Annotated in this window: 357 protein-coding genes and 2 tRNA genes (2 of these 359 running past the window's edge); 255 read left to right on the top strand and 104 right to left on the bottom strand. The window is 42.0% G+C overall.

All coding sequences use genetic code 11. The features are described from left to right. The 6 genes from ACLOAU_RS06615 to ACLOAU_RS06590 all read left to right on the top strand — a co-directional run. Positions 1-686, top strand: partial view of a type II toxin-antitoxin system HipA family toxin gene (locus ACLOAU_RS06615; RefSeq protein ID WP_427861070.1) — the 3' portion only. Its footprint begins 562 nt before the window's first position; the window shows 686 of its 1,248 coding nt (coding positions 563-1,248); the start codon falls outside the window, past its left edge; its stop codon occupies positions 684-686. Positions 687-813: 127 nt separating this feature from the next. Then, positions 814-1,458 (top strand): hypothetical protein, encoded by a 645-nt coding sequence (locus ACLOAU_RS06610; protein WP_427861069.1) that lies wholly within the window; start codon positions 814-816, stop codon positions 1,456-1,458. 118 nt (positions 1,459-1,576) lie between these two features. Then, a complete protein-coding gene (locus tag ACLOAU_RS06605; protein WP_427861068.1) occupies positions 1,577-2,023 on the top strand; it encodes a DUF6934 family protein in 447 nt (148 codons plus the stop codon). Positions 2,024-2,038: 15 nt separating this feature from the next. Continuing rightward, positions 2,039-2,209 (top strand): hypothetical protein, encoded by a 171-nt coding sequence (locus ACLOAU_RS06600; protein WP_427861067.1) that lies wholly within the window; start codon positions 2,039-2,041, stop codon positions 2,207-2,209. 124 nt (positions 2,210-2,333) lie between these two features. Then, positions 2,334-3,113 (top strand): Fic family protein, encoded by a 780-nt coding sequence (locus ACLOAU_RS06595; RefSeq protein WP_427861066.1) that lies wholly within the window; start codon positions 2,334-2,336, stop codon positions 3,111-3,113. A gap of 354 nt (positions 3,114-3,467) precedes the next feature. Continuing rightward, the gene (locus ACLOAU_RS06590; protein WP_427861065.1) at positions 3,468-3,731 is read left to right on the top strand and encodes a hypothetical protein; all 264 of its coding nucleotides are present in this window, start codon (positions 3,468-3,470) and stop codon (positions 3,729-3,731) included. A 117-nt stretch (positions 3,732-3,848) separates the two neighbouring features. Here the strand turns inward: ACLOAU_RS06590 and ACLOAU_RS06585 are convergent, their stop codons facing one another. The 5 genes from ACLOAU_RS06585 to ACLOAU_RS06565 all read right to left on the bottom strand — a co-directional run bounded on the left by ACLOAU_RS06585 (position 3,849) and on the right by ACLOAU_RS06565 (position 9,599). Further along, positions 3,849-5,120, bottom strand: coding sequence for an alginate export family protein (locus tag ACLOAU_RS06585; RefSeq protein WP_427861064.1), 1,272 nt, complete (start codon positions 5,118-5,120; stop codon positions 3,849-3,851). 605 nt (positions 5,121-5,725) lie between these two features. Then, a complete protein-coding gene (locus ACLOAU_RS06580) occupies positions 5,726-6,268 on the bottom strand; it encodes a hypothetical protein (RefSeq protein ID WP_427861063.1) in 543 nt (180 codons plus the stop codon). A gap of 445 nt (positions 6,269-6,713) precedes the next feature. After that, on the bottom strand, positions 6,714-7,364 hold the full coding sequence (locus ACLOAU_RS06575; protein WP_427861062.1) for an NADPH-dependent F420 reductase: 651 nt from the start codon (positions 7,362-7,364) through the stop codon (positions 6,714-6,716). Between the two features lie 101 nt (positions 7,365-7,465). Beyond that, on the bottom strand, positions 7,466-8,068 hold the full coding sequence (locus tag ACLOAU_RS06570; protein WP_427861061.1) for a Crp/Fnr family transcriptional regulator: 603 nt from the start codon (positions 8,066-8,068) through the stop codon (positions 7,466-7,468). Between the two features lie 298 nt (positions 8,069-8,366). Continuing rightward, the gene (locus ACLOAU_RS06565) at positions 8,367-9,599 is read right to left on the bottom strand and encodes an aldose epimerase family protein (protein WP_427861060.1); all 1,233 of its coding nucleotides are present in this window, start codon (positions 9,597-9,599) and stop codon (positions 8,367-8,369) included. Between the two features lie 151 nt (positions 9,600-9,750). On the opposite strand from ACLOAU_RS06565, the gene ACLOAU_RS06560 reads away from it, so the two are divergent. Then, positions 9,751-12,180, top strand: a complete 2,430-nt coding sequence (locus ACLOAU_RS06560) for an outer membrane beta-barrel protein (RefSeq protein WP_427861059.1) — start codon at positions 9,751-9,753, stop codon at positions 12,178-12,180. Positions 12,181-12,220: 40 nt separating this feature from the next. Beyond that, positions 12,221-13,303 carry a serine hydrolase domain-containing protein gene (locus ACLOAU_RS06555; RefSeq protein WP_427861058.1) on the top strand — a complete coding sequence of 361 codons (1,083 nt, stop codon included), beginning with the start codon at positions 12,221-12,223 and terminating at the stop codon, positions 13,301-13,303. 102 nt (positions 13,304-13,405) lie between these two features. On the opposite strand, the gene ACLOAU_RS06550 is transcribed toward ACLOAU_RS06555, so the two are convergent. From ACLOAU_RS06550 to ACLOAU_RS06535, 4 genes are all read right to left on the bottom strand, one after another. Next, positions 13,406-19,192: an alpha-2-macroglobulin family protein gene (locus ACLOAU_RS06550; RefSeq protein ID WP_427861057.1), complete on the bottom strand. Its 5,787-nt coding sequence runs from the start codon at positions 19,190-19,192 to the stop codon at positions 13,406-13,408. Between the two features lie 91 nt (positions 19,193-19,283). Beyond that, positions 19,284-20,993, bottom strand: coding sequence for a TlpA family protein disulfide reductase (locus ACLOAU_RS06545; protein ID WP_427861056.1), 1,710 nt, complete (start codon positions 20,991-20,993; stop codon positions 19,284-19,286). A 7-nt stretch (positions 20,994-21,000) separates the two neighbouring features. Further along, positions 21,001-21,756: a LytR/AlgR family response regulator transcription factor gene (locus ACLOAU_RS06540; protein ID WP_427861055.1), complete on the bottom strand. Its 756-nt coding sequence runs from the start codon at positions 21,754-21,756 to the stop codon at positions 21,001-21,003. After that, on the bottom strand, positions 21,753-23,435 hold the full coding sequence (locus ACLOAU_RS06535) for a sensor histidine kinase (RefSeq protein WP_427861054.1): 1,683 nt from the start codon (positions 23,433-23,435) through the stop codon (positions 21,753-21,755). Before ACLOAU_RS06535 ends, ACLOAU_RS06540 begins: the two co-directional genes overlap by 4 nt. A gap of 263 nt (positions 23,436-23,698) precedes the next feature. Here ACLOAU_RS06535 and lysS point away from each other — a divergent pair, with 263 nt between their 5' ends. The 4 genes from lysS to ACLOAU_RS06515 all read left to right on the top strand — a co-directional run bounded on the left by lysS (position 23,699) and on the right by ACLOAU_RS06515 (position 29,964). After that, the gene (lysS, locus tag ACLOAU_RS06530; RefSeq protein ID WP_427861053.1) at positions 23,699-25,222 is read left to right on the top strand and encodes a lysine--tRNA ligase; all 1,524 of its coding nucleotides are present in this window, start codon (positions 23,699-23,701) and stop codon (positions 25,220-25,222) included. Between the two features lie 55 nt (positions 25,223-25,277). Continuing rightward, a complete protein-coding gene (locus tag ACLOAU_RS06525; protein WP_427861052.1) occupies positions 25,278-25,448 on the top strand; it encodes a hypothetical protein in 171 nt (56 codons plus the stop codon). A gap of 575 nt (positions 25,449-26,023) precedes the next feature. Next, positions 26,024-27,694, top strand: coding sequence for an FMN-binding glutamate synthase family protein (locus tag ACLOAU_RS06520; protein WP_427861051.1), 1,671 nt, complete (start codon positions 26,024-26,026; stop codon positions 27,692-27,694). Positions 27,695-27,726: 32 nt separating this feature from the next. Further along, positions 27,727-29,964, top strand: coding sequence for an alpha-L-fucosidase (locus tag ACLOAU_RS06515; RefSeq protein WP_427861050.1), 2,238 nt, complete (start codon positions 27,727-27,729; stop codon positions 29,962-29,964). A gap of 75 nt (positions 29,965-30,039) precedes the next feature. Here the strand turns inward: ACLOAU_RS06515 and ACLOAU_RS06510 are convergent, their stop codons facing one another. The 10 genes from ACLOAU_RS06510 to ACLOAU_RS06465 form a co-directional block, all read right to left on the bottom strand. Continuing rightward, positions 30,040-30,852 (bottom strand): DUF4382 domain-containing protein, encoded by an 813-nt coding sequence (locus ACLOAU_RS06510; RefSeq protein WP_427861049.1) that lies wholly within the window; start codon positions 30,850-30,852, stop codon positions 30,040-30,042. Between the two features lie 63 nt (positions 30,853-30,915). Continuing rightward, positions 30,916-32,232 carry a sensor histidine kinase gene (locus ACLOAU_RS06505; RefSeq protein WP_427861048.1) on the bottom strand — a complete coding sequence of 439 codons (1,317 nt, stop codon included), beginning with the start codon at positions 32,230-32,232 and terminating at the stop codon, positions 30,916-30,918. Further along, on the bottom strand, positions 32,232-32,909 hold the full coding sequence (locus ACLOAU_RS06500) for a response regulator transcription factor (protein ID WP_427861047.1): 678 nt from the start codon (positions 32,907-32,909) through the stop codon (positions 32,232-32,234). The genes ACLOAU_RS06505 and ACLOAU_RS06500 overlap by 1 nt, the downstream gene beginning before the upstream one ends. A 9-nt stretch (positions 32,910-32,918) precedes the next feature. Then, positions 32,919-33,776, bottom strand: a complete 858-nt coding sequence (locus tag ACLOAU_RS06495) for a hypothetical protein (RefSeq protein ID WP_427861046.1) — start codon at positions 33,774-33,776, stop codon at positions 32,919-32,921. Between the two features lie 8 nt (positions 33,777-33,784). Then, positions 33,785-34,069 carry a hypothetical protein gene (locus tag ACLOAU_RS06490; RefSeq protein WP_427861045.1) on the bottom strand — a complete coding sequence of 95 codons (285 nt, stop codon included), beginning with the start codon at positions 34,067-34,069 and terminating at the stop codon, positions 33,785-33,787. A gap of 582 nt (positions 34,070-34,651) precedes the next feature. Further along, entirely contained in the window at positions 34,652-36,088 is a 1,437-nt protein-coding gene (locus tag ACLOAU_RS06485) for a Gfo/Idh/MocA family oxidoreductase (RefSeq protein ID WP_427861044.1), read from the bottom strand. 236 nt (positions 36,089-36,324) lie between these two features. Next, positions 36,325-37,593 (bottom strand): DUF2264 domain-containing protein, encoded by a 1,269-nt coding sequence (locus tag ACLOAU_RS06480; protein WP_427861043.1) that lies wholly within the window; start codon positions 37,591-37,593, stop codon positions 36,325-36,327. A 33-nt stretch (positions 37,594-37,626) separates the two neighbouring features. Beyond that, complete coding sequence (locus ACLOAU_RS06475; RefSeq protein WP_427861042.1) at positions 37,627-38,922, bottom strand: glycoside hydrolase family 88 protein; 1,296 nt, start codon at positions 38,920-38,922, stop codon at positions 37,627-37,629. Between the two features lie 87 nt (positions 38,923-39,009). Continuing rightward, positions 39,010-40,749, bottom strand: a complete 1,740-nt coding sequence (locus ACLOAU_RS06470; RefSeq protein ID WP_427861041.1) for a RagB/SusD family nutrient uptake outer membrane protein — start codon at positions 40,747-40,749, stop codon at positions 39,010-39,012. Between the two features lie 39 nt (positions 40,750-40,788). Further along, positions 40,789-43,932: a SusC/RagA family TonB-linked outer membrane protein gene (locus ACLOAU_RS06465; RefSeq protein WP_427861040.1), complete on the bottom strand. Its 3,144-nt coding sequence runs from the start codon at positions 43,930-43,932 to the stop codon at positions 40,789-40,791. 311 nt (positions 43,933-44,243) lie between these two features. On the opposite strand from ACLOAU_RS06465, the gene ACLOAU_RS06460 reads away from it, so the two are divergent. After that, the gene (locus ACLOAU_RS06460; protein WP_427861039.1) at positions 44,244-48,185 is read left to right on the top strand and encodes a hybrid sensor histidine kinase/response regulator transcription factor; all 3,942 of its coding nucleotides are present in this window, start codon (positions 44,244-44,246) and stop codon (positions 48,183-48,185) included. A 12-nt stretch (positions 48,186-48,197) separates the two neighbouring features. On the opposite strand, the gene ACLOAU_RS06455 is transcribed toward ACLOAU_RS06460, so the two are convergent. Continuing rightward, on the bottom strand, positions 48,198-50,144 hold the full coding sequence (locus ACLOAU_RS06455; protein WP_427861038.1) for a heparinase II/III domain-containing protein: 1,947 nt from the start codon (positions 50,142-50,144) through the stop codon (positions 48,198-48,200). 182 nt (positions 50,145-50,326) lie between these two features. On the opposite strand from ACLOAU_RS06455, the gene ACLOAU_RS06450 reads away from it, so the two are divergent. After that, positions 50,327-51,211 carry a dienelactone hydrolase family protein gene (locus tag ACLOAU_RS06450; RefSeq protein WP_427861037.1) on the top strand — a complete coding sequence of 295 codons (885 nt, stop codon included), beginning with the start codon at positions 50,327-50,329 and terminating at the stop codon, positions 51,209-51,211. 50 nt (positions 51,212-51,261) lie between these two features. Here ACLOAU_RS06450 and ACLOAU_RS06445 read toward each other — a convergent pair whose 3' ends face one another. After that, the gene (locus tag ACLOAU_RS06445) at positions 51,262-53,397 is read right to left on the bottom strand and encodes a prolyl oligopeptidase family serine peptidase (RefSeq protein ID WP_427861036.1); all 2,136 of its coding nucleotides are present in this window, start codon (positions 53,395-53,397) and stop codon (positions 51,262-51,264) included. Between the two features lie 172 nt (positions 53,398-53,569). Continuing rightward, a complete protein-coding gene (gene asnS, locus ACLOAU_RS06440) occupies positions 53,570-55,018 on the bottom strand; it encodes an asparagine--tRNA ligase (RefSeq protein WP_427861035.1) in 1,449 nt (482 codons plus the stop codon). A 211-nt stretch (positions 55,019-55,229) separates the two neighbouring features. Between asnS and ACLOAU_RS06435 the strand changes: the two genes are divergently transcribed. From ACLOAU_RS06435 to ACLOAU_RS06425, 3 genes are all read left to right on the top strand, one after another. Continuing rightward, positions 55,230-56,240: a CapA family protein gene (locus ACLOAU_RS06435; RefSeq protein ID WP_427861034.1), complete on the top strand. Its 1,011-nt coding sequence runs from the start codon at positions 55,230-55,232 to the stop codon at positions 56,238-56,240. A gap of 171 nt (positions 56,241-56,411) precedes the next feature. After that, the gene (rho, locus tag ACLOAU_RS06430; RefSeq protein ID WP_427861033.1) at positions 56,412-58,112 is read left to right on the top strand and encodes a transcription termination factor Rho; all 1,701 of its coding nucleotides are present in this window, start codon (positions 56,412-56,414) and stop codon (positions 58,110-58,112) included. Between the two features lie 201 nt (positions 58,113-58,313). Next, positions 58,314-59,588 carry an MFS transporter gene (locus ACLOAU_RS06425; protein ID WP_427861032.1) on the top strand — a complete coding sequence of 425 codons (1,275 nt, stop codon included), beginning with the start codon at positions 58,314-58,316 and terminating at the stop codon, positions 59,586-59,588. A 50-nt stretch (positions 59,589-59,638) separates the two neighbouring features. Here the strand turns inward: ACLOAU_RS06425 and ACLOAU_RS06420 are convergent, their stop codons facing one another. Beyond that, complete coding sequence (locus ACLOAU_RS06420) at positions 59,639-61,606, bottom strand: alpha-L-arabinofuranosidase C-terminal domain-containing protein (protein WP_427861031.1); 1,968 nt, start codon at positions 61,604-61,606, stop codon at positions 59,639-59,641. A gap of 164 nt (positions 61,607-61,770) precedes the next feature. Here ACLOAU_RS06420 and ACLOAU_RS06415 point away from each other — a divergent pair, with 164 nt between their 5' ends. Next, positions 61,771-62,484 carry an NUDIX hydrolase gene (locus ACLOAU_RS06415; protein ID WP_427861030.1) on the top strand — a complete coding sequence of 238 codons (714 nt, stop codon included), beginning with the start codon at positions 61,771-61,773 and terminating at the stop codon, positions 62,482-62,484. A gap of 10 nt (positions 62,485-62,494) precedes the next feature. On the opposite strand, the gene ACLOAU_RS06410 is transcribed toward ACLOAU_RS06415, so the two are convergent. Next, positions 62,495-62,809, bottom strand: a complete 315-nt coding sequence (locus ACLOAU_RS06410) for a hypothetical protein (protein ID WP_427861029.1) — start codon at positions 62,807-62,809, stop codon at positions 62,495-62,497. Positions 62,810-62,964: 155 nt separating this feature from the next. Further along, the gene (locus tag ACLOAU_RS06405) at positions 62,965-65,115 is read right to left on the bottom strand and encodes a S46 family peptidase (RefSeq protein ID WP_427861028.1); all 2,151 of its coding nucleotides are present in this window, start codon (positions 65,113-65,115) and stop codon (positions 62,965-62,967) included. A gap of 633 nt (positions 65,116-65,748) precedes the next feature. Here ACLOAU_RS06405 and nadA point away from each other — a divergent pair. Then, entirely contained in the window at positions 65,749-66,759 is a 1,011-nt protein-coding gene (gene nadA / locus ACLOAU_RS06400; RefSeq protein ID WP_427861027.1) for a quinolinate synthase NadA, read from the top strand. A 70-nt stretch (positions 66,760-66,829) separates the two neighbouring features. Here nadA and ACLOAU_RS06395 read toward each other — a convergent pair whose 3' ends face one another. Both ACLOAU_RS06395 and ACLOAU_RS06390 read right to left on the bottom strand, forming a co-directional pair. Continuing rightward, positions 66,830-67,879 (bottom strand): Gfo/Idh/MocA family oxidoreductase, encoded by a 1,050-nt coding sequence (locus ACLOAU_RS06395; protein ID WP_427861026.1) that lies wholly within the window; start codon positions 67,877-67,879, stop codon positions 66,830-66,832. A 36-nt stretch (positions 67,880-67,915) separates the two neighbouring features. Further along, positions 67,916-69,037, bottom strand: a complete 1,122-nt coding sequence (locus ACLOAU_RS06390) for a formimidoylglutamase (RefSeq protein ID WP_427861025.1) — start codon at positions 69,035-69,037, stop codon at positions 67,916-67,918. 103 nt (positions 69,038-69,140) lie between these two features. On the opposite strand from ACLOAU_RS06390, the gene fabG reads away from it, so the two are divergent. The 3 genes from fabG to ACLOAU_RS06375 all read left to right on the top strand — a co-directional run bounded on the left by fabG (position 69,141) and on the right by ACLOAU_RS06375 (position 71,829). Beyond that, positions 69,141-69,899 (top strand): 3-oxoacyl-[acyl-carrier-protein] reductase, encoded by a 759-nt coding sequence (fabG, locus tag ACLOAU_RS06385; protein WP_427861024.1) that lies wholly within the window; start codon positions 69,141-69,143, stop codon positions 69,897-69,899. Positions 69,900-69,996: 97 nt separating this feature from the next. Further along, on the top strand, positions 69,997-70,506 hold the full coding sequence (locus ACLOAU_RS06380; RefSeq protein WP_427861023.1) for a DUF5715 family protein: 510 nt from the start codon (positions 69,997-69,999) through the stop codon (positions 70,504-70,506). An 84-nt stretch (positions 70,507-70,590) separates the two neighbouring features. Then, on the top strand, positions 70,591-71,829 hold the full coding sequence (locus ACLOAU_RS06375; RefSeq protein WP_427861022.1) for a chromate transporter: 1,239 nt from the start codon (positions 70,591-70,593) through the stop codon (positions 71,827-71,829). On the opposite strand, the gene nadD is transcribed toward ACLOAU_RS06375, so the two are convergent. Together nadD and ACLOAU_RS06365 are read right to left on the bottom strand one after the other, a co-directional pair. Further along, positions 71,817-72,389, bottom strand: a complete 573-nt coding sequence (gene nadD / locus ACLOAU_RS06370; protein ID WP_427861021.1) for a nicotinate (nicotinamide) nucleotide adenylyltransferase — start codon at positions 72,387-72,389, stop codon at positions 71,817-71,819. The genes ACLOAU_RS06375 and nadD overlap by 13 nt on opposite strands. 8 nt (positions 72,390-72,397) lie before the next feature. Further along, positions 72,398-72,628, bottom strand: a complete 231-nt coding sequence (locus tag ACLOAU_RS06365) for a FeoA family protein (RefSeq protein WP_114790289.1) — start codon at positions 72,626-72,628, stop codon at positions 72,398-72,400. Positions 72,629-72,678: 50 nt separating this feature from the next. Here ACLOAU_RS06365 and ybeY point away from each other — a divergent pair, with 50 nt between their 5' ends. Next, positions 72,679-73,128: an rRNA maturation RNase YbeY gene (ybeY, locus tag ACLOAU_RS06360; RefSeq protein ID WP_427861020.1), complete on the top strand. Its 450-nt coding sequence runs from the start codon at positions 72,679-72,681 to the stop codon at positions 73,126-73,128. 149 nt (positions 73,129-73,277) lie between these two features. Then, positions 73,278-75,146: a tRNA uridine-5-carboxymethylaminomethyl(34) synthesis enzyme MnmG gene (gene mnmG, locus ACLOAU_RS06355; RefSeq protein WP_427861019.1), complete on the top strand. Its 1,869-nt coding sequence runs from the start codon at positions 73,278-73,280 to the stop codon at positions 75,144-75,146. 29 nt (positions 75,147-75,175) lie between these two features. Here mnmG and ACLOAU_RS06350 read toward each other — a convergent pair whose 3' ends face one another. Beyond that, positions 75,176-76,135: a M28 family peptidase gene (locus ACLOAU_RS06350; protein ID WP_427861018.1), complete on the bottom strand. Its 960-nt coding sequence runs from the start codon at positions 76,133-76,135 to the stop codon at positions 75,176-75,178. A gap of 278 nt (positions 76,136-76,413) precedes the next feature. Here ACLOAU_RS06350 and ACLOAU_RS06345 point away from each other — a divergent pair, with 278 nt between their 5' ends. From ACLOAU_RS06345 to ACLOAU_RS06270, 16 genes are all read left to right on the top strand, one after another. After that, positions 76,414-77,046, top strand: a complete 633-nt coding sequence (locus ACLOAU_RS06345; protein ID WP_427861017.1) for a Pvc16 family protein — start codon at positions 76,414-76,416, stop codon at positions 77,044-77,046. A 36-nt stretch (positions 77,047-77,082) separates the two neighbouring features. Continuing rightward, the gene (locus tag ACLOAU_RS06340) at positions 77,083-78,525 is read left to right on the top strand and encodes a phage tail sheath family protein (protein WP_427861016.1); all 1,443 of its coding nucleotides are present in this window, start codon (positions 77,083-77,085) and stop codon (positions 78,523-78,525) included. A 51-nt stretch (positions 78,526-78,576) separates the two neighbouring features. Next, entirely contained in the window at positions 78,577-79,008 is a 432-nt protein-coding gene (locus ACLOAU_RS06335; RefSeq protein ID WP_427861015.1) for a phage tail protein, read from the top strand. A gap of 10 nt (positions 79,009-79,018) precedes the next feature. Then, entirely contained in the window at positions 79,019-79,459 is a 441-nt protein-coding gene (locus ACLOAU_RS06330; RefSeq protein ID WP_427861014.1) for a phage tail protein, read from the top strand. Between the two features lie 11 nt (positions 79,460-79,470). Next, positions 79,471-79,638, top strand: a complete 168-nt coding sequence (locus ACLOAU_RS06325) for a DUF5908 family protein (RefSeq protein ID WP_427861013.1) — start codon at positions 79,471-79,473, stop codon at positions 79,636-79,638. A 12-nt stretch (positions 79,639-79,650) separates the two neighbouring features. Then, positions 79,651-80,346, top strand: a complete 696-nt coding sequence (locus ACLOAU_RS06320; protein ID WP_427861012.1) for a CIS tube protein — start codon at positions 79,651-79,653, stop codon at positions 80,344-80,346. Beyond that, entirely contained in the window at positions 80,347-82,098 is a 1,752-nt protein-coding gene (gene vgrG, locus ACLOAU_RS06315; protein ID WP_427861011.1) for a type VI secretion system tip protein VgrG, read from the top strand. A 9-nt stretch (positions 82,099-82,107) separates the two neighbouring features. Further along, positions 82,108-82,398 carry a PAAR domain-containing protein gene (locus ACLOAU_RS06310; protein WP_427861010.1) on the top strand — a complete coding sequence of 97 codons (291 nt, stop codon included), beginning with the start codon at positions 82,108-82,110 and terminating at the stop codon, positions 82,396-82,398. A gap of 21 nt (positions 82,399-82,419) precedes the next feature. Continuing rightward, a complete protein-coding gene (locus ACLOAU_RS06305; protein WP_427861009.1) occupies positions 82,420-82,839 on the top strand; it encodes a GPW/gp25 family protein in 420 nt (139 codons plus the stop codon). Between the two features lie 9 nt (positions 82,840-82,848). Continuing rightward, entirely contained in the window at positions 82,849-85,965 is a 3,117-nt protein-coding gene (locus ACLOAU_RS06300) for a baseplate J/gp47 family protein (RefSeq protein ID WP_427861008.1), read from the top strand. Positions 85,966-85,976: 11 nt separating this feature from the next. Beyond that, the gene (locus ACLOAU_RS06295; RefSeq protein WP_427861007.1) at positions 85,977-88,355 is read left to right on the top strand and encodes a baseplate wedge protein; all 2,379 of its coding nucleotides are present in this window, start codon (positions 85,977-85,979) and stop codon (positions 88,353-88,355) included. A gap of 4 nt (positions 88,356-88,359) precedes the next feature. Beyond that, the gene (locus ACLOAU_RS06290; protein WP_427861006.1) at positions 88,360-91,356 is read left to right on the top strand and encodes a hypothetical protein; all 2,997 of its coding nucleotides are present in this window, start codon (positions 88,360-88,362) and stop codon (positions 91,354-91,356) included. A gap of 1 nt (position 91,357) precedes the next feature. Next, positions 91,358-92,659 (top strand): contractile injection system tape measure protein, encoded by a 1,302-nt coding sequence (locus ACLOAU_RS06285; protein WP_427861005.1) that lies wholly within the window; start codon positions 91,358-91,360, stop codon positions 92,657-92,659. Positions 92,660-92,679: 20 nt separating this feature from the next. Further along, positions 92,680-93,765, top strand: coding sequence for an eCIS core domain-containing protein (locus ACLOAU_RS06280; RefSeq protein ID WP_427861004.1), 1,086 nt, complete (start codon positions 92,680-92,682; stop codon positions 93,763-93,765). A gap of 101 nt (positions 93,766-93,866) precedes the next feature. After that, on the top strand, positions 93,867-95,189 hold the full coding sequence (locus ACLOAU_RS06275) for a hypothetical protein (RefSeq protein ID WP_427861003.1): 1,323 nt from the start codon (positions 93,867-93,869) through the stop codon (positions 95,187-95,189). Between the two features lie 59 nt (positions 95,190-95,248). After that, entirely contained in the window at positions 95,249-96,565 is a 1,317-nt protein-coding gene (locus ACLOAU_RS06270; RefSeq protein ID WP_427861002.1) for an ATP-binding protein, read from the top strand. A gap of 50 nt (positions 96,566-96,615) precedes the next feature. On the opposite strand, the gene ACLOAU_RS06265 is transcribed toward ACLOAU_RS06270, so the two are convergent. Beyond that, positions 96,616-96,688, bottom strand: a tRNA-Phe gene (locus ACLOAU_RS06265). 69 nt (positions 96,689-96,757) lie between these two features. Beyond that, complete coding sequence (gene recQ / locus ACLOAU_RS06260; protein WP_427861001.1) at positions 96,758-99,019, bottom strand: DNA helicase RecQ; 2,262 nt, start codon at positions 99,017-99,019, stop codon at positions 96,758-96,760. 312 nt (positions 99,020-99,331) lie between these two features. Here recQ and ACLOAU_RS06255 point away from each other — a divergent pair, with 312 nt between their 5' ends. The 7 genes from ACLOAU_RS06255 (at position 99,332) to ACLOAU_RS06225 (ending at position 104,861) form a co-directional block, all read left to right on the top strand. Further along, positions 99,332-100,294 carry a KpsF/GutQ family sugar-phosphate isomerase gene (locus ACLOAU_RS06255; RefSeq protein ID WP_427861000.1) on the top strand — a complete coding sequence of 321 codons (963 nt, stop codon included), beginning with the start codon at positions 99,332-99,334 and terminating at the stop codon, positions 100,292-100,294. Positions 100,295-100,297: 3 nt separating this feature from the next. After that, on the top strand, positions 100,298-101,380 hold the full coding sequence (locus tag ACLOAU_RS06250; RefSeq protein ID WP_427860999.1) for a mannose-1-phosphate guanylyltransferase: 1,083 nt from the start codon (positions 100,298-100,300) through the stop codon (positions 101,378-101,380). A 34-nt stretch (positions 101,381-101,414) separates the two neighbouring features. Next, entirely contained in the window at positions 101,415-102,167 is a 753-nt protein-coding gene (locus ACLOAU_RS06245) for a 3'-5' exonuclease (RefSeq protein WP_427860998.1), read from the top strand. 160 nt (positions 102,168-102,327) lie between these two features. Further along, positions 102,328-103,080 (top strand): outer membrane beta-barrel protein, encoded by a 753-nt coding sequence (locus tag ACLOAU_RS06240; RefSeq protein WP_427860997.1) that lies wholly within the window; start codon positions 102,328-102,330, stop codon positions 103,078-103,080. Between the two features lie 280 nt (positions 103,081-103,360). Then, complete coding sequence (locus tag ACLOAU_RS06235; protein WP_427860996.1) at positions 103,361-103,915, top strand: DUF4269 domain-containing protein; 555 nt, start codon at positions 103,361-103,363, stop codon at positions 103,913-103,915. Further along, complete coding sequence (locus tag ACLOAU_RS06230) at positions 103,905-104,468, top strand: Crp/Fnr family transcriptional regulator (RefSeq protein WP_427860995.1); 564 nt, start codon at positions 103,905-103,907, stop codon at positions 104,466-104,468. Before ACLOAU_RS06235 ends, ACLOAU_RS06230 begins: the two co-directional genes overlap by 11 nt. A gap of 66 nt (positions 104,469-104,534) precedes the next feature. Next, positions 104,535-104,861 carry a DMT family transporter gene (locus tag ACLOAU_RS06225; RefSeq protein ID WP_427860994.1) on the top strand — a complete coding sequence of 109 codons (327 nt, stop codon included), beginning with the start codon at positions 104,535-104,537 and terminating at the stop codon, positions 104,859-104,861. A gap of 1 nt (position 104,862) precedes the next feature. On the opposite strand, the gene ACLOAU_RS06220 is transcribed toward ACLOAU_RS06225, so the two are convergent. Continuing rightward, positions 104,863-105,891, bottom strand: a complete 1,029-nt coding sequence (locus ACLOAU_RS06220) for an SDR family NAD(P)-dependent oxidoreductase (protein WP_427860993.1) — start codon at positions 105,889-105,891, stop codon at positions 104,863-104,865. 87 nt (positions 105,892-105,978) lie between these two features. Continuing rightward, entirely contained in the window at positions 105,979-107,226 is a 1,248-nt protein-coding gene (locus ACLOAU_RS06215) for a PQQ-dependent sugar dehydrogenase (RefSeq protein ID WP_427860992.1), read from the bottom strand. Between the two features lie 180 nt (positions 107,227-107,406). Here ACLOAU_RS06215 and ACLOAU_RS06210 point away from each other — a divergent pair, with 180 nt between their 5' ends. From ACLOAU_RS06210 to ACLOAU_RS06160, 11 genes are all read left to right on the top strand, one after another. Continuing rightward, the gene (locus tag ACLOAU_RS06210) at positions 107,407-108,210 is read left to right on the top strand and encodes an SCO family protein (protein WP_427860991.1); all 804 of its coding nucleotides are present in this window, start codon (positions 107,407-107,409) and stop codon (positions 108,208-108,210) included. Further along, positions 108,197-108,736, top strand: a complete 540-nt coding sequence (locus ACLOAU_RS06205; protein WP_427860990.1) for a DUF420 domain-containing protein — start codon at positions 108,197-108,199, stop codon at positions 108,734-108,736. The genes ACLOAU_RS06210 and ACLOAU_RS06205 overlap by 14 nt, the downstream gene beginning before the upstream one ends. Before the next feature lie 122 nt (positions 108,737-108,858). Further along, positions 108,859-110,169, top strand: a complete 1,311-nt coding sequence (gene murA, locus ACLOAU_RS06200) for a UDP-N-acetylglucosamine 1-carboxyvinyltransferase (RefSeq protein WP_427860989.1) — start codon at positions 108,859-108,861, stop codon at positions 110,167-110,169. Positions 110,170-110,238: 69 nt separating this feature from the next. Then, positions 110,239-111,126 (top strand): bestrophin family protein, encoded by an 888-nt coding sequence (locus ACLOAU_RS06195; RefSeq protein ID WP_427860988.1) that lies wholly within the window; start codon positions 110,239-110,241, stop codon positions 111,124-111,126. A 176-nt stretch (positions 111,127-111,302) separates the two neighbouring features. Then, the gene (gene gmk, locus ACLOAU_RS06190; RefSeq protein ID WP_427860987.1) at positions 111,303-111,878 is read left to right on the top strand and encodes a guanylate kinase; all 576 of its coding nucleotides are present in this window, start codon (positions 111,303-111,305) and stop codon (positions 111,876-111,878) included. A 112-nt stretch (positions 111,879-111,990) separates the two neighbouring features. Next, on the top strand, positions 111,991-113,238 hold the full coding sequence (locus tag ACLOAU_RS06185; RefSeq protein ID WP_427860986.1) for a hemolysin family protein: 1,248 nt from the start codon (positions 111,991-111,993) through the stop codon (positions 113,236-113,238). A gap of 140 nt (positions 113,239-113,378) precedes the next feature. Next, complete coding sequence (tatC, locus tag ACLOAU_RS06180; RefSeq protein ID WP_427860985.1) at positions 113,379-114,236, top strand: twin-arginine translocase subunit TatC; 858 nt, start codon at positions 113,379-113,381, stop codon at positions 114,234-114,236. 15 nt (positions 114,237-114,251) lie between these two features. After that, positions 114,252-114,707 carry a ribose 5-phosphate isomerase B gene (rpiB, locus tag ACLOAU_RS06175; protein ID WP_427860984.1) on the top strand — a complete coding sequence of 152 codons (456 nt, stop codon included), beginning with the start codon at positions 114,252-114,254 and terminating at the stop codon, positions 114,705-114,707. A 169-nt stretch (positions 114,708-114,876) separates the two neighbouring features. After that, positions 114,877-116,412 (top strand): M28 family peptidase, encoded by a 1,536-nt coding sequence (locus ACLOAU_RS06170; RefSeq protein ID WP_427860983.1) that lies wholly within the window; start codon positions 114,877-114,879, stop codon positions 116,410-116,412. Positions 116,413-116,545: 133 nt separating this feature from the next. Continuing rightward, a complete protein-coding gene (locus ACLOAU_RS06165; protein ID WP_427860982.1) occupies positions 116,546-117,367 on the top strand; it encodes a helix-turn-helix domain-containing protein in 822 nt (273 codons plus the stop codon). 64 nt (positions 117,368-117,431) lie between these two features. Continuing rightward, the gene (locus tag ACLOAU_RS06160) at positions 117,432-119,033 is read left to right on the top strand and encodes a S41 family peptidase (protein ID WP_427860981.1); all 1,602 of its coding nucleotides are present in this window, start codon (positions 117,432-117,434) and stop codon (positions 119,031-119,033) included. A 17-nt stretch (positions 119,034-119,050) separates the two neighbouring features. On the opposite strand, the gene ACLOAU_RS06155 is transcribed toward ACLOAU_RS06160, so the two are convergent. Both ACLOAU_RS06155 and ACLOAU_RS06150 read right to left on the bottom strand, forming a co-directional pair. Beyond that, positions 119,051-119,971 carry a hypothetical protein gene (locus tag ACLOAU_RS06155; protein ID WP_427860980.1) on the bottom strand — a complete coding sequence of 307 codons (921 nt, stop codon included), beginning with the start codon at positions 119,969-119,971 and terminating at the stop codon, positions 119,051-119,053. 156 nt (positions 119,972-120,127) lie between these two features. Beyond that, on the bottom strand, positions 120,128-121,102 hold the full coding sequence (locus ACLOAU_RS06150) for a deoxyhypusine synthase family protein (RefSeq protein ID WP_427860979.1): 975 nt from the start codon (positions 121,100-121,102) through the stop codon (positions 120,128-120,130). Positions 121,103-121,228: 126 nt separating this feature from the next. Here ACLOAU_RS06150 and ACLOAU_RS06145 point away from each other — a divergent pair, with 126 nt between their 5' ends. From ACLOAU_RS06145 to ACLOAU_RS06130, 4 genes are read left to right on the top strand one after another with little or no spacing between them, the layout of a single operon-like run. After that, complete coding sequence (locus tag ACLOAU_RS06145) at positions 121,229-122,164, top strand: alpha/beta hydrolase (RefSeq protein WP_427860978.1); 936 nt, start codon at positions 121,229-121,231, stop codon at positions 122,162-122,164. 1 nt (position 122,165) lies between these two features. Further along, positions 122,166-122,780, top strand: coding sequence for an acyl carrier protein phosphodiesterase (locus ACLOAU_RS06140; protein WP_427860977.1), 615 nt, complete (start codon positions 122,166-122,168; stop codon positions 122,778-122,780). 59 nt (positions 122,781-122,839) lie between these two features. Next, positions 122,840-123,400, top strand: coding sequence for a DUF2911 domain-containing protein (locus tag ACLOAU_RS06135; protein ID WP_427860976.1), 561 nt, complete (start codon positions 122,840-122,842; stop codon positions 123,398-123,400). Positions 123,401-123,417: 17 nt separating this feature from the next. Further along, on the top strand, positions 123,418-124,077 hold the full coding sequence (locus ACLOAU_RS06130) for a DUF2911 domain-containing protein (protein ID WP_427860975.1): 660 nt from the start codon (positions 123,418-123,420) through the stop codon (positions 124,075-124,077). A gap of 139 nt (positions 124,078-124,216) precedes the next feature. Here ACLOAU_RS06130 and ACLOAU_RS06125 read toward each other — a convergent pair whose 3' ends face one another. After that, positions 124,217-124,669: a hypothetical protein gene (locus ACLOAU_RS06125; protein ID WP_427860974.1), complete on the bottom strand. Its 453-nt coding sequence runs from the start codon at positions 124,667-124,669 to the stop codon at positions 124,217-124,219. A 640-nt stretch (positions 124,670-125,309) separates the two neighbouring features. Between ACLOAU_RS06125 and ACLOAU_RS06120 the strand changes: the two genes are divergently transcribed. The 4 genes from ACLOAU_RS06120 (at position 125,310) to ACLOAU_RS06105 (ending at position 129,417) form a co-directional block, all read left to right on the top strand. Next, positions 125,310-126,449, top strand: a complete 1,140-nt coding sequence (locus ACLOAU_RS06120) for a cystathionine gamma-synthase (protein ID WP_427860973.1) — start codon at positions 125,310-125,312, stop codon at positions 126,447-126,449. A 119-nt stretch (positions 126,450-126,568) separates the two neighbouring features. After that, positions 126,569-127,219 (top strand): Yip1 family protein, encoded by a 651-nt coding sequence (locus ACLOAU_RS06115; protein ID WP_427860972.1) that lies wholly within the window; start codon positions 126,569-126,571, stop codon positions 127,217-127,219. A gap of 95 nt (positions 127,220-127,314) precedes the next feature. Next, positions 127,315-128,598, top strand: a complete 1,284-nt coding sequence (locus ACLOAU_RS06110; protein WP_427860971.1) for a Fic family protein — start codon at positions 127,315-127,317, stop codon at positions 128,596-128,598. 30 nt (positions 128,599-128,628) lie between these two features. Then, on the top strand, positions 128,629-129,417 hold the full coding sequence (locus ACLOAU_RS06105) for a TIGR02757 family protein (protein WP_427862679.1): 789 nt from the start codon (positions 128,629-128,631) through the stop codon (positions 129,415-129,417). Between the two features lie 165 nt (positions 129,418-129,582). Here the strand turns inward: ACLOAU_RS06105 and ACLOAU_RS06100 are convergent, their stop codons facing one another. Continuing rightward, positions 129,583-130,248 carry a sterol desaturase family protein gene (locus ACLOAU_RS06100; RefSeq protein ID WP_427860970.1) on the bottom strand — a complete coding sequence of 222 codons (666 nt, stop codon included), beginning with the start codon at positions 130,246-130,248 and terminating at the stop codon, positions 129,583-129,585. A 153-nt stretch (positions 130,249-130,401) separates the two neighbouring features. Continuing rightward, positions 130,402-131,646 carry a serine hydrolase gene (locus tag ACLOAU_RS06095; RefSeq protein WP_427860969.1) on the bottom strand — a complete coding sequence of 415 codons (1,245 nt, stop codon included), beginning with the start codon at positions 131,644-131,646 and terminating at the stop codon, positions 130,402-130,404. Positions 131,647-131,875: 229 nt separating this feature from the next. On the opposite strand from ACLOAU_RS06095, the gene gcvT reads away from it, so the two are divergent. The 5 genes from gcvT to ACLOAU_RS06070 all read left to right on the top strand — a co-directional run bounded on the left by gcvT (position 131,876) and on the right by ACLOAU_RS06070 (position 138,525). Beyond that, on the top strand, positions 131,876-132,961 hold the full coding sequence (gene gcvT / locus ACLOAU_RS06090; RefSeq protein WP_427860968.1) for a glycine cleavage system aminomethyltransferase GcvT: 1,086 nt from the start codon (positions 131,876-131,878) through the stop codon (positions 132,959-132,961). Between the two features lie 85 nt (positions 132,962-133,046). Continuing rightward, positions 133,047-133,772 (top strand): 2-phosphosulfolactate phosphatase, encoded by a 726-nt coding sequence (locus ACLOAU_RS06085; protein ID WP_427860967.1) that lies wholly within the window; start codon positions 133,047-133,049, stop codon positions 133,770-133,772. A 297-nt stretch (positions 133,773-134,069) separates the two neighbouring features. Then, positions 134,070-137,831, top strand: a complete 3,762-nt coding sequence (locus ACLOAU_RS06080; protein ID WP_427860966.1) for a DEAD/DEAH box helicase — start codon at positions 134,070-134,072, stop codon at positions 137,829-137,831. A 20-nt stretch (positions 137,832-137,851) separates the two neighbouring features. Next, on the top strand, positions 137,852-138,241 hold the full coding sequence (locus ACLOAU_RS06075; RefSeq protein WP_427860965.1) for a hypothetical protein: 390 nt from the start codon (positions 137,852-137,854) through the stop codon (positions 138,239-138,241). Between the two features lie 8 nt (positions 138,242-138,249). Further along, positions 138,250-138,525 carry a hypothetical protein gene (locus ACLOAU_RS06070; protein ID WP_427860964.1) on the top strand — a complete coding sequence of 92 codons (276 nt, stop codon included), beginning with the start codon at positions 138,250-138,252 and terminating at the stop codon, positions 138,523-138,525. On the opposite strand, the gene ACLOAU_RS06065 is transcribed toward ACLOAU_RS06070, so the two are convergent. Beyond that, on the bottom strand, positions 138,522-139,238 hold the full coding sequence (locus ACLOAU_RS06065) for a tetratricopeptide repeat protein (RefSeq protein ID WP_427860963.1): 717 nt from the start codon (positions 139,236-139,238) through the stop codon (positions 138,522-138,524). The genes ACLOAU_RS06070 and ACLOAU_RS06065 overlap by 4 nt on opposite strands. Next, positions 139,235-139,798, bottom strand: coding sequence for an RNA polymerase sigma factor (locus tag ACLOAU_RS06060; RefSeq protein ID WP_427860962.1), 564 nt, complete (start codon positions 139,796-139,798; stop codon positions 139,235-139,237). The genes ACLOAU_RS06065 and ACLOAU_RS06060 overlap by 4 nt, the downstream gene beginning before the upstream one ends. A 129-nt stretch (positions 139,799-139,927) precedes the next feature. On the opposite strand from ACLOAU_RS06060, the gene ACLOAU_RS06055 reads away from it, so the two are divergent. The 4 genes from ACLOAU_RS06055 to ACLOAU_RS06040 all read left to right on the top strand — a co-directional run bounded on the left by ACLOAU_RS06055 (position 139,928) and on the right by ACLOAU_RS06040 (position 148,173). Beyond that, entirely contained in the window at positions 139,928-141,886 is a 1,959-nt protein-coding gene (locus tag ACLOAU_RS06055) for a PKD domain-containing protein (protein ID WP_427860961.1), read from the top strand. A 15-nt stretch (positions 141,887-141,901) separates the two neighbouring features. Continuing rightward, complete coding sequence (locus tag ACLOAU_RS06050; RefSeq protein WP_427860960.1) at positions 141,902-144,487, top strand: CHAT domain-containing protein; 2,586 nt, start codon at positions 141,902-141,904, stop codon at positions 144,485-144,487. An 84-nt stretch (positions 144,488-144,571) separates the two neighbouring features. Next, entirely contained in the window at positions 144,572-145,648 is a 1,077-nt protein-coding gene (locus tag ACLOAU_RS06045) for a hypothetical protein (RefSeq protein ID WP_427860959.1), read from the top strand. 1,763 nt (positions 145,649-147,411) lie between these two features. Beyond that, complete coding sequence (locus ACLOAU_RS06040; RefSeq protein ID WP_427860958.1) at positions 147,412-148,173, top strand: MerR family transcriptional regulator; 762 nt, start codon at positions 147,412-147,414, stop codon at positions 148,171-148,173. A 3-nt stretch (positions 148,174-148,176) separates the two neighbouring features. Here ACLOAU_RS06040 and ACLOAU_RS06035 read toward each other — a convergent pair whose 3' ends face one another. Beyond that, a complete protein-coding gene (locus ACLOAU_RS06035; RefSeq protein ID WP_427860957.1) occupies positions 148,177-149,187 on the bottom strand; it encodes a hypothetical protein in 1,011 nt (336 codons plus the stop codon). Between the two features lie 172 nt (positions 149,188-149,359). Between ACLOAU_RS06035 and ACLOAU_RS06030 the strand changes: the two genes are divergently transcribed. Then, positions 149,360-149,875, top strand: a complete 516-nt coding sequence (locus tag ACLOAU_RS06030) for a thioredoxin family protein (protein ID WP_427860956.1) — start codon at positions 149,360-149,362, stop codon at positions 149,873-149,875. Here the strand turns inward: ACLOAU_RS06030 and ACLOAU_RS06025 are convergent. Beyond that, positions 149,853-150,968: a mechanosensitive ion channel family protein gene (locus ACLOAU_RS06025; protein WP_427860955.1), complete on the bottom strand. Its 1,116-nt coding sequence runs from the start codon at positions 150,966-150,968 to the stop codon at positions 149,853-149,855. The two genes, ACLOAU_RS06030 and ACLOAU_RS06025, sit on opposite strands and share 23 nt — an antisense overlap. Positions 150,969-151,071: 103 nt before the next feature. On the opposite strand from ACLOAU_RS06025, the gene ACLOAU_RS06020 reads away from it, so the two are divergent. The 20 genes from ACLOAU_RS06020 (at position 151,072) to ACLOAU_RS05925 (ending at position 174,803) form a co-directional block, all read left to right on the top strand. Continuing rightward, a complete protein-coding gene (locus ACLOAU_RS06020) occupies positions 151,072-151,947 on the top strand; it encodes a lysophospholipid acyltransferase family protein (protein WP_427860954.1) in 876 nt (291 codons plus the stop codon). Positions 151,948-152,004: 57 nt separating this feature from the next. Continuing rightward, a complete protein-coding gene (locus tag ACLOAU_RS06015; protein WP_427860953.1) occupies positions 152,005-152,418 on the top strand; it encodes a hotdog family protein in 414 nt (137 codons plus the stop codon). 21 nt (positions 152,419-152,439) lie between these two features. After that, entirely contained in the window at positions 152,440-153,069 is a 630-nt protein-coding gene (locus tag ACLOAU_RS06010) for a hypothetical protein (protein WP_427860952.1), read from the top strand. Next, positions 153,069-153,488: an acyl-CoA thioesterase gene (locus tag ACLOAU_RS06005; protein ID WP_427860951.1), complete on the top strand. Its 420-nt coding sequence runs from the start codon at positions 153,069-153,071 to the stop codon at positions 153,486-153,488. Before ACLOAU_RS06010 ends, ACLOAU_RS06005 begins: the two co-directional genes overlap by 1 nt. A 19-nt stretch (positions 153,489-153,507) precedes the next feature. Further along, complete coding sequence (locus ACLOAU_RS06000; RefSeq protein WP_427860950.1) at positions 153,508-154,638, top strand: beta-ketoacyl synthase N-terminal-like domain-containing protein; 1,131 nt, start codon at positions 153,508-153,510, stop codon at positions 154,636-154,638. 61 nt (positions 154,639-154,699) lie between these two features. Next, positions 154,700-155,779, top strand: a complete 1,080-nt coding sequence (locus tag ACLOAU_RS05995) for a methyltransferase (protein ID WP_427860949.1) — start codon at positions 154,700-154,702, stop codon at positions 155,777-155,779. Positions 155,780-155,891: 112 nt separating this feature from the next. Beyond that, positions 155,892-157,157 carry an NAD(P)/FAD-dependent oxidoreductase gene (locus tag ACLOAU_RS05990; RefSeq protein WP_427860948.1) on the top strand — a complete coding sequence of 422 codons (1,266 nt, stop codon included), beginning with the start codon at positions 155,892-155,894 and terminating at the stop codon, positions 157,155-157,157. Between the two features lie 12 nt (positions 157,158-157,169). Next, positions 157,170-157,742 carry an ATPase gene (locus ACLOAU_RS05985; RefSeq protein ID WP_427860947.1) on the top strand — a complete coding sequence of 191 codons (573 nt, stop codon included), beginning with the start codon at positions 157,170-157,172 and terminating at the stop codon, positions 157,740-157,742. Next, a complete protein-coding gene (locus tag ACLOAU_RS05980) occupies positions 157,739-157,906 on the top strand; it encodes a hypothetical protein (RefSeq protein WP_427860946.1) in 168 nt (55 codons plus the stop codon). The genes ACLOAU_RS05985 and ACLOAU_RS05980 overlap by 4 nt, the downstream gene beginning before the upstream one ends. Further along, the gene (locus ACLOAU_RS05975; RefSeq protein ID WP_427860945.1) at positions 157,896-158,501 is read left to right on the top strand and encodes a beta-ketoacyl-[acyl-carrier-protein] synthase family protein; all 606 of its coding nucleotides are present in this window, start codon (positions 157,896-157,898) and stop codon (positions 158,499-158,501) included. The genes ACLOAU_RS05980 and ACLOAU_RS05975 overlap by 11 nt, the downstream gene beginning before the upstream one ends. A 99-nt stretch (positions 158,502-158,600) precedes the next feature. Continuing rightward, entirely contained in the window at positions 158,601-158,873 is a 273-nt protein-coding gene (locus ACLOAU_RS05970) for a phosphopantetheine-binding protein (RefSeq protein WP_427860944.1), read from the top strand. Beyond that, complete coding sequence (locus ACLOAU_RS05965) at positions 158,873-160,066, top strand: beta-ketoacyl-[acyl-carrier-protein] synthase family protein (protein ID WP_427860943.1); 1,194 nt, start codon at positions 158,873-158,875, stop codon at positions 160,064-160,066. Before ACLOAU_RS05970 ends, ACLOAU_RS05965 begins: the two co-directional genes overlap by 1 nt. Positions 160,067-160,576: 510 nt before the next feature. Next, positions 160,577-162,496 (top strand): glycoside hydrolase family 172 protein, encoded by a 1,920-nt coding sequence (locus tag ACLOAU_RS05960; protein WP_427860942.1) that lies wholly within the window; start codon positions 160,577-160,579, stop codon positions 162,494-162,496. Between the two features lie 167 nt (positions 162,497-162,663). Further along, on the top strand, positions 162,664-163,680 hold the full coding sequence (locus tag ACLOAU_RS05955; protein WP_427860941.1) for a LacI family DNA-binding transcriptional regulator: 1,017 nt from the start codon (positions 162,664-162,666) through the stop codon (positions 163,678-163,680). 93 nt (positions 163,681-163,773) lie between these two features. Then, positions 163,774-164,940: a glycoside hydrolase family 172 protein gene (locus ACLOAU_RS05950; protein ID WP_427860940.1), complete on the top strand. Its 1,167-nt coding sequence runs from the start codon at positions 163,774-163,776 to the stop codon at positions 164,938-164,940. A gap of 57 nt (positions 164,941-164,997) precedes the next feature. After that, positions 164,998-166,257: a DUF6786 family protein gene (locus ACLOAU_RS05945; protein ID WP_427860939.1), complete on the top strand. Its 1,260-nt coding sequence runs from the start codon at positions 164,998-165,000 to the stop codon at positions 166,255-166,257. 2 nt (positions 166,258-166,259) lie between these two features. After that, positions 166,260-168,047 carry an L-fucose isomerase gene (locus tag ACLOAU_RS05940; RefSeq protein ID WP_427860938.1) on the top strand — a complete coding sequence of 596 codons (1,788 nt, stop codon included), beginning with the start codon at positions 166,260-166,262 and terminating at the stop codon, positions 168,045-168,047. 385 nt (positions 168,048-168,432) lie between these two features. Further along, the gene (locus tag ACLOAU_RS05935; protein ID WP_427860937.1) at positions 168,433-169,734 is read left to right on the top strand and encodes a sugar MFS transporter; all 1,302 of its coding nucleotides are present in this window, start codon (positions 168,433-168,435) and stop codon (positions 169,732-169,734) included. Positions 169,735-170,127: 393 nt separating this feature from the next. Continuing rightward, positions 170,128-172,200 carry a hypothetical protein gene (locus tag ACLOAU_RS05930; RefSeq protein WP_427860936.1) on the top strand — a complete coding sequence of 691 codons (2,073 nt, stop codon included), beginning with the start codon at positions 170,128-170,130 and terminating at the stop codon, positions 172,198-172,200. A 53-nt stretch (positions 172,201-172,253) separates the two neighbouring features. Then, positions 172,254-174,803 carry a GH116 family glycosyl hydrolase gene (locus ACLOAU_RS05925; RefSeq protein ID WP_427860935.1) on the top strand — a complete coding sequence of 850 codons (2,550 nt, stop codon included), beginning with the start codon at positions 172,254-172,256 and terminating at the stop codon, positions 174,801-174,803. Between the two features lie 236 nt (positions 174,804-175,039). Here ACLOAU_RS05925 and ACLOAU_RS05920 read toward each other — a convergent pair whose 3' ends face one another. Next, positions 175,040-176,404, bottom strand: a complete 1,365-nt coding sequence (locus ACLOAU_RS05920; RefSeq protein ID WP_427860934.1) for a TrpB-like pyridoxal phosphate-dependent enzyme — start codon at positions 176,402-176,404, stop codon at positions 175,040-175,042. A 233-nt stretch (positions 176,405-176,637) separates the two neighbouring features. Between ACLOAU_RS05920 and ACLOAU_RS05915 the strand changes: the two genes are divergently transcribed. Genes ACLOAU_RS05915 through ACLOAU_RS05905 form a run of 3 tightly spaced genes read left to right on the top strand, consistent with a single transcriptional unit; the run spans position 176,638 to position 178,815 of the window. Beyond that, on the top strand, positions 176,638-177,687 hold the full coding sequence (locus ACLOAU_RS05915) for a beta-ketoacyl synthase N-terminal-like domain-containing protein (protein ID WP_427860933.1): 1,050 nt from the start codon (positions 176,638-176,640) through the stop codon (positions 177,685-177,687). Beyond that, a complete protein-coding gene (locus ACLOAU_RS05910; RefSeq protein ID WP_427860932.1) occupies positions 177,681-178,457 on the top strand; it encodes a polysaccharide deacetylase family protein in 777 nt (258 codons plus the stop codon). The genes ACLOAU_RS05915 and ACLOAU_RS05910 overlap by 7 nt, the downstream gene beginning before the upstream one ends. Further along, positions 178,447-178,815 (top strand): ApeI family dehydratase, encoded by a 369-nt coding sequence (locus ACLOAU_RS05905; protein ID WP_427860931.1) that lies wholly within the window; start codon positions 178,447-178,449, stop codon positions 178,813-178,815. The genes ACLOAU_RS05910 and ACLOAU_RS05905 overlap by 11 nt, the downstream gene beginning before the upstream one ends. 9 nt (positions 178,816-178,824) lie before the next feature. On the opposite strand, the gene ACLOAU_RS05900 is transcribed toward ACLOAU_RS05905, so the two are convergent. The 3 genes from ACLOAU_RS05900 to ACLOAU_RS05890 all read right to left on the bottom strand — a co-directional run bounded on the left by ACLOAU_RS05900 (position 178,825) and on the right by ACLOAU_RS05890 (position 181,542). Continuing rightward, complete coding sequence (locus ACLOAU_RS05900) at positions 178,825-179,406, bottom strand: TetR/AcrR family transcriptional regulator (RefSeq protein ID WP_427860930.1); 582 nt, start codon at positions 179,404-179,406, stop codon at positions 178,825-178,827. A gap of 105 nt (positions 179,407-179,511) precedes the next feature. Then, positions 179,512-180,525 (bottom strand): zinc-binding alcohol dehydrogenase family protein, encoded by a 1,014-nt coding sequence (locus ACLOAU_RS05895; RefSeq protein ID WP_427860929.1) that lies wholly within the window; start codon positions 180,523-180,525, stop codon positions 179,512-179,514. 3 nt (positions 180,526-180,528) lie between these two features. Then, positions 180,529-181,542, bottom strand: coding sequence for an aldo/keto reductase (locus ACLOAU_RS05890; protein WP_427860928.1), 1,014 nt, complete (start codon positions 181,540-181,542; stop codon positions 180,529-180,531). 194 nt (positions 181,543-181,736) lie between these two features. Here ACLOAU_RS05890 and ACLOAU_RS05885 point away from each other — a divergent pair, with 194 nt between their 5' ends. The 3 genes from ACLOAU_RS05885 to ACLOAU_RS05875 all read left to right on the top strand — a co-directional run bounded on the left by ACLOAU_RS05885 (position 181,737) and on the right by ACLOAU_RS05875 (position 184,182). Then, positions 181,737-182,531 (top strand): carboxylesterase family protein, encoded by a 795-nt coding sequence (locus ACLOAU_RS05885; RefSeq protein WP_427860927.1) that lies wholly within the window; start codon positions 181,737-181,739, stop codon positions 182,529-182,531. Positions 182,532-182,744: 213 nt separating this feature from the next. Further along, positions 182,745-182,957 carry a hypothetical protein gene (locus ACLOAU_RS05880; RefSeq protein WP_427860926.1) on the top strand — a complete coding sequence of 71 codons (213 nt, stop codon included), beginning with the start codon at positions 182,745-182,747 and terminating at the stop codon, positions 182,955-182,957. A 100-nt stretch (positions 182,958-183,057) separates the two neighbouring features. Beyond that, the gene (locus tag ACLOAU_RS05875; protein WP_427860925.1) at positions 183,058-184,182 is read left to right on the top strand and encodes a metallophosphoesterase; all 1,125 of its coding nucleotides are present in this window, start codon (positions 183,058-183,060) and stop codon (positions 184,180-184,182) included. Here the strand turns inward: ACLOAU_RS05875 and ACLOAU_RS05870 are convergent. The 4 genes from ACLOAU_RS05870 to ACLOAU_RS05855 all read right to left on the bottom strand — a co-directional run bounded on the left by ACLOAU_RS05870 (position 184,172) and on the right by ACLOAU_RS05855 (position 187,396). Further along, positions 184,172-184,750, bottom strand: a complete 579-nt coding sequence (locus tag ACLOAU_RS05870) for a hypothetical protein (protein WP_427860924.1) — start codon at positions 184,748-184,750, stop codon at positions 184,172-184,174. The two genes, ACLOAU_RS05875 and ACLOAU_RS05870, sit on opposite strands and share 11 nt — an antisense overlap. Positions 184,751-184,838: 88 nt before the next feature. Continuing rightward, the gene (locus ACLOAU_RS05865) at positions 184,839-185,867 is read right to left on the bottom strand and encodes a beta-ketoacyl synthase chain length factor (protein WP_427860923.1); all 1,029 of its coding nucleotides are present in this window, start codon (positions 185,865-185,867) and stop codon (positions 184,839-184,841) included. Positions 185,868-185,929: 62 nt separating this feature from the next. After that, entirely contained in the window at positions 185,930-187,120 is a 1,191-nt protein-coding gene (locus ACLOAU_RS05860; protein ID WP_427860922.1) for a beta-ketoacyl-[acyl-carrier-protein] synthase family protein, read from the bottom strand. Positions 187,121-187,132: 12 nt separating this feature from the next. Beyond that, entirely contained in the window at positions 187,133-187,396 is a 264-nt protein-coding gene (locus tag ACLOAU_RS05855; RefSeq protein ID WP_427860921.1) for a phosphopantetheine-binding protein, read from the bottom strand. Between the two features lie 216 nt (positions 187,397-187,612). Here ACLOAU_RS05855 and ACLOAU_RS05850 point away from each other — a divergent pair, with 216 nt between their 5' ends. Both ACLOAU_RS05850 and ACLOAU_RS05845 read left to right on the top strand, forming a co-directional pair. Next, positions 187,613-188,224 (top strand): SCO family protein, encoded by a 612-nt coding sequence (locus ACLOAU_RS05850; protein ID WP_427860920.1) that lies wholly within the window; start codon positions 187,613-187,615, stop codon positions 188,222-188,224. Between the two features lie 5 nt (positions 188,225-188,229). Next, positions 188,230-188,664, top strand: coding sequence for a Fur family transcriptional regulator (locus ACLOAU_RS05845; RefSeq protein ID WP_427860919.1), 435 nt, complete (start codon positions 188,230-188,232; stop codon positions 188,662-188,664). Between the two features lie 107 nt (positions 188,665-188,771). Here ACLOAU_RS05845 and ACLOAU_RS05840 read toward each other — a convergent pair whose 3' ends face one another. After that, positions 188,772-189,119 (bottom strand): phage holin family protein, encoded by a 348-nt coding sequence (locus ACLOAU_RS05840; protein ID WP_427860918.1) that lies wholly within the window; start codon positions 189,117-189,119, stop codon positions 188,772-188,774. A gap of 129 nt (positions 189,120-189,248) precedes the next feature. Between ACLOAU_RS05840 and ACLOAU_RS05835 the strand changes: the two genes are divergently transcribed. The 4 genes from ACLOAU_RS05835 (at position 189,249) to ACLOAU_RS05820 (ending at position 191,864) form a co-directional block, all read left to right on the top strand. Further along, on the top strand, positions 189,249-190,160 hold the full coding sequence (locus tag ACLOAU_RS05835) for a diacylglycerol/lipid kinase family protein (RefSeq protein ID WP_427860917.1): 912 nt from the start codon (positions 189,249-189,251) through the stop codon (positions 190,158-190,160). Next, complete coding sequence (gene rnhB / locus ACLOAU_RS05830; RefSeq protein ID WP_427860916.1) at positions 190,157-190,789, top strand: ribonuclease HII; 633 nt, start codon at positions 190,157-190,159, stop codon at positions 190,787-190,789. Before ACLOAU_RS05835 ends, rnhB begins: the two co-directional genes overlap by 4 nt. Before the next feature lie 86 nt (positions 190,790-190,875). Then, on the top strand, positions 190,876-191,376 hold the full coding sequence (locus ACLOAU_RS05825; RefSeq protein ID WP_427860915.1) for a hypothetical protein: 501 nt from the start codon (positions 190,876-190,878) through the stop codon (positions 191,374-191,376). A gap of 191 nt (positions 191,377-191,567) precedes the next feature. Next, positions 191,568-191,864 (top strand): hypothetical protein, encoded by a 297-nt coding sequence (locus ACLOAU_RS05820; protein ID WP_427860914.1) that lies wholly within the window; start codon positions 191,568-191,570, stop codon positions 191,862-191,864. 70 nt (positions 191,865-191,934) lie between these two features. On the opposite strand, the gene ACLOAU_RS05815 is transcribed toward ACLOAU_RS05820, so the two are convergent. Further along, positions 191,935-192,825, bottom strand: a complete 891-nt coding sequence (locus tag ACLOAU_RS05815; protein ID WP_427860913.1) for a winged helix-turn-helix domain-containing protein — start codon at positions 192,823-192,825, stop codon at positions 191,935-191,937. Between the two features lie 155 nt (positions 192,826-192,980). Between ACLOAU_RS05815 and ACLOAU_RS05810 the strand changes: the two genes are divergently transcribed. Both ACLOAU_RS05810 and ACLOAU_RS05805 read left to right on the top strand, forming a co-directional pair. Further along, positions 192,981-193,544 (top strand): hypothetical protein, encoded by a 564-nt coding sequence (locus ACLOAU_RS05810; RefSeq protein ID WP_427860912.1) that lies wholly within the window; start codon positions 192,981-192,983, stop codon positions 193,542-193,544. 225 nt (positions 193,545-193,769) lie between these two features. Next, positions 193,770-194,423: a YceI family protein gene (locus ACLOAU_RS05805; RefSeq protein WP_427860911.1), complete on the top strand. Its 654-nt coding sequence runs from the start codon at positions 193,770-193,772 to the stop codon at positions 194,421-194,423. 135 nt (positions 194,424-194,558) lie between these two features. On the opposite strand, the gene ACLOAU_RS05800 is transcribed toward ACLOAU_RS05805, so the two are convergent. The 6 genes from ACLOAU_RS05800 to ACLOAU_RS05775 form a co-directional block, all read right to left on the bottom strand. Continuing rightward, the gene (locus tag ACLOAU_RS05800) at positions 194,559-195,440 is read right to left on the bottom strand and encodes an NAD kinase (protein ID WP_427860910.1); all 882 of its coding nucleotides are present in this window, start codon (positions 195,438-195,440) and stop codon (positions 194,559-194,561) included. 5 nt (positions 195,441-195,445) lie between these two features. Beyond that, a complete protein-coding gene (locus tag ACLOAU_RS05795) occupies positions 195,446-196,915 on the bottom strand; it encodes a BamA/TamA family outer membrane protein (RefSeq protein ID WP_427860909.1) in 1,470 nt (489 codons plus the stop codon). A 65-nt stretch (positions 196,916-196,980) separates the two neighbouring features. Continuing rightward, positions 196,981-197,640, bottom strand: a complete 660-nt coding sequence (locus ACLOAU_RS05790; protein ID WP_427860908.1) for a CBS domain-containing protein — start codon at positions 197,638-197,640, stop codon at positions 196,981-196,983. Between the two features lie 30 nt (positions 197,641-197,670). Beyond that, complete coding sequence (locus ACLOAU_RS05785; protein WP_427860907.1) at positions 197,671-198,450, bottom strand: alpha/beta fold hydrolase; 780 nt, start codon at positions 198,448-198,450, stop codon at positions 197,671-197,673. Between the two features lie 196 nt (positions 198,451-198,646). After that, a complete protein-coding gene (mutL, locus tag ACLOAU_RS05780; RefSeq protein WP_427860906.1) occupies positions 198,647-200,491 on the bottom strand; it encodes a DNA mismatch repair endonuclease MutL in 1,845 nt (614 codons plus the stop codon). Between the two features lie 121 nt (positions 200,492-200,612). Next, complete coding sequence (locus ACLOAU_RS05775; RefSeq protein ID WP_427860905.1) at positions 200,613-201,665, bottom strand: sensor histidine kinase; 1,053 nt, start codon at positions 201,663-201,665, stop codon at positions 200,613-200,615. Positions 201,666-201,933: 268 nt separating this feature from the next. Here ACLOAU_RS05775 and ACLOAU_RS05770 point away from each other — a divergent pair, with 268 nt between their 5' ends. From ACLOAU_RS05770 to ACLOAU_RS05755, 4 genes are all read left to right on the top strand, one after another. Then, positions 201,934-204,840, top strand: coding sequence for a serine hydrolase domain-containing protein (locus tag ACLOAU_RS05770; RefSeq protein ID WP_427860904.1), 2,907 nt, complete (start codon positions 201,934-201,936; stop codon positions 204,838-204,840). Positions 204,841-204,861: 21 nt separating this feature from the next. Beyond that, positions 204,862-205,884, top strand: coding sequence for a hypothetical protein (locus ACLOAU_RS05765; RefSeq protein ID WP_427860903.1), 1,023 nt, complete (start codon positions 204,862-204,864; stop codon positions 205,882-205,884). Beyond that, on the top strand, positions 205,844-208,252 hold the full coding sequence (locus ACLOAU_RS05760) for a hypothetical protein (protein ID WP_427860902.1): 2,409 nt from the start codon (positions 205,844-205,846) through the stop codon (positions 208,250-208,252). The genes ACLOAU_RS05765 and ACLOAU_RS05760 overlap by 41 nt, the downstream gene beginning before the upstream one ends. A 113-nt stretch (positions 208,253-208,365) precedes the next feature. Continuing rightward, positions 208,366-208,439 (top strand) — tRNA-Ile (locus ACLOAU_RS05755). 171 nt (positions 208,440-208,610) lie between these two features. Here ACLOAU_RS05755 and ACLOAU_RS05750 read toward each other — a convergent pair. Next, on the bottom strand, positions 208,611-209,489 hold the full coding sequence (locus ACLOAU_RS05750) for a helix-turn-helix domain-containing protein (RefSeq protein WP_427860901.1): 879 nt from the start codon (positions 209,487-209,489) through the stop codon (positions 208,611-208,613). A 615-nt stretch (positions 209,490-210,104) separates the two neighbouring features. Between ACLOAU_RS05750 and ACLOAU_RS05745 the strand changes: the two genes are divergently transcribed. The 19 genes from ACLOAU_RS05745 (at position 210,105) to ACLOAU_RS05655 (ending at position 235,108) form a co-directional block, all read left to right on the top strand. Further along, the gene (locus ACLOAU_RS05745; protein WP_427860900.1) at positions 210,105-213,203 is read left to right on the top strand and encodes a SusC/RagA family TonB-linked outer membrane protein; all 3,099 of its coding nucleotides are present in this window, start codon (positions 210,105-210,107) and stop codon (positions 213,201-213,203) included. A 17-nt stretch (positions 213,204-213,220) separates the two neighbouring features. Further along, complete coding sequence (locus tag ACLOAU_RS05740) at positions 213,221-214,783, top strand: RagB/SusD family nutrient uptake outer membrane protein (RefSeq protein ID WP_427860899.1); 1,563 nt, start codon at positions 213,221-213,223, stop codon at positions 214,781-214,783. Positions 214,784-215,033: 250 nt separating this feature from the next. Next, a complete protein-coding gene (locus tag ACLOAU_RS05735) occupies positions 215,034-215,849 on the top strand; it encodes a phytanoyl-CoA dioxygenase family protein (protein ID WP_427860898.1) in 816 nt (271 codons plus the stop codon). 8 nt (positions 215,850-215,857) lie between these two features. Next, positions 215,858-216,694 carry a sugar phosphate isomerase/epimerase gene (locus ACLOAU_RS05730; protein WP_427860897.1) on the top strand — a complete coding sequence of 279 codons (837 nt, stop codon included), beginning with the start codon at positions 215,858-215,860 and terminating at the stop codon, positions 216,692-216,694. A 3-nt stretch (positions 216,695-216,697) separates the two neighbouring features. Next, on the top strand, positions 216,698-219,544 hold the full coding sequence (locus tag ACLOAU_RS05725) for a glycosyl hydrolase (RefSeq protein WP_427860896.1): 2,847 nt from the start codon (positions 216,698-216,700) through the stop codon (positions 219,542-219,544). A gap of 19 nt (positions 219,545-219,563) precedes the next feature. After that, positions 219,564-221,039: a glycoside hydrolase family 28 protein gene (locus ACLOAU_RS05720; protein ID WP_427860895.1), complete on the top strand. Its 1,476-nt coding sequence runs from the start codon at positions 219,564-219,566 to the stop codon at positions 221,037-221,039. 30 nt (positions 221,040-221,069) lie between these two features. Further along, positions 221,070-221,810 (top strand): glycosyl hydrolase family 28 protein, encoded by a 741-nt coding sequence (locus tag ACLOAU_RS05715; RefSeq protein WP_427860894.1) that lies wholly within the window; start codon positions 221,070-221,072, stop codon positions 221,808-221,810. Between the two features lie 308 nt (positions 221,811-222,118). After that, positions 222,119-223,978, top strand: a complete 1,860-nt coding sequence (locus ACLOAU_RS05710; protein WP_427860893.1) for a beta-L-arabinofuranosidase domain-containing protein — start codon at positions 222,119-222,121, stop codon at positions 223,976-223,978. A gap of 289 nt (positions 223,979-224,267) precedes the next feature. After that, on the top strand, positions 224,268-225,281 hold the full coding sequence (locus ACLOAU_RS05705; RefSeq protein WP_427860892.1) for a terpene synthase family protein: 1,014 nt from the start codon (positions 224,268-224,270) through the stop codon (positions 225,279-225,281). 217 nt (positions 225,282-225,498) lie between these two features. Beyond that, on the top strand, positions 225,499-226,062 hold the full coding sequence (locus tag ACLOAU_RS05700) for a helix-turn-helix domain-containing protein (protein ID WP_427860891.1): 564 nt from the start codon (positions 225,499-225,501) through the stop codon (positions 226,060-226,062). A gap of 83 nt (positions 226,063-226,145) precedes the next feature. Then, positions 226,146-228,563 (top strand): heavy metal translocating P-type ATPase, encoded by a 2,418-nt coding sequence (locus ACLOAU_RS05695; RefSeq protein WP_427860890.1) that lies wholly within the window; start codon positions 226,146-226,148, stop codon positions 228,561-228,563. 105 nt (positions 228,564-228,668) lie between these two features. Further along, complete coding sequence (locus ACLOAU_RS05690; protein ID WP_427860889.1) at positions 228,669-228,881, top strand: heavy-metal-associated domain-containing protein; 213 nt, start codon at positions 228,669-228,671, stop codon at positions 228,879-228,881. A gap of 20 nt (positions 228,882-228,901) precedes the next feature. Next, positions 228,902-229,123 (top strand): heavy-metal-associated domain-containing protein, encoded by a 222-nt coding sequence (locus ACLOAU_RS05685; RefSeq protein ID WP_427860888.1) that lies wholly within the window; start codon positions 228,902-228,904, stop codon positions 229,121-229,123. Between the two features lie 193 nt (positions 229,124-229,316). After that, complete coding sequence (locus ACLOAU_RS05680; RefSeq protein WP_427860887.1) at positions 229,317-229,502, top strand: hypothetical protein; 186 nt, start codon at positions 229,317-229,319, stop codon at positions 229,500-229,502. Positions 229,503-229,884: 382 nt separating this feature from the next. After that, the gene (locus ACLOAU_RS05675) at positions 229,885-230,769 is read left to right on the top strand and encodes a DUF3347 domain-containing protein (RefSeq protein WP_427860886.1); all 885 of its coding nucleotides are present in this window, start codon (positions 229,885-229,887) and stop codon (positions 230,767-230,769) included. A gap of 91 nt (positions 230,770-230,860) precedes the next feature. Then, the gene (locus ACLOAU_RS05670) at positions 230,861-231,517 is read left to right on the top strand and encodes a DUF3347 domain-containing protein (protein WP_427860885.1); all 657 of its coding nucleotides are present in this window, start codon (positions 230,861-230,863) and stop codon (positions 231,515-231,517) included. Between the two features lies 1 nt (position 231,518). Then, on the top strand, positions 231,519-231,968 hold the full coding sequence (locus tag ACLOAU_RS05665) for a heme-binding domain-containing protein (protein WP_427860884.1): 450 nt from the start codon (positions 231,519-231,521) through the stop codon (positions 231,966-231,968). 24 nt (positions 231,969-231,992) lie between these two features. After that, the gene (locus ACLOAU_RS05660) at positions 231,993-234,263 is read left to right on the top strand and encodes a multicopper oxidase family protein (RefSeq protein ID WP_427860883.1); all 2,271 of its coding nucleotides are present in this window, start codon (positions 231,993-231,995) and stop codon (positions 234,261-234,263) included. Between the two features lie 161 nt (positions 234,264-234,424). Beyond that, positions 234,425-235,108: a hypothetical protein gene (locus tag ACLOAU_RS05655; protein WP_427860882.1), complete on the top strand. Its 684-nt coding sequence runs from the start codon at positions 234,425-234,427 to the stop codon at positions 235,106-235,108. Between the two features lies 1 nt (position 235,109). Here the strand turns inward: ACLOAU_RS05655 and ACLOAU_RS05650 are convergent, their stop codons facing one another. Then, entirely contained in the window at positions 235,110-236,000 is an 891-nt protein-coding gene (locus tag ACLOAU_RS05650) for a DMT family transporter (protein ID WP_427860881.1), read from the bottom strand. A gap of 91 nt (positions 236,001-236,091) precedes the next feature. Between ACLOAU_RS05650 and ACLOAU_RS05645 the strand changes: the two genes are divergently transcribed. From ACLOAU_RS05645 to ybiA, 7 genes are all read left to right on the top strand, one after another. After that, complete coding sequence (locus ACLOAU_RS05645; RefSeq protein ID WP_427860880.1) at positions 236,092-237,504, top strand: aminotransferase-like domain-containing protein; 1,413 nt, start codon at positions 236,092-236,094, stop codon at positions 237,502-237,504. Between the two features lie 310 nt (positions 237,505-237,814). Continuing rightward, positions 237,815-238,168 carry a DUF2200 domain-containing protein gene (locus ACLOAU_RS05640; protein WP_427860879.1) on the top strand — a complete coding sequence of 118 codons (354 nt, stop codon included), beginning with the start codon at positions 237,815-237,817 and terminating at the stop codon, positions 238,166-238,168. Between the two features lie 131 nt (positions 238,169-238,299). Beyond that, positions 238,300-238,893, top strand: a complete 594-nt coding sequence (locus ACLOAU_RS05635) for a DJ-1/PfpI family protein (RefSeq protein ID WP_427860878.1) — start codon at positions 238,300-238,302, stop codon at positions 238,891-238,893. A 181-nt stretch (positions 238,894-239,074) separates the two neighbouring features. Then, positions 239,075-239,482 carry a type 2 periplasmic-binding domain-containing protein gene (locus ACLOAU_RS05630; protein ID WP_427860877.1) on the top strand — a complete coding sequence of 136 codons (408 nt, stop codon included), beginning with the start codon at positions 239,075-239,077 and terminating at the stop codon, positions 239,480-239,482. A gap of 138 nt (positions 239,483-239,620) precedes the next feature. Continuing rightward, complete coding sequence (locus tag ACLOAU_RS05625) at positions 239,621-240,379, top strand: hypothetical protein (RefSeq protein WP_427860876.1); 759 nt, start codon at positions 239,621-239,623, stop codon at positions 240,377-240,379. Between the two features lie 121 nt (positions 240,380-240,500). Then, the gene (locus ACLOAU_RS05620) at positions 240,501-240,935 is read left to right on the top strand and encodes a hypothetical protein (RefSeq protein ID WP_427860875.1); all 435 of its coding nucleotides are present in this window, start codon (positions 240,501-240,503) and stop codon (positions 240,933-240,935) included. A gap of 16 nt (positions 240,936-240,951) precedes the next feature. Next, positions 240,952-241,716 (top strand): riboflavin biosynthesis intermediates N-glycosidase, encoded by a 765-nt coding sequence (gene ybiA / locus ACLOAU_RS05615; protein WP_427860874.1) that lies wholly within the window; start codon positions 240,952-240,954, stop codon positions 241,714-241,716. A 108-nt stretch (positions 241,717-241,824) separates the two neighbouring features. On the opposite strand, the gene ACLOAU_RS05610 is transcribed toward ybiA, so the two are convergent. Further along, on the bottom strand, positions 241,825-243,453 hold the full coding sequence (locus ACLOAU_RS05610; RefSeq protein ID WP_427860873.1) for a hypothetical protein: 1,629 nt from the start codon (positions 243,451-243,453) through the stop codon (positions 241,825-241,827). A gap of 297 nt (positions 243,454-243,750) precedes the next feature. On the opposite strand from ACLOAU_RS05610, the gene ACLOAU_RS05605 reads away from it, so the two are divergent. The 3 genes from ACLOAU_RS05605 to ACLOAU_RS05595 all read left to right on the top strand — a co-directional run bounded on the left by ACLOAU_RS05605 (position 243,751) and on the right by ACLOAU_RS05595 (position 246,813). Then, positions 243,751-244,470 carry a DUF3667 domain-containing protein gene (locus ACLOAU_RS05605; RefSeq protein WP_427860872.1) on the top strand — a complete coding sequence of 240 codons (720 nt, stop codon included), beginning with the start codon at positions 243,751-243,753 and terminating at the stop codon, positions 244,468-244,470. 677 nt (positions 244,471-245,147) lie between these two features. After that, positions 245,148-246,023: a helix-turn-helix domain-containing protein gene (locus ACLOAU_RS05600; RefSeq protein WP_427860871.1), complete on the top strand. Its 876-nt coding sequence runs from the start codon at positions 245,148-245,150 to the stop codon at positions 246,021-246,023. 139 nt (positions 246,024-246,162) lie between these two features. Continuing rightward, positions 246,163-246,813, top strand: a complete 651-nt coding sequence (locus tag ACLOAU_RS05595; RefSeq protein WP_427860870.1) for an FAD-binding oxidoreductase — start codon at positions 246,163-246,165, stop codon at positions 246,811-246,813. A gap of 227 nt (positions 246,814-247,040) precedes the next feature. Here ACLOAU_RS05595 and ACLOAU_RS05590 read toward each other — a convergent pair whose 3' ends face one another. After that, entirely contained in the window at positions 247,041-247,412 is a 372-nt protein-coding gene (locus ACLOAU_RS05590) for a winged helix-turn-helix transcriptional regulator (protein ID WP_427860869.1), read from the bottom strand. A 124-nt stretch (positions 247,413-247,536) separates the two neighbouring features. On the opposite strand from ACLOAU_RS05590, the gene ACLOAU_RS05585 reads away from it, so the two are divergent. From ACLOAU_RS05585 to ACLOAU_RS05520, 14 genes are all read left to right on the top strand, one after another. Then, positions 247,537-248,331 (top strand): SDR family oxidoreductase, encoded by a 795-nt coding sequence (locus tag ACLOAU_RS05585; protein ID WP_427860868.1) that lies wholly within the window; start codon positions 247,537-247,539, stop codon positions 248,329-248,331. A gap of 23 nt (positions 248,332-248,354) precedes the next feature. Beyond that, entirely contained in the window at positions 248,355-248,678 is a 324-nt protein-coding gene (locus tag ACLOAU_RS05580; protein WP_427860867.1) for a nuclear transport factor 2 family protein, read from the top strand. A gap of 167 nt (positions 248,679-248,845) precedes the next feature. Further along, entirely contained in the window at positions 248,846-249,316 is a 471-nt protein-coding gene (locus ACLOAU_RS05575) for a DUF6896 domain-containing protein (RefSeq protein WP_427860866.1), read from the top strand. A 232-nt stretch (positions 249,317-249,548) separates the two neighbouring features. Then, a complete protein-coding gene (locus tag ACLOAU_RS05570; RefSeq protein WP_427860865.1) occupies positions 249,549-250,277 on the top strand; it encodes a hypothetical protein in 729 nt (242 codons plus the stop codon). A gap of 179 nt (positions 250,278-250,456) precedes the next feature. Then, positions 250,457-251,146 carry a helix-turn-helix transcriptional regulator gene (locus ACLOAU_RS05565; RefSeq protein WP_427860864.1) on the top strand — a complete coding sequence of 230 codons (690 nt, stop codon included), beginning with the start codon at positions 250,457-250,459 and terminating at the stop codon, positions 251,144-251,146. 80 nt (positions 251,147-251,226) lie between these two features. Further along, positions 251,227-252,189, top strand: coding sequence for an alpha/beta fold hydrolase (locus ACLOAU_RS05560; RefSeq protein ID WP_427860863.1), 963 nt, complete (start codon positions 251,227-251,229; stop codon positions 252,187-252,189). Positions 252,190-252,354: 165 nt separating this feature from the next. Then, complete coding sequence (locus ACLOAU_RS05555; protein WP_427860862.1) at positions 252,355-252,906, top strand: hypothetical protein; 552 nt, start codon at positions 252,355-252,357, stop codon at positions 252,904-252,906. A 146-nt stretch (positions 252,907-253,052) separates the two neighbouring features. Beyond that, positions 253,053-253,550: a GNAT family N-acetyltransferase gene (locus tag ACLOAU_RS05550; RefSeq protein WP_427860861.1), complete on the top strand. Its 498-nt coding sequence runs from the start codon at positions 253,053-253,055 to the stop codon at positions 253,548-253,550. 89 nt (positions 253,551-253,639) lie between these two features. Continuing rightward, entirely contained in the window at positions 253,640-253,861 is a 222-nt protein-coding gene (locus ACLOAU_RS05545) for a hypothetical protein (RefSeq protein WP_427860860.1), read from the top strand. A gap of 76 nt (positions 253,862-253,937) precedes the next feature. Further along, on the top strand, positions 253,938-254,255 hold the full coding sequence (locus tag ACLOAU_RS05540; protein WP_427860859.1) for a hypothetical protein: 318 nt from the start codon (positions 253,938-253,940) through the stop codon (positions 254,253-254,255). Continuing rightward, positions 254,255-255,445: a PfkB family carbohydrate kinase gene (locus tag ACLOAU_RS05535; protein ID WP_427860858.1), complete on the top strand. Its 1,191-nt coding sequence runs from the start codon at positions 254,255-254,257 to the stop codon at positions 255,443-255,445. The genes ACLOAU_RS05540 and ACLOAU_RS05535 overlap by 1 nt, the downstream gene beginning before the upstream one ends. Then, on the top strand, positions 255,442-256,032 hold the full coding sequence (locus tag ACLOAU_RS05530; RefSeq protein ID WP_427860857.1) for a 7-cyano-7-deazaguanine synthase: 591 nt from the start codon (positions 255,442-255,444) through the stop codon (positions 256,030-256,032). The genes ACLOAU_RS05535 and ACLOAU_RS05530 overlap by 4 nt, the downstream gene beginning before the upstream one ends. 49 nt (positions 256,033-256,081) lie before the next feature. Continuing rightward, a complete protein-coding gene (gene dgt / locus ACLOAU_RS05525) occupies positions 256,082-257,722 on the top strand; it encodes a dGTP triphosphohydrolase (RefSeq protein WP_427860856.1) in 1,641 nt (546 codons plus the stop codon). Continuing rightward, positions 257,703-258,476 (top strand): hypothetical protein, encoded by a 774-nt coding sequence (locus tag ACLOAU_RS05520; RefSeq protein ID WP_427860855.1) that lies wholly within the window; start codon positions 257,703-257,705, stop codon positions 258,474-258,476. Before dgt ends, ACLOAU_RS05520 begins: the two co-directional genes overlap by 20 nt. A gap of 5 nt (positions 258,477-258,481) precedes the next feature. On the opposite strand, the gene ACLOAU_RS05515 is transcribed toward ACLOAU_RS05520, so the two are convergent. Continuing rightward, a complete protein-coding gene (locus tag ACLOAU_RS05515; RefSeq protein ID WP_427860854.1) occupies positions 258,482-259,081 on the bottom strand; it encodes a helix-turn-helix transcriptional regulator in 600 nt (199 codons plus the stop codon). A gap of 736 nt (positions 259,082-259,817) precedes the next feature. Further along, positions 259,818-260,099, bottom strand: coding sequence for a helix-turn-helix domain-containing protein (locus ACLOAU_RS05510; RefSeq protein WP_427860853.1), 282 nt, complete (start codon positions 260,097-260,099; stop codon positions 259,818-259,820). 150 nt (positions 260,100-260,249) lie between these two features. On the opposite strand from ACLOAU_RS05510, the gene ACLOAU_RS05505 reads away from it, so the two are divergent. Both ACLOAU_RS05505 and ACLOAU_RS05500 read left to right on the top strand, forming a co-directional pair. Then, a complete protein-coding gene (locus ACLOAU_RS05505; protein WP_427860852.1) occupies positions 260,250-260,738 on the top strand; it encodes a hypothetical protein in 489 nt (162 codons plus the stop codon). 11 nt (positions 260,739-260,749) lie between these two features. After that, positions 260,750-261,313: a hypothetical protein gene (locus ACLOAU_RS05500; protein ID WP_427860851.1), complete on the top strand. Its 564-nt coding sequence runs from the start codon at positions 260,750-260,752 to the stop codon at positions 261,311-261,313. Between the two features lie 55 nt (positions 261,314-261,368). Here the strand turns inward: ACLOAU_RS05500 and ACLOAU_RS05495 are convergent, their stop codons facing one another. Next, the gene (locus tag ACLOAU_RS05495; RefSeq protein ID WP_427860850.1) at positions 261,369-262,820 is read right to left on the bottom strand and encodes an AAA family ATPase; all 1,452 of its coding nucleotides are present in this window, start codon (positions 262,818-262,820) and stop codon (positions 261,369-261,371) included. Positions 262,821-263,029: 209 nt separating this feature from the next. Here ACLOAU_RS05495 and ACLOAU_RS05490 point away from each other — a divergent pair, with 209 nt between their 5' ends. Both ACLOAU_RS05490 and ACLOAU_RS05485 read left to right on the top strand, forming a co-directional pair. Further along, on the top strand, positions 263,030-264,040 hold the full coding sequence (locus tag ACLOAU_RS05490; RefSeq protein WP_427860849.1) for a glycoside hydrolase family 43 protein: 1,011 nt from the start codon (positions 263,030-263,032) through the stop codon (positions 264,038-264,040). 317 nt (positions 264,041-264,357) lie between these two features. Further along, positions 264,358-267,072, top strand: coding sequence for a DUF5695 domain-containing protein (locus tag ACLOAU_RS05485; protein ID WP_427860848.1), 2,715 nt, complete (start codon positions 264,358-264,360; stop codon positions 267,070-267,072). A 299-nt stretch (positions 267,073-267,371) separates the two neighbouring features. On the opposite strand, the gene ACLOAU_RS05480 is transcribed toward ACLOAU_RS05485, so the two are convergent. Further along, positions 267,372-269,735: a beta-L-arabinofuranosidase domain-containing protein gene (locus ACLOAU_RS05480; protein WP_427860847.1), complete on the bottom strand. Its 2,364-nt coding sequence runs from the start codon at positions 269,733-269,735 to the stop codon at positions 267,372-267,374. A gap of 224 nt (positions 269,736-269,959) precedes the next feature. On the opposite strand from ACLOAU_RS05480, the gene ACLOAU_RS05475 reads away from it, so the two are divergent. From ACLOAU_RS05475 to ACLOAU_RS05405, 15 genes are all read left to right on the top strand, one after another. Beyond that, the gene (locus ACLOAU_RS05475; protein ID WP_427860846.1) at positions 269,960-274,108 is read left to right on the top strand and encodes a hybrid sensor histidine kinase/response regulator transcription factor; all 4,149 of its coding nucleotides are present in this window, start codon (positions 269,960-269,962) and stop codon (positions 274,106-274,108) included. 179 nt (positions 274,109-274,287) lie between these two features. Next, complete coding sequence (locus tag ACLOAU_RS05470) at positions 274,288-276,432, top strand: glycoside hydrolase family 43 protein (RefSeq protein ID WP_427860845.1); 2,145 nt, start codon at positions 274,288-274,290, stop codon at positions 276,430-276,432. A gap of 42 nt (positions 276,433-276,474) precedes the next feature. Next, positions 276,475-278,910, top strand: coding sequence for a glycoside hydrolase family 2 TIM barrel-domain containing protein (locus tag ACLOAU_RS05465; RefSeq protein ID WP_427860844.1), 2,436 nt, complete (start codon positions 276,475-276,477; stop codon positions 278,908-278,910). A 34-nt stretch (positions 278,911-278,944) separates the two neighbouring features. Next, positions 278,945-279,772 (top strand): glycoside hydrolase family 16 protein, encoded by an 828-nt coding sequence (locus ACLOAU_RS05460; protein WP_427860843.1) that lies wholly within the window; start codon positions 278,945-278,947, stop codon positions 279,770-279,772. 463 nt (positions 279,773-280,235) lie between these two features. Next, positions 280,236-283,436, top strand: a complete 3,201-nt coding sequence (locus ACLOAU_RS05455; protein ID WP_427860842.1) for a SusC/RagA family TonB-linked outer membrane protein — start codon at positions 280,236-280,238, stop codon at positions 283,434-283,436. An 11-nt stretch (positions 283,437-283,447) separates the two neighbouring features. After that, positions 283,448-285,451: a RagB/SusD family nutrient uptake outer membrane protein gene (locus ACLOAU_RS05450; RefSeq protein WP_427860841.1), complete on the top strand. Its 2,004-nt coding sequence runs from the start codon at positions 283,448-283,450 to the stop codon at positions 285,449-285,451. A gap of 263 nt (positions 285,452-285,714) precedes the next feature. Next, entirely contained in the window at positions 285,715-286,860 is a 1,146-nt protein-coding gene (locus ACLOAU_RS05445; RefSeq protein ID WP_427860840.1) for a glycoside hydrolase family 88/105 protein, read from the top strand. 4 nt (positions 286,861-286,864) lie between these two features. Further along, positions 286,865-288,922 (top strand): DUF2264 domain-containing protein, encoded by a 2,058-nt coding sequence (locus ACLOAU_RS05440; protein ID WP_427860839.1) that lies wholly within the window; start codon positions 286,865-286,867, stop codon positions 288,920-288,922. A 151-nt stretch (positions 288,923-289,073) separates the two neighbouring features. Then, positions 289,074-290,015: a hypothetical protein gene (locus ACLOAU_RS05435; protein WP_427860838.1), complete on the top strand. Its 942-nt coding sequence runs from the start codon at positions 289,074-289,076 to the stop codon at positions 290,013-290,015. Between the two features lie 560 nt (positions 290,016-290,575). Next, the gene (locus tag ACLOAU_RS05430) at positions 290,576-293,803 is read left to right on the top strand and encodes a SusC/RagA family TonB-linked outer membrane protein (RefSeq protein WP_427860837.1); all 3,228 of its coding nucleotides are present in this window, start codon (positions 290,576-290,578) and stop codon (positions 293,801-293,803) included. Between the two features lie 28 nt (positions 293,804-293,831). Then, positions 293,832-295,826, top strand: a complete 1,995-nt coding sequence (locus tag ACLOAU_RS05425; RefSeq protein ID WP_427860836.1) for a RagB/SusD family nutrient uptake outer membrane protein — start codon at positions 293,832-293,834, stop codon at positions 295,824-295,826. A gap of 33 nt (positions 295,827-295,859) precedes the next feature. Then, positions 295,860-297,050, top strand: a complete 1,191-nt coding sequence (locus tag ACLOAU_RS05420) for a DUF5000 domain-containing lipoprotein (protein ID WP_427860835.1) — start codon at positions 295,860-295,862, stop codon at positions 297,048-297,050. Positions 297,051-297,083: 33 nt separating this feature from the next. Beyond that, the gene (locus tag ACLOAU_RS05415; protein ID WP_427860834.1) at positions 297,084-298,313 is read left to right on the top strand and encodes a DUF4998 domain-containing protein; all 1,230 of its coding nucleotides are present in this window, start codon (positions 297,084-297,086) and stop codon (positions 298,311-298,313) included. 203 nt (positions 298,314-298,516) lie between these two features. Beyond that, positions 298,517-299,752: a hypothetical protein gene (locus tag ACLOAU_RS05410; RefSeq protein WP_427860833.1), complete on the top strand. Its 1,236-nt coding sequence runs from the start codon at positions 298,517-298,519 to the stop codon at positions 299,750-299,752. Between the two features lie 76 nt (positions 299,753-299,828). Beyond that, positions 299,829-302,990 carry a glycoside hydrolase family 2 TIM barrel-domain containing protein gene (locus ACLOAU_RS05405; protein WP_427860832.1) on the top strand — a complete coding sequence of 1,054 codons (3,162 nt, stop codon included), beginning with the start codon at positions 299,829-299,831 and terminating at the stop codon, positions 302,988-302,990. A gap of 152 nt (positions 302,991-303,142) precedes the next feature. On the opposite strand, the gene ACLOAU_RS05400 is transcribed toward ACLOAU_RS05405, so the two are convergent. Beyond that, positions 303,143-303,655 carry an O-acetyl-ADP-ribose deacetylase gene (locus ACLOAU_RS05400; protein WP_427860831.1) on the bottom strand — a complete coding sequence of 171 codons (513 nt, stop codon included), beginning with the start codon at positions 303,653-303,655 and terminating at the stop codon, positions 303,143-303,145. A gap of 94 nt (positions 303,656-303,749) precedes the next feature. Between ACLOAU_RS05400 and ACLOAU_RS05395 the strand changes: the two genes are divergently transcribed. The 7 genes from ACLOAU_RS05395 to ACLOAU_RS05365 all read left to right on the top strand — a co-directional run bounded on the left by ACLOAU_RS05395 (position 303,750) and on the right by ACLOAU_RS05365 (position 316,754). Further along, entirely contained in the window at positions 303,750-305,795 is a 2,046-nt protein-coding gene (locus ACLOAU_RS05395) for a family 10 glycosylhydrolase (protein WP_427860830.1), read from the top strand. A gap of 107 nt (positions 305,796-305,902) precedes the next feature. Next, positions 305,903-307,282, top strand: coding sequence for a deoxyguanosinetriphosphate triphosphohydrolase (locus ACLOAU_RS05390; protein ID WP_427860829.1), 1,380 nt, complete (start codon positions 305,903-305,905; stop codon positions 307,280-307,282). Between the two features lie 110 nt (positions 307,283-307,392). Then, positions 307,393-307,941, top strand: a complete 549-nt coding sequence (locus ACLOAU_RS05385) for an RNA polymerase sigma factor (protein WP_427860828.1) — start codon at positions 307,393-307,395, stop codon at positions 307,939-307,941. Between the two features lie 57 nt (positions 307,942-307,998). Continuing rightward, complete coding sequence (locus ACLOAU_RS05380) at positions 307,999-309,099, top strand: FecR family protein (protein WP_427860827.1); 1,101 nt, start codon at positions 307,999-308,001, stop codon at positions 309,097-309,099. A gap of 181 nt (positions 309,100-309,280) precedes the next feature. After that, complete coding sequence (locus ACLOAU_RS05375) at positions 309,281-312,610, top strand: SusC/RagA family TonB-linked outer membrane protein (protein ID WP_427860826.1); 3,330 nt, start codon at positions 309,281-309,283, stop codon at positions 312,608-312,610. 27 nt (positions 312,611-312,637) lie between these two features. Continuing rightward, positions 312,638-314,188: a SusD/RagB family nutrient-binding outer membrane lipoprotein gene (locus ACLOAU_RS05370; RefSeq protein WP_427860825.1), complete on the top strand. Its 1,551-nt coding sequence runs from the start codon at positions 312,638-312,640 to the stop codon at positions 314,186-314,188. 28 nt (positions 314,189-314,216) lie between these two features. Further along, on the top strand, positions 314,217-316,754 hold the full coding sequence (locus ACLOAU_RS05365) for a phosphocholine-specific phospholipase C (RefSeq protein WP_427860824.1): 2,538 nt from the start codon (positions 314,217-314,219) through the stop codon (positions 316,752-316,754). Here the strand turns inward: ACLOAU_RS05365 and ACLOAU_RS05360 are convergent, their stop codons facing one another. Both ACLOAU_RS05360 and ACLOAU_RS05355 read right to left on the bottom strand, forming a co-directional pair. Beyond that, positions 316,755-318,362, bottom strand: a complete 1,608-nt coding sequence (locus ACLOAU_RS05360) for a sulfatase family protein (protein ID WP_427860823.1) — start codon at positions 318,360-318,362, stop codon at positions 316,755-316,757. A gap of 343 nt (positions 318,363-318,705) precedes the next feature. Further along, positions 318,706-319,155, bottom strand: a complete 450-nt coding sequence (locus tag ACLOAU_RS05355; RefSeq protein ID WP_427860822.1) for a hypothetical protein — start codon at positions 319,153-319,155, stop codon at positions 318,706-318,708. Positions 319,156-319,433: 278 nt separating this feature from the next. Between ACLOAU_RS05355 and ACLOAU_RS05350 the strand changes: the two genes are divergently transcribed. Beyond that, on the top strand, positions 319,434-320,066 hold the full coding sequence (locus ACLOAU_RS05350; RefSeq protein ID WP_427860821.1) for an HD domain-containing protein: 633 nt from the start codon (positions 319,434-319,436) through the stop codon (positions 320,064-320,066). A gap of 51 nt (positions 320,067-320,117) precedes the next feature. Beyond that, a complete protein-coding gene (locus ACLOAU_RS05345) occupies positions 320,118-320,744 on the top strand; it encodes a class I SAM-dependent methyltransferase (protein WP_427860820.1) in 627 nt (208 codons plus the stop codon). Between the two features lie 20 nt (positions 320,745-320,764). On the opposite strand, the gene ACLOAU_RS05340 is transcribed toward ACLOAU_RS05345, so the two are convergent. Further along, a complete protein-coding gene (locus ACLOAU_RS05340; RefSeq protein WP_427860819.1) occupies positions 320,765-322,336 on the bottom strand; it encodes a hypothetical protein in 1,572 nt (523 codons plus the stop codon). Between the two features lie 359 nt (positions 322,337-322,695). Then, entirely contained in the window at positions 322,696-325,233 is a 2,538-nt protein-coding gene (locus ACLOAU_RS05335) for a zinc-dependent metalloprotease (protein WP_427860818.1), read from the bottom strand. A gap of 211 nt (positions 325,234-325,444) precedes the next feature. On the opposite strand from ACLOAU_RS05335, the gene alaS reads away from it, so the two are divergent. The 12 genes from alaS (at position 325,445) to ACLOAU_RS05275 (ending at position 338,410) form a co-directional block, all read left to right on the top strand. Beyond that, positions 325,445-328,078 carry an alanine--tRNA ligase gene (alaS, locus tag ACLOAU_RS05330; protein WP_427860817.1) on the top strand — a complete coding sequence of 878 codons (2,634 nt, stop codon included), beginning with the start codon at positions 325,445-325,447 and terminating at the stop codon, positions 328,076-328,078. A gap of 100 nt (positions 328,079-328,178) precedes the next feature. Beyond that, positions 328,179-328,904, top strand: coding sequence for a DNA-formamidopyrimidine glycosylase family protein (locus ACLOAU_RS05325; RefSeq protein ID WP_427860816.1), 726 nt, complete (start codon positions 328,179-328,181; stop codon positions 328,902-328,904). A gap of 31 nt (positions 328,905-328,935) precedes the next feature. Further along, positions 328,936-329,817: an ion transporter gene (locus ACLOAU_RS05320; RefSeq protein ID WP_427860815.1), complete on the top strand. Its 882-nt coding sequence runs from the start codon at positions 328,936-328,938 to the stop codon at positions 329,815-329,817. Positions 329,818-329,879: 62 nt separating this feature from the next. After that, complete coding sequence (locus ACLOAU_RS05315; protein WP_427860814.1) at positions 329,880-330,176, top strand: hypothetical protein; 297 nt, start codon at positions 329,880-329,882, stop codon at positions 330,174-330,176. Positions 330,177-330,320: 144 nt separating this feature from the next. Then, positions 330,321-331,346 (top strand): PDZ domain-containing protein, encoded by a 1,026-nt coding sequence (locus ACLOAU_RS05310; RefSeq protein ID WP_427860813.1) that lies wholly within the window; start codon positions 330,321-330,323, stop codon positions 331,344-331,346. Between the two features lie 215 nt (positions 331,347-331,561). Continuing rightward, the gene (gene gatB / locus ACLOAU_RS05305) at positions 331,562-333,010 is read left to right on the top strand and encodes an Asp-tRNA(Asn)/Glu-tRNA(Gln) amidotransferase subunit GatB (RefSeq protein WP_427860812.1); all 1,449 of its coding nucleotides are present in this window, start codon (positions 331,562-331,564) and stop codon (positions 333,008-333,010) included. A gap of 65 nt (positions 333,011-333,075) precedes the next feature. After that, positions 333,076-334,248 carry a redoxin domain-containing protein gene (locus tag ACLOAU_RS05300; protein ID WP_427860811.1) on the top strand — a complete coding sequence of 391 codons (1,173 nt, stop codon included), beginning with the start codon at positions 333,076-333,078 and terminating at the stop codon, positions 334,246-334,248. 196 nt (positions 334,249-334,444) lie between these two features. Next, positions 334,445-336,292 (top strand): amidophosphoribosyltransferase, encoded by a 1,848-nt coding sequence (locus ACLOAU_RS05295; RefSeq protein WP_427860810.1) that lies wholly within the window; start codon positions 334,445-334,447, stop codon positions 336,290-336,292. A gap of 153 nt (positions 336,293-336,445) precedes the next feature. After that, a complete protein-coding gene (locus ACLOAU_RS05290; RefSeq protein WP_427860809.1) occupies positions 336,446-336,931 on the top strand; it encodes a SixA phosphatase family protein in 486 nt (161 codons plus the stop codon). 91 nt (positions 336,932-337,022) lie between these two features. Then, positions 337,023-337,733 carry a tRNA (guanosine(46)-N7)-methyltransferase TrmB gene (gene trmB, locus ACLOAU_RS05285; RefSeq protein WP_427860808.1) on the top strand — a complete coding sequence of 237 codons (711 nt, stop codon included), beginning with the start codon at positions 337,023-337,025 and terminating at the stop codon, positions 337,731-337,733. Next, the gene (locus tag ACLOAU_RS05280) at positions 337,714-337,917 is read left to right on the top strand and encodes a DUF5522 domain-containing protein (protein ID WP_427860807.1); all 204 of its coding nucleotides are present in this window, start codon (positions 337,714-337,716) and stop codon (positions 337,915-337,917) included. The genes trmB and ACLOAU_RS05280 overlap by 20 nt, the downstream gene beginning before the upstream one ends. Before the next feature lie 94 nt (positions 337,918-338,011). Continuing rightward, positions 338,012-338,410 (top strand): MGMT family protein, encoded by a 399-nt coding sequence (locus ACLOAU_RS05275; protein WP_427860806.1) that lies wholly within the window; start codon positions 338,012-338,014, stop codon positions 338,408-338,410. On the opposite strand, the gene ACLOAU_RS05270 is transcribed toward ACLOAU_RS05275, so the two are convergent. Continuing rightward, the gene (locus ACLOAU_RS05270; protein ID WP_427860805.1) at positions 338,367-339,875 is read right to left on the bottom strand and encodes an aminotransferase-like domain-containing protein; all 1,509 of its coding nucleotides are present in this window, start codon (positions 339,873-339,875) and stop codon (positions 338,367-338,369) included. The two genes, ACLOAU_RS05275 and ACLOAU_RS05270, sit on opposite strands and share 44 nt — an antisense overlap. Before the next feature lie 83 nt (positions 339,876-339,958). On the opposite strand from ACLOAU_RS05270, the gene ACLOAU_RS05265 reads away from it, so the two are divergent. Further along, complete coding sequence (locus tag ACLOAU_RS05265) at positions 339,959-341,884, top strand: TonB-dependent receptor plug domain-containing protein (protein ID WP_427860804.1); 1,926 nt, start codon at positions 339,959-339,961, stop codon at positions 341,882-341,884. A gap of 206 nt (positions 341,885-342,090) precedes the next feature. Here ACLOAU_RS05265 and ACLOAU_RS05260 read toward each other — a convergent pair whose 3' ends face one another. Continuing rightward, positions 342,091-342,786, bottom strand: a complete 696-nt coding sequence (locus ACLOAU_RS05260; RefSeq protein ID WP_427860803.1) for a DUF4290 domain-containing protein — start codon at positions 342,784-342,786, stop codon at positions 342,091-342,093. A 103-nt stretch (positions 342,787-342,889) separates the two neighbouring features. Between ACLOAU_RS05260 and ACLOAU_RS05255 the strand changes: the two genes are divergently transcribed. The 5 genes from ACLOAU_RS05255 to ACLOAU_RS05235 all read left to right on the top strand — a co-directional run bounded on the left by ACLOAU_RS05255 (position 342,890) and on the right by ACLOAU_RS05235 (position 348,156). Next, entirely contained in the window at positions 342,890-343,912 is a 1,023-nt protein-coding gene (locus tag ACLOAU_RS05255) for a glycosyltransferase family protein (RefSeq protein ID WP_427860802.1), read from the top strand. A 105-nt stretch (positions 343,913-344,017) separates the two neighbouring features. Then, positions 344,018-344,368: a gliding motility protein GldC gene (gldC, locus tag ACLOAU_RS05250; protein WP_427860801.1), complete on the top strand. Its 351-nt coding sequence runs from the start codon at positions 344,018-344,020 to the stop codon at positions 344,366-344,368. Positions 344,369-344,399: 31 nt separating this feature from the next. Continuing rightward, the gene (locus ACLOAU_RS05245; RefSeq protein WP_427860800.1) at positions 344,400-345,128 is read left to right on the top strand and encodes an RluA family pseudouridine synthase; all 729 of its coding nucleotides are present in this window, start codon (positions 344,400-344,402) and stop codon (positions 345,126-345,128) included. Between the two features lie 263 nt (positions 345,129-345,391). Further along, complete coding sequence (locus ACLOAU_RS05240; protein ID WP_427860799.1) at positions 345,392-346,249, top strand: glycosyltransferase; 858 nt, start codon at positions 345,392-345,394, stop codon at positions 346,247-346,249. Positions 346,250-346,443: 194 nt separating this feature from the next. Continuing rightward, positions 346,444-348,156: a glycosyltransferase family protein gene (locus tag ACLOAU_RS05235; RefSeq protein ID WP_427860798.1), complete on the top strand. Its 1,713-nt coding sequence runs from the start codon at positions 346,444-346,446 to the stop codon at positions 348,154-348,156. A gap of 16 nt (positions 348,157-348,172) precedes the next feature. On the opposite strand, the gene ACLOAU_RS05230 is transcribed toward ACLOAU_RS05235, so the two are convergent. The 5 genes from ACLOAU_RS05230 to ACLOAU_RS05210 all read right to left on the bottom strand — a co-directional run bounded on the left by ACLOAU_RS05230 (position 348,173) and on the right by ACLOAU_RS05210 (position 353,269). After that, positions 348,173-349,138 (bottom strand): glycosyltransferase family 2 protein, encoded by a 966-nt coding sequence (locus tag ACLOAU_RS05230; RefSeq protein ID WP_427860797.1) that lies wholly within the window; start codon positions 349,136-349,138, stop codon positions 348,173-348,175. 13 nt (positions 349,139-349,151) lie between these two features. After that, the gene (locus tag ACLOAU_RS05225; protein ID WP_427860796.1) at positions 349,152-350,153 is read right to left on the bottom strand and encodes a glycosyltransferase; all 1,002 of its coding nucleotides are present in this window, start codon (positions 350,151-350,153) and stop codon (positions 349,152-349,154) included. A 146-nt stretch (positions 350,154-350,299) separates the two neighbouring features. After that, a complete protein-coding gene (locus ACLOAU_RS05220) occupies positions 350,300-351,268 on the bottom strand; it encodes a glycosyltransferase (protein WP_427860795.1) in 969 nt (322 codons plus the stop codon). A 5-nt stretch (positions 351,269-351,273) separates the two neighbouring features. Next, complete coding sequence (locus ACLOAU_RS05215; protein ID WP_427860794.1) at positions 351,274-352,074, bottom strand: glycosyltransferase family 2 protein; 801 nt, start codon at positions 352,072-352,074, stop codon at positions 351,274-351,276. 304 nt (positions 352,075-352,378) lie between these two features. Next, positions 352,379-353,269, bottom strand: a complete 891-nt coding sequence (locus ACLOAU_RS05210; RefSeq protein WP_427860793.1) for a hypothetical protein — start codon at positions 353,267-353,269, stop codon at positions 352,379-352,381. 53 nt (positions 353,270-353,322) lie between these two features. On the opposite strand from ACLOAU_RS05210, the gene ACLOAU_RS05205 reads away from it, so the two are divergent. The 8 genes from ACLOAU_RS05205 (at position 353,323) to ACLOAU_RS05170 (ending at position 359,248) form a co-directional block, all read left to right on the top strand. Beyond that, positions 353,323-353,658 carry a glycosyltransferase gene (locus tag ACLOAU_RS05205; protein ID WP_427860792.1) on the top strand — a complete coding sequence of 112 codons (336 nt, stop codon included), beginning with the start codon at positions 353,323-353,325 and terminating at the stop codon, positions 353,656-353,658. After that, positions 353,655-354,416, top strand: coding sequence for a glycosyltransferase family 2 protein (locus tag ACLOAU_RS05200; RefSeq protein WP_427860791.1), 762 nt, complete (start codon positions 353,655-353,657; stop codon positions 354,414-354,416). Before ACLOAU_RS05205 ends, ACLOAU_RS05200 begins: the two co-directional genes overlap by 4 nt. A 36-nt stretch (positions 354,417-354,452) precedes the next feature. Beyond that, on the top strand, positions 354,453-355,091 hold the full coding sequence (locus tag ACLOAU_RS05195; RefSeq protein ID WP_427860790.1) for an LON peptidase substrate-binding domain-containing protein: 639 nt from the start codon (positions 354,453-354,455) through the stop codon (positions 355,089-355,091). 67 nt (positions 355,092-355,158) lie between these two features. Next, positions 355,159-355,887, top strand: coding sequence for a type III pantothenate kinase (locus tag ACLOAU_RS05190; RefSeq protein ID WP_427860789.1), 729 nt, complete (start codon positions 355,159-355,161; stop codon positions 355,885-355,887). Continuing rightward, positions 355,880-357,277, top strand: coding sequence for a hypothetical protein (locus ACLOAU_RS05185; protein ID WP_427860788.1), 1,398 nt, complete (start codon positions 355,880-355,882; stop codon positions 357,275-357,277). Before ACLOAU_RS05190 ends, ACLOAU_RS05185 begins: the two co-directional genes overlap by 8 nt. A gap of 43 nt (positions 357,278-357,320) precedes the next feature. After that, on the top strand, positions 357,321-357,887 hold the full coding sequence (gene lptC, locus ACLOAU_RS05180; RefSeq protein WP_427860787.1) for an LPS export ABC transporter periplasmic protein LptC: 567 nt from the start codon (positions 357,321-357,323) through the stop codon (positions 357,885-357,887). Between the two features lie 116 nt (positions 357,888-358,003). Then, entirely contained in the window at positions 358,004-358,825 is an 822-nt protein-coding gene (locus ACLOAU_RS05175; protein WP_427860786.1) for an SDR family oxidoreductase, read from the top strand. A gap of 141 nt (positions 358,826-358,966) precedes the next feature. Further along, the gene (locus tag ACLOAU_RS05170; RefSeq protein WP_427860785.1) at positions 358,967-359,248 is read left to right on the top strand and encodes a hypothetical protein; all 282 of its coding nucleotides are present in this window, start codon (positions 358,967-358,969) and stop codon (positions 359,246-359,248) included. A 58-nt stretch (positions 359,249-359,306) separates the two neighbouring features. Here the strand turns inward: ACLOAU_RS05170 and lptB are convergent, their stop codons facing one another. After that, positions 359,307-360,104, bottom strand: coding sequence for an LPS export ABC transporter ATP-binding protein (gene lptB / locus ACLOAU_RS05165; RefSeq protein ID WP_427860784.1), 798 nt, complete (start codon positions 360,102-360,104; stop codon positions 359,307-359,309). A 135-nt stretch (positions 360,105-360,239) separates the two neighbouring features. Here lptB and ACLOAU_RS05160 point away from each other — a divergent pair, with 135 nt between their 5' ends. Continuing rightward, the gene (locus ACLOAU_RS05160; RefSeq protein WP_427860783.1) at positions 360,240-360,629 is read left to right on the top strand and encodes an energy transducer TonB; all 390 of its coding nucleotides are present in this window, start codon (positions 360,240-360,242) and stop codon (positions 360,627-360,629) included. Here ACLOAU_RS05160 and ACLOAU_RS05155 read toward each other — a convergent pair. Then, entirely contained in the window at positions 360,616-362,133 is a 1,518-nt protein-coding gene (locus ACLOAU_RS05155; RefSeq protein ID WP_427860782.1) for a GH3 auxin-responsive promoter family protein, read from the bottom strand. The genes ACLOAU_RS05160 and ACLOAU_RS05155 overlap by 14 nt on opposite strands. Positions 362,134-362,392: 259 nt before the next feature. On the opposite strand from ACLOAU_RS05155, the gene ACLOAU_RS05150 reads away from it, so the two are divergent. From ACLOAU_RS05150 to ACLOAU_RS05115, 8 genes are all read left to right on the top strand, one after another. Continuing rightward, positions 362,393-363,961, top strand: a complete 1,569-nt coding sequence (locus tag ACLOAU_RS05150; RefSeq protein ID WP_427860781.1) for a glycerol-3-phosphate dehydrogenase/oxidase — start codon at positions 362,393-362,395, stop codon at positions 363,959-363,961. Positions 363,962-364,109: 148 nt separating this feature from the next. Then, positions 364,110-367,343, top strand: coding sequence for a SusC/RagA family TonB-linked outer membrane protein (locus ACLOAU_RS05145; protein WP_427860780.1), 3,234 nt, complete (start codon positions 364,110-364,112; stop codon positions 367,341-367,343). A gap of 17 nt (positions 367,344-367,360) precedes the next feature. After that, complete coding sequence (locus ACLOAU_RS05140; protein ID WP_427860779.1) at positions 367,361-368,944, top strand: SusD/RagB family nutrient-binding outer membrane lipoprotein; 1,584 nt, start codon at positions 367,361-367,363, stop codon at positions 368,942-368,944. A gap of 46 nt (positions 368,945-368,990) precedes the next feature. Continuing rightward, positions 368,991-370,613 carry a DUF5689 domain-containing protein gene (locus tag ACLOAU_RS05135; RefSeq protein ID WP_427860778.1) on the top strand — a complete coding sequence of 541 codons (1,623 nt, stop codon included), beginning with the start codon at positions 368,991-368,993 and terminating at the stop codon, positions 370,611-370,613. A gap of 119 nt (positions 370,614-370,732) precedes the next feature. Beyond that, positions 370,733-371,257, top strand: coding sequence for a hypothetical protein (locus ACLOAU_RS05130; protein ID WP_427860777.1), 525 nt, complete (start codon positions 370,733-370,735; stop codon positions 371,255-371,257). Positions 371,258-371,281: 24 nt separating this feature from the next. Continuing rightward, a complete protein-coding gene (locus ACLOAU_RS05125) occupies positions 371,282-372,208 on the top strand; it encodes a glycerophosphodiester phosphodiesterase family protein (protein WP_427860776.1) in 927 nt (308 codons plus the stop codon). 304 nt (positions 372,209-372,512) lie between these two features. Continuing rightward, entirely contained in the window at positions 372,513-374,006 is a 1,494-nt protein-coding gene (gene glpK, locus ACLOAU_RS05120; protein WP_427860775.1) for a glycerol kinase GlpK, read from the top strand. A 78-nt stretch (positions 374,007-374,084) separates the two neighbouring features. Beyond that, positions 374,085-374,795 carry an MIP/aquaporin family protein gene (locus tag ACLOAU_RS05115; RefSeq protein WP_427860774.1) on the top strand — a complete coding sequence of 237 codons (711 nt, stop codon included), beginning with the start codon at positions 374,085-374,087 and terminating at the stop codon, positions 374,793-374,795. A 170-nt stretch (positions 374,796-374,965) separates the two neighbouring features. Here the strand turns inward: ACLOAU_RS05115 and idi are convergent, their stop codons facing one another. The 3 genes from idi to ACLOAU_RS05100 all read right to left on the bottom strand — a co-directional run bounded on the left by idi (position 374,966) and on the right by ACLOAU_RS05100 (position 380,180). Then, a complete protein-coding gene (gene idi, locus ACLOAU_RS05110; protein ID WP_427860773.1) occupies positions 374,966-375,472 on the bottom strand; it encodes an isopentenyl-diphosphate Delta-isomerase in 507 nt (168 codons plus the stop codon). A gap of 95 nt (positions 375,473-375,567) precedes the next feature. After that, entirely contained in the window at positions 375,568-378,417 is a 2,850-nt protein-coding gene (gene carB, locus ACLOAU_RS05105; RefSeq protein WP_427860772.1) for a carbamoyl-phosphate synthase large subunit, read from the bottom strand. A 167-nt stretch (positions 378,418-378,584) separates the two neighbouring features. After that, positions 378,585-380,180, bottom strand: a complete 1,596-nt coding sequence (locus tag ACLOAU_RS05100) for a S8 family serine peptidase (protein WP_427860771.1) — start codon at positions 380,178-380,180, stop codon at positions 378,585-378,587. Positions 380,181-380,288: 108 nt separating this feature from the next. On the opposite strand from ACLOAU_RS05100, the gene ACLOAU_RS05095 reads away from it, so the two are divergent. Further along, the gene (locus ACLOAU_RS05095) at positions 380,289-382,418 is read left to right on the top strand and encodes a peptidoglycan DD-metalloendopeptidase family protein (protein ID WP_427860770.1); all 2,130 of its coding nucleotides are present in this window, start codon (positions 380,289-380,291) and stop codon (positions 382,416-382,418) included. A gap of 38 nt (positions 382,419-382,456) precedes the next feature. After that, positions 382,457-382,918 (top strand): thioredoxin-dependent thiol peroxidase, encoded by a 462-nt coding sequence (bcp, locus tag ACLOAU_RS05090; protein ID WP_427860769.1) that lies wholly within the window; start codon positions 382,457-382,459, stop codon positions 382,916-382,918. Here the strand turns inward: bcp and ACLOAU_RS05085 are convergent. The 5 genes from ACLOAU_RS05085 to rpoN all read right to left on the bottom strand — a co-directional run bounded on the left by ACLOAU_RS05085 (position 382,915) and on the right by rpoN (position 388,015). Next, entirely contained in the window at positions 382,915-383,514 is a 600-nt protein-coding gene (locus ACLOAU_RS05085; RefSeq protein ID WP_427860768.1) for a Uma2 family endonuclease, read from the bottom strand. The two genes, bcp and ACLOAU_RS05085, sit on opposite strands and share 4 nt — an antisense overlap. A 138-nt stretch (positions 383,515-383,652) precedes the next feature. Then, complete coding sequence (locus ACLOAU_RS05080; protein WP_427860767.1) at positions 383,653-384,645, bottom strand: aspartate-semialdehyde dehydrogenase; 993 nt, start codon at positions 384,643-384,645, stop codon at positions 383,653-383,655. Positions 384,646-384,992: 347 nt separating this feature from the next. Next, positions 384,993-385,295: a hypothetical protein gene (locus ACLOAU_RS05075; protein WP_427860766.1), complete on the bottom strand. Its 303-nt coding sequence runs from the start codon at positions 385,293-385,295 to the stop codon at positions 384,993-384,995. 142 nt (positions 385,296-385,437) lie between these two features. After that, positions 385,438-386,361, bottom strand: coding sequence for a PfkB family carbohydrate kinase (locus tag ACLOAU_RS05070; RefSeq protein ID WP_427860765.1), 924 nt, complete (start codon positions 386,359-386,361; stop codon positions 385,438-385,440). A 157-nt stretch (positions 386,362-386,518) separates the two neighbouring features. After that, complete coding sequence (gene rpoN / locus ACLOAU_RS05065) at positions 386,519-388,015, bottom strand: RNA polymerase factor sigma-54 (RefSeq protein WP_427860764.1); 1,497 nt, start codon at positions 388,013-388,015, stop codon at positions 386,519-386,521. Positions 388,016-388,502: 487 nt separating this feature from the next. Between rpoN and ACLOAU_RS05060 the strand changes: the two genes are divergently transcribed. The 10 genes from ACLOAU_RS05060 to bglX all read left to right on the top strand — a co-directional run bounded on the left by ACLOAU_RS05060 (position 388,503) and on the right by bglX (position 405,874). Beyond that, a complete protein-coding gene (locus tag ACLOAU_RS05060) occupies positions 388,503-391,649 on the top strand; it encodes a SusC/RagA family TonB-linked outer membrane protein (RefSeq protein ID WP_427860763.1) in 3,147 nt (1,048 codons plus the stop codon). A 20-nt stretch (positions 391,650-391,669) separates the two neighbouring features. Next, complete coding sequence (locus ACLOAU_RS05055; protein ID WP_427860762.1) at positions 391,670-393,190, top strand: RagB/SusD family nutrient uptake outer membrane protein; 1,521 nt, start codon at positions 391,670-391,672, stop codon at positions 393,188-393,190. Positions 393,191-393,201: 11 nt separating this feature from the next. Further along, positions 393,202-394,065: a LamG domain-containing protein gene (locus ACLOAU_RS05050; RefSeq protein WP_427860761.1), complete on the top strand. Its 864-nt coding sequence runs from the start codon at positions 393,202-393,204 to the stop codon at positions 394,063-394,065. An 86-nt stretch (positions 394,066-394,151) separates the two neighbouring features. Then, a complete protein-coding gene (locus ACLOAU_RS05045) occupies positions 394,152-395,600 on the top strand; it encodes a glycoside hydrolase family 30 protein (RefSeq protein ID WP_427860760.1) in 1,449 nt (482 codons plus the stop codon). A gap of 65 nt (positions 395,601-395,665) precedes the next feature. Further along, entirely contained in the window at positions 395,666-397,342 is a 1,677-nt protein-coding gene (locus ACLOAU_RS05040) for a glucoamylase family protein (RefSeq protein ID WP_427860759.1), read from the top strand. A 181-nt stretch (positions 397,343-397,523) separates the two neighbouring features. Next, entirely contained in the window at positions 397,524-398,855 is a 1,332-nt protein-coding gene (locus ACLOAU_RS05035; protein WP_427860758.1) for a M57 family metalloprotease, read from the top strand. A 234-nt stretch (positions 398,856-399,089) separates the two neighbouring features. Then, positions 399,090-400,448 (top strand): glucoamylase family protein, encoded by a 1,359-nt coding sequence (locus ACLOAU_RS05030; RefSeq protein ID WP_427860757.1) that lies wholly within the window; start codon positions 399,090-399,092, stop codon positions 400,446-400,448. Continuing rightward, positions 400,432-401,703, top strand: a complete 1,272-nt coding sequence (locus ACLOAU_RS05025) for a glucoamylase family protein (protein ID WP_427860756.1) — start codon at positions 400,432-400,434, stop codon at positions 401,701-401,703. The genes ACLOAU_RS05030 and ACLOAU_RS05025 overlap by 17 nt, the downstream gene beginning before the upstream one ends. Before the next feature lie 5 nt (positions 401,704-401,708). Beyond that, positions 401,709-403,550, top strand: coding sequence for a family 43 glycosylhydrolase (locus ACLOAU_RS05020; RefSeq protein WP_427860755.1), 1,842 nt, complete (start codon positions 401,709-401,711; stop codon positions 403,548-403,550). A gap of 41 nt (positions 403,551-403,591) precedes the next feature. Beyond that, on the top strand, positions 403,592-405,874 hold the full coding sequence (gene bglX, locus ACLOAU_RS05015) for a beta-glucosidase BglX (protein ID WP_427860754.1): 2,283 nt from the start codon (positions 403,592-403,594) through the stop codon (positions 405,872-405,874). Between the two features lie 76 nt (positions 405,875-405,950). On the opposite strand, the gene ACLOAU_RS05010 is transcribed toward bglX, so the two are convergent. Beyond that, positions 405,951-406,508, bottom strand: a complete 558-nt coding sequence (locus ACLOAU_RS05010; RefSeq protein WP_427860753.1) for a PhnA domain-containing protein — start codon at positions 406,506-406,508, stop codon at positions 405,951-405,953. A gap of 117 nt (positions 406,509-406,625) precedes the next feature. Between ACLOAU_RS05010 and ACLOAU_RS05005 the strand changes: the two genes are divergently transcribed. The 5 genes from ACLOAU_RS05005 (at position 406,626) to ACLOAU_RS04985 (ending at position 414,293) form a co-directional block, all read left to right on the top strand. Then, positions 406,626-407,075, top strand: coding sequence for an SRPBCC family protein (locus ACLOAU_RS05005; RefSeq protein WP_427860752.1), 450 nt, complete (start codon positions 406,626-406,628; stop codon positions 407,073-407,075). 64 nt (positions 407,076-407,139) lie between these two features. Then, entirely contained in the window at positions 407,140-407,775 is a 636-nt protein-coding gene (locus ACLOAU_RS05000) for an RNA polymerase sigma-70 factor (protein WP_427860751.1), read from the top strand. A gap of 55 nt (positions 407,776-407,830) precedes the next feature. Further along, complete coding sequence (locus ACLOAU_RS04995; protein ID WP_427860750.1) at positions 407,831-408,910, top strand: FecR family protein; 1,080 nt, start codon at positions 407,831-407,833, stop codon at positions 408,908-408,910. 97 nt (positions 408,911-409,007) lie between these two features. Continuing rightward, on the top strand, positions 409,008-412,559 hold the full coding sequence (locus tag ACLOAU_RS04990) for a SusC/RagA family TonB-linked outer membrane protein (protein ID WP_427860749.1): 3,552 nt from the start codon (positions 409,008-409,010) through the stop codon (positions 412,557-412,559). A gap of 24 nt (positions 412,560-412,583) precedes the next feature. Then, positions 412,584-414,293 (top strand): RagB/SusD family nutrient uptake outer membrane protein, encoded by a 1,710-nt coding sequence (locus ACLOAU_RS04985; protein WP_427860748.1) that lies wholly within the window; start codon positions 412,584-412,586, stop codon positions 414,291-414,293. Positions 414,294-414,394: 101 nt separating this feature from the next. Here the strand turns inward: ACLOAU_RS04985 and pheS are convergent, their stop codons facing one another. Then, positions 414,395-415,435 carry a phenylalanine--tRNA ligase subunit alpha gene (gene pheS, locus ACLOAU_RS04980; protein ID WP_427860747.1) on the bottom strand — a complete coding sequence of 347 codons (1,041 nt, stop codon included), beginning with the start codon at positions 415,433-415,435 and terminating at the stop codon, positions 414,395-414,397. Positions 415,436-415,607: 172 nt separating this feature from the next. Here pheS and metF point away from each other — a divergent pair, with 172 nt between their 5' ends. Together metF and rlmD are read left to right on the top strand one after the other, a co-directional pair. Then, entirely contained in the window at positions 415,608-416,567 is a 960-nt protein-coding gene (gene metF / locus ACLOAU_RS04975) for a methylenetetrahydrofolate reductase [NAD(P)H] (protein ID WP_427860746.1), read from the top strand. 86 nt (positions 416,568-416,653) lie between these two features. Continuing rightward, on the top strand, positions 416,654-418,093 hold the full coding sequence (gene rlmD, locus ACLOAU_RS04970; protein WP_427860745.1) for a 23S rRNA (uracil(1939)-C(5))-methyltransferase RlmD: 1,440 nt from the start codon (positions 416,654-416,656) through the stop codon (positions 418,091-418,093). A gap of 100 nt (positions 418,094-418,193) precedes the next feature. Here rlmD and ACLOAU_RS04965 read toward each other — a convergent pair whose 3' ends face one another. The 4 genes from ACLOAU_RS04965 to ACLOAU_RS04950 form a co-directional block, all read right to left on the bottom strand. Continuing rightward, positions 418,194-419,627: a glycoside hydrolase family 183 protein gene (locus ACLOAU_RS04965; protein ID WP_427860744.1), complete on the bottom strand. Its 1,434-nt coding sequence runs from the start codon at positions 419,625-419,627 to the stop codon at positions 418,194-418,196. Next, positions 419,627-421,384 carry a RagB/SusD family nutrient uptake outer membrane protein gene (locus ACLOAU_RS04960; RefSeq protein WP_427860743.1) on the bottom strand — a complete coding sequence of 586 codons (1,758 nt, stop codon included), beginning with the start codon at positions 421,382-421,384 and terminating at the stop codon, positions 419,627-419,629. Before ACLOAU_RS04960 ends, ACLOAU_RS04965 begins: the two co-directional genes overlap by 1 nt. Before the next feature lie 10 nt (positions 421,385-421,394). After that, entirely contained in the window at positions 421,395-424,535 is a 3,141-nt protein-coding gene (locus ACLOAU_RS04955; RefSeq protein WP_427860742.1) for a SusC/RagA family TonB-linked outer membrane protein, read from the bottom strand. 142 nt (positions 424,536-424,677) lie between these two features. Continuing rightward, positions 424,678-425,739: a hypothetical protein gene (locus ACLOAU_RS04950; RefSeq protein WP_427860741.1), complete on the bottom strand. Its 1,062-nt coding sequence runs from the start codon at positions 425,737-425,739 to the stop codon at positions 424,678-424,680. 683 nt (positions 425,740-426,422) lie between these two features. Here ACLOAU_RS04950 and ACLOAU_RS04945 point away from each other — a divergent pair. The 5 genes from ACLOAU_RS04945 to cysS all read left to right on the top strand — a co-directional run bounded on the left by ACLOAU_RS04945 (position 426,423) and on the right by cysS (position 432,179). Beyond that, positions 426,423-427,073 carry a rhomboid family intramembrane serine protease gene (locus tag ACLOAU_RS04945; protein ID WP_427860740.1) on the top strand — a complete coding sequence of 217 codons (651 nt, stop codon included), beginning with the start codon at positions 426,423-426,425 and terminating at the stop codon, positions 427,071-427,073. A 48-nt stretch (positions 427,074-427,121) separates the two neighbouring features. After that, positions 427,122-428,069 carry a rhomboid family intramembrane serine protease gene (locus tag ACLOAU_RS04940; protein WP_427860739.1) on the top strand — a complete coding sequence of 316 codons (948 nt, stop codon included), beginning with the start codon at positions 427,122-427,124 and terminating at the stop codon, positions 428,067-428,069. Between the two features lie 54 nt (positions 428,070-428,123). Continuing rightward, positions 428,124-429,236 carry an endonuclease/exonuclease/phosphatase family protein gene (locus ACLOAU_RS04935; RefSeq protein ID WP_427860738.1) on the top strand — a complete coding sequence of 371 codons (1,113 nt, stop codon included), beginning with the start codon at positions 428,124-428,126 and terminating at the stop codon, positions 429,234-429,236. A gap of 105 nt (positions 429,237-429,341) precedes the next feature. Beyond that, positions 429,342-430,574, top strand: coding sequence for a hypothetical protein (locus tag ACLOAU_RS04930; protein WP_427860737.1), 1,233 nt, complete (start codon positions 429,342-429,344; stop codon positions 430,572-430,574). Positions 430,575-430,676: 102 nt separating this feature from the next. After that, the gene (gene cysS / locus ACLOAU_RS04925) at positions 430,677-432,179 is read left to right on the top strand and encodes a cysteine--tRNA ligase (RefSeq protein WP_427860736.1); all 1,503 of its coding nucleotides are present in this window, start codon (positions 430,677-430,679) and stop codon (positions 432,177-432,179) included. Between the two features lies 1 nt (position 432,180). Here the strand turns inward: cysS and ACLOAU_RS04920 are convergent, their stop codons facing one another. Then, positions 432,181-432,600, bottom strand: a complete 420-nt coding sequence (locus tag ACLOAU_RS04920) for a clan AA aspartic protease (RefSeq protein WP_427860735.1) — start codon at positions 432,598-432,600, stop codon at positions 432,181-432,183. Between the two features lie 49 nt (positions 432,601-432,649). Here ACLOAU_RS04920 and ACLOAU_RS04915 point away from each other — a divergent pair, with 49 nt between their 5' ends. Further along, positions 432,650-433,963, top strand: coding sequence for an ABC transporter permease (locus tag ACLOAU_RS04915; RefSeq protein ID WP_427860734.1), 1,314 nt, complete (start codon positions 432,650-432,652; stop codon positions 433,961-433,963). Between the two features lie 141 nt (positions 433,964-434,104). On the opposite strand, the gene ACLOAU_RS04910 is transcribed toward ACLOAU_RS04915, so the two are convergent. Together ACLOAU_RS04910 and ACLOAU_RS04905 are read right to left on the bottom strand one after the other, a co-directional pair. Continuing rightward, a complete protein-coding gene (locus tag ACLOAU_RS04910; RefSeq protein ID WP_427860733.1) occupies positions 434,105-434,788 on the bottom strand; it encodes a hypothetical protein in 684 nt (227 codons plus the stop codon). A 70-nt stretch (positions 434,789-434,858) separates the two neighbouring features. Then, entirely contained in the window at positions 434,859-435,212 is a 354-nt protein-coding gene (locus ACLOAU_RS04905; protein ID WP_427860732.1) for a DUF3127 domain-containing protein, read from the bottom strand. A gap of 104 nt (positions 435,213-435,316) precedes the next feature. On the opposite strand from ACLOAU_RS04905, the gene ACLOAU_RS04900 reads away from it, so the two are divergent. Next, positions 435,317-437,740 carry an alpha/beta hydrolase family protein gene (locus ACLOAU_RS04900; protein WP_427860731.1) on the top strand — a complete coding sequence of 808 codons (2,424 nt, stop codon included), beginning with the start codon at positions 435,317-435,319 and terminating at the stop codon, positions 437,738-437,740. A gap of 59 nt (positions 437,741-437,799) precedes the next feature. Here the strand turns inward: ACLOAU_RS04900 and ACLOAU_RS04895 are convergent, their stop codons facing one another. The 3 genes from ACLOAU_RS04895 to ACLOAU_RS04885 form a co-directional block, all read right to left on the bottom strand. Continuing rightward, positions 437,800-439,269, bottom strand: a complete 1,470-nt coding sequence (locus tag ACLOAU_RS04895) for a choice-of-anchor Q domain-containing protein (RefSeq protein WP_427860730.1) — start codon at positions 439,267-439,269, stop codon at positions 437,800-437,802. Between the two features lie 10 nt (positions 439,270-439,279). Continuing rightward, complete coding sequence (locus tag ACLOAU_RS04890; RefSeq protein ID WP_427860729.1) at positions 439,280-441,181, bottom strand: choice-of-anchor Q domain-containing protein; 1,902 nt, start codon at positions 441,179-441,181, stop codon at positions 439,280-439,282. A 507-nt stretch (positions 441,182-441,688) separates the two neighbouring features. After that, positions 441,689-443,398 carry a helix-turn-helix transcriptional regulator gene (locus tag ACLOAU_RS04885; protein ID WP_427860728.1) on the bottom strand — a complete coding sequence of 570 codons (1,710 nt, stop codon included), beginning with the start codon at positions 443,396-443,398 and terminating at the stop codon, positions 441,689-441,691. 261 nt (positions 443,399-443,659) lie between these two features. Between ACLOAU_RS04885 and ACLOAU_RS04880 the strand changes: the two genes are divergently transcribed. The 5 genes from ACLOAU_RS04880 (at position 443,660) to ACLOAU_RS04860 (ending at position 450,783) form a co-directional block, all read left to right on the top strand. Further along, complete coding sequence (locus ACLOAU_RS04880; RefSeq protein WP_427860727.1) at positions 443,660-444,352, top strand: hypothetical protein; 693 nt, start codon at positions 443,660-443,662, stop codon at positions 444,350-444,352. Positions 444,353-444,540: 188 nt separating this feature from the next. Then, the gene (locus ACLOAU_RS04875; protein WP_427860726.1) at positions 444,541-445,866 is read left to right on the top strand and encodes a M16 family metallopeptidase; all 1,326 of its coding nucleotides are present in this window, start codon (positions 444,541-444,543) and stop codon (positions 445,864-445,866) included. A 59-nt stretch (positions 445,867-445,925) separates the two neighbouring features. Then, positions 445,926-448,004 carry an insulinase family protein gene (locus ACLOAU_RS04870; RefSeq protein WP_427860725.1) on the top strand — a complete coding sequence of 693 codons (2,079 nt, stop codon included), beginning with the start codon at positions 445,926-445,928 and terminating at the stop codon, positions 448,002-448,004. 561 nt (positions 448,005-448,565) lie between these two features. Further along, entirely contained in the window at positions 448,566-449,597 is a 1,032-nt protein-coding gene (recA, locus tag ACLOAU_RS04865) for a recombinase RecA (RefSeq protein WP_427860724.1), read from the top strand. Positions 449,598-449,772: 175 nt separating this feature from the next. After that, entirely contained in the window at positions 449,773-450,783 is a 1,011-nt protein-coding gene (locus tag ACLOAU_RS04860; protein ID WP_427860723.1) for a LacI family DNA-binding transcriptional regulator, read from the top strand. Here the strand turns inward: ACLOAU_RS04860 and nagA are convergent, their stop codons facing one another. Continuing rightward, on the bottom strand, positions 450,784-451,971 hold the full coding sequence (nagA, locus tag ACLOAU_RS04855) for an N-acetylglucosamine-6-phosphate deacetylase (RefSeq protein ID WP_427860722.1): 1,188 nt from the start codon (positions 451,969-451,971) through the stop codon (positions 450,784-450,786). Positions 451,972-451,973: 2 nt separating this feature from the next. Continuing rightward, the gene (locus ACLOAU_RS04850) at positions 451,974-453,302 is read right to left on the bottom strand and encodes a sugar MFS transporter (RefSeq protein WP_427860721.1); all 1,329 of its coding nucleotides are present in this window, start codon (positions 453,300-453,302) and stop codon (positions 451,974-451,976) included. A gap of 231 nt (positions 453,303-453,533) precedes the next feature. On the opposite strand from ACLOAU_RS04850, the gene ACLOAU_RS04845 reads away from it, so the two are divergent. The 3 genes from ACLOAU_RS04845 (at position 453,534) to ACLOAU_RS04835 (ending at position 457,655) form a co-directional block, all read left to right on the top strand. Continuing rightward, positions 453,534-454,280: a glucosamine-6-phosphate deaminase gene (locus ACLOAU_RS04845; RefSeq protein ID WP_427860720.1), complete on the top strand. Its 747-nt coding sequence runs from the start codon at positions 453,534-453,536 to the stop codon at positions 454,278-454,280. A 62-nt stretch (positions 454,281-454,342) separates the two neighbouring features. Then, positions 454,343-455,539 (top strand): putative glycoside hydrolase, encoded by a 1,197-nt coding sequence (locus ACLOAU_RS04840; protein ID WP_427860719.1) that lies wholly within the window; start codon positions 454,343-454,345, stop codon positions 455,537-455,539. A gap of 31 nt (positions 455,540-455,570) precedes the next feature. Next, complete coding sequence (locus ACLOAU_RS04835) at positions 455,571-457,655, top strand: type 1 glutamine amidotransferase family protein (protein ID WP_427860718.1); 2,085 nt, start codon at positions 455,571-455,573, stop codon at positions 457,653-457,655. A gap of 335 nt (positions 457,656-457,990) precedes the next feature. Here the strand turns inward: ACLOAU_RS04835 and ACLOAU_RS04830 are convergent, their stop codons facing one another. Beyond that, positions 457,991-458,932, bottom strand: coding sequence for a rhamnogalacturonan acetylesterase (locus ACLOAU_RS04830; protein ID WP_427860717.1), 942 nt, complete (start codon positions 458,930-458,932; stop codon positions 457,991-457,993). Between the two features lie 260 nt (positions 458,933-459,192). On the opposite strand from ACLOAU_RS04830, the gene ACLOAU_RS04825 reads away from it, so the two are divergent. Then, positions 459,193-461,373: the 5' portion of a SusC/RagA family TonB-linked outer membrane protein gene (locus ACLOAU_RS04825; RefSeq protein ID WP_427860716.1), read on the top strand. Its footprint extends 1,059 nt past the window's final position; only the first 2,181 of its 3,240 coding nucleotides appear in the window; its start codon is at positions 459,193-459,195; its stop codon lies beyond the right edge, outside the window.

Raw genomic sequence — 461,373 nt, 5'->3', positions numbered from 1 at the left:
AAGCCAATATCGTTGATGAAAAGGGAGACCTTTGGATTGCCAAATTCCCTTCGGAAAATGATACTATTGATAAGGGTTGCTGGGAGTACCTGGCATATCGTTTGGCTATTAAAGCTGGTATAGAAATGGCTGATTGCCGTTTAGAGAGAGTTGCCGGCAAGCACCATACATTCTTCACTAAACGTTTTGATAGAGATAAGCATGAACGTATCCATTTTGCATCTGCAATGACGATGACGGGCAAAAATGAAGCGCTTATAAAAGATGCCCATCCATCTTACCTGGACATTGCTGAGTTTATCCAATTCTCTGGCGCGGCCGTTGACCAGGATTTGCATCAGTTATGGCGTAGAATCATTTTTAATATACTCATTTCTAATACAGATGATCACCTGCGCAATCATGGGTTTATTTTAACTGACAAAGGCTGGCGGTTATCTCCCGCTTTTGACATCAACCCATCTGTTGATAAAGACGGACTGGCATTGAATATCGATATGGACAATAACACGCTTGATTGGGATCTCGCACGAGGTGTTGGTAAATATTTTCGATTATCAGATAAGGAAATGAATGTGATATTTGATGAAGTAACTTCGTCCGTTAGTGGCTGGCAAAAAATAGCGAAGGAGATAGGCATTTCGCGTAGTGAACAGCTTTTAATGAGCGGAGCTTTTAGGATTTGATCATTTACCGATTGTGTTGAAGCAGGAGAAAAGAAGAAATTGCTTAAAGAATTGGCAGTGATTGCTGAAAAGGGAAAGCGGACGGGGAAAAGCAAATAAATATTTACAACATCAACATATAACCAATATGAAAAAAATAGAACTCAAGCTATCCCTATTGATCGTTTTGGCTTTTTTTGCAACCGTCGGCAATGCGCAGGTTCGTTATCCGCAAGGCGGATTGTTAAGCTACCTGGCTTATAAAACGGCAGAAAAAGAAATGCCCGAACATGGCTTTTTGCCGGGTAAGAAATTTCCTACTTATGATTTGATAGGCAAGTATAATTTTTCGGGAAAAAAGGTTAAAGTGATTCTTTACGACGATAGGGATGCGCTGCATTTGAAGAAAATTAACTGCTCGAATGAAGAGCTAACGAATCAAACGGAATTTAAGAAGGATGAAGGTATAGCCAAAGTCTGGCTCTATGTAAATAAACTGTTCGGTAACGCCAATATAGTTATCGACTCATCAGCAAGTGACAGCATGGAAATTAGATTGCAAGCGCTCGACTGCCGGGAAATTGGGTTTGGAAAAGTTTCGGTACATGGTTTGTGCCAGGTCGCGGTAACGCGTAACGGTTCAACTTCGACTTATTGTACAGATCTTGCAGACGGCGATAAAACTTCTCCTTTGGGTAAATCGAGTTTCGTCACAAGAAAAACAGCCATGCGGTTTATGGTGTCTGCTGCCATAAGGGATACTATTGAGGAAATATTGATTGGAATGAAATGAGTGAGATGTTTACGCTTAACAAATGAATAATATAACAACACCAAAGGGATGGCTTATCCAGGGATAAAAGTTTGCGGGAGCCGTTTACATAGCAATCAAAATTGATTTACTATAACTTATGAACTTAGACCGATATTCATTTGAGACCAATGAAAGTTTTCTTGATTTTGAATTTGAAAGCGATGGTCCAAAAGGCAAGATCAAGAAGGTGGTGCGCTTTAGCCCGCAAAATGCTAATGGTATTACTTTCTTCAACCTCGGCTTCGGAGATGTAAATCCGGAAACCGGTAATGTTGATGATTTGTCCAAATCTAATAATGGGGACAGAGATAAAATACTGGCAACTATAGCGCATATCGTGCTCAACTTTACCGAGCACTTTTCAGACGTAATGGTTTACGCTCAAGGTAGTACTACTTCCCGCACAAGACTTTACCAAATTGGAATAGCTAATAATTTTGAAGAAATAGAGCCGATTTTAAAAATCTATGGTTTTTTTGATAATACCTGGCATGCTTTTAAAAAAGGAGTAAATTATGAGGCTTTTTTGGTTGTTCGTAAATAGTGATATCTTTGTATTATGAAAAATAACGAAAATAAGAAGGTGGGAAAACAACCTAGTCCTGTTCGAGATTATGGTAATGATCCTTATTTCGTAAAAAAGGCCAACAAGTCTAAAGCGTTTTTGGAGAAGCATGGTTTCCCCAGCGATTTAATGAAAGCAAGGAGTAATTCTCATTTACCGCAATGATAAGTTGCATTAAAATATTACACAGTTAAAGAGCCATCTTCTCATAGAGATGGCTTTTTTGTTCGAAGAAGTTAATCAGCAAGAATACAGTTGAGAACAATACCCCGATAAGTTAAAACCTCGAATGGAATTACAACTACTTCAACCCAAACTAATAAAGCCGTTTGAAAAGCAGGTGAAAGCGTCTGTTAGCAAATGTTGGGAGGAAATAGGATTTGTTATAGGAGATTTAAACCACTACATGCTGTGCAGTGCAGTAGCTTCTTCGCAAATAGAAGGCGGCACGCTGGATCTGAATAGCTTCTTTGTAAGCAAAGCCAATAATAAAAACAGCAAAGAGGTAAAAGAAATTGAAGATTTATTAAAGGCCTACCAGTATGCCAAAAGATATAGCTTAACGCAAAAAGGATTATTGAAATGCCATGAGCTACTAGCCGCAACATTTAGCAACCTGAGCAAAGGTCAAAAGGGGAAGTATCGTAAAACCCAGGTGGGTTTAAGAGGCTGGCAGGGGCTGGTGTATTTAGCTATAGAACCCGAGAACGTGCCTGCTGAAATGAATAAATTATTTTCAGATATTGAAATACTCCTGGGGGAAAATTTAACCCTGAAGCAAACCCTCTCCTATGCGGCTTATATACATTTTGCATTTGCAAAAATACATCCGTTTGTAGATGGCAATGGCCGGGCGGCCCGCCTGCTGGAGAAATGGTTTTTAGCCGAGTGCCTGGGCACATCCGTTTGGGGCCTACCTACCGAAAAATATTATTACGATAACCGAAAGGCCTATTATAACGGCTTAAACATTGGCCGTGATTATTACGAAACGCTGGAGCAATCAGATAAAATTTTGCCTTTCTTAACCTTGCTGCCTAAGGCGGTATGTTATAAACCGGCGGATTAGGAATTATTTTGCCAACCGCAATCCTTATATGTTTGCAGTAGTTTGTGTATTAAAAAATCGAAATGGGAGAAAAGAAGAAATTGCTTAAAGAATTGGAGAGAAGGGGAAGAGGACCGGGAAATATAAATAACATCATTACCATTTTTGAGTGATGATTTTTAATCGGAACACTGCAGATATCCTCTCAATTTAAATTTGAATTGCAACTATTTCAGCCCTCTTAATAAAGCTATTTGAAGGTAGATTAAGACAATTGGTGAAATAAAACAAAAGACCTCCAAATTAGAGGTCTCTTGAGGGTGTCTATTTAAAATAATTACTATTGAAGCAACTATAGAAAGCGAACTAAAGTGATTGCTCTGTACATTATTTGCTGAAAAGCATAATGCCATTCTTTTAAGCAGTGATAAAGTGGTGCGCAATACGGCCAAAAAGCGTTTGATCGATTATCATGGTATGCTTTGGATTTTTGACCGGTTGGTGGCCGCCGGGCTATTGAGCAAGGGAGAGGCGTCTATTAAGCTACAGCATCTTATAAAATCTAACATCGTTTTTCAGAACAACCGGGAATTGGTGGCTGAAATGGAAAAGCGGTTGAAGGAGTGGGGCGGTGGATAATGTGTTATTTGTTTATGTTGTCGGTGGTAGATTCAGAAGAAATATTCTCCGCATCGTTTTATTAATGCTTTGAGGTTAGTCTATGCATAACATAGAACACTTATCAAAGTGCCTCTGCTAGTACTTAAAAGTATAAGAGATCATCAAATAAGCCCATATCGGTACCCTTTTATGATGAGTTAATTTTTTCAAATATTCCATTTGCTTTTGCGCTATAAAATAAGAAAAGCCCTGGTTGATTTCAAGGTTTTTGATAGGCGTAAGCCTCACCGACAGATCATTTTCAAATCCTAAATATTTGTTTTCGTTCAAGCCCTGGTCGTTTACCAGCGGATGCTGTGTATAAAACAGGTGATAGTCTGACCTGACGGCTACCTTTTTACCCAGCGGGAAGAGGGCGAACAGGTAAGGGTTAACCAGCCCCTTATTGTTTACGTCTGCCGGAAACTTGGTAAAAAAGTTCATATTGCCCATAAACTTCCAGGCCACGCCATAAAGCACATCGAAATTATTAGATTGATAACCGGAGAGCGTTCTGTCGCCGCTGAGTACTTCTGCACCCAGCCGCAGGGTAACGGGTTGGTAACTTAACCTCAACTCCGGCTGCAGGTAGTAGGCATTCAGTTTTTTGTTAGCGCTTGCTTTGCCATATTGGTAATAACCACTTACAGTAATATAAAGCATGTCCTGCTCCCATTCAATACGGCCACCGCTTGTAAACCGCTGGTAGCTTTTCTGGGTTTTGAAAAAGTCTACCGCATTGATAGTTGTAACCGTTAAGGCTTCGGTGGGACGATAGTTGAGGTGGTGAATCAGCAACCATTTATACCTGTGTTCCGCAACCGGCGAAATATTTTTGTCAAGCCAGGGTTTATATTTGCGGGTTGCTAATGTAAAAAGATCAGTAGAAAGCTGAGCGTTGTTATAGGTCAGCCTGAGGCCTTCATGCGACCGGCTTTGTTGTGCCCAGGGGGCATCCGAAAAGATTCTACCATTGTCCAAAAGAACTCCTTGTCTGCCTATTTTAACCATAAGGTTGCTAAGGATTTTTTTCTGAACGTATAGCTCAAAAGCATTAATACCACCGATAGACGAGGGCTTACCTCCCTTTCCCCATAAATGAATTTCCTGCAGGGAGGTGTGAAACAAAAAGTCCTTTTGAGCATAGCTTACACTGAGCCTGTTGCGCTGGCTGGCATATAACTCCGATTGAACGCTATCATTGATAACGGTGCTATAGTTGCTCCTGTATTCAGCGCGAGGTCTTATCTCCAGGCTGATGGATAGTTTTTTTTGTTGAATGGTGTCCTGCGCAAAACTACCTACCCCTTGGAAAATGTATATCCCCAGGCAGAGGAGGCTCTTCAGTAAGATTTTTACGTTTTCCATTCTAATAAGTCTGGAAAAGTAAAATCAAATTATTAATCTACCAAATTAGTAGATTATTTGGGCCGCCGGGATAAGCATTAAAAAAAAGCGCCTATTTATTGGATATTTGGTTGCCTGCTACGGTAATTTCTGGAATTGTGTAATGGCCAGAATATGCTGCCGCCCACCTCCCACAAACGGAGCCCGCCTGGCTGGACGGACAAGCAAGATCGATGCCCTATATTCTTAAGATGGGAGCATAAAACAATAGGGCTGCCTACCATTACAGGCTGCTGCTTTATGTAAGCGGTTGTCTTTGGGTTTTATGGATGTAGATGCGTCTTCATTTTTGCACACCATTCTTCGGAATGCTAATGGTAGATTCTCCCAATAGGTCCAAAACGTGCTGTCTCCATGCTTTTATGGGTATTTCTGGATAAAAATATGGGTATAATGTGTAGGAGAAGGAACATACCGCCTGGCTGGTCAATAAAAAAGACCCGAAGACCACCAATGTCTTCAGGCCCGATGATATGATTTATGTAAAATGGATTAAAAGCTTAAACGGCTAACATGGCGACCGCTTGCTGACCCTTATAGATGTACTGCCCGAGGCACGACTTCACTCAGCAACCCCCTTTGGGAGGAATGCGTTTATAAATCATTTTACCATCCCTTTCTACGTATGCGCCGGTTACTATTGCATAGGAGTACTTGGGAGCGTGCGATACAGCATGGCCCCTGATGATTATTTTGTCGTTCACCTTCAGGCTACGCAATGGCTCCAACTGAGACTTTTCCGGAGTAAAATTTAGGATATAATCATCACCCTCAATTCTCACCATCACTCCGAAGCCTAACCGCGAGCCTGGCGGGAGCGAAAGACTCGTTACAACCGCCTCCATACTGGTAGCATCAACAATATGCCTGCTTATTTTAGCAGCAGTAGTCAGCACTTTTTTACCTTCGGGAGACGCCGTCCATTTTTTGTAAGCGATGCCGCCGGGGGTGGACTCCCATTGTTTTATTGCTTCTGTTTTTGCTTCAGCCGCAGAAAGTGGCTTTGGAGCTGGTTTTTCAACGTTTTCATTTTTGATTTCGCGATTGGCAAATACCAGTCCGCTTGCCACTACCAGCGGTACAATCAGCGCATAAATAACTTTTTTCATTTTTTTACGGTTTTAATTAATGAGAATCAAGCGCCCGGTTAAATCAGGATCTGCGTAAAGCATCTCCCTTATTTCCATATGCTGGTTGCCCGGGATACAGCTAAGCTACTTTGATCCTTTCAGCTGGACGCGTTTGTATTGTAAATTAAAATGTAAACATTGTAAATTATTGTAAACGCTGTCTTAAGATATTACAAATCAGACACTTAACAGGCAGCCTGAAGCAACCGCCCCCAAGTGCAACAATAATGTACCAGCCTTTACAGATGCTAAGATTAAAGCCTTATTTGCATAAGATGGACGCATAAAAGTAATACCGCACAGCCTAAGATTACAGGCTGCTGCTTAACCGAAGCAGAAAAGAAGGCAAAATCGTGATGAGGTTATTTTCGCCCCGTTTTCCCCAATTGACTGAAAAATTTCTATCGTCTATCTTTTTTATGATTTACAATTTTGCTTTTGCTTCAGCTGCTGTTACGACTTTGCCAATAGCGCCAAATTCATGCAGATCTCCGAATACTTCAATCCTGATGGACTGGTCTATACCACCGACTTTTACGGCATCAAAACCGCTTTCTGCAATTAATTGCTCTATGGTTACGTCAATAGTATTGTCGTCTGTTGCATAAAACAGTACTGCTTTTTCTGGTGTCTGGGCGGATGCCTTTTCCAAAGAAACGGCTCCCAATGTACCGAAGGCTTTTGCCAGTTTTGCCCCTTGCGGAAGAATGGCTGCATTCAACTGTCCTGCCGATTGATTTTCGTCTATAATTTTTTTAAACCCTCCTTTTTCGTCCGGTGCGATGGGATTAGATGGGTCGATAATGATTTTGCCCTGAAGCGCTGTAGCATAGGTTTTGAAAAACTCCTGAATGGTACTGAACCAAACAGATAAGATGATCACATCTGCTTGTTGGATCGCCGCTGCAGTATCTGTAGCGGTTGCCAGGCTACCTAATTCAGTGGCCAAAGCCTGCGCGTCGGCTAACTTTCTGCTGGCAATAATCATGGGCTGGTTGCCCTTTACCAAATTTTTGGCTACTACTTTGCCAATGTTTCCTAAGCCAATGATGGCTACTTTTTGATTCGTTGTCATTACTATTTCGTTTAAGTTGTGATTGAATTGTATAGTGCAAAGATGCACCCATACAATAGCCCACTCCAATGAACTGTGTCAAGAAATAGTGTTGATATAGTTTAAGACTTTAGACGTTTATTACGAATGCGACTCAGAAATTCGGGCGTAATGCCGAGGAAAGAAGCTATTTGAGTTTGCGATAGTCGATTGAGCAAATGTGCATAGGTATTTAAAAATAAGTCGTAGCGCTCATCTGCCGTAGAGCTGATACTTTGCAGCATTCGCTTTTGTAAGCCCACATAACTATTCTCAATCAATACTCTAAAAATACGGTCAAATTTTGGGGCTTTGGTGTAAAGCGCTATTAAATGCTCGTGACTAATTTGGAGCAACATTGTGTCTTCAAGCGCGTCTATATTGAGTTCGGAAGGCGTCCTTCCATGAAAGCTGCCAATATCAGTTGTCCACCAATTTTCTGATGCGAATTGAATAATGTGCGTATTTCCTTTTTCATCAATTTTATACATTCTTAAGCAACCGCGCACTACAAAATTTATGTGGTTGCATACGTCTCCTTCCTGTAATATGTACTGTCTCCTTCTATACAGTCGGGGTTTGAAAAGCTCCATTACCAGTTCCTTTTCCTCTCCATTCAAGGGAATTAGTCCCTCGAAGTATTGAATGAGTGGATCTATAGAATTTTGCTGGAACTCGGCTTTCATCGAACAAAAATATCAAAATTCCCGGAGGCTCTGAACTTGTACCCATATTGTTAATAGTTGAGGGCAGATAATAATAGGTAGCCATCAATAAAAAGGGCAACCTTTAATTGCCCTTTTTATTACTCCTTAGCCAGGGAAAGTATCGTATTAAAAGAGGCTGTGTTTCTTATAATCCCTTAATTGGCGTTATCTAAAAAAGCTTTACATGATTCTATTTCGTCACTAACTGGTAAACCGTTACCGACTGACATTTTTCCACGGGCGATAAAATATACGCTTACCTTCTTCTTTTCTATCATCATTTAGGAAGCTTGGGGTGTATCTCTGTTGAAGTTGTTGTAGAATAACTGTTATTGCCAAGCTGGTAAACCGTTACCGACTGAAATTTTTCCCCCGACTTTAAAACCGTTGAAGGAAAATTGGGATGATTGGGCGAATCGGGGAAATGCTGTGTTTCAAAGCAGAAGGCCTCACGGGCATTGATCGGATTGCCATTGCGGTCTTTGTCCACGCCTTTCAGTGTATTGGCTGTAAAGAATTGTATGCCTGGCTCTGTGGTAAACACTTTCATGGTGATACCCGACTTAGGACTGAATGCGGTAGCGGCTAATTGAGACGTCTTTGTTCCTTTTCTTTTATTCAGCACAAAATTGTGATCGAAGCCGCCGCCGTATTGTAATTGCTGGTTAGGCAGATCTACCACAGAACTAACAGTGGTAGGCTTTCTTAAATCGAACGGTGTATTAGCAACGGATGCTATTTCGCCGGTAGGCAGCATGGCTTCATTTACAGGTGTGTATGTGTCGGCATTTACAGAAACTATGTACCCCGTTACAGTACCACCGCCTTCCAGGTTGAAATAACTATGGTTGGTTAGATTAAGCACCGTTTTTTTATCGGTTGTTGCAGCATAAGCAATCTTCAATTCGTTTTGATTGTTTAAAGAAAAGGTGAGGGTTACTTTTAAATTGCCGGGAAAACCGTTTTCTCCATCCTTAGACAAATAGGCGAGTGTTATCAATTTATCAGAAACTTTTACCCAGTCCCAAACCTGCTCGTTAAAGCCCATGGGGCCGCCGTGCAGGTTATTACCATTATTATTCAATGGTAATTGGTAAGTTGTTCCATCCAAAGTAAATTGTCCCTTTGCCATGCGGTTGGCATACCGGCCTACTGTAGCCCCATAATTACGACCGGTTGCCTTGATATATTCATCAATAGAATTAAAGCCTACTACAATATCCACGGGCTTACCGTTTTTATCCGGCACAACAGCGCTCACCAATCGTGCTCCGTAATTGGTAACGGCTACCTGCATGCCCTTTTTATTACTTAAGAAAGCAATACCTGTTTTTTTACCATTTAATTCCTTCTCAAATTTTGCCGGATCCAGGTAGGCGGGTCGCGGTTTTTGAGCGGTTACCACTAATGTCAACAACATACCAACAAGGATACCAGATAACCGTACGATAGCTTTTGTATAGCTTACAGGGGGCAAAGCAATTTTCATTTTGGCAATATACATCATCATGAGCATACTTGGTTTTTACAACGTTTGAATAGGATGGGTTGGCGCTCTTTCTACAAACCGCCACCGGACTGATCTGCCAGTTAACACAATAAAACCTGCCGTTTACCGACTTGGTGTTTCCCTGGCCCTGTTTGCGGTCTAGGTTTGCAGCATGTCAAAAAACCCTACTATATACAGCGCCCTGTTGCTGATACTGCTTACTTGTTTTTCTACTGCTTTTGCACAGGATACAAACCTGGTTATTATAAAAGGAAAAGTGGTTGATTCATTACAGCAGCCCGTGGCATGGGCTACTATTAAGCTTATGAAAAAAGATTCTGTTATTGCCACAGGGGCTGCCAACGAGCAAGGTGTTTTTCAATTAACTGCTAAAAAAGCCATCACCGATATTCAAATTACCAGTACATCCTATGCGCCTTTTACCAAAGTCATCAGCATTGACAAAGAACAGCATGCAGCCCTTGACCTCGGCGTGCTTAGACTTTCAAAAAACAGCGGTGAGCTAAAGGGTGTAACCGTTACTGCTTCAAGGCCATTAATTACGCGCGAGATTGATAAGCTGGTGTACAGCACAGAGGCCGACCCCGAAAGTAAGTTCAGCAGCGTGCTGGAGATTATGCGCAAAGTGCCATTCCTCGCAGTTGACGGACAGGAAAACTTAACCATGAAGGGCAGCAGCAGCTATCGCATCCTGATCAACGGAAAGCCATCGGGTATGGTGGATAACGATCCGAAAAGTTTTTTAAGATCGCTGCCGGCATCCAGTATTCAAAGTATTGAAGTGTATACCACGCCTCCGGCCAAATATGATGCGGAAGGATTGGGTGGTGTGATTAATATTGTTACCACCAAAAGAGTAGGAGAGGGTTATAAAGGCAACATTAACCTCAACGGCGCTTATCCCAATGGCGGACCGGGAGCCGGTTTATCTTTTACGGCCACCCATAAAAAATTTGGTGTTGAATTATTTGGAGGCAGTAATCTTTCTTATAACCCATCGGTTGAAGGCACAACTTACAGATCTACCACCGGTACAGTGCCATCAACACTAAACGTTACAGAAAACACCCAAAGAAATAGTCATGGCCGGTATATCGGCACCCAGTTTAGCTACGACATCGATTCTCTTCAATTACTTACGGCTCAACTCAATTTCAACGGATCGTTGAATAAAAGTAAGTATGGACGGTTCTCTCAATTACTGGCAGAAGATGAAACACAACAGTTCAGGCAGCGTACGGATAGCAAGGGTAATGGCAATGGCTTTGATGGTGGATTGAACTACCAGCTGGGATTTAAAAAAGACAAAGCAAAATTGCTTACCGTATCGTATCGGTATATGCAGTATAAAACCCGCAGTAACGTTGAAAACGCTTTTTATGATACGATCAATTATGCGTTGCCCGATTTTAATCAGATTAACAACACCGCTTTTATTGAACAAACCGGCCAGGTAGATTATGTGCAAAACATTAAAAAAGTAAAAATGGAGGCAGGTATTAAAACCATCTTCAGGGAGAATAACAGTCATTTTAATACACTTGAATTCGATCCCGTTCTGGAACAGTTTATAGCTGATGGAGACCGGCAAAACGAATTTGAAAATAAACAGTCTATACTATCGGCATATAACACCTACTCCTTTGCTTTAAAAACCTGGGGCTTTAAATTGGGTGCTCGCTTGGAGCAAACCTATAATGATATCGATTTCAGCTCCACACAAACCAGGCTAAAAAATAATTACTTTAACCTGGTTCCTTCCATCGTTATTAATAAAAACAACAAGAACGGCAGCTATTTCAATATTGGCTATAATCAACGTTTAAAACGCCCGGGCATCAACCGTTTAAACCCCTTTGTCGACCGGTCAGATCCCAACTTTATTGAATCGGGCAACCCCAACCTGCAACCATCGCTGATGCATAGCTTTGACCTGGGCTATGGTATCAATAAAAAACAATCGGTAAACCTGGGACTGATGTACGCCTTTGCCGATAACCTCGATCTCAAAACATCCCGGTATGATTCTGTATCGAGGATCACTTATACCTCTTTTGAAAACTCCGGTAAAATTGATGCGTTAATGCTGAATGCCAATTTCAACCTGGCAATTACCAAATCGTTGAGAACCGTTATCAATGGTAGTGTTTCGCATTTCTGGATTGAAAGTGCCGTAGATGTTCGCGATATCAAAACGCAAAGAACATTGTACAACGCTTCTGTATCGAATACTTATACCTTTAAAAAAGATTGGCTAGCTACCGCTTCCCTTAATCTTTACAGTGATAACCTGGCGCCCGCTCAAATACAGGGAACCGTTAATGGTTATGTGGCTACTAATTTTAGTGTGAGCAAATCCCTGTTGAATAAAAAACTTTCGCTATCCGCCTACGTAAACAATCCTTTCAACACCTACCGTAATAACCGCACTGAAATTATCTCTTATAATTTTATAGAGATCAATACCAACCGCGACTATTTCAGAAGGTTTGGAATGAGTGTTAATTACAAGTTCGGAAAACTAAAAGATGATATCAAGAAGAACAGGCGTGGCATCAATAATAATGATGTGTCGAATTAGTGGCTTGCAGCCGGCATTTTTTTATAAAAGTTACGCATCAATGAAAATCTTTATTCTCTCCATCAGTACTCTTTTGATGGTTAACAACTCTTTTTCGCAGGTTGAAAATAATACCAATAAGAATGTAAGTTCTTTAACAGCGGCGCCGTCCATTTTCGATAACAATAATGAAATTGAAAAATGGTTAAAAGATCTTCATGTTCCAACACTGGGGTTGGGAATTATTGAAAATGGGCAACTAAAGCAAGTAAAAGTTTTTGGCGACATCAAACCGGGCTTTTCTGCTCCTTATAATACCATTTTTAACGTTGCTTCACTCACCAAGCCAGTGACCGCAATGGTCACATTAAAACTGGTGAGCCTGGGCAAATGGAGTTTAGATGGACCGGTTTATAAGTACTGGCTCGACCCGGATCTTAGTGACGCACCACAGATTAAAAAACTAACTACCCGCCATATTTTAACGCACCAATCAGGGCTCCCTAATTGGCGATGGATGAACGCAGATAAAAAGCTGAATTTTCTGTTTGAACCAGGGACAAAATATCAATACTCGGGCGAAGGAATGGAGTACCTGCGTAAGGCTCTAGAAAAAAAGTTTCATAAGTCCCTGGAGCAACTGGCCGATGAATTGGTCTTCCATCCATTAAAGATGCGGGATACCCGGTATACCTGGAGCACTAAAGTGGACTCTGTAAGACTGGCGATTGGCTATGATCCCAAAGGCAATGCTTATGAGCCGGTGAAAAATAAAATCCCTAATGCGGCTGACGACTTGTTGACAACCATTGAAGATTACGGAAGGTTCCTTGTTAGCATCCTCAATAAGAATGGGCTCTCCGAAAAAGTGTATGCGGACATGATCAACTCACAGGCCTTGATTAAAAAAGGTTCTGCTTTTGGCCTGGGCTTTGTCGTTTACGATCTGGGGAATAACGAGATCGCTTTATCGCATGGCGGAGCCGACCAGGGCGTGCAAACCATTTTCTTTATACTTCCTAAAACAAAGCAGGGCTTAATCATTTTTACAAATGTCGATGACGGCTACAAAGTTTATGAAAAATTAATTACCCACTACCTGGGTGATGCGGGTAAAAAGATAGTGGATATTGAAATGAAATAAGATGATAACCTCTCGCCTGTAACTGTATCTATTCACATTTTAAAAAAGCAGGTTTGTGCCTAAGAGCTCCCGATTGTATTTTTTGTATTTGCTCTCTAACTATTATTGAATATTCACTTTCTTCATGCCTTCTCTTCCATAAAAAACGGGGAAGTACATCATTTCAGCCTTGGCCGGGTTGAGATTATATACCCCTGAATAGCGGGGCATTAATTCGATATCAAATACATATTTGCCCTGGCTGAGCTTTGTACAAAAAATAGAGGTCTTGTTTTTAAAATATTCCCGGTGGGTTTCTACACCCCAGAAGCTTTGCCTTTTGTTTTCATAGTTACAGCCTGCGGGTATCGGCACTTCTACCATCACATACTCTGCATCGGCTCGGGCGGTTACTTCTACACGCAGCAGGGTCGTCTTACCCCCCTTTAACTCTTTCGCTTCAAAACCGTTCTGCATAAAATAAGATTTTACCTCGAAGTCTTTAGATACTTTTTCAGGTTGCCTGTTTTGAAATTGCTGGTACGCCGTAAAGTATACCGGCATATTGCCTTGTTTACTAACGGTAATTTTTTCTCCTGCGGGGTACTGTTGTTCAAAGGGGAACTGGTTGATTAATTGTCCATTAACCTGAGCCGTTGCGGGTTTTGGTTTTTCGCCTTCTTTTAATAAATCAGGTATTATAGTTTCCAGAATCAAGGATGATTCATAAGTATTACGCCACTGGCCGTTTCTGCGTTGCTCTAAAAAGTATTGTCTTATCCTGGCTAACTCCTTGTCGTGACCTCCATCGGCTCTTAAAATTTTGTAGGCCATTAGCGTGTTTTGTATACTGTTATTCCAGAAATGGTATCGCTCTATACCCCAATACAAACCGCCGAACATAGTTGTCTTTTTATACTTTATTAAAGAATCCATTGTTACGGGTACTCCTGCCATTTGTTTGAGCTGTGCCATCTGCATCCACTCATATAAGCTCTTCTGCCGCTTCTTATATACCGAATCTGTTTCTTTCAGCTTTATCCAATCTTTAATACTATGGTTGCGATCCACCACCTGCAGTAATCGGATCATATTGACATCTGCCATTGCCCCGGCGTCTGCTACTTTGCCCAGCAGGTATCTATATAAAATGTCTTTGTTGAGTTGTATATTATAGCCCTGCTCTTCTGCCATTAACAGCGCCTCCACTACATGCAGGCTGATCCAGGGCTCTTCGGATGTTCCCTGCCACCATCCCCACAGGTTTTGCATGCTCTTATTTTCATTGAGTCTTTTTATAACATCGAGAATGTGTTTTTCATATTTGAACTGTTCTTTTAAATAAAGGCGTAGCTTCTTTTCTAATAATAAGGATTTTAGTTTAGAAGCCAGCTGTTCATTACACAGATATTCATAATCGCGTAAATGGCGCATTTCATCTAAAAGTACCGGGAACACCGATGCCTCCGCTCTTACCGTACCCATACCCTTATTTTTGTCAAAGACATATTGTAGGGTCGTGTCACTTTCCAGGTAAAAAAAGCGGCCCTCTGTTTCTTTTACCCCGATAGCGTAAACCGGTACTTTTCTTTGCTCGCCATCAAAATAACCATTGGGTTGTTGTAAAGTATATTCAAAATTGAGACTATCCGTTCCATTCACCTTCACCATAAGGGTATCAATATGAGCATTGATGACATTGATACTATCGCTACGTAATTCCTGGCCATCAAATTTAAATATCCTTTTTACGCGCTCTGGCATCGGCGTATAGTTCATCAGCTTACCTATCACGTTAATGCTATCGCCTTCTACCGCAAACAAGGGCGATGTAAAATTGGCGCTTAGCGTTTTAAAAGATTTGATGGTTGTTTCCAGGTAACCGCTTTGTTGTTGACCGTTAATAGCAATGACTCTTGTCTTCCAGCTGGTAATATCATCAGGGAACGTAACCGCAAAAGAAGCTTCTCCTTTTTCGTCAGTTATCAACCTGGGCTGCCAGAACCCTTCATCAGAAAAACGGGTACGCATTCTTTGTGCTCCGGGTTCCAGCGTCCCTGCCTCATTTACAATGGTGCTTCCTTTTTTGGTTTTAATGATGACCACTCCGTTAGCTGCACGCGATCCATAAATAGCAGTTGCATCTGCTGATTTGATAATGTTTAGCATTTCGATATCATTATGGTTTAAACTATTGATATCGCCATCAAAAGGAATTCCATCTACGATCATTAAGGGCTTTTGGTTATTATCGATTGTGCCGGAACCTCGTATCATTACACCAGCGGCTTTCCCCTGTAAGGCAATCGTTACTGACTCCAAAGACACTTCTTCCAGTTCACTGCTTTTTATTGTTGTTGCGGCCCCGGTAAAAGATATTTTTCGCTGAACACCAAAACCTACCACCACTACTTCATCCAGGTTACCGGCAGCGGTAGCTAGTTCCACATCTCCTATGTTTCCATTAGTAGCCTTAAGGGTAGTAGCGAAATAGCCAATCATTGAAACAACGATTTTCCCTTTCGCTGGAACATTTAATCTAAATACTCCTTTATCATCAGTAAGAACCCCTTCCGTAAGACCATCAATTGCCACGCTTGCGGCAGCTATTGGTTTTTTAGTTGCTGCATCTATAACACGGCCGGTCATTGTTTTCGTAAGCTTTGATACATCAAAAACCCGGCGGTTAAATAACTGTATGGTTTGCCGGGGTACTACCACAGCATAGTTTCTAAGGTGCTTCTCTGATTTGATACTGGCATCCAATTGTATGCTGAAAGGATCGGCATTATTCACCTTCAGCATTTTCCAGCCGTAATAGTTGATGCCTCCCGGACGGATTTCTACATCTTCTACTTTCATATACCGGTTGTCCTGTAAAAGGAAGAGTATATCGTATTTTCCGGCAGGCAGGTTTTGAACTGTGTGATCATTCCCGGACAGGATCAAAAGCTGGTGAGGTTTGGCAAGATTGCTGATCAATATGTTTTTGATATAGGGTAGTCGGTTCCTAAATGCCGTATCTATATCATATTGCAACCGTCCGGAGGTAGTATCCATGTCCAGGTTTCTTTGATACAATTGTGTGGTGCGGCTTCTTAAATTCAGGAACTCATTCCATATACTGTCATAGTCTTTATTTCGCAACACCTGCTGTTGATAGTTTTCTGCTAAAGCATGTTGTTTGCTTAATACTGTGTCAAACGCATACAAACCTTTATAAGACTTTTGTTTGATTAATCCCGGCGTAAATGTATAAGTATAGCCGGGTTCTTTGAAGAAGGAATGATTGACTCCTGGTGATTGAAAATAAAGTAGGCTGCTTCTTAATGGCCCAACAAGATGATCCTGTGCCCTTGAATTTATAGCAGTTGGTGGATTTAGCCATAGCCTGGTGCTGTCATCATGTACAAAGGTTCTGGCGCCTTCAAAATTATCTGCCACCCTGATCATATGCCGGTTTAGACGGGTTGCTTCCGATTCATCTAAAACAGGTTTTCTTTTTACTACATGCACCTGGCGATTAGTTGAATCGGCCCATATGCTAAACGTGGTCTTTACACCCTTCCTAAAGAACATTTCTTTTATCCATATTTCGTAGCCGGATGTACGTAAACGGATACTATGCACACCCGGTGTGATAGCAAATGCATACTGCTGCAGTTGTTGCGCGTTATAGTAAAAAACCGGCACCTCGTCTACATAAATAATATTTACTGCTTCAAAATCTCCATCCCGCATTACGAAGGGAGCAAATTGTGTAACGCTATCCCTTGCGGCTTCTGTTGTGATAAATAATGGGTTGGGGTGAGTGAAGCGGTAATAGGTCATAGTATCCAAAGCCAGCTCCCTGGCCCATTTTTGCCAGTTTAACCCGATGCTGCTATTGGCATACAATTCATCGCTTTCAAACTCAAAAGATTTTATTTTTCTCTGGTAGAATACTTTTCCAAATCGCGGGATCTGTGGTGCAGCGCTGTTGAATTTAGATGTATGTGCATAAGCGGTTACATCTACATCTGGCACAGGTTTTTCTTTTGGATCGAGCACTCTTACTTTCATGTTTACCTTTTGCCCGGGGTAAACCATGTCTGGTGCCAATAGCTTTATATCAAGCTTATTGGCATTATAAAAAGCACTCACCTCTTCGCTTTGTTCTTCACCATCCCAGAAATAGTTGATGCGGAAATGAGCCGCCTGTTCAGCTGAATGTTTCACAACTGTGTCCAGGCGGTTCGTATATCCCTTTAACAACACTTTATTGCCCGAAAACACCGTATACCAGAAAGGAACTTTATGCGGGTTAACAACGGCCAAATGCAGTTGGTGTTCCTTTTGAACAGCCATGGGTTGTATATCGGGTGTAAAGTGGCTCAATGCAATGACAGTATCGATCCCGTTATCCAGCGTCAGATCATAATCTTCCGACCGGTAATCGACTGGTATTGTTACCGGGAGTTGCACGCGTTGCGAGTCGATGATGGCACCACTGGCTGCATTTTTGTAGAGCCATCCGGTTTGCTTTTGTTCTTCGCCTGAGTCAGTAAAGCTAAAACTCAGGCTGTCTTTGATAAACTTCGCAGCAATCTCCTTTGTAGGCTTAGCTTTCCGGGCATCAAAGTCCAGGTATTGGTTATTGTATCTTACTTCATTGTTGCTGTTTAACATTTTTATGCTTAATGAAAACGATAATGCCGCATCAGGGAAAATACTATCGGGTACGATCAACTTTGTTTCGCCAACCGGATCAAGTACCATATTGTGTGCCCATAAGGTATCGCTTACAAAAACAGCGTCTCCATAAAATGCGGTAACCTGTTGAAGCCTGGCAACTATTTCTACACGGGCATCAGGTGCGGCGAGTTCATTCTCGTCTGTTGCCTTCATAAAAAGCGTTATCGGCTCGCCAAGATGATGCGTGGCTTTATCGGTTCGAACATTAAAGCTTAAAGACTTCAACTCGTAATCTTCATACCTGAACGATCCGGACACAAGCTGTTCTGACCGGTCATTGACTGAGTCGGTAAGGTGGATGAAATAATCCGCATCCAGCCTTAATCCCAGGCTATCCGCCAAAACAAACTGGTATTCGTAGCCGCCGGGCCGGTAGGGGTCCAGTAAAGCAATACGCTTAGGTCCCTGCGGACCATCCAACATAATATTTACTTTTTTAGTGGGTATATTCTCGCCGTTAGCATTTAAAACATAGGCTTTAAATTTTACCGTGTCATAAGGCTTATAGCGTGGCTTGCTAAACACCATGAAGCTGCGATAAGTATTAGATGACTGTTTTGATCGATACCGCTTCTTAGAGAATCGTTTTTTTATTTGTTTAACGGAAAATATATGGGCTATTCTTTGGGTGATGGTTGGTTTGGTACGGTTGGTATAGTTATCACCTGCATCATAGGTAAAATAATTGCTGATACCGTTGTGAACGATCTTTATGTATCCGGCTGTTTCAGGATACCTACTTTTAAAAAGCCCGCTGTTGGGGTCGTATTTTATCCTTTTTCCCTTAGCGTTGGTTGCCTTCGCCCCGGTTATACGATTTCCCCAATAATCGGTTAAGGTAAACTGGAAGTCTTTACGATTATTGATGAATTGTAACGTCACATTATTCTGCGCAATCAGCTGATACTCGAGCTTATTTTTGACGGGGCGGGCCCGCAGGTAATTACCGAAGGGAAGCTTCTTGCTTTGTTTAACATTGGTGTAACTATCTGCCAGGTCATGAAAAAAGGCATCGGTTACTGCCTTAGGATCCTTTATAAGGATCTCCGTTTCCTTATCCGTAAGCCGGTACATTTGTGTAACTGGTCCCCATGTAGGACTATTACTTAAAGTAGTTTGCGAACGCGCACTAAAAACTATCAAAAGCAGAAAAACAAGGCAGCAGGTTATTCTCATAACAACAATTGTATCATCATGATGCAATTGCTGAATACATTACATAAAGATTTTTTCCTTTTTCTTTATAAGCCCACATCTTTCTTTACTGTCAATCTATTCCTGTTTTCTTTTTTAAACTCTCCTTATTGAGCTCTGACATAAACGAAATCTTATCGGCACCTATATTTCCTTTCTGATCTATTACAATATAGGTTGGATATCCTCCTTCGGCGTTCAGTTTTTTCCGGAATTCACTTTCCAGTTTCTCGTCAATAAAAATATGTGTTCCAGGGGGCCTCAGTGTTCCAATTCTTGTTTTCCATGTTTCTATATCAGACCCGCTTGTTGTGCATAAATAAATATATTCAACAGGTAAATCTTTAGATTCATCGTGCAGCTTTTTGCTATTTGTAATATCTGCAATACAGGGACCACACCAGGTAGCCCAGATATCAATGACCAGTGCTTTGTTTTTAAATTTAGATTTCAGGTTCACTATAAACTGATCTATGTTATCAATACTGTCTAGTGTATATAACCTGGCTCCAAAGGGTAGGTTTGCCACTGCATTGCCAATGTAATGCTGATCTCCGGACAACTTGCCTGCCGACATAAACAACTTATTGATTTCATTTTTCCTGGAGGTAAACTCATTCAATTGCCGCTGAACTAAATTTTTTGTCCAGCCCGTTTTCATAGTACTGCTTATAAGCGGATAAATTACAGAAAAATTGTCTTTCCATCGCTCCATCAGCGATAGCTTTAAAATATCTGCCCGTGTAACATTGGCATTGTTCTCAATAGACCTTAACGCGTCCAGGCAATAAATTTTATCTATTTCTTTTTTGAACAGTGTATAGCGTTTGGAATACAATTTATCAAGCGATTTCTTTTCATTTTCGCCGGTTAGCCCCCGGTAGTAATTAATGGAATCCAATACCTCTTTTTGAACAGATGACATTTCCCCCGCATAAAGTAATTTTTGAATATCCGGTTCATCGCCGTCTTTCTTATTGGCCAGGTAAGAAGAAAGATTCCTGTAAAAACCAGCGCCGCTGTTGCTCATAAAATAAGGTTTATGCCTGATCATGTCTTGATAGGCTGCGCCACCGGTTTCTTTATCTCCTTTTAATCCAACAACCAGCCATTCGTAAAACGCAGATTTTGTTTCGTTTTTCACCGCCCATTGGTACCCCTGGTTTTCTATAAAAAACTCTGTGTCTATTTGCTGCATTGCGATATAAATAGAATCAGCTGTCTTTAAAAAAGGCTCCTGCGCTAATTTTCTGTTGGCCGCGTCAATACTGATATCCACCAACTTTCCCATAAGTTTTTCCCGCTCCCTTTTTTTATACAAGATGTGCTTGCAAAGGATATTATTTAGCCCGGCATCGGCTCCTTTAAAAGAAATATTGTCGCCATATATATAGGTTTCCTTTCCGGATTTACCCGCATCGATTATTATTTCCAATCCGTCGTTTACCAATACACCGGTATAATAAAGCCCCTCCACATTTAGCCAAACCTGCTGGTAGGGCAGGTTCTCGGTTAGCAAAATCTGTACGGTTCCGGTAGCATCAAGCCGGCTAAAATTTTTTGTTTGCATTTCCGCTCCTATGTGCACTGCGGAATATTTTACTTCTACTCCCTCCAGCGGGGTCTTACTATTGATTACCCTTACGGAGAGTTGTGGAATTTTCCGGAAATTAAGATATTGCGTTAAGTCTGAATCTTCTATTGTCCGGGGCCTGTTCTCTTTTTCCTGAGCAAAAGAGGGCAGGGTCATTGCTATTGCAACGACAAGTGTAAAAAGCTTCATGGTTTCTTTATTTTAAGTGAATTAATGCTTGCGTTAGAATTTCTTTCTTGCTTCTTGAAATAGGAATTTCATCTCCATTGTCCAGTATGAGGTAGCCACCGTCTTCTTTTACCCAACTTTTAATATGCTCCTTATTGACGAGATGTGACTGATGACAACGTATAAAATCAAACCCTGCCAGTAACTCCTCGTATTCGTAAATAGGCCTGGACACAATAATTTTTTCTCCGGACGAAAGGAAAAAGCTGGTATAGGCGTTTGAAGATTCGCAGCGGATAATATCCCGGGGATTTACAAACCGTGTTTCTTTTAATGTTGGCAGCGCCAGTTTATGTGTCGATTTTTGCTCCCTGTTTTTTATTAGTTGCAGCAGGTTTTCTAATTCATAGTTTTGCATTTTACTTTTTACACGGCTTTCGGCTTTTTGAACGGCAACTTTTAGTTCTTCTATATTTACAGGCTTTAGCAGGTAGTCAACTGCGGAAAATTTTATGGCCTGTATTCCATACTGGTCATAGGCTGTTATCAGTATGATTTCAAAACTATAATCGGGTAATTCTTTCAGCATTTCGAAGCCTGTTTTTCCCGGCATTTGTATATCCAAAAAAACGAGCTGGGGTTTTAGGTTCTGTATCAGCACTATCCCTTCATCTGCATTGATAGCTGTGCCCAATATATGCACCTGAGGACAGTACAGATGTAACAATCCTTCAAGATTTTCTACATTATTTTGTTCGTCGTCTATTATTATAGTTTGAATCACAGGAGCCAGTTTTTAAATATAAATATTACCCGCGTATAATGATCTTGCTGCTTGATTTCCCAGCGGATCTGGCGGGTTTTGAGGACGTCATTCAATAAATCGATTCTTTCAGCTGTTAGCTTCAGGCCCATTCCCTTTTTGGCGTTGGCATTAAATGCGCCGCCATTATCTTCAACAACAACTAATATGTTATCATCTGTTGCCGTATACCTTATCAGTAATTGACCCTCTTTATACAATTTAGAAATACCATGTTTTACTGCATTTTCTATAACCGGTTGTAATAAGAGCACCGGCATTTCTGTTGCATGTTTATCAATTCTTTCATCAACTTCTATATCATAATTAAATCCAAACCTAAGCTGCTCAAGCTTCAGGTAGTTATTAATTAATTCAATTTCTTCCGACATACTTATAAACTCGTTCTCACTTTGATTTAGGGAGTTCCTGAGCAGCATGCTGAAATCGTTCAGGTATTTATGTGCCCCTTCCATATCATTTTTAGTAACCAATCCCTGGATAGAAGTAAGCGCATTAAATACAAAATGAGGATTAAACTGCGACTTAATAGATTTGATCTCCGCCTGAGTTACTTGTTGCTGTATTTGCTGCCTTCTGATCCTGGCGTGTTGCCTGCGGTTCTTTATCAAAAGGAATACTGATAATAATGCCAGAAGCGATACAAGCGCCATTATTAACTTAAACCATACGGTTTGATACCAGGCTGGCTTTACAGTGAAGACGTATTCATTAACTGTTTGCCTTTGAAATGCATAACGTAGTAAGAGTTTATAGTTTCCCGGAGCCAGGTTTTGTAACCAGATCGCATTAGGGTTAAAGGTATTGGATTGCCAGCCCAGGCTGTCCCTGCCTTTAATAAGATTGTATTCTACCAATCCAACCGACTTTACTTTGTCCCTTAGGTATAGAAACAAATTATTTTCATCTTTTTTAAACACATGTTTTATGTAAAGCAAACTATCAACAGGTTGCAATTCTATATCCCCATAATAGGTGCTAGTATTCGGTTTGCTAAAGTCGTGCTTCCACTGGTATTTATATACCTCCATAAAATCTTTTAATGTGGATGTGCTAAAGGTTGCAATTACAGAAGGTGCCCGTTTTATCCACACTGCAGCGATTTTATAGGTCGTATCCGGATCCAACAGGTTTTTTACCTCTATTGTAATACTGCTGCCTACGGGTGCCTTAAACTCACCCAGGTAAGCCATTTCTGTCTGTTCCGATCCATCTACATTATAACGGTAATGCATAAAAGCCGGACTGAAGAATACAACCTTTCTCCAGCCCACTATTTCTTTTTCTTTGTTTTGTAACACTCTAAACCGGTACATCTCAACGTTGCCCTTGCCTATGCCGTAGGCCGTTACGATTACAGGAACCGAATCAAATAAGGGCACAGCCAACGATGAACGATAGTCTCCCCTGATAGCATACCCCTTCATTTCGGGAAAATTGAATTTAAATGCCTCAAGCTCCTTTAGTTCTTCTTTTAAATTTAACGCTGTTCTTGTATAAAGGCTTTTTGAGTGAAACAGGGAAAGACCCACTGGATTGTACCGGTCAGTTGGCTTTTTCGTTGGTGTAGCAGCCTCAAAATTGTCATAGGCATCACGTATTTTATTGCCGTCCAAGGTTCCGTTAAAAAGAGGATGCACAGAGTCTGTGATTACTGTTTGGGAAAAACAGTTCGTAAAAGTTAATAGTAAAATCAATATATGTAATACCTCTTTCATTCTACAGCAAATCAATACAAAAAACAGAAGAAAAATAAGCCGTTCTTTGAATTTTACCTATTAAGATTTGAATCGAACAGACCTGATCTAAAATCTCCAATCTTAAATCTCCAAATCGGGTATCTTTGCACGGCTCCAAAAGGTAGTTTGATTTACCATTTGGATATGTTTTCAATTTTTAAATTATGAGTGTACAACAATTATCGGAGCAGGAACAGATAAGAAGAGAGAAACTGCAAAAACTTAAAGAAGCCGGTGTAAACCCTTACCCGCCCGAGCTTTTTCCCGTATCGCACTATTCGGCGGATATTAAGAAGAGCTTTACAGAAGAAACTAAGGAACAGTTTGCACAGGTGCATGTAGCTGGGCGCATCATGAGCATTAATGATAAGGGAAAAGTTTTCTTTATTAAAATACAGGACAACCAGGGCATTTTTCAATTATATGTGAAGCGTGATGAATTATACCCAGGTGAAGATAAAAGCCTTTGGGATGTATTGGTAAAACATGGGTTAGACCTGGGCGACTTTATTGGCGCTACCGGTTATGTATTTATAACCAAAACCGGAGAGACCTCCCTGCATACGCAATCTTTGACCTTATTGGCTAAATCATTAAAGCCTTTACCGGTTGTAAAGCGCGATGAAGAAGGCAATGTGTTTGATGAAGTAACGGACCCTGAATTTAAATACCGCCAGCGCTATGCCGACCTGGTGATCAATCCTTCGGTAAGAGATACTTTTGTAAAGCGTACCAAACTGATGAACTCTATCCGTGAGTTTTTAAACCAGCAGGGCGCATTAGAAGTGGATACGCCGGTTTTACAGGCCATTCCAGGTGGTGCAGCCGCAAGGCCCTTTGTTACGCATCATAACGCCTTAGATGTTCCTTTTTACCTGCGTATTGCCAATGAGCTGTACCTGAAAAGACTGATCGTGGGTGGTTTCGACTGGGTATATGAGTTTAGCCGCAACTTCCGCAATGAGGGTATGGACCGTACACACAATCCTGAATTTACGGTACTCGAATTCTATGTGGCTTATAAAGATTATTTCTGGATGATGGAAACCACCGAGCAGTTGCTTGAAAAGGCTGCGCTGGATGTAAACGGAACCACAGATGCAATCGTTGGAGATAAAAGCATTTCCTTTAAAGCGCCATTTGCAAGAGTATCTATCTACGATGCTATTAAAGAACATACCGGTTTTGATGTAAGCGAGATGAATGAAGAGGGCTTGAAAGAAGTTTGTGGTAAACTGGGCATTCATGTAGATAAAACCATGGGCAAGGGCAAGCTGATCGATGAGATTTTTGGAGAGAAATGTGAGCATCATTATATACAACCTACGTTCATTATCGATTATCCTATCGAGATGAGCCCGCTTACCAAAAAGCATCGCAGCAAAGAAGGCCTGGTAGAGCGTTTTGAGCTGATGGTAAATGGTAAAGAAGTGGCTAATGCTTATAGTGAGTTGAACGATCCTATTGAACAGCGCGAACGTTTTGAAGAACAGGCGAAATTGATGGAGCGCGGCGATGAAGAAGCCATGTATATCGACTACGACTTTTTACGTGCGCTGGAATATGGTATGCCGCCTACATCAGGTATCGGTTTTGGTATCGACCGACTGGTAATGATGTTAACCAATTCTCCTTCCATCCAGGATGTTTTATTCTTCCCGCAAATGAGACCGGAGGCCTGGCATTGATTCGCAGACGGAGCATTTCCGCCCAATTTAGTACCTTTATAAGAAATGAGATGTTATGACGTCTTTAATTATTGATAAAAAGAAATATGTATTATTACCCGAAAGGGATTTTCAACTTTTGCAGAAAAAGGCAGCGATAAAAAGAAAAGCTGAAAAGACTTTTACAGTGGAAGAGGCTCGTACCTTCAGTAAAACGCTTATCAAAAAGTGGGCATCAGGAAAATAATCGTTCGAAAGTCTGCTGCAGAAAGCATTGCAGAAATTTCCTGGTTTGTTGAATCGAAAGGGTTACTTATAACTGCAGAAAAATTTACTGATGATGCGTATGACTTTATCGCTAAACTTGGTGATAAAAGAAGAAGTTATAGAATATGCAGAGAACCCGAAAGAGCTCTTATAGGCTATAAGTGCATCTCTTACAAAAAGAAATATACTATTGTTTTTTTGGAATTAGATACTGAGATCATTGTTTGTGAATTTATTCTTTCCAGGCAAATACACTGGTAAACTTTTTCAACCGTTTTAAAAGCACTTCTGTAGGGAGTGCTTTTTACTTTTTGCATTGGATTATACCATTTCACAATAGACAAAATAGGAATATAGCAATAATGTCAAAAGAAACAGGTTATCCTATATTGTTTTTTTGTTTGACCGTGATCAACCCTGCAAAGTCGATATAACATAAAGCTCGTTTTTCTCTGTGTTTAAATATTCTAAACAACTTCTTTAAGAAGATTCATTCCCTATTGATTTTTTAGGTTGTTTTAAATTGATACATTCGTCATATAAAATGTTTTGTATATGAGGCGCATTTTTATTATTGTAGCCCTGCTATCGCTTGTCGTTACTTTTTTATTGGGCTACTACTTCAGCATTAACTGGTATGTACTTTTTGTGGGTGTACTGGTAGTGTCGATCATGGGTTTTTACGATATGGTGCAAACCAAACACAGTATTCGCCGCATTTACCCGGTGTTTGGACGCTTACGTTATGTAATGGAAGAGCTGCGTCCCAAGATCTATCAATATTTTGTGGAGTCGGATATAGATGGGCGGCCCTTAAACCGTATCGATCGCTCTACCGTATACCAACGCGCCAAACAGGATAATGATACCATGCCCTTCGGAACACAGTTAGATGTATACGCTCCGGGCTATGAATGGATTTGCCATTCCATTGCTCCCAAAGGATTTAATACACTGGAGCATAATCCGCGTGTATTGTTCGGCAATAAAGATTGCAAGCAGCCCTATAATGGCAGCATCCTCAACATATCTGCGATGAGCTATGGCTCCTTAAGCTCTAATGCTGTTGAGGCCATGAATGGCGGTGCTAAAATTGGTGGATTCGCCCATAATACCGGAGAAGGCGGATTAAGCGACTTCCATTTGAATCAGGGCGGCGACCTGATATGGCAAATAGGTACCGGTTACTTCGGCTGCCGCGATGAGCAGGGTAATTTCTCTCCGGAACTCTTTGCAAAAAAAGCGCAAATACCTAATGTCAAAATGATCGAAATAAAAATTTCGCAGGGAGCCAAGCCCGGTCATGGCGGTATTTTACCTGCCGCAAAGAATACACCGGAAGTAGCAAGGATAAGGCATATTACACCAGGTATAACAGTAGAATCTCCGCCCTATCATACGGCTTTCAGTTCACCAACAGAATTGGTTCAATTCATCAAACAATTAAGAGGCCTCTCCGGAGGCAAGCCCGTCGGATTTAAACTATGCATCGGGCATAAAAGTGAGTTTATTGCTATTTGTAAAGCGATGATCAGCCAGGATACTTACCCCGATTTTATCACCGTGGATGGTGGCGAGGGTGGCACGGGTGCAGCACCACAGGAGTTTTCCAATTATGTGGGAGCTCCATTATTAGACGGTCTGGCTTTTGTGGAAGATGTATTGTGCGGATTAAATATCAGGCATCATATCAAGATTATTGCCTCCGGCAAAATTATGACCGGCTTTCATATTGCGCGCGCCGCCGCATTGGGCGCAGATGCCTGTAACTGCGCCAGGGCCATGATGCTGGCCGTTGGTTGTATACAGGCTTTAATTTGCAATACCAATCGTTGCCCTACAGGTGTAGCTACACAAGACCCTAAGCTAACGAAGGGATTAGTGATAGAAGACAAAAGGGAAAGAGTAGCTAATTTTCATAAGAACACGGTAAAGACCTTTGTAGAACTAATGGGTGCCGCAGGGCTCAGCGGCATGCAGGACATTACCCGCTCGCATGTGTATAGAAGAGTGTCTTTAACAGCAATGTATACTTTTGAAGAAATATTTCCTTCTGTAAAACGGGGCGCTTTCATCGATGGCAAAGTGCCGCAAAAATACAGCGCTGATTTCGCATTTGCCAGTGAAGACCGCTGGGGCATACATACCGTAGGCAGCTGGAGCGAAGACAACACCAAAGAGAAAGTGGAAGTGGCTGAAACTGCCTCCGATAATCCTGTTCATTAAATTTTGTTTTTTATATCCAATAAACCTTCTACATGTTTAAAGCGCTTTCGTTCATAGCAACAGTATGTCTGCTGTCTGCAACAGTTATGGCTCAATCGAACGGTGTTTTGATGCCGTTGAAAAATACTTACGAAATACTCAATAGCGATACTAAAGAATCTATCATTAACAAAGCGGTGCATGTGGTACCCACAGCGAATCAATATGCCGCTTTACGAAATGAATATATTGCGTTTATTCATTTTGGGCCGAATTCTTTTACCAGAATGGAGTGGGGCAGCGGTAAAGAAGATCCAGCCATCTTTGATCTGAAAACGCTTGATACAGACCAATGGTGCCGGGTAATGAAAGATGCCGGTATGAAGATGGTGATCATCACAGCCAAACATCATGACGGTTTTGTTTTATGGCAAAGCCGGTATACCAAGCATGGTATCATGTCCACCGCTTTTCAAAACGGCAAAGGCGATATTGTAAAAGAGTTGTCTGCCTCCTGTAAAAAATACGGGTTGAAGCTGGGTATTTATTTATCGCCGGCAGACCTGTTCCAGATAGAAAACGCTGAAGGCTTATACGGTAATCTCAGCCAGTACACCGAAAGGACTATTCCCCGCAGTATACCGGGGCGGCCCTATGCCAATAAAACCACTTTTAAATTTAAGGTAGATGATTATAATGAGTACTTCCTTAACCAGCTTTTTGAATTGCTGACAGAATACGGACCGATCAGTGAAGTGTGGTTTGATGGCGCCCATCCTAAAACAAAAGGTGGACAGACCTATAACTACCTGGCCTGGAAAAAGTTGATACAAACATTGGCTCCTAACGCTGTTGTTTTTGGCAAGCAGGACATTCGCTGGTGTGGTAATGAGGCCGGTGGTACCCGGAATACAGAGTGGAACACCATTGCCTACCCGTTTAACCCGGATACGGCCAACTATTTTCCGGATATGACAAAGGCCTCGCTGGGCCAAAGAGAAGATTTGTATAATGCCAGGTATATTCATTACCAGCAGGCTGAAACCAATACCTCTATAAGAGAGGGCTGGTTTTACCGCGACGATACGGAACAAAAGGTAAGAAGCGCCGATGATGTATTTGATATATACGAACGCTCTGTGGGGGGCAATTCAACTTTCCTTTTAAATATCCCGCCGAACAGGGAGGGGCGCTTTTCGGAGAGAGATGTAAATGCTTTGCTGGATGCAGGCAAGCGCATTAAAGAAACTTATGGTAATAACCTTTTTAAGAACGCCAAGGGAGATACAAAGATTTTAGATAATAACACCAATAGCTATTCTGTATTAAAGAGCAATACGGCAGAACTGCTGATCACTACGCCTAAGGCCGTTACGATTAATCGTATTTTATTGCAGGAGTCGGTTACTACACATAGTGAAAGAGTAGAAGCCCATGCAGTAGATGCCTGGATCGGCAACGAATGGAAGGAGATCGCTATGGCTACCAATATAGGGTATAAACGTATCCTCCGTTTTCCCGAAGTAACGGCTTCTAAATTCAGGATACGTTTTACACAGCTTAGAGCAGCTCCCGCCATTAGTACGGTTGCAGCTTTTTATTATAAAACAAGGCCACCTCAATTACAGATCTCTTCAGATCTTAACGGTTTGGTAAGCATTGCTCCCCGGCAGCACAATTTCAACTGGAATCATAATGGAGAGAATGCGGCAGCCAATATTAATTCCGGCATAGAGATCCGCTATACAACAGACGGCAGCGCTCCCACTAAGACTTCGCGACTTTATACACAGCCATTTCAAATGAGCAAAGGCGAAGTGAAAGCCGCTGCGTTCAGTAAAACTGAAACAGGCAGTGTAGCAGCCGAAGTAATAGGCATCGCTAAAAAAGACTGGAAAGTTGTTGACCTAAGCAGCGAAACGGCCCGCCATAAAGCAGCCCTTGCATTGGATGGCAACAGTAAAACCTACTGGCTTTCTGAAGCGACAGGTGCAGCGCAACACATTACTATTGACCTGGGAAAAATCTATCATCTCAAAGGATTTGCTTATACTCCACAAAATGCCAATGAGAAAGGAATGATGGAGAAAGGAGTGGTACGGTCAAGCACTGACGGAAAAACCTGGACAATTGTAGGCAACTTTGAATTCGGCAACCTGATCAACGATCCTACCAAACGCAGGCATCCATTTGCTACACCGATATCAGCACGGTACATAACAATCGAATCTAAAGAAATTGCCGCTAAAGGCAATGTATTGGCGATAGCAGAGTTGGATTTTTTTGAGTAACGATCTTCAAAAAAAGAAAGGGTCCGCCTTTTCAGAGCGGACCCTTATATTTACTCTAAACCCTCATGAAAAAAACTATTTAATCAATACGATGGGAGTAGCTAAAGTTCCTACATCTGTTACCTGTCCATAAACAACGTTCACATTGTTGACTACAGCATCTTTATAACCTGAAACATCACTTGCATCAAAAGAAACCGAATAACTACCGGATGGGAGTCCTACAAACTGGTAAAAGCCGTCTGGTGCAGGTATGGCGCTGCCCAACGTATCTACACCCTGTAAGGCATATACCCAGGCTCCCGCTTCAGCTGGTTTTACATATCCTCTAATCTGACCGTTGGCCTGATCTGCGAAAGCTTTGATAACAGGTCGCATAATGTATTTACCATTTCCGGTTTCATGTACTTTTATTGAACGGGCCGCGTCAAAATCTACCCATATCTTATACACTCCATTAGGTGAAAGCTCATGGTGCAGGTTTATTTTAACCACACCTGAAGGAACAGTTAATTTTTCAGTTTGGCCATTAACAACAATGGTATTGTTATTACCTAACACGAGCCTGATCTGTTCAATCTTACCCGCGGGCAAAGAAACAGGATCCCCTATTGCGATGGTTTTACCGTTACGATAATTGAGTATGTTGATGGGTTGTGCAAATATGGGTGCAACAGGGTAGGAGATCCAGCCATCATCAGCAGTACTGTTGTTAATACTCACCTCCTTTATATCAAGATAAAGGGCTTCATAATTAAGGCCAGGCGCGTCGGTTAGAACCAGTTGTACTTTCGCCTGGCCTTCAGTATTGCTGTTGCTATCATTTTTTGAGCAGGCCGCCGTCAGCAATACAGTAAAAAAGGATACGGAATAAAAAATTCGTTTCATGGATATTTTGTTTAATGGTGATACAAACATATCCCTGCAACATGAAAAATTCATGAAGACTTTTTACAAATGCTTTTCCCCAAACGTGACCGTGAAGCGGGTTCCCTTATGCTTTTGTGATTGTACATCGAGCAGTAAGCCCTCATGCCTGGCAATAGCGTCAACAATAGCCAAACCCAGCCCGTAACCTTCGGCCCGGGTAGTTCCCTTTTTGAAGCGGTAAAAAATTTCCTTAAGCTGCTGTTCATCAATACCTATTCCGGAGTCTTCTATAAAAACCATATAGCCCGAACCGCTTGGCTGCCGGTCTGTTATACTTATACGACCCCCGGTTTTGTTGAATTTAATGGCGTTATTGATAATATTATAAAATAGCTGGAACAACAGATCCCTGTTTATGTTTTTTAAGGAAACAGGAGCGAGCTGTATATCTAAAACAATTTCTTTTTGCGCTATACGATGCTGCAACTCTTCTACCACCTGGTCAACAATTTCCCTAATGGTCAAAATATCTTTGTCGGCAAACTGGTTATTATCCACCCTTGATATTAATAAGAGCGCGTTTACAATTTTTTTTAGCCGCCTGATGATCAGCATAGTAGCTTCGAGTTTTTTATACTGCTCGTCAGTTAAACCTTCATCCTCCATGAGGTTCTCAATCTTGCTTTGCAAAATGCTGATCGGTGTCATCAACTCATGAGAGGCATTGGAACTAAACTCTCTTTCTTTTTCAAAAGCATCTTTGATCTGTTGCATCAACTGTGAGATGCTCTTATCGAGATATAAAAAATCTGCGGTGGTACTTTTAAGCCTTTCTGCTTGTTGATTAAACGGGAAGTTGGCTTTAAGTAAACGGGTGCGTATAATGTAGCCTAAAGGTTTTAACAGGTAGCGGTTATAAACGATTTGTATCAATAAAATAACCAGCGCCAGCGGCAATAAAATATATAGGGCGGTTTGCTGTAAAGCCCCCGCTTCTGCACTGATTGATGCTGTTTTTTTACCGATTTCTAAAAGATAGTTTTGACCATCTAGTCTGAAGCTATGCATCAGTATACGATAATTGATGGTATCCCTGTCTACCAGTCGTTGTTCTGTTATCAACGTATCGGTTAGTGTAGTTGTATCAGCCTGCTCCAGCGATATATATTCATCTTTAAGCATGGAGTAACTACCATAGGAAGCATCACCTTCGAGATAATAGTCAATACCTGTTGCGCTGATTTGCTGCAATACCTTTTGCTTTTGCTGCAGGAGTGTGTGGTTGGTATTGGCAAATGCCACCCGCTGCATTATCTGTGGCAGCAATACCACAAATATTATTAACACGGTCAGTGTACTGATCGTTGTAAATAAAGCAAGCTTGGTATGCAATCGCATTATTCCATTTTTATTTTATATCCGATGCCTCTTATGGTTTCCAGCCAGTCTACCGGAGCGTAAGCGCCTAATTTCTTCCTGATGTTTTTGATATGTACATCGATATAGTTAGAGTCATTCCCTTCATCAGAAAAATCGCCCCATAAATGCTCGCTTAACTGCAGCCTGCTTAAGGGCCTGTTTTTATGCAATACCAGGTAACTCAGCAGGTCGAACTCTTTTTTTGAAAGATCCACACCCTGGTCTTCATACCTGATCAGCCGGTTACGGATATCTAGTTCAAATGCGCCTACAACAGTAAGTGTATCGTTGAGGTTATATTTTCTCCTGGTTATCGCCATCATGCGCGACTGAAGCTCAAGCAGCGAAAAGGGTTTGGATAAATAATCGTCTGCACCCATATCCAGCCCTTTGATCCGGTCTTCTACCTGGCCTCGTGCCGTAAGAATGATAATAGCTGATTCAGGATGATCTTTCCTGATCTCCTTTAATAGATAAAACCCGTCTTTATCCGGCAAACCAATATCTAATAATATAAACTCATAATGACCGGTATCTGTTTTGCTAAGCGCTTCTGCAGCTGATGAAGCCATATCACATTGAAATTGTCTTCCTGCCAGCGAAACAGCTATCTCTTCTGCCAGCAGCGCCTCATCTTCTACAATTAACACTTTCATACGGCACTATTAAAATTGATAATAAAATCCAAGTGTAAAAAAAGAATTCGTCTGACCTGCTCTCTCCGATGCATTGTTTCCTAATAATGATAACTGGTAGGCCGCTTCCACCAGGTAAGAAGCCCTGTTATAAGACAACGGCAGTTTAAAGTTGTAGGATAATAAGCCAAACTGGTTGTAACTGCGGCTTTCCTCGCGGGGAGGTGGTGCGCCCTTTCCCTTACCATTGTTTTTTCGTTCTACCAGATAGGTTTCGTAAAACTGCTGTGTTCCTGCAACAATAGTTAATTGCGGAGTGGTAGCAATAATATGTCGGTCCCGGTCTGTATTCAGCACCAATTCTTTCGAATTGCTAAGGCTTACAAAGAAATCCTGTTGCCGGCCAAATGAATAGTCTGCGCTAATGCCCGTATTCAACAGGTGCTCGTAATTAAACGCCGCGCTAACCATGTGAGGACTTGATGCCTGTAAAAAAGGAGATTGTTTGGGAAAAATCGTATAAGCATAACTAATATCCCCGGTAAATTTTGGAGCAATAGTGAACTGGTAACCAGCGGTCAGGCCTGTAGCGGATACTACTGCGCTATCTGAAAAAAGATGAAATCCGGTAAGTGAGGCATAAATACCATACTTAAGACGCAAGGTTCCATTCAGTGCTATATAGGGAAGTGTTTGCGCGGTAGTCTGGCCAAAATAATCAATGCCGCTGCTAAAAAGCGAGGCCAGGGTAAATGTTGTGTAAGAAGATGCTGTCGCCGATGAATCAACAGGCGAAATCTCCGTATTCTTCTGTGCAGCTGCATGCATTGCGGCCAAAGAAAACAGGAAAAAGAAAAAAGCATGGAATGCTCGTTTTGTCGGCTTCATGGTATACACTACTTTCCAAATCCCTTCCCGTTTATCTTAGGCTTTATTACTTTTATCGGCTTCATTTTAACCGGTTTTACTCCAATAGCCTTTGGCCTGACCTGATTTTTTGCCTTGGGTACCGCTTTAACAGTTTTAGCCTGAGCATTTCCTTTTTCTTTTAACGGCTTTTGATCTGCCAGTTTTTTAGCAGGAAGGGTATCTGTTACCATTACAGGTATGGTGATACCGGAAGCATTGCAAATTCCGGACCATCCGGCCAACAATAATAAAAGCATCAAGAATTTTATCATACCCGAAAAAATTGGGAAATTTGTACCGTTAAAGATATCTGCAGTTATGCACTGTCTTACAAAAATAAAATGCCAATATGAAATTCCGATGAAAACAATTTGTCACGCTGTTCCAAAACAATCCTTTTGTTTTTCTTGTTCAACCCTGAAGCTGTCGAATATTAACGCCGATAATCATTGACTATAACAAGATGCGCCGCTCTATTTGTGGCGTAGCCGAATAATGCCACCCCTCGCGGGGTTTGTTTGCTATTGCCTGTGTTTCTATAATTATTACATTCCTTCGGAATTAAATATACAACGTTGAGCTTGCTGTATGACGCATCAACTTTTATAATAAACAGGTTTCAAAATTATTATTATACAGAGTTTACCCGCCCCGTCCAGCCAGTGGAGACACTGGCCAGAGCTATGCTGAGGTTTGTGTCTCAAAAACCAGTCGGATGCATTTCAATAAAATTGATGCCGGTTTGTTATAGTTAACAATATCAAATATCTCCTAAAGCGATTTGAAAAACGAATGGGCGCTCTATATAGAAGCGCCCATTGATAAATGCTGTATGAATTATGCTAATGCAGCTGTTAGATCTTATAATATTGTTCCCAGCCTTTTCTTGGTGGAGGACCTACCAAAAGCTCATTCGCTTTTCTATTATTGGTGATGATCTTTTTCTCACGGTCGAATTTAATCTTATCCCCTGTCCATTGTGCGATAACACCCAGGCAAAATACCTGGCTTAACGGGCCTGCTACCGCAAACGGCGAACGCGTTTTTTCCTGGCCCTTACATGCCAGCAAAAAGTTTTTAAAATGGTTGGACGGGCTTTTAGGCACCTGTGGCAATTGTGCTGCCATCGCTTTTGCTTTCTCTTCAGGAATAATGGAAAGCGTGCTGCCGTGAGATCCTCCTTTGAAAATAAGATCCTTAGAATAAATGATCTTGCCCGGGTTCAACTTAGGCCCTTTAATGTCTCCGGTACTGGGTGGCGGGATATTGGGATCCAATCCCTGAACACCATAACCTTTCGGAATAGGAGGCAGATTGTCTACCCCATCATACCACAACACTTCAACCTTGGGTTTATTGCCTCTTTTCGGAAACTTATAAGAAAGTGTAGTGGACATGGGATAAAAGAAATCATTATGCCCTGTTAACTTCAATGGCTTTACTTCTGTGGGAAGCCCCAGGTCTAAAAATTCGTGAGCCGTATCTAATAAATGCGCACCCCAATCGCCCAGTGCTCCCATACCGAAATCGTACCAGCAACGCCACTGGCCGTTTACAAAATCTTTGTTATAGTCGTGTCCAAAAGTCTGCATCTGCCAGATATCCCAATCAAGGGTTGATGGTACTGATTCTGCCGCAGGGAATGCTTTGATGTTGGTGTCCCATCCATGCCAGCGACGGGCAGAGTTCATGTGTGCAACAATCTTATTGACGTCTTTTATAATGCCGGCTTCGGTCCAGGTTTTAAACTGGAAGTAGTTTCCTTCTGAGTGACCCTGGTTGCCCATTTGCGTAACCACTTTATTATATTTCTCCGCAGCTTTCATCATCAACTCTACTTCGTTGAAAGTGCGGGCCATTGGCTTTTCTACATATACATGTTTGCCCAGGGCCATTGCCATCATGGTAATAGGGAAATGCGAAAAATCGGGCGTACCTATACAAACCGCTTCTATTTCGTTACCCATTTTGTCAAACATCTGCCTGAAATCCTGGAAGCGCCTGGCCTGTGGAAAGTGCCCCATTATTTTTTGTGTCTGGGGTGCGCCCATGTCCACATCGCATAAGGCTACAATATTGGCCAACCCGGTTTTAGCGAACTCTTCAATTATTTGCTGGCCCCGGTTACCAATACCAATGCAGGCAAGGTTAACTTTTTCGGAAGGAGCCGTAACTGCGGATCTTAAAAAACTGTTTTTGGCAAAAAGCAAATCTGGCAGTAATGCTGTAGCAGCAGTAGCTATCGTTGTATTTTTCAAGAACTTTCTTCTTGATGTGTTTTTTGAACTCATGATGCTTCGAAGATATTAGTTAATTGTTCATTCTATTATACCTGACTGTTCATTCTTTTTACCCGGCGTACCTTTTTGGTACCCGTTTGCGCCAATTAACCATTATAAGTTATACTTAAACTGCGGGTTTATTGAGCAAAAGGGCCTGATAAGACTACAGCACACGCAAGCAATGAAACAAAAGTATCACCAAATATATCCAAAAATACACAGCAGGCAGCCGGTTTCAATACATCTTAATATTCTACTTTATAATCTTTTTTAACCGGGAGGCCGCCCCATGCTTTTTTGCTGGTCCAGTCTGCCGGTGCATCTGTCCAGAATTTGTTTGTTGCCGGCAGACCTAAAGGCAAAAAACCAAGTGACGCCATATATAAACTACCGGTAGATGTATATTGATCTGCCATCATGGGCTGATGACCGTTAAAACCAAGTACCAGCCAGCCTTTGTTATCAAAATTCTGGTTGCCTTCGTACATATTGTAAAACACCTTTGTTAAGGCACAGCGAACCTGTGCCGGGCTTACCCACTCCGGCAGCTGCTGCATTAATGCGGTTTGAGCCAATGCCTGAAAGGCTGCAGTACGATAGGTTACAGACCGCCCATAGGCCGGGTAAGTGCCATCCGGCGCTATGATACGCTCCAGGTATTCAGCGTACCTCACCATTCTTTTTACCGATTGATCGTAAGCCTCATTAACGCTGTAGCCTTTTTGATTATATTTTGTAACGGGTTTTATTTTTAAAGAACCCAGCAAGTCAACCAGCATCGGATGTATTACATACGAGTTATAATAGTCCATGCTGAATAAATCTCCGTCTTTATACCAGCTATCGCCTACATACCATTCCCTCATTTTATTTAAGGCATAATCAATCCGAACAGGATCGAACTGCTCACCTACGGAACGAAGAAAAGCCTCGGACATAGCAGCAAACAGCAACCAGTTATTATAAGCACCTGTCCGGTCACGCAACGATTTGAATTCTGCAACAAACCGTTGCTTGGTCAAAGTATCCAATGGTTCCCACAAGGCTTTGGGCGCGCGCATAAAAGCATGGGCAAGGTATGCGGCATCTACAATGGGCTGACCACCTTCCCTGAAATTTAAATAGTCCGGGCTCTGTGGATTTGCGGCGCTCGTTAAACCCTTTACCATTGCTGCCTTATACTTTTTTCTAAGCAGTCCTTCTTCCGTATTATCATCCGGCAACTCAAGCCAGGGAGCAATACCTGCGAAGCAACGTCCCACCGCTTCCAGATAAGAAACCTTATTGGCGGTAAGATAGTATTGCGGCCCTTTCTCCAATGGCATGTTCTTTTCAAGCGTGCCATTGGCCAGGTTTTCTATTACCGGCCAGGCTATTTTGTGCAATGTTTTTATCCAAAACGCCCGATCCTGCGCACCGGTAGAACTTACTGTTTTATTTTGAGCACCAAGACCTGCACATAATAGCAATAGAAAAACAGTATGGAGGACTCGTTGCTTTAGAAAATCTGTCATTTTTAAAATTCCTTTAGTAAAGTAAAACAGGCTTTAGTTGCCGGCAAACAGCACACCGCCTTTCTGTAATTGCTGATAACGCAATAAGGCTTCCATATAATAATAGTCGGCATATACCAATGGCGCATCTATTTCTGACTGATGGGGTATGCTACCCACGCAATGCTCGATGATAAAACTACCATTTGTTCCGGGCCTTGCCATATAAGCATCGCTGCTTAATGACCGTAATATCTTTACAGCAGCCGCTTTATACTGTTTAGATAGATTGTCGCTTACATAAGTACTCAGCTCCAGCAGGGCAGACGCAGTTATGGATGCAGCGGAGGCATCGCGGTACAAAGTGCTCATTTTATTCGCGTGAGACTTTACGCCGGGCGTATAGCCCGCCTCGTTTGCATTAAAATCCCAATAGGGCACATAATCCTCCGGCAATCTTTTATTGTTGATAAAATAATTGCTGAGGCCAATTGCCATTTCTAAGAAACGGGGATCTTTCGTCTCGCGGTATACCATTGTGTAGCCATAAATAGCCCAGGCCTGTCCCCGGCTCCATGTGGAGTTATCGGCATAGCCCTGCGCCGTTTCTTTTGCTACAACTTTGCCGTTAGTAGAATCATAACACACTACGTGATAGGAGCTGTGATCGGGCCTGAAGTGGTGCTTCATAGTGGTTAATGCATGAGTTACCGCAATATGCCTGAAACTGGTGTCTCCGGATACTTTCGATGCAAAGAATAACAGTTCCAGGTTCATCATATTATCTATGATCACGGGAAAATAATACGTGGCATTGCCATGCCATGACTTAAAACTATTCCATGACTTGATTACACCTGCTGTTGGGTTAAAACGTGTACTTAAGGCCTTTGCCGAATTAACCAGGATCTTTTTATACGCCTCATTGCCTGTAAGCCTGTAAGCATTGCCATAGCTGCAATACATCATAAAGCCCAGGTCGTGGTGTTGTGTAAACGTTTGTAGCGGCGCCAGCTTTTCTGTCCATTTAATCGCTTCGGCCTTCATACTATCGTTCTTTGAATACTCATAGGCATACCAAAGGCTACCCGGAAAAAAGCCGGGCGTCCAGTCGTACATAGAAGTAGTTACCAGCTCTCCACTCTTGTTGGTGGTTCGCGGATAAGCTCCTGTCCGGGCCGAAAACTTTTTATTGGCTGCCGGTAACATGTGCCGAAGCATTTCTTCTGATTTCGATAAGCCTGTTTTAACAAAGCCGTCTTCCTGCAAACCTGCTGTATTTTTAGCAGGCCCGCAAGAAAACAAAACCGAAACCATCATCCATCCGAAAAACATTTTTGTACACTGCATTTTTTCAATAGTGTTATTGTGTTTATAGCAAAAAACTGCCTTTTTTAGCTGATCCGCAATCGATATTCTTTGCAATATCATTAAAAATTACCAATTAGGATTTTGAGTGAGCGTATTATTACTTAATCCTATCTGTGCTGAAGGAATCGGCCATAAATAATCTTTTTGGGCATTAAACTTTCTTTTATCTGCAGGCTGAAAAAGTACATATCCGCCCAGCAATGCCGGTTTGGTGGCACCTCCATAGTTTACATTTTCAAAATATTTACGCTCAATCAACGGTTTAATAAGCTCAGTCTCTGCTGTTTTCCACCTGATAATATCCCAATACCTGAACCCTTCATAAGCCAGTTCTACCGAGCGCTCTCTTCTTATCTCTTCCCGCATGTTTAAACCGTTTGCTGTAACAAAAGCATTGGTTAACAGGGCCAGCTTACTATTGTCATTGTTGCTGGCACGCTTACGAAGCAGGTTTACCGACATATCCAAATCTGCGTCGGAAATGCTGCCATTGAGCTCAAAAGTGGCTTCGGCATAGTTCAGCAATACCTCTGCATAACGAATGGCAATAAAATCCAAAAACAGGTTAGGACTTGCTAAAAAATCTGCCTGGCCGGTCCAGTATTTTTGTTGATGATAATAATAAGTATTTCCATATACCGGATTGCCTCCTGAGATAGATGCGTACGGATCTCCTGTTTTAAATAAAGTGAGCACCAATCTGGGATCACGGTTTTGGTAATCCGTCAGCAGGCCGGTTTCTTTTCCGGTTGAGTCAAGAGGAGATTTTCCCGAGGGCAGCCCGTCTGAGTACAATGCGAGCGTTACAAAAGCCCTGGTAGCCGCGTTTCCGCCATCTGTTAAAAAAGACCGCATATAACCACCGTTACTGCTTACGTTATTAGTAATGTCCTTTCCATATAATCTTACCAGTATATTTTCTTTGTTATTGGCGTAGGTTTCACCGGGATACCTGAAGAGGTTCTGAAAACTCAAAGCTCCGTCTTTCGTATATAAACTATGTTTGGCCTCTGTCATTACGGTTTGCGCGGCCTGTTTCGCAATTGTAAAATGCTTGTTGGGGTCCTTTGCTCCTTTCAATTCGGGCTCTCCGTGGAACTTATGCCAGCTTCCTTCGTATAGTGCAACTCTCGATTTAAAAGCCAGTGCAGCGCTGCGGGTTATGCGTCCGTATTCACGGCCAACACTTCCTGTTGTTGCAGGGGTTCCTGGCAACTGATCGGCCTGCGGGCAGTTGGCCGCGGCGAAATCAAGATCTGCATATATAGAATCTACTACAGCTCTGCGGTCGGTGCGGGGGGTATACAGGGCCTCGTCCTCTCTTCCGGTTATAGTTCTTCCAATATAAGGCACATCGCCATAGGCTTTAACTAAGTTGAAATAAGATAATGCCCTGAAGAATCTTGCCTGCGCCACACAAAATGTTTTTGTAGGGCCATCTGCTATGGCACCGGATTTCTCAAGGATATTATTTGCCGCACGTATGTATATATAAGCATTGTTCCAGCGTCCGTCACTGGATGGTATTACACGCGAACCATCACTAATAGTGTTAACAGTTGTTGTGCGGATATCCAACGCAAAATCACTGTACAATTCCTCCGTTGCAGCGCCAAAGTCGGGCAGGCTTACATACAAATAATTGGTGGCGCTTACCAGGTCGGTAGAGTCTTTCCAAAAAATAGGATCAGTAATTAATGTCTGTGTATTTTGATCTAATCGTTTCACGCAACTACCCAATAATATTCCTATCGACAACGCTGCGCAAAAAGCATTGATATATCTTTTATATAATAGACTTTTCATCTGTTTATTTTTTAAATGTTGTTGAAAAACGGGGTCTGTTTAGAAATTAATATTAAGTCCTAAAGCGTAACTGCGCCACATAGGGTAGCTGAAACCAACCCTGTCGGTATTTTCGGGGTCGAAATAGTTATACCACATACCCGTTTTTTCCCATAAGTCCTGGCCGGAGAAATAGATTCTGATATCCCCCAAAGCTTTCATTTTATGAACATTCTTTTGTAAGGTATATCCCACCTGTAAGTTCTTCAGGCGTATATAGCTGGCATCCTGAACCCAATGAGAAGATACCTGATCGTTAACCCTGTCGCTAAACCTGATTGCCGGGAATTTTGCATTAGGATTTTCCGGCGTCCAGTAATCCTGGTGAATGGCCCATGGCATGCGCCATCCGTCATAAAAAGCTATTGTTGCATACGATTCCAGTAGCAGGCTTCTTTTACCTACTCCATTAAATAATACAGAAATATCAAACCCTTTCCAGTTTACACCAGCGTTGAATCCAAAAACGTATCTCGAATTCGTATTACCCAGATACACCAGGTCCCCGTGATTGGCTTCGGTATTATTTCCCTGTGTAATTACCCCATCGTTATTTACATCTATTAATTTAATATCACCTACGCCCGTACTCGGAGTTCTGCGTGGCACGCTTTCCACTTCCTGCTGGTTATCAAAATAACCATCGGCTTTGTAACCAAAAATTGAGTTGGTAGACATCCCTGGCAGTGCGGCATTAATTCCGGCACCATAAGACACAGACCCGTCGTATTTAACCACCTTATTTTTATCATCGCTAAGGTTAGCTGAAACAAAATAGCTTCCGTTTTTAAACTGATCGTTCCAGTTAACGGTAACACCCCAACCCTTAACCTGTATAGCAGCAAGGTTGGCCGAGTTGGGAGTAACTCCTAAAAGAGCCGGCAACTGTTGTGCTACGAAAACATTGTCGTTTCTTTTAATGAAGTAGTCGTAATGAAGGCGAAGTCTCCTGTTCAACAATTCAAGGTCGATACCAAAATTGGCTGTGCTGATGATTTCCCATGCCTTGCTATCGGACGGTAAGCCTGGCTGGTAGAAATAAGCCGTACGGGCGTCATTGAAGGGATAATAACCCCTGGCCAGCGGACTTTGGAAATCGTAGTTATTTAAATTAGGATCGGCTGTTTGTGCTCCTCCTGCGGTTCCGTAAGACGCACCTATTTTAAACTCGTTGATCCAGGGTAAAGCGTTCTTAAACCATTCTTCCTGTGTTGCTCTCCAAAACACGTTTCCTGCATAAAAGGTCTGGAACTTATGACCCGGAGCCAGCCTGGAGCTTCCATCCTGGCGTAAGGTTCCCTCGAAGTAATATTTGCTTCCATAATTATAAGAAAGCCTGCCAAAATAAGACAACCACGTATTTACCTGAATATTATCACTCACATTACCCACATCTGCATTAGCAAGAGTTGTATAGTTTAACGTTGGAAAATTGTTTAATAACAAAGCCCTTTGTATAGCCTGTATATAATCATATTTATACTCTTTAAACTCATAACCGCCCAATAAATGAAAACTATGCCGGTTTACCTTATAGTCGTAGTCCGCCGTTGCAAAAAAGTTTTGATTGATGGTATACGGCCTGTTTTTTTGAAGCGAGTTCACCTGGTTGATCGGCGTTCCGGCAACCGGATTTTTATTCTGGTCGATTGTCCAGCGGGGAATGGTACGGCTGAAAATTTCCCTGTCAGAAAGTATCAGGCTGGGACTGTACACAGCTTTAAGATCCAACCCCCTTACTATTTGTTTTGCGGCCAGGCTAAAAACACCATTTGCGTTATACTTGTTTTCTTTATCATAGCCGCCATCTTTTAATACCGGATATGCGGTAGAAATAGTGCCGATAAACGCATACCTGGATTCATCAGTTCCGGGTGTAAAAATAGGGTTCCGGGCTGCCCGTATTGAATATACACCATACATTAATCCCTCGCCTGTAACGCCAATGGGCGGGGCCAGTATGTCTTCTTTAGAAAGAGAAATACGGCTATCCAGGCTGAATATTTTTGAAAAACGGGTGTTGTAGTTAATGCGCGCGTTAAACTTATCGTAGTTGTCGGGCCCGAATTTAAAAACACCCTGCTGATCTAAATACCCCAGAGAGAAAAGGAAGGAGGATTTGTCGCCACCACCGCTCGCTGAAAGGTTGATATTTCTTTGGGGGCTTTGCTTCCGCATTAGTAGCTCTTCCAGGTTGTAATTATAATAGTAGTCCCAGGAATTTGTGTTGGTGTTCCATACATCATTAATGTTGGGATCGTCAAACCAACCCAGCTGTTCATCCGTAAAATCTTTATTAGCATTGGCAAAAACTCTCGCCGCATTTTGCAACTCTGCCTGCCTGCGGGAACTTATCAGTTCCGGCCGGGCATAAGGAGTTCGCCAGGTATACATAGAAGTGAGGTCAACGGTCGTTTTCTGGTTGGGCCGCCCTCCTTTGGTTGTTACCAATATAACACCACCTCCTGCTTTCGCTCCATAAATAGATGCCGATGCCGCATCTTCCAGTATGGATACATTTTGTATATCATTGGGGTTGAGCGCATTGATGTCTCCCTCCACTCCGTCGATAATTACCAGCGGTGCGTTACCGGCTCCAAGAGATGTTATACCCCTGATGCGTGCCGTCCAGCCTTCACGACCCGGCTGCCCGTTGGTACGGGTAATAACCAGCCCCGGAGCAGCTCCCTGAAGCGCTGAAAGCGTATTGGTAACAGGACGGTCTTTTAACAGCTTCTCATCAACAGATAAAACGGCGCCGCCCACATCTTTCTTGCTCCTTGTTCCATAACCTACTACCACCACATCCTCCAGCGAGCCTGCCAACGCTTTTAATGTGATGGTTATATTTTCATTACCGGTTACATTGTGATCCTTTTTTTCAAATCCAACAGAACTGATGGTTAACACATCTCCGGCCTTTGCGTTAATAGTAAATTTTCCCTCTGCATTGGTTGACGTACCTGTTGCCTTTTCTTTTATAAGAACCGAGGCACCCGCAACCGGTTTACCAAATTCGTCCACAACAGTACCCGACACCGAGGTTTGAGAAAAAGCTGTGAAAGGTAACAGTAACAACAGCATAAAAGCTAACTGTCCCCTCTTGATAACAGGCATTGCCTGCATCATTCGTTTAAATAGCATAGTAGTGATTTTTTTAGAAGTACAATATGTTTAAGCGCTGCAATTGTATCGCAAAGCAATCTGGTGCAATATGTGCGCTTCGCCGGCTTGGGTAGGGGTATTTTTGCGAGTTTTTGGGGTGAATTTCTTAAACCTGGTTTTAATTAATTGATTATCAAATAAGATACTTTTTAAATTGGGCACATAATTACTCATCGCTGAAATGTTTTGCTTATTTTGTATATGTAATTAGCCTTTATATGCCGCTGCTCAGATTGTTTGTTTTTTTGTGTTTTTACAGTTTTTGTTTCATTACCCTCACAGCTCAGCCGGTGTCTTTTCAACATTTTTCCGTTGAACAGGGCCTTCCTAATTATAGCGCCATTTCTCTTACCCAGGATAAGTTGGGTTTTATGTGGATTGGCACTGTTGACGGACTTTGCCGGTATGATGGTATACGATTTAAAACCTACAGGTCTAATGCCAATGATACAAGTTCACTATTGGGCAATCACATCATTTCTTTATTTACCGATTCAAAAGGTATCATTTGGATAGGCACATCTACCGGTCTGAATAAATATGATGTAAAACTGGACCGCTTCGAGAGAATCCCGTTTGGTATTAACCAGGTGGGGAGCGTTTTTTGTATTTATGAAGATTCTAGGGGACAGATATGGGTGGGTTCAGCCAACGGCTTATACATGATTCCCCCCAACGGTTCACCTTCTGTTTCTTTTCAAAACAAAACGGCAGGAAATTCGGTGAGGGCCATTCTTGAAGATAAAAATAAAGGGGTGTGGGTTGGCACAGATAAAGGCCTCACTTATATAGAAACTGTAGATAATCGATACCGGCTTTCACACTTTAGTCCCTTGAACAGTATATCGGGATCACCAAACGCGAATGCTGTTACGGCTTTGGCACAAGACGAAAACCGGCAGCTTTGGGTGGGTACGCTCAATAACGGCATCTACCAGTTCGACCTTATATCTAAAAAAGCGGTCCACTACCAAAGTGGCGACAAAAACAGTTTCGGTTTGGTTAACAATAATATCCGGTGCCTTACCTGGAACAATGGTTTGTTGTGGATCGGCACCCAGGAGGGCATTAGTGTTCTAAACCCGGTATCCCGTTCTTTTCAAACTATTGTTAATAAATCGCAGGACAAGGCCAGCCTGAGCCAAAACTCTGTTTACGCTATTTACAAAGATGCCAACCAATCTGTATGGGTGGGAACCTACTTTGGCGGCGTAAATGTTAACTATGCTTACTCCACACCGTTTTCTGTTATACAAAATACAGGCGAACCCAATAGTATCAGTAACAATGTTATCAGTAGTATAGTAGAAGACCGTAACCATAATTTATGGATCGGCACAGAAGGTGGAGGCATCAACTTTCTGAACAGGACAACAAAAAGCTTTACTAATTATAAAAATCGTGCGGGCATTGCCGGCACTTTGGGGTCAAACCTGGTGAAAGTACTCTACCTGGATGCCGACGGCAATATCTGGGCGGGTACGCATGGTGGGGGATTAAATGTTTTACAACCGGGAAGTAAAACCATCAGGCAGTACCTAATTGATTCAGTTAACAGGTCGGAGCATGAAATAACCTCTATTGTGGAAGACCCTTTCAATAATTTTTGGGTAACCTCTAACAAAGGCATCCGCCTGTTTAAACGGGAAGGCATTGCATTGACAATGCAGAAGACCCCACTATTAAACGTAAGGGGAGTGAGCCGATATCTTTATAGAGATCGTGACAACAATATCTGGATCGCCGGATCGCCGGGAATATACCGGCTGTCCGGCAACATATTTAAAGAGGTGGACAGCGTTTTGTACGTAAACTGCTTTACAGAAGATGTCAACGGAAATATATGGATGGGTACCGGCAGCGCAGGCCTGGTGAGGTTTGATAAAAAAACAAAGAAGCTGGTTAAATACACAAACAGTTTTCTGCTTCCACTCAATATACTAGGTATACTTTCAACCGACGATCAAACGTTATGGTTAAGTACCAATAAAGGTTTGATTCATTTCCACCCACAGAATAATACCTACCAGGTATATACCAAAAATGATGGAATCGCAGGCAATGAGTTCAACTACAACTCGTTCTTAAAAAGTAGTGACTCATTTTTTTATTTTGGCGGGTATAATGGTATTACTTATTTCAGGCCCCGGGACATTATCAGGAACTCCTATATTGCCCCGGTTGTTTTTACCAGTCTTAAGCTCAATAACGAGGAAGTTGCCATAAACGACCCCCAAAAAGTGCTGCGTCAAAATATTTCCCTTACAACCAGCTTAATTTTCAAACACGATCAAAACGATTTTACGATTGACTTTGCACTTCTGAATTATGTAAAAACAAAGAAGAACCGATACCGGTACATGCTGGAAGGTTTTGATAAGAACTGGAAAACAACATCTGAAGGATCAGCAACTTATACCAATCTTCCGCCGGGTAGTTACAGGTTAGTGGTTAACGGGGCCAACAATGATGGAGTTGGGGGTAAAACGGCCTATTTACAAATAAAGGTCAACCCGCCCTTCTGGCTTACCTGGTGGGCCTACTGCCTGTACATATTGGCCGCGGCGGCGATAGTGTTTATTATTGCACGCTTTTTCTTTCTTAGAGAAGTATTGAAAAAAGAAGACGAGCTGCACCAGGCCAAGCTTAACTTTTTCACCAATGCTTCACATGAAATTCGCACCCACCTTACTTTGATCATGGCCCCTGTAGAACGTCTTCTTTCCAAGAACAAAAAAGAATCGTTCATAGAACAACAATTGACACAGGTAAAATCCAATACCAACCGGCTTTTAAATCTTGTCGGTGAACTGATGGATTTCAGGAAGGCCGAAACCAATCATCTTCAGTTAAACCCTAAAAAACAAAATCTGATTTCGTTTTTACAGGATATATATGAGAGTTTCAGAGAGATGTCTCAATCCAAAAATATACACATGTCGTTTGTGCATGACGAAGATTTTGTTGCGTTAAATTTTGATGAACAGCAATTAGAGAAAGTATTTTTTAACCTGTTGGCAAATGCATTCAAATTTACTCCCGAAGGGGGTCTTATTCAATTACAGGTAATTACCCGCACTAATGATGTGATTATAAAAGTTACTGATAACGGACGAGGGATTGCCCCCCAATATCTTGACAAATTATTTACTAATTTTTTCCAGGTGGCCGATCATGGTTTACAAAATACGGGCTATGGAATTGGGTTGGCGCTTTCAAAAAATATTGTAACACTGCACCAGGGAACCATATCGGTGGAGAGCATCCCTGCTAAAAACGAAATCGCGGGCCACACCGTGTTTACCGTAGTGCTTCCTCTCAACGCGCAATTTCCGGGGATCATTAAAGAACGGGCTATGTCCTCTACACCAACAGGTATGACCCCGGTTTCAACTATTGAAGTATCATCTGAAACAAACAATACGGATGCCCCGGATGCAGGCCGTAAAACAGTTCTTGTGGTTGAAGATAATGCTGAGTTAAAACAATTAGTAAAAGATACACTTTCTCATTGCTATCATATTATTACCGCATATAATGGGGTAGGAGGTTGGGAACTAGCCTGCGCAGAAATTCCTGATATTATTATCAGCGACGTTATGATGCCGGAAATGGATGGTTATACGCTTTGTAAAAAAATAAAAACAGATGAGCGAACCAGTCATATACCTGTAATTTTATTAACCGCAAAGAGCTCGCAAAATGAGCAGGTAACAGGGCTGGAACAAGGCGCAGACCTTTATCTTACCAAACCATTTAGTACAAAAGTGCTAACACTTAGCGTGCTCAATTTATTAGCCGCACAGGAAAAGCTAAAACAAAAAATTACGAGAGAGTTGACAACACTGGACACGGCTCCAGCTCCGGCTGACAACGTAATAGCGGCAGATACGATGACAGCAGTGGATAAAGCTTTTATCGAAAAAGTGATCGGCCTTATTGACGAACATATTGATGATCCTGCATTTGGAGTGGAGCTACTGTCTAAAAAAGTAGCAATGAGTGCGCCGGTTCTTTATAAAAAATTACGGGCGCTGACCGATATGTCGGTAAACGAGTTTATAAAACTGCAACGGTTCAAAAAAGCGGCTACCTTACTGCAAAAAGCTGATATGACGGTAAATGAGGTTTCATTTGCAGTGGGCTACGACGACCGCAAGTACTTCAGCCGCGAGTTTAAAAAGTATTTTCATATGACACCCAGCGAATTCAGCTCCAAATCAAAAAGCTAAACATGCGTTTTATTACATCGCAACTTTTGTTATCCTATAAGTATACTTGCCTTTTAACTGGGGTTTTTTAACCACAAGCCTTACCCGGTATACTTCACTTCCCCAAACACCAGACAGTCTTTTATCATCGAGTGCTATGATATCTGTAAAAACATTAAAAATATTTTTGGAATAGTAAAGCGCTACTTTTTGGTTATTTTTTTCAAGCATCACCATTCCTTCTTTATCAATAACGGGTTTTGCAGCTACCAGGAAATTAACGGATGTGGGTTCTTTTATAGCAGTAAGGTCAAAAGCATCTTCTATTGTCAATCCTTTATCAGACAATGTATAACTGCGTTGCCAGCTTTTCACTGAAGCTTCGGTGTTATAAGCCCCGCTTATGCCTAGGCTGAATTTTTTTGCAGCAGCATTAAAATCTGCATTGCGCGACTTATATGCTGCACCAAACTGTTGTGCCGCACCATTGATCATGGGTAGATTATGGTAGTTGCTTTGCATGGTCCATATAGTATAACGTTCACGGCCAAATGTTTGGCGGGTATAAGTGCCCGCTCCGGCATCTATAAAAAACGGGATGGTGTCTGCATACAACGAAAATGTTCCCACATCGTTGTGGTTATGGCTTTCATTATTGAAACCTCCTTTTGCCGCAAAAAAGTAGGTTTTGTTTTTTATATAACAGAACTCCGTTTGCGGATACCAGGTATATGGCGCCGACGGCATCGCAGGCGTTATATTAGGTATCTCTTTATTATAGGTTATATTCTGCAAGGTTCTAAACATATCGCGGCCACCGGTTACCTGAAGGTCATCTTTTTTTTGCTGTACCAGGTATGCAGCAAAGGATTGCATTTCTTTACTGTGTACGGCCTTACCAAAGCGATAGATAAGGGGTGCATCACCGCCGCCTTTTGCCGAGGCGTCTGCAAAGTTTACCACCCAGCCGTTGCCCACATAGCTACGCGAAATATACTCGCCCATATTTTTGACGATCGGCTCATTAAAAATAGAGATCTTCCCACCTGTGATATCCGACAATATCTGCAAATAATCATAAAGTTTACCTGCGGCATGGCCCCAGTAAGAGGGTCCTTCTTCACAAGCCCCGTCATCTTTGTTGTAATTAATAAAAATATCAACGGACTGCATCGTTTTATAAACAGCTTTGGCAAGCTTGTCCTTGTCTTCTTCTATTAAAGCAAATGCCTGCAGCACATTGCTGTTGCACCAAACATTCCAGTTATTCACCACTTGTGGCGGGCGAATCTCAAAACCCATCCACCAAAAATGATTTAGATTCATGTAAGGGTCCAGTATTCTTCTCTGTATTTCATACTTCAGTCGTTGGGCAATTAAAGGATCGGCTTTGTCAAACTCTTTATTGAGGAAAAAATAGATCCAAGAAAATGTAGCACCTACGTCACCTGCTACCAGGTCAATGATCTGCTGATTATGATCGGGAAAGCGGTTGTTCTTTAATTGCAGGGCAAGGTGTGCAGATAAAGACCAGGAGGTCATTTCACAGGCCGCAAAAACCCCGTTGATCAGCTGGTCCATAAAACGTCCCTTTCCTTCGGCCATTTCTGCCAGGAACAAAGAAGATATGGCAGTAAGATTTTGATTATAGGGCTCCTCCATGATCACACGCGAACCACTACGCGAATACTCCAGGTAATCGGTTGCTGTTACTACCTGCCATTCATATTTCAGGTAGTTTTCGCCAATTTTTATAATTCCTTCTTTGTTTGTTCCTAAAAATTGATCCCATCCTGCCCGGTCAGTATAGAGTGGATAGCTAATCCATTTTTCTTTGGGCACCAATGATTCTTTTATGGCCTGTTCATTCCCTTGCTTTTGTAACAGGTTACGAGGCGTAGACCCACAGACATTGCTACAAAAAAATACAGCACAGGTTATGATAAAAAGCGGTTTGAGGCTAAAAGCAATTGTTTTCACTGCATAAATTTAACGGGTAAGTTATTAAAAATAACAAGACAGATGCAGAACAAACGTTTGCTCTACTATATTCTCAAACTCACTTCGCCCTTCTGCGAAAAGAAATCGAAGTGTATTGGTCTTAATAAATCTCCTTCATTTTATGCAAATACAATAAATTTATAGTCTCTAAAACTTGTCCTATGTCTATAAAAAAAGAAGATGTTCAACAAGCCGTTTTTGACCTTTATGATGATTATGCCCATAACCGTATTAATCGCCGTGACTTTGTACAGAAGCTTTCTATTTACGCGGTAGGTGGGTTAACAGTTACTTCTCTCATGAGTTTTTTAATGCCCGATTATAAAGGCCAGGTACAGATCGCTCCGGAAGATCCGCGTATCAAGTCTGAGTATATTGAGTACCAATCGCCCAAAGGTGGTGGTATCATAAAAGGTTTGCTTTGCATGCCTGCTGACAACAAAGGAAAATTAGGAGGGGTAGTGGTGGTACATGAAAACAGGGGACTTAACCCGCATATTGAAGATGTGGCAAGACGGGCTGCCCTTGCAGGTTTTATAGCCTTAGCACCAGACGCACTTACGCCACTGGGCGGATATCCGGGTACAGATGACGCAGGGCGTGAGTTACAGGCCAAGCGGGACAGGAACGAAATGCTGGAAGATTTTATAGCAGCTTATGACTACCTGAAAAACGATAAGCATTGTAATGGAAAAGTTGGCGTTGTGGGCTTTTGCTTTGGAGGATGGATCGCCAATATGATGGCAGTAAAGATCAATACACTAAATGCGGCAGTTCCTTTTTATGGAGGACAACCTTCGGCCGATGATGTTCCAAAAATTAAGGCGCCTTTATTAATTCATTATGCTGAGCTGGATACCCGGGTGAATGAAGGTTGGCCTGCTTATGAAGCCGCATTGAAAGAAAACAATAAAACGTATACCATGTATATGTATCCGAAGGTTAATCATGGCTTTCATAATGACACTACTCCGCGCTATGATAAAGCAGCCGCAGAACTGGCCTGGAAAAGGACTATTGATTTTTTTAAGGAAAAATTAAAATAAACGGCTTTTATTGGGAGTGCCGGTACTGCCGGCACCCATTTCTATTGCAGCTACTCTTTAAACTTACATTGCCATAATATAAACGCGTACTCTTTAGCCGCCTGCTGTATCTGCTCATCAACAGTGCTTCCGCCAAAATGCCCGGCTTTGTAATCAACATCTAATAACACGGGGTACGAAGACCCATTTTCTGCCTGCATCTTTGCGGCAAATTTTGCCGGTATATAACTCTCAACCCGCGGATCGTTAAACCCGGTAGTGATTAATTGTGCAGGATATTTTTCTCCCTTCTTTATATGCTGGTAAGCGTCCATTTCCAATAGGGCTTTAAACTCTGCAGGATCTTTTACGGTTCCAAACTCGGGTATATTAGCGGGACCGTTGGGCGAAAATTCCATGCGAAGCGCATTCAGGCAGCCTACTTTGGGTATCGCACATTGATAAAGATCGGGCCGCTCGGTTATGGCTCTTCCAATTAAGATACCACCGGCGCTCGCTCCGCTAACAGCAAACTTCGCCGCTGATGTGTAGTTCTGTTTGATGAGATACTCTGCACAGGCGTTAAAATCCTTCCAGGTATTGGGCTTGGTCATTTTTTTACCGGCCAGATACCAATCCCGGCCTTTCTCTCCACCGCCTCTTACATGGGAAAAGGCCAATACAGCGCCACGATTAATCAGCGGTAAAGAGCGGGGACTAAAATAAGGCGTATAAGCCGACATGCCGTACGATCCATAACCCTGCATAAAACAAATATTGCTGCCATCCTTTTTGAGTTTTGTTTTATCGTAAACAATACTCAAAGGCACCAGCGTTCCATCATAAGAAGGTACTTCAAGCTCTTCAAAAACGATATTCTTTAAATTAGGAAAAGGTGTTTGCATGTGAAAGGGGCCCTTGTCGAATGTTTGGGTGGCTATATTATAGCGATATACATTTAAGGGTATATTCCATCCCAGATTGATCACGGCTATCTCATTTAAATCAGGACTTAACGGGTAAGCTGTTACGTTGCCGGTAAGTGGTGCACTAAGACCCGATTGCTTTCCTGTTTTCTGGTCATAAAAAACGACTTCATCAATCAACCCGTTTTTACTTTTTTGAACAATTAAAAAGTCTTTTGCCTGTTCTACTGAAGCTAACTTCCAGTCTCCGGCGCCAGCCAACAGCACTTTAGCAACATCCAGATCGGGCGCCACCAATGATGTTTTTTTAAGACTGAATAAAGGGTTGCCTTTTGTGGTTAAAAAGAAAAGGTCTTTTCCGTTTACATAAAAGTTCCATACTTCATCAGCTTTAGTGCAAAGGGGGGTCCAGTTTATTTTTTCTTTATAAAAATCAGCTTTAGGCGCATAAAATATTTCCTGGTAATTTTCGACCGATACTTTGCTTACAAAAACATAGGGGCAGTTTTTAAACTCGATAAAATTGGGAAATTCGGAGGGTAAAAAACCTAGTTCGGGATTTTTAGCACGGCTTACCATCACTCTGTCCTTTGCCGGTGTTGTGCCTATTACATGTATTTTACACGGTGTATTTAACCATACTTCAGGATCATGCGTGTCGTAGCTTTTTGCCTGGCCATATATGATTTCGCTGTTACTGCCGTCTTTAAATCCGCCTGAACTATGTTGTATAATATCAGGCAAAAACTTCCCTGTTTTTAATTCCATCACGCGTATATCTCCCAATTCCGAACCTTGCTCGCTCAGATTAAAGAGAACCCTGCTTCCATCGTCACTCACTTCTGCCAGAAACTCGAACAGCTTTCCAGGAATATAAGTCTCAGGATCAAACAGTAAGATTTCTTTACCGGCATCACCTTCGCGCGAATAATATTTCGCCACTTTCTCGCCAGGTAATCTTTTTATATAGAAGTAAGTATTATTTCGTTTGCTTAGGTTTCCATATTTCGTAGTAACAATCTTATCTATCTCCCTCAGCTCATCTTCGATCTTTGCTCTTCCCGGTGCGTTGGTGAGTACCTCGTTCGTGTAATCGGATTGCTTTTTAAACCAGTCCTGCACTTCCTTATTTTTAACTTCTTCCAGCCAGCGATAGGGGTCACTGACGGTGGTTCCGAAATAGGTGTTGCTGCTATCCACCACCCTGGTTGCTGGATATTGAGCATTTACTGTAGGAGCTAAAAAAATAAGCAGTAGCAAACAAAAGGAATATTGTTTCATAATAATTGCTTGAGTTTACAAATCTATTTAACTGTAAATGAAATTAAAATCGCCTATTCGGGCTACTGCGGACGATGTTACCCGTCGGCACGCTTACACTTGCAGATTTTAAAACAGCACATAAAAAAAGCAGCTCCGGGTTGAAGCTGCTTTTGATATAAAAAAATTCATTCTAAAATTCTGCGCTCTTCGGCGTTCTGGGGAAGGCAATTACGTCACGGATATTGCTCATACCTGTAACAAACTGTATCATCCTTTCAAAGCCCAATCCAAACCCGGCATGAGGCACCGTACCAAAACGGCGGGTATCTACATACCACCACATTTCTTCCATAGGAATATGCATGGCTTTCATTTTTTCGAGCAACACATCCAGTCTTTCCTCCCTTTGTGATCCGCCCACAATTTCTCCGATACCTGGCGCCAGTATATCCATCGCGGCTACCGTTTTACCATCCTCGTTTAATCGCATATAGAAGGACTTGATTCCAGCCGGGTAGTCCGTCAATATCACCGGTTTTTTAAAATGCTTTTCCACCAGGTAACGCTCATGCTCACTTTGCAGATCCATTCCCCAACCGGTAATCGGGTATTGGAATTTCTTCTTTTTATTGTGGTTGCTATTAGCCAATATATCTATTGCCTCGGTATAAGTCAGTCGTTGAAACTCATTGTTAATTACAAATTCCAGTTTCTCGATCAGGCCCATTTCACTGCGCTTATCCTGGGGTAATTGCTTTTCCTCTTCTGCCAGCCTTGACGCTAAAAAGTCGAGGTCTTCCCGGTTGTTCTCCAATACATAACGAATAATGTACTTAATAAACTCCTCTGCAAGGTTGGCATTGTCCTCCAGGTCGTAAAAAGCCATTTCCGGTTCAATCATCCAAAACTCAGCCAGGTGGCGTGCGGTATTACTGTTTTCTGCCCTGAAAGTAGGACCGAAAGTATAAATCTCGCCAAAAGCCGTAGCCCCTAATTCACCTTCTAACTGGCCGCTTACCGTCAAATTGGTCGATCTGCCAAAAAAATCTTCTTTGAAATTAATAGATCCGTCATCATTTTTAGGTGTGTTTTCGAAGGGAAGGGTAGTCACCCTGAACATTTCGCCGGCACCCTCGGCGTCGCTTGCCGTGATGATGGGCGTATGTAAATACACGAATCCTTTGTCATTAAAAAATTTATGAACCGCAAATGCCAGCGCGTGCCTGATACGGAAAACAGAAGCAAATGTATTGGTTCTGAAACGCAGGTGCGCTTTCTCTCTTAAGAACTCAAGGGAGTGTTTTTTAGGCTGCAGCGGGTAAACCTCTGCATCACTATCCCCCAGTATTTCGATCGAAGCCGCTTTGAGTTCCATCGTCTGCCCCTTTCCTAAAGATGGAACAATTGCTCCTGTAACTTTTAAAGAAGCTGAGGTAGTGATCCTTTTCAAAAGAGACTCATCAAACTTTCCGAGTTCGGCCACAACCTGCAAATTGGTATTCGTGCTTCCGTCATTTAAAGCTATAAACTGGTTGTTACGAAAAGTGCGTACCCAACCCATTACCGTTACCTCCTGCTCCCGATAGCTATCGGGATCTTGCGCCAAAAGCGTTTTAATTTTGATCCTTTTGTTAAACATCTCACTTTATTTAGGGCTGCAAAGATAAGATGAGCAGGCCGTATACCTGTTTCCGCTATAAAATGCCAAAAAATTTTTAATTTCTTCAAACAGAAAATATATGACAGATATACTTCTATCGTAATTTTGTTGTGCTGTTATGAGAAACGCTGCTTTTTTACTTCTGATATTTTTTTGGTGCTCCTGTTCCCAGTATCCCAAGGCGCCCCTGTTGGCCGCTACAAAACCCAGCCAGGAGAAAGACTCGCTCATCAGCATTATTGCTGTAGGGGATATGATGTTAGGCAGCAACTATCCTAATTCCGACAGGTTGCCCGGACGAAATATCCTGGAGCAGCTAAAAGATACACTTCGTAATGCTGATATTACCATTGGTAACCTGGAGGGGGTTATTGCCGACTCTACTACAGTTACCAAAAAATGTAAAACCGGGAATAACTGCCACGCTTTCAGGATGCCTCTGCATTTCGCCGCCTATTTTAAAGACGCGGGGTTCGATTTTTTGAGTATTGCTAACAATCACAGCGGCGATTTTGGAGACGAAGGCATTTTACAAACCAAAAAAGCGTTGGAAGAACAGGGAATTGCATTTTCCGGCCTTAAAAATGATTGTGAAATAGCCCTGTTGCGAAAAGACAATTTAACCCTGGCTTTTATTGGCGTAGGACATGGTGGGCGGCACGTTTATATAAATGATTACAGAAAAATAAGTTCTGTTATTAAAGAAGCCAAAGAATTAGCCGAAATCGTAGTTATATTTTTTCATGGCGGGGCAGAGGGCGTTCATGCAGAAGCTGTTTTAAGAAAGCAGGAAACCAGCTTTAACGAAAGTCGTGGTAATGTATATGAAATGGCACACCATTGTATTGATGAGGGTGCAGACCTCGTAGTTGGCAGCGGGCCGCATGTAACCCGGGGAATGGAAATTTATAAGGATAAACTGATTGCGTATAGCCTGGGAAATTTTGCTACCTATGGTAATATGTCTTTACACGGACCGATGGGGTATGCTCCTTTGCTAAAGGTTTACCTTAATAAAAAGGGACATTTTGTAAAAGGTTCTGTTGTTCCGGTTATCCAAAAGCCAGGCAATACATCTCACCCGGCAACCGATTCGGGCAGGCAGGCAATAAGCAAACTGCAGTTTTTAAGTGCCCGGGACTTTCCTTCCAGTGTGTTAAACATCAATAATGACGGATTTTTAACAATTAAAAATTTTTGAAGGTTGTTGATTTCTCCCTAATTTCGCAGAAGAAATGACCCGAAGGCTTGTGATCATCTCTGCTAATTATTGATTTTCATTTCAATAAGAGTTCACCAAAAAACAATTTCAATTATTTTTTTTGTTAATCAGCATGCTAAAGCCGGTATTTGATTAATTAAGATTACCCTTATGTATGATATTTTACAATTGAACGACATGCTCGTTCCGGAACTGTTGGATATTGCCGAGCAGTTAAATATTCCTGATGCGAAGAAATTAGATAAGCAAACCCTTATTTACCAGATTTTAGATAACCAGGCTATAGCAGGATCTAAAACCACCTCTACGGAAGCTAAACCTAAAAGAAAACGTATTGTGAAAGCTACTACTTCAATAGGAACCGAGGAGGCTTTTGTTGAAGATGATGGAGTTGAAGAAAAAGAGGAGAAGTCCAAAGTAACCTCAGCTGAGAAAGCTAAAGCTCCCGCTAAAAAAGCTAAAGCTCCTGCTAAAAAGAAAAAAGCTGCGGCTAAAAAAGAGGAATCTGCTGAAAGCGGCGATCTTTTTGATGTGGATAAAGGTGTTGAAGAGTACACTGAAGAGTCTGCTGCTGATAAAGACGAATTTAGCCTCGATCCTGCTACCGCTTCTTTTATCGAGCAGGCTTTTAAAGCCACGGAAAAATTTGCCAACCCGGCACCTGTGGTAATAGAAGAACCTATTGTTAAAAGCTTTAGCCCGAGAAAAGAAAAAGAAACCGCCTTTAACGTAGAGTTTGATGGTGTTATTTTAAGCGAAGGTGTATTGGAAATGATGCCGGACGGTTATGGCTTTTTAAGGTCGTCAGACTACAATTATCTTTCCAGCCCCGATGATGTTTATGTGTCTCCATCGCAGATTAAATTATTCGGTTTAAAAACCGGTGATACAGTACATGGAGCTGTACGTCCGCCCCGGGAAGGTGAAAAATATTTTGCGCTGTTAAAAGTAGATACGATCAATGGTAAAAGCCCGGAAGAAGTGCGTGATCGGGTACCATTTGACTACTTAACCCCATTATTCCCATACGAGAAACTGAACCTGTTTACACGTCCGTCTGACCTGTCAACACGTATCATCGATTTATTCACACCGATCGGTAAAGGTCAGCGTGGGTTGATCGTAGCACAACCTAAAACCGGTAAAACGATGTTGTTGAAAGCCGTAGCCAATGCTATTGCAGAAAACCATCCAGAATGTTACCTGATGGTAGTGCTGGTAGACGAAAGGCCGGAAGAGGTAACGGATATGGAAAGAAGCGTAAAAGCAGAGGTAATTGCTTCTACTTTTGACGAGCCGGCTGAAAAACACGTTAAGGTATCTACAGTAGCCCTGCAAAAAGCAAAAAGGCTGGTAGAGTGCGGACATGATGTAATTATTCTTTTAGATTCTATTACACGTTTGGCACGTGCACATAATACCGTATCACCAGCTTCAGGTAAAGTATTAAGTGGTGGTGTGGAAGCCAATGCGATGCAGAAACCTAAACAGTTTTTTGGTGCCGCCCGTAAAATTGAAAATGGCGGATCCTTAACCATTCTGGCCACCGCACTGATCGATACCGGAAGTAAAATGGATGAGGTGATCTTTGAAGAATTTAAAGGTACCGGTAACATGGAACTTCAGTTAGACCGAAGATTAGCTAATAAGCGTATCTATCCTGCAATTGATCTGACCGCTTCGTCCACACGCCGTGATGACCTGTTATTAGACAGAGATGTGCTGCAAAGAATGAATTTACTGCGCGTTTACCTGGCTGAGATGAAAACAGAAGAGGCGATGTCGGAATTATTGAAGCGTATGAAAGGAACCAAGAGCAACGAAGAATTTTTGGCGAGTATGAACTCTTAATTATAAAAACATTTATAGTTAAAGCCCGGTACCGTCAACGTACCGGGCTTTTTTAATGCTATAGAAAGAACCGCAATAAAACCGACATGATTAAAATTTTCATTTTTATCACACGGGGTAATGAAAATTTAATCAACAAAGGTACCCCGTCCGAACGGGTCATCCGGGCGGGTATTCGACTAAAATCAATAACCATTACGAATGAGAACAAGGAAATTTTTTAAATTATATGTAGACTCCTACCGGGGTTTATCAACGCCGGCCTGGATGCTGGCACTGGTAATGCTGATCAACAGAACGGGTGCCATGGTGCTTCCATTTATGGCTATCTATATGCGCGATCACCTGCATTTTTCTTTAGAAGAAACTGGTATCGTCTTGAGCTTTTTTGGATTGGGCTCCCTGTTAGGAAATATAGCTGGTGGATGGCTCACCGATAAATTCGGTAGTTTTAAGGTACAATGCCTGAGCCTGTTCATGGCAGCCCCGCTGTATATCTTAATCGGAAAATTACATACGGTAGAGGCACTCTCCGCTGGTATTTTTACCCTGTCGTTTATAGCCGATCTTTTCAGGCCGGCCAACTCTGCTGCAATTACCAGTTATGCCAAACCCGAGAATTTAACACGTGCTTTTTCATTAAACAGGATGGCCATTAATCTTGGCTTTTCATTTGGCCCTTTTTTGGGTGGTCTACTGGCTGCTATCTCTTACGATTTATTATTCTGGGGTAACGCCATTGGTTGCTTTATAGCAGCTATACTTTTCTATGGCTATTTCAATAACCGAAAAGGACAGAAGGTTAAATCTACTGTTGGTGTATTGCCTGCTGAAAATAATAAAAAAGCTGTTTCGGCGTACCGGGATAAGCCCTACCTGTTTTTTGCTTTTATATGCATGCTGTACTTTATTCCTTTTTGTCAGTTGCTCAACGCCATGCCTTTGTTTTTCGATGAAAAAGCAGGTATGAGTAAAGAGGCTATTGGTACATTGATGGGATACAGCGGGTTTATTATTGTACTTACCGAAATGGTTATAGTAAGTATTGTTCAAAAACGCTTTTCCATTTATAACAGTATTATACTGGGAACCCTTTTTATTATTCCCGGTTTCGTTATTTATCTTATTACCACAGAGTTGTGGGCTTTGTATCTGGCTATTTCATTAATCAGTTTATCTGAAATATTGGTGCTCCCTTTTACCTCAACAGTAGGAGCTTTACGGGCAGGCGCTCATAACAAAGGATCTTATATGGCGCTGAATTCGCTTGGATTTTCGATGGCATTTATTATTACACCGTTCCTTTCAACTAAAATAATTGAATCATACGGATATTATTATTTGTGGTTGACTGATGTGCTGTTTATTGCAGCGGCACTGGCCGGTTTTTTCCTGATCAAAAAAATGATGCCTCTAAAAGAATACCATATCAATGTAGAAGAGAATAAAGAAGCGGTTCTTGAAGAAGCCTGTTAAAAAGTAAAACCCACGTCTGGCGTGGGTTTTACTTTTTTATGGAATACCTATTAAGAGTATTTTATTCTGATCACATTAAAAGAATATCCTTTAACAGCTATTGACTGCTTTTTACCTGATATTTTAATGTTGGTTGCTTTGGGAGCAATAGCATCAGGATCTGCAATAGTATTGATCTTATTTAAATCGTCATTTTGTAAAACGGTATGAACACCGCTAGCCGCCAGTTTTTTTATCCCTTCAAAAGTCAACGAAATCTTTTGTTCACCTGGTAGTGCATTCACAATTTTTACAATGATTTCTTTTGAGGCGGCATCAATAGCAGCTGTAGCATATAAGCTGTCTTTACCATCTATAATTTTATTATCTCTCTCAATTGGTATTACAGTTGTTCCTTTATTAACAGAATATAGTTTCTGTACATGGTAACTGGGCGAACCCACTATTTTGAGATTATTCACCCATATCAGATCAGGCGCCCATTGCCAGCCATCATAGTGTGCAAACAACGGTGCATAAGAAGCCATTTGTACCACTTCTGCATTACGTTCAAGGCCTGTTAAAAATGCCGCCTCGGAAAGTGCCGCCAGCCAATTACTTTTTACTGCGCCATTCGTATTGGGAACATGCGATGCATATTCACCGGCAAAAACCTTCGACCCGTTTCTTGGATAATTATCATATCTGTTGATATTGCTGAAAAAGAATTGAGGTGGACGGTAATAATGCTCATCTATAAAATCTGTATTCAGTGCACGCAGTTCTGTATTCAATAAGTTAAACCTTTCGCCCACAGGGTCGGTGCCCGAACTGGCGATTAATTTAATTTCGGGATGTTTTTCCTTCAAAGCCTTTTGAAATACCTTGAACCTGTCGAGATATTGTGGTCCCCAGTTTTCATTGCCTACTCCCAGCATTTTTAAATGAAAGGGTTCGGGATGTCCCATTTGGGCACGCAGTTTCCCCCATCGAGTGGTTATAGCGCCGTTTGCAAATTCTACTAAATCTAATGCGTCTTCTATGTAAGGTTGTATCTGGTCTAATGGTACTACTTCACCAGAGTTGAACTGGCAGGCCATACCACAATTTAAAATAGGTAAGGGCTCAGCACCTATATCAGAACACAACTGGAAATATTCAAAAAATCCCAACCCAAAAGTCTGGAAATAATCAGGCGCCGGGCGGTGTGCAAATTCATAGTTCCAGCGGTTAATTAATAATTGCCTTTCTTCCAGCGGACCTACTGTTTTCTTCCACTGGTATCTTTGTGCAAGATCATACCCTTCTACAATACAGCCTCCGGGAAAGCGTATAAAACCGGGCTTCATATCTGCGAGCATCTGTACCATATCAGCTCTCATACCTCCCGGGCGATTTTTCCAGGTGTCTCCGGGAAAAAGAGAGATCATATCGAGGTCGATAATGCCGTTCCCTTCAAAAGTCAGCCGCATTGATCCTTTTTCTTCGGTTTGACCGGTAGAAAAGCTGGCAGTCAGTTTCGACCAGTCCTTCACTTGACCCGGAACAACAGATGTACTGCCTATAATTTCTTTATTCGCATTCAGTAACTCTACATACAGTTTTACCTTACCCGATATCGACCTGTATAAAACAGAAAAATCATAACGCAAACCCTTCTTAATACCCATTCCTCTAAATCCTTCATTGGTTAAAGAAAGTGTTCCCTTATTACGATTATTTACGGTTATTCTTGCAAAACGCGGATTTGCTGTATTCGCCATTCCCCTGTTTTGAATTAATACCGCTCCCTCCTCAACCGGCTGCTGATCTACCTTCCAGCCCATCAATGGTTTAGTAAACTCAAAAGATCGGTTTTTAACCAACTCTGCATAAATACCTCCATCAGCCCCAAAATTGATATCTTCAAAAAAAACTCCCCACATGGTAGGCTGAATGGGAGCTATGGGTTTATTCACCGAAACTACAAATGTCTTATCCTGAGCCTGCGTATTAATCCCAATCGCTAATGCCAGTAACAGAAAAATATTTCTCCGCATAGTGTGGTTTTGTTTTAAGTAGTTGATGCATTCTTTATTTTAGCACCGGGCAATTCGTTAAACAAGTAAATCAAATTTAATTGTTTTTATGACAAATAAAATCTTTTATTTTTGTCTTTTATTTTTACTTTCATATTCTTTATAACCTTTAATCCATTCATGCTTTGACTAAGGAGAAAAGATATCAACACATCACCAAGTTTACCGTAGCTGTAGACTGTATTGTTTTTGGCTTTGACGGAACAAGGCTGAAAATATTATTGGTAAAGCGTGGACTGGAACCCGAAAAAGGTAAGTGGAGTTTAATGGGTGGTTTCGTAAACGATAATGAAAGTGCTGAAACTGCCGCCAATCGTATCCTGAAAAGCCTTACAGGTTTGGAAGGAATTTACCTGGAGCAATATCAAACATTTTCTTCTCCGGACAGAGACCCGGTACAAAGAACTATATCAGTTGCTTATTTTGCACTGATAGATATCAATAAGTATAAAGAGTCGATCAACACCGACTTTGAAGCACAATGGTTTAATATAAAGGAGTTTCCCAACCTGATATTCGACCATAACGATATGGTGCACCTGGCGCAGAAGAAATTACAGTACAAAGCTGCTTCTCATACTATTTTATTTGAGTTGTTGCCGGAGAAATTTACACTTCCCCTATTGCAAAGCCTTTTCGAGGATGTTTTTGATACCAGTTTTGACAAAGGTAATTTTAGTCGCAAAATGTTGTCTACAAAACTCCTGGTTAAACAAAAGGAAAAAGATAAAAGCAATTCTAAAAAAGGAGCTTTTTATTATAAGCTCGATAAAAAGCATTACCAGGAAAACCTGCATAAAATTTTAAAGCTGATCCCCAACCCAAACCAGCTTTTATAAATAGTTCTTGCTAACTCTTGGGTGGCTCTGGTTCGGTATCTGTTGCTGCTGTTGTTTCTTTATTACCAAAAATATCGTTCATCCACTTTTCGGCACCGGGAAAATGCTCTTTTATTGCATCGGTTCCTTTGGTAGTCAGTTCGGAAAAATAGTCCTTCGCCTGCCCGGCTGTTTTTACTGCATCTTCTTTTAAGTTATTGGCCTTTTCTTTAAGGTTAGCCATCAGTTTTTCCTTTTCTTCATCACTCATGCTGGCGTACTTACCAGCCGCCAGTCCTGCCAGCGCACCCAGTATAAAAGTGGCTATGTGCTTATTGTTTACCATAGTTTGTATTTTTTAGTTTCTTAAAGTTAACTAAAATTCGGTGGTTTATTTTTTTGAACTATTTAATAAGCTCAGAGGTCCTACGGACTTTAACTTAATAATCCTGTTTTGCCCGGGGTTATTAATATTAACGCCTTTCAGGGGTGTTTAAATTATCAATTCGTTTTTTTCGGATACACCAGCTTCATTTCATTCACCAAATGCCCGGCGCCTGCAAACTTGTCTACAATAAACAATACATATCTTATATCTACCATAATATTCCGGCAAATGGAAGGATCGTAATTCACATCACTCATAGTGCCTTCCCAAACCCGGTCAAAATTTAAGCCCACCAGGTTGCCATGCGCGTCCAGTGCCGGGCTGCCACTATTACCTCCGGTGGTATGATTGGATGCTATAAAACAAACGGGCATTTTTCCGTTGGCTCCATACTTCCCGTAATCTTTTTTTTGATAGAGCTCACGCAATTTTTCAGGCACATCAAATTCATAATCGCCGGGTTTGTACTTTTCCATTACTCCGTCGAGGTAAGTATAGTATTCATATTTTTTTCCTGTGGGAGAGGAGTAGCCGTTAACATTTCCAAAAGCTACTCTTAAAGTGCTGTTGGCATCGGGATAAAATGTTTTGTTGGTAAACACTTCCATCTGTGCTTTCATATACAGCCGTTGTAGCTGATTAATGGAGGTTTGGATTTTGTTTAATTCAGGGGCCACCTTATTATCATACAAATTAGAAATCGACAAAACCAATTGTGCGCCCTGATCCGTAGTCAGTGCTTCAAATAATTTTCCGGGCTCCTTACTTAGTAAATCCTTTATTTTTTCCTGAACAGCAAAGATGCTTTTACTATATAAATCATCTGCCCAGGCTTTATAGTCCTTAAACTTTGCAAATTCTTCTTTTGCCCGCGGTGCTATGTATTCCGATGGCTGTTCGAGATAGAGTTGCATCATGGCAGCAAATATGTCTTTATCCACTGTAATATTCATCTCCTTTAAATAATTGTCCATCCATTTAATTTCGGCAATCAATGCTTCTGCATATTCAGGTTTATTTATTTTAGAGTGCAAGGCCCGTATTCTTTGAACAACAGTGAACAATTCAATCTTGCTGGTAGTTTCGAGATAATAATCGCGCGTTAGCGCGAAATTTTTTATTTTTTTATACCCATCATTGAGCTGGTCGAGCACGGTACCGTAATTGGCTTTTAGTGCCGGGTTATTATTCAACAACCGGGTGTATTCGGCTTCATATTTTTGTTTTTTGCCTACTGCATTGGTATTCGTTAGTCCTAAAACTTCGCCCTGCCATTTTTTCCAGGCATTACTAATACTTGCATACTTGGATGCGTACTGAATTTTGATCGCTTCGTCCGAACGCATATATCGATCAATAACGGCGAGGGCCTTATCTCTTATCGAAATTTTAGCAGGATCATTTACTGTCATGATCTGGTTCACGGCTTCGCTAGGTAAATATTCTGTAGTGCGCCCGGGAAATCCAAAAACCATCGTAAAGTCTCCTTCCTTCATGCCATTCATAGCAATAGATAAAGACTTTTTGGGTTTATAAGGCACGTTATCGGGTGAATAGGGTGCTGGTTTGTTGTCTTTACCCGCATAGATCCTGAACATACTGAAATCACCGGTATGCCGGGGCCACATCCAGTTGTCCGTATCTTTTCCAAAATTTCCTATTGATGATGGTGGTGCACCTACCAGGCGCACATCATTATATGTTTCAGTTATAAACAGGTAATATTTATTACCCTCAAAAAAAGGACGTATAAATGCCCCCTGGTAAGTTTCCTTTTTTACTTCCTTTAATCTTTGGTTGGCATTTTTGTCTACCAACGACTGGCGCATGTTTTCCGCCAGGGAATTATTCACATTTTTCAACACCGCATCCGTCACATCTTCTATTCTTACAATAAAAGTTACAAACAAACCTACATTGGGTAGCTCTTCTGCATTTGACTTTGCCCAGAATCCATCTCTTATAAAATTATGATCGAGGGTTGAATGATTTTGGATAGCATCAAATCCGCAGTGATGATTGGTTAACACCAAACCCTGATCTGAGATCACCTCACCGGTGCAAAAACCTCCAAAACTTACAATAGCATCTTTAAGACTGCCTTTATTCACATCATAGATATCACTGGCATCCATTTTCATGCCCAGCGACTTCATTCTTTTCTCATTCAGTGCATCCAGCAGCTGGGGTAACCACATTCCTTCATCGGCCTTTGCAAAAAATGAAAACAACAGCACCGAAAAAATAACAAGTAACTTCTTCATACTCAATTTTTGAAACATTTACCCTGTTTATGAACAGGAGGGTTGTATAAAACAACCGGGTTTACGGATTAAAATAAAAACGCCTTTGCACAAGCACGTGTATAAACCGGCCATTTTAAAAACAATCATCATTAAAAAGAGGCGTTTATAACACTATTTCTCCCCAAAGATATGTTAATAGGCCTTCAAAAATGTGGATATCCCCCTGTGGAACGTTTATATGAAATGTGATTATTAGGTCGTAAAATGTCATCAGACCAGTGAGGTTCTTCAAAAAGTTAGTTTCACTAAAATTATACCTCAGATATTAACACAATGTAAAATTAAAATGAACTGAATTTTTGTTAAGAATGCATAATCCACATTTTTGTGCATAACCGGCCTGGAATGAGAGCAGGCACTAAATGCTTATGTGAATTACTATTGATTTACTGTGGAAAACAATAAACTTTTAATTTTGTAATAAATGTGAATTACGAGTTATCCACTAATTCACACTGCTAATAATAATAAGTTTTCTTTTTAAAAATATATATATAATTATTATTAGAACAAAAGAGAGGGCAGCAAAAATTCTTTCAAAAAATTTCAAGTTGCAACGTATCATTGCACCGGATTTAAAACTTTTACAGCATGGAAGCAGGAGTATTGGAAAACGCAAAACAGGAACTGGAAGCCAAAGGTTTTTTGGATGTTGATGTGGATCCGACTTTGGATCTTTTCGAAGAGATCAACAAGTTGAAGAAGGAGAAGAATGCAGTTATCCTGGCACACTATTACCAGGAGCCGGATATCCAGGATATAGCGGATTATATCGGCGACAGTTTGGGTTTGGCACAGGAGGCTGAGAAAACTGACGCGGACATGATTGTTTTTGCCGGTGTTCATTTTATGGCAGAGACCGCAAAAATTTTGAATCCAACAAAAAAAGTGGTGATCCCTGATTTTAAAGCAGGATGCTCATTGAGTGATAGCTGCCCGCCACCTTTGTTTCAAAAGTTTAAAGAGCAACATCCTGATCATGTAGTGGTGAGTTATATCAACTGCAGTGCCGGTATTAAAGCGCTCAGCGATGTAATTGTAACCAGCAGTAATGCACGCATTATTGTGGATAGCTTCCCGAAGGATCAGAAGATCATTTTTGCACCAGACAAGAACCTGGGCGCCTATATCAACAAAGTTACGGGCCGTGATATGTTATTGTGGAACGGCGCCTGCATGGTACATGAAATATTCAGCCTGGAGCATATTACCAAGCTAAAACAACAACACCCCAATGCTAAGTTTATCGCACACCCCGAATGTGAGGAGCATATATTGAAAATTGCTGATTTTGTAGGATCTACTACAGGCTTGCTGAAATATACCATAGAGAATGAAGCTACCGAATTTATTGTGGCTACTGAGACAGGTATTTTACACCAGATGGAGAAATCGAGCCTTGATAAGAAGTTTATACCGGCTCCTCCTGATAATGGCTGTGCCTGCAATGATTGTCCGCACATGAAACGGAACACACTCGAAAAGATCTACCTGTGTATGAAGTATGAGACACCGGATATCATTATGGACGAAGCATTAAGACTGGCAGCTAAAAAGCCCATCGATCGCATGCTGGAGATTAGCAAGCAGGCAGGATTATAAAAAGGTTATTTAATAAATGACAGAGGGAGTACCATCAGATACTCCCTCTTCTGTTTTTATAAGTTTAATATTACAGGGCAATTACTTTTCTTTCTTTACTGCTCAGTAATGCGGCATCAATAACACGCATAGTTAATACAGCATCAGCAGCTGGTACCGGGTTAGGTTTTCCATTAGCCAGGGCCTGGTATACATCTTCATAATACTGCATATAGTTGCCCATTTCAGAACGGGTTTCTTTACGTACTGTTTCACCGTTAATGGTTGTATGTAAAAGTCCGTCGAAGCCTTCAGGTGTAGGTATCCATGGTTCGAGGGATGGTATAGCATCTTCCAGCAATTTTACTTCCTGCAAATCTGAACGTTGCTGCATAAATGTTCCATTCGCTCCGTTGATGATATAGGCATAATAAGATTCTCTTGCAAATACGGTTCCTTTTATTCTTACGCGGAAGGGACGCGGGTAGTATAACAATACTTCAAAGTAGTCATTGGCAATCATATTGTCGCGCATAGCAAATACATCGGCAAATACAGCTTCAGGAAAACCAAATAATTGTATAGCCTGGTCGATGATATGAGCACCCAGGTCATGCAGGTTACCGGCGCCTGGTTTATCGCCTTCTTTATGATCCTTGCCGCTATGGCCTGTGCGATATCGGTCGAACCTAAGCTCCGCTTCCTTTAGTTCTCCTAATAAGTTTTGCTGTACTACATCTTTTATGGCTTTGTAGTCGCCATCATACCTACGGTTTTGGTATACGATCAGTAATAAATTCTTTGCCTTTGCTAATTCATCCAGTTCTTGGGCTTCTGCCGCGTTTACGGTAAAAGGCTTTTCAACAACGATATGTTTGCCTGCATTCAAAGCGGCTTTGGCATATTCGAAATGAGTTTGTACAGGTGTATTCACAACAATCAACTCTAATGTTTCATCGGCTATCAATTCTTCAAAAGACCGGTAAAGTTTCGAACCCGGATATTTGATTCTGGACTCTTCCTTATGCCTTTCAACGATAGCGCTGAGTTCGAGATAAGGATGTGCCTGTATAAACGGGGCATGGAACAATTTTCCGCTCATGCCATAAGATGCGATACCTGTTTTAATAATACGTGACATAATTAATGGAGTTGATTTAAGGGTTTAAGTTGTATGTTATCGCTGTTGCGCCCTGAACCATCTTTCAGGTATTTCGTTGCTGCCCGCTGCCAGGTAATCTTTGTAGCTGCAGGGTATATAGGTTTTATCGGGTAACTGCATCCACCAACGTCTTGTTTTTTTACTTTGTAAAAAGGTAGATTCTATTTCGGCAAAGGCCATTTGATATTCGTTAAAATGTTCCAGCTGATCAAACGACGCTTCTTTTAATCTGCGGTAGCGGCCATCAATAGTATACCATATCATATGACTGATTTGTTTGGCAGTCAGCTCATCGCGGTCTTGCTGTGGATTGTAGCCGTAAATTCCGATAGATTGCATATTAGTGCTCATACCCGCATATTGCATCAGTATACATGCTTCTTCTCCGTTAAAGCCATTAGGTGTAAGCTGGTTGGAAGGAGCGTAGGCATTGGCGATAGCATTAATGTCAAATGTAAACAGATGGCTGTTGCGTATCGCAGGTTCTACTTCTTCTATATCTTCTTTCACGTGGCCCACTCTGAAGAAATCAAATTTCAATTTATCTAAGGTCTGCAACATACCCGGGTGTACCAGGTAGCTTTGAAAACCCAGGTGGTTGTAGTGTTTTACATAGTTAGGTTCGCCTGTAAATATTTCCATCAGGAAATTATCATTTCTGAAAGGAGACTCCATATCCAGGTCTATAATAGAATCAACACCGGTTATTTCAACTAATTGTTTATTATTTCTGGATGCATTGTATTGGGCCAGCGTAAGATCCTGTGAGCCGCCGATAACAATAACTGTTTTATGAAGCAATTGAAGTTCTTCTATTACCGTTTGTAAAGCAGCCAATGTATCATTATACGTAGCGCCATGTTTAATATTACCGATGTCGGCAATTTTTATATTTTCATGCCAGTAAAAAAGATTGTATAGATTTTTTCTTATCAGCTCGGGTGCATTGCTGGCAGGCCCTAAGTATCCACGACCTCTTTGTTCACCACATCCCACCAGGATAATATCAGCACTATCTATATCAGGAAAGGATTCTGTATATATGTCAATCGTATTCCCCAATTGACCGGGTTTGTAAGAATCATCACCAATGATATCGGTGATATTTATTTCGTTTAAAAAATCAATTATAGACATGGGCGCAATATAGTTTATTTTAATAGTGGTTCATGAAGCAGGCAATTAAAAGGAAATCCAAAAGAATAATTACTTTACTTTGCAGGCATACTAAACATTGTACATGATGAAACTTCTTGAGAATAAAGTTGCGATTGTAACCGGGGCAGCCAGAGGAATTGGCGAAGCTATAGCTATTAAGTTTGCAGAACATGGAGCTCATGTGGCGTTTACTTATGTAAGTGATGGCAGCGCGGAAAAAGCTAAGGCGCTTGAAGAGAAGTTAACTGCATTAGGTGTAAAGGCCAAAGCCTATAAAAGCAATGCAGGCGATTTTGAACAATGCGAAGTGTTTGTAAATGATGTGTTGAAAGAGTTTGGTGCCATTGATATTTGCGTGAATAATGCAGGTATTTCTAAAGATAACCTGCTGCTTCGTATGACCCAGGATCAATGGAATGATGTTTTAAATATTAACCTGAACAGTGTATTTTATATGACCAAACAGGTTATTAAACCTATGATGAAAGCAAAGAGCGGAACCATTATCAACATGAGCTCTGTAATTGGAATAATGGGCAACGCAGGGCAGGCCAGCTACGCAGCCAGTAAGGCAGGTATTATTGGGTTTACTAAGAGTGTAGCTAAGGAATTAGGAAGCCGTAATATTCGTTGCAATGCTATAGCTCCTGGTTTTGTTGAAACTGATATGACCAGCTACCTGAATGATAATGCAGGGGCGGAAAAATATTTAGCTGATATTCCGTTAAATCGTTTTGCAAAAGCTGAAGACATAGCCAACGTTACTTTATTTTTAGCGTCTGATATGAGTAATTATATCACAGGCCAAACGATTAGTGCCTGTGGAGGTCTCAATATTTAAAACTTGAAGTCATTCTTTGATTTCAATAACGCTGCCCGATTTGAACAGGCTATTTAAATATTTATTTTTTTTATTATATATTATTCTGGGCTCATATGTGAGTTTTGCTCAAACTCAGTATGATTATCATCTCGAGGCAGCACGGGCAACTGGTATTCCGCCATTACAAAACCAGGCTCATGTAACCTCCCTGGTCAGTAAGAAAAAACTGGTTCTTATTTTTGCGGGAAGAGGGTATACGATTGCTAAACTTACACATAGCCGTCCTTACTTAAATCCGCGTTCTTATAGAGTATTAAAAGAAATTGGTGCAGCTTTTTATACCAGAAGTAGAAAGAAAACTTTTACCATTACCTCTGTTACAAGAACTTTATACGATCAAAAGCGCCTGGCTCGCGTAAATAGTAATGCGGTTACAAGCAAATTAAGCTCTCATAATTTCGGTTGCTCTTTTGACATTTCATATATCCGGTTTAACAGGAGAAAGGCGCCTAATGCAGGATTGGAAAGGGCACTGCAGGATATTCTTACGCAAATGCAACGGCAGGGTAAGATCTATTTTATAAAGGAATACAGGGAAAAATGTTTTCACGTTACTGTGAGATAAACAGAACCTGGCCCAATTATTTAATTCATTTTTATTGAGAATCTTTACCTTTAAGAAGATTTTTTATTTATCATTTTCAGCTTCATGCTGCTCCGACATCTTCATTTTTTAAAGCTGGTTTTTCTGCATAGCCTTACTGCTTTCGGTGGTCCGCAGGCGCATTTGGCTATGATGATGAAAACCTTTGTGAAGAAGACACCTTATGTTACTGAGCAGGAGTTGATGGAGTACAATGCATTTTGCCAGCTTCTTCCCGGCGCCTCTTCAACCCAGACCTTAACATTGATCGGGTATAAAAGAGGAGGGCCTGTTTTGGCAGCGCTTACCTTGTTGGTTTGGATTTTTCCGGCCTGTGCTATCATGTGTGGGTTGTCTTTTTTTGTGGAGTATGTAGAGGGTACAACCAAACACTTCGATATTTTCAAGTTCATTGTACCTATGGCAACAGGGTTTCTCATATTTGCCTGTATCAGTTCTCTGCCCTATTCGGTAAAGAACCTGGTTACTTCGCTAATTGCAATAGGCTGTGGGATAGCAACATTTTTCTTCTTCGGTAAGCCATTTTTCGTTCCTATTCTTATTTTATTAGGTGGGTTTATCACTAATCTTAGTAACAAAAGGATACCGCAGGTAGAGATAAAACCAGGTAAAATACGATGGTGGAATATCTGGCTGTTTGCTATTATTTTCATTGTCGCCGGGGTGGTTAGTGAAATGGCAAGGAAAAATGATTGGGCAAACAGGAAGCCTGTTAACTTATTTGAGAACTCTTATCGTATGGGAAGCCTGGTGTTTGGAGGCGGTAATGTATTAATGCCCATCATGTATGAACAGTATAGTGTTCGTCCCGACGCGGTTAAGAAGAGAAATCCTAATGCTATTCATATTGATAAGAAGGATATGCTAACCGGAATTGGGATTGTTAGAGCGGTGCCGGGACCCGTGTTTTCGATTGCTTCCTATAGTGGTGGATTGGCTTTAAAGGATATGGGACCCGCTATGCAGCTGCTGGGAGGTTTAATAGGTATGGTAGGTATCTTTTTACCCAGTGCTTTACTGGTGCTTTTCTTCTTTCCAATATGGAACAGATTGAAGAAATACTCCGTTATTTATCGTTCTTTAGAGGGGATAAACGCATCTGTATTGGGAATAATGGTGGGTTCTACCTTTTATATATTGAAGGATATCACCCTTTTTGATGGCACCAGTCAGGGGTTTATAAATATAGGCGTTGTGGCAGGAACAGCCTTAGTGCTCATCTTTACAAGAGTACCTGCACCCTTTATAGTTGCAATTTGCGTTGCTTTAGGTTATTTTCTATAATAACCGCCCTTCTCAATCTCTGTAATTACCTTTTCCGGTAAAAGATATTTCAGGCTCTTCTTCTCCTTAATAAGCTTTCTGATAGCGGTAGCAGACAATTCAAGTAAGGGAGCATTGAGTACAGTAATACGGTCAGATAGGCTATGGTCTATTTCAAATCCTGGACGGTTGTATACAAGAATGGAATAATGGTGCAGGATGAACTCGTAATTCTTCCATTTCCTGATGTTTTGAAAGCTATCGCCACCCATGATTACCTTAAACTGGTATTGAGGATATCGTTCAGTTAAATGCGTGAGTGTTACTGCTGTATAGGAAGGACGGGGAAGCGTGAACTCTATATCGCTGGCTTTCATCCTCGAATCATCTTCGATGGCTGTTCTTACCAGATGTAAACGGTGATTTTCTTCTAATAAAGAGCTGGTTTCTTTTAAAGGATTATGTGGAGATACCACAAACCACACTTTATCAACCAGGTTTTCGTTCAAAATATGGTTAGCTATAATTAAATGAGCGTGGTGTATGGGGTTAAAAGAACCAAAGTACAGTCCGATCGTCATCTTGTATATTATATATTAACCACTATTTGTTTGGCTTCATCTGTTCGCAGGCTCAATAAATACCCGGCAACCGATATAGACATCGGATCGTTGAACAGTGCTTTCTGTATTACTTCTATCTTCTCACCAGGAAGACAGCCCATTTCCATCAATTTGAGGAAGATTTCTTCGGTTGTAAACTTAACAATGGTAGCTATTTGCCCAGGCTGCAGATCGGATAATAATAATTCGTTTACCATTGGGCAAAGCTAAGCATTGTTGTTTGTGTTTTGTTTGCGAATTTTGGAATATGAATACAAATGAGTTCAATATACAGTTTCACTTTCAGAAAGCGATCTTATTGAAGAAACGGAGGAGGCTGAAGGATTTTATTAAGAAAAAGCTCTTAAATGAAGGCAATAAATGTGGTTCAGAGGTTAATTTTATCTTCTGTTCGGATGATGAATTATTGAAAATCAATCAAACACACCTCGATCATGACTATTATACCGATATTATCACCTTTGATCTGTCTGAGAAACATTCCTGTAAACTGGTTTCTGATATATATATAAGTGTGGATAGAGTAAGAGATAATGCCAAAACGGAGCAGGTTTTAACTGCAATTGAGTTACAGAGGGTTATTTTTCACGGGTTGCTGCACTTAATAGGCTATAAGGACAAAACAAAGAGGCAGGAAGAGGAAATGAGAGGAATGGAGGAGAAGTGGATAGCAGATTTTTCAGCGTTTCACGGTTAATGTTTGTTCCACGTGGAACAAGTTGCTTTCAATGAATTATCTGATCATGGCTTTTCCAAAGTGAATGTTCCACGTGAAACAAATGGATGTATTTGAAAGTAACAAGATAGAAAACACATCCTTCTAATAATTCGTACCTTTGCAAACTTATGTTTCCCGAATATGATGTAATAGTAGTTGGTGCAGGTCATGCCGGTTGCGAAGCCGCAGCTGCAGCCGCCAATATGGGTTCTAAAACCCTTTTAGTAACCATGAATATGCAGACAATAGCCCAAATGAGCTGTAATCCTGCTATGGGTGGAATTGCCAAGGGCCAGATTGTACGCGAGATTGATGCCATGGGTGGTTACTCTGGTATTGTTACCGATCTATCTATGATCCAGTTCAGGATGCTTAACCGCTCTAAAGGTCCGGCCATGTGGAGCCCCAGGGCACAAAGCGACCGGATGGTATTTGCTGCTAAGTGGAGAGAGATGTTGGAGCATACATCTAACCTTGATTTTTACCAGGATATGGTGAAGGGATTGTTGGTAAAAGACCAGCGTGTAGCAGGTGTAATAACAGGCCTGGGCCATGAAATACAGGCAAAGGCTGTCGTATTAACCAATGGCACTTTTCTTAATGGTATCATTCACATAGGAGAAAAACAGTTTGGCGGGGGAAGGGTAGCAGAGAAGGCTGCCAGTGGCATTACGGAACAACTGGTTTCTTTAGGTTTTGAAAGCGACCGGTTAAAAACCGGCACACCTCCCAGGGTAGATGGAAGAAGCCTGGATTATACAAAAATGGAAGTTCAGGAAGGGGATGAAGATATCGTGGGATTCTCTTTCACGGAAACAGAAAAGATCAGTGCAAAAAATCAACGCTGTTGCTGGATTACGTATACCAGTCCTGAAGTACATGAGATATTGAAGACCGGCTTTGATAGAAGCCCGATGTTTGCCGGCCGGATAGATGGAGTAGGGCCGAGGTATTGTCCGAGCATTGAAGATAAGATCAATCGATTCGCAGACAGAGACCGTCACCAGCTTTTTGTAGAACCGGAAGGATGGAACACGGTTGAGATTTATGTGAACGGGTTTTCAACTTCTTTGCCTGAAGATGTGCAGTATAAAGCACTACGCACAGTTCCGGGATTTGAGAACGCCCGCTTATTCAGGCCGGGTTATGCTATTGAATATGATTATTTTCCACCTACACAGTTAACTAATACGTTAGAAACAAAGCTGATCAGCAATTTATTTTTTGCCGGGCAGATCAATGGTACTACAGGGTATGAAGAAGCGGCCTGCCAGGGCCTGATGGCGGGAATCAATGCACACCTGAGTGTAAAAGGACAGGACGCATTAGTATTGAAAAGAAGTGAAGCTTATATCGGTGTTTTAATAGATGATCTTATTAATAAAGGTACCGAAGAACCTTATCGCATGTTTACCTCGCGCGCTGAGTACCGAACATTATTGAGACAGGATAATGCGGATGCGCGTTTAACGCCACTGAGTTATAAACTGGGTCTGGCTAAAGAAGACAGGATGGAGAAGATCCGGCAAAAAAATGAAAACGTTGCAGCGATCAAAGAAGTTCTAAAAAATACTGTTGTAACGCCCGACCAGATCAACAGTTTCCTGGATTCTATAGGTTCCTCTAAGATCACAGAAAAACAAAGAGCAGAGAAGATATTATTAAGACCTAATATAGAATTAGCTGACCTTTCCGGTGCTTTACCTTTTCTTGATGAATCGTTGAAAAACTACTCAAAGGAAGAAATAGAACAAGCAGCCATTCAGGTAAAATACGATACCTATATTGAAAAGGAGAGAGAGATTGTATCCCGAATGAGTGAAATGGAGAACCTGAACATTCCCGATAGCTTTGATTACAGCAGGCTTTCTTCGCTGGGAAATGAAGCAAAAGAAAAGTTGAATCGAATCAGGCCCAAAACATTGGGACAAGCAAGCCGGATTTCAGGTATTAACCCGAGCGATGTTCAAATATTGATGGTATACATGGGAAGATAACATATTATAACATTAAATAATTTATAATATTATTTAATATTTATTATAGTTCTGTAAACACCATCGATCGTTAATCCCATTTTAGCTAAATCGAGTGTAGGTAGCCGATCGGAGATCTGATGATAATTGGAGTTGCGGAAAAAAGCTGTATTGGTTACCATAAGGGCACTATACCCGAATTTCCAGTAGTTCCTGTGATCGGAGAGATCAATTCCACCTACAAAACCCGGCGCTCTGAATGATTTGGCGTCTATAGAATTATTGTCAAAGTATAATTTTTTAAACTGGTTAGCAAAGCTTCCACTAAATGAGTTTCTTGCCAGGGTAATATAATTGCCTTTATCTCCGTATATCCATTTCATCAATCCAACAGGATAGCTTTGAGAACCTGGCTCATCAGAATAATACCCAATCATTTCCAGGGAAATCATTCCTTTAACAGGCTGCTTTTTATCGAACAATGATTTAGCATGTACATAGCTACCCATTTGTTCTGTTCTGAAAAAAGGCGGCTCTTCCAATGTATAAGCCACCAGGTCAATTCTGTATTGAAGCGGCTGCTTTTGTAAAAGCCTGGCCAGTTCCATGATGCCTACTACACCGCTGGCATTGTCATCCGCACCATCCTGTTCGCCACACACGTCGTAATGAGCGCCGATAATAATTACTTCAGCATCCTGGGGACCAAAAGATGCAAAAACGTTTTTGTAAATATTATTTTCCACCTGGTATTCCTGCATTCCCGTGCGGTCAGTGTATTTGGAAAATTCTTTGCGAATTCTTTCTGCCACTGTATCTAAAACAGTCACATTTTTATAGTGGCGTGGCTTATCAGTATTTAATACCAGATCAAAATTATGTTTTAAGTTCAAGGTATCCGACAAACGCGGCAGGTCCCGGGCAGCAACCGAAACGGGATAATTTTGAATCGTAAAGAAAACGATCAAAATCAAAACGATTACGAGCAAATATTTAAGAAACCTTTTCATAGGCAGCGTTTGAATTGACCAATAATTTGAAAAACCTCCCGGCTAAAATATTAAAAGATCAAATTATTCAAACACAATAATTCATAATTATTTGTTGTGTTTGTTTAGCGAACGTTGCTGTACCATTTTTGCTCAAAGCTATCCGCGTTTAAGCCATCACCCGATCTAGGTATTTTTTTGGCGTTTCAATAGTCTACCTTAGTGTAACAATAAACCAAGGGTAGAATCTCAATATCACAGAACACCATTAAGAGACAATCTTCCCGGAGATATTACCGATGATAGAAAACGCCCTCATATTACTTCGGGAAGAATTGTCTTCATATATGACAGCCCTTGGCGACCCGGCTTCTGTAGTGATAGAGAATATCAGTTTACTGGGCTCAGATAAAGATGATTTACTTCGGGAGAACCTGGTTATTTCGCTAGTGAATATCGAACAGGAAAATTCGTTGAAGAATGCACCGGTTTACCAGAAAAATGAAATATCTGCGATTTACGAAAATCCGCCCATCCACCTGAATCTTTATGTATTAGTTTCAGCCAATTTCACCTCAGGAACACCACCTAATAATGGATACCTGTTGGCATTAAAGCGACTATCATTGGCTATCAAGTTTTTTCAGGGCAGATCGGTATTTACGCCAGCTTCATCAACCATAAGCTTACCGGCTCCTTTGAATGATTTATCGAACCCCGAGATAAATTCGCTCAGGCTTGTATTGGAATTATATTCTTTATCCTTCGAGCAGGTCAATCATTTATGGGGTTCATTAGGAGGGAGGCAAATTCCATCAGTACTATATAAAGTAAGAATGGTTACTATATCAGAGAGAAAGGCTTTAAGAGAAGCGCCACTTATAGAAGAAATACATATTCAAACACAAAAGTATCAGCAAACAATTTTGTAAACCAACCAATATTTTAGAACCTAAAAACACAATGTTATGCCAGATTATAAAAGTCCCGGTGTATATATAGAAGAGATCCCCAAGTTGCCGCCTTCTATTGCACAGGTAGAAACCGCCATACCAGCGTTTATTGGTTATACACAAAAAGCGCTTGACAGAAATAATGCAAGCCTTACCAATGATCCAACCCGCATTACTTCTCTGCTGGAATATGAAACCTTTTTTGGGAAGGCTGCCAACGAGGACAATCTGGAGGTAACATTGGTGCAGGAACAAACTGGCAGTGTGATAACAAAAGAAACTATATCGGTAGCTTTTAATGGCGCAGCCTCAAAACATAATATGTATTATGCCCTTCAATCTTACTTTGCTAACGGAGGTGGTCCTTGCTTTATCGTTTCAGTAGGAGCTTTCAAAGCAAACCTCGGTGATCAGCTATCGTTGGCCGAAATGAGTGCGGGCTTGTCTGCACTGGCTAAAGAAGACGAACCTACATTGATTGTTTTTCCCGAGGGACAGCATATGGACGAGTCTGAGTATTACACTTTGCAAAATGATGCATTGGCTCAATGCAATCTTTTACAGGATCGGTTTAGCATAATGGATCTGCATCATACCGGTTCGGGCCTGCTTACAAGTGGCGATGTTTCAACTGCTGCTGAAGCATTCAGAGATGGCATTACTAATCACTTAAAATATGGAGCCGCTTATTTCCCAAATATAAGGACTGTTTTTTCTTACCTGTATAACGAAGATGCCGTTAATGTAGTACATACCGTAAACGGATCGCCTGGTAGTTTGAATGGAGCTGCTTTATCAAATCTCAAAGACAGTTCCAACGCTGCTTACAATACTGCAGCTTATGGAAAACTAAAAGCAGCAGCCAATAATTTCGGAGTAGTGCTTCCGCCATCGTCTACCATCGCAGGTATTTATGCAGCAGTAGATACGAACAGGGGTGTTTGGAAGGCTCCGGCAAATGTTGGTATAAACGGGCTTCGCGGCCTTACTTACAAAGTAACCAATTCAGAACAGGACTTTTTAAATGTGGACACAACGAGTGGAAAATCGATCAATTGTATCAGGGCGTTTACTGGCAAGGGAACTTTAGTATGGGGTGCACGAACATTGGCGGGTAATGATAATGAATGGCGCTATGTACCGGTTCGCCGATTCTTTAATATGGTGGAAGAGAGTTGTAAAAAAGCATCCGCTCAATTTGTTTTTGAACCCAACGATGCCAATACCTGGGTAAAAGTAAAAGCGATGATTGAAAACTACCTTACTGTATTGTGGAGACAGGGCGCATTAGCGGGTGCAAAACCCGAACATGCTTTTTATGTAGCCTGTGGCTTAAATCAGACGATGACAGCTCAGGATATTTTAGAAGGAAAGCTGATCGTCGAGATTGGCATGGCGGCTGTTCGCCCGGCTGAATTCATTATACTCCGCTTTTCTCACAAAATGCAGGAGTCTTAAATAATCAACCTTACAGCTTTAAAAAATTAATTCAATTTAAAATAAAGAATCATGGCAACCTACCCGCTTACTAAATTTCATTTCCAGGTAGAATGGGGCGGAACCCGAATTGGCTTTACCGAGATCTCAGGACTTGATGTAAGTCTTGATGTTATAGAATACAGAGATGGCGCCAGTCCTGAATATTCTAAAATAAAAATGCCGGGCATGACCAAGTTTTCTAACATAACATTGAAACGGGGTACCTTTTTGAACGACAATGAGTTTTATGCCTGGTTTAATACAGTTCAAATGACAGCTATCGAAAGAAGAAATATAACGATATCGCTATTGAATGAGAATCATGAACCCGTAATGGTATGGAAAGTAAAAAATGCTTTTCCTGTTAAAGTACAGTCAACAGATTTAAAGGCTGACGGAAACGAAGTAGCCATTGAAACATTGGAGTTGGCACACGAAGGACTTATAATAGCATTGCCTTAAAAAAATTGTCATGAACCAATACCCGCTTACCGGATTTCATTTTAAAGCCAGCTTTTTAGGTTTGCCCGGAGAAGCGCCGGTTGATGTGAAATTCAAAAATATCAGCGGACTAACAATGAGCCTCGCTACAGAGCCGTTAAGTGAAGGGGGAGAAAACAGATTTCAGCATAAACTACCTACCCGTGCCGACTACACTGATATAACATTGAAGCGGGGATTTTTTATTAATACGGGTTTATATAAATGGTGTAAAAACGCAATAGAGCATTTTGAATTTGCACCACTCACTGTTTTAATCAGCTTGCTGAATGAGGAGCATCAACCTACGGTTAGCTGGCGTGTATTTAATGCAATACCCACCAAATGGGAGATAACTGAGTTTAATGCCGAAAGTAACGAGATCGTTATTGAATCCATTGTTTTAAGTTATAGCTATTTCACATCTGTATAATAATATAGCCCATGCCTGTTGAGATCAACGAAATTGTTATTACCGCAACTGTAGCAGAACCCGTATCGGGCAATGTTAACAATGCAGCTGCACCAAATCAGCACATGATTAATGCTGACATCGTGAAAGCCTGTGTGGAAGAGGTTTTGCGCGTATTAAAAGAAAAAGAAGAAAGATAGTATATGTTTGGAATGTTAGAAAAAATGAGGATGGATGGTTTTAGTAACCCGGATTTTTTTTCGGGTTACCTGGGAACATTTTTTGTTCAGATCAATCCCGAATCATTTGTAAGAAACTATTCCATCAATTACCGTGAAGAAACAGCCGCAGGCAGAGACGGAACACAGGCGCAGTATAATTATACGCAGCCACAGGAAATGGATATAGAATTTTTACTGGATGCAACCGGTGTTATTCCCTCCAACGGAATTCCGGAACCATCTGACCTGGTGAGCGCGGTAGCACCCGTTGAACTCATGGCAAAAATCGCTTTATTAAAACGGGTGACGTATAACTATATTGGAGATGCACATGAACCTCCGTTTGTAAAACTAACCTGGGCGCTGGAAACCTTTCGCTGCAGGCTGCAATCTTTAAATATTACCTATAAATTATTTAAGCCAGACGGCACACCTCTTCGGGCTTTAATAAAATGTTCTTTTAAAGAGTATATATCCAATAATGAAAATGCAGCAGTAACACTGGCCACTTCCCCCGATCTTACGCATGTACGTATTGTGAAGGAAGGAGACTCATTGCCGTTGATGTGCTATAATATTTACGGAGACGAAAACCTTTATCTCGAGATAGCCCGCGTAAATGATCTGACCAATTTCAGGGATCTCGAACCCGGTCAGAAAATATTTTTTCCACCCATTCAAAAATAAATGCCGCAAACACGAACCATACCAACCAATCCGCCTATAGCAAGCCTTGTCACGTTCTCTATAAAAATCGAAGGACAGGCCATACCAAGGGCAATAAGTGTAAAGAACCTGGTTGTGTACCGACAGGTAAATAAAATACCAAAATTATCATTAACCATTTTAGATGGCAGCACTTCACAAAGCAATTTTGATATAAGCAACCAGGATTACTTTGTACCCGGTAAAAAAATAGAGATTTATGCAGGCTATAATTCACAGGAGGAAATTTTGTTTGCTGGAATTATTATTAAACATGCCATAAAAATCAATGTCCATGACACAGTACTATTGGTAGAAGCTGCCGATGCTGCTTTTAAGATGACCTTGAACCCGAAAAGAAAGGTATTTAATAATATCAGCGATAGTGAGCTTATTGAAGAAATCGCAGCGTCTTATGGTATTGATGCAGATATAGAAAAATCACCTGTAAGCTATGCAGAGCTGATGCAATACTATGCTACCGACTGGGATTATATTCAAACCCGCGCTGAAGCTACCGGCAAATTATGCTTTTGTCAAAATGGAGTACTCGTTGTTAAGGCTCCGGCTTTGGATACAACACCTGTGCTGGACCTGGTTTACGGGGCAACCATAAAAGAATTGAATGCTGAGATCGATAGCCGCTTTCAATATAGCGGGGTACAGGGATTATCATGGAACTCGGCAGACCAGAGTTTAATAAATATCGAAGCAGTATCGCCGGTGGTAAATGAGCCGGGTAATATGAATGCTGAAAACCTGTCGGTTGTGGCACAGGAGGAGCCGGTAATATTAATGCATGGTGGAAATATAAAGGAGCAAGAACTGCAAAGCAGGATAGATACACAATTGTTAAAAAGCAGGCTGTCTAAAATACGGGGAACCGTTAAGATATCAGGTTATGCCGGTGTAATGCCAGGCCAAATGATAAAGCTGAACGGAGTGGGTGACAGGTTTGCCGGTAATTCTTTTGTAAGTGGTGTTCGTCATGAAATCGGCAACGGTCTTTGGGATACCATCATACAATTTGGGATCAACCATAAATGGTTTGCTGAAGAGAATGATATACAACCCATGCCTGCAGCCGGTTTTACGTCTTCGGTAAAAGGACTGCAAATTGGTATTGTAACGAACCTTGAAAATGACCCGGAAGGAGAGCACCGCATTAAAGTTAAAATACCGGTAGTAGATAAAGATGGGGAAGGGCTATGGTGTAAAATGGCTATGCCGGATGCCGGAAATAACCGGGGATTTTATTTCAGACCTGAAATAGGTGACGAGGTAGTGATAGGTTTTTTAAGCGAAGACCCCAATTATGGAATTGTGTTGGGATGCCTGCATAGCAGCGCCAAACCTGCACCACTAAGCGCTTCCAATGATAACCATGAGAAAGGTATGGTTACCCGGTCGCAAATGAAATGGATATGGAATGACGATAAGAAAACATTGACGATTGAAACACCGGCTGGCAACACGGTTTTAATAAGTGATGATGAAAAGGAGATCAGCCTGAAGGATGAGCACGGTAATTCAATTCAGATGAACGGAGATGGAATTACGATTCAGTCTTCAAAAGATATTATTCTGAAAGCCGCTGCGGATATGACTATTGAAGCCGGGACAAATGTTGACGTAAATGCCGGAGCGTCCTTAAAAGCATCAGGTAGCGCCCAGGCCGAATTAAGTAGTAGCGGCACCACTACTATTAAAGGATCGATGGTTATGATAAATTAATTAGCTGGTATGCCTGCAGCAGCAAGAATAGGAGATATGCATGTTTGCCCCATGATAACAGGAACAGTTCCGCATGTGGGTGGGCCAGTGATGAATGCAGCGGCAGCAACGGTAATCATCGGAGGGTTGCCTGCAGCAACTGTAGGAGATATGCTTACCTGCACTGGTCCACCGGACACTATCATAAAAGGTTCAACAACCGTAATGATAGGAGGCAAACCTGCAGCGCGCATGGGAGATAACACGGCTCACGGAGGCAGCATTGTAGCAGGTGCGCCCACAGTAATGATAGGAGGATAAAATTTATAAAAAAATAAAACTATGTCAACGCCATTTGGTATAACGGGCCGTGGATGGAGCTTTCCCCCGGCTTTTCGAAAAACAAGAGGAGCTGTTGATATGCTTTTGGAAGAGATAGAGATAAACAGCAGTCTTGAAATATTATTGAACACTGCTACAGGCGAAAGAATAATGTTGCCCCGCTATGGCTGCGACCTAAAGGAGTTTTTGTTTGAGCCTTTAACCACCACCTTAAAAACATTAATGTCAGATAAAATAAAAAAAGCGATTCTTTATTATGAGCCGAGAATTATTGCTCATGATGTTTTGATTAATGAATCAGCAGCGCTTGAAGGAAAAATATCTATTAAAATAGAGTATACCATACGAACCACTAATAGCCGGTTTAACTATGTATACGATTATTATATAGCAGAAGGCGCTGAAATAAGAAACAGGTAATGCGAACCAATGGCAGAAAAAAAACCATACGATTTTATTTTGCAAAGAGACGGCAGCAGCAGTACACAAAGAGCACAAACAGTATTACTGCAGCCCGACTACTTTAGGCCAGACGAAAGAAGCCTCAATGATATATACCAGTTCGCTAAAAATTTTGCAGCCAAAGTAAACTTCTATGAATTTGAAAGTTTTGAAGACAGTATAGCAACAGATCATATAAAACTGGCTGACTGCAAAGACGGGGATTGGTCGCAGTTTTTTCAATTGATAGACGCCGGTAGTTTAGCCGGGAAAAAAAACCTGGACCCGCACCTGGCATTGTACTTTGCTTTTCTGAAGTTATTTTCCCATACGCAGGATCATATTAACCAGTTCACAGAAAAGCATATCGATTTTTATTACAACAAAATATTGGGTTTAGAATTGAAACCGGGTATTGAAGATAATGCCTATGTAATATTCGAGCTGGCAAAAAATGCCAACAATGTCATACTCGAAAAGGGTGCGCTTTTGGATGCCGGAAAGATCCATAATATACCCGCAGCCTATAGTGTGAATGACAAGGTGATATTAAACAAGGCAGTAGTGGCCGGACTAAAGAGCAGTGTTCTGAAAAATGACACTATAGAACTTGCCCACCGCACCGATACGATTGACGGGGTATCCAAAAAGCTACCGGCAAGTGAACCCTATTTTGATGCCTTTGGCCTGCGGCATATACCAGAAGTTCAAAAGCAAAGAGCCAAAATAGGTTTCGCGATAGCATCACCGGTTTTGTTATTGAAGGAAGGCAACCGGAAAATAACTTTTTCTATTTTTTTATCAGGGCTTAGTACCGATCTTAAGAAAGTAAATGCAATAAACGCTGTTGAATTATTTCTTACCGGTGAAAAGGAATGGCTGGGCGCTTACGAATGCCTGCTAACATTTGGCGCATTTCAATCCGGCCGGCAAACAATTATAATTAACTATTCACTTTCGTCAAAGGATCCTGCTGTAACGGCCTACAATCAGGGCGTGCACAAAAACACATTTAATACACCGAATCCTTTAGTCCAGGTATTGATTGATACCGGCAGGGCCGGGAATATTTTTCGTCATCTAAAGTCAGCGAGGGTAGAGGATATTAAAATTGATGTGGAAGTACAGGATGTAGGTAATCTGGAGATGGAAAATGACCAGGGTCGCATCGATTCAAAAAAACCTTTTTTGCCTTTTGGTACTATGCCTAAAAAAGGCTCCGGGTTTAATATTGCTTACGAAGAGCTGATGCATAAAGATGTGTCAGAGTACCAGTTCGAGGTAGATTGGCTGGGAGCCCCCTCCAGTTTTTCAAGTCATTACAATCTTTATGGGGGAGCAAATGGGAATAATAGTTTTACTGCTACCTATTCTGCAGCCGATGGTAATAGCGGAACTACCTTGCTATTTAATTCAACGAACGCCGCGACCACTATTAAATGGCCGGCTGTTCCTTTTGTTTTTGCCTGGCCTCAATGGAGATTCAATGCATCGCCCGTTGTATATAAAAACTATCATAGTCTGTTTAGCAATCCCAATTATATTAATGTACTTAAAACCCGGGCAACAGTACAAGCGGCCAGCCAGGTTAAAATACAAAATAATACTGTATCCAAAGGGTTCGTTCGGTTTGAATTGAACCGTAGTTTCCTGCATGAAATATATAGTCGTGTTTTTGCAGAACAGGCTATAGAACAGGCCAGCAGTAAAACGGTATCATTACCCAACGAACCGTATACACCAACTATTAAACAGATCAGGCTAAGTTATAAGGCCGCTGCACAACAAAGCTTTTCAAACAATAATTCATTTGCTGCTTTCAATAAAAAAGAAGTACAACTTTTCCATATCGATCTTTTTGGTCAGAGTGAGCAACATGAGTATTTGAAGGGGCGGGCGCAGGAGGAAATAGGAAAAGATACTACAATCGATCCCGGCATTTATTTACTGCCGCAACAACGGCCTGCCACATTTTATATTGGCCTGGCCGATCTGATTCCTGGTCAAAGTGTAAGCTTGTTATTGCAATTAGCAGAAGGCACATCCAATGCTGATGCAGAACCGATGGTAATTAGCTGGCATGTACTCTGTAATAACGAATGGCGGGTTTTCACGGGTAGGGAAATGCTGAGAAATGAAACGAATAGCTTATTGCAAAGCGGTATTGTTACATTGGCGATTCCTGAATCTGCTACAGCAGATAATACTTTGATGGATGGAGGACTGGTTTGGATCAGGCTATCATTATCTGGTGATCCGGGTTCTGTGTGCCTTTTTGAAAAAGTAATTACACAGGCGGCAAAAGCAGGCTTTTATACTAACGGAACTTTCAGGGGGTCGGGCAGTATTGAAGCAGGTTCAATTAAAAAGCTGCTTAAAAAAACAGCGGAGATCAAACTGGTATCTCAGCCATTTTCTTCCTTTGGCGGCAAAGCTACGGAAGGGCAGGAGGCATTCAGGATGCGTGTAAGCGAACGCCTGAGGCATAAGGAGCGTGCGGTTACTAATTGGGATTGGGAGCATCTTGTATTACAGGAGTTTCCGGAATTGTACAAAGTGAAATGTTTGAATCATTTTAACGATGAAGACAACTGTTGTAAAGCCGGTCATCCTGGTGCTGTAACTTTGGTGGTGGTACCCAACGTACAGGGCAAAAACTTTTATAATCCGTTACAACCTAAAGTAAGTACCGTAATTCGCCAGAAGATAAAAGCTTTTATACAACCCCGCGTATCCTTTTTCACACAACTATTTATATCTAATCCTGACTATGAAACGGCATTGCTCGACTTTAAAGTTCGCTTTCTTTCGGCAGGAGACTTTGGTGTATACCAGGATCAACTCAACAATGCGATAAAGCGTTTTTTAACGCCATGGGCTTTCAGTGATACGGAAGGACTGCTGTTTGGCGGCACGATCAATAAATCGGTGCTGTTGAATTTTATAGAAGAGCAACCGTATGTAGATTTTGTGACGGATTTAAAAATGTATCATATAGATGAAGACGGGAATAAAAGCGCTGATACCGATACCATCCATATTATTAATCCTAAAGCAATATTGGTGAGCGCTACACAACACAATATCCGGCAGTTCACAACCTAAGTATTTTGTAGATGAACATCACACCAACCATATCAAAAATGCCGCCGGCAGAAAAAACCCTCAACTATTCCAGGTTGCGGGAAGAAGGGTTGAAATATATAGAAGAGCTGGGTAGCGATTTCTGGACGGATTATAACGAACATGACCCGGGGATTACTATACTGGAACTGCTTTGCTATGCTATTACAGACCTGGGCTACAGAACCAATATGCCGGTACAGGATCTCCTGGCGTCCAGGGAACAAAATGAGGCGAACCTTCGTAAACAATTTTTTACCGCCAAAGAAATGCTCACAACTGAGCCCGTGAGTGAACTGGATTTAAGAAAATTATTGATCGATATCGACGGAGTAAAGAATGCCTGGCTTTTTAAATCGAAGCAGACCCTGTTCTTTGATAAAAAGGAAAATCGTATTGTTGGCGCCAAACCCTTGCCTAATCATGCTTTCACCGCATTTGATCTGAATGGCCTGTATCATATAAAGATCGAGTTGGACGAAGAGCCTATAGCAAAGAATTGTGATGAGGACACAACAATTACAGAAGAAGAAACCAATGCACTGCAAGAGAAAATAAATGAAGTGATCAGCCGCGTGCGGCAGCGGTTTCATCAACACCGGCCATTAGGCGAGGACCTTATAGATGTGTCGATAGTAGAGGAGCAGGAGATACGTTTCTGTATGGACATTCAACTGGAAACAAATGCAGATGCCAACCAGGTATACCCGCAGGTTCTTTATTTATTAAGCCGTTATTTGTCGCCAGCTGTTCGGCAGTACTCTTTGAAGGAAATGATCGGCGCTCAAAAAGCAAATGGAACATCATACACCATGGATGAAATATTCAACGGTCCGGTATTAGACCATGGTTTTTTTAAAGATGAAGAATTATATAACGCCGGACTGAGAGAAACAATATATGGATCGGATATCATCAACCTCTTAATGGATATACCTGGTATACGATCGATTCACCATTTTAGGATGAACTATTGCGCGGATCCTAAATCGGGGAGTAATGAATGGATATTGCCAGTATCACCGGGAAAGAAACCGGGACTATGCTATTGCAAATCGTCGATAAATTTTTATAAGGATGTTATACCTGTAAAGGCATCCAGGCAACCGGCTGTGGAGCAATGGATCGCCCGGTTGCAGGCCGAGCGGGCGGCTTCATTGTCGGTTACCTACGATGACTATCAATATTCGGAAGGTACATGGCGAAACTTGGACGCATATACATCGATTACCAAAAACCTGCCACAATGCTACGGTGTGGGAGATGCAGGACTTTCTCCATCAGTACCATTTTCACAAACGATAAAAGCGCTGCAGCTAAAAGGGTTCTTATTATTTTTTGACCAGGTATTAGCGAATTATATAGCGCAGTTGAATCAATTGAAGCACCTGTTTCAAATAAAGGAAAGCCCTATTGATGCCATTGAAACAGGAACTTACTTTTTCAACAAGATCAGTGATGTTAAAGATATAGAATTGCTTATTGATGGTTATGCAACAATGGATGAAGCGGGAGGTTTGTTAGCCGGGTTGGTCAATCAATATGATAATGTAACAGACAGGAAGAACCGGTTGTTAGATCACCTGCTTTCAAGGTTTGCAGAAAACTTTACGGAATATGTTCTTCAAATGTATTCTCTGGAAGGAGAGAACGCTGCCGAAAAACTGGTTACATCGAAAGCCCTTTTATTAAAAGAATATCCTGGTATAAGTGCGAAGAGAGCTACTGCTTACGATTACTTCAATAGTACTGAAGATAATGGCAATACGGTTGCTGTATGGGACACGATCAATGTGGCCGGAATGGAGCATCGACTGAGCCGATTATTAGGTATTGAAGATTATAGCAGGAGGGGCCTTTCGGAAAACAGTGAGGAAGGAATGTTTCTAATAGAGCATATTTTATTAAGGCCTGATATCCATTTGCTGCAGGAGCAGGACGGCCTGTTTGAGCCCCAAAATTTTATTGCTGTTTGCAGCGGGTCGGATTGTGATGAATGTGAGGCAGATGCCTATTCCTTTCGGATTACGGTAATCTTACCCGCCGGTGCGGAGCGCTTCAAAAACGAAGACTTCAGAAACTACATAGAAAAAACAATAAGGCTGGAAACTCCGGCACATATTTATCCGCGCATCTGCTGGTGGAGTAAAGAATCCCTCGCTGCTTTTGAGCCGGTGTATAAAAACTGGCTGGAATTAAAACAGGCAGGTGAGGATGTAACACCGGAGGGATTAGCTGTATTGCAGCAGTTGATCCAATTATTAAACGAAAGAAAAAGCATTTATCCTCCGGGCATATTAAGCGATTGTGATAATCCTGTTGACAACCCGGTGATACTTGATCAAACCAATTTAGGCAATTTAAAAACCTGATAACATGGCTACGAATATTAAACTGACCCAATCCGTAAGCGGGTATTCTATATTTAAAACCAACCAGCTTTTAACGGCAGAACATTTAAATAGTATTGGCAGGTTTTTTGACTACCAGGATCGGCTTACCAGGGCCCGCCTGTTGGGTGTAGGTATTGTTTGCGGATTGAATGTGAGCTTTGGATCACGGTCGATTACCATTAGCAAAGGAGTAGGTGTTAGCAGCGACGGAGACCTGTTATCTTTTGATGCAGACCAGGCATTTTCAGGTATAGCGCCATTTGATGATAAGGACGCACAATATGATCTGTTCCGTACCCTGGTGGATAACAGGGAAACACCTGCTCTATGGTATTTGACACAGGATCAGCAGGAAGATGGCTTTACACCAGTACCTGATTTTTTTGAAAGGGAGCATAGTCCTTCAGATTATGTAGCGGTTTTGTACAATAGCCAGTTTATAAAAGACACAGATAATTGTTCGGGCGAAGACTGTGACGGGAAGGCGGATATGTATCATAACAGTATACGTGTATTGTTGATGCACAGAAATGACTACGACAGCATTATAAAAGAAAATAAATGCAGCGATGAATACTATCTGCCAGAAGTAGCCATTCCGAGAGTATTGCTAAATGAAAAGGATAATATTTTCAGCTATGGAGATCTGCTTACTGCCTATAGAACTGGGATCAACAATGGAGCCGGTTTATTGCAGGAACCATTAAAAGCCGCAACCGAAGCCGCAACGGTGTTACAGGAGTGTTATGCAGCAAGCGGCGGGCAAAAACAGTTTTTTACAAGTAAGGAGGTTTCGGCCCTGGCACAATTAAACGAGCTGGTGAAAACTGCAGTAGCCGAAAACAGGCAGGGAATACAATATGTATATGGCTTGCTGAAAGACGTTAGCCAGGCTTATGATGATTTTAAAGATAGTACTTATGATTTATGCTATGGATGTTGTGTGGCCCCCGATGCATTTCCCAAACATTTGGCTTTAGGCTTATTGCAGAATGCGACGAGCATTTATTCAAGATACCGGCAGGAGTTTATAGAGGCCCCCATACTAAATAATAAAAATGAAGATGTGGAACGGTCATTAAAATTGTTTGCACGCCTTGCAAAATTAGTAGCCTGTTTTTCAATTCCAGCAAGACCGGTTATAAGGATCACCCCTTCGGTAGCGATACACGAAAAACTGGAGAGGAAACCCATTCCCTATTACTACGATGTAGAAAACATCGTGGATGATTGGGCACCCACCCTGAGCAGGCGTAACCGGAACAATGCTATTCTTTCTTACCACGCGGCTTTATACTCTTCTTTGCCACATATAACGCAGCCGCTGGCTTATAATATTGATCAATATTCTTTCTTTAGAATTGAAGGGCATATAGGTAAAACCTACGACAATGCTTATACAACTATCGATAACCTGCGGAAACAATACGACCTGCCATTTGATATAGCGGGTGTTCAATTACAAAAAGAGAAAATAAGATTTATTCCGCCTAAGACGATTAAGCCCGGACTGCTGGACATATTATACGACAAAGAAAAATTATTGCTGGGTACCAAGCTTGATTTCATAAAGAAGTATAACGATACTATTGCCGTTAACCTGCCCGATGATAGCGAATTGAGCCAACCCGCTATTACGAAGGAGTACGGCGATCCCAGGGCATTAAAGAATATGGTACTCACCAAAAAGCTGGAGTTGGAAAACCAGATTACTAATGCAAAAGCATTACTGGCAAAACCTGTTTTGGAGACTGCCGGAAAAGTAGATTGGGATGACATGCATATAAACATGGCCAATGCCGGTGCGCAGATCAACAAGAACTCCAAACTCTTTACAGCGGCTGCTTACCGGTCGCCTATAGAAAACCTGGCGATATTAGAACAACCCAAAACATTGCTATGGTTAGGTGATCTGTTAATAAAGCAAAAGCAGCAGGTAGAAGACGGGTATATTTTCAGCAATTTCCTGAAGCAAAATCCCTCCATGTTACATAACGCGGGTGTATGTAAAGGCGGTACTTTTATCCTGGTGTACGAAAAAACGGGTGATGTAGAAACGGTTGTGGCAGATTTTTACCTGCCTTATATAGCCAAGGCAGATTTGGTAGAAGCAGCGGTAGATACATCGAACCTGCCCGTTAGGCCAATCAGGGAAATAGATTTTACGATCTCGAAGGATATTGTCAAACGTCCTATTTTAAATGCAGATATTTTCAGCATAAACGACCAGTTGGTGAAAGTGAAGGATTTAACGCAACAATCTGAGCGGTTCTTAGGTCAGAAAATAAATGAGTTTGATGGACGCATCAACAGGGTAGGAGAGCAGGTTTTAAAGAATGAGCAGAGCATCATACAAAAGGTAGATGTGGTGAAAGACCGCTACGAAAGCTCTTTTTCCAAACTGGTCTCTTCTTATGATACGGTGGTAACTAAATCTAACGTAAAAGTTAATGGAACACAACTGGGAGAAGTAACACGCGATGAGTTTGAAGCTTTGGTAACCGGTGTGCGCACAGAGTTTAACGGAAAACTGGGAGATTTTGAAACCAATATGAACAACCGCTTTAATGCAGTAGCCAAAGACATTACAGATAATAAAGTATTAATTCAAAAAGCAACTACCGACATCAGCTCGTTGGATGTTAAGATCGCATCAACAAGGAACGAAGTATTGGCAAAAGCAGACCAGGATATAAAGACGGTGAATGACAGAGTTACCGCTGTTAATAATACGCTTGATGCGAAAATTGGTCAGTCCATAGTCGCGAACGAAGCAAAATTAAATACGGCTATCGCAGGCATCAATCAAACGATTAATAATAATGCAAATGTTTTTGATCAGAAGCTGGCTACAACAAGAACCGAGATCTTAAATACGGCCGACAGAACAGCTACTTCTAAATTAAACGCTCAAAAAGAAAACTTCGACTCTTCTATTACAAAGATCAATAACGATATCATTAAAATTAGACCTCGTTAACGTGTCTGAAACAAAACACATAGTAAACAGGATTGCTGTAAACACTTCGGGCATTGCTACAGAAAACGCTTTTCAATGGAGAGCGAAGGTGGCGTCCTATATAAGTGACACATTTCCACGTCAGCTGCAATTAATCCTGGACGAGTTATATCAACCCGAAGAGCAGGTAAGCATCGACCGGGTAGAACTTAATATTGATCTGTCTAAAGCTGAAGGAATTGAGCAGTTTCAAAGAGAATTGATGCAGGCTTTAAGAATAGCGATAACCAAACAAAAGCAGGAAACAATACTAATCAATCAACAGGATGCTGCTGTGCCTGTTCCTTTAAACAGGTCGCTGGATGCATGGTTCTTTTATCTTCAAAAAGGATATTACCCCTGGTTTCACCAACAGGTGCTTGTGGGGAGGGACCTGGAATTATTAATAGAAAAGCATGTTCAATACATTGCTCAGCAATTGCCTCATTTATTGAATACATTCGAGGCACAACAAAGATTTTTACTCGAACTAACGGAAAGCACACTATATGTATTGCTTCCTTATTTTGTTAGAATCGAAACGCCATACAAGCTATTCGGCAAGGGCTCGATTGAGCAAAGAAGAGAAAAGGAACTCGCAAAAGCAAGGCAGGTGCTTTTAAAAATAATAATAGGCAAAGAAGCGGTTGATGAACGGCAGTTTATGGAAATGGTCAGTTCAATGAATGATCCTGTTCAGCAACAGCAAATAGAAAATGATCCGCGGGCGAAATTCCAGGCAACTTTCCCTCCAAAACAAAGGCCTGGCAATAGGCAAGAAGAGAATGACACCGCTATTTGGATACAAAACGCAGGACTTGTTTTGTTGCACCCTTTCCTTCCTGTTTTATTTGACAGGTTATTGGTTGTAAATGATCAGCGCCAAATTATAAACATAAAGAAGGCATTAGGCCTGGTTCATTATCTTCTGTATGGGGAAGAAGAGTATTCAGATGCAAAGATGGTATTGCCCAAGATCTTTTGCGGTATTTCTTACAGCGATCCAATACCAATAGATGTTGCTATTAACAGTGCTGAACAGGAAGAGTGCAATGAACTAGTGCTTTCGGTTATTGAGTATTGGGAAGCCTTGAAAAATACATCTGCAAAAGGCCTTTTGGAAACGTTCGTATGGAGAAGGGGCAAGCTAAGCCCAGGCGATAATGGCTGGCTATTGCGGGTGGAAAACAGGACAGAAGATATTTTGCTCGACCGGCTGCCCTGGAGCATTGGTTACATAAAATTACCCTGGATGATAACACCTCTTACAACTGAATGGAGGTAACCTAAAATTAAAACCATGTTATGCACACAACACAAACAAAAACGGAAAGAAAGGCAACTGCTACTGGGGGACATCTTTTTTTTGCTCCGGTTCAGGCAAAACTAACCGTTAATCAACCCAACGATGTTTATGAGCAGGAAGCGGATGCCGTTGCAGAGAAAGTAATGCGCATGACGGATCATTCAACGAAAAGCTCTCCGTTCTTTCAACCGGCCTACACCGGCCTACAACGCAAAGACTCCGACAATTCGGAGAGCGAAGCTCCGGATCAGCTGACTGATTATGTAGGAGGTTTGAATAGTAAAGGCGCTGCCATGTCTGGTCAAACAAAACAGTTTTTTGAATCCAGGATGGGCCATGACTTTTCAAACGTAAAGATCCATACAGACGATTTAGCAGCTAGGTCTGCACAGAGTATTAATGCATTGGCTTATACATCCGGCAATAACATTGTTTTTAATCAAAACCAATACCAGCCGGCAACAAACGCCGGCAAAAGACTAATAGCGCATGAATTGACACATGTGGTGCAGCAAAGCTCCCACATACAACCCTACAGAAGTAAGAAAGCGTTCAACTTTGGCAAAAATGACACAGCAACACTTATTGAAGAGTCCTTTTCTTACAAAAAGGATAAAGAAACCAAACCCTGGATAGAAACCATCTTATTAACTCTTGATAAAACAATTACTGATGTTAACGGCTTTACAACTTATACCGGAACAGGAAAAGCAAGTTATTATAACAATGCAGTAAAATTACCCGACATCAGTTTTACAGCAACTGCCGGATCTGAGGATTTGGGAATGACTTCTGCAGGCTCTTTTAAAGTAACCAGAATAGAAGGAATTGGCTATAACAGCGGAAAATATTCAGGTAAGGTGGATAAGAAAAACAGGGAGGGTCCCAATAAAAGATATTCAAAGGATTTGTCGGCTAATATGAGTTATGCTGTTTTTTTTCATGGCGGGGAAGCCTTGCACCAGGGACCTTTAGATTGGAGCTCGCATGGATGTGTACATGTGGACTGGGCTACAAATGAAATGCAGCAGATCAACTATCATAGTATAATCGGGATCACCAAAGTGGAAGTAAAATACAAATAGCCATACAATTGTTATCCTGCATGGCGAGATTAATAATGCTCGCTTATGGGGCGGGTTTAAGGCGGCCCGGAAGCGCTCGAATTAAATAATTCAATTGAGGAATGATGCACAAAAGTTTGATCACAACCGGACAGAACAGCAGTAAGCAAGCTGGAACAAACCAGCAATTATTTTTTCGACCCAGGATAACAATCAACCAGCCTAACGATAAGCATGAGCAAGAAGCAGAAGCAGTAGCCGGGAAAGTGATGCGAAAAGGAAATACGGATAACGCTACTTCGCTTTTTTTCAATGCAGTGCACCATACGCCGGGAAAACCAATGCCACAGCGCGTTCAGCAAAAAGGAACCGGCAAAAGTGTGCAGCGCAGTTTAGCAAATATTGGGACAGCTATTTCAGCTACTAATCAACAAGCCATCAGAAATAGAATCAGCTTTTGGGATGTGCCATTGGCGCCGGCAGTAGTTTCCACGGGCGCACTTGAAGATTATTTCAGGAAGTCTCCACCCAACGCATCGATAGGATTTTCGGGAACAACCTCGATAGATTCATCTGTAATACAAACAACCGCAACACCACAAAATGCAACTTTTGATGTAGCAAGAGGGTTGAGCAGCTTACCCGGCCATTTTGTAAGTACGCATAATATGCCTCAGAACTCAACGGCTACCATTAATATGGATCTTTCTTCCTTTGGTGGTCAAGCCGGTATTTTTAGAATTACTTATTTGAACGCTAACCCCGGCACCACCGGAGCGGCGCAGCTGCAATTTCATTTAGAGTTTGTGTCGGCTGCAAGAACTACTCCCACATTAACGACCCGCCCGGGAGCATTTGCTGTTGGTGGGCATAATTTTTCGGCAATCGGCTGGCCCGATGACCGGTATGATGAACTTATAGATGTAATGAACCGCGTTCCGGCTACCGCCTTGCAGCAAATTGACGGAATGAGGTTTAGGTATAGAAGCCAGCTTCTTCAAACTATAAGCCAATTGGGAGAAGACGGAGAAGCGTTATTGCAAACAGGTGTGCCCGCAAATCAAAGAGAAATAATAATATGGAGCACCGTAACGAGGCCCACCGTACTTAACTACAGCGGTTTTACGCGAACGGCCTATGTAGTAGCGCATGAAATAGGTCACTGGCTCGACTTTAACCCGATATTTATTGCTGCTAACGGTGCAGCAACAGATTCTGCGTCGGGTTTTTACCGGATAGGTGGAGATGGTGCCTTAACAGAAGGGGCAAACAGGCGTACCCGCTTCAGCCGGTTAAACAGCGCCAATCCTTCAGCTACCAGTTACGGAACAACGGATCTTAAAGAAAGCTTTGCCGAATATTTTGCAATGTATGTTACAGATCCGGCACAGTTAAGACTTTTAAGGCCTGATATTTTTTCATACATCCAATCTGCCTACCCGTAAATCTGAGGATAAAAGAATCTCCGGCAGTAAACCCAGGAAAGTACTTTTTTCAAATCAATATGACGAAGGAATTAAAACATTTACGCGAGGGCCTAGACCTTCTAAGCATAGCAATAAGTCAGCGCCTGTACTATTTTTTCAGTAAGCAGGAGCAGGCTCCCGCCAAGATTTTACCGGCAGATATTGTGGTCCCCAGGATGAAATCAATACCAGTACTCAATGCTGAAGAATTCGTGATTTTAACAATGGCTCTGGCTCCGCATATTGTTCCCGGTTTTTTTGATACTGCAATCCAGCAATATTTGCCACAGGGTGGAGAGTTTCCCGAATTGGGTGGAATAAAAACCGGCAATCAGCGAGGGATGCAGCCAACCGGTGAAACGGTGTTATTTATATTAGCGGGTATGGATGTAAGTGAGCGCTTAAGGGTGTCCCGCTATTTTTCTGCGGATCATATCTTTTATAAAAAAAATATTTTATGGCTGGATACGACACAGGCTGGGGAACCCGCTTTAAGCGCCAAACTGGTTTTATCACAAGAATACGTAGACCTTTTGTTAATCGGTAAAGCCTCAAAACCCCGATTTAGCAGCAGCTTCCCGGCCAGGCATATTGAAACGGGATTAGGGTGGGAAGATCTGGTGCTGAGCGCAGAAGCCATGCAACAGGTGCAGGAACTACAAACCTGGCTCATCCATAAAAAAACTTTAATGAATGGTTTGAAAATGGGCAAAAAGTTGAAACGGGGTTACAGGGTACTTTTCCATGGTCCGCCCGGAACCGGTAAAACATTAACGGCAACTTTACTGGGGAAGCATACCAGGCGCGAGGTATACCGCATTGACCTTTCCATGATGGTGTCAAAATACATTGGTGAAACAGAAAAAAACCTCGAAGCGCTTTTTAACAGGGCAGAAGCCAAAGACTGGATCTTGTTTTTTGATGAAGCTGATGCTTTGTTTGGTAAGAGAACCGGCGTGCGCGATGCACATGACAAGTATGCCAACCTGGAGGTATCTTATTTATTACAGAGAGTGGAAGATTTTGATGGCCTGGTGATATTGGCATCTAATATGAAAAGCAATATTGATGAGGCCTTTATAAGACGGTTTAATGCTATTATCAGGTTTACGCAACCAACACCCGACGAGCGGGAAAAGATCTGGAGAAACTCTTTCCCCGAAAAAATGGAGTTCGGTAATAATGAGGATGTTCCCTCATTAGTAAAGCAATACGATCTTTCCGGGGGAGGCATCATCAATATCGTTCAGTATGCCTGTTTAAAAACACTTGAAAAAGGAAATACAGAGATCTTTTTAGAGGATGTGGTAGATGGTATAAAAAGGGAGATGCATAAGGAAGGGAAACCTTTTTAGCACTGGATTATTTAAAAGCAAAAATCCACTCTTAAAGAGTGGATTTTTTGTGGTGTGGGCCGGGATCGAACCGGCGACACAAGGATTTTCAGTCCTTTGCTCTACCGACTGAGCTACCGCACCATCCGTAATGGGGTTGCAAAAATAGTGTTTTTTTGATAACAATGTGAATAATTGTCAAAAAAATGTTAGTTACATCCCATATTCAGCTAAAAACTTGATTCGCATGATCTTAAGCTGCTCCCAATTGAAATCAAACTCCGCCAGTTCCTGTTGCGCCACATCCAGGGATGAAGTCTCACAGGTTTTAAAATACTCCATAATCTCTTCCTGGTCAGCCTCGTCGAGCATTTCGTCAATAGCATACCCCAGGTTTAGCTTGGTACCACTGGCTGCAATGGTTTCCATTTCTTCCAAAAGTTCCGATATTTTCCATCCCTTATTCTTGGCAATGGTTTCCAGCGGGATTTTCTTATCCGTTTGCTGTATAATATATACTTTGTTGCCGCTTTTATTAACGACGCTCTTCATCACAAAATCATCCGGCTTCACAATATTGTTTTCCTCTACGTAGCGGGCAATCAACTCAATAAAAGGCTTACCATAACGTCTGGCCTTGGGGCCGCTTACTCCCTGGCATTTTTCCAGCTCCTGTAAGGTGGTAGGATAAAGCGTGGCCATATCCTGCAGCGATGTTTCCAGGAAAATAACCCAAGGCACCAGGGATACTTTTTTCGCCTGTTTCTGGCGAAGCTCCTTCAGCATTTCAAACAGTTTGTCATCTGCAGCGGCTCCTTCTCCGTTTCCTTCTCCACCCTCTTCATCATCACCTACAGCGTCTTCAAACTTATTATTCAATACAATAGTAAAACTCTTAGGCTTTTTTGTAAAGTCGCTGCCTTTATCGGTAACCTTTAAAACACCATATTCTTCAATATCCTTCCTGATCAGGCCTTCCAGGATCATCTGGCGAACCAGTGAGTTCCAGAAATGGGCATCGTGTTCCTTACCGGCACCAAAACAGTTTAGCCCCTCGTGCCTGAACATTTTTACCTGTGGCGTAAGTTTACCGCTAACAATGTTAACAAGGTAATCCGTAGCAAATTTCTCATCCAGCTCTTTCAGGGCTTTCAGGGCAACTACTACTTCAGCCTTAGCTTCTATTTTTTCTTTAGGGTGCTTACAATTGTCACAATTCCCACAGTTTTCTTCCAGGTAATGTTCGCCAAAATAGCTCAGGATCACCTTTCGCCGGCATACACCACTTTCTGCATAGGCAACCGTTTCATTGATGAGCTGTGCACCCACTTCGCGCTCACTCAGTGGTTTATCGCGCATTAAATGTTCCAGCTTGCTTACGTCTTTGTGGGAATAATACAGCACACACTTACCTTCCAGTCCATCCCGGCCGGCCCGGCCTGTTTCCTGGTAATAATTCTCAATCGACTTAGGAATATTATAATGAATAACAAACCGTATATCCGGCTTGTCAATACCCATTCCAAAAGCAATGGTGGCTACAATAACCTGTACATCTTCGCTCAGAAAATCATCCTGTCGTTTGGCACGCAGTTTTGCGTCAAGGCCGGCATGATAGGCAACTGCCTTAATGCCATTCGCTTCTAAAATCGAGGCGAGTTCCTCGGTGGTTTTACGGTTGAGCGTATAAATAATCCCGCTCTTGTTCTTCATTCCCTTAATAAACCGCACAATGCTTTCATCCGTTTGGTTCTTTTTTATCTTGGGAAGAATTTCATAATAAAGATTATCCCTGTTAAAAGAAGAAATAAAAATGTTCGGATTACGCAGATCCAGGTTTTTTACAATATCGCTCTGCACTTTAGGCGTAGCAGTGGCCGTCAATGCAATAACCGGAACCTGGGCATTGATCTGGTCCATCATCTCCCGTAATCTCCTGTATTCAGGTCGGAAGTCATGACCCCATTCACTGATACAGTGTGCTTCGTCCACCGCGAAGAAAGAAATATCCAGGTCGCTGAAGAAAGCCAGATTTTCCTGTTTGGTCAGCGTCTCCGGCGCTACATAAAGCAATTTTGTTTTGCCCGAAAGCAGGTCGTCGTGTACCTCTTTTATTTCCTTCTTGTTGAGCGTAGAATTAAGAAAGTGAGCTATTTCATCATTACTATTATAGCCTCTTACCAGGTCTACCTGGTTTTTCATCAAAGCGATAAGTGGAGAAACAATGATCGCTACTCCTTTTAACATTACTGCCGGCAACTGGTAACACAAACTCTTTCCGCCGCCCGTTGGCATTATTACAAATGTATCATTTCCGGCAAGTAAAGACTCTATGATAGCCTCCTGCTTGCCTTTAAACTGTTTGAATCCGAAATTTTTCTGCAGCTCTTTCTGCAGATCTATTTTAGCCTTAGGCTTTTGCTCAGGTTCTTTTTTGGCTTTTTTTGGAGCCGCTTTTGCTGATTTAACTCCCATTATAACAAATCCATAATATTTAAAAAAATCAAGTGTAAAAAGATACACCAGTTATCCCTAACAAAAAAATATTCTTTAGAAAGGGGTGCTAAGTTAGTCTAACTAATGAAACGATTAAAAGCAAAAAAGGTTAAAAGTTTCTTCCGGTCAATTTGCCGGTATCTGCAAATGGGCATCAGTTCACGGAAGAACAGTGCTTATCTGTTGATCATCAGGAGGTCATGCTTTCTTTTTTATCCTCTAAACTGATTACAGAAAGCTTTTTCTTTTTTAAATGTATAAACCGATATTTTTGCCTTTTTGCTGTAAATCATGCCACAGTCACCCAAAAATATCGCCCTTCGTGTTATAGCATTGGAAGCCGCCGCTATAAGCGACCTGGGGAGGTTGATCAACGATCATTTCGACCAGGCCATTGAATTATTACAAAACTGTAAGGGGCGTGTTGTTTTGAGTGGAATTGGTAAAAGTTCGCTGATTGCACAGAAAATAGTGGCAACATTCAACTCTACCGGAACGCCCTCTATTTTTATGCATGCTGCAGATGCTTTGCATGGAGATTTGGGAATTGTGCAGGAAGAAGACGTAGTTATTATTTTAAGCAAGAGCGGCAATAGCCCGGAAATAAAAGCGCTGATTCCGCTTATTAAGAATTTTGGCAATAAGCTGATTGCTATCTCGGGCAACGATCAGTCTTTACTAGCCTTACAGGCCGACGTTTTTCTGGATACCACAGTACAGCAGGAAGCTTGCCCCAATAACCTGGCGCCAACCACTAGTACCACAGCACAACTGGTAATGGGTGATGCCCTGGCTGTTTGCTTGATGGAATTAAAGGGTTTCAAAGATGGGGACTTCGCAAAATTTCACCCCGGGGGAACTTTGGGAAAGAAATTATACCTGCGCGTTGCAGATGTTTGCGCGCATAATGAGAAGCCGGCTGTGCTGGCGCATCAAACGCTAAAAGAAGTTATTGTAGAAATAACAAAAAAACGGCTGGGAGTTACTGCGGTGGTAGATGAACAGCACAACCTGATCGGGATCATTACAGATGGGGACCTGAGACGAATGCTGGAAAAAAGTGCAGATATCGACCATATTGCAGCAAAAGATATTATGACACGTGAGCCAAAGAGTATTATAGGGGAAGAGTTGGCTGTAACAGCTCTGGATATGATGCGCAAAAATTCCATTACGCAGTTAGCGGTTACTAATGGAACAAAATATGCAGGCATCATACATATTCACGATTTATTAAAAGAAGGGTTAATTTAATTTATGAATAAGAACCATTATGTGGCTATTATGGCTGGTGGCATCGGAAGCCGGTTTTGGCCTAAGAGCAGAACCAGTTTTCCAAAGCAGTTTTTGGATATATTAGGAACAGGTAAAACGCTGATACAGGCTACATTTGCACGGTATAGTAAAATTGTTCCTGTAGAGAATATTTTTGTAGTAACCTCCGAGGATTACGCCGGTATTGTACACAAACAGTTACCTGAACTGCCCCAGGATAATATTGTTGCTGAGCCATTCAGAAAAAATACAGCGCCCTGTATTGCTTATATCGCATTTAAAATTCATAAGTTAAATCCGGATGCGGTAATGATTGCTGCACCGGCCGACAATCATATTCTGGACGAAGAAAATTTCGGCGGTGTAATGCATAAAGCGCTGGACTTTGTATCACATGTAAGCGCTTTAACCACCGTTGGCATTATGCCCACCCACCCCAACACGGGCTATGGATATATACAGCATGAGGCATCGGAAGCTGCACCGGGTATTTATAAGGTAAAAACCTTTACGGAAAAGCCCAACCTGGAGCTGGCAAAAACTTTTATCGAAAGCGGAGACTTTCTGTGGAACAGCGGCATTTTTACCTGGAAATGTAAAACGATTATCAGCGCTTTTGAGCAGCACCTGCCAGAGATCTTTGAGTTATTTGACGGGGAAAAAGAACAATTCAATACGCCCGCCGAAAAAAAGACAATTGAATCTATTTATTCTCAATGCCCGAGTATTTCTATCGATTTCGGGATTATGGAAAAAGCGAATAATGTTTACATTATTCCGGCCTCTTTTTCGTGGAGCGACCTGGGTACCTGGAACAGTGCTCATGCCAACATGGAAAAAGATTACTTCGATAATGCCGTTGTCGGTGACAATGTGATGGTTTTTGATACACATCATTGCATGATCCACACTTCTAATAAAAAGATGATACTGGTGCAGGGCCTGGAAGACTATATTGTAGTGGACACCGATGATGTTTTGATGATCTGTAAAAAAGAAAAGGAACAGGAAATAAAAGACTACGTTTCCGAGATCAAAAGAACAAAGGGAGATAAGTATTTATAGAATTACCGCATAATCGGCGTAATTTTAAATAACTATGTTAAGCAGCTACCCAGTACAGAACATCCTGTTTTTAGATATTGAAACAGTGCCGCAGCAATCGGACTACAACCAGCTAGCCGATGACTGGAAAGGGCTCTGGAACAATAAGGCCAATGTATTATTACGTAATAAGGAAGAAGAAACTCCCGAGACCATTTACGAGCGGGCAGGAATTTACGCCGAGTTCGGCAAAATTATCTGCATTAGCTGTGGGGTTATACAGGGCCCCGAAAATAACCGGAAACTGGTCATTAAGTCTTTTGCGGGAACCGACGAAAAAGAGCTGCTCAGGAATTTCAGCGAAATGCTGAATAAATGGAGCCCGCCCGTGCCGGTGCGTACAGGAACAAGTAGTAATGAACCCAAATATTTATGTGCCCATAATGGTAAAGAGTTCGACTTCCCATATATCTGCCGTAGGCTTATAATCAACTATTTACCCATTCCTTTGATGCTGAGCATCGCCGGCAAAAAGCCCTGGGAAGTAAATCATCTTGACACCATGGAGCTGTGGAAATTTGGCGATTATAAAAGCTACACTACTCTCAACCTGCTGGCGCATAGTCTCGGTATACCAACTCCTAAAGATGATATCGATGGGAGTATGGTGGCCAAAGTGTATTACGAAGAAAAAAATCTTGATCGCATTGTTACCTATTGCCAGAAAGATGTAATAACGCTGGCGCATATCTTTCTCCGGTTTATGGGAGAAAGTCCTTTGCCTGCTGAGGCGGTGGAAATAAAGTAACGGCCGGCAAAGAAGCATTGCTTTTTGGCGAAAAGGTGTTTATAAAGCCCGGGGCGAACCGCCAAACTTTCCAAGCCCGTAAAAATGTTATGGGCCGTAAGCCTGCATTAACCTATTTTTAACCGAAATAAAAATATATTTGCGCCAATCTAAAATATTTATGAAGAAAATTCTATTTGCTGCTTTCGCTTTATTTTTTGCAGGAAGTGTTTTTGCTCAGGTTGATACTACAACAAAACCTGAATTGGTGGTAAGCGAACCAGCTAAAAAACCAAAGAAAAAATATAACTTAACCAACCGTGCTAATGATCATTTTTTAGTACAGTTGGGTTATACCAACTGGATGGATGCACCGGACAGCATTGCAACCAAGGGCTTATCAAGAAGCATTAATGCCTATTTTATGTTCGATTTTCCATTTAAGAGCTCTCCTAAGCTAAGTGCAGCAATAGGTGCCGGCGTGGGAACAGATCACGTATTCCTGGATGGAAGCTTTGCTGATGTTAAGGGAAGAACCAACACCATGCGTTTTTATGGCGGTGATACAGCCAATGTAGATGTGAAAAAAACAAAAGTAGTTACCAGCTACCTGGAAGCTCCGATTGAACTTCGTTATACTGCAAATCCTGAGCAAAGTGATAAGAGCTTCAAAGTGGCAATAGGTGTAAAAGTGGGAACGATGTTAAAAGGTGGTACACGCAGCCGTATTACAGAACCCAATTCTATACCGAATTACCTGTTGAAAGAGTCGAGCAAAACTTATTTTAATACTACCCGTATCGTAGGTACAGCCCGCATTGGTGTTGGACACTTTACGCTGTTTGGAACTTACCAGTTTACCAGCTTGCTGAAAGCCGGCGCAGGTCCGCAGTTGAAGCCCTATACAATTGGCCTGAGCTTTGGCGGACTTTAGAAAATAAAACTCACAAGATTTATAAAGCGGCGAAGAAGTCGCTTTTTTTATGCAAAAATTTTCAAAAGCAAAGGCTGCGCGTCTATTGGCGGGCAAATACCTGTGTATGGCGAATGCACCGACCGGTTGGTTTGTACCTGGAATGCTTCACCAAACTATCAGGTAGCGCAAACTAGAATGTTCTAAAAGACATATATGGAGTGATTTGTAGTTCCATATCTTTTCATTAAACATTTAATACTACATTCGGCATATTGTTATAACGCGCAGAAACAACCACATGCAGTTTCAGGATATCAGCTACTTGGAAAAAGGAACTAAACGGCAACAAAAGGCGTATGCCATTTTACAACAGAATAAGGTAATGGAAAAGCTGCACGCTTTTACCCCGGCCTTGGTGGGAACCATACCCGTTAATATAGATATTGAAACCAGCGACCTGGACATTATTTGTTGCTTCGAAAACAAAAACTTTTACAGGGATACAATTTTGAAGCTGTTTAAAGACAACGAATTTTTTTCAATCCGGGAACGGGAAGAGAAAGAGGAGACCGTTATAGCCGGCTTTTTCACAGAGGGCTTTATGATTGAGATATTTGGGCAGAATATTCCCTGCTGGCAACAATTGGGCTATCGGCATATGTTGATAGAGCATGCGTTACTGGATAAATATGGAGAAGCGTTTCGTCAACAAATTATTGCTTTGAAAAAGCAAGGCTACAAAACAGAACCGGCGTTTGCAAAACTCCTGGGATTGCAGGGAGATCCCTACCAGGCGCTGCTTCAACTGGAAGCAGATATAGCCGGATCGTTAAACAATACCAATGGATATTAATATAATACTGAATGCCATTTATTCGCTTCCTTCAGCTTCCAGGAACAGGCTTACTGCTGGCATAAAGGAAGTTTCTTATCCCAGGGGATATATGTTGCTTCGTGCTCAAAAAATAGAAACATCTGTGTATTTTATTAAAAAAGGAATGGTGCGGGCTTATCAAAATGCTGCCGAAAGCGAAATTACCTTCTGGTTTGGGCAGGAGGGAGACCCTGTTATCTCTATGAAAAGCTATATAAAGAATGAGAAAGGCTATGAAGATATTGAGCTGTTGGAAGATACCGATTTCTATCAAATTTCATCAACACAACTGCAAACGTTTTATAAGGAAGACCTGCATATTGCCAACTGGGGACGGAAATTGGCGGAGCTGGAATTAGTCAAAACCGAAGAGCGGCTTATTGCTATGCAATTTAAGACTGCGACGCAGCGATATAAAGACCTCCTGGAGCAGCAGCCCGGGTTACTCAACCGGGTATCATTAGGTCATATTGCATCTTACCTCGGCATTACACAGGTAAGTCTCAGCCGTATCAGGGCTGAAATACGATAAACCGTTTTTATCATTTGTAAAAAAAATCCTGCTGTTAATAACAGAACTTTGCGGTAAATTAAAAATATGAACTGGATTATTTTGATTATCGCCGGGTTATTTGAAGTCGTATTTGCTTCCTGCCTGGGAAAAGCCAAAGAAACATCGGGTACCGAAATGTATGCCTGGTATGGCGGGTTTTTGGTAGCACTTACTATTAGCATGTTATTATTGATGAAGGCAACGCAAACATTGCCTATTGGTACTGCTTATGCGGTTTGGACAGGTATAGGAGCGGTAGGCACAGCATTAATGGGAATGATTTTTTTTAAAGACCCTGCCAGTTTTTGGCGCGTATTTTTTATTATCACGCTGGTCGGCTCTATTATAGGACTAAAGGCCGTATCTCATTAAACTAGGGTTTTGCCACATTTGCAGCATATTTAGCGCAGGCTTTTCGAATGGTCTCTTCCAGGGGTGTATAGGTAAAACCAGGTAAAGCTTTCAGTAATTTGGCGTTATCAAACCGTGTAAAACTGTTAGCTACTTTAGCGCTTTCCCTTGTAAGAAGCGGCTTTTTCCCCGAGAATATTGATTTTAATTTTTCTAACCTCCAGGCCACGCCGGAAAGAAATGGTGTGGCTTCTTTATAGGGCCGTTTCTTGCCAAAGTTATCAGCCATAGTATCAAACAATTTGCGGAAAGGCCAGTTGTCGTTGCAAATAATATAACGTTCTTCGGTAACGGTACCCTTAAGCAGCATAACAGCAGCTCTTGCAACATCTTCTACATCGGTAAAACCATTAACACCGTTGGTATACCATTTAAACTGGTTATAGGCACTTTTAAAGATGCCGCTGCTGCTTTGGTTCCAGTTGCCATAACCTAAAACAGTAGCCGGGTTTAATATTACACCTTCCAATCCCTCTGCAAAACCCCTCCACACTTCCAGCTCGGCTTTAAACTTACTGATCGCATAGTGGGTGTTGGCATTTGAGTCTTCCCATTGGGCTTTCTCATTCACCGTTCCGTCGGTTAGCTTTCTGCCGATGGCAGCAACCGAACTTATATAAACGATACGAGGAACATTGTTTTCAAGGGCGGTATTAACCACGTTCTTAGTGCCTTCAATATTTACATGGTACATATTGCTTCTTTCTTTCTTGCTAAAAGAAACAATAGCTGCGCTATGAATAACAGCATCTATACCCTGCATCGCATCTTCCAAAGCAATAACATCTAAAATATCTCCTTCCACCCATTCTACCTTATCAAAAATAGCCGGTTCAATAAATTCGGGGAGCTGTGCCGCAGACCGCTTGATAGCTCTTACAGAAAATCCTTGTTGCACCAGTTCTTTAATAATATAGGCACCAACAAAGCCAGTACCACCGGTTACAAGAATATTTGAGATTTGAGGTCTGATATGATAGATTTTGCGCAAAAGTAACACAATTCCAACCGATAGAAGGGTTGTTCATGCCATAAAACGAAACAAAAAAATGGCGCCGGAGCGCCATTGAAAAGGTATCTATTTTTTACCGATCCGGTAGAGCTTTCCGTGAGCCCCATCACAAACGGCATAAAGCGCTCCATCTTTACCCTGCTGCACATCTCTGAAACGGTCCTGTCGATCCGTTAACAATCGTTCTTCGCCCACCACTTTGTTGTCCTTTATTTCAAGCCTCACAATATGCGAACCGCTCAAACAACCAATGAAAAGATTATTCTTCCATTCGGGAATAAGGTTGCCGGAATAAAAGGTCATACCGCTGGGAGATACAACCGGGTCCCAATAATAAACAGGCTGCTCCATTCCTTCCTTTTGCGTAAGGCCATTATTGATCGGTTGGCCGCCATATTCAATGCTATAAGTAATGATGGGCCAGCCATAGTTTTTGCCGGCTTCAATACGATTTACCTCATCACCACCACGGGCGCCGAACTCGTTTTCCCACAAATCCCCTGTTTCGGGGTGAATGGCCAGACCCTGCACATTCCTGTGGCCATAAGTATAGTTTTCTGGCATAGCGCCCGCCGTATTTACAAACGGATTGCCTGCAGCAGGTTTACCGTCTTTGGTGATCCGCACAATCTTGCCCAGCCCGGTAGCCAGGTCCTGCGATTTAGGCCTGGTTTGTAGGTCCGAACGCTCACCGGTGCTTACAAAAAGATTTCCGCTTTTGTCAAAAAGGATACGGCCTCCGTAGTGCAGCGTACCCGCAAAAGCCGGAGTAGCGCGGTAAATAACAACAGGGTTTTCAATCTTTTTTTCATCATCTGCCAGGCGGCCTTTGGCAACAGCCGTTAAGTTCCCGCCCCCGGTTTTTTCCGCAAATACCCAATAAACCATACGGTTACTGTCAAAATCCGGGTCCAGTGTTACACCTAATAAACCACCCTGACCTTCGGAGTTCACTGCCGGCAAACCTAAAATAGGAGCCGACAACTCCCCGCTGGTAGTAGCTATGCGCAATGTTCCTCCTTTTTCGGTTATCAATAACCGGCCGTCAGGTAATACAGCAATTCCCCAGGGATTTACCAGGCCTTCCGAAATCACTTTAATATCCAGCTGGGTCGCTGTTTTCATACCAGCTACCCGGGTTTGTCCTTCAAACGCTGGTTTGTAAGTGCTATTGGCTTCTTTGGTTTCAACCGGGGCTAAATTATGGATGGTGGAGTCTTTATCTGCCGGCGCGTCGGGCTTGGGTTCGTGGCTGTTACCACTGCAACTAATCAGCACAGCAGAACTAACTACCGCGAAAATTTTGGGGATCATTGGCGTCATTTTTATTTTAAAAATAAGTTTAAAGGTGTATTTGTAATGCAACCGGCGTAAATAAAAAGAAGAAATCGTGCCGGGCTATCGCTTTATTTCACGAATTTCGCGAAAATTTTTTTACCGGACCTTTTACCGGTTTCCCGAATAAAGATCCGTTCACTAAATACATCATTTACCTTGAATAAAAAAGGTTTATATGCTGTTTTGATGGCATTACTATTGCCACTGGCCTGTTATTTAATTATTCGCCACTACAGCAATGAAGCAACTTCGATGCCAAGGCGTTATATGCCCGACAGTGTTAGCACGCGCCTGGAAAATGGCAAGCAGATAACAGATACCCTATGGCATAAAGTGCCCGATTTTGCGTTGATCAATCAGTTAGGAGATTCAATTCGTTTAAGCGACTATGAAGGAAAGATCATTATTGCAGACTTTTTCTTTACCCATTGTCCTACTATCTGCCCCGCATTAACTACCAATATGCGTACTCTTGAAAAAGCAATTACCAATGCGCAAAGGGTAGGTGATAAAACCAATACCAATATACACTATCTGTCTTTTTCGGTTGACCCGGAGAGAGACTCTGTCGTTCAGCTGAAAAAATGGGCAGATCGTTTCCAGATTAACCCCGAACAGTGGGATCTACTTACCGGAGATAAAAAAACCATTTACGACCTGGCGATTAATGATTTAAAATTAGGCCTCGTTGATGGAAAAGGAATTGATACCTCTTTTATACACACCGATCATTTTGTGTTAATCGACGGCAAACGCAATATCCGCGGTTATTACCATGGGCTTGATTCTGCCGATCTGAAAAAACTTTCAAGAGATGCTGTTTTACTGACATTGGAAAAAGACCGTAGTAAGAAAAGTGGTTTACCGGTAAAGGTGCTGGCCATTGCTTTTTTAGTAGCCGCTGTGGCGGTGGGTTTATTTATGATATTATTTAAAAAGAAAAAAAATGCTGAAAGCTAGTTGGAAAAGAAATGATAAGAAGGCAAATTGGCTGATTGTATCGTTTTCATTGGTTGTGTTTTTAATTATAGCTGCGTTAGGACGTGTACACCTGCAGGTAGACCTGGGTTTTGATGTGCATTTGTTTGCATTGGCTAATGCAGTAATTAATTCAATAGTGGCTATTTTGCTGGTAGCGGCATTAATTGTGGTGAAAAAAGGAAATTATGAGCTTCATAAAAAGATCATGCTTTTTGCAATGGTGTTATCCATTCTTTTCCTGGTAAGCTATATCTGTCATCACTTGTTTGCCGGTGACACCAGTTTTGGAGAGTCAGGCGCACTTAAAACCTTTTATTATATCATTCTTTTTACACATATCCCTTTGGCAGGTATTATTCTCCCGTTTATTTTATTTACGGCCTATCGTGGTTTAGTAGGAGAGTATCCCCGTCACAAAAAAATTGCAAGAATAACCTGGCCGCTCTGGCTATATGTCGCTATTACGGGTCCGATTATATACATACTTATCAGCCCGTATTACTAAAGATAGTTTTTACAATAGTTTTAAAATGGTCATCCTCACCCGATGGCCATTTTTGTATAAACACATAAACTATGGAAATAACTTTCCACCTATCTTCGTTTTAATATAAATAAGAAAAAGCAATGAACGTATTTGAAGTACGCGGAGGCAAGAAGCTACAGGGAGAAATTACACCACAGGGTGCTAAAAATGAGGCATTACAGATAATAAGTGCAGTGTTGTTAACACCGGAAGAAGTTACGATTAACAATATACCCGATATACTGGATGTAAATCTTTTGATAGAATTACTTTCAGAAATGAATGTGAAGGTGAACAGGACGAGTCGCAGTACCTGCATTTTTAAAGCCGATGATGTAAACATTGATTATTTACATAGTCCGGAGTTTAAAAAGAAAAGTGGCCGGCTTCGTGGAAGCGTGATGCTGGCCGGAGCTATGCTGGCCCGCTATAAAAAAGCGTTCATTCCTAAGCCTGGGGGAGACAAGATTGGAAGAAGGCGCCTGGATACGCATGTAATAGGTTTTCAGAAATTAGGAACGCAATTAGACTACAACCAGGAAGATGGATTTTTTCATCTTACAGCTGAAGAACTCAAAGGCTCTTATATGTTGTTAGATGAACCTTCGGTAACAGGAACTGCCAATATTGTAATGGCGGCAACAATGGCAAAAGGAACTACTACTATTTATAATGCCGCCTGTGAGCCTTATTTACAGCAATTATGTAAAATGCTCAACCGCATGGGCGCAAAAATCAGCGGTGTGGGCAGTAATTTATTAGTGATAGAGGGAGTCGATTACCTGGGAGGCACCACACATGCTATGTTGCCCGATATGATAGAAGTGGGCTCTTTTATTGGTTTGGCCGCTATGACGAAAGGCGATATTACCATTAAAAATGCGGGCATTAATGATCTGGGAATTATACCTGAAAAATTCAGGCAACTGGGTATTGCTATGGACTTTAAAGGCGACGACATACATATCCCTTCGCAGGATAGCTACACGATACAAAAATACCTGGATGGTGGTGTGCTCACTATTTATGATCATCCCTGGCCCGGCTTCACGCCCGACCTGTTGAGCATTGTACTGGTAACAGCAATACAGGCTCATGGAAGTGTTTTAATACACCAGAAAATGTTTGAAAGCCGCCTGTTCTTTGTAGATAAACTGATCGAGATGGGTGCACAGATCATTCTTTGCGATCCCCACCGTGCAGTAGTAATAGGCCTGGAAAGGGAGCACCAGCTGAGAGGAATTACCATGAGTAGTCCCGATATACGTGCAGGTGTGGCTTTATTGATCGCAGCATTAAGTGCCGAAGGGAAAAGCACTATTCAGAACATAGAGCAAATAGATCGCGGTTATCAAAATATAGATGCCCGTTTACAGGCCCTGGGAGCAGATGTGAGACGGGTAGTTAGTTAACAAGTTGATAAGTTTAGAGGGTTTTTATCCTTGTCAACATATCAACAAGTCAACATATCAACATAACGAATGAAATACTACAATACAAAAGACTGGCTGGGTATTCTTTTTAAGGTAACCAAAGCCGATGTATTAAGAAAGCTTTGGTGGATACTATTGATTATTGCCGCTTATTCGGGTTTTATCGCCTACCTGGAGCTGGGCTACTGGAAGCTCTCGGATAAAAGTGTCATAAAAAATCTGCCGATACTTCATTCGCTTTTAGGTTTTGCTATTTCGCTGGTGTTGGTATTCAGAACAAATACCGCATATGACCGATGGTGGGAAGGACGTAAGCTGTGGGGTGCACTCATGAACAACTCGCGCAACCTGGCCTTAAAGCTATCGGTAGTATTAAGAGAAGATCAAAAGGAAGAGCGGGAGTTTTTTAGAAAGATCATTCCGGGTTATGCACAAGCCCTGCATCAGCATTTGTTGAAAGAGCGTACCCGGATCATGTTATTCGATGAAAACGACCAGACCAAAAAGATCATTTCAACAATAGACACTGATAAGCATGTACCCAACCAGGTGGCCGGCCTGATTTATGAACATGTAAAAAAACTATACCGGGATGGGACCATAAGCGGGGAAGTGCTGCTATTTTTAAATAACGAGCTGCAATCGTTCACCGATGTATGTGGGGCCTGCGAGCGTATTAAGAACACGCCAATCCCATCATCCTACGGTATTTTTATTAAAAGATTCGTGCTCATTTACCTGCTTACCTTACCCTGGGGATATGTATTTCAACTGGGTTATTGGGTGGTGCCCGTTGTTGTGTTTATTGCCTACGTACTTGCCAGTCTTGAGTTGATTGCAGAAGAGATAGAAGACCCTTTTGGCGGAGATGAAAATGATTTGCCTACGCATAAAATGGCGGATAATATCAGGAGAAGCGTAGAAGAGATATTATAATGAGCCGCTTCACAAAACAGCGATTCAAAAAGCAGCGCGTGGTTTAAACCACACGCTGCTTTTTGAATATCCAATACCAAACTTTAAACAGCGTGTCATAGCTTCATAATCAACTTCGTCTCATAAACTTAATCGTTCAAATTTTTTACTCCCGGCACAAATACCGTAATTTGTGTATGGCTTCTCACAACAAAAAAATAATCATCATTACAGCCCCTTCAGGGGCCGGTAAAACATCCATCACCCACTTTTTACTGGAGAAATATCCGCAGCTGGCATTCTCTATTTCCGCTGCAACCCGCTCGCCACGAGGCAATGAGGTTAATGGAAAGGATTATTATTTTATGAAAGTGGAAGAGTTTCAGCAAAAAATACAAAAAGGAGAATTTGTTGAATGGGAAATGGTTTACGAAGGAAAGTATTATGGAACGCTGAAAAAAGAGCTGGACCGGCTCTGGAAAGAAAACAAATGCCCATTACTGGATATAGATGTAAAAGGCGCTATACATGTTCAAACACAGTATCCTCAAAGCGCGCTGTCTATCTTTATTGAGCCGCCATCGGTAAGAGAGCTGGCAAGAAGGCTGGCCAGTCGCGGCACCGAAACAGAAGAGTCCCTGCAAACGCGGGTTAACAAGGCAGAATATGAAATGTCTTTTAGTCATCACTTTCACCATACCATTGTAAATGACGATTTGCAGGAAGCCTGTGAAGAAGCTGAAAAACTGATCACCGCATTCCTTGCTAAATAAGGGTTTTGACTGTGAGGGAGTTGCTTATCGGGGGCTCGTATCCCGAAAATTTTACCGTTAATATTTAGTTTTTTACAGTCATTATTCAAACGGGCCTTTGTATCTTTAGAATATGGACGTAAATCTTATTTCCTGGTGCGCCGCATTGTTGTTTATGATGTTTTTTGCGGGCATAGAGATGGCTTTTTATAGCGCCAGCCGCCTGAACATCGAACTAAAAAGAAAGCAGGATACGGCTACGGGCAACCGGTTGGGCCGTTTTATTGATGCTCCGGCTGTTTTTTTGGGAGTGGCTATTACCGGCTACATTATCGCATTAACCATTTTTGTGTTGCTAACGCACGAGGTAGTTGAACCCATTTGGAACAGATTTAATATTTCCTCCGATGGCGTACAAACTTTCTTAGAAATAATTTTTAATGTATTGGTAGCGCTGATTTTTGCTGAATTTATTCCGAGAGCATTGTTCAGGGCGAAAAGCAATGCCTTACTCAGCGGGTTTTCTCTTTTTTTCAGTTTCTTTTTCTGGCTGTTTGCACCATTTGTACGGGGCATGTTCCTGCTCACCAACTGGATACTTAAATATGTTTTTAATGTTCGGTTGGATAAAAGCAAGTCTCCGTTAAATAAAAATGAATTGCGGTTTGTTTTCTCAGACGGCATCAATGAAAGCTCCAAGGCCGAAACCAGTACACAGTTACTCGAAAATGCCCAGGAGTTGCCACATATAAAAATCAGGCAGTCGATGGTGCCCCGCAAGGAGGTGATTGGCGTTGATGTGAAAACCTCCGTTGAAGAATTGCATCAACGGTTTATAGAAACCAAAAGAACGCGGATCATTGTTTATGAAGACTCTATTGATAATATCCTGGGTTATGTACACCAGTTAGATTTGTTTAAGAAGCCTTCAGACATCAGGAGCATACTTATTAATATACTGGCTGTGCCGCAGAGCATGAACGCAGTAGATCTTATTTATAAATTTAGCCATGAGGCCAAAAGCATCGCCTGGGTGGTAGATGAATTTGGTGGTACTGCGGGTATTATTACGATGGAAGATGTACTGGAAGAGCTTTTTGGCGAGATCTGGGATGAGTACGACACCGAAAAGTTTGTAGAGAAGCAAATCGCAGAGGGAGAATATATATTTTCCGGCAGGCTGGAGCTTGATTATATCGAAAAAAAATATGAACTGAATTTTGAAGGCCACGATACCGAGACCCTCTCGGGTTATATCATCAACCATCATGAAACCATACCGGTACAAAAAGAGCGTATTATTATCGGCGACTACGAGTTTGATGTGTTGGGTGTAACCCATACCCGTATTGAAATGGTAAAGCTCAAAAAGCTGAAATAGTTCATTGTCGATAGTTTATTGAAGATAGAGGTTCCTGCTAAATATCAATTTTCACACGAAAACAGATATTAGGTACTTAGAACAATCAACCATAAACAATTAACTATAAAGTCGCATCTTTGCGTACTTATTTTACGTACATGGCTATAATGGATTTTTTTAAGAAGAGAAACCGGGGTAACGAAGATGAAATGTCGTTTATAGATCACCTGGAAGTATTGAGGTGGCATTTAATACGTTCGATTTTAGCCGTTGCCATTGGCGCGATCATCGTTTTTATTTTTACCGACTTTTTTGTAGATGATATTGTTTTCGGTCCTACAAGAGCCGATTTTATTTCTGCTGAGTGGATGTGTAAAATGGGCCAAGCCGTTGGAGTAGGCGAATCGCTTTGTTTTAAAGAAGTAAAAACGCAGTTTATTGAAACAACCATGACGGGGCAGTTTATTGCCAACTTTACCGTAGCGTTTATCGGAGGGTTTGTTTTAGCGTTTCCCTATATTTTCTGGGAGATATGGAAATTTGTAAAGCCGGCCCTATCTGACAAAGAGAGCCGCCAGGCATCAGGAATTATCTTTTGGGTATCCCTGCTATTTTTTATTGGCGTTGCGTTCGGGTATTTTATACTGATGCCGCTGATGGTACAATTTTATTTCAATTACACCCTTAGTGATAAGATCACGATCATGCCCACCTTTTCCGACTACCTGGAAAACATGACGTATACCACCGTTGGGGTAGGTTTACTCTTTCAGCTTCCGCTATTGATTTTATTGCTGGCAAAAGCAGGGATTGTAACTGCCAAAATCCTTCGTAAATTCAGGCGTCATGCTTTTGTTGTAATTTTGATAGCAGCGGCCATTATCACGCCTACAACGGATCCGTTTAGCCTGGCAGTAGTAGCAGCGCCGTTATACCTGCTATTTGAAATAAGCGTTGCGTTGGCGGCCAGGGGTGAGAAAAAGAATGCCGAAAATGCCACAGAAGAGTGGAGCTAAATAAAACCGATCATTATGGAAACAACATTTGATCTAAGCAAACCGATAGCCATAGCCTCCGATCATGCAGGTTTTGAAATGAAAGAATTTGTTATCTCATTTATCGAGGGAAAGGACCTGCCCTTTAAAGATTTTGGTCCCGCCACCGATGATGCCGTAGATTATCCCGATTTTGCACATCCGGTTGCAGAGGCCGTTGAGTTAGGCAATTGCGCTTTCGGTATCCTGCTTTGCGGTAGCGGAAACGGCGTTGCCATAACGGCAAATAAACATCAGGGTGTTCGTGCTGCGCTTTGCTGGGACGATGAAATAGCGGCCCTGGCGCGAAAGCATAACAACGCCAATATTCTTTGTATTCCTGCACGCTTTGTCTCAGAAAGTACAGCCGAAGAAATGGTAGAGGTATTTTTAAATACAGCCTTTGAAGGAGGCCGTCATGCCAACCGGGTTCAGAAGATTTCGGGAAACTGATTCGTGAAAAGATCAGTTATCAACACGTTCCTTAATGAACCTTAACCCCTTTATGTTTAAATACTAAGAGCTATGCCATAGCCGGGTAAGTGTATTTTATATTTTGATAAACGGTAGGTATTTATTTGCCGTTGTTGGTTACATTTACAACTTAACAAGCAAATTTTATATGGGAAAGAACTTACTATTAGCGGTATGTGCGCTAGCCAGTGTTAGCGTTCAGGCACAAAAAACGGCAGATCCCCAACCCTTTGCCAAAACAATCACTACAACCGATCTAAAGAAGCATCTAAGCATTATTGCAGGTGCTGAAATGGAAGGTAGAGATACACCTTCTCCCGGCCTCGAAAAAGCCGCCACTTATATTGAAACACAGTTTAAAGCCTTTGGTGTAAAGCCGGGTAATAAAGATAGCTATCGCCAGTTTTTTGATCTGGAAAAAGATAGCGCTTCAACACTTGCTTTAAATATGGGAGGTATAGACTTTAATGCATGGTCTGACTTTGCACCCTGGATGCAAATGCCACAGCAGGCAGATCTGGAATTTAATGAGTATGTTTTTGTGGGCTATGGCATTGTGGATGAAAAGAGAGATGATTATAAAACTGCAGATGTAAAAGGCAAGCTGGTTATCTTATTAGCGGGTCAGCCCGATGGTTTCAAAACAGACAAGCCCCGCAGGCAGTCGCCCGTTTTTACAGCCAACAAAATTGCGAATGCAAAAAAGAAAGGTGCCGCAGCGGTATTGATCATTTCAGATCAGCTTCCTTCAAAACAAATGTTGAACAACTCTTACCGGCCTAAGCCTGCAGTTGCTTCACAGGAAGAGCATAACTCGATCCCGGCATTTTTTATTAACGATAATGTTATTAAAAAAGATGGTCACAGCATTAGTGAGATTAAAACTTCTGTAGGAAAAGAAACGATCGATCCTATTACCCGTCAGTTACCCGTTGCTATACAATATGCTTCAGGTAAAAAAATAGCTACTGTTAGTAATGTCGTTGGCTTGGTAGAGGGCTCTGATAAGAAAAACGAATACCTGTTTGTAACAGCACATTATGATCACGTGGGAATAGATGAAAAGGGAAATATCTATTATGGTGCTGATGACGATGGATCGGGTACTGTTAGTGTGATGAAGATGGCAGAGGCTTTTGCCAAAGCAAAAAAAGAAGGAAAGGGTCCCCGCCGTACTGTAGTATTTATGCTGGTAGCCGGGGAGGAGAAAGGATTGTGGGGCTCTGAATATTATTCCGAAAATCCCATCTTCCCATTGGATAAAACCACCGCAGATCTGAACATTGATATGATTGGGCGTATCGATACAGAAAGGATGACTGCCGATACGCAAAACTATGTGTATGTGGTAGGACATAACAAGCTAAGTACAGACCTTCCTAAAATAAATGAAGGGATGAATAATAAGTATACCAAATTGGTGCTTGACTATAAGTTTGATGACCCCAATGACCCTAACAGGATTTATTACAGAAGCGACCATTACAACTTTGCAAGAAAAGGCGTACCGGTTTTGTTTTTTTATGATGGCATGTTAAAGGCCGACTACCACCAGCCAACAGACACTGTAGATAAGATCAACTTTTCATTGATGGCTAAAAGGGCCCAAATGATATTCTATACGGCCTGGGAAATGGCTAATAGAAACGATATGTTGAAGCGCGATTTAAAATTGACGCAATAAGAAATAAAACGTAACTTACGGTTGGTCTTCTAATAAAGATCAAAGAAACCGAAACCCATCATAACAACAAAGGGACGCGATAAGCGTCCCTTTTAGTTTTAACTTCACGAAACCTAAAATAGTCACTGCCGTTATGAAATTTAGTACCTATAAAATAAAGCATCCGGGTCTTGCAAGGTTTGTACAATACATTCTGTTCAATTACTCTGATAATGCAAATCAAGCAACGGTAATCACTTCTTATGCAAATAACAATATTTGCCTGGGTATTACTAAGGAAAAAGAGCTGATAGGTGGTGACAGGAATATTAAGAGGTTTCATTGTAAAGGAGGTGTTCAGTCCTATTTATCCGGACTCTATTCTCTACCTCATCATTTCCAGGTAGACGGTTTTTTTGATGAAATCTGTATTGACTTTACTCCATTGGGATATTACCATTTTTTTAAAGAACCACTTAAAACCTATGTACTCGGGGAGAACCTGCTTCATGAGCTTTGGGGAATAGAAGGAACTGCTTTTTTTGAAACCATATTGGATACAGTTGACTTAAAAAAGCGCGGGTCAATGATCGAAAAGTTTTTATTATCCAGGATCATTGAGTTTGAAAACCCCTTCGTGGAGCAATGCCTTTATTACATGCATAGCGATAAGCAGTTTAACCTGGCGTCAATAACAAAAACGATCCAATGCTCAGAGAAGAGAATAAGCCGAACCTTTCAGCGCTATTTTGATCTTCTCCCCAAAGATTATATGAAAATGATAAGATTCCGGAAAGCTTTGTGGATGCTGCAAAAAGAAAGAATATCTTTTACCGGGATTGCTCATGAATGCAACTACTATGACCAAAGCCATTTTATAAAAGAGATCAGGTTGTTTACCGGGATGACACCAAGGCAACTTCATAGTTCGCTGCATTGTATCGAAGACAATGTATTGGTTTCCCTTCAATCCTGATCCCTGTCTGTTTTTTACAATTTCGTGCAACGCCGATATTATATTTTGCACTTAAAAATAACACATGAAAAAATTGTTACTATTAGCGATATCTGTATGTACCCATATTGTAGCGTTTGCGCAACCAGAGGCGTCAATATCTGCAAAAGAGCTCGAAAAAAAATTGGAAGAAGGCGCCTTCGAAATATCTCTTTATAACACAGCCTGCTACTTTGCGTTAGCAGGCAATAAAAAACTCGCACTGAACTACTTAAATAAAGCAATAGATGACGGCTTCAATAATTCAAAGACCATGCTCGAAGACAGCGATCTAAAATCTTTGCATAATGAAAAAGATTGGACGCTATTACTGCAGAGGATACAGGAAAGAGAAACAACAAAAACAAAGGAGAACGAGCTGTTTTTTAATAGGCCTGAGTTCTGGGACTCTAAATTCTTTAAAACCGCATATCGGGATGATCTTTCCGAGGTGGAAAAGGTTGCAGGGCTGTCCCGGTTCTGGTCTGAGGCTAAATATAATTTTGTCAACTTCGATTTGGTTCCCAACGTTAATATTGACTCTTTATACTTTGAGTATTTGCCAAAAGTAAAAAATACAAAATCTACCCTTGAATACTATAAAATGCTAATGGAAATGTGCGGCCGGTTAAAGGATGGTCACACAAATATTATAGCACCCAAAGAGTTGGTTGAAGACGTTTACGCCCGACCACTTATTCGTACCAGGTTAATTGAAGACAAGGTACTGATTTTACAATCAGATCCGGAAATGCAAAACAAAGGCTTAAAAGTTGGAATGGAGGTTTTAACTATCAATAATATACCGGTTAAAGAATATGCAGCAAAGTTGATCACTCCTTACGAAAGTGCCTCTACACCCCAGGATCTGGCTGTTCGTAGTTTTGATTACGCCTTGCTGGCCGGGTCTGTTAAACAGCCAATTCATTTAACGCTTAGAGATTTTAAGGGAAGCATCACTGATCAAACGATTTCGCGTGTAAGCCCATCGGAGCGAAGTAAAAAATTGGGCAGTGCTCCGGTTGAGTATAAAATACTACCCGGAAATGTCAGCTACCTTGCTATCAATTCATTTGCTACAGATACGGGGTCAAAGGTATTTAAAGAAAAATACCCGGAGATCTCACAGTCAAAAGCGTTGATAATCGACCTGAGAAATAATGGAGGTGGTAGTTCCGATTGGCAGATATTAAGATACCTGATCCGTGAGCCCCAACTTATTCATAAAATGTATACAAGACAATACAACGCTTCGTTCAGGGCATGGGGTCAATTGCAAGGTACATGGGGCAATACCAATGGTATAGGGCCGGTAAAAGACCAGCTATTCTCTAAACCGGTTATATTGCTGATAAGCGCCAGAACATTTTCTGCAGCCGAAGATTTTGCTGCTGCATTTAAATCTTTAAACAGGGGATTAATTATAGGGGAGCCTTCGGGAGGCAGCACCGGCCAGCCATTAGGGTTTCAATTACCAGGTGGATTAAGCGCGCGTGTTTGCACCAAAAGAGATCAATATCCTGATGGGAGCGATTTTGTGGGTAAAGGAATTGCACCCGACATCGTTGTTTTACCTACCGTTTCTGACATAAGAAAAGGAATAGATACACAGCTGGAGGCAGCACTCAAAGAATTACGAAAGCCATAACTATAAAACACCGATCATTATTTTCCGTTGTACTTTTTCAATTCCCTTTTACTCATTTCCTTTGTTACAATTTCTTTGCTTGAATATGCTGTATAAGTTTTCCTGTTTTCCAGCACCATGCACTGGTTATTCTCTGTTATAAATTTAGGGGTAAGAATAGCATACAGGCTTTTTTGTTTTACCAGGGTTTGGTTCTTCAGACTTTCAAAGTCTAAAGAACTTAGATAATACATGAATATGCTAATGCCAAAACGATCTTTTGAGCGAAAGGTGTTCAAGCCCAACGGGGTATTCGGGAAAACCTGGTCGCCTGCTTCAACTTTGAGGGAGCCTTTTTTAAACCCAAGATATCTCACCAATGTACCGTCTTCATGTTCTACAATCACAGCATTCTGGCTGGTCGTAAATTCTACATTTTCGCGCGTTTCAAACTCGTCCACAATTTCAACAACAAGCCCTTTTCTTATTGCCGTTACCAATTCTTCTTTTCCTGTATAGAAAAAGTAACTCTTCCAATCGGCGGGCTTCTCCGCTCCGAAATATTTCTGGTTAGCATACCCGGCCTCCATTACCTCGCACTTGGTGCCCTGGGCATAGGGTAGCAAATAACAAAAATCTGCATTAAGTCTGGGTTTATACTTACCCCTTACATACTGGTAACGATATCTATAGTTAATGTGTTGGTTAGGGTCTGTAGGCTTTAACGTCAACAGGGTACCACTATTTGCACTAACACTGATGATTTCCTGTGGTCTTGATGTATTAGAGAGCTCGCTAAAATTCAGCACCACGGTATAATATCCCGGCTCTGTTTTGGTATAAGAAATTTCGATTGATTTATCCGTTTTTCGTTCATCCCTCGTTTCAAGCTTTCTTTCCTGTGCAAAGGTGACAAAAAAGGAGAGGCACAACCCCATACTAATAGTTAGCTTTTTCATAGCAGTTTTTTTTGAGTTAGTAATGGTAGCAAAGGTAATTGACAACGGGGATATATTGTAAAATTGTAATAAGTTCTTATAAAATTAATGAAGGCCTTGCGAACATCCAGGGATGCCGGCAAGGCCTTCATGTTATAATGTAGAAATAGTTACAATTTACCAGCCCAGTATCCAGGCAAACATTAATGGAGCAACAATGGTAGCATCGCTTTCCACAATAAACTTAGGGGTATGAATATCAAGTTTTCCCCAGGTAATTTTTTCATTAGGTACAGCGCCGCTATAAGAGCCATACGAAGTAGTACTATCGCTGATCTGGCAGAAATAGCTCCAGAAAGGTACATCATGCCATTCCAGGTCCTGGTACATCATCGGAACTACGCAAATAGGGAAATCTCCGGCAATACCACCACCGATCTGGAAGAAGCCTACACCTTTTCCCGATGAATTATTACGGTACCACTCGGTAAGCCAAACCATATATTCGATACCGCTTTTAACAGTAGAGGCCTGCAGTTCACCCTTTACCACGTAGCTGGCAAAAATATTACCGGTAGTACTGTCTTCCCAACCGGGGCAAACGATCGGCAGATTTTTTTCCGCAGCGGCAACGATCCAGCTATCTTTCGGATCAATTTCATAATACTGCTCCAGCTCTCCGCTTAAAACCGTCTTATATAAAAATTCGTGGGGGAAGTAACGCTCGCCTTTTGCTTCAGCATCATTCCATTGTTTTACCAGGTGCTTTTGTAAACGGCGGAATGCTTCTTCTTCGGGGATGCAGGTATCTGTAACCCTGTTATAATGATTTTCCAGTAAATCCCATTCTTCCTGTGGTGTCAGATCGCGGTAATTGGGAACTCTTTTATAGTGGCTATGTGCCACCAGGTTCATTACATCTTCTTCCAGGTTGGCTCCGGTACAGCTAATAATATGTACTTTATCCTGGCGGATCATCTCAGCAAGCGAAATACCCAACTCTGCGGTACTCATAGCTCCGGCCAATGTCACCATCATTTTACCACCTTCCAGCAAATGGGTTTCATAGCCCTTTGCCGCGTCCATTAATGCGGCGGCATTAAAATGACGGTAATGATGCTGAATAAAATTTGAAACGGGTCCTTTGTTCATGATTCAAAACTTTTGATTCGCCTTCAGATCACAAAAGCGTGAGACATTGCGGACCGCAAAAATATCTAATTTTGATATTGAAGAAAGGTTATTCTTTTCTTAACTTACTGGCTTAATAAGACCCCTATGTACAGACTGTTGATGCTTTTCACTTTTTTCCTTTTTAATCACGTATTATCCGCACAAAATGAAGAGCCGGTAACCCTGCACACAGCAACCGGGGATCTTTATGGAAGTTTGATCGTGCCCGCCAATCGGCCCCGGTTCGATCTGGTGATATTACAGGCAGGGTCTGGTCCAACCGACAGAAGAGGAAACAACCCGTTGGGAGTAAATGCAGATAGCTATTGGATGCTGGCTCATGAACTGGCAAAAAATAATATAGCAACCCTGCTTATTGATAAGCGGGGTATTGCCGCAAGCAAAAATGCAGGAAAGGATGAATCGAAATTAGTTTTTGATGATTTTATAAAGGACCTGGAAGACTGGGCAGCGCTATTAAAAAAGGATAAAAGAGTTCAGAAGCTGGTACTGGCGGGGCATAGCGAGGGATCACTTATAGCAATGGTCGCAGCACAAAAAGTAAAGGTCAGTAAATATATTTCCATTGCAGGTCCAGCAAAATCCATCGACCAGATCATCAACTGGCAACTGGAGCAGCAGGCTCCGGTTTTAGCCCCTGCGGCAGACTCGCTTTTTAAAAGACTCAAGAAGGGAGAAAAAATCGACTCCGTACCGCCGTTATTATCTTCTCTGTTTCGGCCCAGTATTCAACCCTACATGGTTTCCTGGATGAAATACAGTCCCTGTGCAGAAATAAAAAAAATAAAGGTGCCGGTGTTAATTGTACAAGGTTCGCAAGACTATCAGGTACAACAAAGTGAGGGAGAAGAGTTATACGCCTGCAATCCCGGGGCAGGGTTTTCGATCATTCCCGGCATGAATCACGTATTAAAAAAATCTCCCGGAAATTTTGCTGAAGACAGGGCCACTTACACACAACCGGCGTTACCAATTGTGCCGCAGCTGGTAGCCGATATGGTAACGTTTATAAAGAAGTAATATGAATTATCTGGCTCATGCATACCTGTCATTTGGTAACGACGAGATTCTGCTGGGGAATATGATCAGTGATTTTGTAAAAGGTAAAAAACAATTTCTCTATCCGCCGGTTGTTCATAAAGGTATTTTATTACACCGGGCCATAGACGATTTTACCGATACCCATCCTGTAACGCAAAAAGCCAAATCGGTTTTCAAAACAGCATACAGGTTGTACAGCGGTGCATTTATAGACGTTGTATATGATCATTTTCTGGCTATAGAGCAAACGGCTTTTGCAGATGAAGGCGCTTTATTCGATTTTTCTCAAACAACTTATAAGCAATTAGAAAAGCAAATGGCCGTAATGCCTTCCGCGTTTGAACGGATGTTTTTTTACATGCAGTCGCAAAACTGGTTATATGGATACAGAACCTTACCCGGTATTTATCAAAGTTTTGGGGGTTTAGTAAGAAGAGCGGCATATTTGCAGGATAGCACCCCGGCAATCAGAATATTTGATCAGCATTACAGTTTTCTGCAAAGCTGTTTTAATGAGTTTTGGGAGGATATCCGTTTTTTTGCTTTCAATAAAATGAACCTGTTATTGTCAGATAACCGAACTTTGCCCGAATAAACAGCAAAAGCCCGGAGCTTTGCATTATATTGAAGAAGATCGCCAAATAAAAAAAGAAGATGAAAAAATGGATGTTTCTGGCAGCCAGCATTATTGCCGGCTCACAGTTTGCAATGGCCCAGCAATGGGCACCTGTAGATAAGTCTCCTCTTGACCAGGTTTACTTTCCTATTGATTATCCGTCGCAGAAGGTAAAAGGAACAAAAGAACCGCTGAGGCTCAGGATTATTTACAGCCGTCCTAATAAAGGTAACCGCCAGATATTTGGTTCTGAAATAGTTCCTTACGGTAAAGTATGGCGACTGGGTGCTAACGAAGCTACCGAACTGGATCTTTTTACCGATGCCAAAATCGGGGGCAAAAAAGTGCCGGCCGGCCGGTATACCTTATATGCTCTGGTTGGCGAAAAGAACTGGACCTTCATTATCAATAAAGAAACCGATACCTGGGGCGCATTTAAATACGATCCAGCCAAAGATGTTTGTCGGGTAACAGCCCTTATTGAAAAACTGGAGAAACCCATTGAGTCGTTAACCATCGACCTGGAAAAATCGGGTACCGGCGTAAACCTGGTTGCCGGCTGGGATACAGTCTCTGCAACCTTACCTATTTCATTTTAATTTATTATCTCCATTACATGTCTCTATTTCGTAAGTGCTTATTTGCATCCTCCTTCATATTAAGTGTTTTTGTTAGTTGTAAAGAAAAACCATCAACCTCCGCTACTACAGCCCCAACTCAACGCGCTGGCGACACCAGCGCTACTTCTACTCCGATAACTCCGGTTATTGAGGATAATAATATTTATGCAGATGTAGATATATCCCCGATGGATATGAGCTACTTCCCAACTAAATATCCGCAACAGAAAATTGCTGATCCAACGGTGCCTCCACCTGTAATGAGGGTTATTTACAGCCGCCCTCATTTGCAGGGCCGTAAACTATTTGAAGAGATCCTGAAATATGGTCAAACCTGGAGACTGGGAGCCAATGAAGCAACCGAATTAGATGTTTTTCAGCCGGTTACTATTGGCGATAAAAAACTACCCGTTGGCAGGTATACTTTGTACGCCATTCCCAAGGCCGGCTACTGGACGATTGCTATTAATAACGATCTGGATTTATGGGGTTTGAAGCAGGATGTATCAAAAGACCTGGTAAGAGTTGAAGTGCCGGTTAGCTACTACAACCCGATAATGGAATATTTCACAATGGTATTTGAAAAATCTGATACAGGTGCCAATCTTATTATTGCCTGGGATGATGCTTTGGTGAAACTTCCGGTTAAAATATAGTACCCTTTAAAAAAAAGGGAGAAGATAAGAATACCCCCTCCGTTGTTTTACATGAGAAAAATTTAAATCAGCTTATTGTCAGGTTGTCCGAAGGACTCTCCAAAGGAGTTCTTCAAACCTGCGGGGAGCTTGCCGAAGCCTATTTGTCACCCCTTTTATATCTTGATACTACTTCTGTTTCGCCCATACTATTGGCATTAACATGTGTGTAGTTTTTGTCATCTTTTAAAACGATCCTGTAGTTGACACCATTTTTGTTCGACACTTCTGTAACGCCCCAAATGTCTTTATCCTTGAATTCTTTTTTTATAGCATAAAGTACATTTGATGGTAAATCATCTTCTTTATAGTAGCGGATAGTTTGTACCAAATTGCCTTTCACGTCCAGTAAAGCACGGGTTTTTATGTTGTTCTCACCTACAAAATAGGCTTCAAAATGATTTCCCGTATTCGTCCAGCTTACATTATTGGCTTCTTTAAAGATCTGGCCAAATGTTTTGAGCACGTATTCATTAGCTGGCTCAACTGAGCTGGCAGATGCACTGCCGGCCATTGCTAAGATAAAAGCGGCGAAGAGAACTAAGTTTTTCATTTTATTAAGTTTTAATTATTTAGAGTTATTGTTTCACAAACATACGCTGGGTTAATGCCTTCTATCTAGTGGTTATGGGTAAACGGTACTTAAAACTCCGGTGAATGACGGATTTTCTGCCGTGAACCTCACCTTCATGATGCAACCCCCATCTCTCATAATCTGCGCTTCAACAGGGTAAAGATATCCGCAGCGACAGCGCTTTGGCAAGTGAATATTGATCAACGGCGAGGGTTTTTGTGTTAAATAATTTTAACGAATCTGCAAATTGATTGAAAATTATCAATGAAAGGTCGAAAAATCGTTTAAGCGGTAAACTGATTGTCAATGGTTTTGCAATCACAACACGGCTTTTTAGGACGAACGGCAAACAACTACGAAGATTTTCATAGATTGATTGAGATCAAGCAAGTGTTGGGCCCGTCCTTAATGGTCATGGTCATTTTGGATGCCAGCAAAAAGGAGTTTAATAACTGCAGCCGGTTCATCATTTTATTTTTACCTTGCAATAATTGGTTCTTCCATTCCAGTCTACACAAAAAGAAAAATAAATGAAACGGAGCATGATAAATTTTTCTCACACAGGGAGATGTATGTGCGAAGTTCCATTCGACCCAATTAAAAAATAAAAGATATACGAATGAAACTAAATACCAAGATCATCCACGCAGGAGTGGAGCCGGATCCGTCGACAGGCGCTATAATGACACCGATTTTTCAAACCTCCACCTATGTACAAACGGGCCCCAATGAGCACAAGGGTTATGACTATTCGCGTGCGGGAAATCCGACACGTACTGCATTGGAAAATGCTTTTGCCGCGCTTGAAAATGCGAAGCATGGCTTGGCTTTTAGCAGTGGGGTGGCTGCAACCGACGCGGTGATCCGTTTACTAAAACCGGGGGATGAAGTAATTGCCGCAAACGATATGTATGGAGGTACTTACCGGCTATTTTCCAAATTATGGGCCGATTTCGGTATAAAATTTATCTATATCGACACAACAAAAACAGAGAATATCAGTGCTGCTATAACCGGTCAAACAAAAATGATATGGGTAGAAACTCCAACGAATCCATTGATGAATATTACCGATATTGAAGCTGCTGCCGTCATAGCAAAAAAGGCAAAGGCTTTATTGGTGGTCGATAACACATTTGCTTCGCCTTACCTCCAGAATCCTTTAGACCTGGGCGCCGATATTGTTATGCATTCGGCAACCAAATACCTGGGTGGCCATAGCGATGTCATTATGGGCGCCCTGATGATGAATGATGATGAACTGCGGGAGAAACTGTTTTTCATTCAAAAAAGCAGTGGAGCAGTACCTGGTCCCCTGGATTGTTTCCTGGTTTTAAGAGGTATCAAAACTTTGCATGTGCGTATGCAGCGCCATTGCGAAAACGGCAGAAAGATAGCTGAGTTCCTTGCGGGGCACCCTAAAGTAAAAAAAGTATACTGGTGTGGATTTGAGAATAGTGTTGGTTATCCCGTTGCCCAAAAACAGATGCGCGATTTCGGAGGTATGATGAGTTTTGAGCTGGCCGATGAGTCGATCGATGCTGCAGTAAAGGTTCTAAAAGGAACCCGGATCATAGCACTGGCAGAGAGCCTCGGGGGCGTGGAGTCGCTGATCAATCATCCCGCAACCATGACCCATGCATCTGTACCGCGCGAAGAACGAATAAAAAACGGGCTCAGCGATTCGCTGATCCGGTTAAGTATTGGGATCGAAGATGCTGACGACCTTATAGATGATTTAAAGCAGGCAATAGGGTAGAACATAATGGCGCATCACTCAAAATCCTGAAAGAAGGCGCAGGTAACCAGGCTTTATGATAAATACCAGGCATTTATCATAAAGCCATGTATTATTAAAAACAATAAACCGGTAACACTATGGAAAGCATTTTTGACGAGAGGGAACAATACCAGTATTTAACCGACAGAGAAATTTTTTTAAAGATCTGGTTTTCACCGCGTGAGGTTTTTAAATACATCCTCTATCGAAATTATGATAAATATGTAACGGCGCTATTAATACTGGCTGGTGTATCAAGGGCTTTTAACAAGGCGGCTGATAAGAGTATGGGGGATACAATGTCACTTTGGGCTATAATAGGCCTGTGCGTTTTTGTGGGAGGGGTGGTTGGATGGTGTGTTTCCAGTATTTATGCAAGTTTAATTAACTGGACAGGCAAATGGCTAAGGGGGCAGGGCGATCCAAAATCTATTTTAAGCGTTATGGCTTATGCATACATACCGTCGATACTTTCACTTATCCTTCTGGTTCCTGAATTAAGTATTTATGGAGTTGAAATATTTAAAACAGATGGGGATATTATTAGCGCCGGAGTCTCTTCAAATATACTGTTTTACGGTGCGCTTATTATAGAAGCGATTTTAGGGGTATGGACAGTGGTACTGCTTATTATCGGGGTTGCCGAAGCACAACAGTTTTCCATAGGAAAATCTATTTTGAATTTACTCCTTCCCATTTTTATCATTTTCCTGCCTCTTTTTCTTTTAGGCATTTTAGTATCTAAGTAACAACTACTAGGCAGGACAAAACCGGGCTCTCCTTGATAATCCGTGATGAGTTTGATGGGCTAAAATAACTATATTCGCCAAAATTTGCCGGTTTTATGCAAAATATAGAGCAGTTGAACCAGAACAACTTTAACAACACTTTACGAAAACTGATCTCTGATCTCAATAACAATTATGTTCATTGGGATAAGTTTAAAGACATGCAGCTACCCGAACCGGATAACAGGATGGAGATCTGGGCAAAAGTGCTGGCTGAAAGGGAACAGGGTTTTTACCGTCGCTTGTCTTTTTCTTCGTTTAACATCAAATGGTGGATCAGCAACAGTTTAGAAGCACAATTACACAAGTTGGATATCGGACTGGCAGGCGGACGCGATTTACAGGTGTTGCTGGAGCCCAAACATATTCACCGGCATAAAACAAATGCCCTCCTCGACGAGAGCATCACCTCGGCACAATTGGCCGGTGTGGCGGTCTCTAAAAAAGCAGCCAAAGAAATGCTGCTTAAAAAGCGTGCGCCTCAGGATATAAATGAGCAGGTTTGCGTAAATATATACAGGGCCTTGCAATTGGCTTACACCAGGAAGGAAGATAACCTGTCTGTGGATCTGCTGCTTCAATTACATCAAACATTAACCAGGGATACAATAAAACTTAAAGGAATAGGGCAGTACCGCACTAACAATAAGACAGATCTTTCTGCGGTAGATGTGTCTGCGGGATATAAACCGGTTGATGTAGTATATATCCCGTCCATAGTTGAACAACTAATAGAGCTTTATAATAATGATACAGAGCCGTACTTTATACATCCGTTGGTAAAAGCCTGTCTGATGCACTATGTTATTACATCAGCGCGGCCTTTTAAAGATGGCAATGGCCGTATCGCGAGGTTGCTGGCACAAATGTATCTGTTGAAAAAAGGATATTGGGTAGCAGAGTTTATGTCTGTATCGAATGTCATTTCGAAATTCAGACAACAGTACCACAAAGCTTTTTCACAGGCACAGACTGATGATAACAACGCAGGATATTTTATCCAGTTTTATATACAGTCTGTACAAATGGCCTTTAAATCGCTGCGGGACTTTGCTTTGCGGATCAACAAAGAAAAAGTAGAAAAGCCGATACAAAAAATTCCGGGCTATAACGAAAGACAAACTACTGTTTTACAATGGCTGAAAGAAGATGGCACAAAAGTGGTGACCATACGTGAACTGCGCTCGGTTTATGGGGTATCTAAAGAAACTGCACGTACCGATCTCACCGCCCTGGTTGAAAAGGGGTGGATCAAATACTACCACATCAATAAAAAAACCTATGCTTTTGTAAAAGATGAAGGTTTTGATGAACAACTAACAACCATACAGGCACTCTGAAGTGCGACAAAATAAAAGGTGATCTTGAAGATGATTGAAGGAGAATTAAAAGAGTTCCTGGATAAAAAGGTAGTACAATACGAAAAACCTGATTTTATAAAGGATGACCCCATTTGTGTACCGCACCGGTTTTCTAAAAAACAGGATATTGAAATAGCCGGCTTTTTTGCTGCCATACTGGCCTGGGGTAATCGTAAAAGTATCATCAGCTCCTGCAACCGGCTTTTAGCGGGGATGGACCATGCACCCTACGATTTTATACGGAACTTTGAAGAGCAGGACCTGAAGCCGTTTCTGGGCTTCGCCCACCGCACTTTTAATGCAACCGACCTGTTTCATTTTCTCGGTTTCCTGCAATACCATTATAAAACTTCAGGCACATTATCGCTTGAAACAGCTTTTTCAAAATATCTCAAAAAAAACGATTCAGATACAGAGCCGGCGCTGGTAAGTTTCTATAATTCTTTTTTTGACGAGGAAACTTTCCCCGATTACCCCAGGCGTACCAGGAAACATATTGCCACGCCGTTTAAAAAATCGGCCTGCAAACGGCTTAATATGTTTTTGCGCTGGATGGTGCGAAGCAATGCCAAAGGGGTCGACTTTGGTATCTGGAAAACCATAAAGCCCTCACAATTGGTTTGTCCGCTGGATGTACATGTAGCCCGCGTAGCCAAACATTTTAACTTGTTGCAGCGGCCAGGTAACGACTGGTTGGCGGCGAAAGAGCTTACCCAAAACCTTAAATTGCTGGATGCAAAAGACCCGGTAAAGTATGATTTTGCGTTGTTTGGTTTGGGAGTGGTAGAAAAGTTTTAGGAAAGACAAGCCTACTGATTACTATTGATTATAAAGAGCATGTTTTTAATTTTGCTTTTTGGACAAAGTATTTTTTAAAGCGAATTGATGCGGTGAACAGCATAACCAATCTTGTAAAAAAAATCCCAGCTTAAGCCGGGATTAAATAAGTTACTAAAAATAAATTTACTTCTTTCCAAACATCAGTTCCTGTACCTTCTCTTTGTCATCTTTTTCCTTTTTAAGATCGAACATGGTACCAAATACATGATCCCAGATAGTACTGCTAACACCAAATCCTTTATGCTCATCTTTATAATGATGTAAATGGTGATTGCGCCAAAGACCTTTCATCCATTTAAAGGGCGGATTCCAGGCATGTATAGCATAATGCATTGTACCATACATCAGGTAGCCCAGCATAAACCCTGGAAAAAACATAAATCCGTGACGCCCCAGGATAAGATAAAAAATGCTGAATAAAACAGAGGCAATAATGATACTGGGAACAGGTGGCATAAACAAGCGCTGCCTGTCTCGGGGATAATGATGGTGATTGCCATGCATTACATAAGCTATCTTTTTCGCCGTTGGATTGTCACTAACCCAGTGAAAAATAAAACGGTGCGCGATATATTCAAAAAACGACCAGAAAAAAATACCACAGAAGAAAATAAGAAATACATACCCTACCGAAAAATTAAGAGTGGTTGCGCTATAATACAATAGGTAAGAAATAATGGGAATATAAATGCCCCAAATAACCAGGGGATGTGTTTTCGTCAGCATCTCCAGGTAATCGTTCTTAAAAAGTCTTGCCTGTCCTTTATTATGGATCTTTTCAAACTTCATGCGGTAAAAATAAAATAAAATTGAAAAATGCTCAAAACGCCAGGCGTCTCAAATCATGATACACACCGGTATTGCTAACAAAAATGATGCAAATCAATGAGTTCAAAACAAATAAATGAATTAAAAAGTTTTGAAACCGGCATTAAAAACTTTTTAATCATATGTCAGTTTCCATTGGCTAAGATCGGGCGCTACTTTTCTTTTTCTTTTCAATTCGTAGTTATAAATTTTTTCTCCCACCTCCCTGAAAAAAGGATAACCCGTTTCTATATACTCATATTTGTTATCGTTAAGCACCTGGTCTTGGTTTACATAAATGCAGGCACTTAGCATAAATTCAACATTGTTTTTAAAATCAACGATGTAGCAAACATCTGTCAGGAAGCCATGACTCCAACCTGTTTTATTGAAACTGCGGATATAACCGGGTATCTTTTGTTTTCCATCTTTAAAGAAAAAAAACTTAGTGTAGCTTTCAAAAAACTCACTTGTATCATATCGGGGAAAACGGCTTTCAGCGGGCTTTTCCGACATGTACCTGTAAAGATTCTTATAGTCATCTTCAGTAAGATTAAATTGCCGGCTTTTAGGAACTGAACCTGGAAATAAAACAGACTGCATCATTTGCTGTAAATCGCTTAGTGTTGCTTTGTTGTGAGCTGTAAAATCATAGGGCGCATTTACGAGCTTATCGTCCTGGTCGAGGTGCGCTTTACCGATTAGTATTTTCCTGCTAAAGTCAAAAACTGCATTACTGGTAGCAGGTTCTTGTGTATAAATGGTTCTTCCATCTTTTTGAAAACGAATAGCGTTGGTATGACGATTTTCTTCTGCGGTCATTTTTACAAACCGTCGGGTAATGCGCATGTTTTTGTAGTCTTTTTTCCAAAGCGTCTCATTTAAATATTGCTGACCGCAAAACTCATACAAGCGATTATAAGCATCATTATCGCTCACCACGAATATTTTTTTTATATAGTGATCGATAGATGGCAGTCCGGTTGCTGCCGTGGTATCAGTGCTAACTGAGGTTTGACCCTCGTAACTGCTATCGGTGAGCATTGCAGTGTACTTATCAATCCCCTTATCTTTTAAAGAGTTTATTTTTTCGAGGGCGGCTAAAGCAGTAGGCAGCTTTACCATAGAGGCCGGATAGAAATACGAATTATCGTCAACGTTGAGGTAAAAACTGGTGAATTTCGGCGAATTTTTTCTGTCCCGGTCTATTTTAGTATAAATGATTTGGTATTTGAATGTATCAGGCTGATTCAAAACATCAGTTAATAATGGGGATGCATTAGATCTAAGTTGATCGTCGAGCCATTGACTATTTTTTATTTGTGCCTGTACCATTGTAAAAAAGATGAAGAATAGACCAGTAAGTTCAAGCTTTTTCATCAGCAAAAGTTAAATCAGAATTTTCAAACTAACATGAAATGTTTCGGTGAACTAAATAAAGTGAACAGAGTTGAGCGCAAATAAAAACTTACAGGAGAAATTTCAAATAACAAATAGCCATTACCTTTGGCGCGCAAAAGTTATATGAAGGACGCATTAATCTATATTAAATAGTTTTATGCGGGTTCCTTTGCCGTTCGTCCGGTGTCAGACGTATTAAAATAAACAAATGAAGCAGACTCCGTTTACACAGAAACACATTGAGCTGGGTGCAAAAATGGCCGAATTCGCAGGCTACAATATGCCGATCAGCTATAGCAGTATTAATGAAGAGCATCATACCGTAAGAAAAAATGCAGGTGTTTTTGACGTGAGTCATATGGGCGAGTTTATTTTAAAGGGAGAAAATGCCTTAGACCTGATACAAAAAGTGACGACGAACGATGCAGCTAAACTAAAGAATGGCCAGGCTCAGTATAGCACTTTTACCAATGAGCAGGGAGGTATTGTGGATGATCTGATCGTTTACTGTGTTGAAGAGAATAATGTTTATATGCTGGTAGTAAATGCTGCCAATATAGATAAAGACTGGAACTGGGTTTCTCAACATAACACAGATGATGTAGAGATGCACAATATTTCTGAAAAAACAGCTTTACTAGCCATACAGGGCCCGCAGGCAACTGCTATTTTGCAGCCGCTCACAGACATTGACATCTTAAACCTCAAATATTACACATTTGCAAAAGGAAATTTTGCCGGAGTGCCCAATGTATTGATAAGTGCTACGGGGTATACCGGGGCAGGTGGTGTAGAGATCTATTTCGAGGATAAAGATGGGGCTGCTGAAAAAATCTGGAACGCTATTTTTGAAGCAGGTACACCCAAAGGTTTAAAACCTATTGGCCTGGCTGCCCGTGATACTTTAAGATTGGAAATGGGCTACAGTTTATATGGTAATGACCTGGACGATACAACAAGCCCTTTAGAAGCCGGCCTGGGTTGGGTTACCAAATTCACCAAAGACTTTACAGCTAAAGAATTATTACAGCAGCAAAAAGCAGAAGGCGTTAAACGTCGCCTGGTGGGTTTTGAACTGGCTGATAAAGGAATTCCCCGCCACGGTTACGAAATTGTAGATGATGCCGGCAATATCATTGGTGTGGTTACATCGGGCACCCAGTCACCTACTTTAGGTAAAGCCATTGGCCTGGGCTACGTACAAACGGGAAATGCTGCAATAGGCTCTAATATTTTTATAAAAGTGCGTGATAAGCAATTGGCTGCAACGATAGTTAAAATGCCATTTGTTTAAAAACCTTTACCACGGCTGTACGAATTTTTTGATTTAAGATAAAAACTATTATTCGTGCATTCGTGGCATAATAACTCCCTGACTAATGTCTCAAAAACCCACTCTTTTTACATCTTTATCTCCCGCTCTTCTACATTTATATGATGTAAAGGACACTGTTGTAGTGGTGATCGATGTTTTTCGTGCTACTTCTACTATTGCAGCCGCATTATATAATGGGGCTCAAAATATCGTACCGGTGGATGCTGTTTCCAGGGCTGTAGAAATCAGCCAGGAAGTGGGTGGTATTGCTGCAGGAGAGCGCGATGGTAAACTGGCTGAAGGTTTAAGCCATGGTAACTCTCCATTAGAGTACACCAAAGATTTTATTGAGAATAAAATACTCGTGCTCACTACTACTAATGGCACCAGGCTACTGCATATGGCACTGGCCAACGGAGCTGATGATATTGTTACCGGTTCGTTCCCCAACCTAAGCTCGGTTTGCAATTACCTGGTAAAACAAAACAAGAACGTTATTCTGGCCTGTGCCGGATGGAAAGACCGTTTTAATATAGAAGACACCTTATTTGCCGGAGCTGTGATCGACAACGTAAAAGAACACTTCACCATTCATTGCGACAGCTCGTTAATGGCCCATAATCTTTATACACAAAATAAGTATGATCTTTTAAAGTTTGCTGAAAACCTTACACATTACCACCGGCTTGTCAACCGTTTCGGCTATATTGATGACATTGAGTTTTGCCTTACGGCTGACGTAGCGGATGTATTGCCATTGTATCAGGAAGAAAAGCTGGTAAGAGGCTAACCATCAAAAATTCTGAGCCTGGTTTTTCACATGTATCGTACAATGTGAAAGAACCAGTAGCGATTTTTTTTGAAAAAAACTTACAAAGATACGGCTTTATTTTCACCTCCTTTCCGGAAATAAAATATTCATCAAAACCTATGGAAAAGCGGAAATCTTTCTTTTATTTTTGCCGATTGTCCCATTTGCACGGCGTTGCCGGAAGGATCGTTTTTAGACGGTCCGGGCTATTCAAAGTACAGAGAAGAACTGGTACAATACAATTAAAGACGACCCTATAAATTAAAAGAACAAGTTTTGGCATTACCCCATATTTTAAAGCACGTTTATACCAACGGAACAGATGAAGTGATCAGGCGCGGAAAGAAAACCCATGCATTGGGTTTCGTGGAGCTGGTGGAGTTTGATAAGCTAACCGGGAATATCGTTTTCCGGGTAAAAGATGATACGTACAGTAGCTTCTATAAAGTGTACATTCAAAAGTACAGCGATCCCAAACAGATATCATTACGTTGTACCTGCCCTTACAACCTGGGAGACATTTGCAAACACGAAGTAGCTTCCTTATTTCAGCTGCAGGAACTTTTGGATAAAGGACAATTAGGCGATGAGGAAGTGTATTACGATCAACGTCACACGGTAGTTAAACTGCGCAATTTCGATCTACGCTCTTTAAGAGCTCTTTGCAGCAGCGAAAGCTTTAATGATGCCGAAAAATTTTTGCAGAAAAAGAAAGTAAAAATTATTTCGGCGAAGGATGAAACGGTAAAGGCCAATGTGGTGTTGCCGGATAAAGATTATACGGTAGTTATCCGTAAAAATGATGAAAGAAATTTTGATACCAGTTGCGAATATGAAGACACGGAGTTCCCGCTGTGTTTACCCAAAGTAATGGTCTTTATGCAATTGATCAAGCAGCACGGGGCTGATTATTTTGATACCATTCGTAACCGTGATGTTGAAAAAAATAAACTGCTGGAAGCCTACGGTTATTCACTGGCCGACGATCTGAAGGGTAAGTTTGAATTTGTATTTAAAGATGGGAAACCCTTTTTGCGTGTATTGGATGTAAAAATAAAAAGGGTTAATACTCCTGGAGCCCTGGTGCCGAAGCCCGCGGCTGCTCAGCAAGCCACAGAAACAGCGCCTGAAGCTGATGTTGCGGTAGAGGCTGCTCAGCACCCCGCAACCCGCCTGGGATTTGTTTTTAACTTTAATAAAAAAACATACCCTTACTTTTCAATAGACACCATAATTGGTGAGGCCAATGAAGATCAGAGCGGCTTTGCGGGAAAGGTAGAATTGCTGGATATTGCTAAATATATCGATACAGCCAACTACGACCCTGCCGACGTTGCGCTATTAAACAACGTACGAAAGCTTCAGGATGCGGAGCTTAAAAAATATATTATACGTAATACGCCATTTACCGATTCATTGGAAGAGCCCACTCTTACCGGCGAACTGGATGAAGAGCAGCAAAAATTAGCTACGGAATATTTATTGCCCCGCATAAAAAAACTACTGGCAGACGGTGGGGAGAATCCGTTGGCGTTTATATTGCCTGCGGGTAAAAAGTTCATTACACAAAATCTTCAAGGGGTGGACGCAATGGACACACCGGCGTCGATCGAGTTTTTTATAGATAAAAACGGCGATGAATTTACCTGTGAATGTTTGGTGCGTACCCGTGGAATGGTGCATGGGATTGAAGAGAATGAAGCGCCTACCTCTTTAGTGTATGTGTATAACCACCAGCTTTTTGCTATGCCGGATGCAGATACCGTAGCACTGGTACAGCCTTTTACCGCTACCGGAAAAATGACGATGTCGTTAGACGAGTGGCCATTGAAATTACATGAGTTTATCCTGCCGGTTTCTAAGGATTATAAAACCGATTTCGACCCTTCGCTTTTACAAACCCTGAAAGGTGCAGAGCCTGAAGTAAAACTGTTTTTAACAGAAAGAGGTGACTACCTGGTTTTCAGACCGGTTTTCTCTTACAAAGGACATGAAACCAGTGCTGCGGGTAAACAGGTGATGTTGATACCTGAAGGAGGAAAAGTGCTGGCCATTCATCGCAATAAGGAGAAAGAAGAAGCTTTTGTACAAAGGCTGCAAAACCTGCACTCTAACTTTGTAATTAACGAAGAAGACGGAACCCTGGCATTAAAAGGTGTTGAAATATTAAAAGAGAACTGGTTCTTCTTGTTTGTAGATGCGATGAAGGAAATGCAGGTACCGGTATTTGGCCATGAAGCGCTGCGTAACTTCCGTTTCAATACCGCTAAACCCCAAACCAAGATCTTCATCAGCAGCAATACCGATTGGTTTGATGCTAAGGTGGATATTATGTTTGGTGAACAGAAAGTATCTATTTCTGAAGTAAAAAGGGCATTGGCAGCGAAGCAGCAATATGTACAGCTAAATGATGGAACCCTGGGTATTTTACCTGACGAATGGCTAAAGAAATACGCGTTATTATTCAGGGTAGGAGAGGGAACCAACAACAAATTAAAACTTTCCCAGTATCATAAGAACGTCATAGACGAACTCTTCGAATTAAAGAATGAAGAAGAGCTGCAGTTTGAGCTGGAAGAAAAATATAACCGTCTTAAAGATTTTGAAAAGATCTACGAGGTGGATGCACCTGAGCATCTGCGACCCATTTTAAGACCTTACCAGTTAGCAGGCTTTCAGTGGCTGAACTACCTGCAACATATCAATTGGGGCGGTATTTTGGCCGATGATATGGGTTTGGGTAAAACTATACAGGCTTTATCCTTCCTGCAACATTACAAGAACAATCACCCCGATATGAAAGCGTTGGTGGTTTGTCCTACCACGCTGATCTATAACTGGGAGAATGAGATCAAGAAATTTGCACCATCCATTACTTATTGTATCCATCACGGTAGCACCAGAACAAGGAGCTCCGATGAGATCATGAAGCATGATATTACGATTACCACCTACGGTACCTTAAGAAGCGATATCAAGCTATTCCTGAATGTTAAGTTTGACTACCTGGTGCTGGATGAAAGCCAGGCGATAAAAAACCCGGCCAGTAAGGTTACGCGTGCGGCATCCTTGTTAAATTCCAAGCACCGCTTATGTATGAGCGGTACGCCTTTACAGAATAATACATTCGATATTTATGCCCAGATGAACTTCCTGAATCCAGGGATGTTGGGTAGCATGGAGTTCTTCAGGCAGGAGTTTGCTATCCCAATCGATAAATTAGGAGAGCAGGAAAGAAAAGAGCACCTGAGAAAGATTTTGTATCCGTTTATCTTACGCCGTACCAAAGAGCAGGTGGCTAAAGACTTGCCGGAAAAGCAAGAGATGATCCTTTGGTGCGAGATGGGTGATGAGCAGCGTCGTATTTATGATGCCTACCGGAACGATTACCGCGACAAGATCTTAGGTACTATTGATAACCAGGGCCTGGGTAAATCTCAGCTTACCATCCTGCAAGGTTTGATGAAACTGCGCCAGATATGCGACTCCCCGGCCATTTTGAATGAAGAAGATGTTTTTGAGAATCATTCTATCAAAATAGAAGAGCTGGGAAGAGAGATCACAGAAGATATGAGTGATCACAAAGCGTTGGTGTTCTCTCAATTCCTGGGCATGCTCGGACTGATTCGCCAGAAGCTGGATGAGTTAGGTGTAAAATATGAATACTTTGATGGTAGCACATCGGCGCCTGACCGGGAAAAGGCCATACAGAATTTCCAGAAGAATGATGAAGTGCGGGTCTTCCTGATTTCATTGAAAGCGGGAGGTGTAGGTTTGAACCTTACAGCAGCAGACTATGTGTATATCGTAGACCCGTGGTGGAACCCGGCAGTAGAGCAACAGGCGATAGACCGTACACACCGTATCGGGCAAACCAAGAATATTTTTGCTTACCGCATGATCTGTAAAGACACGATCGAAGACAAAATATTAAAACTCCAGGAAAAGAAAAAGGCGTTGGCAAAAGACCTGATCTCCGACGAGTCGGGATTTGTGAAGTCCCTGACTAAAGAAGATGTAGAGTATTTGTTTAGTTAGATCGTTAACGATAGTGGAAAATGCTACAAAGTGAGAATGAAGGAGCGAGCGACCTGTTTAATGACGGGCATAAACCTTCAAAAAAACTTTCGACAAAGCGAAATATTATTGTGTTGCTTTTAGTATGCACGGGTGCAGGGATAGTGCTTTATTGGATTGTGTCTAAATGGGGTGGTACCAGAGATATCTTCGGAAAAATATTAAACGAAGACGAATTTCGACAGAATCTTATAATTGGTATTGCTTTTTCTTATCCTGTCATCGCATTTATCATTGGACTCTTAATAAGTCTTTTGCCCTATAAGAAAGCAGCTTATAAAGACAAGTATATTCCGTTTTCTCTTGTAGCGCTTTTTGTTTTGTATTTATCAGTAATTATTTGGTTGTTAGCGTCTTTATTAATGTCATAAAATATAGTATGAAGTTTCGCCGTCTTATCTCTTTGCTTATCATAGCCGCTATTTTGATTGCGTTCTTTACCAATCCCAAGGAAGGTGATTTTAGTAAGTTTATCCAGCCAACTGCAGGAAGGGTAAGCTCCCCTCCGTTAATAGAGTATGAAAGCAAATTGATCTACTCCAATGCTACTGTAACTTATTTTAGCCCTGTATCAGAGCAAGGTAAGTTGGTGGCCGCCGCCACCAAAGAAAAGTATATGGGTTTGTTTGGCCGGTTCTGGCGTATGAATAACTAACGGCACTTTTTAATGATCTTTTGAGAAGGCTGGTAATAAGCGCTGCTCTCAGCTACTTTTTCTGCAAATGCCAATGCTTCGGCCCTCCGGTTCAGCTTATAGGCCGACAAAGCAGCAAAAAAAGCAGCATCTTCTTTATAAGCGGATTCTCCTTCCGAAAGTGGCTTTAATACAGCCAATGCTTCCGCATATCTTTCTGTCTTCACCAGGCTAACGGCATAAAAGAAATTTGCTGCGGCATCGTTAGGTTCTGATGAAGCCTGCTCTTTAAGCAAAGGCAAGGCTTCTTCATATTTACCTTCGTTGAATAACCGGGCACCTTTATTTGACAGATTTTCTGAACCTCTAACCACAGCCTGCGGCATATCAGGCGTTGTATAGTTGTCTATTCCGCCAGGCAAACTGAGATAAAGAATAAATATCGCTGCTGCTGCAATAGCTGCTATCACATATTTTTTAATAGAAACCACTTTTGCTTTTGGTGCATTCTCTATTTTGAAATGTTGTTGTGTAAGCGGGTTTAGAATTTGTTTAAGATCGGCAATACTCGATTGGTGTCCAATATGGCGTTCCAGTATATCATCCGCTTCCAACCAGTCTTCATAATCCTGTTTCAATTGAGCATCGGCTTGCAATTCCAATTCAAAGGCAGCACGCTCCGGCTCACTCATCCGGCCCTCCGTATAGGCTTCTATTTTTTCAAAATTGCTCATGCTGCATGGTTTTTATTGTTTCGTACCAATGATATCAATTCTGCCATGCAAAGAGACTTCTTTTTTCTCAGGTAGGCATAACTTATGCCTAGCTTATCAGCCAGTTGCTGCTGAGATTTATCGGCATAACTGTTCATGATAATTTCACGGCACCGGTCACTTATTTGCTGAAGCATTGCAATTACTATTTCTTCCTTTTCTAAGGTGTCGGCGTAAAATGCGGCGGCTTCATCATCTTTGCTGGCTATCTGGGTATATCCGTCATCAACTGGTTTTGTTACCCCCTGCCTTCTATTTTTTTCAACCTGGTTGATCCATTTTCTTTTGCAAATCAGCAACAAAAAAGCCTCCAGCGGGCAGGTGAGGGTGAAGCTTTTATTTTGTGCCAGCTTATACACATCAATAATCGCTTCCTGGAAAATATCGCCGGCTTCTTCGATGCCGGCTCCTTTCGACAATAAAAAACTTTTAATACCAGGCGCAAAATTCCGGTATATCTCCTCAATTCGCTGGGAGTTATGTTGTCTGAGGGCATCGATATATTGTTGATCGGCGTGCAAGAGGCTGGTTTATAACAAGCTAATGTAGTAAAATTCTTTTCTCTGGTAATAATTAAATAAATTTAGGCAGCCATTAAAAACCGGGGTAACAAAATCTACTCCTTATTGATATACTGGAAAACTGCCGGCGTGAAATATTTTTATACTTTTTTCTTACTGATACTTTGCTTTAACACGATCGCCCAACAGGCGGATAGTACCATTATTGCAACAACCGATAGCAGTAACCGGGTATCCTTTTCTATAAAGCTCCCTGCTCTTACGCAAATTCCCGGTGCGCCGGCACCTTTTTATACCTATCTCTGGGATTTTGGCGACGGCCATTTCAGTACTGCAGAAAACCCTCAGCATATATATACCAGGGCTGATAATTATGAGGTAATGCTGTACGCCGTTAATAACTATGACGACGGGAGGAAACCCCAACGGAAAACACAAAAAATACAGGTCAATAAATCTTCGCCCATAAAAGATAATGTGGCATCCGTTGCCGAAAAAGACTTTTTTAAGGCTAATGGCTTGTTCGAGCTAAAGTATAACTGTATGGCCAAGCCTAATGATACCCTGGTATTGATTGTGGGTTGGAAGAATACGGAAGCCCAACAGCAAAAAGGCCGTTTGTACCTGATGCTCAATGAAAAACAGTTTGATCAAACCTGTTTTGATACTTCCGGTTTTAGATCCTACAGTAGCACAGCGCCATTAATGGCTTTTACAAAAACTACAGAGATGCCGTTACTACAATCCGATCTCCTGGTTACCGAAAGTGGCAGCCCCGCTTCCAATTTTCCTGTAACAGTGAAGGCCGCAGCTGCGGGAGCCTTGTTCGCCGGTACCACCTCACTTTATAAAAATGTTTATAGCTCAGATATAGAAAATACACCCGCCGGGGAAGCCCGGTTTTCTTTTTTGCAGTTGCATGTTACTCCTGAAATGATCAAAGACACGAATGCCACGCTTACTATAACCGGCGTGTATGTTCCCGAAAAAGGAAAACCTGTTATGCATAAACTGAGTGTTCCGGTAGTTAACTCGCATGATCCTAATAAAATGAATATAAAAGGAGGTCGCATCAGTTACCGCTTTCTCAAAAAATATAAACCCTTAAATTATAAAGTACGTTTTCAAAACAACGGGAAGGGGCCCGCCAGGAAAATCGCACTGGATATGACAATGGCCGGTGTTTTAAATCCTGAGACGATTCAGGTTACCGATATGTCGCCCTTTTGTCCACCCTGTGATAGTCTGGCAAAAGAAAAGCGGGGATGCTGGGAGCTTGAGAAAAATGAAAAAGGAGCCATATTCACATTTCATGGAATCTACCTGGCGGGTACCAATCAGAAAGGGGTGGAAGATAAGGACAGCACCAAAGGCTTCCTGGAGTTCAGCATAGTTACACGCAAAAAGCTGGAGAATAAACCTTTTAAATCCCGCACTGCTATTTATTTTGATAAGAACGAGCCGGTAATAACCAATCATGCAACGGGTAGGTTTAAAAAAAGTCCTTCTCCCATATTTATGGCCGGGTACGAGCAGGCATTCGGCTCGGGCGCCACAACCAGTAATGGCATCGTTACCGGTGTAGGCGTGGCCCCGTTGGCACCCTATCGTCCTTACCTGCAATTGGAACTATATTATAAACAGGGATTAAAAACTACCGGAACCCATATTGATGGTATAGAGCGATCCGGAGTTATAAGAGTGGGCGAACGGCAGGAATACGCATATAAAACTTTCGACTCTTCTCAAACAAATACTATAAGCCAGGTTAGGCTGGTGCCTTTGCAGCTGCGCCATAATATAGGCGATTATTTTTCTGTTGGGGCTGGAGCTGCGGTAACCGCTGATGTAGGAGGAAGGATAGAATCGGAAAATGCCTACCATATTGTGGGAGCCAACGGGGTGGCTGCGGAACCCTACAAAATGGTGCAGACAGAAAATATTAAAGCGTTTAGCAACTGGCGATTTCAGCCTTTTGTTGACATGCAGGTAGGGAAGGTAAAGCTGGGGCCTCACCTGGGGATCCGGTATTATTACAACGGCAAAAACAATAGCTTCGGTTACATATATGCAGGTTGGCGTTTTTAATTCAATCCACCCAATATGGTAAAAACAGCGCTGTTGATTCTTCTAGTGGCGCTGGCAACACTGTTGTCGGGTAATGCCGGTTTACAGCATTCCCAAAGGGCTGCTATTTACACAAACCTGAAAGCAAAGGATTCTTTATTGGGTTATATCAATTACGCCTTTGATGCGCTCGATGAAAACCCGGTTTTAGTTAACAAAGCAGACTCGGTATTCAGCAATATTTGGCGGAAGCCAACTTCCTACGATGAAAAGTTAGGCTATTATCACCTGCTTATTAATATCGGTTATCATTTGCTGCAAAGCAGGCAGGTGAGGGCATCAGCCAGCTGGTATGAAAAGGCTTTGTTGTTTTACGAGGAAAATAAAGCAGATAATCGCCTGGCTGCTGAAATGCAACCCGAAGAATACATTGGTAAGCCGCTGGGGAATAATTATACACGAATAGGAGATTTTAGCAAAGCAATCGCTATACAACAACAAACCATAGCATCGGCGGTTAAAGAGCACAAACAGGAAATGCTTCCAGGACTATATGCCAACCTCGCGACCACCTATTTTTATATGAGAGATTACCCGCAGGTTCATAGCATCATTAACCTTGCCATTAGCAGCCTTAAAAATGCGTCACAAGCCATCGCAACGTTACTGTACAACCAGAAAACAGAAGCATACCTGGAAACCGGCCAGACAGACAGCGCAACCTATTGGAACCGGAAAGCCTTATCGGTACCGCCCTCTGATAATACGGCATGGCAACAGGCAGCATTAACCAATAGTGCCCGTATTTTAAATAAACATCATAAATATTCAGAAGCGTTAGTACAGTTACAGGCAGCCTGGGATATTGCAGGAGCGTCATCTGTAACAGATAAAGCCGGACTGTCCAATGAAATAGCCGTTAATCTTTTTAAACAGAACCAGCCCACTTTAAGTAAGGCATGGTTTGAGCAAACCCTGGCGTTTTTTAAAACCGATTCGCTGATTGTATATCCCGATTACCATGTAACCACAGCCATGTTTGGCCTGGCACTGTGCTACGAAGTTCAGCAGCAAACAGACAGCAGCTCTTACTGGGGTACACAAGCGGTTTTAAATGACTACTTTACCCAGCAATTAATTGATCCCTGGCTATATAGCAAGAGTAACATATATTCGAACGAAGCACAAACCAACGATGTGATTGCCTTGCATCACCAATGGTTTGAAACTACCCATAATGACGAATTTTTATGGAAGGCGCTGTGGATGACAGAGCTATCCAAGGGGCGTAAGTTGATGTATGAGCAACAGCGATCGGGAACCTGGAAGGCTGATGCAACCCTAAATAATGCAGATTTAAGCGAACTGCGCAATAACTACCTGTTGCTGGCACAGGCTGTTTCTCCCGAAGAAAAAGAGGTAATAAAAGAAAGAATTTCCCGGCAGGAGTATCAGTTCAGTCTGAGAGGAAGCCGTTTTTCGCAATCATTAACGGTCCCGTCATTTACTAATTTTAAAAACCAGGTAAACGAGAGCCGTAAAACTAATAATGTGATCAGTTATCATTATACGGATAAAGGTTTGTACCTGATAAAGGCAAACAGTAGTGGTCTTTCCAGCTTTGTTGACTCAACGATCAGGGATTTGCAGGACATCGGGGACTTTACGAAAAAGTACTTCTATTCCGGTCCGCAGGCTTTTGGGAATAGCCCGGGAACTTATTTTAAAACAGCTCACGCCCTCTTTAAAAAATACCTGCCGGGTGAAACAGGTAAAAATGGAGACTATATCATCTCTCCATCAGGCCGTTTGCACGAACTCCCTTTCGAAGCACTGCCTATGGACGATAAAGGAAGTACATATTTCGGCGTAGAACATGCGGTTAGTTACCAGTTCTCCCTGTTACAGCTTGCAACACCGGCTAAAACGAAGCCGGCCGCAATTCACGTGTTTAGTTTTGAGAATGAGCACCTGGGCTTTCCGGCCCTGCCATCAACCCAAAAGGAGGCAGATTATTTGCGGGAGCGGTTTTCCTGCACTTACAGCAGTGCTGAAACTACGACCGATAGCGCATTTTATAGTTCACTAGTTGAGCATAACGTTATCCACCTGGCTTCCCACGCTGTGGCAGGTGATAGCACACAGCAGCCGTTTATTGTGCTTCAAAAAAAGCTTTACCTGGGACAGCTTCAATTTAATATTGCTAACTGCCCTTTGATCGTGTTATCTGCCTGCGAAACAGGAAAGGGTGCCAGTCTGCACAATGAAGGTATTATAAGCCTGGGGAGAGCTTTTATTAGCAGTGGGGTGGATGGCGCTTTATCCACGCGGTGGGAAGTGGATGACGCAGCTGCGGCCGATTTAACCCGGCTTTTTTACGGGGAGCTTGCAGATGTTAGCTTGCCTGCGAAAGCATTGCAAAGAGCCCGGGCGGCATACCTGAAAAAAAACACGGCGATCGCAGCGCAAAATCCCTGGTTATGGGCAGCCTTATTATACCAGGGGAAAAATCATCCGGTTTTGCTTCAAAGTAAACCTGCAGAATTCATTCAATACCTGATTGCCGGAGCAATTATCGCATTGGGTGCAGTCATCTTCTTTCTCCTGAAGAGAAAAAAATAAAATATTTCCAATTATGGGGTAACAATTGTTTCGGGTGCCTGATATGCCTGTAAACAAGTTTAAAACAATAAAACCCCCATAGTTATGAAAAAGATATTTTTACCCTTGGCATTGGTTGCTGTAACCATTTTAGGTTTAAGCTCCTGTAAGAAAAACGACAGTCCGGCCATTCCCGGTAATAACGATCAGGCCTCGGCTCGCATGATGCAGGCTTTTTTTGAGAAGCATGCGCCTAAAACGGAAACGTTCAGCTTTGATGCTACCACCGGCGGAACCATTACTTTGAAAAGCGGTACCAAAATTACTTTCCCGGCCAACGCGTTTGTAAAGCCTGATGGTTCCCCGATAGCAGGGCCGGTAACGGTTAGCGCAAAAGATATTTTAAAGGCCAGCGATATGATACTGGCGAACAAACCAACTGTTACCGCTTCTGGCGAAATGCTGGAGTCTTTCGGAGAAATAATAGTGAATGCGAGCAGGAATGATACGGCACTTCGTTTAAATCAGGCAGTAATGCAACGCCCCCCAACAGTAATGGTACCGGTTGGTACAGCTACCGGCGCTAAACGTGAAGCACCCATGTGGGCAGGTGACACAACCGTTTCTTATACCAATAATGGCTATAATCACGAAAACCAGCCTACATCAGTTACAGTTCAGTATTCCTTATCCAAAGGAATAGATTGGAGCCAGATCCCAGGCTGGGGTGCCGTTAATGGTGGTACCACCACCTTCCCCCTGGATGCATTGGGGCAGTGGAGAAACTGCGACGCATTATACAATGATCCTAACCCCAAGACCACCGTACTGGGATATTTTGGAAACAGGTTCAATGGACAAACTGGCTCGGGAGGGCAAACACCCAGTATGTTGTTCTTTAAGAAAGCAGGAACCAACACCTTAATCAACTATTCGGTAATGATATTAAACCCTGCTCCTGGCAAAGAAGGCTTTCTGAGCTATCAAAATTCAATGCCCATCGGCACATCGGGCACTTTTTTAGCAATGAGCGCAAAAGACGGAAAGTTTTATGCGGAACTGAAAGATGTAACATTCGGAGCACCGGCGGCAGGAAAAGATTTTATCTCCTATAGTTTTTCACTTACGGAGGTTTCTGAAACACAACTTTTAAATCTGATTAACCAGGTTAATACCAAATAATACCTGATCTATAAAAATTCCGGCAAAAGAAGGGTTGCTTACACGGCAGCCCTTTTTGTTGTAAACCGGGCTAAAAAGAAAAAAGGTCCTTCCGTAGAAACGGACTGACCTCTAACGATTGCTTGCCATATGAAAAATCTTCGAAAAATCTATTTTGTGTCACTCTTCACTCTTTCTTTTCCTCTGTAATAACCCCTTTGTGTTATTGTTACACAAAATTAATTGCTAAAACGACAATTATTAAATCAACTTAAAGTCAATTCTATTACTTCTAACCAGTGTAAAATTAATGAAAGGCGCTACTGTATTGGTTTTTGTGGCAGTGTTTACATGCTACCCAAGGCAAAAAATGAGCTTACAATAAGATAAAATGGAGGCCGGGATGTCAACTTTCGACAGGGTCATCCCTTTTTAGATTGAAAACCGGCTAAAAAGAAAAAAGGTCCTTCCGTAGAAACGGACTGACCTCTAACGATTGCTTGCCATATGAAAAATCTTCGAAAAATCTATTTTATGTCACTCTTCACTCCTTTCTTTCCCTCAGTAATAACCCTTTGCGTTATTGTTACACAAAGTTAATTGCTAAAACGACAAATATATAGACAAATAAAGTGCCATTTAGTTCCCCTCAACGGGCGGGTTTTGATAGAATTCCGCTACAGTAAAGGGTTTCGTGTGTTTATTATCAACATATCCAAGGTCAAAATGAAATCTAAAAGTACCGATAAGGAGTTGTGGTTCTGGTAGCGCAAAGTATTAGCAAGCGGCCTGAAAAGAAAAAAGGTCCTTCCGTAGAAACGGACTGACCTCTAACGATTGCTTGCCATATGAAAAAAACTTAAAATCTAATTTTTTTGAAGCTTTCGCTTCTGAATACAAAGATATATTACAAACAGAATGCCGAATAATAAGTTAATGTTAATATTTTCACCTCAAAAGGATATAAAAGAGTATGAAACGCAGTCTGGAACTGAATTACAGCCTGTTTGTCTTATTACATCCAAACACCAGCCAATCATCAGCATAATTGATTTGAAACAAGTATTTTTCTACCTTTTATTAACAACTTTTAAAAAAAGTTTAAAAAAAAGTTAATCGGTATATAAATTAATTATACCTTAGCGAACCTTTATATCGAGAAAACGAACTGGATGTAAAGACAAACTCCTACTAAGCGTAGCAGGTGTTTAAAGAAGACCTCTAATTGATTGCCTCTAACGATTGCCGGCCATGTGCTGATTTAAAATGTTGATCCGGGTTTTTTACCCGGATTTTTTGTGCCTTTACTGGCAATGCCTTTAATTAAAAAAGGTCCTTCCGTAGAAACGGACTGACCTCTAACGATTGCTTGCCATATGAAAAATCTTCGAATAATCTTTTTGAAGTCCTTCTGCACCCAGTCTTTCCGCACTTTCCAATAAACCTGTTTGTGTTATTGTTACACAAAGCTAGGCAAAGCCAGAGCCGTTATAAAACCAAGTTGCAACATCTTTTTTCTTTTTCAAACACTCATATTTTTTTACAACCCGCTTCGGTATTGGGTTTCAGCGCGAACGGCCTATCATACCCAAGCCATAAAAAGGAAGCAAAAAGATTTAAATTCACTTGATTCCTGCTTTTTTTGAAAGCGAAAAGAAGAGACTTTGAAATATTCTATATAAATATGCGTTTTTAAAATGGCCGCCTGCAACATAAAATGCAGAGGAGGGACTTAACATTTTCTTGTAAATTGAAATTCTCCTAATATCAGTAGATTTGTATTTATGGCGAAGACTACTTCACAATCTCAGGGCTCATTTTCCTTTTTTGATGACCTGGACAAGACGGATCCGGTGCCTGAGCCTAAAAGGCATGTACTACGGCCTCCTGCACAAATTGAGGCAGTTGAAGAAGAAATAGTACAGCCCGGGGCTGTGGAAGAACCGCCAGCTCCGGATGAACCGGAGGTGGATTTTGTGGAAGATGTTGCGTCTGCCGTTGATAATGACACTATCCCCAAAGTGGAAGCTGAAAGCCATTCTGAAGAGGAAGCTGAATCTGCCATTGATTTCAATGAAACCGATGTGGAAGAAGAGGAAATGGTGGAAGAAAGTGCTGCGCATGAGCACACCGGTGAAATAGCACAGGAGAGAAGAAGCTCCCGGGGAAGAAAATCTGTAAAAGAACATAGCCTCGCGGCTGAAATGATTGAAATGCCGGGAGATGATGTGTTATACGCTAAACAATACTACAGCATGGGAGAAGTTACTTCTATGTTTAAAGAAAATCATTCCCTGATTCGCTACTGGGAAAGCGAATTTGATATTCTAAGGCCGAAAAAAAATGGTAAAGGAGACCGTTTTTTCAGACCAGTGGATGTAAAGAATCTTTACCTGATTTATGATTTATTACGGAGACGCAAATTTACCATTGAAGGTGCCCGGGACTATCTTAAAAACAATAAAAAAGCAGATGAAAAGTTTACTGCTGTACAATCGCTCGAAAAGATAAAGGCATTTTTCCTTGAGCTTAAAGCATCGCTTTAAGCTTTACTGATACGTTACCTGTACTGTTTTTGAATACGACTTTTTGCCGTCAACATCAACTTGTGCTATACGGATAAAATATTTCGCAGCAGTATCCGTCTTTTTTGTAGAATCCCATTTACTGCAGGAAGTCATCAATAAAGTGCTTGTCACAACAACGATCATCCTATATTGAGTGCTGCGTTTAAGAAAGCCGGCAAGAAACAAGGCCAATAAAGAGCCAGTTACCAGGCTAATTTCTTTGCCTTCCATTGTAAAGCTATAGGATAATTCTACCGGAGAATCTCCGTTGGCAGCCTTGGTTTTGACAACGCCTATTTCTTTAAAAATTTTGCCATCTGCAGAAATCTCCACACCAAAATGATCATTGGCTTTTTCCGAAAGAGTATTCCAGTTTACAACGAGCTGCTCACCAACAAATGAAGCAGTTAATTTATCGAAGATTGCCGGTAAAACCACAGCATTTCCTAAAAAACTGAAATCGTTGATACTGTAGGTTCCTGTACCATTGTCGGCCTCATACCCGTAAAAACGGAATGTAATGGGTGAAGTTATGTTTTGGAATGCGGAAGCAGAGAGGTCAATTGTACGCCCATTGGTATTGGCGGGGCCAACATTCGTGGCAAAATTATCAAGGCTTGAGCGAAAGGCAAATGATCTGGGACCTGTACCGGATCGCTGCCCGGTGTAGGTAAAACTACCGAGGCTGAGGCTGTAGCCTGGGTTGGGAGTTATGGTGAAGTAATAATAATCTGCAGGATTGTTGGGGTTGGTAATGCTGGTATTTTGGGTCCATCCACTGGCATTGTACCTATTATTAGCATTATCGCTTGATATACCAGACCCTCTTCCGATTACGGAAACGGTAACATCAGGATCAACAACTTGTCCTGCTACATAAGGATTACCTGTATTTGGATTGGTTCCTGTGATAGAATTGCTCCAAATAACCTGTGCATTAATGTTGGTGCAACAAATGCACAAAATAATTGATAAGAGGCTGAATCGAATCATACATAAACAGTTATAAATTGTAAAGGCAATCTATATAAAATAATATCTATAAAAAAATAAATTTATTAATTATAATTGTTATATGAAAAGCTATCTGCTTCGCGAACATTTCTTATTATGATATGTTGAAGCTTCGTAAGTTCTTTAAAAACTATAAGGTCAAAAGGCAATAATGAAAAAACTCGCTTTACTAAGTATTTTACATATTATGGTATTATTAACGGCACAGGCTCAGAATTACGGAACAGTAAAGGATCGTACGGGAAAAAAATTACTCAAGGGTTTTGTGACCGATAGTATTTTAAAAGCTGATCCGGCCGAGTTTAAATGGTTTGCTGAAAACGAAAGCGTATACAAGCCTGCAGAAGCCGTGGTCAATAGTTTTATAGCCCAAAAAGACAGTGTGACTTTTATGGTTTTCTTTGGAACCTGGTGTCCCGATTCTCATTATGTTGTTCCCCGTTTTTATAAAATTCTGGAACAGGCAGGTGTCGATAAAAAACGAGTAACGCTTTTTGCACTGGATAGAACCAAGAAAGATGAGGCACATTTTGCCACCAATTTTAATGTACTGCATGTGCCTACGATCATTATTTTGAAGGAAGGCAAAGAAACAGGTCGCGTGGTAGAATATGGCGCTACAGGCAAGTTTGATGAAGAACTTGCTAAGGTTTTGAATGAGAAGTAAAAGAATCAGCAGGATTTGTAATGGTAATACTGGTTGATTTGCCTGCAGCGTCTACACCAATGTTTTCCATTAATTGCAGTACCGTCAGGTTTACTTCTTGTTTTACCTGGTTATATTGTGCGATATTTTTAGGCTCTGTATAATAATCACCTGCAATCACCAGGGCGTTGGGTGTTATTTCAGTAAGAAACAGGTTAAAGTTCTGTATTTCCGGCCTGGTGAGAATTTTTCTGATGCCATTTAGCAATTCATCCACTTTAGCGGGAACGGTGTCTACACCAATTTCCAATCTTAAATCGGCACGGCGCTGGGTACGGTTACTCAGGTTATCCAATACACTATCTACCATTTGTTTATTAGGAACGGTGATATAGGTTTTGGCATCAGTGCGGATGCGTGTGCTTCGCAACCCTATTTTTTCTACAACGCCACTAAAGCTGTTGACCTTTACGGCATCTCCCATTTGAAAAGGCTTGTCAAAGAAAATAATAAACGAGGCAATCAAATTTTCCAGGCTTTCTTTGAGGGCTAAAGCTATAGCCGCGCCTACAATACTCAGTCCTGTTACCAGCCCTTTTACATCATAGTTAAAAGTATATTTTAAAATAAGCAATCCGCCAATAAGGCCTATAACTACCTTAATAAAATCTTTAAAGAAAAATACCAGCTGATGATTGCCCTGATCTCCGTTTTGCATGTAACGGTTTCTAATGAGCAAAACCACAAAATCCATCGACTTGATCAAAAAGCGGAAAAAGGTAATAATTAATAGCGTAGTGCCAATCATACGCAGTAGTTCCTTGATCCCGATTTTGTAAACCTTGAAGTCGAGAACCGATGGAAATGTAAGGCGGTCGAGCGCCACCAGGGTGATCAACACCGCGATAAATAAACCTAAGGGTTTGGCAATAAGACTTTTAAATATAGATGGGTCAATACTTTTGTAACGGCTTTTAATAAGGTAAGCAAAAAAAGACGCTATATAATGTGCAATAAACCGCTTGAATAAGAACCCAAGAAAAATAATAACAGCAACTATCAGGTAGCTCTGCAGCGTATTGTCCAGGTATACCTCTTGTAAAAAATTCTTCATTCGATTAATATAAAAAGTTAATTCAAAAGTAAAAAGGTATTTGCTCTGGCAATCTTAATATCTGCTTACTGGCATACCTTTGCGCTCAAAATTAAAGACATTAATGGCAGAATGGGAAGGGAAATCCAGGGGAAATAAAACCGGCTACGGAATTTTTATAGCGGTTTTAAAAAAATTGGGCGTACTTCCTGCTTACCTGTTGTTGCTGTTTGTTGCTGCCTATTATTTCCTGTTTAGCTGGAAATCTTCCCGCGCCATTTGGTATTATCTTCGAAAGCGCCTTGGTTTTCCCCTTCTTAAATCGCTGATCAGTCTTTATAAAAATTATTACTGGTTTGGCCAGGCGCTGATCGACCGTATTGTAATGATGGCAGGTATTTCCAACCGCTTTACTTTTAACTTCGATGGGGAACAACATCTCCATGAAATGGTTGCTGCTGGCAACGGCGGCTTACTTTTAAGTGCGCATATCGGCAACTGGGAAATTGCCGGCCATTTGCTGAAAAGATTGAACACCCGGATCAATATCGTTATGTTTGATGGAGAGCATCAGCAGCTGAAACAATACCTGGAAAATACCACTGGTCAACGCAATGCCAATATTATCGTCATTAAAGACAATATCTCCCATATTTATGAAATAATGGAGGCGCTTAATAATAATGAATTGGTGTGTATGCATTCTGACCGTTTCTTACCGGGTAATAAAACGTTACCGGCTGATTTCCTTGGTAAGTCTGCCCATTTCCCACAGGGACCTTTTGCCCTGGCCACCAAACTAAACGTACCGGTTTCCTTTGTTTTTGCAATGAAGGAATCTTTATACCACTATCATTTTTTTGCAACCCCGGGTGTCGTCTATCGAAACAAACCCGGTATCTCTTCAGAAAAGGTACTGGAAGCTTTTGTAGATGCTATGACGGAGAAGGTAAAACAATATCCCACACAATGGTACAACTATTACGATTTCTGGAAATAGGTATACCTGGTCATAGTCGGTAAGTTTCCTTACTTTTAACGCCGTTAAAAAAACGCTGTGAGCATTTCAAAAAGTATATTACCCTATATTCCACAAAGAACGCCCTTTGTAATGATTGATACCCTGGAGTCTTGCGACGAAAGCGGAGCGTCTACTACTTTTGAAGTAAAGGCGGATAATTTATTTGTAGAAATGGAACTGTTGCGGGAGCCTGCATTGATTGAAAATATCGCGCAAACGGCTGCCGCACGTATGGGTTATATCTGCCAGCAGGAGCAAAAACCTGTGCCGGTAGGTTTTATTGGAGCCGTACAAAACCTTAAAATAAGCAATCTCCCTAAAATTGGGGATGTGCTTACTACTGCTATTACCATAAAGAACCAGATATTTAATGCCACAATTATAGAGGGGGCTATATCTGTTAACGGCGAGTATATTGTCTCCTGTGAAATGAAAATATTTATATCCTAAATACCTAAAAAAAGCAAAAAAATGAAATCGCAATTATTATTATTATTGATGGTTTTAACGTTCGGCATTACTGTGAAAGCTCAAACCTTATCGGAGGTACTGAATAACACCGAAACACCTATTTTCTATTATGGAATTGACTTCACTAAAGCGAGGTTGATGGGAGATCCCAACGCTAACCCCAGGGATATTGTGGAGCGCCAGTTTGCAGGGATCAATGCGTTGATCATTAACGAGTATAAAAAGTACGACGTAGCAAAAGCATTCAGGAGAACTGAATTGGCCAATGATTTGAGTTACACCGATAAAAGAAACGAAAAAGCCGACCCGGATCAATTGTTATCAACTAATTCTGATGATTTTAACAGGCTTAGTGAAAAAGATATCCAAACTTTGATCAGCGGCTTTAACGGAGGCGCTAAAACAGGAACAGGTCTTGTGTTTGTAGTTGAAGGAATGAGCAAAACAAAAAAGGCTTTATCTCTTTGGGTAACACTTTTTGATATAAAAACGCGCAAGGTATTAATGACCAAACGCATGGAAGGCGCTTTGGGATCAGGTTTTAGCTTTAGAAACTATTGGGCTACCGGTTTTAAGAAAATAATTGATCAGATTGAAAAGTCTGAGTACAAGAAATGGAAGTCTAATTAATGAAAACACTGAGTCATACCGTTGAGGTTTTAATCCGATTTAATGAAGCCGATCCTTTGGGAATTGTTTGGCATGGACATTACGTACGCTATTTTGAAGACGGGCGTGAAGCGTTTGGCGAGCAATACGGAATTGGATACATGCATTTTTTCAAAGAAAATATTGTAGTACCGATCGTTCATGCAGAATGCAATTATAAAAAGTCGCTCAAATTCGGTGATTCAGTGATTGTAGAATCTACCTATCATCCCTGCGAGGCCGCAAAAATAATTTTCAGCTATAAACTGTATAAAAAATCAGATCGCAGCCTGGTGGCGACAGGAACCACAACGCAGGTTTTTTTGGACAAAGACACACAAACCCTATTATTAAATAACCCGCCATTTTTCCTGGAGTGGAAAAAACAACAGTTGTTGTAGCGCAGAAAATGAAGGAATTATGAAAAGGGTTTTCCTGATTGCCGATAATATTGTTTCGCCGTTTGGACTGTCTTCTGCCAATAATTTTTCAGAGATAACAAAAGGAAATACGAATGTGAGGCTGCATGAGGCGGGAGCCAGAAGTCCTAAAGCGTTCTATAGCGCTTTGTTTACAGATGAATTTTGGCAGCAAAAGATGATACCGTCTTTTACAAGGTTCGAATCATTGCTGGCGTTATCCATAAAAGATACCTTAAGCTACGCGGATATTGATCTGGCAGACGGGAAAACCGGCCTGATCATTTCATCTACAAAAGGAAATATCAGTTTGCTTGAAGAAAATGAGATTAGCGATTCCTTAAAGAGCGAGATCAGTCTTGGTTCGTCTGCACAAAAAATTGCCCGGTATTTTGGTTTTAGCGCAAAGCCGGTAATTGTTTCTCATGCCTGTATTTCAGGTTTGGTTGCCTTAATTACTGCCAAGCGAATGTTGCAGGCTGGGCTGTATGAACATATTGTGGTTACGGGTGCAGATTTGATTACCCGGTTCGTATTATCGGGCTTTCAGTCGTTCCAGGCTGTAAGCGATGAGCCTTGCAGGCCGTTTGACGCAGCCAGGAAAGGAATTAACCTGGGTGAGGCCGCGGCTTCGATGATCCTTTCGGTATATCCGCCACCGCAGAACGTTATTGAATTAAAAGGCGGCGGTATCAGTAACGATGCCAATCATATATCTGGTCCGTCACGAACCGGACAGGAATTATTTATGGCCATAGACCAGGCGATGAAAGAGGCCAAAAGCGAACCGGGACAAATAGACTTTGTATCCTTACACGGTACAGCAACACTGTACAACGACGATATGGAGAGCAAAGCGATCAACCTGGCAGGACTTCAATCGGTTCCTGTAAACAGTTTGAAGGGATACTATGGGCATACTTTAGGCGCTGCCGGCCTGGTAGAAAGCGTGATCAGTGTACATGCATTAAGAGAAAACCTGCTGATTCCTACCAAAGGGTTTGAAACACCCGGCACTTCAGAAAATATCAACGTTTGCAGTACCTTGCAGCAAGCCGCTTTGAAAACCTGCCTTAAAACGGCGTCGGGTTTTGGAGGCTGTAATGCGGCAGTTGTGTGGGAAAAGGGATAGAAATGCATTGAAAACCGGAGCGGGATTGGACTAAAACAAAAACGAAATAATAAACCAATAAATGACGAATTTTTACGCGAAAGACAAGAAGTCTGCTATAGATGCCAAACACCATGCACAGGTGATTGCTCATGGGCCAATAGTATTTCAGGTAGCCAGGTTATTAAGAGACAAAGGTATTTTAAAAGTAATAGAAGACCATAAGACGGGTATTAATTTGGCCAGAATCGTAGAGCAAACAAATGTGCCTGAATACGGAGCCCGGGTGTTATTGGAAGCAGGGCTTGGAATGGAAATGGTGACCGTAGATGAGGACGGAAAATATTACCTGGCAAAAACCGGGTATTTTATTCTGCATGATCCGCTTACCAACGTAAATATGAATTTCGTGCAGGACATTTGTTACAAAGGCCTGTTTCACCTGGAAGAAGCAATTGATACGGGCAAACCGGCCGGATTAAAAGAGCTGGGTAGCTGGAACACCGTTTACGAAGGACTTTCTCAGTTACAGCCACAACAACAAAAAAGCTGGTTTGAGTATGATCATTTCTTCTCAGACATTGCTTTCCCTTTGGTGCTGAAGCATATTTACAAGCCGGAGAATCATATTCAAAGATTACTGGAAATTGGCGGAAATACCGGGAAATGGGCGTTAGCATCCACAAAATTTGATCCCGAAGTGCGTATCACTATTGTTGACCTGCCGGGGCAGGCAGCAATGGCAAGGAAGAATATTGAAGACCTGGGGCTTGCTGACCGTGTAGATTTTTATCCGGCAAATGTGTTAGACGAGTCAGTACAGTTTCCTCCCGGATATGATGCGGTTTGGATGAGCCAGTTCCTGGATTGTTTTTCCGAAGATGAAATTGTTTCTATCATGAAGCGTTGCGGACAGGCATTGAACAAGGAGGGTGCGATTTATATTTTAGAAGCGTTCTGGGATAATCAGCGTTTCGAAACGGCTGCTTTTTGTATCCAGCAGCTATCTATCTATTTCACTGCAATAGCCAATGGTAACAGCCAGATGTATGATAGCCGTGTTTTCAAAAAAGCAATCGACAGGGCGGGCTTCGACATTGTAGAAGAAATAAGTGGTATCGGGTTAAGCCATACCTTACTGAAATGTAAAAAACGCAAATAATGAACCGATAGCAGAATGGAGATGCTGATAAATAATTTTAAAAGCCGCTAAAATCCATCTGCTTTGAATGCTAAAAATATCGAACTTTAAATTTTAATATCAAACGCATTTTATGCAACCCGAAAAAGTAGATGTCCTTGTTATTGGTGCTGGTCCCGCAGGTACCGTAGCCGCTTCCATTGTAAACCAGGCTGGTTATAAAGTTAAGATCGTGGAGAAACAAGAGTTTCCGCGATTCGTGATTGGAGAAAGCCTGTTGCCCCGATGTATGGAAGCACTGGAAGAGGCAAAATTTCTGGATGCGGTGAAGGCAAGGGGCTACCAGCAAAAGAACGGCGCCAAGTTTGAAAAACAGGGAAAGATATGTAACTACTTTTTTAACGACCAGTTTACGGATGGGTGGGGATGGACCTGGCAGGTGCCTCGTGCAGACTTTGACCACACATTGGCGAAAACTGTTGAGAGCCAGGGTGTTCCGGTTGAATATCAAACCGGCGTTACTGCCATACAGTTTCACCCGGATGGAACTTCCACAACAACCGTAGAAGACAAGGATGGTAATACAAGAGAAATATTTGCACGGTTTATTATAGATGGAAGTGGTTACGGCCGCGTCATACCCAAATTATTTGGAATGGAACGCCCGTCTAACCTGCCTCCCCGCAAAGCGGTGTTTACCCACCTGGTTGACACCAAGCGCTCCATGGATGACGAGCCCGATCGCATTACTATTATTGTACATGACAAAGCCGTATGGATATGGGTGATTCCTTTCTCTACTGGTATCACCTCTGTGGGGTATGTGGCTGATCCCGGATTTTTTGAGCAATTCACAGGCACTCAGGAGGAGATTATGAGAGCGCTCATCGCCTCGCAACCCTATATCGCCGAACGCATGAAAGATGCTGAACTGGTATTTGAACCAAGGGTATTACAATCATGGTCGTCCACTACCGATAAGTTTTATGGCGATGGATTTGTATTGACCGGGAACGTAACCGAGTTTCTCGACCCGGTATTTTCGTCGGGTGTTACGTTAGCCACCGTATCCAGCCAGATCGCGGGCAAACTGGTAGTGAAAAAGTTGAAAGGCGAAGCGGTAGATTGGAATAAGGAATACATGGATATTATGATGCAGGGGGTAAATACCTTCCGCAGCTACGTAATGGCCTGGTATGAGGGAACATTGGATACGATCTTCTTTGCTGACGACCAGGATGCAGAAATCAAACGCAAAATATGCTCGGTATTAGCGGGCTATGTTTGGGATATGGAAAATGATTATGTTAAAAACCACGATACGGCATTGAAGAAACTGGCAAAAACGATTCACTTAAGAGACAGTATTGCTTATATTAATAACGGGTTTAAGGACTAGAATCAAATAAGGTTGGGTGAGAGATATTTATATATTGTAGCAGGTCCAAATGGAGCAGGAAAAACAACCGCATCATTTACTCTCCTACCGGAAATACTTGACTGTAAGGAGTTTGTTAATGCCGATGAGATAGCAAGGGGATTATCTCCATTTCAACCCGAAAGCGTATCTGTCCAGGCGGCCAGACTTATGTTAACCAGGATCGGTGAACTAATGGAAGCTGGTGTAAATTTTGCTTTTGAAACCACACTGGCTACTAAAAGCTATAAAGGAGTAATAAGTAAAGCAAAGAGTTTAGGCTATAAGATTATTTTGATTTTTTTTTGGCTTGAATCTGACGAGTTAGCAAAGCAGCGTGTATTAATTAGAGTATCAGAAGGCGGCCACAACATTCCGAACGAAATAATTACGCGACGATATAACCGTGGGGTAGCTAATTTAAAAAATATCTATTTTGATATTTGTGACGAGGTTTATGTTTTTGACAATTCTGTATCGCCGGGCGCTCCTGTTATTGAAAAGGTGAATGGAAGTATAAATATCTTTAATGAGATCATTTTTAATAAGATAAATTCGATGAAATGATGGCAGACAAACACTCAACAATAAAAGAAAAAATTTATTACGGGTTAAACAAAACTCATGAACGATTAATTGAGTTTAAAAAGCAAAAAAAATCTGCCATTGTTGTCATGGTTGAAGGTAAAATAAAACGGATTACACCAGAAGAGATTAAGAGTGGCAAATAGTCTTTATAAAACAAAAAGTGTTTTTATCGGGTCTGGTAAGATTGTGTGCAATGGCATCCCGTTATTGGACCACAACATTGAAGGAGATTTCTTTTCGTTCCTTTATGAAAAGCTGGATATCAACTATCCGAAATTTTTCAAAATGGATGCGCTTTGTAAGCTGGGCATTGCCGCTACACATATTTTATTAAAAGATTTTGATAAAACAGCCTATCAGCCTGGAGAGTTGGGTATTGTTTTATCTAACCGCAGCGGTAGTGTTGAGGCAGATATTAATTATTTCGAATCATCCAAAACCTTCCCCAGCCCCTCGCTGTTTGTATATACCCTGCCGAATATTGTTATTGGCGAAATAAGCATCCGGTATGGATTTAAAGGAGAGAATGCCTTTTTTATCAGTGAACAGTTTGACCCCGAGTGGATTTTTTTTTATGTAAACAACCTGATGCAATACCAGGGGATCAAAGCCTGTATCTGCGGGTGGGTAGATGTGGAAAATGACGAATACGATGCCCGTTTCTTTTTAGTAGAGCAGGGAAAAGAGAATGGGCTTAACTTTACGGCCGAGAGTTTAAGGGAAGGATGTGCGGCATAATAGGAGGTTGTGGAAATCAGAATAGATCCATGCCGACATACAAATCAACGCCGGAACTTTTCTTACAGTGAATAAATAAATTTAAAGAAGAATTTTTTGATGGATAAGAAAGAGCTGATTTACCAGTTAAAGCAACAGATCATAAAGCAACTGAACCTGAGTGGCAAAACGCCCGGGGATATCGGGGACGACGAGCCGCTTTTTGTTGAAGGATTAGGCCTTGACTCTATTGATGCATTAGAGCTGATTGTATTACTACAACAGGAGTATAATATCAAGCTAAAAAATGCCGAAGAAGGACAAACGATCTTCCGTTCTATTACCACAATGGCCGATTACATACTGGAGCAGCAGGCCGGCGCAGCAAATTAATGTCAGCACCGGTTTACATATCAGGTACAGGCGTTATATCCGCTATCGGAAACAATGTTGCGGAGAATGTCGAAGCACTCACTTCCGGCAAAGCCGGGATGCAGGCTATGCAGCGTTTGCAGTCTATTCATAAAGATAGTTTGCCGGTAGCAGAGGTAAAGCTCAGCAATGAGGCTTTGGCTGCTCTTGCAGGCTTACCCGCCCATACCAGCCGGACGGCACTTTTAAGTACGGTGGCTGCCCGTGAGGCGTTGACCAGTTCTGGTATTGATATTACCAACTGGCGTACCGGCTTTATTTCAGCTAACTCAGTAGGGGGGATGGATAAAACTGAGGATTTTTTTGAAGATTTTCTAAAAGATAACAGCAGCGGCCATCTGCGTGAAGTGATCAACCATGAATGTGGAACCGTAACAGAAATTACTGCCGACGCCCTGGGCGTAAAAGACTTAGTTACCACCGTCAGCACGGCCTGTTCGTCATCTGCTAACAGTATTTTTTTAGGTGCGCGGTTGATACGCCAGAATAAGCTGGACGTAGTGATCGCCGGAGGCACTGATGCCCTTACCCGCTTTACATTAAATGGGTTTAATACCCTAATGATACTGGATAGTGAATGGTGCCAGCCATTTGATGATAACCGACGGGGACTTAACCTGGGTGAGGGCGCCGGCTATGTGGTATTGATCTCGGAGAAGGTGGCACAAACCCTTCAAAACCGGCCGGCGGTAGCTATAACCGGATGGGCAAATGCTAATGATGCACACCATCAAACGGCTTCTTCCCCCGATGGAAAGGGTAATTTACTGGCCATGAGTGGCGCATTGCAAAAGGCGGGTATCAATCCTGGGCAAATTGATTATATCAACCTGCATGGTACCGGAACCAATAATAATGATATTGCGGAAGGCACAGCTATTAAAACCTTATTTGAAGGCTCATATCCCGACATGAGCTCCACCAAATCCTTTACAGGTCATACTTTAGGGGCCAGTGGGGGCATAGAGGCCGTATACGCAACAATTGCTATAGAAAAGGGCATCGTGTTTCCCAACCTGAGGCTGGAAACTCCTATGAAAGAACTTCCGTTTACACCTTCGGTTGAGTTGAAAAGCAAAGAGATTAAGCATGTAATGTCTAACTCCTTTGGCTTTGGCGGCAACTGTTCTTCTTTGGTGTTCAGCAAGATTTAATAACTGCCCACCGGTAACGCGGCCGGCGGTTTAGCCAGCGCACTCAGTTTTCGTCCACATGTATCCGTAAAATTTTGGCATGGTATGCAACAACTTTAGTTGCATTCAAGAGTGAACTGCACTTGTCCTTAACAGCATTGAATAGCAAAGACAAAAATCCAAGAGCAAAATATTTTCCAGGTTTTTTTGGCAGGAAAGAATAATATTCGTTTTTTCGCTTAAACGAGTAAGCAGATATATTGCCTCTAACGATTTTGTAACTTCTCAGTCAGGGTATTGGAAATAAAAGACAAAAAAATCTTTTTGACCATTTGCTTCAACGATCAAGTAGTACGTAAATTAAAAACCACGGTTCATTCTCAATTGCATTCCCTAAGGAAAAGCCGTAGCTATAAAAAAACCTCGATATGCGTCGTAGCTTTATTAAAAAGTGTACCTCTGGCTGGTACTGTAAACTGAGACAGGCAAAACCATGATTTGACACAAATGCCGGGATATTAAAAAGTTACTATGAAGTTTATTATTACTATTTTTCTCTTTATAGAAAGCCTGATCGTAAGTGCACAACAGGTCGTGAATTTTCAAACTGAGCTCAGACGATTATCCGACATCAGTTTGTTGCCTCAATACATGGAGGGCACAGTGGTAAAACAAATATCCTCTTACGACCGCACGGGAGGCAATGACGATGGTTTCAGCGGGAAATACTCGTTTATCAGGAAAGAAAAAGGAGGGCTGGTTATATTGGATGCACAGGGAAGTGGTGTTATTGAACGTATATGGACACCTACGCCTACTAACGATACCCTGGATTTTTATTTCGATGGTAGCAGCAAGCCGGGTTTAAGTATAAGGTTCAACGATCTTTTTTCAGGAAAAGTGGAGCCATTTGTAAAACCTTTGGTAGACGCCTATATGGTGGGAGGATACTACAGCTATATTCCCATTCCGTATGCCAAAGGATGCAAAATAATTTTCCGGGGAGAAAAGATCATGTTTCACCAGGTGCAGTACCGCGAGTACAACCAATCCTATAAAGTAGAAACATTTAGCCTTGCAGGAGCGCTGGCCCAAAAAGATTTATTGCGAAAAGTAACCAACCTATGGAGCGATGAAAACAGAATGATCAGCAATTTCAAATACTCCGGGGTTAAAACAATAGAAAAAGAAATGCAATTGATGCCCGGGGAGTCAACTATTGTGGCACTTATAACCTCCGGGGGGCGCATCGCGGGTATAGAACTGGATCCTCCCGCTATTTTCGACGGCCTGTATAAGCAGGCGGATATAAAAATAACATGGGACGATGAGGCCATCCCTGCAGTACATGTTCCTGTAGCAGACTTTTTCGGCTATGCTTTTGGAGAACGGGCCATGGAGAGTTTATTAATAGGAGCAACCAGTGGTAAACTGTATTGCTATATTCCAATGCCTTTTGAGAAAAATGCAACCATTGCCCTGGAATATAGAAAGTCGGATGAGCTACAGCAGGAGCCGTTACGCCTGAAAACGCGTGTTTATTACACCGCTCAAAAGAAAACAGCCAACGAAGGCAGGTTTTATGCAAAATGGACCCACGATGAACCAGCTACCGGGCAGCCGTATGTTTTCCTGGAAGGAAAGGGCAAGGGCCATTACATAGGAACCATCCTGCAGGCGCAGGGAAAGGACTATAACAATTTTACTGAATTCTTTGAGGGAGATGATCAAACCTATATTGATGGGGAGTTGCGGCTGCATGGAACGGGAAGCGAAGACTACTTCAACGGGGGCTGGTATGCGCAGCCGGGAGGCTGGACGGCCAGGGCAGGCGCAGCCTTAAGCGGCTGTACCGATTACTCAATTCCCCTGAGCCGAACCGGTGGTTACCGGTTTTTTCTTAGTGATAAAATGCCGTTCAACAAGGAAATCAAACACACTATCGAACATGGCCCGGTAAACAACCGGCCGGTAAGTTATTCTTCCATAGCTATGTATTACGCCGATAAAGCCATTGCCGTTAGTGAGCCGCCATCCAACACGGTTACAAAAGTATTAGTGCCGGATACAGTGACTTTCTACACCAATTTTTTAAGGCACATCACGTATAACGGAGGTGTTGATTTTAAAGATGGTCATGCCCTTGTAAAGGATAAGGAGAACAACAGCGTAACCATTAATGTCAATGAGGTTCCTGACGGCAGGTATGAAATGTACATGAATACGCTGGATGCAACTACTGATAGAATTGGGATTCGAATTGCGGATGTAACAAAAGTATACGACTGGCGTACAGTTGCTTTACAACCAGGTAAAGGAGATAGGGAGGTTTATCTGGGAGATGTGGATATTAAGCACAATACGGTACCGGTGGTTCCGGTAAGCATTATGTTCCGCTCGGAAGCCGCACCAGGACTTATTTTTAACCGGATTGTACTGCGTAAAAAATGAGCGGGCGTTGTTTTACGCAGGTACAGGCAAGCGGTTGCTTTCAAATAGACTGCAAAATTTGCGTTGAACTGGTAGTCTTCGATCTTGTGTGATGCCAGGTTATTAACCCGTATTTTTGACACAATAATCTGAGTTCAGAGATAATAGCAGCGAAACAGGAAAGAGATATGAAAAAAAGAGTTTCAATAAAAGATATTGCCGAAAAGGTGGGCGTTTCAACCGCGCTGGTTTCTTATGTGCTTAATGGTAAAGAAAGAGAGGCCAGGGTAGGAGAAGAGATTGCCGGCAAAGTGAGAAAGGCTGCTGCAGAAATGAATTATCAACCCAACCTGATCGCCAGGGGTTTAAAGTTCGGACGAACCAATACCATCGGGCTGATTGTGGCAGATATTTCAAACCCATTTTTTGCTACACTTGCCCGGAGCATCGAACTGGAAGCACAGAAGAATGGGTATACCGTTCTTTTCGGAAGCAGCGATGAGCAACTGGACAAATCTCAAAACCTGATCAATACCTTTTTAAACCGCCAGGTAGATGGCTTGATTATTACACCGGTGGCCGGCTCCCAATCGCAGATTGAAGAGCTGAAAAAGAAAGGTGTAAAGTTTGTGTTGATGGACCGCGGATTTAAGGATGTGGAAACGAATGTGGTGGTTACAGATAATCACGAAGCTATGTACAGTGCCGTAAAACTATTAACGGAAAAAGGGTATCGAAAAATCGGGATGATCGCTTACGATACGCCGCTAACCCATATGCAGGACCGGATACAGGGTTACAAGGATGCTTTAAAAAAGGCCGGAACGAGGTTCAAAACAGAGTGGTTGAAAAAAGTACCCTACCTTGATTATAAAGAGCATGTAGCAGATGCCATTGCACAAATGTTGAAAAAGGGAGATGAGCTGGATGCCCTCGTGTTTGCTACCAACAGCATCTCCGTGCAGGCATTGAAAGTAATTCATGCAAGGGGCATTAAAGTGCCCGACGACCTGCGGATCATTAGCTTTGATGAGAGCGACACCTTTGAATTCTTTTATGCTACCATTACCTACATCAAGCAAAACCTGAACGAAATAAGTGAGAAGGCGGTTCAGCTGCTGGTTAAGAATATAAACGCTACGGCACCCAGGCCCGCCAAAGTAATAGTGCCCTCCTCTATCGTTTTAGGGCAAAGCAGCAAATAAAAAAGCAACAAAAATTGGTGAATTAATATTAATCATGTACGTTTGCTTAAACGTATAAGCAAGCCGAAAAATCCATTTTCAAAAACAAGCCACATGAAGAAGATTTTATTATTATTAGCGATTGTAATTACTGCAGGTACTGTAAGTGCGCAGCAGGGAAAATTTAATGGTCTGGATATGAGCCTGGGAAATCTTTCCCGCTTATCTGATGCCCAAACCCGTTCTATAAGTCCCGAAAACTACACGGGAGAAAAAGGAAAGGGTGCACTGGCCGACCCGGTTAAAGACAAAGGCAAACGTAATGTAGCTAATGCAGCCAGCGAAGCAAGAGACCTGGGTAAAGGATGGAAAGTGAATCCTTTCATTATTATTGAGCCGGGTGAAACTTTCACTATGGCCGATATTGCAGGCCCCGGAGCAGTCCAGCATATCTGGATGACCCCTACCGGTAATTTCAACCTTTCTATTTTCAGGGTTTATTATGATGGAGAATCTGAAGCTTCTATAGAAAGTCCCGTGGGTCCCTTTTTTGGAATTGGATGGAATGAATTTTCTCCGCTCAATTCCCTGGCGATGACAGTAAACCCCGGTAGCGCTTTTAATAGTTACTGGAAAATGCCGTTCCGTAAAAATATAAAGATCACCATGCAAAATACGGACAGCCAGCCCATGCGCCTTTATTACCAGGTAGATTATACACTTACCGAAGTAGGTAGCGACGAGGCATATCTTCATGCGCAATACAGGAGAAGCAAGCCTAATTTAACTTCGCTGCATACCATTGTAGATGGTATCAAAGGAAAAGGTCATTATGTAGGCACTTATATGGGTATAGGTGTAACGAATAATGGCTGGTGGGGTGAAGGAGAGATCAAGTTCTTTATGGATGGAGACAAAGAAAATGCAACCATTGTAGGTACAGGTACTGAAGATTATTTCTGCGGCTCTTACAATTTCGAGAACAAGCGTACCCGCCAGTACCAGGAATATTCCACTGCATACGCCGGTTTACACCAGGTGTTGAAACCTGACGGGTTATATGGCTCGCAGATGCGCTTCGGTATGTACCGCTGGCATATTATGGACCCTATTCGCTTTGATAAGGACCTTAAAGTAACGATACAGGACCTGGGCTGGAAATCCGGAGGCCGCTACCTGCCGCAGCATTCCGATATTATAACGGTGGCTTACTGGTATCAGACCGAACCACATCAGAAGTTTCCTAAGCTTCCTGATGCAGGTGTACTGGAAGTTAACTAAGAATAATGGCGGCTATAGGCCGCTGCTATCTTACCATAATAAAATAAAAAATAAAGCATGATACAACGTGTCTTCCTCTCCCTGTTAGCCGGAGCCTGTATATTATCCTGCAACAGCGAAACCAAACCGAAAGATTCTTCAACAGACAGCATTACAGAAAAAACTACCATGAACGAATTGGCTAAAGGCAGCTTTGGTTACGATGTTAATTTTCTGCAACAACGGGACAGCTCCCTCATTGTTCTCAAAAGCGAGGATGGGCAAAGCCAGGTGATCATCTCGCCTAAGTACCAGGCCAAGGTATTTACTTCCTCCGCTGATGGCGTAAACGGGAAAAGCTTTGGCTGGGTTAATTATAAAGCATTTGACGGCCCGGTAGACGCTCACATGAATGCATATGGAGGTGAAGACCGGTTATGGTTGGGCCCTGAAGGTGGTGTGTTCTCTCTCTATTTTAAGCCGGCTGCAAAAATGGAGTTTGCTAATTGGAAAACACCGGCAGCAATAGATACGGAAGCCTGGTCGCTTGAATCTTCGAATACTGCCACGGTAGCGTTGAGTAAGAATATGACCCTTACCAACTATGCAGGAACCATTTTGGAAATTCAGGCCCATCGCGCTATATCGCTTATAGCGCCAAAGGATATCAACACTGACCTGGGCATCAGTTTGCCTCAGGGTATTAAGTCGGTAGCGTTTCGTACCAGCAACAGCCTCACCAACAAGGGGCACAATGCATGGGACGAAAAAACAGGAGCTCCCTGCATGTGGAACCTGGATATGTTCACGCCTTCGGAAGCCTGTACCATTGTGATCCCCTTTAACAATGCAGCCAGCGGAAAGGTAGCTACCACCGATTATTTTGGAGAGATTGCCAAAGGCCGGATCAATTATAACAACGGTGTTTTATATTTCAAAGCCGATGGCAAATCCAGGGGCAAACTGGGCATTCCTCCTGCGAGAGTTAAAAATATAGCAGGCAGCTATGACGGAATCGATAATGTGCTTACCATCGTAAAGTATGATATTAACCCTTCGGGTAAATACCTGAACCAGGAATGGCGCACCGACAGAGCACCGTTCAGCGGGGATGCTATGAATGCCTATAATGATGGTCCCCTGGAAGATGGAACACAAATGGGTCCGTTTTATGAGATCGAAAGTGTATCTCCTGCCGCCTTTTTAAAGCCGGGAGATAAATTAACACATAACCATAATGTATACCACTTTACCGGAGATAAGCAGGCATTAAATGAAATCGCGAAGCAGGTATTGGGTGTATCAGTTGAAGAAATCGAAAAAGTATTTAAAAAATAGTTATGGCAGTAAAAACGAAAAAGAAGAGCAGCAACTATCCTAAAATCGGTATTCGTCCGATTATTGATGGAAGATTAGGTGGTATAAGGGAGTCGTTAGAAGAAACAACTATGAATATGGCGAAGGCGGTGGCCGCCCTATACGCGAAGGAGTTGAAATACCCGGACGGCTCGCCGGTGCAATGTGTGATAGCTGATACAACCATTGGCGGTGTTAAAGAAGCGGCGGCCTGTGCAGAAAAATTTGCTGCCAGCAATGTGGGTGTTTCTTTATCCGTAACGTCATGTTGGTGCTACGGTTCAGAAACGATGGATATGAACCCGCTGGTGCCTAAAGCCATTTGGGGCTTTAACGGAACAGAGCGCCCCGGTGCGGTTTACCTTGCGGCTACTTTGGCGGCGCACAATCAGAAGGGATTGCCCTGTTTCGGTATTTACGGGAAAGATGTGCAGGATATGGGAGATACAACCATTCCTGAAGATGTAAGAGAAAAATTGTTGAATTTTGGCCGTGCCGGAATGGTAGTGGCGATTATGAAAGGACAATCCTACCTGGCAATTGGTTCCGTGTCAATGGGTATTGCAGGATCTATTGTTGATCCGCAGTTCTTCCAGGAATACCTGGGAATGCGTAACGAGTATGTAGATTCCTCCGAAATATTAAGAAGAATACAGTTGAATATTTTTGACCCCGAAGAATACAAAAAAGCAATAGCCTGGGTAAAGCAAAACTGTAAAGAAGGTAAGGACTACAACAGGAAGGAAAAAATAAAATCAAGAAAAGAAAAGGATAAAGACTGGGAGTTTGTAACCAAAATGACCATGATCATCCGCGACCTCATGGAAGGGAACCCGAAGCTGGCTGAACTGGGCTATGCAGAAGAAGCACAGGGGCATAACGCGATCGTATCCGGTTTCCAGGGGCAGCGTCAATGGACGGACTTCTTACCGGATGGCGACTTTTCAGAAGCCCTGTTAAACTCTTCTTTTGACTGGAACGGTATCCGGAACCCCTATATGGTAGCAACGGAAAATGATTGTTATAACGGTGTATCGATGTTATTCAATTACCTGCTTACCAATACCGCACAGATCTTTGCAGACGTGCGTACTTACTGGAGCCCGGATGCAACCGAACGGGTATCAGGCTGGAAGCCTGACGGAAGGGCAGCAAACGGTTTTATTCACCTGATCAACTCAGGCTCTGCTACCTTAGATGGTACCGGGCAGCAAACAAGAGACGGGAAGCCTGCCATGAAGCCCTTCTGGGAAATAAAAGAAAAAGAAGCAGCAGCCTGCCTGGCAGCTACTACCTGGAGCCCTTCTAACAGGGATTATATGCGTGGCGGGGGATACTCTTCTACCTTCCTTACAAAAGGTGAAATGCCGGTTACTATGTGCCGGCTGAATTTGGTGAAAGGACAAGGGCCGGTGCTGCAGATAGCTGAAGGTTATACGATAGACTTACCGGATGAAGTACATAATACGCTGAATGAGCGCACCGATCGCATCTGGCCTACCACCTGGTTTGTACCTAATCTGACAGGCCAGGGGCCGTTTAAAGATGTGTATTCGGTAATGGCAAACTGGGGTGCCAACCATGGTGCCATCAGTTATGGTCATATAGGCGATCAGTTGATTACTTTGGCTTCTATGTTGCGTATACCGGTGGCTATGCATAATGTAAACCCGGATGCCATATTCCGTCCCTCTGCATGGGGTGCTTTTGGTATGGATGGGGAAGGGGCTGATTACAGGGCCTGCCAGGTTTATGGCCCTTTGTATAAGTAGCGATTGCTGTAGAAACAACTATTTCGTTGTAATTACAGTTAGCTATTAAAGCAGGATAACGGCTCATGACCGGGTTAAGGAAATATCAGGTTGGAGCTGTAAAGGGGGGGTAAAGCTGCCTTTACAGGTCCAACAATAAAGAGTTTCGCTCTGTCTACGCGTAAAGATCAGGCACCGTCTTTACAAACTGTTCTTCAAATGGCGTAACATATTGTCAATGCGCCTATCTTTGAGAGGCCTAAAAATATAAATAGATTCTTGTCATGAAAAAATGTAGCCATCTTTATGCCATACCTGGTTGTTGTTCTATTCGATCAAAGCAACAATAGGGTATCATTCATCTTGTCAGCCAATAAAACGTTCATACAATCTTACCTAATTCAATATGAGTAATAAAAAATCGCTTTTTGTTAAAGACGGTGTTAACTATGCTGCTCCCTTTGCAGCGATCAGCGCGTTGTTTTTTCTTTGGGGCATAGCGCACGGGTTGCTGGATGCATTGGATAAGAACTTCCAGGATATGCTGCATTTAAAAAAATGGCAGTCCAGTTTAATACAGTTTCATTTATATGGCGCTTATGCCGCTATGGCAATACCAGCGGGCTTATTCATGAAAAAATACGGGTATAAGAAGGGCGTTATATTCGGGTTGCTTCTTTTTGCCTGTGGGGCTTTGATAGCGGCGGCTACGGCTCCTGCACAGTCTTTCGTTTTATTTTTGCTTTGCCTGCTCATTATCGGCTGCGGCCTTGCTACGCTTGAAACAGCGGCTAATCCTTATACTACAAAACTGGGCCCGCCCGAAACTGCCGAACGCAGGATCAATTTCTCGCAGTCTTTCAATGGCCTTGCCTGGACAATTGGTCCATTGATTGCCATTTATATTTACGGCAACCGAAGCCATGTTGAAGGCGAAAAAATGATGTCTATTGTGCTGCCTTTTGCACTGATTGGCCTGGCGGTGTTGGCGGTGGCATTTATCTTTAAACGTCTCAAACTACCTGAAATTACGGAAGAAGATGAGAACGCTGCTCACGGTGCTCATCATGTTTCAACAACCCCGGGCGAAGCAATAAACGTGTCAGACCCTTCTGATGCAAGATATATTACGAAGAAACCCTTGTGGCAAAATCGTCATTTTAAATTAGGCGTTATTGCACAGGCCTGCTATGTTGGAGCGCAAACGGGTGTTTTCAGCTACCTTATTAATTTCCTTACTGATGACAAGGATATGCATATGGAGCCTCGTTTTGATGTAGCAGACGGTCCTTATTTTTTGTCAATCGGCTTTGCGTTATTTATGATCGGGAGGATATCGGGCGGTGCGATGATGAAATACTTTAAACCCACCAAATTATTAGCATTTTATTCCCTTGCAGTATGTATATTATTGCCAGTAATAGGAGCAGAAATCGGGTGGCCATCTGTGATAGCCCTTTATGGCGTGTTCTTTTTTATGTCTATCATGTTCCCAACCATCTTTGCATTAGCCATTAAGGGTCTTGGCCCGCAAACCAAGCGGGGAGCGGCTTTTCTTGTTATGTCGGTTGCCGGCGGTGCCGTATTTCCACTGCTGATGGGCGCTATAGCTGATGCTTACGGGATGGCTACGGGCTTTTTGGTGCCGATTCCTTTGTTTATTTTTATTCTATACTATGCTGTTAACGGGCATAAAGTAAAGGCTTAGTTCCTGCTGTATCAGGAAGCCCTATGGGCAGACAATAAAAACGAAATTTCAGTGTTTGTATAAACAATAGGCCCCAAATTTTCGGGGGCCTATACGAGAGTAGAAATAATGTTTAATAATAAACCGGGCATCAATTTTATTGAAATGCATTCAACTGGTTTGAGGAGACACAAACCTTAGCACAACCTGGACGGTGAAGACACAGGCTGGGAGGAGAAACTGTATGTAACAATAATTTTGGACCTGGTTATTATAAATCTTTGCTTAATCGATTAAGCATTTTGTGCTTTCGGTGTCTTTACGATTCGGTTGTGTTGCAGGTGGTGCCTGTGGGTAATAAAACAATTATGTCATTTGCCTGGTATTTTGAAAACAGATATAAAAATCTTGCTGATGATTAACCGGCTTTTTCTCGTATGGATAGTATTGCTGTTCAATCAGACAGTGGGCGCCAGCAATGTAAATAATGTGCCCAAAGAGCTGCAATCTTTTGTAAAAAACATAGATGCCAACACCATTAGTGGCGTTAAACCCCGTGTTTCGTTTAAAACCATATCAAAAAACCTGGTATATGTTTCTGTAGTATGGCAATTGGAGCGTCCGGCGGTTCAGGATAGTGTAGCCATAAAGATCATACCTGCATTCGCTCCGGGCTTTCACTGGGCCCCACACCTCACACCCAACCCTAACAGTATTATAGCACAACATGTGTTTAGAGCGCCGGCTATGCTGGTATCGAATACCAATAGACTCCTGGTAGTCTTACCCGACCTGGATCTATTAAAAAAACCAAATCCTGTCCCATGGTATATGGATGTGAACGCCCCGGATAACTATCTCGAACTGGGCATGTCCAAAAGCAGGGTAGAAGAGCATGTTCTGTATGTTCGCGACAAAGGCGCCGTGTTCCCGGCAGGGGAATTAAGGTTAGGCTTTTATGTAATGGTTTCCAATAAGAGTGCGGATATCCAAAATCCGTGGCGGGGCCCTTTGCAGTTAATGTGGAGCAAATGGGGGCAGCCGCTTTATCAGGCCGGGGAACCCTTACATCAAACCAACCTGGAACCCTATGTAAAGCAAACCTACAACTGGGCTTTTAATAGCTGGAAGCCGGCTGTTTGGCAGGAGTTTGAGCTAAACGGAAAACAGGTGGGGGCGCCCGTATTTATAGTAAACGTTACGCAAAGTCCCAATTACCAGGCACCGGTTGACGAGCGGGAGTTTCGCTCCGTCTGGAACCAGGCCTGGTTCAATTCCTTAAGATCGGCACAGGGCCTATACCGGTATGCCAAGCGAACCAATGATGATACATTAAAAGACCGGGCCCTAAAAACAAAAGAGCTGGCACTTTCTTTCCCGCAGCAGGATGGACTTTTTAAAAGCGTGATTGCTACAGAGATGGAAGAAGTCACCATAAGCGGGAAAAAATACCGTCGTTCTAAAGGATGGGACACTAGATATTTCGGCAACTCCAACCGTAATCCATTTACGTGGGATGCAAAACAATCTCCCTACCATATTGCAGATATGAGCTACACAGCCTACTGGATGATGGTTTGGTACGACGAACTGGAAAAGGATGAGCGGCTAATAAAATATGCCCGCCAATATGCAGATGCGCTGTTAGCGTTGCAGGATAAAGAAGGATTCTTCCCCGCCTGGCTGAGTCTCGATACCCACCAGCCAATGGGCTATTTGGATCAATCGCCCGAAACCAGCCTTTCGGTTACTTTTTTGCTAAAGATGTTTAAACACACCGGTAAAAAAGAATACCTGGCAAGTGCCCGGAAAGCTTTGGATGCAGTTGTTAAACATATTGTTCCGGTAGGGCAATGGGAGGATTTTGAAACCTATTGGTCCTGTAGCAGGGTTGGGAGCCAGGACTGGGTAGGTAAGAAGATACCGCGTAACAATATGTTTAAGCAAAATAATTTTAGCATTTACTGGACAGCTGAAGCTCTTTTGGACATGTATAAAACAACCGGCAACAAATCGTATCTGCAAAAAGGGCAGCGTACGCTGGATGAACTGCTGATGTTCCAGGCCACCTGGCAACCGCCATATATGGCCATACGTACATTAGGCGGTTTTGGAGTAATGAATGCTGATGGCGAATGGAACGACTCACGTCAATGTTTATTCGCAGGGTTGATCATTGATTATGGAAAACTGTTGAAAAGCGACGAATATATTCAAAGAGGACTTTCTGCATTGCGGGCTTCTTTTACCATGATGTATACGCCACTCAATCCTCAAACCATGAAGCAGTGGCAGGCAAAATGGCCCTTTTTTGGATCGCAGGACTATGGTTTCATGATGGAAAACTATGGCCATGGAGGGGAAACCAACGATTCAGGACTAGGCATAGGAGAATTTACCATTTACGATTGGGGTAACGGAGCGGCTGCAGAAGCTTACAACAGGTTACTTGACAAATATGGCCCTGGTATTTTCAGGGATAAGTAGCGGAGCAGGAGTTAAACAGCATTCGATTATTCACCAACGCTAAAATCAATATCGTGGCAAACAGGAGATCTTTTTTAAAAAAAATGAGTGCCGGCAGCATTGCTGCATTGGTAACTCCCGTACTGCAACCACAGCCGGAAAGTCTAAGCTCGTCTGGCGAAAAAAAGCAAGGCCTTTTAGCGGGCAAAGGAGGCCGGGTATACCGGGGAACTCACTTAAACAGAATAGCATTTCCGTTAGGAGGAACGGGTGCAGGTATGTTTTGTATTGAAGGCACAGGTGCTATATCGCACATGTCGGTAAGAAATAATCCCGAGATGTTTTTTGAGCCTGCTATGTTTGCGGCATTAAGTATAAAAAACATGGCTAACGGCACCCGGGTTTTGGAAGGACCGGTTCCTTTATGGAAAAAATTTGGGCAGAGAGACGCAGGTTTAGGCGGAACAGGCGGAGCTACCTGGGGCTTACGCCGCTTCAAAGATGCAGCGTTTGAGGCGCAGTTTCCCTTTGCTACAATTTCGTTGCTTGATGACAGTCTGCCTTTAAAGGCCACTATTAAAGCCTGGAGCCCTTTTATTCCGGGCGACGAAGATCAATCGGGTATGCCCATAGTGGGATTGGAATACAGCTTTGAAAATACAAGCAAAACTTCTGTTGAAGCAACCTTCTCTTATAACAGCAGGAACTTTATGCACCAGGGAGAAGTGGTAAATGCAATAAAACCAATAAAGAACGGGTTCATACTTTCATCATCAGGTTCTGAAAAGTTTCCGGAACGGCAGGGAGACTTTGCCATATTTACCGATACCTCCGGTACATTGGTCGACCATTGCTGGTTTAGAGGCGGCTGGTTTGACGGACTTACCATGATATGGAATAAACTGGAAAGCGGAACAGCTTCGGCTAACCCTCCTGTGGAGAAAGATGCACCCGGTGCATCGCTGTTGGTTCCTTTTAGTTTAAAGCCGGGTGAAAAGAAAGTCATTAAGCTGTTCATGTGCTGGTATGTGCCCCATACCAAACTTCAATTTGGAGAGGTCGATTCTCAGTTTAAAGAGCAGATCGAAAAGGACCCGCTCCTGCAATATCATAAACCCTGGTATAGCAGCAGGGTTTCCAATATTAACGAAGTAGCCGATTTCTGGAGATCTCATTATGAAGAACTACATCAAAAGACCCAGTTATTTACAAAGGCTTTTTACAATAGTACGCTTCCCCCTGAAGTGATAGATGCTGTGGCAGCCAACCTTACCATTTTGAAATCGCCAACCGTACTCAGGCAACATGATGGCCGGCTCTGGACCTGGGAGGGATGCGGTGATAATTGGGGAAGCTGTCACGGATCGTGTACCCATGTGTGGAATTATGCGCAGGCAGTCCCGCATCTGTTCCCGGTATTGGAGCGGTCGCTGCGCGAAACCGAGTTTAATGAAAACCAGAATGCCGATGGGCACCAGGTATTCCGCGCTAACTTACCGATTTCTCCAACAACCCATCATTTTCATTCGGCCGCAGACGGCCAGTTAGGCGGCATTATGAAGGTATACAGGGACTGGCGGATTTCGGGAGACGATCAATGGATACGCAATCTTTATCCTAAAGTAAAAAAGAGCCTGGACTATTGTATCAAAACATGGGACCCGAACCGAAAGGGGGTTATTGAAGAGCCGCATCACAATACCTATGATATAGAATTTTGGGGACCAACCGGCTTTGCTAATACTTTTTACCTGGGTGCATTAAATGCCATAATAAACATAGGTAAACACCTGGAAGAAGATGTAGCCACTTATGAAAAATTATTAAAGGACGGCAAAAGCTATCTCGAAACAAAACTGTTCAATGGGGAATATTTTGTCCAGGATATTCAATACGAAAATTTAAAAGCAGCTAATCCCGCCACTGCTCAATCTTTTGGAGGAGCGTATTCAGAAGAGGCCATTGCTTTATTAAAAAAAGAAGGTCCCAAATACCAGTATGGAAAGGGTTGTTTATCTGATGGGGTACTGGGCTCCTGGTTAGCCGTGATGTGTGGACTGGAAGACGTGGTGGATGCCTCACGAATAACCAGCCATTTACGTTCGGTTCATCGGTATAACCTGAAAAAAAGTTTGGTAGATCATAGTAACCCGCAACGACCCGGCTTTGCGCTTGGTAGTGATGGCGGCTTATTACTTTGCACCTGGCCAAAAGAAGGAAAGCTCTCTTTGCCCTTTGTTTACAGCAACGAAGTGTGGACAGGGATTGAATACCAGGCAGCGTCACATTTAATGACGATGGGAGAAGTACAGAAAGGGTTGGATATTGTAGGGGCGTGCCGGGCGCGCTACGATGGATCTGTTCGTAATCCCTTTAATGAATACGAATGCGGGCATTGGTATGCCAGGGCACTATCCAGTTATGGCCTGTTACAGGGATTGACCGGTGTACGATATGATGCGGTTACCAAAACACTCACAGTTGACTCGAAAGTGGGAGACTTTGTTTCCTTTATTGCTACAGCCACCGGCTTTGGCAATGTTGTATATAAAAATAAAAAGGCAGTTGTAAACGTAGTGCAGGGCCAAATTGCTGTTGATAAGTTTGTGGTGAAGAATAGCTGATTAGCACACCGGTTTCTTGCCGATACTCGCAGTAAAAGATAACCATTAATAACAAACCGGCATCAATTTTATTGAAATGCATCCGACTGGTTTGTGAGACACAAACCTCAGCATAGCCTGGCCAGTGTCCCCACTGGCTGGAAGGGGGTAATAATTTTGATACCTGTTTATTATAAACGTAAAAGCCTTCCGGAATGCTCCGGAAGGCTTTTTTAGATCAATAAGCATGATTGTAATTATGCTATAACAGGAGTATCCAATTCTTTCAACGAATTTTGAATATCAGCATCTGTTAATTCATGGCGCACAATTTTTCCTTCGAAATAATCCTGGTAGGCTTTCATGTCGAAGTTACCATGGCCACATAGATTAAATAAGATGGTTTCGCTTTTGCCCTCACGTTTGCAACGCTCTGCTTCTTTTATAGCAGTGGCAATACCATGAGTCGCCTCCGGCGCTGGTATAATACCTTCAGCTTTTGCAAATTTAATACCTGCTTCAAATACTTCGAGGTTATCGTGAGCGCTGGCTTCTATCAGCCCATCTTTTAAAAGCTGGCTAACAATAGCGCCTGCACCATGATAACGGAGCCCACCTGCATGTATTGGGGCAGGTACAAAATTGTGACCCAATGTATACATGGGCAATAAAGGCGTCATGCCGACTGTGTCGCCAAAGTCATAACGGAATACTCCCCTGGTTAATTTAGGGCAGGAGGTAGGCTCGCTGGCAATACAACGGATCTTTTTACCCTCTTCCAGGTTCAGTCTTAAGAAAGGAAAAGAAATCCCGGCAAAATTAGAACCTCCGCCAAATGGTGCTATCACCACATCAGGCAGGTCACCGGCTTTTTCCAGTTGTTTATGCGCTTCCAGCCCTATAATGGTTTGATGTAATAATACATGGTTCAGCACGCTGCCCAATGCATACTTGGTATCTTCCCGCTGGGCAGCCATTTCCACAGCTTCGGAAATAGCTATACCTAAAGACCCCGGGCTGTTAGGGTCCTGCGCCAGTATTTTGCGGCCTGCTTCTGTCAGGTTACTCGGAGAGGGAATCACATTCGCACCCCAGGTGTTCATCATGATCTTGCGGTAAGGCTTATGCTCAAAAGAAAGCTTTACCATATATACCTCGCATTCAATGTTAAAGAGATTACATGCAAAGCTCAGGGCGCTTCCCCACTGACCCGCACCGGTTTCTGTGGTAATACGCTTAACGCCTTCTTTCATATTATAATAAGCTTGCGGAATAGCTGTATTGGGTTTGTGAGAACCCGCCGGGCTTACGCCTTCATATTTGTAATAGATTTTTGCGGGTGTATCCAATGCCTTTTCCAGCTCATAGGCCCTGTACATGGGTGTTGGCCGCCAAAGGCTGTAAATGTTTCTTACTTCATCGGGAATCGTAATCCATTTTTCGGTAGAAACTTCCTGTTTGATCAACTCCTGCGGGAACAGCGGTGCCAGTGCTTCAGGACCAATGGGCTCTTTGGTTCCGGGATGCAATGGTGGCAATGGTTTATTAGGCATGTCGGCAACAATATTGTACCATTGCTCGGGAATTTCCTGCTCGGAAAGCATAATTTTTCTTGTTTTCATTTGAGAAGTCGTTTTATTTGGTATGTCCCTCAAAGTACATGAAATTTTTCATTCATAAAATAATACAAAGCATAGAAAAGTTATATAGGATCGTTAAAGGCAAAGATTAGATGCTTGCTGTTTTTGAAAGTAAAGATTATTGGCTTCAAACACACTTCCGGTTATATTGAGTAATCGCCCGGTTGGTAAATTGATACCATTTTTTGATATACATTCGCACATATCAATATTTCATGGCCAATAATACCAGCATACAACAGGTAACCGAACCTGTATATATACTTTCAGCAGATGTAGTATCGCCTCAGGCCTCTTTTGAGCAGATGTTAGAGGCTCCGCTAAATTATACAGGCGACCAGTTAAGTTGTGTTGAGCCTGATTATACGCAATATGTAGATGCGAAGTTGATCCGACGCATGAGCCGGATCATTAAAATGGGTGTTGCGGCTGCTTCTGAGGCTTTGGCTCATGCAAACCAGTCATCGCCCGATGCGATCGTAACGGGCACCGCTTATGGTTGCCTGGCTGATACAGACCAGTTTTTAACAAGGCTGGTAGAATTTAAAGAGACCCTGCTTTCTCCAACTGCCTTTATACAATCAACCCATAATACTGTTGCGGCACAAATAGCGCTGCTGTTGAAGTGCCATAACTATAATAATACCTATGTGCATAAAGGTTCTTCTTTTGAAGCGGCTTTAACCGATGCCATCTCATTATTGGAAGAGGGTGATGCGCAAAATGTGTTGGTGGGCGCGGCTGATGAAATTACCGAAAAGAGTCATGCCATTTTAAAACGCTTTGGTTTATATAAGCAGGACGGAGAAAGTTTACAACTGACTCAAAGCGATAGCAAAGGTACAATGGCCGGAGATGGCGCTGCTTTTTTCGTAGTAAGCAACGAGCCCGATAACGCCCTGGCTCAGTTAACAGGGTTTGCAAACTATTATAAAACAGATAAGCCCGCCCATATATTGATTGAAGATTTTTTGCAGGAACGAGGTGTTGCATTAACTGATATAGACCTGGTGATTGCCGGAAATAATGGAGATATAAGGGAAGATAAACATTATGATGTGTTGAAGCAGTTGATAGGTGCTGACAGATTAACTACTTTCAAACAGTATTGTGGCGAGTACCCAACAGCATCGGCATTTGCATTATGGATGGCGACACATATTATAAAGAAAGGTTCTTTTAACAACAAGCCGGTAAAGCAGCTTTTGGTTTATAATAACTACCTGTTGAATTATCCTACGCTTTATTTGTTGAAGGCATGTTAACCTTCAGGAATACGAATATCGTTTTTGTAGTATTGCTTTCGGCACTTATTGTGTTGGATCTGCAATACGAGGTTCCGGTTCTTTCGTATATCCTGCTCGCCATATCCTACTCGCTAATACTTTTCTATGGCAGCTACTTTGTGCATTCGCAGTTTTATATGAAAGCCATTTGCAAAGCTGATACTGTAGAAAAAAAAATAGCACTAACCTTCGATGACGGACCTTTAAACAACTATACTCCACAGATTTTATCCATACTGGAAGCCTGTAAAGTGAGAGCCACGTTCTTTTGTATCGGTAAAAATGCGGCAATGCATGCTGATCTGTTAAAGCAGGTACATGAGCAGGGACATATTATCGGGTCGCACAGTTATAGCCACGGTTTTTGGTTTGATCTGCTCTCATCGAAAAAAATGGAAGCAGACCTGCAGCAGGCACATCACCTGTTTCAAAATGAATTGGGCTTGAACGTAAAATGGTTCAGGCCGCCTTATGGTGTTACCAATCCCAATCTCAAAAAAGCGGTGGAGCGCATGGGCTATACGGCAATAGGCTGGAATGTACGATCGATGGACACCGTAGCAAAAGATGACCAGGGTTTACTTAACAAACTCAAACAATCACTGAAGCCCGGCGGTATCTTTTTATTTCATGATACAATGGCCGTAACTGTGTCGGTTTTAGCAGACTTTATCATTTATGCACAGCAACAAGGTTATGAGATTACCCCACTGGATAAACTACTAAATTTGCAGCCTTATGCTGATTGAAAATCTTTACACGCTGGATAGTTTTAACGATGATGCGCAGAAAGCCGTAGCATCTGTAACCCTGAATGCTCATCATAAAATTTTTGAAGGACATTTTCCGGGACAACCCGTATTGCCGGGGGTATGCCAGCTGCAAATGGTAAAAGAATTACTGGAAAGGGCAACCAAACAAAAGCTTTTTCTCGCAGAAGCCGCTAATTGTAAGTTTCTTCAAATGATCGATCCTACACAAACCAATGTATTGGTAATTACGATTGATTATAAAAAAGAGGAAGATGCCATAGCCTGCAATGCGGTTATTAAAAGCGGCGATGCTGTTTACTTAAAGATGAACGGAAAGTTTACAGATGCCGGATAGGATGAGCTACTACTTCTTAATCCCACCAATCAGGTGAATCACCATATTATCTTCCATCTCCTGCGCGGTATGTGTTTTAGCGCTTCTTTGCCAAAACTCCAGTCCCCGAACCGAAGAAAGAATATTCAATACTACTACATAAGGCATTAAAGACTTCAACTCACCTTTTTGAATGCCGGCCTCTACAATGGCTTCCATTCTTTTTACATAATCGCGGCGGTTAGTAGCAAAGTGTACAAGTTTATCTCCTTCGAGGTGCATCCACTGGCTTACCATAACGGAGTACTCCTCAAAGCGATTCATCATCATTTTAGTATGAAAGCGTATCAGCGATTCGATCTTTTCGAGTGAAGTACTGTTTGATTTTTCAAGGTTGTCGAGATGTACTTTACATTCTTCGGAAACACCGTCTACAATCTCTTCCAGTATTTGTGCTTTAGACTGAATATGATTATACAAACTGGCGGCTTCTATGCCAATCTTTTCAGCAAGATCACGCATCGAGCTGGCAGCAAAACCTCTTTCGCGGAACATTGCGGCTGCCGTCGTTAGAATAAGCTCCTTCTTTGCAGATTTTTTTCTCGCCATCATACCCATAATCCAAAGCTATGTTATTTTATTGTAATCTTCTTCAACTACTCCAGCCATAGCGCATGTCTTTACGCCACACTCAGCGGAATAATAAGATGCCACCTTCTACAGGTGAACCATTGCCTTAATAACCCCTGTTTTAGGGTCAAGCCATGATTCGAAGTTATCTTTTACTTCGTCAAAAGATACCGTATGTGTTATGTAGGTCTTTGGATTTACCAAGCCGGCCTTCATACTTTTGATCACATGTTCAAAGTCTTCACGTGTTGCATTACGGCTGCTCATCAATGTGGTTTCCCGTTTATGAAACTCAGGGTGACTAAAAGAGAAAGGTTCCTTTTGTAATCCTATCAATACATAATTACCACCATGTGCCAGGTAATTAATGGCATTATTAATCGCCCGGAGGTTACCGGTAGCATCGATTACCGCAGTGGGCATATCGCCTTCGGTAATTTCTCTTAACTGGTCGGCTACATTACTGTCCGTCGCATTTACCGTCGCATATACATTCAGGTGTTTGCGACAAAACTCCAGGCGTGCTTCGTTCACATCCAGAGCAATAACTTTAGCACCTGCAATACGCGCAAACTCCATCGTACCTAAACCAATTGGGCCGGCGCCTATCACCAGCACATAATCCCCCAGTTGCACATCGGCACGCCTTACCCCATGTGCACCAATGGCTAATGGCTCTACCAGGGCCAGTTCATCAAAGCTGAGGCCCTCTCCGTGTAAAAGATATTGAGAAGGAACAGAAATGTATTCTTTCATGCCTCCGTCAATATGTACTCCAAATACTTTTATATTAGTGCAGCAGTTGGGCTTGCCACGGCGGCAGGCAATACAGGTGCCACAACTAAAATAAGGAATAATTGAAACGGCTTCTCCTTTTTCAAAACCAGGTGCATTATCAAAATCTACCAGTTCGCCTGAAAGCTCATGACCCAAAATACGGGGGTAATTGAAAAATGGCTGTGTACCTTCATAAGCATGAAGATCGGTGCCGCATATACCGATTCTTTTTATTTTGATCAATGCATGATTGGCCTGTAATTCCGGCTGCGGGATATCTGCATATTCAAATTGGCCGGGCAATGTACATATTAATGTTTTCATCTTCTATAAATGCGGATAATTAATATCTATAAGTTGTTCTTCCTTCATTCGCTGCCAGAACGCTGCGGGTATTTCGGCATTTGCCATTTCTATATTATGCTGTACTCTCTTAGGGTTACTGCTGTTTAAGGCAATACTTTTTACGCCCGGAACATGCAAACCAAAATAAATGGCTGCGGCGGGCGGCTCGATGTTATACTCGGCACACAGGCTATTGAACTTATCACGCCAATGGTAATAATGCTGATGCCCGGGGTTGTTACGATCAAGCTGTGTATAATTAAAGTAATCGCTGCCCATTAAAAAGCCGCCATGAAAAACGGCAGAGTTAATTACAGATATGTTTTGCTGATGCAGGCTGGCTACAAAATCAACCAGTTCTTTGGGATGATGGTAGATGGTATAACTATTGGCAATCATCACCCAGTCTAATGATACATCTTTGGCAATTTTCTCAATAGAACGCCAGTCTTTAGCGCCAATACCCACACCGGCAACAACGCCTTTACTCTTTAAATCCGTTAAAGCTCTGTAGGCTTCCAAAATGTCGTCATATCTTTTCTGGTAATCGCTTTCGCTGGTAGCTGCAGCCAAGTACTCGTCCGGATCGTGAACCGATACCAGTTGAGCAGCGTAATTCCCCAGCAACTCATTTCCTTCTTCAAAACATCTTAATATACCATTGTAGCTGATCTGCTGTTCGGCGTCATGCTTCAAATTATGCCATATCCCTTTTTCGAAAGTGGGCTCGGGTGTAACAAGAGGCTTTCTCACCCAGGCCAGTTTATTACTGATCAATACTTTGTTTTGGGGTATTCCCAACTCCTTTAAACACTTTCCCAAAGATTCCAGGGCCAGCCCCGCCCCATATTTACCCGCACTGTCAAAAAGAGGAGTATCTGTAGAAGCCTGGATATACGCCTTTACAATTTCCCGCTTATCCTCGTGTGCCATTTCTTTGTAAAGATTTCCCAGCAAACTGGTTCCGGAAATCACTTTGGGTAGTTGTAGCTGCATATTATTAATGAAATAAGAATTTTATTAAGCCAGGAGCTTATTAATAAAGGGGCATAAAGATAAATGCATTCGGGTATTGAACATAACATTCACTAAATAAAAGCGTTTTTATAACAAATCCCGCCTTAATTTGCCGGAGGGTTATTTTCAAAAAATCGTCTGTTAAATCAGGCGATAATTTAAACATAAAGCGTATGAAAACAAAGTTGGTATTGATACTGGTATTGGGGTTATCATTCCTGCATAAACAGGAGTTATACGCTCAGTCTTTTGAGGCTTATGAAAAACATCAGTACATCAAAAACAATGATACCTTGCCTTACAGGCTTTTATTACCGGGAGGATACCAAAAGGGTAAAAAATATCCCCTGGTAATTTTTTTACATGGTGCGGGGGAAAGGGGCAATGACAATGAAAAGCAGCTAACACATGGGGGCGCTCTGTTTGTCAGCGCGGAAAACCGGCAGAAATACCCGGCCATAGTGGTATTTCCACAATGCAGTCAAAAATCGTATTGGAGCAATGTAAAGATAGCCGGTAGCGGTACTAACAGGGTATTTGAATTTACTAATGGTGGTAAGCCTACTTTTCCCATGCAGTTGCTGTTAGCGTTAATGAGGGATCTTGATACAAGGTATGGCATAAAGAAGCAACAGGTGTATGTAATGGGACTAAGCATGGGAGGCATGGGCACTTTTGAGTTAGTAAATCGTATGCCCGAAACCTTTGCTGCTGCTATTCCTATTTGCGGGGGCGCCAACACGGCAACCGCAGCCAACCTTAAGGGAACAAAATGGTGGGTCTTTCACGGCGGTAAGGATGATGTAGTATTGCCCAGGTACTCGGAAGAAATGGTTGCAGCTATGAAAAAAAATAAGGTGAATGTTAAGTTTACATTATTTCCTGATGCCAACCATAATAGCTGGGATGCCGCTTTTGCTCAGCCCGATTTGCTGAAATGGCTGTTTAGCCAAAGCAGGAGCCGTTGACATTCGTTAAACAAGTCTCGTTAAAATTAAAAACACGAAGGGAAAACGCATAAAAACATGTTATTTTAGTTAGGAAGGAAAAACTTTTTTAAGTAAATTTGTTATAGTGCTAAGCCGGTATATAATTTGCTATTTATCAATACCCGTTGCCTATAAAAACGAATTGCGTTACGGCCCATTTTGAAATATTTATATTGGAAAAATTTTATTGGAATGAAGAAGTCTACATATAGCTTGATTGGATTAGTGTTATTAGGTGTTGCTGCAACTACTGTAACAGGAGTAATGTGTAAAGTGCGTAATAAAAGAGCTCAACGTCGCCTGAGTGATGCGGCTAATGAAGGTTATGAGACGGCCCATGATATTATTTATCCGGATAATTATTCCCGTAAGGACAAAAAACTACATTACGGGCCCGTATTCTAATCCCGTTTTCCTATTGGCTTTTTTATTAGAGCCATCCGCTCTTGCTAACAACGTTTTTGCACAGTAAAAATATAACGGGGCTATTGTTACATTTGCTTTCATGCGCAAATTCTTTCAATACTTATTAAGAAGACCTATATTATGGTTATCCGATAAGTTTTCTTCGCGTCCGGATAAAGAAAGAATTTACAAAGCCCTGAGTAAGCTGCACGAGGATATTATTACCGAACCGGGTAATAAAGGCGTGGTTATTTCCCTGGATGATTTTGACGGACGGTTTGTTATTTTTTCAGATCAACATAAAGGGAACCGCAATGGCGCCGACGATTTTACCGTGGCCGAGGCCAGTTATATGGCAGCGTTAGAGCATTATGAAAAAAATGACTTTTGCTTTATCAATCTGGGTGATTGTGAGGAGCTTTGGGAAAATCTTTTCTGGCAGGTAAAGAAAGCCTATAAAAAGACTTTTGAACTTGAAGGAAAATTTCTTTCAAAAAAGGCCTTCATCAAAATTTTCGGTAATCATGATCTGTACTGGGCCAACGATCCGCTGGCATCCTTTGAACTGGAAAACATATATCGTCAAAAGATAAAGGTTTACGAGGGTGTTATATTGGCGGGTGAAATCAATAACCATCCTTTACAGATACTGTGTACTCACGGGCACCAGGGTGATGCGAATAGCGATGGAAATTGGTTCACTAAGTTTTTTATTGCCCGTATATGGGCTCCTTTACAGGCCTACCTGCATATCAATCCCAACGAGCCGTCAAATAATGTATATAAAAAGACGCTGCACAACGAAATAATGTACGAGTGGAGCGCTACTCAAAAGAATATGATATTGATAACCGGTCATACGCATCAACCGGTTTTTGAATCGCTTACGCACATAGAGCGGCTGCACCGGCAGATGCGATTTGCGGAGGCGCATAAAGACGAGGCGATGGTTGCAAAGATCAATGAGGAAGTAAAAACCTATCAAAAACGGTTTGATACGCTGGAGGAAGACTATGCGGCCATAAAACCAACCTATTTCAATACAGGCTGCTGCTGTTTTTCCGATGGTGATATCACAGGTATAGAAATAGAAAACGGTTTTATTCGCCTCATTAAATGGCAGAATAAAACCGCAGGTCCGTCAAGAATTGTATTGGAAGAAAAGGCGCTGGCCGATTTGGTTTCCGATACAGGCGACAGAAAAGATGTACCGGCTAAAAAATAAAATTAGCTAAAGATTTACCGGCTTTGGCGTAGGCTTCAGAAATGCGCCAGGCCGTGTCAAAATCAACTCCCATTGCATCACGGCCGGGAGCGTTTTCCACGTTGATTACGGCAACAATATTATCCCGGTTGGCGGTTTCAACAATAGTAACGATGCCGTTAATATATGCATTCTTTCTCCAGGCACCTACGTTAAAACCAGGCTCAATAAAAGTGGTTTGAAAGATCAGGGTGTATTTAGCATTTTTTTCATTTTTTAAGCCGCTTTTTTCTCCAAACTGTTCCAGGAACTGTGGCTCGTAAGCTCTTGAACGGTCTCCCTTCCAGTCTGTAGCCCACTTATCTCCTTTGCCTGCCTCTTTTTTGTTATACTCTTCCGTTTTTTTTGCAACGTACTCCTCCTCATTCTTGAACTTGCCAACAGCAAGACCATCGTATTTAAATTCGATGTTGATGCTTTTTTCTGATTGCAGGGGTGTAAAGTCGCCTTTTGTCTTTTTGATTTTTTGCGCAGAGCCGGCCACACTAATGAATAGGGCAGCTGCCAGCAACAGTTGTTTTGCTTGCATTGGATTTTTTATTTAGGTGTTAAAAAGATGATATGCAAAATTAAACGAAGCGCTGTATCTAAAATGCAGGAGAAACATTAAAATAAGGTTACCTGGATACCAAAATAAAGCTATGCTGTCTTCCCTGGTATTGATTGTAGATAATCACCTGTTCAATTTGTGCCAGGTTATGCTCGTTTTTATAAAAATGAGCGGGAAGGCCCTGATGCTTTAATGCATGGCAGGCCAGCCATAAGGCAAACGAGGAGGCCGTAGGATATTCGCCCGTAAGGTGCTTGAAACGCGCTACCGGTATGGAAGAGCCAATAGCAAATTCGCAGGTAGCATAAGCGGGCAGAAACCTGGAGTCTCCATTCTCACCACTAATGAACAGGGTATGATTGGTATCAGGGACATAAGTATCTAAAAAGCTTTTAAACCTGGCTTCAACCTGCTCTTTATCTGTGCTTTGGAAAGCTTCTATAATAGCTATTCGGCCAAAGGCTGCATCAGCAAGATCATTTACTATAAACATCGCCGCACCTTCTCCGGCAATGGTACCCGGCGATTGGGAGCTGTAAAGGTCCTCGTTCGATTTAATCTTATCGTACCAGCCAGCCAGGTAATCTATGTTGTAGTTATAAGAAGATATTTCATCCACGCCCCCAACCAGGTATTGAGTGCCTGGTTTTTCCAAAAGGCTCATTTGGGCATCTATCAATGCATTTTCAAAGGCCAGGCCATTATGAACATGGGTGGCATTGTAGGTTCTGTTTTTAGTGATCAAACTAAGCTGCCCGGCAATGGCATTGGGTGTGCTTTGTACAAAGTTGGCAGGAGTTAGCAGCCCTTCATCATAATCAATGATCTGGTTTAAAAACCGGATACAGTCTTCCATTCCGCCGTTAGCCGTACCAATAATAATTCCATCAACACTTTTTTCTTTAATTAAGGGCAGTCCTGCGCCCATGCCTATACGTACAGCTTTGCTCATGCGACGCAACATAGATGGGGGAATACCTTGCAGCTGGGGCTCTATAGCCAGCAGCTTTCCTTCCAAAGAAGGGTTTATTATTTCTAAATCAACAACACCGTTGGTTTGCTGTGGCGAAATACAAATGTGTTGATGGATGTACATATGCAATGTTTGATTGAAATATTTATATGGCGATGTACCCGCAATAAACTTATAACACGGGGTTACAGTTTTGAAAAAATCAGGGAAGTACAGTTGCCACCGAAGCCAAACGAATTAGACATTACGTGGTTTAAGGCACGCTGTGCATATTGTGTTACAGGCTTAAGGCCGGTAGCGCCGATAGGATCTTTGAAATGTAAGGATGGATACACTTCCTGATGTTGCAGGCTTAAAATACTGTATACGGCCTCAACTGCACCTGCCGCACCCAAGGTATGGCCTGTATATGATTTAGTGCTGGCAAAAGCCGGAGCCTGGTCGAATAAGCGAAGCATGGCAGCACTCTCTGTTTCGTCATTATTTTCTGTTGCGGTGCCATGTGCATTGATAAAATTGATATCTGCCGGTGACAAACCTGCCATATCCAGAGCACCCTTCATGCTTAAGTAGGGACCCTCTCCCTCCGCAGAAGTTGAGGATGGGTGAAAGGCATCATTACTGTTGCTATAACCCTTTACTTCTGCATAAACTTTTTTCCCGGTAGCGTCTTCCTCTCTTTCTAATATGAGAAAGGCTGCGCCCTCGCCCAGGTTCAGGCCTTTTCTTTCCGAATCAAAGGGCCTGCATGGCTCGCCGGATAAGATCATCAAAGCGTTAAAGCCGTTCACCGTGTACTTAGACAGGCTATCAACGCCTCCGGCAATTACCTTTTTTGCCATCCCGTTTTTCAACAACCGCGCGCCATACATAATGGCGTTGGCAGAAGATGAGCAGGCTGTATTGAAGGTATTAACGAGACCGCCTATATTAAAATGACGTTGTAAAAAACTGGTATTAGCGCTATTGGAATAAGAGGTAAGATAAGGAGAGTTGCTAATGCCGGTAGCGTTGGCGTCGGCGTACATCTCGTCGGTAAGGCACATGCCTCCAACCGTACTGCCACCAATCAAAGCAGTGTCGCTGGCCCGCAAGTCTTCTTTTGATAAGTTTGCATCTGTAATAGCCAGCTTTGCTGCGTGCAGCGCTAAAAGATCGGTCCTGGTGGCTGTATTATTTTCAAAACCTAATTTTTCTGCCAACTGTTCTGTTGACAAGCCAATTTCACCAAATGGTAATTGCGCTGCATATCTGCTATTAAAGAAGCGGGCTTTGCCAATACCGGTTTTTGCATGAATGAGCGCATCACGATTTTCATCAGCTGTTTCGCCAATGGCAGTAATAATACCAATGCCGGTTACCACTATTCGGCTCACGAGGGACTTTTTTTATTTAGTACGATGCTGCTCAATGTAATCCACCATCGTATTTACATTGGTCAATATTTTTCTGCCTTCTTTAGGATCCTGGATATTGATGCCATATTCGCGGGAAAGCATAACAATCAGTTCAATCGAATCTATAGAGTCTAGCCCTAATCCTTCTCCAAACAATGCCTCATCGTCTTTAATATCTGCCGGGTTCACGGTGTTAAGGTTCAAAAACTTAACAATTTGCTCCTTCACCTGTTGTTTCAACGCTTCTTTTTCCATGTTACTTTTTTAAAAGTATTAAGCTTCAAAAATAATGACTTCAGCACAAATTTGTCAATTTATTAATGGAATGAGCCAATCTCAATAGTAACATTAAAAGCATCGCTTTGCAGATTCAAACAGGGCTCTTCCGGTTGATTTCGCCTGGCCTTTTACATTTGTATGCCACGCTTCAACAACTATGAAGTAATTTTGTTTTTTTTAAAAGAAGTTGTCGTGCGTAAAAAGACTATTTATTACATCGTTTTCTTTGTAGCCCTGTCCGTGGTATTTTATGGTATTATTTCCTGGTTTATACCGGGTTATAACGACAGGAAGCTGGAACCTATCAGCAAGGTTGCCCGGTTTCAGTTCACCAACCAGGATGGCCAGGCAGTTACCAACCAGGATGTTGATGGGAAAGTATATGTAGCCGAGTTTTTCTTCACAACCTGTCCCGGGATTTGCCCAATGATGAATGATAATATGAAGCAGGTGTATGAAAAATTTAAAAATGAACCCGATTTTCGAATTCTGTCTTATACCTGCGACCCCAAAACAGATTCAGCAGCCCGGCTTAAAGTGTATGCCGACTCTATGAAAGTAGATACACAGAAATGGATATTTCTTACCGGCAGAAAAGATAGCCTCTATAAAATGGCGCGATTCAGCTATTCAATCGATGATCCTAAAAATAACCTGGCTAATATTGATGATGATTTTTTGCATAGCCAGTTTTGGGCGTTGGTAAACCGCAAGGGCGAGGTGATGGCTATTTATGATGGACTGGAAAAGCGGGAAATAAACGGTCTGATGAAAGATATTGAAAAAGAACTCAAAAACTTGTAAGCGGAATGAGGTCAATAGAAAATATACTGAAGGCTAATAAACTAAGTGTAACAGCTGGCCGGCAGAAAATATTACAACTTTTTCTGAACAGCGGTGGAGCCCTGGCGCATGCCGATATAGAGAAAAATGCCGGTGAGCATTTTGACCGGGTAACTATTTACAGAACCCTGCAGGCTTTTGTAGAAAAAGGACTGATTCATACCATTCCTACTTCTGATAATTCTATTAAATACGCCCTTTGCAAAGATGATTGTGGCGAAGGCCATCATCACGATCACCATGTGCACTTCGTTTGTAATATTTGTAATAACACATTTTGCCTGGATGGCGTAGTAACACCTAAGGTTGATTTGCCCGACGGGTATCAATCGGCTGAGCTTGAAGTAGTTGCAAAGGGTGTGTGCAAAAGTTGCGGCAAGTTATCCAAAAAAAAGCCCTGATGTAGAAACATCAGGACTTTTGATTAATGTTTTGATTAGGGATCTAAATTAGAAGCTTTTTGCAAAAAATCCAAAAAAAATCCTTTTTTATTGATACGAAGCAAGCGCTATTCTTTTTTACCGCCTACCAGTGAATAAAGTATGGATGATCCCAGTGATAATAAAATGCTGAAAGCTAACGCCCACCAAAAGCCGTCAACGTACACCCCCTTAAAAAAGTTCGCTGCTAACAATACCATGAATGCGTTAATAACCAATAAAAAAAGGCCTAGCGTAAAAACGGTAACCGGTATAGTTAAAATAACCAGGATGGGTTTTACCACCGCATTCAATAATGCCAGCACCAATGCAAATAATGCCGCGGTTTTCATATCTACAATCCTAACACCACTTAAAATATTCTGTAAAAGGTAAGCAATGAGACCAGTAATCAGCACTTTTAGTATAAAATTCATTTGAGCTCCCGATTTTTTTGTAGAGTATAAAGATAAACACTAATACGCTATTAATTAAACCCTTTGTTAAATACTCACGGCTTTTTATAAAAACGAAGCAGGTATTTAAACTTACAAATACATTTGCATATGCGGCGTAAAATCATCTACATCGTTAATCCTGTTTCGGGCACCAGTTCGAAAGATAGCGTTCAAAATACTATTGCCGCAGAAACTTTGAAGTCGGGCATACCATTTCAATTTTTTCCTTCTGTAGCTAATGGGGATTACTCCTTCCTGGAAGAGATGATCGTTACAGAAAAAATAACGGACATTGTTATTGTAGGGGGAGACGGTACCGTAAGCCAGGTAGTTGACAGCCTGATGAAGCTGCCGGTACAATTTGGAATTGTGCCCTGTGGGTCAGGAAACGGACTGGCTTTTGGTGCAGGCATTCCTAAAACTATAAAAAAGGCGCTTGAGGTTATATTTAATAACCATTCGCAGTGGGTGGATGGCTTCAGGATCAATAACCGGTTTGCCTGCATGCTTTGTGGCATTGGCTTTGATGGCCAGGTAGCGCATGATTTTGCCAAAGCTAACCAGCGCGGATTGGCAACTTATGTAAAAAAGGTTTTCAGCAATTTCTTTACAGCCTCTCCTTATTCTTTCAAAATAAAATTAAACAACAAAATATTTACTACTGAAGCATATTTTATCAGCATTGCCAACAGCAACCAGTTTGGTAATAATTTTACGATTGCTCCCAAAGCCAGCCTTACAGATGGAAAAGTTGATGTGGTGATTGTTACGGATCAATCCAAACTCACGTTGTTATATAATACCTTTATGCAGGTAGGAGGCTTAAACGGGCTTCAGAAAAAGGAGAACATTAACGAAAATAAAAGCGTTATCTATTTTCAGACAAGTGAAATACGCATCAGCAATTATGGCGAAGCTCCCATGCATATTGATGGTGAACCAGTTGAAACGGAGAAAAAAATTCATATAGAAGTACAGCCCAGCTGTTTTAAATTGCTGACCAGTAAAGGCGGTTTATGATGGAAGAATTAGTAAGATTGGAAAACTGTTTTAGGCCCGAGCTTGCAGATGCGGGTTGTGATGAGGCCGGACGGGGCTGCTATGCCGGACCTGTTTTTGCTGCTGCGGTTATTTTACCGGCCGGATTTTATCATCCACTGCTCAATGACAGCAAGCAGGTAAAAGCCGCTGACCGGGAGATTTTGAGAGACTATATTGAAAAGCAGGCTTTGGCTTTTAGCGTTGCCATGGTAGATGTAGAAGAGATCGATACCATCAATATTCTGAAAGCATCGCAAAAAGCGATGCACCTGGCCCTGGACAACCTATCTGTTACACCACAATTTGTATCGGTAGACGGTAATTATTTTATACCTTACAAAGCGCTGCCGCACCAATGTATTATCAAGGGCGATGGTAAGTATGCTCATATTGCGGCAGCCAGTATTTTGGCAAAAACTTACAGGGACCAATACATGCGCAATTTACACGAAAGCTATCCACACTACAACTGGTTCTCAAATAAGGGATATGGCACCCTGGAGCACCGGCTTGCCATCGACAGCCACGGAATAACCATTCATCATCGTAAAAGCTTTAAGATCACATCCCCGCAATTGGAGATTTTTGAACAGGAGGGTAATCCCTAATTCTTGGGATAACGCGGGTAAAAAGCGAAATAATTTTTAATTTTAAGACTGTTTTTACCCTATCAAAATCATAAAAAAATATACGGATGAAAAAAATGTTTTTATTAATGGGAGTAGTTTTGGCATTGGGGCTGCAATCCTACGCACAAAGTAGTACTACCAAGTCTGCTAAAAAGGTGGAAAGTGAAGACAAGTCAGAAAAGTCTGCGAAAGCGTCTTCAGATAAAAAGGAAACTGCTGAAGAACGCGATGAAAGAAGGAAAGAGGACATGCGCAGGTTTGGCCGTTCCCAGGCAGATTTCTGGAAAAAGGAGCATGAAAAGCAGGTAGCAAAAAAAGAAGCCAGGGAGGGCGGTAGCACCGGAAAAGCGAAAGCAAAGGACGACAGTGGCGATAGATCAGAAGCAAGATCTGAGGGTCCGAAAAAACCACCACCACCACCTAACCCTTTTAAAAAGAAAAAAAATATAGAAGATGAGGATGAAAAAGCATCCAATGTTAAAGAAGAAAAAAAAGATGAGGATGGTCCGCGAAAACCTCCTAATCCTTTCAAAAAGAAAAAGAAAGAATCAACAGAAGAGGAATAAAAAAAGTTTAGAGACCCTTGCATTGCAGGGGTTTTTTGTTGCACAGAACTTTTTAAAATCCTATAAAAAAGCAAAACCGCGAGTTTGATGCAACCAGTTGTTGCTGCATAAAGTCAAATAATTAACAGATGGGCGATGCGCATGGCACAACATTTGAAAACTAGAAGATTGTTGAATCAAAAATCAATTTTATGAAGAAGATCGTTGTAATCTTATCAGTGGTTTTATTTACATTAATTAATAGCGACGCCTTTTCGCAGCGACTGCCGCCGAGGCCACCGCATCCGCATCATCCACCTCATTACAGGGGCCATGTGGTTAAAAAGAAATATGTAAAACATCCCCGGAAATCAAAGCATTATTATGCAAAAAACAGCCGGTATCGCAAGTCGCATGTAAGAAGGCATTATGGGGTAGCCAAGCACCGCCCTCCATTGCCTCCACGTCCGCCGCTGCCACCACGCCCACCGTTACCGCCGCGGCCGTAACTACAAAGAATATATTTATAACACCGGCAACCCAATGCCGGTGTTTTTCTTTTAGCGAGGGAAATTCATTTTAAGAGCTAATCTCAAGTTTATATCCTTTACCGCGTATAACAGTAATTTTTATACGGGCGTCAGGTTCGAGCTTTTTTCTAAGCTTTGATATAAACATATCCAGGCTGCGCCCAACAATAACGCCTTCATCTTCCCATATTTCTTTCTGCAGCCGGCTCCTTTCAATGGTTTCATTGGGAGACATTGCAAAAATGGAAAGTAGCCGGGTTTCTGTTCCGGTCAGATCGATTGTTTTTTCATTGATGATAAGTTTCCGGTTCTTCGCATCGAATAATACCGGGCCTAATGTCAATATATCGGTATCCTTAATCTCTGGCAACATTTTTCTACGCTTAACAGATCTCAGAAAAATAAAGCCAACAAAGGCTAAAACCGGCAGACCACCCCAAATGGATACTTTCTTAACGGTGTTTATGCTCGTTGGTTTAAATTTAATGTCCATCATGTACCGGGCTGTTGGCTGTTTTCTTCCCGAGCATGCTATTACGTCGTCTTTTTTATCGGAGGATATAGCGAATCCATAGGCTATACTGGCGTTGCTGCAATTGAGCACATTAACAATATAGTCCCCGGTAAGCGGGTCTTTGGCCAGTAAATGCCGGGTAGTGTTCACGAGGGACTCTGGCTGAAAGGTAAAAGCATTTTCAAAGCTGATCCGGTATTCATTCGCTCCGATCTTTTCTACCGGAAGTACTCTTGATACACTATCTCCCGACTGCAAAAGTATTTCATGTCCGATCCTTCGGAGCAGAACTTCCCTTCTGGCTATATCAAAATTGTCGCTGTCTGCCATCGTAAAAGCCAGGCAGATTACAGAAATAAATGAAACTAGTATCAACCCGAACAGGTACTTGCGTTTCCCGGTAAGGAGATTTCGGCTATTGAACATAGCATTTACAATTTATTTACAAAGGTTACATTTTTATTTACAATCCTGATTCACAAGCAGAAAAACACGAGGTTAATTTCGTTGAAATCAATTTTATAAGATATGAAAAATGAAAAAATGCCTTCAGCGGATCGGATTTATCAGGAGACAGGTCTATGGAAATTAAGCCTGCAAAAAAGAGGAGAAAAGTTATTTATGCGCTGATCTTACCGCTGGTGGTGGTAAGCGGACTGGTCTTCGCTAATCGCGAAATAAAAAATGAAAACGCTAAAAAGGCAATCCAAAATCCACCTGCTGCGGCTGAGATGAAAGCAGGAGCAACAAAATGGGAAGACACTCCCGGGGGCATACAATACAAAAAATGGGAAGCGTCTCCCGCAGGTAAAAAAGTATTTGCAGGTGTTGCTAAAATAAGGAAACACATTAAGGCCTTTACCAATATGGAGGCTGTTATAACCAGCCTTTCTCTTCCGCCAGGCTCAAGGTTAGGTTTTGGTGTAATGGCCAGGATTAACGGTGCTGATTTTATTGTAAAATTTGAGCCTGAAAAGGCCCAGCTCGAGCAATTGCATAGCCTGAAAGTGAACGACAAAATAATGATAAGAAGCCGCAATGTATCGCACGCACCCAAGTATTCCTACCCGATAGTATCGGGCGATTATGTAGAACGGGATGGTAAAATAATTTATAAACGCGTTCCCCGTAAAGGCGGTTGCTGAGTAAAAAAACTACGAAATACGCACCTGTACAGGCTTGGTTCCTGGTGTTTGGTTTCACCTCTTCCTGCAGACAAAACCAGCAAACGCACCAAAAGATGCTGTAAAACCCGAACGGAGTAATTGATTGCTTCCCATTACAAGCTTTAAGGTGCAGCCGATCTGCAATAACGGGAATGGCCGGTTTTAAAATCATTTGTCAAATTACCAATCAATACAAATTCTAGTATGAGCAATAAAAGATTCATCACTTACCTCGTTTTAATTATGACTCCCTGGATACTGAGTTGCCGGGGACCTGTAAAAGAAGAAAATAAAGATAACGTATTGGCAAGCCCCGCATCCCAGGCATCTCCCGGACAACAATATAATATAGATACAAGCGAAAGTGTAGTAACATGGAAGGGCGGAATGCTGATGGGAACAAACAGTCACACGGGGTACGTCTATATCTCAAAAGGAGCGTTGATGATTCAAAATGGTCAACTTACGGGCGGTACCGCCGAAATCGATATGAATACAATTGAAGACGAAAACCACGGACGTGATAACGGATTGATTAAGCACTTAAAAGATCCTGATTTTTTTGATGTTAAATGGTTCCCGGTTTCCAGAATCGAAATTACGAAGGCTGAGCCCGGAAACGGAGAGGATACAAAAGTTACCGGCAACCTGACTATTAAAGGGATTACCCAGGTAGTTACTTTTCCAGCCAGGGTGGAAGTTAAGGACGGAATTGCCAAAGCCAACAGCAAGCTGGTTATTGACAGAACCCAATGGGGTGTTAGGTACAAATCAGGAAAGTTCTTTGATCTTTTAGCTGATCAAACCATGGCAGATTCGATAGAATTCCATATTAACATCGTAGCAAAAAATAAATAGCAAGTATACTTTACGGCAGGACAGAATAGGGAAAGAGAGAATGTGAAGACTGGCGGGAAAACTGAAAGTTCAGCAGCTTAATTGTCGCAAAAATATAATAGTAGAAAGGTGGAGCAGATCTATAAACGCCCGCGTTTAATTATTCCGCCTGTCCAGTCCCCAGATCAGTTTGGTTTGAATGGTATGAAGGAAATTATTTTCACTCAATCGTAAAAGGTTGATGGAAAATTTTTCCTTGCGTACTGCCAGGGACACGTTTTTAGAAATAATTTCTTTACGGGAATCAAGAGCGCAGATGATCTCATCAGACCGGCTTTCAATTTCAAAAGAAATGATGCTGTTATCATTCACTACCAGCGATCTTACATTCAGGTGATGTGGCGCCACCGGTGTAATCGTAAAGTTCTCTGAATCGGGGAAAACAATCGGGCCGCCACAACTTAAAGAGTAGCCGGTTGATCCTGTAGGTGTGGAAACAATCAGCCCATCGGCCCAGTAAGTATTTAAAAGCTCGCCGTTAATGAAAGTATGGATTTTCAGCATCGACGCGGTATCCCTTTTATGGATCGCAAATTCGTTGAGACCAAAAGGCATATCGCCAAATAAAGGCATATCTGCATCTACATGAACCAGCGATCGTTTCTCGCTGATATAGGTTCTTAAGGCCAATGCTTTGATTGCAAGTGTAAGATTCTCCCGGCCAATGCTTGATAAAAATCCCAGCCGGCCGAAGTTGATTCCCATAATGGAAATGGGTTTGTCTTTGATCAGCGTGATGGTATCCAATAAAGTTCCGTCACCTCCCAGGCCAATGATGAATTCAACCTCTTTATCTAATTCCTCTGCAGTGTTAAATACGGGTGTATGATCAGAGAGATTTAAATGAGGTCTCAGGCTATTAAAAAGCGGGCCATAAACCACGTATTTGAGTCGGTAATTTTTTAGCTCCTCAAAAAATGTCTTTACATCTGCATACGATTCTGCATCAATTCCACGGCTGTATACGGCTACCTTCATGTTGCTTAGTATAATGTCTTCTTGTGTAAATATAGACCGTTTTCTCCTAACTGGTTAAACGAGAACTCCAGCTTCAGCGTAAAATCGTAGTCTGTAAAGATGTCCAATCCAAAACCTCCGCCGTAAAGCATGCGGTTGGGCAGGCTATTGCCCCAGGGCTGTGGATTATGTACATACCCGGTATTGCCATATACTTTACCATAAATCTTCAGAGGGATTAATGTAGATGTATATTTTTTTAGTATGGGTAAATTAATACTGAAATTAGCTAATTGCTTGGAGAGGGTTGCGTTTAAAATACCGCCCGCTACACCATCAATTACATAATTTTCATAACCCCGCATCGTCAAATCTCCATACCCCAGCAACTGCGAATTTATATAAGGCTGCTTAAAAGGTAGTTTTACTGTACCCAGTGCGGAAACGCTGTAAAACATTTTATCATTAATGTGCCAGCTTCCCTGTCCCTTAGCGCTCAACTGCCAAACATTCATTTTGCTGTTAAAGCCCTGTTTAGAGATCATCACCTCACCCGCATAGCCCTGTGTAGGATAGGGTATGTAATCCAGGTTTTGGTAAACCATTCTATAGAAAACCCGTGGATATTTGACACTGGACGCTCCATGATTCATGAAGTTGGGATTCTTGATCACTACCGAATCAGATACACGTAGCGTATTATACCCCAAGCCAAAATAATGGCGTGTAAAGAAGGCCGGCCGGTAAGAAAACTCCATAGTTCCTTCGAAGAAGTTTTTGGGGTAATCATCCCGTTGGTTATGAAATTCCTGCCGGTTATTGAGCGTGATGTGGTTAATTTCATGCGTTTTACCCAGCGCTAAACTCATGTTGAGCCCCCATTTCATACTTTTATCAATATAGGGTCGATTATAGCTTAATAGAAGCTGCTTGGTGTAGCCGGTAACAAAATAAAATCTCAATTTATCGTTATTACCACTGGCATTATCATACATCAGCTTTACACCATAATCAACTCGCGACACACTGGCCCCTCTTTTAAACAGCCATTCATTCAGGTTCCGGTCCACTGGTTTCAGATGAGGCAAGGGTAATAAATACCACCGCTCTTTTACTGTTATTTTAACATCCAGGTAAGGCCCGTCTACTTTAACAACCCCAATATTAAAATCTTTGATAAGGAAGAGAGAAAGATTGAGCAGCTGTGTTTTTCCGCGTGTAAACAGGTCTGGAATATCCTTAATTTTTACCACGTCTTCCTCCTTAAACGGCAGCTCCCTTAACATAATTGCCCGGCGGGTTATTTTATTGCCTTCAATATAAATATGCCTTATTATATAGGAACTTTCTTCAGGCGGAATGGGGATTGAATCGGGCCAGTAATTGCTGGGGGAAACTGGTGACGGAGACTTTTTGGTTGAATCGGCAATTAAAGTGGTACTATCTGTTTGCGCAGTAGCTGCCAGGCTGTTGCCCAGTAGAATAAGTAGCCACAATGCATATTTTTTTAACCAAGGCATGCTTGCATCACAAAAGGTTCGGATTGTATTTCGGTGGCGTACTAAACATTAAGGTAGCTCATCAGGTTTTCATAGTTGCTTTTAAGCTCATTGGTGTATAACTCTTCACCAAAATAATGCTTAACATGATACTCATACCGTTGAAAAGTGGCAACAATATCTGAAATTTCCAGCTTGTTTATTTTCAGGGTAATGAGCATTTTACCTGTTTCGGGATCTCTCGATGTATTCAGCTGCGTAATCTGAGCGTCGTTGCTTTCAACAAGTCTGCAAATTTCGGAGAATGAATATTGCTGAGGGTCTACCTCAAGCACCACTAATGCGCCGGGCTCATTAATTTGCAAAAACTCTGCTATATCCTGTAGCAAATGACTGGTTTCTATAGTACCGGTCAATTTACCCGCATTATCTACAACCGGTAAAATGCTTAAATGGGATGCTACAGCCAGGGCAACCGCTTTCAGCAAGTGGTCGCCGGCATTAACAGACACCTTCAACAGGTAATGTTGCAGGTCTTTTATCGCCAGGCTTTCGTCGGCATTAAGTAAAGCTTCTTCCTTAATAATACCAATAAAATCTGCACCTTCGGTAACAGCCAGCTCCTGCACCTGGTATTGGTACATGAGCCTAAGCACATAATAAACCTTGTCAGACAACTTGATCTGAGGAAGGTTTTCAAAGGGTAAATTGGTAACTAACATTTTGCCTCATTTATACTAAGACTCCCATTTTCAGGCTTCTGTTGCAATGGAGGAATGTTTTTTTAAGAAATTAAATAAAATTTCGTTGAACTCTTCAGGAACTTCCATCATAGGAGCATGGCCACATTTGTCAATAAAATACAATTCACTATTGGGCAGCAGTTTATGAAATTCTTCTGCTACAAATGGTGGCGTAATATTATCATTCTTACCCCAGATCAGTAATGCGGGAATCTTAATTTGTTGTAATTCTTTTTCCAGGTTATTACGGATGGCACTTTTGGCCAGGGCAATGATCTTAATAACTTTCAAACGGTTGTTGGTAATTGAAAATACTTCTTCTACCAACTCTTCAGTTGCCATTGCGGGATCGTAAAATGTATATTCTGTTTTTTTCCTGATATACTCTCTGTCACCCCGTTTTGGATAACTATCGCCCATTGCGCTCTCAAAAAGGCCCGAGCTGCCCGTTAAAGTAACAGTTTTTACACGGTCACTTTCGTTCTTCAGCAAATATACCAATCCTACATGCCCGCCCAGGGAGTTGCCCAGCAGGTGAATATTCTTATAATCTCTTGTTTCGATAAAACGATGTACATATTTAGCCAGGCCACTTACACTGGTATGTAAAATATCCATATCCAGCAATGGCAGCATAGGAACAATCACTTTATTGTATTGTTTAAAGTGATCAATCAGCGGTTTGAAGTTGCTCAGTGCCCCAAATAGTCCATGCAACAACACGAGCGGTTCTCCTTCACCCTCTTCTATGTAGCTAAATTTATCGTGTTGCTTTATCTCGTATTGCATTATTAATTCTTATGTTATCGCCGCTAATATATTGATTTTACCAAATCGATATCATTATTAGCAGTTATATTTTAATATTATTAGGAAAACCGGTAAATAAATCCTGCTTCAATGCAGCCCGGGATATAAAATCATCCTGTTTTTAACTGGATATTGCCAGCTAATAAAAATAGATCATTCAGAAGAGATTTACAAATCACTTTCCAAACATCCGCTCAATCTGCTCCTGCTTAAACTCCAGGTAGGTTGGATTACCGTCCGGAGCGATATTAAAAGGAGTGCACTCAAACAAATCAGTCAACAATTGTCTCATTTCTCTTTCGGTCAACCGCGTACCGGTTTTGATGGCTCTTTGCCTGGCCAGGGAGCGAACCAGTTTTTCGCGGTTAGAGATCTTAATTTCTGTATTAAAGTGCTTGTATTGTTCAATAGTAAAATCTACAATCTGTTTTTCATTACCTGTTTCCAGGTCGGCCGGCGTACCCTGTATTACAAATGTATTAGTACCGAAAGGTTCGATAAGAAAGCCCAATACTTTAAAATAGGGCAGTAGCTCATTTAATATAACGGCGTCGGAGGGCGACATTTCCAGGGTGGGCGGAAACATACTGCTTTGAGTAGCAATGGGGTTTCCTTCTATTGCTCCCGACATTTGCTGGTAGAGTACCCTTTCGTGAGCAGCCTGCTGGTTGATCAGCAAAAAGCTGGTTTCGGTAGGATATAGTATGTAAGTATTCAGTACCTGTGCCAGATCAGTATGTTCGTCCACGGTAAAGCCCGATTTGCTTTTGGGAGCCGAAAATATCTGCGGCGTAGTTTTTTCGTATTCAAATAAAGCTTCTTCTTTTTTAACCGGTTCGTAAAACTCTTTCCAGTGTTTTAGTTCGGAAGAAGAAGGCCGTTCAATAAAATGGGCCTGGTGTTGCTGCGTAAAACCTTTATAAATAGGAGAAGCTGCCGCCGTTTCCTGTTGGTCGGAAGTAAAAGGTTTGGATATGGAGGGCAGGTTTTGTATGGATGCGTCCAGGTTAAAATCAAGTGTAGGGGTAATACTAAACTGTGCCAGGGCATGTTTTACTGCTGCCTGAACAAAGGCATACACGATCTTTTCGTCTTCAAATTTAATTTCCTGCTTGGTGGGGTGCACATTTACATCCACCTGCTCCGGGTCTATTTCGATAAACAGCACGTACATGGGGAAACTATCCGAGGGAATCATTTCCTGGTAGGCATTCATCACGGCATGGTTCAGGTAGGCGCTTTTGATGAAACGGTTGTTTACAAAAAAGTACTGGTCGCCGCGCGTTTTTTTGGCAGTTTCCGGTTTGCCGGTAAAGCCATAAATATTAAGATAGTCTGTGTCATCCTTTACGGTTACCATTTTAGCGTTGTAATGATTGCCTAAAAGTTGTACTACCCTTTGTTTCAATGTGCCCTTCTCCAGATGAAACAACTGTTGACCGTTAGAGGTAAGCGTAAATAAAATATTAGGGAAGGACATGGCTACCCGCGTAAATTCATCTACTATATGGCGCATTTCGGCGGCATTACTTTTTAAAAAGTTGCGCCGGGCCGGAATATTAAAAAACAGGTTTTTCATGGCAATGCTGGTGCCATTGGGTACTGCAACAGGTTCCTGTCGTAGTACTGTGCTGTTTTCAATTTCCAGCAAAGTGCCTGCATCATCTTCTGCCCGTTTCGATTTTAGCTCAACCTGGGCCACCGCAGCAATAGATGCCAGGGCTTCACCCCTGAATCCCATGGTTTTTATATGAAACAGGTCTTCAATACTTTTTATTTTGGAAGTTGCATGGCGTTCAAAACACATACGTGCGTCTGTTTCACTCATACCGCTGCCATTATCAACCACCTGCAAAAGCGTTTTGCCTGCGTCAACAATAATCAGCTTGATTTCGGTAGCACCCGCATCCACGGCGTTTTCTAACAGCTCTTTCACTGCGCTGGCCGGGCGCTGAATCACCTCTCCAGCAGCAATCTGGTTAGCAATATTGTCGGGTAATAAAACTATTTTATCAGGCACGCTTCACAAAAATTTTAAGCGTGTAAAGGTACAATAATCGATGGTTAACGGGCTCCTAAATCTGTAGCCGTTACGCACCGGGTGTTGAGCTGCCAGGATCATCGCTATAAAATCGGGAGCGTTAACTACCGATATTCTGAATAATCAGTTCAGCGTCATAATGGTCGCCGGAATCATTAAACGAAAGCCGGTAGTTATTGCCGTATTCATTTTGTAAGCGTGAAATGGTATTCTCAAGGCCTATTCCATGTCCCCTTTCCTTAGGATCCGACGTTTTTTTGTTTTTTACGGAGAATTTTAAACATTGTTCTGAATGGTTTAGATCCAAATTTATTTTTACCGGGTGCTCCGGCTCATGCAATTCTCCATGTTTAAATGCATTTTCAACTAAAGTGATCAAAACCAGGGGCACCACTTTTATACGCCCCACTTCTTGTTCGGGGGGAGCAATATATTCAATCGACAATTTATTTTCGAACCGCATCTGGTTGAGTTCAATATAAGCCTCTATAAACCTGATTTCATCTTTCAGCAAAACCATTTTATCGCTGGTTTCTGTTAGGGCAAAACGCATGATATCTGAAAGCTTTAATATACCGGCCGCCAATTCTTTACTTTTACCTAAAGCAGCGCTGGCATAAAAAAAGTTAAGTGTATTGAGTAAAAAATGAGGATTGATCTGTGCTCTTAAAAAGGCTGTTTCAGCAGCATGTCTTCTGTTTTCGGCCAATTTAGCCTCTTCACGTTTCTGAACGAGGTCTTCAAAAAAGTAAAACATCAGGCCAAACAGGAAAAAATATAAGTAATTGGCAATAAAGGAAGCCACAAGCATTTTGCCCGTAACTGCCGTTTGTGGCATTTCCGGGGTATCATAGGCTATTTGCATAAAATAACACCAATGGGTCCCATAGCTTATGGCCATTCCCAGCAGCAATAACAAAATACGGAACCAATAACTTACGTTTCCTCCTTTTTTAGACAGCTTCAGTGCTGCATAAACGCTGTAAAACGGACAGATATTAACAAATAGGGTTCTAATTAAAAATAAACCAGGAGTGAAGTACTCTTTAACGCTGAAATTCAATATCGCCGAAAGCGCCAGCCAAAATACCCAGAAGGCAATATGTACTTTTCTAAAATCTTTTGCGCTTTCTACTTTTAATATAGATCTCATTACAGGCCTTGATTAGGCTGCAAAGTAGCGATATTTAAAAAACAAAAAAGAGTTTAAATATCATTACCCGCGGAAATAAGATAATCTCGCATGTATTTTCGAAATAAGCATATTTAATGCTATTCCGTTAATTTCTCTTGATATTTATTATTTTTTTGGCCAGGAGGAACTCCCATAAAATTTTTCATTCATTGTTTGTGTAATTTATGAATAAAAAAATTTCGTGTACGTTTGTAAGAACCGTATTATTTCTGAAAATAACTCATCAATGAAAAATCGAAGGTTAATCGTTGCCGCTATATCTGTATTATCGTCTTTGTTAGCGAAAGCTCAATCTACTCCTGCTCAACAGTGGGTGGATCAAACCTATAAAACACTGAGTGACGATGAAAAGATCGCGCAGCTGGTTATCATACGTGCTTATTCTAATAAAGGAGTAGAAGCCAACGTGGTAAATGATATTAAAAGGTTTAATGTGGGATCTATTTGTTTTTTCCAGGGTGGACCGGTAAGACAGGCACAACTAACCAATTATTACCAGGGAATTGCCAAAACCCCCATTTTAATTACGATTGATGGCGAATATGGATTAGGTATGCGACTGGATAGCGTCACAAAATATCCGTATGCCATTACATTAGGTGCGGTTACAGACGCCTCGCTGGTTTACCAAACCGGTAAAGCTATTGGAACTCAGCACAAGCGCCTGGGTGTGCACGTAGATTATGCACCTGTAGTTGATATCAATAATAATCCCAATAACCCTGTGATTGGTTTCCGGTCTTTTGGCGAAGACAAATACCGTGTTGCACGAAGTGGTATTGCCTTTATGAAGGGTATGCAGGATGCCGGCATTATGGCCACTGCTAAACATTTTCCCGGGCATGGTGATGTGGATGTAGACTCTCACCTCGATCTGCCGGTAATTAATAAAACACGTGCACAATTGGAAGACCTGGAACTATATCCTTTCCGGGAGCTGATCAAAGCCGGTGTGCAGAGCGTTATGGTGGGCCACCTGTCTGTTCCTTCAATAGACAACGGTAAAAACAGGGCCACTTCCATTTCAAAAAATGCCGTGAATGGTTTATTAAGAAAGGAGCTCGGTTTTAACGGCCTTACTTTTACCGATGCATTAGAGATGAAAGGCGTGGCTAAATATTATCCTGGCGGTACCATTGCCGCCGAGGCATTGATAGCAGGCAATGACATGCTTTGTTTACCCGAAAGTGTTGAGGGAACCATTAAGGCCGTAAAAGATGCTATTAAGCAAAAAAGGCTGACCTGGCAGGACCTGGAGCAAAAAGTAAAAAAAGTGTTGCTGGCCAAATATAACCTTGGGGTAAGCAAACAACCGGTAGCACTGGACAATTTACTCAACGACCTGAATTCAGAAACGGATGCCATCAGGAAGAAGGTAGCGGAAAAAGCAATAACCCTGTTAAGCCTGGCCAATCCTAATACTTTCAGAAATGAGTTCTTTAGCTGGCCTTTAAAAAAGAGCCGTAAAGTAGCCTATGTTGCTTTTGGTAATGGAACCAAAGAAACACTGGGAGATCGCCTGAAAGCAGATTTTAATGCAGATGTGTTTTATATCAATTATGCGGATGCTGTTGGTAAAGGTGGAACTGTGGTGAAAAAAATAGTAGATGGCAAATACGATGATGTGGTGATCGGTTTTCATGATATCGCTACCCGTAAAGGCAGCACGAACTATGGGATATCGCAAAGCGCCATACAAAACTGGTATGCATTAAATAAAACCAACGCCATTACGCTGGTGTTTGGAAATCCGTTGGCGGCAGCAAGCTTTTGTACAGCTAAATCGTTAGCGGTGTGTTATGAAGATGATGTTGTTTTTCAGAATACTGCGGCTGACTGGCTGCGTGGTGATTTTGTAGCGGCTGGTACTTTACCGGTAGGTGTTTGTACTTTTAAACAAGGCGATGGCAAACTGGTATCACCCGGCGATCTTACTTATCTGGAGCCCATCGGTGACGAGCGCTTTACTGCCGTAGATTCCATTGCTATTGATGGTATTAAAAAAAAAGCCTACCCGGGTTGTGTTATACTGGCCGCTAAAGACGGAAAAATTGTTTACCACAAAGCCTTTGGCAGCTTCGACTACGACAGCCTGGACGCTACGCGCTTAAACAGTATTTTCGACCTGGCGTCTGTTACTAAAACTTCGGCGGTTACGGTTTCCATCATGAAGATGGCAGAACAAGGCAAGATCGATCTAAAAAAAAAATTAAGCGACTATCTGCCATTTACTAAAAAAACTAATAAGGCCGACCTTACACTAGAAAACATATTACTACACCAGGCCGGGATGGTGCCGTTTATTGGCTTTTATAAAGAAACCATTGATGCCGATGGGAATCCCCGTCCCGAATTATACAGGTCATTACCGGAGGAAGGGTATACTACCCAGGTTGCCCGGAATCTTTACCTGAGAAACGACTGGAAGGATACTATCTGGAAAAGAATACTCGAAAGCCCGGTTGTACCGCAGGGTAGAAAATATGAATACAGCGATAATGATTTCTGGTTTTTAGGTAAGATCGTGGAAACCGTATCCGGCAAGCCCCTGGAGCAATATGTGCAGGATAGTTTTTATATCCCTCTGTATATGAAAACGACCGGCTACCGGCCTTTGGAGCGGTTCCCATTATACGAGATTGTTCCGTCTGAAAAAGAAACCGGTTTTCGAAACCAGCTGATACAGGGTACTGTACATGATGAGGGCGCCGCTTTGGGTGGTGGCGTAGCGGGCCATGCAGGCTTGTTTTCTACCGCATACGACCTGGGAAAATTGTATCAGATGCTGTTGAGCGGAGGTGAGTTAAACGGACATCGTTATTTTAAATGGGAAACGGTACAGGAGTTTACAGCGTACAAAAGTTCGATCAGTCGCCGGGCTTACGGTTTTGATAAACCAGAGAAAAACACGGGAGGTATACAAACCTACCCCAGCGCTTTGGCATCACCTCAAACCTTTGGACATACCGGTTTTACCGGTACCTGCGTATGGGTAGATCCTAAATATAATATCGTTTATGTGTTCCTGTCTAACCGCGTTACGCCTACACGAAACAACCCACGCCTGGGCTCTTACAATGTTCGGGGAAGTATACAGGATGCTATTTACAAAGGGTTGGGAGTAGCCAATTAAGCGTTAGCGTATATTCGCCCCATGAAGTGGTGTTTGTTTTTAATAGCATTGACAATATTGCTGTCCTGCAAACAAAGCAGCCGCGAGGTAGAGCCGGCTGTTTACTACTGGAAAAGCCAGTTCCATTTGGGAGAATTTGAAAAGAATACTTTGGATAGTCTTGCCGTACAAACATTGTACATTAAATTTTTTGATATTGCCTGGAACGGGGCCACCAGTCAGGCGCTTCCGGTGGCTAAATTATATGCCAGGGATACGGCTTATCTGCGCACCAAAAAAATCGTTCCCACCGTTTTTATAACTAATGAGGTGTTCTATAAACTGGATAGCTCCGGTGTAAAAACATTGGCAACAAACACCGGTGCATTAATACAAAAGTATGTGGCGTTGTACCGGTTAAATAATGTGCCTGAAGTGCAAATGGATTGTGACTGGACGGCTTCAACCCGTCAAAAATATTTCTATTTTTTAAAGGAAATCAAGGCTCAGTTAACGGCTCCTGTTTTGTCGGCCACCATACGGCTGCACCAGGTAAAATATACGAGCTCTTCCGGTGTGCCTCCGGTGGACCGGGGCTTGCTGATGTGCTATAATATGGGTAACCTGCAAAAGGAGCAAACAGCTAATTCTATTATTGACCCCGAAGAGTTTGGCAAATATGAATCGTCTATACAAAGCTATCCGCTGTCGTTAGACATAGGTTTACCGCTTTTCGATTGGTTTGTATTGTTTCGCGATCATCATTATGCAGGACTGTTATCTGCTATACCCGCAGAGATGCTCCGAACTTTTCAAAAAGAAGGAGCGCAGGTATATAAAGTGCTTCGGGACACCTTGGTTAATGATCGATCTTTAAAGGCGGGGGACATTTTACGATATGAAAATAGCCCTGTCGAATCTCTCAATAAAATAGTAATTCAGCTAAACAAAAAGCTCGCAACAAAAAATCTACGCGTAGCTTTGTATCATTGCGATTCAACAATTTTAAGTAAATACGATTTACATGACCTGGAAAACTTTTACAGCGGTTTGCGGCGTTATTAGCGCAGGGCTCGTATCCTTCCCTCAAAATATTATCGGCTGTGGTGGAGGCATTGATCCTTACGATTATTATCTCAGCTTTTTTAATCAATATGCAGCATCTCAAATACAGTATAAGCCCTTCTTTTATACCAATGAGCAGTTTTTGTTTGATTACGAAGAACCGGTAGGCGCTGCAGAAGTACTGGTAAAAGAATGGGTAGACTTTACCGGCAAAGCAGTTTCGGAGAAAGATGCTGATGCCTTTGTAATGAAATTTCCTGCAAAGGATATTAACACATTGTACTATCATATTGAGAAAAAGACGCCGGCTACGCTACCTGATTCCATTAGCCGCAATGGCATGTCTCAGTATTTCCTGAAAAATAAAAACCTGGAGGCGTTAGGCTATATCCTCTACGCAAAAAAAGTGGAACCATATGCAACAGAGATCAGCCAATGGGAGCCGGAAAAGCGTGATAGCATTGTAATGGACCGGCTGCTGAAGAATGGTTTGCAGTTGTATGCGGCAGCAAAGACAGATTTGTTTAAATTGAAATATGCTTACCAGGTAGTTAGGCTGGCGCATTATAACAACCGCAGTAGCGACGCTATTAAGTATTATGATGAAATGGTAAGTGCCAATACTACGCCCAGTGTATTGCAGCCCATGAGCCTGGCCCTTAAGGCAGGTGCCTTGTTCCGTACAGGAAAGAACCGGGAGGCGGCTTATCTTTTTTCTAAAGCGTTTCATCAAAGCCCGGCCAAAAAGATCTCTAATTATTATGGGTTCGACTGGTCGGTAGCTAAAACGGATAACCCCAAAAGCTATTTGGCTCTTTGTAAGAACAATGATGAAAAAGCGGATATGCTTTCGCTATTTGCATTAAAGAACCCGGATAATGGTCTTGCTTTTTTGAAGCAGATCTACCAGTTAAAACCGTCTTCTGATTTAATACCTACATTAGTGGTAAGAGAAATCAACAAGTATGAAGAACGTTATTTAACGCCGCTTATTGGTAAAGAGTACAATAGTGGTTTACTTGGCATCAGCTATTACTACCAGTATAGTGGTAAAGAAACCGATAGCCTTTTAAGAAAGGAAAAGCCCGAGCTCAATGCTTTTATTGAGTTTGTAAGCAATTTGAGTAAGGACTCCAAAGTAAAAGATCCTGCATTGATGCAGTTGTCAGCAGCTTACGGCGCTTATATATTGAGGGATTATAATAAGGCTAACAGCTTTCTCACTCCTCTAAGGACAGCAAAGCTGAATGATCGTTTGCAGGATCAAATGATGCTGACCAACCTGCTGGTACAGATAAGTGCCCAGGAGAAGATTGACGCCGCTTTTGAAGAAAAGATTTTACCCTCCTTAAAATGGCTATACAGCAAGGCGGTTAAAAACGAAAAGGAAAAAGGCGAAGAAAATGTTTATTACTATGGCAATGGTGAGCAGAGCCAATGGTATAAGTTTTACAGGAACATTTTAGTAGACATTTTATCTAAACGATATAAGGCCCAGGGCAACTTAGATAAGGCCGTGCTGGCTATCGGATCTCCGGAGTCTTTAATGCCTGAATACTATGACCAGTCGACCGAGTTTTTAAGAGGCCAGCTTAACGGCCGGCAAGCCGAAGGATTGTACCATTTCTTAGCGGCGAAAAAATTCACTCCTTTTGAGCAGTTTTTAGTAACCAATAACCGGCTTAAAATAAAAACAGTGGCCGATTTTGCAGGTACTGCTTACTTACGCGATTGTAATTATGACAAGGCGATAGAATGGCTACAAAAAGTGCCGGGCCAGAACAAAACTATTGAGAAAGATCCTTTCAAAGAATTGCTGTATGACCAGGAAGAACGGTTGCCCGGCGATAAGGTAACCACCAATAAACTGGCTTATGCCAAAGAAATGAAGCGTTTGCAGGGGCTTGTAAAAGCTGATACGAAGAATGCCGCTCAGCACCTGTATAAACTGGCTTTAGGTTATTATAATGTTACCTATTACGGCTATGCCTGGAACCTGGTAGAATACTGGCGTAGCGGGGCAGATGGTTATTTTGTACCCAAAGGAGCTACGGCTTTTCAAAAAGATTACTATACTGCTTCCACGGCGGAAGCTTATTTCAAAAAGGCCATGGAGGCCAGCAGCAATGCAGAATTTAAGGCTAAATGCCTGTTTATGATGGCTAAATGCAGCCAGAAACAGCTGCCACAGCCGCAATATGTAGATTTTGGCAATTATGATGAGTATAGTCGTAAAACAGACGAATACCTGCTCAAATTTGCTGATAATAAGTACTACACACAATTAAAGGCCCAGTACGGCAATACACTGTTTTATGAAGATGCGTTAACCCGGTGTTCTTACCTGGCTGATTTCGCCAGGAAATAAGCGAGCGGAGAAATTCAGGAATTTCTGGCAATAGTTTTGTTTTTTTTCTATACTTTTGCTCTCCCTTAAAAGAATAGTTCTTTTTTCGAAATATTTTGTCGTTTTACGACGCTGGTCCTATAGCTCAGTCGGTTAGAGCATCTGACTCATAATCAGAGGGTCCTTGGTTCGAGCCCGAGTGGGACCACATTTTAGAACTCCTGTATTTGCAGGAGTTTTTTTATGCCAAAAATTCTTCGCTACTTTGATAATCTGAAATTTTGCAGGAGATGATAGGAAGAGTTACAAAAAATGCTCGTAATCAGCCTGCCTATATAGCTATCGGCATTGGTTCGAGCCGAGGGGAAAACAATCACCGTCAGGAGTAGCGCAGCCTGTAATCTTTGGGAGACATTTCATACTTCTTTTTAAAAATTCTGGAGAAATAAAAAAGTGTTTCGAATCCGGTTTGATAGGCTATTTCAGTTATGGATAGGTTAGAAGCCTCTAGAAGTTCTGCGGCTTTTGTCAACCTAATCTCTAAGTGATATTGATTGGGAGAAACCCCGGTTATATATTTAAAGTCTTTTCTAAACTTGGAGTAGCTTACCGCAAGCTTTTTTGAAATAAGGGTCATGCTGGTTTTTTCCCCTATTTTTTCCTGCAGCAAAAATTTAGCTTTTGATATATATTGAAAATCGTCTTCTTTGTTTTCTTCTTTATAAACAGAGGCATTATATGCAATTGCCAGTATCTGCAATGTTAATCCGGAAATCAATTGATGATACCCTGGGCTTGCACTTTTTATAGTTTTAATAAGCGCATGAAAAATAAGTAAAAGCTCCTGGCTTAGCCCTACGTGGATTACCGGGCTCTTTTTATTAAAAAAATCAGACTTCATTAATTTACGTGGATAAAACCCATTAAACCCAACCCAATATTCTTCCCAGCCAGTATTTTCAAAAGGCTTATACCTATGCCAAACGCCTGTATGCAGCACAAAACAATCTCCTTCGTTAATTTCTATCGCTCCCAAATGAGCAGTTTCTAATACCCCGCTTCCTTTTATAATGAAAACGAGGTAATAATCCTTTAGTACTCTTCCCCTGTTCCATGTGAAAGTGTGTGAAAGAGGGTGATCCTGGTTGATCGGATATGATTGATGCTCTTTTACTGTTGAGCAACCCACTGTAGTAACATATAATCCCCACTTATCCTCTGTAGCAGTTTTGGCGAGATACTTATGAAAATTTTGCATATTTTATACAGGTATCAAAAAATATAAAAAGATATTTTTTATTCATTGTAATATACAACAACTTATTCACTGCCCATAATGCCCGCGCTACCGGATGTATTCATCGCAATTTTAATATCTCAATGTGGGTTGTTGCGGGCCCTTTTGAAAAACACCTGTATATCTGCCACGCTGATAGTAGTTTACAAGTCACTAAAATTAGAATTATTGCGCGATAACACAGGTTTCAAAAACTCTAACCTACATCTGATTAATCTATAAAAGAGAGCTGTAATAAGGAGTCTCCGGGTTTCATTTTTACTGTCGCTTCGAAAGAAATATCAAAAAGTGCAAATTATTTGCGAAAATGTATAACCATATCCTTGTTATGGTGAGGTATATTTGGTATTGAAGTATTACTTAGAATAAGTAAAAACGATTTGCCTTTTTATTTGTAATTTTTTATTAAACGATTGTGAATTCTATGCTTAAAATAGATGCCGGTACTGCTTTGTGCCCCATTCTTCCTGTTTTATTACACATATTGAGTCCGGATTAGGAGACTATTACGTGTATATGCCTAAGTACAGGAATAAAACAATTTTGAACCAAAATGCTTACTAAAAAAAATTAACAATGAGTAAACCATTACCTAGACTATGTTGCAAAGGACTCCTTTGTTTACTACTCCTATTTTCGTTTTGTACATTAAGTTACGCGCAAAATGAAACCAGGATAAGCGGTACCGTTACGTTGAGCCACTCCGGCGATGATCTGGCGGGAACCTCTGTTAATATAAAAGGAAAGATTGACGCTACCATTACTAACTCGAAAGGGGAATTTAGTTTGAATGCTAAGTTGCCCGCTACATTGATTATTTCCAGGATCGGGTACAACTCATTAGAAGTGCCTGTGACAAACAACGAGCCACTTACTATAATGCTTTCGGAAGGTAATAACAATATGAACGAAGTGGTGGTAGTTAGTTACGGAACCAAGTTGGCTAAAGATATTACCAGCGCTGTAAGCACTTTCAACGCAAGCAAAGCGAAAGATATACCGGCAACCGAATTTGGACAAAAGCTACAGGGGCGGGTATCCGGCGTGCAGGTTAATATGGCGAACGGGCGCCCGGGGCAGGGGATTGATATGCGTATTCGCGGCGCGGCATCATTAGGTGCCGGCTATCAGCCCTTAATTGTTGTAGATGGTCAGCCGCTTTCGGGTAGCAACAGCCGGTCTGGCGATATGAATGTAATTAACCCGGACGATATCGAAACTTTTACAGTATTAAAAGATGCAGCTGCTGCCGCATTGTATGGAGCACGGGCCGCAAATGGCGTAATATTAATTACTACCAAACAGGCAAAAGTGGGCCGCACCAATGTTACATTGGATGCTTATTATGGCTGGCAGCAGATTCCTGAAAGAGGAAGAATAGGCATGATGAATGCTAATGAATTTGCAACTTATATGAAAGGTTATTATGAAGATAAAGCTACATACGAAGGATATACCGGAGGTATACCAGCTGATTACGCTGACCCGTCCAAATACGGTGAAGGTACTAACTGGTATGATGCGTTATTGCAAAAAGCCCCCATGCAAAACTATTCCATCAATCTTTCATCCGGAACAGAGAAATTATCCTCGTCTTCTACCTTGTCGTATTTTGATCAGGATGGTTCGTTACTAAACACAAATTTGAAAAGATTTTCGTTTCGTTCTAATAATGAATACCGTCCCGGAGATCGTTTTAAAATTGGATTGAACTTAGCGCCCACCTACCAGCTTGAGCTTAACACACGGGCCTTTACAGACGGCAGCAGGCAAATTTTAGGAAATGCTATTGCTGCCTCTCCCTTGCAACCCATGTACAACAGCGATGGCTCGTTCAATTCGAAAGCCAGCTCATTCGGGATGCTTAATATGAACAACCCGAGGCAACAAATGGAACTTGCTGATGCCAATGCAAAAACATTTCGCCTGTTAGGCAATGCGTATGCAGAAGTGGCTATTTTAAAAAATTTGAAGTTTAAAACTACGATAAATGGAGACATTGCTTCGTTTCAGGATGACCGGTATTTAGGCACCATGTATGGGATAGGATTAGGCGCCACTCCTGTGCCCAGGGCGGCTTCCAACTCAAGTGCATCCCATAGTTCCTATGACTATACTTTTTGGCTGAATGAAAATACATTGAATTACAATTTAAAAGCAGGGCAGCATTCTTTAGACGTACTTACTGGTTACAGCAGCCAAAAGTGGAGCAGGGAGTTCCGGACCATTAATGGTTCCAATTTTGCTAATGACGCCATTCCCTGGATATCGGGCGCAGCAGTAACCACAGGTAGTACCAATAAGGAAGCCTGGAGTATGGCCTCCTATTTTGGAAGATTGAGCTACGATTTTGCAGGCCGCTATTTACTTACTGCCACATTCAGGCGCGATGGGTCTTCCCGTTTTGGCCCTACGGTAAAGTATGCTGATTTCCCGTCAATTTCGGGCGGTTGGGTAATCAGCGAAGAGCCTTTCTTTAAACAAAACAAAGTGGTTAGTTTCCTAAAATTACGGGCAAGCTACGGCGAAACCGGTAATTTCAATATCAATAATTATACATTTGTTACTAACGTTGCCGCAACCAACTATGTTATTGGAGGCACACTAACTCCGGGGTTTTCTTTATCTCCAACACTGGGAAATCCACAGGTTACCTGGGAAAGTTCGGCACAGGTTGATATAGGAGCTGATATCAATTTTCTGAAGGACAGAATAATTTTCTCCTACGACTATTACAACAAAAAAACCAGCGATATGCTATACCTGGTTACACTGCCATATCAGTCGGGATTTACCAATATGCAGATGAACGTGGCCAAGTTTAAAATGTGGGGGCATGAGTTTCAGGTAAGCTCCAGAAACTTGGTTGGCGACTTTGAGTGGACTACTGATGCGAATCTTTCACTGTTAGATAATAAGCTGATAGAACTTCCACCCAATACCCCTTTTATAGGAAACAATACAATGTATGCCGGTTTTAACAGAACCGTTTTGAATGGCAGAATTGGACAGTTTTACGGCTATGTGTTTGATGGGGTATACATGACCCAGCAGGAATTTAATAGTCAACCTAAGCACAGCACATCAACCGTGGGTTCTGTAAGAATGAAAGACGTAGACGGTAATGGCGTTGTTGATGCCAACGACCGCACACTAATTGGTAATCCCAACCCACGTTACATTTACGGGCTTGCCAATAGTTTCAGATATAAAAATTTTGATCTGAATATTGTTTGTTACGGGCAGGGAGGCAACCAGATATTGAATGTAAACAGGCAGGATATTACCAACCTGGATGGTGTTATGAATGTATCAAAAGAAATGATGAACCGATGGAGGTCGGAAGCTAATCCGGGTAATGGATTGGTGCCTAGAACACGAACTGGTACCACCGAATTATACCGCCTGGCTAATTCATCGTGGGTGGAAGACGGGGATTTCTTTACCGTAAAAAATATAGCATTGGGCTATACTTTTAAAAGGGATTTATTAAAGTATGTAAAATCGGCCAGGATTTATGCAAGCGTACAACAGCCCTTCGTGTTTACTAAATATAGTGGCATGAACCCCGAAGCAAATGCTACTAAAGACGACGCTGTAACTACTTACGGCCAGGATTTAAGCACATTCCCCATTCCCCGAACATTTATGATTGGTGCCAATTTTAATTTCTAATGTCAAACTATTACACAATGAAAACATATCAATACTTATTTGGGTTGGCGTTGTCAACCATATTTATATGCTCGTCCTGCAGTAAAGATTTTCTCACCTTATACCCGGAAGGGAATCTGAACGAAGGTACATTTTATAAAACTGAAGCCGATTTTCAACAGGCCGTGATTGGTGCATACACACCACTGAGAGACATTGCCAATAACGCGTTTTGGATGGATGAAATGCGATCGGACAATGCAACATTTGATTATTATGAAAAAGACAGGGGAAGTGCAGCACGGGAAAACATTTCAACCTTTATGGATGATGCTACTAATGGTGTAACAATTATCCGTTACCAGGCAAACTTTATAGGAATTAGCAGAACAAACGCAATTCTCGATCATATTGAGGGAGCTACCATATCCGACTCAATAAAAAACCAGGTTATCGGCGAAGCCAAAGCGCTGCGCGGACATTATTATTTCGATCTTGTAAAAACTTTTGGTGGCGTGCCATTACAGTTACATGAAATACTAAAAACGGAAGATGCTTACCTGGCTCGTGCCAGTGCAGATGAAGTGTACACCCAAATTATTAACGATCTTAAGGATGCACTGAACCGTTTACCGGCGCCTAAATTTGTTGCAGCTGAAACAGGGCGGGTTAATAAAGGCGTGGTTGCTACAGAACTTGCCGCGGTTTATATGCAAAAGAAAGATTATGCAAATGCTGTACCGTTGTTGCAAAGCGTAGCTGCTATGGGCTACAACTTAATGACGAATTTCAAAGACGTCTTTAATCCGGCCAACAAAAATGCCAATGCCAATAAAGAATTGATTTTTGATGTACAATACCAGTCCGGCACTACCGGGCAGTCCAGCAGCTTTATTTATCGTTTTATTCCTAATACACCCAACACAACATTATTTTTAGGGGTTAACTTTAACGTAAATGGTTTTGGCGGATGGGATGTTCCAACCGATAATTTAATAGCATTATTTGAGACAGGAGATACCAGGCTCGATGCTTCTATTGGCGTGGCTGAAGGTAGCCTTAACAGTTCGCAGGATTTTATTGCATCCAAATTAGTAAGCGCTGTCGGATATGTTCCTCCTGCAGGTGTAAAAGTAAAATACTTCTGCAAGAAATTTTATTACCCGCCCTATCCTAATATAAATCAAAACACTGACCAGAACTGGACATTGTACCGTTACGCAGACGTGCTGCTCATGCTGGCTGAATGCTTAAACGAAACAAACAAACCCGGCGAAGCACTGCCTTATGTGAACCAGGTACGGACCCGGGCATTTGGGAACAGCACAAATAATATTACAGCAACAGACCAGGCGGGATTGCGTAATGCTATTGCGTTGGAAAGAAGACGGGAGCTTGCTTTTGAAAATAAGAGATGGTACGACTTAATAAGAACCGGTCAGGCCATAACAGTTATGAATGCCTATGGTATTACAGCCAAAGCAAAATTTCCCTATTTATTACCCCAATCATTTAACGTTACTGAAAACAGGTTAGTCTATCCCATCCCGCAAAGAGAAATGGATTTAAACAAAAAGTTGGTTCAAAATCTGGGTTATTGAGTACCACAAATAAATAAAGACTTCATCGGTATCGGTGATAGAAGACCTATCCAACCATCTTTGGTTGCAGCTTGATCGAATATCAGTTTTGCAGACAGAAAATGTCTGTGCACCGGGGAATTCTGAACACGAAACCAAAGATGGGAAAATCAGAACGATACAATGAAAGACGGTTACGTATGGTTCTAACAGCATTTCAGGCTGCGATGCCTGGGTTTACTTACTAATTATTGACAAAAATTTATACAACATGAAAAGCGAGCTCACACAGGAACAGATAAAATATTATAATGAAAACGGTTTTTTAATAGTAGAAGATTTCCTTTCTCAAACCGAGCTGGAAGAATGGAGAACCGCAGTAACCGAAGCCATCGCGGAAAGGAATGGAATAAAGATCCCGGGCCAGAATATAAAAGTGGGAATGGCTGATGGCATTAATGAAGATGCGGAATACTTTTCAAAAGTATTTGATCAATTATTAAACCTTTGGCAAACCAACGACAAAGTAAAAAAGCTAATGTTGGATGCCCGTATTGGAAAAATGGTTGCAGATCTTGCAGGTGTAGACGGGGTGCGCATCTGGCACGATCAGGCATTGTTTAAAAAGCCCTGGGCTAACCCAACATCATGGCATTTAGATACACCTTTTTGGTCTTTTTCCGACAGAAGAGCCTTGTCTATTTGGGTGGCATTAGACGATGCTACACTCGAAAATGGCTGCCTCTATTTTATACCCGGTGCGTTTAAAAAAACCACGTTCGAAAATAAAGGAATAGGTAAAAACATGGATTCCATTTTTGATGTCTACCCGGAGTTCCGGGTGGTGAATTCAGTAGCGGCCAATATGAAAGCAGGCAGCTGCTCTTTTCATAATGGGCTTACCATACACGGTGCTGGGGCTAATATGACAAGCGGATACCGGCGTGCAATGACCTGTGCTTATATGCCGGATGGCAATGTGTTTAATGGACAGGCGAATATTTTACCCGAAGATTATTTGAAGACATTACAGGTGGGCGATGTACTAAATAATGATTTACAAAATCCTTTGATTTACAGTAAATAATTATTGAATTGAAAATTAAATTTTTTTGTCCCAGGTGGGGGAGCGAGCATATTGAATGGAAAACATTTTTAACAGATGTAAAAAATGCCGGCTACTCCGGTATTGAATGGTTCCCCTTTGCAGAAACTTTTGATAAAGAGGAAGTATTTGGCCTACTGGCAGAATTACAACTTGAACATGCGTTTGTAATGACGGTTACAAAGCCTTTTTCTAACGTGAAAGAATACTGTTCATTGTTGAAGGAGGATTTAGAACAATTGATCGGGCTTTGTCCGGTGAGCCGGTTGCCAATCTTTATTTCTGCACAAACCGGGAGGGAATATTTTTCCGAACCGGAAATTTTTACAGCACTTTCTGTTTGTGATGGCATAGAACAACAATATGGAATTCCTGTTTACCAGGAAACACACAGAAACAAATGGTCGTATGTAGCACATAATGTTTACAGGGCGCTGCAACAAAAAGAGGATCTGAAAATAGCCCTGGATGTCTCGCACTGGTTTTGTGTTTCTGAAAGTTATTTGAACAACCAGCAACTGGAAGTAGCAAAGGCAATTCAGCATACGCACCACATTCATGCAAGAGTGGGGCACACCCAGGGACCGCAGGTTTTTGATCCCGCATTTCCGGAATACGCAGAGGCATTGAACGCCCATCTTAACATTTGGGATGAATGGATTAATGTACGAAAACTAAAAGGCTATACAGAATGCACGATAACCCCCGAGTTTGGGCCACCGCCTTATTTGACCATGGGGGACAGGGCTATTGATGCACAAAAAGAACAGTGGCGGTTAAACTTATGGATCAAACAATTTTTACAAAACCGTTTTAACGTGGCATAAAAAATGAGAAGAAAGAGTTTTTTAAAAAGATGTTCAATACTAACAGCAGGAGGATTGTTATACAACCAGATTTCCTGGGCGCTCGAAAATAAGCAGGTAGAAGCGGTATCAATAGATCAGCTATACCAGATGTTCAAATCGCCGGATATGGTTTACCGCCCATTTGTCAGATGGTGGTGGAACGGTGATAAGGTTGAAAAAGATGAATTGTTACGGGAGCTCAAATTGCTGAAAGATGCCGGCATTGGCGGTGTAGAAATTAATCCTATAAAATTTCCGCAACGTACCGATGATATGGGCATAAAATCGCTGATGTGGCTAAGTAAAGAGTGGACTGATGCACTGGATTATACACTTACCGAAGCAAAAAAAATGGGATTGACCTGTGATTTAATTGTTGGCTCGGGTTGGCCTTTTGGAGCGGAATATTTGGAGGGAGAAGAGCGGGCCGATATCGTGACGATTGCTGTAAAAAAAGTCTCCGGATTGATGGAGTTTGAAGCACCGATATTCGATTTTCTTAAGGAAGCTGATCCCGCAGTAACAAGTCCTTATCCGCATCGGGAATCAGAGGTGATGAAAGTGTTTATGGTTCCCGACCCAATGAGTGACTTAAGTGAAGCAATAGATTTATCAGATCAGATTGCTTCGGGCTTTATTAAAGTAAACATACCAAGGGGCAATTATGCAATATATGCATTGGTAAAAACCAAGGCTTTTTTACAGGTGATTAATGGCGCACCCGGTGCCAATGGGCAGGTATTAAACCATTTTAATAAAGCTGCGGTTGAAAAGTATTTGAACCATATGTCTGATGCTATTATAAAACAAATAGGATCATTAAAAGGCAGGGTGAGATCTTTTTTTGTTGACAGTTTGGAGCTTGAAGGCGCCAACTGGACAGCAGATATGGCTGATGAATTTAAGAAAAGACGCGGGTATGACCTGATGCCTTACCTCCCTTTAATTATGTGGCGCATTGGTGGAATGGGTAATGTGTATGACTATAACTATGGAACAAAATTTACCGATAAATTTCAGGAAACCATTGAAAGAGTACGGTGTGATTTCGACAGGACGAAAGTAGAATTACTCAGAGAGCGGTTCCTGTTACCTTTTCAGAATTGGTGTAATAAGAATGGTGTGTTATCAAGGGCGCAGGCTTACGGCCGGGGATATCATCCTTTGGAATCCAGTTTGGTGGTAGATATTCCTGAAGGTGAAACATGGATCAAGTATGGTGTTGGTGAAGAAATTTCTGAAATTGATTACCGGATCGGACGGGCATATACCCAGGCCAATAAATTCGTTTCTTCCGGGGCACATCTTTCGGGTAAAAGACTGATCAGTTGTGAAGAATGTACCAATACGGATATGGTATTTAATGCCACATTGCAAATGATAAAACTGGCGTCGGATCAAAGCTTTATCACAGGCATAACCCATTCGGTATATCATGGGTTTAACTATTCCCCTAAAAATGCACCATTTCCAGGGTGGATACGGTATGGGAACTATATGAGCGAACATAATACCTATTGGCCATTTTTTAAATTATTGAACGATTATAAAGCCCGCGTATCGGCATTGTTGCAACATGCAGATATGTATGCCGATATTGCTATACTACCTCCATTATATGACAGTTGGGGTAAATATGGCGCGCCCAACGAGCCCTTTCCATCTTTAACCTACCCCGATAACCTTTCATTGGTATGGGAGGCCGTGCAATTGAATGGAAATGGAACCGATTATGTATCGGATAATATTATTAACAAGTCTGAAATAAGCAACGGTTTTTTAAAATATGGGGATAGAAAATATCATACACTCATTCTCGTAAAAGTAGAAAGCCTGGAACCCGAAACGGCCAAAAAAATTGCAGCCTTTGTTAATAGCGGCGGCAAAATAGTTTGTGTGGATTTTCTTCCCAATAAGTCAATAGGCCTTACAAACGCACCCGAAAAATCCATGCAGGTGAAGCAGGTATTTAATGAGCTGCTGACTCAAAAGAACAGGTGTATTGTAAAAGAATCTCCCAAAGATAATTATGTGTTATGGTACAGGAAAATTCAAGAAGAGCTGGATATTAAGCCTTATCTGACTATTGAAAATGGAAATCCCTTTATACAGCAGGTAAGATATTCAACACCCGATTGTGAAATATTCCTGATCCTTAATTCTAATTATAATAAAGCATTTGATGTTACAATAAAACCGGCAGACAGTATCTCAAAAAATACTAACTGCTATTATTGGGATGCAGTGTCGGGCAATATGTATACGTTAGACGCTAACCAGGGTATTGCGCTTGCCCTCTACCCAGCTGATATGAGGGTAATCATTTTTTCAAAGAAGAAATATAAGAACGCCCAACCTTATACCGACGTAAGAGCAGTTAACGATGGCGATACCCGGGTCAATAGCTCTTGGGATGTGTCTTTCAACCATATCGACGGAACGAAAAGCACAACTGTTTTTAATAAATTGATCGACCTTAAAGAAACAACTGAGTACAGGGATTTTGCAGGCACCGTTGTTTATAAAAATAAGATCACGATCACTGATCAAAAAGTTTCACACATCGATCTTGGAAATGTGCAGGGCATTTCGCAGCTTTTCTTGAATGGTAAAGATCTCGGTACACATTGGTACGGCCGACACTTGTATGATGTAGTTCCCTATTTAAAGCAAGGCGAAAATAATATAGAAATAAGGGTAACAACAACGATGGGCAACTACATGAAATCTTTATCCGATAACCCGGTTGCTCAATATTGGACCAATGGTAAGCGTAAGCCGCAACCGGTATGGTCGCTAGGTTTAATCGGACCTGTAACACTATTCTAAAAAATCAATGATATAAAAAATGAAGAAAGTATACGTTTTTTTATTGATACTGTTTTGTAGCAAAAGCATGCTGGCAAAAGACTTTGATGTTTTAAGTTTTGGCGCAAAAGGCGATGGTATAACACTTAATACATCCATCATCCAGGGTGCGATAGATTATATTACCGAAAATGGCGGAGGACGCCTGGTGTTTGAGCCCGGACGCTACGTTACAGGAACGATTTATTTAAAATCAAATGTGGTGCTGCACCTGAAAAAAAATGCTGAAATAACAGGATCTACCAATCCATTTGATTATGAAAAGAACAAATACATTGGATGGACATCAATGATTTTTGCAGTTAAGCAAGACAATATCGGCATTACCGGAGAAGGCACTATTAACGGCAGAGGGTTTCTTACTGCTAATAATATGGTGACCTATATTCATAAAAAACTGGTAGTCGATCCGTTGAAATTAGACAGGCCCAACGAAACGAACAGGCCACAAAACATTTATTTCCGTGAGTGTAATAACGTTACTATAACCGGGATCTTCCTTAAAGACCCCGCGAGTTGGAACCAAACCTATGACCAATGCAAAAATCTTTATGTGGATGGTATTACGGTTGATAGTAAGGCCTATTGGAATAACGATGGAATTGATGTGGTTGATTGCGATGGTGTGGTTATTAAAAATTCATACTTCGATGCAGCGGATGATGTCATCTGTTTCAAATCTCACGATGCAACAAAAATTTGCCAGAATGTAGTAGTTGATAATTGCACGGGAAGATCAAGCGCCAATGGCTTAAAATTTGGAACGGTATCCCGGGGCGGTTTCCGCAACTTTAAGGTTACCAATCTTAAGATAATTGATACCTATCGATCTGCTATAACATTTGCTGCTGTTGATGGGGGAATTGTAGAAAATATACTAGTGGATGGGGTTAAATCAATAAACACCGGTAACGTTATTTTTTTACGTATCGGGGACAGGTGGAGCAAGGGCAACAAGCCATCGATGAATAACGTTGTTATAAAAAATGTATATGCCGAAGTACCCTTATCAAAACCAGATTCGGGATATAGTTACGAAGGACCTATTGAAGATCTTCCCCGAAATATTTCTCCTTCAAGTATTGTTGGACTACCGCAGTATAAAATAACAAATGTAACATTAAGCAATATAGAAATTGTGTATCCTGGTGGCGGAAATCCCAACTATGCCAAAGTAGGTACATCTAAACAAGAGTTGGAAAGTATTCCCGAAATGCCTGCCGCCTATCCTGAGTTTTCACAGTTTAAAGAATTGCCTGCTTGGGGATTTTATGTAAGACATGCCGACGGGATTGTGTTTGATAACATTGTTTTTAGAGCTAAGGAAAAAGATTACCGGCCCGCCATTGTGTTTGATGATACAAAAAATATTCAGTTAAAAAACGTAGAAATAAAAGAGCCTGATAGTAAGGGCAAGAAAGAAATTATTTTACATAATTCTACAAAACGTAACTAATTAAAATTTTAATTTCTTAAGCCAAACGATATGAAAAGAAAGTTGACCCTATTAATTATCTGGATATTAGCCTGTGCTAACGTGAACGCTAAAGAATATAATGCGTCTCTATTTGGAGTGTTGTCTGATGGAGTTACCAACAACACGGCGTCGATACAAAAAGCAATTGATTATATAAATGAGCAAGGTGGCGGCACACTGGTGTTTTATGTAGGCCGGTATGTTACAGGAACCGTCTATCTTAAATCAAATGTGTATATAAAGTTGCAGGAAGGAGCTATACTGGTTGGTGCCGCGTCGCCTTACGAATATAAAAGCCAGGGAAACATACAAGGGTTAGTTATAGCCGAGGGCCAACAGAATATTGGCATTTCCGGCAAAGGAGTAATCGAAGGAAATAGTACTAATTTTTTAAAAGCCTTAAAAAAATTAATGGATGCAGGCTACATTAAAAAAGAGCCGCGCTCCAGCCTTTTAGCTTTTAATAATTGCTCAAACGTGCAGATCGATTCAATCAACTTATGGGATGGAGCTTATGAAGCTTTGAGTGTTACAGCTTGCAAAAAGGTTGATATAACATTAATTAGCATTGAGGGAAAAAACATTCCTTCATCATCAGGCATGCTTTTAAAGAATAGCAGGGATATTGCCATAAACAATACATTTATAAAAGTAGCCAACCTGCCCCTTACAAGTATAGATAACCAGAATCTTAATATCCAAAATTCAAAAACCAATACCGGAACCCCGTTACAGAGCTATCTAAAATAATTTTCAGGTAGTACTTCACATAGGCCGCCATCGCCCGTTTGGCAAATCAGCACAGCTATAGTACAAACCGAGGCTTCGATGTTGCCTGTAAAGCTGTAGCGATATCTGTGGTAAGAAGGGGACACAACTTTTCATTCTTTGCATAAAGGAGTCTGGGTTGTAAAACCAGGGTAGAAGATCAATCGCTATTGTTAAGTGAACCTGATTTTGTCTGATAACGCCGCAAACATGTGAGCTAATCTGCACAGCTGCGGCAAATCATTAAATATCATTTTTAAATAAGTAGATCACAATTAAACCGTCATATTATGAAATCTAAATACCTGATTGCGTATTTTCTAATTTGCTTTGCTATTATTATTAATACTGATGTGGGTGCAAGCGTAGCACCGCGGCAAAAGGTACAGTATGTTATTCCTGATGCATTTCCTTTACAATTTCCTCAACAAAATATTTTATCAGGTTACCTGGGCGACAGGTATTTTCAAAACTTAAATAACCGCCTGCTTAAAATTGATGAGCAGGGTTTGCTTGATGGATTTTTAAACAGGCCCGGTAAACAAAGATGGGTTGGCGAACATGTTGGAAAATATCTGGAAAGTGCAGCCAATACCTGGACTACTACTCAGAACAACCCGCTTAAAATTCAAATGGATAGGGTGTTTAATACATTAATAAGCACACAAAAGCCTGATGGCTATTTGGGTACTTATTTGCCCGAAAATTATTGGACTTCCTGGGATGTATGGGTTCATAAATATGATATATATGGATTGCTTGCCTATTACAGGGTTACAGGAGACCAAAGAGCTATAGATGCTGCTATTAAGATCGGCGGTTTGCTCTGCAATAATTTTGGCGATGGGCAAGGGCAGAAAAATATTTTAAAGGCAGGCTCTCACACAGGTATGGCAGCCACTTCAGTTCTTGACCCGATGCTGGATTTATATATGTGGACCGCAGATAAAAAATACCTGGAGTTTTGCAAATACATTATTCGCTCTTATGATTTTGCAGGAGGCCCTGCAATTGTTCAAACTCTTTTGAAAGACAAACAGGTTAATAAGGTTGGCAACGCAAAAGCGTATGAAATGCTTTCCAATATTTTAGGGTTAGTTAAAATGTATCGCTTAACCGGGGACAAAAACCTGTTATCCGTTTCCAATAATGCTTTTGATGATATTACATCAAAGAGGTTATACATTACGGGCTCCAGTAGCGATCATGAACATTTTTTAGCCGATAACATTTTAAAAGCGGATACAGCTGCTCGCATGGGTGAAGGATGTGTTACTACTACCTGGTTGCAATTTAACATGCAAATGTTTTCAATAACCGGCAACCTTAAATTCTATAATGAAATTGAAAAAAGTGTTTATAACCACCTATTAGGAGCTGAAAATCCGCAAACAGGCTGTGTTAGTTATTATACACCGCTAATGGGTGCTAAGCCTTATCGATGCAATATCACCTGTTGTTTAAGCAGTATCCCGCGTGGTATTTCTTTACTCCCTTTAATTAACTACGGCCGTATAAATAACATACCAACCCTTCTTATGTACGAGGCGGCAAGTATTAGAGACAGTATTGAAACAGGGAAAGAGAAATTGAGTATTGGGTTGGACATTAAAAGTGAATTCCCAGAAAACGGTAAAGCAAAGATTTTAGTAAAGCTTCCTAAAAGAGCGAAAGCAACACTTCAGTTACGTGTACCGGTTTGGGCTACCAATTTTACAGCAGTTATCAATGGCAAAACTTATACAGGCCAGCCCAATCAAATCATAAAGATTGAAAGGCTTTGGAATAACCGGGATGAGATTTCAGTTTCATTTAGTATACCTGTTTCTATTATTGATGGCGGTAAGAGTTACCCCGGATATTTTGCTATACGGAGGGGGCCGCAAATTTTATCTGTAGATCAATCAATAAACAAGGATTCAAATTTATTTGATGATATTGTTTACCCAACTGCAGGGAAATACAAACTGCTTGAAACAAATAGTAAATTGCCAACAGGCTGGGCCGGTCGCCAATGTTATACTATGCAATTGGTTTCAAACGGGAATAAACCGAAAGACTTGGTATTGGTTCCCTATGCTGATGCCAGCCAAACCGGCGCCGAAGCCTTTGTATGGATAAAAAGTAATAAAAGCATTACGGATAATTAAATGATGTATTAAAATTACTGGGTCCGCCCGTCTATTGAGAATGTAAGACAGCCCAATAGTATCACTCATAACTACAGTGCCGATAGCTCCTGTCGGGATGGTTTGAGCCCGGGCGGTCCTATTTTTAAACTCCTGTATTTTGCAGGAGTTTTTTTATGCAAAAAAATCTCTAAGCCGGCCTGTATATTTTGTACAACAAAGCCGTCAATAATAGCTCCAGCGGTCAAGATAAATTTCGATAATTACTGAAATTATTTTTAACTTTATCGGAACCCTCAAACCAACAACCATGACTACATCTATGACGGATGAGCAGTTTTATGCCAATTTGCTCCAATTACCCAAGCCCAGGTATCCTTTTGCCGACTATATTCATCCCGATTTCCAGCAACTACGGCAAAAATATTATGACTGGATCGATACGGAATATATAATACACAGTAAAGGCGCCCGTGAAAAACATAAAAAACATCACTTATGTGATATTGAAGCACGGGGCGTTCCTTTCTTGAAATCAATAGATGAATTACTGCCGCTTGCCAATTATACCGCCAATGGTGCAATGATGGATGATTACTTTGACCGTTGTTCGCGCGATAAAATGCAGCACATAACCAATAGCATTCATGCCTTGTTAACGGGAGATGATCCTAGGGAACCTGCAGAAAATGGTATATTACATTTATTCTGGGAGCTCAGGCAGGATGCCCTTAAGTTTGACTTTCCTGATCATATATACAAAAGGTTTGTTAATTCAATCCAGACCACATTTAAGGGTTTTGCTGAAGAAAGAATTTATTACCGGAGCAATTCGATTGCGCCACTGCCGGTTTACCTGCTCAGCAGGGAGGCTACCAGTGGAGTGCTGCCCTACTGTGATTATCTGCTGCTGCAAAAGGAATACCGGCAGCTGCCGGATGAAATTTTTGAGCATCCCCATATTAAACGGGTGCAGACCATTTGTTGCCTCATGATCGGGATCCATAATGATATCATCTCCTTACCTAAAGAGCTTCATCGGGAGGGGGACACCATGAATATTGTAAAAGTTTTACAGCAAGAATACCAAATACCGGTTCAGGAAGCTTATGTAGAAGCACTTGAACTGCACGATAATTATTTAAAAGAGTTTTTGCTGTTACAAAACTATTTGCCGCCATTTGATCAGTGGCAAAATATGGTTTACGATTATATCCAGGACCTTGGAATAATGGTATCCGGAGTTTATGCCTGGCATACGCATGATACTTCACGCTATGTTAACGGTGGCTATGTAGAAGGAGAATATGTAAGTGAAGGATGAGTTATAAAATAAGAAAGACATTCATCAAAGTGCATGAACAAACATCAGTTGTCATTGGGTTTGTAATAATCTCTTTAGTTCACTACCCTTAATTCCCTGTAAAGCAGATGCAGAATATCTGAAAACTATACTACGGCAAGTACTTGAAGCCAATAATGTATATTGCAGTAAACAATGCAGCAGTAATGCATGTACAGGCTACAATGACGGGATCAATATGAACACAATTTTTATTAAAAATATGGTTTGCAACCGCTGTATTATGGTGGTACAAAGCGAACTGGAAAAGCTGGGTTTGAAAGTTGTTGACATCAAATTGGGAGAAGTGAGCGTTGAAAATGCGCTCACTGCTGAAGAGAAGAGCCAATTGGAAAAGGTTCTGTCTTCGTTGGGCTTTGAGGTGATTGATGACAAAAAAGCCCGGATTATTGAAAAGATCAAGAATGTAATTATTAACCTGGTTCATTACCAGGACAATGATATTAAAACCAATCTTTCGGAAGTATTGAGCAGGGAACTGCACCAGGACTATAACTATTTGTCTCACCTGTTTTCGGAAGTAGAAGGAACAACTATTGAGAAATACTTCATTGCCCAAAAAATAGAAAAAGTAAAGGAACTGCTGGTGTACGACGAATTGTCTTTAAGTGAAATAGCTTTCCGCCTCAATTATTCAAGCGTAGCCTATTTGAGCAACCAGTTCAAAAAAACAACGGGACTAACTCCCAGTTATTTTAAGCAAATCAGGGAAAAAAAGCGAAAACCCTTAGACGAAGTATAAATCTTACAAATCAAATACATAATTACACAATAGCTACCCCGGCTTCTCTTGCGACCTTTATTGAATAAAATAAAGCAAGAGATATGACTGCAAATACTATTCAGGAACCTGTTTACATCCCGTTAGAAGATGTTGAAAGCGAACACTGTGCGCTTATCGTAGAAAAAGGATTAGCCCAGGTAAAAGGTGTGGAAAGCCATAAGGTAGAGCTCAATAACCGGAGAGCTGTTATTACAGTGAAGGATAACGAAGTGGTTGCTGATGCTGTGAAAGCCATCAAAGACCTGGGTTACGGAGTTTCTACGGTTAAGAAAACATTCCCCGTGTTGGGCATGACCTGCGCCTCCTGCGCGGGCAGCGCCGAAAGTATCGTAAAATACCAGGAGGGAGTGGTTAGCGCCTCCGTAAACTTTGCTACCGGCAATCTTACGGTTGAATACCTTCCTAATATAACCGATGCTTCCCAATTGCAGAAAGCTGTTCAATCTATCGGCTACGATTTATTGGTAGAAGACGAATCCCGGCAACAAGAAACCCTGGAAGCCATCCACGCAGAAAAATTCCGCAAGCTTAAAAACAAAACGATCTGGGCCGTATTGTTGTCGCTGCCGGTAGTAACAATCGGTATGTTTTTTATGAACATGCCGTTTGCTAATGAAATAATGTGGCTCTTTGCTACTCCCGTGGTACTGTGGTTGGGCAAAGATTTTTTTGTTAATGCATGGAAGCAGGCCAAGCACCGGTCGGCCAATATGGATACACTGGTGGCATTGAGCACGGGTATTGCATACCTGTTTAGTGTATTTAATGTATTGTTTCCCGGCTTCTGGCAGCAGAGGGGTCTACACGCGCATGTATATTTTGAAGCGGCCGCTGTGGTAATTGCATTTATTCTTTTGGGAAAATTGCTCGAAGAAAAAGCTAAGGGCAATACGTCTTCAGCTATCAAAAAATTAATGGGTCTGCAACCCAAAGCAGTACTGGTAATACAGTCAGATGGAACAGAACAGCAGGTAGCTATTGGGGAAGTGCAGGCCGGTGATATAATACTGGTTAAACCAGGGGAGAAAATTGCGGTGGACGGAATGGTAATCTCCGGTAATTCTTATGTAGATGAAAGCATGCTGAGCGGTGAACCTGTTGCCGTCTTAAAAAAAGAAAATGAAAAAGTTTTTGCAGGAACCATTAACCAAAAAGGAAGCTTTAAGTTTAAGGCGGTAAATGTGGGTAAAGAAACCATGTTGGCCCATATTATTAAAATGGTACAGGAAGCACAGGGCAGTAAAGCGCCTGTACAAAAACTTGTAGACAAGATCGCCGGCATTTTTGTTCCGGTTGTAATAGGCATTGCTATCCTCACATTTGTACTGTGGCTGATTTTGGATGGCGAAAATGGGATCGTACAGGGATTGCTGGCAGCGGTTACGGTACTAGTTATAGCCTGCCCCTGTGCATTAGGACTGGCTACTCCTACAGCCATTATGGTTGGCGTAGGTAAGGGCGCCGAAAAGGGTATCCTGATAAAAGATGCGGAAAGCCTGGAGTTGGCCAAAAAAGTAAATGCCATTGTTTTGGATAAAACCGGTACGATAACAGAAGGCCGCCCGGTGGTTACCAATATTCTGTGGAATAACAATGATGATGCTACCCGCAATATCCTGCTAAGCCTTGAAAAGCAGTCCGAGCATCCGTTGGCAGAAGCGGTAGTGAAACAATTGAAAGGTGTTGACAGCGTATCGCTCTCGTCTTTCGACAGTATTACCGGAAAAGGGGTAAAAGCAGTTTATAATAATGAAACTTATGTAGTAGGCAATAAAAAACTATTAGCTGAAAATAATATAACTATTGACAATGAACTTTTAAAGTATGCAGAGGAATGGGGTAAGCAATCCAAAACCATTATCTGGTTTGCCAATAGTAAACAGGCTTTGGCAGTTATTGCTATTGCCGATACCATCAAAGAAACATCGGTGGAAGCGGTTCGTCAACTGCAGAACTTGGGCATAGAGCTATACATGCTTACCGGCGATAACGAGGCCACCGCAAAAGCTATTGCACAACAAACGGGAATTAAGCATTACAAGGCAGAAGTGTTGCCACAACATAAGGCCGATTTTGTAAAAGAGTTGCAACAGCAGGGCAAAGTGGTAGCAATGGTAGGAGATGGGATCAATGATAGCACGGCACTTGCAACGGCAGATGTAAGCATCGCCATGGGTAAGGGTAGCGACATTGCAATGGATGTAGCTAAAATGACGATCATTTCGTCCGATCTTACCAAAATTCCGCAGGCTATTCGTTTATCCAAACAAACGGTAAGCACTATCAAACAAAACCTGTTCTGGGCTTTTATCTATAATTTGATAGGCATACCGGTAGCCGCAGGTATTCTATATCCTATCAATGGCTTCCTCTTAAATCCGATGATAGCCGGTGCGGCAATGGCGCTAAGTAGCGTAAGTGTAGTAAGCAACAGCCTTCGTTTGAAATGGGAAAAATAACGAGGCATTGATGGGCCATCCCTAAATTTTATAAATCAAACAGGAAATAACATAACAACGGTCATTAAAAAGCAGGCCAATTTTGTAATACTAAAATAATAAGAAATGAAAGACGTAACTATTCAGATACCCGATATGCAGAGTGCACATTGCCAGGCAAGAGTGAACAATGCCGTGAAGGAAATAGCAGGGGTACAAGTGCAAAACCTGCAGGCCGGGCAAATAACGGTTTCCCTCTCTTCTGACAGTAATAAAGAAGCAATAGTAGCGGCAATTGAAAAAGCGGGCTATAGCGTTCCCTTAAAACATGAGTTATAACCAACTAAAAAATCAATACAATGGAAAATAAAGAGTTTCAGTTTAAAACAAATATCAATTGCGGAGGTTGTGTAGCATCGGTAAAACCTCATTTGGATAATGCAGAGGGTGTCTGCCACTGGTCGGTCGATACAGCTAATAAAGACAAAGTATTAACGGTAAAATCTACAGGTATTACCGAGGAGGAAGTAATAGAAACCATTCAGAAAGCGGGATTTAAAATAGAACCGGTGGCACAATAGAATTAATTAAAAATGTCCTTGTTGCAATTAAACCAACAGGAGCAGCGTTTATAGTAATGGGGACATTTTTAGGTTTTTAGCTTAATTTTAAATATTATTATAAATACTTTTGCAGAGTTGAACAATTTGAAAAAACATATAGGCTTGTTGCTTTTATTAGCCCTGGGGTTCTTTTTAGCACCCAACCTGTCATATGCCTGCTCAAAAACATCAACTAAAACCGAAAAATCCACCTGCTCAAAAAAGAAATCAAAGAAAGAGAACTCCAAAGCAAATGCTTGTAAAAAGAACAAGCATCATGATGATTGCGGAGGTAAATGTAAACATGACTCCTGCTATTGCAGCACATCAGCATCCGCGTTTAGTTGGATTCCGTTGACTGAGCCGAAAGAAAAAAATTCTTTTGTTGAAGTTAAAAAGCAAAAACACTCCTTTGAGGAAGCCTGCTATTCTTCAGGCTATTTTTCTATATGGCTGCCGCCTAAAATAAGCTGAACGAGGGCCTGACAGCCATACGTGTGTCCTTACTGAATGTTTCACCAGGAACCAGTGTTCAGGCTTTGTACTTTAAGCGTAATAATTTGCAGTACTATTCTTCTAAATCTTCTAAAGAATGAAGATTTTCATGCGCTGCTCCAGTTAAAATTATCGGGGCATGGTGAAAAGCGGAACTATTCTGCAGTTTATTTATTTACAATTTTATTCAATTAAACTTTCACGATAGGCCGGGGGCTTGCCCCGTCTTATTAAATATTAGTATCATGAGCAATCCAGTATCAAAAATATGGATGATCGTTATCGTATTACTATCATCAGTAAGCAGCTTTGCGCAGATTTCAAATTCTCAAACGGAAACCGTAAAAATTTACGGTAACTGTGATAAGTGTAAGTCAACCATCGAGAAAGCCGGCAATATTAAAAAAGTGGCTGCAGTAGTGTGGAATGAAAAAACCAAAATGGCCGAAATTACTTACGATAGTAAGAAAATAAACCCCGACGATATATTGAAACGCATTGCTTTGGCGGGTTACGACAACGAAAAATTTCTGGCCCCCGACGACGTTTATGTAAAATTGCCGGAATGCTGCCGGTACGAGAGGGCATTAAAACCTGTTGCAAAATCTCATGGCTATAATGCCCCTGCTCAAAAAGAGCATAGCGCTCATAACCACGCGGAAATGGGTAATACCAAAGAAACGGCTAAGCAGAATGCTACGGAGTTGAAAGCTGTTTTTGATAATTACTTTTTGCTGAAAGACGCTTTGGTAAAAACAGATGCCGGAGAAGCATCATCAAATGCTGCTCAACTTGACAAAGCAATAAAAGCAGTAGAGATGACAAAACTGTCTACCGGGGAGCATACCGTTTGGATGAGCGTTATGAAAGAATTGACGGCTAACACCGAAAAGGTAGCCGAGGCCAAGGATATTTCCAAACAGAGAGAGGGCTTTGTTTTGCTTTCAAAAAGGATGTATGAACTGGCTAAAGTGTCCAAACAGGATGTGCCCGTTTACTACCAGCATTGTCCCATGTACAATAATGGCAAAGGTGCCAATTGGCTGAGTAAACAAAGTGTTATAAAAAATCCCTTTTATGGGGCGCAAATGATGACCTGTGGCAGTACTGTTGAAACGATATCCAATTAAATAAATCGTTTTATTGCGAAAAAGGGCAGGAGTCGCAATACCGGTACCACTCCAATCTTAATTAATCAGAAAAAATTAAAGCGTATAAAAAATGAAGGCAATCTTTTTTTCAACTATTCTATCAGCAGTAATTGCAGCTACCTTATTGTCCTGCAATTCATCTGAAAATAACTCAAACAATAACCTGGATAACGATACGGCTGCCGTTGCCGAAATACATGCGGTTGCTGAAAAAGACAGCACTCCTGTTCTTCCGACGGCAGCAGATACCATCAACAAAAATGTTGAACAGGAGAAGGTGCAAGAGAACATTGATAACTTTTCAATCGCACCCATTATAAAAGATTACCTGGCTTTAAAAAATGCCCTTGTTGCAGACAATGGTAAGCTGGCCGCCGATGCCGGAAGAAAATTACTGGGAACCTTAAAAAGGGTTGATATGAAAAGTGTTCCGTCAGGTAAGCATAAAGAGTTTATGGATATCGCAGCCGATGCGATGGAAAATGCAGAACATATAGGGGATAACGCCGGAAAGATTGCGCATCAGCGGGAGCATCTCGCCTCCCTGAGTAAGGACATGAATGATCTGATAGCCATTTTTGGCGCGCCGCAGCAACTATACCAGCAACACTGCCCGATGTATAATGAAGGCAAAGGTGCCATATGGATTAGCGAGATTAAGGAAATAAAGAACCCTTATTATGGTGGACAGATGCTTACCTGCGGTTCCGTAAAAAAAGAATATTAAAATGAAGAGAAAGATTAAGCCGGTAGCACTGGCTTTATTGTTTCTTTTCGTTGCGATTCAGTTTTATCAACCGGCCCGCAATAGTAATAAAGAGCAGGATGAAACAATGGATATTGCCCAGTCAAACAATATTCCGGCAGATGTTAAAAGAATACTGCACATTTCTTGCTACGACTGCCATAGCAGTAATACCAATTATGTGTGGTACAACTATATTCAACCGGCGCGAATGATTGTGGAAAGCCATATTAAAAGGGCCCGTAAGGACCTGAACTTTAGTGAATGGGGTACCTACTCCAACCGAAAAAAAGAAAGATTATTAACCTCAATTAAAAAGCAAATAGAGACTAAAGAAATGCCCCTGCCTTCATACACACTGATGCACGAAAATGCAAGGCTGAACGAGGTGCGGGCTAAAATATTAATCGACTGGATACAAAGCCAGGAATAGTTTCTGATAAATAATTCTCAAGCAATGAATAAGTATAAAAATACCTGTAAGCTGGCGCTAATAGCTGTTTTGCTGTTATGGGGCAACCAATTGCTATTCGCACAGAAAGTGGTTCGTTACGAGCTCTATGTGAAAGATTCGCTTGTAACTTATGCAGGTAAAGAAAAAAGAGCTATTGCGGTAAATGGACAGATACCAATGCCCACGCTCACATTTACAGAAGGCGACACTGCAGAAATTGTGGTGCATAATCAGCTCAGGGAAGGCACTTCATTACACTGGCATGGCGTGTTTTTACCCAACAAGGAAGATGGTGTGCCCTGGCTTACGCAAAAGCCTATTGAACCGGGAGCTACCTACACCTATCGTTTTCCCATTATCCAACACGGTACTCATTGGTATCATTCTCACTCAGGCTTGCAGGAGCAGATAGGTATGTACGGAAATTTTATAATGAAAAAAAGAGAGGATGATAAAACCTTCAGAAGAGGAATAGATGACTTACCCACTGTGCCGCTTATTTTAAGTGAGTGGACCAACCTGAATCCGGATAATATTAACCGTGTGCTGCACAATGCTAATGACTGGGCAGCCATCAAAAAAAATGCAACGCAATCTTATGCCGAAGCCATCCGTGAAGGGCATTTTAAAACTAAATTAACCAATGAATGGAAAAGAATGTTGGCAATGGATGTAAGCGATGTGTATTATGATAAGATACTGATCAACGGCAGCAATACTTCCGACCTGAAACGGGTGGATGGTAAGGCGCTGAAGCCCGGTGACAAAGTAAGATTACGGATATCCAACGGGGGAGCCTCCTCTTATTTTTGGCTTCGGTATGCAGGCGGTAAAATAACGGTAGTGGCTAATGATGGAAATGATGTAGAACCCGTTGAAGTAGATCGCCTGATCATAGCCGTATCAGAAACGTATGATGTAGTGGTTACTATTCCTGAAGATGGGGTGGCGTATGAATTTTTGGCGACGACAGAAGACAGAACGCAGGCTGCAAGCTATTTTGTTGGCAATGGCATTAAACAGTTGATCTCCCCACTGCCGCGCCTGAAGTATTTTGAAGGAATGAAGATGATGAACGACATGATGAAGATGAATGGCGACCTGGATGATATGGGTATGAAAATGAGCCTGAACCAAATGGATATGAACGTAGTGATGTACCCTGAAATAACAGGAGATGCGGGGAAAAAAATGGACCACAGTCAGCACAACATGAATATGGATAGCGATTCGAACCGGTATAACGCAAACGCCTTGGGTGATATTGTTACCTTAAACTATGCCATGCTGCAATCTCCCCATAACACCACGCTTCCGCCAAATGCACCGGTAAAAGAATTAAAGTTTACGCTTACGGGGAATATGAATCGCTATGTATGGAGCATGGGCAATAAAATCTTGTCTGAAACAGACAAGATACCGGTGAAAAAAGGAGAAGTGCTACGCATTACCATTTACAATAATTCTATGATGCGGCACCCCATGCATTTACATGGCTTCGATTTCAGGGTCATCAACGGGAAGGGCGAGAGATCACCATTGAAGAATGTGTTAGATATTATGCCAATGGAGACAGATATCATTGAGTTCCTGGCAAATGAGGAAGGCGACTGGTTCTTCCATTGTCATATACTATATCATATGATGGCAGGAATGAACCGGGTTTTTGCGGTAGATGATTATAAAAATCCATATCTGCCTGATAAGGCAATGGCGTATAAAATGCTGCAGCGGGAAAGTAATATGCCGCACTTTATGATACAGAACGATTTTGCCACTAACGGCAATGACGGTGAACTGATGTTCCAGAATGCAAGATGGTCTTTAGGTACAGAGTGGCGCTTAGGCTACAATAATATGCATGGCTACGAGGTGGAAACCCACCTGGGACGTTATATTGGGAAAATGCAATGGCTAATGCCATTTATAGGCTTTGACTGGCGCTACCGGAAAATGGGCAAAGACGAGCATGAGAAAAATATATTTGGGCAGGTAAATAAAAAAGATAACCGGGCGGCGGTAAGCCTGGGTGTGATGTACACCTTACCCATGTTGGTAAATGTACAAGCTGAAGTGTATCATGACGGTATATTCCGGCTGTCGTTGATGCGGGAAGATATCCCGGTTTCAAAAAGATTAAGAGCCGGGTTTATGGTGAACTCCGACCTGGAGTATATGGCAGACCTGCGTTATATCATTACAAAAAATATCGGGGTTCGTACACATTACGATAGCGATATGGGTTTTGGTGCAGGTGTTTCGATCAGTTATTAACCAATATAAAGACCAATCCTTAAAGCCGGGCTTCTAATGAGGCCCGGCTTTTCCGTCTCGCGTTGGCTATACCCTCACCTGTACAAATAATTATACTCTTATCTAATTTTGTATTTTTATAGAACCCCCTACAATGTGATAAGTATTTAATCAGTAATCTTATGAAAGAGAACGATACATACGATCTTTCCAACGTTGACCCGGACGATATTTCAGAAATATTGCAGAAGGTGGAAAAGTCGTTCCACATTCAATTTAAATATAGGGAACTGGAAAGCGTAAAAAATTTTGGAGAACTTTGCGATATTATTGAACACAAAGTCAATGGTATTCAGTCAGAGGCTTGTGCTACACAACAGGCCTACTACAGAATTCGGGAAGCCATTGCTTTAGTACAAGAGATAGATAAAGTATCTATAACGCTGGAAAGTAAAATAGAAGATCTTTTTCCACGTCACGATCGCAATAAAAAAATTAGAGCGCTGCAACAGCAATTGGGTATAGCCTTTGACATACTCAGTATGCAGGCCTGGTTCTCCTGGTTGATAGCCGGAGGCGTTATTGGTTCTCTTTTATTCTTTTTCTTTCAATGGCAGGTGGCAGTAACAGGAATACTCTTTTTTATAGCAATAGGTAGGTTGGCCGGCAAATTTTTTTCAAAAGAGCTGCAATTAAATACAGTAAGACAGTTAACGGAGAAACTATCAAGGGAGCACTATATTGATTTAAGGCGTGACGCCTCCACCATCAACCGCAATGAGATTGCTCAGAAAGTAAAAGAGCTCTTTAAAGCCGATTTGGTTTTAGAAGATCATTTGCTGACAAGAGAAGCGACTTTCAGCTAGGCTATTTTCCAAACTTCTTCGATCCTGCCACACAGGCAATTACCCCAATCGTAACCAGTAACATGCCCCAGCTCACCTGTTCCTGCAATATAAAAGCGGCCAGTGCCAGCCCGAAAAAGGGCTGTAATAATTGTAATTGACCTACCGATGCCACACCACCTTGTGCCAGTCCTTTATACCAGAACACAAAGCCTATAAACATGCTGAATAAAGACACATAGGCTAAGCTGGTCCATGCGCCCGCATTGACGTTTTCAAAACCAAGGGGCATATAAATAAAAGACAGGGGCAACATTACCGGCAGTGCAAGCAATAGCGCCCAGGAAATCACCTGCCAGCCACCCAGCGTTTTTGAAAGCTTAGCGCCTTCGGCATAGCCCAGTCCACATACGACAATGGCTGCCAGCATCAGCAAATCGCCAGCGGGTGAAGCCGTAAGCCCCTGTGCCACAGCATAACTAATAACCAGTAAGCTACCGAAAATGGAAAACAGCCAGAACAAAGGCTTCGGTCGTTCACCCCCTCTCCATACACCAAAGAGAGCCGTGGCAAGAGGCAGCAGTCCCACAAACACAATGGAGTGCGCAGAAGTAATATGCTGTAAGGCTAATGCGCTTAGTAAGGGATAACCTAATACTACACCTAGTGCTACAATAATCAATGGAATGACCTGGTTGCGGTTGGGCCACTTTTGTTTAAAAATGCTTAAGGCTGCCAGGGCCAGTAAGCCCGCAATGGTTGCGCGTGCAAAAGTAAGGAAAAGCGGACTAAAACCCAGTATGGCCAGTTTGGTAGCAGGCAGAGAGCCACTGAATAGTAATACTCCGATAAACCCATTTAACCAGCCGTTGGCATTTATATTCTTTGTCGTAGCGATACTTATTTCGTTCATGTTATTGATTGAAGCACAAAGCTCGTCAAAGAATAAAGATAAACACAGTCACAATTTTTGATATTTATGGGGACACAGCTAGCTTTGCAGGGTGAAGAAAGAATTTTTATATAATGAAATTGCCGGCAACATCGCGCACCAGATCAGGAGCGGCGTTTTAAAAACAGGAGACCGGTTGCCATCGGTTCGCATGTTAAGTGCACAGCATGGCATTGGAATTAATACCGCTAAGAGAATATTCCTGGAGTTAGAATCCCAATCGCTTATAGAGCCCAAACCTAAGTCGGGATATTTTGTAAGTATGCCGGGTTATATGAGGTTGCCTTTACCCGAAGCCAGTAAGCCTTTGGCCGTGGCCAGAAATACAGAGCCTAACGAGCTGATCGATAGCGTGTATTCCAACATGGCCCGTAAAGATCTTACGCTTTTTTCTATTGGCGTGCCGTCGGGCGATCTGCTGCCACTGGCGAAACTGAAAAAAGAAATTGTATCAGCTACCCGCGGGCTGAAAGATGGCGGCACCGAATATGAACCACTGCAGGGCAATGAAAAACTAAGAAGAATGGTGGCAGCCCGGTCTTTCAACTGGGGCGGGCGTTTAAAAGAAAGCGACATTGTTACCACCAATGGCTGTATGAACGCACTGGCTCTGTGCTTAATGGCGGTAACCCAACCAGGCGATACTATTGCCATAGAAAGCCCTTGCTATCCGGGTATACTACAGCTGGCGGTTAGTTTCGGCTTAAAGGTTTTAGAGTTGCCCACTCATCCCGTTACCGGTATTGAAATGGACGCGTTTAAAAAACTGCTGACCAAAATGGATGCCTGTTTGCTGGTGCCTAATTTTAATACGCCCCTGGGTTATTGTATGCCCGATGCGCATAAAAAAGAGGTGGTAAGCCTTTTGGCTCAACAGGGTATACCATTGATTGAAGATGATACTTATGGTGACCTTCATTTTGGAGCAGAGCGACCTAAGTGCTGTAAGTCTTTCGATAAAGAAGGCAATGTATTATGGTGCGGCGCTGTATCCAAAACATTGGCACCCGGCTACCGGGTAGGATGGGTGGCTCCCGGCAGGTATAAGGAGCAGATATTAAGAATGAAGCTCATCCAGTCTTTATCAGCCACTACCATCATCCATGAGGCGGTGGGCAATTTCCTCGTAACCGGCAGGTATGATAGTCATCTTCGCCAACTTCGCAAAACTTTGCAGGAAAACTACAACCGCTATGCGCATATCATTGCCAGCCATTTTCCCGAGGGAACTAAGATCAGTCAGCCACAGGGTGGCCTGGCTTTATGGGTGGAGTTCCCCAAAAACATAGATACAGCCGAGTTGTATAACGATGCATTAAAAAAACGCATCAGCATTGCGCCGGGAAGAATGTTTACTTTACAGAACCAGTTTCAAAACTGCATGCGGCTTTGCATTGGCTTGCCCTGGACGGATAGCCTGGCCATGAAACTACAGCAGCTGGGCAAGCTGGCTTGTAACCTGTAGGTATTTTTATCGTCCGGCAGCATTGATTTGCAGCGCTGACTTGTGTGCTCCCGGCATTGATCCGAGTCCTCAGCACTGATTCGTGTCTTCGGCACTGATGCGTGTCCTCACGAATCAGCAAGAAAGCTTAGCACACCTGCATAATTTTTGGCCGGCAATAATCTTTGATGTAATTTTTCTTTGTTTAATTGGAAAACGAAAATTACAAAGGATAAACAGCACTGATTCGTGTCTTCACGAATCAGTAAAACAACAGTTACAGGCAGTTTAAACATTAATTTATAGAAACTAAATCCTAACAATACAGTTCATGAATCACGCAGAAAAAATATACAAAATGGTATTTGCCGGGGTTTATCCCATGTACCTTCAAAAGGCAGAAAGGAAAGGGCGTACCAAAGAAGAAGTAGATGAGATCATTTTCTGGCTTACCGGCTACAATGCCAAAACCTTACAAGCGCAAATCGACAAAAAATCAACCTTTGAAGCCTTTTTCAATGAAGCGCCACAGATCAATCCCAACGCTTCAAAAATAACCGGCGTCATTTGCGGCTATAGGGTAGAAGAAATCGAAGACCCCATTGTGCAGAAAGCGCGTTACCTGGATAAGTTGATTGATGAGCTTGCCAAGGGCAAAAAAATGGAGAAGATATTGAGGGCTTGAAGGCTTGCTGGTGAAAAACACCAGCAAGGACGGAAAGAGGGCATAGGGCTACAAAAGCCTGGCTACCGATAACACGAGTTAAAATGATATAACCCAGAAGAACGATTGCACCAACCTGGTGTATATTTAAAATGAATATCGCAGTACTACTTTTTAATGATTTTGAAACCCTTGATGTTTTCGGACCTGTGGAAGTATTTGGCAGGTTAACTGATTTATACACCATAAAATTCTATTCGCTGCCGGGAGGACAAATAAGCAACAGGCATGGCGTGTCTCTTTCAACCGCTACACTCGAATCTATTACCACGCCGGTAGAAATTTTCCTGGTTCCCGGTGGATTCGGTACCCGTACCGAAGTCCATAATTTGTTGATGATCGAAAAAATAAAAGAGGTGTCCGATCAAAGTAAATATGTGTTAACGGTGTGTACCGGTAGTGCCCTGCTGGCCCAAACAGGTTTGCTCAACCATAAAAAAGCCACTTCCAATAAACGCGCCTTCGCCTGGGTAACCGGCAACGGCCCGGAGGTGCAATGGGATAAAGCGGCGCGCTGGGTGGTAGACGGCAAGTTCTACACTTCATCCGGTGTAAGCGCGGGCATCGATATGTCTTTAGGTTTTTTGAGTGATCAACACGGAATTGAATTCGCCAGAAAAGTAGCAACTGAAATAGAGTACAATTGGATGGAAGACAAAGACAATGATACCTTTAAGGCTGAGTGATAGATTCGTGCTGGTGAAAAACACCAGCAAGGGCTAAAAGTAGCAACCGAAATAGAGTACAACTGGATGGAAGACAGCGGTAATGACATCTTTAAAGCTGTTTGATAATTTTTGACGGTTGGGAGCGGGTTCAAAATCCGTCGTAAAATGATTAAAGTTAAATTGGAGGTAGAAAAAGAATATGAATGATTCAATTTATATAAGCCTGGGTATGCCCAGACACGGATGGTTACCAGTTACTTTCCGGTATCAGGATTTTCAACTTGACTTTGATGCATCGGATGTGTTAAATAACCCGGTAGAAGAACTATACAATGCAGCATTCAGGTTGGGAAATAATGATTCGCGGTTGGTGGTATGGTGGCTTGAACCCGTGGCTTATTTATTTGAATTTGAGGATAGGGCTGGTGTTGTTACTCTAAAGATATTTGAAAAGGAAGATTGGCATAGAGAAACTTCAAAAAAGAAATTACTTCAATCGATTACCGGTACTAGAGAAATTCTGAAGCCTATCAGAATTGCATTAAAAGAATTTTTAGCTTTAAAGCATAAGGAAACTGATTGGCGTTATGATTTTGACGGAAAGTAATCGACACTTGCTTTTGAAAATTTGCAAATGAAAAACGCATTAGAATATCTTTAGCTTAAAACAGATCTTTATGATACCATCCCCCAGTATCCTATGAGACATATCCTAACTTTTTTGATAAAATTCCTGATATTAGCTATGGTTGCAAACGCACAAACCAGCAATGTAACCATTATTGGCACCGTTCATTATCCATCAAAGCAATTTGATGCAGATACATTGCTGAGTATATTGGAAAAAATAAAACCTGATATTATATTATTGGAGCTGGATAGTGGCCTGTTTAATAAGACATTCGACGCTCAATATAGTTTGATGTATGCATCAAAGGAGAATGAGCCAATCGCTGTATCAAGATACATAGCCTTACATCCCGCTACTAAGGCAGGACCCTTCGACTTTGAAAACAGGGATACTTATCGGAGGAGTCTGGGCATAAAGCAGGCTCAAACTCAAATTGAAAAGTTGTTAGATAGCCTATATATTCATAAGCAACTGAATAAAAGACAAACTAAAATTGTTAAAGAATACTATGGGCTTACCGAAGACTTAAACTCTTACGTAAATGCGTCGGCTAAAAGTTTCAATAATGTAAATACAGATAATTTGGCGAGACGCAGGCAGCACTACCAGCATCGTGAAATAAAAAAAGTGATCGATCAGCGCAACGAGTTCATACAGCGATTTGCAACCACCAGTTCCGGTGTTACCATTAGCTGGAGAGAGGCGTATAAAAATTTATCGGATTTCTGGGATTTACGTAACAAAACCATGGCTCAAAATATTATTAGGATAGCTAATAAATATCCGGGAAAAAAAATAGTTGTACTGACCGGTTTTTTTCACCGGTATTACCTGTTAGGTGAAACAAAACAGCAAGCCAAACATATCAACTGAATGAGTTCTTCTAATCTGGCGGATGGTTATTGGACTGGTAAACAGAAAATGCTGGTGCGAAATAGTAGTATTGACCTTTGTTGAAAAGCCAGAATCAAAACACAGCCGAAAAAAGGTTTCTATGCGAACAAGAAAATCAATAAGACATGATCAGCAATGGGAGCGGGAAATTGATAAAGCAATTTCAAAATTCTCGCAACGCCTGATGTCCAACTCTAAATGGGTAAAATTAATTGGGGTATTGATTGAGCATATTTATAGAATACACAAGATAGAATTTAAGAAGGTGCAGGGAGACCAAGTGGGCGAATTATACCTGGAAGCCGACACAACGTTTGGCTTTGATTATTGGCAGGAGGGATTTGAAGAGCACAACTCATTAGGAGGCGTGTTAGCATTTAAAGAAATTGAGTACCTGTTATTTCCGAAGGTTGTTGATAGGGATGAACCTGTTGAACAGGATATCAACTATATTGAAGAACTGATAAAGAATGTGGGAGACTTTTGCCTGGATATAGATGAGCAAAGGCTAAAGCTTATTTGTTACAAAGAATAATTTTACTAATTCAAAAATGAAAGCTACATACAATATTAACTGGCTAACCGATCAGTTTGAAAACGGCGCGCATTTAACCTACCTGTTTTTCTGGGGACATACGAATAAAGATCGGCAGCCGGTTGGAAAGTTTTGTTTGAGCCAGTGGTACGACTGCAAGTTTACAGTTGGAGGCGTCATTTACAAAACGGCCGAGCATTGGATGATGGCTCAAAAGGCTTTGTTGTTTGGTAACAGCGATCTCTTTGATAAGATCATCAACAGCAACACTCCCGCTGAAGCCAAAGAGCTCGGACGCCAGGTGATCAGTTTTGATGAATTAGTCTGGAATGATCACAAGTATCAAATAGTGAGGGCTGGTAATATTCATAAGTTCAACCAGCACCCCCAACTGGCATCGTATCTCCTCGGCACCGGCGATACGATATTGGTTGAAGCCAGTCCGGCAGATCGTATCTGGGGAATTGGCCTGGCCCAGGATAGTGCCTATATCAATAATATTTATGCATGGCAAGGGCAGAACCTTTTAGGCTTTGCTTTAATGGAAGTAAGAGATTTCCTGAAAGCCTTCGGAACTTTTCAACCCCTCGGGAATGTCCCCCAACCACCGTGGGTAAAATATCCCGGGATAGACGGGATGGATATGTTTTGGCGCATGGGCGCAGGGGAAGACTGTATTACTAGCTGGAGTGACTATCTTCACAAACTATCCCCCAGGGAACAAACCATTTGCCAATTAACCTATCCACCGCCTCAACAATGGGAGGGTTTTTATGATTAAGCTACTGACTTCATAGTTTTTAAAAGATTACTGTAAGAATTAAAAAGGCGAAATTATCACGACACATACTCCGCAAGAATCTCGCCTTTCGGATATAAATCAGATGTGTTAATCAAACAAGCCATTCACATACCGCCAGCTATTGCCAAGGCTGTCATATACTTTCACCGTCGGCCTGATTGAGTTAGAGCCGGTATAGGTGATCGTTTTCGTTGTTCCCAGAGGCACATGAGTAAATGCTCCGTTATTAATAAGTTCATACCACTGGTATTGTACCGCCGAAGTATTTTCGGGATGTACACCATTATATACATAGTGGGCTGTATACTGGTTGCCGGATTGGGATTTAGTTACGCTTGAAGCATAGGGATGGTTGGTTGCCGGTCCCTGACTGGCATGAAAATAAGTATTCAACTGCTGCAAATAGGCTGTACGGTTCGTAATGGTGCCCGATTTATAGAACTTGGCAATCAGGTCATGATCTGATGCATTGGTATGAACGCTGATACTGCGGCTTTTACTGCGGTACATGCCGCCGGTATTGATTACCGTCCCCAGGCTGTCCCCGTTCAGCCACACGTCAGCCGCATCAACACTTCCGTTTTTGTAGAATCGCACATGAAGGACGGAAACTTTATAGTAAATATCGGGCAGGTTACCCGAAAGGAACCCTGAAGGAGCTGTTACCCGCAACGCGCCGCCGCCAAATGCTATATAGTAATCGTTGGTAGTAGAAATAGCTTCCCAGTCTGTTCCCGGCATTTTCCGGAACACCATTGTTACTTCCTCCGGAAGGTTATAAAGCCCGTTGGTGGAAATTGGAGAATTATAGTCCACGTCCGGCGAGAGGTAAACAGCATCGGACTGGTTAGTGATGGCAATACTTCCATTGAAATATTTGGGGATGCCTAAAGTAGGCATCGTATCACCTACGTAGGTAATATCCATAGAACCCTTGCTATCTGGAACAGTGATCACTGCATCGCCGTTCTGGCAGGGTTGTCCTAAGTGGTTTAAGGCATTAGTAGCATAATAAGCATTGTCTATATAATCTTCAAAATTGAAAGAAGGCATTAGCGGATTACCCGCGTTATCTACCACAACTGCGTTGAAATACTGCAGGTATTTTAATTTGGGCCCCCCTTCCAGGAAACTAAATCGCGGGTAAAGTCCTTTTGAGGTATCGCTCATTACGCCCATATCATGAATTACTGTTCTTACGCCATTGGTGTATTTTGTATAGAGCACCCGGTTTGCAGCTGTGCGCTCCAGGGCCAGCAGAGAATTACCCAGCGGGCCGTGAGCGGTATAATTGCCACCACCTTCATGAATAAAGATCACGCCATTATCAACACCCATTTCATATAACTGGGTGGGTATGTTGTTGTTAACGGTATCGAAAGTGGCAGTGGGGTAGGTGCTGCCTCCCTCGAATGTAAAAGCAATCACCGAAGCCACGTTAGGGGGCATCATTAAATTAGGAGAATAGGCGATATTGCCGTGGGAAACACGACCAGTAAAGTCAAATGCGGTATCGGTCGCTACAAATGGTAATATGCCTTCGCCCTGGTTTAAAGTGTCTCTAAACACAAAATTGGGTAAGGTACCCGGCACTACGCTACGGGGACGGGTTGGGCCATCAGACATCAGTTCAGCGCTTCTCTTACAGGAACTGAAGATCAAAATCAAAAGGAGCAATGCATAGCAATAGCTATTGGTTGTTGTGCTGTTTTTCATAACAGTGTTTTTGAGGGTTAAAAATGACAGGAAAGATAGTACAAATCGTGGATGATATCAAAATCCACGATTGTTTTTTAGTACAGACAAAAACAGTCCCCTGTTACGGGGCACTAAGCCAACCGTCCAGTTTTTATTGCCTTCTCTAAACACCATCAGCATTTATTCTATAATCCATTTTTAATCTATCTTTGCACCCTTTTTTAGCCACCGGTTATACGGGCAAAAGCTTTTTCAAGGCACAGCCTCAATAACTCCCGGCAAAAGATCCATACCCTTACGAACAACTAAACATACATGAGCAACTGTAAAAATTGCAACGAGCCCCTCAGCGGTAAGTATTGTGCCGCCTGTGGCCAGCCCGCCCAACTCAAACGCGTCGATTCCCATTATATTATACACGAAATAGAGCATGTACTGCATTTTGAAAAAGGCATTTTATATACCATCCGTGAGCTCATGCTCCGGCCCGGACAAAATGTGCGGCAATTCCTTTCAGAAAACCGCAGCCGGCTGGTAAAGCCCATTATCTTTTTGATTGTAGCCTCGCTGATCTATTCACTCATCAACCATTTTTTTCATATCGAAGAGGAGTATATGAGCTTCGATGGTGATGAGGCATCTACCACTGCGGCCATCTTTGCGTGGGTGCAGGGGCATTATGGCTATGCCAATATGATCATGGGCGTATTCATTGCCTGGTGGACGAAGATCTTCTTTCGTAAATCCGGCTATAATATTTTTGAAATACTCATACTACTTTGTTTTGTAATGGGCATCGACATGTTGCTTTTCGCCGTGTTTGCACTTTTAGAAGGCGTTACTCATTTCAGGCTCATGCAGTTTGGCGGCATTGCTGCGTTTATTTATGCAGCCTGGGCCATCGGCCAGTTTTTTGATAAAAAGAAACCTGCCAGCCATATCAAAGCTTTAATTGCTTACCTGCTCGGCAGCCTTAGCTTTATTATTGTAGCCGTAGCTATTGGTATTATGATCGATCTGATTTTCAAGAAATAATAGAAGTCATTTTATTAGACAGATGAATAGTATCCGGCATTTAGGCTTATCCCTGGTGCCGGTTTAGTACTAAATGGCTGCGTTGAAAAAATAGTGTCTGCCTGCCTGTTTCACAGTTCATTTGTCGGATAGCTGGATAGACTGATATCCCTCAAAGCAAAACAAATATCGTGGTGAGCCTGTCCAAAGGACTCCTTCAGAGACGAACCATGTTCGAAGACTAAGAGCAGCTTTTGCCGTGCCATGATTCGTTCTGTCTATCCCAATCAACTCGCCAACAGGAGCGCCCCCTTTGGTAGGTAGGGTACCCCCACCTCTGAGGTAGACAGGGTCACCTAAAACAAGGGGCAACGCACCCAAAGCCAAGTTGCCCCGCTTTTTACCTGAGTTCGCCCGGTCGTTTTGCGAGTTGTCGAAGCTTGCATCTCCCCGGGCGAAGATTTGAGGGTGGGGGTAGCCACCCTTCAACCCTGGCAGGGATATTTTTTTCCTCGGGCGGCGGAGGCCGGAGCTTCAAAGACGAAGCTTTAACATCCCCTAGCTAAGCCTGGAGGCAACCGCACTCACCTGCAACCTTCGCGAACTTCCCGCGGAGGTGGGTGAAGAGATTTAAGGGGAACTACAAATATTTCTAACTTTGCTCGTTACTTAAAAGAGAGTGGTAAAAGTGAAAAAAAATGTCTAAAAGGTTAAGTTCAATACCTGTAAACCCGGTGATAGCCGAGTTAGATGAAGGTGTTTTCATAAGAAAAATGTTGAGCAAAGATTTACATTTATACGAACAGTTTGAGGCATTTAACAGTATCAAACAATCACACAGAGATGAATACCACTTATTTTTCTTACAGGAAAAAGGAACAACTACTATCGAGATTGACTTTCATAAACATACTATAAAACCATCATCAGTTATTTTTATTCACCAAAATCAGGTGCATCGAACCTTGTCTTTTAGAAATGCAGTTGTAAGCATTGGGGCAATCAGTAACGAAAATCTAAATCCTGAATACCTGAGATTATTGGAAGATATTTCGCCCGCAAAACCTTTATCATTAAACCAGGAAGTATTTTCCATTATTCTAGAAGCTGTATCACTTTGCATAAAATTATCGGAACGAAAAAATGAAAAACTATATCATTCGCTATTAACCGGAAGTTGTAATACTTTAATAGGATTGATGATTTCACAGTATTTGGTCCAATCAAAACCAATTGAAAAACTATCACGATTTGAAATCGTAACCAAAGCGTTTAAGGAATTATTGGAACGAAATTTTGTGACCGCTAAACGTCCGACAGAGTATGCACAGCAATTAAACATTTCTTCACCTTATTTAAACGAATGCGTAAAAAATACTACAGGACATTCAGTATCGCATCACATACAACAACGGATAATTTTAGAAGCCAAACGCTTGCTTTACCATTCTGATATATCAGTAAAAGAAATCGCGACCCAATTGGGCTATGACGATTACCCTTATTTTTGCAGACTATTTTCAAAAGTCGCAGGAATGTCTGTTTTGACTTTTAGAAACAAAAACCTTGATTAGTCCAATACTTACCTTCTTCTTGTATTGTTTGAAATTTCCGTTCGTTGTTCCTTTGCATTATATTTTAATGTAGTAAACAATGATTTCAAGCATACCCAAATGGGTTAGCAATTTATTCGGGAACGCAATGCGACCCAACGTGAGAGTTTTAGAAACTTCTTACATTAGCCCACAGATAAAGAAAATTCGTTTTCAAGGCAATATATCAAAATGGAATTTTCAAATGGGTTACGCAAGTGTGGTTCGCGTGAGTGAAACGGAATTCAGAAATTATACAGTTTTTTATCACGATAAGGAAAATGGAATTTTTGACATTATTTTTCACATTCATGGGAACGGAGTTGGTAGTAAATACATTGATACATTGCAGACAAATGACGAACTATTTATCAGCCAGCCACGAGGAAAAGTATTATACGACCCAAGCATAAAGCAACAATTCTTTTTCGGTGATGAAACCTCGTTAGGCATTGCTGTTGCTTTGTGCTCTTTATTGAAAAGCAATAATTATAAATTTCAATTCTATTTCGAACTGGATGAGGATAATAAAAATGTTCCCGAATTATTGGAGTTGGAAAACTATACTGTATTTACTAAAAACGGTTCTTTCATCAATGAAAAATGGGTAAGCAATTTACCCTTGTTCCAAACAGATGAATGGAGTAGGGCAAATTTTGCGTTAGTCGGAAATGCTAAATCCATTCAGACCTTCAGAAAAGTTTTGAAGTACAAAAACCAGGGAAATATTTATTCGCAAGGATATTGGTTGGAGGGAAAAAAAGGATTGTAGTTTCTGATAGCCATTTTTGATTGTAGGTCCCGGTTGGGTGCTTTTCACCAACCGGCTTTATCCCGCTCTGGGTTTTTCTTCGATAGGATCTATCCCCTCGATTAGATACTTGCTGGTGAGAAACACCAGCAATGGCAAAAAATGCTCAATAGAATAATACTATCGGGGCATTTTTTGATTAATACCGGCTGGTTAAGGTGGTAACTTTATTGAAAGAGCCACAGATGTTACTCCGCTGCCGAGCCTTCCAATCTTTTCAAAATTACATCCCGCAACCGCTTTTCATGGTCATCGCCCCAGGTTCCCAGCATCGCAATTACAGGAACCAGTGTTTTACCAAACTCCGTTAAGCTATATTCTACTTTTGGCGGTACTACCGCATAAATTTTTTTTTGAATCAATTCGTGATCTTCCAACTCCTTTAACTGCATATTGAGCACGCGCCTGGTGGCATCAGGAATTTTTCGCTGCAGCTCACTCGGGCGTTGATGACCCTGGTGGATAAACCACAACAAACGGATCTTCCATTTGCCATACAGTACTTCGCCTATTAAATCCAAACCACAATTCAGGTTCGGTATAATCTTTCTTTCATACATACAACAAATGTAAACCTATGTTCCAAATGGTGCAATAGGGGATAAATTTATCCCTATGTGAATCGTATTTCCGTACTTGTAAGAACTAAGCATAAGTCTCATTTTTGCCCTAAATACATAAACAATGACACAGAATTTTAATTTCAACAACGAGCTTTCCGGCAAAATAGCGTTAGTAACAGGCGGCACTAAAGGTGCGGGAAAAGCAATAGCAGAGCGGCTGGTACAAGCCGGAGCCACGGTGATCATCACGGCAAGAAATGCGCCGGAACAGGAAAACAGCAGCATGCACTTTATAGCCGCCGATTTAAGCAAAGCTGAAGGAAGCAAAAAGGTAGTTAACGAAGTGCTGTCCACTTACAGCAGGCTCGACATTCTCGTTAACAACCTCGGCGCATCATCCACACCGGCAGGTGGCTTTGCTGCACTGTCAGACGAAGATTGGGAAACCACCCTGCAGGCCAATTTGCTGGCGCCGGTACGGCTGGACAGGGGCTTTCTGCCACAAATGATAGCGCAAAAAGCCGGCGTTATCATTCACATCGCTTCTATCCAGGGCATATTGCCGTTGTACGATTCTACTTTGCCTTATGCCGCTTCAAAAGCCGCATTAATTAATTACAGTAAAAGTTTATCCAACGAAGTAACGCCAAAAGGTGTTCGTGTGCTCACGGTTTCGCCCGGGTGGATTAATACCACAGCATCGGAAGCCTGGCTGGGCGAGATTGCCAGAAACGCCAACAGCACGATAGAAGAAGCGCAACAGGGTGTTATGGATGCTTTGGGTGGAATACCTTTTGGCAGACCCGCCGAACCACAGGAAGTAGCTGAATTTGTTGGCTTTTTAGTTTCGCCAAGAGCCCAATATTTAACGGGAACCAATTTTGTAATCGATGGTGGCACGGTGCCCACTATTTAATAAACCTTTTAAAATTCCAGCTAATGAATTTACCAAATGTAATAGCCCGGTTAATAGCAACACAAAACAGCTTCGACAGCGTTGCCTATGCCCAATGTTTTTCTGAAACAGCCGTGGTTGTTGATGAGGGCAAAACACACCAGGGTAGACCGGCAATTGAAGAATGGATTGCAGACTCCAACGAGCGATACAGGGCTACAATGAAACCCGTTGGCTTTGAAGAGAAAGAGTCGGAAAGTGTTTTAAAAGCAGAGGTTTCGGGCAATTTTCCCGGCAGCCCTCTTGTACTATCGTATCATTTAGTTATAGCAGACGAATTGATACAGTCATTGAAAGTTACGGGCTGATAAATACAGCAAGTAATACTTTATTTTGACAAAGCAGGGCTGAAGTGCATACTTCAGCTTTGTGCTGCTGTTGAGTTTTGTAGATGGCTACCTGGAATTCTATATTTAAAATTTTATTCAACACGTAACAGGATTGTTTCGCCTAAATTTGAGTTCACTGTATTTTTATGACAGAACTTACCAAAGACATTGAACTTGAATTATTAAAAGCCATGGATAGCTACAATGCCATTGCCCAATTGCTAATCGACAAATTAATTACTGAGACGGATCAGCCTGAAAAAGCAGCAATTCAGGCAGGACACTATTTTGAAATACAGAATGCAGACTTATTGAATGGACAAGAAAACCTGTCAGGCAATTGGTGCTTTGATGTGCATGGGGAACATTGTATGTTTAAGCATGTGGCAACAGGGCAAACACTTGAGGTTTCACTCGGCGACAAAGAGAGTATTGCCAACCTTGATCCTTATTTCTTCTATCTTTTTCTTATAACAACATCGCATTTCAAACATCTTGCAAAATATTTTGAAAATCCGTTTAGTGACACATTGAGCTTTTTTGAAAAGCTGGAGAGGGATCAAAAAATGATCAACGTTTATGGTGTGAATTTTAGAAAGTTAAACAGCGCTGAATAGAAATGCTGTATTAAATACTTCATACATTGTTATATCTTGCTACTGAAAAATGGCAATCACAAAAACCTTGATCACTATGATGACCGGACTGTAATCAGGGCTTGTTACGAATGTGGTTTTACAATTTCAAAACAAAGAAAGCGACACATAACATTGCATTGGCATTATGGACGGCTCTCGAATATAGGCTGATCTGTTGTATTACTATTTAACTTTGCGCCATATTGGGCTGATGGAAATCTATTTCTACCACAACGCCAATGCTTCAACGTTGGCAGCAATTTTATCCACCATGCGTAAGACGCCTATTTTATCAGTTTTAATAGTTTTCCTGTCTACTGCTTGCCATGTACAAAGTGGTTCTGCACCGACCATAGTTGACCAAGATGATTTCACTATTGACACAAGCCTTGTTCCCAAAGACAATACCGCATTTTATTTTCCTTTAAATCTATTTAGCGATACTTCCAGGAATGTTAGCCTTGACTCGTTTGTCGTAAAGTGGTATTCCGAACAACTGTTTGCTTTAAGAGAACCGGTAATTTATTTGGACAAATCGCAAAAGGAAATTTATAGATTTACATGGCTTAGGACATTTCATAACCCAGTTGCAATACGTATTGAGAAACACGGCGACCAGTATTTTCTTTGTTGGAAATTATCAGATGGAGCAGGAGGGTATAAACCAGGTAAGTTAACCATAGACCAACATAAAAAATTAGACAAACAAACCTGGGACGCTTTCGTGAAGAAGCTAAGTGAGATTGATTTTTGGAAATTACCAACAAATCAAAATGATAGGGGGCTTGACGGTTCAGAATGGATTTTAGAAGGTAAGTCAGAAAACAATTATCATGTAGTCAATAGATGGACACCAAACAAAAATAACGGGTATTACGAATGTTGTAACTTTTTACTTGGCTTGACTGATCTTAAAATTAAGGATAGAGAAAAGTACTAGACCAACCACGCTGAAAAGAATACTGTTAATAACGCTTTGCATCAAGTAGGCGGATTGTAAAACTTAACAGCAGTGCCTGAGAAACACCAGCAATAGCAAACAGAACTATTTCGCGTATTTAAGCTATAAGCCATTTTAACCAACATCCCACACCACAACCGAAACCGTAAATTTGACCCATGAACGACAATGATACCAAACGACTTTCAAGACTAACAGCCATCCTCACACAGTTGCAAACGAAGCGACTTTTAACAGCCCCGAAACTGGCAGACAAATTTTCGGTTAGTATCAGAACCATTTACAGAGACATCAGAGCGTTGGAACAAGCAGGTGTTCCCATCATTACGGATGAGGGAAAAGGGTATTCGCTAATGGAAGGTTACAGAGTACCACCCGTAATGTTTACAGAAGCACAAGCCAATGCTTTAATTACGGCAGAACAACTAGTGCTTAAAAACAAAGACACTTCATTCATTAAAGATTACACGGAAGCCATTGAAAAAATAAAATCGGTTTTGAAATACAATATACAAGACAAAGCCAACTTACTTTCAGAAAGAACACGGTTTGACCAAAATAACCACCTGGAAAGAAAAAGCAGTAATTTATCTGACTTGCAATTTTCCCTTACCAATTTCCGTATCGCAAAAATTGAATACGCTAACGAGCAAAACAAAACCACAACCCGGCATATTGAGCCCTTTGCCTTACTAAGCACCGAAAATTGGTTGCTCGTTGCCTATTGCAGGTTAAGAAAAGAATTCCGTTTTTTTCGTTTGGACCGAATCAAGAAATTAGAAATATTGACCGACCAATTTGAACCGCACCAATTGACCTTGCAGGAGTATTTTGAGAGATACCACTAATTTATTGTTGACCCCTGACATAAGGCTGTCATTGGGCGGATATAAGTTTGCCTCATTAATAAATCTTTTAAAGAATAAAAATGACAAACGAAACCCATTCAATGTTTAACTCAGCCCATTTTCCCCAACCCATTCTTATTTCAGTAAATGGTGTAACACTTGAAGTGTTTGAAGCGGGTAAGCAGAATGCCGGTAAACCTATTGTACTCTGTCACGGCTTTCCGGAACATGCTTTTTCCTGGCGTCATCAGGTGCCGGCACTTGTTGCGGCAGGCTATCATGTTATCATTCCCAACCAGAGAGGGTATGGCAATTCATCCCGCCCGGCCGAAGTAACGGAGTACGACATTGAACACCTGACAGGCGACCTCGTTGCGCTGCTCGATCACTACGGATATGAGGATGCCACTTTTGTTGGTCACGACTGGGGGGCAAATGTAGTTTGGAACCTGGCATTATTGCATCCTGAACGGGTAAATAAAATAATCAACCTGGCTTTGCCTTACCAGGAGCGTGGAGAACAACCATGGATTGAATTGATGGAAGCCATCTTTGGGGAAGACTTCTATTTTGTTCACTTCAACCGGCAACCAGGAGTAGCAGATGCTATCATGAATGAAAACGTATTCCGGTTCCTTCGCAACATATTTCGTAAAAACCTGCCTCCCACACCACCAGAACCCGGGATGCTAATGATCAATCTGGCAAGAGCAGAAAAACCATTGGGAGAATCCTTAATGGAAGACAGCGAGCTTTCTGTATTTGTTGCAGCCTTCGAATCTTCAGGGTTTACAGGAGCCATCAACTGGTACAGAAACCTGGATCAAAACTGGCATTTCATGGCGAACACAACCCCCATCATTCATCAGCCTACTCTTATGATATATGGTGAGCAGGATACGATCCCAAAGTCTGACAACCTGAAAAATATTGTCCCTAATCTGGATATTGCTAGTTTGGATTGTGGTCACTGGATACAGCAGGAAAAGCCGGAGGAAACTACCCAATTAATTTTAAAATGGTTAGAACAACAAAATGCTTAATAAGGAAGCAGAAAGATATTGTTTTCCAAGTCGGATAGTTGCTGGTAAGAAACGACTGCAATGGAAAAATGGGAATAACATCGTTTCGCATATATTTGAGTTATAAGCCATATTAAAGACATGTTAGCAGTTCATTGGACACTGGTAAACGACACAAAGAAAATTTTGAAGAACGGAATTCGTAAATCGAAAAAGGGACTTTTCTGTTTTCCTCTAACAGGGCACAAACACTTGGACAAATGGTGGGTGAATTTTTTTAATCAATGCGGAGTACGAGAAAGAAAAAAATATAACGGAATAGTATTTCGAATCAAAAAGGAGGACTTACCAGCCTACTTCGGACATTGGATAGGCGCTACAAACAGACATGACTTTAAGAAAGAGATTACTGATCTGAAATCTTTTGGAAAACAATATCGTGAGACACTTTTATGGCGAATGGGTGAGGAAATTGCCAGAGCTAACAACCTTGACAATGAAATTTACGATTATGAAATAATTGACAAACTATATTCAGTGTTGGCGGACAAAGAAATTATGAGTAATGCAAGTGCTTTGACAGATCGACGAAATTCCATTGATTTTATGTCTTACACTTTATACGACTATCAAATTGTTCTTTCAAACTCTATTTCGCCAGACAGAATAATTAAAGTAATGCCCCAAGGAAACGAATTTGGCCGAGTATTAAGACAGAAAAAGAAATACGGCTTATAACAATGGTTTGTTTTAGGCGGGCTAACGCGCAAGCTTGACGTTTTAGCCCCGGTTGGTATTTCACGAGCCGGCTATAACCCAATAACAAATACTTCAAAGATTGCTATATCTTGCTGCAAGACCGGCAATGGTGAAAGCATACCCTTATGTACAAACAATTAGAAACAGACCGCCTTTTAATAAGACCCATAGCTACAACTGATAGCGGGTTCATCCATGAACTAGTAAACTCCCCCGGTTGGTTACAATTTATCGGCGACCGGAATATCAGTAATGCCAATGATGCTGAAAAATATATTCAGAAGATTATTGACAACCAAAATTTCTTTTACAGTGTTTTTGAAATAAAAGAAACCCAACAGCCTATTGGCCTGGTCACTTTTTTATACCGGGACAACCAGGAGTTTCCGGACATTGGATTTGCCCTATTGCCCCAGTTTGAAAAAAACGGCTATACATTTGAAGCTGTCGGCAAATACCTTAACGAACTGGTACAACAAAAAGTAAGCCCCACTATTACCGGCATTACCGATCCTGAAAACGAAAAATCCATTAAGCTATTGAAACGCCTGGGCCTGCAGTTTCAACGCAATTTTATGCAGGGCAATAAAGATCTGTCATTGTACGCTATTACCATTCAGTAAACCGGCTAGCCGGCTAGGGGCTGCTTTACGGTTTCCCGTAAGAAAGGCATTGAACACCACCATAAATTTGAAGCCATATAAACAATAATATGGCGCAGCGCAAACAATATAACCTCAATACAAAATACGGCCGGCGCAAAGCCCGCGAGCAGGCTCAGTATAATTACGATAATGGTACACCCGAATACCGTGATGATATCGACAGTATGAAAACCATTGCCTGGCTGGTGATCATCGTAATTGCCATTATAGTAGGAGCGATCATTTATTCTGTTTCGGGTACGGCAGGTTTAATGAAATGGCTGAAATAGGAAATACGGGAAAAATACCCCTTTTAAAACGTTTATATTTTTATATTTTTAATCTACCAAAATTTAAAATATTACTATGAGTGGATCTGGCAGCGGAGGTTACGTTCCTCCACAAAGAACCAAATTTGATTGTGATTCAAGCATTATTAAAACCAATGTTTCTTCTATAGATCTAACAATTCTTTCAAAGCATGAGATCGGCAATATTTTAAACGTCGAGTTAGGAGAAAATGAAGCTTTATTATTAGAGGATGGAGATGGAGAAACTCTAGGAGCCATTCTGCATTCTAATACAACAGATATAATAGATTGTATTAAACAAGGAGCTGAGTATGAGGCCGAAATCCTAACTATTAATTTCCCTGCCTGCAAGGTTGAAATCCGGAGAAAGTAATGATTACAGTGATAGGTGGTACATATAGAGAAGTGGATTATGACGATATTTCTATTGAGATATTTGGGTCCGGTTTTAGAGGCGCTAAATTTTTGTTAGAGAATAAGTGCTCTGTTGATTTCTATACTTCCGGAAACAATGAAACTTTACGTTTTCTTACAGAAAACCAAAAAGTCTATAAAGGCTTTTCATTTAAATGTGAATATCATGAAGAGCTAATAACATTCAAATATAGTTTTGCCTTGGACGAGCCCGTAATTTTTCCAGGTCTTACTAATATTTCAAAAACGAGAGAGTTTGACATTCAGGCGGAGAATGTCCTAGCATTTGGAATGCTTGAATCAGACTACAAAATAAATGGGGATAAAGTTGTTTATGATCCTCAAACTGCAGTGAAACCTAAAAGGTTTAGCGGAATAGGGAATGCTAAAGAACTAGTATATATTGTGAATCTAATTGAGGCTCAATCGCTAGCGTCAAGCGTCGATATAGAAGATATCAAAAAATACTTTTTTGATGAGGAAAAGGCTAAGGCAATCATAATTAAAAACGGACCTCAAGGCGCAACACTATATTTAGGCAATAGTAACGTCCGTATTCCAGCATATGTGACTAAAAACGTGAATAAAATTGGGTCGGGGGATATTTTCACCTCAAGCTTTTGCTATTACTGGATGGTGGAAGGCTTTTCGATAGAAGATTCAGCTATAAATGCATCGAAATCGACTGCTTATTTTTGTGATAAAAAAGTATATGTTAGTAGCAGTCGAATTACTGACTTTGCGTATGAAGAATTTAAAACAACGGAACTGGCGGCAAAACAGATTTACTTGGCTTCGCCCTTTTTTTCAATTTCCGAATTAATTTTAATCGATAAAGTTCGATCTGCATTTTTAGGATTTGGAGTCAAAGTTTTCTCTCCTTTTCATGATATCGGACTAGGAGATGACATCGAGATAGCAAAGAAAGATATTGAAGGGCTCAATAATTCAGAGATTGTCTTCTGTGTACTTGATAATTTAGACTCTGGTACTTTGATAGAGGCAGGCTATGCACTGGCCAACAAAAAAAAAGTAATAGGATATCACCGCACTTGTGATGAGAATAAACTTTTGATGTTTAATGGTGGCAACACCACGATTTTTAAACATCTAACGACAGCAATGTATCAAACTATATGGAACTTATGAGAAAAGCAGTTTTGTTATCAGGCGGTATAGATTCGATTTGTTTAACATACGGAATTAAACCAGATATTGCTTATACAATAGACTATGGACAAATAGTTGCTGAAAGGGAGGTATATGTTTCTAAATTTATCTGCGAGGAATTAAAAATTCAACACAGTGTAATACGAGTTGACTGCCGAAGTTTAGGTACAGGAACTTTGATAAATTCAGATAATTTGAAGATATCGCCATCAGAGGAGTGGTGGCCGTTCCGGAATCAGTTATTAATTACATTAGCATGTATGCAAGGTGTAAAAGACGAAATTAATGAACTCTATCTTGCGTCTGTTAAATCTGATAATTTTCATAAAGATGGAACATTGAAATTTTATGACCTTATGAACAAAGCAGTATTGTATCAAGAGGGCGCGATCAATATATTTTGTCCAACTCTTAGTAGTTACAGTCATGAACTTGCTTATAAATATGACGTACCAACTGAGCTATTAACTATCGCACATTCTTGTCATATATCAAATGTCGCTTGTGGAAAATGCTCCGGTTGTATCAAGCAACTTAGAGTTAGGCATGAATTAGATATAAATTGAAAGGCGACCCTCAATAAATGAAATCTTATTCTTAATAACAGAAAATATTATGTTAGACTGGAAAAAACTAATTAATAAAGAAAGACTCAAAAAATCAAAATTAAAAGATGATAGGAATGAGTTTGAAAGTGACTATGGAAGGATTATTTACAGTCCAGCTCTGAGAAGAATGCATGACAAAACACAAGTTTTCCCATTAACCACCGACGATAATATTCATTCACGGCTCACGCATTCAAATGAGGTCATGTCTTTAGGTTACACATTTGGACTCAAGTTGAGTAAGTCTGAATTAATTCAGAAAAAGACAGGTTTACAAGAAGTTGAACTTCTTCGTATTTTGCCCGTTTTGCTGCAAAACATTTGTCTGATACATGACATAGGTAATGCGCCTTTTGGCCATTTTGGGGAAACAATAGTCTCTGATTATTTTAAAAATTTAAAAGGCAAAAAAAATAAATCATTTCTAAAACTAAGTGAGCATCAACAAAGAGACTTTCTATATTATGACGGAAATGCACAGGGACTGCGAGTAATTACTAAATTACAATACTTGGATAATCCATTTGGGTTAAACTTGACTTTAGGTACTTTGGCGTCTTATCTTAAGTATCCGAATTATGAAAATATTAATAAGGTTAAAGAAGAGAAGTTAAAAAAGATAGGAAGGCTTTTAAAGCAAAAGGAAATAGAATGCTCAAAGCATGGAGTGTTTTACTCAGAAATAAAATACTTTGAAAAAATTGTTGATGAGTGCGGTTTAAAAGTAAAAGATAAAATAGTTCGTCATCCATTATGTTATTTAATGGAAGCTGCTGATTCGATAGCATACTTATGTATGGACATGGAAGATGGGTTTAATAAAAATATTTACGGCATTAAAGATATCGAGGATGAATTTAGCAGAAGCAAAGGTGAAATTGCGGAAGAAATAATAAGTATTTGCAGAAATTCCTATTATGATGATAATACTAAGATAGTAAATATAAGGATTAAGCTGATAGGACATTTGGTACAGCTTGCATTTACAAACTTCGAAAAAAACCTTAAAAAGATAGAAATAGGAACCTATAATCAGGAGTTGATAAAAGATGATCCAAATAAAATATACAAAGCGTTAGAATCTTTTTCAAGCAAAATATTTAAGTCAAGAGAAATTAACTATCTAGAATCTACCGGTCATTCAGTTTTTACCGGGCTATTAGATTTTTACATAGAGTTTTTATTTCATGACAACGAAAAATATGTGAAACGCGCTAAGCATTTAATTTCTCGGTCTATAATAGAATGCGCGATCGAAGAAAACCTTTTAACAATAGGAGATGTAAAATTTGAAAAAATGTTAAAGTCTTTACGAAAAGACGTTTCAACTTTTAAAAAAAAGGGACCAGAAAAAGCTAGGGATTTGGAGAAAGAAGCTGAGAAAATAAAACAACACAAAGCTAAGTTTGGAGAATTAAAAACGAGCTATGAAGTACTATTTGAAAATCAACAAATGAGACCACTAACAGTTTTAGAAGAGTCTGAATTGAAGAGGCTTAGGTTTGAAATTAGGGGTATTATAAACCCGGATTTTGACGATCTAAACGAGTATTATAAATTTAGAGTAATTTTAGACTTTATTTCTGGTATGACAGATCAATTCGCTGTCGCACATTATCAAAAAATAAGTGGACAAAAAATTAATTAATATTTCCAACGTTAGTAAAAAAGCAGAAGAGTTCTCTGTTTATCTGTCTTCATGTGTACATCCGGATGTTTGGTTTTTTTTGAAACGAGCCAGCGCCTTTTCTGAAATATTGATTTTCAGTGGGGTAATCAGAAACTTTTTTTTAAAAGATGCTGGGAAAATAAGGGACTTGGATATTGTATTCAATTGCGATGAAAAATATTTGAAATTCTTGTTGAAGGGGATCGATTATAAAAGGAATAGTTTTGGAGGGTACAAGCTTTTGATTGGGAATCTAAATATAGATTTTTGGCATATCGACAACACTTGGGCGTTTCAGAATAAAAAGGTTGATAATTTACTATTTAAAGATCAGACTTTAGCTAATACATCGTTTTTTAACTTTGCCTCTGTTGTATACAATTTAAGTAAAAAGGAATTTATTTTCAGCAACAGTTTTTTAAGCTTCTTGAATGATAGAACGTTAGATATCGTTTTGAGAGATAATCCGTTACCTGAATTATGTATTGTAAATACGGTTTATTACAAGACTCAATTTAATTTAGAAGTTTCTGATAGACTGAAAAAATATTTTGTAGAGTATTTTATTAGATATACAGAAGAAGAGTATAATATGATACAACTTAAGCATTTTAATAAATGTGTTTTTAGTTATGAGTATTTAAAAACCTATTGTAAAATATTTGAAAACGATCTCCACACTCAAAACACATTAGAAGCTACTGAGCAGATTAAAAACAAATGTCAGTTTTGAGTTCTTTATATTTTTCCACCAGTGAATTTCATAAGTTTTAAGTTAGGCTTGAAAAACACATCTACTTTTCTTTTACCATAACTTCCATTCTTTAATTTTATTGACCTCTTTTTTTTCTTAAGTAGCCCCCTGTCTACCATGTAGTTTAATATTTGAGATAGTTGTTTACTCGAGTATTTTTTGTTGTTGGCGACGCAGTGGTCCCGGAGCTCCCAAATATATATGGGTGAATCGAATATATCGGTATGATATAATTCATTCTCTATGTAAAAGGCAGGTTTCTGTTCATAATGCGTGCTAAAATAAGAAGTGACATTCTTATTTTCGTCATAAAAGTTAGACAAGTATTTGCTTTTTTTTGCGCTCTTCGGGAGGCGGTACGCTGGACGTAATATATTAGCCCCATCAATGTTAAATAACGAACCTGCGCGATTGGCTAATTCAGCGGTCAGCTGCCTATTTCCGTTTATAAGTGAATGCATATAAGGCTCAGATATATTTATAAAGCGAGCAAGTCCCGCAACAGTCAATCCGGCAAGCTTCATCAACTCTTCTAAGCGGGTACTAATAAATTGCGTGTAGCCTGGTATCTCTCCATTGTTCATTTGATAAAGAGAGATGTTTTTTTGTCCTAAAAATTATACAAAATATTTTTGTTTATGTGAAAGTAATTGTACATTTACATTATCGGATATTAAATAGAGTTGTATTGTAGTATAACTGAAAGAGTCTCGAAACTCAAAGTTTGACAGCCAAGGAAGTCGAGACAGTAAGGGTATCCCATATCTGCTATTATTGTATTTTTACTGTAATAGAGAGATGTGGGTCCTTCTGTAAATTCCTGCTTCCTTGGCTGTCACTAAGAGTTGTAGGTTAGGAGGGCCCACATTTTTTATTTTCAATTAAATTATTGCCTTCGTAATCTTACCAACAAGACTCATCTACCGCAAACCAGGATGAGTATGAAAACACCTAACCGTACCGTTGCTATTTATGATGCCCACAGCCGGGCGCCTCCTGCAAAGTATTGTAAGCATTAGTTCTTTGACAGGATTGTTTTTAATTATTTCTTCCACTTTTGTCTTTTAAGCGGGAGATCTCTCCGCTGCGCTTCGGTCGAGATGACGATAAAAAGAGGCTGTGGCCTCCGTAAGGAATCTCCTTGAAGTTTCTTCTAACTTTTGAATGAGACGATGATGGAAAGGGCCGCGCTGTCAGGCTGAGCTTGACGAAGCCTTGCGCGATCGTTTCTAAATGCCCTTCGTCATGCTCAGGGCGACATTAGTTTTCAATTAAACCGAGATCTCCCCCAAAATAAATGTAACAACAAAAAGTTAAATGCTATTTACGCTTCTTCCTGGTCTTGGCTGTTTCGTAAGGCGTTTCCTCATCGGCTGCAAGCGGCAACTGCTCGGCAGGGTTCAGGTCCGCACAAACATACTCCAGTAAATTGCCGGGATCAACGCCAATAGCCAGGGCAATCAAATACAATTCCTCCGCACGTAAATGACTGCGATCATTCAGCGTCAGTTCGTTCATGCGGGCCTTGGAAAGCCCGGCTTTACGCGCCGCTTCCGACTTGTTTACCGAACGCTGCGACAAAAACAATCCTAATTTAGTCATTGACCTTAAGCGTTTTAGATGTCAAAATTCTCGTAATAAAGTTAAACAGAAAAAACACGAACCACATAGGTTGAAAATAAAAAATAATTCTATACCTTAGTGTAGAATTTCTATACGAATATTCGTTTAACCTATGCTAAAAACACAATTATGTTAACACCATTACAACTACAGGCTGTGGCACCGCCACCCCTATGCCCTGTTTTCGATGAAGCCCGCTGGCTTCGCGTACTATTTACCATCAGCGATACCGAGCAATGGCTGCAGGAGCAGCAGGTACAACATCTCTATAGCCTGCCGCTTAAAAATCATAAAAAGCTGCTACGCAAAAGCTGGTACCTGGGCGCTTCTACCTTAGCCCATATCGTAGAGAGGCATTACTACAAAATATCCAGGCATCCGGCTACGGGTAAGTTTACCATCGATATCCCGTATATCATTGCCTATATCCGCGATGCGTTTCAGCAACAGCCCGAACCCATTCCGCAAAGTAGTAACCTGCAACGGGTATGGGATGCAGGCGAACCTATCGGTTACGATGATAAGGGCAACACCGTGTCTGTACTCACCGTAGTGTCAGATGCCGCAGGCCGCATCATTACTGCCTTTCCGGGCTATATCAATCATCCTTTAACCTAAAATCATCACCTATGAAAAAGCAGGATCATTTCTTATCGGGTTATTGGTTGAACCGCATTGCTGCTCACTATAACAGCGATCCATTTAAGACCAACCCGCTTAAAGTATTAAAAGCTTTCTTCAATTATGCAGGCAGGGCCGAACAAATAAAGGCTTTCGATGATTTTTGTCGCGCAGCTCTAAAAGATAGTTATAGCTGGCAACACGGTAGCCCGGCTAATGCCTTACACTATGGCGAGCAGCTGGAGCTGTTGATAGAAGCCTGTTTCCTGGTGCATCAACAGGCGGATCATTTTGCCCCAAAGCAGTATAACTTGGTGGCGGTGCCGGCAACAGAGTTCCCCATGTTGCTTACTTCAAAAGAGTTTAGCAACCCCATAGCTTTCCTGGCTGATTTTTTTGAGAAGCGGCCGCTACGCCGCTGGAAGCAATGGCTGCACCTGTTTACTACAGCCGCTTTATCAAACGGATCGGTAGGAGAGGAGATGGAAGCCGCCCATATTTTTATATTTATCCAATACCTGAAAAAGCTGGTGTATGCCGCATCGCGGCTGCTGGCGCTGCAGGAGGGATAGTAGCTCACTTATTGCCGGATGGATTACTAAAGAGCGACCTGGGCCGGGTGTGGTATCAACCCCTGGTAAACAGGTCGCTTAAGGTAACCTCCGCCTGAACACGCCCCGTAAAATGTTCGTTTTTCTTTACCCCGAAAGTAGTGATCAAGGTAGGGAAAATGGTTTTACGGGTTTGTGTCTGCTCGGTAAATACCGCTACTTTTTTGTCCAGCTCGGCGGCATATTTTTTATCGATGGTAAAAGGCGCTGCGGCAAACTTCATTTCGCAAAGATTGATGCAATGGTCTTTACGGTCCAGCAACAGGTCTATTTGCACGCCCGTTTCTTTTTTTGTTTTGGGTTGATACCGCCAGCCCGACGCTTCTACATATATATTATCGATGCCCAATGCCTGCATGATTTGCGGCACATGCTTCTGGCAAACGGCTTCAAACGCAAAGCCGGTCCAGCTTTTGTAGCCCTGCCCTTCGGCAATCTTTTGCCAGGTGCCCCTGCCGGTAGCACGACTGCGCTCTATAAACTTCATATAAAACAGCGAGTACTCATCAGAGAGCTTGTACATACTATCCCTCGAGGTTTTGGCAAAAGGAATGTATAAAGAAATAAAGCCTGATTGTTCCAGCTCATCAAAAATGCGGGTGGTGCCTCCACCGGTAGTAAAGCCACAGGTTTCTATCAGCTCGGCACGGGTCATGCCAGATGGCTTTTTAGCCAGCGCCCTTACTACGGCCTCATGTTGCCCTGAGTTGGTAAACAAAGAGCGGTACAGGTTTTGAAATTCATTTTTCAGCAGCCCGTTTGCATCAAAGCAAATTCGGTCAATAGCCTGGTGGGTGCTTTGGCCTTTACCTACCTGCTTCAGGTATAGGGGTATGCCGCCAATAGCCATATACAACTGCAATACCTGGTAAGCATCCAGTTTAAGTTCCCTGCTTTTAAGATAGGCCGCGGTTTCATGTAAGGTAAATGGCATCAGGCGCATAGACCGGCTTACCCGGTTATGCAGGCCGCCTTTATTATTCAATATATGCTCTATCATCCATGAGGCGGCTGATCCACAAATCACCACTTTAATGCGCGGCTGGCGCGATGCCCAGGTGTTCCACCAATGGGCAAAGTTTTCCAAAAACTTCGACTTGGGTGTATGTATCCACGGAAACTCATCAAACAATATAACCAGGGGCTGCCTCCCCTTTTTTGTGGTGAGGTAATTGGTCAAATAGGTAAATGCCTCCGCCCAGTTGCGTGGCGGAGCCGTGGGTATAACCGTATTCAAAGCCAGTTGCATAGCACGCCCGAAATTTTGTAACTGATCAGGAAGGCTGGCAGCGTGTATACCGGTAAACTCAAAAGCCATATAGGGTGCATAATAATTTCTTACGAGGAAAGTCTTACCTACACGGCGTCTGCCGTATAAGGCAATCAGCTCTGCTTCTCCTGAAGTGAGTACTTCTTTCAGGATCTTTTTCTCGGGATCTCTCCCTACAATGGCTTCGGGTTGGTGCACTTGTGGAGGGTTTTACCTGTTTATAATTGTCCATAAAGGTATAAAAAAAACCTAGTTGTGGACAGATATAACTATCTATACTTGTCCATAACTCCTTTTTTCAATGGTCTTTTTAGAGTAGTACAAAGTAGTATAGCATGAATGATAATCCTTTTATTTGTACTATATTTAGAGATTAATAACCCTGTAAATAATTGATATAATCAAATATGCGCCTCATCCAACAAGTACTACTGCCCGTAATGATATTTGCCCAGCTGGCAGCCTTGGCTCAAAAAAAGCCAACCGCTATCCGGCAAAATATACCACTCGATTCCATTCGCTTAAGCGATCCTTTTATACTGGCTGATAAAAAGACAGCCACTTATTATATGACCGGTACCGGTGGCCGTTTATGGAAAAGTAAAAACCTGCAAACCTGGACGGGGCCTTATACCATAGCTCAAACCGATCCCCAATCGTGGATGGGGCCTGAACCTATGATATGGGCTGCAGAGCTGCATGAATATAAAGGCCGCTATTATTACTTTGCCACGTTTACCAACAAGGCGGTAAATATAGATACAGTAAAAGGTAATGCCATAGAGCGCAGGGCCAGCCATGTGTTGGTAAGCGATTATATTGAAGGTCCCTATGTGCCCATGAAAGACAGTATATACCTACCGGCCAATATGCCCACCCTCGATGGTACCTTTTGGGTAGATAAGGATCGGAAGCCTTATATGGTGTATTGCTACGAGTGGCTGCAAAACTGGGACGGCACTATTGAAAAGATAGAACTGAAACCCGATTTAAGCGGCAGTGTGGGCAAGGGGCAGTTGTTGTTTAAAGCCAGTGCATCGCCCTGGAGTAAGGAGCGCGATGAAAAGGGCAATATTGTTTTTAATAAGGTAACCGACGGTCCTTTTTTATTTAATACGCAAACAGGCCGGCTGGGTATGTTATGGACCAGCTGGATCTTTGATGTATATACACAGGGTGTAGCCTATTCTGAAAGCGGCACGCTCAACGGTCCCTGGGTGCATGAAAAAGACCCTATCACACCGCCCAACTTCGGGCATGGTATGTTGTTTAAAACCTTCGAAGGCAAACTGCTCATGTCGGTACACAGCCATAGAGAAGACAAGCCTGGACAAATTATACGCATCCCCCATCTTTTTGAAGTCGACGATTCAGGTGATCGCCTGGTTGTCGGCAAAGAGTATCACCCCGGCCGCTAATAGTTGGTTTAAATCTGGTTAAAAGAGGTTAATTCTTATACAGCCTAATTTACCGCAGCAGCTTACTTTAGTAGCGAATAAAGAAATGGGTGAGGTGAGTGATTCTTTTCTCGTCATTCCGAGCGTATCCCGAACGCTTTCGGGAGGAGTCGAGGAATCTCCTTATTAATTGAAGAGATTTCTCCCTGCCCGTACCAGCATGGGCGGGCGCTGGTTTTGCTTTTGGCAAAACTCGGTCGAAACGACGTTTTAATAGGGGACAGTGTTGAACATAACAACCAATCAACCATTGAAGCCATTTCTCTTAAATGTCGTTTATGCGCAAAACTCTTATTGTCCTATCTCTTTTATGTACAAGTATATTATCATTTTCCCAATCTCCCTGGGAGCGGATGGCTAAAGCCCCATCCACACTGAATTTGGAGCAGGGCATAGATACTTACCGTACACCCGAGTTTATTATAAAACTGGTGCGCTCCTCGCAAACCGTAGCAGCCTTGCATCCCGCCAGTGATCCGGCTTTCGACTTCACGCCTGGCGACAGCCTGAAAGTGCGCAGCAGTAATGGGCTATATCACCTGGGCGATCTCAACATCCGGTTAAAACAGCAGGGCGATACCGCCTGGAAGAGCTTTTCAACAGCAGCAGTACGTAAACCGGTAAAAGCGATTAAAGCAGGTAATGGGGTATTGGCCGCGGCTGATCTTACTCCAACCTTTGCTGCTGGTATGCCTTTGCAGGTACAACGTTTTTGGGAGGTAAAAAAGAACCAGCTGGTACTACGATTTGTGCTGCATAATCCAACAAAACAAGCTATTGAAATAGGGGCACTGGGTATGCCGATGATCTTTAATAATTTGATTGAAAGAAGAACGCTGGAGCAGGCGCATGTGCAGAATGTTTTTTACGATCCTTACATTGGTGGACAAGCGGGTTATTTACAGGTTACCCGGTTGGACGGTCACGCACCATCGCTGTTAGTATTGCCGGAGGCCCATACATCGTTTGAGGCTTATAACCCTTTGCTGGATGATCCTACGCCAAGAGGCATTGTGTTTGAAGGCTTTTATGAATGGATGGCTTTGAGTAAAGCTTATGCTGAAAAAGAATGGCAACACGCCGATTCCTGGAATAAACCTAATTCGATGGTATTGCAGCCAGGTGAAACGAGAAGTTATGGCGTGCGATTGGTAATATCCGGAACGCCCCGCGACATTGAAACAACGCTTCAAAAAAACAACCGGCCTGTAGCCGTAGGTATACCGGGTTATGTAATACCTACCGATGTAAATGCCAGACTCTTCCTTGAGTATAAGAGCAAGGTGAAGCAGATGGATATAGAACCCCAAGGCGCATTAGACATTGTAAAAACTACGGCTCCGGGTAAAGCGATACAGGCGTACGCTGTAGCGGGTAAGCTCTTTGGACGCGCGAGGCTTACCATTACCTACCAGGATGGCCTGCAACAGGTGATCCATTACAAAGTGATCCATCCCGAGCGTAAAACCATTGAAGCATTTGGTAATTTTTTAACTACGAAACAATGGTATAATAATGACAATGATCCTTTTCACCGTTCGCCGGGTATTATTACTTACGATTATGAAAAGCAGCAGCAGGTAGACCAGGACAACCGGGCATGGATTGCCGGCTTAAGCGATGAAGGTGGGGCCGGTGGCTGGTTAGGAGCCATGATGAAACAACTGGTACTCCCCAACAAAAACGAGATAGCGAAACTGGAGCGTTTTGTAGATGAAACCTTGCTGGGCCGCATACAGGTAAAAGAGGGTCCTCAGCAGTATGGTGTGAGAAAAAGTCTTTTTTATTACGAACCAGATTCGATGCCAAAAGGTACTTACAGCAGCGCGATCAATTTTAAAACCTGGTCTGCATGGCCTTTAAAAGAAGCCAATAATTTAGGACGTGCTTACAACTACCCGCATGTAGCTGCGGCCTATTGGGTACTATATCGCATGGCCCGGAACCATAAGGGATTGGTAACGAATCACCATTCGGACTGGTACCTGGAACATGCTTACCATACCATTACCGGCATGATGGAGCATGCACCTTACTATACCCAGTTTGGTTTAATGGAAGGATCTGTTTTTTACTTTATACTCAAAGACCTGAAAGCAGAAGGCAAAACCACATTGGCCGACAAGCTGGAAGCATTGATGAAGAAGCGGGCCATTCAATGGAATAAACTCGAGTTTCCATTTGGAAGTGAAATGCCCTGGGATTCTACCGGCCAGGAAGAGGTGTACATCTGGTGCCTGTTTTTTGGTTATGAAGATAAAGCTACTGTTACTTTAAATGCTATATTGGGTTATATGCCTACGCTGCCTTCATGGGCATACAATGGCAATGCACGTCGCTATTGGGATTTTTTGTATGGTGGAAAAACACAGCGCATAGAACGGATGATCCATCATTACGGGTCAGAACTGAATGCCATACCGGTGCTTACCGAATACCGAAGAAAGCCTGAAGACCTGTATTTGCTGCGCGTGGGTTATGGCGGAGTATTGGGTGGCATCTCTAATATCACAGAAGATGGTTTTGCCCCCTGCGCCTTTCATGCCTTTCCGGCTACTTTAAAGAACGATGGCATTAACGGGGATTATGGCTCGGGGTTTTATGGCTATGCGATTAATACAGCCACTTATCTAACGCAGGATAAAAAGCTGGGCTGGCTGGCATTTGGTGGTAATGTAAGTGAGGCGGCTGACTGGATAACGGTTGATATCACTACTGCGGCTCAAAGAAACATTTTTATAGCCCCGGTTAGCTTGTGGATCAGCTTTGATGCCGGGCAGGTAAAGGCCGTAGCATATAACAAACGTACAAAGGAAATAAAGCTGATGCTTGCTCCGGCGGATGCTTATACCCCAACGGCCTATTTCAGGTTAGAGTCAACAACAGCATCCGGCATAGCCTATAAACCTGAAGCGAATCATTCATTAGAGCAGGGACGATTTTCCCTGCCATTGAAGAAAGAAGTAACAACGGTAGTACTGAAGGCTCGGTAATTAGGGCTTGCTCTGCTGTTTTAACTGAATATTATTTTACCCCGCCTACTAAAGTCGGGCAGGCGCCAGGGCACAAAGACGCAAGGGGAACGCTTACATCAGTTGTTGTACAGCATGCAATCATTCATTTGAATATTTGACCATCACAAATATTGAGATTCTTTTGTGATGAGTGCTGCGTCTAAAAAATATTCGTGCCTGCCCAGCCGTTCAGGCGGGTATCTGTGGCATTGCTATCTCATTTTAACTGGAAAGTCAATCTACTTCCTGCATTCAATAGCACCTGATTATATCCGCATTTATTTGCGGATGGTTCTTACACCAAATACACGCCCGGCAGTTCTGCCATTGGTGGATTGCACTTTTACCCTGATGGAACCTTTATCTTTAATCAGCTCAGCAGGGATCGAATATTCTTCATCAAAGAACTTACCCGGCTTTCCGCCTTTCAATTCAACTGAAGCTACTTTTACCTCATCCACCAATATGTCAAAGCTGCGACCTTTATCATCACCAATATAGCTAAACAAAAGGGTGGTTGGTTTGCCGGCTTCCACCTTCATGTCAAATGAAAAGAATCCATCTTTTCTTACTTCACGCCCGCTCCGTCCATAAGCTGCATCCACATAAGATTGTTCACTGGCTTTGAGGTCATGATCGCGTTCGGGCTGCATTTCACCGATACGGAAATTGTCGATAGTTTGAGCCTCTATCACCTGCTGACGTTTTTTCTCTGCCTCATACTCGGCCTGTTTAGCCAGCCAGTCAGCATTGGTGAAATAGTCCCAATACACGCTGTAATGATTATCGATGTTTTTATAGAACGGCGTCAGCGTTACATCAAAGGGTTTACCCGTGTTTTTGGTTTGGAAGGTTAAAGGCGCTGCAGGGTCTTTTACAATCCAGTCGGTAATGTTTCGGTTATCCGTTAATAATACAGGAATCCCATAAACCGGGTCGGGCGTTTTAGCGCCCAGGTTGCCGGCCAGTACCAATGGCCCGTATAGAATAGCTACACGATTGGCATTGTCGGGCATAGCTTCTGCATACAGGTTCATTTCGAAAGACAGTTCTACCTGATCATTATTGCGCCATTTATTAGCTACAACAATATATCCTTCTTCATTGATAGTGCTATTAATGGTTTTTCCATTGATTTTTACAACAGGTATGCCTTTGGCCCACCAGGGCTGGCGTATTTTGAAAGAGAAGGTAGCGGGCTTTTGAGTGGTGACGGTGAAGCTGGTGGTATTGCTTTCAGGGTAAGAAGTGGTTTGGGTAATGTTAACGCCTTTATTTCTCCAGTTGAGTTGAGAAGGAATAAAGAGATTCACATACAGGCTGCCATCGGCGCCTTCAAAATAAATGTTCTCGGTATACTTGGTATGGTTCTCCATACCACTGCCTACGCAGCAGGTAAAGCTATGTAGAGAGTCGCTGAACTGTTTTTTAGCTCCCATACGCAACGGCTCAAAATACAGCATCATAGCGGTTTTGGGGTTTTGCGATGCCAGTATATTGTTGTACAGGGCTCTTTCGAAATAGTTCATTAAAGTGGCTGAAGGCTTCCAGGTAAAGAGGTGGCCGGTAAGCTTGAGCATATTATAAATGCAGCAGCTTTCAGCGGTATTGTCGCTTAAAGCATCATTTAGTTTGCCAGGTTGACCCAGGTATTCATAATTGCCATTGCCTCCTGTTACATAACTATGATGGTTAACCAGTATATCCCAGGTTCTTTCGGCAATAACGGCATCGCTTTGGTTGGCGGTAAGCGTGTATTGCCGCGCCGAACCAATGGCTTTGGGAATATTGGTATTGGAATGCTTGCCAGCCAGCGGATCGGGTTGGCCTTCTGCCAGGGGCTTCATTACAAAGTCGTCGTAAAACTTATAAGACAGGTCCAGGTATTTTTTATTGCCGGTAATAGCATAAATATTTGCCAGTATATCATTCATACCGCCAAACTCACAACGCAGCATTTTCAACCGCTGCTCTTCAGTTAAAGGGTTTACAATAGTGCCCACCCAATCGGCCATTTTAACGGCTACTCCCAAAGCCTTACTGCTATTGCCGTACAGGTAAGCATCTACCAGTCCTGCCATTACTTTATGCACGGTATACCAGGGCGCCCATCCGCCATTCAGGTCGAAGCCACCGCTTTTGATCTCGCCGCGTTGCACCCCGTAAAAAATGGAATCTTCTTTGGGTATAGCGCCCACATACCCCGTTTTACGGGCATCCTGGCATTTGATGAGTTCGTCTACGATATAATCTACTTTCTGTTTGAAGCGCGCATCTTTTTCCGAGGCATACATCATAGAACAAGCCGACAAATAATGTCCCAACGTATGACCAGATAACCCTTCGCTTTCCCATCCGCCATAGGCGCTGTCTTTAGGTTTCAGGCCGGAGTTCTTATAAAAACGGTTCAGCAAACGATCTGCCTTCAGCGATAGTATATACTCCCCATTGATCTTCATGGCATGCCTGAAGGGGCTTTGACCAATCAACCTTACATCTTTTAAACTAAAAGCATAGGCCCCGGCTTGTATAGCAGGCTGTACTTTAAACAGCTTGTTATTTTTTTCGGGGATATAAGATTGCCCGAAAATATCGGCCGAAAAAAAGAGGACCGCAAAAGCGGCGATATATGTGGATCGCATAGAAAGAACATTAATGAACAGATGAGCTGTAAAGTAAAAACTGTTTTAAAAAAAGGATACGCGCATTTTAACAAAGAGTGAGCATATGTTAACAGCTGCAAAACTCCCGACTTAGTTTTGCACAAATCACGTAATTTGGGCCCGAACCAGGTGCTTTTTATTACCTTGTGAGAGCCGATATGTTTCGCAATACCATACTTTCAGCCATTTGTCTATCTCTTCTTGTGGTGTCCCTGCAAGCACAGGATGCTTATAAAGTAAAATACCTGGGCAGTAACCAGGGCTTATCGAACAACTCCGTAAAATGTATTTTCCAGGACAGCAAGGGGTTTGTTTGGTTTGGTACTTATGATGGCCTGGATCGCTACGATGGGTACGAGTTTAAAATATTGCGCAACCGTATTAACGACAGCACTTCATTGCCACATAATTATATTTCTGCATTGAATGAGGATAATGATCATAATTTATGGATCGGCATGGGGCAAGGTGCTGTAACCTACAATAGTTTTACCAATGTAGTGTCACCTGTTTACTACTATCCTCACCGATCTTCGCAGAAGCATAAGGTAGGTATTTATATTAATAGTATAGAGAAAGATAGCGAAGGGAATATTTTTTTAGGTACCAGCGGTTTGAGTGTATTGGTTCGGTTTAAGGATCAAAAAGAAGCGGTGCAGATACCACTTTATAATACAGATGGCAGCTCCAATATATACGCCTCCGTTCAGGCTATGTATGTTGATTCACAAAAACGTACCTGGATCTTCCTGGCGGGGTATGGGTTATACCGCTTTAATTATAAAACCCGGAAGCTGGATCTTGTTAATGCCGATATCCGTAATTTCTCGGTAAATAAAATGGTAGCGGATAATGCCGGTAATTTATGGCTGGGTACTTCAACAGGCTTGTTGAAATATGCAGTAGCTGCCAACCAGGTGACTGATCACTATAATACCACTAAAGGCATGCTCAGCGCTAACTATATAACCGCACTTAGTATGGATGGCTATAACCAGCTCTGGATTGGCACGGATGGAGGAGGGGTAGATTTATTGAATATAAAATCCGGACAGATCAGCAGTATCAATAGTTCCAATAAACCCGGCGGTTTGACCAGTGAGTCGGTGCTTACTATATTTATCGATAAAGAATCGCGCAAATGGGTGGGAACAAATAAGGGCGGCGTCAATGTATTTGATGTGATCGGCAACGAGTTTCGCACCGTGCAACGCAATGCTTCTTACCCGGGACTTAGCAGCAATTTTATCACTTCTTTTTTTGAAGATCAGAAAAGCAATCTCTGGATAGGCACTGAGGGCGGCGGCGTTAGTGTTTGGAATGCAGACCGCACCCGGTTTTCAACGTATAAGGAACCGCAACTATCCAGCAATACGGTAAGCAGCATGACCCAGGATGCGGAGGGTAATATATGGATGGCTACTTTTGGCGGTGGTGTTACCCGTTTGGCGCCCGGAGGGAAGGCGGATCATTTCAGGCTGATCAACCAAAGTGACGGGTTTGAAAATAAGATCGCCATTCGCATTTACTACGATTCAAAAAAGAACTTATGGGTGACTACCTATGAAAATGGTCACCTGTATTTATATAATAAGCAGCTAAACCGGTTTGAAACGTTTGATGTATCGCTGGGAGACCTGATGTCCATTAAAGAGGATCGTGCCGGTATACTATGGGCCGGTAATGCGCAATCGCTTATTCGCATTGACCAGGCAAATAAGCAACACCAGTATTATGAAATAGGGAAAACCGTAAGGGCCATTTATGAAGACCGGCAGGGCCGCTTTTGGGTAGGCTCTGAGGGCGGGGGCCTGGTATTATTCGACAGGAAGGCGGGTAAGATTGCCAGGCGATATACAGAAGACGAAGGCCTTTCGAGCAATACCGTAATGAATATACTCGAAGACAGCACCGGCAACTTATGGATCAGTACCACCAATGGTCTCAATAAATTCAACCCGCAGTCGGGTAAGTTTAATCGCTTTTATGAGTCGGATGGATTGCAAAGCAGCCAGTTTTCTTACCGTGCCGCTATTCAATTGAGATCAGGGGAGCTGGCTTTTGGCGGTAACAATGGGTTTAATATCTTTTACCCGCAACGAATAAAGCCCCGTACTTTTTTTCCTACGTTGGTTATTACCTCATTGCGGGTGAACAATAAAGACCTTTCTCCCGGCCTGGATTATGAAATGAATGGAAGCGGGGATATTACCCGGCTCACGGTTCCCTATAATGAAGCCTTATTGTCGCTGCAATTTGCGGCCCTGGAATATTCTGCGCCCAATAAAATTCAATATGCTTATTACCTTGAAGGCTGGGATAAGGATTGGAACAAAACCGGTAATACCAGGACGGTGACCTATAATAATATACGGGAGGGTACCTACACTTTACGTATTAAATCAACCAATGCGGAAGGCACCTGGAATACGGTAGAAAAAGTGATGACCATAAAAGTACTGCCCCCCTGGTTCCGTACCTGGTGGGCTTACCTGCTTTATTTATCCGGCGCTGCAGCCCTGGCTATTCTGTATGTCCGATATAAAACCCGGCAGGCCAAAATGAAATATGAGCTGCAGCTTTCGCGGGTGAATGCCGAAATGCGTAAGGCAGAGCTGGAGAGTGAGCGTATGGAAAAAGAAGTGCAGAAAGCAGAATTGCAAAAAGCACATGCGGAATATGAAAAAGAAAAAGCGGAAAGGGAAACAGAGCGGGTGATCAACGCGCAGGAAAAAGAAATAAACCAAAAGCGGCTATCGTTCTTTACCAATATCTCGCATGAGTTTCGAACACCGCTTACGTTGATCCTTAACCCGGTTAAAGACCTGATCAAACAATACCAGGGGCAGGATAAGGAAGAGCTACGGATCATCGGTTTAAATGCCACGAGATTACTGAGCCTCACCGATCAGCTATTACTGTTTAGAAAAATAGAAGAGGGTGCGGAAGGCCTGCAAGTGAGCCGGTTCGACTTTAGCAAATTAGGTAATACCATCTTTTATTATTTTAAACATGAGGCAAAAACAAAGGATATAGCCTACACCATCACTGGTATTGAAGAACCCATTGAAATGTATGGCGATAAAAATAAGATCGAGATCATTTTATACAACCTGATCTCCAATGCCTTTAAATACACACCCAGGGAGGGACAGATCAATATTGATGTTGTTGGATATGACGATCATTTGCAAATCGCGATCAGGGACACCGGGGCTGGTATACCGGAGGGTGCCGGCAATGCCATATTCGATCGCTTCTACCAGGCCGAAGGGCATGTAAAGCTGGGCTTTGGCATTGGCCTTTATATGGTGAAGCAGTTTACCGAAATGCACCAGGGCACTATTGCCTACCAGAGTGAGGTGGGCAAGGGTACGCTATTTACCCTTGAGTTACCATTAGGACGCGATCATTTTGGGGCTATCCCCATAACAGAAACATCGGATGAAGAAGACGAATCGCCTGTTATAACCACAGATGATTTTGAGCCTTCTGACGAGCAAGCACCTATACCTGTGCCTGAAATACCTTTATTGACTACTAAAAAAGCCATCGTTGTGGTAGATGACGATGAAGAGATGCGCAATTATGTGGCTTCCGTATTCGGTGAGGAATTTGTGGTGTATAAGGCGTCCAACGGCAAAGAAGCGCTGAAGCTGGTGGCATCAAAAAAACCAGACCTGGTTATTTCAGATATTTCGATGCCCGAGATGGACGGTATTACGCTTTGTAGCACTATAAAAGCAGATATTAATACAAGCCATATACCGGTTATCTTGCTCACGGCCCACACTTCGCAGGAGATAGAGTTAAAAGGAACGGAAGAGGGCGCTGACCAGTATGTGACCAAACCCTTTAATAAAGAGCTGCTCCTGGCCAAAGTAAACGGGCTGTTTAAAAGCCGTGCCAGCCTGCAACAGTATTTTTATAACCAGGTTACCCTTAAAAAGGATGGGTCCGAACAGCCTAATGTTCCGGCTGAATACCAGGAGCTGCTGGATAAATGTATTGCTATTGTAGAAAAGCATCTCGACGATAATGACTTTAATATTGAAACCCTGGCGCGTGAAATGGGCATGAGCCACTCCTATTTATATAAAAGGATCAAGTTGATATCAGGACAATCAGTAAACGGCTTTATCCGCTTTTTGAGGTTAAGAAAAGCCGCTGAATTCTTGATCACGACCAATGATACGGTGAGCGAAGTGGCTTATTCGGTTGGCTTCAGCGATGTAAAATACTTCCGTGAACAGTTTACCAAACTGTTTAAAATGAAGCCTACCGATTATATGAAGCAATATCGTGGCAAAGTAAGCGGCAATTTGAGAATTGGCAATTCTGAAAATAATTAGCCGGTTTAATGTGAGTAATATTCATTTTCCCTGATAGGTAAACTGATTTACCCCGTTTTTTATACGAATTTCTCCACGATGCCCGCAACCGATTTTTAGCAACTTTACAGGGACTTGCCGATAGCTTGTTATAAAGCGGTCTGATAGTGCATTATTAATTTAACGAAGTGTAACAGCTTATGATCAAAAAAAATTACTGGTGGATTGGTTTTCTTTTATTGTTTCCTGTTTTGGTGAAAGCCCAGGCAAAAACAGCGCCTTCAAAATATACCGGCTACCTTTTTACCTATTTTACAGGCAATAGTAAAGAGGAAGAAGCCATCCGTTTTGCGATCAGTACCGACGGCTACCATTTCCAGGCCTTAAATAATAACCAGCCGGTAATAGCTTCTTCGGCCATCAGCTCCACGGGCGGTGTGCGTGATCCGCATATTTTGAGAGGTGCAGACGGGAAAACTTTTTATATGGTGGCAACAGATATGGTGTCGGCCAATGGCTGGGATTCGAACCGGGCAATGGTGCTGCTCAAATCCAACGACTTAGTGAACTGGACTTCGGCAATTGTCAATATTCCGCAGACCTTTAAAGCCTTTGAAAAAGTAAACCGGGTTTGGGCGCCTCAAACCATTTATGATGCTCAAAAAGGCAAATACATGATTTATTGGTCGATGAGAGCAGGGAGCGATCCTGATATTATCTATTATGCCTATGCCAATAAAGACTTTACGGCATTAGAAACCGAACCTAGACAATTATTTTTTAGCCCGAACAACGGCGCCTGCATTGACGGAGATATCGTGGAAAAAAACGGGAAGTTTCACCTGTTCTTCAAAACGGAAGGACAAGGCGCAGGAATCAAAGTAGCGGTTTCGAATAAGCTGACAGAAGGCTATACGCTGCGCGATGCTTATGTACAGCAAACCAAAGATCCTGTTGAGGGCGCGGGTGTGTTTAAGTTGAACGATGGCAGCGGGTATATATTAATGTACGATGTGTATACCAAAGGCCGCTACCAGTTTACCAAAACAACGGACCTTGAAAATTTTAAGGTGGTGGATGAGCAGGTATCTATGAACTTTCATCCGCGGCACGGAACGGTGCTACCGGTTACCCAAAAGGAAATGAAACGTTTGGCTGCCAAGTGGCTGAGTGTTACAGATGTATTGGGTACGGTACAATCCAAACAAATCAAAAAGAACAATATGGTGCTCGACACGGTGGCTAAGAAATTATGGTTACCCGTTTTAGACAATACGGCACTCAGTAAATTCGATCCGCAATTTAAAAGCTTCCCGGGTGTGAAGATTACGGCATCCGGATCTGATTTTTCTAAAAAGCCGGTGGCTTATACTATTTCCATACCGGGACGCAAGCCCGAAACCTGGCAGGTGCAGGTGTTACAGAACCGGAATCCGGTACTGGCAGGTTATTATGCTGATCCCGAGATCCTATATTCCGAAAAGACCAAAAGATATTATATCTATCCTACCAGCGATGGTTTTACCGGCTGGGCGGGCAATTACTTTAAGGTATTTTCTTCGGCAGACCTCACTAATTGGAAAGATGAGGGCGTGATGCTGGATCTGCCTAAACAGGTAAGCTGGGCCAACCGCAATGCCTGGGCGCCCTGTATTATTGAAAAGAAGATGAATGGTCAGTACAAATACTTCTATTATTTCACGGCGGCCCAGAAAATAGGCGTAGCGGTGGCAGATGAACCAACCGGGCCGTTCGTTGACTCGGGCAAGCCACTGGTGGCAGAAAAGCCCGCCGGAATAAAAGGTGGACAGGAGATCGATCCGGATGTATTTACTGACCCTAAAACCGGCAAAAGCTACCTGTATTGGGGCAATGGCTATATGGCAGTGGCTGAGTTGAATGAAGACATGACATCTTTTAAAACGGACACTCCTCAAATTATTAAGGTAGATAAAACTTACCGTGAAGGCACATATGTTTTCTACCGGAAAGGCACTTATTATTTTATGTGGAGCGAAGATGATACCCGTAGTCCCAATTATCGCGTACGGTATGGCACATCCACATCGCCCACAGGCCCGCTTACGATACCCGCTGATAATATCGTAATACAAAAAAATGAGGCAGCAGGCATTTACGGCACAGGGCATAATTCGGTGATACAAATACCGGGCACCGATGACTGGTATATCGTGTATCACCGGTTTACCTATCCCAACGGAATTAAAATGGGCAGTGCTGCAGGATATAACCGGGAAGTATGTATCGATCAACTGGAATTTGGAGCAGACGGCTCTATAAAACAAACCATCCCTACACATAAAGGGATAGCTCCGATCAAATAAATCATTATTAAATAGCAATCATTCATTCAATCAAATCTCAAAATGGCTCGCTTTCTTTTCCTCTTCACGCTCATTATTACTGCCTTTAACTGTTTGGCTCAGCCCGGCTTTGGCGACGCCCATAAAATAAATAACGGGTGGAATTTTTCGCTGAACAGCACCGATACGATAGCTGAAAAGCCTGCCTCTTCTGCATCCTGGCAAACTGTAGACCTGCCTCACGACTGGAGTGTACAACAGAAGCTCGATCCTAAAAATGCAAGCAGCATGGGTTATTTACCCGGGGGCATTGGCTGGTATAAAAAAAAGGTGATCATACCGGCACAAAATAAAAAAGTCTATATCTATTTCGAAGGGGTATATAACCGTAGCGAGGTTTTTGTGAACGGACAATCGGTAGGTAAGCGCCCTAATGGCTATATATCTTTCATGTATGATATTACCCCTTTTATAAAAGCAGGGAAACCTAACGAAATACTGGTGAAGGCAGACCATCACCGCGATGCCGATTCGCGCTGGTATACCGGATCGGGCATCTACCGGGATGTTTGGCTGGTTTATGCCAACCCGGTGCATATTGCGCAATGGGGCGTGTATGCTTACCCGCAGGTAACGGATGGTGCAGGCACTTTGAATATTGAAACTACCTTAACCAATACAGATGTAAAAGCTCAACAGCTGACAGTGGTGCAGGAGCTGGTGGGACCTGACAAGAAAGTAGTAGGGCAAAGCAGTACTTCGGTATCTGTAGCAGCAAATAGTTCAGAAAAAACTGCTACCACCATTAAAGTAGCGAATCCTAAACTTTGGGATTTGAATAACCCGGTACTTTATCAGTTGCGCACCAGGATACTGCAAGGGGGTAAACAAATAGACGCGTCGGTAACTACTACCGGTTTTAGGAAACTTCAATTTGATGCTAATAAAGGGTTTGCATTGAACGATAAATGGATGAAGGTAAAAGGTGTTTGTCTGCACCACGATGCTGGCGTTCTGGGAGCAGCCATGTACAAAGAGGTTTGGCGTCGCCGCTTATTAAATTTAAAAGAAGTAGGGGTGAATGCGATCAGAACCAGTCATAATCCGCAGGCTTCAGCATTATACGAGCTTTGTGATGAGCTGGGGTTACTGGTGATGGATGAAGCATTTGATGAATGGGAATTTCCGAAACGTAAATGGCTCGAAGGCTGGAATGCAGGTACACCGGGCTACCAGGGCGCTTATGATTTTTTCCCGGAGTGGGGCGAAAAAGACCTGGGAGATATGGTGCGCAGAGACAGGAACCATATTTCCATATTTGCCTGGAGCATTGGCAATGAGGTAGACTATCCGAATGATCCTTATTCACATCCGGTGCTTGATGGCGGTGCGCAAACAGGGTTTACACAAAAAATATTCGGCGGTTATAAAAAAGATGCACCGGACGCGATGCGCCTGGGTGTAATTGCGAAAAAGCTGGCGGCTGTGGTGAAACAATACGACAGGTCGCGCCCGGTAACTGCAGGACTGGCCGGCGTTGCTATGTCTAACGAAACAGAATACCCGTCAGCATTGGATATAGCCGGCTATAACTATACGGAGAATCGGTATAGCAGCGATCATAAAAAATACCCGAACCGGGTCATATTCGGCAGTGAAAACCGCCACGATCTGAGCGCCTGGAAAGCGGTTACGGATAACGAACACATATTCGGGCAATTTTTATGGACAGGTATCGACTACCTGGGAGAATCGGGCAGATGGCCATCGCGTGGCTTTTATTCGGGCTTATTAGACTTCGGCGGTTTTATTAAACCAAGAGGTTATTTCAGGCAATCCTTATGGAGTGAAAAGCCTGTTGCTTACTTGGGCACTTACCCGGTTAAAGGCGCTAACAATACACAGGATGTTTTGTCGCAATCAGAAGGAAGGAGAGAAGAATTATCCGTAGATGCCTGGGCATCCTGGAACAATAAAGAGGGGCAAACCGTGCGAGTGGTTTGTTATACCAATACTGCTAAAGCAAGATTGCTGCTTGATAATCAACCTGTGGGGGATGTTAAAAACTATGATACCAAAACCGGTATTACCTATTGGGATGTTCCGTTTAAACCAGGTACATTAAAAGTGGAGGGATTGAATGCGGCCGGTAATGTAGTAGTTACTTATGCGGTGGCAACTGCCGGTGAGGCCACTGCCTTAAAAGTGATCAATGATAGCAAAAAAGATGACGCGGTTAAACAGGTAGCGGTACAACTGGTAGATGCAAAGGGTAATCCTGTTTATACGACCCATGCCGACATAACCTGTACGGTAACAGGCGGAACCTTACTCGGCCTTGAAGCCGGTGATAACAGCGATATGGGGGACTATACCGATAATGTACAGAAAACATTCCGAGGCAGATTATTGGCTTATGTGAAGAAAAATCAAAAATCAGGTCCGGTTAAAATAGTATTCACCTCGCCTAAGTTAAAGAGCGTAACTATAACACTCTAACAAATTCAGAACAGTTATTTAAAAAGATATTACAATGATTTCCCTGATTATTGGTTCGTTACTAGCTATCGGCAGCCCGGATGATTCCGGCCACGTAAAGAAAAAGGGTGATGATTACAAGCTCGTATGGTCAGACGAGTTCGATAAAAGTGGTGCTGTAGATACAACGGTTTGGCAATTCGAAAAAGGCTTTGTGCGCAATAACGAACTGCAATGGTACCAGCCACAAAATGCCTGGTGCGAAAACGGTAAGCTCATCATTGAGGCACGCAGGGAAACCAAAACCAATCCCAGGTACAAAGAAGGAAGTAGCGATTGGCGGGAAAAAAGAAAGGAGATTGAATACACATCTGCCAGCATCAATACCCGCCATTCTAAAACCTGGCAATATGGCCGATTTGAAATTCGCGCTAAAATTATAGCAAAGCCGGGATTATGGCCTGCCATATGGACATTGGGTGTAAATGGCGAGTGGCCCTGGAATGGAGAGATTGATATCATGGAATATTATAAAGGCGATATCCTGGCCAATGTGGCAACGGGTACCAATCAACGCTGGAATGCCAAGTGGTTCAGCACCCATAAACCGGTCAACTCGTTTAAACCCAACTGGGACCAGGATTTTCACGTATGGCGTATGGATTGGGATGAAAATTCTATCAAACTTTTTGTAGACGACCTGCTGCTGAACGAGGTAAAGCTAACTGATGCGAATAATCCCGATGGCACTAATCCTTTTCAACAACCTCATTATTTACTGCTCAACCTGGCAATAGGCGGTGACAATGGCGGTGACCCTTCAACAACTGAATTTCCAAGTCGGTACGAGGTGGACTATGTAAGGGTATATCAAAAAAAGTAATAAATGTTAGTGAGTGATAAGCGTTAGAAAGCGCACACTCTGAACATGTAGGGTTTTTGCCTGGGCATTTGTAACAGTGCCAGGCTTACTATGTTTCTTAAAAGAAGCTAAGTCTTTATCGCGACGCTACTGCCCATACGGGTCAACATAGTTGGCAACCTGCTGAAAAATTAGCATAGGGTATAACAGATGTTGATATCCCTCCTTCCTTTATAAGTTGATTTTTAGACCTTTACAATAAATAAAGGTTTTTCGTCCGTACTAAAATCACCCCTCTTTTATAACGATTTCTCCCCCGGTCCAGGGTATATCATGATCTATTTTCATCACGCAATACGAGCTAAGATGATTTAGCTGGTTAGCGTAGTATTCATTTAAAATATAAAAGCGATTGTTTATGCAAGCCAAATTAAGATTTCGGCGATTAAAGCTACTGAATTGTGGTGTCCTGGTATTTCTGTTAATGGCACTTCCGCTTATTGTTAATGCACAGGTTACAGTTCAGGGTACTGTTACTAAAGCCGACGGAGCTCCTATCCCCGGCATATCTGTTGTAGTTGCAGGTACCACCTATGGCACCGTTACCAATGACCAGGGGGCATATTCCATTAATTCAAAAAAGGGCGATAAGATTCAGTTTTCGGGTACTGGTTATGTTTCGCAGGAGGTAGAAGTAAGAGACAATACCGTCATCAATATTGAGTTAGCAGCATCGAATGTGTCTATGGACGAGGTGGTGGTTGTGGGTTATGGCACCATGCGAAAAAAGGATCTGACCGGATCGGTAGTGCAGATAAAGCCTGACGATATGGCCAATGCCAATCCTAATACCGTACAGGATATTCTTCGTGGTGTTCCGGGCCTGCAGGTAGGATACGACCCGTCAGCAAAAGGAGGGGGCTCCCTCCAGGTTCGAGGCCAGCGATCGGTATATACGGCCGGTGGGCATAATAATCCATTAATCATTTTAGACGGTATGATTTTTTATGGAGAGCTATCCGAAATTAACCCCGATGACATAGGCCAGATCGATGTATTAAAAGATGCTTCGGCGGCGGCAGTTTATGGTGCACAGGCCGCCAATGGGGTAATTATTATCACCACGAAAAAAGGCAAGATTGGTAAGCCGGTCATTAATGTTAGTGCCAATGCCGGGTTTACAACGAAAAGTGCCTATCGCAGGGTATATGGCCCTGATGGTTACATGCAGTTTCGCGAAGATTGGTATAAAAAAGACACTTATGGGGTTAATGCAGCAACGGGCGACTATGAGCCCTATCAAACCGGTACATTAAAAGGAAAGCTGGGGTATTATGACAGTCCTGATAATCTTTCTCAGTACGGGATTACATTGGAGCAGTGGCGTGCTTATACTACCAATACTGCGGGCGAATCTGATGCCAGCATCTACGCGCGGCGTCTCAACCTGAATGATCTTGTACTTGCTAATTATGTGGCAGGCAAAACTTTCGATTGGTATGACCACACGTTTCGTACCGGCTTTAACCAAGACTATAATGCCAGCGTATCCGGAGCCAGCGAAAAGATGAATTATTACTTATCGTTTGGTCATTTGAAAAATGAAGGAGCTGTTGTTGGGAATGTGTACCGGGCTACACGCGCCAATATGAAGCTGGATGGAAAAATAACTAAATGGCTACAGGTGGGAGCCAATGTAAATTTCCAGGATCGCAGTGATGGAGATTTACAGCCCGGGTTAGGCCTTAATTATTGGGACAATAACCAGATACGCCTGAGCCCATATGCTTCTTACAGGGACTCGGCGGGTAACCTGGTTCACCGCCCTATGGGACAGAATCAGGGTTATGCCTACAATTTCGATTTTAACAAGCAATTCATTGAATTGGAAAAAGGCTACACAGTGCTTAACAGTATTCTTACTGCCAAAGTAACACTACCGTTCAATATCACCTATTCGTTCAATGCATCACCACGTTACCAGTTCTTCTATGACCGTTATTTTGAATCTTCAAAACACCCTGACTGGAAAGCATCTAACAATGGGCTGGTTAACCGGGAGCAGGCCAAAAGATTTGACTGGTCACTGAACAACACGATCAATTGGGAGCAGACTTTTGCAAAAAAACACCGGGTGAATCTCACCCTTGTACAGGAAGCCGAAGAGCGCAGATACTGGCAGGATCGCATTGAAGCCCGTAACATCCTGCCTTCAGATGCTTTGGGATTTCATAATACGGCCAATGGGGACAAAACAAGGAGCAGCTTTTCATCTTCCGACTCCCGCCAGACAGCGAACGCATTATTTGGACGTTTGTTCTACTCCTATGATAGTAAGTATATGATTACTGCTACCGTGCGTCGCGATGGATATTCGGCATTTGGTGCTAATAATCCTTATGGTATTTTCCCCTCTGTAGCATTGGCATGGGCGTTCACTAATGAAAAATTCTTTAATTGGGAGCCCATGAGCACAGGAAAGCTACGTCTTTCTTATGGTAAGAATGGTAACCGCGCTTTGGCAGACCCTTATATAGCATTGGCAAATCTGGGATCAGGTACAGGTCGCTTCCAGGGCTATCTCGACGGTTCAGGAGCACTTGTAAATATGCGTTACTTGTCTGTCGATCGTTTGGCTAACCCTAACCTGCAGTGGGAAAAAACAGCAGCTTATAATGTAGGCCTGGATTATGGATTCTTAAACGATCGGATATCTGGTAGCATTGAGTATTATGTTATGAACACGCATGATATGATCATGAGCCAGCGACTTCCAGGTTTCTCTGGTTTCAATAGCATTGCCACCAACCTGGGTGAAGTATCTAACAGAGGTGTTGAGTTTACTATTAGCACACTGAATTTGCAAAGCAATACACTGGAGTGGAACACCACGTTGAATTTTTCCTATAATAAAAACCGGATCAAACACTTGTATTATCAATATGAAAACGTGCTGGATGCGGCAGGAAACGTAATTGGTACAAGGGAGATGAATGACAACACCAATGGTTGGTTTATTGGTCAGCCTATTGGTGCTATCTGGGACTATCGTGTAACAGGTATATGGCAGGCGAACGAAATAGAAGAGGCCAAGAAATACGGCCAAAAACCCGGCGATCCTAAAGTAGCAAATAATTATACTGCAGACGACAAGAAGAACGCTGATGGCTCAACTACCCCGGTATATAATGATAAGGACAGGGAGTTCATGGGACCTACAGCTCCACCGGTGCATTGGCAGTTGCGTAACGATTTCACTTTTTGGAAATCTCTGGCGCTATCTTTTAACTTATATTCTTACATGGGTCATAAGTCGATCGATTGGAACTATCTGAATCGCGATAATGATGGTTCGTTGATCACCAATGGTCTGAACACGTTTACCAAAGAATACTGGACACCTCAAAACCCAACCAATGATTACGCAAGACTAGACGCCCAGGGGCCGGGTGGTGTGGCTTCCCCCGGCAAAGTTTACGACCGTTCCTTTATTCGTTTTGAAAGTATATCGTTGGGTTATACATTGCCTAAAACGTGGACAAGTAAATATCAAATGTCAAATGTAAAAATATACGGATCTGTACGCAATGTGGCCGTATGGCAAAAAGACTGGGAGTATGGCGATCCCGAAACAGGAGGATTAGCCACACGTATTTTTTCATTGGGTTTAAATGTTACTTTCTAAAACATACAGACATGAATTTATCGATATATAAAAATAAAAAAGCATTATATGCACTTACGCTTGCCACCACCATTGGAAGCGCAGTGTTCTTAAGTGGTTGTTCTAAAGAGTTTTTAAAACCTGACCCATTATCTTTTTACGAGCCCACCACCACGTTTAGTACGGAAAGCGGACTACAGGCAGCATTGGCCATGGCCGACCGGCATATCCGTACCTACTGGACAAGCTTTGAGAATCGTAACATTTCTGTTCCAATCGGCACAGAGTATCTTTTCTCAGAACTCAGCGTGGCATCAAAAACGGATGATGCAGCGTTATTTGCGGATATACCTACGCAGCTGACTCCAATTGGAGGCCCTGGTTATGATGCAGGCAACTGGACGACCTATTTCTGGGACCAGACCTATGAGGGCATTAAATACGCGAATACCATTCCAAGCTTTATTAATAATGTGACCGGACTCGACGAGGCTACGAAGAATGCTTATTTAGGAAGGGCCTATTTTCACCGGTCTTATCGCTACCTCTCTCTGGTGTTTCAATTTGGAGATGTGCCATTGGTAACAAAGATCTTAGAGGTTCCCAAACAAAACTATAAATCAACCAAGCGCGAAGCCATTCTCCAGATGATCACGAAGGATATGGAGTTTGCTGTGCAGTGGGTGCCCGAGCAAAAGGATATGATCTATAAAGGCATGGTGAACAAAGGAGCCTGTCGCATGCTTTTAATAAAGTGCTATTTGGCCACCGGCCAGTTTCAAAAGGCAAAAGATCAGGCAGATATACTGATTAATCAATCCGGATACGAATTGATGAAAAGTGATTTCGGAACCTTTGTAAATACCTATTCACCTCAAACCTGGCAGGTAACACGTAATGTAATATGGGATTTACACCGCCCCGAAAATAAACTTATTGCAGCCAACAGGGAGGTGATAATGGGTATGCCCAACCGGGGAGCAACGGCGGAGTCGATGATCGACTTTTTAACACTTAGGATTTTCGGGCCAAGTTACACAAGCGGCTCTGATTTGAAATCACCTGATGGTAAACAGGCCGTACAAAATTATGCACGTAATAATGGTAGCTACCGGCAAAACTATGACTACATAAGAGCAATAGGTCGCGGTATTGGAACATGGCGATTAACTTCATTTGCAACCAATGAAATGTGGAATGTTAACGGGCAAAATGATTTGGGTGATCTTCGGCATAATAGTGCGGTGGGTAACTGGGGAAGAATGGACTCTATTAAATACAACGACCCTACAAGTACCTGGTTTGGTAAAAACCTTTTGTTCAGACATCCTACTACAGGGGCTCTATTATGCACCGATTCGTTACGCGTATGGTTTGACTGGCCCCATTATAAAATCTACCTGCAGGATGTAGTAGCCGAGGCCAATCAGAGTGCCAACCAGTTTAACGGCGCTACTAATGGTAGTAACGCCGACTGGTATTTGTATCGCCTGGCAGAAACATACCTGTTACGGGCCGAAGCCAAATATTATTTGGGAGATGCCGGGGGAGCCGCAGCCGATGTTAACGAGGTTCGCAAAAGAGCTGGATGTACACAGCTTTACAACACAGTGACTATAGGGCAAATTATGGACGAAAGAGCTCGTGAGCTATACCTAGAAGAGTGGAGGCATATGGAGTTAAGCCGTGTTTCTTATTGTTTGGCCTTGAGTGGAAAGCCGGACGAATGGGGCAATACTTATGATGTTAATACTTACGACAAGCAGGAAGGAACAGGTGCTTCGGGGGGTAGTTATTGGTATCAGCGCGTAGTGCGTTACGGTATGTATAATAAAGGAGAGATTGCAGTGAGACCCCGTACTATTAACTACAGGATGGCTAAGCATAATCTTTACTGGCCGATTCCGAATTCAGCAATCACTGCTAATAACAAAGGTCAGTTAGCCCAAAATTTTGGCTACGACGGCTATAACGCAAACACATCCAAATGGGCTACCTGGGAAGAAGCGGTAGCAGATGAAGATAAAGTTCAATAGTTTCCGTTCGTTATTTTAAGGCATGTATATCAGGATAATCACAGGGCTGTCTTAGTCTTATAACCAATATTGAGGCAGCTCTGTTATATGTCCTGTTACAAAGGAAAAAATTTTTGCACTCCATGCATCTGTTGTAGTGAATTTAACCCTATCAAAAATGAATTTGCCCCTGTTTTTCCTGACTTAAAGAGAGACATTGCAAACATAAATAGGAGCTGTTCAACATAGCAATTAAATCTAAATCGGCTCCAAACTAATTATTTATGAATTTAAAGTTCTTAATTATTGCTATAGCATTTTTGTTTCAGCACAAAAACGATACTTCAGATACACTCGAGCGTAAACACCCGTCCAGGGCAGAGGTTTTGTCTTGTATTCAAAAAGTAAATTATTACTGGCAAAGCAATCACACCAAACCGGGCTGGGCTTTCTGGGATGTAGCTGCTTACCATACAGGTAATATGACAGCGTATAAACTAACTCACAACGAAAGCTATAAAGCCTATTCCCAAAAATGGGCCGAAAAAAATCAGTGGATGGGGGCTACCTCCAGCAACAAAGCAGAGTGGAAATATAACTATGGTGAAACTAATAAGCATGTGTTGTTTGGTGACTGGCAGGTATGTTTTCAAACCTATATCGACCTGTATAACCTGGATAAAATAAAAAATCCGAAAAAGATAGCAAGGGCCCGGGAAGTAATGGAGTACCAGATGAGCACTGCACAAAACGATTACTGGTGGTGGGCTGATGGCTTATATATGGTAATGCCCGTAATGGTCAAAATGTATCATATTACCGGCAATTCTCAATACCTGGATAAGATGGCAGACTATTTTGCCTACGCAAATAGTATTATGTATGATTCAATAGAAAAAATATACTACAGGGATGCGAAGTATATTTATCCCAAACATAAAAGCATTAATGGTAAAAAAGATTTTTGGGCAAGAGGCAATGGCTGGGTAATAGCAGCTCTTGCAAAAGTATTGGAAGACCTTCCGGCAGGCGATAAGAACCGGAGAGCGTATGAAGAGAAATTTTTAGGCCTTGCGGAGACAATAAAAAACCTGCAGCAGGAAGAGGGATACTGGACACGCAGCATGATGGATCCGCAACATGCGCCGGGACCGGAAACCAGCGGCACTGCTTTTTTTACCTTTGGTTTGTTATGGGGTATGAATAACGGTTACCTGGATAAAGCGGCGTACTGGCCTACGATACAGAAGGCGTGGAACTACCTTACAAAAACTGCCGTACAGCCCGATGGTAAAATAGGCTATGTGCAACCCATAGGAGAGCGGGCGATACCTGGCCAGGTAGTTAATAAAGATTCTACTGCAGGTTTTGGTGTAGGCGCTTTTTTATTGGCCGCAACAGAAATGTATAAATTTTTAGAAAAGAAATAAGACAGTGATCAATAACATCATATATACCAGATCGGTTGTATTGACTGTAGTATTGCTCGGCATGTGTAGTATAGCTCAATCGCAGGCGGGTGATTCGTGGGAGAAGGCATTGCAGCAAAAGAGGGTTGCTAATCAACCGCTTTTTAAGATTGCCAACCCTGACTATAAAATAAGCCCGCACACGGGCATGACCCGCGAGCACTGGAAGCAAATGGGGTTGTATTTGCTCAGGGGGGCATTTAGCTATGTAGGTAATATTAATGACCCCATGCAGTTTCCCAAAGAGCCGGGTAAGAGCTATCCCAGGCAGGCTTCACAGGTGCCAACAGAAAAACTGGAAGGGTTGAGCCGTACACTATTTATAGCGGCTCCTTTATTAAAGGAAGATTCAAATCTTGTATTGAATAATGTGAGGGTGGTTGATTATTATCGACACCAGATATTAAACCTGCTAAATCCGCAAAGCAAATCTTATATCAAACCACAGGAAAAAAATGGTGGTCCCAGCCAGATACTGGTGGAGTTTGGCGCTTTAGCGGTATCCTTATTTTATGTGCCTGAAGTATTGTTTGACCCTTTAACCAAAGAGCAAAAAGATTTATTGGCGCATACCATGCTCAGTTATGGTGATGGTAAAACGGTGCCTTCCAACTGGAAGTTCTTTAACATTTTTATATTGAGCTTTTTCAAGGAAAAGGGTTATGAAGTCAATGAAAAATTATTAGTTGAATACCTTGATAAATCCCTGGAGCATTACAGGGGTGCAGGCTGGTATAACGATAACCCGGCGTATGACTATTACAGCATGTGGGCCTTCCAGATGTATGGTCCCCTATGGGCCGAATATTTTGGAAAGAAATACTATCCTGAATATGCACAGAAATTTCTTAAAAACTTTGACGACCTCAAGAAGGAATATCCGTATATGTTCGGGAGAGATGGGAAGATGATTGTTTGGGGCCGGAGCATGACTTACAGGATCGGCGCTATTGTTCCGTTCGCACTGATGGGTTTGCAGAATGATCCTGCTGTTAATTATGGCTGGATGCGGCGGATTGCTTCGGGTGTAATGAAGCAGTTTATAACACACCCGGATTTTATGAAGAACAATGTACCCACACTAGGAGTGTATGGTTCTTTTGAACCTGCCGTTCAACCTTACAGTTGCCGCGGAAGTGTGTACTGGATGGGCAAAGCCTTTTTTGCATTGATGTTACCAAAGAATAGTCCTTTCTGGACGGCTACTGAAAATGATGGTGCCTGGGAAAACGAGATGAAAAAAGGAGAAGTAGTTAATCATTTTGCAGATAGTTCGAATATATTGATCACGGACTATCCTAATATAGGCGCTTCTGAGATCAGGGCCTGGTGCAAGGTAAAGTTGATAGGTGCCTGGGAAACTTTTCGCGCCAGCGAAAATTATAACCGGCTTTCTTACAACAGTGCATTTCCCTGGCAGGCCGATAGTGTGGATGGTGTGGTATCTATGAACTACCTCGTCAAAAATCAAAAGAATGAATGGGAGCCGCTACGGCTTTACGATTTTAAAAAATTTGAACAGGGTATTTATTACCGCGATGCCGTTTTGGAAACGAATCCCGGCATAAAATTAAACCTGGCTGATATACCTCTTGCCAATGGTATCCTTAGGGTTGATAAGATCAGCTCACCGGTTGCCACCGAGATAAGATTAGGTCATTATGCATTGCCACGGTTGAAAAAAGATATCATAACCACACGCAGGAAAGTAAAAGGCAAAGAGGTGGTAATAATAGATAATGGTGTTTATCAATTGGCCATGGTTAGTTACCAGGGATGGAGTCGGGTGTATGATGTAAATACAAAAAGGGTACATCCGGAAAGTGAGCAAAGTAGTGTGATTAACACGGCAACTAGCGTTATTGCCGGCAAAGAACAAATATATATAACACTGATGCTTTGGAAGAAGTCAGGCGAACGTTGGTTGGATGATGAATTGGCGCCCATTTCTGGTATTTCAGTAGATAAAAAAAGGATAGTTGTGCAGTTTGATAATTGGAATTTACAATGTATAAACTATTAATCCGTTGCAGAAGCTTAAACGATAATATTTATTGAGAAAAAATTTGTATAAAATGAAGTTAGCTGCGCCTCGAATTTGCCGTACTAGAATTTTAATAAAAAGTTTTTTTAGGTTGGCACTATTTCACTATTTGTAAAAAATAAAAATCAATATGTACAAGACCAAAAAACACATCTGTGTATTCATTGCTTTCTTTCTGGCTTTAATGACCGGATGTTCTAAGAAAGAAACACTTACAAATGATCACTTAAAAAAAGCTGCGGTAGCGGATAGGGGCGTAAATGAGATAACTCCAAAGCTAATAGCCTCGTCTAGTTCTACAGCTTCTCCTTTTTCTGGAGCATACATGGAGCTCTTTCAAACTACTAGTGGGTATTATGTACAAGTTTCATTCACATATAATTCAAGCATTAGCCGTCCAGCTACAATTTGTTTATCTTCAGGGGCTTCGTCATCCGATTGTATATCTACAATGTTGTCTGCAGGGGGAAATGTTTTTGGATTTAATGTTCCGGTTCTGACTCATGGAACTACTCTAGAGTTACAAATTACTGTGACTAGCTCTAACTCCATTACTTCAACTTATTCAGTTGCCAAATCATTTGTTTATCTACCTGTGTACGAATCATCAGTTAGATTACAAGAGCTACCCGAATTTATAGACTGTTATCCGAACTACACGGTTTCCTCGAGCTGGCCCTATTTTCATGTTTTTTCCGCCTATTTCACTTGGCCCGAAGAATACAGATCAGACGAAAAATACTATACATTCAATATAGAGGTAGGGAATTATAACGCAAGTACAGGTATTTTTACACCACTTAACTTAGGATACGCCCCATCGTCAGCTTTAATGTCCGCAAAGCCGTCACAAGGTGAGGTATTTGTATCTCTTGACTTTGGGGCAATGTATCATAATATTTCCTCTAGATCAAGTTTTCATTACCGATTTGCTGTATATGAAAACGGCGCAAATTTCAGCGGATATTATTACGTCGCTCCTCCGTTATTTTGGTTTGGGTATGGCCCCAATGTCTTGCCATTAAAAATAAAAGTCTTAAAACAGACCTCCTCGGGAATGTTATATGAATAACTCATAAGTGCAAAAACTGTAAATAACACCAAAAATATTCTATCGAATTATTAGATATACCAATAGCGATTGTTCATATAAAACGATAAAAGATAACTGCCGCTTTTGAGAGGCGGGAAATGGTTGTTGCGCAACCGCACTGGCAGTATGCTGGCTAAAGGTGAAAGTGTTGTGGATGCTGCATTACAGGAAAAAAGATGTGGCTGATGCATGAGTTAAATTTTGGTTAACAACGGTTAAAATCTAACAATGGTGAGTAAAAAAATAGGAATACTTTTATAAAAGTATAATTGACAAATATTGTACAGGAGCTTGCATTTAACAAACAAACGAAGGATTGAGAACTTATATTATAAACCAAACTTTTTGATGATACAGGACGTGTTGAAACTAAAAACTACCGAGAGATAATAACCTTTTCCATTTGCTGTAGCAGGTAGATAAAGTTCTTTTTCGATGCCACAAAAAAACCGGCCTAAAGGCTGGCAGGGAAAGGTATGTGCTTTCATGAACGTCCCGGAGCTAAATTTTATTTTTCACTAAAACCTTACAAATCAGGTATGCTTATTCGATTTTACTTTAGATGCCTGCTTGCAATTGGTCTCGCCTTTATGATACAGGGAGATGCTATTGCGCAGCAGCAAAACATTGTAGTAAAGGGTACTGTTACTACAGATGCAGGAGCGGCGCTTGCCAATGCTACCGTTTTCCTGAAAAGCGACTCTACCCGGGCTACATTAACCAGGGAGAATGGTGGATACCAGTTAGAAGTGCCCGCCAATGGCACGCTGGTGTTTTCTGCAGTGGGTTATGCTCGTGTAGAGCGGAATGTACAGGGTGAACCTGTTATCAATGTAGTGCTCACTGCTCAAACTACGACTATTGATGAAGTGGTTGTAACAGCTTTTGGTAACAAGCAGAAACGTTCCAGTATGGTAAGTGCTATTTCAACCATTAACCCGGAAGAATTAAAAGGACCTACCAGTAACCTCACCACTATGATGGCCGGTAGGGTAGGTGGAATGATTGCCTATCAAAGAAGTGGGGAACCAGGTGCTGATAATGCATCTTTCTTCATCCGCGGATTAGGCACATTCGGTACCGGTAAACAAGACCCGTTAATATTGATTGACGGGGTAGAGTCGAGCAACACGGATATGGCTCGTTTACAGCCTGATGATATAGCCTCATTTAGTGTGTTGCGCGATGCAACTGCGTCCGCGGTATATGGAGCGCGTGGCGCTAATGGTGTAGTGTTGATTACTACCAAAGGCGGTAAGGCGGGCAAAACCAATTTTACATTACGCTCAGAGGTTACGGGATCCTCCAACACACGAAATTTTGAGTTTGCTGATAATATCACTTATATGACATTAGCCAATGAAGCGGCACTTACCCGCAACCCCTTGGCGCCATTGCCGTATCTGCAAACGAAAATTGATGCTACCGCAAAACCAGACGCAGACCCGCTGTTATACCCAAGTAATAACTGGATCGAGCAATTAATTAAACCCTACACGATTAATACACGAAATAACCTCACCTTATCTGGAGGGTCTGAAAAAGCACGATATTATATTGGTGGAACATTTAACGTGGATAATGGGGTATTGAAAACAGAAAAACTCAACAACTTTAATAGCAATGTGAAGTTGATCAATTACAGTGTGCGTTCAAATGTCGATTTAAAACTTACTCAAACAACGGATGCTGCAATCAGGGTGTATGCTCAGTTTGATGATTACAAAGGTCCTTTGCTGGGACGTGATAACAATGGTAACGAAATCGGCGGCGGAGCACGTATTTTCAATCAGGCAATCTGGTCTAATCCCGTAATGTTCCCGGCAATCTATCCCCAGTCAATGTCTGAATTTGCAACCCATCCTTTATTTGGTAATGCTATTGCACCCAACGAAGGTTTATACGTAAATCCTTATGCCGAAATGGTGAGAGGTTATTCGGAGTATAACCGTTCCAATGTTCAGGCTCAGATTGAGCTAAAGCAAAACCTCAACGCGATAACAAAAGGTCTGAATGCGCGGCTAATGTCTTTTGTAAGACGGGAATCTTATACCAGCGTATCCAGATCATTTAATCCTTATTATTATACCACACAGGTAACACCCGAGGGAGAAGTTTCCCTGTTAAGATTAAATGGAGGGGGGCAGGGTTCTATAGGAACGACCGGTACCGAATATTTAGATTATATGCCGGGGAGAAAAGATGTAACAGCAACATTTTACACAGAAGCGGCATTGAATTACGACCGTACTTTCGGCAAGCATGCGTTAGCCGGTATGGTAATCACTACACTGCGTAATTATGTTTCTGGTAACATGGGTAGTTTGCAGTTATCCTTACCAGCCAGAAACCAGGGCTTGTCAGGCCGCTTTTCTTACGGTTATGATACCCGGTATTTAGCAGAATTTAACTTTGGTTATAACGGATCTGAGCGTTTTGCAGAAAACAGCCGTTTCGGATTCTTCCCTTCCTTTGGTTTAGGTTATGTAGTATCTAATGAAAAGTTTTTTGAGCCTCTAACTGAAGTAATAAACAACTTTAAACTAAGAGCTACTTATGGTTTTGTAGGGAGCGATCAGATAGGCCGATCTGAGGATCGATTCTTTTATCTTTCAGAAGTACAAATGAATAATCTTGATTATGGTGCGACCTTCGGTGAATTATATGGTTATAGCCGGCCCGGTGTATTGGTGAGTCGTTATGCAAACCCCAACATTACCTGGGAAAAATCGGAGCAGATCAACCTGGGTCTTGATCTACGTTTGTTTAAAGCATGGGATTTGAATATTGATGTGTATCGTAATACCCGTACCAATATTCTGAGCGGCCGCACCTATATCCCTACCACTATGGGTTTGCAGGCATCTATCATTGCTAATACCAACGAAGGTATGAGTCAGGGTTTGGATGTAATGACTACTTATAACAAAGACTTTGGAGGTGGCTGGAGTGCCCAGATGCGAGGTAATTTCACTTATGCTACCAGTAAAGTACTAAAATATGATGAGCCTTCTTATCCGGAGAATGAATGGTACCGGAGCCGCGTTGGCAATTCTATGGCACAACGTTATGGATATATCGCCGAACGTTTGTTTGTAGATGACAACGAAGCCATCAACTCGCCGATCCAATTTGGAGGTACGCCAGGCATTGCCAACGGTGGATCTTATGGCGGGGGTGACATCAAGTACCGTGATGTTAATGGAGACGGAGTGATTAATAACCAGGATATGGTACCTATTGGTCTGCCAACTTCGCCCGAAATTATTTATGGATTTGGCGGAACCATTGCTTACAAAAGTTTTGACTTTAGCTTTTTCTTCCAGGGTTCAGCGAGATCTTCCTTCTTTATTAACTCTGAAAATATAGCTCCTTTTGTATTTAATGGTGGTAGCCAGAACGCACTGTTAAAAGTGGTGGCGGATAGTTACTGGAGTGAGGAAAATCGTAACCTGTACGCCTTATGGCCCCGCCTTAGCCAAAACTTTGTAGTAAACAACAGCCGGGAGCGATCAGATATCAATGAAACGTCTACATGGTGGATGCGTAACGGAAGTTTTTTGCGATTTAAAAATGTAGAACTGGGCTTCAACCCTAAACCTAGCCTTATCAGGAAATTTGGACTTAACACGATGAGGGTATATGTCAATGCTACCAACCTTGCTGTATGGAGCAACTTTAAAATGTGGGATCCCGAAATGGGCGGCTCGGGTTTAGGTTATCCTATTCAAAGTGCATACAATTTCGGCCTGCAAATTGGTTTTTAATCATTCCCTTACTTAAAAGTATATCAACATGAAAATATATCAGTTTCTAAAAAATACTTTCAGGACCTGCAAAAAGCAGGTGGCCCTGTTGAGTGGTGTTCTGCTGATAGTAGGAACGTCCTGTAACAAATACCTAGACATTGTGCCCGATAACGTAGCTGTAATTGATAACGCTTTTACAATGCGTACAGAAGCGGAAAAATACCTGTTTACCTGTTACTCTTTTATACCCAGAAACGGGGATCCAGCCTACAATATAGGTTTATTAGGAGGCGACGAAATTTGGCTACCGCGCAATCCACGCGACCTTACCGCTTATGCCTGGGGTACATTGAATATTTCAGGTATAGCAACCGGTGGACAAAACGCTGCTGAGCCTAAATTAGATGCATGGAGGGGCTGGTGGCAGGGTGGGGGTCCAGGCGATCGTTATGGACTTTGGAAGGCCATTCGAAATTGTAATATTTTCCTGGAAAATGTAAGCAATACTGCAAAAGTACGCGATCTACGATTAGATGAGCGTACACGATGGCTGGCGGAAGTTAAATTCCTCAAGGCCTATTATCATTACTATCTTTTACGGATGTATGGTCCTATACCATTAGTAGACCAGAATATTGATATCAGCGCGCCTGAAAGCGAAGTGCGCATCAAACGTAGACCTCTCGACGAGTGTGTCGAATATATTTCCGGATTATTGGATGAAGCTGCCCCCGGTTTACCAATGGTTATTTCTGATAGAACAACTGAATTAGGCAGGATCACCAGGCCGATTGCTTTAGCAATAAAAGCTAAATTATGGTTGCTGGCTGCAAGTCCTTTGTTTAACGGTAATCCAGACTATACCAGTTTTAAAGATCATGAAGGTGTTGCATTATTTCCCGCAACATATGATGCAACTAAATGGGATAAAGCAGCACAGTTCACAAAGGCCGCCATTGATGCTGCTGAAGAAGCAGGTCATATGTTACATCAATTTTTGGGCACTTCTTTCCAGTTGTCTGAAACCACGCTGCTACAACTGCGCCTCCGCACAGCGATGACAGAACGCTGGAGCACAGAGCATGTATGGGCCAATCCTAACAGCCGGGCCGGTTTTGATATGCAAGCGCGGGCTATGCCTAAGTTAGCAGGTGCCGAGGCAAGTGGACAGGCAAGGATGCAATATGCGGCGCCTTTAAAAATAGTAGAAATGTTTTACTCTAAGAATGGCGTACCGATCAACGAAGACAAACTCCTCGATTTCAGCAACCGCTACACCACCCGTCTGGCAGTTAATGCTGAGCGCTTTAATATCAAGCCGGGATATGAAACAGCTCGTATTAATTTCGACCGGGAGCCGCGTTTTTATGCTTTCCTGAGCTTTGATGGCGGCGTTTATTACAAGTACGACAGTCCATCTAACTCCGACGAAAACACCTGGGTAGTAGAAGCCAAATACACGCAGGCTTCCGGTGCTACGGACGCCCTCGGCTTTTTAAATGAAACCGGCTACTTTGTAAAAAAATTGGTAGACTGGAATGCTACACATACTAATAGCAACCAGGGTATTAACTATCGGGATTATCCATGGCCGGAAATCAGGCTGCCTGATCTCTACCTGATGTATGCCGAAGCTTTAAATGAAAGTCAGGGTCCGGTTGGAGATGTTTTAATTTATGTAGATAAAATTAGAAACCGTGCAGGCCTGGAAGGTGTGGCAGCATCATGGTCAAAGTACTCGAACAACCCATCCAAATACACCACCAAAGATGGTATGCGCGAGATCATTCACCAGGAAAGAGGTATTGAATTGTCCTTCGAAGGGCAGCGTTTCTGGGATCTGCGCCGCTGGAAAAAAGCTGCAGAATCTATTAACCAGGCTATTACAGGCTGGAGTGTATATCAGGATAAAACAGCCGACTATTACCGGGTGCGTACCATTTATACGCAAAACTTTGTTTCGCCGCGTGATTACTTATGGCCTATCAGAACAGAGGATATCAGAATTAACCCAAGTCTGGTTCAAAATCCGGGTTGGTAGTAAAAAGATCACCATTAAAAAATTTCTTAAGTTATGAAGAAAGCAAAAATATTTTTACTCAGCCTGATAGTGCTAATAGAATTAGGCTGTGCAAAAGAAACCACTTTGTCGCCTTTGGAGAGCAATAGTACACCGCCAGGCAAGGTAACCAATGTACAATGGACGGGGGGACCTGGTAGTGCTACCATTACCTATGCCCTGCCTTCAGATAGAGACTTGCTGTACATCAAGGCTGTTTACAACCTGGCTTCGGGCAGAGAAATGGAAGTGAAAGCTTCCTACTATGGACGAACCCTCACCGTAGAAGGTTTTGGAGATACAGATGAGCATGAGGTTAAGTTATATGCGGTGAATCGCAGCGAAGTAGCATCAGATCCGGTAACGATAAAGGTTAAGCCGCTGGAGAATCCCATATGGGGCGTTTTCCGGAGCTTGTCGATATCGCCCGACTTTAGTGGTATCAGGGTAGCTGCAAAAAATATATCCAAAGCGGATTTGGCTTTTGAGGTTTTTGCAGAAGACAGTACGGGAAAACTAAAGCCCGCAACCAATAATATCTATTCGTCAGCGGAAGATGTGATGCGCACTATCAGGGGTTATGACTCTATACCCAGAAGGTTTGCCGTTACAGTCAGAGATCGCTGGTTGAATTACAGTGATACGCTTTTTGCCCGAATAACACCGTATTATGAAACCGAGATTCCTCGTTCGGGCTTTAGAGCTGTTACATTGCCCGGCGACGTTGGATTACATGCATCAACACCTATGACGGGCATGTGGGATGGAATTGCAGATTGGTGGCCGGCGGTAACCATGACCAGCTCCGCAGTACTTACACCGCAATGGATCACATTTGATATCGGTAAACTGGCCACACTTAGCCGTGTACTGATATATGATTATGGTGAGTATATAAATGGCCGTACTTATTTCTACGCGGGTAATTTACTGGACTTTGAAATATGGGGTAGTAACAATCCTCCTGCCGACGGTAGCTTTAACAACTGGACAAAACTGGGCACTTTTAAATCTGTAAAGCCTTCTGGTACACCCTATGGTGTTAACACTGCAGAAGATTTAGAAGTTGCAAGGGCGGGCTTAAGTTATACGTTTGAACCAGGTATGCCGAAAGTAAAATACCTGCGTATCAAAAGCATCAAGAACTGGCAGGGCACTACCTATTTTGCCATCGCCGAAATACGTGTATTTGGGGATCCCCGCTAATCATAAGTACTATTAACACAAAAACTCATGCAGATGAACAGAATAAAAATACCTTACTTAAACGTCATGTTTGCATTGATGGTTTGTGCACTAATTGTAGTGCTTCCATCGTGTATGAAGGAGGATGATTATAAGAAATTCACAGAGGGTGGTGAAATTTCTTACACTGGAAAACTGGATTCCATTAAGGTTTTTTCAGGAAGAAACAGGGTGGTTATTCAGGGCTTACTTATCGCAGATCCTAAGGTAACCAAATGTGTAATATACTGGAATAACCGGGCAGACTCGGCGGTGATTCCGGTGACCCGTACCGAAAATGTGGATACCCTGAAAGTAGAATTAAGAAATATGCTGGAAGGAGTACATAATTTCACCATTTATACTTATGATAACCTCGGCAACCAATCTGTTCCAACGTATAAGTCAGGTAGAGCATATGGCGACAGATACATAAGCTCTTTGTCTAACAGGCCTATCAATAACGCCTTTACTGATGAGGCGGGTCTTACCAGTATAGAATGGGGAGTAATGGACCGGTTAAGCGGTATATTCGCGACAGATGTGACGTATACTGACGCATCTAATGAAAAAAAGGTTCTAAGAGTTCCTGTAGACTCTGCGCTTACCCGCCTGGATAATTTTAAGGAAAAAACAGACATACAGTTCCGGACAATGTTTATACCAGACACTTTATCCATCGACACATTTTATACAACTTCTACAACAAGGTATATACCCAAGTTCAGCCAGGCAGATATAACCACCACGTACCTGAAAAATGTTGGACCCAATGTAAATTACAGCTCTATCAACAGTGGAAACAGGTGGGGTATATTAAGCGACTGGACTTCCAATACCGCTATCAAAAATGCCAGCGGCTTTGGCGGATATGAAAGAAGAAGCAATGTAGGGTTTATTTCGCTTGAGGCTGGTTGGGGGCTCCCCAATGTAACAGATGGCAAAATATTCCAGACAATAACCCTTCCTGCAGGAAGCTATAGGTTTGCCGTAGTAATGAATGAGTTTAATAGCGGCGGCTCCAGGTATCTAAGTGTAGCTGCAGGCAATGATCTGCCTAACGCTGCTGATGTTACCGGAAGCAGCATTGCCTTTTCCAACCTGGAAAGCAAAGTATTGAATTTTACATTAACAGGGCCAACAACTGTCTCTATTGGGTTTGTATGTAGCCTAACCGGTACTTCGGGTACCGGTATGTATTCGAAAATAGCTTCTGTTAAACTATATTCCATACAATATCTGTAACATATAGGTCGCCGCCGCACAAATAAGTGCGGCGGTAATTTAATGCCAGTAACACAAAGTATAATATCCATCAGTTGATAAATAATTACATCATTTGGCTGCAGGCATTAAGAGTTCAGGAGTCTTTTGAATAAATACATTCTTTCAAAAGACTCTTTTAATTAGGCCTCTGCCTTGATATTTTGTAACTAATAAAATAACCGATGAGCTTAAGAAGATGTTTTTTATTTGTTGTAACTCTTTATTCATTTTTATTCCTTTACTCCTGTTCAAAAGAAGACGGGGCAAGGGAAACTCCCGATGAACCCATAGCTCCGGCAATAAGTTTGGCCACTATTACCACTGCAGACATCCATACGGTAACAACTATTGAAGCGATGGGTGGAGGCCGTGTAACCAGCAGTGGCGGAGGATCTGTTACAGAAAAAGGTATCGTGTTGGGTACCACTCCTTCGCCTACCGTAAATAATATAAAGTTTAATACGGCTACGGCTTCCGGTGACGGCTCATTCACCAGCAGGTTAACGGGGCTGTCTGCTTCTACCAAATACTATGTACGGGCATTTGCCATTAATGCTGCCGGAGCGGCCTATGGCAACGAAGTGTCTTTTACCACAGCATCAATAGCTTCAGCTACGTTTAATGTAGCGCCGCTTTTCATTATTGGTAGTTCTTTGGCGCACTGGGAAGTGGAGCTAACAACGGATGGCGGTGACCCTGTAACGGAGCGTGGCCTTTGCTGGTCGCTTACTGAAAATCCAACCATAGCAGATAGTAAAAGTATTGATGCCGGTAAAGGTTTGGGTAAATATACCGGGGCTATAACCGGTTTGCAACCTCAAACAGCATATTATGTTAGGGCTTATGCTAAGAATGGGGGAGGTGTCAGCTACAGCAGTGGTATGAAGTTTAAAACCATCCGTAAAGGCAACCTTACTTATACCTTCAATAAATCAGCTATTCCTTCAGCTGCGGAACAGGCGGCTTATGCCCGTTTGCAAATAGCTATAGATAGTGCTGTATGGTACGTCAACAACTATACATCGGCAGTAAAGCATGTATGGATCAACTATGTGCCCGGAGTGGCTACAGCAGATGCGAACAATGAAGGCTGGATGCGGTTTGGAACAGGAGAAGGGTATCAGAATCTGCGTACTATGTTACATGAGTTAAATCATACTTTTGGAACCGGCACTACCAGCTGGTGGACGGGTAAAATCGTGGGAGGCAAGTACCAGGGCAATTTTGCCAATGAGCTGCTGAATAAAATACAAAAATCCACCGGCGTTCAGCTCAGCGGAGACACCCAGCACTGGTGGCCATACGGACTGAATCAAAATTCGGAAGTTACCTCCAGTTGGGACTATGTGTTTAATTGCCTCCTCATCGAGCAAATGAGAAGGGACGGTTTGTCTGCAGCAGGTACATGGACTGAATAAAATGATGTGTTTAAATATGCGTTAACAACGGTTTGCCGATAATGAAAAGACCTTTATATCATAAAAATAATTGAAGATGAAAAAAGCAATGTCATTACTGTTAGTTTGCTTAAGTATAGCAGGAGTGTACGCCCAAACAAAGCCCGACTGGGAGAACCCGGAAGTATTTGCAATTAACAAAGAAAATACAAGGGCCACATCGCTGCCCTATGCAACAGAAGCGCAGGCGCTGCAGAATATTTACAGAACGTCACCCTACTACCAGTCTTTGAATGGTAACTGGCAGTTTTTCTGGACTGAAAAGATAGCGGACGTACCTGCTGATTTTTTTCAGGAAACGTTTAATACTGGCATTCTTTCGGGGCTTTCTACTAAAGGCGCAGGTAATAAAATATCCGGTAAGTCGGCAGGTTGGTCTTTAATGCCCGTGCCCGGTAACTGGGAGTTCAATGGTTTCGGTATACCTATGTATGTAAATACAGGTTTCGGGTTTCCCCAAAACCCGCCTTTCATTAATAAAGACGATTCTCCAACCGGCGCCTATCGTTATCAGTTTGATATTCCTCAAAACTGGGATGGCCGCAAAGTATTCCTTCACTTTGAAGGCGGCACCAACTCCATGTATGTATGGGTCAACGGCAAGAAAGTAGGTTATACCGAGAATGCTAAAAGCCCGGCAGAGTTTGATATTACGCCTTATATCCGGACCGGCAAAAATCTGCTGGCTTGTGAAGTGCATAAGTTCAGCGACGGCACTTACCTGGAAGACCAGGACATGTGGCGCCTGGGCGGTATTAACCGTAATGTGTACCTGTATAGCACTGCACCAACCCGCATACTCGATTTCTTTTCACATGCCGACCTGGATGCTGCCTATAAAAATGGCTTGTTCAGTACAGATGTGAAAATTAAGAACTATGGAAACAGTGCTGCGCCCCAAGCTGTAGAAATATCCATCTTCGATAAAGCAGGAAAAAAAGTATTTTCTCAAAGCAAGAAGCTGACCGTGCCAGCCGGCGCTACAGATTCGTTGTGGTTTGAGGGCATAGTAAGAAGTCCTTTACAATGGACGGCCGAAACGCCTCACCTTTATAACATGCTGATCACATTAAAAGATGGACAAAACCATATAATTGAAGCAACCTCTCACAAAATCGGTTTTAGAAAAGTAGAAATACAAGACGGGCAGGTGCTGGTTAACGGCAAAAAGGTGCTGTTTAAAGGGGTAAACCTGCATGAGTTTAATACGAACACCGGTCAGGTGGTAGACTCTGCTGTAATGCTGCGCAATATCCAGTTGTTTAAAGAGCTTAACATTAATGCAGTACGTACATCGCACTATCCCCAGCAACCGTTATGGTATAAGCTGTGCGATGAGTATGGTATTTACCTGGTAGATGAAACCAATCTCGAATCGCATGGCCTGGGCTATGGTCCGGATAACGTTTCTAATTTCCCCGAATGGCAGGAGGCTCACCTGGATAGGGTAAAGCGCCTGATCGAAAGGGATAAGAATCATGCCTCAGTGATCTTCTGGTCTTTAGGTAATGAAGCCAGTAACGGTAAGGCTTTTTTTGCTATGTATGACTGGGCAAAGGCCCGCGATAAAAGCCGTCCCGTGCAATATGAACAAGCTTATCAGCGCGATCGCAATACCGACATTATTTGTCATATGTATCCATCGTGGGAGAGTATGAAACGTGACGCTGCAAAGGATTTGAAACGCCCCTACATCATGTGCGAGTATGCACATGCCATGGGTAACAGTATGGGTAATTTCCAGGACTATTGGGACCTGATGCGCACCAGCAAAAATATGCAGGGTGGATTTATATGGGAATGGTATAATCATGGTTATAAAACAACCGACGAGCAGGGACGTGAATACTGGGCTTACGGGGGTGATCTTCATGGATATAACAAACTAAATGAAGGAAATTTTTGTATGGATGGTATTATAACACCTGATCAACAGTATCTCCCACATACGCATATAGTCAAGAAAGTATATCAGAATATACTTTTCGAAGCTAAGGACCTGAATAATGGTGTAGTTAATGTGATCAACGATTTTAAATTTGTTCCCATCACACCTAAAGATTACACCTACAAATGGGTGCTTTTGAAAAATGGCGATACAGCTACAACAGGAGGCTTTGACGTTACGGTAGCAGCCGATTCAAAGAAAGAAGTGAAACTTAATCTTCCTAAAATAAATACAGGGCCGGGTAATGAGTATTTCCTGCATGTATATGCTCTTACAAAGGAAGCATCAAAATTTTTGCCCCAAGGTTTTGAAGCTGCTAAAGGAGAGTTTGCATTAAGCAGCAATAATTATTTTGCCGGCAATGATGCCAAAGAAAATAAGGAATGGGAGAAGAAAGAAGAGGGCGAAAAAATTACCATAACTGCAAAAGGGGTTACTTATGAATTTCAGAAGAATTGGAGAGGGTTAACTTCATTTAATACTTCTATAGGATGGTTGTTTGGCAAACATCCCAAGGTAAATTTCTGGCGAGCCCCTACCGACAATGATTTTGGAGAGCAGGCTCAATACAACCTGCGCCTCTGGGATGCAGCGTCGCATAATCAGAAAACTACCTTTAAAGGTATAGAAGAAAATGATAGTGCTATAAGCTTTCTCTATGAGATCAAACCAACCGGCATTGAAGCGGTGACTCATGTAACTTATACGATTAACGCTGATGGGTCATTAACGATCGCTGCAAATTACAAGACCTCGTCTGCAGAGTTACCCGAATTAATGCGTTTTGGAATGAACATGGAACTGTCCAACAGGTTCAATAAATTTACCTGGTATGGTCGTGGACCCTGGGAAAACTATATAGATCGTAACCAGGATGCTTTTGTAGGCATCTGGAAAGGCCTTGTGGAAGACCAGGCATTTCCTTATTACCGCCCGCAGGAGGCAGGCAATAAAACAGATGTGCGTTGGCTGACACTTACAGATAAAGATGGCAAAGGCATACGCATAACAGGCGCGCAGCCGCTGTCGGTTAGCGCTACCAATTACCGCACAGAAGATTGGGACCCGGGCACTACCAAGAAACAGCAGCATGCTTCAGATGTGTTGGCGGCCGATCGTGTTATATTGAATATAGATCTATTTCAGAGAGGAGTGGGTGGTTTAAACTCATGGGGAGCAAAGCCTCTCGATCCATATCGTTTCAGGGAGAAAGAATATAGCTACCAATATACGATCAGTGTTATTCAATAATACTACACATAGACAAATAGGTCACCTAACCCAAGCGTACCGTTTCAACAGTACGCTTGGGTTAATTAAAGAACGGCTAAGAGAAGGTATATTTTCTGCGGTACTGATTAGCGTACAGCATGTATTGAAGCAATACGCTTCATTCTGATAGTCTATTCTTTAAGGAGCGATTGATAAAGGACATAGTTTTCCTCGTCAAAGCAAACAAAAATCACTTTTTGAATAACGGTTTTTGCCTGTATAAACTCCCGAACCGTTTGAATGGCAATAGGCGCCGCCTTGTCCTTAGGAAAACTATAGATGCCGGTACTTATATTAGGAAATGAAATACTGGTTACATTGTTTTCTTCGGCAAGTTTAAGGCTGTTGTAATAAGCGAGGCGCAGCAGCTCTTCTTCTCCGTGGCGGCCATTTTGCCAAACTGGTCCTACGGTATGTATCACATATAGTGCAGGCAAATTCCCGGCTGTTGTGATCACCGCCTCTCCGGTTTTACAGCCTCCTTGCCGGGCTCTTATTTTCCGGCAATCTTCAAGTATGGCGGGGCCGCCAGCCCTGTGAATGGCGCCATCCACACCTCCGCCTCCTAACAGCGAGGAGTTGGCTGCGTTTACAATGGCATCTACTGCAACTTTGGTGATATCACCCTTTATCAGTTCAATCATGTTGGCTATTTGCAAACTGAAGTTAGTGTATTTGGCTGGTGTGAAACATTGATAAAAAGTATTAAGTACATTTAAGTTTCCTAAACCCAGTTATATGTTTACCCGCTGTGTATCTTTTTTTGCTTTGATAGCCTTAGTTTCAATGATATCCTGCTCATCGCAGAAACCTGTTGCCCATCACGCGCCGCCAGCAGGCATACAACCAAACGCTGCTCCTAATGCTGTAAGGGAGTTTAGAGCAGCCTGGGTTGCCACGGTTGCCAATATCAACTGGCCCAGCAAGCCTGGCCTTTCTACCGGCGAGCAACAAAAGGAAGCCATAGCATTACTCGACTTTTTAAAGGAACATCATTTTAATGCAGTGATTTTCCAGGTAAGGCCGCAGGCCGATGCGTTGTATAAAAGCGCTTTGGAGCCCTGGTCTTATTATCTTACCGGACAGCAGGGAAGAGCTCCTGAGCCTTTATATGATCCGCTCGAATTCTGGGTCAAAGCTGCACACGAGCGCGGGCTGGAGCTTCATGTTTGGCTAAATCCTTACCGGGCGCATCATGTGGCCGGAGGCCCGATCAGTGACCAGTCGTTGGTTAAAACAAAACCCGGTCTGGTTGTTTCTTTAAAAGAAGGTTACTGGTGGTTTGATCCCTCGTTGAAGGAAACACAGGATCATGGTGTAAATGTAGTGATGGATATCGTAAAACGTTATGATATAGATGGTGTGCACTTTGATGATTATTTCTATCCTTATCCGTCTTACAACAAGAATGAGGACTTCCCTGATACGGCCAGCTGGAAAAAGTACCAGCAGGCGGGTGGAACCTTATCGCGTGGCGATTGGCGCAGGAAAAGTGTTAACGATTTTATTGAGCGTTTATATGGAGAAATAAAGAAGGAAAAGAAGCATGTGAAATTCGGGCTCAGTCCATTTGGAATATGGCGCCCGGGTTATCCCTCCTCTGTTGAAGGATTCGATCAATATGAAGAGTTGTATGCCGATGCTAAATTATGGCTCAACAAAGGCTGGATCGATTATTTCTCTCCTCAACTGTATTGGCCCACCAGCCGTTTAGCGCAAAGCTATCCTGTTTTATTAGGTTGGTGGTCGGGTGAGAATACGATGAACCGGCATTTGTGGCCGGGAATAAGTGTAGGCCGGGACACAAGTTCCGTAAATACTACAGAAGTAATCAACGAGATCATGATCAGCCGCGGCATTACACCTCAGAGCAGCGGTGTGGTGCATTGGAGCATGTCGTCACTTACCAGAAATCCGAAACTGTCCAATGCTCTGCTGGAAGGTCCCTATAAAAAGCAGGCTTTAGTGCCGCCGAGCAGATGGCTCGATAATGTTGCGCCTGTAGCCCCCAGGATTATGCTTAAAAAAGAGCCGGATGCGGTTATAGTTAATTGGACCCACGAAAATGCCGGGGATGTATTTCAATGGGTGGTATATTATCAATATGGCAAAACCTGGTGTTATCAGATACTGAACAGCGGAGAACGATCGCTCTCTTTAAAAAACGGCGAAGGGAAAAATACCCTGAATAGTATTGCTGTTAGTGCTGTAGACCGATCGGGTAATGAAAGCATAAAGACAACTATTTTTCCCGATATTGTACGTATTGAATCTCGTGCAGCCTGGAATGCCAGCGAACCGCGCCCTTATAAGCAACAGGTGCCCGTTCGCATTACGGTGCATCACGAGGGAGGCAAGGTGCTATCGGATACCGCCAGTGCAGCCACCCGGTTGAAAAATATTCAAACCTGGTGTATGGGGCCAGACCGGAAATGGACAGACATACCCTATCATTATCTTATTGCTCCCGATGGAACCGTGTATGAAGGTCGTAACCCGCTTACTGTTGGCGAAACCAATACCGAGTATGATCCTTCCGGTCACCTGCTGATCTGCTTTTTGGGCAATTATGGTCAGCAAAAAATGGATCAGCATCTGTTGGATGTACTTGCCAGGCTGATCGCTCACTTTTGTATTCAATATAAGATTGACCCCGAAACTATTTCAACCCACCGCGACCATAGCAAAATGACAACCTGCCCAGGCGAAAATATCTATCCTTATTTTCAAAATGGTTATGTGAAGAAAACGGTAAGAGAGTTACTGCAGCAAGCACAGTTGTAGTGGCAGTATGTTTATTTATGTTACAGGTAGCAGGTGCCGCTATTAAAACAAACATACCATCTATGTAACGTTGCTTTCCTATAATTTTGGTATAGCAAATTTTAAGTATGGCAATGAAATGGGTCAATTGTTTTTCGTCAAGAAGGTACGGTATTGAATATACAACGGAAGATGAAAGAAGCGATTTTGAAAGAGATTGGGACCGCATCATATTTTCAAGTCCCTTCAGGCGTTTGCAAAATAAAACCCAGGTATTTCCATTACCGGAGGAAATTTTTGTGCACAACCGTTTAACGCATTCGCTCGAAGTGGCCAGCGTAGGCCGGTCTTTAGGAGGATTAATAGGAGAACGACTGGCGCAGTTGCCCCAGGTGGCCGCCGATAGCCGGGCCGCAGACTTTTACAACAATAATCTGAAATATGTAATTGCCGCTGCCTGCCTGGCGCATGATATGGGCAACCCTGCTTTTGGTCATTCAGGGGAGGATGCTATTTCAAAATATTTCAGGAAAAGAGATACTGATAAGGCCGAAGATATCGCATTTAAGCAATTGTTTTCACCGGCGCAGTGGAAAGACCTCACTACATTTGAAGGCAACGCCAATGCTCTGCGTATTTTAACGATGCATCAAAACGGGCGGGCCAAAGGTGGCTTCCGCCTTACTTACAGCACATTGGGGTCTATCATCAAGTATCCCTGCGAGTCACTGGCATCAGGTGATAAGAAGTTGGCGCATCGAAAAAAGTACGGCTATTTTAATATTGATGAACCTGTTTTCCTGGCCATAGCAAAGGAATTAAATATGGTGATTGATGAAGGGAAGGAACTCATGGTGTACAAGCGCCATCCCTTTGTTTTTATAGTAGAAGCAGCAGATGATATTTGTTACAATATTATAGACTTTGAAGATGCTCATCGTATGGGCCTGCTCGACTATGAAGAAGTGCGTGATAGTTTTATTGCTATCATACAACACCATACCAGTAGTATTGAACGTGTAAAACAAATTGCGGAAGACCTGCGTGCTGATCCTAATGAATCGATTGCTTACCTGCGTGCCAAGTCTATCAACGTATTAATTAATAAGTGTACGGAAGTATTCTGGCAACATAAAGATGAAATTCTGGCGGGTAACTTCAACCAAAGTTTGATGGATGCACTACCCGAAATGCAGGATGCTTTAAAAAGGATCAATGAAGTATCCGTATCGAAGATCTATAACGCTAAAAAAGTAATTGAACTGGAGATCGCTGGTTTCCGTATTATGTCGGGCCTGGTGGAAGATTTCGTCACGGCGGCATTAACGCCTAAGGAAATAAGGGATAAAGAACACAAAAAGGTTCTGGAATTGTTGCCTCAGCAGTTCCGGTTTGATGAATCGGGTTCGCCCTATGAAAAAGTAATGCGTATGCTCGATTTTATATCGGGCATGACAGATGTGTACGCCTTAAAGCTGTACCGCAAACTCAGGGGTATTGAAATATAAAATATCCAAATAGCAGGCACCAAGCTTCATTAAGGGGTGCGCAACCGATTGATCTTTTTCTGATCATTATTCTACACTTATCTTTGATAAGACAATTGAGGTCCATTTTCATGGGAATGATAGACAACTGGTATTGCAATCACAGGGGACGACTTTTGGCAATTGCCTGCCAAAAGGGCTACAGTTATGAAGAGGCGAAGGACATCGTACAGCAATTCTTTTTGGATATGTTGCAAAAAGAGCTGGGCGATATCAAAAATCCCGAGGCATTTCTGCTTACTGCATTTAAAAACCGGTTAATTGACTTGTACAGGGCCGATAGATCTAAACCTGCATTTGAAGCAACCCCCGATGTGCCGTCTACACAGGATATTATCGAAGATTTGGAGTCAGACGCTGCGTTGGTAGAAAAAATTGCCAATGCCTATAAAAAGCTACCTGCCCGCTACAGGCGCGTCATTTATTTGAAATACTACCGGGGTTTAACCACTGAACAGATTGTAGAAGAAACCGGCTTTACCTATCAGACCATTTATAATAATCTTTCCAAAGGAATCCAGCTGTTACGGCGGAACCTGACAGATCATTCCGGCAAGGCAGCCAACCTGAAATTAGCGGCTTTACTCGGAATTTTATTTTCTCAGAATTTTTTTGAATAAAAGCGATTAGATTTTTAGTGGTTATCCGTCTATTTAATTAAACGGAGCGCTGCTATTATGCTTTATTCTGTAGAAGACCTGGTTATCAACGATTCATTTATTGCCTACTGCATGCAACCCGATACAGGTGACAGGTCGTTCTGGGATGAATACCTCGAGCAACATCCCGAGGCACTTCCCACCGTGGAAGAAGCAAGATTATTGGTACTCGGCCTGAAGCTGATGCTTCAGAAAAAACAAAATGAGTTGTCCGCAGGTGAAGATAAAACCGGGCATGGGCTTTATGTGCCGGACGCGATTATCCAACAATTGAATGCAGCAGATCATTCGCGCGGTGAAGTTTCCCGTAAAAGAAAATGGACCTGGGCTATAGGTGCGGCAGCTTGCGTGATAGTTGTTCTGGGTGTTTTTTATCAATCCCGGCAGTCTGTAACCAGTCAAAAGGCTGTAGAAACAATTGCATCAACGGCTGGTCCTGTTCAATCAAAGGCGGGCGAACTCAAAACATTAGAACTGCCCGATCATTCTACCATTACCCTGAATATGGGCTCCTCTTTGAAGCTTTCTGAAGGTTTTGCCCATACCAACCGGGACGTTTACCTGGATGGAGAAGCTTTTTTTGAAGTGACACATAATAAAAATCTCCCTTTTGTGGTACATGTAAAAGATTATAAAGTGAGAGTGTTGGGAACAAGGTTTAATGTAAAGGCGTATAAAAATGACAGACTTAGCGAAACCTCCTTGTTAGAGGGAAGTGTACAAATCATCGTAAATAAGAACGGGAAAGATGAAGTGTATAAAACATTAGAGGTAAATCAAAAATTTACAACCAAAGCCGACACTTCTACTCTGACTGCAATTACTAAAAATATGGAGGGAGCTGTAGTTCCTTTATCTTACTATGATGAGAAACAGGCTGTTGAAACAGCATGGACGAAGGATCTGCTCATTTTTGAGGGGCGATCTATGGAGGAGATTAAAAATATACTGGAGCGAAAATTCGGTGTGACGATCACCATAGCAGATAAAAAAGTTCAGCAGTATCTGTATTCTGCCAATTTTACTAACGAATCCATTGATGAAATATTAAAAGCTTTGCAATTGTCCTACCCATTTTCCTACAAAAAAGAAGGAAACACAATCATTATAAATAAATAATAAATCATGTAAAAAAGATCGCCAACAGAAAGGGAGAAACGGATTGCGGCCATTCCTCCCCCGGTAATGAAAAATGGAAGGAGAAAGCCTTCCACCTTTTAATTAAAACCAAAATAAAAGTATGAAAAAAAGTGCTTACTCGAATAGGCGGCTCCATGGGCTGCTTAAAAAACTGTTGTTTATGAAATTATGTATTGCCTTGCTATGCCTGACCGCTACGCATGTTGCAGCGAAAACGCTTCATTCACAGGAAACCGTTTCCCTGGATCTGAATAAAGCCAAACTCTCCTCGGTACTCAAAACAATAGAAAAAAAATCCGATTTCCGTTTTGCATTTAGTGACAAAATAGTTGACAGAATAGCCATCACCCTAAGGGTAGATGATGTACCGGTGCTGAATCTGTTGCCTACTTTGCTAAGCGGTACGGGTCTTGAGTTTCAAAAATTAAATGACAGGCTTATTGTGGTGCGGGAGAAAACCATAGCAACAATTGTTGTAAAAGGTATCGTTGCTAATAATAAGGGTGAAGCTATACCGGGCGTAACAATTACTTCTGACAAAGGAGCAACTACGGTTACCAATATAAAAGGGGAATATAGTATAGAAGTGAATGAAGATGCAGCGCTGACTTTTACGCATGTTAGCTATAAATCGCAAACTGTAAATGTTGGTGGTCAAACTTCTATTAATGTGGTGCTACAGGATGCCGAAAGATCTCTGGATGAAGTAGTGGTTACAGCGCTGGGTATCAAGCGCCAGGAAAAAGCCCTGGGCTATGCTACGCAAAAAGTAGGAGGCCAAAGCCTGCAAACCGTAAAAGGAGTTGACCTCGGTACTTCGCTTACCGGCAAAGTAGCCGGATTGGTAGTGAAAAATTCAACTGAGTTTAATGGTAAACCCAACCTCGAAATGCGTGGCGAAACTCCGTTAATCATTATTGATGGTGTTCAATACTCCAATGTAACATTGCGTGATATACCAACAGATGATATTGAAAGCATCGATTTCTTGAAAGGCCCCACAGCGGCCGCATTATACGGTGCCGATGGTAAAAATGGTGCGGTAATGATCAGCACAAAAAAAGGAAAAGGCAAAGGGTTGTCTGTAGACTTTAACAGCAACAATATGTTTACACTAGGGTATCTCACTATCCCCAAAGTGCAAACCTCTTATGGGCATGGCGAAAATGGTAAAATAACAGATGATTATGTTTGGGGACCCAAACTAAATATCGGGGACAGCGCTCTTCAGTGGAATCCGGTTACCAAAAAAGAAGAAATGATGCCCTTGATTACGCGGGGAAAAGATAACCTGAAGAATTTTATGCAAACGGGATTTGTTACCAATAACAATATCAGCGTTACGCAAACAGGCGATAATGGCTATTTCCGCGCGGGCCTCAACCACATTTATAATAAAGGACAGTTCCCCAATCAAACATTAAAGATCACGAACTTTACGATGAGCGGAGAAATGCGTGCCAGCAACAAGTTCAGCCTGGAAACACATATGGGCTATACCCGTAAAGAAGCACCCAATGTATGGGGGTCTGGCTATGGAGACCAGGGCTACCTGTACCAGATTTTGATGTGGACCGGGCCCGAATACGATCTTTCTCAATACAAAGATTACTGGTCAGTTAAAGATCAAAAACAGAACTGGTTGTATAAGAACTGGTACGATAATCCTTATTATATGGCTTACGAAAAGTTATGGGGCCTGAACCAGAATTTATTCAATGCCAGCTTAACCGCTAATTATAAATTCACGCCAGATCTTAAACTCATGCTCCGCAGTGGTTATGATTATTTTAAGGATGAAGACATCGTTCGCAATGCTATTGGAGCGATCTCTACAAGAGGGCAGAATATCAATTTTCGTTTGGATCCCGATCGCCTCGGCTCTATGAGCTGGAGCTGGAATGCCAAAGGACTTTACGGACAGCATCAAAGCTGGGGCTTTACTTCTACCACTGATGCGATATTAAGTTATCAAAAAAACTTTGGAAAATTTGGAGTAGATGTACTGGGTGGCGGATCTATGCGATACCTGGAGTTTCACCAGCAAGGCGCGCGCACACGTAACGGTTTAAATGTACCAGGCTGGTATTCCTTAGCGAATGCTATTCCTTCTACCGTATTAGGGCAAGATGCTATTGTAACCAACTTTGGTTTCGAACGTTCGCAGGTAAACAGCATGTATGGTAAGGCTACACTATCCTGGGATAATGCAGTTTTTATTGATGTAACCGGCCGGAACGATTGGTTCTCTACCCAGCCGGCCAAAGAGCGCTCCTATTTTTATCCTTCTGTTGCCGGTAGCTTTATTCTCTCCGAATACATTCCCATGCCACAATGGGTAAATATGTGGAAGCTAAGAGGCTCCTGGACTGTTTCAAAATATGCGGCAAGCATTTATGAGATCAACAGGGCATATACTCCGGGATCGGTGTTAGGCAGTGTGGCTGCTTCTTATCCCAATAACCTGTACCCGCTTGATCTCTTGCCAACAACCGAAAGAACCTGGGAGATTGGAACAGCGGCATATATGTTCAGACAACGGCTTCGTTTGGATGTAGCCTATTTTAATAAACTGTACTTCGACAGAAAGATATCACAGACTATATCTTCGGCATCAGGCTTCGCCGCTACATTAATTAATACCGGGGAGCAGCTTGTACGTCGTGGGATGGAGATTACCCTGGATGGTACAGTTATAAAAAATCAGAATCTTACCTGGAACTCCCTGGTCAACTGGTCGTTTCAACATCGGTATTACAAAAAGTTAGATCCCGTTTATTCTGCGGACGATGCTTTTACCAAAGTGGGAGGACGTTATGATGTCTACAAAAGAGATTTACTGCTTAAAGATCCCAATGGCAACATCATTCATCAGAACGGTTACCCGGTAGAGAGTGATTATCAATACCAGATGGGATATGGCGATCCCAATTTTTCATTCGGTTTTTCAAACACGGTTAACTGGAAGAACATCATTTTTGGTATATCGATCGATGGTCGTATTGGCGGTTTGATGTACAATTACATCTGGGACAAAATGTTTGATACCGGTGTACATCCTGATACTGATAACCAGTTTCGTTATGACGAAGTAGTAAACGGTCTGAAAAACTACGTAGGAAGCGGTGTAAAAGTGGTTTCAGGAGAGGTAAAATATGATAAGTACGGCAATATAACCAGCGACACGCGCCAGTATGCGCCCAACGATGTAGCAGTAGGATATCAAAGTTATATGCAGGATATCTCTGGAAAGGGCGAACATGGCGTAATGAGTGAAAGCTTTGCAAAGCTGAGAGAAATTTCCATCGGTTACCAGCTGCCCAAATCGTTCCTCGGCAATTCTAAAATTAAGAATGCTTCTGTGTCTTTAACCGCTCAGAATGTACTGTTGGTAACAAAATTTAAGTTTTCTGATCCTGACAGGGATACAGAAGATTTGAACGCGCCGTCCCAAAGAATGGTGGGTTTCAATATCAAATTAGGACTATAATCAAGTTACAGAAAATAAAAAAATATTATGAACCGCTCTATACATAAATACTTATTGCTATGCTGCATGGCCATTGCGACATTGATAAGCTGCAGCAAGTTTGACCAGATTAATACAAACCCCGACACTACTAATACTGCCAGGTCAGAATGGCTGGCTACCAGCATGCTGGGGTCGATCACAGTAAGTGATATAAGCTCGCAAAAGGCATTTGCACAGCCTTTCATGTTGAGTAAGTACACCATTTGGAAAGAAGGTGGTCCTGAATCTATGCAGTACAACCGGTTTGGACGCATCGATTTTAGTCGGCTGACTGTATTGCGTAATGTAGACCCCATGATAGCCAACGCTCCTTCTGAAGCCTTAAAGAATTCGTATACGGCCCTGGGTCATTTTATAAGGGCCTGGCAGTTTTTTCAAACCACCATGCGCGTAGGCGATATACCTTATTCAGAAGCCATAAAGGGAGAGTCTGATAAAAATATCAAGCCGAAGTATGATAGCCAAAAAGATGTTTTTAAGGGAATTCTTAACGAGCTGGATCAGGCAGATGAACTCTTCAAAACCGGCAGCGACTTTTCGGGAGATATTATTTACCAGGGAAAAATAGAGAAATGGAGAAAACTGGTCAACTCTTTCCAACTGCATGTTTTAATGAACCTGTTTAAAAAGACGGCTGACGCCGACTTGAATGTAATAGGTCGTTTTCAGAAAATTGTAGCCGAACGCCCCCTGATGGAGGATTATAACGATAATTTTGCGGTTACCTATCAGAATGCGGCCGGAAGTTGCTACCCATGGTCCAATACACCGGTTCAAACCAACCCGTTTATTATCTATTCCGCATTAACCACAACATTTGTTAATCCTTTAAAAGCCAGTCAGGACAGGCGCTTGTTTTATGTGGCTGAACCAGCCCCGGCGAAAATTTCAGGCGGAGGACAGGCTTCAAGCTATGACTCTTACCTGGGACTTGAGCCTTCTAATACAATGGCGGATATTGTAGCAGCGTATGGGTCAGGCAATTTCTCTGATTTTAACAGGCGCTATGTAAACCTGTTTAATGCAGAACCGGTAGGGCTTCTTTGTGTGTGGGACGTTAAATTTCTTTTGGCTGAAGCAAGGATAAGAGGATGGATCTCAAGTGCCACTGCCCAGTCGTACTATGAAGCAGGTATACAGCAGTCAATGAAGTTCCTGGTGAAATATACTCCCGAGGCGTACAGGCATGGTGTAACCATGGACGATGCTTATATAAACAGCTTTCCATCCACAGCAGGAATTGCATTAACCGGTAGTAATGAAAACCAGATCAAACAGATCATTACACAAAAATACCTGGCTGGTTTTTTACAGAATTGTGATTATAATGCCTGGTATGAAAATAGGAGAACAGGTTACCCCGAATTTGTTTTAAACCCAGCCACCAATCTTAATACGCCCTCTACAAAGTTCCCGCTTCGCTGGCTGTATCCTTCCACCGAGTTAACGAATAATAGTGATAATCTCGATGCTGCTATTAAAAGCCAGTATAGTGGTAATGATAATGTAAACGAAACAATGTGGCTACTCAAGTAAGGAGTTAATAATATAATTTTAGAGCATCATGGCAATAGACTTTTCGAGGAGAGATTTCTTAAAAAAAACAGGACTATTGGCGGGCGGCGCGGGTATATTTTCCGCGCTTCCCGGCTCCGTCCAAAAGGCAATGGCAATTAACCCGGCAAAGGGATCTACTTTTGAAGATGCGGAGCATATTGTATTGCTGATGCAGGAAAATCGCTCCTTTGATCATTGCTTTGGCGCATTAAGAGGAGTGAGGGGGTTTAATGATCCGCGTACACTTAAGCTTTCCAATGGCAACCCGGTATGGTTACAAACCAATAAGGCCGGGCAATCTTACCTTCCTTTTCGCCTGGATATGCAGAATACAAAGGTAACCTGGATGGGTGGGCTGCCCCATACCTGGAAAGACCAGGTGGATGCCAGAAATTATGGACAGTATGACCAATGGCTAAATGCAAAAAAAACGGGCTACAAAGGTTTTGAAGATAAGCCCATGACACTGGGTTACTATACCCGTGAAGATCTGCCGTTTAACTATGCGTTGGCAGATGCTTTTACTGTTTGTGATCAGCATTTTTGTTCATCGTTAACAGGCACTACCCCAAACCGGCTTTACTTTTGGTCGGGTGCGCTTCGCAAAGATGGGCTGGCTGAAAATCCTGCCCTGGTACGGAATAATGAAGCGGATCATAATGCAGAAGTTGATTGGAAAACGTTGCCTGAGCTGTTGCAGGAAAATGGTATGTCATGGAAAGTATACCAGAACGAACTCAGCATTCCATCCGGCCTTAGCGGTGAAGAAGAAGCCTGGTTAGGCAATTTTACTGATAACGACCTGGAGTGGTTTTCCCAATATCATGTACGCCGGTCAAAAAAATATGAAAGCTATCTGAGTAGTAAACTGAATGAGTATGATAAGAGTCTCGCAGAGTTGAAAGAGCGGCTCGATAAAAATCCGGGGGATGAAAAGGTACAGCGTGTATGGAAGGGCTTAGACGAAAGAAAAAAATACTACATCAAAGAATTAGATCGTTGTCGTGAAGAACTTAAAAAGCAGTTAAGCGACCATGAGGAGGCTTTGCATAATAACGCTTTTGTAACCAATGAGGCCGACCCTGATTATCATAGTCTCGAAGAAATAGAATATGATCATAAAGGAACCCAAAGAAAAATGCGTATTCCAAAATCTGATGTGCTGGCCAATTTCAGGAATGATGTAAAAGGAGGAAAGCTTCCTGCAGTAAGCTGGTTGGTGGCGCCGCAATATTTTTCAGATCATCCTTCAGCGCCCTGGTTCGGCGCCTGGTATGTATCGGAAATATTGAATATCCTTACTCATAACGAAGAGGTTTGGAAGAAAACGATTTTTATTTTAACTTATGATGAGAACGATGGGTATTTTGATCATGTATTGCCCTTTGTTGCTCCCGATTATAGAAATCCTGATACCGGAGCTGTTTCTGCAGGTATCCGTAATATCGCCAATGAGTTTGTAACTATGGATGACGAGATCCATCAAAAGAAGGTATCTCAAAAAAACGCACGCGAACATGCCATTGGCCTTGGATACCGGGTACCGTTTATTGTAGCCAGTCCCTGGTCAAGAGGCGGCTATGTAAACTCGCAGGTTTTCGACCATACCTCTGTAGTACAGTTCATTGAAAAATTCGCCTCGCGTAAAACGGGCAAAAAGCTGGCGCTAAGTAATGTTTCGGATTTCAGGCGAGCTGTATGCGGAGATCTGTCTTCTGTTTTCAGACCTTATAACGGAGAAAAAATGCGCCAGCCCGATTACCTGGAAAGAGACGTATACCTGCAACAGATCGATGAAGCCCGGTATACACCGGCACCGGAGGGAATACATCCTGTTGATGAAGGAGAAATGCAGGTACTCAGGCAAAATCCTGCTGCCGCAAAAAAGTACTTCAGGCAGGAAGCAGGTACTAAACCTTCAGCTGCCTTACCTTATGAGTTGTACGCCGACGGGGTTGTAGAAAATAATAAGATGCTGTTTAACTTCAGTGCAGGCAAAGCCTTGTTCAAAGAAAGATCGGCAGGGTTCCCCTTAGTGTTATATGCTTACGAACCTTATGCGATTACTGGTAATGCAAAAAAAGAGATAAACCGCAACTGGTCATTTGCTATAGCGCCCGGAGAGCAACTGGCTTATGAGGTTCCATTAGAAGGATTCGAAACAGGCAGCTATCATTTTGCATTATTTGGGCCTAATGGTTTCTTTCGTGAATTAAAAGGTAATGGCGGCAATGCAACGGCTATCCATACAAGCTGTAGCTACGAATTGATCACTTTGAAAAATAAAAGACAGATCCGGCTCTCCATTAATAATTCTTCCGGTAAGCCAACAGAGGTTTATGTAAAAGATAATAGTTATGGCCAGCCAATTATTAAACGAATGGTGGCTGCAAAAACAACAGCGGTGTTGATTTTACCGGTTGATAAAAGCGGTGGCTGGTACGACTTTTCAGTTTTGCAGGCCAACGATAAGGCTTTCGAAAGAAGATATGCCGGCCGGGTGGAAAATGGAAAAGACTCTATCAGCGACCCCGCGATGGGTTAATTATTTGCGTCTTGCTTTAGGTATAAATTTTTGATCGTTCTCATCTGAGTCTTTATAATGCTTTCTTGTTTCTATCAGTTTTTTATGCATCGTTTTTTTCACATCAGCATAAGCGGGATCATTGTAAACATTATTTAGTTCTTCAGGATCTTTTTCCAGGTCGTACAATTCCCATTCATCTACGTCGTAATAAAAATGGATGAGTTTATAACGGTCGGTACGAATACCATAGTGTCTTTTAACCATGTGAATGGAGGGATACTCATAATAAGTATAATAAATGACATCTCTCCATTTCTTTTCTTTGCCTCCCGCCAGCTTTCTAAAAGAGGCGCCCTGCATGTCCCTAGGAATGGTTACGCCGGCATAATCAAGTAAGGTTGGTGCAAAGTCGAGGTTCTGTACTAACGCATCAGAGCGGGTTCCTGCAGGTATTTCAGCCGGGTAGCGCACCAATAACGGAGTTCTTAAAGACTCTTCATACATAAAGCGTTTATCAAACCAGCCATGTTCTCCCAGGTAAAATCCCTGGTCCGAAGTATAAACGATAATGGTATTCTGATCCAGGCCATTCTCTTTTAAGAAATCAAGCATCCGGCCTACACCATCGTCTACTGCGGCAACAGTACCTAGGTAATCCTGCATATAACGCTGGTAACGCCAGCGCATCAGCTCCCGGTCGTTCATAGAAGGATATTTCATTTTAAAAGCAGCCATAATCGGATTGTACACACTGTCCCAGGTTGCTCGTTCGGCGGGCGTCATGCGACCGAGATTGTTATTAAAAGCGGCTTTATCCCAGTTCAGGTATTCTTTAATACCTAGTTCATCCATCAGCGCTGGTGGAATTTTATTATCTCCGGCCCAGTTCATGTGCTTTAAAATATTCATCTCAGCAGTGCGGGCAGCAGTGCCTCTGTTGGCATAGTCATCGAAAAGTGTTTTAGGCTCGGGCACGGTCATACTGGTATAGGCAGATAAATGCCTGAGTGCCGGTAACCATTCGCGATGAGGCGCCTTTTGATGATACAGCAAGCAAAAAGGCTTTTCCTGGTCCCGGTTTTTAATCCAGTCGATAGCCATATCGGTAGTAAGATCTGTAACGTAACCTTTTAGTTCTTTCTTAGTACCGTTGATAATAAAATTAGGATTGTAATATTCACCCTGGTCAATCAAAACCGCTGAATGATCAAAGCCCTGGGGCAAGCCATCCATATGTATTTTGCCTATCAACGCTGTTTGATACCCATGCTGCTGTAATTGCTTGGCGAAGTTGTCCTGGTTCCAGTTAAACCGGGCTTCATTGTCTACCTTGCCATTAACAAAACTATGTTTGCCGGTGAGCAGTACAGCTCTGCTGGGGGCGCAAAGCGAGTTGGTAACCGTAGCCCTGGTAAATAAAATGCCTTCTTTTGCCAGCCGGTCAATATTCGGTGTTTTGTTCAATCCATATCCATAAGCGCTGATGGCCTGGTATCCATGGTCGTCGCTCATAATGTAAACAATATTGGGTCTTTGCTTTTTTGAAAGATTAGACTGTCCTTTCACACTTTGGCAGGTACAGATAACTATCAGGCTCCAGAGTATTTGATTTAAATCCGGCTTCATGTGATTTGTTTTATCAATAAATGTACAAAACAAATATGGGCCGCAGAGGTGCTCTGTTTATTAAGCACGCAAGTTTTAAAAAGTTAATACCGGGGTAACGTATAATAATAAACAGGTATCAAAATTATTATTACATATAGTTTACCCTCCCCCTTCCAGCCAGTGGGGACACTGGCCAGGGCTATGCTGAGGTTTGTGTCTCACAAACCAGTCGGATGCATTTAAATAAAATTGACGCCGGTTGGGCATAAAATAAAAAAGGGAGAAGATAAGAATACCCCCTCCGTTGTTTTACATGAGAAAAAGTTAAATCAGCCTATTGTCTGGCCGATCGTGTAGAAGCCTATTTGTCGCCTCTTTTATATTTTGCTACTAACTCAGTATCGCCAATGCTGTTAGCATTAATATGAGTGTAGGATTTATCATCTTTTAAAACAATGCGATAGTTAACGCCGTTTTTATTGGCCACTTCAGTTACGCCAAATACTTCTTTACCTTTATATTCTTTTTTTACGGCATAAAGAACATTGGATGGCAGGTTGTTCTCGCCATAGTAACGAATAGTTTGGATGAGATTGCCTTTTGCATCAATGGTAGCGCGGGACTTAATGCCGTCACTGGTGAAAAATGCTTCATAAGTATTTCCCGTATTGGTCCATTTTACATTGTCTGCATCTTTAAAAAGCTGGTTAAAAGTTTTCTCAGCTTTTTCAGTTACCGGTTCAACAGCTGACGCAGCGGCGTTAAAAGCCAATGTCAGTATCATCGCTGCAGAAAGAATTAAGTTTTTCATTGTAATAAGTTTAAATATTTTGTTTATTATTTTTTAATTGTTTCACAAACATACGCCTGGTGCAGGGCCTGGGTCAACAGCTAAATGGTAAACAGTACTTAAATTACCGGTGAACAGCGGTTTTGCCTGGGTGAAATTCCTGATCCTATGCAACCATGGTTTGTTTCTTTGTTTTTAATTTAGAGGAGTAATGCATTAATCCCGTCTCGATATATATAATTCGCAGAAATTCAAATAATGTTACAGTGAAAGGGAAAGATTTTTAAAAAAAGAATAAAATGCTTGAAAATTCATTTAGGCTGCTGCTCAAAAATTATACTGATGACGGTACTATAATAGACCGGTATTGGAGCGAGATCAACACCTGTTATACAGAACCACATCGGCATTATCATACGCTTTCACATCTTAATAATTTTTTGAAAGAGCTTACCGGTATTAGAACTGAATTAGAGAATTGGATAGCTATACTATTTGCTCTTTATTATCACGATATTATCTATAATCCCCTTCGATCTGACAATGAAGAACGAAGTGCAATTTTAGCCAGGGAAGGAATGGAGCAGATAGCTATTCCTGAAGTTACTATCGGGGAGACAGTGGACTGTATAATGGCCACACGGTCGCATGAGGTAAGTGATAACCCCGATATTAATTATTTTACGGACGCAGATTTATCAGTTTTAGGACAGGCTCCTGATATTTATAAACGATATAGTAATGATATAAGAAAGGAGTATGACATATACCCGGATGTGGTTTACTACCCGGCCCGCAAAAATGTACTGTTGGGCTTTTTACAAATGGGGCGCATTTTTAAAACAGATTTCTTTTACAACAAATATGAGGAACAGGCGAGGGTAAATATAAAGGCCGAAATTACATTGATTGACAACAGTAGCCTGTTATAATATTTCAGTATTATATGTGCTACCGTATCTTTGAGAATTAATACAATGAGTATGGATGTGAGAGATGCCTATAATGTATGGGCGAATCAATATGACACTAATAAAAACAGGACGAGAGATCTGGAAGCAATATCGTTAAGGGAAACGCTGAATGATATTCATTTTGATCGCTGTTTGGAAGTAGGCTGTGGTACAGGTAAGAATACGCAATGGTTATTGGCCAAAGCCGGTAGCATAACCGCCGTAGATCTTTCTGAAGAAATGTTATCAAAGGCAAAGCAAAAAATTGATGCATCAAACGTAACTTTTAAGCAGGCTGATATAACGAAGGAATGGGATTTTGCAGAAGGCTTATATGATCTGGTTACCTTCAGCCTGGTATTGGAACATATAGAAGCGTTAGATCCTGTTTTTGAAAAGCTTTCGGGTTGTGTTAAACCAGGAGGTTATGTGTATATAGGAGAGTTACATCCGTTTAAACAGTATTCAGGAACCAAGGCAAGATTTGAAACAGAGGAAGGGACTGCTATCGTTACTTGCTTCAACCATCATATTTCTGATTTTACGGGCGCTGCTGCCAGGAACGGGTTCGGGATCGTGAATATATCTGAGTATTTTGATGACAACGACAAGGCTACCACGCCCCGCATTCTTACATTATTGCTTCAAAAAAGTTAATCATGGCATGGTGATGTATCTTAAAGATCGGGATGATCTTCTTTTACCCTTCTTTTACTTTTGAGATATTTGTTATAAACAATCTCCTGCATGGGCCTGCCCGCTACCTTGCTTTCCAGCCACGAAATGATATCCAGGTAAGCTAGTGAGCGGGTTTCAAAACGGTTGCCCTCCAGGTGCTGTACCTTCTCCAGGAAGTGTTCAAACTCGGGTTTTAACTGGCGGTTGGTAAACTTGAAGGAGTTGCGTAAAAAGCGGAACATTTCCTGCTCAATGATCGTCAGGTTTTTCATACGCGACATATAACGGAATACCGAACGTGTTAATGAATCCATTAGTTCCAGGTTACCCAGCTCGTAATGGGCCAGTAAATGCATTAACCGGGCGTAGCATTGTAAATCCGTTCTTAACTCTGATGAGTCGTTAATGATCTTTTGCAGGTAATCGATACAGGTGCTATAATCTCCGGACAGATAATAAAGCAGGGCAATCTTATAGGTAATCACCATTACCCTGTGTTTATCGAGGAAGAGATCATATTCCGCCATTTTTTCTTCGATCCCGGGAATGGCTTTTAATCCTTCATCGCATAAGCCCGTGATGTTGTAGAAATTGATCTTGGCACCTGCTATATAAACAAAAGACTGAACAGTGAAGTTCTCATTATCCTGTACCCGCTTGGTTTGTGAAAATTCCTCAAACTCTTTTAGTACCGCTCTTAGCTCGGCGTAATTGCGTAAGTCAAAGTGGGCATTCAACAGGCTATGGTAACCTTTAACCAGGTGGCCGGTTTCCACGCGCATCATGTTTGGCATCTCCTTAAACAGGTCTACCCATTTCTGGGCGTAGCGGTAATACATTAAAAAGTCCTGCCTGATAAAAGCATACCAGGTATAACATTGATAATAGTAAAGTCTTTCATAAAAACCTTCCTGCTGTCCCGAGCCCGAAGGAAGCGATTGCCTGAAAAACTTCTTCACCTTTTCTTCCTCATCTTCATTGCGGGCATGCCCGTTGGCAATAAAGAATCCGTACATCTGTAAAGAGAGGTTCGAAAGCCGGGTAATCATATCCAGTTTGCGGTTAGCCGCATTGGCTTCATCCGATAACTCGTCAATACGTGTTTTAAACGTATCCGTTACATTGAGCGCCTCAATTCTTTTTTCCAGCGATAGTAAAAGTGGTAAAAAGAAGAACTTCTGATTCACTTTAGCCACTTCCTTCGCCTTGTCTATCGCGCGCAGGCTTTGAAAGAACAGTCCCTTTTTGTAAAGAATATGTGCTGAATCGAATAGCTCGTTTAATTGCAGGTCAAGACTATCATTACTTTTCAGTAAACGTAAGCTTGCCAGCAATTCTTTATACAGGTGTGACTTGAGATTGGATAACTGGGGTTTGGTAACCCCCTTCATTTTTTTAATGAGCACTTTTTCATCGTAAGTGTCCATTTTGTCCAATACATCAAACAGCTTAATGATCTTTAGATCTTCATTACCCGAGCTACGGGTAATATACAATTTAAAGTGCCTTTTCTCTGCTTTCTCTAAAGAAAGAATCAATTGAAACAATATGTCGCTCGGCTTCTTCGGCATTTAAACAAAAATAACTTTAATAGTAAAAAAAACAATAAATATTGTTGAACATAACTGAAAAATAACTCCGAATTGATTGTTTAATAAGCTTTTTTGATGGATGAGGATGTATTTGACATGCTATTATACTGCATAATTAGTATATGCAAACAAATGGGTATATATTATCTTTGTATGGTGATTGAAGGATATAGAGGTAAAAGACACGAAAGAGATTTTTATTAAGATTTTTCATATGGCAAGCAATCGTTAGAGGTCAGTCCGTTTCTACGGAAGGACCTTTTTTCTTTTCAGCCCCTATACGAAAAAAAGCGATGGAATAAATCCATCGCCTTCGAATATAGCAAAGCGGCTATATATTATTTAGGCTCCAAAGCCTGTTTGATCCTGTCTTGTAAATCCAGTAAATGATTCTTTGAAGCAGCATCACCATAGCTGTTTGCAGCAGTACGTAGTTCAGCAGCCAGAGAGCGCAATTGTCCTTTTACAATCGACATAATATCGCTGGTAGCAATATTAATTTCTCCACCTCTCGATAATGCAGCCTGCTCTTGTTTTGAAGGGTTGGCTAAAGTGATCAATTTCTCTACATAAGATTTCTGTAATTGCCTGCGATATACATCAATCGCTTTGCGGGATGCTAACTCAGTAAATACTGACTTCTTTACATCGTTAAGCATTTCAGTGGGCGCGTATGCTTTGGCACCTTCCCTGGCTTCAGCGCTGATCAGTCTGCTGAGTGTAGAAGGATTGATGAGAATGTTTAAAGCTCTGTCCTGAACACGGGAAACCACGCTTAAAGGCTCCTGCCCGGTTAAAGCCGCATAGTCTTTCTGAATGATCCATGTGGGAGTAGTAAATACATTGGTTTGTAACCATGCCATAGCTTCTTTTTGGGTTGCCTTGTCTGTAAACTGGTATACGGAACCGGTTTGTTCAACACGTTTTGGTGTGCGTTCAACACCACCGATATTGTTGGTAACATGACCAATATATCTTCCAAACTGACCTACGATTTCGCTGTAAATAGTGCCCAGGTTGGTATAGTCTTTAGTAGACTGGTAAGTGTATTGCGGTAAGTTTACAATAATACGTTTCAGGTTTTTAATGCCATAGGTACTTGCCTTCATGGCGTTATCACTCAAATCTTCGGTCTGGCTTCTTGGGTCGCCACTGTTACCTTCACCATCACCCCACCAAAGGCGCGGATTTTTTAATTTGTCGATAGTGATCTTGTTCAGCAACGCTACTTCCTGGTCGGCGCTTTTAACCTCAGGGTACCAGCGGTAGCCCCATTCGATAGCCCAGGTATCATAGTCTCCGATGCGGGGGAACAAACCTTTCTGGGCAATATTATCTTCCGGCTGTGCTACATAGTTAAAGCGGGCATAGTCCATAATAGATGGGGTATGTCCGTTTGCCTCAACCCATGCTTTATCTCTCAGTTTTTCGGTTGGTACAGTTGAAGAAGATCCGAAATTATGCCTTAATCCTAATGTGTGCCCTACTTCATGGCTGCTTACAAAACGTATCAGCTGGCCCATCAGCTCATCATCAAATTCCATTTTGCGCGCTTTAGGATCAACTGCTGCAGTCTGTATCATATACCAGTTGCGCACCAGGCTCATTACATTATGATACCAGTTAATATGACTTTCCATAATCTCTCCACTGCGTGGATCGTGTACGTTGGGTCCGCTTGCATTAGGAATATCAGATGGCTTATAAATAATAGCACTGTGGCGGGCATCTTCCAGGTTAAAAGTGCTGTCTTCTGCATATGTCGGCGCTAATTTAGCTACGATTGCATTTTTAAAGCCGGCTTTTTCAAAAGCTACCTGCCAGTCGTTTACCCCCTGTATCAGGTAGGGTATCCATTTTTTTGGAGTTGTGGGATCAATATAATAAACGATCTGTTTTTTAGGCTCTACCAGTTCGCCACGTTTATATTTTTCAATATCCTCATTTTTAGGCTCCAACCTGTAACGCGCAATATAACGGTAACGGTCAACGCCTTGCGGATTCACATCAAAGTCGGTAATATTCTGTGTGGTGAAATAGCCAACCCTGTCATCAAAATAGCGGGGCTGCATCGGCACTTTTGGAAGTAATACCATCGATGTGTTCAGCTCAAAAGTTAAAGGAGACGCCACTGCGTAAGGGTTAGGCGGCATTCCGGGCTGCGAAACGGGCATATACATATAAGTTTTTACCGTTTTCACTTCTATATTAGTGGGATAAGCTCTTATGGTTGAAGTATAAGACCTGTCTGATTGCAGCATGCCCAATCCCAGAATTTTCTTAATTACCGGAGAAAAGAAGAAATAGTCGTTGTCGCCGTTCATATATTCGGTAACATCAATTACGGCTGCCGAATTATCAGGAGACAATGCTTTTACATCAAAAGAAGCACCAATGGGTTGAATATTACTGTTCATAACATTGCGATACATGCCTTCCGTACTATCGCGTCCTATTTCCTGGAAAGAAGTACGTTTCAGGTAGATCCTGTTATTAGGTCCTTTTTCAAATCGCACTGTACTGGAGTTGATCTGGTCTCCGGCATAGCTGGCTCCTGTTCTAAAACCGGCTGCCGCCTTTGAAAGACGTGATACTACCAGTATATCGCGCTCCAGCATATCATTGGGAATCTCAAAAAAGTATTTGTCATCTATTTTATGCAGCGTAAACATTCCTTTGGTAGTAATAGCCTTGCCGGTAATTACTTCTTTGTAAGGTTTAGGCTGCCCGGGAGGGCCTACCACTGGTCTTTTGGTAGAGTCGGCTTTCGCAGCGGCAGGTGGGGGTTGATTCTTTTTGCTCCTTCTTTGTGCATGGCCGGCAGTAGTTTGCAGTCCCAGCAATGCCAGTAAGGAAATAGTCAAAATTCTTTGCATGTGTTATAAATTGGTGATTTAGTGTTCGAATGAAGCGAATTTACTAATTGAAGAGTAAAGAAAAATCGATTTTTGATGAACGGCAGTCTTCTGTGAGATTTGTTGATATATTATTATACCTTAAATAAAATTCTTGATGAATCTTTAATATCTGGCAGCTAAAACTTACAATCTCTTCTAGCCGTATCTTTGCGACCCTTAAAATAATAAGATGACCAGCAGCGAAATACGTGATCAGTTTCTTGAGTTTTTTAAAACGAAAGGACACCATATAGTGCCTTCGGCCCCTATTGTAGTAAAAAATGATCCTACCCTCATGTTTACCAATGCGGGTATGAACCAGTTTAAAGATTTTTTCCTGGGTAATCAAAAAAGCCCCAATCCCCGGGTAGCCGATACACAGAAGTGCTTACGGGTAAGCGGCAAGCACAATGATCTGGAGGAAGTAGGTGTGGATACCTACCACCATACCATGTTTGAAATGCTGGGTAACTGGAGCTTTGGAGATCCTGCCCGTCCGGCAGGCGGGTACTTTAAAAAGGAAGCGATAGCCTGGAGCTGGGAATTACTGACCGATGTATATAAGATAGATAAGGACAAGTTATATGTAACCGTTTTTGAAGGAGACGAAAAGGAAGGGCTGCCATTCGACCAGGAAGCGTATGATGAGTGGGCCAGGTGGATCAATCCGGAGCGTATCTTAAAGGGAAATAAAAAGGACAACTTTTGGGAAATGGGCGATACGGGTCCCTGCGGACCCTGCAGCGAAATTCACGTAGATTGTCGCCCCGATGATGAAAGAGCAGCCGTAGCAGGTCATACACTGGTAAATGCCGATCATCCACAGGTGATCGAGATCTGGAACAATGTATTTATCCAGTTCAACCGCAAAAAAGATGGTAGCCTGGAAAGTTTACCGGCCAAACACGTAGATACCGGAATGGGCTTTGAACGCCTGGTTCGGGTGTTACAGGGCAAAACCAGCAACTACGATACCGACGTATTTACCGGAACGATTGCTGAAATAGAAAAAATTACCGGGAAGCAATATGATTTCAGCGACAGCAAGCAGGCGGTTGCATTCCGTGTTTTGGCTGATCATATCCGTGCTATCAGTTTTACTGTTGCCGACGGGCAATTACCTTCGAATACGGGAGCCGGTTATGTAATTCGTCGTATCCTGCGCCGCGCAGTTCGTTATTATTATTCTTATTTAGATTATAAACAACCCCTGTTACACCAGCTGATCCCGGTTATTTCAGCTCAGTTTGCAACGGTGTTCCCGGAGCTGCAACAGCAGGAAGCCTTTGTAACCAAAGTAATAAGGGAAGAAGAAGACTCTTTTTTAAGAACGCTGGAGAAGGGATTGAAAAGAATTGATGATATTGTACAGGCCTCAACCGGTGGCGAAATCAACGGTAAGGAAGCGTTTGAATTATATGACACCTATGGTTTCCCCGCAGATCTGACGCGACTGATTGCTACTGAAAATAATTTGAAGGTGGATGAGGCTGGATTTGAGGCCGAGATGCAGCAGCAGAAAAACAGGTCGCGGGCGGCAACTGCGGTTGATACGGAAGACTGGATACTGGTAACTGAAGAAACGCCCACGACATTTATTGGTTATGAGCAACTGCAGTCAGTAACACATGTGGTAAAGTATCGTAAGGTAAAAGCCAAAGGAAAAGAACAATACCAGCTGGTATTACAAACCACTCCTTTTTATGCGGAAAGTGGCGGCCAGGTGGGCGATAAAGGAAGTTTACAGTTTGGTGAGGAAAAGGTGCTGGTAACCGATACCAAAAAGGAAAATGATCTTATCATTCATTTTACAGATAAATTACCAGGGCAGATAGAACTGGAGGTTTTGGCTTCAGTAAATGCAGAAGAACGTGCCCATATTACTTATAATCACACGGCAACCCACTTACTACATGCTGCTTTAAAACAAGTATTAGGAGCGCATGTAAATCAGAAGGGTTCGATGGTATCGCCGGAAGTGCTACGCTTTGACGTTTCTCATTTCTCGAAAATTACGGATGAGGAGATCAGGCAGGTAGAGCGTATTGTGAACCAGAAAGTGCGGGAGAATCACCCGGTAGTGATCAAAGAAATGCCCAAAGAAGAAGCCATGAAATTAGGTGCGATGGCATTATTTGGCGAAAAATATGGTGATACCGTGCGCGTGGTAACAGCCGATCCGGCCTTCTCTGTGGAGCTTTGCGGTGGAACACATGTGCAGCAAACCGGCAGTATTGGTTTATTTATCATTACTTCAGAGGGTGCTGTAGCGGCTGGTGTACGTCGCATTGAAGCCCTGACCGGGCAGGCGGCTTTTGATTTTGTGACGCAGAAGCTGGAGGAACACAAGCAGGTAACCGAAGTGCTCAAAAGCAAAGAACCGTTGAAAGCTATTGAGAAGCTTTCGACAGAGAAAGTGGCGCTTGAAAAGAGAGTAGAAAGACTGGAAGCAAAAGAGTTGGTCGGTATTCGCAATGAACTATTGCAAAAAGATGAAATCATCAACCAGATAAACTTTATCGGGGATATTGTAGAAGTAAGCAATGCCGATGCATTGAAAAAACTTTGTGCCGATTTAAAGAATCACCTGAAGGATTTTGTGATTGTGCTTTGTGCCAACATTGGCGGTAAGCCATTTGTAGCCGTAAGTATTGCGGACAATGTAGTAGCTGCAAGAGGTTTGGATGCGGGGCAGATGATCAAACAAAATATTGCACCACTGATCAAAGGAGGTGGCGGCGGCCAGAAAACGCTGGCAACAGCCGGCGGGCAGGAAGCAGGACAATTATCACAGGTGATTGAAGCAGTAAAAAACCTTCTATAAGATAAAAATATAAATTGTTCTTTATTAGCCCCACTGAAATTGAATCCGTGGGGCTTTCTTTTAGGCGTAAAAATTGCATACCTAACCCCAAAGCATTATTATGCCTGAAGGACCCTCCATTCTACTTCTAAAAAATCAGCTACAACCTTTTGTAGGTAAAACCGTAAAGCAGGCGGGAGGTTATGGTCCGATGCCCACTGATTGGATCAATGGCCGAAAGCTAAAGGAAATACAAACCCATGGCAAGCACCTGTATTTTATTTTTACGAATGGTGTGGTTCAGCTTCACCTGGGGCTTTTTGGCGAAGTATTGATCAATGAACGCAAAAAGGTAAACCGGAAGTTTTTCCTGGAATTTGCCAAAGGAGAAATCAACGGATATGTGGTGACTGTGAAGAAAATTGAAACGGTGGGTGAGCTTTTCGATCCACGTACCGATATTTTGAGTACCGATTTTGATGTAGCCTATGTAAAATCGTTGATCAGCAGGAAGCCGGAAAAAGATATTGCCGGGCTGTTAATGGACCAGCAAATTTTTTCCGGTGCAGGAAATAAGATAAGGGTAGAGGCGCTGTATAGGGCAGGTGTGCATCCGTTGAGTAAAGCGGGCAAAATTCCTCCAAAGGTCCTGACCAAATTAATAGCCGCAGTGCGTAACTACGCGAAAATCTTTTACAAAAACCTGGAAAAAACCGGTACTAACAAGGATTTTAAGGCATACCAGCAGGAGCACGATCCACAAGGCAACGAGATCACTATGAAATACTTGTCCAAAGAAAAACGGAAAGTTTATTTTAGTGAGCGAAAACAAAAATTGTACACCTGATTGAATGCTCATTGTTTAGTATCTTAATACCATGTCTCTTTTCAGAATGATACCCGACAAACACGATGTGTTGCAGGACCAGAATGCACCGGAGGAGAAAAATACCTTCAGGCACTGGCTCTATGTAACTATTTTCCAGAGTAGCACGCCTGCAGGTAAAACGTTTGATATTGGACTGTTTATCTTAATATTGGCCAATATTATACTGCTTATTCTCGAAAGCGTAGAGTCCATTGCGATTGCCTATGATAAGATCTTTAATATACTGGACTACTTTTTTATGGTGGTGTTTAGTATTGAATACCTGCTTCGGCTTTACTGTGTACGCGAGGCAAAGCGCTATGCTAGAAGTTTTTACGGAGTTGTAGACCTGCTGGCTATCTTACCATCATATCTCGAATTTATATTGCCCAACTGGCATATGCTGATGATCATCCGCTCCTTCCGTTTATTAAGGGTATTCAGAATTTTCCGGATGGTACGGTTCCTCGATGAAAGCCGGTATATGATGTTTGCCCTGATCAGGAGCTTCAGCAAGATCATGGTATTCTTATTCTTTATCGTGTTGCTCACTGTTTTTCTGGGGTCGGTAATGTATGTATTAGAATATGAGCACAACCCGGGGTTTCACAGCATTCCGCAAAGTATTTACTGGGCTATTGTAACCATTACCACCGTAGGGTATGGAGATGTGGCCCCTGTTACCGCAGTAGGTAAAATAATAGCCTCATTTATAATGATCCTGGGTTATGCAATCATTGCCGTTCCTACAGGCATTATGTCCGCATCACTGGTTTCGCAATACCGCGATATGGACAATGACGACAGGGTTTGTGCTAATTGTAATAATAAAAATCATGCAGCTGACGCCCGGTTTTGTAAAAAATGCGGACATGAGTTGCCGGCTGTTTAACAAGTTGATAGAAAAGAATGAACACAAAAAGGCGTCAAAGAAGACATCACTAAAAGACAAAAATGAAGGAACCTCGCTCTCCACACGTATTAAACGCCTCATCTAACCTTATTGGTTTTTGCTTTTTGGTAATTACGTCTTTGCGGTTTTTAAGCAAATCTACAGGTACGGTAATTGACGAACTGGCCACCATTTCGATGGTATTCTTTATGGCGGCTTCTATCTTATCATTTCTTTCCCTAAAAAAGATATCCCGCCGCGCAGAAATATTGGAGCGAATAGCCAGCGGGTTGTTTTTATCAGGTTTGTTACTTTTATTTATCACCACCCTGCTTTTTTCATTGCGATTAATAGATTAGCATACAGGCGAAACAGGATGAACTAAAAAATCTTTTAATCTTTAACACTTCCGAAACACTTCGTATTTCTTGTTTTGCACTATCTTTGAAATACGAAGATCGACGTAGATCTTTTAAATTTATAAAAAGGGAAAAAATATAGGCATGAAAAAAATTTTATTGTTTACTGCAGTGGCTTTGCCGGGCATACTACTGGCCCAGAAGGATAATGCCGAACCGAAAGAGCAGGAGCGTATTATTATCACCAAAAAGGGCAACGCTGGTGAGAAATTGAACATCGTAGTAGATGGAGAAAATATTACCGTAAATGGAAAGCCGGTAGATAAAACTGCTCAGGGCGACGTAACGGTAAAGCGATTAAAAATTAAAGATGCCAGTACGTTCAACTGGTCGCCTGAGATTGGCTTTGAAGATGAAGCTGGTGATATGAACCGGCAGATCCGGGTTTTTCGGGCGCCCAATAAAGCCATGTTGGGTGTTACTACTGAAAAAAGCGATGAAGGAGGTGTGAAGGTAACAAGTGTAAATGATGAAACCGGTGCTAAGAAGGCTGGTTTACAGGAGGGCGACATTATTACAAAAGTGGATGATAAGGTAATAGAAGCACCCGATCAGCTATCCGAAAGCCTTAAAGACAAAAAGCCCGGCGATAAGGTAACCATTTCTTATAAGAGAAATGGGAAAGCAGCTACTGCAACGGCAGAGTTAACTAAATGGAATGCTCCACAGGTAATGGCTTTCAATGGAAATGGTGCGAATTTCTCAGCTCCCGACATTAATTTCGAAGAATTGATGGCGCGTATTCCAAAGAGCGATGACAATGGAAGCTGGAACAACCGGAACGGCAATTTTCGTATTTATGGTGCCCCGGCTTTTGGTATTAATGCTTCAGGCCCCAGGCTCGGAGTAAAAATACAGGATGTTGAAAAGGGAACCGGTGTGAAAATTATTGAACTGGATAAAGACTCTGATGCTGATAAAGCGGGTTTGAAAGAGGGAGATGTGATTAAAGAAGCTAATGGAGTAGGTATTGAAGGTACGGAAGATCTGCTGGTTCAAACCCGGAAAAGCAAGGCCGGATCTACATTAAAATTAAAGGTAGACCGTAACGGGAAATCGCAACAAATAGATGTTGTTTTTAGCAAAAAACTTAAAACAGCCGATCTCTAAGCAGAACAAAAGGAGTTTTCTGATTGTTGTTTAAATATAGTTTTTGAAAGTAGAGTGCCTGAATTTTTCAGGCATTTTTAAAAAAGTTTGTGATTTAGGGTTTCGAAAGCCGGTAGTAAGATATGCTGCCGGCTTTTTCTTAATTGTAAGGTTAAACCGGCTTTTTCAAATTTCAAACCCCAAATAAGAAATCCGTCTTATTTTTACAGCCTTCCATGAGTACAGTGAACGAACAATACGAAATAGTGATAGGGCTTGAAGTTCATGCCCAATTGCTGACGCAAAGCAAATTGTTTTGCGGGGATAGCATTGCGTTTGGGGCAGAACCCAACACACATGTAAGTCCCATTACCCTGGCGCACCCGGGTACTTTGCCCAAAATGAATCGCCAGGCTATTGGTCATGCCATTAAAATGGGCCTGGCCTGCAATTGCGAAATAGAAAAGAAGAATTATTTCGCGCGGAAAAATTATTTCTACCCCGATTTACCCAAGGGTTACCAGATATCCCAGCACACTACACCTATTTGTAAAGAAGGGTTTGTGCCTATTAAAACGGACGCCGGTGAGAAAAATATCAGGTTGAATCGTATTCATATGGAGGAAGATGCCGGCAAAAGCCTGCATGATGTAAACGAGTACAATACCGCTGTAGATTATAACAGGGCGGGTACTCCTTTAATAGAGATCGTAACCGAACCTGATTTACGCAGTAGCGATGAAGCTTTCGCGTATGTAAGCGAACTGAGGAAGCTGGTGCGTTACCTGGGTGTTTGCGATGGCAATATGGAAGAGGGCAGCATGCGCTGCGACGCCAATGTCTCAGTAAGAAAGAAGGGTGATAAGCAACTGGGGACCAAAGTAGAGGTAAAAAACCTCAACTCCATAAGGAATGTAAAACGAGCGATTGATTTTGAAGCGCAACGCCTGATCGATATGCTGGAAGCTGGTGAAACCATTAAGCAGCAAACAAGAAGTTTTGACGCCAACAACGGTACCACATTTGCCATCCGGGATAAAGAGGATGCAGAGGATTATCGTTATTTTCCTGATCCGGATTTGACGCCCTTTGACCTGAAGGACGATTTTATTAACGAGATCAGGGCCTCTATTCCTGCTTTACCAGCCGAGCGCGTGGCTATTTATTGCTCAACCTACAACCTGCCAGAGTATGATGCTTTGGTACTTACCGAAGAAAAAGAAACCGCCGACTATTTTGAAGCGGCTATTCAACACACACAAAATTATAAAGCAGTAGCCAACTGGCTGCTGGGGCCGGTAAAAAGCTGGATGAACGAACATTCGCGATCTATCAACGATTTTGAATTAAAACCTGAGCAGATCGCGGCCCTGGTTCAATGTGTAGATGATGGAAAACTGAGCTTTTCAACAGCCTCAACCAAGCTGTTCCAATTATTATTGCAAAATCCAACGGTAGCACCTGCCGTACTTGCCGAGCAAAATAACCTGATTCAGCAGTCAGATTCATCAGAGTTGGAGCCGGTGATCGATGCCGTATTAGAGCAATTGGCAGATAAGGTGGCCGCTTATAAAAAAGGTAAAAAGGGATTGCTCGCCTTATTTGTAGGCGAAGTGATGAAACGCACAAAGGGGAAAGCAGATCCTAAAAAGACCAATGAAATCATATTAGAAAAATTAAAGTAGCATACAGTTACTGGTCAGTGGTTCATGTGATTTTACGAACTATGAGCCATCAACTTTCAATCAACATGAAAAAAATATTTTTTGTAGCATCCGCCCTTCTTGCACTGGTTGCCTGTAAGGAAGATAATAAAAACAGTTTTACCGTTTCCGGGAAAATTACCAACGGTAACGGTAAAATGGTTTATCTCGAAGAAGTGCCAATTGGTACCATGAGGCCGGTTATTGTAGATTCTGCTACGCTCAACAGCGACGGCACATTTAAAATCGAAGCGGAAACAGGAGAGTCGGCTATCTATAATGTACGGCTTGACCAGGGTATGTACCCGGTTGCATCAGTTATCAATGATAAGCCGGCTGTGGAACTGGACGTAGTGATGAACAAGGAAAACAACCAGTTTTCTGAAAAATATGAAGTGAAAGGTTCTCCCGCCAGCGAAAAAATGAAGACGTTCATGTTCGCTTTCAATGAAAAGCTTCAAAATGTATATGCCCAGGCCACTAAAATCGACAGTTTACATCAACTGAACAAGCCCGATAGTGTGATTGCTCCATTACTGCAGGCCAGGGCAGAAGGGACTTCTTATTTAAGAGATCTTACATTAAGTGAAATAAAAAAATCGGATAACGCGGCTTTAACCATGTTTGTTTTGGGGTATTACCAGTCCTCAGCCAGTAATCCTGCCGTAGGACTGGAACCTTTGAGCAATGATGAAGTGAATGCGACCGTTGCTAATATTGTTAAAAAAAATCCATCACATTCCGGCCTCGCAACCTTGCAAAAAGACCTCAAGGCGCAAATGGATAATGCCGGAAAAGGAAATTTGGTGGGCAAGCCGGCTCCCGAGTTTACCATGCCTGATGTAAATGGCCGCCCCGTGGCGTTGAGCTCTTTCAAAGGAAAATATGTATTGGTTGATTTTTGGGCCAGCTGGTGTAAGCCTTGCCGCATGGAGAACCCCAATGTAGTAGCGGCTTACAATAAATTTAAGGATAAGAATTTTACTGTATTAGGTGTTTCGCTGGATCAGTCGAAAGAGCCCTGGTTAAAGGCAATTAAAACCGATAAGCTGGACTGGCCGCAACTGAGTGATCTGAAATTCTGGGAATCTCCTGTGGTAGCATTATATGGATTTGAAGGTATTCCGTTTAATGTATTGCTCGATCCCGAAGGAAAGATCATAGCGCAGGGGTTGAGAGGTGCCGACCTGGAAAGCAAGCTTGCTGAATTGCTGAAATAATATTCATTTTTGGTACTGATAACCAAAGTGTGAGGATTTGTAACTCCTTATACTTTGGTTTTTTCTTTTATAAGAAATGTGCTGAATGCTTGAAAAGATGACTGGTAATGTAAGGATGCTAAATATTAATCGACTTAAGGTATATTAATGCATCATTAAGAACTATTCTCGTAAATTTGCGTTTCTTTTCCAGTATATGAGTGATGCAATTAAACACGAATGCGGCTTAGCCTTCATCAGGCTTCGCAAAAGTTTCTCCCATTATTTAAAAGAGTATGGAACCGTAATGTGGGGGCTGAATAAGCTGTACCTGCTTATGGAAAAACAGCATAACCGCGGACAAGACGGGGCGGGCATTGCAGCTATTAAGCTGAATGTAGAGCCTGGTCATCCCTTTATGCATCGTATCAGAAGCGCGCAGCCGCAGGCTATAGGCGCTTTATTCCAGAATATTGCGGAAGAAGTAAACGAACTTACAAAGTATAATCCGGAGATCGTTAACCATCCCGGCTTGATGAAAGGGCATGTGAAGTTCTTAGGCGAATTATTGCTGGGCCATTTACGTTATGGAACCCAAGGTAAAAATAATGCAGAGTTTTGCCATCCTTTTCTAAAAAGACACACGATAACTACCCGTAACCTTGCGTTAGCGGGTAATTTTAATTTGGTGAATACCGAAGAGCTTTTTAATAAGCTGGGTATTGAGCCCGGGCCCTTTCAAAAACAAAGCGACCTGGCTGCCATGATGGAAATAGTGCACAAGCACCTGGTAGATGCTGATGAAGCTTCTCCTGCAAAGCCGGATATTAAAAATGTATTGAAAGAAGTAATACCTCAATTTGATGGTGGTTTTACGGTAGGTGGTGTAACCGGTGATGGCGTTGGGTTTGTTTTCCGTGATCCGCATGGTATCAGACCTTGTTACTACTATATTGATGAAGATGTGATAGTAGCTGCTTCAGAGCGTGCTGCAATCCGTACCACTTTTAATGTAGGTGAAAACGAAGTAAAAGAACTCATGCCGGGTAATGCTTTGATCGTTCATGAAGACGGCAGCTTTGAAATTGAAAGCGTAGTAGAACCAAAAGAACGTAAAGCCTGTAGTTTTGAACGTATTTATTTCTCACGAGGTAGTGATGAGAAAATTTATAAAGAACGCAAAGCCCTCGGTTTTAACCTGAGCGAACAGGTGTTGAACGCGATTGATTTCGATTTAAAGAATACAATATTCTCTTATATTCCTAATACAGCCGAAGTTGCATTCCTGGGATTACAGAAGGGTATGCAGATGTACCTTAATAAAATTAAAATCGAGCGCATCTTAAGCTGGGGTAAAGACTATGATGAAGAGAAGCTGGAAGAGATGATCAACCGCCGCATTCGGGTGGGCAAAATTGCCATTAAGGATGTAAAAATGCGTACGTTCATTACGGAGGACGCCAGTCGCAACGAGATGGTACAACACGTGTACGATATAACCTACGGTACAGTACGGCCAGGTATTGATACTATTGTTATCATTGACGACTCCATTGTACGGGGAACTACATTAAAACAGAGCATTATTAAAATGCTGGCTCGTTTACAGCCTAAAAAGATCCTTATATTATCGTCTGCTCCGCAGATCCGTTACCCCGATTGCTACGGAATTGACATGAGCAAAATGGGTGACTTTATAGCCTTCAACGCTGCGGTAGAAATATTGAAAGACCGCGGGCAGGAGCAATTGCTTCATGATCTTTGGCAGCAATGCAAAGATCTGAAAGCGCAGAATCTGTTACATACCGAGAATCTGGTTCAGAAGATTTACAAAAGCAGCACCAGTACGGAAATTTCTAATAAGATCGCGGAAATGATCACACCCAAAGACCTGGGTCTGCCGGTACAGGTAATATTCCAAAGCATTGAGGACCTGCATAAAGCCTGTCCCAATAACCTGGGCGATTGGTATTTTACCGGTAACTATCCAACTCCGGGTGGTAACCGTGTGGTAAACCAGGCATTTATGAATTATATGGAAGGAAAGAACGAAAGAGGATATTAAACTCTCGTTTTAAAATAAAAAGGTCCCCGGCATCCAACTTGCCGGGGATTTTCTTTGAGAGATCAACGAATTTTCGAGTTTTTTTGAAGAACCTAACTGAAAATAAATAAATACATTTGACGCCAAAAACTTAGTTACAGGAAATTAATTATAATGAAGACATTGATCATTATCAGGCATGCCAAAGCGGAACAGGGCTACGGCGTAGACAGCAAACGCAGGTTAGAAGAAAGAGGACACCGGGATGCGGCGCTTATGGCACAAAGATTACTGGATAAGGGATACAAAATCGACAAAATATTTTGCAGCCCTTCTGAAAGAACCAAAGAAACGGCAGTTTATTTTGCACAGGTGCATCACGTGGAAAATAAGAATATTAAGTATTTCGACGGGTTGTACCTGGGTGATACCTTACAGATTACCGAGGCAATTAACTGGCTGCAGGAAAATATAGATACCCTGGCGGTGATCGGTCATAATCCGGGTGTTACCAATTTTACAAATGATGTAACAGGCTCAGATATTGAATCATTACCAACGTCAGGCATCGCCATTATAAAAGTAGATTGCGACGACTGGCAGGATTTTAACGAAGCCACGAAAACATTAGTTGAGATAGATAGCCCGAAAGGAGCTTAAAATTGTGTACGGTATAAGATGTTTGATGTAGGTACATCGTACACCGTTTATTGTACATTATCTGTCAACTTACACTATCATTTGAATTCTCATGGGACAAAAAAAACTGATCCGCTTTGCGGAACTACTTACTTTTTCCAATGTGCTGCAATACCCCGAAAATATGGCGGGTAGCTGGCATCAGCACTTCAACAATAATAATCCCCTGGTTTTGGAACTGGCTTGTGGTAAGGGCGAGTATGCCCTGGGACTGGCACGAATTCATCCTGATAAAAATGCAATTGGAGTTGACATAAAAGGCAACCGTCTTTGGGTGGGTGCTAAAAAAGCCATTCAAAATAATATATTGAATGTTGCTTTTTTACGCGCGCAGATTGAACAGCTCACACAATATTTTGCAAAAGATGAGGTCGATGAGATTTGGATTACCTTTCCTGATCCGCAATTGAGATTTTCGAAAGCAAAAAAGAGGCTGACGCATCCCAGGTTTTTGAGAACCTACCAGCAGGTGTTAAAGCCCGGCGGAAAAATACACCTTAAAACAGACAGCCCTGATCTGTATAGGTTTACCAAGGAAGTGCTCAGCATGTACCATTGTCATGTCATTGCAGATACCGACGATTTATACGCACAGGAGGATCGGTCGGAAGAGCTGAAACTAAAAACCCACTATGAAGCGCTTGATATTGCGCAAAGCAGCCGTATTCATTATTTGTGTTTTACGTTACCACAACCACTGGCTGGCCCTGAACAGGACGAGCAGTTAAAAGAAGCCATCAGGTATGAGCTGGATAGAGGGTGAAGATTATTACCAGAATGAAGAAGGCCTGGTAACGTTAACGGCAAAGTATCTGAGGGAGCGAGGTTTTTGCTGTGGCAAGGGCTGTTTGCATTGTCCGTATGACTATATAAGGGTTCCCGAACCACTACGAACTGAACTGCTCAATGAAAGAGCAGAAAAGCCAGATAATAATACTTTTTTATAGACCTGCAATTATTTGCAGCTATAACCGTGTATCTGCTATTGTGCAGGCACATATTTTTTTATCAGTATTTTTAGTTTGCAAAAAATTAATGGTTATGCCTGCTAAAAAGACAATAGCAACCAATAATACCAGATTGAAAGCGGTGATGCCCTCTGGCCAAAAAGATCTTGATTTCTCCGAACAGGTCTATGATATAGCCCGGCAAATACCAAAAGGCCGGGTCACATCCTACGGTGCTATCGCCAAATGTATCGGCACGGGAAAGTCGGCACGCTTAGTGGGTTGGGCAATGAGTGCCTGTAGTAAAGTAAAACCGAAGGTTCCCGCACATAGAGTGGTAAATAGCGCGGGTATATTAAGTGGCAAGCTGGCATTTAAAACACCCACTTATATGGAGGAGTTACTGGCTAAAGAAGGTGTTGTGGTTAAGAATGATAAAGTGAAAGATTTTAAGAAGCGATTTTGGGATCCGTCAAATGAACTGTTGTTTTAGGCAGTTTGAGTTTCAATAGCTTTTTAAGTGTTCGAAGGGCAGCGATACTTTCTGTTTCGTTGAAAGAGGCGAATCCCAGTCTTATTGCCGTCAGATCTTTGGTTTGGTATAGCAAAGTAGTTGGAAGGTTTAAACTCCTGGCCAGGCAGGCTTTTGCAACCTTTGAAAGATTGAGGCGTGTTTGAAATGGAAGCCAAACCGCCAATCCTCCCGGTGGCAGTTTGTAATCAACCTTTGAATGAAGCATTTTATTCAACTGATTGCAAAAATGATCGCGTCGATCTCGGTATGTCTGGTGCGCCTTTTTCAGATGCCTCGATATTTCTCCTTCGGCAATCATTTCACCCAGCACCTGCTCCATCATCAGGTCTCCATTTGAATCTATAATTGCTTTTAATTTATTTATTTCTTTAACCAGGTTTTCCGGGGCAACAATAAAACCGGTTCTGAAGCCTGGAGCCAGGGTTTTGCAGAAAGAACCGATGGATACTACCATGCCTTTGTTATCTATGCTGGCTAAAGGAAGTTCTGCATTACTATTAAAGCAGAAGTCGTAATCATAGTCATCTTCCAGGATAATAAAGCCAAAGCGATAAGAAAGCTCTAATAATTGCAAGCGTCTTTCTGTACTTAAGGGAACAGTTGTTGGATAATGGTAATGTGGTGTGATATATACCATTTTTATGGGCTGCCGCTTACATATTTTTTTAATGGCATCTACGTCGATGCCATTATAATCGACCAGGACCGATTTCAATACAGCGCCAGCCTGCTGAAATACCATGTTGGCTTTATGATAGCTGGGATTGCCCACAATCACCCAGTCATTTGCAGACAGTAGTGTCTGGGCTGCCAGGTATAGGTTCATTTCAGTTCCACGGGTGCTAACAATGTTTTTAGGAGTGGCTCTCAATCCCCTTGTGCTATTCAGGAAATTGGTAAGCTGATTTCTAAAGAATGTATTTTCTCCACCTGGTTGGTAGCTCCATAGTCTGCGGCCTATTTTTCGGCCAAGGGATGCAGAGTACCTGGCGGCCAGCTGTTCAGAATAAGCCAGCCTCATATCTGGCTGTCCGTCATCAAAAGAAATTCTGGAGGCGATATTATCTGATGTAGTTTCAAGCAAGGTATTGTTGCTAATAGAAAAGCCCGTAAGGTTTGGGTACGAAACCAGCTGGCCTGTAACAGCTTCGGCCTTTTTGTTCTTTATAAAACACCCTTTATTGGCCAGTACGATGATCCAGCCCTGCATTTCCAATTCATTAAAAGCCGCCACCACTGTTTTTCTATGCACACCCAGCAATTCACTCAGTGTGCGCGTACCTGGTAACTTGTAGTTGGTCGGCAAATGACCATTTCTGATTAAATGGATCATGCTTTGGGCTATCTGCAGGTAAACAGGAGTATCTTCTTCGGGGTTGATACCTATTAGTTTCTTAAAAGGAAAAATAACCGGACTACTCATTTTATTAAAACCGGACTACCTCCGGGCATTTGCAAGGTAATAGTTTTGCGTAGATTTTATTAAAAACTGAAATATATAAGCGAATGAAGCAATTGAACTGTTTACTGGCATTTGTTATTTTGATGATTATTAACGTGGGAGCAAAGGCCCAGGAGCAAACGCTTGACCCTATAACTATAACTTCATCTTTATCCGAAAAAAGAAGTTCAGAAACCGGACGCAATATCACCATCGTTCGGGGTGAAGATATTACAAAGCTTCCGGTGCATTCATTGGATGAATTGTTGAAATATATACCTGGGATAGAAGTACAATCGCGTGGCCCGCAAGGTTCGCAAAGCGATATCAGCATGCGCGGGGGAACTTACCAGCAGGTTTTGGTAATATTAGATGGTTTAAGACTAAACGATCCTAATACCGGTCATTTTTCCGCATATATACCTATTACACCGGCCCAAATAGATCGCATCGAAGTTCTAAAAGGCGCATCTGCTGCTATTTACGGGTCAGATGCAGTTGGAGGTGTGATTAATATTATCACCCGGTCTTTTAATGCCGGTGCTCAAAAAAACAATACGGTGGTACAGGCTCAAGTGGCAGCGGGGGAGTATAACCTGGTGAATACTAATGTAGGCGGCTACTTCAGCAGGGGGAAATTAAGTGTGGACGCGGGTTTGTTAGCCAATCACTCTACAGGTGTACAACAGCGGGGTATTCGGGGGTATTTTCATAATACTTCTGCGTCTGTAGGGTTGAATTATAAATTGAACGACTATTGGGATATATCTGCCCGAACCACCTACGACAACCGGGACTTTGCCGCCCAGAACTTTTATACTACATCTGTTTTTGATACTGCATCAGAAACTGTGAGCAGCTGGTGGCACCAACTCAAAGTGAATTTCGAAAAAAATAAATCGAAGGTAAGCCTCAACGCAGGATACAAAACCCTGGATGATGAATACTTATTCAACAGAACGCTGACGGCCAACCAGAATACTTCCCGCCTTTTTCAATCCCTATTATTGTACCAGCAAGGGCTAAGCGCCACCACCTCGTTCATTACCGGTTTTAATTACCAGCACCGGGTAATAAAGTCTAACGACAGGGGCAATCATTCACTCAATATTGCAGCCCCCTTTGTAAGTCTGTCTCAACAATTGGGAGCTTATTTTAATCTCTTACCTTCTGTAAGGGTTGAGTTTATTGGTGATAATAATCCTGAGCTCTTGCCACAACTCAACGCCTCTTTCCATATCAAGAGCTGGCAGTTAAGGGCCAGCGGCGGCAGAACGATACGCGATGCTGATTTTACAGAGCGTTACAATAATTATGGAAAAAAAATGGTGCCTAAAGGACAAAGTGTAGGCAGTCCCGGACTGGTGCCCGAAGTTTCGTGGAGCTACGAGGCCGGATTCGATTGGTTTTATCAATCGGCCTTCCGTATATCATCTACTTTTTTCCAACGATTCCATTCGAGGCTGATCGACTGGGTGAGCACGCCTTATGCAAATATGCCCAGGCAAGAGAACCTGGATGCCACCGGTTCTTATTCCCTGGCAAAAAATATAGCAGAAGTAAACACTACCGGCCTTGAGACAGATGTACAATATATTGGCAAAATAAGTGAGCGGCAAAAACTGACAATTAATACCGGGTTGGTTTGGTTGTATAGCAAGAGCAGTGAAGCCAATCCTTCGTTTTATATTTCTTCTCATGCCCGGTTTCTCGGCAATTTTAATGTACAATACGAGGTGGGCAATGCAGCATTGAGCTTTACGGGTATTTATAAATCCCGAAGGCCGCAACAGGCTACTGGTATTAATGCGTTTGTTAGTAAAGACTACTTCCTGTTGAACGGCAGGGCCTCTTATAGTTTTGTACAACAAAGACTGGCCGTATTTGCGCAGGTGGATAATATTTTTGACCGGAGGTACAGCGATTTGCTGGGAGCAATAATGCCGGGCAGATGGCTGCAGGGCGGGGTAAGTTTCAGGTTAAGCAAATAAAGAAGGGAAAAATTAAAAATGAGGGTGTTAGTAGAATAGAGAATTCATTTAGCGGCCGGACCAACCGTTACGTCTGGTTTTTAACATGGCTGCATATGATCAGGCCGCGTTTTTTGCCTGGCCTTCCAGGGCGATTCAAATCCTATAATAATTGAGGCCACGGTTTAAACCATGGCCTCAATTATTATTATTAAAACATTTCGATTTTAAAACCGCTTCTTTTTAAAGTTGCCGTTGTTATTACCGTTGCCGTTACGGCGGTTGCCGTTATTATTATTGTTGTTGTTATTGCTGCGTTGCTGCTGAAACTTATTGCGTTTTCCAAAATTGTTGTTCTTGGACAGCGCCAGATCCTGCTTCATGCTATATGCCTTTACATAAGGCGTATTAGTAAACTCCAGCTGTCCATCGGTGATAGAGTTGAGTTCGCTCTGGATTGCGTCGTCGTGTACTACTTCTTTATGCCAGTTATTGTAAGCTAACTTCATATAGTAAGCGATAGCATTGGCGAATCCCTGGCGCTTCTCAGGCTCTTGTTCAGCCAAAGCCTTGTCAATTACATCTTCCAGGTTTTTACCCAAATGAGAAAATCTCGAAGAACGTTTGGGGTAAGGGATTGGCTGTGGCTTTGCCTTGTAAGTTTCTTTAGTAGGAATGGGGTAAGGAGAATCCACTTTCAAGCTAAAATCAGAGATCAAAAATAAATGGTCCCATAGCTTGTGACGAAAATCTTCCACATTTTTAAGGTGCGGATTTAAAAAGCCCATTAATTCAATAACCGCTTCTGCATTACGTTGTCTTCTTTCAGGATCTTCGATGGCCTGTATATGTTCCACCATTTTCTGTACATGTCGCCCATACTCGCGCATCGCCAGGTGGTTTCTTGTAGTATTATATTCCATAAAAACTTTTGGTAAAAAATGTATCTGCAAACAAACTTTTGTGTGGTGTTATACCTTTGCAGCTATTAAGCAAAGATATAGGAAAAACGGTTATTTATAAATAATGGCAATAATTTTAGATGCAGAAAGGGTTTCGGGTACAACATATATGAACTATTTAGAAAGGTCATTGTTCTCCGGTATAAAGGCTACGCTGCCCGGAGAGCAGTTTGTTGGCAGACAATCTGCTGATAAACAAGATTTTAAATCTGTTATTGATGTGGGGGATATGCCGGCTCAGAAGGGGTTGTTTCATCAAAAAAAGACAGAAAAGTGGCTGCAACAGGCACAGGCGACTGCTTTTATCAGTTTCAAAAGAATGTTAAAAACGACGCATTCTATGAAGCAGGTATTGGTTATTGCCAGTGAAGAGCAAATTAATGATGAAAGGACGGTTCGTTTGGCCACGAATATTTGTCTTGTATCGGAGGGGTTACACCAGCTTTTCAACGAAAAATACCCTGACCTGCGGTCAAAAGCCGTCTTCCTCGATGGTGTAGTGGATTTTACGGCTCCGGAGTATAGGACAGCCGATGATATCAGGGAGATCATTGCTTCCGGGCGGGAATATTTTGTTTTAGCAGATTTCAATCTCACGCAGGATAGTCTCACTACGTTGTTAAAGGGATTTTCTGCCTTCAAAAGGATGTTACATAGTAGCTGGAAATGTATGGTGATATTGCGGTCAGAAGAAACGATCAGGCGGACCGATGTAGAGCAGCTTTTATCCAATTATAAATACCGGGAAGATGTTATTATAACGGATGAGGAATTATTGAACGAGAAATTAAGGGATGCTTATGCGCTGGTTAGCATGGATGATACCGAACGGCTTCCTGTTCCCATCATCGAAGCCTTACGGGTAAATACGCCTGCCATTGTTCCCGAAACGAAATCGGTTAGAGCTCTTTTCGGAGCATCGGTTGCTTATATGGAAGACAAAACCAGTGAGGCGGTAGGAGAAATGTTGATGAAAATATATAAGGACGAAAATTTTAGACAAACCCTTATCAAAAAACTGAAAGGTATTGAGCCGCCCCTGCACTCAAATACCGCAATAGATACATTAGCCAGGCTGCTTAAATAACCAGCAGAAATATAAATGCTTACTTTTGCGGCTTGAATGATTTGAAAGTGAAATACCCCCTACAAAATGGGTATGCCACCAGATCTAAAAATCTAAAAAATAGGGATGAAAAAATCGACAATTACTATTGATGTGCAGATGGATGAAAGCCGTGTGCCGGATTCTATACAATGGAGCGCTACCGAAAGTTCGGCTGATAATGCGCAAAAAGCCAAAGCCATGATGATCGCTTTCTGGGATAGTGCAGATAAAGCGGCTTTGAGAATTGATTTGTGGACAAAAGATATGATGGTTGATGAAATGGCCGATTTTTTCTATCAAACGCTGATGACCATGGCCGATACTTATGGTCGTGCTACTAAATACCAGGACCAGGTGGCTGATATGAAAAACTTTGCAAAAGATTTTTATAAGAAGTTTCAAACCAAACAGGTAGAAGAAAATAAAGCGGGTTAATATCTGCTCAGAATAATCAAACAAGTATACATTGAATTTTAAGCTGAAAGACATTATCGTATTTGAAGACGACAGTGTTATTGCGTTGAATAAGCCGCCGGGCATGCTTTCCATCCCCGACAGGGAGGCTTCTGAGCCAAGTTTAAAGGATTTGCTGCAACAGCAATACCCGGAAATATATACGGTTCACAGGTTGGATAAAGATACCAGCGGGTTGATCATTTTTGCGAAAACGGCCTCAGCTCACAAACATTTCAGCCGCCAGTTTGAAGAAAGAAAGACCGTGAAAAACTATGTAGGACTGCTGATCGGCTCAGTTTTACCTGCTGAGGGCACGATTGATCAGCCAATTGCTGAAAACACGACGAAACGGGGTACTATGCTTATTCACAAACGTGGAAAGGCCGCCGTTACCGATTACCAGGTGTTGAAAGATTTTAAACTGTACAGCTGGGTTCAGTTCCGCATCCATACCGGTAGAACGCACCAGATACGTGTGCATACCAAATTTTTGGGTAACCCTTTAGTAGGAGATCCCATTTATGGAGATGGCCGAACTATATTATTGTCTTCCTTTAAAAATAAATTTAAACTGAACAAGGATACATTGGAAGAAAAACCCATGCTCAGCCGTTTGGCCCTGCACGCCTTTCAGCTCAAAATAACCGATGAAAATAACCGTTTAATGGAGCTGGAAGCGCCGCTTTACAAGGATATGAAGGTAACGATCATGCAGATGGAGAAGTATTTGAAGAAATAATATATATTAGGAGAATACAATCTGCAGCAAGCCCAAGGAGTAATAAGAACAATCTGTATTATACTACATTTCAATGCTGTCTGAATGTTCAATATAACTTTTGGAGAATTGACGGGTGAGCAAAAAGTGGGATGGAAGATGAAAATCTTCTTTCTTTTAAGTTGTTAGTTTTTACGAAAGGTCTGCACAGTAAAAACAGAGCCGAATTTTTATTTGAAACATATAGCGATTTGCGATCTTTGCATTCTAACAGCTGCTACTAAATGATATCAATCGTAATATCTTCATATCGCCCAGACTATTATACATGCATAGAAAGTAATATTGCAGACACGATAGGGGCAGAGATGATTTACGAGCTCATCCAGATTAAGAATCCGGGAGTTATGGGTTTATGTGAAGCCTATAACAAAGGACTGGATCAGGCCCAATACCCTTATGTGCTTTTTTTGCATGAAGACCTATGCTTCAATAAGCCGGGCTGGGGTAGGGTTATACTGGATATTTTTAAAGGAAACAGCAAAATTGGGTTGATTGGTGTTGCAGGCGGTCTTTATAAATCCAAAGCTCCTTCGGGCTGGTGGCATATTAATGATACCGCAAAATATATTTATGTGCGCCATGGAAGTAAAACAGAGAATGCGCCTATGCACTATGGGTTTGGCGTGCACACCCAGGAGCAAACAGTGAGGGTTTTATCAATAGACGGCCTGTTTATTGCTCTAAAAAAGTCAACTGGGTTAAGATTTAATGAGCGCTTAAAAGGTTATCACCAATATGACCTTGGTATATCAATTGACGCGTACCTGAATGGTCATGAAACGGTAAGCACCTGCCTGATTGATATCACCCATTATTCGCTGGGCAATATCGATAAAAGCTGGATAGAAAGCGCTGATACATTTTTTAAAATATACGCGCGGCATCTGCCCTTAAGCGTGAATATAAACTTAACCAAAACTGAAAAGGCTGAGCTGGAACGAAAAAACTATACACATTTTATAAGTATAGCCTGGAAAGCCGGGCTACAGAAGATTGCCAGAAAATATTGGCTGCATTTTCTTTGGAAGGAATCGTTTTCCAAAAAAGCTCTTCACTTTTGGAGAGAGCTAACCAGGTAGCAGGTAAGCAAATACAGTTAATAATAACCTATGACACATTGGCCCGTCCATATTTTAACATGGTTGTTATATAACTAAACGCTGTTGTTGCGTTTATTATATTTTTTACGTCCTCGTTTTTATCTGTTGATGTCTTCGTTTTTTAACAAGATGTAGGACTTTAAACCATTTTTATTTAAGATATTTAAACAGGAATGAAAAACAACTTGAAGAGCTTATATTATCTTCTGTTACCCGGAGCCAGAAAAGGTAAAGCAAGAAAAAATCTACGAAAATCTTTGAAATTCGACCTGAGGTCAAAAGGGAAAGTCCAGGTGTGTATTTTAACCACTCGTCATTGTCTGTTTATCGCTAATGCTATTTCTAATGCGCTAAAACGGGTCGATATAAAGTCCAATATTATTTTTGATCGTCCCAGGCGGGGGTATGCAATAGTTCCTCATATTGTTATTGCTCCGCAAATGTTCAAAGTATTACCAGATCAATATGTGGCATTTCAGGTAGAGCAAACCGTTAATTCCAGGTGGCTAACACCTCAATATTTGGATTCGTTACAAAATGCTTTTGCAGTTTTTGATTATTCATTAACAAATATCAGGTATTTTACAGAGCAGGGAATTAGCCCCTCTAAAATGTATTATCAGCCCATAGGGCCTGCTGCCATTAAGTTTAACAAAAAAAATCTGGTAGCCGAACCTGACTATGATGTTGTTTTTTATGGAGACCCGGGCAACGAGCGCCGGCAATTATTCTTAACGGAATTAAAAAAACATTTCAGAATAAAAATAGCGAGCGAAGTATATGGCGATGAACTATATGAAATATTAGATAACGCAAAAGTTGTGGTTAATATTCATTATTATGAAAATGCCTTACTTGAAACAACCCGGATATGGGAATGCTTGTCCTTAAACAAATGTGTTGTTTCTGAAAGGTCATCCGACATGGATGAACATTCGGAGCTTTACAAAATGGTAGATTTTGTTGATACAGGTGATGTCCAGGGAATGATAGAACGGGTGTCCTACTGGTTAGACAATGGTCGTCAGCAGACATTGCATAATGAAGATAATCGGAAAAGATTAGAAGAAAATCTTAACCAATTTGAATATTATTTTTATCGCTTTTTAGTTGCTACAGAAAATATTTCGTTCACTGATTTCTGGAACCTGGTGGGAGATAAATACAAACTGGAGACAGATATGCTTTGCCTGCACCTGCCGGAATATACCAAACGTGCCGACGATTTTTTACAAGGCGACACACATGGATTTACCTTTTTTCCCGGATTGCGCCACAGGCTACCGTGGGTAGGTTGCGCCCTTAGCTATAAATACATGATGATGCTTGCCAAAAAACACCAATTTCCGAAAATAACTATTTGCGAAGATGATGTTGAATTTTTTCCTGATTTTGGCGAGGAATGGTCATTGATTCAAAAATATCTTTCATCCGATTTTACAGATTGGGACGTTTTTTCAGGTGTTATGACAGACCTGCATAAAGAAGCCCGGATACTTGCTGCAGACCGTTATAATAAAAGGCAATATGTAATAACAGACCGGTTAATAAGCATGGTTTTTAATATTTATAAGAAAAATATTTATGACACCATTATCGTGTGGGACGAAATGGATCACGACCATGACACAAACACTATTGACCGTTATCTAGAGAGGCATACTAAATTAAAAGTAGCCACCTCTTCACCTTTTCTGGTTGGTCATAAAGAAGACCTTCATTCAACTATCTGGAATTTTCAGAATACGCAATACAATGACCTTATATCCGGTAGTATCAATTTATTACAACAAAAAATTGTAGAATTTAAACAATCTCAAAACGGTGAGGTGTATACGAAAGACGCATCCCCTCTAATAAGTAGAGTAGAGTCATCATCTTTTTAATATTCTAGACGTATCATTACTTTAATACTTCCTCTTTTCCGAAACGAAATGATGAAAGGATCCGTTTCAGATCATACCTGATTTTACTTTTATACATATAAAATGCTACAGTCCTTCGCTCAGGGAAATTTAACAGAATGGCATCTGCTTCCTCCTGAAATGCCAGCTGCACCTGGGTCGAAAACCCAGTGTATGCTTTGTAGTAGGCTTTAATAAATCGCTTAAGGCCTAGTAAGTAGGTATTTGTTGAAATAAAGCCTTTTTTAAAAACGATTTGCAATACCTGTAATTCTTCAATAATAGCCCAGCCAGATCGATACATTTTTCCGCTTACGTCAGAGTCATGTTTTCTAAAATAGTTCAATACTTTGCCACTAATATGTACTTTTCCTTGATTCGCCAGTTCCATCCAAAATAACCAATCTCCGCATAGCTTAAACTGCTGGAATTGATTTGATATTTTTTCATACACTGCTTTTTTCCATATTGCCATGCTGGCATTAAAGATCGCCGATCGTTGTATCATAAAATCTTTGATAAACACATCGCCATTTTTTATTTCAGATAAATAGTCATGATGAGAAACAAAGCGCATTTTGTTCGTACCGTCTATGCAATAAGCCTGGCAATAACTCACCACGCAATCTTTGTCAGATTCAATGCCTTCAACAAGGGTTTGCAACATACTAGGTTCGCACCAGTCATCACTTTCCGCAAACCAAATATACTCCCCTCTGGCAAGTCCAACACCTTTATGCCACTGTTTAAATGTACTTCCCGAGTTTCTTTCATTGTACACAATACCAGATATTTGGGGAGTACCCCTGTAGTTTTCAATAACATCCCTGCTATTATCAGTTGAAAGGTCATCAAGTATAATCAATTCAAAATCCTGGAAGGTCTGGTTCAGGACGCTCTCAATTCTTTGCTTTAAGTAGGGAGCGTGATTATAGTTGGGTAGTATGACAGATACTTTGGGCATTAAAGAAGAACTTTTAGTAGGAGGCTTTTACCATTTTTAATACACGTTTCAATGTGGTCGGAATGGGTCTTTCCATCGCCTGGTAGGCACCGGCACGAATACTGCAATGGGATATTAAATCGATGACCTTTTCTGAGTTGTTCGTAATAACTGCTTTTATCAGTTTTCTGTAGATCTTTATTGAGTGCCAAAGGCTTTTTTTCAGTGGGCGACCAAAATTCACTTTATACTCGGGAATCACCTGCTTTATGGTAAGGTCATAGTCTATATTTAACCCATATCTCAATCGCTTCATGTAGTTTAAGTTAGCTCTGTTTGCAGGAATGACATGGTTGATTTTTAAATCAGGGCTTCTCCCTGCTGCCTCGCCATTTACAATACAAGATAAAACCATTTGGGTGTCTTCTCCACTGCTGAGACGGTTGCCTTCCCTGCCCTTTAACGTAAAATGTCCTCTTTCAAATAAATTGATATAGGATAAAGCATGTTCAATTTTTATACATAAGCCTGTACCAAAAGGATAGCAATCTTCCCAGGACCTTAGGCATGCAAATATTGTAAAGTTATCATGCCTTTCCTGGAAAAGTTCCATAGCCTTTGGTCGTAACATGTCTTCTACTCCATCGATAAAGTCTACCCAAACATTTCCTGGCCCCCAGGCGCCTACAGAAGAATGTTGTTTTGTCAATTTTGATAGTACCTGTAGATAGTCGGCATGAGGATCGTTATCGCCGTCAAATATGATAATATATTTACCCTTGGCAGCTTTAATACCCGCAACTCTCGCATGACTAATACCTTGCTTTGGTTCAATCAATGTAACCAGGTTGGGTATTGTTTTCCGGGCATCCTGAACAATAGGGTAAGTTTCTAGCCCGGGATTACTATTATTGTCGACTAATATTACTTCGAAGGAAATATTGGTTGTATCCAAAGCTTTTACAGCATCTATACATTTTGATAATAATCGTATATCAGGATTGTAAACACAAATAAGAATAGAAAAATCAATCATAAAATACTTTACAAAAGGTTTGCGTTAAGAAGTGTTGCCACATGCTCGACACCCGTTTCCCAAAGATAACAGGCCTGATATAATTGTCGTGATTAATCTCCTGTTTACTTCGATAGGAATATGGCATAGACGAATAGACGCAAACTTCATTTTTTTATACATGTCCGTATTCTTTCGATTATATGATCACTGCCATACAGGCCCGGATACACATACTGCAAAAGACTACGATACCTGGCCTTCGATTTTAGATTACGACTGAATAACAATTTCAATGGGGTTATGAAGAAAATCTTCATTTTATAGAGCCATTTATTGGTTTGGGACTCTACTTTGATTGCAGTGCGATACCGATCTAAAACCAATGCGGAGACGCCATGGATGCGTTGCAGCTCGTCCCGATGAGCAGTTGTTAATTTGGAACTGTCCAACATATGATGCAGTACCAGATTTTCATCGTAGTATAGTTTACCTCCACTTAAAATAATACGGGCGCAAAATTCGGTATCTTCGGAGATCATTGCTTTTTTATCCGGTAGCTCAATAAGTAAAGAAGGTAAATCGGCGTACAACTTCTTATATAAATCTTTTCTGGAAGCCAGGCCTGCGCCCCACAGTCTTCCTTTTTTAAGAGGCACATAGCCTGTTTGATCGGCCTGTTTACCCAGGGCAAATGGCTCGTAGTCATCTGGCAACCAACCAGGTACGGTTGTTCCCTCCGGTAACTTTAATAAAGACCGTCCCCCCGCTGCACCTATCTCCGGATGAGTTGTTAGCAGATGAAAAGCCCGGGCCAGGTAGTCCTCCTGGAAGCCAGTGTCATCATCGCAAATAATGAAGAAATCATAGGATGCCTTCGCTATTGCTAACTGAAATGCGTAATACTTTCCGGGGGTATTTTCTTTATATATAAACAGAGGAACCTCACTGTTGTATTGTTGCCATGTTCCCTGCGCAATTTCAATAGACCGGTCTGTTGAATTATTGTCTACAAAAACAATCTCCCATTCAAAACGGCCGTTTACATTTTGTCTTGCCAGGTAGTTGAGTGTTGCGGGAAGTTTTGCAGCTCCATTATGGGTGCATAGTATGACGGAGATACCGGGTCTTGCCATATCATTTAAGCCTCCATATACCCGTTAGCCCTGTATGTATATTTATACAAAACTGTTTCCCGGTAAATCATTTCATTAGGTACAAAGTTCGCGCGGGAACTCAATGGATGAAAAATATGATAGCCGATAGCAGCCATTTTAAGCCGCTTCTTTTTAATTCCCAGGTTGATCAAACGTTCTCCAAATTCATAATCCTCCCATCCCCAACCTTCAAAACCACTATAATAGCCGTTTACCCTTATATAATCTTCCCGCCAAAAAGCCAGATTACAGCCCTTTACATTGTAAGACTTGTGTGGATTTACCCAAAACAGGTTCGAGAAAAGCGGAATCCGGAGCGCGTTGAAGCGGCTATACAAGCCTCTTGCAAATGGATGTAAAGACTCTATATTCTTGTTGTTTAACAAATCATAGCTTTTCCATTCCGTTAACATGGTTCTGCTGCCCTGCACAAAATATCCTTTTTTTGCTGCCCTGATATGGTCGGCAATAAATTCGCGGTGCATAACAATATCGCCATCTATTTCCACAACATAGTCCGATTCTATTTCTTTAATGGCTTTATTCAAAATCAGGCTCTTTCTAAACCCAAGGTCTTCGTGCGATACATGCTTTACAGGTATGCCGTATTTTCTTTTAAATCGTTCAATACTATAAGCAGTACGCAAATCATCTCCGTCCTCAGCAATAATGATCTCATCGGGCATGTGGCTTTGATACACCACGCTTTTTAATACAACATCTAATGCTTCCGGCCATTTATAGGTCGAAATCAATAAGGCTACCGTAAAAGGAGTTTTATTCATAATCTATTCATCTCGGTTTTCGATGTTTTGAACAGCCTATAGCTGCTCTGTTTCCGCTTTTAACCATGACGGAAAGAAATATAAAAACGCAACTCAACTAATAACAACAAAAGTATTAAGACTCACAATTTTCATACCATTGCCATTTTTCAAAGCAACGGCCTTTACCACTTTAGAGTGATTAATTATTTGAGAGTCAATTTTTTGTTGTTGGCTTGTGTACAGTCTGATTTCCTGGTTTACTATAGGTCGCAAAAATAAAATTTTTATTGAAACTTAACAATAGTATACATTTAAAATAAAGTCAATGTTTAATAGGCAATGGCGGCTTCAGATACTCAATTTTTTTATCGCTGAAAATCTGATCCACCTTTTGTTTCAATTTCCTGTTTGTACTTCTTGATATTCTGACAACCGGATAATTGTGAACATTAATCTCCCGGTATTTCTTTAGCTGCTCCTCAAAATCCAGTCCGAGCATCTGGCATTCAATAAAAAAAGTACGGATCACCTCATTCCATTGCTCTTTGTTAGACCAATAGTGGGCGATAGCATTATCTGCAGATCTCAGGCCGTATAAGTGTTGTAATGCAACCGATAAAGCAAATTGCTCGGCAAACTGATCTTTTACCTTACTCCCGCACATGCCGTCACATAAAGCCAGGGCTAATTCCATTTCCTTTGCATCTTTACGATTGGGAGTAAAAACAACCCCGGCATTCCACATATTCCATTCAGAAAGATTTGAAAGTCCCGCAAGAGGCAGATTTTTTAGTTGCGCAGACATTGTTTTCATAGTTTTTGATGGCAATTCTTTCAATGGACCTTCATTTTCAAACATAATAGCCTGTTCACTTTGGGACAAATTTTCATAATCCCGGCCAGTTCCATAAAAAAAAGTGTCAGAGTCGAGGTACAGAACCGGTTCGCCGGTATACATACGACATAGTTTTTCAATCGCTTTTATTTTTACCCTCCAGAAAAACTGGTAGGGTCCCATCCACTCCTGTAACAATGCTGTATTAGCCTCGATAATATTTACCCGCTTTTCGATAGATTTGTAATACCACGGCTTATCTGTAATAATGTTAAGACTGGCAGGCTGTATGCCTTTCGCCAGAAAGGAGTAAATCGAAAAATAAGCTTGGGTATGATTTCTGATATTATCGCCGAATGTAAGGTAAAGTAGGTTCATGTCCGGTTACTTAAAGCAAATGTAAAAGAATATCGGAAGTTAAAAATTATGAGGTGAAAAAGCCCCGGGTGTCCATTGTCATGTGCACCTATAACGGTGAGGCCTACCTGCAACAGCAGTTGAAGTCAATTGCAGCGCAAACATTTGTAGCCGAAGAAGTTATCATTGTAGATGATGCTTCAACTGATAACACCTGGCCTTTACTGTGTACCTGGAAGAAACACCGCTTCAGGAAAAAAATATGCCGTTGTTTTTATCTTTTTTTACGCTCAAGCATACTATTTTTGGCCATAAAAAAAGATTTCTTCCTGTTTTTTCATATCTTAAAAACTCGATTAAATATGCTAAAGCAGGCTACCGCCATTCAGGGGTATCTTTTTAAGCTATGAGAAGTTTGTCAGTAATTATACTCACTAAAAATTCCGAGTCTACCATTGAGTTGGCAATTGCCAGTGCATTGATGGTAAGCGACGAGGTAATTGTTGTAGATAGTGGGAGTATAGACGACACCGTGGCTATAGCCCGGCAAATGGGTGCTTACGTTGTGCCCATACAATGGAAGGGCTATGGTGACGCAAGAAACCAGGGCGCATCAAAGGCTACAGGCATTTATGTACTAAATATTGATGCAGACGAAGTTATAACAGAGCAACTGGCGTTAAGCATCAACGCAATACAGCCCAGCACCAAAGTTGTTTATGGCTTTAAAAGACTCAACTATCTCGGTAATAAAGCTATCAGGCATGGCGAATGGGCAAAAGACAGGGTGTGGCGCCTGTATAATAAAAACGAAACAAAGTGGGATTTGAGTGATGTGCATGAAAAGCTAAAATGCGACGGTTTCCAGAAAGTTTTGCTGAAGGGCGTTCTCAACCATTACACGGCAGATAACATTGAAACATATCAACAAAAAATGGATGCATACGCCAGGTTGTCTGCCAAAAAATATAAGGAACGCCACAAAAAGGTCGGGTGGATTAAAATGGTTGTATCACCTCTATTTAACCTGTTGCAAAACTATATTTTCAGGTTGGGCATTTTAGACGGGAAGGCGGGCTGGGATATCGCAAAAACCCATTATCAGTACAACCGGAATAAGTATCGTTACCTGCGTTTATTAAAGAAAGAAGCGATTGTGGCTCTTTAAAGCCTGTATTGGCATCTTTTTCGCAAATTTGTACCCATGACCAACTTTATTCCCATATTTCCCCTTCAGGTGGTGCTATTTCCGGGGGAGGATCTGAATCTTCATATTTTTGAGCCCAGGTATAAGCAATTAATAACCGAATGCTTTGAACAAAAAAAGCCCTTTGGTATTCCTGCTGTAATCGGGAGTGAAGTGAAAGATTACGGTTCGTTGACTTATATTAAAGAAATATCGGTAACCTATGCAAATGGTGAAATGGATATTAAGACAAAAGGAGATAAAGTTTTCAGGATACTGGAGGTAATTAAAAACATTCCCGACAAATTGTATTCAGGTGCCATCGTTAATTACCCTGGTAATGAGTTGGCGGGAGATCAGCAGGTAATGAAAATGTTAGTAGCAAAAATGAAAGATCTGCACGCCAGTTTACAGGTGAAGAAGGATTTTCATAAAGAAGATCACGAGCTTAATTCTTATGATATCGCTCATCATTCGGGCCTCACACTGGAGCAGGAATATGAGTTTTTACAATTAACGATGGAGCGGCAGCGGCAGGAGTACCTTAAACGGCATTTCGAGGCGGCCCTGCCTGCTTATGAAGAAATGAAGCAATTAAGAGAAAAGATCCAGCTGAACGGTCATTTTAAAAATTTATCAGGGTTCGACCTCAAATAGTAATTTCAAACCAACTTATTAAACCATAGTCAATCAGTCAACCCAATTTTTAATTACTTTCACACCCATGTCCACTACTCTTTGTTTTGACTTTGGTAATACCAGGAAGAAAGTAGCTGTTTTTACAAACGGGGAAATCGCTAAAGTGCTGACGTTAGAAGATGACGCCACGGCTACTATTAATTCATTAATAAGTATTTACCGGCCTAACAGGTCTATACTTTCTTCAGTTATTGATCACAACCCGGAGCTGGAAGATGTATTAAAAAAAAATACGCGGTTTCATTTACTCAATCATGCATCGAAGTTGCCTATAACCACGCCGGTAGGAAAACCTGAGACCATAGGAGCTGATCGTTTGGCGCTAGCTGCGGGTGGCGTGCATTTTTTTCCGAGCAAAAACCTGTTGCTGATTGGCCTTGGTACCTGTATTACAATCAACTTTGTAAACAAGTATAAAGAGTTTCTGGGAGGGTCTATTTCTCCAGGTTTGGAAATGAGATTAAAATCCTTGCAATACTACACAGCAAAGCTGCCGTATACGCCGGCCAGGGCCGATGTTCCCTTAATGGGTTATGATACGGATACCAACATATTATCGGGCGTAATTTTGGGTATGGCCTATGAATTAGATGGATTTATAGATGCATATAATGCTAAATTTGACAACTTTAACGTGGTATTAACCGGCGGTGATACACAACATTTGGCATCACACGTTAAAAACAGGATATTTGCCGACCCTGATTTAATATTTAAAGGTCTTTATGCGATTAGTGAAATTAACAATGCTTAGGAAATTCGAACTGGCGGCACCCCTGGCATTAACTATACCTTCAATTTTTTTATTTATTGGAGCTTCAGCGCAGGATAATTCTCCCTATTCCAGGTATGGTTTGGGAAATCAGGCGCCAACAACCAATGTGGCCAACAGGGGAATGGGTGGCGTTGCAGCTGCATACAATGACCCTTATACTGTAAACTATGCCAATCCCGCCTCCTACTCATTTTTTCAGTCTTTGCAGGAGCCTAATTCGAAAAAACTGAATTCGGGAAGGATCGTTTTCAATATAGGTGCAGACGGACAAGGACGTACCCTTACCGATCAGTCTGAGACCAATAAATTTACTTCACCCAACCTGTTATTCAGCCATGTAATGATAGGTTTACCGCTGAGGAAGGATTGGGGTATTGCATTCGGTGTTCGTCCAATCACCAATATCAACTACAAAATTCAGAGCGCAGGCAATCTTCGCGATCCCAATACTGGCCAGCTGATCGATACAGCCTCCACACTTTATGAAGGGCAGGGTGGTGCTTACCTGGGCTCGTTGGGAACAGCTGTGAAATTTAAAACGGGTAAATCGCAGTATTTAAGTTTAGGTGCTACTGCCGGTTATATGTTTGGCAGCCGCGATTACAATACAAGGTTGAGGTTCCATAGCACCTCCACTGACTACGCCTACGCTCATTATCAAAATAGAACAAGTATTGGAGATTTTTATTTTGATGCCGGTTTGCAGTACCATTTCAAAGCCAGCGAAAAGATATATATGAGCCTGGGTGCTTTTGGTAACTGGAAGCAGGATATCAGAACCAATGGAAGCACGGTTGCTGAAACATATGTTAATTCGGGTGAGCTTGGTAATACGCCTATAGATACCGTAACCTTTACGAATAATGTAAAGGGCAGCTTTGTATATCCTTCCAGCATCACCGGTGGGTTTATTATCCAAAAAGTAGGAGGTGGACAGGACAGAGAAGCGGGTTGGTTAATTGGAGCCGACTTTACGAGTAATAACTGGAACCAATATCGTGTAAACGGAATGCCCGACGCTGAGGTAAAAAGCAACTGGCAGGCCAAAGTGGGTGCTGAATTTCATCCTGCTCCAAAGAATAATTTGTTTAGCAGAACTTCTTATCGGGTAGGTGCTTTTACCGGCCCTGATTATATCTATACTCAACAAACAAAAATACCTGTATTGGGTATTACTGCGGGGTTGGGACTGCCTATTTTAAACTATAGCCAAATGAGCCGCCAGGCCAGCATGATTAACCTGAGTTTCGAGTATATCAAGCGGGGTAATAATGACAATATTCTCCGTGAGAACCTCTACCGGCTTTCTGTTGGGTTCTCGCTTACCGACCTTTGGTTTGGTGGAAAAACCAAGTATTACGAAGATTAATAGACCTCTTGTAATATCTTCGCTTTTTATTCAACCTTCAATTTTGAAAAGATTTTTGATCGTTATAGCAGCTTTGGGTTGGTTCTCCTGCGAAAACAGCGAGAGCGATATCAAAGCTCTGTCCGGCAAAAACATTCAAAAAGACGAATCGATTAAGGTAGAAAGCTTTCTTTCCCAGGGAGGTGTTGTAAAAGCCAGGCTAACAGCCCCGGTAATGCTACGCGTAATGGCGCAGGCGCAGGTAGATACCCCTTATGTCGAATTTCCCAAAAAATTGCATGTAGACTTTTACAACGAACAAAAAATTGTAGAAAGCCGCCTGGATAGCAAGTATGGCCGCTATTTTGAATCTTTAAATAAGGTATACCTGCGGGACAGCGTAAAAGTGGTTAGCATTAAAGGAGATACGCTCACCTGTGATGATCTTTGGTGGGATCAGAATCAACAAAAGTTTTATACCGATAAGCCTGCTAAACTGAAGTCGCCGGTTAACTTTATCGACGCTAAATACGGGCTGGAAGCCACCCAGGATTTTAAAGACATTAAGTTTAAAGAAGTAAAAGATAGCCGTATTCTTACCGAGGAAGGTGCTGTTCCCAACAGCCAGTAGATTCCAATCTCAATTTTATGATGGGTTAATTTTTGTCAGCAAAGCCAATTGCTGTAGGTTTTTAGTATCTTAACCTAAGCAAACGTTTTAATTCATCTTCCACTAATTTGCAAGCCATGTCATTAAAAAATAAAACAGCATTTATTACAGGAGCCAGCCGTGGTATCGGTAAATCTATCGCATTGCGCCTTGCCAAAGAAGGCGTTAATATTGTTGTTGCGGCTAAATCTGTCAGGGAAAACGAAAAACTTGGCGGTACTATATTTACAGCTGCGGCAGAGATAGAAGCAGCAGGGGGAAAGGCGCTTGCCCTGCAATGTGACATAAGAGATGAGGCCATGATACAGGATGCGGTAACAAAAGCAGCAGCACAGTTTGGAGGAATTGATATCGTTATCAATAACGCTTCGGCTATTGCGCTTACCAAAACGGAAGAAACCAAAACCAACCGGTTCGACCTGATGCATGATATCAATGTGAGGGGTACCTTCCTGGTGGTAAAAAATTGTCTTCCCTATTTAACTAAATCCGATCATGCCCATATTCTTACCTTATCTCCACCGGTTAATTTAAATCCCAAGTGGCTGGGCAGTCATATTGCTTATACCATGAGCAAATACAATATGACGATGATGGCATTAGGTTGGGCGGAAGAATTGAAGCAGGTACCTGTTGCTTCCAACGCGTTGTGGCCCAAAACCACCATTGATACTGCGGCAGTAAGAAACCTGCTGGGGGGAGAGACCCTGGCAAATATGAGTCGTACCACCGATATTATGGCTGATGCTGCTTATCATATTTTGAAGGAATCTCCGGCTGCATGTACGGGCCATAGCTTTATTGATGAAGACATTTTAAGACAAAATGGGGTTACCAACTTCGATCATTACGCAGTAAAAAAGGGGGGACGTCTATATACTGACCTGTTCCTCGACTAATTATTGGCAGTTTGTTAAGAATAAACCGGCTATTTTCTCAATAAATAGCTAAAACGGCTGACTTGCTACCTGTTTTGTACAGTATTTGATTTTAAAAGGATGAGCGCAATGCTCGATTAACTTTTAACCAAATTGAATAGTATGGACAAAATAGAAAAACTGGAAGCAATGAACAAGGTTTTGCGGGAGCTGGAAGATGTTAAAAATAGTGAAACGGCTGTTTTAAAAAAAGTAGCGCAGGTAGAGGCTGAAAACATTAATTTGGGTATAGGCCTGTTAGATAAAACACTACCTGATATTCATGAGTATTCAGATAAATCGATTGAAGCGATCGATGGATTGCTCAATGAATTTGTAGCCTACCGCGACAAATTTGTAAAAGACAATAACCTGGCTCCGAAAGACGAAGAAGTTATTTCATAATTGGTTTTTTTACTAGGGGTTTAGCAAACTGCCCGCAATTTTGGTTGCGGGCAGTTTTTTATTCTGTAGGCTCAACAGGTTCCGATTGATGACTTTCGGAACTCCTGATGGCTTCCTCTAATATATAATCTTTTCGCTTGAGCTCAAAGTTACGGCCCAGGTATAATTTACGTACCTGCTCATTGGCGGCCAATGATTCAGCTGTTCCTTGTTCAAAAATCTTCCCATCAATCAGCAAATAAGCGCGATCGCAAATGGAAAGCGTTTCGTTAACGTTGTGGTCGGTTATAAGAATACCGATATTTTTAAACTTCAGCTTTGCTACGATACTTTGGATATCTTCCACTGCAATAGGGTCGATACCGGCAAAGGGCTCATCCAGCAATATAAATTTGGGGTTTACTGCCAATGCCCGCGCGATCTCCGTCCTGCGACGTTCACCCCCACTCAATACATCACCATTGCTTTTGCGTACATGACCCAACCTGAATTCTGCCAGCAGTGACTCCAGCTTTTCTTTTTGTTCAGCTTTGCTCAGTTTGGTCATTTCCAGCACCGCTGAAATATTATCTTCCACACTTAGCTTTCTAAATACAGAGGCTTCCTGCGGCAGGTAGCCAATACCCATCTGGGCCCGCTTATACATAGGCAGCTTAGTAATGTTCTCATCGTTCAGGAACACATTGCCCTCATCTGGTTTGATCAATCCCACTACCTGGTAAAATGAGGTTGTTTTACCAGCTCCGTTAGGTCCCAGCAGTCCCACAATTTCGCCCTGGTTTACTTCAAAAGAAACATTATTGACAACGGTACGTTGCCCGTAACGCTTTACCAGGTTTTTTGTACGTATGGTCATTTCCATAAGGCACAAAAGTAACATGGTAATTTGATAATTATTGAATCTTGAACTGTTAAAACTAAACTTAGGTCGTAATACAGATTATTTTGATTGTATTTATATGGAGGATTGGTGTTCAAGAGTCTTGTTAAAATGAAACGGCTGGTTCTGACATCTTTATGGATTTATTGTTGTGTGAGTGGATTAACGCAGAATTCGGATGCCGGAGCCATTATTATTTGCTACGTTCAACAAATGGCCTCATTCCCCGGGGGACATAAAGCCTTTGCTGAATTTGTAAAGAAAAAAATAGTTTATCCTGAGAGCGCAAAAAGAGACGGAAAAGAAGGTGTGGTGATGTTGCAATTTCAGGTAGACACCAGTGGCAGTGTTCCGCAGTGTAAAATCTTAAAAAGTGTTCGACGGGATATTGACGAAGAAGCAATGCGTGTTCTACTTTCTTCTAAATGGATGCCTAAGGTGATAGGAGAGTGTAAAGCTGATTCCTATATGAAAGTTCCAATAATATTTACCTTGCAGTAGCGTTTGCCGCTAAAATCTCTTCTACATACTTTCTCTCATTACAAAGCCGGGGCACTTTATGCTGCCCTCCCAGTTTGCCTTTAATTTGTAGCCATTTATTAAAACTGCCCCTGGCCATGTTATGTACTTTGGGTAAACTAAGCGCGATGTTCTTATAACGTTTAGCCTCGTAGTCACTATTAATGCTTTGCAGGGCTGCATCCAGCTCGGTTACGAAAGCTTCCAGGTTGGCCGGCTCTTTTTCAAATTCTATCAGCCACTCGTGAGCGCCGTTACTATTATCAGAGAAATAGACAGGGGCTGCAGTATAGTCGTTCACTACTGCGCCGGTTTTTTTACAGGCCATATCAATAGCCTGATCGCTATTATCCACAATTATCTCTTCTCCGAAGGCGTTGATATAATGTTTCACCCGGCCGCTTACGATTATTTTATAGGGGTCTTTCGAAACAAACTTTATGGTATCTCCCAACAGGTAACGCCACAGGCCGCCGTTAGTACTAATCACCAGGGCATAGTTGGTATTGAGCTCTACATCTTTCAACCCAATTGTTTGAGGGTTTGCTGTGCCATACTCGCCCATGGGCATAAATTCAAGGAAAATGCCATGATCGGTAAATAATGCCATGCCCTCATCGCCTGGTGCTGCGTTGGCCGCAAAAAATCCCTCGCTGGCATTGTAAGTCTCGAGGTAATGAATGGGCTTGCCAATAATACTCTTAAACTGCTCGCGGTAAGGCGTAAAAGAAACGCCGCCATGCATGTATAGCTCCAGGTCGGGCCATATCTCTGAAATAGTCTGTTTGCCGGTCATTTCCAATAACCGTTTAAACAGTATCAATGTCCATGTAGGAACTCCGCTGATTGAAGTCACATTTTCATTTACTGTCTGAAGTGCCATTTTCTCCAGCTTGTCTTCCCATTTATCCATCAAAGCTATTTCAAGATCGGGTGTACGAAGCCAGTGACCCCAGAAAGGACTGTTTTGTAATAGCACTGCGCTCAGATCGCCATATTGTGCTTCGTTGTTAACAGGATTAATGGTATGACTGCCTCCTAATACCAGCCCTTTTCCGGTAAGCATGGCGCTATCGGGGTTGTAGCTGTAGTACATTGTCAGCACATCTTTGGCGGCCTTAAAATGGCAGTCTTCCAGGCTTTCTTCACTGACGGGAATAAACTTGCTTTTATCGCTGGTGGTACCACTGCTTTTGGCAAACCAGAATATCGGGCTGTTCCAGAGAAGGTTTTGTTCTCCTTTCATCATCCTTTCGATATACGGTTTCAGATCATCATATTCGCAAATAGGTACTGCCTTCTTAAAATCCCTGATATTATAGATATTATGGAAATTGTGTTTTCGGCCAAACTCCGTGTACTGGGCCGAGGTTACAAGGTTTTGGATAACCTCTCTCTGCGAGTCTACGGGATGGCTACGCCAGGCATCAATACGCCATTGACGCATGCGGGCAAGAGATGATATGGCGGGACTTAACAGAGCCATAGTGAATTGCGCAATATTAATACAAAAGCTTAATAAATGAGTGGGTTATGATAGGAATCATCCCTAAGCTTGAGTTGCATCATCAAAACCGAACGAAAGTAAAAGAATCCGGTGTAATGTTAAATTTTAAGCAAAAAAAATTAATACAAATAAAATATAAGAATTCGAAAATTGTAAAAAATTATATTTTGTTTTGCTTTCTGAAACTTTTGTTATATTTGGTTTCGTAAGTTTTCGTTTTAAGCAAATCGAAACTTTTATGGAGAATATTTTTAATCGCGATTATGTCTTGCAGCAACTGGATTCCGGGGAAACCTGGGATGTGCTGGTTATTGGTGGCGGGGCCACAGGATTAGGTGTGGCCTTAGACGCGGTATCGCGGGGCTATAAAACACTTTTGGTAGAGCAGGCAGATTTTGCCAAAGGCACCTCCAGCAGGAGTACCAAGCTGGTACATGGCGGGGTGCGCTACCTGGCCCAGGGTGATGTGAAACTGGTGCGGGAAGCCTGTATAGAGAGAGGTTTATTGCAAAAAAATGCACCCCACCTGGTAAAAAATCAAACCTTTATTATTCCTGTTTATAATTTCTGGGATAAAATAAAATACACGGTTGGCCTGAAGGTTTATGACTGGATTGCAGGAAAGCTGTCTTTAGGAAAATCTGTGTTTGTATCAAGAAGTGAAACCTTACAACAATTACCGGGCATTAAAGAAGAGGGGTTGCTGGGTGGTGTTTTATACCATGACGGGCAGTTTGACGATTCGAGGCTGGCCATTAATATCGCACAAAGTATTGCTGAAAACGGAGGGTTTGTACTGAATTATGCTCAGGTGACCGGGCTGCTGAAAAACCAAAATGACAAGCTCAATGGTGCTATTGTTGTTGATACAGAAAAATCCGGATCTTACCACATAAAAGCCAAGTCCATAGTAAATGCAACCGGTGTTTTTGTAGATGATATTTTAAAAATGGATGATGCTGAAGCAGGGCAAACTGTAGTTGCGAGCCAGGGCATTCACCTGGTGGTTGACAAAAAGTTTTATCCTTCTGCTCATGCCTTGATGATTCCCGAAACCAGTGACGGTCGCGTGCTGTTTGCCGTTCCCTGGCATAATGAAGTAGTGCTCGGCACTACAGATACACCTGTAGGGCAGCCCAGCATGGAGCCAAGGGCATTAGAGAAGGAGATCAATTTTATATTACAGACTGCATCGGCTTACCTGCACCAACCTCCCACACGTAAAGATGTTTTAAGTGTATTTGCCGGCCTGCGTCCGCTGGCAGCGCCTGAAAAGGGTTCTCAGAAAACAAAAGAGATATCCCGTAGCCATAAGATTATTACCTCTTCGTCAGATCTGTTTACGATCATTGGCGGTAAGTGGACCACTTTCAGGAAAATGGGAGAAGATATGATCGATACCATCGAGCATCATTTACAATGGCCTTCAAAAAAAACCACCACCGAAACCAAAAGAATACATGGCTTCAGCGAAACTGTTAACTGGAATGATCCCTTTTACTTTTATGGAGCAGACGCTGCAGCTTTAAAGAAAAATATCAATGGAGCTCATAATACCTGGTTGAGTGAAAGCCTGAAAATACACGAGGAGCAGGTGCGCTGGGCGGTGCGGCATGAGATGGCCCGGACAGTAGAAGATGTTTTGGCACGACGAACCAGGGCGCTGTTACTGGATGCTAAAGAGAGCATTAGAATATGTTCTGATGTAGCATATATTATAGCGAACGAGTTAAACCTGGATAGGGACTGGATCGACGAGCAGATTAACAGTTATACACAGCTTGCAGCTCAGTATCAATTAGCATAGAACCCGCTACAGTACTGCATTTGCAGCGATGGGTCTGATTCGGTATTATTTTTTTATTATCAAAATTTAAAAAAATTATTACCATTTTTTTTCGTGTGATTTGGAACGGTTATTAACACTTCTTTTGCAAACCAAAAAATAAGCTACAATGTCCTTTTTAAACAAGATTCTTCATTTCCGGCAAAGAAAATTATTAGTGGTGCTGTTGTCAATACTGGTAAGTGTTACAACATTTGCACAACAGCGAACGGTTACCGGAACGGTAAAAAATGCAAAAACCAAACAGCCAATAGCTTTAATCAGTGTTCAGGTAGAAGCCAGCTCAAGAGGTACCATGACAAATGATAAAGGCCAGTTTTCTATCCAGGTTAAGACCGGGGAGACGCTTACTTTTTCCGGAGTAGACTATTCCACCAGGCAACTGGTAATGGACGACAGAGCAACGCTTAATATTGAGTTGGAACCGGGAACCGGCGAGTTGGAAAATGTGCAGATCACCACGGCCCTGGGTATTAAAAGAAAACCCAGAGAGCTTGGCTTTGCAACCACTACCTTAGAAAATGAAGATCTTACCAATGCTTTATCTAACAACTGGACAGATGCGCTGTCGGGCAAGGTAGCCGGTTTAAACCTGATTCGGTCTAATAGCGGGCCCGATGGATCGAATAAAATTATACTTAGAGGCGAAAACAACCTTACGGGTGAAAATGAAGCATTGATAGTTGTGGATGGAGTTATAGTTAACAACGGTGGTGCCCGCCGGTCTGCGAATGCAAGCGACCAGGTATATGGTACGGGTAGCGACAATATGCCTGCCGATTACGGTAGCGGCTTGAATGATATAAACCCGGAAGACATTGAGTCTGTGACCATATTAAAAGGCCCGGGTGCTGCGGCCTTGTATGGCCAACGCGGTGCCAATGGTGCAATCATTATAACTACCAAATCTGGTTCGAACAGGGATAAAAGTAAATGGAAGGTATCTTTTAACTCAAACTTCGCTTTTGAACAGGTAAACCGTTGGCCCGACCTGCAGTACGAATACGGTATAGGTTTAGATGGACAGGCTGATTTGTTAACCAATACCGGCTCTTCATCGGCGTATGGACCCAAATTTGAAGGGCAATATTTTACGAATCAATTTGGCCCTGGTTTGCAAGTAAGAGATGCTCAAAATGCTACACTTTGGCGACCCTATTCCGGCAAACATGGTGTTAATGGCTACTTCCAAAACGGAGAAACTTATACGAACTCTCTCACTTTGGCCCGCAGCTGGAAGAAGTCGAATCTGAGATTATCTTATACCGATGTAAGAAATAGCTGGATTACGCCAAACACCGGTTACACACGTAACACTTTTGCACTTTCGAGTGACACGAAGATTACAGACAAGCTTAAAGTTTCGGTAAAAGGCGGCTATACCAACAAATCCAGCGACAATATTCCTGGTGCTGGTTATGGTAACCAGTCCATTATGTATTGGTATATTTTCTGGCAACCCAATGCCGATATTGATTGGCTAAAAAATTATTGGCTAAACGGGCAGGAAGGGCGGAAAATATTTTATCCGTATTCTACCTTTCCTGAAAACCCATATGCCATAGCTTATGAGTTCCTGAACGAATATAAGAGGAATAATTTTACCGGAAACGTTCAGGTTAGTTACGATTTTACCAAGGACTTAAGTTTGATGGTGAGACAGTCGGCCGATTATACTATGGATGACCGTGCGCAAAAGCGTCCCTGGGATGCGGGTTCTAAAATGATACGCGGCAGCTATCGCACACAAGATATTACTTCCCAGGAATACACGTCTGATTTTCTGCTAAGCTATAAGAAACAATTAAGCAGCGATTGGGATTTAAAAGGAACCCTTGGTGGAAGTGTTACAAAAAACAGGTATAGAAGAGAAGACTTAAGAGCCGATGGGCTTTTGTCCCCAGGTGCTTACACCCTTGATAGCTCCGAAACAGTAGTGCAATCCTATCCCTATAGAAGCATGTTTGAATACAGTAGTTTGTACGCGATAATTAATGCGGCCTATAAAGACTATTTTTATGCAGAGCTTACCGCCCGCAGAGACTGGACCAGCACGCTTGCCAATCCTTATAGAAATAACTCGGTTGGATTTACCTACCCATCAGTGAATATAAGCTATATATTATCGGAAGCTCTTACACTGCCTTTAAGTATTGATTATGCTAAGTTAAGAGCCTCCTTCTCCAATGTGGGCAGTGGTGGTACAGTGCCCTATCGTACTTCTTACGGATATGGTCCGCTGCCTATGTATGATTCGTATGCCAACGGAAGCTATTATTCTGCACCACTGGTTTTGGTAAAGCCTGATTTAAGACCATTGCGAACGGTAGCATATGAAGTAGGGGCCGAATTGCAAATGTTTAAACGGCGTCTTGGTTTAGATATCGCTGCATATATGGGCAATACAAAGGACCAGATATTGCAATCCATTATAGACCGCTCTTCGGGTTACAGCGGTGAAATTATTAATGCCGGAAAGGTTCGCAATATTGGCTTGGAAATAGCCCTGAACGGTACGCCTGTAAAAGCTAAAGCAAAAGACGGGTTTAAGTGGGATGTCAATGTTACGTTTTCTTCCAACCGAAACAGGATTATAGAGATACCTGATTCCTCGGTGGTGTTAGGGACCGGAGCTGTAGGTAGCGGCCAGATTGTGGCAAGAGTGGGTGGTAGTATGGGCGATATGTACGGCCGGGGCTTTGTACGTTCACCTGACGGGCAGGTAGTGTTTGATCCCGTTACCGGTAATGCTAAGATTACCGAAGGGGTTGTGTTCATAGGCAATACTATACCAAAAGGCAAATTAAGTATTCAAAACGCTTTTTCATTTAAAAACTTTAGAGTCTCTGCCTTGTTCGATGGACAATGGGGTGCTGTGGGTCACTCATTAATGCACTATAAAATGGTAGAGCAGGGCAAGCTTCAGGTAACGGTACCGGGCCGTTATAACGGTATTATTGGTAATGGTGTATTGGAAGTGTTGGATGCAAAAGGACATGTAACCGGATATAGGAAAAATGATGCAGTGGCAACTGATATAGATGAGTACTATCGTTCGATGATGGGGGTGGATAATGCAGAAGGAAGTTCATTCAGCACCGACTTCATCAAATTTAGAGAAGCCCGTATCGATTACACAATTCCCGCCAGGTATTTGAAAAGGCTTAAGATTGATAGAGTAACGCTCGGCCTCTACGGCAGAAACCTGTTCATTTGGTCGCCCTGGCCCATGTTCGACCCCGAATTTGGTACTTTGAGCGGAACCGATATTACACAAGGATTTGAAGTGGCTCAATTCCCTTCCACACGAACTGTTGGAGCCAATCTGGTAATTACGTTCTAAACATTAAAATACTTAACATGATAAAGAATATATTATTGGGAACTTTATTGCTGGCATTTGTGCTGCAATCCTGTACCAAAAGATATGACGAAATCAATACAAACCCTAACCTTGAAACTGTTGTAAGTCCCGAGCAATTATTTGCGCCCGCGCTTGTAAATATTCTAAGCATCAATATGTCGCGTAATTATAGCTTTAACAATGAACTGATGCAGGTTACGGTGAATATGGGCGATGGTGACGGTAAGGTTTTTCGTTACGATATTCGTACCACCTGGGGCACCCAACCGTGGAACAATCTGTATTTGCAGCTTACCAATCTTAAAAACATATACAGCATAGCCGATACAAGCAGCAGGTATAAAAATGATAGCTACAAAGGTGTTTCTATAATTCTGCAGTCCTGGGTGTACTCTATACTTACTGATACTTATGGTGATATACCTTATTCAGAATCGAATCTCGGCAGGCTTGAAGATGGTGCCAATCGCCGGCCAAAGTTCGATAAGCAAAAGGACATCTATATGGCAATCTATGACAGTCTTGAAGTGGCAAATAGCATTTTGGCCCAAAGTACAGATACCATTAACAGTAATTCAGACCCTGTATTTAAAGGCGATATAGCCAAGTGGCGTAAATTTGGCAACGCTTTATACCTGCGCTTGTTATTACGTTTGTCTGGTAAAAGTGAAGTTGCTGCAACGGTTATTTCCAAATTTCAAAATATTGTAAATAATCCTGTACAGTATCCTGTTATTTCCAGTAACAGTGAATCGGCAATTTTACGTTGGTCGGGCAGCGCAATAGCTGCAGAGCCTTTGTCTTCACCGTTTAACTCTATGCGTGTGCAGGATTTTCGCTCTCCGGGCCTGGGTGAATTTTTTATAGGGAATTTGCGTAACTGGAACTCTCCTCTTATACAAACCAATGCGCCACACGGAACCAACAGCATTAATCGTTTAGGTATCGCCCAGGGCTCTAATGCCTGGTCCGGTATACCTTCAGGTTATTCTCCCGGCCAGGACGTTTCAAAATCATCCTACTTTTTTAGTAGTGATCAGAATACCACTAACCAGGTTACCACGCCCAGAATTAATATGCAAACGGAGCCACTTACAGGCCAGATGTTAAATTATGCCGAAGTGCAATTTATGTTAGCCGAAGCGGCACTAAAAGGCTGGATTACCGGTGGCGATTCTCTGTATTACAACAAAGGGGTATTAGGCTACATGCAAATGTGGTTGCCTACATCATTTACTGCGGCAGCGCTTACCTCCGGTGGTGTTACCGGCGGCGGGTTTTTAGGAGATGCAGATATATCCTACCTGCCGTACCTTTCTTTCGATGAAAAAATGGATCTTATTCATCTGCAGAAATACTACGCTTTGTTATGGTGCGATATGCAACAGTGGATTGAATACCGCCGTACCGGGCATCCGGTTTTGCCTAAAGGCCCCGGCTTAATACAACCTGGTATTATGCCAGCGAGATTAAACTACCCGGTAGAGGTACAATCTACCAATCCTACTTACTACAAGGAGGCGGTAGCATCGCAGGGCCCCGACAATATCAATACACAAGTGTGGTGGCAAAAACCGTAACATACTTTATTAAAAGTAATATCAGATAACGACAAAAAAGCGATAGATGAAAACAAATATTTTAAACGGCTTTTTTATAGCCTTGATGCTTTTAGCCTTAGGTAGTTGTAAAAAAGGAGGTTTTGGCAACTATCCCGGGGGTGTGCCCTACGAATATATAGCCATATTCGATGTTAGAAATATATATAAAGGCCAGGATGTGACACTGACTAGAGAAGCCTTAGCCGGAGCATCATATTTATATGCTATTGTAACTTCAGACCACGCCGGAGGCAATTTACCCGAAGGTATGTTGGTGGTGCAGGATAATCGCCGCAACAATTGGCTCAGGGGCATCTGCATAAACATGGGTGCCGAAGCAGCTAAATACCACCCGGGAGATTCTGTGAAAATAAAAATTGAAGGAGCTACACTAACCCGTAAAGAGGGCATTTTGCAGATTACCGGTGTACCCAATAATGACGTAGTTGTAACTTCTTCAGGAAATGAAGTAACGGTTACAAAAATCGACGCAGGAGCTATTTTAGCTAATCCCAATATGTATGAAAGTATTTTTGTGATGGTTACAAAAGCGGGATTTACACCGGTACCACCAGAAGGTGCTGTTATGAAGGATGGTGAATATGTGAATGATGGGTTCGCTACTATTAGATTAGTTACCAATCCTAACGCCGTTTTTGCCAGTGACCCGATTCCAGGTTTGGCGGTTTACAAGGGAATTACTTTTAATACAGAAGATGCAGCAGGTAAATTAACTACACAAATACGGCCCAGAATTAAAAGCGATTTAATTTCTATGGGTGACATCTCTTTAGCTCAACCGCTTATTATTACAGGGCTACAGCGGGATCCCGAAGGTGGTGATGGCAACTACGAGTATGTGCAGATGATGGCTACTACCAGCGACATCGATTTTTCTGTAACGCCTTACTGTATCGTATTTACCAATAATGCAGGCGCATCCACACCTTTAGGCGCTCCGGCAAACGGGTGGGCTACCGGAGGCCAGCGTACAATTAAATGGAATATAACTTCCGGTGTTGCCAAAAAAGGACAATTCTTTTATTTTGGAGGAACTGCTAAAATGATCAATGGTTCAGCTTCTACTCCTTATACCGGAGATAGCTGGTATGGAAAACAGTTTATTACAACTACCGGTTATTTTAACGCGGGAGATGGAGGTCTTGTAATTACTTCTGCTTTTGGTTCTGCCACCAGTACTCCGTCCGGTCCATTTGCAAACTCGGGTAATCCATCTGGCGTAGCCATATTTAAAGGCATCAACATAAATAAAGAATCCATTCCTGCAGATGTGATTTTTGTGAGTTTAAAGGGTACGGGAGGTTCTTTGTACCAGGCTGCTGCCGGAGCAACAGCTGCAATGGGGTATAGAATTACTACAAATGATTGGTACGATGCCGTAAATCCGGATAATTTAAACCCACAACCGTTTGCCAGAATGACAACGGGTGCTCTCGGTATTAATACGAAAAGTGTTCCATACCGTACCGAAAATTTAGGGCATTTTGATCTGTTGGGCGGTGTGTATAATATAACATTAGGCAGATGGACGAAAGCACGCTCCGAAACTGAATATGTAGACTTATCAAAAACATCTACATGGGCTGAAATAGAAGCGGGGGATAATGTTACAAAACTGGTAGAATAGTATATCTGGTACTTTATTATTCAACTGTTATAAAATCAGGTTGCCTTAGGGCTGGCGGTTACTTTGCACTCTTGGTTTCAGGGCATATTACTTACTTAATAACTTAAAAAATTTTTAAAATGAAAATCAGAAACTTTTACACTCTATCTGTTATGTTTCTTATTATAGTAGGGAACATATTCGCTACACAAGCTAATGCAACAAAGCGCGCGGATGCCTGCTTATCTGATGGCTATACATCGTTAATTGATCAGGGTACTATAAATCCACTTGCACGCATTAAAACTGATCCGACGAAACCATATTTGAAATTAAATATACTGGGCAAGGATACCGTTGTTGTGGAGGAGGATAGCGAGCAAAAGATTGTAGAAATACGGGGAGATATTGTTTTACACTTTTATACAGATGCAACAATGCAGCAATATGGCAATCCTGCATACGTATCTGCAAGCATCAGTATAACCGGAGAGTCAAGCCCACTGGTAACCACAATTGAAGAAGTAGAGAATTACATTCTTTACGGTGCAACATTAAGCAGAAGCCATTACTATAAGGATGGAAACGGCAATTGGGTCTTGGTTGCCCCTCCCGTTAACACGTCATACACGCTTAATCCCAGCAGTGAGTATAATGTATTATAAAGTTTAAAATTAAAACCGACAAGTTTGGATAGCGTTTTATCTTTCGTTGCAGTAAAAAGAGTAAGGAGAATTACCATATACCGGGGTATACTTATTTTATCCTGTTTATTTACAGCAGCTTGTTTTGGTCAAACAAAATTTGACACCCAGGCTCATCGCGGCGGTCGCGGCCTCATGCCAGAAAATACGATCCCCGCTATGTTGGATGCTATTGATCGTGGCGTTACTACCCTGGAGATGGATCTGCAGTTAAGTAAGGATGGGCAGGTGGTTGTTTCGCATGATCCGACATTCAATGCAAATTTTGTTACTACACCAGAGGGGGATACGTTGACTTCTGCTGCCGCTAAAAAAATTGTGCTCCACCAGTTGTCTTACGATTCGATAGCAAAGTATGACGTAGGGTTAAAGTTTAATCCTGAATTTCCAAGACAAAAAAAGGTGTCAGCAGTAAAGCCACTTCTATCTGTTTTGCTGGATAGTACAGAGGCCTATGTTAAAGCAAAGGGACGAACCATTCATTATAATATTGAAATAAAGTCACGTCCGGCAGGGGATGGTATTTACTACCCCGATCTGGCCGGGTTTGTTGATGCTGCAATGCAAGTGATCGGTCGAAAAGGTATGGCTGATAAGGTGGTGATTCAATCTTTCGATACCAGGGCCTTGCAATTGCTGCATAGTAAATACCCGGAGTATGCACTATCTTATTTAATAGATGCAAAAGAAAAGCGTTCTCCCAGCCAATTGATAGATGCTTTGGGATTTAAGCCAGCCATATTAAGTCCTAACAGTGCCCTGGTAACCTCCGAAATGGTTAACAACTGTCATCAGCAAAAGCTGAAAGTAATACCCTGGACAGTGAATGATCTGGAGGAGATCAGGAAGCTGAAAAAAATGGGTGTAGATGGAATTATTACCGACTATCCGGACTTGTTTTCTCGGTTGTAAGTTTTATCTTGGTAGAATAAATTAACGATTGAATGAGGCTTGCAGGCTATATGAATTTATAAATATTTCAAATCTGTTTTAAACCATTGAGTTAAGAAAAATCAGGTGTAATTCCTATGGTTTCAATGGTTGATTACTGTTGTAAGTAATAAGAACCGGTTTTAATAATTTAATAGTTAAGGATGATCAGGAGCATTTTCTTAATAACCTTAATGACTTAATGGTTCGTCCATGTGATCATTGTGAAGTGGTATTTAGAAGATAAGATTGTTCCTGATCCTGAACAATAAAAAAACGATTGATTATGTCAAAGTACATCCTGTCATTTGATGCGGGCACCACGAGTTCGCGCGCTATTGTTTTCGACAAAAAAGGCGACATCATTGCAGTTGCCCAAAAAGAGTTTCAACAGATATTTCTGCAGCCTGGCTGGGTAGAGCACGATGCCAACGAGATATGGAGCACCCAGATAGGGGTAGCTGCAGAAGCTATTGTAAAAGCCGGGATAACAGCTGCTGATATTGCGGCTATAGGTATTACTAATCAACGCGAAACTACCGTTGTATGGGATCGGGCCACTTCTCAACCGGTTTATAATGCCATCGTTTGGCAAGACCGCCGCACCAGCGATTATTGTGACGAGTTAAAGCAAGATGGAACAGCTGCAATCATTAAAGAAAAAACAGGACTTGTAACGGATGCTTATTTTTCCGGAACCAAGCTCAAGTGGATATTGGATCATGTAGACGGGGCCAGGGAGAAGGCTCAAAAGGGAGAACTGTGCTTTGGTACTGTAGACACCTGGTTACTCTGGAAGTTGACCAATGGCAAATCCTATGTAACAGATGTAAGCAATGCATCGCGTACCATGATCTTCAATATCCATACCCTGCAATGGGATGAGGAGCTGCTGCAGAAAATGGATATACCGGTGGCTATATTGCCTGAAGTGCGCTCCAGCAGCGAGGTGTATGGTTATACTCAGCACCTGCTTACGTCGGCGGAAATACCGGTTGCGGGCATTGCGGGTGATCAGCAGGCGGCTTTGTTTGGACAGATGTGCACCCACGAGGGAATGGTAAAAAATACATACGGTACGGGTTGCTTTATGCTGATGAATACCGGCACTCAACCGGTTGCTTCAAAGAATAACCTGTTAACCACTATTGCCTGGAAGATCAACAATGAAGTGCACTATGCTTTGGAAGGCAGTGTATTTATCGCCGGCGCCGTAGTTCAATGGCTGCGGGATGGATTAAAAGTAATTAATAAATCGGCAGATGTAGAAGCACTGACGGCAACCGAGCCAGATAATGGCGGAGTGTATATGGTGCCTGCATTTACCGGTTTGGGCGCGCCTTACTGGAACCAGCATGCAAGGGGGATTATTGTGGGCCTTACCAGGGGATCCAGCGATGGCCATATTGCAAGGGCTGCTGTTGAAAGCATTGCCTATCAAACGATGGATGTGTTGAAAGCTATGGAGGCCGATGCGGGCATTACTATCAAAGAAGTAAGGGTAGATGGAGGTGCCACCATTAACGACTACCTGATGCAATTTCAGGCCAATCTGCTCAATACTGCGGTAGTAAGGCCCACCATTACTGAAACCACCGCACTCGGTGCTGCTTATTTAGCGGGGCTGGCAGTAGGCTTTTGGGAAAGCATTGATGAAGTGCAGGCTTATTGGAAAAAAGAAAAATCTTTTGAACCTTATATGAAGGAAGAAGTTCGGGGCATGCTTCAAAAAGAGTGGAAAAGGGCAATAAAAGCAGCGCAGGCCTGGTCCGGCGAATAAATTCAAAGTTAAACGTTCATTGGTTTATGCATTAGGGTAAACCTTGAACTATAAATCCTAAACTTTAAACAGATCTCAATGAACATATTTACAAGCGAGCTGGTTGGTACCGCCATTCTTATTTTGCTGGGTAACGGGGTAGTGGCCAATGTAGTGCTCAATAAAACAAAGGGTAATAATAGCGGTTGGATCGTCATCACATTTGGCTGGGCCATGGCTGTTTTTATAGGCGTATTTATCTCCTCCAAAACCAGCGGCGGACATATCAACCCGGCTATAACAATAGCTTTAGCCTATCTTGGTAAGGTAGACCTTTCTTTAGTCCCTGCTTATATAGGCGGACAATTGTCAGGAGCTATGTTAGGGTCTTTATTAGTGTGGCTTGCCTATAAACAGCACTATACTGCTACTGATGATACAGCTGCCAAGCTGGCTACGTTTAGTACCGGCCCGGCAATAAGAAATACGTTTCATAATGTAATTACAGAAGCAATAGGGACTTTTGTACTGGTATTTGCGGTTTTATTTATTATAGCGCCGGCCAGTAGTTTAGGAGCCCTTGACGCGTTGCCCGCAGCTTTTATTGTGTTAGCTATTGGCTTAAGTTTAGGAGGAGCTACGGGGTATGCGATCAATCCTGCCCGAGACCTGGGACCCCGCATCATGCACGCCTTATTACCCATTGGCAAAAAAGGCAGCAGTGACTGGGCTTACAGCTGGATACCAGTTATAGGACCGGTTATAGGTGCTTTAATAGCGGCAATGATTTTTAAACACTATATGATGTAAAGATTGAGCACCCACGGAATACAGTTGTCCATTAAGGCTAAATATATTGTCTCTAATGAAACAAATGTTCTTTCTCTAATGGGATGTCCCGTTAGGAACTGCGTATTATAGGGAGCCGTAGATATAGAAGAGTGGCGTGCTGTAGGTACGGGACAATATACCGGTTACATTTAAATCCTGTCCAGGATAATTTTGAACCAGGGGGTATAGTGGTCAGGATGATCTGCTATATCTTTTTTAATGGCATGAAGTGGCATGTATTTCCAGTCAGCTACTTCATCCGAATTGATAGCAGGATCACCGGAGAAGGACCCAAAGAACACATGGTCATATTCGTGCTCTGTAAGACCATTGTCGAATTCGGCTTTATAGATAAAGGCAAAAGATTTTTGTAAGTCGCATTCAATACCCATTTCTTCTCTTAAGCGTCGCAGGGCTGCATCTTTTGCATCCTCTTCCGGACGGGGGTGGCTACAACAGGTATTGGTCCACAATCCGCCACAGTGATATTTATCAAAGGCTCTTTGCTGTAAAAGCAATTCCTTTTTATTATTGAACAGGAGTACCGAAAAAGCACGGTGAAGCAGGCCTTTTTCATGGGCTTCCAATTTGTCCATTAATCCAATACTGTTGTCATCCCTGTCAACAAGTACCACCTGCTCATTTAATGAATTCATATGGCGAAGATAAAACTTAGTCTGAGGGCACACTATATAAATAAAAAGAAAAGTCCCTGCAATTGCAAGGACTTTTAAATTATACTAAATGATTTTTATTTGCTCAGGAACATGCTCCTGTCTTTATAAAGCTGTCTGAAATAAGGGTCCTTTAAATCTTTGATAAAGCGGATCGCTTCACCGGTACTTTTCATTTCAGGGCCTAACTCTTTGTTTACACCCGGAAACTTGTTAAAGCTGAATACCGGCTCTTTGATCGCAAAACCTTTTAGTTTTTTCTCAAACTTAAAGTCGGTCAGCTTGTTGGCGCCCAGCATTACTTTGGTTGCAATGTTCAAGTAAGGAATCTGGTATGCTTTAGCGATAAATGGTGTGGTACGTGAAGCGCGTGGATTAGCCTCAATCACGTAAACATTGCCATCTTTAATTGCAAACTGTATGTTGATCAAACCTTTAATATTCAAGGCTCTTGCAATTTTCTCCGCATAATGTTCCATGGTGGTCACTTCCATTGGAGAAAGATTGAAGGCAGGCAACATAGCGTGGCTGTCACCACTGTGGATACCTGCCGGTTCAATATGTTCCATTACACCCATTACGTGGAAGTTTTCACCATCAAAAATGGCATCTACTTCTGCCTCCTGGCAACGATCCAGGAAATGGTCGATCAGGATCTTGTTACCAGGAATATGTTTCAGCAGGCTGATTACTGCTTTTTCAACTTCTTCATCATTAATCACAATCCGCATGCGCTGGCCACCCAATACATAAGAGGGGCGAACCAATACAGGGTATCCAACGCGATTGGCTACTTCCACCGCTTCATCTACCGTCCACGCAGTTCCGTAATCGGGGTAAGGGATCTTTAGCTCTTTCAACATATCGCTAAAACGGCCACGGTCTTCTGCAATATCCATATTGTCAAAAGAAGTACCGATGATCTCCACACCCATTTCCTTGATCTTCTCAGCCAGTTTTAAGGCCGTTTGCCCACCCAGCTGAACAATAACACCAGCAGGTTTTTCATATTCGATCAGCTCACGTACATGCTCCCAGTATACCGGCTCGAAATATAATTTGTCCGCCATATCGAAGTCTGTGCTCACTGTTTCAGGGTTACAGTTCATCATGATAGCTTCATATCCGGCTTCTTTGATCGCCAGCAAACCGTGCACACAGCAGTAATCGAATTCAATACCCTGACCGATACGGTTAGGGCCGCTACCTAATACGATAATCTTTTTCTTATCGGTAATTTTTGATTCGTTATGTGTTAATCCATCAGTACCAAAAGAAATGCTGGGGCTATCAAAAGTGCTGTAGAAATAAGGGGTTTTTGCTTCAAACTCAGCGCTACAGGTATCTACCATTTTATAAACACGGTTAATACCCAGTGTTTTACGTTTAGCATATACCTCGTCTTCCTCCGTGCCTACTAAAGCAGCAATCTGTGCATCGCTAAAGCCATTTACTTTCGCTTCGCGGATGATATCTGTGGTCAGGTCTTCTAATCCTAATTCGGTTAGTTTTTTCTCGATTACGCATAACTTCTGTATTTCAGACAAGAACCAGCGATCAATACCATTGGTAGCTTTGGAAATGGTTCCTACTGATACACCAGCCATCAGGGCGTCTTTGATCCTGAAGATCCGGTCCCATTTCGGTGTCTTAATATATTCCAGCAGCTCTTCGCCGTGCATCAGGCTTTTACCATAGTAGCCCAGGCCAATAGCGTTATTCTCCAGGCTCTGGCAGGCTTTCTGTACCGCTTCATTAAAGCTCCGGCCGATTGCCATCACCTCACCAACACTTTTCATTTGGAGCCCTAATGTATCATTAGCGCCTTTAAATTTATCAAAGTTCCAGCGGGGTATTTTCACAATTACATAGTCCAATGCCGGCTCGAAATAAGCTGAAGTTGTTTTAGTGATCTGGTTTTCCAGCTCATCCAGGTTATAACCAATGGCCAGCTTCGCAGCAATTTTTGCAATCGGGTAACCGGTAGCTTTGGAAGCCAGGGCCGAAGAACGGCTTACACGTGGATTGATTTCGATAGCGATAATTTCTTCAGTAGTAGGGCTCATGGAGAACTGTACGTTACAGCCACCCGCAAAGTTACCCAGGTCGCGCATCATCATGATCGCAGTATTACGCATCAGCTGCATACCTGTATCACTTAAAGTCATGGCAGGAGCCACTGTGATAGAGTCTCCTGTATGAACGCCCATCGGATCAAAGTTCTCTACCGTACATATAATACATACGTTATCCGCATTATCACGCAACAATTCTAATTCAAATTCTTTCCATCCTAAAACGGCCTGCTCTACTAATACTTCGTGTATAGGTGATGCCTGCAATCCGCGGTTTAATGCCTCATCCAGTTCATCTTTATCGTGTACAAATCCGCCGCCGGTACCGCCCAGGGTAAATGAAGGGCGGATTACCAGGGGAAACCCTATTTCCTGCGCAAATTCTTTTCCTTCCAGGAAAGAGTTCGCCGTTTTTGCAGTTGCTACAGGCACTCCCAGTTGAATCATCCACTGGCGGAACTTTTCACGGTCCTCAGCTTTGTCAATGGCCTTAATATCTACACCAATCAGGCGCACATTATATTGCTGCCAGATACCCAGTTCCTCGGCTTCCTTGGCCAGGTTTAATGCTGTTTGTCCACCCATGGTAGGCAGCACAGCGTCAATGTCATTTTCCTGCAGTATCTGCTCAATACTTTCAACTGTAAGGGGTAACAGGTACACTTTATCAGCCATCATGGGGTCTGTCATGATGGTGGCGGGGTTACTGTTGATCAGTATCACCTTAATACCTTCTTCGCGTAAACTGCGGGCGGCTTGCGTACCAGAGTAGTCAAATTCACAAGCTTGTCCGATAATAATGGGGCCGGAGCCGATAATCAAAACTGATTTTATGGATGTATCCTTGGGCATTTTTTTATTTTCCTTTTTACCTAAAAAAACAAATTGCGCAAAAGTACGGGTTTAGTAGGAAAGAGGGGATATAAATATGGCAAGAATCGCTAATTTTTTAGAAATTTAATACCCCAATTGGTTTGCAGGGTGCCTTATCTAAACGAAGTAGCCGGTCCCATAAATGCTTAGTGCTTATGCTTCATCGCCAGCCTAACCGCATTGGCTGCATTTACAATTTTTCCGGTAGCACATAGTTCGCTGAGCGCAACCAGTTTCTTATCATCACCCGGCATCAGTACTTTTTTAGAGGGGACCGTACCCGATTCTTTTATGATGGCTGCGACTTCGGTAGCAGATAAATGAGGAAAATAAGACCGGAGTAAAGCTGCAATTCCCGCAACTACGGGGCTCGCCAGGCTGGTGCCGCTGGATATCTCGGTACCCTTACCTACAATTGCACAGCGAATTTGCATACCTGGGGCAAACACATCCACGGTTTTTTTGCCGTAATTACTAAATGATGCCACAAGGCGACCCAGGCTTTCATCGCCGCTGGCGCCTACCTGTATTAAATTGGGCAGCGGTTTCCCCTGAATGGTATATGAGCTCGGATAGTTATCTGTAGCATCATTATCCGATGCATCATTACCCGCGGCGTGCACCAGCACAACATCTTTTGATAACGCATATGCTATGGCTTCATCTACCCATCGTTTGTCTGGAGAAATGTATTTCCCGAAACTCATATTAATAACCCGGGCACCATGGTCAACTGCATATCGTATGGAGAGGGCTACATCCTTATCAAATTCATCTTTACCGAGTATTCCCCGTATCATCATAATTTTTACGTTATCGGCAATGCCATCTATGCCCTCCCCGTTATTACGTACCGCTCCAATAATGCTACTTACGCTGGTACCATGATAGCCGCTATGAGTGGTTAAATTGTGGTTGCCATAATGGATGCTGTTGATATCGTAGCCGTTGTCTTTCAGCAGATTGTTCCTGGCTTCATCAGGCGGTATGGTGAGTTTGATCAAATCATCTTCCAAACTTTGTTTATAGTTGGTAAAGTCTTTCATCAGCGCCTGGTTGTTACCCAAGGGCTGTTCAGTTAAAAGGTTCTGCCATAATCTTCTAAGATCTTTTGTGGCAGGATTGGACTTAAGGCTGTCCAGGTCTTTAAGGAAAAAAACTTCTTTGCCGGTAATTTGCTGCATAGCAGTATTGGCGTCAGCTATCAGTCTGAAATTTTTACGCACTGCGCCGATTACCTTTTGAGCATTATTAAATCCTTCCTCCAGTCTCAGTTTGGCTCTTCTCCACTCTCTGTATTGCCAGCTGGCCGAGTCGGGAATCTCTTTTTCGGTTTTGTTTTCAAAAAGATTTTTAAACCGGTAGTAGGTACGATATTCATCACCTATACTCATTGCCAGGTTTTCGCCGTTGGCGGCGCCCAGGTAATTCCAGCCATAATAATCATCTACCAGGCCATTGCCATCATCATCTATTTTATTATTGGGGATTTCTTTGGGGTTGGTCCAGAGAACAGGTTTAAGATCGGGTTGTAAGGTATCTATGCCACTATCTATAACGGCAACAATTACGGGCGTGCTTTTTTTGTTTTTGAGCAGATCATAAGCTTGCTGTAAACTGATACCCAGGTATCCATCTGTAGTGTAATCCAGATAATGCCAGTCTGGTACTACGGGTTTCCCCGATTGGCCAATAGCAACAAAAGTATGTAATACAAGCAAACAGGTAACGATAAAACGCATAGGTGCCGGAAATTTTAGTTGGACAAAACTATCTTTAAAGATGTAAACATAAAGTTATTACGCAGTGCCCCCGGGAGGCTATTTAAACGGTTTCGTTATTTTTGGCGCATGTCGAAGAAAATTTTATTACCCCTTATATTATTATTGACAGGATTTGTGTCTTTTGGCCAATTATATAAGAAACCTGTATATCCCCAGGGATACTTCAGGTGGGTAACCAACCTGAAGCCGGATATTGTTGCTAATATGGGAGAACTAAGACCCAATCACTGGCATATGGGACTGGATGTGCGTACCAACCAGGTAGTGAATCAGAATGTGTATGCGGCAGCGGATGGCTATATATCTTTCGTAGGAATTGAGCCGCTGAGCTGGGGCCGGTGGATTATCATCACGCATCCCAATGGTACATCTACATTATATGGTCACCTCAATGATTTCAGAGATGACCTCGAAAGATATGTTACCGAGCATCAATATGAAACCGAGTCATGGCAAACGGCATTAACGATTCCGCCAGGGAGGTTTCCGGTAAAGAAGGGTGATTTTATTTCTTTCAGCGGCACAACGGGCGGCTCTGGCGGACCCCATGTGCACTGGGAAGTAATAGATACCCGATCAGCACGCAGGTTAAATCCCACTTTGTTCGGTACTCCCATCGTTGATAATATTGCGCCTACTATTATTAAGCTGGCTATGTACGACAGAAATAATTCGGTGTATGATCAAACGCCTGTCCAGTACAAACTAATAAAAACCGGCAGTACTTATTCAGTAGCCGGCGGTACCATCAATACCAGTTTAGACAAACTGAGTTTCTCCATCCAGGCGTATGATACGCGCAATGGCACGGGCAACCAGGATGGAATTTATAGTGCAAGACTTTTTGTAGATGGTATAGAAAAAAGCAGTTTTTATATTGATAGTATAGATTATGCAGATAGTCGTTATATGAACTGCCAGGTAGATTATAAAATGGTGAGCACGGGTGGCAGCTGGATGCAGCATACCTCTAAATTACCGGGTGATTTAAGTGGAGTATATTATGATCTGGGGCCTAATAATCTTGTAAATCTGAATGATACCATTTTGCATACGGTGCGGATAGACGTCGCTGATGCCAATGGTAACCAATCTACAATCAATTTTAATATCAAAAATAATGGTGCAGTACCACCTGCAGCAAAACCTTATGAATGGCAGGCCGGAAGGCCCAACCGGCTGAGCAGGGCCTCGTTTGAAGTAAATATGCCGCTTAATGCCATTTACGACAAAATGAATACGGGGTATTCCAGTTCGCCTTCAGCCTCTTTAAATAGTGTTTCAGCGAGGCACAAACTGGGAGAGACCTATATTCCTGTTCATAGTAACTACGAGGTAAGAATAAAACCGGATAAATACATTAGCCCCGAAAATAAAAATAAGATTGTTATTAAGCGTGTAGGCAAAAACACAACAGTGCGGAAAGCAGTGTGGAATGGCGAGTGGTTAACAGCACAATTTCGGGATTTTGGAGTTTTTGAGGCGTTTATTGATAACGCGCCGCCCTCTGTTAATGCGCTGGGCAGTGGCGATGTAGTAAACCTGAACAAAGCTGCCAGGATAAGCTTTACGCCTACTGATAATTACGGCATTGCTGATCTAAGGGTTGAAGTAGACGGCAAATGGCTTCGATTTACCAACGATAAAGGCCGTACCTGGGTCTATAATTTTTCTGATGGAAAGATCTCCGCTGGTCAGCATGAATTGACAGTAATAGTTACCGATATTGCCGGAAACGTAACCCGCAGAAGCTGGCAGTTTGTGCGTGGAGTAAATCCACCGGCAGCTGCAACGTCCGGCGCTGCTAATCTTGCGGAAGAAAAGCCTATGCCGGTTAAAATGAAAACTGTTGTGAACACGAAAAAAACAACTGCTAAGGCAGGTGCTACAACATCAACTACCAAAAAGGCGGATACCAAAAGCGGAACAAAGTCTTCATCAAAAGCCTCTTCAAAAACAGCCGCAAAGACTTCAGAAAAGTCTTCAGCTAAAAAGTCACCGGGCACTACCAAAAGCAGTACTGCAAAGAAAGAGAGTGCAACTAAAAAGTCTGCTCCCGTCCGTACAGGAACGGGCGGGCGTCCGGCGGTCGGGGAAACAACAAAAAAGGCAGCTACTTCGTCCAAAGCAACTGACAAGAAAGCTACATCAAAAACCAGTTCGTCTAAAAAAGTTACCACAACAAAGAAGAAGTAAGTAATAAAATAGAATTTAAAAAAATCAGCAATCGTTTAATGGCTACATATTTACAGGAAGGGCAAAAAGCTCCGGCATTTACGGGAAAAGACCAGGATGGAAATAAAATATCTTTATCACAATACAAGGGGAAAAAGCTGGCGTTATATTTTTACCCGCAGGATCTGACTCCTACCTGTACTGTACAGGCATGTAATCTCCGGGATAATTTTGCATTACTTCAGCAACATGGTATTGCGATAGTAGGGGTTAGTCCTGACGATGCGGCGAAGCATAAACGATTTGAACAACGCAATTCGTTACCGTTTCCATTGATTGCGGATACCAGTCATAAAATATTAGAGAAGTATGGCGTATGGGGCGAAAAGCAAATGTTTGGCCATAAGTACATGGGCGTATATCGCACTACTTTTTTAATTGATGAAAAAGGTATTATCAAAAAGATCTTTCTTAAACCTAAAAGCAAACAGCACGCGGAGGAGATCATTGAAAGTCTTTAAGCTGTTAAACCGGTACCATTATAAATATCCCTGATATTAATATGGATGTTCAACGAAGCAAGGGTTAATACAGTTTCCTGTGTTTTATACTCCTCCAGTTCCCAATGCCCGGTAGCATTCAGTCTGAAGCATTCGATATTAATTGCTTCAGTGTCTATAAGTATATACTCCTTTAGTGTAGGGATATCCCTGTATAATTTAAATTTTCCACCGCGGTCATAGTTTTTCGTTGACGGAGATAAGATCTCAATAAGAGCTGTAGGAAGCACTGCCGTATCCTCATCTTCTTTTGAAGCAATGATCTCCCCGCAAATAATGGAGATATCAGGATAGGTAAATAAAGTGTTTTCAGGAATATGGATACGTAGGTCGCTGCCATAGGGTTGACAGGGCTTGCCATCTAAAGCAATAAACAGTCTGCCTTGCATATTTTTTGAAATCACATTATGCCTTCTTCCTGCTCCCGCCATGGCGAATACTTCTCCCTGGAAGAACTCGTGCTTCGTGTCAGCAGCTTTTTCCATTTCCAGGTATTCGGCCACTGTATAAAAGGCTTTTTGATAGGCTGGTGCTGGTTCATTTATAATGTTGTCCATATATGCAATTTACTTAATTTTTAGGATGCTCTTAGCCTCTAAAAGTTAAATCCGGATTATAAGGTCCCTGTTTATCGCCTGAAAAAACAAAGCCGGTGGTCCAAAACCGCCGGCTTCTATACAACTTTATAAATAAATTTATATCAGGTTGTTGGCTACCAGGTATTCAGCTACCTGAACAGCGTTAGTGGCAGCACCTTTACGCAGGTTGTCGCTCACGATCCACATGTTTAATGTTTTCGGTTGTGTTTCGTCACGTCGGATACGGCCCACAAAAACCTCGTCTTTTTCGTGTGCATCCATTGGCATCGGGTATTGCTGGTTCGCCAGGTCATCTACTACCACTACACCCGGGGCCGACTCCAGCAGGTTTCTTACTTCTGCCAGTTCGAATTCATTTTCAAATTCAATATTCACGCTTTCGCTATGGCCGCCCATAACAGGGATCCGAACGGTAGTAGCGGTTACTTTAATATTGTCATCGCGCATGATCTTTTTGGTTTCATTCACCATTTTCATTTCTTCTTTGGTGTAACCATTGTCTGTAAACACATCAATTTGCGGGATAACATTTAAGTCGATGGGATATTTATACGCCATCGGGTATTCGCTGGCATTGTTTCTCTCGCCCATGAGTTGATCAACCGCTTTAACACCTGTACCGGTTACACTCTGGTAAGTAGATACTACCACGCGTTTAATTTTATATACTTTGTGTAAAGGCTGCAATGCAACCACCATCTGGATTGTAGAGCAGTTAGGGTTGGCGATGATTTTATCATTAGTAGTAAGAATGTCCGCATTGATCTCAGGTACGATCAATGGTTTAGACGGATCCATTCTCCATGCAGATGAGTTATCAACCACCGTGATGCCTGCAGCGGCAAACTTTGGCGCCCATTCTGTTGATGTGCCGCCACCCGCAGAAAATAGAGCTACAGCAGGTTTTGCTGCAATACCATCTGCCATGCTCACTATTTTATATTTTTTTCCTTTAAATTCAACTTCTTTACCTACACTTCTTTCAGATGCTACCGGAACCAGCTCCGTAACCGGAAAGTTTCTTTCAGCCAATACCTGCAACATTTTGGTGCCTACAAGGCCGGTGGCGCCCACTACTGCAACTTTCATTTGTTTTTTGTTTTTTTAACACCCTTCTCCCCTGGGTGAGGGGTGTGGGGGTGAGGGTTATAAAAAAAGCCCTCCGTATTCACGGAAGGCCTGTTAAAAAATTTATGTTACACACACAAAAACTACAACCTTCCGTTACGGATGTTTCTTAATCTTTGTATGTTTCTTTATTGTCATTGGGGTGCAAAAATAGATCGATGATTGAAATCAACAAAATATTTTTTCAGAACCTTGTTTCATTAAGGTTTATTTAGTGAATGCTTAATTTAAGGTGGTAGAGCCGAACAACACCAAACTCCCACATGCATTGCTGCTGCCGGGAGCTGGTTGTACCAATCAACGACCCTTTATTTTGCCTTTACAGGAATGATTTCTGACTGTTTAGCGGCTCCTGCTTTTTGGGTAAGAAACCACATAATGGTGAATGATGGAATAATGTCCATACCCGGCATAATTTCTTCAATAAAATTAAAAATACCACCAAATACTCCTTTGGCGCCGCCAAAAGTTTTGGCGAAAACGATAGCCGATATAGGCGCCCAGATCACGTCAGAAAACTCGCCCACACCTGGAATAGCAAAAGACAGGTAACCAATGGCGTCCATAACAATGCAAAACAGCAGGGATGGCGATTTTTGAATATTTGTCATTTTTAATGTTTGTTTCAAATAAGATATCAAATTTTAAGCAAACGTTGTATGATGAAGGGTTATTCACCGATATTTTAGGTATTTATACCGACAATAAAAAAGCGAGCCCTAGAGCCCGCTTTTTTATAATTATATATGATATTTAAGATAATTCTGCCTGGTAGTTGGTTAGCTCCCTGAATTGCTGTACTCTCTTATTTATATCTTCTTTGGTAATTTCTTTTAACCTTGTGGTACCGAATTTTTCAACGCAGAAGCTGGCCAGCGCGCTTCCAACTATGATAGCGGTTTTCATGCTTTCAAAAGAAACGTCGCCTGTTTTTGCCAGGTAGCCAATAAATCCACCCGCAAAAGTATCGCCCGCACCAGTAGGGTCAAATACTTCTTCTAAAGGAAGTGCAGGTGCAACAAATACCTGGTTTTCATGGAATAGTAAAGCGCCATGCTCTCCCTTTTTAATGATCAGGTACTTAGGACCCATGGTAAGGATTTTTTTGGCTGCTTTTACCAGAGAGAACTCGGCCGTCAACTGGCGCGCTTCGCTGTCGTTTACCAGTAAAACATCGATCTTGCTGATCACTTCTTCCAGTTCCGGCAATGCAATGTCCATCCAGAAGTTCATGGTGTCCAGTACGATCAGTTTAGGTCTTTTAGTCAACTGATTGATAACACTTAATTGAACTGAAGGCGCCAGGTTGCCCAACATTAAGAAATCGGCACCCTGGTAACTTGCGGGAATAACAGGTTTGAAATCGCCTAATACATTAAGCTCGGTAACCAATGTATCACGTGTATTCATATCCAGGTGGTATTTACCTGCCCAAAAGAAAGATTTTCTATCCGGCACTATTTCAACCGCTTCTGTTTCAACACCACGACGGCGTAACTCTTCCAATTCTTCCGCAGGGAAATCGTAGCCCACTACAGAAACCTGCTGTACCGGCTGTACAAAATTGGCTGCAGCATAAGCAATATAAGTGCCGGCACCACCAATTATCTTGTTCGACTTTCCAAAAGGGGTTTCTATATCATCAAAGGCCATAGAGCCTACTACTATAACAGACATATTAATTGTGTGATTTGTGACCTGTCTCCGACAGGCAGGTTTACGATTGTAATAACGGCCGCAAAAGTAAGATTAATGTGGAATGTTTAAAGTTTAAAATTCTGATGTTCAATATTTAGAACCCATTTTGAATTTTAAACCTTAAACTTTAACGGTGTTACACCAATTCTTTCCTCAACCTGGCAACAGGAATATTTAGCTGTTCCCTGTATTTAGCCACGGTGCGGCGGGCAATATTGTAACCTTTATCCTGTAGTAGCTCGGTCAGCTTTTCATCGCTTAAGGGATGCTTTTTACTTTCCGATTCTATCATATCGCTCAGGATCTTCTTCACCTCGCGTGTAGAAACCTCCTCGCCGCTGTCGGTACTCAACGATTCGCTAAAGAAGAATTTTAACCGGTAAGTACCAAATTCAGTTTGTACAAACTTACTGTTAGCCACACGGCTTACGGTTGAGATATCCAGGTGTGTTTTCTCGGCTATATCTTTTAATATCATGGGCCTGAGCGAGGTTTCATCACCTGTAAGGAAAAATTCTTCCTGGTGGTTCATGATCGCACCCATCGTATCCAGTAAGGTATGCTGGCGCTGTTTGATAGCGTCAATAAACCACTTGGCAGCGTCTATTTTTTGTTTGATAAAGAGTACTGCTTCTTTTTGTTGTTTGTCTTTTTTAGTACCACGGCTGTACTCCTTCATCATGTCTCTGTACCCCTCGCTAATACGCAGCTCAGGTGCATTGCGGCTATTCAGGGTCAACTCGAGTTTACCATTGTTGTTGAGAATGAAGAAGTCCGGAACCACGTAGCTTTCTGCTTTGTTTACAGAGCCTATATTGCCTCCCGGTTTGGGATTTAACCGGATGATCTGCTGCATCACTTCTTTCAGTTCACCATCCTCCAGTCCCAGGCCGCGCTGTATCTTTTCGTAGTGCTTCTTGGTAAATTCGTCAAAATATTTTTCAATTGCGGTAATGGCAATGTCAACGTCTTTTCCTTCCGCTTTTTGTCTTCTTAATTGCAGTAACAGGCACTCAGGTAAATCTCTTGCTCCTATGCCCGGAGGGTCGAACTGTTGAATTTTGGCAATAATATCATCTACTTCTTCAACCGTTGTATCGATATTCTGCCTGAAGGCCAGGTCATCAACCAGGGCAGGTGTATCTCTTCTCAGGTACCCATCTTCATCAATACTGCCTATAATATGTTCTGCAATTTTCCTTTGCTGGTCTGTTAAAGCAAGAAGCCCCAGCTGACTTACCATCAGGTCGTAAAAAGAAGCTTCATTTTTTATTGGTAACTGGCGGTTGTCGTCGTCGTCTGAGTAGTTGTCTTCACGGGTTTTATATTCTGCTATTTCGCCGTCGTCGTCGTGCAGGTATTCTGTCACATCAATGTTATCATAGTCGTCCACGCTTCCGTCCTGTTCCTCGTAACTGTCTGCTTCTTCTGTATTGTCACTAAACTCATCGGCATAGGGATCTTCGTCTTTATGTGCCTCCTCGTCTACTTCCAGGGCGGGATTTGCTTCGAGTTCTTCTTTGATTCTTTCTTCCAGGTTTGCAGTGGGCACCTGCAATAACTTCATTAACTGAATTTGCTGGGGAGAGAGCTTCTGTAAAAGTTTTTGTTGTAAGGATTGTCCTAAAGCCACCGTTCAAAATTTTTGTTATCAAAAATCGAGCCTAACTTTACAAAGATAGCCATACGAGTTACCTAAAATATTTTTTATTGTTGTTTTATTGGTGTATATTTTTGGATTTCCATTATTTATCCCTGCTTTAGTAACGCGAAATTTTTAAGCAGCTAGCCGGCCAGTCCCTCTTTTTATTTTTTCCATTTCTCGAATCATGCTCCTGGCATTTGACCGGAACGCCGTAATACAGCGGGTTTCAGCATATTAGCCACGCTGATTGGCTTGGCTGTAAAACCGGTTTGCAAAATCGTTTTTTATGAGGAGAAATAGAAAAAGTATTCCTATTTATAGTAAACAGGTTTTCAAATGTTTAAAAAAATTTTAACGTATTTTTTAATAATGTATTAGAAACACATTAATTTTGTGTTAACTAACGGTTGTTCTTATTGTTTTGCTATAACCGTATTCGTGAAAACTGATTTCTTTATTAATTAAACCATCTTAAATGAAAGGCTTGCAAATCATGAGGTGCATACCTCTGCGTAACCGTAACCATAAATGGGCCGGTTTTTTTTTGTTTTTTCTAGCGATTTTTTCCAGCAGTGCCGGGTTTGCGCAAACCACAACTATCAGGGGAAATGTTATAAGTGATGCTGGGTCTGCATTACCGAATGTTTCTGTTCAGGTAAAGAGTTCTACTGTGGGTACAACTACCGACTCTTCCGGAAATTTTACTATTAATGTTCCTGGTGCTAATGCCATCCTTGTTTTTTCTTCAATAGGTTATACGGAAAAGGAAGAGGCATTGAGCGGACGTACAGAACTAAATGTAGTATTAACCGCCTCGGCACAAAACCTGGAGCAGGTAGTGGTGATTGGTTATGGTACTGCTACTAAAAGAGATTTGACAGGATCGGTGGCCAAAGTTAGTGGCGCTGAAATAGCTTCTCAGCCTAACGTTAACCCGCTATCGTCTTTACAGGCAAAAGTTACCGGTTTGAATATTGTGAACAATGCGGTGCCCGGTACGGCTCCGGATGTGAGAATCAGAGGAACAATAAGTGTTGGTACTGTAAGGCCTGTTTATATCATAGACGGAATTTTCAGTGACAATTTAGATTTTGTAAATCCCAGTGACATTGAAAGTGTAGAAGTATTAAAAGATCCATCGTCATTAGCTGTATTTGGTATCAAAGGTGCGGCAGGTGCAATTTTGGTTACTACCAAAAAGGCAAGGGCAGGACAAACTAATATTAATTTCAATACCTCTATTGGCGTAAAACAATTGGTTGACAAAATAGCCATGGCCAACGGTGATGAGTTTCGCAAGTTATTGACCTTTGAAGCAAATAACCGTGTAAAGGACGACCCGAAGGCCGGTTCATTATTAGATTTTGTGAATAATGGCATGGCCGCTTATAATGGAAATACGGATTGGGTAGATGCTGTTACCAGAGACGCTATTTTTTCAACCACTAATTTAAGTATCGACGGAAGTTCGGAGCGGAACAGGTTTCGAATTGGCTTAGGGTATACTTACGATGAAGGGTTGGTGAAACATATACGTTACGACAGGCTGACATTGTCTTTAAACGATGAGTACAAAGTAACAAAAAATATAAAAGTCGGGGTGAACCTGATAGGTTCAAAAGAAAGGCTGCCTTATGGAAGTGATGCCCTTGAGCAGGCTAGAAGAGCGCTGCCGATTATACCGGATGGCACTACGTCCATCTATTCAAAAAATCCTTACGGAACAGATTCGGCCAATTTTAATTTGTACACTACCACACCTATTATTCAAAATTCTGAAACCAATCCTTTGGCAACATTGGAAAATAACTGGAATAAAAAAATAGATGACAGGTATAAAATTGTAGGGAGCGCTTTTTTTGACTATCAGATATTCACCGATCTAAACTTTAGAGCTACGTGGTACACTGATATGAGCTTCAGAAATAACAGGGAGTATACTCCTTTATACAATTTATATGATCCTGTTTTAAAAACAGTAATTGCTAAAAATGCGCTCACTGCGGTAAGGCAGGACAGAGATGATACGAGGGCCTTTCAACAGGATTATATTGCTACCTATAAGAAAAAAATCAATGATCATAGTGTAACAGCCACTGCTGGCTTTACAACTTACTACTATACCTACCAGCCCATGAGTGCTACAGTAAGCCAATCAAAACCAGGGATAAGTATTATACCTGATAAAGAATCTTTGTGGTATCTGAATTCGGGTTTTGGAGACGTAAAAAGCGTGATTAATACCACGCAACGTGAATATGCTACCGTTTCCGGATTGGCAAGGGTATTATACAATTTCAAAAACAAGTATTATTTAAACGCAAGTTTCAGAAGGGATGGATCGAGCCAGATTAACAGGGAATATTCTAAAAAGTTTCAGAATTTCTGGGCCTTGGGCGGAGCCTGGGAAGTTACCAGGGAATCATTTATGCAGGATCAGGACATATTTGACTTCCTGAAACTTAAAGCGTCTACAGGTGTACTTGGTAATTTTACGGCTCAGGGTAAAGACTATCCCGCTTATCCAACTATCTCTTCAAATGCTTCTGCTGTTTTTGGTGAAAACCTGATTCCGGTTTATGTTCCTGACTATCAGTACGATCCTAATCTGAAATGGGAAACCGTAAAATCAACCGAGTTTGGACTGGAAGCGGACTTTTTAATGAACCGTTTACATTTCGAAACGAACTACTATACTAAAGAAACCCGGGATCTGATTGTATTGTTAACACCGGTGGGACAGTTGCCAACACTAACCAACAGCGGTAACATTAAAAACAGTGGATGGGAGTTTGCGGCAAACTGGAATGACAAATTATCAAATAACTGGAGTTACTCCCTGGGTGGTAACCTTACTACTTATAAAAACAAGGTCACCTATTTACCATTCCCTTTAAGAACCAATATCTCATCAAGTGAAGCCACTCCCAACCAGGCAGAAACAGGATATCCCATTGGATATTTCTACGGCTTTGTTGTAGACGGTATTTATCAATCTAATGCTGATATATTGAACTCTCCTGCAAACCTGGTTAATGGTGGCAATGCTAAACCGGGTGATTTTAAATACAAAGATTTGAATGGCGACAACATTATCAATGACAAAGACCGTACAATCATAGGTAACCCTACACCCGATTTTACTTACGCTATAAATGCATCGATAAAATATAGATCATTTGATTTGGGCATTGATATGATGGGTAGCTATGGCGGAGAAATATATAGAGCATGGGGTACTTCAGAGCAAAAAAATTCGGTATACAACTATCCACAGTACTATATGGAGGGCTGGACAGAGCCTGGTTCATCAAATTGGGTACCTATTGTTAATGCTTCACACCTGATTAACAGGGCTCCTTCGACGTATGGCATAGAGGACGGTAGCTTTTTCAGAATCAGGAACCTGAATATTGGGTATACCATCTCTAAAATAAACGGGTTTAATAGTTTTAAAAATCTCAGATTCAGCCTTTCTGCTCAAAATTTAATAACCTGGAAAAGAAATATGGGATATTCTCCTGAATTTTCCGGAGATGCTACTTCGTTTGGCATAGACTGGGGAAATGCAGGAAGCGCCATACCCAGAGTTATCACATTTGGGTTAAATGCTAATTTCTAATCAGATAAATTTTTACAATAATGAAAGCGATAAATAAATTAGGATATGGAATGCTGGTGGTAATGGGTTTAAGCATTACTGCCGGTGGCTGCAAAAAGTTTTTGGACAGGGAACCACTGGTGGCAACCGTGGATGATTTACAAGGTGGTGAGCTGGAAGGTAAAGTGCTGGGGTTATATGGCGAAATCAGAAATTCCAAAGCAGAGCCCTATTCGGGCGACGGTTTTCAAAGTATAGCGTATGTTGCTATGAACGGTTTTCGTTCAGACGATGCGGAAGTAGTTTCTGACCCGGGTGCTTCTGCCTGGCATCAAACCTTTGATAACTTTCAATATGTGAAAGATGACTGGGGATCGGGCGTTTATTGGAGCAAACACTATGTTTTTGCTGGTTTGTGTAACGATGCTCTTGAAGTATATAGCAAAATCACGACTCCAGATCCAGCAACCACCACATTGGCGGCTGAAGCACATTTTTTCAGAGCCTATTCTTATTTCGATCTGGTAAGAACATTTGGAGATGTGCCTTTGATAGATTTTAAAATTAACCAACCTACAGACGGGCATGTTGCAAAATCGCCCGCATCGGACATCTATGATTTTATTGAGAAAGACCTGCAGTTTGCAGCACAGCACCTTCCTCCTTCCTGGACAGCTTACCCAGGTCGGCTTACAGTGGGCGCTGCGAAAACTATGTTGGCTAAAGTTTATATCTATCGCCAAAAATGGGGTGCAGCATTGCCCTTATTACAAGAAGTGATTGCAAGTAACCAATATGAATTGCATAGTAAGTATTGGGAAATATATAAAACGCAGGGTGAGTTGAACAAAGAATCAATCTTTGAAATACAGGCATCTAAAAAAGCTGGCGACGGAGATACTTACTGGAGTCGTTTAGGGCAGTGCCAGGGAATAAGAGGTTCGGGTGATTTTGATTTGGGATGGGGCTGGAACACACCTACAGAGTCACTGGTTAATTCTTACGAGCCAGGCGACCTGAGAAAGGATGCAACCATATTAGTGTCGGGGCAATACGACGGTGGTACAGAAACCGGAGGTTACGGGCTTACGTTACCTAATCTTACAAATGCAAAATATTGGAATAAAAAGGTATATAATAGGAGGGAGGACTACCTGGCGGCTGGTCTCGGAACACCAAATAACGAAGCTCAAAATACCTGGGTGAACCAAAGAGTATTACGCTATGCGGATGTATTGTTACTTGCGGCAGAAGCTGCTAATGAGCTGGGTGGTGCCACAAATATTGAAAATGCCACAAAGTGGGTAACCCAGATCAGAAAGAGAGCGGGATTAGGCGATGCTACTTATACTACACAGGCCGCTATGCGTGCATTAATCAAGAAAGAGAGGAGGGCTGAGTTTGCTATGGAGTATGAGCGTTTCTTCGACTTAGTAAGGTGGAACGATGCTTTGGCGGTATTAGGGCCTTTGAATTATCAAAATAAAAACCGTTTTTATCCGATACCACAAGGAGCAATTAACGACAATCCTAAGTTGGTACAAAATCCTGATTACAATTAAACTTATTGAAAATGAAAAAGTCAATATTCACATATTTGGTGCTTTGCTCGGTACTTGCTTTGCACAGCTGCCAGAAGATGGATCGCCCGGTATTGGGTGATTACCCAAAAGATGTAGATGTAATACCTACAACTCCTTTGAGATTTTATGTTCCTTTCGATTCTACAGAAACCAAGGACAGGCAATTGAACATTCGCTTTGCCGATGAAATCTCTTCATATCCATGTCTGTTCCCGGATGCAAGTATTAAGTCGGGAACAGGAGTGAGTGGTACTTCTTATCAGGGAGCAGATAATGTAGCGCTTCGGTATTTGAATGCCAACGATATGAAAACGGCTACAAGTTTTAGTGTGGCATTATGGATGAAGCAAACAGTAGCCGAAGCGAATGGCAGAACACAGTTTATCTTTTCTTTTGTTGATGAAACTTATGACTGGGCTAAGAGCGCCATTTTTATGATGGTGGAAAATGCTACTTTAACCGATGCCACAGTTAAAGTATTGGTAATGGATCAATGGTTAGAGTTTGCAGGTGATAATAAACTTAAAAAACCAATGTTTGATGGCAACTGGCACCATTGGGTAATTACCTATGATGAAACAACTTCGAAAATGGGTTATTACTTCGATGGTGTGAAGGTTGACAATGTGCCTGCAGCCGCAACCGATGTGAAAAAAGCCGGTAGTGCAAGAGGTAAACTGGATTTGACCAAAGCTACAAGTTTAGTTATTGGGGGATATAATAGACATGGAGGTGCTCCTGGTGCATCTGACGACTGGATGAAATCTTTTACAGGAGGCATTGACCAATTTAGGATGTACAATAAAGTGCTCTCTGCTGCTGAAGTAAAGGAACTTTACGACGGCAAAAAATAAATCGAATCTCCGTAAAGGCATTATTGCCAAAACACCCATGGACATCCATGGGTGTTTACATATTTGTAATATTTAATTTTAAAGCCATGCAATTCTGCAAACCTTTTCTTGCTTTATGTCTTTTGGCATTAGTATCAGTTGGTGCCCAATGTAATAAGAAGGGTAACGGAGAAAAAACACCAGAGCCTCCGGTACCTCCTGCAGCCGTTAACGAAGTGGACATGTGGCTGACAAAGGGAGATAAGTCTGTATTGATGCAAAAGCAAAACAAGGTGATTAGTTTTTCAGGCGTTAACAATGGCAATTCAGCTATCGAAGTAGATGATACAAAGCAGTATCAAACCATGGATGGTTTCGGATATACGCTCACCGGTGGTAGTGCAGCTTTAATTAACCAGATGGAGGCAAATAAGAAAGCTGCATTGATTACCGAGCTTTTTGGAAATGGAGCTAATGATATCGGGACCAGTTATATTCGTGTGAGTATGGGCGCTTCTGATTTGGACGCAGCGGTATTTAGTTATAACGATTTGCCAGCAGGGGAAGCCGATATATCCCAAAGTAAATTTAGCATAGCTGCAGATAAAACGCATTTGATACCAGTATTGAAAATGGCACTGGCTGTTAATCCCAACATAAAAATCATCGCTACTCCATGGAGCCCACCTACATGGATGAAGGACAATAATAACAGTGTAGGAGGCAGCCTCAAGCCGGAATATTATGCGTCTTATGCCACTTACTTTATAAAATATATTCAGGCAATGAAAGCCGAAGGTATTACGATCAATGCAATCACGCCGCAAAACGAACCTTTGCATCCGGGCAACAATCCCAGCATGTATATGACGGCGGAGCAACAAAGAGATTTTATAAAAAATAATCTGGGACCAGCATTTGCTGCACAGGGAATACAAACGAAAATCATCCTGTATGATCATAACCTGGATAAACCGGAATATCCGCTTACGATATTGAATGATGCCACCGCAAGGCAATACGTAGATGGCACGGCTTTTCATTTTTATGCCGGAGATATTGCCGCCATGTCCCAGGTGTATAATGCTTACCCTGATAAAAATGTATATTTTACAGAGCAATGGACGGATTCGGAAGGTCAGTTTGCGGGAGATCTAAAATGGCATATCAAAAATGTCATTATAGCCACATCCAGGAATTGGAGTAAAATAGCATTAGCCTGGAATCTTGCCAATGATCCTTATATGGGACCTCACACACCCGGAGGGTGTACCCGATGCCTCGGCGCATTAACGATCAACGGTTCTACGGTAACCAAAAATGTAGCGTATTACAATATAGCACATGCTTCCAAATTTGTACCTGCTGGTTCCAAGCGTATAGAGAGCAGCAACAATGCACAGGTTTCTAATGTCGCATTTGTTACACCACAGGGTAAGAAAGTAGTAGTTGTAGTTAATGATAACAATTATACCGCTTCTTTCAACATCAAATATCAAAATAAGTTCGCTGCAGTAAGCGTAGATGCAAATGCTGCTGCTACGTTTATCTGGTAAGCTTAAATAATTACGATATCGGTCACTGAAATTCTGCTGCCACACTTGTTTTATAAAAGATATAAATGAATTATTCTTACATACTTATTTCGTTAGGAGTTCTGTTCCTTTCTGCTTGCAGCAAGAGCGGTAATGATGATACAAGTAAACCATCTGCGCAGCCGCTGATCCTAAAAAGTATAACCATCCAGGATAAGCCTTTTGATGCTGTCGCGATCAATCAACCCGTTCAGCCGGTTATTCAGTTGATATTTTCCGAACCTGTAAAAGCTGGCACTATTGTAGGGGCCATTCATATAAAGGATCCTTCCGGCAATCTTATTCCGCATCAGGTTGTCACCAACGATGCAGGAGTTACAATAAAACCTGCTAACAACTTGTTGCACCTTACCCAATATAGTTTTGTTGTAAATAACTCTCTGCAATCTGAGTCCGGGGGAAATTTGGGAACTGCTGTTAATAAGAGTTTTGTTACCTACCTCGACTCATCCCGGAAATTTCCAACGCTTACTAATGAGCAGCTTTTAGAAAAAATACAGCAGCAAACGCTAAAATATTTCTGGGACTTTGCACATCCTTCCAGCGGTATGATCAGGGAGGGCAGTAAACACGCGCCGGATATCGTAACCAGCGGAGGTACGGGTTTTGGTGTTATGGCCCTGATAGCAGGAATGGAAAGAGGATTTATTGATAAGGCCCAGGGGCTGACGCGCATACAAAATATTGTGACTTTCTTAAAAGATAAAGCAGAACGTTTTCATGGTGCATTTCCTCATTGGATGAACGGGGCTTCGGGAGCCGTTATTCCGTTTAGCACGAATGATAACGGTGCCGACCTGGTTGAGACTTCACTCCTGATGATGGGATTAATAACAGCCCGTCAATATTTTGCCGGGGCCGGTGCTTCAGAGACCAACTTGCGAAATGACATCAATAGCTTATGGAATGCAGTAGAGTGGGACTGGTTCCGGCAGAACAGTCAAAATGTTTTATACTGGCATTGGAGTCCTTCGGCGGCCTGGACAATAAACCTTAAAGTACAGGGGTGGAATGAATGCCTGATTACCTATGTACTGGCGGCATCTTCCTCCGCTCATGCCATTACAAAGGATGTTTATGATAACGGATGGGCAAGAAATGGCGCCTTTAAAAATGGAAACATTTACTATAATTATACTTTGCCATTAGGCGAAAATATGGGAGGACCATTGTTTTTTGCACATTATTCGTTTATGGGAATTAATCCTAACGGGCTAAGTGATGGTTATGCTAATTACCAAACGCAAACAAAAAATCATACGCTTATTAATTATGAGTACTGCAAGGCGAATCCTAAAGGCTATTACGGTTACAGTGATTCAGTATGGGGACTAACAGCGAGTAATATAAAAGATGGATATACGGCTTCATCGCCTACTAATGATCGGGGATTTATTGCGCCAACTGCTGCAATTTCATCACTACCTTATACACCTAATGAATCAATGGCGGCGTTAAAGTTCTTTTATTATGTATTAGGCGACAAATTGTTTAAAGAGTATGGATTTGTAGATGCTTTTTCTTTAGACGTTTTGAAGAATAGCGGAGCGTGGTTTGCCGATGTACACTTGGCTATTGACCAGGGGCCGATTGTGGTGATGATCGAAAATTATAGATCGGGTTTGTTATGGAACTTATTTATGAGCGCTCCGGAAGTAAAAGCGGGATTGAATAAATTAGGGTTTACTGCCCCGGGGTTGTAGAAGAATGTTTTCACGGTGTCGTTTTCGATTAGGCCAGTAAGCTTAGATTACGTTATTAGCTTAATTTTCCGGAACTTTAATCATTACCGGATAACGCCTTCTAAAAATAAATGAAAAATCGAAAAGCCATTAGCACTCAAACCCCAATTATAAAAATTTCTAACTATTTAAAAACATTGCCATGAAAACAGTTACCTGCCCCTCAGCTATTGCGGTTATTTTATTCTGTAACATTTTATTATTCGGATGTAAGAAGAATGATCTTACATCCGGCAAAAAGACTGAACCCGTCGGTGCGCTTAAAGCATTGAAGAATCTGGGATATGATACCAGCGGTGTTGTAGATATGGGTGATCATTATTTGGTAGAAAATGATATTGTAATTTCTAAATCTCTCTTATCGGGTACTTTGCCCAGGCAGGCATATGGAGGTAATAGCCAATTGGTGGGCGTTTCCAAACAAAGGAGCATGACAATACGCATCGATAATTCTGTTCCCAGCAATAATGGAAACCTGGATTGGCGAAATGAGGTTCCACAGGCCATTGCAGTATACAATAATTTGGCTACCAGCAACATCAGGTTTACGCTGGTAACTTCTGCCACTGCTGATATTGTTATTAAAACAGGTTCTTATTCTGCAACAAGTTCCCCCGCCAGGGCTCCGCTACCCTCTGGCGGCAACCCGGGCTCTTATGTAGAGATTAATACCAGCTTTACGGGAACGCTTAGCAGCATAGAAAAAGTTTATACATTAGTACATGAATTAGGACATTGCATTGGATTGAAGCATACCGACTGGTATAATGATACAGTTGTCGGCGACGGACCTTATCCCGCAGTAGGAAATTCTCCCAACGACGCAACCAATGAAGATACAGAGTCGATTATGATGCACTCCATTCCCTGGTTCATTTTTTCTGTAGAATTTTCTGCATGGGATATGTATGCCATTTCGTTTCTATATCCTTCCAGTGTATTACAAATTACAGCTCAAAGTCCTATTTGCGGTAATAGCCTATTAACTATTGAAGGTCTGTCTCCCCAGGCCACAGTCAACTGGTCCGTTTCCAGTTCCGCAAGTACGCTTAGTTGTACCAATTGCCACACTCCCAGTTTGGTTATGGATAATATAGCACTTCCCGGATTGGTAACAGGCGTAACAGCTACTATTTCTTACAATGGACAAAATGTACTACAACTATATAGATCCGTTTATAATTATAAGAATCAGTATTATACTTTCGAAGTAAAGTCTTACGAACCTTATGTTAATGTACTGTATCTGCAGCCTAATACAACTTACAACTTTTATATTGAAGAAGGAATACCCGGCCAGATAAGCTGGGATTTGCCTCAGGGATTTGTTATGGTTGGAGATGCTAATTCTTCTTCAATTTATGTTACGACCCCATCTGTTTTTACGGAGCCAACAGGAAATATATTTGCCAATATTGTTACCGATTGTGGTAATACTGTGCAGGGAAGTATTTTCTTTGCATATGATAATTAGTGAATATGCATTCAGCTATAATTTTACGCACCAATGGCACAAAGATTATAAGCTCGTATATTGATAGCTGCATATTTTGCAGCTATCATACTTTATATCTTAATATCCCATTAAATAAGGATTAGAATCTATTTTTTACCATATTTGTATCCGGTTGCAGCTATATTTTTTAAACGTTTTCCTGCGGTTGCAGATGTAGCAATTATGTTGCTTTATTTAACAAAAAATCTTTTAATGAAAACAAAAGCAATCCTTCTCTGCGGATTATTTTTTTCCTTTTTAACAGCGGCCGCTCAAAAAACAGTTGCTTTAAAACCGGCAGGGATACCCTATACCATTAAAATCGACAAAAATATTTCCGACTCTGCATTGGTCGACCTTGTACAAAAACAAACCCTGCGTTATTTCTGGGACTTTGCGCACCCGGTAAGCGGGCTGGCGCGTGAGCGTAGTAATATTTCTTTTAATTATGGTTCTGAAGTGACTACTACCGGGGGAACGGGTTTTGGCATTATGGCCCTGATCGTGGGTGTAAACAGGGGATGGATTGAGCGGGATACTGCCGCCCGGTTTATTTTGAAGATTGTGAAGTTTCTTTCCAAAGCAGATGCCTATCATGGGGTATTCCCCCATTGGCTGGACGGAGCAACCGGTAAAACGATTCCCTTTAGCAGGAAAGATGATGGCGCCGATTTGGTTGAATCATCTTTTTTATTCCAGGGACTATTAACGGCCAGGCAATACTTTAACGGGAACAGCGATGTGGAGCGCGATTTGCGCAACCGGATTAACTGGCTTTGGAATGATATAGAATGGAACTGGTTTACCAATGGCGGTCAAAATGTACTGTATTGGCACTGGAGCCCCAATAATGGCTGGGCGATGGACTTCCCGGTGCGCGGATTCAATGAATGCCTGATCATGTACGTATTGGCCGCATCTGCCTCAAACGAAAAGTACCAGGTGCCGGCTTCTATATACCACAGGGGATGGGCGCAGAGCGATTTTTTTATTAATAAGCGGAAGTTTTATAATTATACCCTGCCTTTAGGCTTTGATTATGGTGGCCCCTTATTTTTTTCGCATTATTCCTTCCTGGGGCTTTCTCCCAAAGGGTTAAAAGACCGTTATGCCGATTATTGGGAGCAGAATCAAAATCATACTTTGATCAACTACAGCTATTGCGTAGACAATCCCAAAGCTTTTAAAGGGTATGGTGAAAACTGCTGGGGACTTACGGCCAGCGATACCTATAACGGGTACGATGCGCATTCTCCAACAAACGATCATGGAACCATAACGCCTACGGGAGCGCTCTCTGCATTTCCCTATACGCCGGCGCAGTCGATGAAAGCGCTAAGACATTTTTATGTAGATCTCGGCGATAAAATATGGAGCCCCTATGGCTTTACAGATGCTTTCAACAAAACGCAAAACTGGTACGCGCAGTCGCACCTGGCCATAGACCAGGGCCCGATTGTTGTAATGATAGAAAATTACAGAACGGGCTTGCTTTGGAATCTTTTTATGAGTTGTCCCGAAGTAAAGAACGGATTAAAAAAGCTGGGTTTTACAAGTGAGTATTATCAGTAAAAATAAAGTACAAAAAAGCAAACCGGAGCGACTCAGCGATGAAGCGCTGCTGGAGTTGGTGCAGCAACGCACGTTCCGGTATTTCTGGGATTTTGCGGAGCCCAATTCAGGTATGGCGCGCGAACGCAATCGCGATACATTTCAAAACATAGTCACTACTGGTGGTTCTGGGTTTGGTGTGATGGCGATTATAGTTGCAGCAGAACGGAAATGGATCACGAGAGTTGAGGCGGTTGTCCGCATAAGGAAGATCCTTTCTTTTTTATCCGGTGCAGATCAATACCACGGCGCTTTTGCCCATTGGATCGATGGCAACACCGGCAAAACGGTTCCCTTTAGTAAAAAAGATAATGGAGCAGATCTGGTCGAGACATCTTTTTTATTCCAGGGGCTTTTAGCAGCACGCCAGTATTTCAGCAAAAGAAACGAAGAAGAAAAATGGATACGTGAAGAAATTACCCGGCTCTGGGAACAGGTGAACTGGGAGTGGTTTACAAGAGGGGAAAATGTATTGTACTGGCATTGGAGTCCCGATCATCAATGGAAGATGAACCTGAAGATTGAGGGATACAATGAAGCGCTGATTACCTATATACTCGCAGCGGCATCTCCTCAACATGCGATCTCTAAAAATGTATATGACAATGGTTGGGCCCGAAACGGCGATATGAAAAATGGTAAGGTCTTTTATCATATGAAGCTTCCTCTGGGCCCCGATTTCGGCGGTCCTTTATTCTTTGCACATTTTGGATTTGCGGGGTTAGATCCCCGGGGATTAAAAGACCACTTTGCAGATTATGGCAAACAGAACCTGGTACATGTAAAGATCAACTACAGGTATTGCGTAGACAATCCGTCAGGTTTTAAAGGATATGGTAAAGAAAGCTGGGGATTGTCTGCCTGTGATTATAAAAAACGGTACTATGAACAATCCCCGTTAAAAGAAAATGGTACCATCTGTTGCTCAGCAGCATTGGCCAGCATGCCTTATACACCCAAAGAGTCAATGGCAGCACTACGCTATTTTTATGAGGAGTTAGGCGATAAAATTTTCGGGGAATACGGCTTTACCGATAGCTTTAATCAAACACATAACTGGTATGCCGATTCTTACCTGGCTATTAACCAGGGCATTACCGTTTTAATGATAGAAAATTACAGGACCGGTTTTCTTTGGAACCTGTTTATGAAGGATCCCGATATTAAAAATGGTTTATTGAAACTGGGCTTTGAAAGTCCCTGGTTAATAAAATAATTATTATGATACCAGCTTTAAGAACATATAGCTACAAATTCTTGACATCCGTTCGCCAGTGGGGCGGACTTCGTATGATGTGGTTGTTAGTATCATCATTTTTGTTTCTCACAACCAGGTCACAACCTACAAAAGAAACTAAGGCTAACACCTATTGTAATCCAATCAATATTGATTATGGCTATACGCCGATACCCAATTTCAGCACCTGGGGACGTCACCGGGCAACGGCTGATCCGGTGATCGTTAATTACAAGGGCGATTATTATTTGTTCAGCACCAATCAGTGGGGGTATTGGTGGAGCAGTGATATGTTGAACTGGAAATTTATATCTAAAAAATTTTTGCGGCCCTGGAATGCAGGTGTATATGATGAGTTGTGCGCGCCAGCTGTGGGCATTATCGGAGATACCATGCTGGTGTTTGGTTCCACTTATTCCCGAAACTTTACCATTTGGATGAGCACCAATCCCAAGGCCAACGAATGGAAGCCCCTGGTGGATTCTTTTGATATCGGCGGATGGGATCCTTCTTTCTTCACAGATGATGATCAGAAGTTATACATGTACAACGGCAGCAGTAATAAGTTTCCGATGTATGGAGTAGAGTTGGATCGGAAAACGATGGAACCACAGGGCACACGCAAGGAAATGTATTTGCTGGAGCCCTGGAGATTTGGCTGGCAACGTTTTGGCGAGCATATGGACAATACGTTTTTAGATCCGTTTATAGAGGGTAGCCATATGACAAAGTATAAGGGGAAATACTATTTACAATATGGCGCGCCTGGTACCGAGTTCAGTGGCTATGCTGACGGCTTGTTGATCGGATCAGGTCCACTTGGTCCTTTTGAAGCGCAGTCTGATCCCTTAAGCATAAAACTGGGAGGCTATGTGCGTGGCGCCGGTCATGGCGCTACCTTTGAAGATAACTATAACCGCTTCTGGCATGTGTCCACTACGGTGCTTTCTGTAAAAAATACTTTTGAACGGCGCCTGGGTATCTGGCCTACCGGTTTTGATGCCGATGGTACGATGTGGTGTAATACTACTTTTGGCGACTATCCGCATTATATCCCATCAGGAACTATCAAAGAAGGTTACGGGGCTAATGGACTGTCGCCCTATTTTACGGGATGGATGCTGCTTAACTATAATAAACCGGTACAGGCATCTTCTACATTAGGAAGCTATGTTCTTAATAATGCCGTAGATGAGCTGATGAAAACTTACTGGAGTGCCAAAACGAGCGATAAAGGAGAATGGTTTCAAACAGACCTTGGAAATATTTCTACTGTAAATGCAATACAAATTAATTATGCAGACCAGGACGTGGCTGACGATAGGTTGGGCAAGTTTACCAATCAATATCACCAGTATAAATTGTATTATTCATTAGATGGAAAGAAATGGCTCCCGTTAGTTGATAAGAGTTTCAATAAAACAGACATCCCTCATGAGTATGTTCAGCTAAACCAACCGGTACAGGCGCGTTTTATTAAACTGGAAAATGTACACATGCCAACCGGTAAATTTGCGTTAAGCGGTTTCAGGATATTTGGTAACGGAAATGGCCCTAAGCCCGATACGGTAAAAGATTTTATTGTACTCAGAACTGAAAAGGATAAGCGTAGTGCATTTATAAAATGGAACCCGGTAGATAATGCATTTGCCTATAATATTTTTTATGGTACACATCCGGACAAATTATATACCAGCATTATGGTGCATAGTAACAATGAATACTGGATGAAGGCAATGGATTCTCAGAAACCCTATTATTACTGCATTCAATCAGTTAATGAAAACGGGGTGAGCGAGAGAAGTAAAGTTGTTAAAGTAGACTGATGTAATGCATCAGCGGATATATATAAATTAAAATTTGCTATATGGTAAAGAACGCTTTGTTATCTGTTGTTTTTCTTTTTGTACTGGTGAGCGCGGGATACGCTCAAAGTAGTGATGCTGCCATGAACAGTTTCGTCACGGGGTTGCTGAATAAAATGACGCTGGACGAGAAAATTGGTCAGTTGAATTTACCCAGTGCCGGCGAATTTACAACGGGTACAGCTACCAATTCAGATATAGGTGTAAATGTAAAAAAAGGCCTGGTGGGCGGACTCTTCAATATTAAGGGTGTTGAAAAGATCAAAGCCATACAAAAAGTAGCGGTAGAAGAAAGCCGCATGAAAATTCCCATGCTGTTTGGGATGGACGTCATTCATGGTTACGAAACCACTTTTCCTATTCCATTAGGTTTGTCCTGCACCTGGGATATGAAGGCCGTTGAGCAATCGGCCCGCATTGCTGCTGTTGAGGCCAGCGCCGATGGGATTGGCTGGACGTTTAGTCCCATGGTAGACATTTCCCGCGATCCGCGCTGGGGAAGGGTTTCAGAAGGTAATGGCGAAGATCCTTATTTAGGATCACAAATTGCAAAGGCAATGGTGAAGGGCTACCAGGGCGATTTAAGATTGAACAGCAATATACTGGCTTGCGTAAAGCATTATGCCTTGTATGGTGCCGGTGAAGCGGGCAGGGATTATAACACCGTGGATATGAGCCGCATCAGGATGTACAATGAATATTTCCCGCCTTACAAAGCAGCTGTTGACGCAGGAGTAGGAAGTGTAATGGCTTCTTTTAATGAAATAGACGGCATTCCTGCAACGGGTAATAAATGGTTATTGACTGATGTGTTGCGTAAACAGTGGGGCTTTAAGGGCTTTGTGGTAACGGACTATACAGGAATTAACGAAATGGTGGACCACGGTATGGGTGATTTGCAAACCGTGTCGGCTCTCGCCTTAAAGGCTGGGGTAGATATGGATATGGTGGGCGAAGGGTTCTTAAAGACGCTGAAAAAATCTCTTGGAGAGAAGAAGGTGACCGTAGCTGAAATTGACCTGGCTTGCCGCCGTATGCTGGAAGCAAAGTACAAGCTGGGTTTATTTAAGGATCCTTATAAATACTGCGATGAAGCACGTGCTAAAAATGAAATCTTTACCGACGCCAACCGGAAAGTGGCCAGGCAGATAGCTGCGCAAAGCTTTGTGTTGTTGAAGAACCAGGGAAATACATTGCCGTTAAAGAAGTCGGGAAAGATTGCTTTGATCGGACCATTGGCAGATGCTGCCAATAATATGGCAGGTACCTGGAGTGTAGCTACGAAACAAGATAAGTCGGTATCGGTTTTAGCAGGATTAAAGCAGGTATTAGGTAATAATGCTGAAGTGCTTTATGCAAAAGGCAGTAACCTTACCGCAGATGCCGTGTTAGAAGAGCGGGCTACCATGTTTGGCAAAGGTTTAAACCGCGACAAACGCAGTGAGGAAGAGCTGGCTAAAGAGGCTTTGGATATAGCTGCTAAATCGGATGTGATTGTTGCGGCTATGGGTGAGTCAGCTGAATTTAGCGGGGAAGCCAGTAGCCGCTCTGGTATTGACATTCCTGAAACCCAGCAAAAGCTTCTGAAGCAATTATTGGCTACCGGTAAACCTGTAGTATTGGTATTATTTGCAGGCCGACCGCTTACATTAGGCTGGGAAGATAAAAATGTACCGGCTATTCTGAATGTTTGGTTCGGTGGAAGCGAGGCCGGTAGCGCTATCGCCGATGTGTTGTTTGGTGATGTAAACCCTTCCGGTAAATTAACCATGAGCTTCCCGCAGAATGTGGGGCAGATCCCGCTTTACTATGCCCATAAAAATACGGGTCGTCCATTGGCAGAGGGTAAATGGTTTCAAAAATTCAGAAGCAATTATATTGATGTAAGTAATGACCCTTTGTACCCTTTTGGATACGGTTTGAGTTATAGTTCGTTTAACTACAGCGATGTACAATTGAGCAGCACCGCGTTAAAAGGCAATCAAACGTTAAAAGCCAGCGTTACCTTAACTAATACCGGTAAGTATGATGGTCAGGAAGTGGTTCAGCTATATATCAGGGATGTGGCAGGTAGTGTAACCCGGCCTGTGAAGGAGCTGAAAGGGTTTCAGAAGATAGCCGTTAAAGCCGGAGAATCAAAAACAGTTACATTCAATATTACACCTGAGGATCTAAAATTCTACAACAGTAACCTGAAGCATGATTGGGAGCCGGGTGAATTTGAAATAATGATTGGTAGCAATTCCCGAGATGTTAAAATGCAAAAAATAAACTGGACGAAGTAAGAGGTAAGAATTAGGTCGTCGAATGAAACAGGCCACGGTTTAAACCATGGCCTGTTTCATTCGATAATATATCGTTCTAACCTTTCTTCACATATTTGGTGAGAATAACGATAGTCTGGTCATTGATCTTTCCTTCAATTTGCCCGACGTTATCGGGTACCAGCCTTATTCTTTTCACCACTGTTCCTTTAGCTGCGGTAAAGCTGGTGCCTTTAACATTCAGTCCCTGGGTAAGTGTTACAGTGTCCCCGCTCTCAAGGGTGTTGCCAAAGGCGTCTTTATGTACCTCGGCTACTTCAAATATACTTAGCGCCCATTGGGTAACCGCTTCGTCTAACTCAACAGACTGTATAACATCGTTGGCCCAATCATTTTCCTTGCAGGTGTACAACAGCCGGTAGCTTAGCGCCTGTACAGCAGGTTCTGTATTCCAGATACTTCCTTCCAGGCATCTCCAGTATTCGCTTTTATCTTCATTTTTAATGGCCTCGAGGCAACTGTCGCAAAGCGCCACCTGGTTGTCAGCTGAAGAATCATCTTTAGGACTTAGCGTATAATCATGTGTTGCTGGTAAGGCCGAGCAAAGTTCGCAGGTTCCGCCACTTCGCTCTGCTAGTTTTGTGTTGATTGACATAATGCTTCTTTTAAAATGCCGCAAAAGTAATATTAATGTAGTTGCTGCGTTAAATAAATGATGGTAACTTACTTCGGTAATAAAGATTAATCAGGATCAATTTTTTAATTAACGACTATGACAAGTGATGTGATTATTGAAGCCCAAATGCTAATACGTAAGCCGGTGGAAATTGTTTTTAATGCATTTATCGATCCGGTGATAACTACAAAATTCTGGTTTACTAAATCCAGCGGGCCTTTACAGGAAGGGAAAACGGTTACCTGGGAATGGGAGATGTATAAAGTGTCCAGTAATGTCACAACAAAAAAAATCATACCCGATCAATTGATTTCAACTGAGTGGGGAGATCCCGCAACTACTGTTGATTATGAGTTCAATGCGTTAACAGGCGACACCACTTATGTGGTAATAAAAAATTACGGCTTTAATCTTTCCGGAGAAGAGCTGATTGCCGCAGTGATGAATAATACGGGTGGTTTTACCACTGTATTAGATGGTTTGAAAGCCTACCTGGAGTATGGCATAGAGCTCAACCTCGTGGGTGATAAGTTCATTAAAAAGTAAAGGATGGCGCTTGGATTTTGAGCTTTGCGATAAATGAGCGACTGGCATAGTGTATGCTTGTAGAATGGAATTACTTATATTTGTTTTGACGCTTGCTTGCATGATGCACGAAGATATATTGCCCGATAACGTTTTTACTGAGAAGTGGAAGCACCTGATTGCCGCTGGCAATGAAGATGCCTTCAGGGAGATGTTCAATGCCTATGCCGCCCGTTTAACCGCCTTTGCCTTCTCTATTACAAAGAATAAAGAAGCTTCTGTAGAGATCATGGATGAAGTGTTCATTAAAATATGGAAACACAAAGAGCAACTGGTACAGGTTGCCAATATTACAACTTACCTATATACGGCTATTAAGAATACTGCACTGAATTTCCTGTCTCATAAAAGCCGGGAAATGCATCTGCAAGCCTTCGATTTTATCAATATTGAGCTAATGGACGAAGATCGCCCGGACCAGCGGTTGATATCATCTGAAATTTTTACAAAGATCAAAAAGGCGGTGGATGAGCTCCCTCCCAGGTGCAAAATAATTTTTAAGCTGGTTCGCGAAGATGGTTTGAAATATAAGGAAGCTGCAGAAGTGCTGGGTGTTTCGGAAAAAACCATAGATGCTCAAATGGTGATTGCAGTGAAGCGTATCGGAGACGCCGTTGGCAAATATTTTGATCATTTCCCTTCAAGGTTTCAAAAAAAATAAAATTTTTTTTAGGGTCATCTTTTCTTTTGCCTGTCTATTATAATAGAGCAGCTATATGAAGGAAAAACTGGCCATACTACTATCCCGCAAATTATCAGGGGAGGCTACGCCCGGGGAGCTGAAAGAGTTGGAGGAATGGGTCAGGGATAACCCTCAGGATCATTATGTGATAGAGTCGGTTCAGTTGTACTGGCATAATATGCCCGCACAGGATTTTTTCAATATTTCGGATAATGCTCATTTTGAACGGATACTGAATAAAGCTGAAACACCTGTCGTTGCATTATCCCGGCATCAAAATGCAAGAAGAAAGTACAGCCGGGTTGGGTTGAAATGGGCAGCTGCCGCCATTCTTATTGGCGTTGTAGTTGTAGCCGGGCTTATGTTTAACCAACACCAGCCACAAAATGGAGATGGCGCCAAGAACGATATTGTAACTACCCGGGGAACAAAATCAAAAATTATTTTACCCGATGGTACAAAGGTTTGGTTGAATGCGGATACAAGATTGAATTTTGATAAAGAGTTTAATGGAGCGCTGAGGGAAGTGTATCTGGATGGCGAGGCTTTTTTCGATGTTGCCAAAAACAAAGACCGTCCTTTTATTGTGCATACTTCAGACATTGACATACGGGTATTGGGTACTGCGTTTAATGTAAAGTCATATAAGGAAGAAGCTACTATTGAAGCAACCCTGATCCATGGCTCCATACAGGTAACCAAACAGAAGGAGTGTATACCCAAAATAATACTCAGTCCTAATGAAAAGCTGGTATTCAATAAATTGATCGGAAAGGTCATCGGGTCGCCGGATCATCTGCCTATGGTTAAAGAAAAAGAGCCCCAATACCTGGTCTCAAAAATTTCAATAAACGAAAGCAACGATTCCTCGATTGTGGAAACTGCATGGATTCACAACAGGTTATTGTTTGATGGAGATACATTTAAAGAACTGGCGGTAAAAATGGAACGCTGGTTTGACGTACAAATAGAATTTGAAAATGCCGAAGTGGCCAATTACCGGCTGCGCGGGGCATTTGAAGATGAAACGATTGGGGAAGCCTTAAAAGCCCTGCAACAAATAGCTAATTTTAAATTTGCCATAAGAGATAAAACTGTAACGATAGCTAAATAAAAAAACCGGAGAATGCTGCAACATCCACCGGCTACAAGATAAACGGAATACCACTTTACCGGAGGAATTCCTATTGTTTAACTCTAAAATCAAAAGTATGAAAAAAAACGTACTGAAGGGGTTTCTATTCCCTTCAGGGGCGCTGCTCAAAACCTTGCTTGTTATGAAGCTTGCTATTGCAATTGTGTTGTTTACTGCTTTCCAGGTACAGGCCGGCAATGCCTCGGGTCAGGGTATTTCTCTAAACTTAAAAAACACTGATGTTAAAACCGTGCTCACGGCCATAGAAAAAAGCACGCGTTACCGGTTTATTTACAATTACGATTTAAGCGGGTTAAAAGCCCAGTTAGACTTTAAAGCGAAGGAGGCTTCTCTCACTGAGGTATTAAATAAGCTTTTGGAGGGAAACAACCTCGCCTATAAAAAGCTTAATAGAAACCTTATAGCGATCGTTTCTACAATAGATGAAGAAAAGAGACAAATAGAAGTTACAGGTAGGGTGACTGATACAAAAGGAGATCCTATACCAGGTGCGTCGGTTACCGAAAAGGGAGCCAGCAATGGCGTTGTTACAAACGATAACGGGCAATATAAAATTACCGTGGGCGATGGCGCTGTATTGGTTGTGAGTGCTGTGGGCTTTCAGCAGCAGGACATAATTGTTGGTACACAAACCGAGATTAATGTAGCGCTCGAAACTTCCGTATCCAGTTTAAATGAAGTGATCGTAATCGGGTACGGAACCCAACGGAAAAAAGATTTGACAGGTTCGGTGGCAGTGGTTGATATGAAGGAACTTAAAGCGCAGCCTGCTGCAAGTCCACTGGAAGCTCTTCAGGGTAAAGCCGCCGGTGTACAAATTGTAAACGATGGATCGCCGGGTGCCACACCGCAAATTCGTATTCGTGGTTTTAGCACTATTAATAATAATGATCCCCTGTTTATAATAGATGGAATGCCTTACCAGGGAAAATTAAGCTGGTTGAGCTCCAATGATATAGAAAGTATGCAGGTGTTAAAGGATGCCTCTGCTGCTTCTATATATGGTTCGAGAGCCAATAATGGTGTGGTGATTATTACTACGAAAAAGGGACGGTCGGGAAAACCACAGGTTAACCTGGATATTTATTACGGCAGCCAGAACCCCAATCGCAGCCGGTTTCCTACCTATTTAACGCCACAGCAATTTGCTGATTATTTGTTTACCGGCTATAGAAACGCAGGACTGGATCCGACCCAGACAGATTACTACGGAACTAATGCCAACCAGCCAAAATTACCGGAATATTTATTGGCCGGTGCTACCAATGGACAAAAGATTACAGCAGCCATGGTAAATCCATCGCTTTATAAATATACGACCAGTCAAAGCACTTTTTACCAGATCACAAAAGCCAATCAGCAAGGCACCGACTGGTTCAGAACCATTACTCAAAATGCGCCCATGCAAAACTACCAGCTTACGGTGAGTGGGGGATCAGAAAAATCTAACTATGCAGTAAGCGGGGGCTATCTTAACCAGGATGGTATTGTAAGACATACCGGCTTTAAACGTTACACAATAAGAGCTAACACCAATTTTACTTTATTAAATGACAGGCTGCAATTGGGCGAAAATATGCAGTATTCGAGAACCCAGGGTGTTGGCTTTGCAACCAATGTAAATACGCCGGGCAGCTATATGGGTGAAGGATCTCCTATAGGCTGGGCCTATCGCATTCAAACCATTATACCTGTATATGATATTATGGGCAATTTTGCAGGTAGCAGGGGCAACCTGCTGGGAAATGCAGAAAATCCTTTAGCAGTGCTGGTACGTGGAAAAGATAATTTAAATACCAGCAACCAGTTTTTCGGAAGTGCCTTTGCCGATCTTAAGATCCTGGAAGGACTTAATTTAAGAACCACTTATGGTGTAAGATATGAAACATGGAATGGTGTTTCAGTAACTTATCCTAATCCCGAGCGTGCAGAAGGCAGCTATGATAACCACTCTTTTAGTGAAAATATGGGCTGGGGTACCGATTGGACATGGTCTAATACATTAACCTATAAAAAACAGTTCAATGAAAATCATGAACTTACCATTCTGGCGGGTACAGAAGCCATTAAGGCAAACGGCCGGATTTTAAGAGGTTCCGCCAATGGGTTTTATCTCATGGGCGATATGAACTACTATTACATGAATACGGCTAACTCGTCGCCGGTTGCAGGCAATGATATTATACAGCCTAGCTCTCTTTTCTCTATATTGGGTAGGGTAGACTATAGCCTGATGGATAAATATCTGATCTCTGCTACACTACGCCGCGATGGCTCTTCCAGGTTTGGCTCTAATAACCAGTATGGTAATTTCCCGGCAGCCAGCGTAGCATGGCGACTTTCTAACGAAGAGTTTTTTAAAAGTGTGACCTGGTTAAATGATCTGAAGCTTCGCGCAGGTTATGGCGTTACGGGAAACCAGTCCATTCGTGACTTTGAATACCTGAAAAGATTACAGGCTTCGCTGAATAATTCGTTTTACCCCATCAACGGAAGTTTATCCAGTGGTGTTTGGATTGCCAATTACGATAATAAAGATGTGAAATGGGAGCAGGCACAGTCTGTAAACCTGGGGATCGATTTTACCTTATTCAATAATAAGTTAGGCGGTTCATTCGATGTCTACAATAAAAAGACCAAAGACCTTTTATATGTTTTGAATTTACCGGCACAGGCAATCGGAGGCGGACAGTCACCGTTTGTGAACCTGGGAAACATGACTAATAAAGGTTTTGAAATAGCATTGAACTATCACTATTCAAGCCTTGCACCTGTTAACCCGTTTTCGTTAGACGTTGGGGTTAATTTGTCCAGGAACATTAATGAGTTAACAAAACTGGCCGATGGAGTGAAAAGAACCTTCCTGTTAAGCAACCGGTCAGTGCAGCCTTCTGTACTACAGGCGGGCCTTCCCTTCGGTGCCTTTTATGGATATAAAGTAGAAGGAATCTTCAAGTCAGCCGAAGAAATTGCCGGTGCCGCTACCCAGCCAGGCGCGCATTTAGGAGGCTTCAGGTATGCCGATGTATCAGGGCCCAATGGCACTCCTGATGGCATTATTAATGATGATGACCGTACATATATTGGAAATCCACACCCCGACTTTATTTATGGTTTTAACCTGAATGCCCGTTATTATAATTTTGATGTTTCGTTATTCTTTAACGGATCACAGGGTAATGACCTGTTTGACATGACGCGGCTGTACACCGACCTTAGCTTGTTTGACGGATCTGTGAGTGATAGAATGCTCGATGCGTGGAGCCCCACCAATACCGGTAGTAATATACCTGCACCTTACAGAGATCGCCCGGCCATTGAGATGCTTTCCAACAGCTATTTTGTACAGGATGGAAGTTATCTGAAGTTGAAACTGTTGCAAATAGGCTACAATTTTAAATTCAAAGGCGCCCTGCAGGATAAAGTGAAAAACTGCAGGCTGTATGTAAGCGGCACTAATTTATTTACAGTTACTAAGTACACAGGTTTAGATCCGGAAGTTACTTCTTCACCCGGCAGTACAGGTGCCTGGGCGGCGCCAGGTGTAGATATGGGTATGTATCCTATGTCGCGCCAGTTCCTGGTAGGCTTAAATGTTACATTCTAAACCTCGATCTAAAAATATATAACGATGAAAAATTTATATAAATCTATTTTTATTCTCGGCCTGCTATTTATTGTGTATTCCTGTGGAAAAGGCTTTTTGGAACAGAAGCCTCAGGCGATCCTTTCAGAAGAACAACTAAAAGGCGCCAAAGGAGTAGAATCCGCACTCATAGGGGCTTACGGCATCATGAACGGAAACATAAGCGGAACCTGGGGTAATTATTCCAGTTCGCCAAGTCAGTGGTTATTTGGAGAAGTAGGATCTGATAATGCGCACAAGGGAAGTAACTCGCTCGATCAATCTCCCATGAACGATATAGAGCTGCATCGTGTCGATCCGTCGAATGATAACTTACCTACCATGTGGCGCGTTTATTACGAAGGCATTGGCCGCTGCAATCTTACGCTGAGCCTGTTGAAAGCCGTGCAGGAAGGAAGTGGCGACAAACTGAGTGACCAAAGGGCGAAGGAAATTACAGGGGAAGCCAGGCTGCTGCGCGGTCACTATTACTTTTTCCTGGCAAGAGTGTTCAGGGACATTCCCTATGTAGATGAAACCATGAGTACACAGGAGGCTGCAAAAGTAAAAAATGATAAAGATGTATTCCCTATGATCGAAGCCGACTTCAAAGCGGCTATCGATAACCTGCCTGTAGATAAGCCATTGGGCGATGTGGGCCGGGGAGATAAACGGGCAGCGCAGGCTTATTTGGGAAAGCTTTATCTCTATCAAAAAAAATATGCCGAAGCGTTACCCTTATTCCAGGATGTGATCAACAATAAGCCGGCCTTAAGTACGCTTGCATTTGACGCCAATTTTAATATCAAAACAAAAAACGGACCTGAAGGCATACTGGTTTCACAAAGTATAATTAACCCCGATGGAAGTGGAGACAATGGAAATGTAGGCGATATGCTAGGTGGACTCTACGGCGGACCTATTAACTGCTGTGGTTTTTTCCAGCCTACAGTAGACCTGGTAAATTCCTTTAAAGTTGATGCTAATGGTCTTCCGTTTTTAGATGGTAGCTACAGGAATAATCCTTATGTATCAGACCAAGGTTTAACAGGGGCTGAAAAAGATAACTATAAAGTAAATACCACTTTTGCCTTCGATCCCCGCCTGGATTATACTGTGGGCAGGCGGGATGTGAATTACCGCGATTGGGGTGTATTGCAAAGCTCCTGGATTCGTGACCAGGCTTTTAGTGGTCCCTTTGTAGGGGTTAAACAAATGATCAACGTAGCCGATATGGATGGCAATGTTTCTCCGGGCACCAGTAATATCACAGCGCAAAATGTAAACATCATTCGCCTCTCTGATGTGTACCTGATGGCCGCCGAATGTGCGGTTGAAACTAACGCGCTTCCGCTGGCTATGAATATGGTGAACGCGGTGAGGTTGCGAGCAGCCAATTTACCAGCGGTGAAAGCAAGCTCGGGTGCTACAGCAGCGCAATATATGGTAAAGCCCTATACTTCTTTTCCCAACCAGGCCTACGCCCGTAATGCGGTTCGGTTTGAAAGAAGGCTGGAGCTGGCATTGGAAGGTCACCGGTTTTTTGACCTGGTACGCTGGGGAGCAGCGAAGTCGGTGTTAGAACCATTTATGGAGTTCGAGAAAAAATATGTAGCCGCATCGCGCACGATCACTTATACGGATAAAAATAATTATTTACCACTGCCGCAAGAGCAAATAGACCGTGCTCAAGGCACATTGGTTCAAAATCAATAACCATTCTGCCCTCTAAAAGAAAATTCCCATCTGCATAAAAACAGATGGGAATTTTTTATATAACTAATTTGCCTCTAATGTGGTAAATGATTAAATGCACGTTAAGTGGCGCTGGTAAATTGCTTCAAGAACCGCACATCATTCTCACTGAACAGGCGTATATCGTTAATACCGTACTTCAGCATTGCAGGACGTTCTACACCCATGCCAAATGCAAAGCCCGTATATTTCTCAGGGTTAATACCGCAATTCTGTAAAACATTGGGATGTATCATACCGCAGCCCAGGATCTCTACCCAACCTGTTTTTTTACAAATATTACAACCGGTACCACCACAGATAAAGCAGCTCACATCCATCTCGGCGCTGGGCTCTGTAAAAGGAAAATAAGAGGGACGGAAACGTACCCGCACATCCTGCCCGTACATTTCTTTTACAAAGAAGTATAATGTTTGCTTTAAATCAGCAAAAGACACATTCTCGTCGATATATAATCCTTCTACCTGGTGAAAGAAACAATGGCTTCTGGCGCTGATGGTTTCATTACGGTATACCCTACCCGGGCAAATCACGCGAATGGGCAATTTACCCTTCTCCATTTCCCTGATCTGTGTATTGCTGGTATGTGTACGCAGCAGCCAGTCTACAGCGCTGTTCTCTCCCGCATTTACGTAAAAAGTATCCTGCATATCGCGTGCCGGGTGATGTTCCGGCATATTCAGGGCAGTAAAATTATGCCAGTCGTCTTCTATTTCAGGACCTTCAGCAACCGCAAAGCCCAGTCTCTGGAAGATAGAAATAATCCGGTTGCGCATTAACGAAATAGGATGTCGGCTGCCTAACGGCGTTTCGTCACCCGGAAGGCTTAAATCAATTGAAGCAGCCTGGTGCTCAGCGCCCGAATAAGCTTCTTTCAGTGTTTCAAATTTTGCTTCGGCAAACTGTTTAAATTCATTCAGGATCTGTCCTGCTTCACGTTTTTGCTCATTGGGTACGTTTTTCATCTCACCCATGGTTCCCTTAACCAAACCCTTGGTCCCCAGCCACTTAATACGAAACTCTTCAACCTGTTTATCATCCGCAGCAGTAAAAGCTTCAATTTCGCTTTTATATGCGGCTATTTTTTGTAACAAATCCTGCATAGTCTGCAAAGATAAAGCAATGTAGAATGGAAAATATTGAATGTAAACGAAAAAAGACTGTTCGTGTATCAGTCTTTTAAAAGAAACAATGCTGTTCTATAAAGTTAAGAATATTTAATTTATCGGCGGTTTATGAAGCTAACCGTAATTTTGCACCCTAGAAAAATCTGGAATGAAGGTAATTGATCATATTAACAGGGCAAAGGATAAAAACGAAATACTGATCTCTTTCGAAATACTTCCGCCGCTAAAGGGAAAAGGAATTGAAGGGTTGTATGAGCATTTAGACCCGTTGATGGAGTTTAAACCTGCCTATATTAATGTTACCTATCATAGAAGCGAGCACGAGTTTAAAAAAAATCCTGACGGTAGCTTTAAGAAAGTAACGATTCGCAAGCGCCCGGGTACGGAAAGTATTTGTGCTGCCATCATGAATAAATATAATGTGGATACGGTGCCTCACTTGATTTGTGGCGGATTTAGTGTGACAGAAACGGAAGATGCCCTGATTAATTTAAATTACCTGGGTATTGATAATGTGCTGGTATTACGGGGCGATGCGGCTAAAAATGAAACAGCTTTCATTCCGCAGCCTGACGGGCATTTTTATGCAGTTGACCTGTTGAAGCAGGTAGTAAACCTGAATAATGGTGTTTATTTGGAAGAAGAACTGCTGAACAGTCGCAAAACCTCATTTTGTATTGGTGTAGCTGGTTACCCCGAAAAGCATTTTGAAGCACCGAATATGCAAACTGACCTGGTACACCTGAAAGCAAAAGTAGATGCGGGTGCAGACTATATTGTAACCCAAATGTTCTTCGACAATGCTAAGTACTACGCATTTGTGGAAGCCTGCAGGGCAAATGGCATCAACGTTCCCATTGTACCCGGACTAAAGCCTATCTACAATAAGAAGCAACTAACTATGTTGCCGAAAATATTTTCGATCGATTTGCCGCAGGAACTTTCTAAGGAAATTGAAGCCTGTAAAAACAATGCAGAAGTAGAGAAAGTAGGAGAAGACTGGTTGCTGGCGCAGAGCCAGGACCTAAAGAAAAACGGTGCCCCGGGATTACACTATTATACCTTGGGAAAGCCGGGCATTGTAGCAAATGTGATCCGGAGACTTTAATAAGCAATTATGTACGATGTTGGAGGTACGATGTACGTACATCTTACACCGTACATCGTATATAAATAAAATAAATCGTACAGATATTGGCTCGTAGAAAGAAAAATATAACGCTCGAAAACGTATTAATAGAGGATTATGCGGCTGAGGGAAAATCCCTGGCTCGCCTGGATGGAAAGGTGATTTTTGTAGAGCAGGTAGTACCTGGAGATGTGGTAGATGTATGTCTTACCAAAAACAAAAAAGACTGGGGAGAAGGTTGGCCTTTACGCTTCCATTCTTACTCCGACAAAAGAGTTGCCCCGTTTTGTACCCATTTCGGAACCTGTGGTGGTTGCCAATGGCAGATGCTGCCTTATGATCTGCAACTGCAGTACAAGCAAAAACAGGTGCACGATAATTTGAAGAGAATTGGAAAGGTTCAATTGCCGGAGATATGGCCGATTGTAGGTGCAAAAAATATCACGCGCTATCGCAACAAAATCGAATACACATTCGGTACTGATGAGTTCCTGACCAAGGAAGAATTCAACAGGCGTAAAGAAGCCGCGCTGAGCGCCTCTTCAGAAGCCGGATATTTGAACGGTCCCGGTGCTGCAGGCTTTCACGCCAAAGGATCCTGGAGCAAAGTGGTGGATATACAAACCTGTCATTTACAGGCAGAGCCTACCAATGATCTCAGGTTAGCGATCAAGAAATACGCTTTTGAAAACGGCCTTAGTTTTTACAACCTGCGGGAGCAGCATGGCTTTTTACGTACCATGCAGGTACGCCTTTGCGAAACAGGCGAGTGGATGGCCAATATTATGGTAGGGGAGGACGATCCTGAGAAGATTGAACAACTCATGCAATTTGTATTGCAGCAATTCCCTGGTATTACTTCATTGCTGTACACTGTTAACACCAAAAGAAATGATAGCCTGCACGATCTGGAGCCTGTGGTATATCATGGCAGGGGCTATGTAATTGAGCAACTGGAAGACTTTCAGTTTAAAATAGGACCTAAATCTTTTTTTCAGACCAATACCCGCCAGGGCGAAGAATTATACCGGATCACGCGCGATTTTGCTGAATTGACCGGTAAAGAAACTTTATACGACCTGTATTGCGGCACCGGAAGCATCGGTATATTTTGTAGCCGGAATACCGGTAAAATCATAGGAGTAGAAATGATCGATGCTGCTATTGAAGATGCCAAAGAAAATGCAGCGCTTAACAAGTTAGATAAGACCCATTTCTATGCCGGTGATGTGATTAAGGTTTGCGATGATGATTTCTTCTCCAGGCACGGCCGGGCAGATGTAATTATTACTGACCCGCCCAGGGCGGGCATGCATGAAAAACTGGTGCAGAAGATAAATGAAATGGCAGCGCCTACGGTGGTGTATGTAAGCTGTAACCCGGCTACCCAGGCCCGCGACCTGGCATTGCTGGACGAGAAATACACGGTAACCAGAATTCAACCGGTAGATATGTTCCCGCATACGTTGCATATTGAAAATGTTGTACAGTTAAAATTGAGATAACGGGGCATCACTCCCTTGTGCATGCGATTAATAAAATAGCCCGGAACAGATGTTTGATATCTAACATCCGCTCCGGGCTTTGTTTGTAATTAAGCCATTGCTAAAAATCGCCCATATCAGCCAACTCTGCTTTCATCAAAAAAACATTATAAGGCATCCACATCGACATCAGGAAATATAGGTTATCGCCTGTTGCAGACATAGGGTGCAGGTAAGAGCCATACAGTTGGGGATACGCTGTACCTGCAGCCAACTCGTAAGGACGACTCCAGGGACCGGTAATATTTTCTGCTGTTCGCATCGTAATATTATAGCGGTCTTCACTAAAATAAGTAAGGATCCATTTTTTGTGTTTGGTATTATAAACAAAAGAAAGCTCACCTACTTTTTCGTTGATGAGAATACTGGCCGCCGACTCATTACCGGTTATCCATTGATTGCCCGCACTGTTCCAATATTCATACAGAGTTGGGTTTTCAATATCAGCTTCTTTAAACCGGGCTAAATAGGCCGGGTTATTTCTTCCTGCATGAGTGCCCATCATGTACACATACCCATCTTTTTTAAAATAACCTGCCATGCCGAAATTGCTGTTGGCAGAAAACAGCACGGTTTCACATTTTTTCCAGGTCTCTCCGTTATCAACTGACTTATACAAACCCGAATGATTGGTGATCCAGCCGGTCCAGTTCCTGATATTGAAATAATGTACATAGTCCGCTCCGTTAGCCCGTATAGCTGCAGAAGGTATAGAGGTCAGGTTGCCATTACCTGATTGATCTTTTCCACCCGGAACAATTTCGCGGGCATTGCCTGCATTATCAGTGGCCATGCTACTAAATGTAAGGCCATCATCTAACTGGCTATCATTAGAGAATGCCAGCACATTGGAACGCCAGCTGCCTCCGTTAGGACCAGGATTGGCTGCGTTAGGAGCAAAGTCCTGTCCAAAAGTGTCGCCGAAGAATATACCGTACTTGTTGGATTCCATTTCCCATACAATTCCAAGGTCGGTGCCGCCTACATTCCACTTGCCGGCTGTGTTATTCGGATTAGGGAATGACTCGCTGCCAATGGGCTTACCCGTTACCCGGGAAACGCGCTGCATGCTTCGTACAAAAAAGCCCCATCGGTTGTCCACATCTAAGGCAAGCGTGTTCGATATATTTCCATCTTTATAATGGGCTTTCAACAACAATTTAAAAGACTGCGGGTCTGTTGCCTGGATTGTATAATCAAAGGTATAAGACGATGCCAGCTCGCCACGGCTTATTTTGGCGCTGTAACTATTACCTCCGCTTTTGGCAACGGATATATAATCTATAGCATCAAGGTTTTTAAAGCTTAAGGCCGTAGAAACTTTTTTCGTTTGCTTATCGGGAATAAGAACCGTTTGAGCCGCTATGAGCTCGTCTGCAGGAACGAAAACATCTTTTTCCCCGTCTTTTTTACAGGCAATAAGCAGGCAAAGAAAGCACGCTATTACTGCATGCAGCGTGCTTTCTTTAACCGACATGGTGTATTGTTGTAGCATTAGTAGCCAGGATTTTGTGTGTAGTTGCCTTTAGCCCAATTGATCTGTGGCTGTGGTATCGGGAAAAATTCATCGCGGCCCGATGTGAATTTCGCAACGTTGAACCAGGGGAACCGGGTTTTTTCAATAGCAAAATAATCATTCATTATTTTCTCCAAAATGCCCCAACGTTGTAAGTCAAAGAAACGGCGTCCTTCACCAGCCATTTCCAGGCGGTTTTCCCATTGCATGGCTTTTAAAGCAAAGTCCTTGGTCCAGGTGCAGTTAACACCGGGTTTGTAGGTTTCGATACGGTAATTCAATACCGGTTGTCCGTTGCTTTTTACAAGTCGCGCAGTACTGTTTGCAGCTCGTTGGCGAATTTTGTTAATTGGCTCCAGCGCTTCCTGGTGTCTGTCCAGCTGTATCAAAATTTCCGCCTTCCATAATAAAATCTCATCATAGCGGATCATTCTTTTGTTCATCGAATTAAATTGCCAGCCATCGTACAATAGGCATCCGCAATTGGGGCGGGGCAGTTCTTTGATCGATTTAAAATAGCCATATTCTGCCGGGTTGCGAATGCCTTTACTTTCAAATATCAGGTTGGGGTCATATTTCCATGGCAAACCAGGCGCTGCTATAGTGTGGCTGAACCTGGGATCAAAGCTGTTGTTGGTAAAATAGGTAACGGAATTATCCGCATAACTACCAATATTATAGGTATCGAATAAAGGCAGCCCGTCAGCGCCGGTTTTAAACGCGTTACCCATAGTATAGCTTATCTGGTGAAAACCACAGCAGGTAAAACCTCCCCAGTTAAAGGGATGATTCAATCCTTCTCCACGATTTATTTTTCCACCTGTAGAGCTGCCGTCGTTAATAGAGTATTGAATCTCCCAGATGGACTCTTTGGTTTTATTGTCAAAAGCCACCTCGAAGTTGTCAGAAAAATCGGCTTGCAGTCCCACTTTAGCGCCCTCCTGGCTGGTTATCTTGTTCAAATAGGTCAATGCCTCAGATAGCTTGTCTTTATTAATGTTCACTACTTTGTGCATGTCATCCTGCTCATAGGCCATAAACATCAATACTCTTGCAACCATTGCTGTAGCCGCATTCTTATCTACTCTTCCTTTGTCCTCCTGGTTATCGGGTAAGCGGCTTTCTGCATCCTTAAAATCGTTCAGAATTTTTTCCCATAAATACTGGTCGTTCGGAAAGTTTTTATCCCTGTTCGGAACTGCTTCAAATGCGGCGCTGGCGCCCACAACATTTTCGTCGATATACGGAATGTACTTAAAGAACTCTTTAAGCCTGAAATGTACAAATGCACGAATAAACTTTACTTCTCCGATTCGGATATCTTTTGAAGGGAAGGCTTCTTTGCTGATCAATTGTAGCTTTTGTATCGCAGTATTACAGCGTTGAATGATCTGGTAGGACACATACCAGGGATAGTCCAGTGGCCAGCCGTTAGGATTAAGGCCCACAAATGTTTCCATATTATGCCATCCGTCACCGTCCCAGGTGCCTCCTCCACCTTTATAAGAATCATCAGCGCGCATAGAGCCAGACCACCACGGAGAGAAGGGCGAATCAAAGGATGGTATGTCCGTCATTCTTGCGTAGGCCGCAGTAACAAAGCCCTCCATATCTTCGGGTTTGGTCAGGAGCCCTTCATCCAAAACCTGCTTAGGTGGAACATCAAGGTATTTATCACATCCTGTAAAAAACAGTGTCAATAAAGCGGATAGTAGAAAATATTTATACTTATTCATTGTAAATAATTTAGAATGTAACGTTAAGTCCCAGGGTATAAAAAGCAGGTGTCAGGTAGCCATAACCTGGCATTTCCGGATCAAAACTGGTGAACTGGCTGTTTTTGAGTGTAAGAATATTTCTTGCTGAGGCATACACTCTCAGGTGTTGCATCCGGGCCCGTGCTGATATTTTTTTAGGCAGTGTATAACCTAATTCTATATTTCTCAACTTTAAATAAGAGCCGTCTTCTACAAAGTAGCTGGACATGCGTACCTCTGCATTCTGATTGGAATTGGAGATGGCTGGAATATCGGAATTCTGGTTATCGAAATACCAGGCCCCTAAAATACGGGTAGGGTGGTTCTTATGGGCAGGAACACTTATGTTCCATAAATCAGATTCATATTTCCACGAATTAAGCACTTTATTACCAAAAACCCCCTGGAAGAAAACATTCAAATCAAAATTGCGATAACCTAGATCAAAGGTAACCCCTCCAAAAAATTTAGGATCCAGTACGCCAATATAAGCCCTGTCATTTATTTCTTCAATTTTACCGTTTCCATCTACATCTTTATAGCGAATACGCCCGATGGCTTTACCGGTTTGTTCTGCATGGGCATCTACTTCCTCCTGGGTTTTAAAGATACCATCCGCTACCAGGCCATATAGGATGTTCGGGCTTTTGCCTACTACATTATCTTCCTTTCCATTCCCGGGATATTTGTTGATTACGTTCTCAGGTATGCTGATGATCTTTGTTTTGTAAGTGCCTATATTAGCTGACACCCCATATTGCAGTCCGTACTTCGTATTGTCTTTATATCCCAATTCAAACTCAATACCCCTGTTGTTCATAGCAGCACCATTGATCCACGGTTCGCCACCTTCTCCCATAGCAGCAATGTAGGGGGTTTGCACCAGGATATCTGTAGTCTTTTTAAAGTAATAATCAAACGAACCATTTAAGCGATAATTGAAAAGACTAAAGTCGATACCCAGGTCTGTTTGTTTGGTGGTCTCCCATCTCAGATCAGGATTTCCCAACCAGGTTCTTCTGTAACCAGAAAGTAACGGGCCTGTTTCATTACCCTTGATTGGATACGATGTGCCAAAATAGTCTGTAGTGAACGGTGTTGAGGTGTAGCCCCGCGGCAGGCCCTGAACACTACCATTGGCGCCCCAGCTGGCCCTTATCTTCAGATCTGAAATAAAACTAACATCTTCCATGAATTTTTCCTGGCTCAATCTCCACCCTGCAGAAAATGCGGGGAAAACAGCATACCGGTGGTTCACACCAAAAAGCGAAGAACCATCTCTGCGGAGTGTGGCCGAGAGGAGATACTTTTGATCGTAAGTATAATTGGCTTTACCAAATAGTGAATAATATACGTATTCGTCTGCCGAACTGCCCAATGAGTACTTGTCGCCTGTAGTAATTCCCAAATGCGCAAAGTCGCGGTCTTCCAGGTAAACGCCTTCTCTGCGGGCGCTAAATCCTTCCTGCACAAAGCGCGTGTACTCAATGCCTCCCACTGCGTTAAAACTGTGTTTGCCCTTATTAAGATTATATCCTAAGGTATTCGTCCATACATAGCTTAGAGCATGCGATTGCGTGTTGCCTACGTAGTTTTCGCCATTACTGCTGCGGCCACCGGTTTCCGACCACTCTTTATCCAGTGCTCGGTTATAAGCGTTGCCATAGTCAATTCCGAATTGAGAGCGGGCAGATATGCCTTTCCATATATTCAGGTCGGCAAAAACATTTCCGATGATTTTAACAAAATGGTTGATGTTGTCTTTGTTATCGGTAAGTACCCTTACAGGATTGGTAAAATCATCAAAACCAGCGGCTCCGGCCCAGCCTCCGTTGATGTCACGCACCGGAACTGCCGGAGGGTTGATTAATGCCCAACGCAGTTCATTGGCATCCCTGTACTGCAAATAGGAGATGGCCAGGTTTTCGCCTATTTTCAAACGGTCATTAATAAGGCTGTATTCTGTATTGGATCTGATGGAATATTTCCTGAAGAAAGTATGTATCTGTGTTCCTTCGTTGTTAAAATATCCCAGCGAGAAAAGGCTTTTTGACCTATCGGTACCTTTCGACACCGTTACCTGGTGTTCCATCATAGTAGCCGGCTGAAGAATTTCATCAAGCCAGTTAGTATTGGACCCTCTTACGGTTTTGTCTGCATTGAGCCATTCAGCAGGTTTTACGGCATCCAGTACCGCCCTGCCATCAGCATCCCGGTGCCAGGTGAAATCGTATGTCGCCGGTAAATTGAGCGGAGTACCATATACTTCCTCATCATAGGCATAAGCCCTGAACATTGCAGTACCATATTCCTCTGCGTTCATTAATTTGGGCTTTCGGATGACTTTGCTTTGTGCCAGACTACCTGAATACTCAACTCTTGTCTGGCCGCTCTTTGCCTTTTTGGTTTGAACTAATATAACGCCACCCGATGCCCTGGCTCCATAAATACTGGCCGACGCGGCATCTTTTAATACCTGCATAGACTCAATATCGGCTGCGTTAATGTCACGGAGATTTAAGTTCTCTGTAGGCATACCATCTAGTACAATCAGGGGCCGCACACTTCCCGAGAGGGAAGAAAGTCCCCTGATTTGTACGGTTACATTTTCAGCGGGATTGCCGCCATTGGTAGTAATGAGTACACCCGCCAGTTTCCCCTGTAAAGATTTCATGGCATTGGCAGAAGGATTTTTTGCGATATCGTTGTTGGTAGCCATTGATATGGCGCCTGTAAGATCTTTTTTCTTTTGCACCATATAACCCACATATACTTCCTCCATCAGGGCCACTTCATTTTCCATGGCTACATCAATTACCGGGGAGCCTGCTGTCACCTTTTCTTCCGGCTTTTTACCCGCATAGGTGAATATCAATATCGCATCGTTTGAAGCGACGGCAATTTCATATTGTCCCGCGCTATTGGTGACCGTGCCGCCGGCTGCGCCCTTTACACTCACGCTTACGCCGCTCAGAGGCGTTCCTGTTTCTTTTTCAGTAACAGTGCCTTTAACTACTCTGTCCTGATACAGCTTTACCGCATTTGCGGCTACCTGTAAACAAATAACCTGGCACAAAAGGAAGCAAGCCACGATTATTTTGCATTTACTATTCATTTTGTTCTTCTTCATAATATTTAAGAATTGGTTTCCAGTTCTTTTAATTAAGGGTTCTGTTTTCCTGCAATTACTTTAGTTAGCAGTAATTATCCTGTTAGGTATACGGCTTTTTCAATGTAAACACTAGCTAGCCAATTGATTGTTTTCCTGCTTTTCATTTTCTCTTATTTTTTATTTTTTTTACAAAATCGTTTGCAGTTAATGGGCTGACGCCAAAAACATAGCTGCATCCCTGCACGAATGGCGCTTTCAGTTCAAAGTTCTCATAGGCAATACCTCCCGGGATAGGAGACTGGCTGGCCCAGTAGGCATAGCGGCCATTTACCAGGCCTTTCATTTTTTCGTTGTTGTTTTTGCTATACCAGTACTGTGTTGCTTTTTTCCCGTAGTATTTCCAATGATCATTGGTTCCGCTTGCATAAGCGGCTACTGAAGGATTCTTCTCATTTGGCGCAGCAATAAAATAGGCCACTCCATTCCTGTTCTTTATAAAACTGCTTACAGGAAAATGAGCGTGGGCTGTAAACCCATCCTCTTTATAGCCGGGCCACAGCGTCCCCGAAGAAACCGTTCCTGTCTGCAGGTATAGATCTCGTAACCGGGCATAATTTCCCATAGTTGCCGTAACAATAAAGTGATCGAGAGCTTTAGAACCCGGTGCTGTGTAAGTTGTGATTTCTACTTCGTAGGGTTGGTCTTCGTAAAATCTAAGTCTTGTGTAAACTATGGCTCCATTATCAAAGGCTTCGGAGAATACGTATACCGTCAATGTTTCTGCTCCTGCTGTTTTTTCTATAATGCCTGTGGCGGGTATATCTTCCCGGGCAGGTATGGTACTTGTTGAGTCGTTAGCACTCCAAAACCTTTTGCCCCTTTTGTTGTCAAGAGTACTCATTTCAAGTTCAGAGAGCCCGCGATGGTCACCCCTTTTTACGATGGGTTCAAAAGCAATAAAATTCATTACTTCAGCTTCTTGGTGACCCAGGTAAGGGGTGTATATGCGCAGTAAACCTCTCGGACCAGGAAGAGGGGACAACCCCACCTGTAATCCGTTCGCATGGCCCCAAACCGGCTGTGCGGGTGAACCCTGTGAAGGTTGTATCCACTTGGTTCCCTTTTTGGGGGCTGCCAGATCTTTCCAGTTCTGTGCACTGGCTGCTGCACAAATAAATAAAAAGCATATGCAGGATATAAATACAGTATACAATCTCTTCATATGGGCTATTAAGTTTTTTATTTCATGTCGTTGATCCATCTACATTGCCGGTAACCTTATTCGGGCTTTAACAAGAGGTAAAATGCAGATCGGCAACGAACCTTTATTTTTAAAACCACATCATATGCTTTTGAACAATTAACACAACCTCACCCCAATTCGTGTTTAAGAAGGAACGGCCGCCCTCTTCCAGCTTCTTAGTATGCGATTAAGTAAGCGTTCTCCACACAAATTGTTCTAAACTGCATCATTATAAATTGGCTTAATCGTTTAAGCATTTAGTTAAAAAAATATGTTTTCAAGCAAACGTCTCACAAAAATACTGCTTAATCGTTTAAATAGACAAATTTTTAAGCTTAAAAAATAAAAAATTTGTGGGAGGGTAAGTAGTGAAAGCAGGTTAATGTGACAGAATAAGGATCCCACAGTTGTCAGGAAAAAGATAAAATCTCATTTTGGTTAAAACCCGTTAAAGTGGAATGGAACTGAAAAAGGATACACGAAGGCTATAGTCCCCGGTGAGTGCCGCTAAAAGTTGGCCCAGGGTACACAGGTTTGCCGAAATAAGAAAAATAATGACGCGATTGGCCCAATTAAACATACTTAAAAACATTTCGTTATTAACGCTTGTATTAAACATTTAAAAATAGCCTTAAAAAGAATTCCATAATTATCTTTGTCCGATGAGTTTTAATTACAGGCCTGCAGAAAAGTTTCCCCCGGCGGTCAAAAACCTGATCCTGATTAATGTGCTGGTTTGGGTGGCCCAATTACTATACGATCCTAAATATAATCTCACCGCTAAAATTGGGTTATGGCCGGTTAGTGACGAGCATTTCCGCCCCTGGCAACTGGTTACACACATGTTTGCCCATGCTTCCTATAATACCGATCTTTTCGGCAATCCTGTAGGCGGCATTATTTTCTATCATATTCTTTTTAATATGTTTGCCTTGTGGATGTTTGGGCGTATTTTGGAAAACGTGTGGGGATCCAAAAGGTTCCTGATTTTTTATATGATATGTGGCCTGGGAGCGGGCCTGGCGCATTTGCTGACAGATTCGAGCATGGCTGTGGGCGCTTCAGGAGCCGTATTTGGTATTTTGGTAGCATTTGGAATGACCTTTCCTAATACCGAGCTTTATATTATGTTTATCCCCATACCGGTAAAGGCTAAATGGGCTATTATTGGATTAATAGCCATCGATCTTTTTGGGGGGATATACCAGGTGCCAGGCGATAATATTGCGCATTTCGCCCACCTGGGCGGCGCAGCTACCGGCTTTATTTTGCTAAAAATATGGAACAAAAAGAACCGGAGAACGTTATATTAGCAAATACGTGCAGATACCAGCTGCAAATTGTAAAAAAGAAGATTATCTATGGCGATTTCAGATAGAGATTATGATTCACGACTGTCTTTCGGAACCAAAATTAATCCTTTAGTGGTTCTGATAGGTATTGCCATGATCATTTTTGTGGTACTCACTTTTTTCAGGGGACTGACTTATTTAAGACTTCCTGAAGGGGGGGATGTAACCGGGGTATTCAATGAAAAGGTATTATGCTGGTTCGCGCTCTCTGGCGATATTTCAAAGGCATTGGTAAAACCCTGGACGATTTTAACCTACTCTTTCGTTCATACCAATATCTGGCAGTTGTTTGCCAGTATGATATGGCTGTGGAGTTTTGGATATATTTTGGTAGATCTAACCGGTTTTAAAAAGATTGTTCCTGTGTTTTTATACGGAACAATAGCCGGAGCTGTAGCTTTCCTGGTAGCCAAAAGCTTTCTCCCTGTTTCTGTTATAGGTACAGATTACTTTATGGGTGGAGGTCCGGCGGTATTAGCTATATGTGCAGCAGCTACTACTATTAGTCCTAATTACAAGATATTCCCCATGTTGGGCGGAGGCATTTCGCTTTGGATACTGTCTGTTATCTATTTAGCTATTGACATGGGAACACTTCCCGTTAATAGCCCGGAGGTTTATATAGCTCATTTGGCTGGAGCATTAATGGGGTTTTTATTTATTCTTTTACTAAGAAAGGGTTTCGACGGCAGCGAATGGATGAATAACTTATATGACTGGGCTTTTAATCTGTTCAACCCGGAGAAGCCTCAACAGCGCAGAAATCAGGTTAAATCGACACTTTTTTACAATGCAACTAAAGCTCCGTTTTCAAAAACGCCCAAGCTCACCCAACAAAAACTGGATGAAATTTTAGATAAAATCAATCAAAAAGGATATGATAAATTATCTGAAGATGAAAAGGAGTTTTTAAAAAGAGCCAGTAATGAAGATTTAAAAGGAAAGCAAAATTTATAGATTCCCCGGTAAATTCTACTTTTACTTGTCTATCTTCCGGTTGCAAACTACATCATGGGACTTTTTGCAAGAATAAGCAATCGGGTACTGTTTGTCATAAATAGTATAATCGTCCTGGCCTTTTTATTGGCTTGCATCAACCCGTATATCAACCCCGAAGAAGCTCCATTGCTGTCTCTGATCAGCCTTGCTTTCCCCTTTTTACTTTTATTTGTCATCGTTTTTTTGATATGGTGGATTTTTGTAAGAAAGAAATGGGCACTGTTATCGGGCATAGCGCTGTTGCTGGGAGGCGGGGAAATCACCAGCTTCTTCGCGGTAAACATATTCAGCTCTTTTAATGAGAAAAAGGAAAAAGACCATGTGCGGGTTGCCACCTGGAACGTTGCCCGTTTTATTGAAATGGTGAAAAATAACAACATGGGGAGTCAAACCCGGTATAAGATGCTCAAACAGATTGCCCAGGTAAATGCAGATATTTTATGTTTCCAGGAGTTTTCATCATCTGTAAAGCAGGATTGGTATAATAATATCGTGGCAGTTGGAAAGGGATTAAACTATCCATATCATTATTTTTCTCATGAAAAGGATGGTGATAGCCTGTTCAATGGCAGCGTGATATTTAGCCGGTTTCCGATTGTTGATACAGGAATGGTGCGTTTCCCACGCCCTACTTTACCTGAAGCGCTGGTATTTGCGGATATAAAAATGGGTAAAAAGCTGCTTAGGGTGTATACCACCCATTTGCAGTCTAACCAGTTCAGGAAGGAAGATCTTTCTAAAATACAGGAGTTAAAAGGGATCAAAGGCAATGTTTGGGGTAATGCCCGCTATATATTATCTAAATTAAGTGTGGCTATTACCCATCGTAGTATACAGGCTGATATGATCAGTAGCATCATTAGTAATAGCCCGCATCCTGTTATTTTTTGCGGCGATCTGAACGATGTCCCCAATTCCTACACCTATAAAACGATAAGGGGCGACATGCAGGATGCCTTTCTGCAGAAAAGTTTTGGGGTGGGCCGCACCTATTCTTCCTTGTCTCCCACACTCAGGATCGACTATATTCTTACTGATAAAAATTTTGGCGTAGAACAATGTAAGCGCATCACCACTAAATCATCTGACCATTATATGGTAGTGGCTGACCTTAAACTTAAATAGATTAAAACCTCCGGTTCGTCGAAAAAAAAGCTTAACTGGTCGAAAATCATCGTTTTACGAAAGAGCCCTGATTTACTTTTAGACTGCAATAGTAAATAGGCTCGTATGAAAACTTCTGTATTTCTCTTACTGGTTTTGTTTTTCGGAGGACTAAGGGTTGAGGGACAAACCACAACTTTTCCATCACCCGGACAGCAGAATTGTACGTCGACCAATACACAGCTAGCAGCGGTTGTGGCACCTGATGGAGTGACTATCAAACCTTTTTTACGGCTGGATGCCACCTGCCTCGACGCGAATCTCGCAACATTTTCAATTAATAGCCCGGCATCTTTCAGAAGGCCGACATTTTGTTACAATAACGGATATTTTCCTTCTACATCAGGATACCCGCTTGCAATTGCGCGCAACTCTACTGCTAATAACGGTAATTGTGATTTTGGCCGGTCAAATGTGGTAGCCGATTTTTCTACAGCCACAATCAGGCCTAAAGGGCTTACGTTTACGGTGAATGATGTAGATAACCCGTATGATTCAATCGAAGTAAGAATATATAACGCGGGAACCCTGGTGCCTTACACGTTTACATTTGGAGATCCCAATACCGCCACATCATTTGCCTGGTCTGGTAATACATCAGGTTCGGGAACCGTAGTTCAATTTAATGGTGGCGCAAATGGCGTTTGGGGAGAATCTAATGGCTGGAGTTTCCTGTCTGGTACACAAAATCAAAGTAATGCCCAGGGAACCATTTATTTCGTTGCAGATCCCACGGTTTCCGTAGACAGTGTGGTGGTAACGCATATTATCAGGAATAACAGGCCGGATATTAATGCTGCAATTTCTATTGGTGATTTTAAGTGGACTGCCAATCAGGTGCTTCCTGTTGCATTTGGTGAAATTGATGCAATATGGAGTGTTGGAAAACTTACTGTAAACTGGCAAACACTTTCTGAAACGAATAACGACCATTTTGAGGTACAGGCGTCGGCCGATGGCCAACATTTTAAAACTATTGGCGCTGTTCAATCGAAAGCTGAAAGAGGTACTTCTGATCAGGTAATTACCTACCGGTTTTCTAATGCGAACGAGGTTCATTATGCTGCGGTTGCTTTCAGTTTGGTGGCTTTCTGCCTGCTGTTGTTCATGTGTGTCCGGAAAAACAAGTGGGTCTTAGGCTGTGGTATTGTGCTAATGGTGGCTATTGCGGGCGCATCTTGTAGCAAATCTTCTGAAACAGTAAATCCGGGTGCGAAAGATCTGTATATTAGGATACTGCAGGTAGATAAAGACGGCAAGCAAACTAATTCGAAAATAATTAAAGCAATAAATCCCTAGAGACTTACCAATATCTAATCTAAACGTACCGGGGCTTCAATCCCGGTTTTTTATTGCCTTAGATATCCGTTATTTTTGCAATCTTTAGAAATTTCAGAAGAAATGAGTGAGTTAAAAGTATATAATTCGTTATCAAGGCAAAAAGAGGTATTTGAGCCGGTAACCCCGGGATATGTGGGTATGTATGTGTGCGGACCCACGGTGAGTGGTGAAAGTCACTTAGGGCATGCGAGGCCTTATGTTACATTTGATGTGTTGTATCGTTATTTAACTCATTTGGGATATAAGGTTCGTTATGTGCGTAATATTACCGATGCGGGCCATTTTGAAGAAGAAGGACGCCAGGCAGAGGATAAAATATCCAGTAAGGCTGTATTGGAGAAACTGGAACCAATGGAGCTGGTGCAGAAATACACCAACCTGTTTCATTGGGCTATGCTGCAGTTCAATAATATTCCTCCATCAATCGAGCCTACTGCGACCGGGCATATCGTAGAGCAAATTGAAATGATTAAAAAGCTGATTGACGAGGGGTATGCTTACGAGAGAAATGGTTCAGTGTATTTTGATGTAAAGAAATACGCTGCCAATTACGATTACGGAAAGTTAAGTGGCAGAAAAATAGAGGATCTGCTGGAAAATACACGTGAACTGGAAGGGCAGGGTGAAAAAAATAATCAGGCTGATTTTGCACTTTGGAAGGCTGCGCCACCACAGCATATTATGCGCTGGCAAAGTCCCTGGGGTGAGGGTTTTCCCGGTTGGCATATAGAGTGCTCGGCGATGGCTACCAAGTATTTAGGGAAACAGTTTGATATACATGGAGGAGGAATGGATTTGCAATTTCCCCACCATGAAAGTGAGATCGCTCAAAGTACTATCTGCAATAATACCGCACCTGTTAAGTATTGGATGCATAACAATATGATCACTATCAACGGGCGGAAGATGGGAAAAAGCTACAATAACGTAATAAAGCTTACAGAGTTGTTAAGCGGTGATCATCCTTTACTAAGCCAGGCATTTCATCCCATGGTGGTAAGGTTCTTTATTTTACAGAGTCAGTATCGCAGCACACTGGACTTTAGCAATGAAGCATTACAGGCATCCGAAAAAGGATTGAAAAGGTTATGGGAAGCATACGAAAACCTGATCAGGCTTCAATTACGGAGCAGCGAATTAGGTGCGGAAGCAGGTGATAAAGAACTGGATCAGAAAGTGAGTAAGCTGGTAGATGAGTTTGATGAGTTTATGAATGATGATATCAACACTGCTAAAGTGTTAGCGAATATGTTTGAACTGGCTCCCATTATCAATGGTATCAAAGACAAAGCGGTAAATATAACTGCCTTGTCTATCGACACTTTTAATAAGCTGCAGATTCAGTTTAAGGTTTACCTGGAAGATATCTTTGGACTAAAAGGTGTATCGGCTGCTGATAACGAAAAGCTTAAAGATGTAATGCAGGTGCTTATTGACATACGCCGGGAAGCGCGTGGCAGGAAGGACTTTGTGACATCAGATTCTATACGTAATCAATTGGCCCGAATAGGTATTACCCTTAAAGACGAAAAAGACGGAACAGTGAACTGGAATGTTGAATAGGTTACTTGAGTTTCATCTGGGCAAAATAGGGATGTTCAGGGTTCACAATAAGTTCCCGACGGTAGGGGTGAATTACCACATCCATATCTTCCAGTGGAATGGAGCCTAAAAGCATCTCGCTATCGCCAGGTAATACCATTGCATCTACTACACATCTCCTGTTTCTAAACCTTACTTCAATGGGTCCTGCAACGTCATATTCAACTATGCTTCCGTCAGCAAGCTGACCTTTTCTTTTTTCAACAATGTTCAGCTGCAATTGCTCCTGAACACTTTGATTAATACACATATAAACGCTGCCGGTATCTACCAGCATGTTTACTGCCATGCGTTTTATTTCGTCTTCTCCAATAACATGGCGTCTTGCCAATGCCAGATCATCACCATTGATCAATTCTATTTCTGCATAAATAATGCCCATAGGTTTTTCATTTAATCAAATTTAACGCTTTAAACTGAAAATTTAAAAGTTGAAAAACTGTTACATTTGCCACCCTGTGTACAAGCTCTGGGCAACTATAAAAAAGGACTGGCGTATTCTTACGCGTGATAAGGTAGGGCTTACCCTGATGTTTGTAATGCCCATTGTTCTGGCCATAGTAATTACTACTGTGCAAAACAGTACGTTTGAGCTGGTGAATGATAAAAAAGTACCGCTGCTGCTTTTGAATAAAGATGAAGGTGCTGCCGGCAAGGAGTTGGAGGCTACGCTGGAAAAAGGGGGTATGTTCACCATTAAAAAATTGTCTGCCGGGGAGGATGAGGCGGTTTTAAAACAGCGTTTGCAGGATAAAGACGCTTTATTGGGACTGGTAATACCTAAGCAATATACTACTGATGTAATGTCAAAATCGGAGCACGTGGCGGGACAGGCCCTACAATCTGTGGCAGTAAGCGCCGGCGATTCCGCTGGTTCAAAACCACAGGCTTCAAGTTCTGTGGTATTATTTTATCATCCTGTGTTGCAGGCTTCTTTCAGGCAGGGAATAGACGGGGCACTGAATAGTGTTTTGCAGATTGTACAAAGCAAATATATTGTCAGGCAGTTGTACAGTGCCATTAACGATTCAGCAGCTATGCCCACCGATCTGGAACAACAGATATTGACCAATCAAACACCTATACAGCAATTATCTGTATCAAAGGATGGAGGGCATGTTATTGTAAATGCCACCCAGCATAATATACCGGCATGGACGGTATTTGCTATGTTCTTTATTGTTATATCATTAGGAGCCAGTATTGTAAGGGAAAAGAACAGCGGTAGTTTTATGCGGCTGAAAACCATGCCCACTTCTATTATGCTGGCAATGATATCAAAGCAGATAGCTTACGTGATCATAACTGTTATACAGGCCCTGGTTATTTTCTCTATAGGCAAATGGGTATTCCCGCTTATCGGTTTACCCGGCCTGGACTTTCCACATGATAAAGGGAGCCTTTTACTGGTGATTATTTTATGTGGCTGGTGTGCGGCCAGCTTTGCTATTATGATCGGTGTATTTGCCAAAACCCAGGAGCAAAGCAATGGCATAGGGGCGGTGACTATTGTTTTGTTTGCAGCTGTTGGCGGACTGCTGGTGCCCGCATTTGCTATGCCCCAGTCCATGCAGGGGTTAATGCGTATATCACCTTTGCATTGGTGTTTGGAAGCTTTTTATGGTTTGTTTTTAGAGGGTGGACAACTAAAGGATATTATTACCATATTAATCCCCACGATAGTGATGATTCTCCTGTTTCAGTTAATTGCACATTGGGGATTGAAAAGGCAGGGGCTGGTGTAGGTTAAGCAGATACAGTTGGCAGATGATAGTTGGCTGTTGACTGGAATATCAGGTATTCGATTGCACGCCTAATTTGATATTATCCACACTTTATTTGTTGAATATTTTTGTCTATCATCTGCCATCTGTATACTGTCATCTCTATATCGTCCACTGATCGTGCACCACACCTACCAGGTAATACTTGCCACCTATTTCCTTAAACACTAACCGTACTGATTTCCAATCGATACCTCCGTTCTTTTTCGATCCCGAAAAGTGACTTTCGGTAAAGTCGCTGCCTTCGTATTTCGACTTCAAATTATTTATTGAATTGCCTGTTTCAATGAAATTATTGATATCATACTTTTCAGGAGCAACAAAATTGGCGTCATATACAAACCTTTTAAAATACTCTGCGGCTGTTAGGCTGATCGGGTCTCCGCTGCCATCAAAGCTTCCCCAATTGATCTTTTTATTTTTGTTGGAAGTAACCAATGCGTTGAATTCTTCGCGGGAAAATTTTTTATCGTCGGCTGAAACGGTTGCATAGGGCGAAAAACGAACTCCCTCTTCAGGATGTATCAACGAGTCCAGCTTTGTGTATTGCTTGTCTTTAAAGATGGTCAACACTTCTTTGGTAAGGCTGGTCAAAACAGAATCCTTGCTGAGCCTGATCCGCGCTGAGTCAACTTGTGGATTGGTTATTAAGGTGTCAGCACGCTCTCCCTTATTGTAAGTGGTTGAATCATCAGTTGGCTGGTCACTGCCTTTTTTACCACAGCCGTTTTTGCAGCTTGTTATTAATACGCTGCCAAGCATCAAAAACACAAAAAATTTCTTCATTGCAATAAGGTTTTCTTTGGGATAAAGGTAAAGCGCAATAAACTAGGATAGTTATAATAAAGGCTTAAAACTAAAAAGGAAGATCATCCTTTGAATCATCGTAATGGATGTCCGGAGGCATATCATCTGCATAGCTGCTGTTGCCGCCACCTGCTGTAGCTCCCGCCACTTCTACTTTCCAGGCTTTCACATCTGTATACCATCTGCCGTTATACTCCCTGCTTTCCACATCGAAAGATATGTTAAGGGTATTGCCAATCTGGAGGGCTTTTTCGTTGATCTTATCGCCCCAGATAGAAATGCACACTTTTTTAGGGTACTGTCCGCCTGTTTCAACAATAATGTCCTGTTTTTTCCATTCTCCATTCTTACCCTGACCTTTTTGCAGGGGTAACATCTGTACTAATTTCGCTGTTAAATCCATAAAATATTTATTGACACAAAGATAAAGGCATTAACAATAGCTGGCAGATTTCGTGGAGTATTTCATAGCGCTTCGCACTATTTTTGTAAAAATTGATTATTGTTATGCGCATCCCAATCATCTCAGCTTTAGCCTGCTTTTTGTTTATCGGGTCTGTAAAAGCACAGGAAGACCTGGCTTATCAAAAACCATCAGCGTCCATTCTGGCTCTTACCGACTACGAGCCAGCTCCTACAGTATCGATGGATACTAAAAAAAACTATATGCTGTTGTCGTACAGGAGCGTGTACAAAACACTGGATGATCTGAACCAGGATGAAATGAGATTGGCAGGTTTAAGGATCAACCCCATTACCAATATATCATCGACGGTAACTTACAGCAATAATTTGAAGATCAGGAAAATAAAAGATATAAAAGCTGAACCCACCCAGGTAGCCGGTTTGCCTGCTAACCCCAGGATAACTTATATATCCTGGAGCCCCGATGATTCAAAAATTGCATTTACCAATACCACTCCCACCGGGGTGGAGCTTTGGGTAATAGATGTAGCTACTGCAACTGCAACGAAGCTTACCGACGCCAATCTTAATGCGAATATGGGTGTGCCGTTTACCTGGTACAAAGACAATAAAACACTGCTGGTGAGGATGATACCGGCCAACAGACCCGCTTTGATCGATTCGAAAAAAGATCTTCCCAAAGGGCCTATTGTTTCTGTAGCTGAGGGTAAGGTTTCACAAAACAGAACCTACCAGGATCTTTTAAAGAATAAAACCGACGAGCAGAACTTTGAAACACTGGTTAGTGCTGAATTGTACAATGTAAGTATCACGGGCGATAAGAAACTGTATAAGGGCGCCGATATTTATGATAACCAATCTATCTCTCCGGATGGCAACTATATCATGTTAACTACCATTAAGAAGCCATTCTCTTATATCGTTCCGTTAAGCCGGTTTCCGCAGGCTGCTGTTGTTTATGACCTGCAGGGAAAGGAAGTAAAAACAGTAAACGAAAAGCCGTTGGTAGAGATCATGCCTAAAGGATTTGGTGCTGTAGTTACGGGCAAGAGAAGCCTCTCCTGGCGTGCTGATCAACCAGCGTCTTTATATTTTGTAGAAGCATTAGATAAAGGCGATCCGGCTAACAAAGTGGAGTACAGGGATGAGCTTTTTACCTGGGAAGCGCCTTTTACTGCGGCTCCCGTATCTGTTGCTAAAACAAAGCAGCGTTATGGAGGTGTAATTTGGGGCAATGCTTCAACTGCGGTATTGATGGATAGCTGGTACGACACCCGTAATCAGAAAACTTACCTGGTCAATCCTTCAGCGCCTGGCAGTCAGCCTCAATTGGTTTTTGATCGTAACTACCAGGATATTTATAGCGATCCCGGCAGTTTTGAAACAAAAGAAAACGAATACGGTAGAAACGTGCTGGCTATAGAAGGAGATAACCTGTTTTTAGTTGGAAAGGGATTCACCAAAGAAGGACAGTTCCCCTTTATCGACGAATTTAACCTGAAAAACTTAAAAACAAAAAGGTTATACCAAAGTACTGCTAAAGATAAAATGGAAACCATCTATTCTATAGAAGACTTTAAAAACGGGGTTGCTTTGGTACAGGTACAGTCTTCTAACGAATATCCCAATTATTATTTCCGCAATTACAAAAAGAAAATAGCTCCTATACAGATCACTTTTAATAAAAACCCGTTTGAAGCCATTGCCAATGTGCACAAAGAAGTGATACATTACAAACGTGCCGATGGGGTAGACCTTTCCGGAACCTTATACCTGCCGGCAGGATACGATAAAACGAAAAAAGAAAAGTTGCCATTGTTAATATGGGCTTATCCGCAAGAGTTTAAGGACAAAAACAGTGCGGGTCAAAGCGATAAGAATCCCAATGAATTTACATTCCCTTATTATGGATCCTTTGTATATTGGGTAACCAAGGGTTATGCAGTTCTGGATGATGCTTCATTCCCGATAATCGGTGAAGGAACGAAAGAGCCGAACGATAATTTTATTGAACAACTGGTTGCAAATGGTCGTGCGGCTATTGATGCAGTAGATAAACTGGGATATATTGATCGTAATAAAGTGGCAGTAGGAGGCCATTCTTACGGAGCATTTATGACTGCGAACCTCCTTACACATTCCAACGATTATGCCTGTGGCATTGCACGTAGCGGCGCTTATAACAGAACGCTTACACCTTTTGGATTCCAGAGCGAGCAACGTAATTACTGGGATGTGCCGGAGATTTACAATACGATGTCGCCCTTTATGAACGCACAAAAAATCAAAAAGCCTATTTTGCTGATTCATGGAGAGGCCGATAATAATCCTGGCACATTTACATTGCAAACAGAACGTTACTTCCAGGCCATTAAAGGATTGGGTGGCCAGGCCAGGATGGTTATATTGCCCAAGGAAAGCCATGGGTATGCAGCCAAGGAAAATATATTGCATACCCTTTGGGAGCAGGAGCAATTTTTAGATAAGTACCTGAAAGGAAAATAAAGGCGATTAATTAATAACCAGGAAGAAGTGCCAGCCCATATTTCGGTTGGCACTTCTTTTTATTGATTCACTACGGTAATAGTTTTGCTGTATTCTTTTTTACCGTCCCTGTCAATCTGGGCAATACGCAGGAAAATTTTAGTGCTGACCAATTCAGGCCGGCTGCTACTTTTTGAACAACCCCAAAGCGTGGCGGTTCCTGCAATGAGTATTATTAAGAATGGCTTTCTGTTTTTTGCATCGATCAAAAAGCATAGCAGGAATAAATAAATTAAAACCGGTAAAAACATTACCTGCGTAGCTTCTATAATATATTCGTAGTGCAATGGCAGGTCTGAGTTACCGCTTAACGCTAATGATTGTATGGTAGTCAATTTTTTAAAATGCTTCCCGTCAGCAGATACTTCAATATCGAAATAATCATTGTTTGTTTCGGTTAGTGTACTCCATTTTACGACTAACTGTTGGTTTTGTATAGTTGCTGCTATATGCCCGAAACGAACAGGTAATACACTTTCATTTTCAAAAGCGCCCATGTCTATGCGGGTTCCTGCTATGCGGTTCATGGTTGCTAAATCCAGTTCGCCTGACTGTACAGCATACCCGGTCTGATTGGTTTGAGGATCTCCCGCATTAATGCAGGGGCTGGCTGGCTGTAATTTATATTCTGCTGTAAAAAGAGGAGTTGAATTGATATTACCGGTACCGCTAAACCCTCCCTGGATATTAGAGAAGGTAATATGTAGTGGCGTGTTGAGGCTGCTAATGGCGTGTGTATTATTCCAGAAAATACTGTTTTGTATGGAAAAACTATTGGTGTTACTGAAAATTGTGCTGCCGTTGGCATTAGTGTAGGGATGATATATATAGGCATTGTCGGCAATGGTGCAATTGGTTACCGAAATAACATTGGCTTGCGCCCATATAGCAAATCCTGCAAAAGCAGCGTTGTTGTAAAAAATACTGTTCTGTATAAAAGCGCTGCCATTAGTAAGAAGTACGCCTCCGCCGTTGCCGCTGGTTCTGTTGTCAAAAAAACGGCAGTTACTAATATTAATAACTCCGTCGCTGCAAAGCAATCCGCCCGCACCTGTACCCCGCCCGCCGGTAACACTTAACTTGTCAATAACCTTTATTCCCGCTCCCGTCCATCTTAGTACCGAGCTGCCATTTCCCCTTAAAATAGTGGGAGCGGTATTGGGACTACGTTCCTGTAAAGCGCTTTCGTTACCAGAAAATCCTCCATAGATATTTAAAGGTTTGGTCAGGTTAAACCATTGATTGTTGCCGGGCTGGTAGGTTCCTGCTGCGATCCATATCGTATCGTTATTAGCTGCAGCATCTATTACAGCCTGCAGGTTATTGGCTGCATTAGCCCAGCTACTTCCATCAGCTAAACCGGAGGCTGAGGGCTTTATATACCGGGTATTTTGCGCCCTGGTAGAGAAAACAGAACCGGTTAAAAAAAGTAGAAGAGCAGCTTTGATGAAAAAACATATTGATTGATCCAAGAGCGGTTTCTTTTTCATACCATTACATTTATTGTTCCGATACCCTGAGAATTTTACTATGGGATTTTTTACCATCTTTATCAACTTGTACAATTCGTAAGAATAAGTTGTTACTGTTGCCTGATAACTGATCCTGCTTGGAGCAGCTCCAGAATATTACGCCGGCAATGAGGAGTACGGACGCCGGTCCTGTTTTATGTCTTTGCCTGCCAATGGGACACAGAAATAAGAATGCGAAAGCCGCTGCTCCTAAAATGGAGATCAGTTGGGATATACTTGTACTATACTGGTAGGTCAATGGCGTATTGGCGCTTCCTCCTGTTGCTTTTGACGCTACAGTAGCGATGTTTGTAAACTGTTTTCCATCGTCCGATATGTCAATGTCAAAATGATCGTTATAAATTTCCGATTCGGTAGTCCAGGCAACCAACAGCTGGCCGTTTCTGATAGCCGCTGATATGGCTCCAAACAGTACCGGCAGTGCAGTAGAATTGCTTTCATAGGCACCTATATCAATAGATGTTTGGGCAATACGGTGATTTCCTTCCAGGTCTCCGTTACCATAAATGCTATTATTGTAAAAAGTTCCATTGCCTGAGTTGATGGCCGGGCTTCCGGGTTGCAGGCTAAAGTCGCCTGAGGCGGGATTGGTAAATGCGGGGTTGGTTGTTATGATATTGGAACCTGTTATAGTGCCCTGACGCGTAGCATTGAGGATGGAATTCTCAATATTTATGGTCGGACTACCATTGCTTACTGCTATTATATTGGCTGTGCTGTTATCCGTCCATAATATGGAGTTGTAAATATTGTTGGCTACGGGATTGTTCAAATCCAGCGCACTGCTTCCCGGATTGTATACGGTAGCATTAACGAACGTAAGGGTTGACTGGATATTGTAAAAAGGAATGTAGTTGTTATTGGCGTAAGCCAGGCTGTTAACAATGGTTGTATTGCCTCCATTTCTAACGGATACAGCGGTACCCTTGTAGGTTCCGGCAAAACTCGTAGACGGTCCTATTGTATTATTGATAAATGTGGTATTATTTACCCTTAGAGTTCCCTGACCAAAAGTGTTAATGCCCGCACCCACTCCGCCATTGGCGCCGCCTTGCGAGTAATTATCTACCGCGTTACCGAAGAAGGAGCATTTCTCAACAGCTACTGAAAATACACCCGGAACGCCGTACCCCGCTGCATCGAGTTGCATTATATCAATTGCTGCTCCCGAATAGCCGGCATAGTTGTTTTGAAAAGTACATTTTTCTATAGTGAGTGCGTTGCTGCCTGCAGATATGCCATAGTAAGTTAAGGCTCCGCTGGAAAAGGCGCGGTTGTCTGCAAAAATGCAGTTGCGGATCAACGGTGTAATATTGATGGAGTTGAAATTGCATGAAATGAATATAGAAGAGCCGGTATACCGGGGGTATAATGAATTAAATACACTGCCAGCGTTAGCATTCCCTTCCGAAAACGTGAAGCCGTCAACGACCAGCGAGTTGTCAATAGGTTGTGGGCTGGAGGGATTCAGCTCAATCACCATAATGTGATAGCTATTATCGCTATTGGAAGTCGTTGAGCCAATATTGCCACTTAGAATAGTTGGATGGACAACGGCATTTCGTTGCGTTAAATCAGTTTCGGTGCCCGCAAACCCACCATATACCTGTAAGTTATTTCGCCTGATGTTAAAAAAATCATCACGGTTATTGGTAGTGGAAGGGTAATAAGTCCCTTTTGCTACCCATATTTGGGTAATGGCGGTATTAGCATGGGCTGCGGTTAGCGCCGTTGTTAGGTTTTGATAAGCGTTTTGCCACGAACTGCCATCGTTGCTTCCGGTAGCAGCATGGTTTACATAAATGGTTTGAGAGAACAGGAGTGGGGCATAAAAGGTTAATACAAGCAAAAAAAATAAAAGCTTTTTCATGATTGAGTCAATTTTGAAAGGGCTAGAGCAGCCGATGATCTTCTGGCGATTTATTTCGCTGGTGCTAAAGGTGAAGCTTTGCAATTGGGTCTCCAAAATGACGAAAGGATGAAATGCGGACAGAGGGCGGACAAAATCCGGACAATCGTTATTTATTGTAAATCAAGTATCTAAAAATTTATATAAAGTAACAAAATGGAGGAGATGCTTATTTTAGGGCTTTGATGGGCGATCTTATTAATTAATTGGATAGGGATATGCTTCATTTCCGGAGGCCGTAAACCGGCTTACATTTCTTATTTAAAGAAGACGGTTAGTTGGAGCGGATCCTGTATTCGAAATAGTACCATACGGCCAACACCAATAGCAAACCGATAAAAATGATGATCAGCATGTTTATAATGTGCCTGCGTTGTTTCATACTTGCAAATATGACTTTTAAGGAAGCCTGCGCCAAAATTCGTGGCGGACAATTTCGGGACAATCACTAAGTAGTGACGAAGAGGGCTAGCTCCTGGTAGCTAAGGTTTTTACGTGATCTTCCAGGCTTTCATCTGCCGCCAGCTTTAAAATAGTTCTCAGGCGTCTTTTACTACGGGCAACACTTTCTTTACCAATACCCAGTGCGTTGGCAATTTGATAATTATTAAGCTGTAGAAAAATAAGCGCTGCAAGTCGCTCCATTGCCGGAGTGAGCCCTTCACATCGTTCCCTGAGTTGTTGAAAGAACACAGGATAGGCCTTTGAAAACTCCTGCCGGAAATTTTCCCAACCTGCTTCCGTTAGGAGTGGCTCCGCCAGTAGCTTGTCTGTTACTTCATGGGTTAGGTCCTTTGACTGATCGAGTTGTATCCGAAGCGAATCGATTAAATTGTTTTTATCAATAAGATGGCGGGTAAAGACAGCGATTCTATCCCTTGCATCTGCTACCTGTTGCTCGGCCCGTGCATGCCGCTCCCTTGCTTCCCTGAGCCTGGTTTGATCACGGGTTCTCTTTTTATTGTATAAAAGCAGCACAATGATGATGAGCAGCAAAATAGTTACCAGAATAGCATTTCGAAGGCCCTTTTCGCGGCTAACGGAAGCTTGTGCAAGAATTAGGGAATGTTGCAAATTGTCGAATGCAATTTGTGCTTTAACAACACTCAGCTCGCTTTTTTTCAATTCTTCCCCTTCCCGTTGTTTATACTGGTTTTCCAGCTCATAATAATAAAAAGCACTGTCGATATTTCTTTGAATGCGGTAGATATTAGCAAGCAGGGCTGCTGAGCTGATTAATTCAGTGTTTAGTTTATGCTCTTTAGCCGCGGCCAGCGCTTCGGCGGCGAAAGAGGCTGCCATGTTGTATTTTTTTTGTTTAAAGTAGAAGGTAGATAGTGCATTTTGTGCAATGGCAATATTGAGCCAATCTCCACATTCCCGGCTAACTTGCAGGTAGGTATTTAATAAAGGGGCTGCCGCATCAAAATTGCCCTCGCCGGTATAGGTGCGACCTATATTGCCCTTTGATATTCCAGTCCATAACTTAATAAACCATGGGTCTGTATCGTTCGATACCGATGCTATAATATGGTTATAGTACCAGCGGGCGCTGTCCGGTTTATTTAAATTGCGATAGGAGGCGCCAATTATATCAAGCTGGAAAATATATACCCTTGGGTCGCGGTGAACGCTGTCTAAATTCCAGGTTTTAAGTCCCTCCTTGCCATATGCGATACATTGAGCATAATTACTTTGGCCGAATAAAACGGCGCTAATGCCAAAAAAACGGTTGTGCACGTAAGGAAAATACGAAAAACCTATGCTGCGTTGTATTTCAACAGCTTTCAGGTTGTAAAGCAAATGGGTTTCATCCGATGGCGGTAAATCAGCCCTGATACTATAGAGTTCGGCATTTAATTGGGGGTCGTTAAGGGGGTAGGCGATTTTGATGATGCTGTCAACAACACTATAATATTTAGATGCCAGTCCGTGCTCTCTTGCCGCCATTATTTCAAACATCATTAAACGAACGCCCAGCCTGCGATCCGGGTGCCTGTCCAGGTAATGATGCAGCTGGCTGATATCATTCCAGTAACGTTTTTTAGCAGCGGGGTCATATTTGGTAAGCCGAAGAGAGTCGAAAAATACCTGAGAGGCATAGCTTTGATCTCTCCCGGTCTTTTTCCAGGCTTCGATATATGGACTGATAGTCTTAGGTTGTGCCAAAACAACCATCTGACAGAGAAATAATACAGTGCATACAGTCAATTTTAATCGCATGGGCATGTACTGTAAAAATAATCGTTTAGCGGTAGATGCACTTGCTGTTCACCGTGTTATTTATAGCAAAGGGGTTCCGGAAATAACAACGGCCTCGTAGCTGGCGGGGTATTGCAGGAAACTAAAAATCTTTATTTGGATCAGATACCTTCGAAACCTGCGGAAGCTATCACCCACTCTGAAAATAATTCCATTACTTTTGCGGTCTGATACAATATGTCTACACAGCTTTTTATAACACCCGAGGGTTTACAACAGTCAGATGAAAAGCCTTCTTATAGTCCGGGTCCTGTATTGAAAGGACTCGCTAATTTCCTTTCCTATCTGTTTCACCCGGTGTTTGTTCCGATGTATGTAATCGCTTTCCTGTTATTTGTAGAGCCCTTTTTATTTGTAGGTGCTTCCGGACCAGAAAAAGTATTAACCCTGGGCAGGGCATTTATCAACTACACTTTTTTCCCTTTGATAAGTGTGCTTCTTTTAAAAGGCCTTAATCTGATCAGTTCTATCAAACTAAAAGAAAGAAAAGACCGGATCATACCGTTTATCATTTGTAATATCTGGTATTTCTGGATCTGGTATGTGTGGAGAGGGTTACCGGGTGTACCTCATTACCTCATTGTATTTGCATTGGGTGTTTTCCTGGCTTCTTCAATGGGGCTTTTATCTAATATTTATTTAAAGATAAGCATGCATGGCATCGGCCTGGGCACTGCAACCACCTTTCTTTGTCTGCTTACTTTTGATCCGTCATCTACTAATATTACCATCTACCTCGCATTGGCTATGTTAATTACCGGTTTGGTAGGTACATCCCGCTTATTATTATCAGCGCACACACCACGTGAGTATTACATGGGCCTTGGCGTAGGTGCACTTGCCGTTATGATCGCTAATTGGGTGGCTTGATGATTCTTTTTAATATATATTGAGGAGTTGTTTTGTTTGCGGTATTTCACCAAAGTAGGAATTGTCTTTCTTATCGTTTTAAATATTATATGAGCGGTAATTTGTAGCTACCTGTTTTTTACTAGCTTCGTCCGACTAACAGGCGACCTGGTCTTTTATATTTTTATTTTAATTCTTAACAAAATCAGATGAAGAAAATCAACATTGGCCTTTTGCTGCTGGCAGGCGCATTGCCCGCTATGGCGCAAAAGGTAAAGTTTACAGAATTCGATTTGAGCAATGGCATGCGCGTGGTATTGCATGAAGATCATACAGCTCCGGTGGTCGTTACTTCGGTAATGTACCATGTGGGTAGCAAAGATGAAGTGCCCGGGCATACCGGAATGGCGCACTTTTTTGAGCACCTGTTGTTTGAAGGATCTAAAAACATCAAGAAAGGCCAGTTTATGAAGATCGTTTCACAAAACGGGGGTCAAAACAACGCCAATACCAGCCAGGATCGTACCTACTATTTTGAGGCATTTCCGAGCAATCAGCTCGAAACAGGCCTTTGGCTGGAAAGTGAAAGATTAATGCATCCCGTGATTAACGAGGATGGCGTTAAAACGCAGAACGAGGTGGTAAAAGAAGAAAAAAGATTGCGCATCGATAACCAGCCCTATGGTAACCTGATCGCTTCTGTCTTTAATAAGCTGTTTACCAAACATCCGTATCATTGGCCAATTATAGGAAGTATGGCCGATCTGGACAATACCAAGCTGCCCGACTTTTTAGCGTTTAACAAAAAATATTACGCTCCTAATAACGCAGTATTGGTGGTTGCGGGAGATATCGATCCGGTTAAAACAAAAAAACTGGTAGAAGCCTATTTCGGACCCATTCCCAAAGGTCCTGCCATTGAAAGAGTAAATATTAAAGAAGACCCTATTACGAAACAAATTGTTGACACGGCTTACGATGCCAATATCCAGATCCCTGCGATAGTAGCTGCTTACCGTACAATAGGTATGAAGGAGCGTGATGCGATTGTGCTGGACATGGCTTCACAAATATTAAGCGGAGGAGCAAGCAGCCGTATGTATAAAAAAATGGTAGATCAAAAGAAAAATGCGGTAGCAGTGCAGGCATTTAATTACACGCTGGAAGATTATGGCGCTTACATGACCTTTGCCATACCTAATGGTAACCAGAGCCTGGATCAACTGCTGGCTGATATGGATGAGGAAGTAGCTAAACTGCAAACTTCTCTTATTTCTGAGGCGGAGTTTACCAAATTACAAAACCAGGCAGAAAATGATTTCGTAAGCGGCAACAACACCATGATGGGGATTGCGGAGAGCCTGGCCAGTGGATACACATTTCACGGCAATACCAATTATCTGAATACAGAATTAGATCTGATTAAATCGATAACCCGCCAGGATATCCAGGATGTGGCTAAAAAATACCTGAACAAAGATCAGCGCGTGGTACTTTATTATTTGCCTTCAAAAAAAGAAGAAGCTGTTAAATAATAGGTCCCACTAATCTAAATGTATTTTAAAAAACTTGCGTAAGCAATAAATGATAAGTTATGAAAAGAGTTTTTATAGCATCTGCTGCATTGTTCTTTTGCACTGCGGTATTTGCACAAACAATAGACAGAAGCAAAAAGCCAAAGGAAGGGCCTGCTCCTGTCATTAAAATTGCTGATCCGGCTAAATTTGTTTTACCTAACGGCATGACCGTGCTGGTGGTAGAAAATCATAAGCTACCTAAAATAACAGCAAGCCTTTCTACCAATCGTGGTGATATTGTAGAGGGAAATAAAGCGGGTGTTATAGGTTTAATGGGCGATATGCTGAACGAGGGTACTAAAAGTCTCTCCAAAGAAGCATTTGACGAAAAAGTAGAAGTGATGGGCGCTTCTGTTTCATTAAACTCAGGCGGTGGATATGTGTCCGCCTTAAACCGTTATTTTGAACCGAGTTTGATGTTAATGGCTGATGCGTTAAGAAACCCGGCTTTCGAAAAAGAAAATTTCGATAAACTGAAATCACAGGCGGTAACTAACCTGAAATCCCAGGAAAAAAATGCCAAGTCTATTTCTGCAAGAGTGGTAAATGCTATCTCCTATGGGAAAAGTACAGCAAGGGGCGAGTTTCAAACCATTCAAACAACAGAAGCGGTTACACTTGATGATGTTAAAGCTGCCTACCAGAAGTACCTGAGCCCAGCCAGCAGTATTTTAACTTTTGTAGGCGATATCACGCCTGCCCAGGCGAAGGAATATGCTACCAGGGCATTCGGCAGCTGGACCGGTAAGAAAATTGAGATCGCGAAAAGTACACCTGTAGCTAATCCTGCGAAAACGGAGATCGACCTGATTGATGTGCCTTCTGCGGTGCAGAGCGAAATTTCTGTAGCCAACCTGATTAATAATCCTTATAGCAATCCCGATCACCATGCATTGGTTTTAGCTAATCATATTTTGGGTGGCGGGGCCGAAAGCAAATTGTTCATGAACCTTCGTGAAAAGCATGGTTTTACTTACGGTAGTTACAGCAACCTTCCTTCAGATCGTTACCAAACCATGTTCAAGGCGGGTGCTTCAGTGCGTAATGATAAAGTAGACAGTGCTGTTGCTGAGATCATCAGGGAGATCAACAATATGAGAGAAGGAAAGATCACAGCAGAAGAATTGGCTACCGCCAAAGCAGTATATAATGGTGTGTTTGCTATGCGTATGGAAAATCCACAGACCACTGCCAACTATGCCACTACTATTTTAATCAACGGACTGCCTAACGACTTTTACAGAACCTACCTGCAAAAGATCAATGCAGTAAGTGTGGCAGATATTAAGCGTGTAGCACAAAAATACCTGAACAGTGCAGATACCCGCATCGTTGTAGTAGGTAAAGCTTCGGTAGTTAAAGACGGTTTAAGCAAGCTGGGCTACCCGGTTAAATTGTATGATACCTATGCATCTCCTGTATCAGAAGCTGCTACGGCTCCATCAGCCGGTGTTGATAAAAACGTTACGGCTCAAACCGTAATCGATAAGTATATTGCTGCTATTGGAGGAAAAGAAGCGTTGGGAAAAATAACTTCTATGAGCGCTGATATTACAATGAATATAAGTGGCCAGTCGCTGGGCGGCGTTATGAAAAATGCAGCGCCCAATAAGTCATTGATGCAATTATCAATGGGCGGTATGACCGTTATGAAAAAAGTATTTAATGGTAAAACGGGTTACCAGGAGCAAATGGGACAAAAGAAAGAGCTAGGTGCTGATGAAATAGCTGCTGCCGGAGATACCAAAGGCCTATTTCCACAGCTATATTATAACACAGATGGTTTTAAGTTAAGCGCTCCGGTTATTGAAAAGGTAAATGGAGAAGATGCCTATAAAATTGTAGTAACCAAACCCAGCGGTAAAACAGAAACGGAGTACTATTCGGCAAAGACCGGTTTGCTTGTTAAACATGAATCGAAGATCAAGGCTGGTGGACAGGAGCTAGAGCAAACCATGGAGTTCGGTAACTATACAACAGTAGGTGGTATCCAGTTGCCCGGCTCAATGAGCCAGTCGATCATGGGACAGACTTTCGAGTTGACCCTAAAAAACTACAAGTTGAATGAGGGTGTTGCGGATAAAGATTTTGAGTAGTTTTAAATAAAATATTAGCAACAGATATAAAGGCGCATCCGAACTGGTGCGCCTTTATTGTATATGGGGAAAAGCATAATTTGTAATATTGTTACAATGCATTTATCTTATGACGCGTAATAACAAACCGGCATCAATTTTATTGAAATGCATCCGGCTGGTTTGTGAGACACAAACCTTAGCATAGCTCTGGCCAGTGTCTTCACTGGCTGGAAGGGGAGAGGTATTTTGAAGCACTAAGAGACAAGTATAGAGTTGTGCTTAATTTATATGACAATATATAAAAAAGCTAAAAAATCTTTTTGCCCCGTGCCAATACTGGCAGCACCCATCATGGGATGAGATATGTTGGCTCAAAACTTTTTAGCTCTGCAAAGGTGCGAAAAATTTTCCCCGGTTACTCCAAGCCGTTTTGTAGGCGGTTAGACTTTTCAATAAAGACTGCAGTTATTAAGCTCTAAAAAATAAATCCAAATAAATTAGCATTATTGTGCTAAATATATTAGTTTTGTTGTTGATAATTATTTTAGACAGGAGATAGCTAAATTGTAATTTTGGATTATGGCAAAGACAGATAAATCACCCGAAATAGACGTTAATAACGAGAAGTTTAAAGCACTAAAGCTTACCATGGAAAAAATCGATAAAGATTATGGTAAGGGTAGTGTAATGATGATGAATGAGAAAGCTGTAGAATCGCATGCAGTGGTTTCTACCGGCTCCATTGGCCTTGATACCGCCTTGGGTATTGGAGGCCTGCCTAAAGGCCGTGTTATCGAAATATATGGCCCGGAATCGTCTGGTAAAACAACGATCGCTACGCACGTTATAGCAGAAGCACAGAAAAAAGGCGGTATGTGCGCCATTATCGACGCAGAACACGCGTTTGATAGTGTATATGCCCAAAAGCTGGGGGTAAATGTAGATAACCTATTAATAAGCCAGCCCGATTATGGTGAGCAGGCGCTGGAAATCGCCGACCGGTTAATATTGTCCGGAGCGCTGGATGTTGTGGTGATAGATTCTGTTGCAGCGCTGGTCCCCAAGAGCGAACTCGAAGGTGAAATGGGAGACAGCAAAATGGGATTACATGCCCGTTTGATGAGCCAGGCTTTAAGAAAGCTTACAGCTACTATTTCAAAAACCAACACCATTTGTATTTTCATCAACCAGCTTCGTGAGAAGATCGGGGTAATGTTTGGTAACCCCGAAACAACAACCGGTGGTAATGCCCTGAAGTTCTATGCTTCAGTAAGGTTAGATATCCGCCGCTCAGCGCAAATTAAAGATGGCGATGAAGCAATCGGTAACCGTGTAAAAGTAAAAGTGGTAAAAAATAAAGTAGCGCCTCCGTTCCGGTCTGCTGAGTTTGATATCATTTTTGGAGAAGGTGTTTCCAAAACAGGGGAGATCATCGATATGGGGGTTGAATTGAATATCATTCAAAAAAGCGGATCCTGGTATAGCTATAACAGCGATAAACTGGGACAAGGCCGTGATGCTGTAAAAAGCTTACTAATTGATAATCCTGAACTGGCGGGTGAAATAGAAGCTAAGATCAGGGAGAAAATAGAAGAACTGAAGAACGCATAACAGGTATATTTTATTTGACGGGTTAGTAGAACCGCCTCTTTCGGGGCGGTTATTTTTTTGCTCATTCAATGGGGTGGATACTTTTTTTATGTTTGATGCCCAATAGGTAAGGCTATTGGAACCCCGCGGATTTTTAATTCAAAATGGTTACCTTCATCGGATATAGCTTTTATGCATGGGGCGTTTTGTAACTATTAAGGATATAGCCAAAAAATTAAATATTTCTGTCTCTACCGTCTCACGTGCGTTAAGAGATACTTACGACGTAAACCAGGAAACCCGAGAAAAGGTATTGGCGTTAGCGAGTGAACTCAATTATCGGCCCAATTTTAATGCAATGGGCCTGGTGAATCGCAACTCGCATAATATTGCCGTGATCCTGCCTTTTATCACTAATTACTATTTCTCTACCGTTATTACGGGTATACAGGAAGTGGCTTATAAGAATGATTATAACATTATTCTCCATATTACTAACGACTCGCCCGAGCGTGAACTGTCTATTATAAAAAATCTGGCAGTTTCCAATCTTGATGGATTATTGGTTTCTGTTTCAACAAATTCTGATGCCGGCACCCATTTTCAACAGGTGATGGACACGGGTGTTCCTATTGTGTTCTTTGACCGGGTGTCTGATGGTATTCCTACATCAAAAGTGATGCAGGATGACTATAATGGCGCATTTGAAGCGGTTGAGCATTTAATTGAACGGGGCTATAAAAAGATAGCCCATATAGCAGGACCGGAAGGGCTCAGCTTTACACAAAAACGTAAAAAGGGATACCTGGACGCCTTAAAAAAACATGGCCTGCCTGCAAAAGATCGATGGATCGTTCACTCCGGTTTCTCCCAGGAAGACGGGCAGCAGGATGCCACAAAAATCTTTAGCCGCAAAGACCAGCCTGACGCTATTTTCGCTGTAAATGACAGGAAAGCAATCGGCGCGATAATTACATTAAAAGAAATGGGCTTACAGGTGGGTAAGGAAGTGGGTGTAATAGGTTTTACCAACGACCCGGTATCTACCGTTGTCTCTCCTACGTTATCTACCATTGCCGAGCCAGCTTTTGAAATAGGTAAAAAAAGCTGTGAACTGCTGCTGAAGCATATCAATAAACGCAATTTTATTGCTGAAGATATAATACTGCCCGGAACTTTGATAGCAAGAGAATCTACGCTTCGTTAGCTATTCGCTGCTATAAATAACCCTTCCCTTTACGATGGTTTTATGTATGTGTATATCCTGGTCAAACAGCAACAGGTCGGCGTCTTTGCCCGCAGCTATGGATCCTTTCCGATCATCAATGCTCATAATACGGGCGGGAGTGAGACTGATCATTTTGATAGCGTCAGTTAAAGTCAGTTCAGCGAGATGGATCATGTTCCTGACTAAACGGTCAGCAGTGGCCACACTTCCCGCAAATGAGCTCCTGTCTGGCAACCAGGCTACACCTTGGTCTACTACTACTTTTAACCCCGTTTCCAATCCACCCAAAATACTATCACCTTCGGGCATGCCAGCAGCGCGCATAGCATCAGTGATCAGTGCGATATGGTCTGCTCCTTTTATTTTACAGATCAGTTTTAGTAGAGGGGCTGGTAAATGAATGCCATCTGCAATAACCTCTACATCCATTTCGTCGATCAGGTAGCCGCTTTCAATTACACCGGCATACCGGTAACCATTGCGGCGCATTACCCCCGACATGCCCGAGTAAAAGTGGGTTGCCAATGTATATCCATTTTCAAAAGCATCAACCACTTCTTCGTAGATAGCATCAGTATGCGCTATGGCCGGCAAAATGCCGCGACTGCGCAAAAATCTGCCCATTGCAACAGCGCCTTCGAGCTCCGGGGCAGAGCTCCAGCGTTTTATTGAAGAGGAGGCTTCAATTACTTCTTTGTATTCAGCAGGATCAGGATTGCGGATATACCTGGGGTCTTGTGCGCCCCGCTGGTTCATGGCAAAATAAGGCCCTTCCAAATGCATACCCATTAACTGGGCGCCGTTAGTGTTTTTTTTAGTAGCACTTTCAAATGTTTCCAGCGTTTCGAGCAGGTCCTTTTTTTCACTGGTTAGTGTGGTAGGGTATAGAGCAGTGGTGCCATAACGCGCATGGGTTTCAGCAATGGTTAAAAAGGCTTCTTCCGTGCCGTCCATAAAATCCGCCCCGCCTCCTCCATGTATATGCAGGTCGATAAAGCCAGGCGACAGGTATAAGCCGGCTGCATCAATTGCTGTTGCACTTTCTACCTCTATATTTTTATTACCGACACTTTCAATCAGTCCATTCTTTATTACAACCGTTCCCTCCCTGATAATTCGCTGAGGTGTGATGATTTTTGCGTTGACTATTTTAAGAAATGTATCCATGTTTAAGATTTAAAAGACCATCTTTTAACTTTATGGCCATAAAATGCATAATAGATCAGGTAAAGGTAACAAGGTATTAATATCCAGTAAGCCTCATTAACACCTTGCAGGTCTGCAAGGTAGCCGTATACAAGGGGTAACAACCCATTGCCACAAAGACCCATGATCATAATAGAGGCGCCCAGCTTTGTAAATCTCCCCAGCCCCTTCATTGCCAGTGGCCATATACCGGCCCATATCAGCGAATTGGAAAATCCCAACAACACCAAAAACCAAATGGATAGATCCGTGTCATGTCCCAGGAATAGTACCCTTGTTTTTACCAGTACAATTAGTAATGAGAATACACAGCCCAACATAGTGAAGAGCTGAAAAGCTTTCTTCTGGCTGATGAGTTTCGGTATGGCAATAACGCCGAGCATATAACCACAGATAGTGGCAAATAAGGTATAGGACGGAAATACCTTAGCTTCCAGCAATGGTATATGCATGGATGTAGCATATCCAATGATCGTATCAATGGATATTACCTGTGTACCTACATGCAGGAAGATGGCGATAGCTCCCAAAATAAGGAAGGGAAAGTCGAAAATGCTTTTTTTATCGGCGTTGGCTTTAGATAGTTCCGCATCTTCATTTTCTGTATTGATCTCGGGCAGCGGTGATTTGAGGATCAACAGTCCCAGCAATAATAACACTACGCCCACAACCAGGTACGGGATCATTACTCTTTGTATCAATTCGTCCAGAACCACAGATCTTTCTGCCGGGTTCATTAAAGGGATCTGCTTAAAAAGTTCCGTATCTGTTTTACGTAATATTACTGCAGCAAAAATCAGCGGCGCCAATATTCCGGCCCCTTTATTGCAAACGCCCAGGATACTGATGCGTTGTGCAGCACGTTCAATGGGGCCGAGAATAGTAATATAAGGATTGGCCGCAGTTTGCAAAACCGACAATCCTGTTCCCAGTGCAAATAAGCCTGTCAAAAACATACCATAAGTACGCGTGGCTGCCGCTGGTATAAAAATAAAGGCTCCGACAGCCATTACCGCGAAGCCTACGGCCATACCCTTTTTAAACCCGGTTTTCTTTAATAAATAGGAAGCCGGAACCGATATGACCAGGTAGGAAATGTAGAAAGCGAAGGTGACAAAATAAGATTCGAAAGTAGTAAGCTCACAGGCAATTTTAAAGTAGGGGATTAAGATGGCATTGACCCAGGAAATAAAGCCGATCACAAAAAATACAACAGCAATAATGCTGATAGATACAATGATCCTTTTAGGGTCAGGGGCCTGAGTGGGTATATTAGTAGTTTGCTCTTTCATGATAATCGTTAGACATAAAGTCCAAAGGACCTTATAATGTTTTAGCTAAAATATCGATAAATGCCACTTTACTCATGTTAATGACCCGATAAATGATTGGCAACGTTACCGGTATCATTGCCGATAACGTTACCGTTGTTTTATTAGCCGTTTAGGGTTCGTTCGTATTGCTTAATTGATATTTTTGGTTACAACGATGCTTTCATCGCCCAAACTTTAAAACAGATATCAATGGAAATGATGGTACTAAAAGATAAGTACGAATTAGGAATTGCGGCCGGGAAAAAAGCCGGCGAGCTGATCCGCAATACGATCAATGAAGCAGGACAGGCCAATATTATACTGGCCACCGGCACCAGCCAGTTCCAGACCCTGGAACAATTAATAAAAGAAGAAGGAATCGACTGGAACAAAGTAGTGATGTTCCATTTAGATGAATATATCGGGTTACCGGTTACGCATCCCGCCAGCTTCAGAAAATACCTGAAAGAGCGCTTTTTAGAAAAGATGCCACCATTAAAAGCTTACTATCTTATCAACGGTGAAGAAGATGCAGAAGCAGAACGCCTGCGTTTGAATGCAATTATTCGGCAGCATCCGATTGATGTAGCATTAGTGGGCGTTGGAGAAAACGGGCACCTTGCTTTTAATGATCCTCCGGCAGATTTTGATACAGAAGATCCGTACCTGGTAGTAAACCTGGACGAGCAATGTCGTATGCAGCAAATGGGTGAGGGGTGGTTTGCATCGTTGGAAGAAGTACCTGCACAAGCCATCAGCATGTCGGTAAAGCAGATCATGAAATCTACACATATCATCTGCTCTGTTCCCGATGGCAGAAAAGCACAAGCTGTAAAAGATAGCATTGAACAACCGGTAAGTCCGGTGTATCCGGCCAGTATCCTGCAATTACACGCTTCCTGCATTTATTATCTGGATCAACCTTCCGCAGCATTGTTGAGTGCAACAGCTCAATAAAAGAGATGTCAACCAATCTTATCTGTCTTAAGAAGAAAGATGAATTTTTAAATTAGCTCTATATGAAATTAGTAAAAACAGGGCTCTTATCAGCCGGCTTTTTGTTAACCTGCTTTAGGGGTGTAGCGCAAAAAGACCAGCAACCGCTCCGGCTGCAAAATATACCTGCGGATGGTGTGCCCTACGCACAGATATTCGACGGAAGGGTAAAAGATGCTTCGGTATATCAAAAGCAGGGTAATAAATTTTGTTTTATCTGGGGCGCCACAAAGCCCGATCCTATTGAGGGCGTTACAGTCAGCAAATACTTTCCTTCGTATCGTAATCCTGAGCGGCAACTTGATATTGAATGGTATAAAAAGAATCATCCGGATTGGATCATGTATAAACAAGATAAGGTAACACCGGCCTATGGTTATATATATGATTATGGCGGACTGGTGCCGCTGGATGTATCCAATCCGGAAGTACGTGAGTTTTACCTGAAGGAGTTTATGCTACCTGCATTTAAACAGGGTTATAAAGTAGTAGCTATGGATAATGTGGACCTGGGTAACTGGCCGGGTGCTGTAGGCCGGTATGAAAAAGGAAAATGGGTGCAGTTATATACCGGTAAGAAAAATGATAAGGCCTTCCAGGACAATATGATCGGCTGGATGCGCTATTTATCGGAGCATCTGAACCCGATTGGGGTACAAGTAGCGGCCAATATCAAGGCCAACAGCGCGCCGAACGATGTGGTGTTGAGTATGATGCATTCTGTAAATATATGGTTGGATGAAAATGGCTTTACCCATACCGGCAAAAATATTACGGGCAGCAACTGGCAAAGGCAATTTGACTATTTAAAAGAGATCGCTCCTGTCAAAGGATATGTTTCCATTAACCAGGTAGCAGGTGCTGTGGAGCAAACCGATGCCGCGCAAATCGAATGGGTGATTGCTAACTTTTTACTTACACGCGGCCCCCAAAGCCTGCTGGCCATTACCCCGTTTGTAGATAAGAAAGCGATTTACCAGGAGTTTCATTACCGTCCTGAAATGAATGTAAATATCGGAGCGCCCGTAGATAAAGCTGTTCAGCAGGAAAAAGCCTGGAGCAGGCAGTTTACCAAAGGGATGGTAGTGGTTAATCCTTCGGCCACAGAAACGGTAAGCATCAGCTTACCAAAAGGCAAATGGAAAACAATAGGCGGACAAATCAAACAAAATGCAATACAGGTAGCACCTGCTTCTGGTTTCGTATTAACCAGGCTCTAAATAATTCTCTAAATTTTAAACTGATGGACAGATGAATGATAAATTCTTTCTGCGATGTTTTGTGTTGGTAATCGTAAGTGCTTTATTTACCACAGGTTTGCGGGCTCAATCCGGCGCTGCCAAAGCCGAACCTAAATGGGTGGATGGTTTCCCGGTAGTAATGATCGGTAACTGGGACATCAAACCTACTTTCAGGCGAAGGGTGGGTGCTAACCCCGTATGGATTGATGAGGTCTTTAAAAAAGAATCAACAGAGGAGCAGGTAAAAAAATACAAAGACATAGGGGCGACCATGGTCATGGCATTTTTTTATAAAGGCTTCGGTTTAAAAGCAGAGAAAGAAGAAGTGGATGCCACCCGTAAGCTGGTTGCCAATTGTAAAAAATACGGATTAAAAACAGGTGCTTACATAGGCTCAACATTACCCTTTGAAACCTTTTTTGCCGAAGTGCCGGAAGCGAAAGAATGGGTAACGCCGGATTACCAGGGACAACCTGTTACTTACGGAAGTCAGACCTTTCGTAAACTGGTATACTTCCAGCATGAAGGCTATAAAGACTATATGAAGCGCGTGTTAAAGATTGCTGTAGAAGATATTAAAGTGGATCTCATTCATTTTGATAACTCTTCGGTACAGGCCATTGCTCCTGTATTCTATCATCCTTTAGCGGTTCAGCATTTCAGAGAGTTTTTAACCAAAAAATATACAGCCGAACAACTTAAACAAAGATTAGGCTTTAGCGATGTTCGTTTTGTAGAGCCGCCTACCTATAGTAAGAGCATTGGTATACTGCATGACCCCCTATCACAGGAGTGGACCGATTTTCGCTGCCGGCAGCTGGCTGATTATTACGGGGAAATGGCGCAGTACATTCGAAGCCTGAACCCCGAAGTAGCGGTAGAATGTAATCCGCATGGCTTAGATGGCCGCAATTCGATGTGGAATGAAAGTGTTGATTTTGCAAGGATATTACCGCACACCAATTATTTCTGGACAGAAGGGGAACAAACCGGTTTGGCGGACAATGGCGCATTGCTTTCCAAGATACGGACCTTTAAAATGGCCCGCACTTTTGACAACCGTGTTTTTATCAAAACCAACGACAGTCAGCTGAAGATGGCTGAAGCCCTGGCTTACAACCGTGAAGGAATCGGGCTCATTGGTGGTATGGAAGAAATGGATGGGGGCAACTACCATACGCCACTGCCGCTAACGCAGGAGCAAAAAGACTATATCCGTTTTTTTAAAGATCATTTCGATTATTATAGCGGTACAAAAAATATAGCCGATGTGGCAGTGTTGCACACCTTTAACAGTATGGCTTACAATAGTGACCGGCCTTATCAAAGCACTTTTCTTTTTGAGCAAAGTTTGATACAGGGAAAAGTTCCTTTTGATGTGATCTTCGATGGGCAACTTAAAAACCTGGATCGTTATAAAGTGTTGGTACTGGCCAACCAGGAATGTCTTACAGAGGAGCAGCAGGAACTAGTGCGTTCTTTTGTACGTAAGGGCGGTGGCCTTGTTATAACGGAGCATACCTCATTATATAACGCCTGGCATCAACGAAAAGAGAATTTTGGTCTGGCAGACCTGATAAAGGTGAAAGCCCCCGATTGGCATGACCGCCGCACGCCGGAAACCATCCTGCCTATAGCAGAACAGCGTAACGAAATAGGTAAAGGGCGTGTCATCTATTTGCCAGAAGTGGTCGCATCCGTACCCAAACCAACGATGGTGGCTATGGCGGGCCCTTATTTTAAACTGGCCAAGAATCATCAACAACTGATTGACGCAGTCCAATGGGCATCGCGAAATAATCTGTCTCTATATATAGAAGGCCCCGAGACGGTGACGATGGAGCTTGTAAAACAGGAAAAGAAAAACAGGCTATTATTACACCTGGTGAATTTTAACTACGAAAAGGCAGCAGTAGAAAATGTAAAAATAAGCCTTAGAATTCCTGAGGGAAAGAAAGTACAAAAGCTCATATTGTTGAGCCCGGATCGTGCAGCAACGATCGGCAACCTGGTCTTTACGCAGGAAAAGGGGATGATACAATTTACTATTCCAAAAGTAAAGTTGTATGAGCTGGCTGTGATAGAATTAAAGTAAACAGTTAAGCGCTACAACTCTATAGGTAATTTAAATGATGTGTTACATAACAGGAGGTTCTCTATACAGGGGACCTTTTCCTGTTTAATCAAATCGTGTGCAAACGTTCTTCAGGTATCCTCCAATTTGTAAAGCAAGGGCAGGAGATCCTCAGCTAACGATATCTTTCGCGAAACTTAAAGAACTTCGTTAGATCAGAGAGAACGGAAGAATAATTATGTGTCTTCGCTTTACCACCTTTTTAGTTCTTTAAGGAAATACTTTTTTGTAATAACTTCTATGCAGGAAAAAACCCTCCGGATGAGGGTTTGATATGGTTTTGACAATGTGAAAATCTATTGTAAAAGGTATTTTGCTAAAGGTGATTGAATGGCTCTTAAGCCTTCGCCCGCTAATTTTGCTACCGCTGTTGCCCCTTCTGCAGATAAGTGCGTATCATCTTTTTTTCCGTTGGGAAGTTTAGTGAATTTACCCGGCTCAATATAAACATAGAGTTGTTTAGACGCTTCGGGTCCTAATTGTTCGACTAATGCGCGGGATCTTAAATTCAGGTCTACAAACGGTACATTCATCTCTTTTGATAGCTTTCTTACTTCTTCAACATAGGCTTCGAATGTATTAGGTAATAGTGCTCCGGCCTTATCAAATTTTCGCCGGGTAATCGAGGTGAAAAGAATTGGCATAGCTTTTTTCTTTCTTGTCTCAGTAATATAATTAAGCAAGTTTTGTCGGTAAGAGCCGTGTGGGTCTGTATGACGCAGGCTATCATCTTTTTCATCGTTAGGACCGAACATGATAAAAACATAATCTCCGGGTTGTACCTGGTCGATTGTTTTTTGCCAATGGCCTTCCTCCCTGAAACTCTTCGAGCTTCTGCCACTTCTCGCCATATTCTTAATAGTCACCTCATTGGAAAAAAACCGGGGCATCATTTGCATCCATCCGCGTATGGGATAGTTATCTCCGCCAAAGCCATTCAGGTATCGCTGGTCATAATCGCACATAGTAGAATCTCCAATGGAGTAAATCGTTACTTTCTTTGTTTCAATAAAGCTGTATAAAAATATAAGACAGCTTAGGGCAATCAACAATCTTTTCATATCAATGATTTTAAATAATTCATTCAAAGCAGATGTTTTGCTAATGTAGTTTCTTTTAGGACAGCCGCTGCAGCAGCGCCCGCAAATATCATCGGCATCGTTACCGATAACGATACCGGTAATTTTTACCGCAGGCGTTCGTAGAAGCGGGTTAAAAATATATATCTTGGTTTTCATTAACGAAAATGTTTGCCCAATTGCTTTTGTGAGAGACGGTGCAGAACGAGGCCGGTATCGGTAAGCAGCAGGTCCATTAAATGAGATAGCTGATGCTGGCCACTAATTTAAAATAGAATAAGCGCGATGAGCTGATTGAATTAAAATTTTTATTCTTAATAAAGCATTGAAGGGGGTGACAAATATTTTCGGTCGTTCTTTATTCAAAGTGTGAAAATTTCGAGAAAGTATCTGACCGTAAAAACAATAAAAATATACGGATGAAATTAATTGCAGTGTTGCTGTTATCAGCTTTTAGTTTTTCTTTTTGCTTTGCACAAACGAACCGTCGTATTAGTGGTGAAGTGACGGACTCTGCAACTGGCGCGCCGCTTGCGGGAGTAAGTATCTTATTGAAAGGAAAGTCGGGAGGCACACTGACGGACGCCCAGGGAAAGTTTGCACTGTCTGTTCCTGTTGACGGTACAGCAATCACATTTTTGATAGAGCATGTTGGATACCGGGCGCAGGAAATTATTGCTGGTGAAGAGAAGGTGTTGCATATTATACTTGCAGCAAGCATGTCGCAGATGGAAGAAGTGGTAACGATTGGCTATGCAACCGTAAAGAAAAAAGATCTTACAGGCGCTGTGGTTTCGCTGAGCAGTAAGCAATTAAAAGATATTCCGGTGAACTCGCTGGCAGAAGCGCTGACGGGAAGAATGGCCGGTGTACAGGTAACTACTTCAGAAGGTGCGCCCGGCGCAGAGGTACAGATAAAGATCAGGGGTAACGGTTCTATTACCCAGGATATTGCACCACTTTATATTATTGATGGGGTACAGGTAGAAGGCGGATTGGCCGGGCTCTCACCACAGGATATAGAATCAGTCGATGTATTGAAAGATGCATCTGCTACATCTATCTATGGAGCAAGAGGAGCCAATGGGGTGGTAATTATTACTACAAAGGGGGGCAAGGAAGCCAAGCCTGTGATCAGCTACAATGGCTTTGTGGGTTTAAAACAACTGGCGAATCGCCTGGATGTATTAAGTCCGTATGAATTTGTTATATCGCAATATGAAAGAAGCAGAGGCACTACAGAAGCGCAGACTTCTTTTACACGTATATACGGAAGCTGGGACAGCCTGGGCGTATACCGAGATATACCTGCCATTGACTGGCAAAAGGAAACATTTGGTAATGATGCCTGGATGCAGACGCATAATGTGGGTGTTGCCGGCGGCAATAAAACCACCCAATATAATTTAAGCCTCACCAGTAATAACGAAGATGGGGTGATGCTCAACTCCGGTTATGACAGGAAGCTGATTAATTTCAGGATGGACACCCGCGTAAGCAATGCATTAAAAGTCGGCTTCAACGTTCGTTATGCCAACCAGGCCATTAACGGTGCCGGTACTTCAGATGGAGGTGCTTCTACTTATAATATGCTTCGTCATACCATTAAATACCGGCCTTTTATATTAAATAATTTATCACCCGGCGACCTCGATGAGGCTTATTACGATGAGACCAATGCAGGTAATGCTTTGGGCATTATTAATCCTATACAGCTTAGTGACGCCCAATACAGTAAGAAGATGAGCTCGCTCACCAACCTGAATGGTTATGCTAATTATACCTTTAGTCCGAAATTCTCATTCAGATCTACAGCCGGTGTCAACTTCAATAATCAAACCTATCATACTTTCTTCGACTACATCACATCCAAAGCGCGTACGCAGGGCGCCAGTATGCCCATGGCAGGTGTGTTAACCAACAATGTATACAATCTGTCTAACTCCAATGTATTAACCTATACCAATTCAAGAAAAAGCGATCATCGCATAGACGTATTGCTGGGTAATGAACTGTATAATGTAAAAGCCAAAAGCACCGATATACAGCTAAAGAACTTTCCTATAGGTATTACTCCCGATAAGGCGCTGAATCAGTTAAACATTGGTACTGTTATTCCAACCTATCCGCAGTCGGGTAGCTATGAAAGCCGTATTGTATCGTTTTTTACCCGTGCCAACTATGCATATAAAGATAAGTTCTTGGCTAATTTCAGTTTGCGGGCAGATGGCTCTTCCAAGTTTGCGCCGGGTAATCAATGGGGATATTTCCCTGCCGGTGCGGTGTCCTGGCGTATTTCTAAAGAATCGTTTCTGGAAAGCAGCAAAGTTGTATCCGATCTGAAGATCAGGGCTAGTTATGGAGCTACAGGCAATAACCGCATAGATGATTACCTGTACATGAACATTTTTAGCCCTACAGCCAAATATGCGTTAAACGAACAGGTAGTTCCGGCTTATATGGTAGGAAGCCTGCCTAATAAAGACCTTAAATGGGAAACCACTATATCCCGAAATATAGGAGTTGATCTGTCGCTGCTGAAAAACAGGTTATCACTTACAGCCGATGTGTACCTGAATACGGTAAGCAATTTACTAATA

The sequence above is a fragment of the Paraniabella aurantiaca genome (assembly GCF_050309965.1).
In the GTDB taxonomy this organism is placed as follows: domain Bacteria; phylum Bacteroidota; class Bacteroidia; order Chitinophagales; family Chitinophagaceae; genus Niabella.
This window is presented reverse-complemented; position numbering and strand designations above follow the sequence as displayed.

Coding starts and splice junctions, on each gene's coding strand:
- ACLOAU_RS06070 (WP_427860964.1), top strand. CDS start 138,250: ATGAAGTTTCGCCGTCTTATCTCTTTGCTTATCATAGCCGCTATTTTG.
- ACLOAU_RS06025 (WP_427860955.1), bottom strand. CDS start 150,968: ATGAAGAATTTTTTACAAGAGGTATACCTGGACAATACGCTGCAGAGC.
- ACLOAU_RS05865 (WP_427860923.1), bottom strand. CDS start 185,867: ATGTACATCCATCAACACATTTGTATTTCGCCACAGCAAACCAACGGT.
- ACLOAU_RS06275 (WP_427861003.1), top strand. CDS start 93,867: ATGATGCACAAAAGTTTGATCACAACCGGACAGAACAGCAGTAAGCAA.
- ACLOAU_RS06500 (WP_427861047.1), bottom strand. CDS start 32,909: ATGAAAGTGTTAATTGTAGAAGATGAGGCGCTGCTGGCAGAAGAGATA.
- ACLOAU_RS06005 (WP_427860951.1), top strand. CDS start 153,069: ATGAAAACACTGAGTCATACCGTTGAGGTTTTAATCCGATTTAATGAA.
- ACLOAU_RS05710 (WP_427860893.1), top strand. CDS start 222,119: ATGAAATCTAAATACCTGATTGCGTATTTTCTAATTTGCTTTGCTATT.
- ACLOAU_RS06570 (WP_427861061.1), bottom strand. CDS start 8,068: ATGAAAGCCGAGTTCCAGCAAAATTCTATAGATCCACTCATTCAATAC.
- ACLOAU_RS06170 (WP_427860983.1), top strand. CDS start 114,877: ATGGGAAAGAACTTACTATTAGCGGTATGTGCGCTAGCCAGTGTTAGC.
- ACLOAU_RS06255 (WP_427861000.1), top strand. CDS start 99,332: ATGCCACAGTCACCCAAAAATATCGCCCTTCGTGTTATAGCATTGGAA.
- ACLOAU_RS05580 (WP_427860867.1), top strand. CDS start 248,355: ATGAATTTACCAAATGTAATAGCCCGGTTAATAGCAACACAAAACAGC.
- ACLOAU_RS06100 (WP_427860970.1), bottom strand. CDS start 130,248: ATGAAGTTTGAAAAGATCCATAATAAAGGACAGGCAAGACTTTTTAAG.
- dgt (WP_427860856.1), top strand. CDS start 256,082: ATGTTAGACTGGAAAAAACTAATTAATAAAGAAAGACTCAAAAAATCA.
- rho (WP_427861033.1), top strand. CDS start 56,412: ATGTATGATATTTTACAATTGAACGACATGCTCGTTCCGGAACTGTTG.
- ACLOAU_RS06490 (WP_427861045.1), bottom strand. CDS start 34,069: ATGATAAAATTCTTGATGCTTTTATTATTGTTGGCCGGATGGTCCGGA.
- ACLOAU_RS06130 (WP_427860975.1), top strand. CDS start 123,418: ATGTCTCTATTTCGTAAGTGCTTATTTGCATCCTCCTTCATATTAAGT.
- ACLOAU_RS05655 (WP_427860882.1), top strand. CDS start 234,425: ATGAAAGAGAACGATACATACGATCTTTCCAACGTTGACCCGGACGAT.
- ACLOAU_RS05010 (WP_427860753.1), bottom strand. CDS start 406,508: ATGTCAATCAACACAAAACTAGCAGAGCGAAGTGGCGGAACCTGCGAA.
- alaS (WP_427860817.1), top strand. CDS start 325,445: ATGACCAGCAGCGAAATACGTGATCAGTTTCTTGAGTTTTTTAAAACG.
- murA (WP_427860989.1), top strand. CDS start 108,859: ATGAACGTATTTGAAGTACGCGGAGGCAAGAAGCTACAGGGAGAAATT.
- ACLOAU_RS05880 (WP_427860926.1), top strand. CDS start 182,745: ATGAAGAAGTCTACATATAGCTTGATTGGATTAGTGTTATTAGGTGTT.
- ACLOAU_RS05620 (WP_427860875.1), top strand. CDS start 240,501: ATGCGAACAAGAAAATCAATAAGACATGATCAGCAATGGGAGCGGGAA.
- ACLOAU_RS05425 (WP_427860836.1), top strand. CDS start 293,832: ATGAAAATATATCAGTTTCTAAAAAATACTTTCAGGACCTGCAAAAAG.
- ACLOAU_RS05490 (WP_427860849.1), top strand. CDS start 263,030: ATGCGCCTCATCCAACAAGTACTACTGCCCGTAATGATATTTGCCCAG.
- ACLOAU_RS06270 (WP_427861002.1), top strand. CDS start 95,249: ATGACGAAGGAATTAAAACATTTACGCGAGGGCCTAGACCTTCTAAGC.
- ACLOAU_RS06485 (WP_427861044.1), bottom strand. CDS start 36,088: ATGAGTTCAAAAAACACATCAAGAAGAAAGTTCTTGAAAAATACAACG.
- ACLOAU_RS04885 (WP_427860728.1), bottom strand. CDS start 443,398: ATGGTTGTTTTGGCACAACCTAAGACTATCAGTCCATATATCGAAGCC.
- ACLOAU_RS05570 (WP_427860865.1), top strand. CDS start 249,549: ATGGAAATCTATTTCTACCACAACGCCAATGCTTCAACGTTGGCAGCA.
- ACLOAU_RS06545 (WP_427861056.1), bottom strand. CDS start 20,993: ATGAAGCTTTTTACACTTGTCGTTGCAATAGCAATGACCCTGCCCTCT.
- ACLOAU_RS05145 (WP_427860780.1), top strand. CDS start 364,110: ATGTCCTTTTTAAACAAGATTCTTCATTTCCGGCAAAGAAAATTATTA.
- ACLOAU_RS05450 (WP_427860841.1), top strand. CDS start 283,448: ATGAATTTATCGATATATAAAAATAAAAAAGCATTATATGCACTTACG.
- bcp (WP_427860769.1), top strand. CDS start 382,457: ATGGCTACATATTTACAGGAAGGGCAAAAAGCTCCGGCATTTACGGGA.
- ACLOAU_RS06105 (WP_427862679.1), top strand. CDS start 128,629: ATGATTGAAGGAGAATTAAAAGAGTTCCTGGATAAAAAGGTAGTACAA.
- ACLOAU_RS05340 (WP_427860819.1), bottom strand. CDS start 322,336: ATGCCGAAGAAGCCGAGCGACATATTGTTTCAATTGATTCTTTCTTTA.
- ACLOAU_RS05115 (WP_427860774.1), top strand. CDS start 374,085: ATGAACATATTTACAAGCGAGCTGGTTGGTACCGCCATTCTTATTTTG.
- trmB (WP_427860808.1), top strand. CDS start 337,023: ATGGGACAAAAAAAACTGATCCGCTTTGCGGAACTACTTACTTTTTCC.
- ACLOAU_RS05800 (WP_427860910.1), bottom strand. CDS start 195,440: ATGAAGGTAGCCGTATACAGCCGTGGAATTGATGCAGAATCGTATGCA.
- ACLOAU_RS05210 (WP_427860793.1), bottom strand. CDS start 353,269: ATGAACCTACTTTACCTTACATTCGGCGATAATATCAGAAATCATACC.
- ACLOAU_RS05960 (WP_427860942.1), top strand. CDS start 160,577: ATGAAGTTTATTATTACTATTTTTCTCTTTATAGAAAGCCTGATCGTA.
- ACLOAU_RS05360 (WP_427860823.1), bottom strand. CDS start 318,362: ATGAAGCCGGATTTAAATCAAATACTCTGGAGCCTGATAGTTATCTGT.
- lysS (WP_427861053.1), top strand. CDS start 23,699: ATGAGTGTACAACAATTATCGGAGCAGGAACAGATAAGAAGAGAGAAA.
- ACLOAU_RS05300 (WP_427860811.1), top strand. CDS start 333,076: ATGAAAAAAATATTTTTTGTAGCATCCGCCCTTCTTGCACTGGTTGCC.
- ACLOAU_RS04910 (WP_427860733.1), bottom strand. CDS start 434,788: ATGAAGAAATTTTTTGTGTTTTTGATGCTTGGCAGCGTATTAATAACA.
- ACLOAU_RS05080 (WP_427860767.1), bottom strand. CDS start 384,645: ATGAAAGTTGCAGTAGTGGGCGCCACCGGCCTTGTAGGCACCAAAATG.
- ACLOAU_RS06600 (WP_427861067.1), top strand. CDS start 2,039: ATGAAAAATAACGAAAATAAGAAGGTGGGAAAACAACCTAGTCCTGTT.
- ACLOAU_RS05805 (WP_427860911.1), top strand. CDS start 193,770: ATGAGCAATAAAAGATTCATCACTTACCTCGTTTTAATTATGACTCCC.
- ACLOAU_RS06335 (WP_427861015.1), top strand. CDS start 78,577: ATGGCAACCTACCCGCTTACTAAATTTCATTTCCAGGTAGAATGGGGC.
- ACLOAU_RS06365 (WP_114790289.1), bottom strand. CDS start 72,628: ATGGTAAACGAATTATTATTATCCGATCTGCAGCCTGGGCAAATAGCT.
- ACLOAU_RS05140 (WP_427860779.1), top strand. CDS start 367,361: ATGATAAAGAATATATTATTGGGAACTTTATTGCTGGCATTTGTGCTG.
- ACLOAU_RS06580 (WP_427861063.1), bottom strand. CDS start 6,268: ATGAAAAAAGTTATTTATGCGCTGATTGTACCGCTGGTAGTGGCAAGC.
- ACLOAU_RS06165 (WP_427860982.1), top strand. CDS start 116,546: ATGAAATTTAGTACCTATAAAATAAAGCATCCGGGTCTTGCAAGGTTT.
- ACLOAU_RS05635 (WP_427860878.1), top strand. CDS start 238,300: ATGAATATCGCAGTACTACTTTTTAATGATTTTGAAACCCTTGATGTT.
- ACLOAU_RS06020 (WP_427860954.1), top strand. CDS start 151,072: ATGGCAGAATGGGAAGGGAAATCCAGGGGAAATAAAACCGGCTACGGA.
- ACLOAU_RS06245 (WP_427860998.1), top strand. CDS start 101,415: ATGTTAAGCAGCTACCCAGTACAGAACATCCTGTTTTTAGATATTGAA.
- ACLOAU_RS06240 (WP_427860997.1), top strand. CDS start 102,328: ATGAAGAAAATTCTATTTGCTGCTTTCGCTTTATTTTTTGCAGGAAGT.
- ybeY (WP_427861020.1), top strand. CDS start 72,679: ATGAATACAAATGAGTTCAATATACAGTTTCACTTTCAGAAAGCGATC.
- ACLOAU_RS05460 (WP_427860843.1), top strand. CDS start 278,945: ATGATTTCCCTGATTATTGGTTCGTTACTAGCTATCGGCAGCCCGGAT.
- ACLOAU_RS05530 (WP_427860857.1), top strand. CDS start 255,442: ATGAGAAAAGCAGTTTTGTTATCAGGCGGTATAGATTCGATTTGTTTA.
- ACLOAU_RS06320 (WP_427861012.1), top strand. CDS start 79,651: ATGTTAGAAAAAATGAGGATGGATGGTTTTAGTAACCCGGATTTTTTT.
- ACLOAU_RS04905 (WP_427860732.1), bottom strand. CDS start 435,212: ATGGATTTAACAGCGAAATTAGTACAGATGTTACCCCTGCAAAAAGGT.
- mnmG (WP_427861019.1), top strand. CDS start 73,278: ATGTTTCCCGAATATGATGTAATAGTAGTTGGTGCAGGTCATGCCGGT.
- ACLOAU_RS06525 (WP_427861052.1), top strand. CDS start 25,278: ATGACGTCTTTAATTATTGATAAAAAGAAATATGTATTATTACCCGAA.
- ACLOAU_RS05970 (WP_427860944.1), top strand. CDS start 158,601: ATGGATAAGAAAGAGCTGATTTACCAGTTAAAGCAACAGATCATAAAG.
- ACLOAU_RS05820 (WP_427860914.1), top strand. CDS start 191,568: ATGAAGAAGATCGTTGTAATCTTATCAGTGGTTTTATTTACATTAATT.
- ACLOAU_RS05980 (WP_427860946.1), top strand. CDS start 157,739: ATGATGGCAGACAAACACTCAACAATAAAAGAAAAAATTTATTACGGG.
- ACLOAU_RS06035 (WP_427860957.1), bottom strand. CDS start 149,187: ATGATTCGATTCAGCCTCTTATCAATTATTTTGTGCATTTGTTGCACC.
- tatC (WP_427860985.1), top strand. CDS start 113,379: ATGGCTATAATGGATTTTTTTAAGAAGAGAAACCGGGGTAACGAAGAT.
- ACLOAU_RS06310 (WP_427861010.1), top strand. CDS start 82,108: ATGCCTGCAGCAGCAAGAATAGGAGATATGCATGTTTGCCCCATGATA.
- cysS (WP_427860736.1), top strand. CDS start 430,677: ATGAGTGAGTTAAAAGTATATAATTCGTTATCAAGGCAAAAAGAGGTA.
- ACLOAU_RS06470 (WP_427861041.1), bottom strand. CDS start 40,749: ATGAAAAGTCTATTATATAAAAGATATATCAATGCTTTTTGCGCAGCG.
- ACLOAU_RS05345 (WP_427860820.1), top strand. CDS start 320,118: ATGGATGTGAGAGATGCCTATAATGTATGGGCGAATCAATATGACACT.
- ACLOAU_RS05255 (WP_427860802.1), top strand. CDS start 342,890: ATGGCAATAATTTTAGATGCAGAAAGGGTTTCGGGTACAACATATATG.
- ACLOAU_RS05390 (WP_427860829.1), top strand. CDS start 305,903: ATGGCAATGAAATGGGTCAATTGTTTTTCGTCAAGAAGGTACGGTATT.
- ACLOAU_RS04900 (WP_427860731.1), top strand. CDS start 435,317: ATGCGCATCCCAATCATCTCAGCTTTAGCCTGCTTTTTGTTTATCGGG.
- ACLOAU_RS05070 (WP_427860765.1), bottom strand. CDS start 386,361: ATGTCTGTTATAGTAGTAGGCTCTATGGCCTTTGATGATATAGAAACC.
- ACLOAU_RS05370 (WP_427860825.1), top strand. CDS start 312,638: ATGAACCGCTCTATACATAAATACTTATTGCTATGCTGCATGGCCATT.
- ACLOAU_RS05435 (WP_427860838.1), top strand. CDS start 289,074: ATGTACAAGACCAAAAAACACATCTGTGTATTCATTGCTTTCTTTCTG.
- ACLOAU_RS06345 (WP_427861017.1), top strand. CDS start 76,414: ATGATAGAAAACGCCCTCATATTACTTCGGGAAGAATTGTCTTCATAT.
- ACLOAU_RS05230 (WP_427860797.1), bottom strand. CDS start 349,138: ATGCCCAAAGTATCTGTCATACTACCCAACTATAATCACGCTCCCTAC.
- ACLOAU_RS05350 (WP_427860821.1), top strand. CDS start 319,434: ATGCTTGAAAATTCATTTAGGCTGCTGCTCAAAAATTATACTGATGAC.
- ACLOAU_RS04860 (WP_427860723.1), top strand. CDS start 449,773: ATGGGGCGTTTTGTAACTATTAAGGATATAGCCAAAAAATTAAATATT.
- ACLOAU_RS05275 (WP_427860806.1), top strand. CDS start 338,012: ATGCCTGCTAAAAAGACAATAGCAACCAATAATACCAGATTGAAAGCG.
- ACLOAU_RS06330 (WP_427861014.1), top strand. CDS start 79,019: ATGAACCAATACCCGCTTACCGGATTTCATTTTAAAGCCAGCTTTTTA.
- ACLOAU_RS04965 (WP_427860744.1), bottom strand. CDS start 419,627: ATGCTACAACAATACACCATGTCGGTTAAAGAAAGCACGCTGCATGCA.
- ACLOAU_RS05485 (WP_427860848.1), top strand. CDS start 264,358: ATGCGCAAAACTCTTATTGTCCTATCTCTTTTATGTACAAGTATATTA.
- ACLOAU_RS05465 (WP_427860844.1), top strand. CDS start 276,475: ATGGCTCGCTTTCTTTTCCTCTTCACGCTCATTATTACTGCCTTTAAC.
- ybiA (WP_427860874.1), top strand. CDS start 240,952: ATGAAAGCTACATACAATATTAACTGGCTAACCGATCAGTTTGAAAAC.
- recA (WP_427860724.1), top strand. CDS start 448,566: ATGGCAAAGACAGATAAATCACCCGAAATAGACGTTAATAACGAGAAG.
- ACLOAU_RS05610 (WP_427860873.1), bottom strand. CDS start 243,453: ATGAAAAACAGCACAACAACCAATAGCTATTGCTATGCATTGCTCCTT.
- ACLOAU_RS05765 (WP_427860903.1), top strand. CDS start 204,862: ATGAAGTGGTGTTTGTTTTTAATAGCATTGACAATATTGCTGTCCTGC.
- ACLOAU_RS05630 (WP_427860877.1), top strand. CDS start 239,075: ATGAATGATTCAATTTATATAAGCCTGGGTATGCCCAGACACGGATGG.
- ACLOAU_RS04955 (WP_427860742.1), bottom strand. CDS start 424,535: ATGAAGAAGAACAAAATGAATAGTAAATGCAAAATAATCGTGGCTTGC.
- ACLOAU_RS05790 (WP_427860908.1), bottom strand. CDS start 197,640: ATGTTAGTTACCAATTTACCCTTTGAAAACCTTCCTCAGATCAAGTTG.
- recQ (WP_427861001.1), bottom strand. CDS start 99,019: ATGGGAGTTAAATCAGCAAAAGCGGCTCCAAAAAAAGCCAAAAAAGAA.
- ACLOAU_RS05050 (WP_427860761.1), top strand. CDS start 393,202: ATGAAAAAGTCAATATTCACATATTTGGTGCTTTGCTCGGTACTTGCT.
- ACLOAU_RS05265 (WP_427860804.1), top strand. CDS start 339,959: ATGAAGCAATTGAACTGTTTACTGGCATTTGTTATTTTGATGATTATT.
- ACLOAU_RS05670 (WP_427860885.1), top strand. CDS start 230,861: ATGAAGGCAATCTTTTTTTCAACTATTCTATCAGCAGTAATTGCAGCT.
- ACLOAU_RS05700 (WP_427860891.1), top strand. CDS start 225,499: ATGAACACAATTTTTATTAAAAATATGGTTTGCAACCGCTGTATTATG.
- ACLOAU_RS05690 (WP_427860889.1), top strand. CDS start 228,669: ATGAAAGACGTAACTATTCAGATACCCGATATGCAGAGTGCACATTGC.
- ACLOAU_RS05695 (WP_427860890.1), top strand. CDS start 226,146: ATGACTGCAAATACTATTCAGGAACCTGTTTACATCCCGTTAGAAGAT.
- ACLOAU_RS04890 (WP_427860729.1), bottom strand. CDS start 441,181: ATGAAAAAGCTTTTATTTTTTTTGCTTGTATTAACCTTTTATGCCCCA.
- ACLOAU_RS04950 (WP_427860741.1), bottom strand. CDS start 425,739: ATGAAGAGATTGTATACTGTATTTATATCCTGCATATGCTTTTTATTT.
- ACLOAU_RS05785 (WP_427860907.1), bottom strand. CDS start 198,450: ATGCAATACGAGATAAAGCAACACGATAAATTTAGCTACATAGAAGAG.
- ACLOAU_RS06140 (WP_427860977.1), top strand. CDS start 122,166: ATGAATTATCTGGCTCATGCATACCTGTCATTTGGTAACGACGAGATT.
- ACLOAU_RS06010 (WP_427860952.1), top strand. CDS start 152,440: ATGAAATCGCAATTATTATTATTATTGATGGTTTTAACGTTCGGCATT.
- ACLOAU_RS06085 (WP_427860967.1), top strand. CDS start 133,047: ATGTCTCAAAAACCCACTCTTTTTACATCTTTATCTCCCGCTCTTCTA.
- ACLOAU_RS04875 (WP_427860726.1), top strand. CDS start 444,541: ATGAAGAAAATCAACATTGGCCTTTTGCTGCTGGCAGGCGCATTGCCC.
- ACLOAU_RS05060 (WP_427860763.1), top strand. CDS start 388,503: ATGAAAGGCTTGCAAATCATGAGGTGCATACCTCTGCGTAACCGTAAC.
- gatB (WP_427860812.1), top strand. CDS start 331,562: ATGAGTACAGTGAACGAACAATACGAAATAGTGATAGGGCTTGAAGTT.
- ACLOAU_RS05130 (WP_427860777.1), top strand. CDS start 370,733: ATGAAAATCAGAAACTTTTACACTCTATCTGTTATGTTTCTTATTATA.
- ACLOAU_RS05100 (WP_427860771.1), bottom strand. CDS start 380,180: ATGCGTTTTATCGTTACCTGTTTGCTTGTATTACATACTTTTGTTGCT.
- ACLOAU_RS05550 (WP_427860861.1), top strand. CDS start 253,053: ATGTACAAACAATTAGAAACAGACCGCCTTTTAATAAGACCCATAGCT.
- ACLOAU_RS04845 (WP_427860720.1), top strand. CDS start 453,534: ATGGAAATGATGGTACTAAAAGATAAGTACGAATTAGGAATTGCGGCC.
- nadD (WP_427861021.1), bottom strand. CDS start 72,389: ATGACGATCGGACTGTACTTTGGTTCTTTTAACCCCATACACCACGCT.
- gldC (WP_427860801.1), top strand. CDS start 344,018: ATGAAAAAATCGACAATTACTATTGATGTGCAGATGGATGAAAGCCGT.
- ACLOAU_RS05675 (WP_427860886.1), top strand. CDS start 229,885: ATGAGCAATCCAGTATCAAAAATATGGATGATCGTTATCGTATTACTA.
- ACLOAU_RS06510 (WP_427861049.1), bottom strand. CDS start 30,852: ATGAAACGAATTTTTTATTCCGTATCCTTTTTTACTGTATTGCTGACG.
- ACLOAU_RS05640 (WP_427860879.1), top strand. CDS start 237,815: ATGAATCACGCAGAAAAAATATACAAAATGGTATTTGCCGGGGTTTAT.
- bglX (WP_427860754.1), top strand. CDS start 403,592: ATGGTAAAGAACGCTTTGTTATCTGTTGTTTTTCTTTTTGTACTGGTG.
- ACLOAU_RS05200 (WP_427860791.1), top strand. CDS start 353,655: ATGAGAAGTTTGTCAGTAATTATACTCACTAAAAATTCCGAGTCTACC.
- ACLOAU_RS06390 (WP_427861025.1), bottom strand. CDS start 69,037: ATGTCTATAATTGATTTTTTAAACGAAATAAATATCACCGATATCATT.
- fabG (WP_427861024.1), top strand. CDS start 69,141: ATGATGAAACTTCTTGAGAATAAAGTTGCGATTGTAACCGGGGCAGCC.
- ACLOAU_RS05315 (WP_427860814.1), top strand. CDS start 329,880: ATGAAGGAACCTCGCTCTCCACACGTATTAAACGCCTCATCTAACCTT.
- ACLOAU_RS06110 (WP_427860971.1), top strand. CDS start 127,315: ATGCAAAATATAGAGCAGTTGAACCAGAACAACTTTAACAACACTTTA.
- ACLOAU_RS05815 (WP_427860913.1), bottom strand. CDS start 192,825: ATGTTCAATAGCCGAAATCTCCTTACCGGGAAACGCAAGTACCTGTTC.
- ACLOAU_RS06115 (WP_427860972.1), top strand. CDS start 126,569: ATGGAAAGCATTTTTGACGAGAGGGAACAATACCAGTATTTAACCGAC.
- ACLOAU_RS05380 (WP_427860827.1), top strand. CDS start 307,999: ATGCTTTATTCTGTAGAAGACCTGGTTATCAACGATTCATTTATTGCC.
- ACLOAU_RS06375 (WP_427861022.1), top strand. CDS start 70,591: ATGCTGCTCCGACATCTTCATTTTTTAAAGCTGGTTTTTCTGCATAGC.
- ACLOAU_RS05260 (WP_427860803.1), bottom strand. CDS start 342,786: ATGGAATATAATACTACAAGAAACCACCTGGCGATGCGCGAGTATGGG.
- ACLOAU_RS04945 (WP_427860740.1), top strand. CDS start 426,423: ATGAGTTTTAATTACAGGCCTGCAGAAAAGTTTCCCCCGGCGGTCAAA.
- ACLOAU_RS05385 (WP_427860828.1), top strand. CDS start 307,393: ATGGGAATGATAGACAACTGGTATTGCAATCACAGGGGACGACTTTTG.
- ACLOAU_RS06050 (WP_427860960.1), top strand. CDS start 141,902: ATGGTAAAAACAGCGCTGTTGATTCTTCTAGTGGCGCTGGCAACACTG.
- ACLOAU_RS05185 (WP_427860788.1), top strand. CDS start 355,880: ATGCTTAGGAAATTCGAACTGGCGGCACCCCTGGCATTAACTATACCT.
- ACLOAU_RS04985 (WP_427860748.1), top strand. CDS start 412,584: ATGAAAAATTTATATAAATCTATTTTTATTCTCGGCCTGCTATTTATT.
- ACLOAU_RS06295 (WP_427861007.1), top strand. CDS start 85,977: ATGAACATCACACCAACCATATCAAAAATGCCGCCGGCAGAAAAAACC.
- ACLOAU_RS06155 (WP_427860980.1), bottom strand. CDS start 119,971: ATGAAAAAGCTAACTATTAGTATGGGGTTGTGCCTCTCCTTTTTTGTC.
- ACLOAU_RS05235 (WP_427860798.1), top strand. CDS start 346,444: ATGAAAAACAACTTGAAGAGCTTATATTATCTTCTGTTACCCGGAGCC.
- ACLOAU_RS05515 (WP_427860854.1), bottom strand. CDS start 259,081: ATGAACAATGGAGAGATACCAGGCTACACGCAATTTATTAGTACCCGC.
- ACLOAU_RS05915 (WP_427860933.1), top strand. CDS start 176,638: ATGGCCAATAATACCAGCATACAACAGGTAACCGAACCTGTATATATA.
- rpiB (WP_427860984.1), top strand. CDS start 114,252: ATGGAAACAACATTTGATCTAAGCAAACCGATAGCCATAGCCTCCGAT.
- ACLOAU_RS05455 (WP_427860842.1), top strand. CDS start 280,236: ATGGCACTTCCGCTTATTGTTAATGCACAGGTTACAGTTCAGGGTACT.
- idi (WP_427860773.1), bottom strand. CDS start 375,472: ATGAATTCATTAAATGAGCAGGTGGTACTTGTTGACAGGGATGACAAC.
- ACLOAU_RS04920 (WP_427860735.1), bottom strand. CDS start 432,600: ATGGGCATTATTTATGCAGAAATAGAATTGATCAATGGTGATGATCTG.
- ACLOAU_RS05930 (WP_427860936.1), top strand. CDS start 170,128: ATGATTAACCGGCTTTTTCTCGTATGGATAGTATTGCTGTTCAATCAG.
- ACLOAU_RS05335 (WP_427860818.1), bottom strand. CDS start 325,233: ATGCAAAGAATTTTGACTATTTCCTTACTGGCATTGCTGGGACTGCAA.
- vgrG (WP_427861011.1), top strand. CDS start 80,347: ATGCCGCAAACACGAACCATACCAACCAATCCGCCTATAGCAAGCCTT.
- ACLOAU_RS05625 (WP_427860876.1), top strand. CDS start 239,621: ATGGTTGCAAACGCACAAACCAGCAATGTAACCATTATTGGCACCGTT.
- ACLOAU_RS05000 (WP_427860751.1), top strand. CDS start 407,140: ATGGAATTACTTATATTTGTTTTGACGCTTGCTTGCATGATGCACGAA.
- ACLOAU_RS05020 (WP_427860755.1), top strand. CDS start 401,709: ATGATACCAGCTTTAAGAACATATAGCTACAAATTCTTGACATCCGTT.
- nadA (WP_427861027.1), top strand. CDS start 65,749: ATGGAAGCAGGAGTATTGGAAAACGCAAAACAGGAACTGGAAGCCAAA.
- carB (WP_427860772.1), bottom strand. CDS start 378,417: ATGCCCAAGGATACATCCATAAAATCAGTTTTGATTATCGGCTCCGGC.
- ACLOAU_RS05480 (WP_427860847.1), bottom strand. CDS start 269,735: ATGCGATCCACATATATCGCCGCTTTTGCGGTCCTCTTTTTTTCGGCC.
- ACLOAU_RS06150 (WP_427860979.1), bottom strand. CDS start 121,102: ATGAACAAAGGACCCGTTTCAAATTTTATTCAGCATCATTACCGTCAT.
- lptB (WP_427860784.1), bottom strand. CDS start 360,104: ATGACCATACGTACAAAAAACCTGGTAAAGCGTTACGGGCAACGTACC.
- ACLOAU_RS06000 (WP_427860950.1), top strand. CDS start 153,508: ATGAAAAGGGTTTTCCTGATTGCCGATAATATTGTTTCGCCGTTTGGA.
- ACLOAU_RS05955 (WP_427860941.1), top strand. CDS start 162,664: ATGAAAAAAAGAGTTTCAATAAAAGATATTGCCGAAAAGGTGGGCGTT.
- ACLOAU_RS06340 (WP_427861016.1), top strand. CDS start 77,083: ATGCCAGATTATAAAAGTCCCGGTGTATATATAGAAGAGATCCCCAAG.
- ACLOAU_RS05160 (WP_427860783.1), top strand. CDS start 360,240: ATGAAACGGCTGGTTCTGACATCTTTATGGATTTATTGTTGTGTGAGT.
- ACLOAU_RS06230 (WP_427860995.1), top strand. CDS start 103,905: ATGGATATTAATATAATACTGAATGCCATTTATTCGCTTCCTTCAGCT.
- ACLOAU_RS05920 (WP_427860934.1), bottom strand. CDS start 176,404: ATGAAAACAAGAAAAATTATGCTTTCCGAGCAGGAAATTCCCGAGCAA.
- ACLOAU_RS05875 (WP_427860925.1), top strand. CDS start 183,058: ATGCGCAAATTCTTTCAATACTTATTAAGAAGACCTATATTATGGTTA.
- ACLOAU_RS05845 (WP_427860919.1), top strand. CDS start 188,230: ATGAGGTCAATAGAAAATATACTGAAGGCTAATAAACTAAGTGTAACA.
- ACLOAU_RS06405 (WP_427861028.1), bottom strand. CDS start 65,115: ATGAAGAAGTTACTTGTTATTTTTTCGGTGCTGTTGTTTTCATTTTTT.
- ACLOAU_RS05445 (WP_427860840.1), top strand. CDS start 285,715: ATGAATTTAAAGTTCTTAATTATTGCTATAGCATTTTTGTTTCAGCAC.
- ACLOAU_RS05910 (WP_427860932.1), top strand. CDS start 177,681: ATGTTAACCTTCAGGAATACGAATATCGTTTTTGTAGTATTGCTTTCG.
- ACLOAU_RS05150 (WP_427860781.1), top strand. CDS start 362,393: ATGGAGAATATTTTTAATCGCGATTATGTCTTGCAGCAACTGGATTCC.
- ACLOAU_RS05825 (WP_427860915.1), top strand. CDS start 190,876: ATGAAAAAAATGTTTTTATTAATGGGAGTAGTTTTGGCATTGGGGCTG.
- ACLOAU_RS05685 (WP_427860888.1), top strand. CDS start 228,902: ATGGAAAATAAAGAGTTTCAGTTTAAAACAAATATCAATTGCGGAGGT.
- ACLOAU_RS05045 (WP_427860760.1), top strand. CDS start 394,152: ATGCAATTCTGCAAACCTTTTCTTGCTTTATGTCTTTTGGCATTAGTA.
- ACLOAU_RS05320 (WP_427860815.1), top strand. CDS start 328,936: ATGTCTCTTTTCAGAATGATACCCGACAAACACGATGTGTTGCAGGAC.
- ACLOAU_RS05035 (WP_427860758.1), top strand. CDS start 397,524: ATGAAAACAGTTACCTGCCCCTCAGCTATTGCGGTTATTTTATTCTGT.
- ACLOAU_RS06045 (WP_427860959.1), top strand. CDS start 144,572: ATGAAAAAGATATTTTTACCCTTGGCATTGGTTGCTGTAACCATTTTA.
- ACLOAU_RS05325 (WP_427860816.1), top strand. CDS start 328,179: ATGCCTGAAGGACCCTCCATTCTACTTCTAAAAAATCAGCTACAACCT.
- ACLOAU_RS06095 (WP_427860969.1), bottom strand. CDS start 131,646: ATGAAAAAGCTTGAACTTACTGGTCTATTCTTCATCTTTTTTACAATG.
- metF (WP_427860746.1), top strand. CDS start 415,608: ATGAAGGTAATTGATCATATTAACAGGGCAAAGGATAAAAACGAAATA.
- ACLOAU_RS06235 (WP_427860996.1), top strand. CDS start 103,361: ATGCAGTTTCAGGATATCAGCTACTTGGAAAAAGGAACTAAACGGCAA.
- ACLOAU_RS05420 (WP_427860835.1), top strand. CDS start 295,860: ATGAAGAAAGCAAAAATATTTTTACTCAGCCTGATAGTGCTAATAGAA.
- ACLOAU_RS04835 (WP_427860718.1), top strand. CDS start 455,571: ATGAATGATAAATTCTTTCTGCGATGTTTTGTGTTGGTAATCGTAAGT.
- ACLOAU_RS05725 (WP_427860896.1), top strand. CDS start 216,698: ATGAGAAGAAAGAGTTTTTTAAAAAGATGTTCAATACTAACAGCAGGA.
- gcvT (WP_427860968.1), top strand. CDS start 131,876: ATGAAGCAGACTCCGTTTACACAGAAACACATTGAGCTGGGTGCAAAA.
- ACLOAU_RS05225 (WP_427860796.1), bottom strand. CDS start 350,153: ATGATTGATTTTTCTATTCTTATTTGTGTTTACAATCCTGATATACGA.
- ACLOAU_RS05055 (WP_427860762.1), top strand. CDS start 391,670: ATGAAAGCGATAAATAAATTAGGATATGGAATGCTGGTGGTAATGGGT.
- ACLOAU_RS05405 (WP_427860832.1), top strand. CDS start 299,829: ATGAAAAAAGCAATGTCATTACTGTTAGTTTGCTTAAGTATAGCAGGA.
- ACLOAU_RS06280 (WP_427861004.1), top strand. CDS start 92,680: ATGCACACAACACAAACAAAAACGGAAAGAAAGGCAACTGCTACTGGG.
- ACLOAU_RS04930 (WP_427860737.1), top strand. CDS start 429,342: ATGAAAACTTCTGTATTTCTCTTACTGGTTTTGTTTTTCGGAGGACTA.
- ACLOAU_RS04895 (WP_427860730.1), bottom strand. CDS start 439,269: ATGAAAAAGAAACCGCTCTTGGATCAATCAATATGTTTTTTCATCAAA.
- ACLOAU_RS06040 (WP_427860958.1), top strand. CDS start 147,412: ATGGCGAAGACTACTTCACAATCTCAGGGCTCATTTTCCTTTTTTGAT.
- ACLOAU_RS06550 (WP_427861057.1), bottom strand. CDS start 19,192: ATGAGAATAACCTGCTGCCTTGTTTTTCTGCTTTTGATAGTTTTTAGT.
- ACLOAU_RS05195 (WP_427860790.1), top strand. CDS start 354,453: ATGACCAACTTTATTCCCATATTTCCCCTTCAGGTGGTGCTATTTCCG.
- ACLOAU_RS05745 (WP_427860900.1), top strand. CDS start 210,105: ATGAGTAAACCATTACCTAGACTATGTTGCAAAGGACTCCTTTGTTTA.
- ACLOAU_RS05775 (WP_427860905.1), bottom strand. CDS start 201,665: ATGAGATCTATATTAAAAGTAGAAAGCGCAAAAGATTTTAGAAAAGTA.
- ACLOAU_RS06520 (WP_427861051.1), top strand. CDS start 26,024: ATGAGGCGCATTTTTATTATTGTAGCCCTGCTATCGCTTGTCGTTACT.
- ACLOAU_RS05270 (WP_427860805.1), bottom strand. CDS start 339,875: ATGAGTAGTCCGGTTATTTTTCCTTTTAAGAAACTAATAGGTATCAAC.
- ACLOAU_RS05855 (WP_427860921.1), bottom strand. CDS start 187,396: ATGGAAAAAGAAGCGTTGAAACAACAGGTGAAGGAGCAAATTGTTAAG.
- ACLOAU_RS04995 (WP_427860750.1), top strand. CDS start 407,831: ATGAAGGAAAAACTGGCCATACTACTATCCCGCAAATTATCAGGGGAG.
- ACLOAU_RS05505 (WP_427860852.1), top strand. CDS start 260,250: ATGTTAACACCATTACAACTACAGGCTGTGGCACCGCCACCCCTATGC.
- ACLOAU_RS05895 (WP_427860929.1), bottom strand. CDS start 180,525: ATGAAAACATTAATATGTACATTGCCCGGCCAATTTGAATATGCAGAT.
- ACLOAU_RS06030 (WP_427860956.1), top strand. CDS start 149,360: ATGAAAAAACTCGCTTTACTAAGTATTTTACATATTATGGTATTATTA.
- ACLOAU_RS05365 (WP_427860824.1), top strand. CDS start 314,217: ATGGCAATAGACTTTTCGAGGAGAGATTTCTTAAAAAAAACAGGACTA.
- ACLOAU_RS05510 (WP_427860853.1), bottom strand. CDS start 260,099: ATGACTAAATTAGGATTGTTTTTGTCGCAGCGTTCGGTAAACAAGTCG.
- ACLOAU_RS05935 (WP_427860937.1), top strand. CDS start 168,433: ATGAGTAATAAAAAATCGCTTTTTGTTAAAGACGGTGTTAACTATGCT.
- ACLOAU_RS04960 (WP_427860743.1), bottom strand. CDS start 421,384: ATGAATAAGTATAAATATTTTCTACTATCCGCTTTATTGACACTGTTT.
- asnS (WP_427861035.1), bottom strand. CDS start 55,018: ATGTTTAACAAAAGGATCAAAATTAAAACGCTTTTGGCGCAAGATCCC.
- ACLOAU_RS05770 (WP_427860904.1), top strand. CDS start 201,934: ATGAAAAATCGAAGGTTAATCGTTGCCGCTATATCTGTATTATCGTCT.
- ACLOAU_RS05870 (WP_427860924.1), bottom strand. CDS start 184,750: ATGCAAGCAAAACAACTGTTGCTGGCAGCTGCCCTATTCATTAGTGTG.
- ACLOAU_RS05665 (WP_427860884.1), top strand. CDS start 231,519: ATGAAGAGAAAGATTAAGCCGGTAGCACTGGCTTTATTGTTTCTTTTC.
- ACLOAU_RS06250 (WP_427860999.1), top strand. CDS start 100,298: ATGAATAAGAACCATTATGTGGCTATTATGGCTGGTGGCATCGGAAGC.
- ACLOAU_RS06425 (WP_427861032.1), top strand. CDS start 58,314: ATGAGAACAAGGAAATTTTTTAAATTATATGTAGACTCCTACCGGGGT.
- ACLOAU_RS05600 (WP_427860871.1), top strand. CDS start 245,148: ATGTCTAAAAGGTTAAGTTCAATACCTGTAAACCCGGTGATAGCCGAG.
- ACLOAU_RS06560 (WP_427861059.1), top strand. CDS start 9,751: ATGTCAAAAAACCCTACTATATACAGCGCCCTGTTGCTGATACTGCTT.
- ACLOAU_RS05290 (WP_427860809.1), top strand. CDS start 336,446: ATGAAGACATTGATCATTATCAGGCATGCCAAAGCGGAACAGGGCTAC.
- ACLOAU_RS04840 (WP_427860719.1), top strand. CDS start 454,343: ATGAAATTAGTAAAAACAGGGCTCTTATCAGCCGGCTTTTTGTTAACC.
- ACLOAU_RS06205 (WP_427860990.1), top strand. CDS start 108,197: ATGCTGAAAGCTAGTTGGAAAAGAAATGATAAGAAGGCAAATTGGCTG.
- ACLOAU_RS05400 (WP_427860831.1), bottom strand. CDS start 303,655: ATGATTGAACTGATAAAGGGTGATATCACCAAAGTTGCAGTAGATGCC.
- ACLOAU_RS05810 (WP_427860912.1), top strand. CDS start 192,981: ATGGAAATTAAGCCTGCAAAAAAGAGGAGAAAAGTTATTTATGCGCTG.
- ACLOAU_RS05030 (WP_427860757.1), top strand. CDS start 399,090: ATGAAAACAAAAGCAATCCTTCTCTGCGGATTATTTTTTTCCTTTTTA.
- ACLOAU_RS04880 (WP_427860727.1), top strand. CDS start 443,660: ATGTCTACACAGCTTTTTATAACACCCGAGGGTTTACAACAGTCAGAT.
- ACLOAU_RS05605 (WP_427860872.1), top strand. CDS start 243,751: ATGAGCAACTGTAAAAATTGCAACGAGCCCCTCAGCGGTAAGTATTGT.
- ACLOAU_RS04870 (WP_427860725.1), top strand. CDS start 445,926: ATGAAAAGAGTTTTTATAGCATCTGCTGCATTGTTCTTTTGCACTGCG.
- glpK (WP_427860775.1), top strand. CDS start 372,513: ATGTCAAAGTACATCCTGTCATTTGATGCGGGCACCACGAGTTCGCGC.
- ACLOAU_RS05395 (WP_427860830.1), top strand. CDS start 303,750: ATGTTTACCCGCTGTGTATCTTTTTTTGCTTTGATAGCCTTAGTTTCA.
- ACLOAU_RS06065 (WP_427860963.1), bottom strand. CDS start 139,238: ATGAGCAATTTTGAAAAAATAGAAGCCTATACGGAGGGCCGGATGAGT.
- ACLOAU_RS05715 (WP_427860894.1), top strand. CDS start 221,070: ATGAAAAGAAAGTTGACCCTATTAATTATCTGGATATTAGCCTGTGCT.
- rnhB (WP_427860916.1), top strand. CDS start 190,157: ATGATGGAAGAATTAGTAAGATTGGAAAACTGTTTTAGGCCCGAGCTT.
- ACLOAU_RS04935 (WP_427860738.1), top strand. CDS start 428,124: ATGGGACTTTTTGCAAGAATAAGCAATCGGGTACTGTTTGTCATAAAT.
- ACLOAU_RS05565 (WP_427860864.1), top strand. CDS start 250,457: ATGAACGACAATGATACCAAACGACTTTCAAGACTAACAGCCATCCTC.
- ACLOAU_RS06445 (WP_427861036.1), bottom strand. CDS start 53,397: ATGAAACAATATTCCTTTTGTTTGCTACTGCTTATTTTTTTAGCTCCT.
- ACLOAU_RS05170 (WP_427860785.1), top strand. CDS start 358,967: ATGGACAAAATAGAAAAACTGGAAGCAATGAACAAGGTTTTGCGGGAG.
- ACLOAU_RS05890 (WP_427860928.1), bottom strand. CDS start 181,542: ATGCAGCTACAACTACCCAAAGTGATTTCCGGAACCAGTTTGCTGGGA.
- ACLOAU_RS06135 (WP_427860976.1), top strand. CDS start 122,840: ATGAAAAAATGGATGTTTCTGGCAGCCAGCATTATTGCCGGCTCACAG.
- ACLOAU_RS05660 (WP_427860883.1), top strand. CDS start 231,993: ATGAATAAGTATAAAAATACCTGTAAGCTGGCGCTAATAGCTGTTTTG.
- ACLOAU_RS05720 (WP_427860895.1), top strand. CDS start 219,564: ATGAAGAAAGTATACGTTTTTTTATTGATACTGTTTTGTAGCAAAAGC.
- ACLOAU_RS05590 (WP_427860869.1), bottom strand. CDS start 247,412: ATGTATGAAAGAAAGATTATACCGAACCTGAATTGTGGTTTGGATTTA.
- ACLOAU_RS05905 (WP_427860931.1), top strand. CDS start 178,447: ATGCTGATTGAAAATCTTTACACGCTGGATAGTTTTAACGATGATGCG.
- ACLOAU_RS05705 (WP_427860892.1), top strand. CDS start 224,268: ATGACTACATCTATGACGGATGAGCAGTTTTATGCCAATTTGCTCCAA.
- ACLOAU_RS05540 (WP_427860859.1), top strand. CDS start 253,938: ATGAGTGGATCTGGCAGCGGAGGTTACGTTCCTCCACAAAGAACCAAA.
- ACLOAU_RS06195 (WP_427860988.1), top strand. CDS start 110,239: ATGAAATACTACAATACAAAAGACTGGCTGGGTATTCTTTTTAAGGTA.
- ACLOAU_RS05750 (WP_427860901.1), bottom strand. CDS start 209,489: ATGCAAAATTTTCATAAGTATCTCGCCAAAACTGCTACAGAGGATAAG.
- ACLOAU_RS06610 (WP_427861069.1), top strand. CDS start 814: ATGAAAAAAATAGAACTCAAGCTATCCCTATTGATCGTTTTGGCTTTT.
- ACLOAU_RS04850 (WP_427860721.1), bottom strand. CDS start 453,302: ATGAAAGAGCAAACTACTAATATACCCACTCAGGCCCCTGACCCTAAA.
- ACLOAU_RS05005 (WP_427860752.1), top strand. CDS start 406,626: ATGACAAGTGATGTGATTATTGAAGCCCAAATGCTAATACGTAAGCCG.
- ACLOAU_RS05900 (WP_427860930.1), bottom strand. CDS start 179,406: ATGATGGCGAGAAAAAAATCTGCAAAGAAGGAGCTTATTCTAACGACG.
- ACLOAU_RS04940 (WP_427860739.1), top strand. CDS start 427,122: ATGGCGATTTCAGATAGAGATTATGATTCACGACTGTCTTTCGGAACC.
- ACLOAU_RS05840 (WP_427860918.1), bottom strand. CDS start 189,119: ATGAATTTTATACTAAAAGTGCTGATTACTGGTCTCATTGCTTACCTT.
- ACLOAU_RS05760 (WP_427860902.1), top strand. CDS start 205,844: ATGACCTGGAAAACTTTTACAGCGGTTTGCGGCGTTATTAGCGCAGGG.
- ACLOAU_RS05470 (WP_427860845.1), top strand. CDS start 274,288: ATGATCAAAAAAAATTACTGGTGGATTGGTTTTCTTTTATTGTTTCCT.
- ACLOAU_RS05295 (WP_427860810.1), top strand. CDS start 334,445: ATGAGTGATGCAATTAAACACGAATGCGGCTTAGCCTTCATCAGGCTT.
- ACLOAU_RS05680 (WP_427860887.1), top strand. CDS start 229,317: ATGCCTGCTCAAAAACATCAACTAAAACCGAAAAATCCACCTGCTCAA.
- ACLOAU_RS05095 (WP_427860770.1), top strand. CDS start 380,289: ATGTCGAAGAAAATTTTATTACCCCTTATATTATTATTGACAGGATTT.
- ACLOAU_RS05735 (WP_427860898.1), top strand. CDS start 215,034: ATGAAAAGCGAGCTCACACAGGAACAGATAAAATATTATAATGAAAAC.
- ACLOAU_RS06410 (WP_427861029.1), bottom strand. CDS start 62,809: ATGGTAAACAATAAGCACATAGCCACTTTTATACTGGGTGCGCTGGCA.
- ACLOAU_RS05155 (WP_427860782.1), bottom strand. CDS start 362,133: ATGGCTCTGTTAAGTCCCGCCATATCATCTCTTGCCCGCATGCGTCAA.
- ACLOAU_RS05535 (WP_427860858.1), top strand. CDS start 254,255: ATGATTACAGTGATAGGTGGTACATATAGAGAAGTGGATTATGACGAT.
- ACLOAU_RS05945 (WP_427860939.1), top strand. CDS start 164,998: ATGATACAACGTGTCTTCCTCTCCCTGTTAGCCGGAGCCTGTATATTA.
- ACLOAU_RS05075 (WP_427860766.1), bottom strand. CDS start 385,295: ATGACAAATATTCAAAAATCGCCATCCCTGCTGTTTTGCATTGTTATG.
- ACLOAU_RS06120 (WP_427860973.1), top strand. CDS start 125,310: ATGAAACTAAATACCAAGATCATCCACGCAGGAGTGGAGCCGGATCCG.
- ACLOAU_RS05965 (WP_427860943.1), top strand. CDS start 158,873: ATGTCAGCACCGGTTTACATATCAGGTACAGGCGTTATATCCGCTATC.
- ACLOAU_RS05415 (WP_427860834.1), top strand. CDS start 297,084: ATGAACAGAATAAAAATACCTTACTTAAACGTCATGTTTGCATTGATG.
- ACLOAU_RS04990 (WP_427860749.1), top strand. CDS start 409,008: ATGAAAAAAAACGTACTGAAGGGGTTTCTATTCCCTTCAGGGGCGCTG.
- ACLOAU_RS05215 (WP_427860794.1), bottom strand. CDS start 352,074: ATGAATAAAACTCCTTTTACGGTAGCCTTATTGATTTCGACCTATAAA.
- ACLOAU_RS05040 (WP_427860759.1), top strand. CDS start 395,666: ATGAATTATTCTTACATACTTATTTCGTTAGGAGTTCTGTTCCTTTCT.
- ACLOAU_RS06350 (WP_427861018.1), bottom strand. CDS start 76,135: ATGAAAAGGTTTCTTAAATATTTGCTCGTAATCGTTTTGATTTTGATC.
- ACLOAU_RS05650 (WP_427860881.1), bottom strand. CDS start 236,000: ATGAACGAAATAAGTATCGCTACGACAAAGAATATAAATGCCAACGGC.
- ACLOAU_RS05220 (WP_427860795.1), bottom strand. CDS start 351,268: ATGGCAAGACCCGGTATCTCCGTCATACTATGCACCCATAATGGAGCT.
- ACLOAU_RS04830 (WP_427860717.1), bottom strand. CDS start 458,932: ATGAAAACCAAGATATATATTTTTAACCCGCTTCTACGAACGCCTGCG.
- ACLOAU_RS05240 (WP_427860799.1), top strand. CDS start 345,392: ATGATATCAATCGTAATATCTTCATATCGCCCAGACTATTATACATGC.
- ACLOAU_RS06585 (WP_427861064.1), bottom strand. CDS start 5,120: ATGGAAAACGTAAAAATCTTACTGAAGAGCCTCCTCTGCCTGGGGATA.
- ACLOAU_RS05560 (WP_427860863.1), top strand. CDS start 251,227: ATGACAAACGAAACCCATTCAATGTTTAACTCAGCCCATTTTCCCCAA.
- ACLOAU_RS05885 (WP_427860927.1), top strand. CDS start 181,737: ATGAAAACAAAGTTGGTATTGATACTGGTATTGGGGTTATCATTCCTG.
- ACLOAU_RS05940 (WP_427860938.1), top strand. CDS start 166,260: ATGGCAGTAAAAACGAAAAAGAAGAGCAGCAACTATCCTAAAATCGGT.
- ACLOAU_RS06215 (WP_427860992.1), bottom strand. CDS start 107,226: ATGATCCCCAAAATTTTCGCGGTAGTTAGTTCTGCTGTGCTGATTAGT.
- ACLOAU_RS05410 (WP_427860833.1), top strand. CDS start 298,517: ATGAGCTTAAGAAGATGTTTTTTATTTGTTGTAACTCTTTATTCATTT.
- ACLOAU_RS06225 (WP_427860994.1), top strand. CDS start 104,535: ATGAACTGGATTATTTTGATTATCGCCGGGTTATTTGAAGTCGTATTT.
- ACLOAU_RS06495 (WP_427861046.1), bottom strand. CDS start 33,776: ATGAAGCCGACAAAACGAGCATTCCATGCTTTTTTCTTTTTCCTGTTT.
- ACLOAU_RS05355 (WP_427860822.1), bottom strand. CDS start 319,155: ATGAAAAACTTAATTCTTTCTGCAGCGATGATACTGACATTGGCTTTT.
- ACLOAU_RS05190 (WP_427860789.1), top strand. CDS start 355,159: ATGTCCACTACTCTTTGTTTTGACTTTGGTAATACCAGGAAGAAAGTA.
- ACLOAU_RS05990 (WP_427860948.1), top strand. CDS start 155,892: ATGCAACCCGAAAAAGTAGATGTCCTTGTTATTGGTGCTGGTCCCGCA.
- pheS (WP_427860747.1), bottom strand. CDS start 415,435: ATGCAGGATTTGTTACAAAAAATAGCCGCATATAAAAGCGAAATTGAA.
- ACLOAU_RS05375 (WP_427860826.1), top strand. CDS start 309,281: ATGAAATTATGTATTGCCTTGCTATGCCTGACCGCTACGCATGTTGCA.
- ACLOAU_RS05135 (WP_427860778.1), top strand. CDS start 368,991: ATGAAAACAAATATTTTAAACGGCTTTTTTATAGCCTTGATGCTTTTA.
- nagA (WP_427860722.1), bottom strand. CDS start 451,971: ATGGATACATTTCTTAAAATAGTCAACGCAAAAATCATCACACCTCAG.
- ACLOAU_RS05280 (WP_427860807.1), top strand. CDS start 337,714: ATGAGCTGGATAGAGGGTGAAGATTATTACCAGAATGAAGAAGGCCTG.
- ACLOAU_RS06555 (WP_427861058.1), top strand. CDS start 12,221: ATGAAAATCTTTATTCTCTCCATCAGTACTCTTTTGATGGTTAACAAC.
- ACLOAU_RS05740 (WP_427860899.1), top strand. CDS start 213,221: ATGAAAACATATCAATACTTATTTGGGTTGGCGTTGTCAACCATATTT.
- ACLOAU_RS06325 (WP_427861013.1), top strand. CDS start 79,471: ATGCCTGTTGAGATCAACGAAATTGTTATTACCGCAACTGTAGCAGAA.
- ACLOAU_RS06480 (WP_427861043.1), bottom strand. CDS start 37,593: ATGACAGATTTTCTAAAGCAACGAGTCCTCCATACTGTTTTTCTATTG.
- ACLOAU_RS06420 (WP_427861031.1), bottom strand. CDS start 61,606: ATGCGGAGAAATATTTTTCTGTTACTGGCATTAGCGATTGGGATTAAT.
- ACLOAU_RS05175 (WP_427860786.1), top strand. CDS start 358,004: ATGTCATTAAAAAATAAAACAGCATTTATTACAGGAGCCAGCCGTGGT.
- ACLOAU_RS06160 (WP_427860981.1), top strand. CDS start 117,432: ATGAAAAAATTGTTACTATTAGCGATATCTGTATGTACCCATATTGTA.
- ACLOAU_RS06475 (WP_427861042.1), bottom strand. CDS start 38,922: ATGCAGTGTACAAAAATGTTTTTCGGATGGATGATGGTTTCGGTTTTG.
- ACLOAU_RS06565 (WP_427861060.1), bottom strand. CDS start 9,599: ATGATGATGTATATTGCCAAAATGAAAATTGCTTTGCCCCCTGTAAGC.
- ACLOAU_RS05500 (WP_427860851.1), top strand. CDS start 260,750: ATGAAAAAGCAGGATCATTTCTTATCGGGTTATTGGTTGAACCGCATT.
- ACLOAU_RS06300 (WP_427861008.1), top strand. CDS start 82,849: ATGGCAGAAAAAAAACCATACGATTTTATTTTGCAAAGAGACGGCAGC.
- ACLOAU_RS06185 (WP_427860986.1), top strand. CDS start 111,991: ATGGACGTAAATCTTATTTCCTGGTGCGCCGCATTGTTGTTTATGATG.
- ACLOAU_RS06465 (WP_427861040.1), bottom strand. CDS start 43,932: ATGCTATTTAAACGAATGATGCAGGCAATGCCTGTTATCAAGAGGGGA.
- ACLOAU_RS05085 (WP_427860768.1), bottom strand. CDS start 383,514: ATGGACAACATTATAAATGAACCAGCACCAGCCTATCAAAAAGCCTTT.
- ACLOAU_RS06505 (WP_427861048.1), bottom strand. CDS start 32,232: ATGCGATTGCATACCAAGCTTGCTTTATTTACAACGATCAGTACACTG.
- ACLOAU_RS06575 (WP_427861062.1), bottom strand. CDS start 7,364: ATGACAACGAATCAAAAAGTAGCCATCATTGGCTTAGGAAACATTGGC.
- ACLOAU_RS06395 (WP_427861026.1), bottom strand. CDS start 67,879: ATGTCACGTATTATTAAAACAGGTATCGCATCTTATGGCATGAGCGGA.
- ACLOAU_RS06305 (WP_427861009.1), top strand. CDS start 82,420: ATGTCAACGCCATTTGGTATAACGGGCCGTGGATGGAGCTTTCCCCCG.
- ACLOAU_RS06450 (WP_427861037.1), top strand. CDS start 50,327: ATGTCTATAAAAAAAGAAGATGTTCAACAAGCCGTTTTTGACCTTTAT.
- ACLOAU_RS06605 (WP_427861068.1), top strand. CDS start 1,577: ATGAACTTAGACCGATATTCATTTGAGACCAATGAAAGTTTTCTTGAT.
- ACLOAU_RS06595 (WP_427861066.1), top strand. CDS start 2,334: ATGGAATTACAACTACTTCAACCCAAACTAATAAAGCCGTTTGAAAAG.
- gmk (WP_427860987.1), top strand. CDS start 111,303: ATGGCTTCTCACAACAAAAAAATAATCATCATTACAGCCCCTTCAGGG.
- ACLOAU_RS05585 (WP_427860868.1), top strand. CDS start 247,537: ATGACACAGAATTTTAATTTCAACAACGAGCTTTCCGGCAAAATAGCG.
- ACLOAU_RS06290 (WP_427861006.1), top strand. CDS start 88,360: ATGGCTACGAATATTAAACTGACCCAATCCGTAAGCGGGTATTCTATA.
- ACLOAU_RS06075 (WP_427860965.1), top strand. CDS start 137,852: ATGCTACAAAGTGAGAATGAAGGAGCGAGCGACCTGTTTAATGACGGG.
- ACLOAU_RS05545 (WP_427860860.1), top strand. CDS start 253,640: ATGGCGCAGCGCAAACAATATAACCTCAATACAAAATACGGCCGGCGC.
- ACLOAU_RS06515 (WP_427861050.1), top strand. CDS start 27,727: ATGTTTAAAGCGCTTTCGTTCATAGCAACAGTATGTCTGCTGTCTGCA.
- ACLOAU_RS06125 (WP_427860974.1), bottom strand. CDS start 124,669: ATGAAAAACTTAGTTCTCTTCGCCGCTTTTATCTTAGCAATGGCCGGC.
- ACLOAU_RS05950 (WP_427860940.1), top strand. CDS start 163,774: ATGAAGAAGATTTTATTATTATTAGCGATTGTAATTACTGCAGGTACT.
- ACLOAU_RS06145 (WP_427860978.1), top strand. CDS start 121,229: ATGTACAGACTGTTGATGCTTTTCACTTTTTTCCTTTTTAATCACGTA.
- ACLOAU_RS05310 (WP_427860813.1), top strand. CDS start 330,321: ATGAAAAAAATTTTATTGTTTACTGCAGTGGCTTTGCCGGGCATACTA.
- ACLOAU_RS05835 (WP_427860917.1), top strand. CDS start 189,249: ATGCGGCGTAAAATCATCTACATCGTTAATCCTGTTTCGGGCACCAGT.
- ACLOAU_RS05575 (WP_427860866.1), top strand. CDS start 248,846: ATGACAGAACTTACCAAAGACATTGAACTTGAATTATTAAAAGCCATG.
- ACLOAU_RS05430 (WP_427860837.1), top strand. CDS start 290,576: ATGCTTATTCGATTTTACTTTAGATGCCTGCTTGCAATTGGTCTCGCC.
- ACLOAU_RS05995 (WP_427860949.1), top strand. CDS start 154,700: ATGACGAATTTTTACGCGAAAGACAAGAAGTCTGCTATAGATGCCAAA.